General features: G+C 62.2%; 344 protein-coding genes, 2 tRNA genes, 1 pseudogene and 1 riboswitch (1 of these 348 cut by a window edge). Of the genes and pseudogenes, 156 read left to right on the forward strand and 191 right to left on the reverse strand.

The features are described from left to right. On the forward strand, window positions 1–1,166 hold the 3' portion of the coding sequence (locus ACILSQ_RS13285) for a hypothetical protein (RefSeq protein WP_395744122.1). It extends 1,045 nt beyond the left edge of the window; the window shows 1,166 of its 2,211 coding nt (coding positions 1,046–2,211); its start codon lies beyond the left edge, outside the window; it ends in the stop codon at window positions 1,164–1,166. Window positions 1,167–1,228: 62 nt separating this feature from the next. On the opposite strand, the gene ACILSQ_RS13290 is transcribed toward ACILSQ_RS13285, so the two are convergent. Further along, a complete protein-coding gene (locus tag ACILSQ_RS13290) occupies window positions 1,229–1,879 on the reverse strand; it encodes a hypothetical protein (RefSeq protein ID WP_395744123.1) in 651 nt (216 codons plus the stop codon). 113 nt (window positions 1,880–1,992) lie between these two features. On the opposite strand from ACILSQ_RS13290, the gene ACILSQ_RS13295 reads away from it, so the two are divergent. Continuing rightward, window positions 1,993–2,883, forward strand: a complete 891-nt coding sequence (locus ACILSQ_RS13295; protein ID WP_395744124.1) for a LysR family transcriptional regulator — start codon at window positions 1,993–1,995, stop codon at window positions 2,881–2,883. A gap of 67 nt (window positions 2,884–2,950) precedes the next feature. Here the strand turns inward: ACILSQ_RS13295 and ACILSQ_RS13300 are convergent, their stop codons facing one another. The 3 genes from ACILSQ_RS13300 to ACILSQ_RS13310 all read right to left on the reverse strand — a co-directional run bounded on the left by ACILSQ_RS13300 (window position 2,951) and on the right by ACILSQ_RS13310 (window position 7,695). Further along, the gene (locus ACILSQ_RS13300) at window positions 2,951–5,155 is read right to left on the reverse strand and encodes a polysaccharide biosynthesis tyrosine autokinase (protein WP_395744125.1); all 2,205 of its coding nucleotides are present in this window, start codon (window positions 5,153–5,155) and stop codon (window positions 2,951–2,953) included. Between the two features lie 192 nt (window positions 5,156–5,347). After that, window positions 5,348–5,872, reverse strand: a complete 525-nt coding sequence (locus ACILSQ_RS13305; protein WP_395744126.1) for a polysaccharide biosynthesis/export family protein — start codon at window positions 5,870–5,872, stop codon at window positions 5,348–5,350. A 284-nt stretch (window positions 5,873–6,156) separates the two neighbouring features. Next, window positions 6,157–7,695, reverse strand: a complete 1,539-nt coding sequence (locus tag ACILSQ_RS13310; protein ID WP_395744127.1) for an outer membrane beta-barrel protein — start codon at window positions 7,693–7,695, stop codon at window positions 6,157–6,159. A 664-nt stretch (window positions 7,696–8,359) separates the two neighbouring features. On the opposite strand from ACILSQ_RS13310, the gene ACILSQ_RS13315 reads away from it, so the two are divergent. After that, a complete protein-coding gene (locus tag ACILSQ_RS13315; RefSeq protein ID WP_395744128.1) occupies window positions 8,360–8,830 on the forward strand; it encodes a deoxycytidylate deaminase in 471 nt (156 codons plus the stop codon). Window positions 8,831–8,861: 31 nt separating this feature from the next. Here the strand turns inward: ACILSQ_RS13315 and ACILSQ_RS13320 are convergent, their stop codons facing one another. Both ACILSQ_RS13320 and gmd read right to left on the reverse strand, forming a co-directional pair. Further along, window positions 8,862–9,983, reverse strand: a complete 1,122-nt coding sequence (locus tag ACILSQ_RS13320; RefSeq protein ID WP_395744129.1) for a Gfo/Idh/MocA family protein — start codon at window positions 9,981–9,983, stop codon at window positions 8,862–8,864. 30 nt (window positions 9,984–10,013) lie between these two features. Beyond that, window positions 10,014–11,033, reverse strand: coding sequence for a GDP-mannose 4,6-dehydratase (gene gmd / locus ACILSQ_RS13325; protein ID WP_395744130.1), 1,020 nt, complete (start codon window positions 11,031–11,033; stop codon window positions 10,014–10,016). Window positions 11,034–11,167: 134 nt separating this feature from the next. Between gmd and ACILSQ_RS13330 the strand changes: the two genes are divergently transcribed. The 4 genes from ACILSQ_RS13330 to ACILSQ_RS13345 all read left to right on the forward strand — a co-directional run bounded on the left by ACILSQ_RS13330 (window position 11,168) and on the right by ACILSQ_RS13345 (window position 12,625). After that, on the forward strand, window positions 11,168–11,371 hold the full coding sequence (locus ACILSQ_RS13330) for a DNA-directed RNA polymerase subunit omega (protein WP_395744131.1): 204 nt from the start codon (window positions 11,168–11,170) through the stop codon (window positions 11,369–11,371). A gap of 70 nt (window positions 11,372–11,441) precedes the next feature. After that, window positions 11,442–11,903 carry an SsrA-binding protein SmpB gene (smpB, locus tag ACILSQ_RS13335; RefSeq protein WP_395744132.1) on the forward strand — a complete coding sequence of 154 codons (462 nt, stop codon included), beginning with the start codon at window positions 11,442–11,444 and terminating at the stop codon, window positions 11,901–11,903. A 105-nt stretch (window positions 11,904–12,008) separates the two neighbouring features. Beyond that, window positions 12,009–12,200, forward strand: coding sequence for a hypothetical protein (locus ACILSQ_RS13340; RefSeq protein ID WP_395744133.1), 192 nt, complete (start codon window positions 12,009–12,011; stop codon window positions 12,198–12,200). Window positions 12,201–12,280: 80 nt separating this feature from the next. Next, on the forward strand, window positions 12,281–12,625 hold the full coding sequence (locus ACILSQ_RS13345; RefSeq protein ID WP_395744470.1) for a type II toxin-antitoxin system VapC family toxin: 345 nt from the start codon (window positions 12,281–12,283) through the stop codon (window positions 12,623–12,625). Between the two features lie 97 nt (window positions 12,626–12,722). Here ACILSQ_RS13345 and ACILSQ_RS13350 read toward each other — a convergent pair whose 3' ends face one another. Further along, window positions 12,723–13,337 (reverse strand): hypothetical protein, encoded by a 615-nt coding sequence (locus ACILSQ_RS13350; protein WP_395744134.1) that lies wholly within the window; start codon window positions 13,335–13,337, stop codon window positions 12,723–12,725. Between the two features lie 146 nt (window positions 13,338–13,483). Between ACILSQ_RS13350 and ACILSQ_RS13355 the strand changes: the two genes are divergently transcribed. Further along, window positions 13,484–14,194, forward strand: a complete 711-nt coding sequence (locus ACILSQ_RS13355) for an alpha/beta hydrolase (RefSeq protein ID WP_395744135.1) — start codon at window positions 13,484–13,486, stop codon at window positions 14,192–14,194. A 260-nt stretch (window positions 14,195–14,454) separates the two neighbouring features. Next, window positions 14,455–15,960, forward strand: a complete 1,506-nt coding sequence (locus ACILSQ_RS13360; protein ID WP_395744471.1) for a trehalose-6-phosphate synthase — start codon at window positions 14,455–14,457, stop codon at window positions 15,958–15,960. Window positions 15,961–16,268: 308 nt separating this feature from the next. Here the strand turns inward: ACILSQ_RS13360 and ACILSQ_RS13365 are convergent, their stop codons facing one another. Together ACILSQ_RS13365 and ACILSQ_RS13370 are read right to left on the reverse strand one after the other, a co-directional pair. After that, the gene (locus tag ACILSQ_RS13365; RefSeq protein ID WP_395744136.1) at window positions 16,269–17,375 is read right to left on the reverse strand and encodes a serine hydrolase domain-containing protein; all 1,107 of its coding nucleotides are present in this window, start codon (window positions 17,373–17,375) and stop codon (window positions 16,269–16,271) included. A gap of 419 nt (window positions 17,376–17,794) precedes the next feature. After that, window positions 17,795–19,204, reverse strand: a complete 1,410-nt coding sequence (locus ACILSQ_RS13370; RefSeq protein ID WP_395744137.1) for a HEAT repeat domain-containing protein — start codon at window positions 19,202–19,204, stop codon at window positions 17,795–17,797. A 325-nt stretch (window positions 19,205–19,529) separates the two neighbouring features. Here ACILSQ_RS13370 and ACILSQ_RS13375 point away from each other — a divergent pair, with 325 nt between their 5' ends. From ACILSQ_RS13375 to ACILSQ_RS13405, 7 genes are all read left to right on the forward strand, one after another. Further along, a complete protein-coding gene (locus ACILSQ_RS13375) occupies window positions 19,530–20,435 on the forward strand; it encodes an alpha/beta hydrolase (protein ID WP_395744138.1) in 906 nt (301 codons plus the stop codon). Window positions 20,436–20,459: 24 nt separating this feature from the next. Next, a complete protein-coding gene (locus ACILSQ_RS13380) occupies window positions 20,460–20,849 on the forward strand; it encodes a hypothetical protein (protein ID WP_395744139.1) in 390 nt (129 codons plus the stop codon). Between the two features lie 147 nt (window positions 20,850–20,996). Beyond that, the gene (locus ACILSQ_RS13385; protein WP_395744140.1) at window positions 20,997–22,037 is read left to right on the forward strand and encodes an aldo/keto reductase; all 1,041 of its coding nucleotides are present in this window, start codon (window positions 20,997–20,999) and stop codon (window positions 22,035–22,037) included. 302 nt (window positions 22,038–22,339) lie between these two features. Beyond that, window positions 22,340–23,935 carry an MFS transporter gene (locus ACILSQ_RS13390; RefSeq protein ID WP_395744141.1) on the forward strand — a complete coding sequence of 532 codons (1,596 nt, stop codon included), beginning with the start codon at window positions 22,340–22,342 and terminating at the stop codon, window positions 23,933–23,935. Between the two features lie 136 nt (window positions 23,936–24,071). After that, complete coding sequence (locus ACILSQ_RS13395) at window positions 24,072–26,858, forward strand: MFS transporter (protein WP_395744142.1); 2,787 nt, start codon at window positions 24,072–24,074, stop codon at window positions 26,856–26,858. Window positions 26,859–27,026: 168 nt separating this feature from the next. Further along, window positions 27,027–27,257, forward strand: coding sequence for a zinc ribbon domain-containing protein (locus tag ACILSQ_RS13400; RefSeq protein WP_395744143.1), 231 nt, complete (start codon window positions 27,027–27,029; stop codon window positions 27,255–27,257). Between the two features lie 294 nt (window positions 27,258–27,551). Further along, complete coding sequence (locus ACILSQ_RS13405; protein ID WP_395744144.1) at window positions 27,552–28,298, forward strand: transposase; 747 nt, start codon at window positions 27,552–27,554, stop codon at window positions 28,296–28,298. Between the two features lie 73 nt (window positions 28,299–28,371). On the opposite strand, the gene ACILSQ_RS13410 is transcribed toward ACILSQ_RS13405, so the two are convergent. Both ACILSQ_RS13410 and ACILSQ_RS13415 read right to left on the reverse strand, forming a co-directional pair. Then, window positions 28,372–29,640, reverse strand: a complete 1,269-nt coding sequence (locus tag ACILSQ_RS13410) for an RsmB/NOP family class I SAM-dependent RNA methyltransferase (protein WP_395744145.1) — start codon at window positions 29,638–29,640, stop codon at window positions 28,372–28,374. Window positions 29,641–29,688: 48 nt separating this feature from the next. Then, window positions 29,689–34,878, reverse strand: a complete 5,190-nt coding sequence (locus ACILSQ_RS13415; protein ID WP_395744146.1) for a beta strand repeat-containing protein — start codon at window positions 34,876–34,878, stop codon at window positions 29,689–29,691. 274 nt (window positions 34,879–35,152) lie between these two features. Between ACILSQ_RS13415 and ACILSQ_RS13420 the strand changes: the two genes are divergently transcribed. The 4 genes from ACILSQ_RS13420 to ACILSQ_RS13435 all read left to right on the forward strand — a co-directional run bounded on the left by ACILSQ_RS13420 (window position 35,153) and on the right by ACILSQ_RS13435 (window position 38,559). Next, complete coding sequence (locus tag ACILSQ_RS13420; protein ID WP_395744147.1) at window positions 35,153–35,680, forward strand: hypothetical protein; 528 nt, start codon at window positions 35,153–35,155, stop codon at window positions 35,678–35,680. 23 nt (window positions 35,681–35,703) lie between these two features. Further along, complete coding sequence (locus ACILSQ_RS13425; protein ID WP_395744148.1) at window positions 35,704–36,669, forward strand: LysM peptidoglycan-binding domain-containing protein; 966 nt, start codon at window positions 35,704–35,706, stop codon at window positions 36,667–36,669. A 37-nt stretch (window positions 36,670–36,706) separates the two neighbouring features. After that, window positions 36,707–37,666, forward strand: coding sequence for an acetyl-CoA carboxylase carboxyltransferase subunit alpha (locus tag ACILSQ_RS13430; protein WP_395744149.1), 960 nt, complete (start codon window positions 36,707–36,709; stop codon window positions 37,664–37,666). Between the two features lie 125 nt (window positions 37,667–37,791). Beyond that, a complete protein-coding gene (locus tag ACILSQ_RS13435) occupies window positions 37,792–38,559 on the forward strand; it encodes a hypothetical protein (protein ID WP_395744150.1) in 768 nt (255 codons plus the stop codon). Between the two features lie 786 nt (window positions 38,560–39,345). Here ACILSQ_RS13435 and ACILSQ_RS13440 read toward each other — a convergent pair. Then, window positions 39,346–39,981: an urease accessory UreF family protein gene (locus ACILSQ_RS13440; RefSeq protein WP_395744151.1), complete on the reverse strand. Its 636-nt coding sequence runs from the start codon at window positions 39,979–39,981 to the stop codon at window positions 39,346–39,348. Window positions 39,982–40,099: 118 nt separating this feature from the next. Between ACILSQ_RS13440 and ACILSQ_RS13445 the strand changes: the two genes are divergently transcribed. After that, entirely contained in the window at window positions 40,100–40,462 is a 363-nt protein-coding gene (locus tag ACILSQ_RS13445) for a YkgJ family cysteine cluster protein (protein WP_395744152.1), read from the forward strand. 7 nt (window positions 40,463–40,469) lie between these two features. Here ACILSQ_RS13445 and ACILSQ_RS13450 read toward each other — a convergent pair whose 3' ends face one another. After that, window positions 40,470–40,943, reverse strand: a complete 474-nt coding sequence (locus ACILSQ_RS13450; protein ID WP_395744153.1) for a pyridoxamine 5'-phosphate oxidase family protein — start codon at window positions 40,941–40,943, stop codon at window positions 40,470–40,472. 113 nt (window positions 40,944–41,056) lie between these two features. On the opposite strand from ACILSQ_RS13450, the gene thrH reads away from it, so the two are divergent. From thrH to ACILSQ_RS13475, 5 genes are all read left to right on the forward strand, one after another. After that, on the forward strand, window positions 41,057–41,665 hold the full coding sequence (gene thrH, locus ACILSQ_RS13455; protein ID WP_395744472.1) for a bifunctional phosphoserine phosphatase/homoserine phosphotransferase ThrH: 609 nt from the start codon (window positions 41,057–41,059) through the stop codon (window positions 41,663–41,665). Between the two features lie 47 nt (window positions 41,666–41,712). Further along, a complete protein-coding gene (locus tag ACILSQ_RS13460) occupies window positions 41,713–41,892 on the forward strand; it encodes a hypothetical protein (protein ID WP_395744154.1) in 180 nt (59 codons plus the stop codon). Then, the gene (locus tag ACILSQ_RS13465) at window positions 41,892–42,335 is read left to right on the forward strand and encodes a PIN domain-containing protein (protein WP_395744155.1); all 444 of its coding nucleotides are present in this window, start codon (window positions 41,892–41,894) and stop codon (window positions 42,333–42,335) included. The genes ACILSQ_RS13460 and ACILSQ_RS13465 overlap by 1 nt, the downstream gene beginning before the upstream one ends. 42 nt (window positions 42,336–42,377) lie before the next feature. Then, window positions 42,378–43,886 (forward strand): anthranilate synthase component I, encoded by a 1,509-nt coding sequence (trpE, locus tag ACILSQ_RS13470; protein WP_395744156.1) that lies wholly within the window; start codon window positions 42,378–42,380, stop codon window positions 43,884–43,886. A 409-nt stretch (window positions 43,887–44,295) separates the two neighbouring features. After that, the gene (locus ACILSQ_RS13475; RefSeq protein ID WP_395744157.1) at window positions 44,296–45,405 is read left to right on the forward strand and encodes a glycoside hydrolase family 3 N-terminal domain-containing protein; all 1,110 of its coding nucleotides are present in this window, start codon (window positions 44,296–44,298) and stop codon (window positions 45,403–45,405) included. A gap of 47 nt (window positions 45,406–45,452) precedes the next feature. Here ACILSQ_RS13475 and ACILSQ_RS13480 read toward each other — a convergent pair whose 3' ends face one another. The 7 genes from ACILSQ_RS13480 to ACILSQ_RS13510 form a co-directional block, all read right to left on the reverse strand. Then, window positions 45,453–46,211, reverse strand: coding sequence for a tetratricopeptide repeat protein (locus tag ACILSQ_RS13480; RefSeq protein WP_395744158.1), 759 nt, complete (start codon window positions 46,209–46,211; stop codon window positions 45,453–45,455). A gap of 68 nt (window positions 46,212–46,279) precedes the next feature. Continuing rightward, window positions 46,280–47,557, reverse strand: coding sequence for a tubulin beta chain (locus ACILSQ_RS13485; RefSeq protein ID WP_395744159.1), 1,278 nt, complete (start codon window positions 47,555–47,557; stop codon window positions 46,280–46,282). Window positions 47,558–47,609: 52 nt separating this feature from the next. Further along, window positions 47,610–49,028: a tubulin beta chain gene (locus ACILSQ_RS13490; protein ID WP_395744160.1), complete on the reverse strand. Its 1,419-nt coding sequence runs from the start codon at window positions 49,026–49,028 to the stop codon at window positions 47,610–47,612. Between the two features lie 265 nt (window positions 49,029–49,293). Continuing rightward, a complete protein-coding gene (locus tag ACILSQ_RS13495; protein ID WP_395744161.1) occupies window positions 49,294–51,855 on the reverse strand; it encodes a hypothetical protein in 2,562 nt (853 codons plus the stop codon). A gap of 286 nt (window positions 51,856–52,141) precedes the next feature. Further along, the gene (locus ACILSQ_RS13500; RefSeq protein ID WP_395744162.1) at window positions 52,142–53,677 is read right to left on the reverse strand and encodes a hypothetical protein; all 1,536 of its coding nucleotides are present in this window, start codon (window positions 53,675–53,677) and stop codon (window positions 52,142–52,144) included. Between the two features lie 68 nt (window positions 53,678–53,745). Then, complete coding sequence (locus ACILSQ_RS13505) at window positions 53,746–55,176, reverse strand: DUF1501 domain-containing protein (protein WP_395744163.1); 1,431 nt, start codon at window positions 55,174–55,176, stop codon at window positions 53,746–53,748. Window positions 55,177–55,203: 27 nt separating this feature from the next. Beyond that, window positions 55,204–57,726: a PSD1 and planctomycete cytochrome C domain-containing protein gene (locus ACILSQ_RS13510; protein ID WP_395744164.1), complete on the reverse strand. Its 2,523-nt coding sequence runs from the start codon at window positions 57,724–57,726 to the stop codon at window positions 55,204–55,206. A 95-nt stretch (window positions 57,727–57,821) separates the two neighbouring features. Between ACILSQ_RS13510 and ACILSQ_RS13515 the strand changes: the two genes are divergently transcribed. The 8 genes from ACILSQ_RS13515 (at window position 57,822) to ACILSQ_RS13550 (ending at window position 70,929) form a co-directional block, all read left to right on the forward strand. After that, entirely contained in the window at window positions 57,822–58,685 is an 864-nt protein-coding gene (locus ACILSQ_RS13515; protein ID WP_395744165.1) for an alpha/beta hydrolase fold domain-containing protein, read from the forward strand. A 118-nt stretch (window positions 58,686–58,803) separates the two neighbouring features. Then, window positions 58,804–60,669 carry a hypothetical protein gene (locus ACILSQ_RS13520; RefSeq protein WP_395744166.1) on the forward strand — a complete coding sequence of 622 codons (1,866 nt, stop codon included), beginning with the start codon at window positions 58,804–58,806 and terminating at the stop codon, window positions 60,667–60,669. A gap of 4 nt (window positions 60,670–60,673) precedes the next feature. Next, window positions 60,674–63,439, forward strand: a complete 2,766-nt coding sequence (locus tag ACILSQ_RS13525; RefSeq protein ID WP_395744167.1) for a hypothetical protein — start codon at window positions 60,674–60,676, stop codon at window positions 63,437–63,439. Next, the gene (locus tag ACILSQ_RS13530; RefSeq protein WP_395744168.1) at window positions 63,436–66,468 is read left to right on the forward strand and encodes a hypothetical protein; all 3,033 of its coding nucleotides are present in this window, start codon (window positions 63,436–63,438) and stop codon (window positions 66,466–66,468) included. Before ACILSQ_RS13525 ends, ACILSQ_RS13530 begins: the two co-directional genes overlap by 4 nt. Before the next feature lies 1 nt (window position 66,469). Then, window positions 66,470–68,224 (forward strand): hypothetical protein, encoded by a 1,755-nt coding sequence (locus tag ACILSQ_RS13535; protein WP_395744169.1) that lies wholly within the window; start codon window positions 66,470–66,472, stop codon window positions 68,222–68,224. 13 nt (window positions 68,225–68,237) lie between these two features. Beyond that, entirely contained in the window at window positions 68,238–69,143 is a 906-nt protein-coding gene (locus tag ACILSQ_RS13540) for a MotA/TolQ/ExbB proton channel family protein (protein ID WP_395744170.1), read from the forward strand. 13 nt (window positions 69,144–69,156) lie between these two features. Further along, window positions 69,157–70,002 (forward strand): hypothetical protein, encoded by an 846-nt coding sequence (locus tag ACILSQ_RS13545; protein WP_395744171.1) that lies wholly within the window; start codon window positions 69,157–69,159, stop codon window positions 70,000–70,002. A gap of 6 nt (window positions 70,003–70,008) precedes the next feature. Further along, complete coding sequence (locus tag ACILSQ_RS13550; protein ID WP_395744172.1) at window positions 70,009–70,929, forward strand: hypothetical protein; 921 nt, start codon at window positions 70,009–70,011, stop codon at window positions 70,927–70,929. 68 nt (window positions 70,930–70,997) lie between these two features. Here ACILSQ_RS13550 and ACILSQ_RS13555 read toward each other — a convergent pair whose 3' ends face one another. The 4 genes from ACILSQ_RS13555 to ACILSQ_RS13570 form a co-directional block, all read right to left on the reverse strand. Continuing rightward, window positions 70,998–72,560, reverse strand: a complete 1,563-nt coding sequence (locus tag ACILSQ_RS13555; protein WP_395744173.1) for a PQQ-binding-like beta-propeller repeat protein — start codon at window positions 72,558–72,560, stop codon at window positions 70,998–71,000. Window positions 72,561–72,635: 75 nt separating this feature from the next. Beyond that, window positions 72,636–72,710, reverse strand: a tRNA-Lys gene (locus ACILSQ_RS13560). Between the two features lie 39 nt (window positions 72,711–72,749). Then, window positions 72,750–73,445, reverse strand: coding sequence for an HAD-IA family hydrolase (locus ACILSQ_RS13565; protein ID WP_395744174.1), 696 nt, complete (start codon window positions 73,443–73,445; stop codon window positions 72,750–72,752). A gap of 70 nt (window positions 73,446–73,515) precedes the next feature. Next, window positions 73,516–74,181: a hypothetical protein gene (locus ACILSQ_RS13570; protein ID WP_395744175.1), complete on the reverse strand. Its 666-nt coding sequence runs from the start codon at window positions 74,179–74,181 to the stop codon at window positions 73,516–73,518. A 148-nt stretch (window positions 74,182–74,329) separates the two neighbouring features. Here ACILSQ_RS13570 and ACILSQ_RS13575 point away from each other — a divergent pair, with 148 nt between their 5' ends. Further along, window positions 74,330–76,618, forward strand: a complete 2,289-nt coding sequence (locus tag ACILSQ_RS13575) for a DUF1549 domain-containing protein (RefSeq protein WP_395744176.1) — start codon at window positions 74,330–74,332, stop codon at window positions 76,616–76,618. 87 nt (window positions 76,619–76,705) lie between these two features. On the opposite strand, the gene ACILSQ_RS13580 is transcribed toward ACILSQ_RS13575, so the two are convergent. The 4 genes from ACILSQ_RS13580 to ACILSQ_RS13595 form a co-directional block, all read right to left on the reverse strand. Continuing rightward, window positions 76,706–78,112, reverse strand: coding sequence for a DUF1501 domain-containing protein (locus ACILSQ_RS13580; RefSeq protein WP_395744177.1), 1,407 nt, complete (start codon window positions 78,110–78,112; stop codon window positions 76,706–76,708). Window positions 78,113–78,190: 78 nt separating this feature from the next. After that, a complete protein-coding gene (locus tag ACILSQ_RS13585) occupies window positions 78,191–78,457 on the reverse strand; it encodes a hypothetical protein (RefSeq protein ID WP_395744178.1) in 267 nt (88 codons plus the stop codon). Between the two features lies 1 nt (window position 78,458). Then, on the reverse strand, window positions 78,459–78,758 hold the full coding sequence (locus tag ACILSQ_RS13590) for a hypothetical protein (RefSeq protein ID WP_395744179.1): 300 nt from the start codon (window positions 78,756–78,758) through the stop codon (window positions 78,459–78,461). Between the two features lie 33 nt (window positions 78,759–78,791). Continuing rightward, window positions 78,792–80,507: a DUF4407 domain-containing protein gene (locus ACILSQ_RS13595; RefSeq protein ID WP_395744180.1), complete on the reverse strand. Its 1,716-nt coding sequence runs from the start codon at window positions 80,505–80,507 to the stop codon at window positions 78,792–78,794. Window positions 80,508–80,590: 83 nt separating this feature from the next. Here ACILSQ_RS13595 and ACILSQ_RS13600 point away from each other — a divergent pair, with 83 nt between their 5' ends. Then, complete coding sequence (locus ACILSQ_RS13600) at window positions 80,591–81,283, forward strand: GNAT family N-acetyltransferase (RefSeq protein WP_395744181.1); 693 nt, start codon at window positions 80,591–80,593, stop codon at window positions 81,281–81,283. A gap of 767 nt (window positions 81,284–82,050) precedes the next feature. On the opposite strand, the gene ACILSQ_RS13605 is transcribed toward ACILSQ_RS13600, so the two are convergent. Then, window positions 82,051–82,998 (reverse strand): class I SAM-dependent methyltransferase, encoded by a 948-nt coding sequence (locus ACILSQ_RS13605; RefSeq protein WP_395744182.1) that lies wholly within the window; start codon window positions 82,996–82,998, stop codon window positions 82,051–82,053. Window positions 82,999–83,200: 202 nt separating this feature from the next. Here ACILSQ_RS13605 and ACILSQ_RS13610 point away from each other — a divergent pair, with 202 nt between their 5' ends. From ACILSQ_RS13610 to ACILSQ_RS13625, 4 genes are read left to right on the forward strand one after another with little or no spacing between them, the layout of a single operon-like run. After that, on the forward strand, window positions 83,201–83,734 hold the full coding sequence (locus ACILSQ_RS13610) for a sigma-70 family RNA polymerase sigma factor (RefSeq protein ID WP_395744183.1): 534 nt from the start codon (window positions 83,201–83,203) through the stop codon (window positions 83,732–83,734). Next, window positions 83,731–85,185 carry a LamG-like jellyroll fold domain-containing protein gene (locus ACILSQ_RS13615; protein ID WP_395744184.1) on the forward strand — a complete coding sequence of 485 codons (1,455 nt, stop codon included), beginning with the start codon at window positions 83,731–83,733 and terminating at the stop codon, window positions 85,183–85,185. The genes ACILSQ_RS13610 and ACILSQ_RS13615 overlap by 4 nt, the downstream gene beginning before the upstream one ends. 9 nt (window positions 85,186–85,194) lie before the next feature. Continuing rightward, complete coding sequence (locus ACILSQ_RS13620; protein WP_395744185.1) at window positions 85,195–88,002, forward strand: PSD1 and planctomycete cytochrome C domain-containing protein; 2,808 nt, start codon at window positions 85,195–85,197, stop codon at window positions 88,000–88,002. After that, window positions 87,999–89,474 carry a DUF1501 domain-containing protein gene (locus tag ACILSQ_RS13625; protein ID WP_395744186.1) on the forward strand — a complete coding sequence of 492 codons (1,476 nt, stop codon included), beginning with the start codon at window positions 87,999–88,001 and terminating at the stop codon, window positions 89,472–89,474. Before ACILSQ_RS13620 ends, ACILSQ_RS13625 begins: the two co-directional genes overlap by 4 nt. A gap of 85 nt (window positions 89,475–89,559) precedes the next feature. On the opposite strand, the gene ACILSQ_RS13630 is transcribed toward ACILSQ_RS13625, so the two are convergent. The 6 genes from ACILSQ_RS13630 to ACILSQ_RS13655 are packed head-to-tail and all read right to left on the reverse strand — an operon-like array spanning window position 89,560 to window position 95,394. Beyond that, window positions 89,560–90,441, reverse strand: a complete 882-nt coding sequence (locus ACILSQ_RS13630) for a ribokinase (protein WP_395744187.1) — start codon at window positions 90,439–90,441, stop codon at window positions 89,560–89,562. Then, a complete protein-coding gene (locus ACILSQ_RS13635) occupies window positions 90,441–91,439 on the reverse strand; it encodes a nucleoside hydrolase (protein ID WP_395744188.1) in 999 nt (332 codons plus the stop codon). The genes ACILSQ_RS13630 and ACILSQ_RS13635 overlap by 1 nt, the downstream gene beginning before the upstream one ends. Continuing rightward, window positions 91,436–92,440, reverse strand: coding sequence for a nucleoside hydrolase (locus ACILSQ_RS13640; RefSeq protein ID WP_395744189.1), 1,005 nt, complete (start codon window positions 92,438–92,440; stop codon window positions 91,436–91,438). The genes ACILSQ_RS13635 and ACILSQ_RS13640 overlap by 4 nt, the downstream gene beginning before the upstream one ends. Before the next feature lie 5 nt (window positions 92,441–92,445). Further along, window positions 92,446–93,369 (reverse strand): ABC transporter permease, encoded by a 924-nt coding sequence (locus ACILSQ_RS13645; RefSeq protein ID WP_395744190.1) that lies wholly within the window; start codon window positions 93,367–93,369, stop codon window positions 92,446–92,448. 16 nt (window positions 93,370–93,385) lie between these two features. After that, window positions 93,386–94,321 carry a sugar ABC transporter substrate-binding protein gene (locus ACILSQ_RS13650; RefSeq protein ID WP_395744191.1) on the reverse strand — a complete coding sequence of 312 codons (936 nt, stop codon included), beginning with the start codon at window positions 94,319–94,321 and terminating at the stop codon, window positions 93,386–93,388. Between the two features lie 53 nt (window positions 94,322–94,374). After that, the gene (locus tag ACILSQ_RS13655; RefSeq protein WP_395744192.1) at window positions 94,375–95,394 is read right to left on the reverse strand and encodes a LacI family DNA-binding transcriptional regulator; all 1,020 of its coding nucleotides are present in this window, start codon (window positions 95,392–95,394) and stop codon (window positions 94,375–94,377) included. A 70-nt stretch (window positions 95,395–95,464) separates the two neighbouring features. On the opposite strand from ACILSQ_RS13655, the gene ACILSQ_RS13660 reads away from it, so the two are divergent. Beyond that, on the forward strand, window positions 95,465–96,736 hold the full coding sequence (locus ACILSQ_RS13660; protein ID WP_395744193.1) for a sulfatase: 1,272 nt from the start codon (window positions 95,465–95,467) through the stop codon (window positions 96,734–96,736). A 30-nt stretch (window positions 96,737–96,766) separates the two neighbouring features. Here ACILSQ_RS13660 and ACILSQ_RS13665 read toward each other — a convergent pair whose 3' ends face one another. After that, window positions 96,767–97,774 (reverse strand): hypothetical protein, encoded by a 1,008-nt coding sequence (locus tag ACILSQ_RS13665; protein ID WP_395744194.1) that lies wholly within the window; start codon window positions 97,772–97,774, stop codon window positions 96,767–96,769. A gap of 222 nt (window positions 97,775–97,996) precedes the next feature. On the opposite strand from ACILSQ_RS13665, the gene ACILSQ_RS13670 reads away from it, so the two are divergent. The 3 genes from ACILSQ_RS13670 to ACILSQ_RS13680 are packed head-to-tail and all read left to right on the forward strand — an operon-like array spanning window position 97,997 to window position 102,920. After that, window positions 97,997–98,527, forward strand: coding sequence for a sigma-70 family RNA polymerase sigma factor (locus ACILSQ_RS13670; RefSeq protein ID WP_395744195.1), 531 nt, complete (start codon window positions 97,997–97,999; stop codon window positions 98,525–98,527). Continuing rightward, window positions 98,524–100,071 (forward strand): LamG-like jellyroll fold domain-containing protein, encoded by a 1,548-nt coding sequence (locus ACILSQ_RS13675; protein WP_395744196.1) that lies wholly within the window; start codon window positions 98,524–98,526, stop codon window positions 100,069–100,071. Before ACILSQ_RS13670 ends, ACILSQ_RS13675 begins: the two co-directional genes overlap by 4 nt. After that, window positions 100,068–102,920, forward strand: coding sequence for a PSD1 and planctomycete cytochrome C domain-containing protein (locus tag ACILSQ_RS13680; protein WP_395744197.1), 2,853 nt, complete (start codon window positions 100,068–100,070; stop codon window positions 102,918–102,920). Before ACILSQ_RS13675 ends, ACILSQ_RS13680 begins: the two co-directional genes overlap by 4 nt. Window positions 102,921–102,941: 21 nt before the next feature. On the opposite strand, the gene ACILSQ_RS13685 is transcribed toward ACILSQ_RS13680, so the two are convergent. The 4 genes and pseudogenes from ACILSQ_RS13685 to ACILSQ_RS13700 all read right to left on the reverse strand — a co-directional run. Beyond that, on the reverse strand, window positions 102,942–104,378 hold the full coding sequence (locus tag ACILSQ_RS13685; RefSeq protein WP_395744198.1) for a metallophosphoesterase family protein: 1,437 nt from the start codon (window positions 104,376–104,378) through the stop codon (window positions 102,942–102,944). A gap of 29 nt (window positions 104,379–104,407) precedes the next feature. Next, a complete protein-coding gene (locus ACILSQ_RS13690) occupies window positions 104,408–105,757 on the reverse strand; it encodes a sulfatase-like hydrolase/transferase (protein ID WP_395744199.1) in 1,350 nt (449 codons plus the stop codon). Then, window positions 105,754–106,464, reverse strand: coding sequence for a hypothetical protein (locus tag ACILSQ_RS13695; protein ID WP_395744473.1), 711 nt, complete (start codon window positions 106,462–106,464; stop codon window positions 105,754–105,756). Before ACILSQ_RS13695 ends, ACILSQ_RS13690 begins: the two co-directional genes overlap by 4 nt. Before the next feature lie 87 nt (window positions 106,465–106,551). Next, window positions 106,552–108,477 (reverse strand): annotated as a pseudogene (locus tag ACILSQ_RS13700) (YHYH protein); the annotation flags it as partial. Between the two features lie 125 nt (window positions 108,478–108,602). Between ACILSQ_RS13700 and ACILSQ_RS13705 the strand changes: the two are divergent. The 7 genes from ACILSQ_RS13705 (at window position 108,603) to modA (ending at window position 116,408) form a co-directional block, all read left to right on the forward strand. Then, window positions 108,603–109,301, forward strand: coding sequence for a response regulator transcription factor (locus ACILSQ_RS13705; protein ID WP_395744200.1), 699 nt, complete (start codon window positions 108,603–108,605; stop codon window positions 109,299–109,301). A gap of 35 nt (window positions 109,302–109,336) precedes the next feature. After that, window positions 109,337–110,788, forward strand: a complete 1,452-nt coding sequence (locus ACILSQ_RS13710; protein ID WP_395744201.1) for a sensor histidine kinase — start codon at window positions 109,337–109,339, stop codon at window positions 110,786–110,788. Between the two features lie 125 nt (window positions 110,789–110,913). After that, window positions 110,914–112,338: a DUF1501 domain-containing protein gene (locus ACILSQ_RS13715; RefSeq protein ID WP_395744202.1), complete on the forward strand. Its 1,425-nt coding sequence runs from the start codon at window positions 110,914–110,916 to the stop codon at window positions 112,336–112,338. A gap of 212 nt (window positions 112,339–112,550) precedes the next feature. Next, window positions 112,551–112,970 carry a toll/interleukin-1 receptor domain-containing protein gene (locus tag ACILSQ_RS13720; RefSeq protein ID WP_395744203.1) on the forward strand — a complete coding sequence of 140 codons (420 nt, stop codon included), beginning with the start codon at window positions 112,551–112,553 and terminating at the stop codon, window positions 112,968–112,970. Next, entirely contained in the window at window positions 112,967–113,860 is an 894-nt protein-coding gene (locus ACILSQ_RS13725) for a DMT family transporter (RefSeq protein ID WP_395744204.1), read from the forward strand. The genes ACILSQ_RS13720 and ACILSQ_RS13725 overlap by 4 nt, the downstream gene beginning before the upstream one ends. Next, the gene (locus ACILSQ_RS13730; RefSeq protein WP_395744205.1) at window positions 113,857–114,792 is read left to right on the forward strand and encodes a hypothetical protein; all 936 of its coding nucleotides are present in this window, start codon (window positions 113,857–113,859) and stop codon (window positions 114,790–114,792) included. Before ACILSQ_RS13725 ends, ACILSQ_RS13730 begins: the two co-directional genes overlap by 4 nt. 92 nt (window positions 114,793–114,884) lie before the next feature. After that, complete coding sequence (gene modA / locus ACILSQ_RS13735) at window positions 114,885–116,408, forward strand: molybdate ABC transporter substrate-binding protein (protein ID WP_395744206.1); 1,524 nt, start codon at window positions 114,885–114,887, stop codon at window positions 116,406–116,408. Between the two features lie 12 nt (window positions 116,409–116,420). Here modA and ACILSQ_RS13740 read toward each other — a convergent pair whose 3' ends face one another. The 8 genes from ACILSQ_RS13740 to ACILSQ_RS13775 all read right to left on the reverse strand — a co-directional run bounded on the left by ACILSQ_RS13740 (window position 116,421) and on the right by ACILSQ_RS13775 (window position 127,032). After that, window positions 116,421–117,560, reverse strand: coding sequence for a ribonuclease D (locus ACILSQ_RS13740; RefSeq protein ID WP_395744207.1), 1,140 nt, complete (start codon window positions 117,558–117,560; stop codon window positions 116,421–116,423). Further along, window positions 117,557–119,023, reverse strand: a complete 1,467-nt coding sequence (gene rho, locus ACILSQ_RS13745) for a transcription termination factor Rho (RefSeq protein WP_395744208.1) — start codon at window positions 119,021–119,023, stop codon at window positions 117,557–117,559. The genes ACILSQ_RS13740 and rho overlap by 4 nt, the downstream gene beginning before the upstream one ends. Further along, complete coding sequence (gene coaE / locus ACILSQ_RS13750; RefSeq protein WP_395744209.1) at window positions 119,020–119,622, reverse strand: dephospho-CoA kinase; 603 nt, start codon at window positions 119,620–119,622, stop codon at window positions 119,020–119,022. The genes rho and coaE overlap by 4 nt, the downstream gene beginning before the upstream one ends. A 131-nt stretch (window positions 119,623–119,753) precedes the next feature. Beyond that, window positions 119,754–122,348, reverse strand: coding sequence for an Amuc_1098 family type IV pilus outer membrane protein (locus tag ACILSQ_RS13755; protein ID WP_395744474.1), 2,595 nt, complete (start codon window positions 122,346–122,348; stop codon window positions 119,754–119,756). A gap of 167 nt (window positions 122,349–122,515) precedes the next feature. Then, entirely contained in the window at window positions 122,516–123,511 is a 996-nt protein-coding gene (locus ACILSQ_RS13760) for an Amuc_1099 family pilus-like system protein (protein WP_395744210.1), read from the reverse strand. Between the two features lie 38 nt (window positions 123,512–123,549). After that, complete coding sequence (locus tag ACILSQ_RS13765) at window positions 123,550–124,581, reverse strand: Amuc_1100 family pilus-like protein (RefSeq protein ID WP_395744211.1); 1,032 nt, start codon at window positions 124,579–124,581, stop codon at window positions 123,550–123,552. A gap of 6 nt (window positions 124,582–124,587) precedes the next feature. Beyond that, window positions 124,588–126,339, reverse strand: coding sequence for an Amuc_1101 family PilM-like pilus complex protein (locus ACILSQ_RS13770; RefSeq protein WP_395744212.1), 1,752 nt, complete (start codon window positions 126,337–126,339; stop codon window positions 124,588–124,590). Between the two features lie 54 nt (window positions 126,340–126,393). Further along, window positions 126,394–127,032 (reverse strand): Amuc_1102 family pilus-like protein, encoded by a 639-nt coding sequence (locus ACILSQ_RS13775; RefSeq protein ID WP_395744213.1) that lies wholly within the window; start codon window positions 127,030–127,032, stop codon window positions 126,394–126,396. Window positions 127,033–127,356: 324 nt separating this feature from the next. Here ACILSQ_RS13775 and ACILSQ_RS13780 point away from each other — a divergent pair, with 324 nt between their 5' ends. From ACILSQ_RS13780 to ACILSQ_RS13795, 4 genes are all read left to right on the forward strand, one after another. Continuing rightward, window positions 127,357–128,499, forward strand: a complete 1,143-nt coding sequence (locus tag ACILSQ_RS13780; protein ID WP_395744214.1) for a substrate-binding domain-containing protein — start codon at window positions 127,357–127,359, stop codon at window positions 128,497–128,499. Between the two features lie 25 nt (window positions 128,500–128,524). After that, on the forward strand, window positions 128,525–129,268 hold the full coding sequence (locus tag ACILSQ_RS13785) for a YdjY domain-containing protein (protein ID WP_395744215.1): 744 nt from the start codon (window positions 128,525–128,527) through the stop codon (window positions 129,266–129,268). A 278-nt stretch (window positions 129,269–129,546) separates the two neighbouring features. Continuing rightward, window positions 129,547–130,710, forward strand: coding sequence for a prenyltransferase/squalene oxidase repeat-containing protein (locus tag ACILSQ_RS13790; protein ID WP_395744216.1), 1,164 nt, complete (start codon window positions 129,547–129,549; stop codon window positions 130,708–130,710). 225 nt (window positions 130,711–130,935) lie between these two features. Then, window positions 130,936–133,662 carry a hypothetical protein gene (locus ACILSQ_RS13795; protein WP_395744217.1) on the forward strand — a complete coding sequence of 909 codons (2,727 nt, stop codon included), beginning with the start codon at window positions 130,936–130,938 and terminating at the stop codon, window positions 133,660–133,662. A gap of 108 nt (window positions 133,663–133,770) precedes the next feature. Here the strand turns inward: ACILSQ_RS13795 and ACILSQ_RS13800 are convergent, their stop codons facing one another. From ACILSQ_RS13800 to ACILSQ_RS13840, 9 genes are all read right to left on the reverse strand, one after another. Beyond that, entirely contained in the window at window positions 133,771–137,112 is a 3,342-nt protein-coding gene (locus ACILSQ_RS13800) for a beta strand repeat-containing protein (RefSeq protein WP_395744218.1), read from the reverse strand. Window positions 137,113–137,335: 223 nt separating this feature from the next. Beyond that, entirely contained in the window at window positions 137,336–139,789 is a 2,454-nt protein-coding gene (locus ACILSQ_RS13805; protein ID WP_395744219.1) for a hypothetical protein, read from the reverse strand. 89 nt (window positions 139,790–139,878) lie between these two features. Next, on the reverse strand, window positions 139,879–144,072 hold the full coding sequence (locus ACILSQ_RS13810) for a hypothetical protein (RefSeq protein WP_395744220.1): 4,194 nt from the start codon (window positions 144,070–144,072) through the stop codon (window positions 139,879–139,881). Between the two features lie 24 nt (window positions 144,073–144,096). Next, window positions 144,097–144,336: a hypothetical protein gene (locus tag ACILSQ_RS13815; protein ID WP_395744221.1), complete on the reverse strand. Its 240-nt coding sequence runs from the start codon at window positions 144,334–144,336 to the stop codon at window positions 144,097–144,099. Window positions 144,337–144,357: 21 nt separating this feature from the next. After that, window positions 144,358–146,382, reverse strand: coding sequence for a VWA domain-containing protein (locus tag ACILSQ_RS13820; protein WP_395744222.1), 2,025 nt, complete (start codon window positions 146,380–146,382; stop codon window positions 144,358–144,360). A 38-nt stretch (window positions 146,383–146,420) separates the two neighbouring features. Continuing rightward, window positions 146,421–147,347, reverse strand: a complete 927-nt coding sequence (locus tag ACILSQ_RS13825) for a DUF58 domain-containing protein (RefSeq protein WP_395744223.1) — start codon at window positions 147,345–147,347, stop codon at window positions 146,421–146,423. A gap of 408 nt (window positions 147,348–147,755) precedes the next feature. Beyond that, on the reverse strand, window positions 147,756–148,769 hold the full coding sequence (locus tag ACILSQ_RS13830; RefSeq protein WP_395744224.1) for an AAA family ATPase: 1,014 nt from the start codon (window positions 148,767–148,769) through the stop codon (window positions 147,756–147,758). 199 nt (window positions 148,770–148,968) lie between these two features. Continuing rightward, window positions 148,969–149,346 (reverse strand): hypothetical protein, encoded by a 378-nt coding sequence (locus tag ACILSQ_RS13835; protein WP_395744225.1) that lies wholly within the window; start codon window positions 149,344–149,346, stop codon window positions 148,969–148,971. A 16-nt stretch (window positions 149,347–149,362) separates the two neighbouring features. Continuing rightward, entirely contained in the window at window positions 149,363–149,797 is a 435-nt protein-coding gene (locus ACILSQ_RS13840; protein WP_395744226.1) for a dimethylsulfonioproprionate lyase family protein, read from the reverse strand. Window positions 149,798–150,039: 242 nt separating this feature from the next. Here ACILSQ_RS13840 and ACILSQ_RS13845 point away from each other — a divergent pair, with 242 nt between their 5' ends. Continuing rightward, window positions 150,040–150,852: an alpha/beta hydrolase family esterase gene (locus tag ACILSQ_RS13845; RefSeq protein WP_395744227.1), complete on the forward strand. Its 813-nt coding sequence runs from the start codon at window positions 150,040–150,042 to the stop codon at window positions 150,850–150,852. Window positions 150,853–150,889: 37 nt separating this feature from the next. On the opposite strand, the gene ACILSQ_RS13850 is transcribed toward ACILSQ_RS13845, so the two are convergent. After that, window positions 150,890–151,249: an arsenate reductase family protein gene (locus ACILSQ_RS13850; RefSeq protein ID WP_395744228.1), complete on the reverse strand. Its 360-nt coding sequence runs from the start codon at window positions 151,247–151,249 to the stop codon at window positions 150,890–150,892. Between the two features lie 23 nt (window positions 151,250–151,272). After that, the gene (locus ACILSQ_RS13855) at window positions 151,273–152,187 is read right to left on the reverse strand and encodes an RluA family pseudouridine synthase (RefSeq protein WP_395744229.1); all 915 of its coding nucleotides are present in this window, start codon (window positions 152,185–152,187) and stop codon (window positions 151,273–151,275) included. 87 nt (window positions 152,188–152,274) lie between these two features. Here ACILSQ_RS13855 and ACILSQ_RS13860 point away from each other — a divergent pair, with 87 nt between their 5' ends. Then, window positions 152,275–154,701: a serine/threonine-protein kinase gene (locus ACILSQ_RS13860; protein WP_395744230.1), complete on the forward strand. Its 2,427-nt coding sequence runs from the start codon at window positions 152,275–152,277 to the stop codon at window positions 154,699–154,701. 355 nt (window positions 154,702–155,056) lie between these two features. On the opposite strand, the gene ACILSQ_RS13865 is transcribed toward ACILSQ_RS13860, so the two are convergent. Next, entirely contained in the window at window positions 155,057–155,521 is a 465-nt protein-coding gene (locus ACILSQ_RS13865) for a hypothetical protein (protein WP_395744231.1), read from the reverse strand. Window positions 155,522–156,059: 538 nt separating this feature from the next. Here ACILSQ_RS13865 and ACILSQ_RS13870 point away from each other — a divergent pair. Then, window positions 156,060–156,998, forward strand: coding sequence for a serine/threonine-protein kinase (locus ACILSQ_RS13870; RefSeq protein WP_395744232.1), 939 nt, complete (start codon window positions 156,060–156,062; stop codon window positions 156,996–156,998). A gap of 45 nt (window positions 156,999–157,043) precedes the next feature. Here ACILSQ_RS13870 and ACILSQ_RS13875 read toward each other — a convergent pair whose 3' ends face one another. The 4 genes from ACILSQ_RS13875 to ACILSQ_RS13890 form a co-directional block, all read right to left on the reverse strand. Further along, window positions 157,044–157,619: a hypothetical protein gene (locus ACILSQ_RS13875; protein WP_395744233.1), complete on the reverse strand. Its 576-nt coding sequence runs from the start codon at window positions 157,617–157,619 to the stop codon at window positions 157,044–157,046. A gap of 321 nt (window positions 157,620–157,940) precedes the next feature. Continuing rightward, on the reverse strand, window positions 157,941–158,066 hold the full coding sequence (locus tag ACILSQ_RS13880) for a hypothetical protein (RefSeq protein ID WP_395744234.1): 126 nt from the start codon (window positions 158,064–158,066) through the stop codon (window positions 157,941–157,943). Between the two features lie 278 nt (window positions 158,067–158,344). Beyond that, window positions 158,345–159,103 carry a hypothetical protein gene (locus ACILSQ_RS13885; protein WP_395744235.1) on the reverse strand — a complete coding sequence of 253 codons (759 nt, stop codon included), beginning with the start codon at window positions 159,101–159,103 and terminating at the stop codon, window positions 158,345–158,347. Window positions 159,104–159,351: 248 nt separating this feature from the next. Further along, window positions 159,352–159,792: a DUF5069 domain-containing protein gene (locus tag ACILSQ_RS13890; RefSeq protein WP_395744236.1), complete on the reverse strand. Its 441-nt coding sequence runs from the start codon at window positions 159,790–159,792 to the stop codon at window positions 159,352–159,354. A 338-nt stretch (window positions 159,793–160,130) separates the two neighbouring features. On the opposite strand from ACILSQ_RS13890, the gene ACILSQ_RS13895 reads away from it, so the two are divergent. From ACILSQ_RS13895 to ACILSQ_RS13905, 3 genes are all read left to right on the forward strand, one after another. Then, complete coding sequence (locus ACILSQ_RS13895) at window positions 160,131–163,340, forward strand: PVC-type heme-binding CxxCH protein (protein WP_395744237.1); 3,210 nt, start codon at window positions 160,131–160,133, stop codon at window positions 163,338–163,340. 149 nt (window positions 163,341–163,489) lie between these two features. Next, window positions 163,490–163,843 carry a hypothetical protein gene (locus tag ACILSQ_RS13900; RefSeq protein WP_395744238.1) on the forward strand — a complete coding sequence of 118 codons (354 nt, stop codon included), beginning with the start codon at window positions 163,490–163,492 and terminating at the stop codon, window positions 163,841–163,843. Beyond that, window positions 163,840–164,985 carry a hypothetical protein gene (locus tag ACILSQ_RS13905; protein WP_395744239.1) on the forward strand — a complete coding sequence of 382 codons (1,146 nt, stop codon included), beginning with the start codon at window positions 163,840–163,842 and terminating at the stop codon, window positions 164,983–164,985. The genes ACILSQ_RS13900 and ACILSQ_RS13905 overlap by 4 nt, the downstream gene beginning before the upstream one ends. 34 nt (window positions 164,986–165,019) lie before the next feature. On the opposite strand, the gene ACILSQ_RS13910 is transcribed toward ACILSQ_RS13905, so the two are convergent. From ACILSQ_RS13910 to ACILSQ_RS13920, 3 genes are all read right to left on the reverse strand, one after another. After that, window positions 165,020–165,421 carry a type II toxin-antitoxin system VapC family toxin gene (locus ACILSQ_RS13910; RefSeq protein ID WP_395744240.1) on the reverse strand — a complete coding sequence of 134 codons (402 nt, stop codon included), beginning with the start codon at window positions 165,419–165,421 and terminating at the stop codon, window positions 165,020–165,022. Then, window positions 165,421–165,630 carry a hypothetical protein gene (locus ACILSQ_RS13915; protein WP_395744241.1) on the reverse strand — a complete coding sequence of 70 codons (210 nt, stop codon included), beginning with the start codon at window positions 165,628–165,630 and terminating at the stop codon, window positions 165,421–165,423. Before ACILSQ_RS13915 ends, ACILSQ_RS13910 begins: the two co-directional genes overlap by 1 nt. Window positions 165,631–165,697: 67 nt before the next feature. Beyond that, on the reverse strand, window positions 165,698–166,396 hold the full coding sequence (locus tag ACILSQ_RS13920; RefSeq protein WP_395744242.1) for a hypothetical protein: 699 nt from the start codon (window positions 166,394–166,396) through the stop codon (window positions 165,698–165,700). 121 nt (window positions 166,397–166,517) lie between these two features. Between ACILSQ_RS13920 and ACILSQ_RS13925 the strand changes: the two genes are divergently transcribed. Further along, window positions 166,518–167,300, forward strand: coding sequence for an SDR family oxidoreductase (locus ACILSQ_RS13925; protein WP_395744243.1), 783 nt, complete (start codon window positions 166,518–166,520; stop codon window positions 167,298–167,300). 26 nt (window positions 167,301–167,326) lie between these two features. On the opposite strand, the gene ACILSQ_RS13930 is transcribed toward ACILSQ_RS13925, so the two are convergent. Then, entirely contained in the window at window positions 167,327–167,848 is a 522-nt protein-coding gene (locus ACILSQ_RS13930) for a hypothetical protein (RefSeq protein WP_395744244.1), read from the reverse strand. 187 nt (window positions 167,849–168,035) lie between these two features. Between ACILSQ_RS13930 and ACILSQ_RS13935 the strand changes: the two genes are divergently transcribed. From ACILSQ_RS13935 to ACILSQ_RS13955, 5 genes are all read left to right on the forward strand, one after another. Next, complete coding sequence (locus ACILSQ_RS13935; protein WP_395744245.1) at window positions 168,036–168,743, forward strand: FadR/GntR family transcriptional regulator; 708 nt, start codon at window positions 168,036–168,038, stop codon at window positions 168,741–168,743. A 2-nt stretch (window positions 168,744–168,745) separates the two neighbouring features. Next, window positions 168,746–172,096, forward strand: a complete 3,351-nt coding sequence (locus tag ACILSQ_RS13940; RefSeq protein ID WP_395744246.1) for a DUF1553 domain-containing protein — start codon at window positions 168,746–168,748, stop codon at window positions 172,094–172,096. A gap of 13 nt (window positions 172,097–172,109) precedes the next feature. Next, window positions 172,110–173,561, forward strand: coding sequence for a DUF1501 domain-containing protein (locus ACILSQ_RS13945; protein ID WP_395744247.1), 1,452 nt, complete (start codon window positions 172,110–172,112; stop codon window positions 173,559–173,561). Window positions 173,562–173,659: 98 nt separating this feature from the next. Beyond that, entirely contained in the window at window positions 173,660–173,905 is a 246-nt protein-coding gene (gene rpsP / locus ACILSQ_RS13950) for a 30S ribosomal protein S16 (protein WP_395744248.1), read from the forward strand. Between the two features lie 6 nt (window positions 173,906–173,911). Then, complete coding sequence (locus tag ACILSQ_RS13955) at window positions 173,912–174,217, forward strand: KH domain-containing protein (RefSeq protein ID WP_395744249.1); 306 nt, start codon at window positions 173,912–173,914, stop codon at window positions 174,215–174,217. Window positions 174,218–174,221: 4 nt separating this feature from the next. Here the strand turns inward: ACILSQ_RS13955 and crcB are convergent, their stop codons facing one another. Both crcB and ACILSQ_RS13965 read right to left on the reverse strand, forming a co-directional pair. Then, window positions 174,222–174,599 (reverse strand): fluoride efflux transporter CrcB, encoded by a 378-nt coding sequence (gene crcB, locus ACILSQ_RS13960; protein WP_395744250.1) that lies wholly within the window; start codon window positions 174,597–174,599, stop codon window positions 174,222–174,224. 279 nt (window positions 174,600–174,878) lie between these two features. Further along, window positions 174,879–176,141: an AI-2E family transporter gene (locus ACILSQ_RS13965; protein ID WP_395744251.1), complete on the reverse strand. Its 1,263-nt coding sequence runs from the start codon at window positions 176,139–176,141 to the stop codon at window positions 174,879–174,881. A 100-nt stretch (window positions 176,142–176,241) separates the two neighbouring features. On the opposite strand from ACILSQ_RS13965, the gene ACILSQ_RS13970 reads away from it, so the two are divergent. The 5 genes from ACILSQ_RS13970 to ACILSQ_RS13990 all read left to right on the forward strand — a co-directional run bounded on the left by ACILSQ_RS13970 (window position 176,242) and on the right by ACILSQ_RS13990 (window position 181,948). Beyond that, entirely contained in the window at window positions 176,242–176,697 is a 456-nt protein-coding gene (locus tag ACILSQ_RS13970) for a pyridoxamine 5'-phosphate oxidase family protein (protein WP_395744252.1), read from the forward strand. A gap of 329 nt (window positions 176,698–177,026) precedes the next feature. After that, window positions 177,027–178,496 (forward strand): PhoH family protein, encoded by a 1,470-nt coding sequence (locus ACILSQ_RS13975; protein WP_395744253.1) that lies wholly within the window; start codon window positions 177,027–177,029, stop codon window positions 178,494–178,496. A 150-nt stretch (window positions 178,497–178,646) separates the two neighbouring features. Then, window positions 178,647–178,931, forward strand: coding sequence for a hypothetical protein (locus tag ACILSQ_RS13980; protein ID WP_395744254.1), 285 nt, complete (start codon window positions 178,647–178,649; stop codon window positions 178,929–178,931). A 220-nt stretch (window positions 178,932–179,151) separates the two neighbouring features. After that, window positions 179,152–179,463, forward strand: a complete 312-nt coding sequence (locus ACILSQ_RS13985) for an EF-hand domain-containing protein (RefSeq protein ID WP_395744255.1) — start codon at window positions 179,152–179,154, stop codon at window positions 179,461–179,463. A 133-nt stretch (window positions 179,464–179,596) separates the two neighbouring features. Next, complete coding sequence (locus ACILSQ_RS13990) at window positions 179,597–181,948, forward strand: PSD1 and planctomycete cytochrome C domain-containing protein (RefSeq protein WP_395744256.1); 2,352 nt, start codon at window positions 179,597–179,599, stop codon at window positions 181,946–181,948. A 32-nt stretch (window positions 181,949–181,980) separates the two neighbouring features. Here the strand turns inward: ACILSQ_RS13990 and ACILSQ_RS13995 are convergent, their stop codons facing one another. Continuing rightward, window positions 181,981–182,793 (reverse strand): Fic family protein, encoded by an 813-nt coding sequence (locus ACILSQ_RS13995; protein WP_395744257.1) that lies wholly within the window; start codon window positions 182,791–182,793, stop codon window positions 181,981–181,983. A gap of 142 nt (window positions 182,794–182,935) precedes the next feature. Here ACILSQ_RS13995 and ACILSQ_RS14000 point away from each other — a divergent pair, with 142 nt between their 5' ends. Next, entirely contained in the window at window positions 182,936–183,556 is a 621-nt protein-coding gene (locus ACILSQ_RS14000; protein WP_395744258.1) for an OmpA family protein, read from the forward strand. Between the two features lie 19 nt (window positions 183,557–183,575). Here the strand turns inward: ACILSQ_RS14000 and ACILSQ_RS14005 are convergent, their stop codons facing one another. From ACILSQ_RS14005 to ACILSQ_RS14065, 13 genes are all read right to left on the reverse strand, one after another. Further along, window positions 183,576–184,040 carry a DUF5069 domain-containing protein gene (locus ACILSQ_RS14005; RefSeq protein WP_395744259.1) on the reverse strand — a complete coding sequence of 155 codons (465 nt, stop codon included), beginning with the start codon at window positions 184,038–184,040 and terminating at the stop codon, window positions 183,576–183,578. Between the two features lie 49 nt (window positions 184,041–184,089). After that, entirely contained in the window at window positions 184,090–184,752 is a 663-nt protein-coding gene (locus tag ACILSQ_RS14010) for a hypothetical protein (RefSeq protein ID WP_395744260.1), read from the reverse strand. Window positions 184,753–184,754: 2 nt separating this feature from the next. Continuing rightward, entirely contained in the window at window positions 184,755–185,336 is a 582-nt protein-coding gene (locus ACILSQ_RS14015; protein WP_395744261.1) for a hypothetical protein, read from the reverse strand. Next, window positions 185,333–186,550: a hypothetical protein gene (locus tag ACILSQ_RS14020; protein ID WP_395744262.1), complete on the reverse strand. Its 1,218-nt coding sequence runs from the start codon at window positions 186,548–186,550 to the stop codon at window positions 185,333–185,335. Before ACILSQ_RS14020 ends, ACILSQ_RS14015 begins: the two co-directional genes overlap by 4 nt. Continuing rightward, window positions 186,534–187,547, reverse strand: coding sequence for a general secretion pathway protein GspK (locus ACILSQ_RS14025; RefSeq protein ID WP_395744263.1), 1,014 nt, complete (start codon window positions 187,545–187,547; stop codon window positions 186,534–186,536). Before ACILSQ_RS14025 ends, ACILSQ_RS14020 begins: the two co-directional genes overlap by 17 nt. 17 nt (window positions 187,548–187,564) lie before the next feature. Continuing rightward, entirely contained in the window at window positions 187,565–188,233 is a 669-nt protein-coding gene (locus ACILSQ_RS14030; RefSeq protein WP_395744264.1) for a type II secretion system protein, read from the reverse strand. Further along, complete coding sequence (locus ACILSQ_RS14035; RefSeq protein WP_395744265.1) at window positions 188,205–188,627, reverse strand: prepilin-type N-terminal cleavage/methylation domain-containing protein; 423 nt, start codon at window positions 188,625–188,627, stop codon at window positions 188,205–188,207. The genes ACILSQ_RS14030 and ACILSQ_RS14035 overlap by 29 nt, the downstream gene beginning before the upstream one ends. Further along, complete coding sequence (locus tag ACILSQ_RS14040) at window positions 188,624–189,115, reverse strand: Tfp pilus assembly protein FimT/FimU (protein WP_395744266.1); 492 nt, start codon at window positions 189,113–189,115, stop codon at window positions 188,624–188,626. The genes ACILSQ_RS14035 and ACILSQ_RS14040 overlap by 4 nt, the downstream gene beginning before the upstream one ends. A gap of 37 nt (window positions 189,116–189,152) precedes the next feature. Next, the gene (gspG, locus tag ACILSQ_RS14045; protein ID WP_395744267.1) at window positions 189,153–189,590 is read right to left on the reverse strand and encodes a type II secretion system major pseudopilin GspG; all 438 of its coding nucleotides are present in this window, start codon (window positions 189,588–189,590) and stop codon (window positions 189,153–189,155) included. Window positions 189,591–189,621: 31 nt separating this feature from the next. After that, entirely contained in the window at window positions 189,622–190,872 is a 1,251-nt protein-coding gene (locus ACILSQ_RS14050; RefSeq protein WP_395744268.1) for a type II secretion system F family protein, read from the reverse strand. Window positions 190,873–190,876: 4 nt separating this feature from the next. Beyond that, on the reverse strand, window positions 190,877–192,646 hold the full coding sequence (locus tag ACILSQ_RS14055) for a GspE/PulE family protein (RefSeq protein WP_395744269.1): 1,770 nt from the start codon (window positions 192,644–192,646) through the stop codon (window positions 190,877–190,879). A gap of 165 nt (window positions 192,647–192,811) precedes the next feature. Then, on the reverse strand, window positions 192,812–193,870 hold the full coding sequence (locus tag ACILSQ_RS14060; protein ID WP_395744270.1) for a peroxiredoxin family protein: 1,059 nt from the start codon (window positions 193,868–193,870) through the stop codon (window positions 192,812–192,814). A 6-nt stretch (window positions 193,871–193,876) separates the two neighbouring features. Then, window positions 193,877–194,929, reverse strand: coding sequence for a CAP domain-containing protein (locus ACILSQ_RS14065; protein ID WP_395744271.1), 1,053 nt, complete (start codon window positions 194,927–194,929; stop codon window positions 193,877–193,879). 220 nt (window positions 194,930–195,149) lie between these two features. Between ACILSQ_RS14065 and ACILSQ_RS14070 the strand changes: the two genes are divergently transcribed. The 4 genes from ACILSQ_RS14070 to ACILSQ_RS14085 are packed head-to-tail and all read left to right on the forward strand — an operon-like array spanning window position 195,150 to window position 197,897. Beyond that, the gene (locus tag ACILSQ_RS14070; protein ID WP_395744272.1) at window positions 195,150–195,806 is read left to right on the forward strand and encodes a hypothetical protein; all 657 of its coding nucleotides are present in this window, start codon (window positions 195,150–195,152) and stop codon (window positions 195,804–195,806) included. Beyond that, entirely contained in the window at window positions 195,803–196,105 is a 303-nt protein-coding gene (locus ACILSQ_RS14075) for a transcriptional regulator (protein ID WP_395744273.1), read from the forward strand. Before ACILSQ_RS14070 ends, ACILSQ_RS14075 begins: the two co-directional genes overlap by 4 nt. Window positions 196,106–196,160: 55 nt before the next feature. Further along, entirely contained in the window at window positions 196,161–197,057 is an 897-nt protein-coding gene (gene ispH / locus ACILSQ_RS14080; protein ID WP_395744274.1) for a 4-hydroxy-3-methylbut-2-enyl diphosphate reductase, read from the forward strand. 21 nt (window positions 197,058–197,078) lie between these two features. Next, on the forward strand, window positions 197,079–197,897 hold the full coding sequence (locus tag ACILSQ_RS14085; protein WP_395744275.1) for a hypothetical protein: 819 nt from the start codon (window positions 197,079–197,081) through the stop codon (window positions 197,895–197,897). On the opposite strand, the gene ACILSQ_RS14090 is transcribed toward ACILSQ_RS14085, so the two are convergent. From ACILSQ_RS14090 to ACILSQ_RS14130, 9 genes are all read right to left on the reverse strand, one after another. Continuing rightward, the gene (locus ACILSQ_RS14090; protein ID WP_395744276.1) at window positions 197,839–198,180 is read right to left on the reverse strand and encodes a DUF5615 family PIN-like protein; all 342 of its coding nucleotides are present in this window, start codon (window positions 198,178–198,180) and stop codon (window positions 197,839–197,841) included. The genes ACILSQ_RS14085 and ACILSQ_RS14090 overlap by 59 nt on opposite strands. Before the next feature lie 6 nt (window positions 198,181–198,186). After that, window positions 198,187–198,528, reverse strand: a complete 342-nt coding sequence (locus ACILSQ_RS14095) for a DUF433 domain-containing protein (RefSeq protein ID WP_395744277.1) — start codon at window positions 198,526–198,528, stop codon at window positions 198,187–198,189. A 46-nt stretch (window positions 198,529–198,574) separates the two neighbouring features. Beyond that, a complete protein-coding gene (locus ACILSQ_RS14100) occupies window positions 198,575–200,095 on the reverse strand; it encodes a GTPase domain-containing protein (RefSeq protein WP_395744278.1) in 1,521 nt (506 codons plus the stop codon). A 23-nt stretch (window positions 200,096–200,118) separates the two neighbouring features. Further along, window positions 200,119–201,582: a DUF2868 domain-containing protein gene (locus ACILSQ_RS14105; RefSeq protein ID WP_395744279.1), complete on the reverse strand. Its 1,464-nt coding sequence runs from the start codon at window positions 201,580–201,582 to the stop codon at window positions 200,119–200,121. Window positions 201,583–201,650: 68 nt separating this feature from the next. Next, window positions 201,651–202,301 carry an ATP-binding cassette domain-containing protein gene (locus tag ACILSQ_RS14110; RefSeq protein ID WP_395744280.1) on the reverse strand — a complete coding sequence of 217 codons (651 nt, stop codon included), beginning with the start codon at window positions 202,299–202,301 and terminating at the stop codon, window positions 201,651–201,653. 1 nt (window position 202,302) lies between these two features. Next, complete coding sequence (locus tag ACILSQ_RS14115; protein ID WP_395744281.1) at window positions 202,303–203,085, reverse strand: ABC transporter permease; 783 nt, start codon at window positions 203,083–203,085, stop codon at window positions 202,303–202,305. A gap of 6 nt (window positions 203,086–203,091) precedes the next feature. Next, window positions 203,092–204,129: a GTPase ObgE gene (obgE, locus tag ACILSQ_RS14120; RefSeq protein WP_395744282.1), complete on the reverse strand. Its 1,038-nt coding sequence runs from the start codon at window positions 204,127–204,129 to the stop codon at window positions 203,092–203,094. 60 nt (window positions 204,130–204,189) lie between these two features. Next, a complete protein-coding gene (locus ACILSQ_RS14125) occupies window positions 204,190–206,007 on the reverse strand; it encodes a hypothetical protein (RefSeq protein WP_395744283.1) in 1,818 nt (605 codons plus the stop codon). A gap of 75 nt (window positions 206,008–206,082) precedes the next feature. Further along, the gene (locus ACILSQ_RS14130) at window positions 206,083–207,204 is read right to left on the reverse strand and encodes a citrate synthase (RefSeq protein WP_395744284.1); all 1,122 of its coding nucleotides are present in this window, start codon (window positions 207,202–207,204) and stop codon (window positions 206,083–206,085) included. Between the two features lie 172 nt (window positions 207,205–207,376). On the opposite strand from ACILSQ_RS14130, the gene ACILSQ_RS14135 reads away from it, so the two are divergent. Further along, window positions 207,377–207,859 (forward strand): low molecular weight protein-tyrosine-phosphatase, encoded by a 483-nt coding sequence (locus ACILSQ_RS14135; protein ID WP_395744285.1) that lies wholly within the window; start codon window positions 207,377–207,379, stop codon window positions 207,857–207,859. Here the strand turns inward: ACILSQ_RS14135 and ACILSQ_RS14140 are convergent. From ACILSQ_RS14140 to serS, 7 genes are all read right to left on the reverse strand, one after another. Further along, window positions 207,845–209,446: an NAD(P)/FAD-dependent oxidoreductase gene (locus ACILSQ_RS14140; protein WP_395744286.1), complete on the reverse strand. Its 1,602-nt coding sequence runs from the start codon at window positions 209,444–209,446 to the stop codon at window positions 207,845–207,847. The genes ACILSQ_RS14135 and ACILSQ_RS14140 overlap by 15 nt on opposite strands. 53 nt (window positions 209,447–209,499) lie before the next feature. Next, window positions 209,500–210,459, reverse strand: coding sequence for a hypothetical protein (locus ACILSQ_RS14145; RefSeq protein WP_395744287.1), 960 nt, complete (start codon window positions 210,457–210,459; stop codon window positions 209,500–209,502). Window positions 210,460–210,549: 90 nt separating this feature from the next. Beyond that, window positions 210,550–211,446: a hypothetical protein gene (locus ACILSQ_RS14150; protein WP_395744288.1), complete on the reverse strand. Its 897-nt coding sequence runs from the start codon at window positions 211,444–211,446 to the stop codon at window positions 210,550–210,552. 145 nt (window positions 211,447–211,591) lie between these two features. Then, on the reverse strand, window positions 211,592–213,484 hold the full coding sequence (locus tag ACILSQ_RS14155; RefSeq protein WP_395744289.1) for a prolyl oligopeptidase family serine peptidase: 1,893 nt from the start codon (window positions 213,482–213,484) through the stop codon (window positions 211,592–211,594). Between the two features lie 16 nt (window positions 213,485–213,500). Beyond that, window positions 213,501–214,010 carry a MarR family winged helix-turn-helix transcriptional regulator gene (locus ACILSQ_RS14160; RefSeq protein ID WP_395744290.1) on the reverse strand — a complete coding sequence of 170 codons (510 nt, stop codon included), beginning with the start codon at window positions 214,008–214,010 and terminating at the stop codon, window positions 213,501–213,503. Window positions 214,011–214,070: 60 nt separating this feature from the next. After that, window positions 214,071–215,009 carry a serine protease gene (locus ACILSQ_RS14165; RefSeq protein WP_395744291.1) on the reverse strand — a complete coding sequence of 313 codons (939 nt, stop codon included), beginning with the start codon at window positions 215,007–215,009 and terminating at the stop codon, window positions 214,071–214,073. A 5-nt stretch (window positions 215,010–215,014) separates the two neighbouring features. After that, window positions 215,015–216,286: a serine--tRNA ligase gene (gene serS / locus ACILSQ_RS14170; protein WP_395744292.1), complete on the reverse strand. Its 1,272-nt coding sequence runs from the start codon at window positions 216,284–216,286 to the stop codon at window positions 215,015–215,017. An 87-nt stretch (window positions 216,287–216,373) separates the two neighbouring features. Between serS and ACILSQ_RS14175 the strand changes: the two genes are divergently transcribed. The 9 genes from ACILSQ_RS14175 (at window position 216,374) to argS (ending at window position 223,681) form a co-directional block, all read left to right on the forward strand. After that, window positions 216,374–217,543 carry a cysteine desulfurase family protein gene (locus ACILSQ_RS14175; protein WP_395744293.1) on the forward strand — a complete coding sequence of 390 codons (1,170 nt, stop codon included), beginning with the start codon at window positions 216,374–216,376 and terminating at the stop codon, window positions 217,541–217,543. A gap of 9 nt (window positions 217,544–217,552) precedes the next feature. Next, window positions 217,553–218,020 carry a hypothetical protein gene (locus ACILSQ_RS14180; RefSeq protein WP_395744294.1) on the forward strand — a complete coding sequence of 156 codons (468 nt, stop codon included), beginning with the start codon at window positions 217,553–217,555 and terminating at the stop codon, window positions 218,018–218,020. A 42-nt stretch (window positions 218,021–218,062) separates the two neighbouring features. Further along, window positions 218,063–218,521, forward strand: a complete 459-nt coding sequence (locus ACILSQ_RS14185) for an acyl-CoA thioesterase (protein ID WP_395744295.1) — start codon at window positions 218,063–218,065, stop codon at window positions 218,519–218,521. A gap of 14 nt (window positions 218,522–218,535) precedes the next feature. After that, window positions 218,536–218,805 (forward strand): hypothetical protein, encoded by a 270-nt coding sequence (locus ACILSQ_RS14190; protein ID WP_395744296.1) that lies wholly within the window; start codon window positions 218,536–218,538, stop codon window positions 218,803–218,805. A 119-nt stretch (window positions 218,806–218,924) separates the two neighbouring features. Then, entirely contained in the window at window positions 218,925–219,488 is a 564-nt protein-coding gene (locus ACILSQ_RS14195; RefSeq protein ID WP_395744297.1) for a hypothetical protein, read from the forward strand. A 2-nt stretch (window positions 219,489–219,490) separates the two neighbouring features. After that, window positions 219,491–220,183 carry an HAD family hydrolase gene (locus ACILSQ_RS14200; RefSeq protein WP_395744298.1) on the forward strand — a complete coding sequence of 231 codons (693 nt, stop codon included), beginning with the start codon at window positions 219,491–219,493 and terminating at the stop codon, window positions 220,181–220,183. Window positions 220,184–220,189: 6 nt separating this feature from the next. Then, window positions 220,190–221,116, forward strand: coding sequence for a cation diffusion facilitator family transporter (locus ACILSQ_RS14205; protein WP_395744299.1), 927 nt, complete (start codon window positions 220,190–220,192; stop codon window positions 221,114–221,116). Beyond that, window positions 221,113–221,883: a biotin--[acetyl-CoA-carboxylase] ligase gene (locus tag ACILSQ_RS14210; protein WP_395744300.1), complete on the forward strand. Its 771-nt coding sequence runs from the start codon at window positions 221,113–221,115 to the stop codon at window positions 221,881–221,883. The genes ACILSQ_RS14205 and ACILSQ_RS14210 overlap by 4 nt, the downstream gene beginning before the upstream one ends. A gap of 46 nt (window positions 221,884–221,929) precedes the next feature. Beyond that, entirely contained in the window at window positions 221,930–223,681 is a 1,752-nt protein-coding gene (gene argS, locus ACILSQ_RS14215) for an arginine--tRNA ligase (RefSeq protein WP_395744301.1), read from the forward strand. On the opposite strand, the gene ACILSQ_RS14220 is transcribed toward argS, so the two are convergent. Beyond that, entirely contained in the window at window positions 223,682–224,122 is a 441-nt protein-coding gene (locus tag ACILSQ_RS14220; protein ID WP_395744302.1) for a PIN domain-containing protein, read from the reverse strand. It lies immediately after the preceding gene. Continuing rightward, a complete protein-coding gene (locus tag ACILSQ_RS14225; protein WP_395744303.1) occupies window positions 224,119–224,409 on the reverse strand; it encodes a hypothetical protein in 291 nt (96 codons plus the stop codon). The genes ACILSQ_RS14220 and ACILSQ_RS14225 overlap by 4 nt, the downstream gene beginning before the upstream one ends. Before the next feature lie 118 nt (window positions 224,410–224,527). Here ACILSQ_RS14225 and ACILSQ_RS14230 point away from each other — a divergent pair, with 118 nt between their 5' ends. The 3 genes from ACILSQ_RS14230 to ACILSQ_RS14240 all read left to right on the forward strand — a co-directional run bounded on the left by ACILSQ_RS14230 (window position 224,528) and on the right by ACILSQ_RS14240 (window position 227,572). Next, window positions 224,528–225,766: a hypothetical protein gene (locus ACILSQ_RS14230; protein ID WP_395744304.1), complete on the forward strand. Its 1,239-nt coding sequence runs from the start codon at window positions 224,528–224,530 to the stop codon at window positions 225,764–225,766. 62 nt (window positions 225,767–225,828) lie between these two features. Continuing rightward, complete coding sequence (locus tag ACILSQ_RS14235; protein ID WP_395744305.1) at window positions 225,829–227,013, forward strand: DegT/DnrJ/EryC1/StrS family aminotransferase; 1,185 nt, start codon at window positions 225,829–225,831, stop codon at window positions 227,011–227,013. A gap of 4 nt (window positions 227,014–227,017) precedes the next feature. Continuing rightward, window positions 227,018–227,572 (forward strand): hypothetical protein, encoded by a 555-nt coding sequence (locus ACILSQ_RS14240; protein WP_395744306.1) that lies wholly within the window; start codon window positions 227,018–227,020, stop codon window positions 227,570–227,572. Between the two features lie 11 nt (window positions 227,573–227,583). On the opposite strand, the gene ACILSQ_RS14245 is transcribed toward ACILSQ_RS14240, so the two are convergent. The 3 genes from ACILSQ_RS14245 to ACILSQ_RS14255 all read right to left on the reverse strand — a co-directional run bounded on the left by ACILSQ_RS14245 (window position 227,584) and on the right by ACILSQ_RS14255 (window position 231,045). Further along, the gene (locus tag ACILSQ_RS14245) at window positions 227,584–228,702 is read right to left on the reverse strand and encodes a tol-pal system YbgF family protein (protein ID WP_395744307.1); all 1,119 of its coding nucleotides are present in this window, start codon (window positions 228,700–228,702) and stop codon (window positions 227,584–227,586) included. 137 nt (window positions 228,703–228,839) lie between these two features. Further along, window positions 228,840–229,820, reverse strand: coding sequence for a cysteine synthase A (gene cysK / locus ACILSQ_RS14250; protein WP_395744308.1), 981 nt, complete (start codon window positions 229,818–229,820; stop codon window positions 228,840–228,842). 58 nt (window positions 229,821–229,878) lie between these two features. Further along, the gene (locus ACILSQ_RS14255; protein WP_395744309.1) at window positions 229,879–231,045 is read right to left on the reverse strand and encodes a pyridoxal phosphate-dependent aminotransferase; all 1,167 of its coding nucleotides are present in this window, start codon (window positions 231,043–231,045) and stop codon (window positions 229,879–229,881) included. A 138-nt stretch (window positions 231,046–231,183) separates the two neighbouring features. Here ACILSQ_RS14255 and ACILSQ_RS14260 point away from each other — a divergent pair, with 138 nt between their 5' ends. Then, the gene (locus ACILSQ_RS14260; protein WP_395744310.1) at window positions 231,184–232,425 is read left to right on the forward strand and encodes an RsmB/NOP family class I SAM-dependent RNA methyltransferase; all 1,242 of its coding nucleotides are present in this window, start codon (window positions 231,184–231,186) and stop codon (window positions 232,423–232,425) included. Window positions 232,426–232,431: 6 nt separating this feature from the next. Here the strand turns inward: ACILSQ_RS14260 and ACILSQ_RS14265 are convergent, their stop codons facing one another. Further along, window positions 232,432–233,076, reverse strand: a complete 645-nt coding sequence (locus ACILSQ_RS14265) for a Uma2 family endonuclease (protein ID WP_395744311.1) — start codon at window positions 233,074–233,076, stop codon at window positions 232,432–232,434. Between the two features lie 138 nt (window positions 233,077–233,214). Between ACILSQ_RS14265 and ACILSQ_RS14270 the strand changes: the two genes are divergently transcribed. The 9 genes from ACILSQ_RS14270 to ACILSQ_RS14310 all read left to right on the forward strand — a co-directional run bounded on the left by ACILSQ_RS14270 (window position 233,215) and on the right by ACILSQ_RS14310 (window position 243,425). Further along, complete coding sequence (locus tag ACILSQ_RS14270) at window positions 233,215–233,883, forward strand: hypothetical protein (protein ID WP_395744312.1); 669 nt, start codon at window positions 233,215–233,217, stop codon at window positions 233,881–233,883. 96 nt (window positions 233,884–233,979) lie between these two features. Continuing rightward, window positions 233,980–234,822, forward strand: coding sequence for a sugar phosphate isomerase/epimerase family protein (locus ACILSQ_RS14275; protein ID WP_395744313.1), 843 nt, complete (start codon window positions 233,980–233,982; stop codon window positions 234,820–234,822). Window positions 234,823–234,869: 47 nt separating this feature from the next. Continuing rightward, on the forward strand, window positions 234,870–235,094 hold the full coding sequence (locus tag ACILSQ_RS14280) for a hypothetical protein (protein ID WP_395744314.1): 225 nt from the start codon (window positions 234,870–234,872) through the stop codon (window positions 235,092–235,094). Further along, window positions 235,091–235,351: a Txe/YoeB family addiction module toxin gene (locus tag ACILSQ_RS14285; RefSeq protein WP_395744315.1), complete on the forward strand. Its 261-nt coding sequence runs from the start codon at window positions 235,091–235,093 to the stop codon at window positions 235,349–235,351. Before ACILSQ_RS14280 ends, ACILSQ_RS14285 begins: the two co-directional genes overlap by 4 nt. Further along, window positions 235,351–237,489, forward strand: coding sequence for a fused MFS/spermidine synthase (locus ACILSQ_RS14290; RefSeq protein WP_395744316.1), 2,139 nt, complete (start codon window positions 235,351–235,353; stop codon window positions 237,487–237,489). The genes ACILSQ_RS14285 and ACILSQ_RS14290 overlap by 1 nt, the downstream gene beginning before the upstream one ends. Then, window positions 237,476–238,810 carry an FAD-dependent oxidoreductase gene (locus tag ACILSQ_RS14295; RefSeq protein WP_395744317.1) on the forward strand — a complete coding sequence of 445 codons (1,335 nt, stop codon included), beginning with the start codon at window positions 237,476–237,478 and terminating at the stop codon, window positions 238,808–238,810. Before ACILSQ_RS14290 ends, ACILSQ_RS14295 begins: the two co-directional genes overlap by 14 nt. Continuing rightward, window positions 238,807–240,177, forward strand: coding sequence for a class I adenylate-forming enzyme family protein (locus tag ACILSQ_RS14300; RefSeq protein WP_395744318.1), 1,371 nt, complete (start codon window positions 238,807–238,809; stop codon window positions 240,175–240,177). Before ACILSQ_RS14295 ends, ACILSQ_RS14300 begins: the two co-directional genes overlap by 4 nt. Before the next feature lie 7 nt (window positions 240,178–240,184). Further along, window positions 240,185–241,486, forward strand: coding sequence for an NAD(P)/FAD-dependent oxidoreductase (locus tag ACILSQ_RS14305; RefSeq protein ID WP_395744319.1), 1,302 nt, complete (start codon window positions 240,185–240,187; stop codon window positions 241,484–241,486). 1,192 nt (window positions 241,487–242,678) lie between these two features. Next, the gene (locus tag ACILSQ_RS14310; RefSeq protein ID WP_395744320.1) at window positions 242,679–243,425 is read left to right on the forward strand and encodes a CAAX prenyl protease-related protein; all 747 of its coding nucleotides are present in this window, start codon (window positions 242,679–242,681) and stop codon (window positions 243,423–243,425) included. A 1,085-nt stretch (window positions 243,426–244,510) separates the two neighbouring features. Here ACILSQ_RS14310 and lpxD read toward each other — a convergent pair. Both lpxD and ACILSQ_RS14320 read right to left on the reverse strand, forming a co-directional pair. Continuing rightward, complete coding sequence (lpxD, locus tag ACILSQ_RS14315) at window positions 244,511–245,554, reverse strand: UDP-3-O-(3-hydroxymyristoyl)glucosamine N-acyltransferase (RefSeq protein ID WP_395744321.1); 1,044 nt, start codon at window positions 245,552–245,554, stop codon at window positions 244,511–244,513. Window positions 245,555–247,289: 1,735 nt separating this feature from the next. Continuing rightward, window positions 247,290–248,612 carry a homoserine dehydrogenase gene (locus tag ACILSQ_RS14320; RefSeq protein ID WP_395744322.1) on the reverse strand — a complete coding sequence of 441 codons (1,323 nt, stop codon included), beginning with the start codon at window positions 248,610–248,612 and terminating at the stop codon, window positions 247,290–247,292. 205 nt (window positions 248,613–248,817) lie between these two features. Between ACILSQ_RS14320 and ACILSQ_RS14325 the strand changes: the two genes are divergently transcribed. The 3 genes from ACILSQ_RS14325 (at window position 248,818) to ACILSQ_RS14335 (ending at window position 252,074) form a co-directional block, all read left to right on the forward strand. Further along, entirely contained in the window at window positions 248,818–249,057 is a 240-nt protein-coding gene (locus ACILSQ_RS14325; protein ID WP_395744323.1) for a PEP-CTERM sorting domain-containing protein, read from the forward strand. Between the two features lie 109 nt (window positions 249,058–249,166). Beyond that, window positions 249,167–250,837, forward strand: a complete 1,671-nt coding sequence (gene ggt / locus ACILSQ_RS14330) for a gamma-glutamyltransferase (protein WP_395744324.1) — start codon at window positions 249,167–249,169, stop codon at window positions 250,835–250,837. Window positions 250,838–251,261: 424 nt separating this feature from the next. Further along, window positions 251,262–252,074 (forward strand): tetratricopeptide repeat protein, encoded by an 813-nt coding sequence (locus tag ACILSQ_RS14335; RefSeq protein ID WP_395744325.1) that lies wholly within the window; start codon window positions 251,262–251,264, stop codon window positions 252,072–252,074. 63 nt (window positions 252,075–252,137) lie between these two features. Here ACILSQ_RS14335 and ACILSQ_RS14340 read toward each other — a convergent pair whose 3' ends face one another. The 7 genes from ACILSQ_RS14340 to ACILSQ_RS14370 all read right to left on the reverse strand — a co-directional run bounded on the left by ACILSQ_RS14340 (window position 252,138) and on the right by ACILSQ_RS14370 (window position 264,572). After that, window positions 252,138–253,385, reverse strand: a complete 1,248-nt coding sequence (locus ACILSQ_RS14340) for a sigma-54-dependent transcriptional regulator (RefSeq protein ID WP_395744326.1) — start codon at window positions 253,383–253,385, stop codon at window positions 252,138–252,140. Further along, a complete protein-coding gene (locus ACILSQ_RS14345) occupies window positions 253,382–254,536 on the reverse strand; it encodes a sensor histidine kinase (RefSeq protein ID WP_395744327.1) in 1,155 nt (384 codons plus the stop codon). The genes ACILSQ_RS14340 and ACILSQ_RS14345 overlap by 4 nt, the downstream gene beginning before the upstream one ends. Window positions 254,537–254,539: 3 nt before the next feature. Then, a complete protein-coding gene (locus ACILSQ_RS14350; protein WP_395744328.1) occupies window positions 254,540–256,030 on the reverse strand; it encodes a sulfatase in 1,491 nt (496 codons plus the stop codon). 125 nt (window positions 256,031–256,155) lie between these two features. Further along, the gene (locus ACILSQ_RS14355) at window positions 256,156–257,292 is read right to left on the reverse strand and encodes a transposase (RefSeq protein ID WP_395744329.1); all 1,137 of its coding nucleotides are present in this window, start codon (window positions 257,290–257,292) and stop codon (window positions 256,156–256,158) included. A 96-nt stretch (window positions 257,293–257,388) separates the two neighbouring features. Beyond that, window positions 257,389–260,289 carry a hypothetical protein gene (locus ACILSQ_RS14360; protein WP_395744330.1) on the reverse strand — a complete coding sequence of 967 codons (2,901 nt, stop codon included), beginning with the start codon at window positions 260,287–260,289 and terminating at the stop codon, window positions 257,389–257,391. 1,188 nt (window positions 260,290–261,477) lie between these two features. Beyond that, the gene (locus ACILSQ_RS14365) at window positions 261,478–263,247 is read right to left on the reverse strand and encodes a polyprenyl synthetase family protein (protein WP_395744331.1); all 1,770 of its coding nucleotides are present in this window, start codon (window positions 263,245–263,247) and stop codon (window positions 261,478–261,480) included. Between the two features lie 158 nt (window positions 263,248–263,405). After that, window positions 263,406–264,572 carry a tetratricopeptide repeat protein gene (locus ACILSQ_RS14370; RefSeq protein ID WP_395744332.1) on the reverse strand — a complete coding sequence of 389 codons (1,167 nt, stop codon included), beginning with the start codon at window positions 264,570–264,572 and terminating at the stop codon, window positions 263,406–263,408. A 329-nt stretch (window positions 264,573–264,901) separates the two neighbouring features. Continuing rightward, a riboswitch (cyclic di-AMP (ydaO/yuaA leader) is annotated at window positions 264,902–265,071 on the forward strand. A 108-nt stretch (window positions 265,072–265,179) separates the two neighbouring features. Here ACILSQ_RS14370 and ACILSQ_RS14375 point away from each other — a divergent pair. The 5 genes from ACILSQ_RS14375 (at window position 265,180) to ACILSQ_RS14395 (ending at window position 268,504) form a co-directional block, all read left to right on the forward strand. Further along, window positions 265,180–265,386, forward strand: a complete 207-nt coding sequence (locus ACILSQ_RS14375; protein WP_395744333.1) for a hypothetical protein — start codon at window positions 265,180–265,182, stop codon at window positions 265,384–265,386. Window positions 265,387–265,439: 53 nt separating this feature from the next. Then, window positions 265,440–265,961, forward strand: coding sequence for a PH domain-containing protein (locus ACILSQ_RS14380; protein ID WP_395744334.1), 522 nt, complete (start codon window positions 265,440–265,442; stop codon window positions 265,959–265,961). A 41-nt stretch (window positions 265,962–266,002) separates the two neighbouring features. Continuing rightward, window positions 266,003–267,784 (forward strand): SPFH domain-containing protein, encoded by a 1,782-nt coding sequence (locus ACILSQ_RS14385; protein ID WP_395744335.1) that lies wholly within the window; start codon window positions 266,003–266,005, stop codon window positions 267,782–267,784. 121 nt (window positions 267,785–267,905) lie between these two features. Then, window positions 267,906–268,367 (forward strand): hypothetical protein, encoded by a 462-nt coding sequence (locus ACILSQ_RS14390; RefSeq protein WP_395744336.1) that lies wholly within the window; start codon window positions 267,906–267,908, stop codon window positions 268,365–268,367. A gap of 63 nt (window positions 268,368–268,430) precedes the next feature. Continuing rightward, window positions 268,431–268,504: transfer RNA gene (locus ACILSQ_RS14395), tRNA-Gly, on the forward strand. 13 nt (window positions 268,505–268,517) lie between these two features. Here ACILSQ_RS14395 and ACILSQ_RS14400 read toward each other — a convergent pair. The 10 genes from ACILSQ_RS14400 to ACILSQ_RS14445 all read right to left on the reverse strand — a co-directional run bounded on the left by ACILSQ_RS14400 (window position 268,518) and on the right by ACILSQ_RS14445 (window position 290,125). Beyond that, the gene (locus ACILSQ_RS14400) at window positions 268,518–272,162 is read right to left on the reverse strand and encodes an FAD-dependent oxidoreductase (RefSeq protein ID WP_395744337.1); all 3,645 of its coding nucleotides are present in this window, start codon (window positions 272,160–272,162) and stop codon (window positions 268,518–268,520) included. After that, window positions 272,162–273,391, reverse strand: a complete 1,230-nt coding sequence (locus ACILSQ_RS14405; RefSeq protein WP_395744338.1) for a hypothetical protein — start codon at window positions 273,389–273,391, stop codon at window positions 272,162–272,164. The genes ACILSQ_RS14400 and ACILSQ_RS14405 overlap by 1 nt, the downstream gene beginning before the upstream one ends. Beyond that, window positions 273,388–276,840 (reverse strand): FAD-dependent oxidoreductase, encoded by a 3,453-nt coding sequence (locus ACILSQ_RS14410; protein ID WP_395744339.1) that lies wholly within the window; start codon window positions 276,838–276,840, stop codon window positions 273,388–273,390. The genes ACILSQ_RS14405 and ACILSQ_RS14410 overlap by 4 nt, the downstream gene beginning before the upstream one ends. 182 nt (window positions 276,841–277,022) lie before the next feature. After that, window positions 277,023–278,249, reverse strand: coding sequence for a hypothetical protein (locus ACILSQ_RS14415; protein WP_395744340.1), 1,227 nt, complete (start codon window positions 278,247–278,249; stop codon window positions 277,023–277,025). 183 nt (window positions 278,250–278,432) lie between these two features. Next, window positions 278,433–279,980: a pyridoxal-phosphate dependent enzyme gene (locus ACILSQ_RS14420; RefSeq protein ID WP_395744341.1), complete on the reverse strand. Its 1,548-nt coding sequence runs from the start codon at window positions 279,978–279,980 to the stop codon at window positions 278,433–278,435. Window positions 279,981–280,182: 202 nt separating this feature from the next. Then, a complete protein-coding gene (locus ACILSQ_RS14425; protein ID WP_395744342.1) occupies window positions 280,183–281,883 on the reverse strand; it encodes an FAD-dependent oxidoreductase in 1,701 nt (566 codons plus the stop codon). A gap of 45 nt (window positions 281,884–281,928) precedes the next feature. Beyond that, on the reverse strand, window positions 281,929–283,563 hold the full coding sequence (locus ACILSQ_RS14430; RefSeq protein WP_395744343.1) for a hypothetical protein: 1,635 nt from the start codon (window positions 283,561–283,563) through the stop codon (window positions 281,929–281,931). Between the two features lie 22 nt (window positions 283,564–283,585). Beyond that, a complete protein-coding gene (locus ACILSQ_RS14435; RefSeq protein ID WP_395744344.1) occupies window positions 283,586–286,978 on the reverse strand; it encodes a sulfatase-like hydrolase/transferase in 3,393 nt (1,130 codons plus the stop codon). Continuing rightward, window positions 286,975–288,486 carry a sulfatase gene (locus ACILSQ_RS14440; RefSeq protein WP_395744345.1) on the reverse strand — a complete coding sequence of 504 codons (1,512 nt, stop codon included), beginning with the start codon at window positions 288,484–288,486 and terminating at the stop codon, window positions 286,975–286,977. Before ACILSQ_RS14440 ends, ACILSQ_RS14435 begins: the two co-directional genes overlap by 4 nt. Window positions 288,487–288,571: 85 nt before the next feature. Next, window positions 288,572–290,125, reverse strand: coding sequence for a sialate O-acetylesterase (locus tag ACILSQ_RS14445; protein WP_395744346.1), 1,554 nt, complete (start codon window positions 290,123–290,125; stop codon window positions 288,572–288,574). A 119-nt stretch (window positions 290,126–290,244) separates the two neighbouring features. On the opposite strand from ACILSQ_RS14445, the gene ACILSQ_RS14450 reads away from it, so the two are divergent. Then, a complete protein-coding gene (locus ACILSQ_RS14450; RefSeq protein ID WP_395744347.1) occupies window positions 290,245–291,153 on the forward strand; it encodes an alpha/beta hydrolase in 909 nt (302 codons plus the stop codon). Between the two features lie 10 nt (window positions 291,154–291,163). On the opposite strand, the gene ACILSQ_RS14455 is transcribed toward ACILSQ_RS14450, so the two are convergent. The 3 genes from ACILSQ_RS14455 to ACILSQ_RS14465 are packed head-to-tail and all read right to left on the reverse strand — an operon-like array spanning window position 291,164 to window position 294,303. Beyond that, window positions 291,164–292,198: an aldo/keto reductase gene (locus ACILSQ_RS14455; protein ID WP_395744348.1), complete on the reverse strand. Its 1,035-nt coding sequence runs from the start codon at window positions 292,196–292,198 to the stop codon at window positions 291,164–291,166. Window positions 292,199–292,237: 39 nt separating this feature from the next. Next, on the reverse strand, window positions 292,238–293,257 hold the full coding sequence (locus ACILSQ_RS14460) for an LLM class flavin-dependent oxidoreductase (protein WP_395744349.1): 1,020 nt from the start codon (window positions 293,255–293,257) through the stop codon (window positions 292,238–292,240). Next, window positions 293,254–294,303 (reverse strand): alkene reductase, encoded by a 1,050-nt coding sequence (locus tag ACILSQ_RS14465; protein WP_395744350.1) that lies wholly within the window; start codon window positions 294,301–294,303, stop codon window positions 293,254–293,256. The genes ACILSQ_RS14460 and ACILSQ_RS14465 overlap by 4 nt, the downstream gene beginning before the upstream one ends. 118 nt (window positions 294,304–294,421) lie before the next feature. On the opposite strand from ACILSQ_RS14465, the gene ACILSQ_RS14470 reads away from it, so the two are divergent. Then, entirely contained in the window at window positions 294,422–294,715 is a 294-nt protein-coding gene (locus ACILSQ_RS14470; RefSeq protein ID WP_395744351.1) for an ArsR/SmtB family transcription factor, read from the forward strand. A 3-nt stretch (window positions 294,716–294,718) separates the two neighbouring features. On the opposite strand, the gene ACILSQ_RS14475 is transcribed toward ACILSQ_RS14470, so the two are convergent. The 12 genes from ACILSQ_RS14475 to ACILSQ_RS14530 all read right to left on the reverse strand — a co-directional run bounded on the left by ACILSQ_RS14475 (window position 294,719) and on the right by ACILSQ_RS14530 (window position 310,740). Then, window positions 294,719–296,821: an exo-alpha-sialidase gene (locus ACILSQ_RS14475; RefSeq protein ID WP_395744352.1), complete on the reverse strand. Its 2,103-nt coding sequence runs from the start codon at window positions 296,819–296,821 to the stop codon at window positions 294,719–294,721. Window positions 296,822–296,885: 64 nt separating this feature from the next. Beyond that, a complete protein-coding gene (locus ACILSQ_RS14480; protein WP_395744353.1) occupies window positions 296,886–298,925 on the reverse strand; it encodes an FAD-dependent oxidoreductase in 2,040 nt (679 codons plus the stop codon). Beyond that, a complete protein-coding gene (locus ACILSQ_RS14485; RefSeq protein ID WP_395744354.1) occupies window positions 298,922–299,632 on the reverse strand; it encodes a glycerophosphodiester phosphodiesterase in 711 nt (236 codons plus the stop codon). Before ACILSQ_RS14485 ends, ACILSQ_RS14480 begins: the two co-directional genes overlap by 4 nt. A 137-nt stretch (window positions 299,633–299,769) precedes the next feature. Continuing rightward, window positions 299,770–300,714, reverse strand: a complete 945-nt coding sequence (locus ACILSQ_RS14490) for a glycerophosphodiester phosphodiesterase family protein (protein ID WP_395744355.1) — start codon at window positions 300,712–300,714, stop codon at window positions 299,770–299,772. Then, window positions 300,711–302,960, reverse strand: coding sequence for an FAD-dependent oxidoreductase (locus tag ACILSQ_RS14495; RefSeq protein WP_395744356.1), 2,250 nt, complete (start codon window positions 302,958–302,960; stop codon window positions 300,711–300,713). Before ACILSQ_RS14495 ends, ACILSQ_RS14490 begins: the two co-directional genes overlap by 4 nt. Further along, window positions 302,957–304,156, reverse strand: coding sequence for an exo-alpha-sialidase (locus ACILSQ_RS14500; protein WP_395744357.1), 1,200 nt, complete (start codon window positions 304,154–304,156; stop codon window positions 302,957–302,959). Before ACILSQ_RS14500 ends, ACILSQ_RS14495 begins: the two co-directional genes overlap by 4 nt. A gap of 22 nt (window positions 304,157–304,178) precedes the next feature. After that, window positions 304,179–305,384: an exo-alpha-sialidase gene (locus tag ACILSQ_RS14505; RefSeq protein ID WP_395744358.1), complete on the reverse strand. Its 1,206-nt coding sequence runs from the start codon at window positions 305,382–305,384 to the stop codon at window positions 304,179–304,181. Window positions 305,385–305,409: 25 nt separating this feature from the next. Next, complete coding sequence (locus ACILSQ_RS14510) at window positions 305,410–306,816, reverse strand: right-handed parallel beta-helix repeat-containing protein (RefSeq protein WP_395744359.1); 1,407 nt, start codon at window positions 306,814–306,816, stop codon at window positions 305,410–305,412. Between the two features lie 48 nt (window positions 306,817–306,864). Further along, a complete protein-coding gene (locus ACILSQ_RS14515; RefSeq protein WP_395744360.1) occupies window positions 306,865–307,677 on the reverse strand; it encodes an HpcH/HpaI aldolase/citrate lyase family protein in 813 nt (270 codons plus the stop codon). After that, window positions 307,674–308,816 (reverse strand): sialidase family protein, encoded by a 1,143-nt coding sequence (locus tag ACILSQ_RS14520; RefSeq protein ID WP_395744361.1) that lies wholly within the window; start codon window positions 308,814–308,816, stop codon window positions 307,674–307,676. Before ACILSQ_RS14520 ends, ACILSQ_RS14515 begins: the two co-directional genes overlap by 4 nt. After that, the gene (locus ACILSQ_RS14525; protein WP_395744362.1) at window positions 308,813–309,994 is read right to left on the reverse strand and encodes an exo-alpha-sialidase; all 1,182 of its coding nucleotides are present in this window, start codon (window positions 309,992–309,994) and stop codon (window positions 308,813–308,815) included. The genes ACILSQ_RS14520 and ACILSQ_RS14525 overlap by 4 nt, the downstream gene beginning before the upstream one ends. A gap of 2 nt (window positions 309,995–309,996) precedes the next feature. Next, entirely contained in the window at window positions 309,997–310,740 is a 744-nt protein-coding gene (locus ACILSQ_RS14530; RefSeq protein ID WP_395744363.1) for an RraA family protein, read from the reverse strand. A gap of 94 nt (window positions 310,741–310,834) precedes the next feature. Between ACILSQ_RS14530 and ACILSQ_RS14535 the strand changes: the two genes are divergently transcribed. After that, the gene (locus ACILSQ_RS14535; RefSeq protein ID WP_395744364.1) at window positions 310,835–311,899 is read left to right on the forward strand and encodes a substrate-binding domain-containing protein; all 1,065 of its coding nucleotides are present in this window, start codon (window positions 310,835–310,837) and stop codon (window positions 311,897–311,899) included. A 10-nt stretch (window positions 311,900–311,909) separates the two neighbouring features. Here ACILSQ_RS14535 and ACILSQ_RS14540 read toward each other — a convergent pair whose 3' ends face one another. From ACILSQ_RS14540 to ACILSQ_RS14635, 20 genes are all read right to left on the reverse strand, one after another. After that, window positions 311,910–312,905, reverse strand: a complete 996-nt coding sequence (locus ACILSQ_RS14540; RefSeq protein WP_395744365.1) for a hypothetical protein — start codon at window positions 312,903–312,905, stop codon at window positions 311,910–311,912. Continuing rightward, window positions 312,895–313,530, reverse strand: a complete 636-nt coding sequence (gene tmk, locus ACILSQ_RS14545) for a dTMP kinase (RefSeq protein ID WP_395744366.1) — start codon at window positions 313,528–313,530, stop codon at window positions 312,895–312,897. The genes ACILSQ_RS14540 and tmk overlap by 11 nt, the downstream gene beginning before the upstream one ends. Before the next feature lie 5 nt (window positions 313,531–313,535). Beyond that, complete coding sequence (gene guaA, locus ACILSQ_RS14550; RefSeq protein ID WP_395744367.1) at window positions 313,536–315,056, reverse strand: glutamine-hydrolyzing GMP synthase; 1,521 nt, start codon at window positions 315,054–315,056, stop codon at window positions 313,536–313,538. A 51-nt stretch (window positions 315,057–315,107) separates the two neighbouring features. Next, a complete protein-coding gene (gene guaB, locus ACILSQ_RS14555) occupies window positions 315,108–316,565 on the reverse strand; it encodes an IMP dehydrogenase (protein WP_395744368.1) in 1,458 nt (485 codons plus the stop codon). Window positions 316,566–316,640: 75 nt separating this feature from the next. Beyond that, window positions 316,641–317,375, reverse strand: coding sequence for a Verru_Chthon cassette protein D (vccD, locus tag ACILSQ_RS14560; RefSeq protein ID WP_395744369.1), 735 nt, complete (start codon window positions 317,373–317,375; stop codon window positions 316,641–316,643). Window positions 317,376–317,436: 61 nt separating this feature from the next. Further along, the gene (gene vccC / locus ACILSQ_RS14565) at window positions 317,437–318,651 is read right to left on the reverse strand and encodes a Verru_Chthon cassette protein C (protein ID WP_395744370.1); all 1,215 of its coding nucleotides are present in this window, start codon (window positions 318,649–318,651) and stop codon (window positions 317,437–317,439) included. 12 nt (window positions 318,652–318,663) lie between these two features. Continuing rightward, entirely contained in the window at window positions 318,664–319,149 is a 486-nt protein-coding gene (gene vccB / locus ACILSQ_RS14570) for a Verru_Chthon cassette protein B (RefSeq protein ID WP_395744371.1), read from the reverse strand. Then, on the reverse strand, window positions 319,146–324,053 hold the full coding sequence (vccA, locus tag ACILSQ_RS14575) for a Verru_Chthon cassette protein A (protein ID WP_395744372.1): 4,908 nt from the start codon (window positions 324,051–324,053) through the stop codon (window positions 319,146–319,148). The genes vccB and vccA overlap by 4 nt, the downstream gene beginning before the upstream one ends. Before the next feature lie 151 nt (window positions 324,054–324,204). Continuing rightward, on the reverse strand, window positions 324,205–360,324 hold the full coding sequence (locus tag ACILSQ_RS14580; RefSeq protein ID WP_395744373.1) for an autotransporter-associated beta strand repeat-containing protein: 36,120 nt from the start codon (window positions 360,322–360,324) through the stop codon (window positions 324,205–324,207). Window positions 360,325–360,643: 319 nt separating this feature from the next. Further along, a complete protein-coding gene (locus tag ACILSQ_RS14585) occupies window positions 360,644–364,066 on the reverse strand; it encodes a PVC-type heme-binding CxxCH protein (protein ID WP_395744374.1) in 3,423 nt (1,140 codons plus the stop codon). 106 nt (window positions 364,067–364,172) lie between these two features. Continuing rightward, window positions 364,173–364,598 (reverse strand): type II toxin-antitoxin system VapC family toxin, encoded by a 426-nt coding sequence (locus ACILSQ_RS14590; RefSeq protein ID WP_395744375.1) that lies wholly within the window; start codon window positions 364,596–364,598, stop codon window positions 364,173–364,175. 8 nt (window positions 364,599–364,606) lie between these two features. Then, a complete protein-coding gene (locus tag ACILSQ_RS14595; protein ID WP_395744376.1) occupies window positions 364,607–364,867 on the reverse strand; it encodes a hypothetical protein in 261 nt (86 codons plus the stop codon). A gap of 58 nt (window positions 364,868–364,925) precedes the next feature. Then, the gene (locus ACILSQ_RS14600; RefSeq protein ID WP_395744377.1) at window positions 364,926–365,813 is read right to left on the reverse strand and encodes a GH25 family lysozyme; all 888 of its coding nucleotides are present in this window, start codon (window positions 365,811–365,813) and stop codon (window positions 364,926–364,928) included. 194 nt (window positions 365,814–366,007) lie between these two features. Continuing rightward, on the reverse strand, window positions 366,008–366,379 hold the full coding sequence (locus ACILSQ_RS14605) for a hypothetical protein (protein ID WP_395744378.1): 372 nt from the start codon (window positions 366,377–366,379) through the stop codon (window positions 366,008–366,010). A 407-nt stretch (window positions 366,380–366,786) separates the two neighbouring features. Next, a complete protein-coding gene (locus ACILSQ_RS14610) occupies window positions 366,787–367,344 on the reverse strand; it encodes a YaeQ family protein (protein WP_395744379.1) in 558 nt (185 codons plus the stop codon). Window positions 367,345–367,471: 127 nt separating this feature from the next. Continuing rightward, on the reverse strand, window positions 367,472–370,609 hold the full coding sequence (locus tag ACILSQ_RS14615; protein WP_395744380.1) for a DUF3427 domain-containing protein: 3,138 nt from the start codon (window positions 370,607–370,609) through the stop codon (window positions 367,472–367,474). Window positions 370,610–370,641: 32 nt separating this feature from the next. Then, window positions 370,642–370,884 (reverse strand): hypothetical protein, encoded by a 243-nt coding sequence (locus ACILSQ_RS14620; RefSeq protein ID WP_395744381.1) that lies wholly within the window; start codon window positions 370,882–370,884, stop codon window positions 370,642–370,644. 160 nt (window positions 370,885–371,044) lie between these two features. After that, window positions 371,045–371,806, reverse strand: coding sequence for a hypothetical protein (locus ACILSQ_RS14625; protein ID WP_395744382.1), 762 nt, complete (start codon window positions 371,804–371,806; stop codon window positions 371,045–371,047). A 66-nt stretch (window positions 371,807–371,872) separates the two neighbouring features. Further along, window positions 371,873–372,307 (reverse strand): type II toxin-antitoxin system VapC family toxin, encoded by a 435-nt coding sequence (locus ACILSQ_RS14630; protein ID WP_395744383.1) that lies wholly within the window; start codon window positions 372,305–372,307, stop codon window positions 371,873–371,875. A 734-nt stretch (window positions 372,308–373,041) separates the two neighbouring features. Beyond that, window positions 373,042–373,389, reverse strand: a complete 348-nt coding sequence (locus ACILSQ_RS14635; RefSeq protein WP_395744384.1) for a PQQ-binding-like beta-propeller repeat protein — start codon at window positions 373,387–373,389, stop codon at window positions 373,042–373,044. A gap of 265 nt (window positions 373,390–373,654) precedes the next feature. On the opposite strand from ACILSQ_RS14635, the gene ACILSQ_RS14640 reads away from it, so the two are divergent. Continuing rightward, complete coding sequence (locus ACILSQ_RS14640; RefSeq protein ID WP_395744385.1) at window positions 373,655–373,930, forward strand: hypothetical protein; 276 nt, start codon at window positions 373,655–373,657, stop codon at window positions 373,928–373,930. A gap of 294 nt (window positions 373,931–374,224) precedes the next feature. On the opposite strand, the gene ACILSQ_RS14645 is transcribed toward ACILSQ_RS14640, so the two are convergent. Both ACILSQ_RS14645 and ACILSQ_RS14650 read right to left on the reverse strand, forming a co-directional pair. Then, window positions 374,225–375,235 carry a GDSL-type esterase/lipase family protein gene (locus ACILSQ_RS14645; RefSeq protein ID WP_395744386.1) on the reverse strand — a complete coding sequence of 337 codons (1,011 nt, stop codon included), beginning with the start codon at window positions 375,233–375,235 and terminating at the stop codon, window positions 374,225–374,227. 215 nt (window positions 375,236–375,450) lie between these two features. Beyond that, the gene (locus ACILSQ_RS14650) at window positions 375,451–376,251 is read right to left on the reverse strand and encodes a class I SAM-dependent methyltransferase (protein WP_395744387.1); all 801 of its coding nucleotides are present in this window, start codon (window positions 376,249–376,251) and stop codon (window positions 375,451–375,453) included. 394 nt (window positions 376,252–376,645) lie between these two features. Between ACILSQ_RS14650 and ACILSQ_RS14655 the strand changes: the two genes are divergently transcribed. Further along, entirely contained in the window at window positions 376,646–378,148 is a 1,503-nt protein-coding gene (locus ACILSQ_RS14655; protein ID WP_395744388.1) for a cellulose synthase family protein, read from the forward strand. A gap of 418 nt (window positions 378,149–378,566) precedes the next feature. Here ACILSQ_RS14655 and ACILSQ_RS14660 read toward each other — a convergent pair whose 3' ends face one another. After that, entirely contained in the window at window positions 378,567–379,034 is a 468-nt protein-coding gene (locus tag ACILSQ_RS14660) for a transposase (protein WP_395744389.1), read from the reverse strand. A gap of 580 nt (window positions 379,035–379,614) precedes the next feature. On the opposite strand from ACILSQ_RS14660, the gene ACILSQ_RS14665 reads away from it, so the two are divergent. The 7 genes from ACILSQ_RS14665 to ACILSQ_RS14695 all read left to right on the forward strand — a co-directional run bounded on the left by ACILSQ_RS14665 (window position 379,615) and on the right by ACILSQ_RS14695 (window position 389,537). Then, on the forward strand, window positions 379,615–380,943 hold the full coding sequence (locus ACILSQ_RS14665; RefSeq protein ID WP_395744390.1) for a PQQ-binding-like beta-propeller repeat protein: 1,329 nt from the start codon (window positions 379,615–379,617) through the stop codon (window positions 380,941–380,943). 529 nt (window positions 380,944–381,472) lie between these two features. Continuing rightward, entirely contained in the window at window positions 381,473–382,501 is a 1,029-nt protein-coding gene (locus ACILSQ_RS14670) for a Gfo/Idh/MocA family protein (protein WP_395744391.1), read from the forward strand. A 197-nt stretch (window positions 382,502–382,698) separates the two neighbouring features. After that, window positions 382,699–384,429: a Do family serine endopeptidase gene (locus tag ACILSQ_RS14675; protein ID WP_395744392.1), complete on the forward strand. Its 1,731-nt coding sequence runs from the start codon at window positions 382,699–382,701 to the stop codon at window positions 384,427–384,429. A gap of 273 nt (window positions 384,430–384,702) precedes the next feature. Beyond that, window positions 384,703–385,503 carry a TatD family hydrolase gene (locus tag ACILSQ_RS14680; RefSeq protein WP_395744393.1) on the forward strand — a complete coding sequence of 267 codons (801 nt, stop codon included), beginning with the start codon at window positions 384,703–384,705 and terminating at the stop codon, window positions 385,501–385,503. A gap of 380 nt (window positions 385,504–385,883) precedes the next feature. Then, a complete protein-coding gene (gene tnpA / locus ACILSQ_RS14685; protein WP_395744394.1) occupies window positions 385,884–386,336 on the forward strand; it encodes an IS200/IS605 family transposase in 453 nt (150 codons plus the stop codon). 912 nt (window positions 386,337–387,248) lie between these two features. Further along, window positions 387,249–388,658 (forward strand): pyruvate kinase, encoded by a 1,410-nt coding sequence (gene pyk, locus ACILSQ_RS14690; protein ID WP_395744395.1) that lies wholly within the window; start codon window positions 387,249–387,251, stop codon window positions 388,656–388,658. A gap of 60 nt (window positions 388,659–388,718) precedes the next feature. Next, the gene (locus tag ACILSQ_RS14695; RefSeq protein ID WP_395744396.1) at window positions 388,719–389,537 is read left to right on the forward strand and encodes a hypothetical protein; all 819 of its coding nucleotides are present in this window, start codon (window positions 388,719–388,721) and stop codon (window positions 389,535–389,537) included. Window positions 389,538–389,826: 289 nt separating this feature from the next. Here ACILSQ_RS14695 and ACILSQ_RS14700 read toward each other — a convergent pair whose 3' ends face one another. Genes ACILSQ_RS14700 through ACILSQ_RS14710 form a run of 3 tightly spaced genes read right to left on the reverse strand, consistent with a single transcriptional unit; the run spans window position 389,827 to window position 391,341 of the window. Then, window positions 389,827–389,982 (reverse strand): hypothetical protein, encoded by a 156-nt coding sequence (locus tag ACILSQ_RS14700; RefSeq protein ID WP_395744397.1) that lies wholly within the window; start codon window positions 389,980–389,982, stop codon window positions 389,827–389,829. Window positions 389,983–390,010: 28 nt separating this feature from the next. Then, window positions 390,011–390,742, reverse strand: a complete 732-nt coding sequence (locus tag ACILSQ_RS14705) for a peptidoglycan-binding protein (RefSeq protein ID WP_395744398.1) — start codon at window positions 390,740–390,742, stop codon at window positions 390,011–390,013. A 53-nt stretch (window positions 390,743–390,795) separates the two neighbouring features. Beyond that, window positions 390,796–391,341, reverse strand: a complete 546-nt coding sequence (locus tag ACILSQ_RS14710; protein ID WP_395744399.1) for a L,D-transpeptidase family protein — start codon at window positions 391,339–391,341, stop codon at window positions 390,796–390,798. 259 nt (window positions 391,342–391,600) lie between these two features. On the opposite strand from ACILSQ_RS14710, the gene ACILSQ_RS14715 reads away from it, so the two are divergent. Both ACILSQ_RS14715 and ACILSQ_RS14720 read left to right on the forward strand, forming a co-directional pair. Beyond that, window positions 391,601–391,744, forward strand: coding sequence for a DUF3309 family protein (locus ACILSQ_RS14715; protein WP_395744400.1), 144 nt, complete (start codon window positions 391,601–391,603; stop codon window positions 391,742–391,744). 58 nt (window positions 391,745–391,802) lie between these two features. Further along, window positions 391,803–392,177, forward strand: coding sequence for a hypothetical protein (locus ACILSQ_RS14720; RefSeq protein WP_395744401.1), 375 nt, complete (start codon window positions 391,803–391,805; stop codon window positions 392,175–392,177). A gap of 547 nt (window positions 392,178–392,724) precedes the next feature. Here ACILSQ_RS14720 and ACILSQ_RS14725 read toward each other — a convergent pair. Continuing rightward, window positions 392,725–395,163 carry a PSD1 and planctomycete cytochrome C domain-containing protein gene (locus ACILSQ_RS14725; protein WP_395744402.1) on the reverse strand — a complete coding sequence of 813 codons (2,439 nt, stop codon included), beginning with the start codon at window positions 395,161–395,163 and terminating at the stop codon, window positions 392,725–392,727. A gap of 67 nt (window positions 395,164–395,230) precedes the next feature. On the opposite strand from ACILSQ_RS14725, the gene ACILSQ_RS14730 reads away from it, so the two are divergent. The 4 genes from ACILSQ_RS14730 (at window position 395,231) to dtd (ending at window position 398,393) form a co-directional block, all read left to right on the forward strand. Next, the gene (locus tag ACILSQ_RS14730) at window positions 395,231–396,463 is read left to right on the forward strand and encodes a thymidine phosphorylase (protein ID WP_395744403.1); all 1,233 of its coding nucleotides are present in this window, start codon (window positions 395,231–395,233) and stop codon (window positions 396,461–396,463) included. A gap of 173 nt (window positions 396,464–396,636) precedes the next feature. After that, on the forward strand, window positions 396,637–397,566 hold the full coding sequence (locus tag ACILSQ_RS14735; RefSeq protein WP_395744404.1) for an amidohydrolase family protein: 930 nt from the start codon (window positions 396,637–396,639) through the stop codon (window positions 397,564–397,566). A 46-nt stretch (window positions 397,567–397,612) separates the two neighbouring features. Next, window positions 397,613–397,870 carry a hypothetical protein gene (locus ACILSQ_RS14740; RefSeq protein ID WP_395744405.1) on the forward strand — a complete coding sequence of 86 codons (258 nt, stop codon included), beginning with the start codon at window positions 397,613–397,615 and terminating at the stop codon, window positions 397,868–397,870. A 70-nt stretch (window positions 397,871–397,940) separates the two neighbouring features. Continuing rightward, on the forward strand, window positions 397,941–398,393 hold the full coding sequence (dtd, locus tag ACILSQ_RS14745; RefSeq protein WP_395744406.1) for a D-aminoacyl-tRNA deacylase: 453 nt from the start codon (window positions 397,941–397,943) through the stop codon (window positions 398,391–398,393). A gap of 191 nt (window positions 398,394–398,584) precedes the next feature. On the opposite strand, the gene ACILSQ_RS14750 is transcribed toward dtd, so the two are convergent. Then, the gene (locus ACILSQ_RS14750) at window positions 398,585–399,181 is read right to left on the reverse strand and encodes an RNA polymerase sigma factor (RefSeq protein ID WP_395744407.1); all 597 of its coding nucleotides are present in this window, start codon (window positions 399,179–399,181) and stop codon (window positions 398,585–398,587) included. Window positions 399,182–399,476: 295 nt separating this feature from the next. Further along, complete coding sequence (locus ACILSQ_RS14755) at window positions 399,477–400,964, reverse strand: sulfatase (protein WP_395744408.1); 1,488 nt, start codon at window positions 400,962–400,964, stop codon at window positions 399,477–399,479. Between the two features lie 108 nt (window positions 400,965–401,072). Here ACILSQ_RS14755 and aspS point away from each other — a divergent pair, with 108 nt between their 5' ends. Further along, window positions 401,073–402,875: an aspartate--tRNA ligase gene (gene aspS, locus ACILSQ_RS14760; protein WP_395744409.1), complete on the forward strand. Its 1,803-nt coding sequence runs from the start codon at window positions 401,073–401,075 to the stop codon at window positions 402,873–402,875. Between the two features lie 179 nt (window positions 402,876–403,054). Here the strand turns inward: aspS and ACILSQ_RS14765 are convergent, their stop codons facing one another. The 3 genes from ACILSQ_RS14765 to ACILSQ_RS14775 form a co-directional block, all read right to left on the reverse strand. Then, entirely contained in the window at window positions 403,055–403,708 is a 654-nt protein-coding gene (locus ACILSQ_RS14765; protein WP_395744410.1) for a transposase, read from the reverse strand. Between the two features lie 197 nt (window positions 403,709–403,905). Next, on the reverse strand, window positions 403,906–404,622 hold the full coding sequence (locus ACILSQ_RS14770; RefSeq protein WP_395744411.1) for an RNA polymerase sigma factor: 717 nt from the start codon (window positions 404,620–404,622) through the stop codon (window positions 403,906–403,908). Then, window positions 404,619–406,994: a protein kinase domain-containing protein gene (locus tag ACILSQ_RS14775; protein WP_395744412.1), complete on the reverse strand. Its 2,376-nt coding sequence runs from the start codon at window positions 406,992–406,994 to the stop codon at window positions 404,619–404,621. The genes ACILSQ_RS14770 and ACILSQ_RS14775 overlap by 4 nt, the downstream gene beginning before the upstream one ends. Before the next feature lie 148 nt (window positions 406,995–407,142). On the opposite strand from ACILSQ_RS14775, the gene ACILSQ_RS14780 reads away from it, so the two are divergent. Next, entirely contained in the window at window positions 407,143–408,246 is a 1,104-nt protein-coding gene (locus ACILSQ_RS14780; protein ID WP_395744413.1) for an aldose epimerase family protein, read from the forward strand. Further along, window positions 408,243–409,076: a PP2C family protein-serine/threonine phosphatase gene (locus ACILSQ_RS14785; protein WP_395744414.1), complete on the forward strand. Its 834-nt coding sequence runs from the start codon at window positions 408,243–408,245 to the stop codon at window positions 409,074–409,076. Before ACILSQ_RS14780 ends, ACILSQ_RS14785 begins: the two co-directional genes overlap by 4 nt. Before the next feature lie 114 nt (window positions 409,077–409,190). Here the strand turns inward: ACILSQ_RS14785 and ACILSQ_RS14790 are convergent, their stop codons facing one another. Then, a complete protein-coding gene (locus ACILSQ_RS14790) occupies window positions 409,191–410,228 on the reverse strand; it encodes a methionine synthase (RefSeq protein WP_395744415.1) in 1,038 nt (345 codons plus the stop codon). 295 nt (window positions 410,229–410,523) lie between these two features. On the opposite strand from ACILSQ_RS14790, the gene ACILSQ_RS14795 reads away from it, so the two are divergent. After that, window positions 410,524–411,231 carry a hypothetical protein gene (locus ACILSQ_RS14795; protein ID WP_395744416.1) on the forward strand — a complete coding sequence of 236 codons (708 nt, stop codon included), beginning with the start codon at window positions 410,524–410,526 and terminating at the stop codon, window positions 411,229–411,231. A gap of 194 nt (window positions 411,232–411,425) precedes the next feature. Here ACILSQ_RS14795 and ACILSQ_RS14800 read toward each other — a convergent pair whose 3' ends face one another. The 3 genes from ACILSQ_RS14800 to ACILSQ_RS14810 form a co-directional block, all read right to left on the reverse strand. Beyond that, window positions 411,426–412,205 carry a sugar isomerase domain-containing protein gene (locus ACILSQ_RS14800; RefSeq protein WP_395744417.1) on the reverse strand — a complete coding sequence of 260 codons (780 nt, stop codon included), beginning with the start codon at window positions 412,203–412,205 and terminating at the stop codon, window positions 411,426–411,428. Then, window positions 412,202–413,116: an ROK family protein gene (locus ACILSQ_RS14805; protein WP_395744418.1), complete on the reverse strand. Its 915-nt coding sequence runs from the start codon at window positions 413,114–413,116 to the stop codon at window positions 412,202–412,204. Before ACILSQ_RS14805 ends, ACILSQ_RS14800 begins: the two co-directional genes overlap by 4 nt. A 106-nt stretch (window positions 413,117–413,222) precedes the next feature. Then, a complete protein-coding gene (locus tag ACILSQ_RS14810) occupies window positions 413,223–414,017 on the reverse strand; it encodes an SDR family NAD(P)-dependent oxidoreductase (protein ID WP_395744419.1) in 795 nt (264 codons plus the stop codon). A gap of 58 nt (window positions 414,018–414,075) precedes the next feature. Here ACILSQ_RS14810 and ACILSQ_RS14815 point away from each other — a divergent pair, with 58 nt between their 5' ends. The 9 genes from ACILSQ_RS14815 to ACILSQ_RS14855 all read left to right on the forward strand — a co-directional run bounded on the left by ACILSQ_RS14815 (window position 414,076) and on the right by ACILSQ_RS14855 (window position 423,222). Continuing rightward, window positions 414,076–414,972, forward strand: coding sequence for a sugar phosphate isomerase/epimerase family protein (locus ACILSQ_RS14815; RefSeq protein WP_395744420.1), 897 nt, complete (start codon window positions 414,076–414,078; stop codon window positions 414,970–414,972). Window positions 414,973–415,042: 70 nt separating this feature from the next. Beyond that, window positions 415,043–416,146, forward strand: a complete 1,104-nt coding sequence (locus ACILSQ_RS14820) for a hypothetical protein (protein WP_395744421.1) — start codon at window positions 415,043–415,045, stop codon at window positions 416,144–416,146. A gap of 253 nt (window positions 416,147–416,399) precedes the next feature. Then, a complete protein-coding gene (locus ACILSQ_RS14825) occupies window positions 416,400–417,479 on the forward strand; it encodes a pyridoxal-phosphate-dependent aminotransferase family protein (RefSeq protein WP_395744422.1) in 1,080 nt (359 codons plus the stop codon). Window positions 417,480–417,772: 293 nt separating this feature from the next. Continuing rightward, window positions 417,773–418,138: a hypothetical protein gene (locus ACILSQ_RS14830; protein WP_395744423.1), complete on the forward strand. Its 366-nt coding sequence runs from the start codon at window positions 417,773–417,775 to the stop codon at window positions 418,136–418,138. Window positions 418,139–418,154: 16 nt separating this feature from the next. Next, window positions 418,155–418,856, forward strand: coding sequence for a hypothetical protein (locus tag ACILSQ_RS14835; RefSeq protein ID WP_395744424.1), 702 nt, complete (start codon window positions 418,155–418,157; stop codon window positions 418,854–418,856). Window positions 418,857–418,873: 17 nt separating this feature from the next. Beyond that, window positions 418,874–420,343 carry an ammonium transporter gene (locus tag ACILSQ_RS14840; RefSeq protein WP_395744425.1) on the forward strand — a complete coding sequence of 490 codons (1,470 nt, stop codon included), beginning with the start codon at window positions 418,874–418,876 and terminating at the stop codon, window positions 420,341–420,343. A 362-nt stretch (window positions 420,344–420,705) separates the two neighbouring features. Further along, window positions 420,706–421,884 (forward strand): radical SAM protein, encoded by a 1,179-nt coding sequence (locus ACILSQ_RS14845; protein WP_395744426.1) that lies wholly within the window; start codon window positions 420,706–420,708, stop codon window positions 421,882–421,884. A 168-nt stretch (window positions 421,885–422,052) separates the two neighbouring features. Beyond that, window positions 422,053–422,817 carry a hypothetical protein gene (locus ACILSQ_RS14850; protein ID WP_395744427.1) on the forward strand — a complete coding sequence of 255 codons (765 nt, stop codon included), beginning with the start codon at window positions 422,053–422,055 and terminating at the stop codon, window positions 422,815–422,817. A 138-nt stretch (window positions 422,818–422,955) separates the two neighbouring features. Next, entirely contained in the window at window positions 422,956–423,222 is a 267-nt protein-coding gene (locus ACILSQ_RS14855; RefSeq protein ID WP_395744428.1) for a hypothetical protein, read from the forward strand. An 89-nt stretch (window positions 423,223–423,311) separates the two neighbouring features. On the opposite strand, the gene ACILSQ_RS14860 is transcribed toward ACILSQ_RS14855, so the two are convergent. Both ACILSQ_RS14860 and ACILSQ_RS14865 read right to left on the reverse strand, forming a co-directional pair. After that, window positions 423,312–423,884, reverse strand: a complete 573-nt coding sequence (locus ACILSQ_RS14860) for a hypothetical protein (RefSeq protein ID WP_395744429.1) — start codon at window positions 423,882–423,884, stop codon at window positions 423,312–423,314. Between the two features lie 51 nt (window positions 423,885–423,935). After that, the gene (locus ACILSQ_RS14865) at window positions 423,936–426,311 is read right to left on the reverse strand and encodes a Tex family protein (protein WP_395744430.1); all 2,376 of its coding nucleotides are present in this window, start codon (window positions 426,309–426,311) and stop codon (window positions 423,936–423,938) included. A 167-nt stretch (window positions 426,312–426,478) separates the two neighbouring features. Here ACILSQ_RS14865 and ACILSQ_RS14870 point away from each other — a divergent pair, with 167 nt between their 5' ends. Beyond that, complete coding sequence (locus ACILSQ_RS14870) at window positions 426,479–427,699, forward strand: PQQ-binding-like beta-propeller repeat protein (RefSeq protein ID WP_395744431.1); 1,221 nt, start codon at window positions 426,479–426,481, stop codon at window positions 427,697–427,699. Between the two features lie 17 nt (window positions 427,700–427,716). Here ACILSQ_RS14870 and ACILSQ_RS14875 read toward each other — a convergent pair whose 3' ends face one another. Next, a complete protein-coding gene (locus ACILSQ_RS14875) occupies window positions 427,717–428,640 on the reverse strand; it encodes an archaemetzincin (protein ID WP_395744432.1) in 924 nt (307 codons plus the stop codon). A 131-nt stretch (window positions 428,641–428,771) separates the two neighbouring features. Between ACILSQ_RS14875 and ACILSQ_RS14880 the strand changes: the two genes are divergently transcribed. Further along, window positions 428,772–430,124, forward strand: coding sequence for a neutral/alkaline non-lysosomal ceramidase N-terminal domain-containing protein (locus ACILSQ_RS14880; RefSeq protein ID WP_395744433.1), 1,353 nt, complete (start codon window positions 428,772–428,774; stop codon window positions 430,122–430,124). A 16-nt stretch (window positions 430,125–430,140) separates the two neighbouring features. Here the strand turns inward: ACILSQ_RS14880 and ACILSQ_RS14885 are convergent, their stop codons facing one another. From ACILSQ_RS14885 to ACILSQ_RS14900, 4 genes are all read right to left on the reverse strand, one after another. After that, the gene (locus ACILSQ_RS14885; RefSeq protein WP_395744434.1) at window positions 430,141–430,575 is read right to left on the reverse strand and encodes a hypothetical protein; all 435 of its coding nucleotides are present in this window, start codon (window positions 430,573–430,575) and stop codon (window positions 430,141–430,143) included. 182 nt (window positions 430,576–430,757) lie between these two features. Further along, a complete protein-coding gene (locus ACILSQ_RS14890) occupies window positions 430,758–431,351 on the reverse strand; it encodes a Uma2 family endonuclease (protein WP_395744435.1) in 594 nt (197 codons plus the stop codon). 117 nt (window positions 431,352–431,468) lie between these two features. Further along, window positions 431,469–432,470, reverse strand: coding sequence for a sugar phosphate isomerase/epimerase family protein (locus ACILSQ_RS14895; protein WP_395744436.1), 1,002 nt, complete (start codon window positions 432,468–432,470; stop codon window positions 431,469–431,471). 89 nt (window positions 432,471–432,559) lie between these two features. After that, window positions 432,560–433,423 carry a hypothetical protein gene (locus ACILSQ_RS14900; protein WP_395744437.1) on the reverse strand — a complete coding sequence of 288 codons (864 nt, stop codon included), beginning with the start codon at window positions 433,421–433,423 and terminating at the stop codon, window positions 432,560–432,562. Window positions 433,424–433,558: 135 nt separating this feature from the next. On the opposite strand from ACILSQ_RS14900, the gene ACILSQ_RS14905 reads away from it, so the two are divergent. The 4 genes from ACILSQ_RS14905 (at window position 433,559) to ACILSQ_RS14920 (ending at window position 440,744) form a co-directional block, all read left to right on the forward strand. Then, a complete protein-coding gene (locus tag ACILSQ_RS14905; protein ID WP_395744438.1) occupies window positions 433,559–436,390 on the forward strand; it encodes a PQQ-dependent sugar dehydrogenase in 2,832 nt (943 codons plus the stop codon). 12 nt (window positions 436,391–436,402) lie between these two features. Beyond that, window positions 436,403–436,915, forward strand: a complete 513-nt coding sequence (locus ACILSQ_RS14910; protein WP_395744439.1) for a hypothetical protein — start codon at window positions 436,403–436,405, stop codon at window positions 436,913–436,915. A 1,580-nt stretch (window positions 436,916–438,495) separates the two neighbouring features. Next, complete coding sequence (gene tsaD, locus ACILSQ_RS14915; RefSeq protein WP_395744440.1) at window positions 438,496–439,506, forward strand: tRNA (adenosine(37)-N6)-threonylcarbamoyltransferase complex transferase subunit TsaD; 1,011 nt, start codon at window positions 438,496–438,498, stop codon at window positions 439,504–439,506. A gap of 14 nt (window positions 439,507–439,520) precedes the next feature. Beyond that, the gene (locus tag ACILSQ_RS14920; RefSeq protein ID WP_395744441.1) at window positions 439,521–440,744 is read left to right on the forward strand and encodes a PQQ-binding-like beta-propeller repeat protein; all 1,224 of its coding nucleotides are present in this window, start codon (window positions 439,521–439,523) and stop codon (window positions 440,742–440,744) included. Between the two features lie 17 nt (window positions 440,745–440,761). Here the strand turns inward: ACILSQ_RS14920 and ACILSQ_RS14925 are convergent, their stop codons facing one another. Next, complete coding sequence (locus tag ACILSQ_RS14925) at window positions 440,762–441,631, reverse strand: alpha/beta hydrolase (RefSeq protein WP_395744442.1); 870 nt, start codon at window positions 441,629–441,631, stop codon at window positions 440,762–440,764. An 86-nt stretch (window positions 441,632–441,717) separates the two neighbouring features. Here ACILSQ_RS14925 and ACILSQ_RS14930 point away from each other — a divergent pair, with 86 nt between their 5' ends. The 4 genes from ACILSQ_RS14930 to ACILSQ_RS14945 all read left to right on the forward strand — a co-directional run bounded on the left by ACILSQ_RS14930 (window position 441,718) and on the right by ACILSQ_RS14945 (window position 446,376). Continuing rightward, entirely contained in the window at window positions 441,718–442,602 is an 885-nt protein-coding gene (locus ACILSQ_RS14930; protein WP_395744443.1) for a S1 RNA-binding domain-containing protein, read from the forward strand. Window positions 442,603–442,776: 174 nt separating this feature from the next. Then, entirely contained in the window at window positions 442,777–443,559 is a 783-nt protein-coding gene (locus ACILSQ_RS14935) for a PEP-CTERM sorting domain-containing protein (RefSeq protein WP_395744444.1), read from the forward strand. Window positions 443,560–443,633: 74 nt separating this feature from the next. Next, window positions 443,634–444,473, forward strand: a complete 840-nt coding sequence (locus ACILSQ_RS14940) for a PEP-CTERM sorting domain-containing protein (RefSeq protein ID WP_395744445.1) — start codon at window positions 443,634–443,636, stop codon at window positions 444,471–444,473. A gap of 34 nt (window positions 444,474–444,507) precedes the next feature. Continuing rightward, on the forward strand, window positions 444,508–446,376 hold the full coding sequence (locus tag ACILSQ_RS14945) for a hypothetical protein (protein WP_395744446.1): 1,869 nt from the start codon (window positions 444,508–444,510) through the stop codon (window positions 446,374–446,376). Between the two features lie 52 nt (window positions 446,377–446,428). On the opposite strand, the gene rpiB is transcribed toward ACILSQ_RS14945, so the two are convergent. Together rpiB and ACILSQ_RS14955 are read right to left on the reverse strand one after the other, a co-directional pair. After that, window positions 446,429–448,132 carry a ribose 5-phosphate isomerase B gene (gene rpiB, locus ACILSQ_RS14950; protein WP_395744447.1) on the reverse strand — a complete coding sequence of 568 codons (1,704 nt, stop codon included), beginning with the start codon at window positions 448,130–448,132 and terminating at the stop codon, window positions 446,429–446,431. 54 nt (window positions 448,133–448,186) lie between these two features. Then, entirely contained in the window at window positions 448,187–448,660 is a 474-nt protein-coding gene (locus ACILSQ_RS14955; protein ID WP_395744448.1) for a low molecular weight protein arginine phosphatase, read from the reverse strand. 190 nt (window positions 448,661–448,850) lie between these two features. Between ACILSQ_RS14955 and ACILSQ_RS14960 the strand changes: the two genes are divergently transcribed. Continuing rightward, window positions 448,851–451,418, forward strand: coding sequence for a protein kinase domain-containing protein (locus tag ACILSQ_RS14960; RefSeq protein WP_395744449.1), 2,568 nt, complete (start codon window positions 448,851–448,853; stop codon window positions 451,416–451,418). Between the two features lie 18 nt (window positions 451,419–451,436). Here ACILSQ_RS14960 and ACILSQ_RS14965 read toward each other — a convergent pair whose 3' ends face one another. Together ACILSQ_RS14965 and ACILSQ_RS14970 are read right to left on the reverse strand one after the other, a co-directional pair. Beyond that, a complete protein-coding gene (locus ACILSQ_RS14965; RefSeq protein WP_395744450.1) occupies window positions 451,437–452,384 on the reverse strand; it encodes a hypothetical protein in 948 nt (315 codons plus the stop codon). Next, window positions 452,359–453,168 carry a ParA family protein gene (locus ACILSQ_RS14970; RefSeq protein ID WP_395744451.1) on the reverse strand — a complete coding sequence of 270 codons (810 nt, stop codon included), beginning with the start codon at window positions 453,166–453,168 and terminating at the stop codon, window positions 452,359–452,361. Before ACILSQ_RS14970 ends, ACILSQ_RS14965 begins: the two co-directional genes overlap by 26 nt. 125 nt (window positions 453,169–453,293) lie before the next feature. Here ACILSQ_RS14970 and ACILSQ_RS14975 point away from each other — a divergent pair, with 125 nt between their 5' ends. The 3 genes from ACILSQ_RS14975 to ACILSQ_RS14985 are packed head-to-tail and all read left to right on the forward strand — an operon-like array spanning window position 453,294 to window position 455,718. Beyond that, window positions 453,294–453,623 carry a hypothetical protein gene (locus tag ACILSQ_RS14975; protein ID WP_395744452.1) on the forward strand — a complete coding sequence of 110 codons (330 nt, stop codon included), beginning with the start codon at window positions 453,294–453,296 and terminating at the stop codon, window positions 453,621–453,623. A gap of 20 nt (window positions 453,624–453,643) precedes the next feature. After that, window positions 453,644–454,213: a hypothetical protein gene (locus tag ACILSQ_RS14980; RefSeq protein ID WP_395744453.1), complete on the forward strand. Its 570-nt coding sequence runs from the start codon at window positions 453,644–453,646 to the stop codon at window positions 454,211–454,213. A 59-nt stretch (window positions 454,214–454,272) separates the two neighbouring features. Further along, the gene (locus tag ACILSQ_RS14985; protein WP_395744454.1) at window positions 454,273–455,718 is read left to right on the forward strand and encodes a trypsin-like peptidase domain-containing protein; all 1,446 of its coding nucleotides are present in this window, start codon (window positions 454,273–454,275) and stop codon (window positions 455,716–455,718) included. A gap of 71 nt (window positions 455,719–455,789) precedes the next feature. Here ACILSQ_RS14985 and ACILSQ_RS14990 read toward each other — a convergent pair whose 3' ends face one another. The 3 genes from ACILSQ_RS14990 to ACILSQ_RS15000 form a co-directional block, all read right to left on the reverse strand. Further along, window positions 455,790–457,190 (reverse strand): alkaline phosphatase family protein, encoded by a 1,401-nt coding sequence (locus ACILSQ_RS14990; protein ID WP_395744455.1) that lies wholly within the window; start codon window positions 457,188–457,190, stop codon window positions 455,790–455,792. A gap of 100 nt (window positions 457,191–457,290) precedes the next feature. Continuing rightward, window positions 457,291–457,689, reverse strand: a complete 399-nt coding sequence (locus ACILSQ_RS14995) for a DUF3307 domain-containing protein (protein WP_395744456.1) — start codon at window positions 457,687–457,689, stop codon at window positions 457,291–457,293. Window positions 457,690–457,753: 64 nt separating this feature from the next. Continuing rightward, window positions 457,754–458,209 (reverse strand): Crp/Fnr family transcriptional regulator, encoded by a 456-nt coding sequence (locus tag ACILSQ_RS15000; RefSeq protein WP_395744457.1) that lies wholly within the window; start codon window positions 458,207–458,209, stop codon window positions 457,754–457,756. A 236-nt stretch (window positions 458,210–458,445) separates the two neighbouring features. Here ACILSQ_RS15000 and ACILSQ_RS15005 point away from each other — a divergent pair, with 236 nt between their 5' ends. Genes ACILSQ_RS15005 through ACILSQ_RS15015 form a run of 3 tightly spaced genes read left to right on the forward strand, consistent with a single transcriptional unit; the run spans window position 458,446 to window position 461,237 of the window. Next, window positions 458,446–458,931, forward strand: a complete 486-nt coding sequence (locus ACILSQ_RS15005) for a TQO small subunit DoxD (RefSeq protein WP_395744458.1) — start codon at window positions 458,446–458,448, stop codon at window positions 458,929–458,931. 60 nt (window positions 458,932–458,991) lie between these two features. Beyond that, the gene (locus ACILSQ_RS15010; protein WP_395744459.1) at window positions 458,992–460,452 is read left to right on the forward strand and encodes a Gfo/Idh/MocA family protein; all 1,461 of its coding nucleotides are present in this window, start codon (window positions 458,992–458,994) and stop codon (window positions 460,450–460,452) included. A 41-nt stretch (window positions 460,453–460,493) separates the two neighbouring features. Beyond that, window positions 460,494–461,237, forward strand: coding sequence for a discoidin domain-containing protein (locus ACILSQ_RS15015; RefSeq protein WP_395744460.1), 744 nt, complete (start codon window positions 460,494–460,496; stop codon window positions 461,235–461,237). Window positions 461,238–461,373 lie beyond the last annotated feature (136 nt).

Here is a 461,373-nt window from a genome sequence, read left to right on the forward strand (position 1 = left end):
CCGCGCAATGGCTCAGCAGGGCCGCGGAGCATGGGGATGTGTATGCCCAGGTGGAGCTGGGCCGCGCCTGCTTCCAGGGAGCGGGCGTGCCCAGAAATGTGACGGAGGGGCTGAGGTGGTTCCGCAAAGCCGCCGAGCAGGGAATTCCCAGCGCCCAGAGCGAGCTGGGCTACGCCTACATGCGCGGCAAGGGCCTGCCTGCGGATCCCGCCGAAGGCGTGAGGTGGTATCTCAAGGCGGCGAATCAGGGCGATGCGAATGCCCAGTACGCCCTGGAGGTGGCCTATTATCAGGGCCAGGGCGTCCGGAGAGACCCTGCGGAAGCTTTGAAGTGGCATGCCAAAGTCGCCGAGCACGAAGCAGGCGGAGCTCAAAATTCGGAGGACAGCCCACGCTGGATCCACGCCCCCGCGGACAAGGGGGAGGCTGTCTTTCAGGGCGCCAATGCCCTGCCCTCAGGCAGACTGTCCGGGAGTGGGGAACAGAGCTTGAAATGGCTTCAGCAGGCTGCTGAACGTGGAGACGCCTCGGCCCAGTACCGGCTTGGCACCGCCTACATCACAGGCAAGGGCGCCACTCCGGACGCCGCCTCCGCGGCCTACTGGTACCGCAAGGCGGCGGCGCAGAACCATGCGCTGGCGCAGTTGGAAATGGGGCGGATGTACTTCTCCGGGGAGGGCGTGCCAAAGAACGAAGCAGAGGCGGTGTGCTGGACCCACAAGGCTGCGGAGCAGGGCAATGCCTATGCGCAGGACGAGCTCGGCAGCCTCCACATGACCGGCATCGGCGTGGAAAAGTCCACAGCAGCCGGGGCGCAGTGGTACCAGAAGGCAGCGGAGCAAAGATACGTCGAAGCCCAGTACCACCTGGCCTTGTGCTACTCGAATGGCCTGGGCGTGGCTCAGAACCAGGAAAAAGCCGCGCTGTGGTTCCGCAAAGCCGCCGGGCAGGGCCACGCCCGGGCTCAGTACAGCATGGCACAGAGCTGCCTGCAGGGAGAAGGAGTGCCGAAAGACCCCGCCGAGGCCCTGCATTGGTTTCTGCTGGCCGCCTCTCACGGAGACCCCGACGCCAGCGCCCAGGCCGAGAAAATCAAATCCCAGCTCACTCCCGCCCAGGTCTCCGAGGTGCTGCTCCGCGTGGCAAATTTCCGCGCCACGCGGTAGGGATGAGATGAACGAAAGCATCTCCCCGGCGCCCAGCCCTGCTGCCGCGTGGCAGTCCTTCCTTACTTTCGAAGAGATTTCACGGCAGCGGCATTCATCGCAATCCAAAGCGGCTTGAACGGCGCCTCCGCCTCCACCGCCGCCCTGTTGCGGTAGTCGCAATGAAACAGCTTGGAAGACTCTGCCTCTGCTTTCCAGAGGAGCTGGTGGGTCCGGCTGTCGGACAACAAATACTCGGCCTTCAAGACGCGTTGGTCGATCGCTCTCATGGCGCCGATGCGGGGGTACATGGTCGAGCTGGAGCCCGAACGCGTTCGTGAATCCCATAGACGCCCGGTCCCGACCAGCGACTGCTTGACGAGTGTGTGGCTCACAGAGTTGGCCCGGAGCATGATTTGGAAGATGTAGTCCGGCTCTTTCGCCGGTGTCTGTCCCAAAGAGATCTGAGGTCTGGCAGGCGGCTCCTTCTCCACACTCTCCAGCAGGGCGCCGTTTTCATTCAAAACATAGACGTGAGCCCCCTTCAACTGATGCTGAAGAACCTGGCCGGCCTGGTTCAAGATCGGTTCTTCAATGAACTTGCCGGGCCAGCAGGCCGTCGTGATGTTCATCCCCTCGACTCCCACCGTCCTGCCCTTCAGCATTTCCGGTTTCAATCGATTCACGACGACCGTCACCTTGGGAGACTGACAACTGCTCAGCAGCAGCGACAAACAAAGAACAAAACAGGCATGCCTCATCGGGGTTCCGAGAATGTTTCTCATACGCGTTTAGCAGGGTTCCCTCTTGGAAACGATGCAACATGCATCAATCTAGCCCCTGCATCATGGAACTTTACCAACTCGGCTACTTCCTGGAAATCGCCCGCCAGCGCAGCTTCACCCGGGCGGCAGGCCGCCTGCGCATGGCGCAGCCCGCGCTGAGCCAGCAGATGAAAAACCTCGAGGCCGAGCTGGGCACTCCCCTGTTCAACCGCGGCCGCAAAGAAGTGCAGCTCACCGCCGCGGGAAAGGCCTTCCTGCCGCGCGCCGAAGGCCTTCTCATTCAGGCCGAAGCCGCCAGGGCAGTCGTCTCGGACGTCGCCCAGTTGCGCGGCGGCCGGCTGACCATCGCCGCCATCCCCAGTGTCAGCGCCTGCCTGCTGCCGGAGGTGATCCACACCTTCAGCCGCCAGCATTCCGGCGTGGCCCTGCAGTTGATCGAAGACAGCTCCGAACATGTGGCCGACTGCGTCGAGTCCGGCCAGGCAGACATCGGTTTTCTCCAGCTCCCCGCCAGCAAGTCAGCCTTCAAGACACAGACCATCATCACCGAGTCCTTCATCCTTCTCGTCGCCAAATCCCACGCCCTTTCCAGGCAGGCTGGCGTGACGCTGCGCCAGTTGTCCGGTGAATCCTTCGTCTTCTACAAAGGTCGCGCGCGGGACACCGCCCTGGAGTCCTGCCGGAAGGCCGGCTTCGAACCCCGCATCGTCTGCGAGAGCGGCGAGCTTGAAACGGTGCGCGCACTCGTCGCTGCCGGGCTCGGCCTGGCCATCGTTCCGCGTCTGGCGGCCGCCAGCCTTCCCGCATCCATTCGGACGGTGGCAGTCCGGGAGCCCAGGATGGAGCGCCAGATCGCGGCGGTCTGGCAAAAAAGCAGCGCGCTCTCTCCCGCTGCCGCCACGCTTCTCAAACTCACCACCGACCTGCTCTCCCGAAGAGGCATCACTCCCTGACGGAATGCTGAAGAGGGGCGCGGCAGATTTGCCAGACCGCCCCCATGACATGCCTCAGGATTTCAACTCACGACTTGGCAGCCGCAGGCTCAGGTGGCTGCTGAGCATTGCCCTTGGCCGGGGCGTAGTAGTAGCTGGCGTAGTTGTAATAGGTGTACTCCTTCAGGTTCGAGCTGGAGCGGTTGAGAATGACACCGCCGATGTTCACCTGGCGCTCATACAGCAGGTCCAGCGCCTTGCCGGAGAGACGGGCCATTGTGGAAGACATGCGCACCACAAAGAGCACGCAGTCAAGTTTCGGCGCAAAGCTCGCCGTGTCGTCCGCCACCAGCACCGGGGCGCTGTCGAAGATGACGTAGTCGTATTCCTCTCCCATCTCCCGCAGCATCTCCTCGGCAGTCTTGGAAAGCAGCATTTCGGAGGTCTGGTCAAACACATCGCCGCGGGCCAGCAAGTCCAGATTCCGCGTGCTGGTTTCCTGCACGGCATCGCGCCAGTGCAGTTTCCCGCGCAGGGCCTCGCTCAGGCCCGGGGTGGAGGGCAGCTTGAAGAGTTCGCTCACACCGCCGCGGCGCAAGTCGCAGTCTGCCAGCAGTACCCGCGCTCCAGCCAGGGCCATGGTCACAGCCAGGTTGGATGTCACGGTGGTCTTGCCCTCGTTCGGCACCGCACTGGTGATCAAAATGGTCTTCGGCGGCTTGCCCTGCCAGTTTTTGAAGAGAATGGAGGAGCGGACATTGCGGAACGCCTCGGCATAGAGGTGGCGGTCATCGTTCGGACGCAGCAGCGCCACATCACCGCGGTTTCTCTGCTCAGGCACCTGGCCCAGCACCGCCTCGCCAGGGAACAAGGTCTGGAACTCGCTGTAGGAGTTCATGCGGTCATCCAGACGGTCAAACAGCAGCAGGATCACAATGCCGGCCCCCATGCCCCCGATGAGACCGATCACGATCGGCATCACCCAGTCTTCTACGTTCTCGGAGGCAGGTGTCGCACGCTCCTGAATGGCCACAAAGTCTGCCTGGGTGTTGAAACCGGTCTGAATCCCCTCCACCTTTTCAAACAGCTTGTCGTAGGCCATCTTCGCCGACTCCGCCGCTTTCTCCAGCTGCTCGAACTGGGCGATCTTGCCGCCCAGGTCCAGCGCCTCCTTTTGCTTCTCGGCGATCTGCGCATCCAAAACCTGAACACGACGCTGAATGTCCTCCATCTGCGTGTGCATCTCCTGCTGGATCTGCTCCGCATAGGAGTTGAGCAGCGACTTCTGCGCCGCCAGCTCCTCCGTCACATCCTGCACCATCGGGTGCTGCTGCTTGAACTGGACCAGAAGAGAATCCAGCTTGGTCTTCAATTCAGTGATTTTCGACTTGGTGCGCAGGTAGTCCTGCTCCGCCATGGTCATGCCATTGCGGCCAGGGGAGGCTTCCGCAGTTTTGACGCCGCCTCCAGGCTGCGCCCCCTCGGTGCCGGCGGGTGCCGGCGCTCCGGCCGCTGCGGCTGCACCGGCGGAGTTCAACGTGCGTTCGCGCGCCTCCATGGCGGCGTTCACATTGGCAATCGCGAGGCGCAGTTCCTCAAGCGTCGTGCGCTGCGCAATGCGCTGTGCTTCCAGATTCCCCAGGTACTGGGCGGCAAGGTTGTTGCCGTTGGTGATCGTGATGATGTTGTTGGCCGCCTTGAACTTCGTAAGATTCTCAAGGCTGTCCTCCATGACCTTCTGCTTGGTCACCACCTCCTGCAGGAACTGCTGGAGCACCTTGCCCTGGGCCTGCTCGCGGATGTTTTGCCGAAACCCGATGAACTCATCGAGCAGGGCGTCCAAGAAGATTCTGGTGTACTTGGGTTCGGATCCCGTCGCGAGAATGTTGAAAATGGCGGAGCCCTTGGTCTGGGCCACGCGAATCTCCACATCCGAATCCTTGACGTCCGGATTGAGCGCCCGGACACGCTCCAGCGCGCGGTGCTTCATCTCGGCGCTTTCGACTGTTTCGATGATCGTGCCATAGAAATCCTGCTGCTGCTCACGCCAGGTCACGTTGTCGTTAAATGCAAGCTGGCCCCCGGCCACGAGCTTAGCCAGCGAGCGAAACTCCTGGGGACGCCCCGTGATGCGGAGGGCCTGCACGCAAACCCCAATGCTCGCCGTGAGAAGCAGAAACCACCAGCGGCGCCGCAGCAGGATCTTGTAGCGCTGAAACTTGGCGGATGCCTCGTGAATGCGGCTCAGGGTGCTTGATTGTGCCTGCCCTGGGAGAGTGAGGTTTTGTTCCATGATTTCGAAAATCCAAATTTATTCTGTCGGGCCGCCAGAATCCCTGTCGTCCCCCGTCTATCCGGCGGGCCTGGAAACTCGCTCAAAACACCGCTTTACGCCATTGGATTTATTAGGCCGTCCTTCTGTTCGATTTTATCTCAAATTTTGCCTTAATTAGATTCGAAACGCCGGCGGCCCGTTCCTGCGACCTCAGAAATTGACGGTCTTTTCCTCGACGATGATGACGTCATCCTTGCGGATGAACACATCGCGTTCGAGGTCCCCCCGCCGCATGATGCCATCCACATTGACCAGAATGGTCTTGTTGCCTTGCGGGGTCTTGCGGATGATTTTCACCCGCTCCTTGTTGGCAAACTGGGCAAAGCCGCCCGCACGCAGGATGGCCTGGCTGATGGAGATGTCCTCGTTGGCCGGAAGATCGTATTTGCCCTGCTTGGCCACGATGCCAAACATCACGTAGAACTCCAGGTCCACCACCCGCTCTTCCATCTCGGTCTTTTCATTGAGCCTGTCGATCGCGATCACCACCGTGGCATTCTTGAAAAAATTCTTCTCCAGCTCCCGCTTGATCGTGTAAGCCAGCTCACGGCAGGTCTTGCCTCTCGCGTTAACCAGCCCCACGTAGGGGGCCTGGACCTCCCCGGTCACGGCAACGACCTGCTGCATCGCCTCCCGGCGGTCTTCTAGAATACGAATGCTGATGGTGTCTCCCACGGAGATGGGCCTATGATTGTCCAAGACATCCATAGATGTCAGCACTGCCGCACCTGGGTTGGCCACACTGCTCCCAGATGGCGAAGCCTGGCGCACCGCCCTCGACGGCTCGGCGGGACGGAATCCAGGATCTTGAGCCTTCACACTAGAGACGGCGGCAAGCAGGAGGAACGACAGTGATAGCTTTTTCATGATGACGTTAAATGATTTGATGAACTCAGCCATCAAGGCCGACCACCGGCCAGGCTGGTATCAAAGTCATAGACCTACGACAAGCCGTTTCGTTAGAAATTGTAATTGAAGCCCAAGATGACACGGGTCTGAGTGGAGTCACCCGTGGACTGCTTGTAGTTGGTGATAAAGTAACGATAGCCCAGGTTGAGGCCGGCCTTGGCGGTCAGGGTGTAGTTCAGGTCAAAGGAGAAACCATTCTGGTCCGCATCTCTTCCAACCACTCCGATGTAATCGGCACGACCGAAGTGGTAGCCCGCTCCAGCGCGCAGTTTGGTGGAAAGCTGGTGCGTGTAATACAAATCCACACCGAACTGGGTCAGCTTATAGCCAGTGCCCGCGAAGGTAGGATCGACAAGGGACGGCTTGGAATTTTCATAGTAGCCAGACACGGAGAAGCGTCCGCCCTTCCAGGCCACCATCGAAACACCGTAGTTGATGAAATCGGCGGTGATAAAGTTCGATGCCAGGTTGATGGAGGATTCGTGGCCCACGGTCAGCGTGTGGCTGAAACGCGCATTGAGCTGATTGGTAATGCTGAAATTGTAATAGTAGCTGTTCAGGTCGTTGGTGTCTCCCGGGCCCGAAGGAGGACCGACGGTGGGGTTGTCGAAGTCAAACACCTGAATGCCGCCCGAAAGTTTGACCACGGTCGATTTGCCCAGCGGAACGCTGACAAAGGCACCCCAGTTGAACAGGACGGCATCGTTCAGCACCGGCTTCACGTAGTTCAGGAATGACACGCCGCCTTCCGTTCCCAAGATCCAGGTGGCAGTCGGGCTGTAGGTCAACGAGGCATGCAGCGAATTCATGGTACGGCTGAACTGGCTGTTGGAGCTGCCCAGCGCTTCGGACAGTGTGTTCGTGTAGTTGACAGCCAGAGACCAGGCGGAGTTGATCTGCCAGTTTGCGGCGACGCCGAAGTCGTTCTGGAACACACCGAAGCTCGAATTATTCGCCGCTCCCACAAACGCATTGTTAAGCGCCGGACGCATGGACATGCGGTCATAGATGGTGATGTTCACCGGTCCGGCCTTGATGTCGAAGGCGAGGGTCGTGCCTGGCAGGACGTTCAACAGGTAGTTTCCGTTTCCATAGGCAGCCAGCTCAGGGTGACTAAAATAATGGTCCACACCGATGCCGCCCGTAAAGCTCAGCACATTGTTGGCAGACACGCGGTAGTTGGCGCTGATGTTCAGCAGGGTGCTGCTGATGATGTCAGACACCGGGACCGCCGTACGACGGATGTTGCTGTTATACTCCAGACCCTGATAGAGTCCCAGGCCGATGTTCACCGGGCCAAGCGTCAGATTGCGCTTTCCAGACAGGAAAGGGTCCGATGTGTAGGTGGGAGCAAAGTAGCTCAACGCCTGGGAATACTGGCCGGAGTAGGTGGTGTAGTCACCCACCGCACGAGCGGCGAATGCGGAGCTGCCGCTTCGGACGGAGGGCTGCGAAATCTGACGGTCAGAACGCAGCAACTGCTGAAGACTCTGATAGCCCTCCTGGTCTTCCTGGCTGACGTAAGCCCCTTTCTCATAATCATAGACCACATCGCCGGTGCGCGCCGCCGACTGGGTGGCCTTTTTCATCTGCCCGGTACGATTGCGAAGGTCATTAAAAAAGTTGCTGGTCTGGGAAGGGGAGACCCCAAACTGAGCGTTCGAACGCAGCGGCAGCAAACAGCCGGCCGTGAAGGTCAGCGCCATCAAAAGGGAATTGATGGGTATGGGTCGAGAGTGTTTAATCAGCATGACGGGAGAGAGTGGGTCGGGAATTAAACCCCGATACAAGCAATTTTAACTGCTTTTGTCCATACCAAATTTCTCCCGATTTCGCCACATTTCCTTCCTTGATATTCAACAATTTGGCTGATTACACTCCCATACAGCCGGAGGGGGCCGCTTTTTAAGTCTTAAAAGAATATCTGAAATGCTCGCGGCTGTTTTCACCGGCTTTCATTTCCTGCGTTCAAAATCAAACTCCAACTGGATCTCCCGCGAAGACGCCCTGTCCCAGGACCGGTGAGGCACATTGGCCTGAGGAGCCACAACGATCAAGCTGCGCAATTTGCCGAAGAGTTTCCAAAGCGGAATTTGCTTAGAATTGAAGGAATTCATTGGGATGGGCTATAAATTTTTAATTTCATCATACATGTTCATCTAAACATGTTCAAATGAATTTGCGCAGACTCGAAAAGTAACCCCTTTTGCTCTCTTGATTGACGTGGCTTCCTTTCAAAGTTCATGTGCCCTCATGCTTGTAGAAGCTCCTCCCCTCCCTGCGGCACGCCTGTCCATTCCCGAATACGCCATGGCCCTGGCCCACGTGGCCAGCCTGCGCTCGGAGGACCCGTTTCGAAAAGTGGGGGCTGTGGCGATTGACTTCGACAATCGAGTCATCGGCACGGCCTACAACGGCCTCGCCCCAGGCTACAACGCCGATGCCGATTTCTGGGCAGACCGCGATGCACGGCGTAAATACATGCTGCATGCCGAAGTGAACCTGTGCAGCCTTTTCACCCGCGGCAATGTCAGGCTCGTGGCATGCACCACGAAGCCCTGCACGAGCTGCATGCAAATGCTGTGTGCCTACGGTGTCAAAGAGGTCTATTACCGCGACGACTATCCTGAGTCTGAAGCCGATGCCATTGCCGGACGCTATGGGATTCCGCTGATTCAACTGGCTGACTACCCCCAGATCATCCCGTCGGGAGGAAAGGCGTAAAACAAAGGCGAACAGAGGAGGTGGCAGGACCTCACAGCGCCTGCACCACACCCTGCTCGTGAGAGGCCAGCGCCGCCGCAAAGATCTCCTGCGTGGCCACGGCTTCCTCCACGGTGGCGCAGCCGCAGCGTCCGCCCAGCAGGCCTTCACGCTCCATGAGGAACGCGGCCCACATCTGCTGGATCATGTCGGGAAATCCTGGTTCAAAAATGCCGCCCGTGACGGTCTTGAAAGGCATGCCGAAGCCGAGGTCTGTCTTTTTCCAGAACTGCTCTTTTCCGTTTTCAAACAGCCAGAGAGTTTTGGGCTCCTTGGTGCTGAAACGCACGCCTCCTTCGGTGCCGAGCACCTCGATGTACCAGGTGTTTGTCTCTCCGGGAGCCATCCGTTTCATCTCCAGGCGCATTGGTACCTCGTGTCCGCCGATGTGCGTCCAGCAGCTGAGCAAAGCGTTGTCCCATGTGTCGCATTCGGCAATACCGCCCCGGCCGTCCGGCCGCTGCGGGTAGCCTTTTTGGAGCTGGGCATACAGCCGGCTAGGCCGCCAGCCGAGGCGCAGCGGAATGTGGCAGGCGTGCATGCCGAGGTCTCCCAGCACGCCGATTTCGCCGCAGGTGGCGGATTTGCGCTTCCAGTTTGCGGGCTTGGTGGAGTCCAGGTCGCTGCTGTGGTGGAAGGCGGCCACCACTTCCAGCACGCGGCCCAGCTTGCCGTCCTTCACGGCCTGCATGACCCGCTGGGCGCCAGGGAGGAAGGGGAACTCCGAGCTGCAGCGCACAAAACGGCCCGAGGCTTTGACCGCGTCCTCGATGCGGCGGGCGGAGGCGAGGTCGATGCCGAAGGGCTTTTCCGCGAAGAGATCCTTTCCCGCAGCCAGGACATCGCAGTAGATTTTTTCGTGCAGATGGTGCGGCACCGCCACATAGACCACGTCCACGGCGGGATTGGCCAGCAGCTCGTGATAGTCTCCGGTGATCTGTGAGCAGGAGGGGATGCGGCGGAACCAGTTCCGCACATCCTCGACGAGATCCGCCACCGCCACCAGCTCCGGCTGCACCTCCACATCCATCAGCGCGCACCAGCGTGCGAAGGCGCTGGCCATTTCCCGGCCCATGAGGCCGCCGCCGATGATCCCGATGCCGATTTTTTTCATGGTTCGTTCAAACGGAGCGACCCGCCCAAATCAAGCAGCGGTCGCATTTTTCACCGCCAGCTCGTGCCTGGCCAGCTTCAGGTCGGCCTCCACCATGATCTGGACGAGTTCCTTGAACTTCACTTTTGGCTCCCAGCCCAGCTTCTGGCGGGCCTTGGCGGGATCGCCGATCAGGAGGTCCACCTCCGCCGGGCGCTCATAGCGGGCGTCGTAGCTCACGTACTTTTCCCAGTCGAGGTCCAGGGCGCCGAAGGTCTCCTGCACAAATTCCTTCACGCTGTGAGTCTCGTTGGTGGCGATCACATAATCGTCCGGCTCGTCCTGCTGGAGCATCATCCACATCATCTCCACGTAGTCCTTGGCGTAGCCCCAGTCGCGTTTGGCATCCATGTTCCCGAGGTAGAGCCTGTCCTGCAGGCCCATTTTGATGCGGGTGGCGGCGCGGGTGATCTTGCGGGTCACGAAGGTCTCGCCACGGCGGGGGGACTCGTGGTTGAAAAGGATGCCGCTGCTGGCGTGGAGGCCGTAGCTCTCGCGGTAGTTCACCGTCAGCCAGTGGCCATACACCTTGGCACAGGCGTAGGGGGAGCGGGGCCAGAAGGGGGTGGTCTCGATCTGCGGCACGGCCTGGACTTTGCCAAACATCTCCGAGGAGGAGGCCTGGTAGAAGCGCACCTTGCCCACCAGACCGGTCTCGCGGATAGCCTCCAGAATGCGCTGGGTGCCCAGACCCACGATGTCCCCGGTGCTCTCCGGCACGTCAAACGACACACGCACATGACTCTGAGCGCCAAGGTTATAGACTTCGTCCGGCCGCAGTTCATAGAGCAGCTTCACCAGCGCCACGGAGTCCATCAGGTCGCCGTAATGCAGATGCAGGTGCTTGGAGGGAAGGTGGGAGTCTGGCTGAAACAAATGCTCCAGGCGCCCGGTATTGAAGCTCGAAGCCCGGCGGATGATCCCGTGCACCTCATAGCCCTTTGCGAGCAGCAATTCGGTGAGATAGGAACCGTCCTGTCCTGTGATGCCGGTGATGAGCGCTTTCTTCATGGGTTAAAATCGAGCGCCGATCAGACAGTACCGGCCCCGGTTCCGCAAGGGGAAAAGCAGGAACATAACAGTTGCGCCCTGGCGCTCACCCATTATTCTCTCTGCTCCCCAAATCCCAGCCCCAACTCACCCTCATGAGAGCTGACCTCGTCGAACAAGCCGCGCAAATCGTCAAAGATCCACCCATCCTGATCAACATGGTCTCCAAGCGCGTCCGTCAGATCGCGGCGGGTCACGCCGTGCTCGTCGAGCGCCGCCCCGGCCTGCGTGAGGCCGACCTTGCCCTCATGGAGATCATCCAGGGCAAGATCACCCTTGCCACCATCGACAAGAACTAGGCCACCCCTGCCCTTCCCGGCAGAACCGCCCGTTTTTCGTCATCAACCTGCGGTTCCTTCCGCGCGACCCATGTCCGAGATCGCCACGAACCGCAAAGCCGCACGCGACTACCACATCCTCGAAAAATACGAGGCGGGTCTGGAACTGCGCGGCACCGAGGTGAAGTCCATCCGCCTCGGCAAGCTCAATCTCTCGGACGCCTTTGCCCGCGTGGACCGCGGCCAGGTCTGGCTCTACAACTGCGACATCCAGACCTACGACAAGGCCAGCCACACCACGCACGAGCCGAGGCGCACGCGGCGGCTGCTGCTGCATAAGAACGAAATCATGAAGCTGCTGGCGCAGACCCAGCAGAAGGGCCTGGCCCTCCCCGTGCTGCGCGCGTACTGGAAAGGCCCGCGTATCAAGATCGAACTCGGCGTGGGCAAAGGCAAAACCCACGGGGACCAGCGCCAGGACCTGAAGGACAAGGCGGAGAAGCGAGAGGCCGCGAGGACCGTGGCAAATTTTAATGACAAGCACAGGCGGTAGGCCGCATGCGCGCATCTCGCGGGAGGCAAATCTGCCCCTGGCGTCACACTTGCGCATCTTCCAGATAGATGGCATTTTCCAGATAGATGGCATTTTATACTCATCATGAGCACCAAGGTCATCGCACAGGAACTCGTGGCGGTAAGACGGCGGCTTGCCGCTCTCGAAGCCAAGGTTTCGTCTGCCGGCAAACCAGCATGGCAGGCCATTATTGGCACCGCGAAGGGCGACGATCTGGATCGTGAAGCCGCCCGGCTAGGCGCCCTCTGGCGAAAGCGTGAAAACAAGCGCAGGTAGAGGACGATATTTGTCGTCCTCGACACCAATCACTTTCGTGAGCTGCGGGAACCCTGGCAGGCCGCAAACTTCAGCGGCGCATTCTGGATATGCGGGCAGATGTCTTCACATGCATCGTTGCCGTCGAGGAAACTGTGCAGGGCTGGCTCGCACTCCTGAAACGCCATGCCCCGGGCCGTGCGCAGATGGCCATTTACGCCCGGCTTCAGAGCAGCATCGAAGCCCTGCTTCAGCTTCCCATCCTGCCGTTCGATTCGGAAGCCGCGACGGCCTTCGAGCGGCTGCGCCCGAAACATCCACGCATCGGCACCATGGACCTCAAGATCGCCGCCATCTGCCTGGCTCATGATGCCACACTGCTGACGCGCAATCTCATCGACTTCCAAAACATTCCAAATCTCCGTGCCGAAAACTGGCTGGATTGACAAGCACCGGCGGTAGGGCGGGAACCCGTATCGCATCATCATACGATCTCATTGGAAAGCATGGCATCCCGGACTTCGGGTGACAGTGGGACAGAACTTATGATCCTGGCGATTCCATGGACCGTCCCGTTTGAAGATCGAATCGATAGCGAACGCCATTGAAGTCTATGGCCTCCGCATGACCGGCATGGAGTTCGAAACCCTCGGAAAAAATGTCCCGTCCGCTTTCCGACCAGAGCAGCTCACCTGAATAGCTGAAGCGCGCGATCTCAAGTTCTCCATGGGAAATGAGGCTGGAATATCCCGGAGCGTCATACACCCCGAAGCACGTTGCGGTGTCTGCGCAGGCATGCCAGAGCAACCGCAGCGCCGGGAGCTCCAGGGCGCAGACAAAGGGGCCGACCGCGAGAAAGCATGCATCATCCCGGATGAACGCCGAATGCGTATGGACACCACTGGCCCCGCCCGCCGCCATAAGCACACGAGACGCCACAATGGTGGTGCCGCTCCGGACCACAACCCGATGGCGTGATGAGGGATGGAAACCTTCATCGCCCAAAAAACTTTCCTCCCGGGATGCACACCCATTGTCTGCGGAGCGCGAAATGTCATGCGGCTCAGCAGTGATGACAACCTCATGGTCTTTGTATGGAAGAGATAGATGCACGATGAGTGTCACCTCGGTGACCGGACGCGGGGTTTTATCTGTCACTGCATCGCGTTTGCAGGTTCATGCGCTGGTTTTGCCGTAAATGCGCTCCCTTGGCAATCAAAATACGGGCTGGCTGGCAAACCTCGACAAATGGTCTTGTGCGCTCTAGCATCGCCCTTCCCTCCTGCGCTGCAAACATCCGCCTTATGAAGCACATCCTCGCCACGGTTCTTTTCCTTCTCATCGCCACAGCCTCGGAGGCGGCCAAGGCGAAGCCTTTTTTGTTTGTCCCAAAGAACGCCGCTGAAGGGCCCCTGCCCGTGGCGGTGTGGCTGCACGGGTACCGCGGCTACTCGCCCGAGGGGTATTTCGCCGGCGCCACTGTGGAAGCCATGCAGCAGCATGCGGACGCACTGGGTGCGGTGATCATTGGCTTTCCTGCGACAACGGATCTCGGAGATGACACACAGCAGTGGTCAGAGGAACCGGTGGCAGACCATGCCTACATTCAAGACAGGCTCAAGGCACTCACGGCGGGTCTGAAGGTGGATTTGAAGCGAGTGGGGCTGTTCGGCTTTTCCCAGGGCGCGATGGTGGCTGCTGATCTCGCGACTCTTTATCCTGACTCCTATCGGGGAGCCATTTTGATGTCTCCCGGCGGCATGGGATCGCCGAAGGCTTCTGAGCAGAGACTGCCTGCGCATGCTTCGCAGGTTTATTTTTGTTTTTGTGGCGCGGAGGAGCATGAGGGAAACGTCGGGCTCACGAAGGCGTATGCAGGACATCTGGAGAAGATTCTGGGGGCCAAGGTCACGCTCAAACTGTACGAAGGCGTCTCCAAACACACGCGACCGCCGGATTTTGTGGCGCAGTTCACCACCTGGATGGGAGCCATTCTCAACTCAGACCGCCCTTGATTTTCGATCTTTGAAAAAGACGGTGCACAAAGAGGTTCCGCGCTGGTGGAAATGCCTGTGGTATGAGCCACTACACCAGGTTCAGGGCGGCGGTGGTTTGCTTTGGCCCCGAGTGGGAAGGAAGATCGGCCATGCGAGAACCTCATGCGACCCGACGGCAGATCCGGCGACTGATTGCGTCTCCCTTCGACAAAAAGCAATGGTCCAGACTGTTCACCCCGTTTCAGGAACACACCTGGGACCGTGAGAGGCTGCACCGGTTGATTGAGTCGCGGCTCAACGGCAGGAAATTCATCGTGGTGTCAAACCGGGAACCCTTCATGCACCGCAGAAAGGAGCAGGGCACGGTGGAGTGCATCCGCCCGGCCAGCGGGATGGCCACGGCGCTGCATCCCATCATGATGGCCTCGGGGGGCACCTGGATCGCCCACGGCGCGGGAGACGCGGACCGCGAGACGGTGGATGCGCAGGACTGCGTGATGGTGCCGCCGGAGGCGCCCGGCTACAAGCTGCGCCGTGTCTGGCTGGAGCCTGAGCTGGAGCGCGGCTTCTACTACGGCCTGTCCAACGAAGGACTGTGGCCGCTGTGCCACATCACTTTCACGCGGCCTGAATTTCGCCCGCAGGACTGGCAGGCCTACAAGGAGGCGAACCGCATCTTTGCCGAGGCCGTGCTGCGGGAGGTGGATGGCGAAAGGGCGCTGGTTTTCATCCAGGACTACCACTTCTGCCTGCTGCCCCGCATGCTGAGGGAAATGAGCGGCGGGAAGATCGTCTGCGCCCACTTCTGGCACATCCCATGGCCGAACCGCGAGGTGTTCCGCGCCTTCCCATGGGGAGAGGAGCTGCTGGACGGCCTGCTCGGCAATGACCTGCTGAGCTTTCACGTCCATTACCATTGCCAGAACTTTCTTGATACCGTGGACCGGACGCTGGAGGCGCGGGTGGACACGGACCGCAGCGAAATTTCCAAAGGCGGACACGTCACGCGCGTGCGGCCGTTTCCCATCAGCATTGACTTCGCGGAGGACAGCCGCAAAGCGGCGTCTCCCAAGGTGAAGGCGGCCACCAGCCTGTGGCACCAGAAGCTGCCTGGCCTGAAGGGGCGGAAACTGGGGGCCAGCATCGAGCGGCTGGACTATTCCAAAGGCATCCCGCAGCGCATCCATGGTCTGGAGTATTTTTTTGCGAGCCATCCAGAATGGCGGGAAAAGGTCTGCTTTGTGCAGATCGCCGTGCCCAGCCGGGACAACCTCAGCAGCTACCGTGCAGAGCAGGAGGCCGTGGACGCGGCCGTGGAGCGGATCAACTCACGCTACGGCACCGCTGAATGGCAGCCGGTGCACCTGTTAAAGGAGCACCACGGTCCGGACGCCATGATGGCCCTGCACCAGATGGCGGACTTCTTCATGGTGAACTCCCTTCATGATGGCATGAACCTCGTGGCGAAGGAGTTTGTGGCCAGCCGCAATGACGAGCACGGCGTGCTCATCCTGAGCAAGTTCACCGGCGCCTCCCGGGAGCTGCCACAGGCGCTGACCATCAATCCGTATGCCATCGAGGAAATCGCCACCGCCATTGAAGCGGCGCTCGCCATGCCACTCCGCCGCCAGCAGCAGCGCATGCGGCTCATGCGTGACCAGGTGGCCCACCAGAACGTGTACCGCTGGGCCGGCCGGCTGCTGATGACGCTCTTCCGGGTGGAGCACCTCGAGGATGATGACGACGAGCATTCCCTGGAGGCCGAGCCGGTCATCGAAGAATGAGCCATGTCTTGCGCGCTCACTTGAATCAAACGATCGGGCCGCTGGCTGAGAACAAGACACGAATCATCAGAACAAGGCTGAAGGTGGGACAACCAAGGAGGGCTTTATGGAGAAAACGAACAGCCGCTGCGGCAAAGGTCGGCCAAAATTCCCTGGATAAGGCCCAGGCCATAACCGCCCACCTTTTTAAGGCCTCTCGGTTCACCTTCCGTTTCATCGCTCGCGTGGGAATAGGATGGGCTCTGCTGGGTGACACATGCCGTGCCCAGCAGAAGCCGGCCGCAGAAAAAGAGCACGCGCATGATCGGCTAGTCTTTGAATAGATCGCCAATGAGCGCGAGAACGGCGTCGTTGCAGGCCTTGCCGCTGGCCTGGTTGCAGGTGACGAGGATGGCAGAATCCTTTGCGGGGGCCAGCCAGGCGACGACCATCCACATGGTGTTGCTGCCCGCGTGGCTGAGAGCGCGGCCGCCGGCCCAGGGCTGGTCGTCCGCAACGATCCAGCCCATGGCGTATTTGGGCTCGCCGGGAGCTGGCGTATGGAGCTTCTGAAGAGTTTCCGGTTTGACCAGTTTGACCTTGGACGAAGGGAGCTGCGCAGCGATGAATTTGGCCCAGTCTCCGATGGAGCAGTGAACGGTGCCGGCCGGACCGATGCCCGCAGGGTTGTCCGCCGCAGGGCCGGGCTCCACGGGAGAGCCACCGGCTTTGTGCCCACGGGGTTGATCGTTTTTTGCGGGTGTTCCAGGCGGGCCGAAACCGGCGGTGGTCATCCCCAGCGGTCGGAAGATTTTTTCACGCATGAGGTCCTCCCATGGTTTGCCGGTGGCTTTCTCGGCCATGTGACCGGCGATGGAAAAGCCGGCGTTGGAATAAATGTATTTTTCACCGGGCGTGGCGGCGGGCGGCTTGGAGGTGACGGCTCGCAGGAGCATCTGGCGCGCGCTGGTGGCCGAGCCACGGTGCTGGTAGAGCCTGCCCCAGATTTCGTCTTTCTCGACGTCCCCGGGGGCACCGCTGCGCTGCGTGAGGAGCTGCTCGAGCGTGACGGCCTGATACTGCGGATGCATGGTCTTCTTCAGCTCGGGAAAAGTTTCACCCAGAGTCTGGCTCCACTTCAGCTTCCCCTCGTCCACGAGGATGCCGCAGAGGAAGGCGGTCATCGCCTTGGTATCGGAACCGAGATGGAAGAGGTCCGTGGCGGCGATCTTGTCCCCCTTGCCGCGGGTACGGACACCGGCAACGCCGAAGGCGACGATCTCGCCTTTGCGAAGAACGGCGGCGGCCATTCCCGGGACGTCATTTTGCTGGATGATGGGGACGAGAAGCGATGAGACGTCCTTCGGCGGTGCGGCACGGCAGTGAAAAAAGGCCGGAGCAAGCATGATCAAGATCATCACAGGAATTGTTTTCATCGGTTGAGGCCGGTTTGGAAGCTTGATGCCGAGGCCGAAGGGCGGGTGGCAGATTCACTGATTTGAGCAGCGTTCCCGCCCAACATCCAGCACGAAGGATGAGCGAGTTCAGGAGATTCACATTCGGTCCATCAGGCCATGAGCAGCGGCAACTTCCCCCCTCTTAAGTTGCCGTGCATTTTCGCGGCCTCTCGTGAAATGACTTCCACGTCCAGCGCATTCCTGCGTTTGAGTGCGTCTAGTTGCGCTCCACTGCGCATTCGGTTTGGGCTTGCTTCTCGCCTGGTTGCCGGTTGCCCAGCCTAAGCACGGCAACTCGGCAACTTTGAGGTGAAGGGACGGCGGGGGCGAGGGCGAGGGGCGGCACGGGAAAAAAGCACATTTTCACTCATCGAAGGCTCACACGCATGGGAGGCGAATCACCTCTCGCGTCCTGTGCCTGATGCGCACCACGAAGCAATATCTCTCAGTCCATCCCATACCCTCGCCACCGTTCCCATCTCCTTCAGCCGGAGCTTTAGATTGGCCAGCACGTAGCGCTCCTCCGTCTTGAATCGTTCTCCGACGCGGGCATAGGCCGCCTGGAGCCGGGAGTCCCGGACACCTGCAAGAGCCTGCAGCGCGGTGTGCACCACTTTCGGGGAGGCGTCATCCAATCCTCCGATGAAGGCATCCACGAAATCTTTCTTTCGCTTCAGTTTTCCCAAAGACCAGATGGCGGTCGAACGAATTTCCTCATTGGCGTGTTGGCAGAATGGCCTGAGGTCCTCGCCAAAATCCACCCCTGCGTCCTGCAGCAGGTAGCAGGCGAATCGAAACGTTTCCTCCGCCTTGATGGAAGGCAGGCGCTTTCTGAGCAGATCGACCCACTGGCCCGCCTGTTCTCCCGCATACCAGCGAATGCTCTGCAAGGCCACCAGGCAGTCTTCATCCCCGCCCATGAGGTGCGCATGAAGAGGTGCCCGCGCCATGGGGTAAGCAAACTTGGCCAGCATTTGCACCGCGCACCTGCGCACCTCGGCACCGCCATCTTCACACAGCTCCAGCAGCTTCTGGCAGGTAGCTCCTGTTGCTGTCAGCAGCTTTCCCAGGCCCTTGAGTGCCTCCAGCCGTTGGGTGCGGCTGTTTGCACCCGCATACACTCGCATGAGGTGCACATCATCCCCGCCCATGGTGTAGCCAAACCAGGAAGGCCCGTCCTGCATCAGGATGCCGGAGATCACCTCGTCCAGCCAGCGCTCATACCAGTCGAGAAACGTGTTCTCGTGCGCAAATGCGACCTCCTGGCCGAGGTCCACGTTCACCACCCTGCCCTCGTAAGACCCGTTCAGCACCAGGGCGTGAATGTAAGTGCAGCCCTGAGAGCCAAGCGGCATCACCCCGGCGTAGATCCTGCCCTTTTCAGCTTCATAGTCTTCATCCGACCTCTCGCCCGCCTCCTCCAGCCCCTGGGTCAGCGCGGCCCATTCTTCCTTTGTCATGCCAGGCTTCAGAATGGCCGGCCTGCTCAAAAACAAAACCGGATCACTGACAAGCTCGTTCACAGACTCGCCAAGCGGATAGATGCCATAAAACGGACCCGCAGCACTCCCCTGAGAATAGGGGCCGCCGTTGCCAATCTGCGTCACAAAGGCCCGGTAGCACCCCGGCAGCCTCAGCGAGTACTTCGCCTCAAAGGCACGTACTTCATCTTCGCTGGCAGGCGCGTTCATCTGGTAGCGGTGGGAACTCGCCCCAAAGACCTTCAGCCCGCTGTCGGCTTTCTGCGCCGCCTTGAGCTTTGCCCGGATGCGCTGGATCTGATCGTCGTAATTCACCGCCATATTCATGGAGGCCGCATCCTAAGTGTGTGTCCGCCTTTTTGTCCATCGTCAAGGGAGCCTCCCAGCCCGCACTGACCGTCCTGCAACTGATTTTACACGGCAACTGTTGGGGTGCCAAGGTTGCCACGCAAACAGCATCCGGTGCGGCACAAACTGCCTTCCGCTGCGCTTCCACGCCCTTCAGTGCCCTCAGATGCACAGGCCAGCGTCCGCACCGGCACCCAAGTTGCCGAGTTGCCGTGCTTAGGGTGGGCAACCGGCAACCAGCCCCTCAGCGTTCGCGAACCGCCTGACAAAAAAGCCCCCGCCTCCGCGTTCCCCAGTCCACCCCATGATCTCCCGCCCTTTGAAAGCGCACCGCATATGCAGCACCACCCTGGGCCTCAGTCTTCTCAGCGCATGCCTCCTCGGCCTCACACCCGCAGGGCACGGTGCGGAGGCGGCTGCCGCCACGCCGCAGATCTCGCAAGTCGAGCCGCGCCTTTGGTCCTGCGATTTCAAAAGTGCCGCGCTCAGTGGCGTGGCGATGCGGTTTCTCGTGGTGCTGCCACCCGAAGCAGATCTCAAATCCGCCCCGCTGCCTGTGATCTACTTCCTCCACGGCCGTGGCCGGCATGAGCGAACGCTGCTGGAAAACCCGCTCACCCAGGCGCGGGTGATGGCGTGCCGATGCGCTGTGGTGCTGCCGCGCGGGCGGGACGGCTGGTATGTGAATTCGCCAGCGACGCCCGCGGACCGCTACGCGGACTACGTGGATGAAGTCATGGCGCTGGCGGAGAAGCATTTTCCCGTAAGCCGCGCTGCCAAAGAGCGCGCGATCGGCGGGTGGTCGATGGGCGGCTACGGCGCGATGTACACCGCCTGCCGTCGTCCCGATGCGTTCGCCGCCGTGGCGTCGATCATCGGCATCCTCGATTTCCCCCGGCCGCAGATCGCCGAGGCGGGCCAGAACTACGCGGTGCCTGCGCGCTTTGGCACCGAGCCGGAATTCTGGCGCACAGTCAATCCGCGCCTTCTGCTGCCGCGCCTGCGTGACATTCCCCTGTTCGTCGCGTATGCGGACCACGCGGCGGAGCGCCAGATGAACGAAGCCTTTCTCGCGGATGCGAAGGAGCTCAAAATGGCTGTGGAGATCACGCGACTTTCCGGCGGGCATACTTTCCCGATGGTGGAGCAGTCGCTGCCTGCGGCCTTCGATTTTTTGGAGGGGAAGATTGAGTGGGGTTCCGGCCGATGAGTTTAGATTCCAGATCACCGCCCCATGAAGTCTCCTTTCCCAACTATTTGCGCTGTGCTTGGCATCGGCTTTGCCTTCACGAGCACGCTGGCAAGCCTGCAAACTCTTGTGCATGGCATTACAGCCTCCCGACAAGTCGCGGCGACGCATGGCAACGACCCCGCTCAACTTTCGGCGGTCATCGGGGAAACGATCATTGCTTTGATCAGCCGAGGAGTGATCGCAATCATTCCCGCCCTGCTGCTCTATCTGGCGCTTGTTCCGCTTCGACTGCGCAAGCCATGGTTTTATTCAGGCGCGCACGTGGCCGCCTGCTGTCTGCTGATCATGTTTCCCTTTGGCACTGTTTGCGGCGGCATGCTTTTGGTCATGCTGCGCCGGCGCCGGCCGGAGTTTGCCTGGAAACTTCCTTGAGCGTGTTCACATCTGCGAATGCACAGTCGGCCGATCTCATCGCGGGTCTGTTCCCCGCGGGGACGCGGAAAACAGCACGCGGGACGCGTGCGCTCCATCCTTGCCCCGCACTCGCTTTTCGTTAGCATCCGCGCCTTATCCAATCTTATGAATCGCAAACGCCTTGGCCGCACGGGTATCGTTGTCACTGACATCTGCATGGGAACCATGACCTTTGGCCTGCAGGCCGATGAGAAAACCTCCTTTGCCATCATGGACCGGGCGCTGGAGGCGGGGATCGATTTCTTTGACACGGCGGAGCTCTACCCGGTGCCGCCGAGTGCGGAGCTGTTTGGCGTGACGGAGCAGATCGTGGGCAAATGGCTCAAGGGGCAGAAGCGCGGGCAGATCATCATCGCCTCCAAGGTCACCGGCCCTGGCCACGGCTGGTTCCGCCCGCCGGTACGCAATGGCTTCACCGCGCTGGACCGCCGCCAGATTTTCCAGGCCTGCGAGGACAGCCTGCGCCGCCTCCAGACGGATTACATCGACCTCTACCAGACCCACTGGCCGGACCACGGCATGCAGCAGGACGAGACTCTCGGCGCGCTGACCGATCTCATCAACCAGGGCAAAATCCGCGCCTGGGGCGGCAGCAATGAAACCTGCTGGGGCGTCATGAAAAACCTGTGGGAGGCCGAGAAGCACGGCCTCGCCCGCATGGCCACCGTCCAGAACAATTTCTCCCTCATCAACCGCCGCTGCGAAAGCGAACTCGCCCAGGTCTGCCGCAAGGAAGGCGTGAGCCTCCTGCCCTACTCGCCCCTCGGCGGCGGCGTGCTCTGCGGCAAATACAACAACGGCGCCCTGCCCAAAGGGGCTCGCTTCACCGACTACATCCAAAATGGCGGCCCACGCCAGAAGCTCATGGCCGCCCGCTTCGTGAATGAGCGCAGCCTTGAGACCACCGCACGCCTGCAGGTCATCGCCGCCGATCTCGGCGTCAGCGTCACCGCGCTGGCTCTGGCCTGGAGCAAGCAGCACGACTTCGTGGCCTCCACCATCGTCGGCGCGACGACTGTGGCGCAGCTCAACGAAAGTCTGGCGGCCGCCGACCTGGTGCTCAGCGCGGAAACGCTGGCACGCATCAACGAGATCGATGCGGCGATCCCCTGTGCGATGACGGAGGACGGGCTGCGGAGATTGTAGGCCCTCCTGCCTTGCAGGCTGGGGCCGCTATCAGCCAGAAATCCAAACTTTCCGGCCTCCACGCTTTCGACGAAGACACCTGGATTCGCTGCAAGATCGCCCGACGGCCCGGCGATAAGAGGGCGCACGTCTATTGGCGCTCCCGGCAAAGGCCGTTTCCAGGATGGCTGTGGCGGGAATGACGCGCCATGCTGCCTGGTGACTTCTCAGTCTTGAGAACACTTTTTCCTTGTCGCTTGAAGGCGTGGCACCTAAAACACGGCCCTCTCCCGACAACTACCAACTAACAAGCAATCATCCTCATGAGTAAAGACGGCAAAGTATCCATGTCCCTGTTCTGGGGCTGCTTCATGGCACTGATCACCACGGCATTCGGCTTCATCAGCCGTATGTTCTTGATCGGTGAATGGTCCACCCAGTTTAATCTTGATCCCGCACAGGCCGGAAGGCTTGCTGGGATCGGCATCTGGCCGTTTGCGGTCAGCATCATTCTTTTCAGCCTGATCATTGACCGCATCGGTTACAAGCGCGCGATGCTGATCGCGGCGTTCGGGCACCTGACCTGGGCGATCATGGGCGTGTCGGCTTATTTTGTGGCAGACAAGGCGACCGGGTTTTCGCTTCTCTATTGGGGCAGCCTGATTCTGGGACTCGCGAACGGCACGGTGGAGGCCTTCATCAATCCCGTGGTGGCCACGATGTTCAACAAGGACAAGACGAAATGGCTTAACATTCTGCACGCCGGCTGGCCTGGCGGCCTCGTTCTCGCCGGGATGATCACGATCGGCATGGGCGATGCAAAGTGGTGGATCAAAGTTGGGCTCATCGCCATTCCGGCGGTCATCTATGTCATCATGCTCATCGGCAAGCAGTTCCCCGAGAATGAGCGCGTGGCAGCCGGCGTGAGCTACCGTGACATGCTCAAGGAGTTCGGCATCCTCGGCATGGCGGTGGTGTCCATCCTCGTGACCCTTCAGCTCATGGACTTCTTCTCCAACGGGGGCACCACGGCGCTGACCTTGACGCAGAAAGGCATTTTCATCGGCATCGGCGCGCTGATGCTCGTCGCCTTTGGAGCCTACACCAAGTCGCTCGGACGCGGCCTGCTGTTCTTCCTCATCCTGGTAATGGTGCCGCTGGCCACGACGGAAATCGGCACGGACGGCTGGATCACCTCCATCATGGAAGGATTCGCCAAGGAGCAGAAATTCCACCCGGGCTGGGTGCTGGTGTACACCTCCGCCATCATGGTGGTGCTGCGGTTCTTTGCCGGTCCGATCGTCCACGCCCTCAGCCCTCTCGGGCTGCTGTGCCTGAGCACCATTCTGGCTGCCGGCGGTCTTTACTCCCTGTCCATCGCCAGCGGCGGCATGCTCTTTGTGGCCGCCACGCTGTATGGCTTTGGCAAAACCTTCTTCTGGCCGACCACGCTCGGCGTGGTGGCGGAGCAGACCCCGAAGGGCGGCGCTCTGACGCTGAACGCAATCAGCGGCATCGGCATGCTGGCTGTGGGCGTGCTGGGTTTCCCCTACCTGGGCGTGCTCCAGACCAAGGCCACCAAAACGGCGCTTGTTTCCTCGGCGGAAGTCTCCTCCTCCGTTCCAGGACTGGTGAAGGATGGCAAGCTGGAGGCGCTGACCAAGAAGCAGATCTACGAAGTGCTTTCTTATGACGCCGTGGACGACAAGAAGCTCGACGAGCTCGTCGCCAAGGTTGAAGAGCCGAAAAAGACGGAGATCAGCAAGAAGATCGCCGACATCAAGAGCCAGAGCCCGCGCATGGCGCTGGCGGACGTGGCGCTGTTTCCAACCATCATGCTGGTCTGCTACTTGATCCTCATCGGTTACTTCAAGTCCAAGGGCGGCTACAAGCCGGTGAACCTGGACGCGGCCCACTGATCCGGTCGTCCCATTTGCCACATGGCTCCATCACGCGGCGTCCCCTCACCGGGACGCCGTTTTCATTTCCAGCCTTGCATGAGATTCGGCCTTCGGCATTGGTGCGCTGAAGACCGTCCTATCGTCAATTCCCTGCATGTCACCCGACCCCTTCCTCAGCCAGTCTCAGGACCGCGGAGGTCCTCAGATGCCGCAGTTGAAGGCAAATCAGCGGTTGTTTAACGACCGCTACGAGCTGCTGCAACTGCTGGGCGCAGGTGGCATGGGCGTGGTCTGGCTGGCGCGGGACCACACCGAGGAGGTGGACGTGGCGCTGAAGTTTCTGCCCAGCGTGCTGGTGCTGCAGGACGGCGAGATGAAGCGCCTGCGTGACGAAGTACGCGCCGGCAAGGACCTGCGCCATCCGCGGCTCGTCGCCACCTATGGAATGGAGATGGAGCACGGCATCGCCGCCATCATCCTGGAATTTGTGCGGGGCCAGACCCTGCGGCAAAAGCTCGAAGACCAGACCGCCGGCTTCTTTGAGCCGGAGGAAATCACCGCCTGGGTCAAGGACATGACCGACGGCCTCGATTACCTCCACGAGGAGGCCAGGCGCATCCACCGCGATCTCAAGCCCGCCAACGTGATGGTTGACGCCGCGGGCCGCGTCAAGCTCATGGACTTTGGCATCAGCCATCGCATCAAGGAAGAGGTGTCCAAGCACAGCAAGACCGGCGAGGGCGCGGCCTCCGCCAGCAGCAGCACCCTGGCCTATGCCAGCCCGCAGCAGATCAGCGGCAGGCCCGGCAGCAAGGCCGATGACATCTACAGCCTCGGCGCCACCCTTTACGAGCTCCTGACTGGCACGCCGCCGTTTTTCCGCGGCGGCCCCGATGCGGTCAACTGGCAGATCAGAGAGGAAGCCCCCACGCCCATCATGGAGCGGCGGCAGGAGCTGATGAACGACGGCCTGAACCGTGGCACAGGCAGGCGGGTGGACAGCCGCATCTCCCAGATCGTGATGGCCTGCCTGGCCAAGGAGCGTGAAAAACGCCCCGGCAGTGTGACCGCAGTGTGGCAGAGCTTCAAGGCTGCGGAAGAACCCATTGCCGCGGCCATACCGGTGGTTGATCCTGAAGTTCAACGGGCCGAAGAAGCCCGGAAGGCGGCCGAAGCTCAAAAACTTGCGGCAGCCCAGGAGGAGGCGGCGGCCAGAAAACGTGCGGAGCTTGAACGGAAGAGCCGGCTGGAGGCCGAGGCTCGGCAACGCCGCTCCCAGGCGCACCAGCAGCCTGAGCAAAAGCCCAAGGAAGGCGGCCGCTTCGCCAGGACTGCGGCCGGGGAGCGCCCGCGCCACACCTCCCCGCAGGCAGAATCGCGTCCGCCGGGGATTCATCCCGACCGGATGACATTCCTCTGGGCCAGCTTTGCGGCCATTTTCGCCAGCGGCGTGGGCTTTGCCATCCATGCCGGCAACCTTGGCAAGTGGGTGCAGCAATACCACTTGTCGGCATCCCAGCTGGGAACCATCGGCAGCATGGGTTTTTCCGGCTTCTGCCTCGGCATCCTCGCGGGCGGCATGGTGGTGGACAAGCTGGGCTACGGCAGGCTCGTTCGAACGGTTTTTTTCTGCCACGTCGCCTCTGCCATTGCCACGCTGAGTGCCGGCACGTTTGGGAGCGCGTACTCTCTGCTGGTTTTGGGGACCTTCCTCTTTTCGTATGCCAATGGCACACTCGAGGCGGTGTCCAATCCCCTGGTTTCCACCCTCTTCCCTGAAAACCGCACCCACTACCTGAATGTTCTCCACGCATCCTGGCCGGCCGGCATGCTGGTGGGAGGCATGACTGGCTGGATGCTGAATGGCATGGCTCCCTGGCAGTTTCAGTCAGCCCTCTTTCTGGTGCCCACCGCGCTGTATGCCTTCATGTTTTTTGACCGGAAGTTTCCGAAGTCGGAAGCCGTCTCCACGGGACGCAGCTTCGCGCAGATGCTGAAGCCAGTGGGCATCTTGGGCGCGCTGCCGGCCTGCGGCCTGCTCGTGATGCTCTTTAAAGACATCGGCAAGGCATTCACCTCCGACGAAGTTGCCGCCGTCGGCTACTCCGTCAGCGGGTTTCTGCTCATTGGTGTGACCGTGCTCACCCAGGGGTCCCGCGGCTCCCTGCTGCTCTTCGTGCTGTTCATCGCCCATGCGTTTGTCGGAGTCATGGAGCTTGGGAGCGAAGGCTGGATCCAAAACATCATGAGCAACCTGCTCAGTCCGTGGCAGCTCAAGTTGGTCTTGATCTGGACCTCCGTCATCTCCATTGGCCTGCGCTTTTGTGCCGGCTTCATCGAAGCGAAGCTCCGGCTCTCTCCGGTCGGCCTGCTCCTGATCTGCGCCGGCGTCTCCTGCATAGGTCTGAGCCTGGTCAGCACCATGCAGACCTTTGTCGTCGTCCTCATCGCCATGGGAATCTATTCCATTGGCAAAAGCCTTCTTTGGCCCACGATGCTCGCCGTCGTTGGTGACCGCTTTCCACAGACAGGCGCCGTGACCATGTCCATCATGGGCGCCATCGGCATGCTCAGCGTCGGTCTCATCGGCGGCCCGGGCCTGAGCTACTGCAAGGATCGTTTTGCGGGTGAAGAGCTGAAGCGGGCGGATCCCGCCCTGTTCAGCGAGTATCGCGCCGCCAAGCCGAACACCTTCCTGGACATCTCCGCCACCGCCGTTTACGGCCTCGACGACCAGAAGCTCAACGAGGCCAGATTCTCCAGTGAGAAAAGCCAGGCCCAGCAGGCGGTGGTAGCCGCCGACCAGAAGGCCGACCGCGCAACGCTTCGGATGGACGCTGTGATTCCCGCCATCGTGGCTGCGATCTACCTGGCGCTGCTGCTGTTCTTCAAGGTCAACGGCGGTTACAAAGCCATTCGTTCCGGGGAAGCTCCGGCCTAAGTCCAGGTTCCCCCCGCTCCACCGTGGCGTCCCTTCACCGGGACGCCGTTTTTATTTCCTGCCTTGCGCCGCATTCGACATTCGTCATTGATTCGCTGCACTCACCCTCCGGGCTCCCTTCGGTCGTCTGTCTCGCTTCGCTCGGCTCTAATTTCATCATTCCCCGCCATGCCCACCTACGTTTACGAAACCATCCCCCAGTTTGAAGGAGAGCCCACCAAGCGCTTTGAAGTGCGCCAGAGCATGAAGGACGCCGCGCTCACGCAGCATCCGGACAGCGGCCAGCCGATCCGCCGCGTGCCCATTGGCGGCACCGGAATCATGGGCGGCGGCGGTGGTGGCGGCTCCCAGTCCTCCGGTGGCGGCGGCTCCTGCGGCAGCGGCTGCGGCTGCCATTGATGGTGATCCGCACAGTCCTTTGTGCGGCACGCAAGCCCCCTGGTGCGCAAGCCATCTCAGCCCGCGCAGAATCCAGCACAAACCTTTCGAAGCTTCCATCCGACAAAGACATGAGAGCCTTTGGCAGGAATGACATCTTGGATAACTCGAACCGCACAGAGGACTGTGCGGACCCCAATGGGCGGCATTCTGCGGATGCCAATGAAAGTGGTCCGCTCAGTCCGCTGAGCGGCACGCCAGCCCCCTGACTCCCGAGCAACCCCAGCACGCGCAGAATCCAGCATATGCCCCATCATGGCCTTCCGATTTTTCAATCCTGCGGAAAAGGTCACCATCTCCCAGGGGCACTTGCCGCATTGGGATCAGGCAGAAGCCACGTACTTCATTACCTGGCGCACGGCAGATTCCATGCCCCGGGATGTCTGGCTGAAATGGCGACACGAACGCGATGGCTGGCTGCTTGAGCATGACATCTCCCCACTCGCCAAAGACTGGCGCAGGCAGGTCGAGGAACTCCCCGAAGAGAAGCGGAGTGACTTTCGTCAATTCTCCCGCAAACTTGAGCACGAAATGGACGCATGCCACGGCGAATGCCTGCTGCGACAATCCGCCCTCGCCACCCATGTGGAGCAAACGCTGCGCTTCTTCGACGGCTCACGTTACATGCTGGGTGATTTCGCCATCATACCAAACCATGTGCACCTGCTGGTCGGAGGACTCGCACGACATTCCATGCTCAAGCAGGTCGCATCCTGGAAAAAATGGTCGGCACTGAAGATCAACGAAGCCCTCGGCCGAAGCGGCAGATTCTGGCAGGACGAAAGCTTTGATCATCTGGTCCGGCACCAGGCATCATTCGACAAACTGCGGACTTACATTGCAGAAAACCCGCAAAAAGCGGGGCTGAAAAAGGAGAGTTTCTCCACTGGCGGCGTGATTGAAAGGCGAGGACCGCACAAAGGGGTCCGCACAGTCCTCTGTGCGGCACGCAAGCCCCATCATGCACGAGCCACACTGGCCCGTGCAAAATCCAGACTCTGACCCATGGTGCGAGGATCTAGAGAAAAAAGCAGAGCCTGGCTGACTCGAACCGCACAGAGGACTGTGCGGACCACTATGGCGCGGGCTCCGCGTCTTTCACCTCCACCTTTCCTTCCGCTGCCTTTCTCACAAGCCGGGCCGCGTAGAATCCATCAAACGCGCCTGTCTCCGGCGTGCGGTGGAGTTCTTCTTCCAGTGTCCACTCGTCGCCGTGCTTGGCCAGGAAGGCCTGCACCTGGCGTTCATTTTCACTCGGCAGGATGCTGCAGGTGGCATACACAAGCCTGCCGCCGGGGACCACCATGCGGCTGTAGCTTTCCAGAATCTCGGCCTGCAGGGCGATGAGGCGGTCGATCTCGGCGTCGCTGAGCTTCCACTTGGCATCGGGGTTGCGGCGCAGCACGCCCATGCCGGAGCAGGGCACATCGAGCAGAACGCGGTCGGCCTTTTGCGCGAGGCGCTTCACGGTCTTGGAGCCTTCGATCTCGCGCGTCTCGATGATGTCCACCCCGGCGCGTGAGGCACGTTTGCGCAGCTCGGCCAGTTTCCACCCGTGCACGTCCAGGGCCAGCAGGCGGCCCTTGTTGCGCATGAGTGCGGCGAGGTGCAGTGCCTTGCCACCGCCGCCGGCACAGGCGTCGATCACCCGCATGCCGGGCTCCGGCTGCAAAAATGGCGCGATGAGCTGCGAGGCCGCATCCTGCACCTCAAACAACCCGGCCTTGTAGGAGGCGGTGCCAAACAGATTAGCGCGCTGCTTCAGGCGCAGCGCGCTGGGCACCTGCTCCACCACCTCGGTTTCGTAGCCTTCCTGCCCCAGTTTTTCCCGCAGGGCACGGCGGTCGTTTTTCAGCGTGTTCACGCGCATGAAGACATCGGCAGGCTGGTTCAGCGCCTCGCGCAGCGCCGGCCATGCGGCGCCGAGTTCCTGGCTGCCGCGCGCTTCGAGCCAGTCGGGAATGGCGGCGCGGATGGCTGGCGGCGCGCCCTCCTTGGCACGCTTCAAAACATCCCCCGGCTTCACCTCGGGGGCGGTCTCGTCCTTGGGCAGGTCACGGCCGTTGGTGATCCAGTAAGCCGCCCACACGCGCCAGAGGCGCTCCGGCGTGATGGCCTCCGGCTGGGTGTGCTCCTCGTCCGGCAGCCCGGCCAGATGCCAGAACCAGCGCCACCACCGCACGCATTCATAGATCGACTCCGCGAAGATGCGCCGGTCACGGCTGCCCCATTTGCGATGCCGCTTGAAGGTGTATTCGATCACCTTGTCCGCATACCTTCTGCCCACAAACACCTCTCCAAGTGAGAGGATGATTTCGTCGAGCAAATGGGGCGGGAGCTTCATCCTGCGTCGATAGTCCGCCAGCCGTCACGATGCAAGCTGACAACCGCATCACCGCCTGCGCCGCAGCCCCAGGCCCAGCAGCCCGAGCAGGAGCAGGCAGGCGCGACCCGGCTCCGGGACCACCACGAGGATGCCGTAGCTCTGAAAGGCGCTCACATCCCAGCCGAAGCCGGCGCCGAGAGCCGTGAGGTCGAGATCCCCGGCGATGACGTTGCCGCTGGCATCCACGAAGGTCATGCCGCCCACATCGAAGTTCCCGCTGATCGCCACGCCGTTCCAGTCGATGAGGTTGAAGACCTGCCCCACCGCCACGGAGCCCAGGCTGGCGTTCACCACCACGGAGCCCTGCCCCCACGCCACGCCGGCGCGGTCGCCGATGCTCAGCGTTCCGTTGGTCAGATTGATGAAGTCATGGCTTCCCACGCTGGCCGGCGCCACATTCCATGTCGCCAGCGCTCCTGATTCATTGCTGAAAAGCGCCAGTGCGCTGCCGTAGTCATGCCCGTTGTAGTGGAAGAGGCCGTTTGAATACGAGATCACATTTCCCGCCACCGTGGGGCTGGAGACGCCCAGGCGGATCTGCGCGCCGTCATTCACCGTCAGCGCGGTGTTCACCGCTGTGAAGGTCAGCGTGTTGTTGCTCGTCACCGTCGTGCTGGTGTTGCCGCCGGTCGTCACGTCTCCAGGCTGCAGCACGGAGCCCGCGTTCATCACCGTTGCTCCCTGCACCGTGCCGGAGCCCGCCAGCGTGGCGCCACTGGCCACCGTCACTGCTCCCGTGCCGGAAGTGCCGCTGCCATTGCTGCCCACCTGCAGCGTGCTGCCGTTCACCTGCGTGGCTCCCGAGTAGGTGTTGCTGCCCGAGAGCACCACCGCGCTGGCGCCGCTGCCCGCAATGGTGAGGCCGTAGCCGTTGCCGCCGTCGCCGATGCTGCCGGAGAAGATCGTGCTGGCCGCCGAGCTCTGCGTAAACGTGCGCGTGCCGCCCACCAGGGTCACATTTCCCGTAAAGGTCAGCGTCTTGTCCAGGCTGGGCGTGCCGCTGCTCAAAAAGGTGGTGTCCGCCCTGAACTGCACGTTGTTGCCAATCGTGATGGCCGTGGATGAAGTGGCGCGGATGGAGGAGCCGTTGAAAATGACCGTGCCTTTGCCAAACGGTCCGCTGGTGGGAGCGCCCGCCGGACCGGTGGAGCTGGACTGCGGGATCACCACGGCCACCTGAAGCAGCGTGTCTCCCGAATAGGTGTTCTGCTGCGTGGCCAGCACCAGCGTGCCGGTGCCGGAGTAGGTGAGCCCGCCGGAGCCGGTGATGATGGAGCTGATGATGGTGTTGCCCGTGGAGTTGATGGTGATGATTCCCTCACGCGAGCCAAAGTCCAGCGTGCCACCGCTGATGCCCAGGGTGTTGCCCGTGCTGAACAAAATCGCGCCGCTGCTCACCGTCAGTGTCTGCCCGCTGCTGATCGTCAGGCTCGCGCCTTCGAGAATCAGCGAATTGATCGCCGTGGTGACGGTGGCATTCGTCGCGGAGGTGAGGCGTGTGTTGGCGCCGGCGGAGATCGTGTTCAGCATGAACTCGTCCACCAGGTTCAGCGGGCGCAGGCCCGTGGTGTCGTTGTAAGTCATGAAGGTGTTTGGCGTGCCCGTGGCAGTGCCCGCGCCGCCGCTGACCGCCGAGGCCTCCCCCAGCAGGTAGGGCACGATGCGCGTGTTCTGCGCCGCGGCGTTGATCCCCGTGGCGAGCGCGTCCGTGCCGCCCACGAGATCTGGCACCACGGTGAAAAACACGCGCGCCACGCTGGCCGTGCTGGTGGAGTCCAGCCCCAGGTTCAGCCCGTTGACGAAGAGCAGGCCGCCCTGCGCTGCACGCACGAGCTGGTTTGCATTCAGCGTGGCCGTGTTGGCGCCACCGTAGATCACGCTGAGCGTCTTCAGCCCCGAGGTGAGTGTCAGGTTATGGACCGTTTCGCTGGAGTTTGTCCCGCTCTGGTCAGAGCCCTTGTAGGTGAAGGCGCCGCCTTTGAAGGAAAAGTCCGCAGCATCCGCCAGACGGTTGTTGTTGCTGTTGTTCGCGCCGGTGTTGTCGATCAGGAGCACGCCGCCGTTCAAGACATAGCTGGTGGAGGCCAGGGAGCCGGTGGCACCGTAGGTGGAGACTGAACCGCCCACCTGCAGCGTTCCCGCATTCACCGTCACGCTGCCGGTGAAGGTGTTTGCGCCCAGCAGCACCTGCGTGCTGATGCCGCTCTTCACCAAAGACAGCCCGCCCGTGCCGCTGGCGCCATCCACCAGCGAGCCGGTGAAGGTGGACGTGCTCGCGGTGGAGTCCGTGATGGTGAGCGCCGCCGTCTTGCCAGCGGCGTTGTTCGCCACAGACACGACCGCGCCGGAGGCGTAGAAGGCGGAGGTGTCCAGACCACGCAGAGTGAGGATATGACCGTTGAGATCCAGCGTCGCAGGCTTGGTGGCCTGGGCATTGCTGATGACGGAAAGGCGGCTGGCGGCATTGATGGCATTGTCCACGCCGATGATCAGGGACGAGCCCGTGCCGCCATTGCTGAACAGCAAAGTATCTCCCGTGTAGGTGTTCACCGCATTCAGGATCGTCTTGGAATTGTCCGCGCGGCTGAAGAGAACGGGAATGCCGTTGCCGCTGATGACGCCGGACACCGTCAGGGTGCCGCCGATACCGCCGCCGATGCGCGCATCCGTGCCCGTGAGCACCACATTTCCCGCCCACTCCGCCGTGGCGTTCGCGGCGGTTTGCAGCGCACCGTAGTTGTTGCCTCCCGTGCTCGTGAGGGTGATCGTCTCACCCGTGACCACCACGCCGTTGGCCAGAACCACGCGCGCCAGCGCTCCCACGGTGGTGCCGCCGGTGGTGGTTCCCAGCGCGGTGTTGCTGCCCACCACCAGTTCGGTGTTGCTGCCGGTCACGCTCGTCACACCGCTGTAAGTGTTGGCACCTGAAAGCGTGAGGCTGCCGCCGCCTGTCACCGTTAGGCTCACTCCTCCGGCACCGTTTTGAATGATGCCATTGTAGGTCGTGCTGCTGGTGCCGGACACCGTGAGCGTGGCGGCGGAGGCGCCGCTGTTGGTGATGTAACTGCCCCCGGTGCCAAAGCTGGCGCCCCCGCGCTGCAGCGCCGCCACAGTCTGGTTGAATCCATTCAGGTCGAAGGTCGCATCATCGTTCACCCCGGCGGAGCCGAGGGAGTCCACGTCCAGCGTGGTCGTGGTAGGCAGGGCATTGGCAGAGCCCAGCTTGAGGATGCCGCGGAGGATCTGCGTGGCTCCGGTGTAGGTGTTGCCCGCACCACTGACGATGACCGTTCCCGTGCCGCTCTCACCGGAAATGATGAGGATATTGGATGCGCCGCCCTGGATGCCGCCGCTCAGCGTCAGAGCCCCGCCAGCCTGCGCACCCACACGCGCGGAGGCACCCAGCGTCACCACGCCGGCCCACTCCGCGCTGACACCCGTCGCAGCCTGCAGCGCGCCCATGCTGTTGGCACCGGAACCCGCAATGCTGACGGCCTCTCCTGTCACCTTGATGCCGCCGGCCAGCGAGAGCGTGGCGCCACCGGCCACGCTGGTGCCGCCCGCCACATCTCCCAGCGCCGTATTGCCGGCCACCACGAGAGTGCCCAGGCTCACCGTGGTGAGCCCCGTGAATGTGCTGGCGCCGGAAAGCGTCAGCGTGCCCGTGCCCATCTTGGTCAGCGCCCCGCCCGTGCCGCTGATGGAGCCCGCAAAGCTGGTGGTGCCATTGTTCCCGCCGAGCGTCAGGGTGGCGGCGCCCAGCGTCACACTGCCCCCCGTACTGCCGCCGCCTGCCAGAGAACCGATGGTTTGATTGAAGCCGTTCAGGTCCAGCGCCACCCCTGCCACATTCGCCAGGGTGACGGCGGAGTTCACCCCAAACACACTGCCGCCGCCCGCGCCTCCGGCCTGCAGTATGCCCGCCTGAATGCTCGTGGCGCCGGTGTAGGTGTTTGTGCCGGAGAGCGTCAGCGTGCCTGCTCCAGTCTTCGTCAGGCCAAAGTTGTTTTCATTCGTGCCGGTCCCGCCGAGGATGCCGCCAAAGGTGTCCGCCACCGCGATGTTCAGCGTCAGTGTGGCGGCGGTGGCGTTGCCATTCACCACGCTGTTCCCCGTACCCGTGCCGTCCGTGAGCAGCCCGGCCAGTGTCTGGCTGCGCGAGTCCAGCTTCAGCACGCCGCTGTCATTGGTGCTGCCGTCGCCGAGAGTCAGGATGGTGCCGGTGGGCAGGCGGTCATCGCCCGCGCTCAGGATGAGCCTGCCGTTTTTGACGAATGTGCTGCCCGTGTAGCTGCTGGCCCCGGCCAGTGTCAGCGCGCCGGCGCCCGTTTTTGTCAGGCCGCCGTCCGCCGTGGCCCCCAGCGCGGTGTCATGCACCAGAGGTGCGCTGATGGTGACGTTGTAGGTCTGCGTGTCGATCTTCGCTCCTCCGGCCTGCACATTGGCGGTGAACTGAGCGAGCGCCGCCAGAAACGCCGTGTTGTCCGCCCTCGCCTGAAGCGTGCCGCCGTTGAAGTTCAGCACCGCATCGATCCCCGTGGAGGTGACGGTCCGCACGATGGAGCCCACGGACAGGGTGCCTCCATCCAGGTTGACGGTGGATTCATAAACCCCAGCCGCCAGGGTGGAGGAGCCGCCCGAGTTCTGCAGATCCAGCGTCGTGACTTCAAACGAGCCGCTGTTGATGTCCAGCGTGCCCCGCCCTGTTCCGCTGCCCGCATAATACACCGCAAAGGTGGATGCCGCTCCCGTGCCGGTGGTTTTCCGGTAGGTGCCGCCGTCAATGCTCAGCAGCCCCACCCCAGCCGCGTTGACCATGCCGTCCGGTGCCGAGCTGGTGCTCTCAAAGATGCCGCCGGTGATCGACATGGAGCCCACGGCGCCGTTTGCGATGAAGAGGGAGCGGTTCGCGGAGCCGCCGGTGAGCACCGTGTGCCCCTGCGCGGCCGAATACACCAGGGTGGTGGCCCCATTCACACTGAGCCGCCAGGCCTGAGTCGTGCCTGTGGGGGAGGGCGCAGCGCCCCCGCTCCAGTTGGAGCCGACGCTGAAATCAGAACTGGTGGCACCCGTCCACGAGAAATCCGTCGCGGCGGCCAAGCTGGACGCCAGCAGCACCACGGCCAGCAGGCCGAGTGACACAATTCGGAGATCACGCTGACGAGCGCCGGGGGTGGGCGCTGTGTCGCTAATCATTTGGGGGGAACTTTCAATAGACCAGAAGCGATGGTCTGACAACCTCCCAGCCGTTCCGTTCGACGCACCATTCCTGCCTTCAAACGGACCAAACTTGGCTGCCGCGACAACCAGCCGTGCCCCTTCGTTAAGCAAGCTCCCGAAAAGACCCAAGCGGGATGGCGCACGTATCTCTCCGCGGCAGCAGCCCTGCCCTGCATTCGCCTTTGCCCGGGCCGTCAAGAAATCACTGGCTACAACCTCGAAGCAGACTACTCTCCCCCACCCCCAAGACATGCCCACCGAGTTCGATATTCAATACGCCCTGGAGAACACCCAGGTGCTCCATGAGCCGGACCGCCGCATCGACACCTTTGGCAGCACCCATTTCGAGTTTCAGATCGTCACCGAGCTCATGGATTCCGTCGGTGCCGTGCGTGTGCGGGAAGGCCGCATCGAGGCCGAAAAGCCCCTCATTCTCCGCCCCGAAATGCCGGGCCAGTTTGACTTCGAAGGGTTCGGCCCCGAAGCGGCTGAGTTTGGCGAATTCCTGCGGGACAATCTGCACAAGCTGGCGATCCTCAAATACGGCTTCAAATTCCGCAAAGGCGAGATCAGCGAGCAGATCATCCATGAGTCCATGGAAGAGGTCACCGGCAAGCTGCTGGCCAACATCCGCGCCTCCGGCAATCCCATGCGCGCGGTCATCCAGGGCGTGGACGACACCTGGGAAATCTGCCTGCTGAAATTCACGGTGGAAATGATCGAGAAGTCCCAGAACATCAACCTCTTCGATTTCAAACGCCGCGGCCTGCTGGGCTGAGCGGCTGTGTGTTGGTTCACGCCATGGCAAAGACCCAGATCAAACTGCTGATTTTCCTCATCACCGTGGGCCTGGTGGCGGGCACGCTGGGCATGGGCTACTGGGTTTACACCAACATCCTGCTCAAGGAGAGCCAGGTGGAGCAGGACATCGCATCCATGAAGGCCACGGACCGCCCGCGGATCGACCCCGGCATCCGCCGCTTTGAAGCCGCCGTGGAGCTCATTCACCAGGGCAAGATCGACGAAGGGCGCGATGCGCTCTACAAGCTGCGCCAGCAGTTCCCCGACTCCAAGACTTACGCCGAGGCCACCCGCATCATCGGCGAGATCAACATGGACCAGCTTTACTCGGCGAACTCCAGCATCGGGAAGAAAGACTACATCGTCCAGCCGGGAGACTCGCTCAATCGCATCGCCGACAAGCAGGGCACCACGGTGGACTCCATCATCCGCTCCAGCGGCCTGATGAGCTTCAATCTTCAGCCTGGCGACCACCTCACCATCATCCCGATGGATTTCCATCTGGGCATCAGCGTCTCGAAGAAGCAGGTCATGCTCTTCCGCAAAGTCGGTGACAAGGAGTACCTCTTCAAAACCTATGACGCGAAGGACGTCCGCCTCCCCTCCGGCATGCGCCTGCCGGTGGAGATGACGATCTCGGGCAAAAACTCCATCTACGACAACAAGCCCGTCCTCTCCACCGACCCCAAGTATCTCGAGGCGGAGAAGTGGTTTTCGGGTAAAAAGAACGGTTCCAACACCACCATCAGCATCCGCACTCCGCCCGTGGCCCGTGCTCTGCCGGTGGAGGAGCCAGCCAAGACGCCGGCTGCTAAAAAGTCCGGCCACAGCGCCGCGGCACCTCCCGCCATGCCCGCGCCGGCGCCCTCCCCCACTGCGGAAACCGGCATCTTTCTCGCCCGTGAAGACATCGAAGAACTCTTTGCGCTTGTGCGCAACGGGTCAAAGTTGAGCCTCGTGCGGTGACGCTCCCCGCCCCATCCCCTTTCCCCAACCGACCGCCATGAAACAAGTTTTGGAATTCGAAAAGCCCGTCGTCAAACTCCGCGAAGAAATCGAGGAGGCCAAAAAAAAGCTGGCTGCGAAGCCCAGCGACAAACTGGCCCAGCAGATCGCCGATCTCGAAGCCAAGGCTGAAACCCTGCAGCGCGACATTCATGCCAATCTCTCCCCCTGGCAGCGGGTGCAGATCTCCCGCCACATCGGCCGCCCCTTCATGCTCGACTACGTGAAACACATCTGCGATGAATTCGTGGAGCTGCATGGGGACCGCCACATCGGCGATGACAACGCCATGCCCGCCGGCTTTGCCACCATCGGCGGCCAGCGCGTGGCGATCCTGGGCCACCAGAAGGGCCGCGACACGAAGGAAAACCTCCTGCGCAACTTTGGCAGCGCGCATCCCGAGGGCTACCGCAAGGCCCTCCGCCTCATGCGCATGGCAGAAAAATTCAGCCTGCCCATCATCACCCTGATCGACACCCCTGGAGCCTTCCCGGGCATCGGCGCGGAGGAGCGCAACATTGCCGAAGCCATCGCCTTCAACCTGCGTGAAATGATGACCCTGCGCACCCCTGTCATTGCCACCGTCATCGGTGAAGGCGGCAGCGGCGGCGCCCTCGGCATCGGCATCGCAGACAAGGTGCTCATGATGGAAAACGCCTACTACTCCGTCATCAGCCCGGAAGGCTGCGCCGCCATTCTCTGGAAGCACCGTGAGCATGCCCCTGAGGCCGCCTCCGCGCTCAAGCTCAGCGCCCAGGACCTCTCCAAGCTCGGCATCATTGACGGCATCGTCCCCGAACCTCTTGGCGGCGCCCACAACGACCATCTGGCCGCGGCCAGCGCGCTGAAGGAGACCCTGCTCTCCACGCTCAAGGAGCTGAAAGCGGTGCCCACCGCCCAGCTTCTGGAAAAGCGCTACCAGAAGTTCCGCGCCCTGGGGCAGTTCACGGAAGGCTGAGGCTGCCAAAGGGTCAGGACATCGTCACCAAGGCCGGGCGTTTTCCTGTCCGGCTTCCAGCGTAATCCGTACGCGCCAGTTTTGATTCTTTACAGAGCCTCCGCGCCGCGAAGACTGGTGGCCTTATGAAATGGGTCATCCGCATTCTTGTCGTCCTCGTCCTTCTCATCGGCGCCGGCCTCTGGTACGGCTGGTCTCAGCTCGACAATCTGGTCAAGTTTGGCATTGAGCAGACCACGCCGCCGGTCGTGCAGACGAGTGTGTCGGTGCAGCAGGTAAAGCTTTCCATCTTCTCCGGCAGCGGAGTCGTGGATGGCTTCGAAATCGGCAACCCCAAAGGCTTCAGCGGCCCGCGCGCCCTGCGCATCGGCCGCACGGAGGTGGCGCTGGACACCAGCAGCGTCAGGACAGACAAAATCGTCATCAAGTACATCCGCATCAAGGATCCCGAGATCAATCTCGAAGCCGGGCTCGGCGGCACGAATCTCAAGCACATCGCCGACAATGCGAAGAGCTTTGTCTCCCAGCAGCCTCCTCCCGCCGGGAAGGCCGGAGTCAGCCCTGCCTCACCTCCGCCAGCAGGCACTCCTGCGCAAAAATCCATCAAGCTTCAGGTGAATGAGCTGCTGATCACGGGTGCGAAGCTCAGCGCCAGCGCCGCGGGCCTGGTGCCGGACGCCAGCGCCCAGGTGACCCTGCCGGACATCCGCCTCACCAATCTCGGCACCGGCTCCAACGGCATCACCCCAGCGGAGCTGACAGCCATGGTGCTCAGCCAGCTCAACACCGAAGCCGCCAAGGCCAGCGCCAGCGGCGCGCTGAAAAACCTGCTTCAAAAAGGCACCGGCAAGATTGACGCCGCAGGCGGCATCAAGAAGCTGTTTGGCAAATAAGCAGGATCCGGAAGCTTTGAGTTAAGAGCACCTCTGGAAACCTGCTCTGTCCCCGATCGCATCCTGCAAAGCACCCATCCGCCCCCTCACCCGGCCTCTCCCCGAATCAGCTTTGAAGCAGCGGTGTCCTCGACGGGGAGAGGAGAAACGCGTTTCGGCTCTGATGGAGTTCTATGAGTTCTATTGAACTCGACTGAGCTCCGATTGAGTTCTATTGAGCTCCCGAGGGCTCCACCGCGAATCCCCTCTCCCCGTCGAGGGTGTGTTGGGTCTGAGCGTCTTCCGGGGAGAGGCCGGGTGAGGGGCCGGGGCAATCCGCGTCGCAGGATGCGATTCGCTCACTGACTGGTTTCCAGAGTTTCCTTATTGAGACTCGCATATTAGGATGACAACAGTCGCCCAAGATCAGCCTCCCCCCCTCACACGCAGTCTTGTCCAGAGCTCCCGGAGGGAGCTGAGAGATTAGATATGGTGAAACGAGGCTTGCCGAGTGAGAACCACCGGATCATGCGAGACATGCGCACCGGCTCAAGATCGCATGCCGGAGGTATGCGAGAAGCGTTCAGCTTCCCAGCGCACGCGAAGATGTCGCACGGCTCTCGCATACCTCCGGCATTCACCGGGTTGCGCGAGACTCAATAATTCCACTTTGGTAACTTTTCAGGGCGCCCATGAAAGGCATCGGAAAATTTTAAACCTCAGCCTCAGCCATCCGTGTCATCCGTGGTCAATCACTCTGGAAAACCCAGCCTTGACCATCCATCAATGGGAACTGCCAAGGCAGAATCAAGCATCCACCACACGCAGCGCCGACTCCGCGGCGGACTCGTGCATGATCTGGCTGGTAAGCCCGGCGATGCTGAATTTTCCGGCGTAAGGCGCAGGCTCGGGCGCATCACGTGTGGCGATGTCCCACTCCAGTCGCACATATTCCGCGATCACATTGGTCAGGCTGAGCTGGAAAAAGTGCCCTACCGCCGCCCAGACAATGGCGATGTGCCCGTCGCATTTCCCCTCCCCCACCGCCTCACGCAAGCGGCCAAGTACTCCCTGATAGCGCGCATGCTTCGTCGATTTCAGCAGCACCGCCCCGGCCTGCAGGCTGCGCTGCCGGATCGCGGGTGAAAACTGGGCGGACAGTCTGGCGGCCGCCGCAATGAGACCTGGCAGATCATTGGCACGGGCACTCTGCCAGGCGGACTTGAGCGCGGGGCCGATGGCCTGCCGCAGCAGACCTTCGGCAAATTCGTTCCACTCCGCGGTGTCCTCCACCAGCAGCGCCTCCGTGCGGGCGCGCACGCTGCCCAGCAGCCACTTCACCCAGTCCAGGCCGCGGGACCAGTCCTCGATGATTTGCGCGTCATCCGCGGTGTCATGCGGCGTCGGCAGCAGTGTGATGGTGGGCAGGAGATGCAATTTCATCGCGACAGCCGCTCGCGCCGCAGTGCTGGGCGGCGATGTTCAAACCTAGGTTGCATGATCCAGTTCATCGCACGAATTATGCCCTCCGCCACGGCATTGCGCGAACAGAATACTTTTCATGGCCACAACCTCCCCGCTTGACACCTCCGCCCCCTGGTATGCCTGCCAGCGCTGCGGCAACTGCTGCCGCTGGCCGGGCGATGTGCGTGTGACGGATGAGGAGGTCACCCGCATCGCCGCCTTTCTGGACATGCCGCGCGACGCCTTCATCGAGCAATGCACACGGCTCAATGCCAACCGCACCGGCCTGAGCATCATCGACAAGCCCAATGGCGAATGCCTCTTTCTCGAAGGCGTGAACATCTGCCGCATCCAGCCGGTGAAGCCGCTGCAGTGCGAAGGTTTTCCAAACACCTGGAACTTCCCGGGCTGGCGCGAGAAATGCGAGGCGGTGGAAGTCCCCCGCCCTGGTGCTGCGTGATCACCCGCTAGGCTGCGGCGGCGGTTGCTGAAGCCGACTTGTCCCACAGCACTGACTTGGTATAGGCGTAGGGCCTGCACAGCACGATCTTGCTCACCTCCGTGCGGATGACGGCAAATTTGTGATAGTCCTCCGTCTCGCAGTATTTGCGGTAGTAGGCCTTGGATTTGCCCGGCATCTGGTCCCAGTAGCGTTTGGCGGCGTCTCCTTCGATGAGGCGGGTACGGCCCGAGAGGTACACGATGGTCTCCATGGAAGGAGAGGCAAACATCCACTCGGCCTGCGGATTGCTCCGCAGAATGGCGGCTTTTTGCGACGTGGGCGCGGTGATGGAGATGACCTCCTCCAGATCCGTCGTGACCTGGGTGGTCATCCAGACTGAGTGCGGATGGCCTTCCGCATCCGAGGTCGCCAGCACCGCATTGCGGCATTTGGCCACCAGCTGGGCGGCATCTCGTGAGACTTCATTCTGAATAAGCATGCTGAACTAAACGCCACCGTGTGAGCAGCGTCTCCCCATGGCTTGCCCGTCTGCGCGCCTTTTTTGCAGAACCGCTTTACTGGAGGAGCCGCCCGTGCATGACATGCCTCCGCATGAAGCAGCAGACCATTGTCACCCTCGACCTCGAAGGCGTTCTCGTCCCCGAAATCTGGATCGCCTTTGCCGAGAAAACCGGCATCGCCGAACTGCGCCGCACCACGCGGGACGAGCCCGACTACGACGTGCTGATGAAGGGCCGCCTCAAAATTCTCGACGAGCATGGCCTGAAGCTGCCGGACATCCAGGAGGTGATCGGCACGCTGGCGCCGCTGACCGGAGCCAGGGAGTTCCTCGATCAACTGCGTTCATTCACGCAGGTGATCATCCTGAGCGACACCTTTGCGGAGTTTGCCCAGCCGCTCATGCGCCAGCTCGGCTGGCCCACCCTCTTCTGCCACCAGCTCGAAGTCGCGGCGGACGGCCGCATTGTGGACTACAAGCTGCGGCAGCCGAACCAGAAGCAGCTCTCCGTCGCCGCCCTCAAGGGGCTGAACTACCGCGTCATCGCCGCGGGTGATTCCTTCAATGACACCACCATGCTGGGCGAGGCGGATGTGGGTTTCTTCTTCCACGCTCCGGCCAGCATTCAGGCGCAGTTTCCGCACTTCAAGCCCTTCGATGACTACGGTGCCCTGCTGGCGGCCGTGAAGGCGGCGCTTTGAGATTCGGGTTGCCTGCATGGACTCAAGGAGCCAACTTAAATCGCATTATGAAGACGGCTGCCCCCGCCACCAAGCGCAAGGCGAATACAAGCTCCAAGTTCACCACCCCCGTCCCGGAGATGGCGTATGAGGCGTGGCTGGAGGAATCAAGGAAGTTCCACCAGATCATGGAGGGGAAGACCGTGGATTGTCGTCCGGCAAGCGTAATCGTTCGTGAAAGCCGTTGATGAAACTGGTGATCGACGCCTGCGTTTTCGCCGCTGAGCAGATCCATGATCAGACTGAGCATCAGACTGAGCATCAGACTGCCCGGACTTTGCTGCAGACACTTGTGCAGCGCAAAGTTCAGTTCTATGCCCCAGCCTTGGTTCTAGCTGAGGTAGCCGCTGCCGTTGCGCGCGCCACTCAGCAGTCTTCATTGGGAGAAGTAGGCGCCTTGCGCGTATCCCACCTGCCTCGGCTGACTTTTCGCCACATTGATCTGCCGTTTGCCAGTGCCGCCGCGCGGGTAGCCGCACGCCATGGGATCCAAGGTGCCGACTCTCACTATGTCGCTTTAGCCCGGGAACTCCGCTGTCCGCTCATAACCAATGACGAGGAAATCCTGCGCCGCTGCCCTTCCACCACCGTTGTGCTTCGCCCTGCCACATGGCTCCAGCACCTTGCTTGATTTGCCACCAGGCCTTTTCGCATCCACTATCTGCGCCCTCGCATGCCCCAGCTCCATCTTCAGCCAGACTTCGCCACTTTCCAGACGCTCGCGCAGCAGGGCAATCTCGTGCCGGTGATGGCGGAGCTTGCGGCGGACTATGAAACCCCGCTCTCCGCATTCCAGAAGATCCATGACGGCCGCTGCGCCTTCCTGCTGGAGTCCGCGGAGCTCACGCAGCATTCAGGCCGCTATTCCCTTCTGGGCAGTTCGCCGCGCATCATCTTCACGGCTCGCGGGCGTGAGATCGAAATCGAAGAGCGCGGCAAGAAGCGCAGCTACACCACGCAGGGAGATCCTCTCACGGAACTGCAGGAGCTCATGAAGCCCTTCACGCCGCTGGAGGCCCAGCCGCTGCCGGTCTTCCACGGTGGTGCGGTGGGCTATCTGGCCTATGACATGGTGCGCTTCTTTGAGCCCACGCTGCCGCCAGCGAAGAAGGATGAACTGGGCCTGCCGGACATGGTTTTCATGGTCACGGACACGGTGCTGGTGTTTGACCACCGCACCCGCCGCATGTCCATCGTGGCCAATGTCCATACAGACGAACACACCACGCTGGAGGCGGCCTACGACTGGGCGCGGCAGCAGATCGCGGATGTCATCGCGAAACTGGAGAAGCCGCTGGCGGCCAAGCCGCTGCAAACTTTTGCACCCGTGGGGCAGCTGCCGCCGCCGGTAAGCAACACCACGCAGGAGGAATACGAAGGCATGGTGCTGAAGATGAAGGAGTACATCAGCGCCGGAGACATCTTCCAGGGCGTGCCTTCCCAGCGCTTTGAGACGGAGTACCACGGCTCAACGGTGGACCTCTTCCGCGCGCTGCGGCATGTGAATCCCAGCCCGTACATGTTCTGCCTGGACTTCCCCCAGGGCTTTGCGCTCGTGGGCAGCTCGCCGGAGGTGCATGTGAAGTGCCTGAACGGCCGCATCGACATCCGCCCCATTGCCGGCACCCGCTGGAGGGGCAAAACCGCCGCGGAAGACGAGGCGCTGGCCCAGGAACTGCTCAATGATCCCAAGGAACGCGCCGAGCACATCATGCTCGTCGATCTCGCGCGCAATGATGTCGGACGTGTGGCCGACTATGGAACCGTGCGCGTCAGCGATCTGATGATCATCGAGCGCTACTCGCACGTCATGCACATCGTTTCGAATGTGGACGGCCAGCTTCGCAAAGACAAAACCTCCTACGACGTCATGCGCGCCACCTTCCCCGCCGGCACGGTCAGCGGTTCGCCCAAAGTGCGCGCGATGGAGATCATCAATGAATGCGAGAAGAGCAAGCGCTGCGCATACGCCGGCGCTGTGGGTTACTTCGGCTTTGATGGCAACCTCGACTCCTGCATCGCGCTGCGCACCTGTGTCGTGAAGGACGGCAAGGCCTACGTGCAGGCGGGAGCCGGCGTGGTGGCTGACTCTGTGCCCGCCGCCGAGTATCAGGAAACGATCAACAAGGCCACCGGCATGCTGCGCGCGATTCAATGGGCGCGCCAGTTGAGCGCACCGTGAGCGAACGAAGTTGCTCACACCTCATCACAGACTGCTCACACGCTAATCACACAGTTGCTCACAATGTGCGAAAGCCATCACCCAGAAACAGAGAACCCTCCGGCATGCGAAGCCGGAGGGTTCCATTGGCGATCCAGCAACCAACAACGATGGAGGACCGATTGGCACGAAATGCGTTAGCTGAGGAAGCTTGCAAACGTGGCCCGCGAGTTGCCCCACGGACGCGACCATGTTAAAAAGTTTTGCCCCTCCCGTCAACCTGCCCACCCTTCTTTTGCAAAAAGAAACGCCCGAGTCTCAAATCTAAGAGCCCCAAGACCCCTGTTTTTCTCAAACTTTTAGCAAAAGCACTCTTGACACCTTTTTCGCTAGAATCATTAGAACACTAATCGTACGAACATACGTCGCCATGCCCTCCTCCCAAGATCTCGGCCAGCTTCTCCTCATGGGCGTCCCCGGCGCCGAGCTCACGCCTGAAACCGCCGCCCGCCTCAAAAAGCTCCAGCCCGGCGGCTTCATTCTGTTCGGCCGCAACATCCAGTCCCCTGAACAGCTTCGCAAACTCATCGACGATCTGCGCGATCTCTCAGACATCGAGCCGTTCATCACGATTGATCAGGAGGGCGGCCGTGTCTCGCGCCTTCGCCTCATCGGCGAAGAGCCGCCGAATGCGCAGGCACTCCGCGACAAGGGCGCCCCCGCGCTGATCAAACGCCATGGCAAGCTCACCGGCCAGATTCTGCGCCTGTTCGGTTTCAATCTCGATCTCTGCCCCGTCCTCGACATCTCCTATGATGATGCGGCGGACAACTCACTCAAAGGCCGCACCTATGGCCGCGATCCGCAGCAGGTGATCGACAACGCCGGCATCTTCAACCGCGCCATGCGCGCCGAAGGCATCCTGAGCTGCGGCAAACACTTCCCCGGCTATGGCCCGGCGGAGTGCGATCCACATGAGTTTCTGCCCGTCATCACCAAAAGCCGTGAGGAGATGGAGCGCAGCGAGCTCCTCCCCTACTCCGCCCTGCTGCCGGAGCTGGACTCCGTGATGACCTGCCACAGCAACTACACCGCCTACGATCCCGACCGCGGCCGCTGGCCTGCCAGCCTGAGCCACAACATCGTGACCAAGCTGCTGCGCCATCAGTATGCCTTCGACGGTCTGGCCATGACGGACGACCTCGACATGGGCGCAATCCTCAATGAAGTCACCTTTGAGCAGGCGATTCAGGAGGCCGTTCGCGCCGGCAATGACCTCGTCATGATCTGCCACCGTGTCGAGATGGTGGAGCTGGCCCGCCAGCATCTGGAAGGCGTGGAAGCCCCCGCCCTGCACGATGCGCTGATGCGTGTGGAGAAAACCAAGAAGCGCCTGGTCAAGCCGGACGCTTTCAATCTTGACCGCTTTGCCGCCATCAATCGCGACATCTGGCAGCTCCGCGTCGATACCCTCGGTGAAGAAGCCGCCAAAAATCTCAGCGTCGAAGACGGCAAGCGCTCGCCGGTGGAGCTGTATTGAGGGAGTGCGGACGGGACCTGTGCGACGGACAGGTCCTGTTCGAAAGATTAGAGGCTTTTATCGATCAACAGCGACGCCGAGCGCCGTGGATTGGGGTGATAGCCGTTCATCGCCGCGCGGATGCGCTTGGCACGGTCCACGCAGGCCTCCGCCTTCTGGAAGTCTCCGGAGGCTTTGTACACGGCGCCCAGGTTGATGAAAGTCTGGGACAGGTCGGCGGGGTCCATCTGCCCTTCATTGAGATTCTGCCGGATGGAGAGCGCCCGCTCATGCATGGCCTGCGCGCGGTCCACATCCATGGCGCTGTAATACAGAACACCGAGGTTGTTGTACACCGAGGCCACGCGCGAGCTCTGCTCGCCATCGAGGCGCTGAAAGGTTTCCAGCGCTTCGCAGTAGTAGCCCTCGGCCTTTTCAAACTGCCGGAGCTGTTTGAAAATCATGGCCAGGTTGTTTTTGATCGTGGCCACCTTGTCGCTGTCATCCAGGCCGTGGTCGGCGCTGATGTTCAGCGCCATCTCGTAGAACTCAGCCGCCTTGTCCATGCGGCCCCAGCGGTCGTAAAGATGAGCCAGCAGAGAGTAGATGCCGGTCAGGAGATCCGGGTCCTGCTTGCGCAGCTCCTGCGCCCGGAAGAGCGCCTCCCGGTAGAGCGACTCCGCCTTGCGGAAATCCCCCTCCTTCTGCCGCAGGTCCGCCAGGACGCTGATCTGCTCCACCAGCGCGCCGACGCGCACCGGATCATGGTATGCAAGCCTCCGCGCCTCCTCGACGCTGCGGGAGGCGGAGGCAATTTGGCGCTCCAAGGCAGTATCCACGTTGGTTGAAGAGAATGAGTCGCTGGACCGCGTGAACGGTGAAACCGAACAGCCGGCTAGCTGGCGTCGCGATAAGATTGGGCGAGGTTGACGATGGTGTTGCGCGCATGCGCCATCATTTCGCGGGAGACCCCGTTGTTCTCATACCAGTGCGTGTAGGCATGGTTGTCGAACATGATGTCAAAGTTGTTGATGAGGCGCTCAAAAACGGCGGCGATGCCGGTGTGGTTGACGAGGGCGAGACCGCTGGAGGCAAAGCCTTCCGGCGCGGTTTCAGCCACACCGAGCTTCACGCCGGTGGGAACGTAGCTGGCAAAATTCAGGCTCTTGCGGATGGCGGCCATGTTTTCTTCCACTTCTTTTGCCTTCACATCCCCGCGGAACAGGGCGCAGGCAGAAAGGTAAACGCCGTTGGTCCAGTCAATGGCCGCCGTAAAATTGTCCTGCGAGAAGGTTTCCCGGGCGATGTCCGGGAAATTGATGCGCACCTGGCCCTCCTGGCCGGGCGCGCGCATGGGCGCAAACGAGGCGGTGAGGAAGTGGTTGCCGGGGAACGGCACCAGGTTGGTCACGTACTCGCTCAGATCCGTGTTCAGCTTGCCAGGGAAGCGCAGCGACGCCGTCACCGAGCTCATGATGAGCGCGATGATGTGGTTGAGGTCCATGTAGTTCGGGCTGCGGTGCAGCTTCGACTTGGCAATGCGGAACAGCGCCTCGTTGTCCAGCAGCACGGCGGCGTCCGCATTGTCCAGGATGCGCTGCAGCGTGAGGATGGCGTTGTAGGGCTCCACGGCGGAGTCGGAAATCAGCGGCGAAGGAACGACCGAGAAAGTGAAGATGCGCTTCTTCGGATAAGCCTGGCGCAGGCGCTCCAGGATGAGCGAGCCCAGACCGGAGCCGGAACCACCCCCGATGGAATGCGTCACCAGGAAGCCCTGCAGCGACTTGGTCTTCTCCACCGCGGCGTCGATCACGTTCATGATCTGGTCGATGATGCGCTCACCTTCCACATTGTAACCACGCGCCCAGTTGTTGGCGGCGCCGGGAATCTTGCGAATGATGCAGCTCTCGTCAAAAAGCTGCGCCATGTCCCCGCCTTCGATACGGGCGATGACGCCGGGCTCCAGGTCGATCAGCACGGCGCGCGGAATGTACTTCCCGTCTCGGACCTTGTGGAAGAAAACCTCCAGATTGGCATTGGCGGCGGCCGAGTTGTTGCCCTCCTTCGGTGTGCCGTTTTCGGTCAGGCCATGCTCACGCAGCACCAGCCGCCAGTAACGGTCGGCGATTTGATTGCCACATTGTCCGACATGAATGCTCAGAATCTCTCTCACGGGTGTTCCTCCAAAACTGTTGTTTGATCTCTCTTTTGCCTGATTGCTGTTTTTACGCGCGACGACGGTCAACGAGGTCACGCAGACTCATGCCGCTGCTGCGGCTGTCATCCACGCCGGTGCTGCTGCGCGGAATGTCGGAGGCGCTGTCCTGCACCTTGGCCTTGGCGCCGCTCTCCTCGGCCACCTGGTAGCTCTGAATGAGCTCCTGGGCGGAGGCACGGAGGGCGTTGATCTGCTCCTCGGACATGCCTTCGTTGAGGTACCAGTTGGCGAAGGCCTTGCGCTGCCAGAGCTTGTCAAAGTTGTGGCAGATCCGGTCCAGCACGCGGGCGATTTCCGTGTTGTTGGCCAGCAGCACCATGCTCTTGCGATGGGAGATGCCGGACTGCTCCACGTAGCCGATCTTGAAGGCGGTGGGAATCCAGTAGGTCAGCGGAAGCTGCTCACGCATGGCCGCGAGGGCGGAGTCCGCCAGAGGCTTGTCGTCCATGATGCCGCGGTAAAGCACGGCCGTGCTCAGGAAGCGCCCTTCCATCGGCGAGCAGGCGGCAAAGACGGACCCGTTGTCAAACAGGCTGCGGATCATGTCCTCCACGCCCATTTCTTCAAACTTGCTGCGGTCCGGCGGCGTCAGCGGCGCAAAGGCGCACATGAGGAAGTGCAGCGAGGGCTGCGGCACCAGGTTCGTGAGAAGCTCACGCAGGCTGATTTCCACCGTGAGGAAGCCGCTGAAGCGCATGGAGGCGGTCAGGCCGGCCAACGCCTCGGTGATGAGCAGGTTCAGGTCATCCACCGTGGGGCTCTCGATGTTCCACTTGCGATGGGCCAGCTCAAACAGCGCCTCGTTGTCGAAGATGAGGCAGGCGTCCGCCGAGCGGCGCAGCGTGTTGAGCGTAAACACCGTGTTGTAGGGCTCCGTCACCACCGAGGACACCTGCGGCGAAGGCAGCACCGCGCAGCTCAGCACGGGGAACTCCGGATACTTTTCTTTGACGGATTCGATCAGCAGCGCGCCAAAGCCGGAGCCGGAACCACCGCCCGTGGCATGCAGCACGATGATGCCGCCCACGTTGTCACATTTGTCGATCTCAGCGTCCAGGCGTCCCATCACCTCTGGCAGCACCTCGCGCCCGGCGCCCAGGTAGCCCACGGCGAAGTTGCCGCCGGCGCCTTCCGTGCGGCTGATGAGGTTGCCGGGATTGAACAGCGAACCCGAGGTGGCCTTGATGTTGTCGATCACGCTTGGCTCCAGGTCCACCATCACCGCACGCGGCACGTAGCTGCCGGAGGTGGACTCCCCCAGCTTGGTGAAAAAGGCGCTCCAGTTACCGCGCGGAGCCTGTCCCTGCACCGTCTGCCCTGTGAGGGGGTCAATGCCATGCTCCTGACAGATGGTTTTCCAGAAAGACGCGGCAATCTGATTGCCTGCCTGACCGATTGAAATGACGATTGTGTTGTTGACCTTCATCAGTCTCTCCTAAGTTTCGCGGTTTCTAATGTGATGTGTACTGCCTGCATTTGAACGTGGGGGACGCAACACGCCGCATCCTGCCGGTGATCCATCATCCGGCATGCCCCGGAATTCGCGATCAAAGCGGCATTTTTTGCGGCACTCATCTCCACAGACCGACTTTTACCTGTGAGTGCGCCGGGAGTCCAAGCAAATTCCGTGCTTTCGTGAGGAAACCCACGCGGAAACGCCTGCAATATGGAAATGCGTACGACGGCTTGGATCACGGCGTTGGTTTGCGTTTCGGCGGCAATGGAGACGCCGTGGACACGGCCGGCACCTGACCGGTTCTGTTTTCCACCTGCCCCTGCTTCATGCGGTCGATCTCCTCCTTGGAAGGCACGATGGCGCGGCGAATGGTGATGGGATCTTTTTCCGGCGGCTTGCTGGCTGGCGGCGGTGCAATGGCAGGCGTCACGGGTGCTGGCGTCGGATTGGCGGCGGCGGGCGTCACCACGGCGGCTGTCGTCGCTGCATCCGCACCAGCCTCCTTCGCCATCGGCTTCACTTCGCTCTCCTTGGCCGGCGTGTCCTGTGTCACCGCAATGGCGGGGTTCGGCACGACAATGGCAGGATTCGGCACCGGGGCCATCACAGGTTTGCCCGGGGGCTTCGCCGCTTCCTGGGACACAGGCGCAGCAGCAGGGGCAGGAGCAGGCGGCTTGACAGGCACCACTGCGACAGGAGGGGAAGGCGGCTGCGGTTTGGGCGCTGGAGACTCAGGCGCCGCCGGCTTGCTCGGCGCTGCGCTCACCACCGGCTGCCGGGATGCTTCCTTTGCGCCGCTCTCAGGTCCTTCTGACTGCGATGAGGGCGCCGCCGGCTCCGCCACCGTCTTTGGCTCAGTGCGGCCGCCCAGGAAAATCCATGCGCTGATGCCCAGCACCACCGCCGCAGCCGCCGCCAGGATGCCCCACGGAGCGCCGCTCTTCTGCTGCTGCAGAGGATTGAAGTCATGCGTCTTGATGCCGCGCTTGATCGGTGAAATGGCCTCGCCGTCCAGGTCTCCGGCATCCGCTTCACGCGCGTTCCAGTCATCATCAAAATCAGAGACTGATCCGGCGCTCTCCATCTCCTCCATCGCCACGGCGCTGCCGCGCAGGCGCGTGGCGAGATCCACCGTGGGCGCTGAAAGCAGCCCCTCGAATTTGTCGATGAAATCTCCAGGGCTCGGAGCCTTGCCCGCACGGCGGGTCAGTTCCAGGCATTCGCGCACATAGGTGGCCGCCGCCTCTGGGACGGATTCGGGGAACTGCGGCACGCCGCCGCTCTGCCGCTCTCCTGTCAGCAGATAACCCGCGAGCGCCACAAAGGAGCGGTGCCGGAAATCGCGGTTCTGCAGGTGCTCCTCCTGAAGCTGATTCTCCGTGAGGTCCATGTCCACCAGCAGCGGCTCGTAAAGGCTGCGCATGGTCATGTGCGGACGCAGCTTCACCACAAACGGAGGCCAGGCGTCCAGGCGCTTCTGCATCAGCCGCTCCAGTTCACGCGCCAGCAGCGGGCCGTTTTTTCCCACGCGCAGGAGAATGTTGGATGGGTGCAGGTCCACGCGCTGCACACCGCACTCCACCGCCTGGTCCAGGCCGGCGCGGATCTGCCGCATCAGCACCGTCACTTCCGCAGGGTTCAGCGTGATGCGCTCCGCCATGAGACGGCTGAGGGCAAAGCCGGGCTCCCGCTCCTCCGTCAGGAAGGTCCAGTCTGGGCTCTCCCACAGGCTCAGCGAGCGCAGGATGTTCGGATGCCGTTCGGGATTGAAGCGCCACATCTGCAGCGGCACCGCTTCATAGCGGGATTTGTCCACGATCCGTGACGGCGGCAGCAGGTGCACCATCACGGGCTGCCCCAGCTTCGTGTTGGTGGCGGGAATGGAGAACGGATAGCGCCGCGCGTGGTCCGCATCCTCCACCCGGAAGCGCGTGCCCATGATGGTTTCCACCGGCACATCCTCCAGCAGCAGCTCCTGAAGCTGTGACTGCGGCAGCAGCGAGGTGTTCACCACGAGATGCTTGCGGAAATTGCGCGCCTTGATGTTGCTCGAAAGCGCGCTGAACGCCTCGCGCACATCATCACGCAGCTTTTCCACCGAGGTGGGGGCGTTGGCAGGGTCCGTGAGCGCGGCCCGGACTGCGGTGCGCAGCCCCATCGGAAGCTGCGTCAGGGCTGGGAAGCGGTCCGGGTTTTCCCCGGCATATGGCTGGCCTGTCAGCAGCAGAAAAATCAGGCGGCAGCCCTCCACCACCAGGCGTGCGCCGCTCTGCACGTCGCTCCCCGCATCCATCTGCGAGAGGCCGTAGTCAAACACGCGGAGCTGCAGGAATGTGTCCTCCAGCGTCGTCACCAGCACCCGGTCCAGATGCATGCGGGAGACCAGGCGCTGGAAGCCCTGGAGCTGCAGCAGTTCATCGAGAAGCTGATAAACCATCGCCAGCGCCGTCGCGGGCGCCACCGCGCCGCGTCTTTGGGTGTAGTGCTCCACGAACTCACCATCGTTCAGGTTGCTGGTATAATAGACCAGACCCTGATCCTCTCCCACTTCCAAAATGCGCATGAAGGCATGCCCTCGGATCTCCGAGGCCTGCCGCGCACGGTCAAAGGCCGATCTCTTCATCGCCGCATCCAGGGTGCTACCTCCGCGCAGCACATGCAGCTCCACCAGGCGGTGGATCCTGTTGTCGAAGGCTAGGAAAACCACCTCGTCTTTGGAACGCACCAACTCCACCGGTGCGCCACCGGTTCGGTGCGCCACGGACAAGCTGCCAAATTGCTGGAGCTCTTCAATCATAACATTTTAATGAACCACAGGATGGGGTCCCAGCCGAGGGGAGATTTCGGGATAAGACCGCCTATTCATATTCTAAATTATAAGGGTTGTGGCTCAAAATTGCAAAGTTTATTCTGAAAAATCTAGTAATTTTACAAGGAAAAGAGACCATCTTTTGAAGCTTAAACCATAAAACACATAGTTTTACGTCGCTAATCCCAATAAGCTCAAAGGATACCAACTGAATTCAGAAAAAAGAAGATTTGCATCCTTGATACTCATTTTTGAGCCGTAAATGCCTTTCCCCTTATTTTTTATTCGCATCAACTGAGGCTGCCTTGCTGCCCACGGAACTCTCCGCAATCACGGTGAGACGGCGCTTTTCCTCGTCCGTCCATTCGTAAGATTTGTCCGCCAGTGCACCGCCTGCCGCTTTTTTGATTTCCGGCGCATTCGCCGACCCTGGATAGACGAGCAGCTCCCACAGGGAGATGGCGTCCCCCTGCACCCGCTTCAGCAACTGGTCGCACACATGCATGCGCACCTCCTCATTCTGCGGCGGGTCCAGGTGCAGCCAGACCAGCATCTGCAGGTACTGCTGGCTCTCATAGGGCAGCTCCTTGCTCTTTCCCAGGATCATCTCCTCGTTTTCCTTCCATCCTCCCGTCTTGGCCCGGGCATGCTGCGCCTCATACGACTTCATCTCGGCGGCCTTCTTCTTGAGGTTTTCCTTTCGGAAGGCCTCCAGCTCCACAATGGGTGAGAATCCTTTCCTGGGCTTCAAGGTGTCCAGCACACGGTCCACAAACTCCCGCGGGAACACCAGCACCGTGAGAAACATGAGCAGGTAGCCGCAGATCAATGGCAGCAAAAAGCGGGCCAGCGGCCCCGCGCGCGGGTGCGGCGGGAACTCCCGCGGAATTCTCGCAGGCGGCGGGGCCGGATCCACATGCGTCCGGGTCGTGAGGCCGCTTTCCATCTTCACCGCCTCAATCTTCTTGGTGGCCACCGCCAGCTTTTCCTGCTGCTGCGCATACTTCACCGCCAGTTCCCACCAGTTCTCCGGCAGGACCGCCTTGAAGAGATCCGCCCCTTCCATGTCCGTCGTCAGACGCTCCGCCAGATGATCCAGCGCCTCCCGCTCCTCCTTGCTTTGCCAGGTCCAGACTGCCTTGGGTTTTCGCAGGCGGATGTCCCAGAAATCACGCTCATCCTGCACCGCACTGCACACCACGCGCCCCGCCGCCAGCCAGCGTCTGGCATCCGCCAGCGCCTCCTGGTGGTCCTCTCCCGCCAGCGGCAGCGCGGCATTGTAGAGCTGCTCGGCCCGTGAAAAGCGAGTGACCGCCAGCGTGGCGGCCAGGGCCAGCATCACATCCACGGCGCAGGCATTTTTACAGGCATGGGAGGCCACGATGGCGTCCGCCAGACGGGAGAGGCGGTGCGTCTCCCCCCGTGCGGCCCAGCGGGACGCCACCATGCAGGTGATGTTCACTTCGCCGCTGCCCATCTCAATGACCAGGTCAGGAATGCGCGCCAGCTCCGCGAGCTGGTCCTCGTCATGCTCAAACATCTCGGCGATCAGCAGGCTGCTGGCGGCCGCCCATTCCGGCTTTGAAAAGGCCTGGCAGCAGAAAGCGTCAAAATGCCCCGGCACGGCGGTTTTGCCGGCCACGGCACGCAGCAGGCTCTTGGCGCTGACGTGCAGTTCCGGCGGGAGCTGCGTGTCGATGATGGCATCAATGCGCTTCAGCTCCTGGGCTTCCACCGCGCTGCCGGGGGGCGCCTCCAGCGCAGGACTGGAGGTCGTCTTCCCGACGGATGCTGTGGCGCTGTTTCCCATTTTCAGCGCCATTGATAGGACGGATCACGCCAGATGCAACGCATGCGTCACATAGGAGGCCAATTCGCTCATGCGAAGATCTCCCTGGCCACCGTGCCATAAACGTCCGTAAGACGGAAGTCGCGGCCCGCATAACGGAAGGTAAGGCGCTCGTGATCAAGCCCCAGCAGAGCCAGCACCGTGGCATGCCAGTCGTGGATGTGCATCTTGTTCTGCACCGCCTCGTAGCCGTAGTCATCCGTCAGGCCGTAATTCATCCCGCCTTTCACACCGCCGCCGGCCATCCACATGGAGAAGCCCTTGTTGTTGTGATCGCGCCCGTCCTCCCCCTGGCTGTGCGGCGTGCGCCCAAACTCCCCGCCCCAGATCACCAGCGTGTCCTTGAGCAGCCCGCGCTGCTTGAGATCGGTGAGCAGGCCGGCGATGGGCTTGTCGATCGCCGCGGTGTTGCGCTCCAGCGCGGCCTTCAGATTGAAATGCTGGTCCCAGTTGCCGTTGGTGAGCTCGATGAAGCGCACGCCGGCCTCGATGAACTTGCGCGCCATCAGGCACTGCCGGCCAAAGGTGTCCGTCTCCTGCTCGTCGATGCCATACAGCGCCTTCGTGGCCGCCGTTTCCTTGCTCAGGTCCATCACCTTCGGCACCTCCGCCTGCATGCGGAAGGCCAGTTCGTAGGATTCAATCACGCCCTCCACCTCGGGGCTGACACCGCCGTCCTGCTGCATGCGGGACTTGTTGAGCGCCTGCACCAGGTCGAGCTGCGTGCGCTGCTCGGCGGTGGTGTAGCGGTCGTTTTTGATGTTCGCCACCGTGGCCTGCCCCATGCCGCCCCCCCGCCGTCCGCCGCCACCGCCTCCAGGGAAGGCGTTGCCACCGATCTTGGTGCCCTGATAGATGGCTGGCAAAAAGGCGCTGCCATAGGTGCGGGTCGCGTTGCCGGGAGGATTCACCGTGATGAAACCGGGCAGGTTTTCATTCATCGTGCCCAGGCCATACAAGGCCCAGGATCCCAGCGAGGGGCGCACAAACTGCGTCGTGCCGGTGTGAAGCTGGGAAAACGCCTGCGGGTGCGCCGGCAGGTCCGTGGACATGGAGTTCAGGATGCACATCTCATCCGCATGCTTCCCCAGATTGGGAAACAGCTCGGAGATGTACAAGCCGCTTTTCCCCTGGCGGCTGAACTTCCACGGAGAGCCCATCAGCTTTGCCGTGCCGTAGCGTCCGGCCGCCGAAGGCGCACCCTTCCCCGTGTCGGCGGTCAGCTTGGGCTTGTAATCAAACGTATCCACGTGCGACGGCGCCCCCTGCATGCAGAGAAAGATCACATGCTTCGCACGTGCCGCGAAATGCGGTGCCTTGGGCGCCAGCGGCCCCGTCGCGGCCGCCTGCGGGTTCGCACGCAGCGCCTGCTGCTGCGCCAGAGCCGCAAAGGCCAGATAGCCGAAGCCATTGGAGCCGGTCTTCAAAAACTCGCGCCGGGAGAAGGGGTTCGTGTTCATGACGTGGGAGGGATGGAGGTGCTGGTTTTAATTGAGATAACGGAACTCGGCGCTGGCGATCAGGCTCTGGCAGAACGCGGACAGCGCGGCGAACTCCGCCTGCTGCCTGGCCTCCTTGCTGTTGCCCCTGTCCTTGGCGATCTGCTGCGGAAAGCGCATCCAGAAGCTGCTGATGGCCGTCTTTTCCTGAGGCGTGGGTTCGCGCCCAAACGCCAGCTCATAGGCATAGCTCAGACGTTCGGCCGCAGTTCCCGGATGCTTGGCAATGCGCGCGGCAAACGCGTCCGCCGCGTTCTGCGCCTGCGGATTGTTCATGAGGTAGAGGCTTTGAGACGGCACGTTCGTCGTGTCGCGGTCGCCGTTCACCAGGCTCGCGTCCGGATAATCAAAGACCGAGAGCATTTCAGGAATCTGGTCCCGCACGATCGGGATGTAGATGGAGCGGTAGGTGTAGGACTTGCTGGTCAGCTCGCCGCGGAAGACCGCGAACAGGCCCTGCCGTCCTTCACCGGCCCGCGCCACCGGAGAGCCGTCCACCGGATACAGGTTCAGCGTGCCGCTCACTGCCAGCATCGCATCGCGGATCGCCTCCGCCTCCAGGCGGCGCTGGTTCATGCGCCAGTGCCACTTGTTGTCAGGGTCCACCGCATAATTCGCCGCATCATAACCCGAGCCCATCTGGTAGGCACGGCTCATCATGATCTCACGGATCAGCTTTTTCACCGACCAGCCGTTCTCCATGAAGGTGACGGCCAGATGATCCAGCAGCTCAGGGTGCGATGGCTTCTGCCCCATGATGCCAAAATTGTCCGGTGTCGGCACGATGCCGCTGCCCATGAGCTTCAACCACACACGATTGGCCATCACGCGCGCCGTCAGCGGATTGTCCTTGGAGGCGATCCAAAAGGCCAGGTCCAGCCGGCCGCTGCCGCTTTGCGGGCTGATGTTCAGCGGCTCCCCCTTGGCGCAGAGCACTTCCACCAGGCCGCGCGGCACCACATCGCCCGGCTGCTTGATGTCGCCGCGGATCAGGATGGGGCTGTTGAACGGATTGCTGCGGTCCAGCACCCCCATGGCCAGCGTGCGGGGCGTGCCGTCTTCATAAAAGAGATCCACGTCCGCCTTGATTTCCTCCATGCGGTCACGTGCGCCGCGCACACGCAGGAAGGCGCCCGCGCCTGCTTTCTCGCGGGCCTCCCTCCCCATGGAGAAAACCTCTTTCTGCATCTCGCTGGCATTGGTCTGCGCGCGGGTGTAGCTGGATTTGAGCTCGGCCAGCTCAGCCGTCGAAATCTTCGCCACCGCCGCCGTCTGCCCGGAGTTGCGATCGAGTTCGATCAATCCCGCCGTGTTGTTGTTCTGCAGTTGCTCATACGTGCCAAACAAGGTCTCGCTGCTCAGGAAGATGCCCGCCAGCGCGTAGTAGTCACGCTGCGTCACCGGATCAAACTTGTGGTCGTGGCAGCGTGCGCAGGCCAGCGTCAGCCCCAGCATCGACTGTGACATGGCATCGATCTGCTCATCCACCACATCCATGGCAAACTGGCGGCGGTCGCGGTTGTTGTGGCCTTTGGAACCAATCGCCAGGAAGCCCGTGGCCACGATCTTGTTTGCCTGGTCGCGCTTGCTGTCAAACTTCAGCAGATCTCCCGCGATCTGCTCCTTGAGGAACTGGTCATAGGGCTTGTCCTTTTTGAACGACTCAATGACGTAGTCGCGGTAGCGCCACGCATGAGGATAAAGCACGTTCACCTCCTTGCCGCTGCTTTCGCCATAGCGCGCCACGTCCAGCCAGTGCCGCGCCCAGCGCTCGCCGTAGCGCTCCGAATCCAGATACATGTCGATGACACGCTTCACCGCTTCGGGCGACTGATCTGCGACAAAGGCCTTCACCTCATCCGGTGTCGGCGGCAGTCCGGTGAGATCAAACGCGATGCGCCGGATCAGCGTCGGCCTGTCGGCATCGCGCATGGGGTGAAGTCCGTTGGCCTCCATGCCCGCCAGCACAAACTGGTCGATCTCCGTCTTCGCCCAGCCGGCTGTTTTCACGGCGGGCGGCGCCTGCTTCACCGGCTTTTGAAACGACCAGTGCTTGCGCCCTTCGTCCATGTCGATCACCCGCTTGCCGCCGCCTGCGTTGACCACCTTGTTTTCGCGCGGGTCCGGCGCCCCCATCTCGATCCACTTCTTGAAATTGGCGATCACCTCGTCAGACAGCTTCTGCTTCGGCGGCATCTGCATGTCCTCGTTCTTCCAGGTCATCGCCTCATAGATGCTGCTCTGCGCGATGTTTCCTGGAGTCACCCCCGGGTGACCGGATTCGCCGCCCAGCAGCGTGGCCTGCTTCGTGTCCAGCGTGAGGCCGCCTTTGACCTTGGACGATTCGGCGGAGTGGCACTTGTAGCAGGACTGCACCAGCACGGGCCGGATGTTCTTTTCAAAGAACTGCAGTTGATCCGGAGCAATGCCTGCATGCGCTGTCTCGGCGGCGTCAGCGGCACGCAGAACCGCCGGGGCTAGCAGCAGTAAAGAAAAGGTCAGGGTCTTCATGGGAGATTGGCAGCGGGTTGAGGCATTCAACACAGGGTCTCGAAAAAGGTTGCCAGAAAGATGCCCGGTGCTCCCCGCGTCTTCGTCCCCCAACCATGCGCCTCCTCTTCGCTTCCCTGCTGTTTCTCACCTCCCTTCACGCAGCAGAACTCGTCATTCCTGACAACGTCACCTTCACCCGCGGCATCGAGTTCGCCAATCCCGACAACCAGCATCTTCAGGTGAACCTGGCGCAGCCCAAAAACGCCCGGGGCCCCTTCCCCGCCGTGGTCTGCATCCACGGCGGCGGCTTCCGTGCGGGCAAGCGCGAGGGCTATGACAAGCTGCTGCTCACCCTGGCCCAGCATGGCTACGTGGCCATCACTGTGACCTACCGTCTGGCGCCGGCCCACCCCTTCCCCGCCGCCGTGCATGACTGCAAAGCCGCTGTGCGCTGGCTGCGGGCAAACGCCGCGCAGTACCATGTGGACCCTGCGCGCATCGGTGCCATGGGCGGCTCCGCGGGCGGCCACCTCGCGCAGTTTCTCGGCGTCACGGCCGGGGTCCCGCAGTTCGAAGGCGCGGGCCACCTCGACCAAAGCAGCGCCGTGAGCTGCGTCGTCAATTTCTACGGCCCCAGCGACTTCACCAAGAGCTACGACAAGAGTGTGGACGCCAAGGAAGTCCTGCCCCTCTTCCTCAGTGGCGATCTCACCACCCGCCGCAAGGAGCACATCATCGCCAGCCCTTTGTACTGGGTCACGCCAAACGCAGCCCCCACCCTCTGCCTGCACGGCACCGCCGATGAATACGTGGCCTATGAGCAGGCCACCTGGATCGTGGACAAGCTCAAGGCCGCCACCGTGGAGGCCGAGCTCGTGGGCTTCGAAGGCGCGGGTCACGGCCTGAAGGGTGTGCCGCCGGAAAAAACCGAGCAGCTCATGCTGGCGTTTTTCGACAGGCACCTCAAGGTGCCTTGACTTCGCGCCCAAAGGACGGCACGCGGTTTTTGTTGTCAGTCGAAACTCGTGCTTTTCTAAGTAAAAAGCCAAATTATTATCAGCCCGCTCAGGTTCATTTTTTACTTATCCTTTCCCAATGACGCAACAGGCCAAAATGCACGGCAATCACAATTCACTCTGCATTTTAAACTGCCTCACGGGAGAACGCGCCAAAGTCGATGGAGGCACCTTTGTGATCGGCGCAGGGCAGCAGGCAGACCTGATGGTGAAATCGCCGAAGTGCCCGCAGGTGCTCTGCCGGGTGACGCGGGGCGGGGACGCCATGGAGTTTCAGTTCAGTTGTCCGGTGCTGGTGAACGGCACTGAGACGACCTCTTTCAGAGCCATGCCTGGAGAAGAGCATACTGCCGCCGGGGCGGGCCAGCTCCTGGCCTTCAAGTACACCTCCCAGGCCGGCCCCTGGATGGCCCTGGCAAACGACAACTCCTGGCATGTCTATAACAAGGAGCAGCAGGACTGGAACGGCCCCTTTGGCCCGGAGTTTTTGCGCACCTGGCTGGGCCAGTTTTCCGCCAATGCGCGCAAGCAGCTTGTTTTAGTGCCGAACGGAATGGAGCAGATGGGGTTTTATGTGCATGACACCACCGACATTCTCAAGATCCCCGCCCCCACGCCGCCACCAGTGGAAAAGACCGCCTGGTATGACCGTTTCACCAACACTTCGACCTCCCCTGCCCCACAGCGTGTGACCGCTCCTGCCCCCCCTTCGGATCCCGCGCCCGCAGACACGGAGGTGAACAGCGAGTATGGCGAGTTCACCTGCCCGATCTGCTGGTTCAAATTTGACCGCGGAGACGCCATGAACATTGCCGTGCACAACAGCCTGCGCGGCGATCCCATCCTCGGTGACGAGGCCATGCAGCGCTTCCATGCCACCCGCTTCAATGACCGCGGCCAGGCGCTGGATGCCATGGGCCTCTCCACCTCCGACCTCGCCTGCCCGCACTGCCGCAGGAAGCTGCCCCCGGGCTTTCTCGATCTTCCGCATCACATCTTCTCCGTCGTGGGGGCGCCCTCCTCCGGGAAGTCGTACTACCTGAGCGTGCTGATCAAGATTCTGCAGAACACCCTGTTCCAGAACTTCGGCATCACCTTCCGCGATGCCGACCCGTCTGAAAACGTGATCCTCACGCAGATGAAGACGCAGTTGTTCTCATCCTCGTCCCCCCAGGATGCCTTCCTGGCCAAAACGGACCTGGAAGGCGCGCTTTACGAGACGCTCCCGCGCCAGGGCCGCAAGGTGCGCCTGCCCAAGCCCTTTATCTTCAAGCTGTCCCACCCCTCCACGCCGGAGAGCGGCTTCTCCATGGTCTTTTATGACAACGCGGGCGAGCATTTCGAGCCGACCCGCAACAGCGCGGACTCGCCCGGCGCGCAGCACATCGCCGTGGCCTCCGGCATTTTCTTTCTCTTTGATCCGCTGCACAACACGGAGTTCCGCGCCGTGATGACAGGGGTCAACGACCCGCAGATCAAAACGCACCGCATCGATCAGCAGGATGTCATTCTCGCCGAAACGGAAGTCCGCATCAAAAGCCTGCTCGGCATGGACTCGCGGGAACGCGTCGCCACCCCGCTGGCGGTAATGGTGGGCAAGTATGACACCTGGGCCTCCCTGCTGGGGGATGAGCCGCTGCTGCCGGTCGTCGAGGGCGGCAAGGTCAGGCTCGACAACATCAAGACAAACTCCACCCGGGTGCGGGACCTCATGGTGCGCGTGTGCCCCTCGATCGTGGCCAATGCGGAGGCCATCTCCTCAAACGTGTGCTATTTCGCCATCAGCCCGCTGGGCTCCTCCCCGGTGGAGTTCCTCGACCGGGAGGGCACTCAAAGAATAGGTCCTGACCCTAAGCAAATCAACCCGCGTCACGTGGAAGCCCCTACGCTGTGGGTGCTCTCCCAGGCCACCCCGGAAATGATTCCATCCACTACCGCAAACTGACCCCATGGCCTGGCAGCTCATCTACACAAGCGCCCCCCGCCTGCTCGAAGCAGGGCGCACCGGTTTCGGCACGGTGGCCAGACATCGCGCCGTCAGCGGCATGCTCGCCTCCGCCGTGGAGCGTTTCAGCCAGTTTGCGCGGCTGCCGGGTCATGATCCCCGGCGCGTCGTGTACACCTGCCGTGTCCTAACCGTGGGCTCCGGCACCTACCATGTGCTGAGCTGCCTGCAGGATGCCGGCTCAGACTACACCGGACGCACCAATCACATCGCCCATCATCTGATCGCCGAGCCGCGGGAGGTTCGGGCCCTGGCCGCCTCCGGGCTCACTCCGGCGGATGTGCTGCTCGGCATGGCGTGGCGCAGCTCATGGAGCGAAGGCCCGCGCTTTCTGGACGCCTCGGAGGAAGTGGACCTCTCCTCGTTTGCCCCCTCGGCCTCGCACGCCTGGGCTTCCGTCACCGGCAATCCCGCCTCCGCCGGCATTCTCTGGTCTCGGGAGGCGGTCAAAGGCTGCTATCTCATCGTGCCTCCCGAAGTCAGCGTGCTGGAGCTTTTCCGCGAGTCTGCCCACGCGGAGCCTGCGCAGGCCTGGCAGACCCGCTTCACCACCTGCCTGGAGCCCAATGATGACGTGGCGGATTTCCGCTGGGTGGCGCTCTCATCCACCTCTCCCCTGCGCACACAGGTGGAAACCTCCAACCGCCTCACACTCGACCTCACCCGGCCCGACACGCTGCCGCCCCCGCCGGAACGCGAAGCCCCGCCTGCCGCCCCTGAGATCCAGAATCCCGCGGCAGCAACAGCACGGCAGCCTGAGCAGCCCGCGCCGGTGTCCGCGCCTTCGTGGGAGCAGGCCGCAGCGTCGGCCGCCGTCCCCGCCAGCAGCAACATGACTGGCTGGTCGCCGGAGCCGCGGCGCAAGGGAGCGAAATCCGCCGGCAGCTTCATCGGCCTCTCCCTCATCATTGCCTGCGTGCTCGTCCTGGCCGTGGTGGGCATGCTGATGCGGGAGTCCAAGCAGCAGGAGCGGCAGGATTTCGCACGCGCGACCTATGAGAGCGCCATCGCCAAAGTGTGGAAGGACCACGATCTGGAGCTCGAAGACACCCGCCATTTTCTCGAATCCCAGCCCGACCTGGAGGCAGGCCGGGAGTTGCTGAAGTCCCACGAGCAGTTCTTCCGCGCCATGCAGCGGCTGCTTCAAAAGCCCGCCGAGCAGGTGCCGCTGGTTCTGCCCTCGGACAACAAGGATGACCTCCGAAACCTCAGCAAACTGCTGGAGCAATGGGCCGCGCTCCATGCGAACCCATGGCAGGAGCTGCGCGCAGCCCAGGGCAGGATCACAGCAGAGGACATCGAAAAAGCATATGGCCGGTGGGAAGCCGCACGGAAGGCGAAGTGGCAGCAGCTCGGCCGCAGCGTTTCGCTGAAGAGTGTGCCGCCCCCGCCCGAAGGCCGCCTGATCGAGGTGCTCAAGAGCGAGGCCAAGGCAGCACTGCGCGGCGCGGAGCCCGCGCGCGATGCCCGCGAGCTTTGGACGAGTGTGTTTGAGCAGCTAGCCCGGCAGGCAGCGCCGGTGGATCCCGAAGTGCAGCGCTGGCTTGAGCTGTGGAAAGACCTGGATGCGAACAACTATGCCGCCGCCCAAAAAGCCGCGGCAGACACCTCCCTGCCCTCCTGGCTGCAAAAAAAGGCCGTGGCCGTGCAGCAGAAGCATGACAAAGACCGCGACAGCCAGATGAGCACGGACCGCGAGAAGGACAAACATCCCCCCAAGGAACCTGAAAAACAAACCATCGTCATTGAGGATGCGGACTCGCCCACGGCCAAGAACGGCATCTACCTCCACCTGCTGCAGCCCGGCGAGGACCCGACGGGCAAGATCACCGTGCCGAAGGTGTCCGCGGACATGGAGATCTACGTCGGTGGCGCGTGGGATGCGCATCCCCCACCGGATGCCAAGACCGGGCCCAAAGACGGCGACCTGAAGAAATGGCGGGTCATTCCTCTGGACAATCCAGACGAAACCAAATTCGCGCCCACGATCAACGCCTCTGAAACCATCAGTTTTTCCAAGGACGGCACGCTGCTCGCCATCCCCGCCCAGTACCACGAGTCTCCTGCGGGGCTCAGGATCGTGGCGCGCAGCAAGGACCTCACGCAGGTGCTGTTTGATCTGCGGCTGATCCCAGTGAGCAGCGTCACCTCCAAGCCCGTCTTCACCCAGACCATCACGGCCACGGTGAGCGACATGGACGTCGTGACCCTGAGCCTGCCCGCCGGTTTTCTCAACCGGCTGCACCTGCAAAAGCCCGCCTATGCATTGCGAAAAGAGGGTTCGGCGACGGAGCAGAAGTTCTACGCCATGAAATCTTCGGGTGACTCTGCGTTTGAAGTCCTGCCACCGCAGGCGTCCATGAAACCGACGCTAAATCGCGCGGAGATCGAAAAGCGCATCAAGGAACTCGAAGCAAACATTCAGAATTACACGACCCTCCTGGAGAAAACAAAAGAGCCCGGAATCTCAAAGTCCCAAAGGGAGGCGGACGAAAAACGGTATAACGATATTATAGCGACCAAGGAGATCGAGCTGCTGAACTTTAAGACGCAGTTGCAGAATCTCGAAGCAGCTCCCGTGATGCACTTTGATCTGCTGCCCGGCTCCTACACCCTGCTGGTGGAGCTGGCGAACAACAAGATCGAGCTCTGCCGCTTGAATGTCGTTCCGGCGACCAGCTATCCCCAATCCAAGCCTTCCAATCCGTGAAACCCCTGCCTCAAGCCATCGAAGCCATGCGCGCGGCCCTCAAAGAGGAGGTGCCCTCATCATCTGTGGAAGAGGCGGCCGCGCTCTATGCCCAGCTTTGCACAGACGTGGAGCGGCGGCTGGACCGCATGGCCACCATGCTCGAAAAGGGCAGCGACTACCAGGCCCTGCAGGTGGCGGAGGAAGATCCGCCACTGCTGGACCTCGCGGCGTCGCTGAGCTTTGGAGAAGAAAAAAACTGGCAGAATTATTGTGAGAGCCACGGCCTGCGGGTGGCTCCGCGCCTGAATGCACGGACCGTCGAAGACCTGGAGAACCTGTATGCGCGCGGGATCTCCGCCAACCATCCGCTGTACAAAGACTTCCGCGCCGCGGTGCTCTCGCGTGACGATGAAAAGTCTCTGCGGATCGTGAAGACGATCCTGAAGCTGAACCCGGATGACGAAAACGCGCGGAAAGAGCTGCTGCGTCTGGAGAACAAGGGGCTTCAGGAAAAGATCGACCTGCTGCGCGAGGCGCTCAAGACGGATGATGAAGAGCGGATCGCAACCCTGGCCGAAAACATCAAGGCCGCCGCCTCTCCGGCCAAGCTGGAAAGGCTGGATGTGTTCCATCAGGGCGATGAGATCCGCCGCGCACTCCGGCGCAGGCAGGCGCTGGCCCACATTCCCGGCATGGTGGCCAGCATGCAGAAAATGAAGGCGGAAGGCCAGTGGCGGCAGGTGGGGCAGATGCTGGTGGCCCTGGACGGCGTGTTCAAAGAACATGGGCTGACACCGGCGGACGGAGCGCAGAGGGCCGCCATCGACGAACTAACAAGCTACCATCAGAAAGAAAAGGCAACCGATGAAAAGCAGCGCAGCTTTGACCGGGCGCTGAAGAGCTTTCTGGTGTTTGTGGACGACGTGGAGACGCGCCTGCTCACAGGCTCGGGCGTGACGTTTGAAGAGGTGGCGGAAAAAGACGAAAACTTCATCAAACGCTGGAAAGAGCTGGAGAGCTACCAGCTCCCGGTGGCGACCGAATCCCTCAACCGCATTCGCGCAGCAGGCCAGGAACTGCGCGCCAGACTGGAGCGCATGCAGCGCACCAAACGCGTGCTGAACGTAGCGCTGGCGACCGGAGCCCTGGCGATGCTGTGCGCCGTTTCCGCCGTCGGTCTGCACGCCTGGAAGGCCTGGACGCTGACGCAGGAGCTGGCCTCCTACCAGGCCAAGGAAAACACCGGCGCCGCGGAGGACCTGATCAAAAAGCTGCGCAGCGGGGAGCCGCTGCTGCTGCGCTGGCCGTACCTGCAGGCCAAGATCGAAGAAGTGAATTCGTGGACCGCGAAAAGCCGGGGCATCGACAAGCAGGCGGAGGACGCCCTGCTGGCGCTGGAAAGCACCTTCACAGGCGACACCACCACAATGGCACCGGTCAAGCTGGTGAAGCAAATGGACGATGCAGAAGCCCTGGTGAAGCAACTGGGAGGAGATCTGGCCGCGGAGCCGAAAAACCGCCTGAAGGCGCTGAAGACCAAGACAGATCTCCACCTGGCCATGGTGCTGAAAAACGTCACCACCAGCACGGACGCAACCCTGGGAAAAGTGGAGCAGCAGGGCAAGGACGAACTTTCCCACGAGAAGCCCGCGGCCAAAGTGGCTGCCAGCATCACGGCCATGGACGCGCAGCTAAAACCGCTGGAGGCGCTGCTGAAGCCCGAGGTGCCGGCGCTGGCCCTGCCGGCGGACCTGGAGGCCCGCATCCGCGCCCTGAGAAAGCAGCTCACTTCTTTTCAGGAAGAAGTCACCGCGTTTGCCGCGATCCGTGCGGACACGGCACGCGCACTGACGCTGGAGGACTACCGCAAGGCCCTGGGCAAATGGCAGGCGGTGAAATTCGCCGAAGCCACTCCGTCCATAAAGGCGCTGGACATGCCGATGAGCGAAAAGGCCTTCCAGGCCGCACTCTTCACCGACGGCGACCAGGACGTGCTGCAGGCCATCCTTGATGACAAATCGGGCCGGTACATGGCGCCAGATACTCTGCTGGAATCCGAGCTGAAAGTGATCCTCGGCCTGCTGCATGACGAGAACCTCAACAACATCTTCGAGAACAAGCTGACGTACTACTCCAGCAGCAAGGCGCCCTCCACAGTGTACTCCAGAGGAAAGCCCGAGGAGAAGGTGATCGGTGCGTCCACGCGCTGGACCGCCAAATTTTACGAACCTGATCCCTCCCAGTCCACCGTGCTGTTTATTTCCAAAAGCTACACGCGCGTCGGCAGCCCGGGGGAATACCAGGGGGATGCCGTCACCACCTTGCGGCTCAGCCCGACCAGCGAGTTCATGAACCAGCTTGATATCGGACGAGTGACCGATGAAAAAGGCGAGCGTGTGCTCAAGTCCCTGCTGGAGGTGTTTGAGAAGGTGGTGCGGGACAAGACTGGCAGCCCCATCGCCAGGGCTTATATCATGCTCAGGCTGGAAGACATGATGCGCCTGCGTCCGCGCGAATGGGGGCTGCACTACTGCACGACGCTGCAGCAGGACCTGCGGAGCCTGCATCAAGCCCTCGGGGTGACAGGTCTGCGCAGCGAGGACTGGCTGGTCTCAGCGGCGCGTGAAAAGTGGCTGTCTCCGCTCACCACATTTTTTGCCCCGCTGCAGTCGCGCGCCTACCTCAGGGAGGCCGTGGCGCGGAGGAACTACCTGCGCGCGGCCACCACGGCCGGCCTGAAGTTTGCCGGCTATGTGGAGACGGACCAGACGCTCTCTCTCAACAAGGCCGGCCGGAATGGCGGTGAACTGTGGGTGCTCGGAAGGGACAAAGGCAAACCGCTGCTCGTGGCCAACCCGGCGGCGGGAAACTCTGCGGCAGACAAGTCCAAGCCGATCCAGGTCCCGGGCGCCGAGCCGCTGAGCCCCGTCTTCTTTGTTCCGATGGACAGGCAGGCCTTGGTTCAACAATATAAGGACGCGCTTTCTGCAAACGGCATGGATTCCACTCCTCCGCCGGGGGATTCCCTCTTTCTAACCCACCCGTGATATGAACAACTCGACCTATGAATTGGAATGGCGCGGCGCCAGAAAGTCAGGGTACTCGTACGCTGACATCGAAGAGGCGCTGATTTCTGGGGACCTGCACTCGCTTTATAAGATCCATGTGAATGGCAGACGGGTGGTGCTGCGGGACTTTCTGGAGCAGGAGCGCGTGCAGCAGGCACAGGCGGCCCGCGTGGCGGCGGCCCAGGCAGCGCCTCAGCTTCGACCGGAACCACCCATCCCATCATTGCACGCCGCGCCCCCTCCCCCGTTGGAAAGAGCCATGCCGCCGGGGTCTCCGTATTCCGGCTCGCGCGCCAGCTCCCGCCCGGCGCAGAAGCCCGTCTGGTTTTGGCCCACCGTCATCCTCTCCTCCACGGTCTGCCTGCTGCTGATGGTGGTGCTTGGGTACATTGTCAGCACATCGCGCTCAGGAAACCAGCACGCCGCCTCAGCCGGTGCACCGGCATCAACCACCAAACCTGCGCCGGCTGCTGCCGGAACCTCGGAAGCCGCGCACGCCAGTCCCGCAGTTGCCTCCGTTTCTGGCATACCCGAGAAGCCTGCCACCCCCGAATCCAAGCCAGACAAAAAGCCGGTGGAGCTGAAATTTCACCCACACTCAATTACCGGCAATGAAATCTTCCCCAGCGCCATTGTGTCCACCGCCACAGTGGACTGGAATGACGAGGAAGAATCTGCGGAGGACAAGAAAACCGAAGACGACGAGGAATTACGCAAGCACCAGACACCCCTATATGGAGATGAAAACAGCTGGCTGAGCTTCTATTTGGAAGGAGTGAAAAGCGGGGCCCAGGTCACCGTCGAAGTGTCTGCCGATGGGTTTATCAAACCTTCCAAGTGGCAGGGAACCGTCACCAAGGTTGGCGACGATGGGCGCGTAATCATCAGGCCCAAGGTCATGTGGAACTATGAAACGCTGATCAAGGTCTATCAACAACGCCCGATGAATGTCCTGTTTTCCGCCTCAGTCGATGGAACAGAACTACCGAACAACAATGAAACCTACACCCTGAGGTCCATCAACGACTGCCCCCTCTCTGTCCTACGGCAAGACCGGCGCGGAGTAGCCATCGACCTTTCGTTTGTGTGTGCTGCCTACGTCAACGAGAACCACCCGCAGGTGCATGACATTCTCAAAGAGGCCCTCGAATGCCACATTGTTCCCCAGTTTACTGGATACCAAACAGAAAAGACGGACGATGTTCTGGAACAAGTCTGGGCCGTTTGGAACGCCCTTCAGCGTCGTGGCATTAAATACAGTGACGTGTCCACTACAACCCCGAGCAAAAACGTGGTAAGTCAGACCATCCGCTTCTTGGACCAGTCGATCGACTCTCATCAGGCCAACTGTATCGACGGCTCAGTGCTCTTGGCCTCGGTGTTGCAAAAAATCGGGATCAAATCCTATCTTGTCCTCATTCCAGGCCACTGCTTCCTTGCTTTCGACACAGTGGAAAATAGCACGGCTCTGCCCCTGGGCCTGGAAACCACTCTGCTAGGCAAGGATGATATTTCCGACGTCAAAAACAAGGATCTCTTGCCCGAAAAGGAATTCTTGAAAGAATACGATGATTCCCGCAAAACGTTTTTGGCAGCCCTGAATGCAGGAATCACAAAGCTTCAGAGCTGCGCCCGCAAACTTCAAAGCGGAGATGATCCGCTCTACGCGCTTATTTCCATCGAAGAGTACCGGAAGAAAGGCATCATGCCGATCCCTTTCGCGAAAGAAAAGTGATCACCCCAGCCCCATGAGCATGACACAAGAGCCGCCTTTGATTCCTAGCACCCTTCCAGGAGGGAACCCGTTTGCCGGCGCTGGCAAGGTGCTCGACTGGTCGCGTTCAGACATTGAGCGCAGGCTGGGCTTTCACGGCGGGCGGTTCACCAGCCCGGGAAAGATTTTTTCCTTCATCATCGGCCTGCTGCTCACCGCCGGCTTTTACACCGCGATCATTTTGATCCAGCAGAAGTGGCCGCAGACGCGGTGGTTTGCCGCCATGTTTCTGGAGCGCGGCCCCTGCCCCTACCCCACCATGCTGCTCTTCTTCTGGGCGCTGGCCATGCTCTTCATCAAATGGCGCAAGCTGGTCTTCCAAAGAAAGGTCTTCAATCTGTCCATCCTGCCCCAGGAGCCCGAGTTTGTGCTCACCTCCGCCACGGCCAAGGAGGTGCGGGACCGCATGTGCATGCTGGTGGACAATCCCCACAACTTCGTTCTGCTCAACCGCATCGACCTCGCGCTGGCGAATCTGCACAACATCGGCCAGACGGCGGACGTCGCGGCCATTCTGAAGGTGCAGGCGGAGAATGACGAGGCGCAGTTTGCCGCCAGCTACGGCGTGATCCAGGGCTTCATGTGGGGCATTCCGGTGCTGGGGTTCATCGGCACCGTGCAGGGGCTCAGCCAGGCCATCGGCGCCTTTACGGACACCTTGCAGGCCGGCGGGGATCTGGCGGCCATCCGCGCTTCGCTGAAGACGGTCACCGGCGGTCTCGCCACCGCGTTTGAGACCACTCTCGTGGCTCTGGTCTGCGCGTTTGCCCTTCAGCTCATCGTCAGTTTCCTGCAGTCCCTGGAATCCCAGTTCCTGGACGACTGCAATGACGTCTGCAGCAAGCAGGTGGCCGGAAAGCTCCGCCTGCAGCCCACCTGAAATCCACACCACCATGCGCGGCCGGTTCAGCAAATCCCACGGCAGCTCCGTGAGTTTCTTCGCGTTTCAGGACGTGATCACGGGCACCACCGGCTTTCTCATCATCATCACCATCTTCCTGGCGCTGAACCTCGACGAGGTGATCGGCACCACCCCGGATGCCGATCCGCATGCGGCGCTGACGGGCACTTTGCAGGACACCCTGGCGGAAATCGTGAAGCTCAAGAAGCAGACCGCCACCGCCATGCTTTCTCCGCTGGAGACCGAGGAAACGCTGAGGCGCATGATTGATGAACTGGAGCGTTCGATTGAGCGGCTCTCCCCAGGCTCCAAACCCGATCCCTCTAAAAAACCCGTGGAGGAGTCGCTTCTGGACAAGGAGATCCGCCTCGAAAAGGAGAAGCTGCTGGCACTTCTGGACGCCTTGAAAAAGCTGCTGCCTGACGCCACCGACAAAGCGGCCGCGGCCGAGTCGAAACTGGCCGCGCTGGAGAGCGAGCTGAAAAAGGTGCAAAGCCGGCTGCAGCAGAGCCTGAACCAGGAAAACGTCCTGCGGCTCATTCCGGAAAAAAGCACCACCAACAAAGTCCCCGTGCTGGTGGTGGTGTCGAAGGAGGGCTTTCGCATTCTGCCCTTCGACGGCTCAAAGGCGCTGTCCGTCTCTTCGGTTGCATCCATGCTGGAGGCCCTGGGCAGCACCTTTCCTCCCGCGCAGCACTACATCGTGATTTACTTCAAGCCCTCGGGCTCGCGGCACTTTGAGGACGTCACAGAAGACACGCGAAAGGCCGGCTACGAAATTGGCTACGACCTGATTCCCGAGCACATCCAGTTGGAACCCGCCACCTCCAAACCCTGACAGGCCATGAGAAAACTGCGCTCCAACTCCGACGAAAGCCTCGACCTGCTGCTCGACACCTTGTGCAATGTGTTTGGGGGCATCATCCTCATCTCGTGCCTGCTGGCGCTCCTCACCAACCACCGTCCATCTCCCACCGGCGATCCGACGGGCACCACCGCCGCGCAGGGGCGCCTGCTCGCGGAGCGGCTGGCTGCTGCGAAAAGCGAGCTCGCAGGCCTCAAAAAGATCAACGAAACCATGAAGCCTTCGGCTGATGAGAAGCTGCTGGCACTGGTGCGAGAACGTGACGCGCTGCTGGCCACGCAGGAACGGCTGCGGAAACTTCAGCCGCCGCCGACGAACTCGGACACCGCAGTCTCCAAGAATCCGGTGGGCGATCTCAAGGAGCTCCGCTCAGAGGTGAAGGCCGTGGACCAGCTCCATGAAGATGCCAAAGCCCGCAAGGAGGCGGCTGACCAGAAGGCCCGGGACCTCGCCGCGCAGATCCAGAGCCTGCTCAGCAAGGTCACGACTGAGGAAGACAAGCATACCGAGCACGTACGCTTTCCCAAAGAGCGCGCCATCACCAAACCGCCGTACAACGTCCTCCTGAAGTACGGCGCCCTTTACCCTTTGCAGGATGCCTCGGGAGAAAAGTTTGCCGGCCTCAAGCGCGTGATGAAGGACGATGAGAGCTTTGAAGCCATTCCCATCGAGTCCCAAGGCATCCCCATCACCAACGTCGCGGTCGTGCGCCGTCTCCTGGCCAGCTACAAACACTGGGGCGGCTACGTGAGCTTGAATGTGTACCCGGACTCCTTTGAGACCTTTCGTGCGCTGAAAACTCTCATCATCGAGGAAGGGCTGGACTACGGCTTTGAGGTGTGTCCGCAGCACTACATCATCATTTTCAGCCGCAAGGGCACCTCTCCCGCGCCGCTCTGAGGCAGGCAGTTGCGTACGTACGGCTTCATCACATGCCATGCGGACGGCGCAAATCCCGGAAAGCCCCGTCAGTTCACCGGCCGCAGGTCGAAGCACACGAGCTTGTCCTTCTGCCGCACGAGCAGCCTGCCATTGGTGATGGCGGGAGAGGAGCAGCCCATGGCGTCTGTTTTGGCGCGGCCGAGCTGCTCATAGGCGGCGCTGCTGGCCTTCACCATGCGCACATGCGTGCCGTTGTTTTCATAGACGATCAGCTTGCCGTCAGCGAGCAGCGGCGAGGTGATGGTGCTGTTTACCTCGTTCACCACCCACTTCTCCGCGCCGGTTTCAAGATCGACGCACTGGTGCTTGCCTCCGCAGCAGTGATAAACCTTGCCTTCGTAAATGATCGGGCTGCCAGTGTAGCGCAGAGTCACCCAGAAATGCGACCACGCGGCTTTCGGCGTGCCGTCCGGCTGCATTTTGTAGGCACGCAGCCCCACGCCTGCGGTGCCGCTGTAAAGTACGAGCCAGTCGCCGCTCGTCACCGGGGTGCTCTGGCTGCCGCCTTCGGCCTTCCACCTCACAGCGCCCGTTTCGGGGTCGAGACCATACAGCGCGTTGTTGCCATTGATCACGAGCACGGGCTTCCCGCTGCCAGGCGCCCACCATGTCGGGCTGGCGATCACCCCTTTCGCCTCCTTCTGCTCCCACAGCATCTTGCCATCGGCCTTTGAAAAGGCGCAGGCCACGCCGGCCGCCATGTACACGCGGTCTCCCACGATGAGCGGCGACGCCGCGGGCCCTTTGGCGGAAAGCGGCGCCGACCACACGAGCCTGCCATCGGCCTCGTTCACACAGAGCAGTTCTGAACTGCACGCGGCATACACCCTGCCGTCCACCACCGCACAGGTGCTGGAGGACTGGCGTCCGCTGGGCTTGCCGGGCTTCGCGTATTTCCAGATCTGCTTTCCGGTGTTCAGATCCAGGCAGAGAACCACGTCCTGGGCGATCTTCACCGTGTTCGGCACCAGCGCGATCATCTTTTCCTTCACATCGGGCGGAAAGCCTTCGTCATCCAGCCACTTGCTGAACTCCGCCGCACTGGCAAAGGGCCTGCCCTGGCGGCTGTTCATCTTGCCGAGCCACTCCAGCGCGATGGCATTTTTGCCGGCCTTAAAGCGGCTCGTCACCCAGGAGCCGAGACTGATGTCCTCTTTCTCGCTCAGGTTGTCCTTGCGCCATTGCACGATCCATTCATCAAACTTTTCGCCACGCAGCTTGGGCAGGTTGAGGCGTGTTTCCTCCAGCCTTTTCTCCAGCTCCGGCGAGACGCCGCGGTAGTTCAGCGACTGCATCACCTCCGTGTCGATCTCGCGCGTTTCAGACGGCACGCGCTCATGCCACACCACGCTGAGGAACACCCTCTCTCCGCTCACCACCGGGCTGCCATGCCCGCCGTACTCGTTGCTCGGGATGAACTCGCTCTCCCAGACCTTTTTCAGGCCCTCCTGCGGAAAAGCATCGGCGATGGGGCTCGTGTCCTGCGAAATCCCGTTGCGGTCAGGTCCGCGCCATTGATTCCAGTCACCCGCCCACGAAGTGGCGGCAAACAACAAGACCTGTGCGGCAGCGATGGCGTTTCTTTTCATGCGCTGCGGTTAACGGCCTCATGCTGCCGTAAGTTTCACCCGTTCCTCTCCTCTCAGATCTCTTCTCTGTGAGAGTGGTACGCAGGGAGGGGATCGAACCCTCGACCAATTGGTTAAAAGCCAACTGCTCTACCGCTGAGCTACCTGCGCATTTCGGAAACGGGGGCGGGTATGTATTCACAGGAACGTTCAGTGCAAGCCGGAATATGCCCCGGCGCGGACTTTCTGAACCAGCGCCCTGAGCCCGTTTTCAGGTCGCTGGACGTGAAAAGCATGGATGCCGCAGCTCTCCGCCCCGGCCAGATCGCATTTCAAATCATCGCCAATGTGCAGCGCCTCCCCCGGCAGGCAGCCTCCGGCGGCCAGCGCGGCCTCAAACATGCGCGGGTGCGGCTTGGCCGCGCCGACCTCGCTGGAGAGGATGACCTGCGCAAAAAAACGCAGCAGATCATGCCCCGCCAGAATGCTGCGCAGCCGGCGGTCGAAATTCGACACCACCAGCAGCCGGTGGTCCCGTGAGAGATCCTCCAGCGTGGGCGCCACATCCTCAAACACGCTCCAGGCCTGCGCCTCCTCATAATGCGCGTACAACCCGCTAAAAAGAGCCTCCAGCATCCCTGCCGCCAGCGGTGCTCCCAGCACACGGCCAAACACGTCTCCCACCAGCGCCTGCCACCAGCCGCGGTCGTCATCCTCAGCCGTCTGCCCCGCCGGATGCAGCGGCGGCAGCGTTTCCTTCCATGCCGCGCGAAACGCCCCCATGATGGCTCCCGGCTCCGCCACGATGCCGTGCTTCAGCGCATGGCGGGCATACGTGGCTCCCACGGGCTCGGCGGGCTTGATCAGCGTGCCAGCCGCATCAAAAAACAGCGTTTTCAGCGGCATGACAGGGCGGTGCGGAGAAATAAAAACGGGAGCGGCCTTGCAGCCGCTCCCGTGGGAAAAGGAGAGAAGATTACTTGGAAGCCGTGACCGGATTCTTCGGATTCTTGCCGTAAGTCACTTCCTGCTCAGGCTCCGCAGGGAGCTGAGGCAGGCGGCAGTGCCAGCTGGAGCCGGGGAGGAGATAGCCGCCGCTCAGATCGTTCAGGCTGCCCACCATGTAGGACTTCGGCTCAGGCGGGGTGATGATGTCCACGGCGCCAAAGAGACCGCGGCTGACCGTTTCGCCGTAGGTGTACAGGGTGCTCTGATAAACTCTCTTCGTGGCGATCATGCCACGCTGCATGATGCCGGTGGCCACGCCGGGCCAGCGGCGGATGGCCCGCACAGCAAAGGTGGCGGTGTCATCCACGGTGTCCATGGCGTAGTCGGTGTAGCGGTTGGTCTCGCGGAAAGCGATGTCGTCCGTGCGAAACGCGGCATCCATGCCGATGTTCGTGTAGTCCCTCGCCTGGCGGTCCGAGACCTTGCCGACGAAGTTGGTGCCGTCATCCACGATGTCCATCGTGGAGGTCTCCGCCTGGCCCACGCCCTGGCTCACATAGCCGAGGCCGCGGTTCACATATCCAGCATCACGGCACGGGAGCACCGACGAAGGACGCGGGTTGTTCACCAGGTTCCTCGTACTAGTGCAGGAGGCGAGAGTGGAGAGCAGAACAAGGGGCAGGAGCAATTTCATAGATTAATGGGTGACTCTGTCAGAAAGGACCATGGATTGTCAAAGCTAAAATCGGCCAATCTCCGCCAAATGCACGCGGGAATGACACAGAAACTGAAAGACCCCCGCCGTCATCGCGTTATCGCGCCATACCCCCCATTGTATTTCCATGAAGCTGAACCCCTTCTGCTCCCTTCTTGCATGCCTCGCCGCCTCGGCCCTGACGGCTTATGCCGCGCCTGATCTCACAGCCACCGCAGCTAGGATCGACGAACTCGTCAATGCCAAGCTCGCCAAGGAAAAAGTCCAGCCTAACAAGCCCGCGAGCGACGAAGTCTTCGTCCGCCGCGTGTATCTGGATGTCGCCGGCCGCATTCCCACCCTCGCGGAAACCACCGAGTTCCTCAAAAGCACCGATGCCGACAAGCGGGCCAAGCTCATCGACAAGCTCCTCGCGAGCGACGGCTACGTGCAGAACTTCTACAACTACTGGGCCGACATCCTGCGCATGAAGAGCCAGATGGTCGGCGGCGGCCAGAGCCTGCCCGCCTTCTACGGCTACTCCAAGTGGCTGAAGGACAGCCTGCGCGACAACAAGCCCTACGATGAAATGGTGCGTGAAGTCGTCACCGCCAGCGGCAAGAGCTACGAGGACGGCGCCATCGGCTTCTACATCCGCGACTACAACATGCCGCTGGATAACATGGCCGTCACCACCCAGATCTTCCTGGGCACCAGCATGGTCTGCGCCCAGTGCCACAACCACCCCTTCGACAAGTGGACTCAGATGGACTACTACCAGATGGCCGCCCACACCTACGGCATGACTGGCAGCAACGGCCTGACCAATCCTCTTCTGGCGCAGGCCATCTACGGCGGTGGCACGGCCAAGAACAAGGGCAACCGTTACGGCGGTGCCGTTACTAAATTTGACCTCCCCAAGGGCATCGAGCGCAAGGACGTGGGCCGCGCCATGACTGAAATCCTCCGCCCCCTCCGCTACAACACCGTCCTGGACATGACGGACAAAAAGCCCCTGCTTCTGCCCCATGACTACCAGTACTCCGACGCCAAGCCCAAGCAGAAGGTGGAGCCCGTCATTCCCGCCTCCTTCAGCAAGGACGGCAAGATCGTGAAGCAGGGCGTCAAGCCCATCACCTCCTACGCCGCCTGGATGACCAGCAAGGAAAATCCCCGCTTCACCACCGTCATCGCCAACCGCCTGTGGAAAAAGCTCATGGGCCAGGGCCTCATCGAGCCCGTGGACGAAATCACCGACAGCACCGTGCCGAGCAATCCCCAGCTCATGACCTTCCTCGAGGACACCATGAAGGCCGCGAATTACGACATGAAGGCCGTCCTGCGCGCCATCCTCAATTCCCAGGCCTACCAGCGCGAGGCCTACACGAAAGACGTGGAACTCGGCGAAGTGTACAACTTCCCCGGCCCCCTCCTCCGCCGCATGAGCGCCGAGCAGATCTGGGACAGCATGGTCGCCCTCTACAAGCCCGGTGCAGACGTCCCCAGCATCGCCACCAAGGTCGATGGCGAGATCGCTCTTCGCCGCATCGAGTGGCTGGACCGCGCGCTCAACAGCCTCTCCCCTCAGGAACTCCAGGCCTGCACCATCAAAGTGGCGCAAAAGCAGAAGGAGCTGGCCGCCGAAGTCCGCGCCGCCCAGGAAACCATGGAAGCTGCGTCCAAAGCCAAGGACGAGGCCGCCATCCGTGAAGCGCGCAAAGCCATCCAGAGCCAGCGCAAGCGCATCGACGAAGCCGTGGACGCCGTGGTCTATGACGCCGGCTTCAAGCGCTTCGCTGAACTCGCACGTGAAGGCAAGCTCGACGACGTCATCAAGGACGCCGAATTCACCAAAGAAGTCACCGCCGCCGCCAATCTCAAAAGGAAGAATGGCGAAGAACTCGGCATGGATGATGCCCTCGCGCTCCTGGCGAAGCAACGCCGTGCCAGGCTGAGTGAGGCGGCCAAAGCCCGCTTCACGGCAGACGCCGGCCGCTTTGAGGTCGATGACAAAAACGAAAAGGCCTCTCTCGCCGCCTGGGAAAACTTCCGCGACACCTATATGCTGCGCGCCGCGGACCTGCGCAGCCCCGCCCCGAACGGCCACTTCCTCCGCGAGTTCGGCCAGAGCGACCGCGAACTCGTGGAAAACTCCAACGACGAGGCCAGCGTCAGCCAGGCGCTCATGCTGCTCAATGGCAAGGTCTTCAGCAACCTCATGAACCGCTACACTGTGATCGCCCGCTCCATGGACCGCGCAAAAAAGGACGGTCCGGAAGCCGTGATCGACACCGTCTATCTCAGCCTGCTCAGCCGCAAGGCCACTGCTGAGGAAAAGGAACTGCTCAAGCCCATCGCCGACAACGCCGACTCCACCGACCGCGGAGACGTGCTGTGGACCGTGCTGAACACGCGCCAGTTCTTCTTCATTCAGTAAGACGCGCCGCGCAGGACCAAAGCTGACCCGTTGCGCCGCAACGGGTCGGCTCCCAGCACACTCCGGCTGCGGCGCAACCGGACGACTTTAAGCGATCACACCCTTCACCACTTCCCCCGCCACATCCGTCAGCCGGAAATCACGGCCGGCGTAGCGGTAGGTCAGCTTCAGATGATCCAGCCCCAGCAGGTGCAGGATGGTGGCATGCAGGTCGTGGATGTGGACTTTGTCCACTGCGGCGTAGTAGCCGTAGTCATCCGTGGCGCCGTAGGCGGTGCCGGGTTTGCTGCCGCCACCAGCCAGCCACATGGTGAAGCCGTGCGGATTGTGGTCGCGCCCGTCGCTGCCCTGCGCCACGGGTGTGCGGCCGAACTCACCGCCCCAGACGACGAGGGTGTCATCCAGCAGGCCGCGAGATTTGAGATCCGCCAGCAGTCCTGCGATGGGCTTGTCCACCTCGGCCGCATTTTTCGTGTGGCCTTTGAGCAGGTCGCCATGCTGGTCCCACTGCACAAAGCTGTCGCTGTGCGTCACCTGCACAAAGCGCACGCCGCTTTCCGCGAAACGCCGCGCCATGAGGCACTGCCGGCCAAAATTCGCCGTCACCGGATCATCCAGGCCGTACATCTTGCGTGTGGCCTCCGTCTCACCGGAGATGTCCTGCAGTTCCGGCAGCGTCGATTGCATGCGGTAGGCCAGCTCAAAGGAGTTGATGCGCGCCTCCAGCGCCGCATTCGCCCCTGCCACATCCAGATGCGCATGGTTCATCTGCGACACCAGGTCCAGTTGCGCGCGCTGCTGCTCCGGGGAGAGCGTCTTGTTACGAATGTCCCGCACCACCGCCTGCTCCGCGGGGATGCTCGCATTTCCCAGCGGCGTGCCCTGGCAGTGCGCCGGCAGAAAGGCGGAGCCCCAGTTGTTCACGCCGCCATGCGCCAGCGTCGGGCAGATGGTGACAAAGGCCGGCAGGTCCGAATTTTCAGTGCCCAGCCCATAGCTGACCCACGAGCCCAGGCTTGGCCGCACAAAGGTGTCGCTGCCCGTGTGCAGCTTCAGCAGCGCCCCGCCGTGCGCCGGGTTCGTGCCGTGCATGGAGCGGATGATGCACAGGTCATCCACATGCTTCGCCACATGGGGAAACAGATCGCTCACCGGCAGGCCGCTCTGGCCGTAGTGCCGGAATTTCCATGGCGACTTCAGGAGGTTCCCGGTCTCGGCAAACTTCACGCGCGGCAGCGCAAAGGGCGGCGGCTTGCCGTGGTCACGCTCCAGCAGCGGCTTCGGATCAAACGTGTCCACCTGCGAGGGGCCGCCCTTCATCAGCAAGAAAATCACCCGCTTCGCCCGCGCCGGAAAATGCGGCTGCTTCGGCGCCAGCGGGTCAATCACCGCCGCCTTCGCAGCGGACTCCAGCCCCAGCACTCCCTGCAGCGCCAGATAGCCAAAGCCCGCGCAGGAACTGCGCAGCATCTCGCGGCGGCTAAATGAGGGCATGGGCGGCATGGTTTTCACATAGCAACATACGGGCCGGGAGGCCGCGCTCTTGCCTGCATATGCCACCTTCCCCCGCTGCTACAGCCCTGAACGGGAACGCAGGGCGTGGGCATACACGCCCATGCCCAGAGGAAAGAACACGAGCGCCAGACGCCCGACGAGAGTTCTAAGAATCTCGTTCTGCGTAAAATCATGCACCACGCTCGCCACCACCAGCAGAAGAACCGCCGCAAGGAGCACCGCGGCAGGCAGCTTCGGCCCGCGGCGCAGCCCCTGAATGACTCCATACAAAATGGCCGCGATAACCACGACCATGCCACAGACAATCATGACCTCGCCGTCCATGTCAGTCAGTCATTTGGTGAAGTTCACGCTGCCCATAAAAGACAAAGGCGCCGAAGAGCAGCCAGATCACCCCCAGGGTGAACATGTCACCCCCTGACGTGAAAAAGCGCAGAAAAATGCCGATCACCGCCAAAATCCAAAGACAGTGCCAGTGGCCCCCGCCCCCGTTCCGCAGCGCCTGAATGGACATCACCAGCGGATAGAGCGAAGCCATGCTGCAAAGGCCCATGGCCCGCTTCATTGTCAGCCACTCCGCCCAGGCCTCCAATGAGCCAGCAGCGGCCAGTGCGGTTGTGTGCATGTCACCCATCACGGATCAAAAAACGGTTCTTTCTCACGCCCGCCCCGTTGCCGGCGTGCGGGTGCGGTCATCGTGGAAGAACTTCTCCATGCGCTCACGCAGGTCGGCGTAGAAATTGCGGGACATCTCTTCGATGGCCTCCGCCGTGTGGCTGACGCCGCTCTTGGCGGCCAGCTCACGTGCAACCCGGCTCTTCTCCTCAAACTCGCGCTCCAGGTCCATGAGATAGACCAGAAACTCCTTGGCCGAACGCGCGCCGTCCACGCTGGTGACCAGCGAACGCTCAAGCATCTTGTTTCGGGTGAAGTTCAGCACCCGGCTTTCTCCCAGCTCCTTCATCTGGCGGCTGAAGCCCTCCATGAAGGCTTTGCGCTCGCCTTCAAAACCCAGCTCCTCGCGGTCCACCATGGTGTCATACGGACCCGGCTTGGAGAAGAATTTCATGATGAGCGGAATCGTGTCCACCAGCATGAAAAGCAGCGTCAGCACCAGGTACGCCACCAGGGCAAAGGTGCCCCCCTGCGCGCCCTGCTGAAACAGCTCATGCAGCGCCAGTGTCTGCTTCAGGATGTCCCGGCGTGATTCGTCACGAATTTTGGCGATGCGCAGCTCCTCGTCCTGGCCCAGCCGGGCGATCTCCTCGTTCATGTTTTTCTGCTGCAGCAGCAGCGCGTCGATCTGCGTCTTCAACGTTTCACGAATGGCGTTCTGCTGGCCCACAAACTGATCCGCCTGTTCCGTCTGCACCTTCTGCTTCAGTGCGGCCACGCGTTCACGCTCCGCCTTGTCGCGTGCGGCCTGCTCCGCCGCTTTGGCGTCCAGAGCCGCGTTCACGCCGTCCTCGGCCGCCTTGATTTCAGCCACCACGGCCACGCGGTTTTTCGTCATCGTATCCAGCACGCCGCTGAGGCGTGCGCTCTCCGCCCGCCGCCAGGTGAGCTGGTCTTCCTGAATGCTCTTGGCGCGCGGCCCCAGGCCCACGATGCCGCTGCGCTGGCCGTTCACCTCCTTTTCAAACTCCGTCTGCCAGTGGTTCAGCTCTTCGGCGATCTTCTGGTAGTCTTTGCTCATCGCGGCCATCTCCGTGTCCAGCTTGGCCAGCCTTTCCTTCCCAGGCGCCACGGCATCGCCGATCTTCGCCTCCCGCTCGGCCTTGGCGGCCTTTTCATCCTCTGTCAGCAGCTTCTCAACAGGCTTGCCCTGGTCATCCAGGAACTTCGCATTGAAAGTCGCATTCCAATTTTCACGCTGCTTGGCGATCTCCTCCTCCAGCGGCACCAGACGCGCCTCCACGGCGACTTTCTCCTGCTTTGAAACTTCGCGCGCGGCCTCGATTTCATCCTGCCGGTGCTTTTCAATCACAGAAGAGATGGTGTCTTTAAACAGCAGCAGCGTCAGCGGATGTGAAATCGTGATGCCCATCAGCGCCGCCACCACCATGCGCAGGGAGAACTGCCCAATCTTCCGGAAAAACGACTGATACGCGCGGTAGGTGGCCAGCAGCGCGCGGTCCACCGTCAGGATGATGAAGGACCACACCAGCGACACCGGTACGATGATGTACCAGTTGTCCGTCAGCGTGCTCAGCGCATACGCGCAGGCGATGATGGCAAAGGTCGACGGGACCAGCACCGTGGCGCCGAAGGCCACGTACTTGCGCCGCTCCCAGGCGGGGCAGGCGTCGAGATTGTCGGAGGAGGCTGCGGAGAGCCAGAAGAAAACGCGTTCGATGCGCTGCAGGAGGTTCATGGGCGTAGTGGGCTGCCTAGGGCGAGTGTGCGGGCGGGCGCGAGATTGTCAATCTGCGGGAATGGATTAATAAGACCCCTCCTATGACGCCCACGTTCGATGATGCATTCATTTGTGATTCCGTTCCCGCGGAAGTCATGGATCAGGTCTGGGCGGCGGGCTGGCGGCATTTTGGCAGGTATTTCTTTCGGTACAGCACACAGCAGGCCAAAGACGGCGGCCTGCAGACCATAACGCCGCTGCGCATCAGTCTTGCGTCCTGCTCCTTCACGAAAAGCCAGCGCCGCGCCCTGAACAAAAACGCCGGCCTCCGCACGGAAATCTCCCCCGCCACCCTCGATGGCGAGCTGCGCGCCCTCTTCCAGCGCCACAAGCAGCGCTTCACCCACAACATCCCCGACACCCTCGAAACCTTCCTCGGCCCCGACCCCGCCCGCGGCCCCTGCGAATGCCGCATGCTTCGGGTGTTTGACGGCGAGCAACTCATTGCCGCCAGCTTCCTGGACCTCGGCCAGCAGGCCGCCTCCAGCGTCTATGCCATCTTTGAGCCCGAGCACGCCGCCCGCAGCCTGGGCATTTACACCCTGCTTTTGGAAATCCAGCACTGCCGCGCCGCCGGCCTCCGCTGGCTCTACACCGGCTACGCCACGCGGGAGCCCAGCGTGTATGATTACAAAAAGCAGTTTCGCGGCACGGAGGCGTTGGCGTGGACCACAGGCGCATGGCTGCCGGCTCAACATCCCGGAACTTGCTGCGCTAATGGCTCCCCGGCCTGAACCGCCGTTCACCGAATTTGATGCCTGCGGTGGCTGGCGGAAATGTTGCAAGTTGCACCGCCTAAGCACGGCAACATGGCAACATTTTCAAGGACACCTCCTTGTTCCCGCGCACTGAGTAGCAGCAGGCAGCATTTCATGGCATTGAAGCGAATTACACCGCCTGCCAGAGCGGCCCGAGATGGCAGCATTTTGAAATCGATTTGTTGCCATAACCACGAGACTGAGCTTGCCCTCGGTGGATCACTCGGCGGGAAAATGCCTGGCCACGCCAAGGACGCAAGACTCAGTCCAGGGGGCCGGCCCCCTGCGGGGGGCTCCTGAACACAGTCGCTTTGCCGCAGTCTTCCGGGTGCCTACAGCCTGCGCTTTCACAGCGCATAGTGTTGAAAACGGGTGTGTGCAATCAGCCCCGCCGCAGAGCGTGCCTGGCGCTAGATGCGCACTCATCCAAGGATAAATATTTATTCCCATGACTCTCTCCCCTCGGGTGCTGAGGCGCTCCCGCTTTTGCAAATCACCCCAGTGCCCCACGCGGGCCTCAGCCCGCCCTCCGGCCAAAATGTTGCCATGTTGCCGTGTCTAGGTGCGGCAACATGGCAACATTTCACTGTCCCGCCTTCGTGGAAGAGGCAAACAAGCGCAAGACAAGGCACCGCCGCGCACCAGTGCGCAATCCGAAAGCGCCCAAGGCTAAAATGGCGGCAACATTTCACGCATGAATTTGATACCATGCCCTCATGACGCGCGTGCCCGCCTGGCCGTCCCTACCGCCGGATGTGCAGAAACAGATTCACCCCTTCCGGCTCCCAGTTCACCTCGATGGAATCCGCCGGCGCCCCAGCCTCCAGGGCCAGCTCCCGCAGGTGATCGCGCGTGCGGTGCTGCAGCACCCAGTCGCCCAGCAGCTCCATGTAGTCGCGGCTGGGGTTTTGGTCGGAGAAATTCCCCACCACCACTTCCCCGCCCCGCTTCGTCACCGCCATCAGCGCCTTCAGCAAAAAGACAAACGTGCGGTCCGTGAGGTAGTCAAACAGCCCGGCGGACCACACCAGCTCATACCCCTTCGCGGGCAGAAAGCGCAGCACATTGCGGTGGTAAAACTCCACCCGCGCGGCAAACGGCGCGCACAGCTTCTTCGCCCGCTCCACCGCGTGGATCTCCGCGTCCACGCAGTCGAAAAACACCTCGCGTTCCGGATTGTCCAGCACCCATTCGCGCACATCCCGCGCCGGGCCGCTGGCCACGTTCAGCACCTTCAGCGGTGCCTTTGCCCGCCCTGCGGAGTGCGAGTTCAGAAGCTGGTGAAAGTAGGCCTTCCGGTTTCGCACCGCATTTGGCGCTGCCTGCGCATGAAAATACAGGTCCCAGCGCCGCAGGTGCGGCTCCTGGGCGGTCTGCATCGTGTAGATAGCCTCAATGATCTCGAAGTCCCCGCTGTAGCCGTATTTTTTTCCCAGCGCCCGCGCCTGCATGGTCCCCTCCAGATAACGGTGCGTCATGTCCTGCGCATAAGCCAGCACATCATCCCGCGCGATCACCTGCGCCCGCACCGCGTCTCCCAGCAGCCGCAGCGTGCGGTTCATCTGCGCGTAATCTGTCGGCATCGGGCCGCCTTGGGCGATGAATTCCCGCAGCAGGTCGTCACATTCAATCAATGGCGCAAAGTCGTTCTTGCGAACGGAGTAGCGTTCCTGGAGGACAAGGGGCGGCATGCGCTGAAGGTGGCAGATGGAGGCCTTCTTCGGCCTAATTCCTTGATAATAAGCTCTTCTTGACCTTTCGGGAAGCAAAAAATTACAGCAATGCTGTTTCCCGCCCACGTCCGCCTCCCTAGTCCTCCGCTCGTGGGAAAAACAAATTCCAGCTTTGCCCGTAAAATCCGCGTCTCCCAGGGAGATATGAATATGCCCGCTCATGCATCCCTCCGACCAAGAACGCCACCGCCGCTTTCTGCGCAGCTTCACCGCGCATGAGCCCGCCCTCCGCGCCCACGTGCGCCGGCTGGTGCCCGCGCGGGCGGATGCGGACGACATCATGCAGGAGATCAGCGTGGTGTTGTGGGAGAAATTCGACTCCTTGCGCGAGGGTGCGGAATTCAAGCCTTGGGCTTTCGGCGTGGCACGCTTTGAGGTGCTGGCCTGGCTGCGTGACCGCGGCCGCGACCGCCTCGTCCTCGATGAGGAGGTCATCACCAAGATCGCCGAGGAGACCACGGCCCTGGAGCCCCACCTGGAGCGCCAGCGCGAGGCCCTGGAGCACTGCATGCAAAAAGTGCCCGCAGAGCAGCGCGGCCTCCTCATGCAGGCCTACCAGCCCGAGTCCAGCATCCAGGAAGTCGCCCAGGGAAGCGGCCGCAGCGTGCCCGGCTTTTACCAGTGGCTGCACCGCATGCGGCAGAAGCTGCTGGACTGCATCCGCCGCGTTTTGGCAGAGGAGGTGGCACCATGAAAGCAGAGCTCATGGCCGCCTACATCAGCGGCAGCATCACGCCGCCTCAGATGCAGCAGCTCAATGCCCTGCTGCTGGCAGACGCGGAAGCCCGCCGCGAATTCGCCGAACTTCTCAACGTGGACTCCGCCCTCGCAGCACTGGCTGCGGATTGGACCTCCACACAAAAGGTGGCGCGGCCAAAACCTGCGCGCTGGCTCACCTCCTCACCCCGCTGGATCACCGCCGCCGCAGCGTGCATCGCCCTGCTGCTCGGTGCCTGGTTCTGGCAGCAGTCGCAGCACTCCTACGCCACCGTTTCCAAAGCCGCCGGCGTGCAGGAGCTGGCCGATGGCGCGGAACTGCGCGGCGAGACTCACGACATCCGCGCAGGCAGCGTTTCCCTCGTCACCGCACGCGGCGCTCGCATTGTCATCGAGGCCCCGGCGGAGTTCTATTTTGAATCCGCGCAGCGCCTGCACATGAAGCGCGGTCGTCTCGCGGCCGATGTGCCGCCCACAGCCAAAGGCTTCACCGTCATCACGCCTTCCGGCGATGCGGTGGATCTCGGCACGCGCTTCGGCGTGGACGTGCCCGCCAGCGGCGCGGCAGAGGTGCACGTGTTTCAGGGCGAGGTCATCACCAAGGCCTCCGGCGCGAAAGCCAATCAAAGCCTGCGTGGTGGCGATGCAGTGTCCTTTGCTCAAGGTGCCAGCACCGCCCGCGAGCTGCGCTCCTCCGCCTTCATCCAGCCGGATGAAATGCCCGGCCTCACCGCTGGACTCGCCGCCGGCCAGCGTGCGCGCTCCGCCGCAGCCGTCGCTGCTTTGAAGCAGGACCCTGCGCTCATTGCCTTGCTTGATTTCGAATCCGCCGAGGAACTCCCCGGAGTGTACCGCCGCGTGCAGGGCCGCTGGCCTGGCTCCCACGCGCCGGAGTTTGTGAATGTGGGCGATCACTTGAAGCTCGATGTCGGAGGTGGCCGCGACTGGCCGCAGCTCACGCTCGCCGCCTGGGTGCGCATCGACCGCCTCGGCGCGCCCTACCAATCCCTGCTGCATACGGATGGCTGGAGCGGCAACAACCCCGGCCAGGTGCACTGGATCATCAACCGCGACACCACCATGCGCCTCGCCCTCATCGGCAACACCCTCGCACCCGGTGCCACCGAGCGCCAGGGCCACCCCGACTCCCGCAGCCCCGTGCTGCCGGAGCAGGGCCGCTGGGTTCATCTGGCCACCGTCTATGATTCCACACGCGGCACCGTGCGCTTTTATCTCAATGGTCAGTTCGACAGTGAAACTCACCTGCAGACCGCGCACCCCGCACGCCTCGGCCCCGCGCAGATCGGCAACTGGAACCAGCAGGACCGCAAGCTCAGCGGCCGTGTCGATGAACTCCTCCTGCTGGGCCGCGCCATGACCGACGCCGAAATCCGCGCCCTGCACGCCGCAGGCAATCCTTACCGCTGATCCCGCCACATGAAGTTGGTTGTTCTCACTCTCCTCGCCTCCTCCAGCCTTGCCGCTGCCGTTGACTTCGTGCGCGACGTGCGCCCCATCCTGCAGAAGCATTGCTACAGTTGCCACGGCGAGAAAAAACAAAAGTCCGGCCTCCGCCTCGACATCAAAGCCGCAGCCTTCAAAGGCGGCGACAAACACTCGCCCGACATCATCGCCGGCAAAGCCAAGGAAAGCCCGCTCATCCATTTCATCACCACCGATGATGATGACGAGCTCATGCCACCCAAAGGCAAGCTCCCCGCCAGCGACATCGCCACCCTCACCACCTGGATCAACGAAGGCGCCCCATGGCCCGACGGCGTCGATCTCGCCAAGCTCGAAGACCGCCGTGACCACTGGAGCTTCAAGCCTCTTCAAGTTCCAAGTTCTCCTCAAAGCATCGATTCCTTCATCGACGCCAAGCTCGCCGAAAAAAACCTCCACCGCTCCTCTCCCGCAGATCCCGTCTCGCTCATCCGCCGCATCACCTTCGACCTCACCGGCCTCCCACCCACACCCGAAGAAACCACCGCCTTCGAAAAAGAGTTCATCCAGGATCGAGCATCCAGCATCCAGCATCTAGTGGACCGCCTTCTCCAAAGCGAGCGCTACGGCGAACGCTGGGCCCAGCACTGGCTCGATGTCGTGCGCTACGCCGACACCCACGGCTTTGAAGTCAACACCGAGCGCCCCAACGCCTGGCCCTACCGCGACTACGTCATCCGCTCCTTCAACAACGACACACCCTACGATCGCTTCATCAAGGAGCAGATCGTCGGCGATGCCATGGGCCAGGATGCCGCCACCGGATTCCTCGTCACCGCCTCCGTCCTGCTGCCCGGCCAGATCGGCAAGGACGATGCCTCCAAGCGCCTCGCGCGGCAGGACTCGATTGATGAAATAGTCATGAACATCGGCCAGACCTTCCTCGGCCTCAGCGTCGGCTGCGCGCGCTGCCACGATCACAAGTTCGACCCCATCACCGCCAAAGATTACTACGCCATGCAGGCCTTCGTCGCCGGTGTCGAATATGCCGACCGCGATCTGCACACACCCGCCGCCGAGGCCGCACGCGCGGAGGAGAAACAGCTCAAAGCACGCCTCGCTGAAATCGACAAAGAACTCGCCCGCTTCGTACCCATGGCCAAATCCGGTGCCGAGCGCCCCATGATCAACGCCCGTGAAAACTCGGACCGCTTTCCACCGGTAAAAACGCAACGCGTGCGCTTCACCATCAAGTCCACTACCAACCTTGAGCCCTGCATCGACGAACTCGAAGTCTTCAACACGCGCGGCGAAAACGTTGCCCTCGCCACCACCGGCACCAAACGCAAATCCTCCGGCGACATCGGCGTGGCCGAGCGCCACGAGCTCCGCTTCCTCAACGACGGCCGCTACGGCAACTCACGCAGTTGGCTCTCCAACGCACTCGGCAAAGGCTGGGTGGAGCTGGAGTTCCCGCAGGAACAAACCGTCGAGCGAGTCGTCTGGAGCCGCGACCGCGATGGCAAATTCACCGACCGCCTCGCCACTGATTACCAAATCGAAATCAGCGATGCCGCCGGCCAATGGCACACCGTCGCCGATGCCAGCGACCGCCAGAAGTTTGACCCCAAGAACAAGAAGCTCGCCAAGCCCACACTCAAGGGACTCACGCCTGCTGAAAACAAACGCGCACGCCCGCTCTTCGAGGAGAAGTCCCGCACCGAGAAACAAATCGCCCAGGCCGTCAACTTGCAGAAAGTTTTCGCTGGCACCTTCCGCACCCCGGACGACATCCATCTCCTCAATCGCGGCGATCCCGAGCAGCCCAAGGAAGCCGTCACCCCCGCCGTGCTCAGCGCCCTCGGCAAAGTGACACTCCCCAAAGAGTCCGCCGAACAAGACCGCCGCCGCGCCCTCGCCGACTGGATCGCCAGCGCACGAAACCCGCTCACCGCTCGCGTCATGGTGAACCGCATCTGGCAGGGCCACTTCGGCACCGGCTTCGTGCAGACCCCCAGCGACTTCGGCCGCATGGGCATGAAGCCCACCCACCCCGAACTCCTCGACTACCTCGCCGCCGAATTCATCCGCAGCGGCTGGAGCGTGAAGCACATGCACCGGCTGATCATGCTCTCAGAGACCTATGGGCAATCAAGTCAGACTCACGATTTGGCAACGCCCCCATCAGTCAGCGCGCCTCAAGACAAAATCATAAATCATAAATCAAAAATCATAAATGAAGGCCCCCTTCTCGACGCCGACGTCCACTACTTTTGGCGCTTCCCCTCCCGCCGCCTCGAAGCCGAATCCATCCGTGACTCCATGCTCGCCGTCAGCGGTCGTTTGAATCTGCAGATGTATGGCCGCGGCTTCAATCTCTTCGATCAACGCGGCGGCCTCAGCGGCTTCGATCCCATCGAGACCTTCAACGCCGACAATCAGCGCCGCATGATCTACGCCCACAAAGTGCGCCGCGAACCCGAAACCGTCTTCGGTGCCTTCGACTGCCCCGATGCCGGCCAGAGCACCGCCCGCCGCATCGAAAGCACCACGCCCATCCAAGCCCTCAACCTCTTCAACAGCCTTTTCACCCTCGAACAATCCGCCGCCTTCGCCACCCGCATCCAGCAGGAAGCCGGCACCGACCCCGTAAAACAAATCACCCTCGCCTACCAGCTCTCCCTCGGCCGCGCCCCCACCGCCGCAGAACTCGCCGACACCACCCCTCTCGTCCATCAGCACGGCCTCACCGCACTCTGCCGCGCCCTGTTCAACTGCAACGAATTCCTCTTTGTACCATGAGCCTTCTATCCGAACACCTCTCCCCCGCAGGCCATGCAATGCTTGACCGCCGCCGCTTTCTCGGCAGCAGCGCCACGGCTCTCGGCTCTATCGCGTTAACCAATCTCCTCGGCCTCGACGGCCTGCTCGCAGCTCAGGCAAACGGCCCCATCATCGACCCCGCGCGCCCCTACGCCCCACGCCAGCCGCATTTCCCCGCGAAGGCGAAAAACGTCGTCGTCATCTTCTGCGCGGGTGCGGTCAGCCAGCTTGAAACCTGGGACTACAAACCCGAGCTCATCAAGTGGGACGACAAGCCTCTGCCCGGCGGCCCCGCCGTCACCTTCCAAGGGCCCGCAGGCAATCTCGCACGCCCTCAATACACCTTCCGCCAGCGCGGCCAGACCGGCAAATGGGTCAGCGACATGATCCCGCATCTCGCGGAGCTCACGGACGACATCGCCTTCGTCCACTCGCTCACCAGCAAGTCCAACACCCACGGCCCCGCCGAAAATTTCCTCTCCACCGGCTTCAATCTCGACGGCTTCCCCTCCCTCGGTGCCTGGACGACCTACGCGCTCGGCAGCGAGAATCAGGACCTGCCCTCCTACGTCGCCATTCCCGATCCACGCGGCGTGCCGCAAAACGGTGCCAACAACTGGGGCCCCGGCTTTCTCCCCGCTGCGTTTCAAGGCACCACGATGAGCTCCAAGGCTCCCGTGCGCCATCTCGCCGCACCCGGCATTTCCCCCGCTTCAGATCAGGCCGCGCGCTCCCTGCTTCAGCGCATGAATGCACGCCACCTCGCCGCCCATCCCGGCGATGGCAAACTCGCCGCACGCATCGCCAGCTACGAACTCGCCGCGCGCATGCAGCTCAGCGTCCCAGAGATCAGCGACATCAGCACCGAGCCCGCGCACATCCTCAAACTCTACGGAGCCGACGACACGCAGAACGCCGACAAAGCCGCCTTTGCCAAGAACTGCATCCTCGCCCGCCGCCTCATCGAAAAAGGCGTGCGCTTTGTGCAGCTCTTCAATGGTGCCTACGCCAGCGGCGGCAAGCTCAACTGGGACGGCCACAACGCTCTCAAAGAGCAGTACGACGTCCACGCACCCATCCTCGACCAGCCCGCCGCTGCGCTCATCCGCGATCTCAAATCACGTGGATTGCTCGACGACACCCTCGTCGTCTGGTGCACCGAATTCGGCCGCATGCCCTTCTTCCAAAAAGGCGCGAAAGGCCGCGACCACAATCCCGACGGCTTCACCTGCTGGATGACCGGCGCAGGTGTGAAGCCCGGCGTCAGCACAGGCGAGTGCGATGAACTCGGCCAGAAAGCCGTGAAAGACATCCATCCTCTCTACGACTTCAACGCCACCATCCTCCACCTCCTCGGCCTCGATCACGAACGCCTCACCTTCGAGCACAACGGCGTCCAGCGCCGCCTCACCAACGTCGAAGGTCACGTGATCAAGCAGATGCTGGCCTGAGCCTCCGAAGTGATGCGGGCACTCCTGCCCGCAACTCGAGCGTCCCACGACATTCGCTGCGGGCAGGAGTGCCCGCATCACTGCATCATCCCTTCACAAACACCTCAATCTCCCCCCGCGTCGGAATCGCCGGCTGCGCACCCGCCTTCAGCGTTGCCAGTGCACCCGCTGCATTCGCGAACCAAATCGCATCCCCCCTGCCCTCGCTGCTCGCCACAGCAAACGCTCCCGCAAAAGTATCCCCCGCCCCCACCGTATCCACCGGCGTCACCTGGGGCGGCGCACACTCCTCCCCCCCCCTATCCGTAATGCTCAGCGTGCTCTCCGCACCTCGCGTGATGATGAGATGCCGGCACATCGCCTCCTGCAAGCTCCGTCCCGGCGTGATCTGTGCCGCCTCGCCCTCATTCACGATCAACACATCCACCTCATACCGCGCCGCCAGATACTCCGCGCTCAGCGGCGAGGGGTTCAATATCACCCGCACACCTGCGCCACGCGCGATCTCCGCCGCACGCTGCACCACCGCCAGCGGGCACTCCAGTTGCAGCAGGAGCGCATCCGCAGCGCGTATCATCTCCGCATGCCAGTCAATGTCCTCCGGCGTGATCGCATGATTCGCCCCCGCATTCACGATGATGGAGTTCTCTCCGCGATCATCCACCGCGATCAAGGCTGTCCCGGTGGGCAGCGGCGAACGCAAAACGCCCGTCGTATCAATGCCTTCACTCTCCAACGTCTCGACATACCGCGCACCAAAGTCATCCTGCCCCACGCAGCCGATCATGCTCACCGCACCGCCCGCACGCGCAGCAGCCACGGCCTGGTTCGCCCCCTTGCCACCAAAGCACGTCAGCATGCTGCTGGACGTAAGCGTTTCCCCCGGCGCGGGAATGTGCGGCACACGCAGCGTGTGGTCCACATTCAGCGATCCGACAACGACAATCCTGGGGCGCTGCGTGGCCATCACTTCTTCGCGGCGGGTGGTGGTTCCACACTGAGCTGCACGATCGCCTCGCGCACCCGCGCCGCCTGCTCCGGGCTCATCACCAGAAAGCGGTGCCGCCCCTTGCCATCCTTGCTCTTGCGAAAGAGCGTGGCCGAATCATTTTCCACCGTGACATTCCCTGGTGGCGAAAGATCAAAGTAGCCGCGCTCCGGCAGCACCGCATACAGCACCGCCGTCGGGTCCCAGGTCGGGCGATCATGCGGCGGCGGATTGTACAAATAATAAGCCTCCTTCAGGGGATGATGCGGTATGTAGTTGAGATCCTCTTCGATGACCACATGCGGAAACGCCGCCGCCACACCGATCTCATACCCGCTCCACACCACCGGCGTCGGCCACTCCTTGGCCAGCTTTTGCGCCGCCGGCACATCCAGCTTCACATTGTACTCCAGATGCCGCGTGTCCCACTGCACCGTCTGAAACGCACCCGCCATGATGCTCAGATACTTCACCTTCTTCGCGATCAATTCCTTCCCGCCCGGCGAGTCCAGCAGACGCGACAGATTGGTAAAGAAGCCCACCTGCGCAATGACCACGCTGCCATCCGGCTGCTTCGCCAGAATGTCCTTGATCAGGCCCACCGACTCAGGCGCATCCGCCCCGCTTTTCAAATCATGCGGGTAGCGCAGGCTGCCGTCCTCGCTCTTCTCGTCCGCCAGCAGATTGAATTTCCCCGCCTCCTTCGCCGCGCCATCGCGCACTACACCGATGGGCGTGTCCGGGTAGCCATACAACGTGTTCACCGCATCCACAAACGCCGCCGCCTGCGGATGATCCTTCGTGATCGTCACCGCCAGCAGTTCACATGCACCGCGCTTCTGCAAATTGTGAATCATCGCCAGCGCCATCATGTCATCGACATCATTGCCCATGTCAGTGTCGAAGATGAGTTTGACCGGCGCCGCCTGAGACAGGCCGCAGAGCGCGCAGAGGAATAGGGTGATAAGCTTTTTCATTTCTTGGGTGGTTGCACAGTGGTTTGAACGATGGCCTCCAGCACGCGTGCCTGCTGCGCTGAAGTCAGTGTGAGAAATCGATCTCGCTTGCCGCCCTTGCCATCTTTGCCAGGCGGCGTGAATTTGGTGAAGCCATCCGCGCCCACGTTCACGCGCCCTGGGTCAGAGAGCCCAAAAAAGCCGCGCTCTGGAAACACCGCCTGCAGCACGCTGCTCTCATCCCAGCACGGCCGGTCATGCGCAGGCCCGCTGTGCAGCAGGTAGGCCTCCTTCACGATGTGGTGCGGCATGTAGCCAAAATCCTGCGCGATGCTCGCACGCGGAAACGGCAGCGCCTCGCCGATCTCGTACCCGCTCCAGTACACCGGCACCTCCTCCGGCCACTCCTTCGCCACCGTCTGCATGAAGCCGATCCCGTTGATCACGTTCGCCTCCAGGTGATAGTTCGTGTGATTGCAGAAAGCGAACGCTCCCGCCATGATGGAAAGCATCTTCACCTTCTTTCGGATCAGTGACGGCCCGTCCAGTGGCGAGTGTGCATCCGCCTTCGATTTGAGCAGGTTCGCCATGTTCGAGGCGATGCCCACGCTGATGATCGAAACACTCCCATCCGGCTGCTTCGTCAGCAGCTCACGCAGCAGATCCACCGCATCGCGCGCCGCATCGTTGCTCTTCAAATCATGCGGATAGTCAGGCGAATCCGCCAGCTTCAGATAACTGCTTGGGCGCTTCTGCGCCGTCGCATCACGCGTCACACCAATCGGCAGATCCGGCCTCCCATAAAACGTGTTCTGCGCATCCACAAAGCTAGCCGTCAGCGGATTGTCCTTCGAGATCGTCACGCCAAGAAACTCACACGCGCCACGATCTGCCAGCGTGTGGCACATCGTCAGCGCCAGCACATCATCCACATCTCCGGTGATGTCCGTGTCAAAGATGATACGTGGCTTTTCAGCCAAAGCCGAGGCACCAAGCAGCATTAAAAAAACAAGTGATCTCATGTCTGTTATTTCCTCCTCCAGGTATCCGCCAGCACCGCAGCCACGATGACCAGCCCGGTCACCACACGCTTCACCGGCTCGGTGGCTCCCACCTGAATGAGCCCCGCCTCCAGCGTGGCGATGATGAGCACGCCCATGAAGCTCTTCACCACCGAGCCACGCCCGCCCATCAGGCTCGTGCCGCCCACCACCACCGCCGCAATAGCCCCCAGCTCAAAACCCGTGCCCGCATTCGGGTCTGCCGAGCCCAACCGTGAGCAGTTGAAGACCGCCGCCAGTCCCGTCAGCGCTCCCGTCAGCGCATGCGCAAAGATACGCGGCCGGTCCACCGGCAGCCCGGAAACCAGCGCCGCCTCCCGGTTCGCTCCAATGGCGATCAAGTGCCGCCCCATCGCCATTTGCGAGAGCATCACCTGCCCCGCCGCCACCACCAGCAGGCTGATCACAAACGCAGGCGAAATCACCATCCCGCCAAACGGCGCACCCAGCGTCTCGATGTCCGCGCCGATGTACTTCGTCTGCGAGTTCGTGGTCAGAAACGCCAGCCCGCGCGCAATCTCCAGCATGCCGAGCGAAACAATGAACGACGGCAGCCTAAGCTTCACACTCACCGCACCCGTCGTGCCACCCAAGAGCGCTCCCACTGCCACGCAGGCCGTCACCGCCATCATCAGCCCCCAGTGCAGGTCCGCCATCAGCACGCCCGCCACCGCACCGCAAAAGCCCAGCAGCGATCCCACCGAAAGATCAATCCCGCCCGTCACCATCACCAGCGTCATCCCCGTGGCCACCAGCGCCAGTGCGGGGATGCGATTCGCCACCGTCCCCAGCGTACCCAGGCTGAAAAAACTCTCCCGCAGCACGCCAAACAACACGATCATGGCCGCCAGCACGCCCATGAGGATGAAGAAGTCGGTAAAGCGGCGCATGATTCAAAAAGCGAGGTCACTTCGTGATCACATCCACCGGCGTCTGCTGATCCGCAGGCTCCGTCTTGTCCTTCAAAACCTTGAGCGCCGCCTCGATGCCAAACACCGCGAGTTGATCCCCATGCTGGTCACACGTCGCCAGCACACGGCCATCCGCCAGCAGCGGCTTCAGCGCGGCGATGTTGTCAAAGCCCACGATCTGCACCTGCCCCGTCTTGCCCGCCGACTGCACCGCAGCCGCAGCGCCCAGCGCCATGTTGTCATTCGCGCACAGCAGCGCCTTCACATTCGGATTCGCCGCCAAAATGCCCGCCGCGATGCCATTCGCCTTCTCCATCTCCCACTGCCCGCTCTGTGACGCCACGATCTTCATGCCGCCCGCGTTCATCGCATCTTCAAAGCCCGCCTTGCGCTGCTGCCCGTTGAAGGCCGTCGTCACGCCCTCGATGATCGCCACCTCATCTCCCGCCTTGAGCTTCTTCGCCAGCACTTCACCCACCGCCTTCGCACCAGCGCGGTTGTCTGGCCCCACAAACGGCACGCTCAGCCCCGCCTGCTTCAGCGCATCAGCGTCCAGCTTGTTGTCGATGTTAATGATGAGCACGCCAGCCGCTTTCGCCCGCTTCAGCACCGTCACCAGCGCCTTCGAGTCCGCCGGAGCAATCACAATCGCCTGCACGCCCTGCGAAACCATCTGGTCCACCAGCCCCACCTGCTCGGCCAGGTCCGTCTCATTCTTGATGCCGTTCACGATCAGCTCGTAGTCCCCCGCATGCGTCGCCTGGTGCTTCTTCGCACCTTCGGCCATCGTTTGGAAAAACTCATTCGCCAGCGACTTCATCACCAGCGCCACCTTGGGTTTGCCCGTGGCGACTGCGCTGGCAGGTCCGCCCGCCGGCTTGCAGGAAAACAGCGCCAGACTGGCGAGGAGAAGTGGGACAAGGCATTTCATGGTTGAAAATTGGCAACTTTGCGCAAACGATTGTGCAGAAGGAATACTTTCGGTCAATCTTTCTTCTTGGGCCCGATGGAGGCGCGCTCGATCAGCCGCACTGGCAGCGTCGTCAGCGCCTTTCGTGAAGCCTTACCTCCTCGCTTGATCAGCTCGCACAGGCGGTCCACCGCCACCGTACCCATGTCCTCCACCGGTTGCGCCAGCGTCGTGAGCGGCGGGGAGAGCAGCGTGGCCCACGGCTGTTCGTCAAAGGCGATGAGCGAAAGATCCTCCGGAATGATGAGCCCGCGCTCGCGCACAGCCTCCAGCGCGCCCAGCGCCAGCTGATTGCTCAGCGCCAGCACCGCGGTGGGGCGCGGCTTCATCTCCAGCAGCCGCAGCGTGTGCTCGCGCGCGATGGCCTGCGAGTGCTCGCCACCCACAAGAAACTTCTCCTCAAAGCGCAGCCCCGCCTCGCTCAATCCTGCGCGATACCCCCGTACCCGCTCCACGATGACCGAGCTGTCCTCCCGTCCCTGCAGGCACGCAATACGGCGATGCCCCAGCTTCACAAGCCGCTTCACCGCCTCACGCGCTCCGGCAAAGTTGTCCGCCACCACCGCCGCCGTTTTCAACGCCGTGAACACACGATCCACCTGTGTCAGCGGCAGCTTGGAGGCGATGAGAGGCTGCAGGTGCGCACTGTCTCCTCCCACGGGCGCGAGAATCAGCCCATCAATGCGGCGGTCCAGCAGCGTGCGAATGCACTCCGCCTCCACTTCGTCGGATTCCTGCGAGTCCGCCAGTAGCACCGTGTAGCCCAGCGCCCGTGCACGGCGCTCCACCGCGCGCGCCAGCGCGGCAAAGAACGGGTTCGAGATGTCCGGGATCACCAGCCCAAGCGTCCGCGTGCTCTGCAGCCTCAGGCTGCGCGCCAGCTCATCCGGGCGCACTCCCATGGCGGCGGCTTCATCCAAAATGTGCTTCTGCGTCTCCTTCGCGATCCGAAACTCATCCCCCCGCCCCGCCATCACACGCGAGACCGTGCTGGCAGAGATGCCGAGATGCTGGGCGAGAGATTTGAGATTCATGCGTTTCAGGCAGGCGGTTTTCTGGCACAAACTGGCAACAAACCGGGATTACCGCAACGTCCCCTTCCATATGTTCCCTTCACGCCATCTTCTGCTCGCCTTCGTCCTCGCCCTTCAGGCACAGGCCGCGCCGCCCAATGTCATCCTCATCAACTGCGACGACCTCGGCTACGGCGACCTCGCCTGCTACGGTGCCAAAGACATCCGCACGCCGCAGCTCGACCGCATGGCCGCCGAAGGCACACGCTTCACCGATTTCTCGGTCACCAGCGCCCTGTGCACCCCCTCACGCGCCTCCTTGATGACCGGCAAGTATCCCGGCCGCGTGGGTCTGGCGGTGGGTGTGCTGCGCCCAGATGCCCAAAATGGACTCGCAGGCGGCGAAACCACCCTCGCCGAGGTATTCAAAGCCGCAGGCTACTCCACCGGCTGCATCGGCAAATGGCACCTCGGTTTCGTCAAAGGCATGCGCCCCATGGATCAGGGCTTCGACAGCTACTACGGCGTGCTGCACAACCTCGATAAATTCGAAACCATCGTCTTCGAAAAAGAGGGTGGCATGCCTGTGCTGCGGGGCGATGCCGTGGAAAAACGCCCCGCCGTCCCCGCCGAGATGACCGGCCTCTACACCGCCGAGGCGCTAAAGTTCATCGAGCAGCACCACACACAGCCATTCTTTCTCTACCTCGGCCACTCCATGCCCCACCTGCCCTTCGATGCCTCTCCGAAGTTCAAAGGCAAATCACAGCGCGGCCTTTATGGCGATGTCGTGGAAGAGCTCGACGACAGCACTGGCCAGATCATCGAAAAACTGCGCACTCTCAATCTCGCCGAAAAGACGCTGGTCATCTTCACTAGTGACAACGGCCCAGAACGCATCACACCCGGCACCGCCGCCCCGCTTTCCGGCGGCAAGCACACCGTCTTTGAGGGCGGCCTCCGCGTGCCCTGCCTCATGTGGTGGCCCGGCAAAGTCCCGGCAAATCGCGTGTGCTCGGAGTTCGTGAGCACCCTCGATCTCATGCCCACCTTCGCCCACCTCATCGGCACCCCACCGCCCGCTCAGCTCGACGGCTTCGATCAATCCTCCCTCCTTCTTGGCCAAGCCGGTGCCACCTCTCCGCGCACCACGCTCTATTCTCTCTACGGACTCAAAGACCGCCGCCAGGAGTCCATGCGCTCCGGCCACTGGAAACTCCACCTCGGCCCCACGCCCAAACTCTTCGACCTCCAAACCGACCTCAGCGAAGCCTCGGATGTCTCCACTCTGCATCCCGACATCGTTCAACAGCTCACCCAGTCCGCCCAAGATATCCGCAACTCTACAATCGCCGCCCCCTGATGTAGCTTCTCATTCGAGGAATGAAATGCTTTACACAACTTCGCCTGTTCGATTTCTTGGATGTAAAGCTGGTCGCGCTGAAAAGGTAAATGCACCCGCCTCCACAGCTTCGCGGATCGCGTCAAAAGAAAACCAGAGTTCATGTGACAGAAACTCCGCAGGCAGAGACTCCAGAGCCTGGGCCGCTTCTATTTTCGTATAGTGTCTCGCCTGTTCCGCAGTTGAGTTGGGATGAACGAAGCCACGCACGACGGACTGCGCATACTCCATATCCCTGATCTCATGAATCACAAAGTCGGTGTCGCCTGCCACAATGCCTTGGTCCTGCGCCCAGAAACAGAGGTCCAGTCCATGGCATGAACCTAAGTGGTTCACATGTCCGCTCTTCCGATCCACAATGAAGCCGGAACAGCCGACCCAGACGAAGGGGATATACCACCATCGAGGTGAGGCAAGAATATTGGTGTCGTCAAAGATGACCTCCCCTTCCCCGCCCGCCGCGATCCAGACATCCCGCAGGCGTTGAAGCGCTTGATCAAAAGATTTCTTCTCGCTAAGATCAATCGGCATCCCTTGTGCAAGCCTCAAGCGCTCCGCCAGATCAGACTTCAATTTTCTATTGTAATGATCAACACTATCCTGGTACGCCAGCCTGGCATCAATATCTTGAAGGCATTCCGGACAATCTGTAGTCGGAGCGTTTTCCCGCAGCACTTTTTCCCACCCCATCCTGACGATGCGCGACTTCCTGCCCACATCCATCCAGATGACATGCACCAATCCACGGGTGGAATCATAAATTTCACACAGTGAAATGGGATGAGCGATCACTTCAGCCTCTGCAAAAGCGATAGCTTCCGCCAATGATTCGAAAGTCATCCACACTTGACTGCTGTCGTTGTGCCAGCGGACATGGATTTGGTCGGTCTCCAATCCAGAAAGTGAAGCACGCTTTATGGCATACTGCCCCCCCAGCAATGGTGGAAAATGGGCAAAGCGATTTTCGCCTTCGTATTGATAGGGTTGAAGTGGATTCATAGAGCCGCTGCACGATGCCTGCTTCCGTGATGCACTTATAGGAGAAGGCTCCTCCCAAGACATGCAAAGGGTGCAATTGAAGCGGGGAGAGGCGCCTGATCAAACCTCAAAAGCACAAAATCTCAGAAGCCTTTCAAATCCCGCCCTTTCTGTCTATTCCGCGCCCCCCTTCTGGTACAATTTTGGCACTCTCCTCTCCCCCACCGGGATTACACTGCGGCCATGCCAGACTCTCCTTCCAGCACCGAGACCCTCGTCCTCCTGCTCACACAGCATCAGGAGCCGTTGTTTCGCTACATCTTCAGCCTCGTGCCACGTGAGGCGGATGCCCGCGACATCCTGCAGGAGACAAGCCTCGCGCTGTATCGCAAATTCGCCGAGTACGACACCACCCGCCCCTTCCTCCCCTGGGCCTACCGCTTCGCCTACCTCCAGGTGCAGAAGCATCGCGAAAAATCCTCACGCTCCCCGCTTCTCTTCAGCGAGGACGTCATGGACCTCCTCGCCAGCGAGCGCGCCCACATCGAGCCGCAGCTCGACGAGCGCCTGCGCCTGCTCGATGCCTGCCTGCAAAAGCTCACGCCGCAGGATCAGGAGCTCGTCACCAGCCGCTACGCCCAGCGCCAGAGCGCCGAGGAGATGATGAGCCGCTTTTCCCTCAGTCGTCGCACTCTGTTCCGCAATCTGGAGCTGCTGCGCCAGCGCCTGCACGAGTGCGTCTCACGTCAGCTTCACACCGAGGGCCTCGCATGAATCTCGAACACCTCATCCACGCCGCCATCGATGGCGAGATCACACTCGAGCAGCACGCTCATCTTGAAGCTCTGCTGCGCTCCGACTGGCAGGCGCGCCGTCTTTATCTGGAGCTCGTCGATCAGCACGCACGCCTGCTGCAACAGCCCGCAGTCAATACCGGCCGCCTGCAAACAGCCGCGCCCAGGAAATCTCCGCCACGTCGCTGGTGGCCGTCTCTCACTGCGGCCGCTGCCGCTGCCGCCATCGCCTGCGCCTTCATCTTCTGGCCGCGCCCTCAGGTAGAAACAGAGGCAATCTCCAACGGCGTCGCCATGCTCAGCCAGACCATGGATGCCACGTTCACCGGCACCACACCGCGCAGTGGCGACACCCTCAAGCCCGGGCGCATCCAGCTCGCCCAGGGCCTCGCGCAGATCGAGTTCTACAGCGGTGCCACAGCATTGATCGAAGGCGCTGCCGAGATCGAAATCGTCTCTGCCTGGGAGGCGCGCTGCCTCAGCGGTCGCGTGCGGGTGCACGTTCCGCCCGCCGCCCGTGGTTTCATGATGCATGCCCCCGGCATGAAGCTCGAAGACCTCGGCACCGAATTCGCCCTCAATGTGAAGGGCAACACCAGCGCCGTGCACGTCTTCGAGGGTGAAGTCATTGCCCACACCGATGCCCAAACTGCTGCGAGTTTGAAGCAGGGCATGTCCCTGTCTTCAGCCAAAACCGCCATCATCTCGCCGCAGGATTTCCTCTCCATCAATGAGCTTCACAGCCTCGTGCAACAGCGCGACACCCTGCGCTTTGATGAGTGGCAGCAGTGGTCGCTCGAAACGCGCAAAGACCCGCGCCTCATCGCCTACTACACCTTCAAGCACTGGGAGGACGACCGCTGGGATCGCCTCGTGAATAACTTCACCGAACCCCGCCGCCCCAGCCGTGCCGGTGGCGCAGTCGGTGCCAGTTGGACTCAGGGCCGCTGGCAGAAAAAGGAGGCGCTCGAGTTCAAGCGCCCCGGTGACCGCGTGCGGCTCAACCTCGACGGCACCTACCACGCCCTCACCCTCGCCTGCTGGGTCAAGGTCGATTCCGTGGACAAAAAGTACAACTCCCTCCTCCTCACCGATGGCTACGACAACGGCGAGCCCCACTGGCAGATCTACGAAGACGGCAGCCTCATGTTCTCCATCATGTATCGCCCGGCGGATGCAGCCAGGAGCGCCAAGCACAACCAAATGTACTACAGCCGCCCCGTCTTCACCGCCGACAGCCTCGGCCGCTGGCACCATCTCGCTGTCTCGTATGACAACGCCAGCGGAGAGGTCATCCAATACTTCGACGGCCAGGAAGTCGGCCGCGAAATCTCCACACTCCACCAGCCCGGCCGCGACATCGTTTTCGGTCCCTGCGAGATCGGCAACTGGGGCCTGCCCACTCAGGGCCACCAGTTCCCCATCCGAAATCTCAACGGTGCCATCGACGAATTCGCCATCTACAGCGCCGCATTAAAGGCTTCTGAAGTCCGTAACCTCTACGACCACGGCAAACCCGAATGACTACCAGCCCAACATTTTTCATCGGCCTGCTCCTGGCCGCATCTTCCCTCCATGCCGAGGATGCCGAGGCCCTCTTCGTGCGCCGCGTCTGGCCGCTGTTCCAGGAGAAGTGCCTCGCCTGCCACGGCAATGACGAAAAGAAGATCAAAGGCGGCTACGACATGCGCACTCAGGACAGCGCCATGAAAGGCGGCGAGAGCGAAAAGAAATCCATCATCCCCGGCAGGCCTGAGGACAGCCCGCTCTACCTCGCCTCCACTCGTCAGCACACAGACGACTGGGAGCCCATGCCCCCTAAGGAGGCGGACAAGCTCTACGCCGATCAGCTCGGCTGGATCAAAGCCTGGATCGCTGGCGGAGCTTCCTGGCCTGATGAAGCAAAGCGCAGTGCCATTGCCAAAGCCAACGCCGAAAAGTGGAGCGCTGAGGACGGCATCGTGGTCAAAACTTCCGGTGCACTCTCTCCCGAATGGGCCAGCCGCCGCTACAAGCCCGAAGGCCTCTGGGCCTACCAGCCCGTGAAAAAGCCCGCCGCACCTGCAGGCCAGCATCCCATCGACTTCCTCCTCGCGGTCAAAGACCCCGCACCCGCCGCCGATCCACGCACCTTCATCCGCCGCGCCACCTTCGACCTCACCGGCCTCCCTCCCACTCCCGAGGAGATCGCCGCCTTCGAAGAAAGCTACAGCAAGGATCCAGCATCCAGCATCCAGCATCTCGTCAACCGCCTGCTCGACTCCCCCCACTACGGCGAGCGCATGGCGCGGCACTGGCTCGATGTCACCCGCTACGCCGACAGCAGCGGCTTTGCCAACGACTACGAGCGCGGCAACGCCTGGCGCTATCGAGACTACGTCGTGCGCAGCTTCAATGCCGACAAGCCCTACGACCAGTTCATCAAAGAGCAGATCGCCGGTGATGAGTTGAGTAATGGGGGCATTCCTGCCCCCACAAATGCTACCACCAACACACCCAACTCCGAACTCCTCATCGCCACCGGCTTCCTCCGCATGGGGCCCTGGGAACTCACCGGCATGGAGGTCGCCAAGATCGCCCGCCAGCGCTTTCTCGACGACGTCACCAACAGCGTCGGCGAAACCTTCCTCGCCCACTCGCTCCAGTGCGCCCGCTGCCACGATCACAAGTTCGACCCCGTGCCCACGCACGACTACTACTCCATCCAGGCCTGCTTCGGCACCACCCAGCTTGTCGAACGCCCCGCACCGTTCCTCCCTTCAGAAAACACCACCGGCTTCGAGGAGAAGAAATATTTGGAGACCCGCCGCCTCGAACACATGGCCACCCTTGCCCGCCTGGACGAGAAGATGCTCGCCAACGCCGAAACATGGTTCGCCGAGAAAAAGCTCGACTCCGCCGCCTGGCACAAAGCCGTCGCCTCCGCGCGCACCTTCATTGAGGGCGGCGGCAAAATGAAAAAAGGCCGCAGCTTCACCGGCGTCTTCGAAACCGCGCGCGCCATGCTGCAAAAGCAGAACGTCCCCGAAGATCAGTACCCGCCGAAGCTCGTCGGCTTCGCTCCCGAAGACTATGGCAATGAGCGCGTCGCCCGCAAAGGTCTCGAGCGCCTGAAGTGGGAGCTGGAGCGCTACGAGCCCTTTGCCTTCAGCGTCTATGATGGCCTCACCCCGCAGGTCACCAGCATCAATCAGCCCATCCGCATGCCGCTGGAGCCCATGGCCACTGGCGAGCTCGAAAAGACCGCCATCCTTGGCGGTGGCGATCCTTTTTCGCCGACTCAGCCGGTAAAGCCCGCGGCTCTTTCTGTGCTCGGCACCGTCGAGTTTCCCGATGCCATCGAAGGCCGCCGCACCGCATTGGCAAACTGGATCGCCAGCAAGGACAATCCCCTCACCACCCGCGCCATCGTGAACCGCCTCTGGCTCTGGCACTTCGGTCAGGCCATCGCGGGAAATCCGAACAACTTCGGCAGCACCGGCAAGAAGCCCACGCATCCCGAATTGCTCGACTGGCTCGCCGCCACGCTGGTGGAAAAAAACTGGTCCATCAAAGAGATGCACCGCCTCATCATGACCAGCGCCGCCTACCGCCGCAGCTCGGAGCTCAAAGAAGGCTCCCCGCTCAGCCATGAAGACGCCGAAAAATCCTACGCCGTCTTCAAGCCTCGCCGCCTCATGGCGGAAGAGATGCGCGATTCCATGCTCAGCATCACCGGCGAGCTCAATCCCACCCTCGGTGGCATCCCGAACCGCCCTGAGATCAACATCGAGGTCGCCATGCAGCCACGTCAGGTCATGGGCACCTTTGCCGCCGCCTGGGTTCCCAATGCACTGCCAGCACAGCGCCACCGCCGCAGCCTCTACGCGCTGAAGATTCGCGGCGTGCGCGATCCTTTCATGGAGGTCTTCAATGAACCCGGCCCCGATTTCTCCTGCGAGGCGCGCGAGGTCTCCACCGTCACCCCCCAGGTCTTCAGCCTCTTCAATGGCCAGTCCATCCACGCCCGCGCACTCGCGCTCGCAAACCGTGTGCTTAAAGAAAAGCCGGCCGATGTCATCACCCGCATCTTCCAGCTCACCTACGGCCGCGCCCCATCTTCCGAAGAAAAGGCCGCATGCGCATCTCACTGGCAGGCCATGGAGAAAAAGCAAACCGGCCTCACCTTCACCAAATCATTCCCGCCCCTCACTGTGAAGCGCGATGCCGTGGAAGAAAACACCGGCGAGAAATTCAGCTTCCAGGAAAAGCTTCCCGGTTACGCCGACTTCGTCCCCGATCTCCAGCCCGGCGATGTCGATGCCCGAACACGTGCGCTTGCAGACGTCTGCCTCGTTCTGCTGAACTCGAACGAATTCGCCTACGTTTATTGAGCTGCGCCGAAACCCCTCCCTTCAGCGACGAAGGAAAGGCTTCAGGCTGTAGCTGTGCTCCACGTTCCCGTTGGGAATTTCGTCGCGTGTCACACCGGGCACAATGGAGCGCACATACTCCACCCGCGCCTCCCCGGGCTTCACGATGACGCGCAGGTGACCGGAACTCCCGCGCACCGTTCCTTTGTAGCCATACTCCTCCGCGCTGCGGGTGCCACCGCTGGGGTGCCCCGGCTGCGGCACTTCCTGGTAGGTGATACCATCCAGATCCTCGGGCACATACAGGTGGTCGTGCCCATGAAAAACAGCGCTTACACCATGCTTCACCATCAGCGCATGGATCGGCAGTGGCCAGCCCGGCCGGCGCGCGGCAAATCCCTCGCTGCCATCCGCATTCTTTCCGCCCCACTCCATGTAGGGCGCTATCCCGGCACCTCCGCGAGCATCCTTCCCCAGGCCGCCGGCCAAATGGTGGATGAAGACAAATTTAAACGGCGCGCGGCTGCCCTCCAGCGTGTGCGTGAGCCAGCGGTACTGGGCCTCTCCCAGCGTTGCTCCCCAGTTGTCCTCCCCGCCACGACTTGTCGTGGACCAGAAAGGATCCAGCACCACAAAGAGTGCGCCACCCCACTCCCAGGCATAATAGTTTTGCAGCAGGCCCGCGTTTTCAAACAGAGTGCCGTTGCCTGTGTAGATGCCTCCCGGCTCAGGGTTTGGAAAAAACTTCTTCCGCATGCCCAGGGACCACACCGCCATTTCCGGGCGCTCTCCTTTTTCGCCGTCATGATTCCCCAGCGTGAAAAACACCGGCACGCTGTGCGCCACACGTCCCAGGTAAAAGCGCTGCGCCAGATACTGCGACGACGCGCGGGTGTAGAAGCTGCCAAACTTGTCCACCATCGTCGTGTCTCCCAGGTCCACCAGAAAGTCGGGCTTGTCCGCCAGCATGTTTGCCAGCGTCTGCTGGTACACGCGCACGTCCGTGCTCATGTCCAGATGCGAGTCTGCCTGCATCACAAACGTGAAATTTGACCCAGGCCTGCGCTGCGTGTGAAAGCTGCGCACCACATCCCGCACCATCTCCCCGCCCCCACGCCGATAAGCGAAGCGATAGTCATACGCGGTGTCCGGCTGCAGGCCGTGCAGCACCACCGTTTGCGGCTCGCCGGATTTCAACCGCATCACTTCAGTGCGCTGTGGCCCTGGCCCATACTCGATGAATCCCTCCATGTCCTCCCACGCGAGCACGCTCACCGTCACCGAGTCCGCGCCCGGCCGGCACAGCCACACATTGAAAAGATAAGGCGGCACCACTGCCGGCTCCACCTGCCCGCCCGGACCGGCGCCGCGGCCTTTTCCGCCGCCTCCGGATTTCTCATCCGGCGCTGCAGCGATGAGCAGCAGGCCCAGCAGCGCGCATGCCACTGAAGTGCAAACCGGAGTCACTTTTCTTTTCATGGAGGTCAGTTCGAAATGGTTCACGGCGCTCATTTTCCTTTGCCCTTGCCTTTTCCTTTTCCCTTGCCCATGGGCCGGCCGCCCTGCGCGAATTCTCCGCGCTCCAGCGCCGCATAAGCCGGCTCGCCCAGCCCCGCACGCACATGTGCCTTCAGCTCTGCCTCCAGTTGTGCGGCGATCTGCGGCTGCTGCTTGGCTGCATCGCGTGTCTCGCACATGTCATGCGCCAGATCAAAGAGCAGCCCCTCCTTCGTGTCCCAGAAGTAGAGCAGCTTGTAGTCGCCGCGGCGTATCGCCGACTGCGGGTGCTCCACCTCCACCGTCTGGTGCCACACGAAGCGGTCGATCGGCCGCCTCACCGGCTCCCTGCCGCCGCTGCTCAGCAGCGCCTTCCAGCTTCCGCCTTCGGTCCCCTTGGGCATGGGAAATCCGGGCACGGCATAGTCCAGCACGGTGGGCATGATGTCATAGCTGATCACCGGCGTGGCGCAGTGCGTGCCGCCTTTGATTCCCGGTCCCCGCACGATCAGCGGCTCGCGCAGACCGCCCTCGCCCAGATCCCCTTTGCCGCCGTTGAGAAAGCCCGTGCGCCCGCCGTTGTCAGAGGTGTAGATCACCACGGTGTTCTCCGCGATGCCCAGTTCATCCAGCTTCTTTAAAACCTCGCCGATGCAGGTGTCCAGATCCTCCGTCATCGCCGCCATCACGGCACGATCGCCACGACCGCCTCCGCCTTGAAGTCCCTCATACTTTTTGAGCGTGGCGGCCAGCGCCTGCGGCGTCTGATGCACAGCGTAATAGCTGAGCTGCAGGTAGAACGGATGCCCGCCTTTCACCTGCTCCTCCATGAACGCCTTCGCACGACGTGTGATGCCAAAGGACTGCTTCGGGTCTTCCGGATTCGGAGAGTCGCCGTCCTCGTTCATGGTGATGCCGTCGCTCGCATCATAGCCCATGGACTGCGGCGTGTGAAACCACTGCCACTTGCCGTAATGCGCCGCACGGTAGCTGCCATTGGCGCGCTTCAGCGTGTTCGCCAGCGAGTCGGTGACGGGCGCGCTCCAGTTGCGCGCGTTTTTGTCAGGTGCATTCAGCGATGTGGTTGTGCGGCCCATTTGCATGGCCGCGCGGGAGCACTCGCATTTGCAGTGCGCTGAATAGGCCTGCGCAAAGGTCATGCCCTGCGCCGCCAGCTTCTCGAGATTCGGCGTTTTGAAGACCCGGCTCCCGCTCGCCGCCTCCTGCGGCATCATGCGCACCGAGGTACCGTTCCATGACTGGTCATCCGCGAGGATGAAAAGAAAATTGGGTGCCTTGGCAAAGCCGCAGGCCGTCAGGCAGAGCCATGCGAGGAGTGAAATGGGGAAGGAAGATTTCATTGCAGCGGCGCTCCTTTCACATCGAGATCAGGTTTGGTGTTCCACCGCGGCGTCCAGCCGGGCCTCTCCACGCGAGTGCGGAAGATGATCGTGTTGTCCAGCGCCAGGTCATCCGTCCAGATGAACTTCGCGCCTTCGAAATCATGCTCAAAGTAGGGCTGCTTCGGGTCCACCTCCTCCACGCTGTACTCCCTGGCATTTTTCCAAGAGCTGTCGTCAAAGGACACCGCCCACCAGTCCTGCGGCAGGGGCTCCTGCACCACTTTGGGATTGGCCGTGTCTCCGTTCACCGGCCCATGAAAGAAGCACTTCGCCTTCCAGCTCGCATTCGTCACGGTGCCGTCCGCAAACTTCAGGATGAACCCGCCGTCGCCGATGCTGGTGCCATACTCCATGCCGGTCTTCGGGTCCGCATTGTCCTTCGCCAGCACGGCGATGGTCATGGGGTACTCCGGCAGGAAGTCCACGCTCACCACGTTGTGCGGCGTGAACTGAATGCTGTCCACCGCCACCAGACGCCCGTTCACATACAGCATGAACCAGTTATCTGCATAGACGTTGAGTTTCATCGTGTCGGCGATGCTGGGCTTCACCAGCCCGGGCGGGCCGCCCTTTCCTTTTCCTTTCGCCTGCCCTTTGGCGCTGCTGGCACCACCCTCCTGTGGTGGAGGTGGCTGCACTGGAGAAGCGGGCGGCGCCTCATTCATCGCGCCAGGCCGTGGTCGTTGGCCGCCTTGAGCTCCGCCTTCTCCTGCCTCTCCCTGGCTCACATGAATGACGCGCAGCGATGAAGAAGCCAGAACCTTGCCTTTGATCGCAGCCAGGAGTTCCTCCCTGCCAGGCATGCCGTTGACCACCGGCTTTTCAGCGAGCGCGTACAGCGTCAGCACATACACCTTCGCGCCCGGCCCGCGTGAGTGCGGCGGCTCATACCCCTGCTGGCCTTTGAAGCTGGTGCCCATCCTGCCCACGCCCGTCACGTTCTTCGGCAGGCTGGTGAGTTCTCCTGGCAGGTCATACAGCGTCCAGTACCACTTCATGTTCCCCTCCCGGTCGGCGTGGTCCATGATGAGCGCGTAGCTGCGCGTTCCGGCAGGCGCGCCGTTCCAGGCCAGCGGCAGCGTGGCCCCTGCGCCATCGCCCGTGTACTCCGCCGGCATCTGCTTCATGTCTTCCACGGCGGAGCTGGTCAGGAGAAATTTGCCATCGCTGCTGCGTGGCTGGTCCGGCCGCTCCACGAAGTTCTCCTCTTTGCCGCCGCGTCCCCCGCCCTGCGGTGCACCACCCATCGGGCGTCCTTCCTTTTGTTCACCGCGTGGCCCTTCGCCCGCGGGAGGCGGCTGTACCTGCCACTCGCCAGGATCAAGCTGCCCGTTGCGATCACGGTCCTGCGCCTGGAAATCAGCGCGCGCCTTCGTCATCGCTTCCGCCAGGGGCGCACCCCTGCGCGCGGCCTCGGCTTTCGCATGATCCGCAAACTCCTGCGCGGAAACAACACCATCCCCGTTCAGGTCCAGCATCGGCTGCGGCGGTGCATCACTTGTAGTGCGGGGCGGCATGTTTTCTTCCCGACCGCCTTTGCCCTGCCCCTTGCCCTTGCCTTTGCGCATTTCCCCGCCACCGGGCGATCCCTGCTGCGGAGGTCCTCCGCGGCCACCTCCTCCCCCGCCACCGCCACGGGCGCTGTAAACCGTCTCCACCATGCCCTCACGGCCATTGTCAAAAACGAAGGGATAGGTGCCGTCACCTTTGATCGTATAGGACACGCTGCGCTTCTCGCCGTTCACCTCGTAGCTTAGCTTGTAACCGTTTTTACTGGTGCTCTCAAACGCGGTGATCTTTGCCCCGCGCAGCGGCGGCGTGTCTGGCCGCACCGGCTGCGCACGCGGCTGTGGGTCCACCTGCTGCTCGTATTCCACCACCTCCCCATGAAAGCCGCCGATCACATACGGATACTTCATGGCCGCATGGTAGTGATACCCGATCCCCGCAGCCTCATGCCCGTGGCACTCGTCCAGCTTTCCCACCGGTGAGCCGTCCGGCTCTGTGAGGCCATAGATCGGGTAGCCGTCCAGCGCATACGCCACCGGCATGCCCTTCCCGGCCTGCGCCTGCAAATGCAGCGGCGCGATGTGGTAGTGGTAATCGTCCGCGCGTCCGCAGTGCCCTCCCCACTGGTCCAGCTCGCCGATTTCATACGACACTTCGCCACGATTGTTCTGCGGATTGAAAATCGGAATGCCGTTCACCGCCAGCGCGATCGCCCCGCGCAGAAAGCGCCCTTTGATCATCGCAGGCTGAGCCGCCGGCTTCGGGTGCAGCGGGATACGCCACGCATTGTCACCGAAGTAGCTCTGCGGCAGCGGCACCTGCTGCTGCCACGCCGTGATGCCCACCATCATGCCATGATCAGGCATGCCGTTGGACCCCACATAGAGAAAGTCATTGTCCGACCTCAGATCCAGGCGCGTGAAAGGCAGGAAGGCCTTCGCCGTCTGTGGTGCCTTGGCCTCATTGGCCACAGCGGCGGCGGCCAGTTGCAGCATGGGCGCGGCTGCCGCGGTGCTGTGGGCCGCGCGCTCCCGCTTCCACTCTTCCAGCACATGCTCGCGCAGTTCCTCCCGCTGCGCGGGCGTCAGATCCTTCATAGCGCCAGCGCTCCAGGGGTGGGCCTGGGCGCAGACGCTGGTCATCAAAAAAGCAATCCAGTGATGTTTCATACGTCCCCATTCTGGAAGTCCTGTGTCAGTGTTTCTTCACCCTTGGGCGTCTGTTTTGTCAAGATTCCGTAAAGAGGCTCGCCCGCACACCACGAATTGGGTTAATCTTCCACGCTTTCTCCCCCATGCGCATCCTCATCATCGACGACGACACCGAGCTTTGCCAGCTCGTGGCCGACTACCTGAAGCCCATGGGTTTCGAAGTGGAAGCCGTGCATGATGGCGACAGCGGCGCCCAGCGTGCCACCACGGAGCCGTGGCAGGCGGTGATTCTGGACGTGATGATGCCCGGCTGCGATGGCTTTGAAGTTCTGCGCCGCATCCGCGCCAAGTCCAAAGTGCCCGTGATGATGCTCACCGGCCGCGGCGAAGAGGTGGACCGCATCGTGGGCCTGGAACTCGGCGCCGATGACTACCTGCCCAAGACCTTTTCCTCACGCGAGCTGCTGGCCCGCCTGCGCGCTGTCCTCCGGCGTTCCGGCTGGGTGGCCGAAGCCCCGCCCGCAGCCGCGACGAAGGAACTCATCATCGGCGATCTGCGCATCAATCCTGAATCCCACGCCGTGGTTCTTGGAGACGAAGCTCTGCAGCTCACGCCCGCAGAATTTGGCCTGCTGCTGGCCCTCGCCCGCGCCGGCGGCCGTGTCAAAACACGCGAGCAGCTCATCGAAGAGGTGGCAGACCGGGAGTGGGACGTGTTTGACCGCGCCATCGACATGCACATCTCCAGCCTGCGTAAAAAGCTGGGCGATGACCCCAAGGAGCCCCGCTACATCAAAACCGTGCGCGGCTACGGCTATCAGCTCGCCCGCCCTTCGCACTGAGTTTTCATACTGTTTCATACCACGACTTTCCGCCAATGCCCCGCCTCAAGCTGCCCCTCTACCTGAAGATCCTGCTCTGGTTCCTGCTGAATGTGGCGGTGCTGGCCGCCCTGGGCTTTGGCTTCATGCGCGCGCAGTTCAAGCTGGGGCTGGACTGGATGCTCGCAGGCGAGCCCGGCGACCGCATCGCCGCCCTGGGCGACTCCGTTTCCCAGGAGTTTTCCCGTCTTCCGGAAAGCAGGTGGAACGAACGGCTGCAAGCCTACGACAGTGCGCACGGAGTGACACTGGCGCTGTTTGACAATCACGGCACCCAGGCTTTCGGCACGCCTGTCTCCCCTCCGCCTGAAGTGCTGCGCAAGCTCATGGACCGCCGCCCTCCAGGGGAGGAGCGCCCGCGCCGCCAGCCCGGCCCGGTGATGAAGCGCCCGGCGGATGCGCCTCCCAAACCGCGCTTCATGCTGCGTGGCGGTGAACCCGCCCGCTACTGGGCCGGCATTCACCTGGATCTCCTGCGGCAGGACAATGGCACACCGCTCGTGCTGCTCATGGCCTCAGACAGCCTCAGCGGCGGCGGCCTGCTGTTTGATCTGTGGCCGTGGCTGGCCTTTCTCGCGGTGGCGCTGCTCGTATCAGCTCTGATGTGGATGCCCTTTGTCAGCAGCATCACTCGCTTCATCCGCAGTCTGAACCACGCGGCGGGCCGCATCGCCCGTGGCAAATTTGGCGAACGCGTGAAGAGCGGCCGCAGCGATGAACTCGGTCAGCTCTCCGACTCCGTGAACGCCATGGCCGCACAGCTCGGCGACTACGTGGCGCAGCAGCGCCGCATCACCGCAGATGTGGCGCATGAGCTGTGCTCCCCCATCGCCCGCATGCAGATGGCTCTGGGCGTGGTGGAGCAGCGCGCCAGCCCGGAGCAGACCACGTACCTGCAGAAGCTGGACAACGAACTGCAGCACATGGCGCGTCTCGTGGAGGAAGTTCTGGCTTTTTCCAAAGCGGAAACTTTGCCCGAGCGCGAAGCCCCGGAAACTGTGGACCTCGCCGCTCTGCTGCGGCAGGTCATCACGCGTGAGGCGCCGGATGCTCCCGTGCGTCTCGACATTCCGCCCACGCTGCCACCACTGCACACGCTTCGTGGCGCATTGGATCGGGCGGTGGGAAACGTGCTGCGCAATGCGGTGCGCTACGCCGGCGGTTCTGAAATTGAAATCCACGCCGCCACCTCGCCGGACGGCATGCTTACCCTGCAAGTGCTGGACCGTGGTCCTGGTGTTCCTGCCGAGGCGCTCTCCCGTTTGTTCGAGCCCTTTTTCAGGCCCGAGGTCGCGCGCAGTCGCTCCACCGGCGGCAGCGGACTGGGATTGGCGATCACCCAGCGCTGTCTGCAGGCCTGCGGCGGCGACGTACGCGCCCTCAACCGGGAAGGCGGCGGCCTGGAGGTGGAAATGCGGCTGCCGATGAAGCTGCGCGCCAGCGCCTGACCGCGTCCTCCATTCAGCACATTATTTTGGCACTCGCCGCGTGCGGGGCGGGAATACCATACAAGCCTTTCCGGAGCCTGTTAAATTCCCATTCCCAGAAACGTTCCCCTCCTGCAACCGCCACCATGAGCCCCCCCCCCTTTCCCTGTGCCGGAGCGCGCGCGCTGCATGCGCCCACGCGGCGCGAGTTTGTTTACGGTTTGGGGGCTTCGCTGGGCAGCGTGGCTTTCACCGCTCTTTCCGCCGCAGAGACTCAGGGCCCCCTGGCCCCCAAAGCCCAGCAAATTCCCGCCAAGGCCAAGAACTGCATCTTCCTCATGATGGAGGGCGGCCCCTCCCACATCGACACCTTCGATCCCAAGCCCGCTCTCGAAAAACTTCACCTCAAGGAATTCATCCGCGAAGGAAAGCAGAAGTCCGCCATGGAAAGCGGCAAGCGCTACTACGTGAAGTCTCCCTTCAAGTTCGCGCAGCACGGCCAGAGCGGCGCCTGGATGAGCGAGCCCTGGCGGCATCTCGCCGGAGTCGCCGATGAGCTCTGCTTCTTCCGCGGCTGCCAGGTCGATTCGGTGAATCACCCCACCGCCATGTACCAGATGAACTGCGGCAACCGCTTCGGTGGAGATCCCGCCATCGGCGCCTGGGTGACGTATGGCCTTGGCTCCGTGAATCAGGATCTGCCCGGCTTCGTGGTGCTGCCCGAAATCAGTTATCCTCAGGGGGGCAGCGCCAATTGGAGCAACGGCTACCTTCCCGCGCAGTTCCAAGGCACGCCGCTCCGCCCCAAAGGCTCGCCCATCCTGGATCTCCAGCCGCCCTCCGGCATCGCCTCAGACCATCAGCGCGCCAATCTTGATCTGCTCTCCAAACTCAACACCCAGCACGCCGCCGCGCACCCGTGGCACGATGAACTGCACGCGCGCATGCACAATTACGAGCTGGCCTTCCGCATGCAGACGCAGGTGCCGGAAACGCTCGATCTCGGCAAAGAAGACGAAAAGACCAAGGCCATGTACGGCATCGGCAGCGATGCCACGGACGCCTTTGGCCGCAAGTGCCTCCTCGCCCGCAAGCTCGTGGAAAAAGGCGTGCGCTTCGTCCAGCTCTACGCCGGCACCTGGGACAGCCACGACTACATTGAGCGCGCTCACGGCAATCTCATCCGCCAGGTGGACCGGCCCATCGCCGCCCTTATCAAAGATCTCAAACAACGCGGCCTGCTGGAGGACACCCTCATCGTCTGGTGCGGCGAGTTCGGCCGCACCCCGGACAATGGCGTCCGCGGCGGCACCGCCTATGGCCGCGATCATAACCCCAAGGCCATGACCATCTGGCTCGCCGGCGGCGGCTGCAAAGCCGGTCACGTCATCGGCAGCACCGACGACCGTGGCATGGAGGCCGTGGAAGACATCCATCACGTCCGCGATCTCCACGTCACTCTTCTACGCCTGCTGGGCCTGAGCGACAACAAGCTCACCTTCTACCACGCGGGGCGTTTCAAGCAGCTCAGCCAGTTCGGCGGCCAGGTGATCGAAAAATTGATCGCATAATCGGGAGAGCACATGCTTTGACGCAGGCATGGCATGACAGCATGCCATGCATATAATATGCATGCATATTATATGCATGGATCTTATTTACACACGTCATTCCACCTGCTAGAACTTTCAGGTATTTACCAGAAATTCACCCATGCCAACCACGCCCATCCGCCACGAATGACCGTAAAAGCCGTCGGTCTTGTTCCTTACGTATCCACGTCATGCCAGAGTCATTCCAATATGACGTCTTTCTCAGCCACAGCGCGAAGGACAAAGAGGTGGTGCGGCAGCTAGCGGAGCGGCTGCGGGCGGATGGGCTAAAGGTGTGGTTCGATGAATGGGTGATCAAGCCCGGCGACAGCATCCTGGCGAAGATCGAGGAGGGGCAGGAACTCTCGCGTGTGCTAGTGCTCTGCATGTCGGCCCATGCGTGCGGGGCGGACTGGGCGCAATTGGAGCCCGGCACCTTTCGATTCCGCGACCCGCTGAACCGGGAGCGCCGCTTCATTCCCCTGCGGCTCGATGATGCCCCTATCAAAAATTCCTTGGCACAATTCATTTACATCAACTGGCAGTCGGAGGATCGCGAACAGGAGTATGCGAAACTGTTGGAAGACTGCCGCCCCCCGTCAAATGGGTGATTCTCCTTTTCAGCGTCTTTTGCCTTTTGCTCGCTTCGCGGGACGCGTTCTCACATCTCCTTCTGGCTCAAGCTGTCGATCCAATAGTTTTACTGACAGTCTATTGCACGTCGGCCTGCATCTTTGCCCTTATCTTTCGCATTTGGCGCACTCGTTCTCTTGACTTTAAGAACGTATTTGTTGAACTGCCTCGCTCGCAAAAATTTCTTTTCTTAAAACTCGGAGTTGCGACTTGGATAGTTTACGTTGCTACAATCTTTGGGATTCAGTCGCTTGGAGCTGCTCCATTTAATCTGATCGATTACGGCGCGATGCCGATTCTCACGTTGCTGTCTGGAGTTGTGTTTTTGCGGGAACGTCTATCTCGTTGGCATGTATTGGGCTCAATTACCGGCTTAACTGGCTTTGCCCTTCTCACACTGGGACCATCAACCTTATCTATGACAAATTGGGATCGTGTCGGAGTATTGCTCGCCGTCGTCAGCGCCGTCTCCACTTCACTCTCTTCACTTTATCAAAAGCAGCAGATTGCATTTGGCCTCCATCCCGATGAAGTTTTGTTGTTCAGATTCCCAATTCCCGCCGTCTTGATGATTTGCTGGGTGCTGTTTCACAATGGCGTGTTACAAATCTCCAATTTACCAGCCATGTTACTGGTAGCTTTCTTCGGCGTTTTCTTGCCATTGCTGCTTTTGTGCTTTGGCTTTATGAGGGCCTCCCTCTCTCACTTTGCGTCGTTTTTGTTCTTGATTCCACTATTTACATTCGTACTCGGACCACTGCTCGTGAAAGGTGAATGGAACAAATTTATAGATCCAAGAGTTCTGTCCGGGATGACGCTAATTCTTGCCGGATATTTCGCATCAACTAAAGCAAACAAAAAAGCATGAATCAAAAGCTTACTAACTTTCTCACTATTCTTGGAGGCCTTACAGGAGTTATTTCTGCTGCACTCTCTATTGTGAAGGAGATGAACGACACTTATCAATTTATCCTTCCGTCTTGGATTGTTATACTACTATCTTTGGCGCTTGTTGTTACAATGATCAAACTCCAATGGGCACACCACATATCTTCGTGGATTGAGTGGCTCAATAGAAAAATAGCGCACTATCGTCCAACGATGATACTTGGAGTGCTTGTCATTTCGCTGATGATCCTTGGAATTTCTTGTTACCTCATGGTATCACTTCGTCAAGTTGCTGATCTTAGCGGGACGCGCTTTGTCGGCAGGTTTCCAGAGAATATGATCGAAATAAATAAATTGGTTAAGGAGGCCCGGAATGAGCTGATAATCGTAGGTGACCAGATTGCATACGGAGCGTTCTCCCAACCGAAAGAGCACTCTCAATATTTAAGCAACCTAATTGAAGCTTCAGAAAAGAATAACTTTTCAACAAAGATTATGTCTTACGAAACTTCGATCGCAAAGCAAGCGGTCAAAACCCAATTAGGTCTTAAAAATGACGAGGATAGTTTAAACCCAGAACTCAAAACCAAAGCGAAAGCTTGGCTAGAGTTGACGGAAAACAGTTACTATGACAAGCGCTCTCCCGAGACGGTTACCGATTTTGTTAGTTTGCTGGCGTGGAAAAACGAATCTGTGAGAAAAACGTTGAGTAGTCGAAAATTATGTCTAATCAAATTTCTTGAAGAAAAGGTTCCTGTGTTTTTTTGGATGGCCGATGGAAACCGAGCGGTGTTCTCATTTTATGCTCGCGACGAAAGCAACAATCCAACAGAAGTTTCTTTCTTCACCAACGATGCAAACACAATCGAAATATTGAAACTTATTTATTTAAACAATTGGTCTAAGCAATGACTTGCGCCACCCGCTGAATTTTCTCCTGGCAGACTACGTCTTGAATGAAAAGTTTGCGCGACGGCGGGCGAATGAGGCGTTATTCGTACGCGATGCTGAAGAAACTCATCCTCGTTCTCTGCCTCGGAGCCGCCGCCGGTGCCGCCTGGGTGGCCCTGAAGCCCGCCAAACCCAGTTCCCCGCCTCTCACCGTCTTTTGCGCGGCGGGCATTAAGAAGCCGGTGGAGGAAATCGCCGCTGCTTACCAAAAGGAAACCGGCATCGAAGTCCGCCTGCAATACGGCGGTACTGGCACCCTGCTCAGCCAGCTCAAGCTCACCAAGCAGGGAGATCTCTTCATCGCTGCGGATGACGGCGCTCTGGCCGATGCCAAAAAGCAGGAAGTCACCCGCGAAGAATTCCGCCTGGTAAAGCAGAAACCCGTGCTCGCCGTCGCCAAAGGCAATCCCAAGCACATCGACGGCCTCGCCTCGCTGAAGGATCCCGGCATCAAGGTCGCCCTTGCCAATCCCGAAGCCGCCAGCATCGGCCGCGTGGTGAAAAAACTCCTCGGCGCAGACTGGGACGCCCTCGCCGCCAAAGCCGCCGTGATGAAACCCACCGTCACCGAAATCGCCGCAGACCTCTCCCTCGGCGCTGTCGATGCCGCCATCGTCTGGGACTCCATCGTCCCCCAGTTCAAGCTCGACATCGCCCCGCTGCCCGAACTGGCAAAACACGAAGAGCACGCCACCGCCGCCGTGCTCTCCTACAGCCAGCAGCCTGCGGAGGCTCTGCGCTTTGCCCGTTACCTCACCGCTCCGGAGAAGGGTGCCGCCGTGTTTGCAAAGCACGGTTTCACTGCCGTTCCCGGAGACAAATGGGCCGCCAGGCCAGACCTCATCATCTACAGCGGCGGCGTGAACCGCACCGCCATCGAAAAACTCCTGCAGCAGTTCGCCACCCGCGAAGGCATCACCATGACCACCGTCTTCAATGGCTGCGGCATCCTCTGCGCCTCCATGAAGACCATGGGAGACACCAGCAATCCCAAGTTCCCAGACGTCTATTACGCCTGCGATGTCTGCTTCGTCCCCCCCGTGGCCAAGGAGTTCCCTGAAGCCATCCTCCTCACCGAGGCCGAGATCGTCATCGCCGTGCCCAAGGGCAATCCCAAGGGCATCCACACCCTTGCCGATCTCGCCCGCCCCGGCCTGCGTGTGGGCCTCTGCAATGCCGAGCAGTCCACCATCGGCTTCCTGACCCACTCCATGCTGAAGTCCATGAACCTCCTGGAAAGCGTCAGCAAAAACGCCTCCTCCCAGGTCCCCACCGCCGACTTTCTCGTCAACCAGATGCGCACCGGCTCGCTCGACGCCGCCGTGGTCTATCGCATCAACATCAACAACGACAAAGAGCACTTCGATGCCGTCTCACTGCCTGCGGACAAGTCCAAGGCCGTGCAGCCCTTTGCCGTGCGCCGCGACTCCCCCTACCAGCAGATGGGGCGTCGCCTCCTCGCCTTTCTCCGCGAAAACCGCGCCAGCTTCGAGACCGCTGGCTTCGCCTGGAAAGGCGAAACCGCCCCCGTCAAAAGCGCCGACATCGTTTTGCCAGACTGGCTGAAGCAAAAGTAACTGATCTGCAGATCATTCTGCCGCCGCGGTCTGCAGCACCTGCTCCAGCCCGCTTGCCATCAGGTCATGCTGCCAGCTCATCAAATGGCTCGCCGGATTGCCATCGATGACCAGGTCTTCAATGGTGGCCCGTGACCCCAGCAGCGAAGGCTCGATCTCGAGTTCCTGCGCCACCTTCTCGCGATACGCGCACAGCTTGTCGATCTGCTCCCGCTGCGCATCGCTCAACCGGCCCTTCGTCTTCTTCGCGCGCGCCGGCCAGTCCGCCGCAGTCGAGGCCATGATGGCGGCCACAATGTCAAAAAACTCCTTCTTCCAGCGCGGCCTCCAGCCATTCGGCGGATTCAGCGGCTGCCCTGCTTCAAACTGCTCGGCATAGGCTACCATCTGCTTGTTGGACATGATCTTGAAGCAGGGCGTGTCGCGCTCTTTCGCGATGCCCTCGCGCCATTCCCACATCGCCTTCAGAATCGCCAGTCCCTTCGGGTGCAGCCGTCCGCAGCCCTGCACGCGCCAGGGGTCTTCACGCGAGACATTGTCACGCGCGGCCACATCTTCCTGCAGCGAGCGGCAGCTCTGGTGAAACCAGTCTTCCCGCCCCTTCTGCTTCAGCTCCGTCACAAACTTGTCCGCGATGGGCAGCAGGTACCGCACATCATCCACCGCATACGAAAGCATGTTTGGCGGCAGCGGCCGGCGGCTCCAGTCCGCCTTCTGCGAGGCTTTGCACAGGTCCAGGTCAAAGGCGTTCTTCACCAGCGCCGCCAGTCCAAACTGCCGCGCACCCAGCAGGCGCGCCGCGATCTGCGTGTCCCGGATCACCTTCGGATTCCAGTCGTACGTCCGCCGCAGCATCGTCAGGTCATAGTCAGCCCCGTGAAACCACAGCTCATGCGCATCCAGCAGCTCCAGCAGCGCGGACACATCCGCGATCGCCAGCGGGTCCACCAGCGCATACTTCCCTGCGCAGTTCACCTGCAGCAGGCAGAGCTTTTCGTGGTAGTGGTGCAGGCTGTCCGCCTCCGTATCCAGACAGCAGCGCTTGTCCGGGCTTTCCTTCAGCCATGCGCGCATCTCCTTGAGCCATCGATCCAGATGCTCGGGCGTGTCGATGAACTCGTAGTCCGTCTGTGTTGATCCTGCCGTGCTCATTTCAGTCCCATCAGGAGGATTTCCGCATTGTTGCTGGTGCGGTTGATGTTGCGGATCAGCAGCTCCAGGGCCTCCACGGCGGGCACGGCGGCCAGTTGTTTGCGCACCTGCGTGATGCGCCGGAATTCATCCGGATGGTACAGCAAATCATCGCGCCTCGTGCCCGACTTCAGCAGGTGCAGCGCGGGATAAATCCGGCGCTCGGAGATTTCACGGTCCAGCGTGGCCTCCATGTTGCCCGTGCCCTTGAACTCCTCAAAGATCACCTCGTCCATGCGGCTCTCGGTTTCGATCAGCGCCGTCGCAATGATCGTCAGGCTGCCGCCTTCCTCCACGTTGCGCGCGGAGCCAAAAAACTTCTTGGGCTTTTGCAGCGCCTTGGTGCCCACACCACCCGCCATGTAGTTCCCGCCCTTGCTGCCCAGGGAGGCGTTGTACCCGCGCGCCAGACGCGTGATGCTGTCCAGCAGGATCACCACGTCCTTCTTCAGCTCCACCAGCCGGCAGGCGCGCTCCCGCACGATCTCCGCCACCTGGCTGTGCCGCTTCGGGCTTTCGTCAAACGTGGAGCTGTAAATCTCGCAGCCCTGCACTGTTTCCTCAAAGTCCGTCACTTCCTCCGGGCGCTCGTCCAGCAGCAGCACAATGAGCGTGATCTCCTTGTGATTTTGCGAAATGGATTTCGCGATGTCCTTCAGGATCACCGTCTTGCCGGAGCGTGGCGGCGCGCAGATCAGCCCGCGCTGCCCTTTGCCCAGCGGCGCCACGATGTCCAGAATCCGCGAGCTCACCGCGCAGGGCTTCGCCGTTTCCAGAATGATGCGCTTGTTCGGGAAGGTCGCCGTCAGCTTGTCAAACTCCGTCGGCGTCTCCCATTTGTCGATGGCCACGCCCTCCACTTGCGTGATCCGGTCGATCGCCAGATACTTGTCACGGTCCTTTGGCGCCTTGGCGATCCCGGCGATCCTCTGGCTCGGCCTCAGATTGAACTTCCGCACCAGAAACAACGGCACAAACACATCCTCCGGCAGCGGCATGAAGCTGTACTTCGGGTAGCGGATCAGCCCGTAGTTGTCCGCGCCGATCTCCAGCACCCCTTCCACCTTCAGGCGGGTCTTGTGCTCCGCCATCCATGAGCACAGGTCGTAAATGAGCTGGTGCTTCGTCCGGCTGGCATTCAGGCGGAAACCCACCTTCTCCGCCAGTTCCAGCAGGTCCGCCAGCGCGGCATTCTGCAGGTCATTGATGGAGACTTCTTCGGGAAACGGCGGCTGCGCGCCATCCGCCTTCGGCGTCTCGGCAGGCTGCTCGCAAGATTCAGCGGATGTTGGGGTCTGGGATGTGCCTTCCGGCTGCTGCTCGGCGCTCTCCGCAGGAGAGGCGGCGGCAGGGAGTGATTCCGTCACTGGCTCGGTCGTTGGGGCCTCAGTCGTGGCGGGGGATTCGGTAGATAGGTCGTTCATGCTTGCAAGAGTGGACTTGCCAGCGTCAGCACCTGGGCTTCAAGAGAGGCCAGAGTGCCATCATTCCAAATGACGGCATCTGCTCTTTCAACCTTGGCTTCGATGGGCCATTGGGCCTCCAGGAACTTGTGAACGGTCGGTTCGTCGAGCCCCCGGGTTTCCATCATCCGCCTGACCTGCACCGACCGGCTGGAAGCCACCACGATGACAAGATCTGCTGAAACTGTGCCACCAATCTCATAGTGGAGGGGGACTTCCGCAAGGAAAAGATTCGCCCCGGTCCTTTCGGCCTCCTGGCGGGCCGCCTCCAGAGCCTCCAGCACCGGCGGATGCAGCACGCCCTCCAGCTTCTTGCGCAGGGCAGTGTCCGGCAGCACCGCCTCGCGCAGCCACACGCGGTTCACCTCCCCCTGGCTCGTCAGCACCCGCGGGCCAAAGGCCGCCACCAATGCCTTCAGAGTCGCCTCTCTTTTCATCGCCTCCCCCACCGCCACGTCCGCGGAAAAGAAGCGGCACGTGAGCGGCAGCTTCTCCCGTAGCAGCGTTGCCACGGAGCTTTTGCCACAGCCCGCCCCGCCCGTGATCAGCCAAGATTTCATCGCAGTCAAAACATGCCAGCGCTCCGCCCGTCTGCAACGCCCCTCCTCTAAAACACATCAGGCAGGATGCCTGGAGCAATCCTGCCTGACGTGTGTTATTGATCCAAAGATGGGCGCGAGCGCCGCCTAACTCACGGCGGAGGCGTCACGGGTGGCAGGAGCGGGTTGGCTCCGCCTCCGGCACCAGCGCCAACAGCGGTCACTGCGTCGGTCGTGGCCGCCACCGGCGTGGCAGGCTTGATCCGCTGGCCGGACGGGTCGATCAGATGCGCCGTCACAAAGATCATCAGGTTGCGCTTGTAGTGCTGCTCTGACTCGCTCTTGAAGAGACGGCCCACGAAGGGCAGGTCACCCAGAATCGGCACTTTGTCCTGCACATCCTGCACGTCTTCGCGGATCAGGCCGCCCAGGCCCACTGTCTGGCCGTCCCAGATCGAGACCTGCGTCGTCACCTTGCGCACGGAGAACACCGGCTGGTTGATGATGTTCGGCGTGATCAGACGTTCAGGCTGCGTCAGCGGCACGTAGCCCGTCGTTCCCACCACCGTGGTACCCGCGTTGCCGAGCTGAATCGGCAGCACCGACTGGCTCGAAGGCGAAAGAATCGGGGAGCCGTAGTTGATGAACCCGTCAAACTCCACCACTTCAGGAGACAGGATCAGCTCGATCGTGTTGCCATCAGGACCCACAGTCGGCTCGGCCTCCAGCCTCACGCCCGTCTGGCGCATTTCAAAGGCCGTCGGCGTCGTCGGCGTTGCGATCTGCTGCTGGCTGCCGCCGCCGCCACCGCCCACGTTCAGACCGCCACCACCCTGAGGCAGACGCGGCGGGTCAAACTCCGTCGGGTAGATGAACTCGCGCGTGACTTCCATCGTCGCACGGGAGCCGCTCTTCGTGGTCACGCTCGGGGCGCTCATCAGGTCCACGCCTTTTTTCTGGCTCAGACCGCGGATCACGTTCTGGAACTGCGGGTCGGTGAAGATGCCCGCCGTGGAGAAGATCCCCGGAGCCACGCTCGTCGTTCCTGTGGTGGAGCCCGTGCTCAGCAGGTTGTCGATGCTGTTGTTGCTGATGGCAAACCCGCCGCTGCGGTTGCCCGAGGTGACCGGCCCGCCGCCATAGGGGAAGGGAGCCGTGGTACCCGTCGGCACCGGACCTGCGAAGGCGCCCGCCACCGGAATGGCAGGGAAGACCGTGATCGGAAGACCCGTGGCCGGGTTCGTCACCGACTGCGAAGGCGTGGTGTAAGGCGTGCTGAAGGGATAGTTGGCTGCATTGTAGGCATTGCCATTCCCCGTGCTGCCGCCACCAAAGAAAACGTTGTTGGCGTTCACACCCACACCGCCCAGAAGCCAGTCAAAGCCCAGCTCCTCGGTGTTCTTCTGCGTGACTTCCACAAACTTGGATGTGATCACCACCATCTTCGGCGCCAGCTTCGTCAGGGAATCCACATACGTTTCCACCAGGTCGAGGTTCGGCTGCGTGTTTCTCACCACCAGCTGGGAGGTCGCGGGGTTGTAGCTTGCCGAAGCACCTTCAGGGAACAGGATCCCCGCGGCTTCCAGAATCTGACGGGCGGACTTTTTCGCGCTCAGGCCGCTGCCGCCTGCAGGGGTGGCTCCGCCCGCGGCAAAGGGATCCGCCGCCGGGGCCGCCGCCGCCGGACCGCCGCCGTCGCCGGTGGAATTCAGGAAATCTGGCGGCACACGGTAGCTGCGGGTGTACTGCTCGCTGGCATTTTCAGAAATGGGCACCACGACCACGGCGTGCGCTTCAACTTTGTATTTCATCTGCGCCAGCTCGGTCACGTAGCGCAGCGCTTCAGCCATCGGCACATCCTTCAGGTCCAGGCTGATGGAGGCATTGCTCGGCGCCTCACCAGGACGCAGAATGATGTTCACACCCTTCACACCGTCAGCACCTGTGAAATTGTCCAGATCGCGGCTCTTCACACGCAGGTACTCGATGGCCTCTTCGATCGTGGCCCCCTGGAACGACACCGTCGGGAAAATGATCTTGTTCATCTTCTCCGTCAGGTAGGCCCCGGGGCTGCGTCCCGTGCCGTATTCATACGCGATCGGCGCACCCTTCAGCGGCACCTTGTCCTCCCACGTTTCAGCCACCTGCGCCAGCATCTTGGCACGCTGATGATCATACGCCGACTTGAAATATGCCATGCGCTTGCGCTCGGCATTTTCCATTCCGCGGCGCGCCGCGCTGTTGTAAGGGTCCGTCCGCAGCACATCCTGATACTGCGAAATGGCTTCATCGTATTTGCCGAGCTCCACCGAGCTGTTTCCCAGCAGCAGTCCTGCCTGCACCTTGCTCACATTGGTCACGTGCTCCGCTGTCAGCGCTGGCGGCCAGCGGTCCGGGTCGTCGAGCTGCTTCATGAAAACCAGCGCCCCCTTGTGCCCCGGAATGAGCGCGATGGCCGCCTCCAGCGCCTCACGTGCGGCCTTGTAGTTGCCGGCCTTGGCGCGCTCCTGCGCCACCACCACGCTGCAGTCCGCGTACTTCAGTTGCGCCAGGTCCAGCCAGTCCCGCGTCAGCGGGGCGTTCGGCAGCGAATCAATGGCCGATTTGTATGAGCCCAGCGCACCCTCGTAGTCACCTTCACTGAAAAGTTTGTCACCACGGTCCATTGCCGTGCGCGCATCTTCAATTCGGGCGTAGCGGCGTGCAATTTCGCGATCTGCCATGCTTGCAGGACTTTGCGCCAGCACGGACGGCGATGCCGTAGTCAGGACGAGGAGAGAAAGGTTGAAGACCAGACGGGAGGGATGGGTCATAGGGCAAACTGACAATATTTTGTGGTAAAGAATGACTACTAACAGAAGAGGGCGAACTTTGGCGAGTTAATTTTTTCAGCCGGATGAAAATACCGCGGGCCTCAGCCCTGCTTGATTTCGATCGTTTCCTTCGCGGGTTTCCCCCCCGCATCAGGAGCGATGACAGCTTTGTTTTCCTCCAGCTTGAGCAGGTGAAAGGTCTTGCCAAGGCCGGGGAGCTGGAAGGTTCCGCCCTCCTTGACCCCCGAAATCACATGCCGCTTTTTCCAGCGGAATTCGAGCTCTGCCTCGTAGTCCGCCAGATTCACTTCGGTCCCTTCCTTCAGCTCAAACTCCTTCTTCGTGGACATGTCCAGCATCTTCAGGATGTAAATCTCCTTCGGCCCAAACTTCGTCTCGGCCATCTCTTTCCGGCTGGAGAGGATCTTGAACCGCATTCCGCCGCCCTTGTCGAAGCCAAACTCCTCATTCATCGCCTTGAAGACACTTTGTTTCGTGGGAACAAGGCGCTGGATCTGGAACGTGGTGCCGTCGCTGTTGGGGTTCAGCTTCAGGATGTAGTCATGGCTGATCCGCCGCACCAGAAACAGCTTGTCGGTGAAAGGCGGCATCGAATTCGCATCCCGCGGATCCGTCTTCGCATTGAACTCCTCCAGGTTCCAGAACCCGTCATTGTCCGCATCCAGCTCCCCCACATTCGGGGAGAAAATTCCCGGCAGCTCCTGTTCCGGTGGCACCTTGGTCTTGTCGCCCACCAGGAAAACGTTCGTCATCGGCTCACGCAGCATCGGGGTCGGCAGCAGCAGGTCAAACAGCTTCCCGCCCTTCATCACCAGCATCACGGATTTGTTCAGGGGCACCCCCTTCTCGTTCCGCACCGGGGAGAGCCACGAATATTTCTTCTTCATGGTTTCGGTCGCGTCCACCACCCGCTGCGTCGCAGGGGCGTTCATGTCGTTCTTGGAGGATGCCTGCGGCAGGATCAGCCCCTCCTCAAATCCCTGGGATTCAAGAATCAGAAACACCGCCACGCCGATCGCGAGGAGGGAGGAGATGATCAGAATGGTTTTTTCGTAGTTGCCCTGTTTGTTCTGCATGGTGGCGCTTGAAGGCTGCGATTTTAAATAAGGTGAGATCAGCGTCCGGCTGGAACCTGACCCGGACCCGGAGCCCGGCCTGGACCCGGGGCAGGAGCCTGCGCCGCCACCCCGGCGGCGGAATCCAAAAATTTGACCAGATCAATCTCCAGGCGGACCTTCAGCATCTCCTGGCCAAAAACAGAAACTGCGTCTGGAAATGCCGGTGGCGGCGGCTTGATCTCATCCGAGACCTGCTCCTTCGCCTCAGCTCCTCCGCCGCCAGCAGTGGTGGCACCACCAGGGCTCGGGGGCTGCGGCACTGGCAGCTTCACTTCAGAGCGCAGCGGCCCGTCCTGCTTCTGGTTCTCGATGCGCAGCAGCCTCAGGCTGGTGAAGTAGGGCATGTCGCTCGGGTTGGTCAGCCCGCTCACCAGAAGCTGCAGCGGCCCCTGGTCCAGGGTCAGCACCACCGAAATCTTGCGCTTCTCGGTAATGCCAGCCATCGCCTGCCCCTGCATGTTCGGCTGTGGCGCCGTCTGTGTCTCGATCGGCAGTTTGGCCCGGTCCAGCAGGTCCACCGATTTGACACCGCACTTCATGAAAAGCTTCACCAGCTCATCCACGGCGTCCAGATAACCGGAAAGCTCCGTGGCCACCGCTCCCGATTTGGGCAGCGTCGTCGTGTACTCGTCAAAGCCAAACGCAAAGTCTGCAGGGATATGCATCTGCGCCGCCGCGGAGGTCTTGCGCACCTCGGAAATCTTCGCCTTGAGCTTGTCTTGAAACTCAATGTCGCTCGTCGGTGCCGGCTTCTTTTCATTTTGAAGGTACAGCACGACATCGCCAAGATCCTTCACCCGCTTCGCATACTCGGCCACCATCCCTCTTTTCGCGGCCACGTTCTGCTCCGTGGGGGCCAGCCGCGCCCCTTTCAGGCCGGCCACCTGGCTGCCCATGCTGAGATAGGCCTCCTTCTTCTCGGAGTAGCTGCTCCAGGCGGCAAACAGCAGATAGCCCAGGGCCAGCGAGCCCGCGATGATCACGCCAAGAATGGCGGCCAGTGGTTTGTTTTCACGTATCCAGTCCATGATTCTTTATTGAAATTGCAGGGGGTTGCGCAGCGGCATTGTGATTTCGAAGTGGTAGGCGTAGCGGTCTTCGTCCACGCCGCTGTCCACCTTCACATAGCTGTCACGCTTGGTTTCATAATCCGGAGCGTTGAAGGCCTCCAGCTTCGCCAGCTTCGCGGCAAAGTCATACACCACCTTCTGCTCCCCCTTGTCATTTTTCCGGTACAGGCCCCGCATGCGCAGCTTGTACACTGGCGCGGCGGGCGCCCCGGCGGCATTGCCGGTGGAGGCGGGCTTGTTATTTTCCTCATTGCTGCCCCACAGGGATTTGGTGATCGGCTTGTCATCCTTGAGCACCTCGATCACCGGCAGCCAGATCAGGTCATTGTCAAACTGCTGGTTCAGTTCGTTCAGCAGCCGCGCCCACCAGGAGCGGTCCGTCACCACCTGCTCCAGTTGCACGCCCCGCTGCCGCACCTCCTCCTGCTGCGCATCCAGCATCCGGATTTCATTGCTTAGCGTGCTCAGACGCCCGCTCTCATCCGCCAGCGTTTTCGAGCGCCCGTCGATCACCTTCGTCGCACTGTCAAACCAGAAAGTCGCCGCCCCCAGCGCCCCCATCAGGCACAGGCCCGCCATGATCAATGCCGGCGCACGGCGTGCCGCGTCGCGCGTGGAAGCCAGCGCATCAGGCACCAGTTCGATCTCGCACGGGCAGGATCCCATGCCCCGCAGGGCCAGACCCGCGAGCTCTCCCAGTCCTGGCGCGTCAATCTGCGCCGCGTCCGCGCTCACGCCGCGGTCCATCTGCACCCCGCGCAGCCCGTTGTACACTTCCACCGGCAGCTTCAGCTTTTCCGTGAAAAATTCCGCGATGTACCCCGCCGCCGAGCCGCCCCCTGCCAGAAACACGCGCTTCGGTGCGCTGCCTCCCTGCTGGCTGCGGTAAAACGTGATCGTGCGCATGATTTCCGCATGCAGCCTCGTCATCGAGTTGCGCATCACCTTGGACATCGCGTTCACCCCTTCGTCCGGGTGGTCTTCCACCGCTCCGCCCAGCGCCACAAAGCCCTGCGAGCGCTTCTGCTGCTCCGCCTCGGCAAACGGGATGCCAAATTCCTTCCCGATCGCATTCGTCACCGCCGCTCCGCCCACCAGCAGATTGCGGGTGAAAAAGCGCTCCCCTTCCACAAACACCAGGTTCGTCGAGCGCGCCCCCATGTCCACGATCAGCGCCGGCTCATCCACGTCAGGATAGCTGTAGCGGAATGAATTGTACAGGGCCAGCGGGCCCACGTCCATCCCCACCACCTTCACGCCGCTCTCCGCCACGCCTTCATACATCTCGTTCAGCGGCTCGCACTTCATCGCCGCCAGCACCACTTCGATCTCGCCGATGTCAGACTTCGTCACGACCTCGTAGTCCCATGACACTTCATCGAGCTGCCATGGCACGTTCTGCCGCGCTTCAAACTCAACGATCTGCGCCAGCTTGTCCCCCTGCACCGGCGGCAGCTTCACAAAACGGCTGAACACCGGATGCCCTGGGATCGAGCACCACGTCTTCTGCCCCCGGATCTTCAGCTTCCCCGTGAGCTCCTGCAGCGCCGACTTCAACTGCGGCAGCCGGCTCACATCCACCGAAGGATCGCCGTCCAGCTCCACAATCTCATAGCGCTTCAGAATGAGGTCCCCTCCCGGCGTCTTGCCGAAGAATGCTCCGCTGACACGTTGGGAGCCAAGACTGATGACTGCAATGCTTGTTGGGTCTGCCATGCTGGGGGAAGGGGGTGGATCGCTATCAGTTGAAAACTTGCGGGGCGCCGCGGCTTACTTCACTTTCACCGGCACGTCATAGTCGCCAAACACAGCGGCAAACGGCGTCTGCATCTTGTTGAGCAGCAGGCCGTCCATCATCGCAAACGCTTCTTTGTTTTCCCACCACGCCGTCTTGCCCACGCTGGATTTCGCCGCGATCACCTTGCCTTCCGCCACGAATTCCACGCCCCAGCCTTGGATGTCTGACGACGCCGTGACCGTGTCCTTCTGGAAGATGGCCTTCAGCGCGGCCGGGGAGATGTAGGCCAGCGCATGGCAGGGTTCATCCGCAGGGATGTCCAGCAGGTCCAGCGTGCCCGTGATCACTTCACGCTTCGGCGGCGACTCCTTCGTCATGTGCTGCAGCGCCACGTAGATCCTCAGCTGCATCCCCGCATACGTCCCCTTCCGCCCGCCGGCGGCTTCAGGCAGCTTGATGTCAAACTCCACATCCAGCTCGATCCAGTTCTTCGGCTCCCAGCGCTTCATCTTCACGTTGGTCACGTTGAACATCGGCGTCTGCTGCTCCTGCACCTCCACCCCTTTGATTCTCAGTTTCACAGCGGGCATTTTCTCCCCGGTCGCGGGGGCTTGGGCCTGCAGGGCGCTGGCGATGAAAAGGGAGGCAAAAATCAGACGGATGGATTTCATGATGTGGCTGGTTGTTCCTGTTATTTTAAAAGTTTTATCAGCAAAACACCCTGCGCATCAAGCAGTGATTCGCAGAAAGTCGCGAAAATACTCCTCTGCCACGCAGTTTCTCTCTTCATTTCCCCCGCCGCACCGCACCTGCGGCCCCCCGGCGGTTCCGGACACGGCGGCGGTCTTCTGGCAGGGTTTCATCACGTGGAATTCAGGGGCGGGAGGGCGGAGTCTCCGGCAATCCCATCAGAGTGCAAGCAAAAGACAGCGGGGGATTCGTGAACATCTCAGACTTGTGCAAGTCTCACTTCAAAGCCTAAACTACCCTTCACCATGATGCCCCCCTGCACCCGTCCCTTCGCCCTCTTTTTGGGCATGTTCCTCCTCGCCTCCTGCGGACGCTCCGACACTCCGGACGTGGAAAAGGCGGTCATCGAGCTCGAACAGCAGAACCAGCAAAAGGCGGCCAAGTCTGAATCCGGTGGCAGTGGCACCGCCCCCGCCGGCAGCACCCTGCCCTCTCCGGCCCTCCTCGCCTCCTCCAGCCTCGCCGCCAAGGACGAGCGCGCCGAAATCTTCCTCCTCCTTCCGGACGCCCGCATCGCCATGCAGGACTTCCAGCGCAATGGCCTCGCCATGCTCGTCGGCAGGCAGGTCGGCTATAAGCTCACCACCAGCGACGCCGCTGGCAGCAGCACCCAGCAGATCGAGCAGTTCCGCAAGGCCATCGCCGCCAAACCCGCCGCCATCTTCGTCAGCCCCATCGATCCCCCCGCCCTCGCCGCTCTCATCGTCGAGGCCCAGACCCACGGCATCATCGTCGTCGGCCTGGACAAACGCATGCTCGATGAAGGCTGCGCCACCGTCGTCTTTACCGATCAGCGCCGCGTCGGCCGCATGGCTGCGGACACCATCATCGATGCCCTCAAACGCAAGGCCGCCGAGGAAAAACACACCGATGTCACCGGCCGCGTCGTCCAGCTCCGCGGTGTCGCAGACTCCTACCCCACCAATGAAGTCGCTGAGGGCTTCGCCGAAGGCCTCCGCACCCAGCCCGGCGTCATTCTCGTTCACGATGCCCCCGCTGACTGGAGCACCGAAAAAGCCGCCCAGTGCACCGCCGAAGCCTTCAATCTCCAAAAGAACTTCGATGCCATCTACGCCCACAGCGACGCCATCGCCACCGGCGCGGCCAAAGCCGCCGAAGCCGCCGGCCAGCGCGAAAACCTCTTCATCGTCGGCACCGACGGGCTCTCCGGCCAGAAGCGCGGCCTCGAACTCGTGCGCCTCGGCGAAATCGACGCCTCCGTCGTACAGCCCGCCCTCGTCGATCTCGCCCTGCAGATCGTCGTGAAAATGCGCAGCGAAAAAACCTTCAAGCCGCAGCCCTCCTATGAAATCCAGCCCATGGTAATCGTGCCCAAGAATGTGGACCAGTGCCTCCGCACCGGCACCTACAAACTGCCCAATCTCTAAACTCTCTCACTCCTCCCCTCCCGCCATGCTCCGCTCCCTCCTCGCCCCCGCTCTGCTCCTCATCCTTCTCGCAGACCTGCCGGCCCAGGACGCGGCCAAACCCAATCCCGACGCCAAGGCCCAGTTCGCCGAAGCGCAAAAACTCGTCAAGCAGGTCTCCCCCGGCGTCTACGATCTCAATGGCATCCAGATCACCGCCGCCACCCGCGAGCTCCGCATCCCCTGCGACATCCTCCACCAGAAGCTCCCCATCGAGTACGCCCTCTGCCACGAAACCGGCGAGAAAGTCCACGAGACCGTCCTCGAGACCAAGGTCAGGCCCATTCAGATCCAGCTCGCCCTCCTCCTCGCCCATTACGAGCCAGGCACCCTCGGCATCCTCGACAAGCTCGACCCCAAGGAAGAGCGCCCCTACAAAGATGCAGACACCGCCCCCAAGACCCCCGGCGCCAACCGCCTCGCCATCCGCGTGGAATGGAAGGACGGCGACAAAACCAAAAACGTGCCCCTCTCCGACTTCATCCAGGACATCGAAAAACGCAAAACTCCCGACGACCTCGACACCTGGATCTTCAACGGCTCCTTCATCGATGAAACCGGCTTCGCCGCCGAAGTCACCGGCTCCATCATCTCCACCTACGTGGACCGCGGCGCCATCATCAATTCCGCCGCCAAAGGCAACCAGCGCGACGACCTCTGGATCAGCATGCCCTCCAACATCCCCCCCGAGGAAACCAAGGTCACCCTCATCATCACTCCCGCGAAGTAGGATAGAAGCGTTTGATTCTGATTCGCGACAATTCGCGGACATTCGCCTCCATTCGCGTTGGAAATCTCTGCCCCTCTGCGTGCTGCAAATCTCCGCGGTGCAAAGTCAGTGTTTCTCCAGACTCGCCATCCCGGAAGCGCGTGCTGTGAATCCCGGTTCGGCTCCCTCGGTCAAAAAATAGCCATGCCCCTCCCTTCATGGTCAAGAATCGTCCACCCATAAAGAGGTGCCCCTTGCCCATTGACGCCGCTCTCTTTCCACATCCAGTGATTTGTACCATGAAAATCCCAGCCCTTTTCCTCACCCTCGCGCTTGGCACCTCCGCCGCCTTCCCCCAGGCCGCCACCCAGACCGCACGCAATGAATCCCTCAAGCAGGAGGTCCGCCTCAGCGTGGAGCGCGGCCTCAACTTCCTCCGCGCCAAGCAAAACCCCACCACCGGCCAGTGGGGTGACTCCGAGCCCGTCGCCATGACCGCCCTCGGCATCATCAGCTTCATGCTGGACCCCAACCGCAAGTCTGGCGACCCCGTCCCCGCCGAAGTCGAGAAAGCCACCAAGTACCTCGTCAGCCAGGCCCGCCCCGATGGCGGCATCTTCACCAAGGCCCGCGGCAACTACAACACCGCCATCGCCCTCACCGCCCTCCTCCTCAACAACAAGCCCGAGAACGAGCAGGTCATGCTCAATGCCCGCCGCTACCTCGTCCGCTGCCAGGTGGACCTCGATGAAAAAGGCAAGCAGGACAATCCCCTCGACGGCGGCATCGGCTACGGCGACGAAAAAGGCATGCACGCCGACATGTCAAACCTGACATTCGCCCTCGAAGCCCTCTACTACTCCCAGTCCCTCCTCGCAGACAAAGGCGACGCCGCCAAAAACGAGCCCCAGCTCAACTTCAGCGCCGCCATCGATTTCATCCAGCGCTGCCAGAACCGCCCTGAAACCAACAAGTCCTCCTGGGTCAGCAAGGACCCCGACGACGCCGGCGGCTTCATCTACAACCCCTCCGAAACCCGCGGCGCCAAAGTCACCAATCCCGACGGCTCCGTCGCTCTCCGCAGCTACGGCAGCATCAGCTACGCCGGCCTCCTCAGCTTCATCTACGCCGGTGTCGATCAAAACGACCCCCGTGTGAAAGCCGTCATCGAATGGCTGCAGAACCACTACAACCCCGATGAAAACCCCGGCCTCGGCGCCGCAGGCCTTTACTACTACTACCAGACCATGAGCAAGGCCCTCAGCATCGCCAAGATCGACTTCATCAAGACCAAGGACGGCCGCACCGTGGACTGGCGTGCAGACATCGCCCAGAAACTCCTCAGCCTTCAGAAAGGCGACGGCTCCTGGTCCAACACCGAAGGCCGCTGGATGGAAAGCGACCCCGTCCTCACCACCAGCTACATCCTCATGGCCCTCGGCCGCATCCACCAGCGCCTGTAAAAGTTGCCCCGTTGCGCCGCAACGGGTGTCCGCCTCCGGCCCTTCTTATTCCAGTGCGGCACCGGGCTCGCCTCGCCCCCCGGTTCTGTTCAAAGCCCCCCTCCATCAAAAAAGTCGTCACACAGCCCCCGCGGCTGCCTGACGACTTTTTTCTTACCCAGATTCCTCACCCCTCTCCCTCTTCCTCCTCGACACCCCGCCCCCGCTTCCAGTAATCTCCCCCGCATGCCATCCCGCGCCCTTCTCCTGCTCCTCGCGCTTCTTTGGGCCCTTCAAGCGCATGCCGCCACCGGGCTCCGCACCCGCACCTTCAGAATCCCCCCGGACTTCATCGCCTGCGATCTCCCGCCAGTCCCCGATCTCCCCGACAAAACTGCAGACCCCTTTGCCGCCCCGCTCCCCGCACCCGCACCTCCGCCGGAAGCGCCGGTCCCAAAACCGCGCACGCCCAGACAAATCCTCGAAGCCGCGGGCATCACCTTTCCGGAAGGTGCCAGCGCCAGCTTCAATCCCTTCCTCTCGCTCCTCACCGTCACCAATACCGAACCGAATCTCGATCTGGTCTCGCTTTATGTGGACTCCCTTCATCACCTGGCGCCCGTCAATATCGCCTACACCCTCACCGTCATCGAAGGCCCCGGTGAACTCATCCGCGAAGCCGCCGCCCAGGCCTCACTCAGTCCCGATACGGCACCTGCACTCACCACGCTGCTAGGCCACGCCGAAAAACCCGCCTCCGCTGTCCGCGTCATCGCCGACGCCTTTCTCGAAACCAAATCCGGCAGCCGCGCCACCTTTGATGCCGTGCGCGAGTACAACCAGACCACCGCCCTCACCCTCGATACCCAAAGCCGCGCCTCCATTGTTCAGGACATCAAGCCCCTCGGCCTCCATTGGGAGATCGAGCCCTTCCTCAGTTCCGACGCCACCAGCATCGAAACCACGCTCGGCCTCACGCTCAGCGCCGCGCCTCCGGTCGAGCGCCAGATCAGCGTCGATGATCCCATCACCGGCCACACCGCCGAGTTTCCCGCCACCGATATCCCTGGTGCCCACATCGTCACCAGCCTCAGCATCCCCGCTGGCGGCACCCGCCTCATCGGCATCACCAAACCTCTCGTCACTCCCAAAGAAGAAAACGCAGATGTCCTCTGCGCGGCCTTTCTCACCGCCACCCTTCGCCGCGTCGAAGCCCTGCCCATGCCCCAGCCCAAAGCGGCGGCCCCTCCCGCCGTGCCGGAGGGCATGATCTTCGCTGCGATGAATGCCCCGGACGGCATCTTCGCCCAGGCGCTCCAGCGCCCCCGGCCTCTCACCCTCCAGGAGTGGCTGACTCGTGCAGGCGTCACCTTCCCCACGGGCTCTGTCATCGAGCATCGCGCTGGCGTTCTCCGCTGCGTCAACACCGCTGACAACATCGCCCTCATAGCCGCTCTTGTGGAGCGTGAGTTCGCCATCACTCCGAAAACCGTCGCGCTCACCTTTCATACCCTTGAGGTGCCCGCCCCGCTCCTGCGCGATCTCGCACGCCGCACCCTCGCCTCCTCATCAGACGACTCCGCCATCTTCGCTGCTGCAGAGGCCGCCGTCGCCCGGGGCGAGGCCTCATTCATCAGCTCCTCCTTCGTCGAGGCCAAATCCGGCACCCAGGCCACACATCACGCCGTCCGCGAGCACCACTACCTCGGCTCCTTCAGCACAGACGACGCCGGCCGCCCCAACACCGCCTTTGAGACACGCAAGGTCGGCGACATCCTCGAAGTCGAGCCCACCATCGGCGCAGACAACAGCACCGTCTATCTCACCCTCACCCACGAGCTTCATCCCACACCCGCCGTCCTCCGCCGCGGCCACTTCCGCGACCCCGCCTCTCAGCAGCCCTTCGACATCCCCCTCACCGATTTCAACGTTCACAAAACCCTCACCAGCTTCACCCTCGCCAAAGGCAGCACCAAGCTCCTCGCACTCCACCCGCCTGCTGGCCGTCCCGGCACCGGCGTCCTCTGCGCCACCTTCGTGAAATGCGATGTCGTTTCACACTTCCCCAAATCACCATCCGTCACCGCCGAGCCCTCACCTCCCAAACCCGCCGCGGATCCCAAGGCCATCCAGACCCGCTCATTCCGCGTCGCCCCCGATTTCCTCTCCACCGGTCAGGACTCCGCCTCCACAGACAAAGACAAAGACAAAGACAAAAGCACGCAGCGCAAAACGGCCAGGATGATTCTCGAAGAAGCCGGCATCCCCTTCCCAGAAGGCACCTTCGCCTCCTTAAACACGGCGATGAGTCTATTGGTCGTCAGAAACACCAATGAGAATCTCGATCTCATCGAAACCTACAACGTGGGAGGACATCGTCGTCCTGCCACCATCGCCTTCACCACCCACATCCTCCAGGGCCCCGCCCCCCTCCTGCGCCGCCTCACCGCCCAGGCCGCCAGCAAAAGCGACCACCGCGCCGAGCTCGATGAACTCCTCGCCGCCGTGAAGAAAGGCACGGTGCATCACCTCAACACCGCCCACCTGGAGGCAAAGTCCGGCGCGACCGCCACCGCCACCCAGGCCCGCGAGCACACCGCCCTCAGCAGCGTCAGCATCACTCCCAAAGGCCAGCCCCTCTTCAAACAAACCACGCGCAACGTCGGCCTCATCATCACCCTCGAACCCACCCTCGGCGCAGACCGCTCCACCATCGAGGTCAATATCTCCCCCGAATTCCACACCGCCCCCCCTCTCGAACATCGCGAACACCTCATCGACACCCAGGGCCGCCGTTTGGAATTCCCCCTCACCGACTACTTCACCTCCCAGCTCACCACTGGCATCACCATAATCGACGGCACCGCCCGCCTCCTCTCCCTCTACAAACCCACCGGCACTCCCGAATTCGAAAAACAAGACATCCTCCAGGTCATCTTCATCACCTGCGACCTCCTGCCAGCCACGAAGTAGCCTCTATCTGGTGTACGAACACACAAAGGCTGCATTCCGCACGCACACATCTCTCACCCCAAGCTGGATCGATACTTCAAAAATCAAAAATCGATTGCTCGTCAATCGTCAATCCTCCCGGCTTGCAAGCATCTCAGGAGCGCTTGATTCTCTCCCCCTCCGCCTCCTCATCATCCCCATCGCCAGCGCCATTCCCAGCAGCAGCATCCGCGACGGCTCCGGCACATACGAAATCACGCTGATCACACCGCCCCCGCTGCCATCATCCAGGAAATGGCTCGTGTCCCACGAGAGGTTCAGGCTTGAGATGTCCGGCAGCACCAGATCCGTGCTCACATTGAACGCCGTGGCGACCACCGTGTTCCAGTCAAACAAATCAAAGCTGTTCCCCACCGCCAGCGTCGATCCCGTGTAACCGTTCGCAAATGCCACGGCGATCGTGCCGTCCAGCGTGATCGTTCCCAGGCCCGCGATCCGGTCAAACTGCCCCGCATTCTTGCCCTCCATATCCAGGTGAATCGACGGCGTGCCGCCTCCGCTCGCATCCATCACCAGGTCGCCGCTGATCGTGAGCGTGCCAGTCACATCCCCTGTCACCGCTCCCGGATTGATCACCCCCGTGCCGCTCACCGTCACCACGCTGCCGGCATCCGGCGCGATGCTTCCCACGCCGCCCAGCGTGCCGCCCGTGACGCTCACCGCCCCCGTGCCCGTGGCAGATCCCGTCGTGTTGTTCGCCAGAAACGCCCCCTGGCTGATGACCGTGCCGCCGCTGTAGGTGTTCGCACCGCTCACCGCCATGGTGCCCGCGCCCGTCTTCGTCACCGCGCCGTTCTGCATCGTCGGCGTCACCGTAAACGTCGCCCCGCCGCTCACATTAAAGCTTCGCGTTTCACCATTCAGATCCACGGCCATGTTACCCGGCCCGGCGTCCTTCGTGATGGAGCTCGTGCCCGTGATCGTCACATCCCCCTTCAGGATCAGTTTGTCATTCACCGGCGTCGCCGGCGGTGTCCCCGTGCTCGTCACCAGCTGAATCGTTCCCTTGCTCATCGTCAGCCCGCCCGTGCCGATGGTGTAGGTGCTGTCCACCGTGAAAGACGTAAAGGTGGACGTGGCCGTGCTGTTGTACGTCAGCGATGTCATCGTCCACTGGTCGCCCGAGTGCGTGGCAAAGTTGCCGCTGCCGTTCACCGTCACATTCCCCGTGTTGTCCGCGCCAAAGATGTCCGTCAGGCCGGCATTGATCGTCAGGTCGCCAAACGTCCCCCCGTTCTGCAGCGTCAGCGTCCCCACCCCGTCCTTGGTGATGCCATTGGTCCCCCCCACGATGCTGCTGTTCAGCATCAGGCTCACCCCGGAGCCCACATTGAAGTCCACCGCGCCCGTCAGCGTCGCTGTGTTAAAGCGCAGGATGTAGCTGTTCCCTCCCACCACGTTCAGCGTCCCCGCCGCCATCGTCAGGTTTCCAAACGCCACCGTCTTCGTCTTCGCCGTCGTGCTCACGTTGCGGTTCACGTCGATCGTCGCGCTCCCCGTCAGCGTCACCGCATTCCCATAGCTCAGCGTCTGCGCCCCGGTCGTCCCGTCGCCATCCACCCGCACCTGCAGTGTCGTTCCATCCGCCATCGTGATCCCTCCCGTGCCAAACAGCTTGTTCGTCGTCGGACTCGTGCCGGTATAAGCCGTGCTGTCCGTCCCCAGCAGCGTGCCGGCGTTGAGGATCGTGCCTCCCGTGTAAGTGTTCGCGCCTGAAGCCGAGCTCGCCAGCGCCAGCGTGCCGCTGCCGTTCTTCGTCAGCGCCACACTGCCCGCGCCATTGACGATCGTCCCGCTGAAGGTGCCCGCCCCGTTCACCGTCAGCCGCGCGCCGGAGGCCACGCTGTTGGTCACACTCCCGGCGCTGCCGTTGAAATTGTTCACCGTCTGGCTCGTCGCCCCCAGGTCCAGCGTGCCCCCATTCACCGTCAGGTCCCCTCCTATGTCCCCCAGCGTACCGCTTCCAGTCACCTGCACAATCCCACCACCGATCGTCGTCCCGCCCGCATACGTGTTCACCGCCGTAAACTTCAGCGTACCCGCCCCTTCCTTGTCCACCCCGCCGTTCTGCACCACCGGCCCCACCGTGAAAGTCGCCCCGCTCGAAACGGTGAAAATTCGCGTGTCACCGTTCAGGTCCACCAGCCGGATGCCCGAGCCCCCGGAAGCGAGCGCCGCCGTGCCGGTGATGCTCACATCCCCTTTCAGGATCACCTTCGTCGTCACTCCGGCGTTGGAGGCGTTGACTGAGATCGACCCGCTGCTCATGCTGAAGCCCCCCAGGATCGTGTAGGTGCTGTTGCTGGACACCGCGTTGAAATTCGAGGAGCCGCTCGTCGAGTTGTACGCCAGCGAGCTCATCGTCCAGTTGTCGCTCGAGTGGCTCGTCAGGGTCCCCGTGCCGTTCACCGTCACATCTCCCATCGTCCCCGTGCCCGTCAGGTCCACGTTTCCAGCACTGATCGTCAGATTGCCAAAGGTCCCGCCATTGATCGCCAGCGAGCCCGCCCCCGTCTTGGTGATCGAATTGGTGGTGCTGACGATGCTGTTTAGCGTCAGCGCCGCCGGGCTGCCGTTCACATTCACCACATTGAAGGTCGCGTTCCCCGTCAGCGTCACGTTCCCAAACCTCACCCCATAGTTGTTCCCATCCGTCACCGTCAGCGTGTTCGCGCCGATGCTCAGACTGCCCAGCACGATCGTCTTGCCCGCCGCCGTCGTCCCGCTCGCACGGTTCACATCGATCGTGGAATCCGCCGTCACCGTCGTGTTGTACGCCCCCAGCGTCAGGTTCTGCGCCGTCGTCGTCCCGTCGCCATTCGCCAGCACCTGCAGCGTGCCGCCATTGAGCATCAGGGGGTTCGCCGCATTTCCCAGCGCCTTGATCAGCGTGGTGCTGCTGGAGCTGTCCACCACGCTCAGCGTCCCCGCATTGAGATTGATCGTGCCCGTCAGCCCCGTGTTGTTTCCCGTCAGCGTCAGCGTTCCCGCGCCCGCCTTTGTAAATCCCCCCGTGCCCGCCAGCAGGGAGGAGATCGTCGCATTCGCATTCGCCGTGAGCGTCGGCGTCGTCCCGCCCAGCGTGATGGTCCCCCCCGTCAGCGTGTAGCTCCCCGCAAACGGCGTTTCAAACAGGATGCCGTTCGCCGTCACCGTGCCCACCGCCAGCGCACCCGCCGTCCCGGACGTCCCTCCGCCAAACTGGGCTATGGATGACGTCGTGTTTGGCCAGGCGGCATCCGTGCTGCCATTGTAAAACACAGCCGAGCTCGTGTCCCAGCCGGTGCTGGTGCCATCGGTGATGCCATTGAGTGTCGAACCATCGTCATCATAAATCACGGTGACGGCAAATCCCGGGCATGCGCACACGCATAGCACGGCCATCACCCGCAGCAGGGGGCTTTTGAGCATTTTCTTAGGGTTTTTTTAACGGAATACTCCTCAAGCCCCAAAGGGGGTCGGAACTCAAGGAAAGGGGGGTGCCCTGATACACCCGAACTCAAAAAAAGCAATGTTTACCCACACAAATTTCTCCGAGGCATGAGTTGCCCTCCCACTTTCCGCCACACGATCCAAATCTCAAGACTAAGCAAAAAACTCATTTTGCACCCCTCCCGCCATCCGTCATCCAGCCTCACTCCTCAAACTCCGTGTAGTGCCTCCTCCGCGGCGGCTCCGTCACCAGCGCCTTCTGCTTCCAGAACGTCGCCTGGTGCAGATCCTTCTCGCAGCCCACGCCGTCCAGATAGCATTGGGATAGGTTCTTCATCGCCTCCACCACCCCCTCCTCCGCGGCTGCCTTGATCGCCGCAAATCCCGTCCGCCGCTCCTTCGTCGTCTGCCCGTGATTGAGCAGCACCATCCCCGCCAGATTCTTCGCCGGCGGCAGCTTGTCCGCCACGCGTGAGAGCGTGTCATACACATCCTGCCACAGCGCGGGGTCATGCTCCGCCTTGCGCCACAGCAAATGCGCCGCCAGATACGCCTCCAGCGGATGCTTCGAGCGGCTCATGTAGGAAAGCACCAGCGCCCCCGCCTTCTCGCTGTCCTGCGGCACCCCGCGCCCCTGAAACAGCGCCTCCGCATAGTAGAATCTGGCATCCCGCCGCTTCCCCGCCTCAAATGCCTTCTGGTACAGCGCCACGCTCCGCGCCGCATTGCGCTGGCAGCCATACCCCGCCGCATGCAGGTGCCCCTCCAGCAGCATGGCAGACACGCTCCCGCGCTCCGCCAGTTGATGCACCGTCTCCCCCCACCCCGCATCCAGCCACTTGCCCTCTTTGAAAAGCTGCCGTGCCATCCGGTCGCACAGCGAATCCGCAAACGGCTGCCAGAACGTGTCCTGCGGAAACTCATACACCGCGTTCATCACCACATTCAGCGCCGGTTTGAAGTCCTCCGTCGCCTCCAGCCCGCGCATCTCCTCCAGGATCTCCAGCCTCGCCTCCCCCACCTTTTCCTCATGCGTAAAGGCGGGCTTCAGCGCCCGCAGCGACGCCCCTTCAATAAACTGCTCCTTCCCCGGCAGCAGCTCGCTCACCTCGATCTTGTCATTCGCGTCAGTGATCCGCCATTTGTCAGCCACATCCCGCTGCACCTGGCACACCAGCACCCCCTTCCCCCGCGCGATCCTCTCCCCGCGCTGCACCTCAAACTGAAACGGCTGCGTCACCTTGATCAGGTCAAACGTCTCCACCTCCGCCTGCGCTCCCGCCACCACGCTGATCCGCCGCAGCGGCCACCGCGACCGCAGCTCCTCCTCCAGCTTCAGCAGCACCTCCGTTGGCGGATGGTCCAGCATGAAGAACTTCCCCTGTCCCGCCGCCACATGGTCCAGCAGCGTCGCCACGGACACCTCATTCCAGGACCTCACATACGCCGCCGTCCGCTCCATCGCCTCCTGCTTCGCGGACAGCTTCATCGCCGCCCGCTTGTCCCCAAACCTCCGCGCCTTTTCAAACGCCCCCAGCGCCTCCTTGATGTCCGGCTCCGTGCCGTTCCCGTACTCGTACCTCTCCCCCAGCGGCATCCACGCGGCGGCCTCCCCCAGCTTTGCCGCCGTCTTCAGTTGCTGGAAAGCCGCCGGCGTGTAGCGCTCCGGATTCTCCGGATCATCCACCACGCTCACAAAATCACGCAGCGCCTCCCGCCTCCCTCCTTCCACCGCCTGCTGCAGCAGAAACACCACCTCCTCGCCAAACTTCCCCGCATACCGCAGCGCCAGCGCCAGCTCATGCATCGCCTCCAGGTTTCCCTGCTCCGCCAGCGGCATCAGCATCTGCCCCGCCAGCGGCGCGGCCCCCGCCTGCCGCAGCTCGCGGCACGCGCGGATCACCACTTCCGGCGGCACCGCCGGCAAAGCATCGCTCACCCGCGGCTTCACCCTCTCCTCCTTCTCCTCAGAGGGCCGGTCCAGATGATGCGACCAGTAAATAATTCCAGCAATCATCGCCGCGCACGCCAGCAGTCCCACCATCAGCAGTGAAGACGACTCCTCCTCATCCCCCGCCGCCTTCTTCGTTTCCACGCCCGCCTTCACCCCCTCACGCGTCTCGCTGATCACCGGCGCAGCAGCAGCAGCCGTCGCTTGCGGCACCGCCACCACCGCCGCAGCCGGCGCCCCCCCCGCTTCCGTCACCGGCCCCGTCGGCAAGATCACCTCCCCCACCCGCTCCCCTGCACGCGGCTTCAGCGAGCTCGGCTTCAGCAGGTAACCACGCTTGCTCGGCCGTGGTCCCGCCGCCGCACCGCTCTCCCCGGGCGTCCGCTCTCCTTCGGCCATCTGAGGTGCCGTCACCTCATCGCCTTCCGCCACATCCACATCAAACACCTCTCCCCCGATCCCAAACTTAAACGGCGTGTTCACCTCCAGCTCGCTCGAGGTCACCCCGTTCACCGAAAACTGCGCCGCCGCATACACGCCGATGAGCTGAAACGTCCGCTCGCCCGTCCGGTACAGCACGCAGTGCCGCGGCAGAATCCCCACGCCCTCAAACGTCACATCGCATTCCGGCCCGCAGCCCAGCGTCAGCGAAGCATGCAGCGGGCAGGAAATCCGGTGCTCACCATCGGGGGTTCGCAATGTCAAAACCGTCAGGGCCATCGCGCCAGTATGTCTAAACAACTGTTTAGCGTCGAGTCAGCATTCCGTTAAAGAATCTAGGACATCCTTACTTCTTACTTTCCAGCTCCCAGCTCCTGGTAGTACCGCTTCACCAGGTCACGGAATTCCGCGGGCACCGGATCACGGTCCACTGGCGCCAGATTCTTCCCCGCGTCCTTCTTCGAGAGCTCCTCCACCACACGGTCCCGCAGCTCCATCAGCGGCTGCGTGATGCGCGTGTTCAAATAAGACACCTGCGGCGCCTCGTTGCTCCGCTTCAGCTCGATCCTCAGCGCACGCGCGCGGTCCTGCACCTTCGCCGCCTCATTGCGCAGCTCCGGGTTGTTCAGCAGTTCCTCCACATTGCGCAGCCGGTCGCTCCACTGCTCATAGCCGCTGCCGGTAAACACACCCTTGTCCGGCTGCTCCTTGCTGTCTTCAAAGAACAGCGCCTCAGGCACCGCACCGCCGTTGATCTGCGGACGCCTGCGGTCATTGTCAGAATCGCGGTCAGTCGTTGGCCCTCCTGCAATCTGGTTGTCGCCTCCGTTTCTGCCATCACGAGGCGTCCCCTGCCGTGGCTGACCCTCGCGCGGCTCGCCATTGCGCGGTTCCGCCGAATTATTCCCCTCTGCAGTCTGCCCACGCCCTTCACCACGCCCGGGCTGCCTGCCTTCTCCGCGCTGCCCTGGAGTTTCCCCGTTCTCCGCCTGCTGCGGCATGCCTTGCCCCTGGCCTTGTCCCTGCCCAGGCTGCTGCCCTTCCTGGCCCGGCTGCTGCCCCTGGCCCTGCCCCGGTTGCTTTCCTTGCCCCTGTTCCGCGGAAGCCTGCTGTTGTCCCTTCCCCTGGCCTTGGCCTTCAGCCCCCGGCTGCTGGCCATCCTTCCCAGGCTCCTTGCCCTCGCCAGGCTTCTGCCCCTGCCCGTTCTCGGCAGTCTGCGCCTCCTTGCCCTCTCCTTTGCCATCTTTCCCTTCGCCCGGCTTTTCGCCTTCACCTGGTTTGTTGCCTTGGCCGGGTTTCTCACCCTGACCTTCAGCCATCTTGGAATCCTGCTTCTCGCCCTTGCCATCCTTGCCTTCTCCCTTTTCGCCCGGCTCTTTGCCCTGGCCATCCTTGCCCTGCTGGCCTTCACCGGCCTTCTCGCCTTTCTCCGCAGCTTTGACTTCGCGTGACTGCCCATCCTTGCCCTCCTGGCCTTGGCCCTCCCCCTTCTTCGCTTCCTTGGCTCCGGCCTTGGGCTCTCCGGCATCTGCGGTCTTCTTCCCGTCCTGGCCCTTCTCCGCGGCCTCCTGCTCCTGCGCTTCCTTGATCAGCTTGTCCAGCTCGTTTTTCGCCACGCGCAGCGCTTCGCTCTCGCTGCCCAGCACGCTCTCGGCCGCCTTCTCCATGCCTTTGCGCAGTTCTTCCACCGCATTGGCCGCCTTGCGCTCCGCATCCTTCGCTTCCGCCTGCGAACCGTAGCGCAGTTGATCACGCGCCTCCTTCAGGTTTTCCTCCAGCCCGCTCGTCTGCGCCTTGCGCACCGCGTCGTACAAATTCCGGTGCAGCAGCGGCTCGCTCTCCTCCGCCTGCTCGCTGAGCTGCCGCATGCTGTTCAGCAGCTTCTCCACATTCTCCTGCTGCTCCGCCACCTGCCGGCTCTGCGCCGCGTTCTGCATGTTCTGCTCGATGTCAGATCCCGCCTCCTTCTGATTCTCCAGCGCCTCGCCGATCTTCTTTTCCTTCTCCGCCACATCGCGCGCCTGCTGCCTGAGCTGCTTCACCTCGTCCGCAAATTTCTTGGACGTCTTCTGCCGGAAATCCTCCTGCATCTTCTCCAGCTCGCGCTGCGCCCGCGTCGCCGCATTGGCCGCGTCCGCCAGCTTCTCGTCTTTCATCTGCTCCGCCGCCTCGCGCACCTTCTCACGCGTCTGCTCCAGTTGCTCCTTCGCCTCCGCCATGTTCTGCGCGTTCTCCGGCTTCTCCATCCGCTCCTTGAGATCGTCCAGGTCGCTCAGCAGTTGCTCCTGCTCCGCCTGCAAACGCTTGAGCTGGTTGTCCAGCTCCTGCTTCTCCTCCTCCGTTTTCGCATTCGCGATCTGGTTTTGCAGCTCCTTGATCTTCTCGGCCAGCGCCTCCTGCCGCCGCGCCAGCTCCTTCAGCCGGTTCAGTACCTGCAGGTTCTCCTGCTGCTCCGCCGTCTGCTCCTCGCTCGCCGCCTTTTCCTCCTCGTAGCGCTGCTCCTTCTGCTTCAGCTCCAGGTCCATGATCTGGTTCTGGTTCGCCTGCTGCTGTCCCGGCATGGGCTTGTCCTGCCGCATCACCTGGTGCTCCCGGCTCTGCGCCCGGTGCAGCCATTCCAGCGCCGTCTGCTCAAACGTCAGCGCCTGGTTCAGCGGCGGGCGCTTCTTCTCCTCCGAAGCCTGCTGCAGCGGCCCCTGCGCATCCTTCAGGCTCTTCCACGCCTCCGTCAGCGCCTGCTTCACCTGCGCATCCTCCGTCTTCTCCATTCCCTCCTTCACCTGATCCATCGCGATCCCCGTGGACTGATGCACCACATCCACGTCCGGCGCCGCCGACTCCATCGTACGCCCTGCATTCGTGTCACGGATGATCTTCCACGTCGCGTTCACCAGTTGCTTCACCAGGTCCACCAGCTTGTCGCTCTGCGCCTTCGGCTGGCCCGGCTCGCTTGGTGGCGCCTCCATCTCGCGGAAGATGTCCTCGTAGTGCCGCACATCCGCAAAGAACATGTCGCTCATGCTCCGCCGCACCTCGCCCTTCGGCCCCGTGTCCTCCGCCCAGAGGTAATAGCTCACCAGTTGCCGCGGCTCCGCCTTCTCCTTCTCCAGCGCCAGCTCCGCCTTCACATCCTGCTTCTTCAGCGGCGCCGTCACCGCATGTTTAAAAATGATCTCCTTGCTGTTCCCATTGATGCTGAAGACCGCCCCCGACTTCGTCACCCCCAGGTCGTCAGACACCTTCGCCTCCACCGGCAGTTCCTGAATGCTCGACACCTGCAGGTCACGCTTCGGAAACACCACTTCAATTTTCGCCAGTCGGTTCGCCTGCACCGTCACCGTGAACCACGGCGGATTCTTGTTCCCGCGCTCCGCCTCATCCACCAGATGCAGCCGGTATTTCTGCGACTTCTCCGCCATGAGCACTCCTTCCAGCACCGTCGCATCCCCCGCGCTCGGCGTCAGGGCGACGATACTCTTGTCTTCTCCAAAAAGCTCCGCCGCCGTCAGGTGCGGCACAAACGGCGAATGCTCCTTGCTCGTGGCAGCCGCCGCATCTCCGCTCGCGAGCAGCGGTTTGTTCACCTTGATCTTCCACACGATCTTTGAGCCCTCCAGCGCCGTCACCTTCTTCGTGTTCTTCGTCTCCTTCGCCGGCAGCTTCGTGTACTCCGGCGGCGTCACCGTCACATCGCTGCTCACCAGCGCCGGGAAATCAAACACTGTGATCGTGTGCAGCGCCGACTTCTGCCCCGCAAACTCCACGTGGTATTTCGTGTCGCGCTCCACCTTGTGGATCATCCCGCCATACACCTGCTCATCCACCGTCAGGCGCATCGGCAGCCGCTCACGTTCCTTCCCGTCCGCCTCGCTCACCACCAGCACTGCATCGGCCGGCACCGGCCCGTTGAACCGCGCCTCCACGATCAGATGCGTCCCGCGCTCCAGCTCCGTGTCCCCCGGCGTCAGCGTCGCCTTAAATTCAGTCGGCTTCACCACCTCCTCTTTCTGAACTTTCGCCACCACCGCCGCCCGGTTCCGCTGCCACGACTGCACCCGCAGCATCACATCCGTGATCACAAACCCGATCACCGCCATCCACGCCGCCACCAGCGCGCGCGTGTACGGCCGGTTTGCCACCGTCACCGGCCAGTTCTGCGTCGCCGCGTGCGCCAGCGCCCGGTCGATCAGCCGCTCATGCAGAAACCCCGCCGTCTCATCCGCCCCCGCCTCATGCTCGATCGCCGTCAGCAGCAGCGCATTCAAGGAGGGGTGCTTCCTCTCGATCACCCGTGCAATGTCCCGCGCGCTCCAGATGTTCCGCCGCCCTTTCAGCCACGCAATCAAAGTGAGCACTCCCAGCCCCAGCATCGACCACCGGTCCAGCCTCTTCGACACATGCAGCCCGTTCACCGTCGCCAGCAGAAACGCCCCCCTCACCAAAATCCCCAGCACAAACACCGCCGCCAGATGCCGCAGCAGCCGCGCCCTCCTCAGCGCCTCACGAACTTCAGCAATCCGGGCTTCGAGGATGGAGCGTGCGATCATGGTGGTGAATAGTTTGTCGATGAATCAATGCCGGAGCCACTGGGAAACGGTCTCGATGATTGAAGAAGCCTTGGTCCAAAACAACTCGCCATGCCGCATCGCGAGACAACCACAGGCGATACCTCCCGCAGTCATCATCAACCAATCTCTGGTTTCCATCGCAGACACAGATGTGATCAGGACCAAAAACGTAACGACACCTCCAAACAAGAGCCCGCATCCAAAATGCAGTCTCTTGTCATGAAGAATGGAATCGTCATTCATCGTGGGAAAATTCAGGTAGAATTACGCCGTTTGGAGAGTCGTCTGTCTTCCGCGGCCCGCAACCCACGTTTCCAGCACAAGAACGGCCAAAAGTATCAAAAGCACATACCACCACGACTGCTGCCGCTGCTCCGTGTCCGCCGCCGTCAGCCGCTCGTCGCTCGTCTCCCCGCCTCCCTTTTCCGCTGCGCCGGCCAGTTTGATCCCATATTCCGCCAGCTTCTGCGGCGCCAGCGGCAGCACCCGCCCCTCATCCGGCGGCAGATTCACCGCAATGACCCGCGTGAGCGCCTCGCTCCGCACCTGGTACAGCCCCGCCTGCCCCGCCGTGAATCCCATCCCGGCCTTCAGCTCATGCACCTTTCCATCCGGCTCCTTGACCGTGTGCGCGGCCGCCGCATCCAGCGGCAGCGCATCCCCCACCAGCAGAGTCGCCGCCGGGTCATGACTGAACCCCGCCGCCGCCAGCCAGCCATACAGCAGCGGCACAAACTTCGTGCTCAGCGCCAGTTGGCTGTCCGCAGGGTGCCAGCCGGAGGCCAGCACGATCAGCGTCCCCTTGCCGATCCGCCCGCTGAGAATCGCCGGACGCCCATTGTCAAACTTCGCCAGCGTTTCCAGCTTTCCGCCTTCATCCTTGATCTCGATCAGCCGGTGCTTCCAAAACCGCAGCTTCGTGAAATCCCGCAGCTTCGGATCCGCAAACGGCTTGAGCAGAGGATGCTCCGTCTTCACATCCGCCAGCATGCGGTAGTCCTCATTCGCGTCCTCATCCTTGATCACCACCCCTGAAATCCCCGTGAGCGTTTGCAGCAGGGCGGCATCTGCGGAAGAACCCGCCACCTCCACCAGGAACCCACCACCCGCGACGAAATCCCGCAGTCCCGCATGCAGGTTCGCCGGAGGCGTGCTCCCCGAGATCACCAGCACATCCGGCTTCTGCGCCGGCATCGCCTTGCCCGCCGTCAGCACGGGCGCCAGCGTCGCCGTCGGCTGCAGCGCCCGCGTCAGATAATACAGCGGCGATGCAGCCTCATCACGCGTCGCCTCATCCCCCAGGAAATGAATCCTCACCGCACGCGGCTGCGGCGGCGCAATGAACAGCCGGTTGTCAAAATCATACCGGTCACCCGTCAGCGCCAGCACGTTCGCCTTCGTGGAGTTCGGCGGTGCATTGAGAATGCGCGAAGCCCCCGGCGGCATCTGCGTTGCGATCGCATCCGCCTGCGGCCCCTTTTCCCACGCCAGCGTGAAGTCCCGCAGTGCCGAATCCCGCGTGTTGCTCACCCGCGCCCGCACCAGCGCCTCAGCGCTCTCCTCGTCCCGCGCCGCCAGTGCGATGGAAAAATTGTCATTCGTCGCCGCATCCAGCCGATGAACACTCAGCGTCAGCTCCGCCGGCCACGCCATGGTGCGCAGGGCGTCCAGCCTCGTACCTTCCTGCAGATCCGTGATCAGGTGGATGCGTTTTTTCAGCTTCGCTGTACTCGAATCAAACGCCGGCACCGCCGCGATCAGCGCCCGGTCCAGTTGCGTCGCATCCCACCCCGGCGCCAGTTCCGCCAGCCGGCTCTGCAGCGCCGCGCTCCGGTTGCCCGGCGTGTTGCGGTCCTCCTCAAACGTCCACACCGGCGTCATCTCCCGGTCAAACACCGCCAGCGCCACCCGGTCCGTGATCTTCGCCTCCTTAAACACACGCTCCGCCTCCGCGATCCCCCGCTTCCACAAATCATCCCGCCGCATCGAAGCACTCCGATCCAGCAAAATCAGCGTCGCCTTGTCTCCCGAGGAAGCCCCCGCGTTTTCACTCTGCACAAACGGCCGTGCAAACATCAGCGCCAGCAGGATCAGCGCCAGGCACCGCAGCGCCAGCAGCAGCCAGTTTTCCAGCCGCCTCTTGCTCACCGGCACCGGCGTGCTCGCATCCAGAAACATCAGCGTGCTGAATTCCACCCGGTCCTGCGGCGGCTTGCGTCTCAGGTGCAGCAAAATCGGCGCAATGATCGCCGCTGCGCCCGCGAGGTAGAGAGGAAAGAGCCAGGACATGCGAGGTAAATGACGAAATCAGAATGACGAATGTCGAATCAGACAGAAATACGCGCTGCAGAAGATTTGGAGGCTTTCTTCCGCTGACGCGCACTGAGAAAATCAAAGAGCACCTCCTCCAGCGGCTGATCCGTCGGACAGAAATGATACTCCACATTGTGCCGGTCCACCGCAGCCTGGATCGTCTCCCGGTGCGCCTGCAGCCGCTTCAGGTAATTCTCCCGCACCAGCTGCGGATCCAGAAAACGCTCCACCCCCGTCTCCGCATCCCGGAAATACGCCGACTTCTCAAACGTGAAATCAATCTCCGCCCGGTCCATCAGGTGAAACACCACCAGGTCGTGTCCCATCGCGCTCAGCAGCGCCAGTTGCTTCTCCAAATGCTCCACCGGCGCCAGCAGATCCGTGATCAGGCAGATCATCCCCCGCTTCCGCAGCATATCCGCAAGCTGCCCCACCGACACCGCCAGCGACGTCCCCGCCGCCTTCGCCGGCCTCTCCAGCTCCGTGATGATCCGCCGCAGATGTCCCGGCCGGTTCCGCGGCGGCAGATGCTCCTCAATCCCATCCGCAAACGTCGTCAGCCCCGCCGCATCTCCCTGCTTCATCAAAAACGAAGCCAGCGTCGCCGCCAGTGTCGCCGCATAATCCGCCTTCGTGTATCCCAACGAGCCAAAGTTCATCGACTTGCTGTGATCAATCACCATCTGGCACCGCAGGTTCGTCTCATCCTCAAACTTCTTGATGTACGTCCGGTCACTCCGCGCCAGCACCTTCCAGTCGATGTACCGCGGATCATCCCCCTGCACATACGCCCGGTACTCGCTGAACTCCACCGAGAACCCATGATACGGACTCCGGTGCATCCCCTTCCACAGCCCCTCCACCACCACCTTCGCCCGCAGCTCAAGCGACTTGATGCGCATCAGCGCGGCAGGATCGAGGAATGTCGTGGCAGCAGTCACGAGCGGCCCTCCGTGAATGTGATGTTTTCGCTCTCTTCAAAACCTTCCCACGCATCCTTCATTGAGCCTTGAACTTTCTCGCAAACCACCGCCCCAGTGCCCCCCACCACCCCGCGCCACGCCAGCCCCAACGGGGCTGCGTAACATAGCCCAGGGTCAGCCGAGCCTAAGCGAGGCGACCCTGGGTAAAACCGCACACGCCCGGGAAGCAAACCCAGCACCCCGCCGCACCCAGCATCCACCAGCAGCGTCTGCACCAAACTCCGCCGCACATTGTCTCCGCAGCACGCCCGCGCCCCGCTGCCGCCTCTGCCATTCATGGTCGTCATGCTCATAGGATTGCGTCAAAGATCACCATTCCTCATTCATTCGTCATTCCTCATTCTGGTTTCGTCATTGTCAGGTCTGCTACTTCACATGCTCCATCAGCTTCCCAATCACCTTCTCCACCGTCACCCCCTCCGCCTCCGCCTTGTAATTCACCAGAATACGATGCCTGAAAACCGGCATCGCCATCGCCCGAATGTCCTCCACCGTCACATGCGTCCGGTTATGCAGCAGCACCCGCGTCTTCGCCCCCAGCACCAGGTTCTGGCTCGCACGCGTCCCCGCGCCCCAGCTCACCCATTGATTGATAAAATCCGGCACCCCCTCGCGTCCGGGTCGTGACGCGGCTGACAGACGCACCGCATACCGCGCCACATCTTCCGCAATGGGCACCTTCCTCACCACCTGCTGAAACGCCAGCAGCTCCTCGCCGCTGAACAGCCGCTGCACCGGCTCGCCCTTGCCCGCCGTCGTCCTCGTCACCACCGCCACCTCATCATCCTCGCTGAGGTAGTCGATCACAATGTTCAGCATGAAGCGGTCCAGCTGCGCCTCCGGCAGCGGATACGTCCCCTCCTGCTCGATCGGGTTCTGCGTCGCCAGCACAAAGAACGGCTCCGGCAGGTGCATCGTCTTCCCGTTCACCGTCACCTGATGCTCCTGCATCGCCTCCAGCAGCGCCGCCTGCGTCTTCGGCGGCGTGCGGTTGATCTCATCCGCCAGGATCATGTTCGCAAACACCGGCCCCCGGCTGAACACCAGCTTCCTCCCCTCCGGACTGTCCTCCAAAATCTCCGTCCCCGTGATGTCAGACGGCATCAAATCCGGCGTAAACTGAATCCGCTGAAAGCTCAGGTGGCACACATCCGCCACCGTCTTGATGAGCAGCGTCTTCGCCAGCCCCGGCGCCCCCGTGATCAAACAATGCCCCCCGCTCAGCAGCGCGATCAGCATCTCATCAATCACATGCTGCTGCCCCACGATCACCTTCCCCACCTCCGCAAAAATCCGCTGCCGCGCCGTGGAGAGCAGTTCGACGATCTGGCGTTCAGTGAGGGAGGCGGAAGACGGCGGAAAGTCGGGAGGGGCGTTCATGGATAAAGGTGCCCTATCAAACAGCGCCCACGATGCCAAGTTTTCATCCGCCCCCGCAGGAACCAAAGAAAGCCCGCCTCACACACGCCAGCGCCCCCGGACCACGCCGCTTCAGCGCCGCCCTCGAACATCCCCACCCCCCAGACCTCCGCTACCACCCTCTAGCGCAAATCATAAATCGTAAATCATAAATCCCCCCTCACTTCGACCACGCCGGCTCCGGCTCCCAGCTCTTCTCCCCCTTCCCCACCCCCACCAGCTCCTCTTCCTCCACCTCTTCCGTCTCCTCCAGCAGCGGCGCAAACCTCTCCGACTTAAACCCCAGCTCCTGCTTCACGCTGGAGTGCGGATCATCCGGATTGTTCAGCTCCTTCAGCAGCAGCAGAATGTCAAACTCCGCCCCCGCCAGCTTGATCTCCGCATCATCATTCACCACAAACTGCGGGTTCGACCTCCCCGCCCGGATGGCCCTCACCGTGTAGATCTCGTCCTTCTTCGGCAGAGACTTGTACAGGTCAAAGACCCAGGGATCGAATTGATCATTGATGCAGACGACTTGCTGGCCGGTTTTGAACATGAAAATATCAAAGGTGTTACGGTTGTACGAAGTGAATGCCGTGCTCGCCGGCGATCTCAACAAGCCGTGACATATCAGGCCCTCCCTCTTTCGCAAACTCGACTGCACACCGGTCGAAGAAGTTTTCAAAACCCGACGGCACCGTCGTGATCAGCATCTTCAGCGGCGTGCTTCCCGCATTGCGAAACGCGTGCACCACCCCCTTCGGCATGAACACCGCCGTCCCTGGCGCCACCGCCAGCCACTTCCCCTCCTGGAAAAACTCCACGCTCCCCTCGATCACATAAAAATTCTCGTCCTCCCGTGTGTGATAATGCGGTGGCGGCCCGCCTCCAGGCTGCGTCGTCTCGATCCACTGCGTAAACCGCCCTCCCGACTGCGCCCCCGTCACCACAAACTCCACCTCATCACCAAACACCGTCATGGATTTCCCCTGCCCGGGCAGGCTCACAACAGGAACAGCATCACGCTCAAAACTCATAGCCCCTACCCCTACATCACCTCACCCAACAGGCAAGACCCCCGCGCACTCTCCACACCCAGACCTCCGGCCAATTTAAAATTCTCAGTTTTCAGTTCTCAATTTACAATCCCACCGCTCCCCCGCCTTCCTCATTCCGCATTCGTCTTTCCCCCCGCTGCAACTTTCCCCCACCCCCAACGTTGAAGCCCCCGGAACGCTCCCATCCCCTCATGCACCGCCGCTCTCTTTTCATCCTCACCTTCCTGGCATTCACCACCCTCTGCCACGCCCAGCTCCAGCTCCCCGAAGGCATCACCAAGCTCGAGCTCACCGTCGATGGCGTCTCCCGCACCGGCTTCATCTACGCCCCCTCCTCCGCCAAAGACACCCCCACCCCCGTCATCTTCGTCTGGCACGGCCACGGCGGCACCGCCCTGCAGGCAGGCCGCAGCTTCGCCATGTTCAAGCACATGCCCCAGGCCATCTCCATCTACCTCCAGGGCCTCAATACCCCCGGCCAGCTCACCGACCCCGAAGGCAAAAAGCCCGGCTGGCAGCACGGTGCCGGCGCAGAAGGCGACCGCGACCTCAAGCTCTTCGATGCCGCCCTCGCCCATCTCAAAGAAAACTACAAGATCGACACCAGGCGCATCTTCTCCACCGGCCACTCCAATGGCGGCGGCTTCACCTACCTCCTCTGGCAGACCCGTCCGGACGTCCTCTGCGCCGTGGCCCCCTCCGCCGCCGCGTCCATCCGTCTTCGCGATACCCCCTTCAAGCCCAAGCCCTGCATGCACCTCGCCGGCACCGCGGATCCCCTCGTCAAATACGAGTGGCAGCAGCTCGCCATGACCAAGGTCAAAGAGATCAATCAATGCTCCCCCGAAGGCACCCCCTGGGACAAAGAATGCACCCTCTTCCCCTCCAAGGTCGGCGCCCCGTTCGTCGCCTTCATCAAAGAAGGCGGCACGCATAAATTCCCTGAGGAGGCGCCCGCGCTGATCGCCAAGTTTTTCAAAGAACAGTCCGCGGCGGTGAAGTGAGGGGCCGCTGCGCGCCAGCGTCGTTTTCCGCCCGGCGTTACAGCAAAGCTCCGGCCCACTCGGCTTCCTTGAAGCCGACCAGATTCACTTTGTTCTTCGGGTCGATGGCGAAGGGCCTTTTCACCAAATTGCCATTCCCCGCCAGCAGTTTCAGCGCGTCCTCGGTGCTCATGCCAGGCAGCTTGTCTTTCAGACCCAGGCTGCGGTAGTCCATGCCGGAGACGTTGAAGAGCCTGCGCAGATCGCCGTCATGCGCGGCCAGCATGGCCTTCAGTTCCGCCAGAGACGGCGGCGTCTCACGAATGGCGGTTTCTTCGAAGGAAATCGAATGCTGCTTGAGCCACTTGAGGGCGTTCTTGCAGGTGGAGCAGCCGGAATAAGCGTAAACTTTGAGCATAGTATGAAAAAAAGGATGGTCCGCTAGCTTTGCACGCTTTTGAGCCACGGTTCAAACTCCACCGGCACCTTCGCCTCAAACGCCATCGGCTGGTCATGGATCGGGTGGTTAAACGAAAGCTTCCACGCATGCAGCATCAGCCGCGGCACCCGCACCCGCTGCTTGTTTGGCTGCGCATAGATCGGGTCCCCTAAAATCGCGCACTGCAGCGCCTCCCGCATGTGCACGCGGATCTGGTGCGTCCGCCCCGTCAGCAGCCGGCACTGGATCAGCGCGCAGCCTTCCACCACCGCCAGGCGCTTCCATTCCGTCACCGCCTCCTTCCCCGCTCCGTCCAGCAAAATGCTCATCCGCTTACGGTCCACCGGATGCCGCCCAATAAAGTTCTGGATCCGCCCGTTCTCATCCTTCGGAACGCCATTCACCACCGCCAGGTAGATCTTCGTCAGCCGCCTCTCCGAAAACGCCTCCGTCAGCCGGCGGTGCGCCACATCATTCTTCGCCACCACCATGCACCCGCTCGTGTCCTTGTCCAGCCGGTGCACAATCCCCGGCCGCATCTCCCCGCCTATCCCGCTCAGGTCGTCGATGTGGTGCAGCAGCGCATTCACCAGCGTCCCGTCCGGGTTCCCCTCCGCCGGGTGCACCACCAGTCCGGACGCCTTGTCCAGCACCACAATGTCCCGGTCCTCATACAAAATCGTCAAAGGAATATCCTGGGCCTTGATCTCCACCTCGGCTACTTCAGGCACCGTGAGACTCACCGCATCCCCGCATTTGAGGGCCGTTCCCGCCTTGGCGGGCTTCCCATTCAGCGTAGCATGGCCCTCCTTGATCAGGTCCTGCAATCTTGAGCGCGACATCTCCGGCAAACGCCTTGCCAGGTGCTTGTCGAAACGTTCTCCAATATCAATGGTTTCAGTGATGGTCCAGTCCACCCCACAAACTCAAGTTTCGAATTAATAAGGCAAACTGTAATTTCTGGCATATCGAATGCGTCCCCCTCGTCTCACTTCCCCCGCCCCTTGATTCTCGCACCTCCAGAACAGTCCTTTCTCAGCACCTGCCCCGTGTGCCAGCGGCAGATCGATGTCACTTCCCTCGAGCCCTTCACCAAACTCAAATGCCCCTTCTGCGGCCAGATGGTCCGCGTCCGCCGCCGCTTCGATCAGTTCATGATCATCCGCCAGATCGGCGAAGGCGGCATGAGCCGCGTGTTCGAAGCCGAAGATGAAACCCTCGGCCGCCGCGTCGCCCTCAAAATCCTTAACCGCCAGTACTCCCGCGACTCCACCCGTCTGGAGCAGTTCCGCCAGGAGGCCCACATCACCGCAAACGTCACCCACCCCAACGTCATCAAGCTCTACTCCGTGGGCTATGACCAGGGCTACTTCTACATCGCCATGGAGCTCGTCGGCGGCGGCTCCCTCGAGCAGCGCATCCGCCGTGAAGGCCACCTCAAGGAGGCCGAAGCCCTGCGCATCGGCCGCGAAGTCGCAGAAGGTCTCCGTGCCGCGCAGCAGCTCACCCTCATCCACCGCGACGTCAAACCCGCCAACATCCTCTTCACCGAGACCGGCACCGCCAAAGTCGTGGACTTCGGCCTCGCCCTCTTCACCGACCGCGGCGGAGACCAGTCCGGCGAGATCTGGGCCACCCCCTACTACGTCGCCCCCGAAAAAGTCATCGAAAACAAAGAAGACTACCGCAGCGACATCTTCAGCCTCGGCGCCAGCCTCTACCACGCCCTCACCGGCAGCCCCCCGCACAAGGCGGACACCAGCGCCATCGAAGACCTCCGCCGCATCAAATCCAGGCGCGTCACCCTCGGCGAGTCCGGCCTCCGCTTCTCCCCCCGCACCGAGCACGTCATCAATGGCATGCTCTCCTTCAGCCCCCAGGACCGCTTCGCCAACTACTCCGAAGTGGTCGATGAAATGCGCCTCGCCGAAGGCCTCCTCGACCGCGGCAGCGTCCGCCGCCGCCTCTTCTCCCGCCGCGCCCGCCTCATCGGCTCCATCGCCGCCGCCATCATCTTCGCCTACGGCATGGGCTGGCTCATCCGCGAAGGCGGGGAGCGCCGCCACACCCGCGCCATCCAGATCTCCACCGCCAACGAGCGCGATCTCAATGGCACCGGCGTCACCCTCCAGGCCGCCGATAAAAAAGACAAGGACAAAAAGACCGTCACGGAGCGCTTCACCAAGGCCCGCAACCTCATGCTTCAGGAGTTCAAGTTCGCCGAAGCACGCCAGAAATTCACCGAGCTCATCGACTCCAAGGACCTCCTCCAGCCCACCGAAAACTGGGCCCGCTTCAATGCCGCCCTCTGCAGCATCATGCTCGAAAAGAAGCAGGATGCCGCCGCCCAGTTCGCCCAGCTCTCCACCTCCGCTGAGCTCAACGGCCTCGCCCCCTTCTTCGCCAAGATCAAAGAACGCATGGGCGCCCCCTTCGTTCCCGGCACCCCGCCCGCCTCTCTCGGTTACAAGACCGACAACGAAGAAATCCTCGGTTACCTCGTCCAGGGCCTCGCCGAATGGCATTTTGGCGATGCCCCCCGCGGCGCCGAAGAACTCGAAGACTTCCAGAAATACCTCGCCCAGATCAAAACCGCCGCCGCCGCAACCCCGGCGCCCTCCCTCAACTGGCTCTCCCTGTACACGCCGCTCCTCCAGCGCTATCAGGCGGACGTCCCCCTCGTCCGTGCCGCACTCAAAGGCCACATCGCCGCCACCGTCCCCGAGCTCCGCGCCTCCCTCGCAGAACTTCCCAAGATCCGCAAAGAACTCAAAACCTCCGGCGCCTTCCTCGCCGTCATCAAGGAATGGGAGACTGTGCTCCAGCGCGAGATCTCCCGCATGACCCTCGAAGACCAGCAGCGCCAGCTCGAAAAAGACAAGCAGCAGCGCCTCGCAGACCTCGAGCTCCTCGCCGAGGTGAACACCCTCGTCCCCTCCCTCGTCCAGGGTTACGACTACACCCGCGCCATCGATCTCCTCACCACCACCCATCTCGGCACCGCGGACGTCCGCACCGCCCTCGATGGCCGCCTCTACCTCTACGCCCAGTCCCGCGACTTCATCCGCCAGCTCACCACCGACCTCGCCACCACCGGCTGGACCGGCACCATCACCCGGCGCGAAGGCGGCCAGCTCACCGGCCGCATCACCGCCACGGCAGACGGCGCCCAGATCCACGTCATCCTCGAACGCGGCACCCTCACCCTCCCCTTCGAAAGCCTCACCCCCGAGACCCTCGTCGAAATCGCCCAGTCCCTCGGCGCCCAGGTCACCGACTCCACCGACTACTACCGCCGTCAGGAAAACACCGCCGCCTTCGCCCGCCTCAACGGCCTCACCCAGCTCTCCACCACCATCGCCGCCCAGCTCATGGAAGAGAACTCCTCCTTCCGCATGCGCTGGATGAAAGTCATGGCCGCCGGCATCTGAAAAAGCGCCCCATTGCGCCTCCACTGGAGCCCCGTTCGTAGTTCGGGCTTCGGGGTTCGCTTCACGGCTTCGCAGCAGCCCGTTCCGGCCTCCCCGTTCGTAGTTCGGGCTTCAGCCCGTTCCGGCCTCTGAGTATTCTAGTCCCGGCTTCAGCCGGCTCCGGACAGCGTCCCCTTCGCGCCACCACCCCCGTCGCACGACCATCCGGTCCGTCTCCACCCACTACGATGGACACTCTTGTCCGTCGGCCACCGCCCCCGCGCATCCCACCCCCCGAAAAACCACCGTCAACAACCGCAAACCACCGCCAACGGCTCGCCCCCCCCGCAGGGGTAGCGAGCCCGCTCCAAAGAAATCAGCGCTCTTCAATCACCACCCGCCGCACCACGCGCACCGGCCCCTCATTCACATACTCCACCTTTACCGGCAGTCCCGCGTGCATCCGCCTCGCCACCTCGTCCGGAGTCAGAATCACCCCCGCCGGCCCCACATACACCACCTGCGGCCCATACGTGTACGTCACCGGCCCCGTCGTCTCCCGCACCACAAACCGCGTCCCCGGCTCGTACACATCCACGATCCCATTGGCCGACACAATCTGCGTGTTCGGCACCACCGCCGCTCCCGGCGGCGCCACCACCGTCACGCCCCCCGGCACCGGCGCAGGCACCACCACCGGCACATCCGGCGTCACCGGCCCCGCCACCGTCTGCGCATTCGCCTCAGCCGGCCCCAGAATCAGACTCACACACTCCAAAGCCACCAGCCCGCCGGCAGCCACCCAGGAAAGAGAATAAGAAGAAAGAAGTTTCGTTTTCATACCCCAAAAATCGCCCCCGCCTCTTCCCAGGACGTCAGGGGAGCCCCCTACGGCAGCGAAAGGCCCCCCCGCAGCCTTCGCACCCAAAGCGCCACGTGCTTCACCACCACCCCGGCCTCGAAATCCGTCCCTTCGACAATCAACAGTCCTTGCTCATCAACGTGTTCTCCGAAGCTCGTAGAGCGAAGGATGAATCGTCAATCACTCACACCCAGAACACTCGCCAGCCCCTGTGCCGGTCGCTGATCGGACAATCAGTCATCGTCATTGATTTGAGGCGCCGCTCCTGTCCCCAAAGAGAGAGCGTGTGCCTGGGGACCACCATTCCGCGAGTCATTGAAACCACACCTGCCAAGACCAGCGCCCCTCATCCCTTCTCCTCCAGCATCCGTGCGATCCGTGACTCAAATTCCGTCCCCCCCTCCGCCTTGCTTGAGCAAAGCCCCGACATGTGCCATGAAGCCACCTCGCTGCTCCCCGCCGTCCGCCACCACTCCCGGCACCACCCCCATCTTCTGTTCCCCCTTTTTGCGCAACGATGGATGAAACACCCCCACAGCCTGCACATCCTTCCAATGTCTCCACGCAAAGCCCGGGCCCTTCCCAGGTGGAGCGGCAGCTTGCAGAAGACGCCAGGGCTTCGGCTCCTCGCACACAGGCCTGGCATCCACCGGCCGTCGATGAACTGCGGAAAATCTTGCGGCAGCACGAGATCAGCCACTTCATCGCCCGCGGCGGCATGGGCGCCGTTTACAAAGGCACCCAAAAAGCCTTGAAGCGCGAAGTCGCCATCAAGGTTCTGCCGCCGCAGATGGCGGAGAGGAACGACCTGAATTTTTCAGCCCGCTTCAAGCACGAGGCGCAAACTATGGCGCGCCTCTCGCACCCCAACATCATCACCGTTCACGACGCCGGGGCCACCTCAAACGGCCTGCTCTACTTCGTCATGGAGTATGTGGACGGCACGGACCTGGCCCGGCTCATCGCCCGTGACGGCCCCCTCGCACCTCGCCGCGCCGCAGACATCACCATCTCCGTGTGTGAGGCCCTCTCCTTCGCTCATGCCATGGGCATCATCCACCGCGACATCAAGCCCTCCAACATCATGATCGACCTCAAGGGCCGCGTGAAAGTTGCCGACTTTGGACTGGCAAGGGCGCTCAACGCAGAAGACACCCCGCACATCCCCGGCCACCCCGCCAGTGGCACGCCGGATTTCATCGCCCCCGAAGCCCTCATCCCCGGCATCCATCTCGATCAACGAGCCGACTTATATGCCCTCGGTGTCATGCTCTACCAGATGCTCACCGGCAGACTTCCCCACAGCCTCCCCGCCCCGCCCAGCCACCTCGCACCAAACGTGAGCACCAGCCTCGACGCCGTCGTGACCAAAGCCATGCAAAACGATCGCAGCCACCGCTACACCTCAGCCGCGGAAATGAAGCAAGACCTCGAACAGGCCTCACTCGCGTCTTGAAGCCAGCCGCATCCGTCCTCCAAAACGCGGCGCACCTGAGGAATGCTATTTTTTCAAAAGCTTGTTAACTGGCGGCTCCGCCCCGATCCAAAACACATTCAACCGCTCGTCATGATGGATTTGCAACGAAGCTCGCAACGCTTTCGTCGCCTCGGTCCCCTCACGCTCACCCGCCGGCAGAAAGTGACTCGGTTCCAGGCGCTTGCTGACCTCGATCAAACCGTTTTCAGGGTCCGTTTTGGAAGGAACCAGAAAAGGCGCTTTGATATACCACCCATCGAGCCTGAATTCGCCGCGTCGCTGCGGTGACGCAGCACCCGCAGCATCTTCCTTCACCACCAGCTCCCCCACAAGATACACGTGGTAGTCACCCGTGGCATTGAGATTCAGTATGTAGGGGTGCAAAGCCGCCAATGCTTCGATGGCAGCCGCGTTCGAATGGCGGGCAAACTCCACTTCGAAGGCGGTTTCTCTTCTCAAAACATAAACCCACGACCCTTCCGTGTGCCCGTCATGGAAAGACAGCGGAAACGCCTGCTGATCACGACCCTCCTCGGCCCGCCCAGAACCCAGTTGGGACTGCATGACCAAGCACAGCACCAGAATGAAAAAGATTTTCATGGTCAAATCGACGAAGCCCATTTTGCGCCTAGAACCCCGGCAGGCAACATCAATCAAGAAGAGAAGCCCGCTTCCCCACACCACGGCTCGCTTCGGGCATGCCGCCGACCCCAAGACCATCTCACACACCGGCCACTCAACGGTTAAAAACTCCGGCCCTCCGGCCATTCCTTTGCCCCACATTCCTTTGCCCCACATTCCTTTGCCAAAACCAGCGCCACCTTCCCTCCCCCCCCCATCATCCCCTCTCCTCCGGCATCCGTGCTGGTCGTGCAATCCGTGGTTCAAATTTCGGCCTCTCTGCGTTTTCCAAAGCAAAAGTCAGACCGCCGCCCACCTCCCCACCCAGGCCTGATCAAACGACGCGGTCGTATCCGCCTCATCGCCCATCCAGCGCGCCTTGGCGGCAAAGCCAGCTCCCGTTACCTGCGCCGTCGGAGCACTCACGGAGATAGTCGTCTGGGCGTTTTGGACGACGCTGAGCACAGTCTTGCCCCCTCCTGTGTGAGGGTCCGGACCTGGCGTGTCCCACCTCCCCAGAAAAAATCTCTGCGTTTATCAAATTTGCCTTCGGCTGCTTCCACGCCTCAAAAAGCCAGCCAACAACTCCGCCTCCTCCTCAACAGAAATACCCACCAGCCCCCCCGCATACCCGGCGCCAGCTACCGTAAACCACCGCCAGATTCTCCTTGGCCCGCTGCGGCGGGGTATGCCGGAAAGCCCCCCTATGGCTGATGCATTTTGTTGGTTAAATTCTTCTCACTGGTTCCATAAGATGCCTCAGTTTCACTCTGGAATTGCACATACCAGGTGCGTGGTGGCGACTGCGCCGTGTCTCTTCCCGAAACCTCAACCAGGCCGGACCTCAGTACCCGCCATGTAAAGTTGCTTTTGTTGTTCCCGAACGCCTTTTCTCCAGCCCATTTCTCGCCAAACGCCCATTTCGTCCCTGAATCGGACACCCACGTTTTATCCACGATCCAAGCCAGATCGACCGCTTGTTTTGCATTTGCGGGCCGGGCGGCTGTTGAGGGTTTCGTTGCTGTCGTTGATGTCTTTCCACCCGTAATCGAGTCCATTAGCTCAGATAGACTGCCATTTGTCTCAAAAGAAGTGAGAGCGTTTTTTGACACTGGGTCGAAAACTAATGGAGCCAAAGCTTGTGCAAGCTTCTTGGCAACCAACGTGTCCACGGGCGTGCCTGTCACTGTCGGCCCTCGCCCTTCTCGCAATCCATTGATAGCGTCTGTCACCTTTCGTTGCCCCTCTGGAGTCAACGACCCGAAGATACCACGTACGGAAGACTGGAACTCAGAATCATCTGGGATGCCTTTTGCCAATTTTTTCCAATCAACACCGGTCAATGCCTTCCCGAGGCTTTGATTCTCTGCCGCAGCTCCGAAACCGACCAGCACAGCAATGAGCATGAAGAAAATTCCACGTTGTTGCAGACACCCGAGCGCGGTCACATGAGACGAGTTCATAGGTTTAGAGCTATAGTCAGGATGTCTTGTGGCAAAAACCCGCAAATGATACAAGGAAAAAAGGGAGGTGCATCTCAACCCCTTCTGTGTCCTCCGCGCCCTAGATGGTAAAAACAAAGCCCCCCGCCAACCACCTAGCCTCCTCACCACCCATCTCCAACAGCGGCAAACCACCGTCGTCCCCCGCAAAAAACCCCGTCCGCCTCACGGCAAACGGGGTTCTCAAAACTCACTTCACCGCATCACGGTTACTTGATCTCCTGCGCCCAGAAAATGTGCCAGTCGTCCAGGTTGTTCAGATCCACCGCACCCGGATTCACGCTCCCATCATCTGCGATCCCGTCCGCATCCAGAATGCTCTTCCGCACATCATCACCGTGGATGTAGCCCATGATCGACTGGTTGTGCTTGTAGATGTTCCCCTTCGTGAGGTTCACGCCCGGCTGCGCCTTCACCCAGGCCTCAAGCTGCGGGTAGCTCGGCTTCGTCGCGATAAACGTCTTGAACGTCTCGATGTTGATCCCCAGCGCATCCAGCGTCATCTGGTCATACCCGCAGCCAATGCCCGGATAATCCTTGTGCAGTTTGCCAGCAGCCGCCAGCGAAGCCTTCTGCCAAAGACGCGGAAGATGAAGAACACCAAGGGGGCCGGCAATGCCGGAGCTGATAAGAGGAACAATCTGGCTCATGGATAAGATATGGGTTGGATTTGATTCAATGACATTCGCCACAGCGAGCGATCCCCCAATTTAGAAGGCCCCTCACAGCAGCAGCAACAACAAACGCTCCATCCCCATTTTTTGAGCGCAAATCCCCAACAAACCCCCGCATTTTTTTCATCCCTCAACACCCCCTCGTACCCATTCCGAAAAATTCGCGGCCCTTTTTGCGCCCCCCCACCAGTCCTGCAAGACACCCAAGGCCCACCACTCTGAAATCATAAATCATAAATCGTAAATCATAAATCCCCCACGTTCCCCTCTTTCCGCCGACCATTCTCTGCTACATAGATCGTAACCCCCTCCGCATGAAAAACCTCCGTCACCTCGCACTGGCACTTCTCCTCGCCCTCCCCTGCCTCGCCGCTGACGAAAAGCCCGCCAAGGCCCCCAAAGCCGCGCCCATCAAATCCCCCCTCGAACTCCACCGCTGGTCCGGCACCCTCAACGTCCCCGACCCCGTCGCCGTCACCGTCGATCCCCAGGGCCGCATCTACGTCTCCGCCACCACCCGCCGCAAAGTCGCCGACCTCGACATCCGCGAGCACACTCAGTGGATTCCCGACGACGTCGCCCTCACCAGCGTCGAAGAAAAAGAAGCCTTCCTCAAACGCGAACTCGCCCCCGGCAAAACACGCCTCCCCCGCGGCGGCCTCGCCGACCACAACAAAGACGGCTCCATCGACTGGAAGGACCTCACCGTCCACACCGAGCGCATCTACCAGCTCCGCGATACCGACCACGACGGCACCGCCGATAAAATGACCGTCTTCGCCGAAGGCTTCAACAGTGTCGTCACCGGCATCGCCGCAGGCATCCTCTACCACGACGGCTGGGTTTACGTCACCGTCGCCCCCGACCTCGTCCGCCTTCGCGACACCAACGACGACGGCGTCGCCGACGAGCGCGAGATCGTCGCCCACGGCTTCGGCATTCACATCGCCTACGCCGGCCACGACATGCACGGCCCCCGCATCGGCCCCGACGGCCGCATCTACTGGAGCATCGGAGACAAAGGCGTCAACGTCACCAGCAAGGAAGGCAGACACTTTTACTACCCCCACGAAGGCTGCGTCATGCGCTGCGAGCCCGGCGGCACAAACTTCGAAGTCTTCGCCCACGGCCTCCGCAACGTCCAGGAAATCGCCTTCGACGACTACGGCAACATGTTCGGCGTGGACAACGACGCCGACCTCCCCGGCGAGCGCGAACGCTTTGTGTACATCACCGAGCGCAGCGACTCCGGCTGGCGCTGCAGCCATCAATATCAAAAAGCCGCCAGCCGCTGGATGCGCGACGGCATCTGGCAGCCCGCCCATCCCGGCCAGCCCCTCTTCATCACCCCGCCCCTCGCCAACTACTCCAACGGCCCCGCCGGCTTCATCCACGAACCCGGCACCGCCCTCGGTGCCTCCCTCCGCGGCCACTTCATCCTCGACCAGTTCCCCTCCGGTCAGATGACCGCCTTCCAGATCGTCCCCTCCGGCAGCACCTTCAAGATGCAGAACGAGCGCCTCATCCACTCCGGCCTCATGGGCATCGGCCTCGCCATCGCCCCCACCGGCCAGCTCATCATCGCCGACTGGGACGGCGGCTACCCCCTCGATGAAAAAGGCGCCATCTGGTTCGCCGACGACCCCGCCGGCAAAAACAGCACCGAGCGCCAGGAAACCCAAAAACTCCTCAACTCCGACAACCTCGGCGCCACCCACCTCTCCCACCCCGACCAGCGCGTCCGGCTCCAGGCCCAGTTCACCCTCGTCAAAAAAGGTGAGTACACCGTGCTGCAAAAAACAGCACTCGACAAAAAGGCCCCCCACCTCGCCCGCATCCACGCCATCTGGGGTCTCGGCCAGGGCCTCCGTTACGGCAAGGTCGATGCCGCAACTTTGTTGCCCTTGATTGCGGAATCCGACACAGAAGTCGTCACTCAGTCCGTCAAAATGCTCGGCGATATCCAGACCTCCGGCACCCCTCTCGTCCCCCTCCTCGCCCACCCCTCCCAGCGCGTCCGCTTCCACACCGCCATCGCCCTCGGCAAGCTGTCCGAACCCTCCGCCGTCAAAGCACTTCTCAGCATGGCAGCGCAGGAAAGCGCAGATCCCTACATGCGCCACGCCATCGTCACCGGGCTGGCGGGTTGTGCGGATGAGGCGGCGCTGGCATCGCACCTCAAGGACAAGCAGGCGCTGTGCTGCCTGCTGGCCCTGGCTCGGCAGCATTCCCCCCGCGTGGCCAGCTTCCTCAACCAGCCCCCGCTGGCCGATGAAGCGGAGCGTGCCATCCACGATGACGAAGGCATCCCCGCAGCGCTGCCCGCACTGACCCAGCGCCCCACGAGCCGCGGGCTGAATGCCTGCCTGCGCCTGGGAGTGGCGCAGCCGGTGATCGCCGCCGCACTGAAGTCCACGCCGCTGCAATCGGAGGCGCTGGATGTGCTGCTTGTGTTCACCCAGCCGCCGCGTCTGGACCGCATTGATGGTGTGGCGCATGAGGTCGCCGCGCGCGATGCGAAGGCCTTTGCGGCGCTGGTGCAGCCACATCTGGATGCACTGCTGGACATTCAGGATGGCGGGCTCAAGGCGAAGGCGGTGGAGCTGCTCACGCAGCTTCAGCTTCAGGTGAAGGCGGATGTGCTGCAGGAGATCATCGCGGATAAAACCGCGCGGGGCAGCCTGCGCGCCGAGGCGCTGAAGCTCATGGCCTCCCAGCATGCGGCCACGCCGGAGTTTGCCGCCACGCTGGATCTCGCGCTGGACAAATCCGCGCCCGCCGAGCTGCGCCGCGAGGCGCTGCGGCAGCTCTTCGCGCACCAGCCTGAACGTGCCACCACCGAAGCCGCTGCCGTGCTCGAAAACGGCGACACCACCACCCGCCAGCTCGCGCTCTCACTTCTCGCCACCTCCAAAGACGACAGCGTCATCAGCAAGTGGCTTGATCTCCTCTCCGAAAACAAAACCCCGGCCGCCATCCAGCTCGACATCCTCGAAGCCGCGGCCGCCCGCGAAAGCCTCAAAGCTAAAGCCGCCACCATCCAGCTCAACAACACCGAACTTCTCGAAGGCGGAGACGTCGCCAGCGGCAAGGACATCGTCACCAACAACCTCGCCGCCAATTGCCTCGCATGCCACACGGTGGAGGCCAAGGAAGGCAGCCAGGTGGGGCCGAATTTGAAGACCATCGGCAGTAGCAAGGATCGCAAGTACATCCTCGAAGCCCTGCTCAATCCCATCGCCAAGATCGCACCCGGTTATGGCCTCGTTTCCATCACCACCAAAGACGGCAAGACGCTGGCCGCCGTGCTCGACAAAGAAGACGCCAAGCTTGTAACCCTCCGTCTGCCTGACGGCAAAAAGCAGAGCTTTGCCCGCGATCAAATCACCGCCATCACCCCGCCCATGAGCGTGATGCCGCCGATGCTCGGCATTCTCACCAAGCCGCAGATCCGCGATGTGGTGGCTTATCTGGCGGGCTTGAAGGGAAAGACTGGCAAGAAGACGGTGGCACCAGCTCATTGATACTGAGGCCACAGGACGGAACGCCCTTGGGGTCTAAGAATTTGAGATTGCCCGGACACGGCGATGCGTGGCAGCATCATGCTATTATGATGAAATGCCTCCCATCCTTTCATGCACTCGTCGTGATCCTGATTTCCTCACTGGGTCTCATGCCCATTTCCGCCCAGGAGAAAGCCAAAGCCGGCGAAGGCGAGTGGTCTCTCCGCGTCTATCGCTACCCCGCGTCATCACTCCTTGGCGGCTTTGTTTCCAGCGAGCAGGGGCAGATGACGGCGCCCCAGATGCCTGCGGCCAAGGCCAGCGACGAAGAAGTGGCCAAATTCATGCGGCGCTCTCATTTCGTGGTGGAGCAGCATTTGAATATCATGGGCGTGACACTGCCGCCGGGATCGCTCGCGGTGTTTGACCCGAAGAACAAAACGCTGGCCCTGCGCAGCACGGGGCTCACTCATGAGCGCGTGGCGGCGCTGGCGGCGGAGATGGAGCGCGCCATGCGTTTTTGAAAGCACACATCGTTTCGTTGCTGCCCGCATTGGACCCGCGCGCGGAGCAGCTTCTCCGCACCCAGGGTGAGAAAATCGAGAAGACTCCCACGGCGCCTCCGCCTGAGCCGCCGGGAGCCACGAAGGGAATCATCACACGTAGTTTCCACATTTCGGAAAACATGCTGACAATGGGAGACTCTAGCGGAGGCGCCCCGGCGGCGGCGGCCGATCCGTTTGCCGCTGGTGGAGATGCCGCGTCTCCCATGCGCAACGAAGCACGGCTGACCATGCGCATCACCGCCGTGGAGATTCTGAAATCCAAGGGCATCCCCTTCCCGGAAGGCTCCTCCGCCAACTTCAAGCCCAGCACCGGCGAGCTGCTGGTGCGCAACACGCCGGAAAACATGAAGCTGGTGGAGGACTACATCGCCTCATTGAAGATGCATGCGCCGCGCAATCTTGTGACGACGGTGCACATCATCGAGGCAGACGCCGCCACTCTCCGCAGGCTGGCAGCCAGCACGGCCACCACCACGGACCACAGCGCCGCGTGGCAGGAGGTGGAGCAGGGAGTGGCGCAGAACAAAATACGCCTGCTGCGCTCCGCATTCCTAGAGTCCAAGTCCGGCATCCGCAGTACTTTTGAGACCGGCCGCGAACTTCTCTATGTCACAGGCACCGAAACCAGCGGCCACGTGCACAAATCTGAGACCCACAGCACACCGACCAGCGGCGACAAGGATGCCAAACCCTCGCAGACAAACATCAGCAACATTCAGGTCTCCCAGGGGGCTTCCACCCATTTCTCATCCAGCATGGAAATGCGTCCGGTCGGCTTCCGCTTTGAGATGGAGGGAACCACCAGCTACTCCGAACCGGACGCGGTGGAGCTGACGACCGTGATTGATTATGATTATGCCAGCCCGGTGGTGACAGACTCCTCCGGACAGCCGGATGCGAAAACGATCCGTCCTTTGAACCATGGCATCCAGTTCCACCAGGCCAAGACCGTGGTGGGCACCACGATCGCCAGCGGCACGCACCGCCTGCTCAGCGTATGGAAGCCCGAGGGCACGCCTGAACTCGACAAGGCCGACGTGCTGCAGGCGGCCTTCCTGAGCATTGACATTGTGCCGGCGGAGAGGGCGGAGAAGCGGTGATCACATCGCTCGATTATGGATCCCTAAGACGCTACTACACAGTCCAGTCCTCGACTTGCAGTCCGGAAACTCGCTTAAACTCACTGGTATTGTTCGTGACCACCGTCCACCCATGTTGGAGCGCGATTGCGGCGATCTGAATGTCGTGCTGCCCAATCACCTGGCGCTGATCTTCCAGTTCTTTCCTAATGCGGCCCGCAATGGCGGCAGCTTCGTCGTCGAACGGGGCCGAGGCATGGCGCGAGAAGAGGCTTGCCAATCTGGCCATTCTCGCAGCTTTGTCGTCATAGCCTTCTGCACCATAATGCAGCTCTTCTTTGACGATGGAGCAGAACCAGACATCATCGGGCGAAACGTGGCGAAGTCTTTCCTGCAACGGTACGCAGCGGCCTTTCAGCAGGAATATCCAGTGGTTGGTGTCGAGCAGCCAGGGCATCACCATGCCTCCCGTTTTTCAAAAGGAAGCTCGGCTGGCTCGTTCCACTCCGCACCTTCAAAGGAACCATAAAACTGGCTCCAATAGGATTGAAAATGATCTTGGCCCGGTGAATTTGTCCGTTCGCTGGACGGCATCAACTGCCGGAGATGTGTGAGCAGCACCCGCGCCACACCTTCGGGCGCTCGCGCCAGTTCTTCGATGAGCATGGTTCTCGCGGACATGAGACATACTATCCTACGAGAGCCAGCCGCGGTCAAGATGACACCCGCGAGGCTACATCGGCCCCGGTGGCAGTTCGGCTTCTGGCGGCGGAAGAGCTGCGGCAGACGGTCCGAAACCTTTCCCAAGCCGGCCGCTGTAAAGATCAATCGTGCGTTTGGCGATGATGTCGATCACGGCGGGCTGCAAAGTCCGGGCGGCGAGATTTGAGACGGCCATGCCGGCCCACATGATGGGAGATTTGAAGCGCAGCACCTGCCAGTAGGGCAGCAGGCGCTTGTACCATTTGTTGGCGGTCTGCATTTTTTCGTGACTGGCGATCTTGTGCGTCATCTCCCAGGTCTTCAGCGCGGTGCTGGCGCTGACGTCCACCAGGCGGCCGATGGAGCGGGTCTGCAAAAAGTCAGCCACATCCATGGCGGCAAGATGCACGGCGCGGGAGAACTGGCTGAGGCCGGGGGCCAGCAGCGCCTCCGCTTTGCCAGGGTGGTAGATGGCGGCGATCTCGCGCACCAGCTTGGGCACCTCATCGACCAAAGGGGGCAGCCATTCAGGGTTCAGGTTTTTCTGCCAGCGCAGACGGTTTTTACAGGCTTCCACGGCCGCCTGGGCTTTTTCGTCGGCCACGCCGCACTCCGGATAGACGTAGCTGGCCAGGGCGTGGCGGGCGGCGCGCAAATCGGCGGCAAAACGCAGCAGCTTCCAGATCACGATTGATGCCGCGCCAACAAGGGCTCCGGCGAAAAAGGTCATGATGTGGCCCCAGGGCATGTCTGTACCGGAGAGCACCGGAGGCGGGGTGTCAAGATGACGAAAGTGGCGAGACAGCCTGCTTGCGGTGGCGGAATGACACGCCATAGGTGCGGCCCTGACCATGTCCTCCACCTCCATTTTCGAACTTTTCTCCCTCCAAGGCAAAACCGCTGTCGTCATTGGCGGCACGGGCGAACTCTGCGGCGCCATCGCCGAAGGCTATGCATCCGCTGGCGCTGAAGTGGTGCTGGTGGGACGTGACCAGTCCAAGGCGGACAAGCGCCTGGAGACCATCCAGGCCGCCGGTGGACGCGCTTATTTCCTCTCCGCCGATGCCAGCCGCAAAGCGGACCTGCAGATCCTGCTCGATCAGGTGCTGGAGCGCTCCGGCGGCTGCGATATTTTGATCAATGGCGCTGGCGTGAACTCCGCGACGCCTTTCCTCGACATCCCGGAGGAGGAGTATGACAGGATCATGAACATCAACACCAAGGGCGTGTTTCTCGCCTGCCAGGTGTTTGGCAAGTACTTCGTGGAGAACAAAGTTCCGGCCTCCATCATCAATCTCGGCTCCATGTCCGGCCTGCTGCCGCTGAGCCGTGTGTTCACCTATTCCATGTCCAAAGGCGCGGTGCACAATCTCAGCAAGAACCTCGCCCGTGAGTGGGCTCCGCTGGGCATCCGCGTGAACACCCTGGTGCCCGGTTTCTTCCCCGCCGAGCAGAACAAGAAGGTGCTCACGCCGGACCGCGTGGCCAAGATCATGGGCCACACGCCGATGAACCGCTTCGGCGAAGCCAAGGAACTCGTGGCTGCGGCGCTGCTGCTGGCTGGTGCAGGCAGCTCCTTCATCACCGGCCATGAAATGGTGGTGGATGGCGGGTATTCGTCCCAGACGATTTGATGGCGGAGAGACCGTTCCTAATTACGTCAATGCTTCAGGGGAGGGTTTGCTTCGTCCGAATAAAAGGCGACGGCAGCATCACCACAGAAGTCGCGCAAAATCAGGTATCTCTTAGGTACCCCGTCCTCAATTTTCAAGCTGTAGCCCTGTATAAGCAGTGGGACCATCCCACCATTGGGGGTTTTGATGGCGTCGCCTCTAGTATCAAAACTCTCCAATGTCAGTCCCTCGAAAGACTGCCCTTGGCGAAGTTTGACCCAACGTTTTCGCTGCCATCCAGGTCCGGACACCAACATGTTCAGCTCGGTTATGGGCTGCTCTGTCTTTTCATCGAGCGGGGGGAACTTCCAGGCTTTGATTTTCACGCCATGATACACAAAGGCCTTTTCCGGAACCCGTGCTCCGGCAAGATCTTCCCTCTCGCTTAAAGCACAGGAGGCCATTCCCAAGCTGATGCCAATTACGAACGATAAAACCAGTTTGCGCGAAAAATTCATGCGGCGATGCTCCGATGCGGCTGCCTCACCGTCAAGGTAGCAGGTGCGCATGCGCGTTTGCTTTCGGACTACATAGATGCGGAGCACTTCCTGCATTCAAGTTCAACATTCATGCGGAGCTAGAGGTTTTGCGGAGTGCTGCGGGCTCGGAGGCCCGCGCTCCGTTTGGGATTCCGCGCGCGACGCGATAGAAGGTTCAAAACCCACCCGTAATGCCAGTGGTAAGACCTCTAACCACATGGCTTTTTCATCCATCAAACCTCAGCGCAGCCTCGTGGAGGAGGTGTGTGCACGCATTGCCACGGAAGTTCGCGACGGAGGAGGAGCTGGCGATGGCTGGCTGCCGCCGGAACGAGATCTGGCGCTGAAGCTGGGCGTGAGCCGACCGGTCGTGCGGGAGGCGACGAAGCGGCTGGAGCTGCAGGGGCTGCTGGAGGTAAAGCATGGCGTGGGCACCAAGGTGGTGGACAAGCTGCACAAGCCGCTGAACGGCTCGCTGGCACTGCTGATTCCGGATGAGGCGGAGCGGCTGCGGCAGCTGGTGCAGGTACGTTTCATGCTGGAGCCGGAAAATGCACGGCTGGCGGCAGAAAACGCCACAACCGCGCAAATTCGCAAGCTGCGTGCGGCTTTGAAGGAGCTGGAGGTAACCACGGATTTCTCCACGGCAGTGGAGGCGGACATGGCGTTTCATCGCGAGCTGGCGGCGGCATCGGGCAATCAGATCGCCACGCTGCTGCTGCATTCGCTTTCTGAGCTAATGCAGGCAAGCCTCACGCATGGCTACAGCCGCACCTCCACGGATAACGCGGTGCGTCAGCATGCAGCGGTGCTCAACGCCATCGAGAAACGAGACCCGGCCGCAGCAGCGAAAGCAATGCGCGAACACCTGATCACCGCCGAGGCCGATCTGGCCCTGCCAAAAAAATCCAAGAAAGCCGCCTGAGCATGAAGCCCCTTCCCTATCTCTTTTTGTTGATCGCAGGCAGCAGCGCGCACGCGGTGGAATCTGAAAGCGCGAAGCTGTTTCATGAGCAGGTCGCGCCGGTTTTGGTGAAGAACTGCGTGGAGTGCCACAATGACGTGACGACCAAGGGCGGGCTGAACATGAGCACGCTGGCGGATGTGCTTAAAGGCGGTGACGACGGAGCGGCCCTCGTGCCGGGCAAGGCGGCAGAGTCATCCCTCTACACGATGATCGTGCCGGAGGCGGCGGGAGAGAAGCCGGAGATGCCAAAGAAGAAGCCCGCGCTCTCAGCCTCAGAGACGGACCTGATTAAACGCTGGATCGACATGGGAGCGACGTGGCCCACGGAGATCGTGCTCAAGGAGAAGCCAAAGGGAGATGTGACGCACTGGTCGCTGCTGCCGCTGAATCCTGCGGCGAATGGGTCGATTGATGGCTTTATCAACGCAAAGCTGCAGGAAAAGAACCTCACGATGAATCCGGCGGCAGATGCGCGCACGTTCATCCGACGTGCGAGCTTTGATCTCATCGGCCTGCCACCCACACCGGAAGAAGCGGCGGCTTTTGAGAAGGAATTCGCGCAGGATCAAGCAGGTGCCACCAAACGACTGATTGATCGCCTGCTGGCCTCGCCACGCTATGGCGAGCGCTGGGCACGGCACTGGCTGGATGTGGTGCGCTTTGCGGAGAGCCACGGCTTTGAAATGAACCGCGTGCGCCCGAATGCGTGGCCCTATCGCGATTACGTCATTCAGACGTTTAATGCCGACAAGCCGTACGATCAGTTTGTGCGCGAACAGATCGCCGGAGATCAACTCGGCGCAGATGCTGCCACGGGGTTCCTGGTGGCGGGTGCGTGGGATCAGGTGAAGGGCGCGGACCCGGTGCTGCGGGCCAACCAGCGTGCGGATGAGATGCACGATCTGGTGAGCACCACGGGCAGCACCTTCCTCGGGATGACGATTGGCTGCGCACGCTGCCATGACCACAAGTTTGATCCCATCCTGCAGACGGACTACTACCGCGTGCGCGCCATCTTTGAAGGCGTGCTGCATGCGGAGCGGGAGCTGAAGCCGGCCGATGCGGAGCAGCGCCTGAAACAAGCGGAAGGACTGAAGATGGAAATCGCGGCGCTGGATGAGGCGCTGGCGAGGTTCCAACCACGCGCGCAGCTAACCCGGCGTGTGCTGGTGGATGATGATCTGCCGCCGCCCACGAAGCCGGATGCCGTCGGCTGCGTGCAGATCGAGCAACCGACGAATGGCAAGCCGATCGAATACTCACCGGGCACGGAGTTTGGCCAGGCCAATGATCCCGGTGACTCCACGCGGCTGCCGAATCTGGGCGAAAGCTACCGCTACTGGAAGGCGGAGAAGGATGCAGCGGCAAAAGATTTCTTTTCATGGAACCCGCGCGTAACCGGCAAGCAGCGCGTGTGGATCTCCTGGGCGGCGTGGACGACGCATGCGAAGGACGCACGTTACATCCTCGACCTGGATGGCGATGCAAACACCACGAATGATCAAAAGGAAATCGCCAGTGTGGACCAGAGCCAGTTTGCCGACGCCAGCGGCGCCATACCAGGGCAGAAGCGCTGGGGCGGTTTCAAGTATGCGGGCACGCATGCGCTGACGAAGGACTCTATTCTGATCCTGCGCAGCGGCAAGCTCGGTGGCCCTACGGTGGCGGATGCGGTGCTGTTTGAGGAAGCGGATGGCAATCAACCATCCTCACAGCCCCATCTGCGCGCGCCTGTGACGCATCTGGCCAATCACGAAAGTTTTGATGCGGTGAAGGCGAAGTTTGTGCGCTTCACCATCCGTGCCACGGCAGGTGCACAGCCCTGCATTGATGAACTCGAAGTCTTCTCCACCAGCCCGAAGCCGCGCAATGTGGCACTGGCACGCAACGGAGCAAAGGTGACGGCATCGGATGTGTTCAGCGATGGGGCAAATCCCATTCACCAGATCGCGCATGCGAATGACGGGCTTTATGGGAATGCCAAGAGCTGGATCGCCAAGAACACGCGGGGCTGGCTGCAGATCGAGTTTCCACACGAGGAAAGAATCAACAGCGTGGTGTGGAGCCGGGACCGTGGCGACAGCAAAAAGGGCAAGGTGTATCAGGATAGGCTGCCCACAGACTATGTGATCGAGATCTCCATGGATGGAAAAACATGGCAGGCGGTGGCATCTTCGGCAGACCGGCTCGGCGCAGAGTATCGGGACCGCATTCGTGACATTCCCACGCTGAGCGGTGTCTCGGCGGAAGATGCGGCCACGGTGAAGAAGCACAGTGAGCAGCGGGCTGTTTTGCAGCGCAGGCTGAAGGAGCTGACGAATTTTCCCATGGCGTATCTCGGCAAGTTTGAGCAGCCTGGCCCAACCTACCGCCTGCAACGCGGTGACCCGATGACGCCGCAGGAAGAGGTGGCACCGGGGGCGCTGTCGCAGTTTGGCGCGAAGCTGGATCTGCCCAAGGACACACCCGAAGCCGAACGGCGAGTGGCTTTGGCCAAATGGCTCACCGACCCGCACAATCCGCTGACCGCACGTGTGATGGTGAACCGCCTCTGGCATTACCACTTCGGCACCGGCATTGTCGATACACCGAGCGATCTCGGCTACAACGGCGGCAAGCCTTCCCACCCGGAGCTGCTCGACTGGCTGGCGGCGCAATTCATGCAGCACGGCTGGAGCCTGAAGGAGATGCACCGGCTCATCATGAACTCAGCGGCGTATCGTCAATCGAGCACGACGAACGATGCGGGCCTGCTGGCAGACTCTGGCGCGCGGTTGCTGTGGCGCTTTCCCACACGCCGCATCGAAGCCGAGCCGCTGCGCGATACGATTCTGATGGTGAGCGGCGTGCTCGATCTCAGCATGGGTGGTCCAGGCTTTGACCTCTTCGTGCCGAATGACAACTATGTGAAGGTGTATCAATCCAAGCAGGAGTTTGGCCCGGATACCTTCCGCCGCATGGTGTACCAGAGCAAGCCACGCGTGCAGCTGGACGATACCTTTGGCGCGTTTGATGTGCCGGATGCCGGGCAGATAGCACCACGCCGCACCTCCAGCACCACACCCCTGCAGGCGCTGAATTTCCTCAACAGCTCCTTCGCCATGCAGCAGAGCGAGCTGCTGGCCGTGCGCCTGGAAAAGGACGCGGGCAAAGAGATGGATGCGCAGGTGCGCCGCGCCTTTGCCCTGGCTTACCAGCGCGAGCCGCAGGCGGATGAACTCACCGCCGCCGTGGAGCTCATCTCCGAGCACGGCCTGGCGATGTTTTGCCGCGCGCTGCTCAACACCAGCGAATTCATGACCCTCTATTGATTCACCCACCGTTATGCAAAACCACCTTCTCTCACGGCGGTACTTCCTCGGGCAAAGCGTCAGCGGTCTCAGCGGCATCGCGCTGACCTCCATGCTCGCGCAGAAGGGCCTGCTGGCCAATGAGCCGATCCGTCCGCGCATTGATCCCGCGCATCCGTATGCGCCACGGCCGCCGCACTTTGAGCCGCGTGCTAAAAATGTGGTCGTCGTTTTCTGCTCCGGCGCGATGAGCCATGTGGACACCTTTGACTACAAGCCGGAGCTGGTGAAACGCCACGGCATGCCGCTGCCGGGCGCGGCGGACCTCATCACCTTTCAGGGCGCGCAGGGAAATCTGGTGAAGCCGCTGTGGGAGTTCAAGCCGCGCGGCCAGAGCGGCAAGATGATCAGTGAGCTGGTGCCCAACATCGCGGAGCTGGCCGATGAGATGTGCTTCATCCATTCCATGACGGCGAAGTCGAACACGCACGGCCCGGCGGAAAACCAGATGAGCACCGGCTTCATCCTCGATGGCTTTCCCGGCATCGGCTCGTGGGTCACGTATGCGCTCGGCTCGGAGTGCGATGACATGCCCGCCTTTGTGGCCATCCCGGATCCGCGCGGTGTGCCGCAGATCGGCCCACGGCATTGGAATTCCGGATTCCTGCCTGCGGCGTTTCAGGGCACGGCCTTCAATGCCAGCAAGCCGATTCCGAACTTGATCCGCCCCGCCACGGTGAGCGAGGCCGCCGACCGCGACACGCGCAGCTTTGTGAATTTGCTCAACCGCCGGCAGGCGCAGGAGCACCCGGCAGACAGCGACCTCGCGGCACGCATCTCCTCCTATGAACTCGCGGCGCGCATGCAGATCGCGGCTTCAGAAGTGGGCAACCTGTCCGGCGAGAGCAAGGCCACACTGGACCTCTACGGCGTGAACGACAGCAACGAGACCAAGGCCGGGTTTGCCAAGAACTGCCTCCTGGCGCGGCGGCTCATCGAGCGCGGCGTGCGCTTTGTGCAGCTCTTCAACGGCTCCTACGCCATGGGCGAAGGCGTGGGCAACTGGGACGGGCACAAGACGATCGAGAAGCAGTATTCCGTGCACGGTCCCATCCTGGATCAGCCGGTGGCCGGGCTGCTGAAGGACCTGAAAGCGCGCGGGCTGCTGCAGGACACGCTGGTGGTCTTTGTGACGGAGTTTGGCCGCATGCCCACCTTTCAAAAGGGGGCCAATGGGCGGGATCACAACCCCAAGGGCTTCACCGTGTGGATGGCCGGGGCCGGGGTGAAAAAGGGTTTTTCCTACGGTGCCACGGACGAGTTTGGCTACAAGGCCGCCGAAAATGTGAGCACCATTTACGACCTGCACGCCACGATTTTGCACCTCCTGGGCATCGACCACGAGCGTCTGAGCTACTATAATAACGGCATCGAAAGGCGGCTCACGGATGTGCACGGGCACGTCCTGAAAGCCGTCCTCGCCTGAGCCGGATGGAGAAAGAGGGGGAAAAACCGTTTGATTTCCTTCTTAAAGTCTCCACCATGCGCCTCCCCAAAACCTGACCCCATCCCCGCACCCGTATCATGGCAGTTGTCATCCGTCTCCGTCAAGAAGGCCAGAAAGGCCGCCCCGTCTTCCGTATCGTTGCGGCTGACCAGCGCTTCCCCAAGGAAGGCCGTTTCCTGGAAATCCTGGGCACCTACGACCCTCAGCAGGGTGCCAAGAAGGCCAGCGTGAAGCTGGACCGCGTGAATGCCTGGATCGCCCAGGGCGCGAAGCCTTCCCCCACGGTCAAGAGCCTCATCAAGCACGCCACCGCCTCGGCGTAAGCTGTCATGGACGCGCCGGAAGCCCTCCGCGAGTTCCTTTCGTACGTGGTGGCGAATCTGATCGACCACCCGCAGCAGGCGACCATTGCCATCGGCACCAACGTGAATGGTGCGGTCGCCTACCGTGTGCAACTGGCACCGGAAGATGTGCGTCATGTCATCGGCAAGAATGGCATGACCATCAGCGCGATCCGCTCGCTGCTGAACACTGCCGCCGCGAAGCACGGCATCAAAATTTCCCTCAAGGTGGGGTCCGCGCGTGAAGAAGACGCGGAAGCGGCGGCCGCAGAGGCGCCGCAGACTGAAGGCTGAGTCTTCAGGCAAATCTGCTGCCTGCCCACCAGCCCACAGCGGCTGCCGTGATGCCCAGCACAATGCTGCCCACGGCATTCAGCAATGCCAGCCAGGAATGCTGGTTGAGCAGCAGGAGCCAGGAATCGTTGGCCAGGGTGGAAAAGGTGGTGTATCCGCCGAGAACGCCGGTGGCGGCAAAGAGCCAGGGGCCGCTGCCTTTGTCCTTCATGGCAGGCAGGGCAAAGAGAAAGCCGATGGTGAAGCTGCCGAGGATGTTGGCGGTGAAGACGCCCCAGGGGAAAACGGCCTTCGGGAGCAGGCGCGCCATGCCGATGACGGTGGTGTAGCGCAGCACGGAGCCAATGCCGCCACCGAGGAAGACGAGGAGGAGGTTTTTCATGGTCGGGGGCGGCAGGCCAGAAGGGAGATGACCAAGAAAGCACGCACTTGGATTTGGCAATGGAATGTTTTGGCAAGGGAATGCAGAAATCCATTCAGGTCCGGTCATTTCTTTGCCAGACTCGGCGCTCCGCACACGATCTGCGGTCCACAGAGTCCGGTACGAGCTGAAGCTCAGGACTACTTTCTCCACGGCGCGTGACCAGCGGGCGCGCTTGGATCGAGGACGAGTTCGAGTAGGAGGACGAGGACGAACCGGGGCCGATTGCGCATTCGTCGTTCACACACCTTCCGCATCCCCCAGCCTCGAACCACCCACGGTCTGGGGGGCGATGCGCGCGCGCCAGACGTAGCGCTGGAAAAGCACCTTCACCGAGGCGGTGAGCGGCACGGCGAGGATGGCACCGAGCAGACCGCCGAGCAGCAGGCCCCAGACGAGCACGGAGGCGATCACCGTCAGCGGGTGCAGCCCCACGGCCTCTCCCACAATGCGCGGGGTGATGAAGAGGGCATCAATCTGCTGCACCAGGGCGAAAACGCCCGTGACCACCAGGGGCATGACCCACCACGGGTCTCCTGGAATGAGGGCGCTGCCCCCCTGCACCGAGGCGATGATGACTGCGGGAACCCAGCACAGGACAATGCCCAGATACGGAATGATGCCCGCCAGACACAGCGCCAGACCGAGGAGCAGGCCGAAATCCAGGCCCACGATCATCAAACCGATGCCGGTGGCGATGCCATTGATGACACTGACAAAAAGCTGCCCGCGGAAGAAGGCCACCAGATAGCTGTTGATCTCGTTGAGGCAGCTTACCACCTCATCTTTGAAGGCCGAGGCGCGCAGCGGCAGGTAGTCTGACCAGCGCTCCTGAATCTTGGCGCTCTCAATCAGGAAATAGTAAAGGTACAGCGGCACGATGATGAAAGAGAGCATGAAGCCGAACACGCCGAGGAATCCCCCCACACTGGTGCGGAGAAAGCTCCAGACGATGCCCGGCACCTTGGGCAGATTTGTTTTCACCCAGTCGCCGCGCAGCAGGGCTTCGAAGTCCGTGCCGGGACCCTCGCCTTCCGCTTTGGCCGTCGGAGACGACGTGCGCGCCCCTGGTTCAGGAGCGGCCTCCGGTGCTGTGCTGGTGGGCAGCTTGAAGTCATATTTTGCCGCAAAATCGGTCACCGCCTTCTGCGCCTTGGCATAGTAAACGGGCACGCGCTCCGCCAGGTGCCGCGTGGGGTCTCCCAGCTTCACCACGATCCACCACCCCAGCCCGCCAATGGCCAGCGTGAAAACTGCAAACGTCAGCAGCACCGCTCTCTGCCGGTTCAGGCCCTTGCGCTCCAGCCATTCCACACCGGGCTCCAGCAGGTAGGCAAGCACGCCCGCAACAGCGAAGGGCACAAGGATGGGCTGCAGGAAGGCGAGGACCACCGTGGCTTTCTCAATCAGCGTGACGGCCAGCCAGCCGATGGCAGCGATCGACAGGGCGGTGATGGCGGTCCATAGCACATGGCGCTGAAAAGCAGTGGGGAGCTTCTTCATTGAGAGAATGGCGCGCACCCTAGCAGGACGCCGTAGATTGGGTACTGCAAAGATGCCCGCAAATTGGACAGCACCGTCTCGCGGCGTATCATCCCGCACCATGTCACGTCCGCAGCCCCAGCCCGTCGATCCCGCCGAACTCCCGCAGCTCGCCCAGGCCACCATGCGTGCCGCGAAGTTTCCCATGCTGGCCACGGTGGATGGAGATCAGCCGCGGGTGCGCCCGGTTTCACCGGTGCGGACGGACGGCTTCATCGTGTACGTCGCCAATCTGCGCCGCTACGGCAAGACCCAGGAGCTGGCCGCCAATGCGAAGGCGGAGCTGTGTTACAAGGATGACCAGGACAACCAGGTGCGCATCACGGCCACTGCGGAGGTTGTCACGGAGCGGCCGCTGCTGGAGGAAATCTGGGCCGCGAATCCCCTGCTGCGGGCCTATCTGGGAAGCATCGACAATCCAGAATTGATCATCTACCGCTTCGTACCGAATCGGGCACGATATATGCGTGAGTGGGCTTTGGAGTACTTTGAAGTGCCGCTCGCGGCGCATTCATGAGGCTGTCGGCACGAGGGACGGGCAGGCAGGCGGAGTGAGTGTTCAATTGTACTGTCGATTGTGAATAAACTTCGTGTTTGTGAATAATTTCTTGCCAGCCACTCCACGCTCTGACACTCTCCGGCAATTACCGTGATTCATTCAAAAAATCACATTTCGGGTTCGGTATGCTTGGCTCTACCCGGGGCCAAAGAAAAGCTGACCCCGCCTCTTTCAACGCAGGCAACCACAATAACCACTAAACTATCATGGACCGTGACGACCACCCAGCATCGGTAATCTCTCCCGCCATTTCCACCGCCCGCGCTTCCGATCCTGGTCCAGTTTCTGTGAATTCCCCTTCAGCCAACGCCTCCCGCCGCCGCCGCCCCGGCACGCCCACCGCCACGAAGACTTTCGTTCTCGACACCAACGTCCTGCTCCACGACCCGGCCTGCATTCACCGCTTCGCCGAACACCACATCTGCATTCCGGTGGACGTGCTCAGCGAGCTGGACCGCTTTAAAAACGAGATGACGGAGCGAGGCTCCAATGCGCGCGAGGTTCACCGGGCGCTGATGAAGATTTTCACCAACAAGGGCACCTCCGTCACCAGCGGCGTGCCCACGAATGGCGGTGGCAGCATCCGCGTGGCGGTCTATGACCCCGAGGAGGCGCGGAAGCACGCCAGCGTGCAGAGCTTCGAGCGCATTTTCCACGATCTGGACAAGGCGGACCACCGCATCCTGGCCTGCACCCTGTGGCTGAGTGAGCAGGTGTCTCCGCCGGTGATTCTCGTGAGCAAGGACCTGAACATGCAGCTCAAGGCCCGAGCCGTGGGAATTGAATGCGAAGACTACCTGCACGACAAGGTGGAGCCGCGTGAGGTGGCGAATTTTGACATCGCCCGGATCGAAGTGAGCCAGCATGAGCTGCAGCGCTTTGCCAGCAGCGGCCGGCTGCCCATGCCGGAGACCCGCACCGTGGGAATGGTGGTGAATGACTACGCCCTGCTCACCGCCGGAGACAAGGCCACCATGCCGGCGAAGCTCAGCGCCAATGGCGAGTTTGTGCGGCTGCATCACACGCCGGAGTCGATCAAGGTCGGCCAGGGACGTGCGATCAAGCCGATGAACCTCGGCCAGGCCTGCTTCCTGGATGCGCTGCTCGATCCCGAGATCAGCCTCGTGACCTGCTACGGCCAGGCGGGCACCGGCAAGACGCTGCTGGCTGTGGCAGCGGCCCTGCAGCAGGTGTTTAGCCGCACCTATCATGGCCTTACAGTGAGCCGCCCCATCGTGGCCATGGGGCAGACGGTGGGCTTTCTCCCCGGATCTTTGCAGGAAAAAATGCGCCCCTGGCTGCAGCCGGTGTACGACGCGCTGGATCTCCTGATGCGGCCGATGGAGGGCACGCAGCAGGGCCCGGCGCGCAAAAAGAACCGCTTCATGCCCGAGCCCCAGCAGCAGATCGCCGCGCCCGCCGCGCCTTATGATCCGCTCATCCAGCAGGGCGTCATTGAGGTGGAGGCGCTGTGCTACATCCGCGGCCGCAGCATTCCGGACCGGTTTTTCGTGCTCGATGAGGCGCAGCAGCTCACGCCGCTGGAGGCCAAAACCATCGTCACGCGCATGTCCCGCGGCTCGAAACTCGTCCTGGTCGGCGACCCGGCGCAGATCGACAATCCGTATGTGGACAGCCGCAGCAACGGGCTGGTGTACACCCGCCAGCGCATGCGCGGCCAGACCTTTGCGGCCCACGTGCCGCTGGTCAAAGGGGAACGCAGCGCCCTGGCGGAGGCGGCGGCGCGCCTACTGTAAGCTGTATTCATTACAGAAAATGGGGGCGGAAAATTCCTGCATAAAAAATTGAAACGGAATCGACCTCTTTCCGTTTAACACGACCACGCGTCGTTTTGACACGATTCAGAGTGCCGCGAAAACGCAATTAACAATCCAACATCGACCCACATGAAAGCTATCACATCCGCCCTCGCCATCCTGGCTCTCTCCGCCGTCACCTCTTTCGGCGCTGACGCCCCCAAGAAAGAAGGCGAAAAGCCCAAGATGACGCCGGAGCAAATGTTCACCAAGAAGGACGCCGACAAGGACGGCAAAGTCTCCAAGGAAGAGTTCCTCAAGGGCTCCAAGGACGCCGCCAAGTCTGAGGCCGCCTTCACCAACAAGGACAAGGACAAGGACGGCTTCCTTTCCAAGGAAGAGTTCACCGCCGCTCCGAAGAAAAAGAAGGGCTGATCCTTTCCGCCTCTGACGGCAGCAAGCCATTCACGCCGCACCCGCCTCGCGCGAGTGCGGCGTTTTTTATTTCGTTTCCGCGAGGCCGCGCGATCACCTCAAAAAATATGAGTGATTTCTGCGCAACAGAATGACCGCGCCCTTGTTTAACGCGCCACGTGCAGCATTGGAAAAAATCCACACGCCGCACTTCACACCCCACAACCCAACATTGATCCACATGAAAGTCATCACCTCTCTCCTCGCCATCCTCGCCCTCTCCGCGGTCACCTCGTTTGCCGCAGATGGTGACGCCCCCAAGAAGCCCGAAGGCGACAAGGGCAAGCCGAAGGCCAGCCCGGAAGAGCGTTTCAAGATGCTCGACAAAGATGCCAACGGCTCCATCAGCAAAGAAGAATGGATGGCGGGCCCTCTCGGCAAGAAGGACGCCACCAAGGCTGGTGAAATGTTCACCCGTCTGGACAAGGACTCGAACGGCTCCATCACCAAGGAAGAAATGGCCGCCGCCCCCAAGAAAAAGAAGGACGCCTGATCCAGCCAGCTCTTTGACTTCCCAAAGTCGCCTCCAGCCGCACCCGCCACGCGCGGGCGCGGCTTTTTTTTGTGATTCCGACTTCACAACGTGGAAGGAGCGGCCATCCGGCGGACGTATTTTTCCCTTCCGAATGCCCCGCTGCACGCTCATCGCCCTCCTGCTTTTTACCGCCGCCGGCCAGGCCGCGGTCGATTACACCACGCAGATCAAGCCGCTGCTCCAGCAGCACTGCGTGAAATGCCACGGCGCCACCACGCAGAAGTCCCAGCTCAAGCTGGACACTGCGGCCGCTGCGCGGACGGGCGGCAAACGCGGGCCCGCACTGCCTGAACTGCTTGTGCAGGTGATCTCTGGTTCTCATGGCGAGATTCCGCAGATGCCGTACAAGCGCGGACCGCTGGACTCCGCGCAGATCGCGCTGATCAAGCAGTGGGTCGCCGAAGGCGCACATGCACCTGCTGAAGAAAAGCCCAGTGACGACCGCCACTGGGCCTTCATCGCCCCGGTGAAGGCGCCTCTGCCGCAAAATGGCAGCAGCCATCCCATTGACTCATTCGTCCGCGAGGGATTGACCAAGGCGGGACTCGAACCTTCGGCTCCGGCTGCACCAGCCACACTGGTCCGCCGCCTTCACCTCGACCTCACGGGCCTGCCGCCCACGCCTGCGGAAGTCGCGGCCTTTATCAAAAATCCAGCCTCGAGCCTCCAGCCGCTGGTCACCCGTTTGCTGGCCTCCAAACACTACGGCGAACGCTGGGGCCGCTGGTGGCTCGACCAGGCGCGCTACGGTGACAGCAACGGCTACAGCATCGATGCCCCGCGCAGCATGTGGCCGTACCGCGACTACGTCATCAACGCCCTCAATCAGGACAAGCCTTTTGATCAGTTCACACTCGAACAGCTTGCGGGAGACATGCTGCCCAAACCCACGCGGGAGCAGCTCATCGCCACCGGCTTCCACCGCAACACGCAGATCAATCAGGAGGGCGGCATCGACAAGGAGCAGTTCCGCATTGAGAGCATCTTCGACCGCGTGGCCACCACCGGCACGGTCTGGCTCGGCCTCACCATCGGCTGCGCGCAGTGCCACGACCACAAGTTTGATCCCATCAGCCAGCGCGAGTACTACCAGCTCTTCGCCTTTCTCAACAACCAGGACGAACCCACCCTGCCCATCCCCGACCCGGGCCAGGATCTGGACAAGCTGAAGGCGGAGCACGTGCGCGTGCTCAAGCAGATCGACGCGCACATCAAGGAGCGCCTTCCCGTCCTTTTGGAGTGGGAAAAGACACTCGGAGAGCAGTCCAAAAAACTTCTGGATGCCGAGGCTCTTAAATCATTCAACAAGCCCGCCGCCAAACGCGGCACCGCGGACCAACGCATCCTCTTCAAGGCCATGACCGGCACCGCAGACAGCGTCTTCAACCCGTTGTATGACCGCCACCTCGAACTGGAAAACATCTTCAAGAACGGCACCACAACGCTGGTGATGAAGGAGCTGGCACAGCCGCGCAAAACCACCCTCTTCATCAAAGGGGACTTTACCCGCCCTTCCGATGAAGTTCAGCCTGGGGTGCTCGCCGTGCTGCCACCGCTGCCGGCGGGGACGAAAGCAGACCGGCTGGCTCTGGCGCATTGGATCATCGACCCTAAAAACCCGCTCACCGCGCGCGTGATTGTGAACCGCGTGTGGCAGCAGTACTTTGGCCGTGGTCTGGTGGAGACCGAAAATGACTTCGGCACCATGGGGCGTCTGCCCACCCATCCCGAACTGCTCGACTGGCTCGCGGTGGATTTCATGGAGCACCACTGGAGCCTGAAGCACCTGCATCAGCTCATTGTGAGCAGCGCGACGTATCAGCAGTCTTCGTCCATCCGGCCTCAAGCCGCGGCCGTTGATGCCAACAACTACCTGCTCTGGCGGCAGAACCGCCTGCGGCTGGACGCTGAAGTGGTGCGCGATGTGTGTCTGGCCACCAGCGGCCTCCTCTCATCCAAGATGGGCGGCGCCCCCGTGTATCCGCCCATTCCCGAGGGCGTCATGTCTCTGGGCCAGGTCAAACGCGCCTGGCCTCTGAGCAAAGGCAGCGACCGCTACCGCCGCGGCATCTACACCTTCATTTTCCGCGCCACTCCTCCGCCGGCGCTGAGCGTCTTTGACGCGCCGGATGGTTTCAGCACCTGCACGCGCCGCATTCGCAGCAACACGCCGCTGCAGGCGCTGACACTGCTCAATGACAGCGCCTATGTGGAGTTTGCCCAGGCACTGGCTGCGCGCCTGGTCAAGGAGGCGCGGACGGATGACACACGCATCGGCCACGCTTACGAGCTCTGCCTTTCACGCCCGCCACTCGACCGTGAGCGGCAGGCACTTGGCCGCCTGCTCTCAGCGGAGCGTGCCGCGGGCGCCAGCGAGGCGCAGGCGTGGCAGGCGGTGGCGCGGGTGATGCTGAATCTGGATGAGACGATCACGCGGGAATAACAGCGGACGGCCCAGAAGGCCTGGCTGAGCGCTCACGCCCTTCGCTTCTTTTGAAGCTCCCGGACCTCGTCGATCAAGGCAGAGGATGTCTTCATCCACCCCGCGCACTGTGAGTGAAATCTGGCGAGGCTGTCGTGATTTCCCTCCATGTCAGAATCTTTGCGCAAAGCACCGCTGGCGAGCTGCCAGGACGCGAGGGACTCGATGTAGTCAAGCCGCTGCTCCGCAGGCACAAGGACAGGCAGGCAGCCTTTTTCAATGACCGGCACATTCGCCACCAGGCGTGCCAGGCGGCCATTGCCATCCGCATAGGGGTGGATGCGCACCAAGGTGGCATGACTCCAAACATAAGCATCCAAAGCGGAGACCGCAGGATCGCCTCGTCTGAGGGCGAACCCTTCGAACCACTTGTGCATCAGCGCAGGGACCTGTTCAGGCGCTGCATAGGTGTCATTGATGACGGTTTTGCCGCCCTGTTTGGCGAGGGTGGAATTGGGCTCGCGTTTCCAGGCGCCTATAGGTTTCAGATAGTCCACCTCGACGCTGGTCTGAATGGCAGCATGGAGTTCGTGCAGGTCTGCTTCAGTCAGCGGACGGGACTGAGCAATCAAACGGTAGAGCAAATCGATGGCGCGGCTGTGGCCAAGCACCTCATTGTGATGCGCGAGCGGCTTGCCTGCGATGGTGAGGCCATACTGCAGGAGACCGAGAGTCTCTCCTTCATTGAGAGTGTTTCCCTCCAGAGCGGTGGAGGTATGAGTCCAGCGCACCCGCAGTTTCTGAATGAGCGCGTCCCGCAGATCGGGATCAAGATCCTGGAGAGGTGGGATAAAGCGCTCAAGCATGCGACACCCATGCTACAACAAAGCCGGAGGCGAGCAAAAGGCAATGTGCCACGCATACGCCGGCGAACTGCGGCCGGATGCTCCGAGTTTGATGCGGCGTTTTGCCGGGTGACATCCGAAGCCAGTACGAGCAATCACCCCTATGAAAACATCAGCCATGTACCGCACAGCATCGGCCAGCCTGCTGGCATTGATCCTTCTCACCCTGACGGCCGCAGCGCAGCGGGCCCCGGCGCCGCAGGTTTCCCTGGAGCGCAAGCGTCTCGACCTCCAGGAGCAAAAGCTCACGCTGCAAAAGCAGATCCTGGACCTCGACCAGCAGCAGCTTGCCCTGGAGCGCCAGATTCTGGAGGTGGCCTCCGCGCGTAAAGCGCTGCAGGTGGAGGAAACGGCGACCTCGCTGACCATGAAACTGGAAGGCGATGTGCTGTTTGATTTCGACAAGGCGGCGGTCCGGCCCGATGCGGAGGTGCTGCTGGACAAGGTCGCCACGGTGCTCGCCGAGTTTCCTGGCGGCAAGGTGACGGTGGGCGGCTACACCGATTCCAAAGGCAGCGACAAGGTCAATCTGGACATGTCGCAGCGGCGGGCGGATGCCGTGAAATCCTGGCTGGTGAAGAAGAAGGGCATCCCGGAAAAAATGATCACCACCAAGGGGTTCGGTGAATCCAATCCGGTGGCGCCGAACACCAATGCGGATGGCAGCGACAACCCCGAAGGGCGGCAGCAAAACCGCCGTGTGCAGATCACGGTGGAAAAATGAACGGGGGCGGGCCTTCACATCAAATGCTCTCCCAGGCGCGGTCCCTGACGGGATCGCGCCCTTCATCGTACTCGATGTGGTCGATAAGGGTCTCGATGGGCTTGCCGACGAGGCCGCTTTCCTGAATGCGCCCCGGAAGCACGGCGGAGCGTTCATCACGCCAGCCGAGCTTGGCGATGAAGCGGTTCCACATGTGGCACTCCTCGTCCGTGCGAGCCGTGCCGCGCGCGTGCACCCAGCGGAGGATTTCCTCATCATCGCTGCCGCCCTCGAGAGCATGCTCACGAACGGCGTCATACGGAACGCCGAGGAAACGGCAGCAGCGGCCATCGAGGGTGTAAAACTGGGCGTCACCGAGCTGCGGCACATAATCCGCCGGCAGTTCCCCGGCGGCATGCAGGCGTATTTTGTCGAGCAGACGGCCGAAATAGATGAGTCGGCCCACTTTGGCGTAGCAACTGCGGAGACCTGGCACGTGCGGCATGACGACACTCTTCCCGCTCAGAGAGATCCTGGCAAGCCCGGCCGCGCCTTCACTGCGGCGGCAGCGGCACGTCGTTCACTTTGGGAGCAGGGGGCTTGGGAGCCGCCCCCGGAACTGGGGTGGAAGGCGGAGGCAGGATCGGATTGGGCGGCAGGCCGCCGCGGGCGGGCGGGGCATTCACAGTGCGGCGCTGCTGCATGTTCTGGCCCTGGGCCTGCCCCGGCTGAGACGAATGCGGAACGGCCGCCTGCTGCGTGGGAATGGCGCTCCTGACTTCGACCGGAGGCGCAGAGGTGGGATCGGCAAAACTGACCCACCCGGCCTGATCTCCCTTCTGCAATTGAATGCGGGTCTTGTCCACGGTCTCGCCCGGTTTGACCGCGCGGATTTTGACGCCCATCTCATTTTCGGACCCAATGCGCGCCTCCGAAACCTGCGACGTGGTGCGGTCCACCAGCACGGCAACGACTCCGCCGTCGATCTCGTAGATGCCCGAAAGGCTGAGGTTGTCGGCGAAATTGGGGCCCGAGGGCGCGTCTGGCGCAGGCAGGTCCTTGGTGGTGAAGATGGAGCGCTCCCACAGTGCGGCAAAGTGATCCAGCTTTGGGAATGGGACAGGGGTGTCATCGCGCTTCTTCGGCTCCTGCGCAGATGCGTGCGCGGCCATAAGGGCGAACCCCAGCAGAGAGAATGACAAGGTGGAAAACTTCATGGCTAGTTCACTTTGCTGACTTTGGGGACCGACTTCTCACGGTAGAACTGCGTGAACTCGACCTCGGCGTTGATGGTCTTGCTCGTGCCGCTGGGGTTGATCTGCATGCGGGTGACGCCCAGGAAGCTCTGCGGCTGCTGCAAGGCATGCAGCCAGCCAAAGAAGGCCTTTTCCTGCACACCAGTGAGGGTGATCTTCACGGTGGCCTTGTCAAAATAACCGAGGTTCTCCTCCAGCGGCAGACCGTCCGGCCCCAGAACGCGCGCTGCTTCGATGAATTCCTTGCCGCCGATGGTGAGGCCCATTTTTTCCGCCTCAGCCGTGACGGCCTCCAGCATCTTGGCCGAAGCCTCCTGGCGGCTGACAAAGGCGGGGCAGTGCTCTTCGAGCCAGCCGTACTTGTCCGCCCAGTCCGCCCCCTGGGAGACGGCCAGGTTCATTTCACCCAGGCGGTCGCGCAGGCCCTCATTCTCCTCGCGGATGGCCATGTAGTTATTGAAAGCGAATGTGAGTCCGCCGCCGCCAATGATGGCCAGGAAGAGGAAGGCAAAGACGCCCAGCAGCACTTTCTCGCTCTTTTTCATTCGCCCTGCCCCCCCTTCATTTCAAAGGTGGCGCTGCCGTCGCTGGCAAAGACAGGCGGCGGCCCGCTCAACGCGAAAGGCGCGAGCGCCTCGATCGACTTCAGCGCCTGGGTGTATTCAAAGGCCAGGGTGGCATTCGGCATGCGGCCGCGCAGGCTCATGCGCTCAGGCGTCCACTCCCAATGGGTGATGGACACTTCCTTGGAAGATTCAGGCTCCATGAGGTGCAGCAAGATCTGCTGCGGCCAGGTGCCGGGGTCCACCGCGGGTGCGACTTCATGCCATGCCTTTTTGTGATCCATCACACGCGAGGCGCGCGGGGTGAGGGTGGCGACCTTCTCCCGCAGGAGGTTGCGCTCCTGCAGGGCCAGCGAGGTCAGCGTGGCGACGAGCGCGATTGCCGCTGCGATGACCGTGCCGGTGGCCAGCGCCATGAAGCGCGTCTTGGCGCGGCGCGCCTGGCTCTGGCGCTCGATGGTCACGTCCCGCGGCATCAGCAGGCTGGAGCCGCGCTGCGGCAGCGTGGGCGCCGGCATGTCGCAGCGGTAGGCCGTCAAACCCGTGACACGCTGGATCTGCAGGATGTCCCCTTCATCGATCCACAGCACGATGCTTTCGAGACGTCCGAGCACCCCCTGAAAACCGAGCTGCAGGCAGATGTTGTTGAGCTCGGCGAGCGCATGGCCGTCCAGCCTGTTCGCAGACAGCGGAGTGCAGTAAATCAACTGCGAGCCGCTGGTGATGGCGACCACGAGGCGGCCGAGCTCGCGGAAAATGGTGAGGCTGTTTTGCACCAGCGGATAGCACAGGGCATGCAGCGTGACTTCGTCCGGCAGGCGCGCGGTGTCTGTCAGCGGCACGGGCAGGTCCTTCAGCGCAAGAATGCGCGTGAGGTAGGCGCCCTCCTTCCCCTGCATGTTCCGCACCTGCACCGAGGCCTCGTCGTCCTCGGCCTTGACGCCCATGCGTTCGAGATGGAGCAGCCCCATGCTGCGCAGGTGCTCGGGCTGCCCCTTGAGCCAGGCAGGCAGGGCCCAGAAATGCACGGCGGGCAGCGCCAGCACGCGGCGCTGCGCCTCCTTGCCAAACCTGGCGCCCTCGGCGGAGTGCTCGGCATTCAGCAGGCACGCGGCACCCTCCGCACCCATCCAGCTTTGCCAGACTTGTGCGCCAGGAAGCAGCAGTTCACAGGGTGGTTTACGTGTCTTTGCCATGGGCGGGGATTTCGCCACGCCAGACGGCCCTGCCGTCCTGCGTGATGAGGATGAGTTTTCGTTGCAGCGGGCCGAGGAAGCCGACGCTTTCGATGCGGCGGATCGGGCCGGCGAATTGAATCCATTGAGTGAGCTGCGCGAGCGTCTGCGCCTGAAACACACCGAGGAGCTGCGCCACCTGCGGCACGCTGCCCAGCCGCACATCATCCTGTGTGTGCAGCGCGCCATCGCGCCCGGCACGCAGGGTGAGCAGCGGCTGCACGCGTTCCAGGGGCACATCCGCCAGAAGTGCGATGAGCTCCGGACGCGCGTCGTTCACATCCACGCGGCCATCACCAAAAACAGTGAACCACTCGCGCCAGTCAGGCCGCTCGGCGTTCACCACGTCCATGCCGCGCACCAGCAGCATCTCCTCCACTTCCTTGAAGGGGCGGTTGAAGGGCATGCCTTCCAGGCCCATCTTCACATACTCGCGCTTCTCCGCGCCATTGAGGCTGGCGTTTTCATCCGCGTCCACCCAGTCCTTCAGGGCATCGCACAGGGCGGAGACGAACTCCGGCTTGAAGCCCCAGCTCGTGAAAAGGCGGCGCAGGAGCACCTTGTCGCCGGTCTGCACGAGGTGATTCACATTGAGGCGGGCCTCTTCGGCCACGAGCTTCACATTGTAGCCGCCGCCGTCATCCGCGTTGAAGTGCAGCAGCGGATCATCCTCGCGCATGACGGGATGGCGCGCCACCTCGATGCCCCTCTCCGCATAACGCTTGGCAAAAATGCGCCCGCGCATCATGCGGGTGTACTGCGTGTCCGCCTGCAGCGCCTTCGCTCCCGCGAACATGACCATGCCGAGAACGGCGATCATCCAGAAGACGGCGATGAGGGCGGAGCCCTGTTCCAATGACGAATGACGAATGACGAAGCCCGAACGACGCGCGTGGACTTCCTGATGAGCCTTGCCGCTCATCGTTCCATCCTGGGTCATGTGGATTTCATTCATCATTCGTCATTCTGATTTCATCATTGCGGTGGCGGAGCCTGCGGTGTGCTGACCTGGGCCAGGTCGTTGGCGATCCAGAAGATGTACTCGTGCTCCCGAGGATCGGTGGTGAAGGCAAACTTGAGCTTGATGAAGAGGGGCGGCTGCGGGCGCTTCTTCGGGTCCCAGGTCGTGAACCATTTCTTCTCCACCGGCTCGTAAAACTGCCACTGCATCTGTTTGAGCCCGTCCAGAAGCGGCAGTTCGGCGACGAGGCTGAAATCATCCGTCTTGCGGGACTTGGGGTTGAGCTTGAAATGGCGGACGACGAGGCTGAGGTCCTTGGTCTCGCGGTTGCGCACGACACCGAACTCGACGGCGTCCGCCAGCTTTAACTGACGCTGCCAGGCGAAGGGCATATGCCCGCCTGCGATGAAAAGATTGCCCGAGGCGCCGCGGGCCACCTTTTCGAGCCCTGAGCTGAGCTGGATGCCCGGGTCCATGGTCTCGAAATAGTCACGCCACTGTGTGACGAAATTGCTGATGCGCGTCTCGGCCACGCGGGCCGTGCTCATGGATTTGCCGAGCTGCATGGTGCCATCCGCCACGCCGTACACGGCGCTCAGGATGAACCCGATGAGCGCCATGGCCATGATGACCTCGAGCAGCGTGAAGGCGGCCCTAGATTGGACTGTGGGGCGAATACACATAGGTTTCCATGCTGCGTTTCATGCGCCGCGTGCGCCCGTCATTGATCCATGCTTCGGCGCGGATGCGAAACATGTGGTCCAGCTTGACCTTGTCCTTGTTGATGAGCTCGACCTTCTCAATCGTGGCGCTGGCGTCGATGTGGTCGGCGGTGGGATTGAAGGAGATGGTGGCCGCCTTGAACTCAGGCTGGTGAGCCACCTCGGCCAGCACGGACTCCAGCACCCGCAGCACCTGCGCCTCCTGCCGGGCGGCGGTGGAGGTCTTCGCGATTTCTTCAATGGCGCGGGTCATGCCCACGGCCACCAGCGAGAACAGCGCCAGGGCGAGGATGATCTCGAGCAGGGCGAAGCCTCGGGAAGAACGGCTCCTGGGGTGCTGTAAGTTCGTCATCATCCGTTGACCTGAATGGATTTGCGTTTGGCGCAGGCGGTGAGCGGATCAAAGCCGATCTCGATCTGGCCTGCGGGGCCGCTGATGCGGACCTCGATGGGCTCGCAGATGCCGGTGGGGCTGAACTCCCAGGCCTCACCACGCCTCGGCTTGCGGAAGACGCTTTCACCCACACGGCGCACCTGCAGCATGCCGCTGAACTCATCCCCCGCGCCAAAAGCTCCGGCGGAAAGCTCCATGCGCACGATTCGCTGGCTGTTGAGCGCCTCCAGCAGATTCTGCCGGGCCGTGGTTTCGATCATGGCCGCCGCGCGCCGCAGCTTGTCTTCAGCACGCACGCCGGAGATGCTCAGCACCGCGACGCCAATGACCAGCAGGATGATGCTCATCGCCATGATGACCTCGATGAGCGTAAAGCCGGCACGGCGCGAGCCACGCTGTCCAGGCGGCGTGGCTGTGCAAAGATTCGTGCCGGGGGTCAGATGCTTCATCCAGGGCTGGGTCAGACGTCAGTGGTGCAAAGTGAAATCACAGGTCCCAGTTGCCAATGTCATCCGCGTTTCCATCGACCCCGTCAGGGCCGGCGGAGTAAACATCAAAGCCTCCCTTGTCCTTGGTGCCGGGCCGGCGGTAGTGGTAGGGATTGCCCCAGGGATCCAGGAGGTTCTTCTTGAGCTTGGCCGTCCAGTTTTGTGGCGCTGGCCGCGAGGTGGGCTTCTCCAGCAGAGCGGAGAGACCCTGCTCCGAGGTGGGCAGAAACATGTTGTCCGTCTCATAGCTGCGCAGCGCGGAGCTCAGCGTCGTGAGGTCGCCTTTGACACGGGTTTTCTTGCCGGAGTCGAGCACACCGGTAAGCGAGACAATGCCTGCGCCGACCAGGAGGGCGACGATGCCGAGGACAAGAACCATTTCGACCAGGGTGAAACCGGAAGCCGAACGGCGAGGGTGGAGTGCGATGTGTTTCATGGGATGTGCGTGGGTGATGTGGAATGCAGGATCATTTGTTCATGCTGGAAATGGTCTGGAAGATGGTCGTCATCATGAGGTAGGCCATGATGCCGACCATGCCGGCCATGAGGCAGACGATGAGGGGCTGGATGAGCGCGGCGAGGGTGTCGATCTTCTTGCTGAGCTCGCGGTCAAAGCGCTCGGCGGCGCGTTCCAGCGCGGCGGGCATGTCGCCCGTCTGCTCGCCCACATTCACCATGTCGATGAGCAGCGGCGGGAACTGGCCGCTGCGGTCCAGCGCGCGGGAAAGGGCGACGCCCTCACCGACATTGCGCATGACGCTCTCAAACTCCTGCTGCAGGTAGGGATTGTCCGTGGCCTGATGCGTGAGCTGCATGGACTGGACCATGGTGAGGCCATTGCCAAGCAGATTGGCCATCGTCTCCAGGAACTGGACATAGAAACGCGCCCGGAAGACGCCGCCAAAGAGCGGCAGCCGCAGCTTGAAACGCGCCCAGGGGATGGCCGACTCGGGACGTGAAATCCATGCCTTGCCGAGAATGTAGGCCACGATGCCGCCGAGGATGAGCATCCACCAGGTGGCCTTGAAAGTGTCGCTGATTTTGAGGATGATCTGCGCGGCAAACGGCAGCGAGCCCCCGGTGGAGTCGAGCATTTCCGTGAGCTTCGGAATGAGATAGACCACGAACAGGAGCGTGACGGAAACCGCGGCGACGATGAGAAAGGCCGGGTAGAGCAGCGCGGAGAGCACCTTGGACTTCAGCGCCTGCAGGGAGCGCATGTACTGCGCCTGACGCTTCAGGATGATGCTCAGCGAACCGCTGGCCTCCCCTGCCGAGACCAGTGCGCAGAAGAGCTTGCCAAAGCTGGGACTGGTGGCGGCGATGGCCTTGGAGAAGGCCATGCCGTCACGCACTTTGCCGCGCAGCACGGTGGCGAGCGTCTTGATGCCGGAGAGCTCACGGCGGCGCTCCATGGTGGCGAGCGCCGGCTCAAGCTGGATGCCCGCGCCAACGAGGTCGGCGAGCTCTTCGATGAACAGGACCACCTGCGCGAGCTTGAGCTTAATGGGGCCAGTGATCGTCTCGACGGCGGCGGCGGCCTGCTTCGTCTTGGCGGCGGTGCGTGCGGCGGTTTTGACCTCCCCTGCAGCTTCCAGCTTGATGGGCTGGATCTTCTTTTTGCCCAGCAAGGCAAAGGCCTCGCTGCGGTCAGACGCAGCCAGCTCGCCGGTGATGAGACCGGTGGGACCATGGGCGCTGTAAACAAAGGTGGGCATGAGATCAGGCGGCTAGCCGCGTGGGTGGCAAAGGAGTGGCTGTTTGCGGCGTGTGATTGCGCTCGCCGGCGGCGGTGACGCTGAGGACTTCCTCGATGGTGGTTTCACCCATGAGCACCTTCTGGAAGCCGTAGCCGCGCATGGGGATGTAGCCATCCTTGATGGCCTGCTTGTGAAACTCCGCGGGGTGCGCGCGGCTGTTGATGAGATGCTGCAAGGCGTGGGTGACGAGGCAGACCTCATAGATGGAAAGACGGCCCTGAAAGCCGCTGCCACGGCAGGCCTCGCAGCCCACCGCCTTCATGATCTGCCCCTGCAGATGCGAGGGGAAGCCGATGGATTTGAGATAGCCGGCCTCCACCTGCGTGGGTGTCTTGCACAGCGGGCAGAGCTTGCGAACAAGGCGCTGGGCGAAGAAGGCGCGCACCGCGCTGGAAACGAGGAAGGGTTCCACGCCCATGTCGATCAGACGCGTGATGCCGCCGATGGCGTCGTTGGTGTGCAGCGTGCTGAAGACGAGATGGCCCGTGAGCGCGGCGCGCACGGCGATCTCGGTGGTCTCCAGGTCGCGCATTTCCCCGATCATCACTACGTTGGGGTCGCCGCGCAGAATGCTGCGCAGGCCCGCGCCAAAGGTGAGTCCGATCTCGGGCTTCACCGCGATCTGCACGACGCCGGGCATCTTGTACTCCACCGGATCTTCAATGGTGACGATGCGGCGGTGCGTTTGATTGAGATCGGTGAGGAAGGCGTACAGCGTGGTGGATTTGCCACTGCCGGTGGGACCGGTGATGAGGATGATGCCGTTGGGCAGTTTCAGCAGTTCATCCACCACCGGGCGGATGTTGTCCGTGAGGCCGAGGCGGTTCACTGTGACCTGCTGCTGCGCGAGAAGTCGCAGGCTGATGCTTTCCCCTTCCACCGAGGGAATGGTGGCCACACGCACGTCGATGGCGAGGCCGTCGAGCTCGAGATTGATGCGGCCGTCCTGCGGCAGACGTTTCTCCGCGATGTCCAGCCGCGCCATGATTTTGAGACGGGCGATCACGGAGGCCTGCAAGGACTTGATGTTCTCAGGCACCGGCAGTTCTTCCAGACGGCCGTCGATCCGATAGCGGATGCGCAGGCGGTCCTGCTGGGGCTCCACATGAATGTCCGTGGCGCGCTGCTCCAGCCCGCGGCGGATGATTTGATTCACAAAACGCACCACGGACGCTTCTTCGTCCTCAGGCTCATCGAGCACGGTCACTTCGTCCTTCAAATCTTCCGCGCCCCAGTCGGCACGGCCGCGCAGGATTTTTTCAAAGGTGTCGGCGCCGAGGCCGTAGAGCTTTTGCAGACCCTCCACAATGCGGGTGCGCTGACCCACATGCCAGACCACCGGCATGGAAAGACTGGCGGCCACGCGCTGGTGCGCCACGAGGCTGAGTGGATCAAAGGTGGCGATGTGCAGCGTGCGCTCCGGCTCCGCATCGGCGCTCTTTGTTTCTTCCGTAAACACAGGCAGCAGACGATGACGCAGCGCGATCTCCGCGGGCAGCATGCGGCGCATCCCCTGCTCTGTCGGCTGCTCTTCATCCTTCGGCTCCCACCAGGGCAGATTGAGCGTTTTAGCCAGGGCCATGAGGAAATCCCGCTCGCGTACACCTTCGCAGTCCAGCACGGCATCGACAAAGGACGTCTGATTGAAACATGCCTCCTCCACCGCCTGCCGTACGCCCGGCAGATCGGCACAACCCGAGTCTTTGAGAATCTGATCGATGAGTGGAAGCATGAGAACTGAGACGTCTAAATCCCGCCTTATAATAGCGTATATTTATGGTTTTTCATAGAAATGGCAAGTTTTTAATACATCTAAACCATTCAGATAGCCGAAAAACTCCGGCCCGTGCCTGCGGCGTGGGCTTTCCGAAGGGGCCGTTTTCAGGCCTCCGGCGGACTATTTTGCCGCAGTAATCTGCGCCACCATGGCATCCAAGGACCCGTTTTTGATGGCGATGACGCCCTTCGGATCGATGAGGTAGAGCGTGGGGAAGTTGCGCAGGTTGTAGAGGGTGGTGTTGGGGCCGCTGCTGGTGTTGTCGAGCACGTTGCGGAAACTGATCTGATAATCAGCCAGCGCTTTTTTGGCCTCGGTTTCGATGTCCGTGTTCACCCCGATGACGACGCCGTTCTTCTCTTTGAGCTGGGCAGCCGCCTGATTCATGAGGGGCAGCATCCCGTGGCAGGCGTGGCACCAGCCACCCCAGAAGATGACGATAACGTACTTGCCGCGGTAGTCGCTGAGCTTGAAGTTCACGCCCGCGGCGTCCTTGCCCTCGATTTCCGGGGCTTCGCAGCCGACCTGAAGGCTGGTCATCTCAAAAAACATCTTGGCGGCGAAGTCGGAGAGCTTGAAGCCCTGGATGGTTACATCGGCGTAGTCGGCGTAGAGCTGCTGAAAGCACTCCACCGCCTTCTCCTTCGAAGCAGCGGCGGAAACGCGGTCGGCGGAGGCGTCGAAGTTTTTGAAATGCACGGCGCCAAGAGCGAACAGCGCGGCGGCTTTTTCATCGCGATGGGTGTTCTTTTCGATCACGGCCTTGAGCACCGGCTCGGCAGGCAGGCCGTGGTATTCGAGCTGCTTCACCGCCTCCGCGATGCCCGCGCGGTCGGCAAAGGTGGTGCCGAGCATCTTGAGCGCCTCCTGGCCTTCCGGAAAATTGGCGGCCCCCGTGACCAGCCAGCACACGCCTTTCACCACGTCCGGCTGGTCCAGGTTTGCCTGAACCAGCTTCATCATCTTCGTGGCATAAGGGCCGGCGCTGGGAATGCTGGCACGAAACTTGTTTTTCTCCTCCTCGGTGGGGGCCGCCATGAGCTTCTGTGTGTTGGCACGCACGGAGTTTTCGTACTCATCGATGATGGCACGGATTTCGGTGGCAAGCGGTGATGCCGGCGCCTGGGCCTGGGCCAGAACGGAGACGATGGACAACAACAGCAGGAGGATGGATCTCATGGTGAATCAGGAAAGAAAACGACGTGAACGAAACCCCAGCAGCGGCAGCCCCGCGACCAGGCAAAGCAGCAGGCTGCCCGGCTCGGGAACGACTGCGAAGGACTCATAGACATTGTCGTACACCAGCACGGGCACGCCGTAGTCATCCGTGTGCTCGGTGAGGGTGAAGGTCCTGGCTGCAAGACCGGTGTCAGGAGCCTCCACGCGATAAACCGTGCCGTCGGTGAGGCCGGTGAGCGCGATGTTAAAGCCGCCGGCGCTGTTGCTGAAGCCGCTGGCCACGAGAATGCCGGTGGCGTCGTTATAGACATTCACCACCTCTCCCGCCAGCCCTTCCCCAGGGGTGTAGAAGGCATCTGCAAGGACGGTGTCCTGAAACACGGAGCCGGTGAGAATGGCGTCTGAGATGTAATTGACCCCGTCATAGCGGAACTGTGAGGCCAGATGCTCGGTAACGACATAGGGACCGGTTGCGATGGTGTTTGTTCCTGGAATGGCGATGCTTTGAAATCCAATGCCGATCTCCTTCATGCTCACATCGAGCAGCAGATCACGGTGCCCTGCCGGGCTTTGAATGCCGTTGCCATAACCTGCGGTCGCTCCATTTCCATCGCCCCAGTCGATCACGAAGGCAGCGTGCGCATGAAAGGGAGACTGGGCTGAAGCGAAGAGGTTTTCGCCAGCGTTCAACCAGTTGGCTCCATATCCGCCGTTTTCGATGCGCTGGTCGAGGCTCAGACCGTCCAGCGAATGCGCCTGCTGATCGGCGCTGACCATGAGATTGGAGTAGTTCGTGGCCGACACATTCAGGGCGCTGTTCCATGCGAGGGGCGGAGCTGCGGTGAGGCTGGAGAACTGGGAGGCCAGGTCCGAGGCGCTGGTGCCAAAATAGTTCAGAGCGTAGGCAATGCTCGCGTCGTCCGACTTGGTTGTGTCCCACACTCCGGGAGAGGAAAAATTGACGAGATTGGCGAGCTCCCCCTGCGGGTCGGCACGGAAGCGGTTGGTGAGTTCCAGCAGATATTGCTGCTCCGCAGTGGGGTCTGCAGCGACCGCCATTTCAAGGGACAAGGCCGCCGTTCCAAGCAGGACAAGACACCACCTCTGCCCGGAAAGGGGCATCGTCTTGCGCCAGATGGAAGCGGAATGATTCACTTGTCTTAACTTATGGTAATTATATTAAACTGCCAAGCCTGATTCAATCCGAAGCGGAGAATCCTGACTTTGCGCCACAAAGTTTTACTTGCGGCAGTTCACTTTGGCGCGCAAAGTAAGTGCCATGAGCACGACCGCAGCCGCCTTGGAGAATCTCCGCATCATTCGTTCCCTGATGGAGAAGGCGCACATCTACCGCGCGGTTTCCGCTCCTGCGGCGCTCACCGGCGGCGTGCTGGCCCTCATCGCCTCCGGCTGGCCGGTGTGGCATGCGGTGAAGAACAACGGCGAGGCCGCCATGTGTGACCACTGCTTCCTGGAGACTTGGCTCATCATTCTCGGCATTGCCTCGGCGCTGAATGTCCTCCTGCTGGCGAAAGAGGCACGCCGGCGCAGCCAGCCTTTCGTTTCCGCCGGCATGCGCATGGCGCTGCGTGCCTTTGTGCCGCCGATGCTCGTGGGCGGCTCAGTGGGCATTGGCCTGATCGTGTTCCTGCACAATCTGACGCTGGCCGCTCTCCTCTGGGCGCTTTGCTACGGCCTCGCGCTGCTCAGCACGGCGAGTTTTTCACCGCGCTCACTGGTTCGCCTGGGATGGGCTTTTGTGATCACCGGTCTGCTCACGTTTTTTGCGTGGGCTGCTTGCAGTGATGTACGCCTGCTGGCCAGTGACCTCGGCCCTGCTTCGCTCGTCATGGGGCTCACCTTTGGCCTGCTGCATGTCGTGTATGCCCTGGCCGTGTTTTTCAGCGCCCAACCTGCGGAGGTGCCGGCGGAATGATCGACTTTGATCAAATCGACAAGCTCATTCACGAAAAGGGCCGCCTCTCCATCATGACGCTGCTCTCCACCCGGGGCGAATGGGCATTTCAGGATCTCAAGGCGGAGCTGAGCATGAGCGATGGCAATCTCATCTCCCATCTGCGCACGCTGGGCACTGCGGGTTACATCAAGGAAACACGCGATGAGTCCGGCCCGCGCCCACGCACCAGCTACGAGCTCACCGAGGCCGGCCGCAAGGCTTTCAAGAACTACGTGGAAGTGCTCGGCGAGATCGTCAAAGCCGCGCAGCAAGGCTGACTTCTCTCTGTTTTTACCCATTCACTTTGTCACACAAAGCTAACAACACACCATCATGAACATCATCCTCGCCCAACATCACGGCATGTGCTTCGGCGTCCGCGACGCCCTGCGCACCACTCACGCCGCCGCCCAGCGCGGCCCGCTGACCATCCTCGGCCAGCTCGTGCACAATCCCCTGGTGGACCGCCACCTCGCCACACTCGGAGCACAGCGTGGAGATCTCGATGATCTTCACAGCGCTGAAACGCAGCAGGTCGCCATCACCGCCCACGGTGCTGCGGACCGGCACCGGCAGGCTTGGCAGAGCGCCGGGCACACGGTCATTGACACCACCTGCCCGCTGGTCAAAAAGGCGCATTACGCGCTGACCATGCTGGTGGATGAAGGCTACCAGCCCGTGGTCATCGGCCAGAGCCAGCACGTGGAGGTGCGCGGGCTCATTGGCGATTTTCCCGCCGCCGTGGTGGTTCTCGAAGAAGCGGACCTTGAGCGTGTGCCTGCTCATCCGCAGCTCGGCATTGTATCGCAGACCACGCAGCCGGTGGAGACGGCGCTGCGCCTGGTGGAGGCGATCAAACGCCTCCATCCCGGCTCCGAGGTCCGCTTCATCGACACGATCTGCCACCCCACCAAGCAGCGCCAGACGGCGATGGAGGACCTGATGCGCGAGTGCGACCACATCGTTGTCATTGGCGGCCGCAACAGCAACAACACGCGGCAGCTTGCGCAGAAGGCCGCGGCTCATGGTCTGCCGGTGATCCAGATTGAGCAGGCGGGCGAGCTGGACCCGGCGTGGTTTTGCGACGCACGCAACGTGGGCGTTACCGCCGGGACTTCCACCCTGGATGAGACGGTGGATGCCGTGATGCAGCGCCTCCGGCAGATCGCCGCAGAGATGCGCACCACTCCCGTCCCCGAGCTTCTCCGCTCCATGCTCCAGGCCGCTTAAACTCAAACCAGCCACAACACCATGAACACACAACATTGGATCAGCCACTTCGAAACCAACACCCGCCTCAACCATGAGCTGCCGCTGCCGGATGCGGACTGCACTCTGCCAGATCCCGTGCGTACGGCTCTTTCCCGCTCGCTCGCCATCTTCCAGCTTGGTGAAAGCGGCGGCGGCACACGCCTGCGCCGCTACACGCGCAGCATCGCCTCGCTGGAAAACCTGAAGGGCTACCAGCGCGCGGTCGATCTCTTCATCGCCGAAGAGCAGAGCCATGCCGCGCTGCTGAAGCGCACCGTCACCCACCTGCGCGGCACCCTGCTGCAGAAGCAGTGGACGAACTCCATCTTCCGCTGGATGCGCGATCTGGTGAACCTGGAGTTCAACATCCAGGTGCTGCTCACCGCGGAGCTCATCGCGGAAGTCTATTACGGCATGCTGGCGCTGCGCTGCAGCGATCCCGTTGTTCAGACCGCGGCCAAAAAAATCCTGCGGGATGAAATGAAGCACCTCTCCTTTCAGCGCGACTTCCTCTTCGAGCGGCTCAAGACGCTCACTCCCGCCACGCAGCGCCTGTGGCGCTGGCAGTTCCAGGCCATTCATTACGCCACCGCCACCGTGGTCTCCTGGGATCACCGCGACTGCCTGCGCAGCCTGAACGTGACCCCGGCAGACTTCCGCGCACGCGCGGCGCGCTGCTGGGAGAGCTTTCAGGCGCGGCTGGAAAGGCGGCTGCGTGAGGATGAGGCTGCAACCGCGAGGAGCGTGGCGCAGATCTTCTTCAGACCGGTCGGTTCACCCTCAGAAGCCGCCCATTCAGGTCACCAGCATCGCGGATGATGTCATCAATGCGCTGAGCAAGCGCCCTCGTGTCATGATCCATCGTACAAACAATGATTCCCGCATGTCTGCCATCGGTGCTGCGGTGAAGGCGCATGAAATGCAGGCGGTTGAAAGTCAAAACCGCGCGTCCTTCATTCGTGGCATACTCGAGCACTTTCTCATCAGGAATGCGCTGGTTGGCACGCCCGGCTTCCAGTGAAGTGAGCACATCGTGTCCCCTCTCGCGAAGCTCCTGGACCACGAGGCGATGAAAATTCTCGTTGGAGTAAAATCGAGCCACGATCAATCAGGCGTCCTCGTTCTCGCGAATTGCGGTCTCAATTTCCACCGGATGTTCCTTCACGTATGCCCATGCTGCAGCAAGATCACCCGGCTGAAGTGTGGGATAGTTGCCAAGCAGTTCCTCTTCCGTAAAGCCGAGCCTGCGCGACTGCTCCAGCGACCAGACTGGGATGCGTGTGCTGGCGATGCACGCATCGCCACCGCAAACACCCGGCGTGTGTTCAATGCCTCGCGGCGGAGCTTCGTGCCGCTGCTTGATGAACAGCAGGAAATCCAGCACCTCCTGCTGCAACGGCTCCGGGGCCGATTGCAACTCATGCAAGAGTGTTGGGTTCAGGGTGGTCACGGACTCAAGCTAACTCCGAGGCCGCAAGCCCGCAAGTTGTGACGTATCACACACGCCACGCCGCCGCATCCACGCCGGGGTACAGCCGTTCCAGCAGAGACACCATGCAGTCTCCGGTGAGCTGACGGGACTGGCGGGAGAGGGTGGCAGGCTGGGTGTCTTTCTGCACGCCGGATTTCCACAGGTGGTCCAGGGCGTCCCCGTGCAGCTCCGTCACTTCGTCCACCACTTCACGCCAGTGCTGGGGCTGCTCGCTTTCCTTCCATTCCCCGCGGCCACGGCCGAAGTGGCAGATGGCCAGATAAGTGAGGAAGGCCAGCTTCACCTGCTCGCGGAAATGCTCGCGGGACCAGCGCAGCCGGTGATCGCTGCCGCGTACGAGATTGTAGCTGCGGATCAGGGCATAGGCTCCGATGCCGGAGGCAAGTCCTCCCAGCAGGGCGCCGCCGCCGAAGGTCATGCCGCCCAGTTTAAGATCAGCGATAAGGCCGCCCATGGCGCCGCCGGCAAAGCTGCCGAGCACGCCCCAGATGTTTTCAGACACGGCCTGTGGCAGGTGAAAGTGTTCGCGTGCGACCTGGCTCATTTCGTGTCCGGCCTGGCCTTTGAGGCCGTGGACTTCGATCAGGTTGTTGGTGGTCTGCTCGGTGCGGTCGGCGAGCTGGGTGGCCAGTTTCTGCCGCGCGCTATTGTACTCGCGGTTGAGGTCATCGCGCTGCCAGCCCACGCGCTCCAGCAGCGTTTCGGAGCGCACCTCCACGCCGTCAAACAGCGCCGCGGTGAGCTGCTCCGAGATGAGGCGCACCGAGGTCTGAAACACCTCCACATTGCGCTGCGCCCAGGCACGCTTGATCTGCTGAAAGGTGGGGATTTTGGAGCCCTGCATCAGCGGAGCCAGGGAGTCCATGAGAAGGTCTTCCTGCACCCAGCAGCGGGCAAAGGCGTCCAGCGTCAGCACCTCGCGCACGATTTCAAACTTCTTCAGATGGGCGCGCCAGGACTCCAGCTCCGCCGCTTCCATGGAGGCGTTGCCGGAGAGTCCCGTCTGGTTCAGCAGCACGACCACCGGCTTTTCCACCCAGCCGAGGATTTCCATCTCGGGGCCGATGTAGCCCGCCGCCTCGGGAGGCTCGGCGGCATTGACGAGGTAAAGCACCACGTCCGCTTCATCGCGCACATTTTTCAGCGCCTGCTGGCTGCACCACAAGGGCCGGTCTGTGATGCGGTCCCAGGTCTGCGAAAGAAACCAGAGCACGGGACTCCGCTCGCGCTGCAGGCGCTTCATGAGCCGTGCGCTGTCGCCAAAACCCGGCGTGTCCCACAGGCGCAGCATGAAGCCGCCGGTCTCCAGCAGGGTGTGCGATTCATTGAACAGCGTGACGTGTGGCGCATCCTTCACCTCCCCCACATCCCGGCGCAGCAGCGTGCGGGCGAGCGTCGTCTTGCCCGCATTGGTGTGTGAAATCAGGCTCAGCGTGACGATGTCCGAGGCATCGCGCACAGCCAGTCCTCCCGCCTGTTTGTCAGGAGGGCTGGCGGCTTTGGTTTTGGAAAATAGAGCAGGCACAAGAGACAGAAACTTCACCAACATTACGCCACTGAGGGCTTTGCGCGTGCGGATTCTTTGCGCACGGCCACAATCACCTCAGACGCGAGGCCTTCGACCATCTGCGACCACAATTGCTCACGCCCGGCGATTTTTTCCGCCGACCAGCGCCCCGCCAGGCTGGTGCCGTCCAGCAGCACGACGATCTCCGGCTCGGCGTGCTTGGTGAGCAGGCGCTGGCGCACATCGGAGACCAGCCGGCGCTGCACTTCAGCCTCCGGCGTGGTGGCCATGTTGAAGAGAATCACCAGATTGGCGCACACCGGCTGCCAGGAGGCGGCAAACTCATCCTCCTCCCCGGCGGGAATGCGCAGATATTCCGCGCGCGCCATGCCACCAAAACGTTCCCTGACGCCGCGGTCCCACACTTCGCGGTGCGCAGGCGTGGGCTCAATGGCATGCACGAGCACCTGGATGCGCTCGCTCCCCCCCTCCACGGCGCGCAGGAGGCTCCGCAGGTAGCCGCCCCAGTTCAATGCGCGGGCGAGTTGCGCGTTCGTCCGTCCGCAACGCAGGGCACCGAGGCCCGCCAGCAGAAGACGTGGCACCACAATGAGCACCAGCAACGTGCCGGCATACAGGTGAATCCACGCCAGCGCCGGGGCTGGATTCTCCACCTTCCCTGAAGTGCGATGCATGCCGCGGATCTGCTCCAGCGGCACGGGCACGCGCAGCACCTTCGAGGCGGGTTTGAACAAAGTTTCGAAAAATGCCGCAGCATTCTGCTCCTCCAGCAGTGTGCTCTCCCAAACAGCGCGGTACTCATGGGACCAGCCGCGGGCGTACAAGGCCGTGGCACCGCCGATGGCGAGCAGGGCCGCCGCCACGTGCAGCCACATGCGCAGCCGCATCTGCAGACGCCGCCATGCCAGCGGCCAGGCGAGCTCCTCATAGCGGGCACGCACGGTTTCGGCCACGCCGGTTTCCACCGCCTTTGAAGCCTTGCCGATGCGCGAAATGCCATGGGCGAGAAACTCCGCCATCCAGCCGCCACGACTGGTCGCTGAAGAGACCGGGAGCAGTTCACAAAGCACTCCCAGGACGATCACCACAGCATTCCATGCCAGCAGGCCCACCAGCGGCAGGGCCAGCAGATTGAATTCCCCCGCCTGCCCGAGATCTGTAAACCAATAGCCCGTGAGCAGTGCCAGGGCCCAGCCCACCAGCGCCCAGGACCAGCGCCCCTGCGGCACACGCAGCAGGTCCAGCACATGGATCAAATCGCCACGCCAGCCCACGGCCTCGCGCTCCAGCCATTCGGCGCGCTTGTCCAGAAAAGACTCCGAGCGCTCCTCCAGAACATCGCCGGTGATTTCCTCGGAGGCCAGTCCGGCCCGGGTGTGGGCGGTGGCTTCACGGCGACGCTCCGCATTGACGAGAACGCCATCGGCATCGCCTTCTTCGAGTGCGCGCCATTTCAGCACGCGCTGCCAGTCTTTCCAGTCCATTCGGGGGTTGATTTCGGGGGACACTAAACGCGGCTTTGGGCGGATTCCAACCGCGCAGTGCAGGCAAATCATCCCTGCGATTCCACTTCCAGCCGCCCAGCCGTGAGGCGTAGATGCAGGGTGCCGAGCGCGGCGGCTTCGCTGCGGGAGTGGGTGACGTGCAAAACGGTGAGCGCATGCTCCTGCTGCACGCGTTGCAGCAGTGCGGCGGCCTCGGCGCGCATGCTTTCGTCCAGTGCGGAGAGGGGTTCATCCAGCAGGAGCAGCCTGGGCTGGGCGGCCAGGGCGCGGGCGAGGGCCACTCGCTGCTTTTCGCCACCAGAGAGCATGTCAGGCAGGCGATTGAGCAGATGAGCAATGCCAAACTGCTCTGCGAGATGGCTCACGCGTGATTCAATTTCCGCCAGAGGTAGTCCGCGCAGTTTGGGTGCGAAGCCGATCTGCTCGCGCACTCTGAGTCCGGGGAACAAGGCGAGATCCTGCGGCACGTAGCCGATGCCACGCTCGCGCGGCTCCAGGGCGGTCACGTCCACATCATCGAGCACCACACGACCCGCAGCAGGCCGCCGCAGGCCGCAGATGATTTCCAGCAGCGAGGTTTTGCCGCAGCCGGTCGATCCCATCAGCATTGCATAAGTGCCCGAGGGAATGGCCACGCTCACATCCTCCAGGATGGCGCGACCGGAAACGGTCCATGAGATGTGCTCGAGCCGGATCATATCAGACTCTTTCCCCCGTGGCACGCACCGCCACCAGCACCAGAACGGCCAGCAGCACCATGAACAGACTCACCGCGACTGCGGCATCCAGATTGCCCACGCTGAGTTCAAGCCACACGGTGGTGGGCAGCACCTCTGTCTTCATGCGGGTGGCACCCGCGAAGACGAGGATGGGGCCGAACTCCCCCAGGCTGCGCGCCCAGGCGATGCAAAAGGCCGCGACCATGCCGCGCCGCGCCGCCGGCAGCGCCACATGCCACAGGGCCTGAAACCGCGTGCAGCCCAGCGTCAGCGCCACGTCTTCGGGACGGGCCGAAAGATGCTGGAAAGTGCCGCGCATGGTGCGGATCGCGAAGGCTGCCGCCACGACGAACTGCGCAAGAACGACGCCACTGATCTGATAGGTGAAGGGGATCGCCATCTCGATGACCTTGCCGATCTGGGTCTGAAAAAAGATGAGCAGGCACAAGCCCACGACCAGCGGTGGCAGAATGATGGGAATGTCCAAGGCCGCATCCAGCCAGGATTTGCCGCGGAAGTCCAGGCGCGTCATCAGATACGCCACTGGCACTCCTAGCAGCAGGGCAAACGCCGCCGCGAGCGAGCAGGTCACCAGGCTCAGAAAAGTCGCATGGCGGATCTGCGGAGAGTGCAGCACCTGCAGCCACGAGTCCCCTGTGCTGTACGTGGCCGTGGCCCCGAGCAGCAGCGCCCAGAAGACGAGGTAGCCCGCCGTGATCAACCCCAGGGCCAGCCAGCAGAGATTGGAGCGGGTGACGTGCATATCATCTCACCAGTCCACATCCTGCCCGATCTTCTCGTCCAGCCACTTGCGGAGCTTGTCGAGGCCTTCACCGGTTTCGGCGGAGACGGGGTGGATTTTGATGCGTTTGAAGCGCTCTTTGAGGTTCTCGAGGTGCTCCTGGCTTTCGGGGAGGTCCACCTTGTTGGCGATGATGCACCAGGGGCGCTTGGACAGCTCCTTGGAGTAGAGGGAGACTTCCTTGCGCACGATTTCGAGGTCAGAGACGGGATCGCGCCCTTCCGTGCCCGCGGTATCCACCACGAAGAGCAGCACGCGGCAGCGCATGATGTGGCGCAGGAAATCATGGCCGAGGCCGATGTTTTCACTCGCGCCTTCGATGAGGCCGGGGATGTCCGCCAGGCTGCCGCGGCGGTTCGGGCCAAACTCGATCACTCCCACCATGGGCTGCAGGGTGGTGAAAGGATAGTTGGCGATCTTGGGCTTGGCAGCGCTGAGCTTGGAAAGCAGCGTGGACTTGCCCGCATTCGGCACGCCGACAAATCCGGCATCGGCGATGCTGCGCATCTCAAAATGAAAGTCCCCTTCCTCGCCGGGGGTGCCGGGGGTGAACTCGCGCGGGGCCTGGTGGGTGGAGGTTTTGAAATGCACGTTCCCCTTCCCGCCCTTGCCGCCTTTGCAGAGGACGTAGGTGGAGTTGGTCTCGGTCAGATCCGCCACGGGCTCGTAGCGGGTGACGACTTCGTCTGTCGCGTTGTCGTATTCCTGGATGACGCGGCTGACGAGGGTGCCCGGCGGCACTTTGTAAACCACATCCTTGCCGCTGCGGCCCGTGCACTGGGTGGCGCCGCCCTTGGCTCCGTCCTCCGCCACGAGGCGGTTGTTGAAGACGTAATTGCGCAGGCTGTCCGTGCTGGGATCGACGAGCAGGATCAGGCTGCCGCCGTTTCCGCCATCGCCGCCGTCAGGGCCGCCTTTGGGACGAAACTTGCCGCGGTGGAAGTGGGCGCTGCCATCGCCGCCTTTTCCGGCACGGGCATGGACTTTGATTTGATCGACAAACATGGGATTGTTCAGTTAGCCGGGGATGGGCCTGGGAGCAAGGCTGAGCTTTGGGGACCCCCGCTACTGAGCCGCGGTCTCCTTGTCCCCGCCGGGCGCCTTGGGCGGTCCCGGATAGAAGAGCTGCATGGCCCTGCGGATGTGCGGGCTTTTCAGGCTGGCCGCATAAATGGCGTCCGGCACTTTGCGGTGTTTGGCAAACAAATGATAGGCGCTGAGGGCTTCAAACCCGGCGTTCAGGGCCCCTTCCATCGGCAGATAGCTGCGGCCGTCCACATTGAGATTTTCCACCATGCCCCAGGGCGGGAAGTAGCTGGCCTTCTCCATGCGCTGGAGCAGCTCATAGGTTTCATTCGTCTGCGGATGCAGCGGGGAGGACATCAGGATGTAGTGCGGATGAATGAGCTTCTGGTCCGGCAGATCCACGCCGCCCACGTAGTAGCCATTGCCCGCCTGATTTTCCCCGGCGGAAAGGCCGTAGATGCCATTCACCGCGGCGTGGGACTGTGGCCAGCGTTTGGGGATGTAGGCGCGCTGCGCACCGAGCATGGCGCGGCGCACGCTGAGCCAGCGCACGCCGTCATGGGCGTCTGGCACGTCGCTGTCGAAGTCGGGGTGAAACAAGCTTTGCAGCTCCGTGATGAAGCCGGTGCCCTGCCAGGCCTTGCCAGGAGTACGCATGGGGGGCGGGCGGTGCTCGGGATTGGCGATGCCCTCCATGAGCATGACGAGAGCCGTCTCCCCGCCCCAGTCCTTCCAGCCATGCGGCAGGAGCGTGATGCCGTCGTCCGTCAGGCCATGGGAAAGCTCACCATCAGGCAGGTGCAGCAGATCGTACTCGATGCTCTGCATCTGAAGGACCAGATCCTCCGCCACCAGGGGCGAATCGAGCATGATGGCCGCCAGCAGCATGGACTGCGCGTAGATGGCCGTGTCCACGGTGCTGAATTCGGTGCCCGGATGAATGCAGTACTTGTTTTCGTGCTTGTGCACAAAATGCGGCAGCAGACCGCGGCCGGTCTTGAGCTTTTTCATGGCCTCGTGCGTGCGCGTGAGCACCCAGCGGGCGTAGTCCGGGCTGACCATGCCCAGGGGCTCCTGGGCCGCCGCCGCGGAAGCGAGGACGTACATGCCAGTGGCGGAGACCGACTCAAAGGCCCCTTCCTCAATGTGGGCACGGTCACGCACAAAACCGGTCTCAAGGGAGTAGCTGCGCGCGATCTTCGCATACGAAGCGAGGAACGTGTAGGCGTCCCAGGGCATCTGCGGGATCTCGACCCCCAGGAACAGGCCTGACACCTTTACCTCAGAGCCGGGCTCCGCGGTCCACACGAGGGTTTTCCCGTCGCGCACGGACTCAGGCGCCACAGGGTGAACAAACATGCGGTACTGCGGGGATGTCAGCTCCACCATCTGCGTCCAGCGCTGCTCGTCGGCGGGAGATTTGATCTCGAGTTTGATCTTGCCGCGGCCTGCCGCCTCGATCATCACCGCCGTGATGTGGGGCTGGTAGGGAATGGCCACCGGATCCGGGTAGGCGTGGGTGAAATCCATCACGCGATGCGGATTGCGGGCCTGCCCGGCCAGGCTGTGCCACATGCCCGCCCAGGCCTCCGGCTGCTGGCTGAGGTGCACCACGACCTCATCGGTGAGCCACTCGATCTCGTGCTCCGCCGGCCCATGGAAGCCGAAGTCGGTGCCGATATGCGTGTAGGCGGTGAATGAGTTCAGGCGCTTGGTGCCGGCCAGCACCTGCTGGTTCTCATCGCGATGAATAAAATACTCCTGCACCGGCTGCCACACGAGACGTGTGGCCGGCTGCGCCATCGCCTGCGTGCATAGCAGCGCGGCGACGGCTCCGATGGTTGGAAAGAGACGCATAAAAGCATCTACGATAGCGGCAAACCCGAGGATTTGCCATCTTTCCAACCGTAAACTTTACCTTATGCCGGACAATCAGCGCTCTTCGATGGGCACCACCTTCTGACCGTAAGGCTTGCCGACGTATTCGCTCAGCGGGCGGAAGAGGCGGTTTTCGCTCCACTGCTCCAGCACGTGGGCGGTCCAGCCGCTCATGCGGGCGATGGCGAAGATCGGGGTGAAGAGGTCCGTCGGAATGCCGAGGCTGTAGTACACCGTGGCGCTGTAGAAATCGACGTTCGCATTGAGGCCCTTCTGCTCGCGCATGATCTGGGCGATGCGCTCGGACATCTGGATCCACTTGGACTCGCCGAGCTGGCTGGTGAGCTTGATGGCCATCTCACGCAGGTGCGGAGCGCGGGGGTCGAGCACCTTGTACACACGGTGGCCGATGCCCATGATCTTCTTCTTCTGGGCCAGGGCGTCCGCCACCCAGGCGTCCACCTTGTCAGGGGAGCCGATTTCTTCCAGCATGTGGATCACGCCTTCATTGGCACCGCCGTGAAGCGGTCCTTTGAGCGCACCGATGGCGGCGCTGATGGCGGAGAACATGTCGCTCAGCGTGGAGGCCACCACGCGGGCGGTGAAGGTGGAGGCATTGAAGCCGTGCTCGGCATGCAGGATGTAGGCGATGTCGAGGGTGCGTTCCGCCTCCTTGCTCGGCACTTCGCCGTTCATGAGGTAGAGGAAGTGGGCGGCCTCGCTGAGATCCTTGCGCACCGGGGGAAGCTCCAGGCCCTGGCGGGCACGGTGGAAGTAGGCGGCGATGACACCGATCTGCGCCGTGAGGCGGATGGCATTCGCCATGTTTTCACTGACCTCCAGGTCGTAACGGCTCAGGTCATAGCAGCCCAGCATCGAGACAGCGGTGCGCATGATGTCGATGGGCTTGGCGCTCTTCGGCGCGGACTTGAGAAAATCGATCACGCCCTGGGGCAGCTCACGCTCGGCGCGCAGGGCGGTGGTGAGCTTGTCGAGCTCGTGCTGGTTGGGGAGCTTGTTGTAATAGAGGAGGTAAACGACTTCTTCGTAGCTCAGCTTGACGAGTTCATTGATGTCGTAGCCGCAGTAAAACAGCACGCCTTCCGCGCCTTTCACCTCGCCAAGACGGGTTTCAGCAGCAACGATTCCTTCGAGACCTTTGGATACAACAGACATGGCAGGGTGGCGTGGGGGGTTAAGTTTGATAGCAGATAGCGTGCTCAAACTACGGCTCAACCAAAGACTGGTTCACAAGAAAAGAATTCTTCCATTGGGGGATGCCGGACATCCCTTGTGGACAGGAGGTGGTTTTGTTTGTGAAAAGACCCTCGCTGGCCTAGCTCCACCCATGGCCGCCCCGTATCGCCTTCTGTTTGTCTGCCTGGGCAACATCTGCCGCTCTCCTGCGGCGGAGGGCGTCATGCGGTCGTTGATCGAGGCTAAAGGATTTACTGACCGCGTCCACATCCGCTCCGCTGGGACGGGGGGCTGGCATGCCGGAAAACTGCCGGACCAACGCATGCGCAACGCTGCGCAAAATCGGGGCTACGAGCTCATCAGCCGGGCCCGGCAGGTGACCGAAGGTGACCTGCGCGACTATGACCTCATTCTGGTCATGGACCGGCAGAATCTGCGGGACGTACGCAGCTATGACCGCAGCTCCGAATTCGGCGCCAAAATCCGTCTGTTCTGTGACTTTTGCAGCGTCCATCAGGAGAGCGAGGTGCCGGACCCCTATTACGGTGGCGAGCAGGGATTTGAGCTCGTGCTGGATCTGCTGGAAGACGGCTGCCGCGGTGTGCTGGAGCACATTTCCTCAGCCCTCGCGTAAGATGGCTTCTGCCACGCGCATGCCATCCGCGGCGGCGGAGATGATGCCCCCGGCGTAGCCCGCGCCCTCTCCCGCGGGATAGAAGTGCTTCACCCCCAGGCACTCCAGCGTGTGGGCATCCCGCGGAATACGCACCGGGGAGGAGCTGCGCGTCTCCACACCTGTGAGCACCGCATCCTCCAGCGCAAAGCCCGGGATGCTTTTCTCAATGCGCGGGATGGCCTCCTGCAGCGTCTCGATGGTGTATTCGGGCAGCACCTCGCAGAGGTTTGACCACACCACGCCCGGCTCGTAGGAGGGCAGCACCTGGCCCGGCCCAGTCGAGGCGCGGCCGGCCAGGAAATCACCCAGAAGCTGGGCAGGCGCATGGTATTTGCCGCCGCCGAGCACGAAGGCTTTGCGCTCGAGAGCGCGCTGAAACTCGATGCCGCTGAGCACATCCCCCGCGGGCATGTCCTCGGGCCGCACATCCACCATGAAGCCGCTGTTGGCATTGGACTCCGCACGCGCGTAGCTGCTCATGCCATTGGTCACCACCATGCCGGGCTCGGAGGTGGCCGCGACAACAAGACCTCCGGGGCACATGCAGAAGCTGTAGGCCGCGCGGCCGGTGCCGCAGTGCGCCACGAACTTGTACGGCGCGGACCCGAGCCGGGCATGCCCGGCCCATTTGCCGTACAGGCTGCGGTCGATCAGCTTCTGCGGATGCTCAATGCGCACGCCGACGGAGAAGGGCTTGGCCTCAAACGGCACGCCATGCCGGTGCAGCATCTGAAAAGTGTCCCGCGAGCTGTGGCCGATGCCAAAGATGAAGCGCGAGCCTTCGATGGCTTCGCCGCTGGCAAGCGTGACCGCACGCATCACGCCGTCTTCGATCACCACATCGGCCACACGCGCATTGAAGCGCACCTCGCCGCCCAGGGCGATGATCTCCTCACGCACATGGCGCACGACCTTGATGAGACGGTCCGTGCCGATGTGCGGCCGGCTTTTGATCAGGATATCTTCCGGCGCACCGGCGGCCACCATCTCGCGCAGCAGCCAGGGAATGCGGTGCTCGCGGTCACGGATCTGCGTGTAGAGCTTGCCATCGGAAAAGGTGCCCGCGCCGCCTTCACCGAACTGCACATTGGACTCGGCATTGAAATCCCAGCCGCGCCGCCAGAAGCCGGTGACATCGCGCGCGCGGTCTCCCGCCGCCTTGCCACGCTCCAGCAGGATGGGTTTGAGTCCTGCACGCGCCAGCAGGAGGCCGCAGAAGAGGCCGCAGGGGCCGGTGCCGACAATGACGGGACGCACAGCAGCGGAGTGTGCCACGTTTTGCGCCACCTCCTGATACACCTCCACCGGCGCCGGGCCGATGCGGGGATTCTTGCCGATGCGCTTCATCACCCGCGCTTCATCCTTCACTTCGGCCAGGAGCGTGAAGCTGAACTCCACATGGCCGCGCCGCGCATCGATGGCGCGCTGCTTCACCCTGACGCTGACCACGTCTTCAGCGCGCGCATTGAGCAGCTTCACCACCGCACGGCGCAGGTCATCATCCTGATGATCGACGGGAAGGAGAACCTGGGAGAGCTGCAGCATGGGGGCGAAATTTGGCGGCAGTGCCAATAGCCCGTGCCAACGGCATATCAACCCTACTTCGTGTTCGCCGGCGCCTTCTCCTGCGGAGGGGTGTACCAGCCGAAGACCTTGTCGCCGTTGAAGAGCTTGTGATGCTCCGGCGTGATGCCGCCGTAGTCGGCGATGACGCCCGTCTGCTCCACCGTGCCGACGCGCAGATTGGCATACACATCTCCCTCATCGTAGAGCACATGCAGCGGATCATGGGTGCGCAGCTGCACGCCTTTGACCGGCTTCACGACCGTGAAGCGCCAGGTGGTGTCGATGTGCTGGATGGAGCCGAGCTCACGGTAGATCAGCGCCTTGGGCACCTTGGAGAGGTCATACTGCGCCACGTTGTTCGCACGCCATGGATCATAGGCCGGGCTGCCCGGATTGGAATAATCACCCGTCCAGAACTGCTGATAGGGAGTGGGGTCAGGCTGCGCCGCACGGATGGCCGCCGGAGACTGGGTGACGGGGAAGTTGCGAATGACCGGCAGGGGATCGATGCGGTCCACGACCTTGGTCACCAGCGCGAAGACATCGCTCACGCGGCCATAGGTGAAGAACTGGTGGGAATCGATCAGCTCCGAGTTTGCGACACGCGTCTTTTTGACGGTCAGCCGGTGCTCGTTGGCATTCGAGAACAAATTGAAGCTCAGGAGGTAGTCCACGTCCTTGTCCAGCGCCGGGGTCTTTGCCGGGGCGTTCTTGGGCAGGGCCAGGGTTTGCGTTCCAGTGGTGGTCTCCTCCGTGGTCAGGTTAAACACCCGCATCTGCCCGCGGCGCAGCAAGTGGGTGCCGAGGCTGTCCGCCAGCGCCCGGCCCAGATCCGGGCGCCGGGTGCCGTCCACCGTCACATCTTCGGCCAGGATGGCGACCTTGGGCCGTTCCGCGCTTTTCACGCTCCAGTCGCCTTCGGCGTGGATTTTAGCGGAAAAGACCGAGCTCAAAAGAGCCGCCGTGACGAAGGTGATTCGGAACTGGTGCATGGCCTGTTGGAGTTTAGGGGATGTTAAAGGTTCAAAAAAGGCTTGGGAAGCAAAATTTCAGCCACCCCCAACCCGCCGTCCCCAGCCCCTTCAATTAGGTTCCTGATATGCCTTTTCCTGGATGTAAAGCTTAAAGCGAGCCAAGCCCTGAGGATCAGGGCCGCTTCGCAATTTGAGCGCACGATCTTGAGTGCTCCTGGCTTCCATGAACTGACCGTCTCGTGCATAAGCGGCGGCAAGGGTGTCGAGCCAATTCGCATTGTTAGGTTCCATTTTGGTGGCCTGGAGAGCAAACTCCACAGCCTTCTTTCCATCAAGCCGCATGGAATCTGGGCAGGTCGCATAGTGCCAAGCCAGGTTGTTCAAGGCGGCCCCGCTTCCTAGTTTTGACGCACGTTCGAACGCGGCAATGCCTTCGCGGTAGCTCCTCTGTTTGAATGCCGCCGTACCTTTGGCGATTGCGCTCTCCACCTCCTCTTTCTTTTCGCGCTCAATGCGATCACGCTCCTGTCGTTGCTCGAGGGCCTGGCGCTCCGCCAAGCGCTGACGCGCCTGCTCCTCTTGAAGCGCTCGCTGTCTGGCTTCTTCGGCTTCCCTGGCAACTCGCGCCTGCTCAACTGCCACCGCATACCGGTCTGGCAAAAGCAACATATTACCATCATTATCCTGAATGCCTCGGTCGGTGATCCGATAGTAAATGACCTGATTCGTCCCCATCGTGGTTAGCACCACACGCAGCGCATCAGGCTGCCTCGTATACTTACCCAGGAGAATGGCACTCCCGTCGCTGAGCTCACATTCATCCCTGGAAATGAGCCTCAGTGACGTTCGTCCATTGACAGAGCGATAGAACTGAACCTCGTCAGAGGACTTTTTACAGCCAAGCAGAAGGAAGCCTGCCGCGAGGATGGCTAGAAGTAATCTTGGTTTCATTGTGCGGTTGCCACGCAGGCGTAAGGAGCACCCGATTGTAAAAATAAGGAACATGCTGCGCAACATACAAACGCACCCGTATTACTATTTTGCAATGATGTGAGCAAGGGCTGGCCCCACGCACCTCAATCTCCTGCCTCGGCCCCAAAATATCAGACACGAAAACGGCGCACCTAGGCTCCAGTTTGTACGAACAGGTTCACGGTTTCAAGACCTTCTGCTTCTCAAACCACTCGCGCACCAGACGGAAAACCTCATCGCGCATCGTCTGGTCGATGGGGTGGCCCTGGCCGTCCGCCACGAGGCGGTCATTGGCCACCTTGTTCCTGTCCAGCACCTGCTTGAGCGCGGCGGACTGGTCCGGCCGCACGGTGGTGTCATTGCCGCCATGAAGCATGAGAAAGGGCACGCGGATTTTCTCCGCCGCCGCCGTGGAGGGGGCCGCATAACCCTCCTGTGGAGAGATGCCGCTGCTGGTGATCGCGGCCGCCTTGAGCCCCTCCGGTGCGGTGGCCGCGAGAACGATGGTGACGAAGCCGCCCATGCTGTGACCATAAGCAGCGAGCCGCGTGGCATCGACCTCCGGCATGCTGCGCAAAATGGCGAGGCAGGTCTGCGCACGGCGGATGTTTTCCGCGCTCGCGCCAAACTGCGCACGGTCCCCGCCAGCGGCGCCTGCATGCGTGTAATTGGGCGCGATGCACACCATGCCCCACTGCACCATCTCGCGTGCTTTCATGCCGCCAAAGCCCTGCGCATTGCCGCCCATGCCATGGCTGATCAGCACCGCCGGAAAGGGCCCCTTTCCCGCCGGCTTCATCAAAATCCCATCCATGGTGAAGTCGCCATCGCGGTAGGTCCAGCGCTCGCCCTCGAGCTGAAAGCCCTTCATCGTGACGCCGGCTTTGCCCTGTGGTGCCGCAGCGGAGGCGGGTTGATTTTGCGGCGGCGGTGGCGCGCCCCCTTCGTGCTCCTCGCGCGTGAGCACGCCGTCGTTGTTCTTGTCCAGCACTTTGAAAAGCTGTGGCGGGCCGCTGAACTCTTCGCGCGTGACCTTGCCGTCCTTGTTCTTGTCATCACGCCCGGAAATCACCTCCCAGGGGATGCCGCGCCGTGCACCGCCCTGCGGCATGCCTTTGCGCGGATCGCGCTCCATGGCCGCCGCATCGGCGGTGCTTTCGGTGGCGAGAAACTCCTTTTTTGGCGAGCTGCCTTTCAGGCGCTGGGCGAAGAACTGGCTGACCATGTCATCGATGTTTTTGCCGGCAAAGCCAGGCCCGCCGTGACCGGCGCCATGGATGGTGTGAAAATGCGCGCTGACCTCGGCCTTCTTCAGCGCCTCAAACAAAAGCTGGCTCTGATTGATCGGCACGGTGGGGTCTTTGTCTCCATGAACGATGAGGAAAGGCGGATCGTCTTTGGTGACGTAGGTGATGGAGTTCACCCGCGCGGCCTTGTCTTTGTTCTGCATCACCGCGCCACCGATCAGCTTTGCCTCCGGCGATGAATCGGTGGCATGGCTCTCGTAGCCCGGTGTGGTGACGAAGACCGTGAAGTCCGTGGGGCCGTAGTAGTCGCACACCGCCTGCACACGGCTGGACTGGTCCAGATTTGCGCCCACATCGAACTCCTTCACGTCACCGCTGGTGCCGATGAGGGCCACCAGATGGCCACCCGCCGAACTGCCCCACACACCGAAGCGCTGCGGATCGAGCGAATGTTCTTTCGCGTGCGCCCGCAGCCAGCGAATGGCAGCCTTGCAATCCTCAATCTGCGCCGGGAACACGGCATGACCGCTGAGACGGTAATTGATGCTGGCCACGGCGTAGCCCTGCGCCACATAGCCGGCTCGCAGAGGTGGGCAGCCGTCCTTGCTGCCATTCTGCCAGCCACCGCCATGCACCCAGATGATGAGCGGGAGGGGGCCGTCCGCTTTCTCGGGCAGGTAGAGGTCCAGCTTGTGCCGTTCATGGCCGCCTTCCACATAAGCCAGATCACGCAGCTCTTTGACACCCGCAGGGGTGCGCGGCTGCTGGGCGCTGGCGCTGGTGAATGAGAGGGCCAGAAGGAGGAGACAGGCGATGTGTTTCATGGAGGTGGGTGGTGAATCAATTCTGGAGAGCCTCATGCTGCTGCAGTCCGGCGATGATGCGGTGCAGCATGGCGGAAACCTGCGCTGCCTCGCCCGCCACAAGCCCGTGCTCCACGGCGGCAACCACGCGACGGTGCAGCTCGCGCACGCGCGGCTCGATCTCACGCCCTTTCGCAGTGAGACGCACACGCACCGCACGGCCGTCCTGCGGACAGGCGCGCAGGCTGACGAGGCCTGATTTTTCCAGCCGTCCCAGGAGAGAATTCAGCGCCGCCGCGGAGCGCTGGGTGCGGCGGGCGAGCTCCTTGATGATGCAGCCGTCCTCCTCATACAGGGCAAACAGCACCGGGGCCATGCCGGGCCGCAGCAGACGGTCCAGCTTCAGCTCCGCCAGCGTGCGCTCCACCAGCGCCTGGAAGTGGATGTTCGTCCGGGCGATGAGCGCCGGCAGGTCATCCAGCGGAGATACATTAGTTTTCGCGGAGCGGGCTGGTGGGGAAGAAAGCTGACGGGGGCTGGCTGGCATAAAATACTTCAGGGGTGAAGCATCAAACCAGAGCGGTTCGCCAAAGTTGCAAAAAAAGACTCAGGGCTTTTTCACCAGCGCCTTCACTTCCACGGCACCGATCGCCTGATGAAACACCATCTGCGTGCCGAGCTGCTCAATGACGGTGCTGTCGTTTTTCTTCTTCCGCACCGGCAGCGGCTCTTCGAGAATGGTCTGGATTTCAGACACATGGCCCGCCACGTTGCCGAACTGGTCGATCAAGGCCGAACCGCTCGAACCTGGCGCCCAGTCGGTGGTGGTTTCCAACCAGACCGGCTTCGCAACTTCGGTGCCCTTGGGCAGCTTGTCTGCCTCCCGTTTGCTCATGAAGGAGCGCTTCACAAAACGGCTCACGATGCCCTCGCTGAAATAGCCGCGCTTTCCGCCGGGGTCGCTGAAACACCACACGGAATCCCCCGGGCTCACGTCCAGGCTCAGAGGCAGCGCGGTGAGCGGCTGCTCCGACTTCACGCGAATGATGGCGCAGTCCGTGCCGACATTGCAGGCCAGCACTTCGGTGACGGGCAGGAGCACATCCTCCTCCGTGAAAGCCACCAGCCAGCCTTCCTTCATGTCCGGTGGCGGGGCGATCACATGCGCGCAGGTGGCCACCGCGCCGTCTGCCGTGATGGCGTACCCACCCGCAAGATCCAGATGCCATTTGTCGCACTTGGAGCAGAGATACAACTGGCCCACACGGAGGTGGGACATGCGCGCCCGCTGCCAGCGCTCGCGCGGGGTCAGCGCCTTGGTGTCCGGGACTGGCAGCACGAGGTCACACTGCGTGCGCCGCGCCTGCTCGATGGCTTTGGTCATGGACAGCAGCGCCGACTCCCCCTGCGATTTTTTGGCCTGCTCCATCAGCACCGCATTGGGCCGTGAGCCGCGCCCCTCAACATACACGGGCACCCCGGGCGCCTGCGCATGGGTGATGCAGGCGGACACCAGCAGGACGAACAGGGCGCAGGGGAGTTTCATGGGCATCAGCCGATTTTTGCCGCGCCAAAGTGACCGCGCAGGGCTTCCGGAATCAAGATGGTTCCATCTGCCTGCTGATAGGTTTCCACGAGGGCGACGAACAAGCGGGCAAGGGCGGTGCCGGAGCCGTTCAGGGTGTGCGGGATGCGGTTTTTGCCGTTCTCATCTTTGTAGCGCAGGTTCATGCGGCGGGCCTGGTAGTCGCCGAAGTTTGAGCAGCTCGAGACCTCAAGGTAGGTCCCCTGCCCCGGCGCCCAGACTTCGATGTCATAGGTCTTCGCCGAACCAAAGCCGAGGTCTCCGGTGCAGAGCTCGATGACGCGGTAATGCAATCCCAGAAGCTGCAGCACCTTTTCCGCATTCGCGGTCAGGCTTTCGAGCTCGGCCATGCTGGTCTCCGGCGTGGTGATCTTCACCAGCTCCACCTTGTCAAACTGGTGCATGCGGATCAGGCCCCGCGTGCCCAGACCCGCGCTGCCGGCCTCGCGGCGGAAGCAGGGCGTGTAGCCGGCGTAATTGACCGGAAGTTTTTCCAGCGGCAGGATTTCATCGCGGTGGAGATTGGTCACCGGCACCTCGGCGGTGGGGATGAGATAGAGGTCATCCGTGGCGCTGTGGTAAACCTGGTCGCCAAATTTGGGAAGCTGGCCGGTGCCCACGAGACACTCCGCCTTCACCAGCAATGGAGGGCTGATTTCTTCATAGCCATGCTGCGTGGTGTGCAGATCGAGGAGAAAGCTGATCAAGGCGCGCTCCAAGCGTGCGCCTGCTCCGCGATAGACGACAAAGGCGCTGCCGGAGATCTTCGCACCGGCTTCGAAATCGAGCATGTTGAGGGCCGCACCGAGCGCCGTGTGATCCTTCGGCTGGAAGGCATGAGCAGGCTTGGTGCCCCACACACGCACCTCGGGATTTTCCTCCGCAGTGCTGCCCACGGGGCAGGCCTCGTGGGGCAGATTGGGCAGGCTCAGAAGGAGATCGCGCTGGCGCACATCCGCCGCATCGGCCTCACGGCCGATTTCTTCGATGCGGCTGCCGATGCCGCGCACCTCCGCCTCGATGGCGCTGGTGTCCTGCCCGTTTTTTTTGGCAATGCCGATCTCCTTGCTGATGCGGTTGCGATCCCCCTGCAGCTTCTGGCGCTCCGTCTCGGCGGCACGGCGCTGGGTGTCGATGGAAAGCAGCTCATCCACCACGGACGCGAAGTCGCCGCTGCGGTTGGCGAGGCGCTGTTTGACCTGATCTGGGTTGTCACGAATGAGGCGGATGTCGAGCATAGGGGCGGGGAGGTTAGCGGTACTGCGCGGCTTGTCGAGTGCTGGAAGGGGCATTGACAGCGGGAATCAGAGTCCGACCTTGCCAGCGTGATCTACCTCGACGCCAACGCCACCACGCCGGTCGATCCAGCCGTGCTGGAGGCGATGCTGCCGTATCTGCGCGAGCACTACGCCAACCCCTCCGCCAGTTACGCGGCCGGGCGCCGGGTGCGCCGCGCGGTGGAGCAGGCCCGCACGCAGGTGGCCGCGCTGCTGGGAGCACGTCCGGCGGAGATCACCTTCACCAGCGGGGGGACGGAGTCCATCAATGCAGTGCACGCCTCCGTGCGCGCCTTGTGGCCGGAAAGGCCGGAGCTCATCATCACGGGCACGGAGCATGCCGCTGTCCTGGAATCCGCCCGGCGCTGGCAGGCGCAGGGCGGGCAGGTCACCACGGCGCCGGTGCATCCAGATGGGCGGGTGGATCTCGGCGCGCTGCACTCGCTGCTGCGTCCGGGCATCACCGGGCTGGTGTCCATCATGTGGGCCAATAACGAGACCGGCGTCATCGCTCCCATGCATGAGATCGCCGCCATGGCGCATGCCGCCGGGGCGCTGGTGCATACGGATGCCGTGCAGGCGGCGGGAAAAATCTCCCTCGATGTCAGGACCACGCCGGTGGATTTCCTCAGCCTCAGCGGGCACAAGATGCATGCGCCGAAGGGAACAGGCGCGCTCTATGTGAGCCAGCGTGTCCGTTTTGAACCTCTGCTGGTGGGCGGAGGTCAGGAAAACGAACGGCGCGGCGGCACCGAAAACGTGCCCGGCATCATCGCCCTCGGCAAGGCCGCGGAGCTCGCCGCCCAGCATCTTGCGGATGGCACCAAGGCCCGCATCAAAGCCCTGCGGGACCGCTTTGAGCACTTGATCCACGCCGCCGTGCCGGAGATGCGCATTCATGGCAGCCCCGCGCACCGTCTGCACACCACCACCTCCCTGTGCCTTCCGGAGACGGATGCCGCGGGCATGCTCATCCTGCTGGACCAGGCGGGCATCGCCTGCTCCGCAGGCTCGGCCTGCCATGCCGGCGCGCTGCATGCCTCGCACGTGCTGGAGGCCATGGACGTCAGCGCCCGTGATGCGGCCTGCACGCTGCGTTTTTCCTTCAACCGTTTCAACACCAAGTCCGACGTGGAGTCCGCGGCGCACGCCGTGATCGAATCCGCCCATAAAATACGCGAGGCGCAGGGATGCGGGCTCGCCGTCATCTCCCACTGAACCCTTGTCATGAAAACCACTCCACTGCTGTCACTGCTGCTGTCTCTTCTTCTGCTGCTGCTGCCAGGCTGCACCCCGGAACAACGGGGCAGAGCCTTTGCCGGCCAGTCGCTCACGCTGAACTACGATGACTTCGGTCCCGAGAGCATGGCCGCGCCGTTTTTGGGGCCGCGCGGTGCGCACACGATCGTCGTCGCCCATTACGGCTTCAACGACATCACGCCGTCCGGGCCCCAGGACGTGCGCTATGTCAATGTCCTCCAAAGCATGAATTTCCTGCGGGATGAGGTGCACCGCCTGCCGCGGACCGCGGCCAATGAGCCGCTGCGCCAGCGCCTTCGCACCACCTACGCCCGGCTCTATCCTTTGCAGCTTCAGCGTTACAAGAACGCGCTGAACAGCGCCTTTGTCATTCCGTCTCCAGGCATGAGCCGCCAGCTCATGGTCCCCGTGGTGCCGCCGCCTGAGATCAGATGAGCGTTTGAGAATCCAGCATCCAGCGGCTAGCATCCAGCCCTCATGGCCCACCGCTTTACCTGCACCGAACGCGTCCAGTTTGCCGAGACCGACATGGCCGGCATCGTCCACTTCTCGAATTTCTTCCGCTACATGGAGCGCGTGGAGCATGCCTTCTTCCGCAGCCTGGGCTTCTCCATCGTGGACAAGCCCGTGGAAGGTGAGGAGCGCGTGGGCTGGCCCCGCGTGCACGCCTCCTGCGACTACATGGCCCCGCTGCGGGTGGAGGAGGAGTTTCAATGCGAGCTGCTGGTGGAGGAGGTGCGCAGCAAGGTCATCCGCCACCTGATCCGCTTCTGGAAGCAGGACGGCACCCTGGCCGCCGAAGGGCGCATCACCGCCGCCTGCGTGCGCAAAGACCGCGAAACAGGCCAGATGAAAGCCGTGGTGATCCCGCAGCGCTTTCGCGACAAGATTGAAGACGCGCCGCCGGAACTGCTGAGGCGGCCGGACCGCAAATAACTCCCGCCAGCAGCATGCGCTTTCTGCGGTTCCACCTCCATCCCGGCCTGCTTCTCTGCCTGCTGGTTCTCTGGGGTGCGGGCAGCCTTTATCTGTTCAGCACGGGCATCGCCGAACTGCTGCAGACTGATCATGAAATGACCGAGGCTCTTGCCAGGGGGCGCATGGTGGCCGTCCGGGAACAGGCTGCGGCGGTGCGCCTCCACGTGACCTGGCGGCTGGTGCTCGGCGCTGCCCTGCTGGGCCTGGCCATGGGGCTTTTCCGCCGACGCCACCGTGGATAGGGCGAATGCTGACCCGTGTGCAAAAAGTGAACAAAGCCGTTGTGAGAGGCGTTTTCTCACGGCACCTGATTGCCCTTCCACACCCACCCCACGTGAACTCCCAACCGCAAACTAAAATCATGCAGACCTGGCTCCTTTACGCTCTCCTCACCGTGCTCTCCTGGGGCGTTTATGGCGTCATTCTTCACGCCGCGCGCTCCAAGATGCCCATGGGGCCGGAGGCGCCCAATGCCAGCCTGAAGGCCTTCCTTTTTGTCTGCATTGCCTACGCGCTCGTTGGCGTGGTGACGGCGATTGTGCTGAAGACTCGCAGCACGAACTGGAGCTTTACCGGGGCGACGGGCAATGGCATTCCGCTCAGCCTGGTGGCGGGGATGGCGGGCGCGCTGGGTGCGCTGACCCTGGTGCTGGCCCTCGGAGAGGCGGCCTCGCCCAAGGGCGGTAATTTTGGCGTCGCTGCTGCCGCGGCAGTCATGCCCATTGTCTTTGCGGGCGCCCCCGTGATCAACACCATCACGGCCATGTTCATGCATCCTCCGGAAGGCGGCTTCAAATCGCTGCCCATTCCGTTCATCGCCGGCTGCCTCATGGCGGCCAGCGGGGCCTTCCTGGTGGCCAAATACGCACCGTCCAACACCGGCGCCGCCGCCCACCCTCCCGCCGCAGCCTCCAAGCCACACTGAAGATGGCGCGCCTGCTCCTTTTCGACATCGACGGCACGCTGATTGACAGCAATGGTGCCGGTGGCGCGGCGATTCTCGACGCTGCGGAGGAACACTTTGGCATCAAGCGCGAACAACTGCCGGCGCTTCACCTCGCCGGCTCGACAGATCCCGCGATCGCCATGGACGTGTTTGGCCACATGAACGTGGTGCACACGCCGGGGGAGGTGATGGCCTTTCTGGACCGCTACCTCTCCCACCTGCAGCGGCGGCTGCAGGCGCCGGACTTCAGCGGCTACACGCTGCCAGGGGTGGCTGAACTTCTGCAGGCCCTGGGCGGCGAAAGGGAGGCCCACCTGGGCCTGCTCACCGGCAATGTGAAGCGCGGCGCGGTGATCAAGCTCTCGCGCCATGGGCTTTATGACCACTTTGTGGACGGCGGCTTCGGCAGCGACCACCATGACCGCAACGAGCTGGGCCCCGTGGCCCTGAAACGCATGCAGGAGGCCACCGGGGCGACCTACCACATCGATGATGTGATCGTCATCGGCGACACCCCGAAGGACATCCGCTGCGCGGAAGCCTTTGGCGCGAAGTGCCTGGCGGTGGCCACCGGCCAGTACTCCCACGCCGAGCTTAGTGCGCTGAACCCCTGGCGCTGCCTGGAGTCTTTCGCGGATCTGCCCGCCACGCTGGATGTGCTGCTGAGGCACTGATTTCCCATGAGCAGCACCTCAGAAGCCACGCGCGCCATGCGGCTCTCCCTCGCCGTGGGTTTTTTGATGCTCGTGCTCAAGGTGGGGGCCTATGTGCTCACGGGTTCCGCGGCAATTCTGGGCGATGCGGCGGAGTCGGTGGTGCATGTGGCGGCGGTGATGTTTGCCACCTTCAGCCTCGGCCTGCTGCACAAACCGGCGGATGATGACCACCCCTATGGGCACAGTAAAATCGCGTTTTTCTCGGCGGGCATCGAAGGCGGGCTGATCATCGTCGCGGCCCTCTTCATCATCTATGAGTCCGTGCGCCGCCTGCTGCTGCACCAGCCTCCCGCGAATCTGGACCAGGGCCTGACGCTGACAGCGCTGACCATCGCCATCAACGCCGCGCTGGGAGCCTACCTCATCCGCATGGGGAGAAAGCAGGGCTCTTTGATTCTCGAATCGAACGGCAGGCATGTGCTCACGGATGTTTGGACCAGCCTCGGCGCCATTGTGGGGCTCGGCCTCGTCGCCCTAACTGGCTGGCACCTGTGGGATTCGATCTGCGGCCTCATCATGGCCGCCAACATCATCTGGACCGGCTACGGCCTCATGCGCCGGAGCGTGGGCGGCCTCATGGACACCGCCGATGCCAAGCTCAACGCCGCCCTGGATGCCGCCCTGCGGCGCGAAACGGAAAAGCACGGCCTCCAGTTTCACGCGCTGCGGCATCGCGACGCCGGTGAGATGCACTACGTCGAAGTTCACCTCCTGTTCGCCGATGACATCATGCTGCGCGACGCGCACCGCATCGCCACGGAGATCGAAACCGCCGTGCAGGCCAGCGTGACGAAGGCCGTGCTCATCACCACCCATCTCGAATGCCAGGGAGACCACGATGAGCTGCATCAGCACGGCGAATCCAGCGATCCGCACCGCATCCGCGCATGATTCCGCTCGATGCCAGTGCCCTGAATGACGACACCCTGCCCTGGCACGTGACCGTGCTGGATGAGGTGGCCTCCACCAGCGACTGGCTCAAACAAAAGGCCGCCACTCTGCCTGTGAACACGGTCGTCTTCACCGAATCCCAGACCGCGGGCCGCGGCCGGCGTGACAACCGCTGGATCGCCCCACGTGGCAAGGATTTGATGTTTTCGCTTCTGCTGAAGCCGGCGCCCCCCATGGAAAAGTGGCCGCGCCTCACCACCCTGGCCGCCCTCGCCATCTGCAAAGCCATCGAGGCGGAACTGCCGCTGCAGCCGCGCATCAAATGGCCCAATGATGTGTATCTGAGCGACCGCAAGGTGAGCGGCCTGCTGGCGGAAACCGTCTCCACCCAGGACGGCATGCGGATCGTTCTGGGCATCGGCTTAAACGTGAACGCCCTCGATTTTCCGCCTGAGCTGAACGCCACCTCGCTGCTGCGCGCCGTGGCCAGCCCCGTGATGCCGGAGATCGACCGCAACGCGCTGGCCAGCCGCCTGCTCGATTCCCTTCACGCCGAATTCCAGCACCTGGAGAGCGATTTCAGCGCCGCCATCAGTGAAGTGCGCGAGCGAAGCTGGCTCATCGGCCGCCAGATCCGCGCCCGGGCACCCCAGGGAGAGATCTTCGGCCGCGTCCTCGATTTGAACGAGGAGGGGCACCTCATCCTCGAATTTCCCGACGGCAGCACCCACACCCTGACCAGCGCTGACGAGGTGAGGCAGGCGTAATTCCGCGTTCGACTTTCGCCATTCGGCATTCACAATGCGCGCCCCCATGTTTCGCGCTCTTCTCACGTCTCGTCTCCAGGCAGCCTTCACCGCCGCCGGCATTGCCCTGCCCGAAGGTTTCAGCCCCGGTGTCGTCATCGCCTCTGACACCCGTTTCGGCGACTACCAGAGCAATGCGGCGATGATTCTGGCGAAGCAGCTCAAGATGAATCCGCGCGCACTGGCGGAGCAGATCAAGGCGGCGCTGCAGATCGAGGACCTGTGCGAAAAGATCACCGTGGACGGCCCCGGCTTCCTCAATTTCACGCTGAGCACCGGTGCGCTGGCGCAAAGGCTCTCCGTCATTGTCAAAGACGACCACGTAGGCGTGCCGCAGGTGGAACAGCCCAAGACGATCGTGGTGGACTTCTCCGCTCCAAACATCGCCAAACCGATGCACGTGGGCCACATCCGTAGCACCTTCATCGGTGACTCGCTGGCCCGCGTGGCCCGCTTCATCGGCCACAAGGTCATCACTGACAACCACGTGGGCGACTGGGGCACGCAGTTTGGCATGATCATCCACGGCTGGAAGACACAGCTCGACAAGGCGGCGCTGACCAAGGACCCGATCCACGAACTGGTGCGCGTGTACAAATCGGTGAACGCAGCGACCAAGGCTGACGAAGCCGTGCTCGAGACCTGCAAAGGCGAACTCGTGAAACTCCAGCAGGGCGATGCCGAAAACCTCGCCATCTGGAAGGAATGCGTGCGCCTCACACTGGAGCAGCTCGAAAAAGTGTACGGCGCGCTCGACATCAAATTCGATTACTATCTGGGCGAAAGCTTCTACAATGACGCCCTGGCTCCGCTGGTGGCCGAGATGCTCAATCAAGGCATCGCCACCATCAGCGAGGGCGCCACCGTGGTCTTCAGCGATGGCAGCGTGAAACCGGAGAACGACCCCTTCCTCATCCGTGAAAAGGACGAATGGAAGGCCGCGCCCTGCATCATCCGCAAAGGCGACGGCGGCTTCCTCTACGCCACCACGGATCTCGCCACCATCGACTACCGCGTGAAGGAATGGCATGCGGATGAAATCTGGTACGTCGTCGGCGCACCGCAGCAGCTCCACTTCCGCCAGGTGTTCGCCGCGGCGCAGCGTCGTGGCATCACCACGAAGATGATCCACATCGCCTTCGGCAGCATCCTCGGCCCTGACGGCAAGATGTTCAAAACCCGCAGTGGCGAAACCGTCGGCCTCCTCGAAGTCATCGATGAAGCCATCGAGCGCTCCCGTGCCGCAGCCGATGAAAAAGAACAGGGCCTCAGCGACACAGAGAAGGACGAGATCGCCCGCATCATTGGCGGCGGCTCGGTCAAATACGCGGAGCTCAGCCAGAACCGCCTCACCGACTACAAGTTTAGCTGGGACAAAATGCTGAGCCTGCAAGGCAACACCGCGCCCTACCTCATCAACGCCTACGTGCGCACACGTTCCATCTTCCGCAAGCTCGACGGCCAGGTCACACTGACCGACGACCTCGCCATCACCGAGCCTGCCGAGCGTGCCCTGGCGATGAAACTGGCGCAGTTTGCTGAAAACGCCCACGACATCCTGGACGACCACCGCCCGAATCTGCTGGCGAACTATCTCTACGAACTCGCCAACACCTACCACAGCTTCTACGAAGCCTGCAACGTGCTGCGCTCTGAAGGCGCGGTGCGCAACACCCGCCTCACGCTATGTGAAGCCACCAGCCGTGTCCTCAAGACCGGCCTGGGCCTGCTGGGCATTCAGACGACGGAGCGGATGTGATCAAAGCGGATCCCCGACATTCACAGGATGCACAATGTCGGGATCACCGTGACGTCGAAAAGCCATAAAGTCACTCACATCCAAGGTGTAGAGCCTCTCGGCGCCTGATTTCTTTGCAGCTACCAGATGCAGGAAATCATAGACGGCTCCGCCGCGAACACCGCGCTTTTCCGCTGTTTCCAATGCCACCACGATTTCCTGAGCATCCAACACGCAGCTTTTGACCGCTGGCAAAATGGAAGCGGCCAGCGCCTGAGTTACCAGGCTGGCGGGAGCACGGCGGCCAGACCTGCCCCCAGTGAGGGAGCTGAAGCACTCAGAAACAGCATGGCTCAACATGGTGAGGCCGGGGAGATCCAGCAAATCAAAGCATTGCGCATGATGCTCTTGGTGCACATCCAGCGCGGCCACCAGAACACTGGAATCAACCGCCGCCTTCATGCCCCAAGGTCCTGCATCACACCGTTGTCATGCTGATCACGTCCAGCCTTGATGGAGGCGATCACATCCGCATCGGAAGAAGCCCCCAAACCTTCAATGACCATCCTGCCGCGTTTTCTGATCAACTGCACTTTTTGCGCATCCTTTTCCACCACGGGAGTGACCACGATACGCCCATCGCCGATTTCAACAGACACACTCTCAGCATCATTCCACTGAGCCAGCTCCAACAGGGCAGGCGACAAGAAAAGCCCTTTCGAGGCATCCAGTGCAAGTGTCGTGCTCATCCTGAGACAATGTTGGCATATTGAAGGACAGCTTGCAAGGTCGTCTGCACCGCAAGGGGACCATGCATGGCAAATGTTTCAGCGGAAGATCATGGCACAACCCTATGTTTAATGCGCCATGCATCACGTGATTTGTGCCCTTCTCGTAGGCCTCAGTCTCTCCGCTGTATCCGCCCAGGAGCATGCCTTCCCCGGCGCTGCAGGCTTCGGTGCTTTCGCCAAAGGTGGCAAAGCAGGGCGTGTCATCGAAGTCACCCGCCTCGATGATGATCTGAAGAATCCGCCCGAGGGCTCCTTCCGCTGGGCGGTGCTGCAAAAGGGGCCGCGCATCGTGAAGTTCCGGGTGGCAGGCACGATCCTGCTGCGGGATGAGGTCGAGATTCGTGAGCCGTACATCACAATCGACGGCGGCGATGCTCCGGGAATGGGCGTCTGCCTGCGCGGCGGGTCGCTGGAGTTCAAGGACACGCATGACATCATCGTGCGAAACATCCGTGTGCGGCTAGGGGACGAGACGACGAAACGCAAGAACCGGGAGCAGAAGCTGAAGCGGCCGGAGCATTCAAACGCGCTGGACTGCATCGGCCTGACGCGCTGCAAAGATGCGATCATCGACCACGTCTCCACCTCCTGGAGCTGCGATGAATTGTTCAGCGTGGTGCACTGCCAGAATGTGACGGTACAGTGGTGCCTCCTGGCGGAGCCGCTGAGCAATCCTGAACTGCACCCCTATGGCGACAACCACGCCTTCTGCTTCAATTCCAGCGCGGACACGCTGAGCGTGCATCACTGCCTCTTTGCCCGCTACGTCATGCGCGGGCCGCAGTTTGAGGCCAATGACATGCGCAAGGGGGACGACTACGCGGTGCAGATGGAGGCGGTGAACAATGTGATGTTTGACTACGAGCGCTCGGGCTCCCGCTACACCACAGGCATCGAAAATCACAAGGACGAGGCCACCCCCAAGGGCTACGCTTTCCAGTTCATCGGCAACGTGTATCTCGGTGATCCGAAGAGGCCCGCCATCGAAGCGGTCATGAAGCACGAGGTGCATGACGGTGTACGCGCCTTTGCCAGCGACCGTACGCAAATCAAACTCAGCGACACCAAAGGCCGCGAAAAGCTCATGGATGCCGCTTTGAAGCAGATCCAGGAAGCGCCGGTCTTCACCAGCACCGCCCCGATCCCGCCGCAAAGCGCGGAGGAGGTGCTGCGCAGCGTGTTGGAAAAGGCCGGCTGCTCCCATGCCCGCGATGCCGTGGACGAGCGTGTCATCTCCAGCGTGAGGGAGAGAAAATCTCAGCCCGTAGTCCACTCCCAGGAGGAGGTGGGTGGCTGGCCGGATCTGGCGAAATAAGGAATCGCTGGCACGCCTGCCATTCGTCATTCATCATTCCGCCCTCGTCTCTTTTCCCTCCCATGCCCGTCCCCCTTCTCGACGTCAACGCCCAGAATCTCCCCCTCGAATCCGAACTCCAGGCCGCCTTCACGCAGGTGCTGCATCACGGCAGGTTCATCATGGGGCCGGAGATGGAGATCTTTGAAAAGGAAATCGCGGAGATGGTGGGCGTGAAGCATGCGCTGTCGGTTTCCTCCGGCACGGACGCCCTGCTGCTGGCGCTCATGGCGCTGGACATCAAAGCTGGCGACGAAGTACTCTGCCCCGCCTTCACCTTCTTCGCAACGGCGGGGGCGGTCTCACGTCTCGGGGCCATCCCCGTCTTCACCGATGTCTGCCCCATTTGCTTCAACCTGGACGTGAACGACGCACGGAAAAAGATGACCGCCAAAACCAAGGTGATCATCCCGGTGCATCTCTTCGGTCAGTGTGCCGACATGGACCCGATCCTCGCTCTGGCAAAGGAGCACAGCCTCAAGGTCATCGAAGACGCCGCGCAGTCCATCGGTGCCAGATACAAAGGCCAAAGCAGCGGCACGCTGGGAGACTTCGGCACCTACAGCTTCTTCCCCAGCAAAAACCTCGGCGGCTTTGGCGACGGCGGCATGCTGGTGACCAATGACGAAGCCCTGGCCGAGTACGCCCGCGTGCTGCGCGTGCACGGCGGCAAGCCCAAGTACTACCACCATTACGTGGGTGGCAATTTCCGCATGGACACGCTGCAATGCGCCCTGCTGAGCGTGAAGGTGAAGCGCTACGCGCAATACACCGCCGACCGCCAGCGCAATGCCACCCATTACATTGAGGCCTTGTCAAAGCTTCCCGGCGTGGTGCAGGCAAATCCTGAGCATTGCAAATGCGCGAGCACTCAGGATGCCTGGCTGACGGCGCAGAATGCCAAAATCGTGCTGCCGGTGAGTTACGCCCACAACGAGCACATCTGGAACCAGTTCACCATCCGTGTCCTCCATGGCAAACGCGACTCCCTGCGCGATCACCTGGTGGCGAAAAAGATCGGCTGCGACATCTACTACCCGGTCACTCTCGACCAGCAGAAGTGCTTTGCCAATCTGCCTGCCGCATCTCTCTCCGGCTGCGACGTGTCCCACCGGGTGGCAGGCGAGGTGCTCAGCATTCCGATCTATGGCGAACTCACCGAAACCCAGCGCGAGGAAGTGATCGCAGTGATCGCCGAGTGGCTTTAAAATCATGAAAGCCATTGTCATCAGCTGCCTCTGGTTCATGGGATGCAGCTTCGTTCTGGCTTTGCTTTTGCACCTAACGTTGTCTGGAGATTTTCCTGCCCCCGACAAAAAAGGTGGATATACTCATTTATTGAGCCACAGCCTTGTCTTCGAGGCGGGCGGCAATGGCAGCGAACCCCGCTTTGTGGCGACTCTTACGAACAGCTCCACAACAAAGCTCAAGATCATCGTGAATGATAAAGACTTTCACGCGACCCTGCGGGTCAAAAATCGTTCGGGACAAGAAGATGAGATCTTCGAAAAAGAGTATCTGAACCTGCTCACAACCACGATGTGGAGCGAACCTCAGATCGAAATGGCTCCGAATCAATCCATCACCTGGGTGGTTCCTCTGAGTTCACTGAGCACGCTGCATGGCAACGATGTGGCCCACGAGTCCTTGATGGGCTGCACTGTGGTCAGCGATATGCATGCTACAGTGGTTCCACCCAGACGAGAGTACGTGGGAGACAATGCCCGGCAAGAATCCAAGCCGATCTTGATCCCAGACAAGGACTGACGAAATTCGCCTTAAAGCTTCGGTGCTTCAGGCGCTGGAGCAGCCGGGGCCGGGGTGGCTGGCGGTGTCGCAGGAGCTGCTGGCGCCGAAGGTGAAGGAGCGGCAGGAGAAGGAGCCGGGGCGGGCGTAGGAGCAGGAGCAGGAGCAGCGGGTGCGGAGGGCTGAGCTGGAGGCGTGGCAGAAGAAGGAGCCGGTGCAGGAGCCGACGGAGCTGGCGCAGGCGTGGAAGGCTGAGCCGGAGGCGTGGATGGTGCAGGCGCGGGCATAGGAGCGGGCGGCGTGGCAGGAGCAGGAGCGGGCGGCGTGGGGGAACCCGCAGCAGGAGCCGGGGCTGGCGTCGTCGGAGGCGGCACCGTGACGGGCACAGGCGCTCCTGGAGGGGCAATGGTGGCGCCAATGCCGCTGTTCACCGCGTTCAGCTTGATGTTAGGCATGCCGGGGACGACTGAGGCAGCACCAGGTTTGGGCTCCACTTTCGGGGCCGGGGGCGGATCCACCTCCTTGGTCGGCAGAGATGCAGCGATCCAGCCGAGGCGGTTCTGGCTGATGGTCTGAAACTCCTGCATGTCAGGGAACTTCACGGCCAGGTCTTCATAGGCTTTCTTGGCTTCGTCGCTCTTGCCCTGCGCCCAGAGCAGATCACCCAGGCGCACCTGCGCCAGGGGGGCCGCCTCACTGGAGGGGAACTCCGTGGTGATGCGCTCAAAGACGGCCTGCGCCTCCTTGCTTTCGCCCATGGCATCCAGTTTGGAGCCGAGGCCAAGCAGCGCATAAACGGCCAGCGGGTGCGTGGGGTTCTTGGAGGTGAACTCCTTGAGCGCCTCCACAGCCGAGGACTTCTTGTTCTGGTCCCACAGCAAATCCGCCTTCAGCAGCAGAGAGTTCGCGGCGGCATTCGTGCCGGGATAGCGCGAGATGACGAGGTCGCAGTCCTCCACCGTCCTGGCCCCGGTAAACTCCTCGGCGGCCGCATTGGCCTTGAGGGTGTTCTGGTGATGCATCACGCCATAGGCGCACAGAGCCACCACCACGAGGATGAAAAGCCAGACGATCTTGCGCAGATTATTTTCCATGAACTTTTCCATGCCGGTGGCCTGGAGTTCTTGGGAAGTGGAGTCGAGTTGGGACATAAGAGAGTGAATTTAAAATCGAGGAACGGCCGGCTTGGAAATGACGAATGCAGAATGTCCGAATGACGAAAAGCAACAAAGCTGCTCACAAGTTCAGCCTCTGGTATTCGTCATTCTGGTTTCGTCATTGGCAAAACTCAGGCTCCCACCTGGGCGCGTGCTTCATCAGCCAGCGCGGTGGAAAGATAACGCTCGCCCGTGGAGCACGCGACGGTGACGATCAGCTTGCCGGCGTTTTCAGGGCGCTTCGCCACTTCAATGGCGGCCACCACGTTGGCGCCGGTGCTGATGCCCACCAGGATGCCTTCCTCCTTGGCTAGGCGGCGTGCCATGGCGAAAGCGGCGTCATTGCTGACCTTGACGCATTCCGTGATCTGCGCATTTCCGGCGCTGTCTTTGAGGTGAAGGTTGCCAGGGATGAATCCGGCGCCGGTGCCCTGGATCTTGTGCGGGCCGGGCTGCAAAGGCTGGCCGGCGAGAGCTTGATTGATGACCGGAGAGGCCTCAGGCTCCACGGCGATGGCAGTGAAGCTGGGCTTGCGGGGCTTGATGACTTCCGTCACGCCCGTGATGGTGCCGCCTGTGCCCACGGCGGAGATGAGGATGTCGATCTTGCCGTCCGTGTCCGCCCACAGCTCTTCAGCGGTGGTCTTGGAGTGGATGGCCGGATTGGCCGGATTTTCAAACTGCTGCGGCATCCAGGCGTTCGGCGTGCTGGCCACGATCTCGGTGGCCTTGGCGATGGCGCCCTTCATGCCCTGCGCGCCCGGGGTGAGCACAAGCTCCGCTCCCAGCAGCGCCAGCAGCGTGCGGCGCTCCAACGACATCGTTTCAGGCATGGTCAGGATGAGCTTGTAGCCCTTCGCCGCGGCGACAAAGGCGAGCGCGATGCCGGTGTTGCCGCTGGTGGGCTCCACGATGACGGTGTCGGCCTTCAGAATGCCACGCTTCTCCGCGTCTTCGATCATGGCCGCGCCGATGCGATCCTTCACGCTGCCCAGCGGATTGAAGAACTCACACTTCAGAGCGATCGTGGCATTCAGTCCAGCGGTCACTTTGTTAAGCTTCACCAGCGGTGTCTTGCCAACGGTTTCGACGATGTTGTTGTAGATGCCCATGATATTTGGAGGTTTGCGGTGGATGACGTGGCCGGAGATTGCCGGCTGCGATGCGAGATTAGTGCTGGTTGCAGAACTCTTCGAAGCGGTCCATGCCGGCGTTGATCACGTCCAGACCGGTGGCGTAGCTGAAGCGCACGGTGTGCTCAGCGCCGAAGGCCACGCCGGGGACGATGGCGACCTTCTGCTTGCTCAGCAGCTTCTCGCAGAAGTTCACGCTCTTGATCTGCGTGGGCTCGATGTCCACCAGGAAGTAGAAGGCGCCCAGGGGCTCCACCACGCGCACGTTCTTGATGTTGCTCAGGCGGCCGAGCATGTACTGGCGGCGCACGTCGAACTCATCGCGCATGTCGCTGACGATCTGCTGGTCCATCTGCAGGGCGGCCAGGGCGCCATACTGGGCAAAGCTGGTCGGGTTGCTGGTGGTGTGGCTCTGAATGGTGTCGATCGCGTCGGCGATTTTCTTCGGGGCGGCGGTGTAGCCCAGGCGCCAGCCGGTCATCGCATAGGCCTTGGAGAAGCCGTTGATGGTGATGGTGTGGTCGTAGATTTCCTTGCTCAGGGAGGCGATGCTGACGTGCTCCTGGCCGCCATAGACGAGCTTCTCATAGATTTCGTCGGAGAGGATCACGATGCCTTCACCCACGGCGATCTCGGCCAGAGCCTTGAGTTCATCACGGCTGTAAACAGATCCCGTCGGGTTGCCGGGGGTGTTCAGGATGATCATTTTGGTCATCGGAGACATGGCGTCTTCGAATTCATCCGGAGTGAGCTTCCAGCCGTTTTCACGCTTGGTTTCCACGATCACCGGAATGCCGCCCACGATGCGCACCATTTCAGGATAGCTGGTCCAGTAGGGCGCCGGGATGATGACTTCATCGCCCGGGTTCACGCAGGCCAGGATGGCATTGTAGCAGGAGTGCTTGGCACCGCAGTTCACGCTGATCTGGGAGGGCTCATACTGCACATTGTTGTCCACCATTAGCTTTGCGGCGATGGATTCACGCAGTTCCAGGATGCCGGCGCTCTCCGTGTAGCGGGTTTTGCCGCTGTTCAGCGCCTTGGTGGCGGCCTCAATGATGGGAGCCGGGGTGTCAAAGTCAGGCTCTCCTGCACCAAAACTCAGCACATCCACACCCTGCTTCTTGAGCGCCTTCGCCTGAGCGGTGATGGAAAGAGTCATTGAAGGGGCGACTTCGGCGATGTTCTTGGCGATAAAATCCATGGTCTGGGGTGGTTGGGCGGGTGAAAATGGCGGGGGGCCATCTATAAAGGCGGGGGCGGGAAGTTTGTCAATCATTCCTCCCGCCGCAGGCAAAGGGCGGCTTGTGTCCAGCGCCACGCCGCCTTAGTCATGCCACCCATGAATCAGACACGCCCGCAGTCCCCTTCCCGCCCGCCCGCCGCCCCGATCCGAGGCATGGCGCTGGATGTGCTGGGGGAATGGGCCAAGGGGGAACGCTTCGCCGCAGACCTGATGGATTACATCCAGCGTGAAAACGATCTCAGCACACCCGACACCGCCTTTTTGCGTGACATTGTGCTCACCACGCTGCGCAATCTCTCCCTGCTGGACCACTGGATCGACGTCATTACGGACGGCAAGCACCTTGACCACCGCAGCCGCTGGGGCCTGCGCATCGGCCTGTGCCAGGTGTTGATTCTCAAGGTTTCAGAATACGCCGCCGTGAATGAAACCGTGGCCGCCACCGGCCGTGCGCGCAGCCTTATCAATGCGGTGCTGCGTCGTGCCTGCCGGGAATCCGAGGAACTCCTGGCCATGACCGCCACTCTGCCGCTGGAGACACGCACCTCCCACCCCAAATGGCTCATCCAGCACTGGCTCGGCCTCTACGGCGAAGCCAAAACCACCGCCCTCTGCGAGTGGAACCAAATCCCCGCTCCCATCTCCGCCCGCATCAACCGCCTGCATCCCGACACGGCCGGGGCACCGGAGGACTTCATCGTCTGCGACCACCTGCCACGCGAAGATTTGAGCGCAGGAAAAGTTTACATGCAGGACCCCAGCACGGCCATGGCCCCCCGCCTGCTGGCTCCGCAGCCGGGCCAGCGGGTGCTGGACGCCTGTGCGGCTCCCGGCGGCAAAACGGCGCTGCTGGCCCAGCTCATGGAAAATACCGGCGAAATTTTTGCCTGCGATGTCTCCCCCGGCCGCCTGCGCCGCCTGGAAGGAAATCTGCACCGCCTCCACGTCGCGAATGCCTGCATTGAACAGCATGACTGGGCGGACCCGCAGATCCCCGAATTCGCCCAACCTGGCTTTGACCGCATCCTGCTCGATGTCCCCTGCTCCAATACCGGCGTCATGCGCCGCCGCGTGGATGTGCGCTGGCGGCTGCAGCCCGAGGACATCACCGCGCAGGTGGAAACGCAGACGCTCCTCCTGCGCAACTGCCTGCGGGTTTTGAAACCCGGCGGCATTCTCGTTTACAGCACCTGCAGCATCGAGCCCGCGGAGAACGAGCAGCTTGTCTCCGCAGTGCTCGAATCGACACCCGGATATGAACTCGTTGAGAAGCGCCACAGCTTCCCGCCGGAGGACCAGATGGACGGAGCTTTTGCCGCGGCGATCCGAAGGGTGTGAAACAGCTCAGCGCTTCGAGCTGCGCATGATTTCCTTCAGACAGGTGCTCACCTTCGGCGCCTTGTCAGGGTCAAGCCACGCGCGCTTCACCCAGAACCCTTGAATGCTGGTGGAGGCGATTTTATCTCCGCTTGTCGCAAACTCCTCCAGCATGTCCCCCGCACGACGGAAGAAACGGTGCTGGAGCTTTTGCGGATCGAGAATCCAGTATTCCTGGACTTCATGCAGCTCGTAGGAGGCGAACTTCGGACCCTGGTCGTTCTTTGCAGTCGAAGGCGACAGCGCCTCCGCCACAAACATCGGCGCGAATGCCGCGTGCGTCTCACCCAGCCGTTCCGCCTGCCGCGCCGTGAAGCAGCCTAGATCCGGCATGAAAGTCTCCCGGGCGCTCAGCCGCACCGCCACCGACTCGCGATGCAGCACACCGCCGAGATCAGTTTCTTTGATGTAGGCAGCGAGAAGACGCTCCAGAAAATTGACGAGCGTAGCATGGCGGAGATTGACGGGCGAGTGCATGAAAATTTGCCCCCCGATGAGATCGGCAAAAACGCCCGGCTGCAGCCAGTCGAGAAATTGCTCGGAATTGAGCAGGCTGCCTCCGCCCGTACGGATCACCTTCGGTTTGACTGTCTGGAGCACTGACGCGGGCATATTGAAACATCCTCGTTCATGGCGGCTTCACAAGTCAGAAAATTCTCGCGTCCTGCCTGGGCCTTCACACCTTGCGTCAACCGCCATGAAGCTTATGTCCCTCCACCTCGCGTTTGCTGCGGAAATTGAGTCTGCCTCATGAAGAAAGCCCCGTTCACTGCCACCGGCTGCGCGGTCAAGATCATCGTCGGCAGCGTTTTCGTCGGTGCCTTGATAATCGGTGCGGTGTATCTCACCACCTCGATCATTCCGCCGAAGTGGCAGCATCCGGGACTCATCGCGGCTTTGGTCTTGCCGGTGTTTGTCCTGGGTGTTGAACTGGCCACCGCCGTCCTGAGTCCGAAATCGACCACACCGTTTGGTATCCTGGGTCTGAAAAGGAAGGATTTCACGGTGGAGGCGGTTCGGGCCAAAGGCGAGCTCCTGCAGCAGACCTTTCATGCCACACGCGCCTTTCAGGTGACAGAGCGGGAGGACGAAGGATGCCAGTATTTCATCGAGCTCACAGACGGTTCCGTCCTTTTTCTACAAGGTCAGTATCTGTACGACTTCGAACCGATCACTGATGATCCAGACGAGAACCAGCCGCGGCGCTTTCCGTGCACGGAGTTTGTGGTCAGCCGGGACGTCGAGGGCAGGTACTTCATTCAACTCGACTGCCACGGAACAGCCCTTGAGCCTGAATGCCTCGCTCCGCCCTTCAGCCGCCGTGACTACCGGGAAGACCGGGTGCCGGACGATGGCGACATCATTTCAGACATCAGCTACGACGAGCTCAAACGCCAGCGCATGGCCGCAACAGGCTGAGAATGTCACTCCGTCTTCACCTCGAATTCACACCGGCATCACGACTTTCGGCGTGACATCCGCCCTTCCAATCTCCAACACTGTCCTTCTTCACCCATGAAACTCGTCTCCCTTCTCCTCGTCCTCGGCCTTGCGGCTCAAACCTTCGCCGCCGAAGCCACGAATGCCGCCGGTCTGCAGCTCTACAGCCTGCGCAGCCAGTTCAAGCTGCGCGGCGTGCCGTGGACGCTGGACCGGGTGAAGGAATTTGGCATCAAGGAGGTCGAGCTCGCCGGCACCTATGATCTCACGGCGGAGCAGTTCAAAGCCGAGCTCGAGCAGCGCGGTCTGAAGGCCGTCAGCAGCCACTTCCCCTATGCACGCTACAAGAACGACCTCGACAACGTGGTGAAGGAGGCCAAGACCCTCGGCCTCAAGTATGCTGGCTGTGCGTGGATCGACCACAAGGACAAGTTTGACGAAGCGGAGTGCCGCGACGCCATCGCCGTCTTTAACAAAGCTGGTGAAGCTTTGGCAAAGGAGGGCATCACCATGTTTTACCACGCCCACGGCTTCGAGTTTGAGCCCTACGGAGACGGCACGCTGCTGGATCTCTTCCTGCTGGAAACCAAACCCGAGTTTGTCTCCATGCAGATGGACATCTTGTGGATTGTCTTCCCAGGCCAGGATCCTGTGAAGCTGATGGAAAAATACAGCGGCCGCTGGAAGCTCATGCACCTCAAGGACCTGAAGAAAGGCGTGGCCACCGGCTTCCTCACCGGCAAGACGGATGTGGAAAACGACGTGGTTCTCGGCACCGGCCAGATGGACTGGAAGTCGATCTTTGCCGCCGCGCGCAAAAACGGCGTGCAGCACTACTTTATCGAGGACGAATCCTCCTCCTCACTGGAGCAGATCCCGCAGAGCCTGAAGTTCCTGCGCGCCAACGGTTTCGAGTGAAGCAAGGATTTGCTTGGCCGGAATCCCGGTCTGTGGCAGGTTCCCCCATGACTACCACCTTTCACACCACTGTTGAAGAGCTGGACGAAAGCTTCTTGGAAAGCGTGCGCGCCACATTCAAAGCAGGCTCCATTGAGATCTCCGTTAGCGAGGCGGATGAAACTGCGTACCTGCTAAGGCATCCCGCCAATCGCACCCAACTCCTGCGCGCCGTGGCGGACTTGGATGCGGGCAACAATGTCGTGACGCCAGATCAGTCGATGTTTCAATGAGAACGGTGACTTTCCACAGCACCGCCTGGCAGGATTTCACTGAAATGGCCACAAAGGAGCCGAAGCTGTTCGAGAGGCTGGTGCGGCTCATCAACGAGACTGCGCGCAATCCATTCACTGGAATTGGCAAACCCGAACCGCTGCGTCATCAGCTCAAAGGCTGGTGGAGCAGACGCATCAATGACGAGCACCGCCTTGTTTACCGCGTGACCGACGAAGCCATCGTAATCGCCGGATGCCGCATGCATTACGAATGATGTCACGCCGCCTCCATGCCAGCGTCCTGCATGGCGTTTTCATCCTCTCCGGCATCTCGGCGCTGATCTATCAGCTCGTGTGGCAGCGTGCGCTGCTGACGATCTACGGCAGCAACGTCGAATCCGTGGCGATGGTGGTGGCGGCCTTCCTCGCCGGGCTCGGCATCGGCAGCATCGTAGGAGGGTGGATTTCCAAATCTGCGCGTGCGCCGCTGGTGCTGCTGTTTGGCCTCGCGGAACTCGGTGTGGGCGCCTACGGGCTCATCTCGCTGAAGCTGTTTGATGCTGTCGGCGCCATGACTTCGGCGCAGGCTCACGGACTCACCACCGGTGCGCTCGTCTTCCTCCTGGTGTTTCTGCCCACGCTGCTCATGGGCGCCACCCTGCCCATGCTGGTGGCGCATCAGGTGCGTGACACCGCGCATGTGGGGCAAAGCGTGAGCAGGCTCTATTTTGTGAACACACTGGGCGCGGCGCTGGGAGCCTTCATCGCGGCGCACTGGCTGCTCGGCAGCTTCGGCATGAGTGGGACCACGCGCATCGCCGCATGCCTGAACACTGCCGCGGCGTTCATCGTGCTAATCTCTTTGAGGAAGCCTGCGGCCGAAGAGGCAGGCCATGTGGCGCCTGACACAGCCGGAAAAGCATGCGAGATTTCCTTCGGCACCGCCTTGTGCTGGTCGGCTCTTTCCGGTTTCCTCGCTCTGTCCTGGGAGATCATCTGGTCACGTGTGTTCAACTTTGCCAGCGCCTCCCGTGCGCCGGTGTTTGGCTACATGCTCGGCAGTTACTTGCTGGGGCTCGCGCTGGGCTCGCTTCTCAGTCCTCGCCTGCTGGCTCAAAACGGCAGCCTGCGCGCCAAGCTCGCACGCTGGGTGCTGATTTCCAGCGCGGCGGGATTTCTCGTCGCACCTTCCACCGCCATCTTTGCCAGGCAGGTGCTCTGGGAGTGCGGGTATCTCTTTGTGATCACCGCCGGGGCATTGATCGGCCTGACCTTTCCGCTGCTCTGCCACGCGGCCATCCCTCCTGGTCAAAACACCGGCAGCCAGCTTTCACGGCTCTATCTGGCCAACATCATCGGCTCCGGCGCTGGAAGCCTGCTCACTGGATTTCTTTTCATGGACTGGATGAGCCTGCACCTGCTCAGCCTCCTGCTGCTGGCCGTCTCTTGGCTGTGGGCCGAGAGCATCGCGGGCTTCAAGCTGCGCTCTCAATTGCGCTGGCAGCCCTTGTGCTTCGCCCTCATTTCCTTGAGTCCGTTTCAAAGCTTCTACGAGCGTCTGCAATACAAGCATGACTTTAAATACGGCATGCATTTCACCCAGACCATCGAGTCACGCCACGGCGTGATCACGGTGGACACCAGCAACGCGGTCTATGGCAATGGCGCCTATGATGGCATGATCGGCACGAAGCTGGAGCCGAAGTCCTGGCTGGTGCGCCCCTATTTTCTCTCCGCGGTGAGGGACCGCATTGAAAACGTGCTCGTCATCGGTGTGGCCAGCGGATCATGGACGCAGATTCTCGTCAGTCATCCGCAGGTGAAGCATGTCACCGCCATCGAGCTCAGCCACGGTTATCTGGATCTGATTCACGCACGTCCCGAGGTGTCCAGCCTGCTGGCGAATCCCAAGCTTGAACTCGTCATCGACGACGGCCGCCGCTGGCTGCGCCAGCACCCCGATGCACGTTTTGACGCCATCGTGATGAACACCACCCATCACTGGCGTGAGTTCGCTTCAGCGCTGCTCTCACGCGAATTTTTGACCGAGGTCAAAGCGCACCTCACCCCGGATGGCATCGCCTTCTGGAACTGCACCGAGTCACCACGTGCCGCGCGCACCGGCATGGAGGTGTTTCCGCATACGCTGATGGTAATGAACCACTGCCTGGCCAGCAACGCCCCGCTGGAGCCGGATCGCGGACGCTGGGAAAAAATTCTCGCCGACTATCGCATCGACGGGCAGCCAGTGATTCCGGCCGATCAGATCGGAGGAATCCTCGATTTCCTCAGCGGCGAAACTCTCCCTGAGCCCGGCAACATGTGGCACTGGTGCCGCCGTCCTACCATGCAGGCCGCCTGGGGCGATGCCACGGTCATCACGGATGACAATCTGGGGCATGAATATCCGTGAAGAGTTCTCATGTGCGAACGCTGGCATTCCACACATCCCGGTGAATGATGCGGCCATGGAGTGTGACGTCCTCATCATCGGCGGCGGCAGTGCAGGCGTAGCGGCGGCTTTGGCTGCGGCACGTCAGGGTGCGGACACGCTGCTGGTCGAGCGCCATGGCTTTTTCGGCGGTGCGGGGACGGCTTCGCTGGTGCATTCTTTTTGCGGCTTATACGATCTGCCGCAGGCACCCGATGCCGCGCCGCGTGTGGCCAATCCCGGGCTGCCCGTGGAACTGGAGCGCCGGCTGCTCGCCGAAGGTGTGGCGCATGGACCGGTGAGAATGGGGAGGGTGGATGTGCTGATGCATGAGCCGCAAAAGCTGGCTTTGTTTCTCGACGTTGTGTGTCGGATTCAGCAAAAACTGGAGGTTTTGCTGCATACCGAGGTCGTTGGATGTGAAATTGATGAAAAGCGGGTGGCGGAGGTGACGCTGCAATGCCGGGGGGCGAGCTGGAAGGTGAGGCCGCGGGCGGTGGTGGATGCGAGCGGGGATGCGGTGATGGCTGAGCTGGCCGGTCAGGCATGGGACAGGACTCCGGCGCAGGAGCTGCAACGTCCGGCTTATATTGTGGGGGTGGGAGATGTGGATGCGGGGGCGCTGGCGGGGGACGGGCCGCTGAAGATCGCGGGATGTCTGGCGCGGGGGATTCGGGAGAAGAAGCTGCCGGCGGAGGCGGCGGGAGCGCATTTTCGGAGAAGCGGGGCTTTGAACGAGGTTTTCCTGACGCTGGATCTGGTGGCGGAGGGGTTTGATGGGACGGATGCGCGGAGTTTGACGCGGATCGAGATGCAGGGGCGGGAGGTGACGTTTGCGATTGTGGAGCATTTGAAGGCGAACCTGGAGGGTTTTGCCAAGGCGCGGGTCACGACGCTGCCGGTGCGGGCGGGGGTGAGGGAAAGCCGGCGATGGATTGGAGAGGCGGTGGTGACGGAGGAGGATCTTTTGGAAAGCCGGAGCGGGGAGGAGGCGGTGGCGAATGCGACGTGGCCGATCGAGCTGCGGGAGACGGCGCGGGGGCCGCGGCTGCTGTACCCGAAGGAGGCGAAGGCCTGCGGGATTCCGCTGGGGGCGCTGAGGGCGCGGGATTTGACGAATGTGTTCATCGCCGGGCGCTGCCTTTCAGCCACGCACCGGGCGCAGGCGAGCACGCGGGTGATGGGGACGGCGCTGGCGACGGGGCAGGCGGCGGGGATTGCCGCGAGTTTTCCTGAAGAAGAGACCGCCCTGCTGGCAGCGCGGGTGCGAAGTGTTTTGAGCCAACTGGAACCAGCGAAGTGAACATTGTCGATCTTATCTTTGAACGCAGCACCGCCGCGCATGCCGCCGTGGTGAGCCCGGAACTGCAGCTCACATTTGGTGAACTGGAGGCCAGGATGAAGGACTGCGCGCGGCGGCTGAATGACGATGCGGGCTGGCCGAAGAAACGGAAGCCGCGCATCGGGCTGGATGCGCCGAGCGGGGCGGACTACATTGTGGTGGCGCTGGCGATTTTGCAGCAGGACGCCTGCTTTGTACCGATTCCGCACGAGCTGACGGCGAGTGAGAGGGCACAACTGGCGACGGCGACGGCGCTGGATGCGATCGTGCATGCGAAATCGGCGGAGGAGTGGCGGGTGGAGGCGGTGGTGCATGAGGCGGCGCCGGCGTTTGATGAAGGGGCGCTGGAGGCGCTGAACCCGGCGTTCATCCGCTTCAGCAGCGGGACGACGGGGGCCTCGAAGGGCGTGGTGATTTCGCATGAGACGCTGCTGGGGCGCATCACAGCGGCGAATGAGGGGCTGCGGATCGGGCCGGAGGACCGGGTGCTGTGGGTGCTGCCGATGGCGCATCACTTTGCGGTGTCCATCGTGCTGTATTTGTATCATGGAGCCACGACGATCCTGGCGCCGGCGAGCGATCCGAAGGTGATGATCGAGATGATGCAGGCGCATGGGGCGACGGTGATGTATGGGTCGCCTTATCATTACACGATGCTTTCCGGGCAGCCGGAGGCCGGCCTTTTGGGGGCGCTGAGGCTGGCGGTTTCGACGGCGTTTGCGCTGACGACGGAGGTGGCGGAGCTGTTTGCCAGCAAGACGGGGCTGCATCTCACGCAAGGCATGGGGATCATTGAGGCGGGCCTGCCGATTCTGAATTTGAAGCATGCGAAGGACAGGCCGACTTCGATCGGGCAGGTGCTGCCGGCGTTTGAGGTGAAGCTGGATGACGGGGAGCTGCTGCTGCGCGGGCCGGGGGTGTTTGATGCGTATCTGACGCCGTGGCAGCCGCGTGAGGGGGTGCTGCGGGACGGGTGGTTTGCGACGGGGGACATCGCCGAGATGGACGAGGACGGCTGCCTGTTTCTGCGGGGGCGTGTGCGCAGCGTGATCAACGTGGGCGGGCTGAAGTGCTTCCCGGAAGAGGTGGAGGCGGTGCTGTGCAGCCACCCGGGTGTCAAGGCGGCGCGGGTTTCCGCGCGGGCGCATCCGGCCATGGGGGCGATGCCCACGGCGGAAATCATTCCGCACAACGCCGAGGCTCCGCCGACGGTGATTGAACTGAGAAAACTTTGCCAGGAGCGGCTCTCCGCGTACAAGGTGCCGCTGTTCTACACTTTTGTTTCCGAACTGCCGCTGACCGCCAGCGGCAAGCTTCGCCGCTACTGACTGACCCATGAGCCAAACTCCACGCATCGCCATTCTTGGAGCCGGACCAGCCGGCAGCGCCCTTGCCGCCATGCTCGCGCGCCAGGGGATTCAGCCGCTGGTCTATGATGACGAGAAGCGTCCGGCGCTTTTGGTGGGCGAGTCGTTGATTCCGGCGATCGTGGCGATTCTGCAGCGCATGGGGATCGAGGACCGGGTGGCGGCGATCTCGCAGTTCAAGCCGGGGGCCAGCTTCATTCATCACCTGGGCCCGAAGATGAATTTCCATTTCAAGTCCGTGGAAGGCCGGCTGCCGCCGTATGCCTACAATGTGCCGCGCCCGGGCTTTGACGATGTGCTGAAGGACTACGCGAAGGAGCTGGGGGTGAAGTTTGTGAAGCACCGGGCAGGACTGGTGGCGCATCCAGGAGGCAAGCCCGAACTGGAGCTGGATGCGGCGGCGCTGGAGGCTGGTGGTTATCGCAATGGAGCGAAGCCGGACCTCATCATTGACTGCAGCGGACGTACGCGCACCTCGGCGAAGCTGCTGGGCATCCAGGCGGAAACGGGGCCGCGGCGGGACACGGCGCACTTTGCGCACTACTCAAGCTTTGAGCATCCGTATGAGCCGGGGCAGATCGCGATCACCTACCACCCCTGGGGATGGAGCTGGCGCATTCCACTGCGGGACTGCATGAGTTTCGGCGTGGTGATGAACCCGAAGGCGCTGCCGGATTTTGGAAGCAACGGAGAAGAACGTCTCGACCGGGTGCTGGCGACGGACCCGGTGCTCTCGCCGCTGGCGACGAAGCGGGAGCGGACCACCGATGTGTTCACCTACACGAATTATCAGCTCATCTCCGACCGTGCGCAGGGTCCGGGGTGGGTTTCAGCGGGTGATGCGTTTGGGTTTGTGGATCCGATGCTGTCGCCCGGGGTGTTTCTGGCGCTGGATTCGGCGGAGTCGCTGAGCGCGATGTTTGACCGGCATGGCGAGAAGCTGCTCGACTCGCCCGAGCGGCTGGCGAAGGAACTGGGGCGGTACGAGCAGCGGCAGCGAGCGTGGCACCAGGCGTGGCATGAGCTGATCGAGTACTTTTACGACGGGCGGATCGTGGGCTTTTATGAAAAGGGCATGCAGCTCAGCATGGAGCATCCGGGCCGCTTCAGCGACATGATGGGGTTTATCTCGAACCGTGTGGTCGCGCTGATGGCGACGGGCGCGGGGACGCTTTCGAGTGTGAACCGGATGTATTTGAAGGGCTGCTTCAAGTGGCTGCTGAGCAGCGACCGGACGAAGGAGCTGGCGCTGCCGCTCAAGGCGGCTTGACTGAGGGACGGGGAGTCATACCACGATCATTTGAAAACGGGTCTGTGGTGAGAAGTTCGGTGCTCACCTGCAAGCGGAGCGGCACCCAGAGCCGGTTAAAAACCGGCGCTCCCAGTACGGCGGGGCTGGCTCGGCCGCGCAGACCTGTTTTCAACTGCTTCGGGTATGATTTGTTTTTCCCGCAGATTCAGGGAACCCGCAGATTTTTTATGTTTGATTGGATCCATCTGTGGCTTTCCTGAATCTGCGGGAGGGCTTTTGGGAGGTTGGGAGGTGGGAGGCGATGGGAGACAGGAGTTTCCAATCATCTTTCCGTGCGTTTGATGGCCTTCTTCAGCCAGTCGCCTTCTTCTTATACCACGATCATTTGAAAACGGGTCTGTGGTGAGAAGTTCGGTGCTCACCTGCAAGCGGAGCGGTACCCAGAGCCGGTTAAAAACCGGCGCTCCCAGTACGGCGGGGCTGGCTCGGCCGCGCAGACCTGTTTTCAACTGCTTCGGGTATAACAGCGGAAGCTATTCGTGAGTTGTCTGCACGAAGAAGGCTTCCAGATTCCGGCTTCCTCCTTCGCTCTTCGAGCTACGGAGGACGCGAAAGCCGGTACTACAATACTTGCGCTGGCTGGGTTCGAATTTTGGGCGGTGCGGGGATTCCAGAACGGGCTGAAGCCCGAACTACGAACGGGGAGGCTGGCACGGGCTGCTGCGCAGCCGCGAAGCGAATCCCGAACTACGTACTCAGAAGAGCTGCGGAGATTTTGGAGTTATTCGGGAGCACATGAATTCAAGGCGGCTTGATTGTGGAAAGGAGAGTAACTCTCGGCCAGTCGTTTCCGGAAGACTGTTGCAGGCGTGTTAGCTGCGGGGGTGTCGCACGGAGTTCCGATTTCTAGGCGGGACGGTCGCGGTATCGGAATACCGCGCTACAACCCCGCATGTCTGCGTCGAAGTGCTGAATAAGCGACGCTTCCGCATAGAGTTATTCGAGAGGGCCAAAGTGGCGGAGATTGCGTCGATTCTCTGCTCCGTCTGTCTTTCCGGCTCTCTGAGGGAAAAGGGAGTGTCTGCGGCTCCGAAGGGAGCTGGCGCCCGGGCTACTTCTTGGAAATTTGTTTTGGAAAATGGCTCTATCCGCTGGAAGAGGCTGTGATGTCTTTTGAACTGTGCAGTTTTAACCCGACCTTAATGACCTGATGTTTGCACGCCTGCGCGCTTCCGCCACTGCAGCCTATGTGCTGCCACTGCTGCTGTTCACCCTGCTGGGTGCCGTGGCGGGGCTGTTCCGCGTGGAGAATTCTGAGCTGCCCTGGCATGTGCGGGCGCCGGAGCACTGGGTGTACCCGCTGCAGACGGTGATCTGCGCGCTGGTGCTAGTTTGGTTTCGGCAGCACTACACGTTCAGGCCGTGGCGGGGTTTGGGGCTGGCGTTTGTTTTGGGGGTCGTGGGCATTGCGGTGTGGGTGGCGCCGTCGCTGCTGCGGGAGAGTTTGGTACAGCATGGGCATGAACCGGCGGGGTGGTGGAAGTGGCTGGGACTGGCGGAGCGGACGGAGGGGTTTGATCCGATGATTGCGCGGGATTCGACGCTGTGGTTCTGCGTGGTGGTGGGGCTGCGGTTTGCGCGGATGGTGCTGGTGGTGCCGTTTGTGGAGGAGCTGTTCTGGCGGGGGTTTTTGATGCGTTTTCTGGTTACAGAGGACGGGCAGTTTGAGCGGGTGCCATTTGGCACGCACCGGTGGAAGGTGTTCTGGATTGTGACGCTGGCGGTGATGCTGATTCACAACCCGGAGGACTATGCGGCGGCGTTTGTGTGGGGAGCGCTGGTGTATTTGGTGGCGGTGCGGACGAAGAGCCTGGGGGCGTGTGTGCTGATGCACGCGGTGGGGAATCTGGCGCTGGGGCTGTATGTGATGAAGACGCAGCAGTGGGGGTTTTGGTGAGGGGGGAAGAGGCAGTCGTTCATGGCGATTTGCAAAAGTCATTTCTGATATGGTGGGATTGCGGACGTCCGGTTTGCCGCAGAGGGGCAAAGAGGCAGAGGCGGCAGAGATTGCATCTGCTTGGGTCCCTGTGCCATTCTGCCCTGTTTGATCGATCGTGGGATCAGACCGATGGTTGCACGAGGCTGGTCCATTCCACTATCAGCGTCGTCTGATTGGAACTCTGTGTTTCTCTGTGTCCTCTATGGTCGATTGAGGGCGGTTTTATTTTAACCACAGAGGCCAAACCGAGGGCACAGAGGGGATGATTTCGGAGGAATTCGGCTGTGCTGGGCGGACAGGAGGCTGGCAAGTGTCATTTTTGCCTCACTGTCCTTTTCGGTGGGTTTTTACCGGCGGAAATACCACGTCGTAGCTTTTTTGGGTATTTTATTGCTTGCGTTCCCGGTTCACGGCCCAAGAGATTGATCATGTTGTTTATTGATGAGGACGCAGCAGAGGTGTTTTTGGTGAGGCGAAGGGAAGTGCCTTTGCGGGGAGGATGCGCGCCTTTGAATGGCGCTGGACCGAGGGCATTGTGCCGGGTGGCTGGCGTGCGACGGAGCGTGTTGAAAACGCTGCCGGGAATTCATGGATGTGGCGAGGCGCCCGGTTTGCCTCCCATGTTTGGCGCGATACCCAGGGCGGCGACAGGCCGCACTTTGGTGCTAATACCACGATCCTTTGAAAAAGGGTCTGTGGTGAGAAGTCCGGTGCTCACCTGCAAACGGAGCGGCACCCAGAGCCGGTTAAAAACCGGCGCTCCCAGTACGGCGCGGGTGGCTGGCCGCGCAGACCTGTTTTCAACTGCTTCTGGTATAAGAAGCGGGTTGCAATGGGAGTTCTATCGAAGGAAGAGCGGCAGGCGGACGAGAGTGCTGGCATCGCTACGCGATGCGAGTGAGTTTGGATGTGAGAACGCGTGGGAACGAGGGGTGTCGCTTCGCTCAACCCCCCGCTACAGGCTGAGATGGCTCCGCCATCTACCCGAGGTTTCTGACCGTTTGTGGACAAGGCCTGGAATGGAAGCGGAGGGCGGGAGGGGGTCAGGCTTGGGGCTGCTGGGAGGCGGCGAGCCGGGCTTCGAGCTCTTTGACGCGAGCGAGGAGCTGGGGGAGGCGGTTGATGGAGGCGAGGCGGCGCTTTTCTTTGCCAGCGGGGATGGCCGGGAAACCGAGGTATTTGCCACCGGCAGGGAGGTCGTGGGTGACGCCGCAACGGGCGGCGAGGGTGCTCTGGGAGCCGACGTGAACGTGGCCGGCGATGCCGACCTGGGCGGCGATGACGACGTAGTCGCCAATGACGACGCTGCCGGCGATGGCGGTGCAGGCGACGATGACGCAGTGCTTTCCGATGACGACGTTGTGACCGATCTGCACGAGATTGTCGATCTTGGTGCCCTCACCGATCCAGGTGCGGCCGAAACGGGCGCGGTCGATGGTGCTGCCGGCGCCGATTTCGACGTCGTTGTCAATCTGCACGATGCCGGCCTGGCGGACCTTGCGATGGCGGCCCTGGCTGAACTCGTAGCCGAAGCCGTCGGCGCCGATGACGACGCCGGAATGGAGAATGACGCGCTCTCCCAGGATGCATTCGGCATGCACGGTGGCATTGGCACGGAGGCTGGAGGCGCGGCCGACGAGGGCATTGCGCCCGACAAAGCAGCCGGGGCCGATTTCGACCTCTTCCCCGAGCTCGACCCCGGCTTCGATCACGGCATTGGGGCCAATGGACACACGGAGCGGGTCGTACTTAACGCCGTCTGCAATCACGGCGGAGGGATGCACACCGGGGGTGAAGGGGGCGGGCTGGAAGCCGTAGGCCTCGACAATCTGCTCGAAGGAACGCGAGGGATCAGAAACCGCAATGCACGAGGCGTGTGCGGGGAACTCCGTCCAGCCCAGGGGCACGAGGACGGCGCTGGCGTGGGTGCGGGCCAGCCGGTCGTTGTAACGTGAGTCATGGAAGAAGCTCAAATCGCCGGGGACGGCTTCTTTGAGTGAGGCAAAGCCGGTGATCTGGCCGGTGGGATCGCCGCAAAGTACAGTCCCTCCGACAAGGGCTGCGAGATCGGAGAGAGCGATTTTCATGAAGAGGGTGGTCTCTGTCCATCTATCGCATTTCCTGCGGAGTGCAGCGGCTCATTTTTATTTTCTTCTTGTGCCTGGAGCGCGAGGCAGCCGGTTAAGACCCATGCCGCCAAGCAATCGTGCCGAGCTGTGAACGACGCATGAGCGATATGGGAGGCAGAGAGCGCGAGGATGCAGCGGGTGGCGATGAGACTCCCTTCTTCGCTGACGCTATGCAGGGGTGGCGCCCGCTACGCGAGCTGCGCCCTGGCTTCCGGCTGTGACCCTTCCGGGGTCCAGAACTCGAATGTTCCGCAGTCTTCCATTTTTCGCGGCCGAGGTGTTTGCGGGCGCCTGGGGCGTGCTTGATTGACGATTTGATGAGCCATCGATTTTTGATTGCTGATGTGCCGGAATATCGGCGCGACGCCCCAGAAGAACAGAACCGCTGCGGTGCCTATTGAAGCCTGTGTCACAGACTGACACGAAGGGAAAACCGCCGAGAGAATGTCACGGCAGTTTTGAGCGGTGGGCAACGCGGTGCGCCCTGTGGCGGAACGGCGGGAAAACGCGGCTGGAGTGCGCGGTGGACGAAGAATGCGGTGGGTTTGCTTCCCAGACAAATGCCGCTGTACCAGGGTAGCCTCGCCCAGGCTCGGCAACCCTTCGCTATGATGCGGAAGGCCGTTGGCCTTCAGGGCAAGTGTGTCAGTCTATTGTGCAAAGTTTAATAGAATGCAGACCTGTTTTCGGGTGTTCGTGGTATGAGACAGCGTCAACCCAGGGTCGCCCCTTCTTCGCTAAAGCCACGAAGGGCAGGCTCGCTTAGGCTTCCTCCTTCGCTCCGAGAGCTTTGGAGGACAAGCTGGCTGACCCTGGGCTGTAATCCGCAGCCCCTTCAGGGCTAGGCGGTGTCTTTGCAATTCAAAGGCCCTCATGCGGTCAGGGCAAGAGCGCCCGCCCCCATCTGCCTTTCGGAGGGAATAAGGACGGCGCACCTTTTTGCATCGCCCTCGGCGCCATAGACCCTCATCTACGGACCCGACGCAGCGGTTCCCTACCAGCCCTTCGGCATTCACGGCACCCATGGCACCCGCAAGGAAGGTAGGGACGCGCTATGCCGTGTCCCAAGCATCCTCGTCCCAGCACGCGCTGCAGTCCCTTAATATAGCGGTTCGCAAAACTCATTTCCGTTTAGCGGGCTGTTTCTTGATCGCGGATCATGGGCTTCGACGGCGGCTGGCTGAGGACAGCCAGCCCTACCCGCGCTGGGCACTCGCATGCCTGGAGCGAGGCAGGGCGGCTGGTCCTTCAGCCTCCGCCGAACGTCTCCAAGCGCCGCTGACCGGAAATCCGTTTTGGAAAAACGCTATACCATCGGCATTTGAAAACGAGTCTGCCGCAGCGTGTTTTAGGACCGTCGTGGCGAGAACCCGCGTGTCCGTCTGTTAGCGTGCTGTTAGCGTCTGGGCGTGCGGATGTCCTCGAAGTCGGGCGGTTTGGCGAAGGATGAGGAGGAGCATGAAACGCTTTCGACGCCAAACACACCCACCCTACGGCCGGAGCGCTGCGTTGTCCGGTTGTTTGAGAAAGGGTCCCTGCTGGAGCTGGAATACAGACCTGTGTTCAGGTGTTCGTGGTACAAAACGAGATAAAAGTGGTGCCGGCAAAGAGACACTGCGATTTGAAACGCGATGCGAAAGGAAATGCAAACCCTCAGGCTGCATGCCCTTAACCGAGCGCCTCTCATGCCTGCCTAGCCCTGGAGGGTTTCCACACGCATCCAACTGGGCTCGCCACGGACGCACTGGAGCTGGGAGATGGCGGCGAGGGCTGCCTTCATGTCGCCGAGGCGGGCGTCGTGAATCATGAGGACGAGGGAGGTCTGGCCGCTGGTGTCTTCGAGGTCCTCCGGCTGGATCATGGAAGAGATGCCGATGCCGCGGTCTCCCAAGGCGGTGGCGACCTGGGCGAGGACGCCGGGGATGTCCTCCACGGTGAGGCGGAGGTAGTAGTGGGAGACGGTGTCGTCCACGGGCTTTGATTTGCCGTAGAGGCCGTGGGGGACGAAGCCGCTGTGACGGGCGCCGTGCATGAGGACGGCGGCGGCCTCGCAGAGATCGCTAATGACGCTGCTGCTGGTGGGGTCCTGGCCGGCGCCACGTCCGTAGAAGAGAGTCTCGCCAACGATGTCTCCGTTCACGAGGACGGCATTGAAGGCGCCGCTGACGCTGGCGAGAACGTGCGAGAGGGGGACGAGGGTGGGCTGGGTGCGGACTTCGACGAGGCCATTTTCATCCGCACGGATGACGGAGAGGAGCTTGATGGTGTAGCCGAGGCGCGCGGCGAAACGGAAGTCGGTGATGTTCACACGGTCCACGCCTTCCACGTACACTTTGTCCTGCGGGATCCAGAAGCCGTAGCTGAGGGAGGCGAGGATGATGGCCTTGTGGGCGGCGTCCCAGCCGCTGACATCGAGGGTGGGATCGGCTTCGGCGTAGCCTTTGTCCTGGGCCTCCTGCAAGGCGTCCGCGTAGCTCAGGCCGGCCTGGGACATGCGGGTGAGGATGTAATTGCAGGTGCCATTGATGATGCCGTGAATGGAGCGGATGTGATTTCCCACGAGGCCTTCCTGGAGGACCTGGATGATGGGGATGCCGCCAGCGACGGCGGCCTCGAAGTAGATGGGGACGCCACATTCCTCGGCGAGGGCGAAGAGTTCTTTGCCACGCTCGGCGAGGAGGGCCTTGTTGCCGGTGACGACGATTTTTTTGGCGCGGAGGGCGGCGGCGACCATGTCGTAGGCGGTGGTGGTGCCGCCGATGAGCTCGACGACGACGGGGATGGCGGGGTCATTCACCAGGTCCTTCCAGTCGGTGGTGAGCATTTCCGGCGGCACGGTGACATCGCGAGGACGGGAGAGATCGCGCACGGCGACACGGGTGACGTTAAGCTCAGCGCCGATGCGGCGGCTGATGAGGGAGCGATTCTTTTGCAGATTCTTGAACACTCCAGCCCCCACATTGCCTAAACCTGCCAAGCCTATGTTGATGACGCGTGGAGAACTGACGATGGACATGATGGATGAAGTGCCGGGATTGAGGGGCCGTAGTCATGGCGGAGGCAGACTGAACTCGCAAGCGAGAAGGCAGGGAGAGGAAGAGTCGTCAAATAACCTACTCAAATCCGAGCAAAGCGCTGAAAATGAGAAAAGTGAGGCGAATCCGAAACAAAAAAAACCTTGTCGAAGGCCCCCACAGTCTGGTAAAGGTCTTTGTTATTTCATGCCATTTCGTTCCTTTATCTTCTGGTCTGCGTGCAGCGTGGCGGCGTTCATTGTGGTGGGCGTGACGGAATCTGGCATGGCGGCGATGCAGGATTTCACCCTGCCGGAAGCGGCGGCGGCCAGCGTGATGCCAGTGCCGGAACCCAGCCGTGCGATGCTGCTGTTTGCAGGGATCATGGCGATGGCCTTCACCTACCGGCGGGCGTGGCTGAACTGGAGGCGGAGCGCTCCGCAGTAGTCAGTCCTGGAGGAGCCGAGTCCAAGGGTCCCGGGTCCAGGTGCCGCCCACCTATTTTGGTGAGTGGTTTTGATTCGACGGCTTCGCCGACGCGACTAGCATCGGCGGTATGAAAGCCAAAGCTCTGGCCGCACTCGCGCTGTTCGCCCCGTCATCGGTTCTGTTTGCCGCAGACGCCGCGTTTTCAAAGCATGCAGTGGCGACGGTGCAGCCGCTGGCGACGGAGGCGGCGCAGCAGGCGTTTGAAAAAGGTGGGAACGCCATTGATGCGGCGATCGCGGCGGGCCTGACGCTGGGGGTGGTGGACGGACACAACTCGGGGATCGGCGGAGGGTGCTTCTTTGTGATTCGTGCGGCGGACGGGACGGTGACGTGCATTGACGGACGGGAAATGGCGCCGGCGAAAGCGCAGCGGGACATGTATGTGATGAACGGCAAGCTGGATGATGAGGCGAGCAAGACGGGGGCGCTGGCCTCCGGGGTGCCGGGATACCTGAAGGCGTGCGATGCGGCGCAGAAGAAGCACGGGAAGCTGAAGCTGGCGGATGTGCTGCTGCCCGCGGCGGAGATCGCCGAAAAGGGATTTCCGATTGATGAGGTGTATGCACGCAAGCTCTCCGCGACGGCGGCGAAGCTGGCGAAGTTTCCGGCCTCGGCGGCGATCTTTCTCAAGGACGGGAAGCCACTGGCGAAGGGTGATGTGCTGGTGCAGAAGGATCTGGCAGAAACGTACCGGGCGGTGGCGAAGAGCGGGACTGAGTGGTTTTACGAAGGGGCCTTTGCGCAGAAGGCGGGTGAATGGATGAGCGCGAACGGCGGCGTGATGACGGCGCAGGATTTCGCGGCCTATCGCGCCCCGGAGCGTGAGGCGATCCGCTCGAAGTACCGCGGATACGACCTGATCACGATGCCGCCGCCGAGCTCCGGCGGGGTGCATGTGGCGCAGATTCTGAACATCCTGGAACATTTTCCGATCCGGCATTTCCGCGCGAGCAGCCGGGTGCATGTGATCACGGAGGTGATGAAGCTGGCGTTTGCAGACCGGGCTTACTGGCTGGGGGATCCGGACTTCGCGAAGGTGCCGCGGGGGCTGGTGGATCCTGCGTATGCGGCGGAGCTGGCGGGGAAGATTGACCTGGACCATGCGACGGAGGTGACGGGGCACCACATGCCGCCGCACTGGGAGGGGGATGTCTTTGGCAAGCACACGACCTTTCTGTGCACGGCGGACGCGGAGGGAAACTGGGTGGCGCTGAACCAGACGATCAACACGGCGTTTGGGAGCAAGGTGGTGGTGCCGGGGACGGGGGTGCTGCTGAACGATGAGATGGATGACTTTGCGGTGCAGCCGGGGATTCCGAACGCCTTCAAGCTGGTGGGTGCGGAGGCGAATGCGGTGGCGCCGGGGAAGCGGCCGCTCTCAAGCATGAGCCCGACGATCGTGCTGAAGGACGGGAAGCCGGTGATCGTGACGGGGGCGGCGGGCGGGCCGACGATCATCACGCAGGCGCTGCTGCTGCTGACGCACATCATTGATGACGGGATGCTGCCGGAGGAGGCGCTGGCGGAGCCGAGATTTCACCACCAGTGGAACCCGAACGAGCTCAAGATCGAAAAGAAATTTGGCGAGGGGACGCTGAACCGGGTGAAAGCGCTGGGGCACAAGCTGGCGGAGTCTGAGGGATTCGGGGCCTGCCAGGCGATCTATTTTGATGGGGAGAAGAAGCTTTTCTTTCCGGCGCATGATCCGCGGGTGCCGGGGAAGGCGGATGGGAAGTGAGGGGGAGGAGGTGATGAGGGCGGTTTTTTTTGGCAAGGGAATGAAGGAGCAAGGGAATAGGCGGAGATTTGCACTGCGGCTCTGAAGCGAAGGCGAAAGCAGCCGGAGGCAAATTTGGAGAACGCGAGGAGGCCGGAATTGGAACCACGGATTTGCACGGAAGCCGGAGGAGAGGTGATGGGGAAACAGAGCGTGCTTGTTTTCTGGCAAGGGAATGGATGGAGATTTGCCTGTGGTTAAAAAGATTTTTTCCGGAGGGGGAGGTGTGAGTGACGGCGGAAGTTATTCAGGAAGCTGGGTTCTGTTTTTGAGCAGAGGAATGGCGGGAGATTTTGGAGGATGGAAGGCGGGGGCCTGGCAGAAAAGAGAGAGAAAGGGTGGATGACAGGTGTGGGGGGAAATGCTTCGATGAGGGCCATACACTATGACTAATCATGTAGCTTTGCAGATGAGGGGTGCGGCGGGGGGTGTTCTGGCGGGAGTGTTTGCGGTGGTGCTGCTTGCCACGGGCGATGCTGCCGGGCAGGCGGCGGGGACGTCATCGAGGACGCTGGCTGAGATTTGTGCGCTGGCGGACCAGGGGGATGCGGAGTCGCAGTATCTGGTGGGGGTGCTTGTCCGCGATGGGCTGGGAAAGCCGCCGAACCCGACGGAGGGAGCGAAGTGGCTGCGCAAAGCGGCGGTGCAGGGACATGCGCTGGCGCAGTATCATCTGGGGAACTGCTATGTGAACGGAGCCGGGGTGCCTGAGGACAAGGCGGAAGCGGTGAAGTGGTTTCAAAAATCTGCCGAGCAGGGCACTGCACCGGCCCAGACTGCGATGGGGCTGTGCTATACGAACGGCATCGGAGTGGCGAGGGACGCGGCGATGGCGGTGAGCTGGTTTGGCAAAGCGGTGGCGCAGGGAGATGCGGAGGGGGAGAACAACCTGGCGACGTGCTATGAGTCCGGCTTTGGCGTGCCGAAGGATCTGGGGAAGGCGCTGCAACTGTACCGCAAAGCGGCGGAGAAAGGCTGGGTGATGGCGCAGGGGAACCTGGGGGTGTATTACGAAAGCGGGACTGGCACGGCGGCGGACCTCGTGGAGGCCATGAAATGGTATCTCATCGCATCCGCGCAGGGTGACGAACCTGCAGGCGAAGGCGCGAAGGCGCTGGCGCCGAAGCTCAGCGCGCAGCAGCGTGAGGAGGCGAGGAAGCGTGCGGAGCAGTTCCGGAAGGCGAGCGGCGTGAAGTGAAAATGAGGCGAGGCAGGGCGGCGGCGGAGTGCCGCGCGCGCCGCGTGGAAGGCAGCGGCGGCGTCACTCCTCGCGGAGTTTGCGGCGGAGGGTGGCGCGATTCATTTTCATGGCGGAGGCGAGGCGGGTGGGCTTGCCATCGAAGCGTTTGAGGAGGGTGTCGAGCATGGAGGCCTCGACCGTTTCGAGGAGGGTGTCATAGGCGGGCATCATGTCATCGGGGCCGGTGGTTTTTTGGTCCAGCCAGGCGGCGAGGCTGCGCTTCATGGTGTCTTCGAGGTGGCTGGACTCGTCCGTCTTGACAATGCTGGCGGGGAGATGATGGGGCAGGATGGTGCTGCCACTGCACACGGCGGCGGCGTGGGCCATGGCGGCTTTCAGTTCGCGCACGTTGCCGGCCCAGGCGTGGGCTTTGAGCGCGGCGAGGGCCTCGGCGGAAAGGACGCGGCCTCCGAGGAAGGAAACGGCGAGAGCGGGGATGTCCGCGGTGCGTTCACAGAGGGGAGGAAGCAGGACCTGGAGGACGGCGAGAGCGTAGAAGAGATCCTCCCGCAGGCAGGGAGCGGCCTCCTGACTGGAGGCGCTGAAGAGACGGGCGCGCAGGGTGCCTGCATTCACACGGTTCATGAGGGAGGCCTGGAGGGGCTTTGACCAGGCGTTGATTTCATCGAGGAAGAGGGCGCCGTCTGCGGCATTGGCGATGGCTTCATCCAGCGCGGACTCGGCGCGATCTTCGGGCCATTCATCGGCACGGAAGACGACGAAGGGTTTTTCAGCACGGGCGCTGTGACGATGGATGACCTGGGCGGAGAGGCTTTTGCCGCTGCCGGGCGGGCCCTGAAGGAGTACGGGGACGTCATTGCCGCTGGCCTGGGCGATGATGGCGAAGGCGCGCTGCATGGGCTCGCTGCTGCCGATCATGGTGGTCTCTGGGCGCTGCCCGATCTTCGTGGGGGTGAGGATTTCGCGAATGGTGCGCTGCATGTCCGCGAGATTGAGCGGCTTGAGGAAGTACTCGCGCGCGCCGAGGCGGCGGGCCTGGAGGGCCGTCTCCAGGGTGCCGTGCGCGGTGATGATCATGACCGGGGGCGGCTGGGGCAGGGCCTGGATTTTTTCGAGGACTTTCAGACCGCTCATGTCCGGCAGGCCGACATCGAGAATGACGAGGGCGTAGGACTGGCCTGAGAGCTTGTCGATTCCCCCCTGCCCCGAGGCGGCGACGACGGGGGTGGCATCGAGACGGCGGACCAAGGTCGAGAGAGCCGCGGCGAGGGCGTACTCGTCTTCGATGATGAGGATGGGGGAATTCATGCGGGGGACAAGGGGAGCGTTACGATGATAACCGCGCCGCCCTTGGGGTCATTTTGCAATTTTATCGTGCCACCATGTGCAGTGACGATGCTGGAGACGATGTTCAGGCCGACGCCCATGCCGCCCTCTTTTTCGGTGAAGAATAGCTCGGTGCCGTGGGCCAGGGCCTGCTCTGAAAAGCCGGTGCCGGAGTCGGTGAAGCGGAGTTCGCAGGAGTCTGCCATGAGGTGAGCGACCACGCGCAGTGTGCCACCGCGGGGCATGGCCTGAATGGCATTGACGATGAGATTCCGCAATGCCTGGGCGAGGCGCTGGGCGTCCCCCATGATCCAGACGGAAGCGGGGAGATCGAGGTGGACTGCCACACCGGCATGGCGGGCCTGGGCCTCCATGCTCTCCGCGACGCCGCGGATGCACGCGACGAGATCGAGCCGCACGAGCTTTGGCGGGAGGGGATTGGCGAGATGGAGCCATTGATTGACGAGGCCGCAGATGACCCCGGATTCCTTTTCGATGAGCTGAACCGCCTGTGCGTCCTCCGCATTTTGCGGTGTGAGGAGCTGGGCGTGAAGCTGGATGGAGGCGAGGGGGTTTTTGATGTCGTGGGCGAGGCTGGTGGCGACGCGGCCGAGCATGGCGAGGCGCTCTGACTGGGCGCGCTTGAGGCGCTCGCGGACGAGGAGCCAGCCGATGAAGCCTGAGACCGCCCAAAAGGCGAGGAAGACATTGCGCGTGGCCGGATCCGCGAGGGAGAGGCTCGACTCTGGATGGGTGCGCTCGAAAATGATGTCCTCCTTGTCATCGAGGCGCAGAATGATGGCCTCGCGGCCGTCGGGCAGCGTGATGAGCCGGCCGTCCGCAGGAGCGACAGACAAGATGGGAACGATGGCGCCACTGATGCGTTTTCCCTGGCGGAAATGAACGCCCACGCCGGAGAGGCGGGCGAGATCGGAGGCGAGCTTGGGGCTGCGAGGCAGATGCATCTCGCGAACAAAGTCGGCCTGGGATTTGGCAAAGGCGGCGAAGAGGCGCCGGGACTCCTGCTCCTCGCGATAGCGCAGCCATGCCAGGAGCAGGAGCGAACCGAGCACGACAAAGGCGAGAAAGCCCAGGGCGAGATTGAGGCGGAGCTTTGTGGGGGAGACGGACACGCGCTACGGTTCCGGCAGCGGAGCGGTTTTATCAATGGGCTTGTCTTCCCAGATGGCCTCTCCGGTGGCGGGATCGTAGGTGAGGATGCGGCTCTTGCTGCCGGGGACGGGGGCTTTGTCGATCTTGGGGAGCCATTTGGCGAGCTCGGTTTTTTTGGCGGAGTGCTGAGATTCCTTGGCGAGGTTGGTCCACTCGTTGGGATCGCTCTTCAGGTCGTAGAGTTCTTCGCTGCCGTCAGCGTAGCGGATGTAGCGCCAGTCTTTGGTGCGAATGGTGTGATTGCCCTGATTGTGGGTAGTGATGGCGGGCCACTCGCGGGGTGCGGCGGCATCCTGAAACTGGGGCATGAGGCTATGGCCTTCGAGATCTGGACGCGCGGGCATTTTGGTGAGGGCGAGGAGCGAGGGGAAGATGTCGAGAAGCTCGACGGGGCTGGTGCAGACCTGACCGGGCTTGATGCCAGGACCGGCGAAGATGAGGGGGACGCGGGTGCTGCGCTCCCAGAGGGTGTTTTTGCCGGTCATGAGTTTTTCGCCGAGGTGCCAGCCGTGGTCGCCCCAGAGAACGACGATGGTGTTATCCAAGCGGCCGGTGGCTTCGAGCTGCTGCATGAGGCGGCCGACCTGGCTGTCCATGAAGCTGACGCAGGCGAGGTAGGCGCGGACGAGGGGACGCCATTCGTTGTATTTGCGCAAGGTGGAGAGGCGGGGTTCGGGGAGCTTCCAGTGGAGGAAGTCGGCGAACTTGGGGAGATCGGCGCGGTCGTCTTCTTTGACGGGGGGCATTTGCAGCGTGGCGTCGGGATAGAGATCGAACCATTTCTGGGTGGCGAAGCAGGGCACGTGGGGGAGGCGGAAGCCGGCGGCGATGAAGAAGGGTTTGTCCGTAGGCGCGCGCTTCAGGGCGTCGATGGCGGAGTCGGCGATTTTCCAGTCGGCATTGTCTTCGTCTTTCTCGGGGAAGACGCCCCAGTCCATGGCGGGATGACGGTCAGGACCGGGGAGATTGGCGATGGGTTTTTTGGGCTTGGGCATGGGGCCGCGATTGCCCCATTCATTGAACTCGGCTTTTTGATCGCCGCCACGCATGGAACCGTCGTGGTAGATTTTACCGCTGTTGAAGGTGAAGTAACCGGCCTGGGTGAAGGTTTGCGGAAGGGTGATGTGGTGCCTGGTTTGCTCCACTTCGCGAATGCCAGGTGCGAGGCCGTAGATGCCAGTGCTGGAAGGGCGCAAGCCGGTGAGGAGGGAGCTGCGCGAGGGATTGCACAAGGGCGCCTGGCAGTGGGCGCTGGCGAAGAGGGTGCCGCGTTTGGCGAGGGCATCGATGGCGGGTGTCTGCACCTGCGGGTGGCCGCCCAGGCAGCCGATCCAGTCGTTCTGGTCATCGATGGCGATGAAGAGGACGTTGGGCCGCGCGTCGGCGGCACGGACGTGAACGTGAGTGATGGTGGCGGAGAGCAGGAATGCGGTGCAGAGACGGAGCAACTTCATGGTCGGGTTCTAACGGACGCAGGGCATTCAATATAGCGTTGGGTTTTGTACGTGGAGCGATCGCCTTCGAGCAACGTACGACCGATTTTGCAAGCAGCCAGAACAATGGTCACGCAGCTCACGGATCATCCCAGCGGGGTGCGGCGCAGTTGACGCAAGGTGTAGAACGGCGTCTCCGATTCCGGCATGCGTCTGGCTCCGCGTTTTCGCTTTGGACTGAAGTGTTCCCGTTGTGCTTCGAAGATGCCTTCCACAAACTCCTTGCCGCCGAGGACCAGGCCATCGCTGAAGTAGCGCACGCGGAGCCGGAGCAGTTCCGGGACGCTCAGCTTTCCTTTTTTGGCGAGCACTTCGCGAGCTGACTCTGCGCTCACGCCGCGCCGCACGACTTTTTCATTCTGCGCATCCTTGATTTCACGGCCCTCGTCATGCAGCAGGCAGCGGTATGCCTCCGCAGCGCCGGCGCTTTTCCAGCCGTCCACCGGTTTGCTGAGCGCCTTGCACAGTCCTCGCTGCGCCCTGCGGCTGCCGCTGAGGGCTTCGGCGTAGCCGCACCAGCGGTAGTCCTTGGGGTCTTTGCACAGGCCGGCGCGGACTGGATTGAGATCGATGTAAGCGGCCATGGTGCGAAGCGGCTCGCCTTTGCCTTCAACGAGGATGCTCTTGAAGCGATCCATCCATAGGGTGCCTTTGCGGTCGCGACGTTTGTTGAACCACCGGCTGAAGCGTTCTTTGATTTCTTTGACGAAGAGGGAGAGATCGCAGAAACGCTTTTTCAGCGCTGCGATGCGTTGTTCGGCGAGGATCATGAGGCCACGCGCGCGCAGGTCGGCGAGTTCATCGCGGAGGAGTCCGAGGTAGGCGCGGCTGTAGAGGGTGCTCAGGTGGTCGAAGAGTTTTTCTTCGCCGGTGGGTCCTTCGAAGCGTTGAAGCCATGTCTGGCGATGAGGCACCTCTGCGAGCAGGTGGAAGTGATTGTTCATGAGGCAGTAGGTGACGATTTTGATGCCGGAGAATTCGGCCATGCGCCAGATGATGCGGCGAAGGGCTTCTTTTTCGACGTCATCGAAGAAGACCTCTCCGCCGTTCGTGCGCGACATGACGTGATAGCAATAGGACTCCAGCGGTCCCCTTCCCAGGATGCGGCGCCGACCTCCTGACCAGGAACGCGCGCCAGGATAGAGGCCGGTTTTTGCGTTGACGCCGAGGAGCTGCTCTTCGAGCGGGCGCGCTTGGGAATGAGGGGTTTGGGCGGTTTTCATGGTGGGGAGAATGGCGAAAAGGCAAGGTGATGCAATTATAAAATGCCTGGCATTATTTTAAAGGTGCCAGTGCCAGGGGGCAAAACACAGAAGCTGCTAATGCGCATCGCGCTCACGTTCGGCCACCTGGCTGCGGGTGAAGCGCGAGGCTGGCGAGAACGGGCGCTCGCTGGCTGGAAGGGCCAGCCAGAGCGCCAGCTTTGACCACTCGACCTGAGCGCCTGCCTTCGGCACCTCGGCCCGCAGCGCATTGAGGCGCTGCTCGGGCGACATCTCGCGGAGTTCTCCGTTCGGGCCCGGTTCCAGGCCGGCGACCGCGTAAGCCCGGGCGCGCACCCACTCCGGCACGGGCACCAGTTGAGAGGCAGGGGGAGGCAGGTGCCAGAGGCGCGCCGTGTCGTCGATGCTCGTGGTCACGATGCAGCGGCCATCCGGGCTGAAGCATGCGTTTGGGATGAAGTCCGAGTTTCCTTCAAAATCCTGGTGCGGTCCCCGCTCCATGTGATGCAGCGGCTCACCCAGCATGAGGCCGGTCGCGGCATCCCACACACGCGTCTTTTCGTCATCGCTGGTCGTCACAATGAGGGTCCCGTCCGGGCTGAATGCCGCGTCTCCCAGATGCCGGTCATGCAGCATCGGCGCGCCCAGCGGCTTGCCCGTGGCCACGTCCCACACCTGTGCAGCGTTGTCCTCGCCCACCGTCACCACTCGCTTACTATCCGGGCTGAATGCCGCACTTCGCACCTTGGTTGCAAGCAGCAGCGGCAACTCCAGCGGCTTGCCCGTGGACGCATTCCATAGCTTCGCTTTGTCATCCTCGCTGCGCGTCACGATGAGGGTGCCATCGGGGCTGAAATGCGCCAGCGTCACCTCGGCCTCATGCGTCAGCGCAGGCATATCCAGCCGTTTGCAGGTGGCCCCATCCCAGAGCCGTGCGGTGCCATCCGCACCCGCCGTCAAAATGCGCCTGCCATCCCGGCTGAACTCCGCACTCTGTACTTCCCCACTCAGCCCATCCGCACCGCCCAGCGCCTTAACATCCACCGGTGTACTGCCCGCTGCCTTAACCTCCTCATGCCACATCGGCGCGCCCAGTGGCTTTCCCGTCGCCGCGTCCCACAACTGCGCGCTGCCATCCTGGCTCACCGTCAGCACGCGCGTGCCGTCCGTGCTGAAGTGCGCCTCCCACACCTGCCCCGGGGGACGCAGCGGCCCGGTCACCGGCAGACCCGTGGCTGCGTCCCACACGCGCGCTGTGCTGTCTGAGCTCGCTGTCAGCACGCGTTTGCCATCCGCGCTGAATTCCACGCCCCAGACCCGGCGATTTTCATGCTTCATGGGCACACCCACCGGACGGCCGCTCGATACGTCCCATACCTGCGCTGTATCATCGTCGCTCCCCGTCAGCAGACGTTTGCCGTCCGGGCTGAAGGCCGCTGTCAGGACGGCATCCGCATGGCGGAACGGTTCTCCCATCAGGTGATCCGGCGGCACATCCCACAGCAGTGCCGTGCCATCGTAGCAGGCCGTCAGGATTTGCCTGCCATCCGGGCTGAATTCCGCGGTCTCAACTGAACCCGCATGCCGCAGCGGCACGCCGAGGCGTTTGCCAGAAGCCACGTCCCACACCTGCAACCTGCTTAACGCATCCTTGCTCACCACGCGCGTGCCATCGCGGCTGAAGCTCGCGCTCATCACCATCTCTGCATGGCGTAGCGGCGCCCCCAGCCTCTGGCCTGTCATCGCGCTCCACAGCAGAACCTCATCATCATCCCCTATCGCCAGCACGGAGGCGCCGTCCGGGCTGTATGCGGCTCTGCGCAGCCCGAGGCCATGACCCAGCGGTTCCCCATGCGGCTGCCAGGTCGGCACGTCCCAGATCTGGGCATCCATACCCTTGGTCAATGTGAGCAACTGGGCGCCATCCGGGCTTAAGTGCGCCTCCTCCACCTCCAGTGGCAGGAGCAAAGGTTTGCCGAGGGGCTTGCCCGTGGCCACCTCCCACACCTGCACCGCCTTGTCAGCGCTCGCCGTCACCACAAGCGAGCCGTCGCGGCTGAATTCCGCGATGTGCACCCCGCCCGCATGCGCCAGCGGGGCCCCCAGCGGCTGCTGCGTCGCCACATCCCATACCCGGGCCGAGGTGCCACCATGGCTCACACTCACCAGGCGCGCACCCTCCGCGCCGAAATGGACCGACCTCACCCTGTCATCCTGTAACAACAGCCTGCCGATCTGCCGGCCCGTCAACACCTCCCACAACTGCACGGCATCCACATAACCCTTTCCCATCACCGTCACGATGCGTTTTCCATCGGGGCTCAATTCCGCCGCCTGAACCTGGCCCGGCAGCACCACGGGCACGCCCACCGCTTCGCCCGATTTCGCATCCCACACCCGGAGCGTCTTGTCCGCGGAACGAGTCAAAAAGCGCGAGCCGTCCGCGCAAAACACCGCCCCCAACATCGGCCACGACTCCGGCCCCGCATGGCGCAGCACCTTGCGCGGCCAGCCCTGATTTTCCGCCGCGTGCAGTGAGAGCGCCGCGTACAACCGGGTGGCAGCCTGGGGGTTTTCCGGCCACCATTGCAGCGCCCGTGCCAGGAGTGCCAGGCCCTCCGACCAGTTTCCATCGGCCTCCATGCGCTGCACTGCCAGCGCATGATCCGCGCGGCTGGCCTCATGCAGACTTTCAGTCTGACCGCGCAGTTCCAGCTCCAGGGTGCCGAGCTTCCACTCCTGCTCTTGCAACCGCTGGTCCTTTTCGCGCATCTGGCCTTTTATCTCCTCTATCCTGAGCGATTCCTTCTTCGCTTCCTCCATCAAGTTCACCCCGCTGGCCTGAGCCCGCGCCAGCCGCACACGCGTCTCCTTCAAGGCTTGCGCCGTTTCCCTGCGCGCCCGTTCCGCCAGCCAGCCCAAGCCCAATGCAAGCACGGCCACCCCGGCAGCCGACCAGAGCAGCCAGCGCTCCCTAGAGAAAAGCGGACGATTCATACTGCTCCAAAAAAGCGCCCGAAGGCATATTCAGCAAGCCACCTAATGGAGCAAACGAAGGAAGGGATGACAAGCCTGCAGTGGTGGGGAATGTCGGGCGAGGCGGGGCGGTGTTTGAATAAACCGCGATAGCGCTGGCGAGATCAGGCTACGCGGGATGGCGGAGGTTTGTGTCACCGCTAGCGGTTCCACGAAATTGATTGAGATGGGTGATGCGGTTCCGTGGGTTGTCACCCACGGCTACGGTTGTGCCAGCCCTACGGGCTTTCGGAGGGAGACGCTTGCGGCTTGAAGCATGCCATAAGATGACATGAACTTGCCACGGCGTTTCAGTTCCGTGGGTTGTCACCCACGGCTATGGTTGTGCCAGCCCTACGGGCTTTCGGAGGGAGAGGCTTGCGGCTTGAAGGATTTCACTTTGGTAAGTTATACCAAGAAGAGTTGAAAACGGGTTTGGTAATGCGCCAGCCGCAGGCTGGCTCTCAACGTGGTCCACTCAGTCCTGTGAGGGGAATGTGGGCGGCAAAGCGGACGCATGCCACCCTGAGACTCACTGTCCGAACCTCTTCTTTCCTGGCTTGTTCGCCACACGCTCGCTCGTTCCGCTCAGAGGACTGAGCGGACCACTTTGCTGGCGCTCTCGCGCTGCCATGGGTGTCTATACTCCCTGAGGATGGCTCTATCATCCATCTCCGGCTCCCCGCCGATCCTGTGCGCCGTGGACGAAGACTCGTTTTCAACTGCTCATGATATTAGCGGGATCGGGGAGCTGGCTTACGTTGTCAGTGCGGCGGGGTGCCTTGCAGACGCTGCTGGTGGGCGTGGTGTGTGGCGAAGGCGCTGGATTTGCTTTCCCGCTCAGCCCTATACAAGGGCAGCCTCGCTGAGGCTCGGCAACCCTTCGCTATGATACGGAAGGCCGTTGGCTTTCAAGGCAGGAATGTCAGTCTATTGCGCAAGCCTCAATAAGTCGAAGGCGGGACATGTCGCTCTCTCGGCAAGCCTCGCATCACCACCGGCTCGTCTCTCAGCTCTCTCCGAGAGCTTTGGGCAAGACTGCGCGCGGATGGGATGACCGGATCTTGGATGAATGTTGTCACCCTATGATGCGAGTCTCAATAATGGATCTCGAAGGGGATGCGGGAACGTTCGCCAGAGCGGCAGCGGAGTGCGGCGCACCCAGGCAGGCTAGGTGGTGACCTGCGGCACGAGGTGCTCGGCGGCTTTGGCGGCTTCGGCGCGGAGTTCGGGATTGAGATTTTTTTGTTCGAATTCGCGGCACCAGCCTTTGATTTCGAGTTCGTTGAAGATCTTGCCGATGACGCGGCGGAGGAGGCCTTTCAAATTGGGGAGCTCGACTTCCTGAAGGGAGCGGATGGCGGCCTCCTTGTAGCTTTCGAGGAGGGTCATGGCCTTCTCATGCGCGCCGCTGTCGAGGGCCCACTGGCGGATGGTGGCGTTGTCGGGCTTGGTCTGGGCAGCGCCGTTCCAGAGGGCTTCCATCTGGTCTTTGACTTCGCCTTTGCCTTTCTCGCGGAGGAGGGAGAGGACGATGCTGGGGCGCATGTTCCATTCGTTGCCGGCGGCGGAGTCTTCGCCGAGGTCGTCGAGGTCATCGCGGATCTGGTAGGCGATGCCGAGGTTCTCGCTGTAGGTGTGGAGGACGTCTGCGCATTCTTCGAGCTGTCCGGCGAGGGCGGCACCGACCTTGAGGGCGACTTCGAAGGCGGGGGCGGTTTTGCTGCGGAAGATTTCGAGGACCTGGGTGCTGCTGAGGGCGACGGGGTGGCGGGTCCAGAGGAGCTCGGCGCCCTGGCCGATGCAGAGCTCGCGCTGGCCTTCAGCGGCGACGAGGATGGCGGCGCTGCGGACGTGCGCGGCGGCGTCATTGTCGGCGAGGAGGCGGTAGCCTTCGCCGATGAGGAGATCGCCGATGTTCAGAGCGACGGGGATGCCGTGCTCGGTGTGGAGGGTGGTCTCGCCGTAGCGCTCGGCATCGCCGTCCTCGATGTCGTCATGAACGAGGGAGGCCTTGTGGAAGATTTCGACGGCGATGGCGGCTTTCTTGACCGTGTCTGAGATGGGGCCTTCGGGGTCCTCACGCAGGGCCTGGTAGGCGGCGACGGTGAGGAAGGGGCGCCAGCGTTTGCCTGCACGGGCGAGCCACTCGCGGGCGATGTCATCGCTGTGGCCGCGGGAGGGTCCCATGAGGGCGTTGAGCGACTCGACGGTGAACCAGGTTTTCACCTCGTCGTGAAGGGCGTTCAGATTGAGGCGGCGGGTTTTGTCGTCGCTGGTGAGATGGATGTAGTCCCAGACCCAGTCGATATCGACGAGGGTGTCGATGCAGTCGTCCTGCAGGAGCGGGACGGCGACGGCGGGGATGGCGGCGGCCTCCACGTAGGGAAAGGTGCGCTCAAGAACGGGGAGACAGGAGATGCCGACGATGGCCTCGATCTTGCCGGTCTGGATGAGGGACATGACGATGGCGCTGCCCTCGGCGACGAGGACGGCGTAGCCGAGCTTTTCGGCTTCGTTTTGGAAATCCTGGATGGAGCAGAGGCCGCACTGCTTGCAGAGGAGGCCGAACTCATCGAAGGGAGCGGGGCACTTGCTCTCCACACGGAGGCACTTGGGCATCAGGAGCAGGCGCTTTTCAAAGGGGACGGTGGCGAGGGATTCGCGCCAGGTTTCATTGGCGAGGAGCACGCCGACGTAGTCGCGATGGATTTTGTCGATGGAGTGCTGCGCGATAATTTGATCTGTGTGAACCTGCAGGTCTGCCAGAGGAACCGGGGGGACGAGCTTGTGCTCCTCCGCGTAGGCGCGGACCCAGGCGAGGATCTGGTCGCGGTCCTGCTTGGTCTGGGGGATGTTTTTCTTCGGCTGGCGGATACGGCGGTTCAGCCCGGGAATGGGCGGCGGAAGAGCGGCGGAACGTACAACGACAGCGGACATGTGGGAAAGAGGGGGCGGGTGCCGGATGAAAAGGGTGGGCGTGTTAACCGTGCCGGGAGGACTTTGTCTTGCAGATATTGCGGTAAAGCATGCAAATCTTGCGCCGCACGGCCGAAAATGGGCAGGACTGGAGCGCTGGAAAAGCGGGCGCCACGGATTTAGACCACCGTGCCGCGACCGCTCTTCGGCGTGGTTTTGCCGGGTTTGGCCTCCGGGAGGCCTTCATCCTGGAGGATGGTGTCCTGAGGCAGGGGCTCGGCACCCTCCTCGCCTTTGGGCTCGGGCTCGGCAAAGGGGGTGGACTTCTGGTAGAGCTTGAGGCGGGCGTCGAACTCCTCCTTGAGTTTTTTGCGCTCTTCTTCGAGGGCTTTGCGATCCTCTTCGGAGAGGTTTTTGTCCTTGGGCTCCTTGTCTTCGTTGAAGAGGGTGATGCAGCGTTTCTGCCAGAGCTCGGCCTCCTTGTATTCGCCATTGCGGGCGAGAGCGGCGGCCATGGTGTCGATCATCTCATAGGGCTGCTCGTCGCTCTGGACGACTTCGGCGACGAGCTTGAGGGCGCGGCGGGCGAGGAGGACGGCGCTTTCACCATTGTGGAGGTTTTCCTCCGGGCAGGTGGCGAGGAACCAGGCGAGGTTGTTGGAGGCCCAGGGGTCCTCGGAGCGTGCGGCACGGCGGTACCAGGCGCCGGCGCGGCGGTAGTCCACGGGCACGCCCTGGCCGGTGTAGTAGAGATTGGCGAGGCGTGTCATGGCGGGGACGAAGTCCTGCTGGGCAGCCTTGAGGTACCAGAGGGCGGCCTTGGCGGAGCTTTTGGCCACGCCGTCTCCGCGCTCGAGCTTGGTGGCGTAGGCGGTCTGTGAGGGAGGATTTCCCTGGTCGGCGGCTTTCTTGAACCATTCGGTGGCCTTGGCTGTGTCTTTCTGCACGCCTTTGCCTTCCTCATACATGACTGCGAGGCTGTGCTGGGAGGCGGCAAAGCCGAGCTCCGCGGAGCTGCGGTACCACTCGACGGCCTTGGCGAGGTCTTTCTTCACGCCCTCACCGTCTTCATACAAGGAGCCGAGGACGTATTGAGCGCGGAGGTGCTTCTGCTTGGCGGCCCTTTCGACGGACTTGATGCCTTCCTCGATGTTTTTCTTCAGGCCTTCTCCGGTAATCAAGCGCAGGCCGAGCTCAAACTGTGCATCGGCATCTCCGCGGTCCGCCCAGGTACGAAGATCCTTCTCATCGATCCTCGGCGACTGCTGAGCCTGAAGGCCGGGGGAGAAAATCAGGATCGCAGCAACAATGCCAGCGACGAGGGGCGGAAGAGGCGCGTGCTTCATATAGGGTGTAGGGGTAAAACTACGTCTGGTGAAGGAGCTCTCAACCATCAAAATGAAGGCTTCATGCAAATATGAGGGGCGGGGCGGCGGCGGCCCCGAGGGAAAACGGAGGCGCTGTGGGCGCGCCGATCAAGCCTGCGGAGAGAGGGCGGGTGCGGCATCCTGCCTTCTCCAGGATGGCCGCCTTCATGCCCCATCGAGCGAAGGAGACCGAGCTCTGTGATGGGAATGCTTTTTTGCGAAACCAGAAAAACCGGCACTCGTGTCAAGTGCAGGCTGGAAGTTTATGTGAGGTGGGTGTTTTGACAAATGGGGGAGGCCGTGCGTGAATGACCTCGCAGCCGAAGCTGCCACTCCTTCCAGAGTGGTGGCGCGGGGGACCCAAACACCCTGAGTCGAAAGACGCAGGGCGGGGCGAAGGGAGGCGGGAGACCGCCGACCAGTCCACTTCCAAGGACCAGTCCGACAGCTAACCTCGCAGGCGACATTGGAAGGGCGATCCTATGCCCGACGCGAGTGCGCCGGGACCATGGTCTCCCCAGAACCACCGCACCCGCGAGTGGACGGGAAACCGTCTGCAGACCGGGGGCCTTCGAGACCCATACCCATGAACTGCCAAGAACGCCAGAGCCCCCTGAAGGAGGGCCTGGGCAAGCATTCCGGGCGGCGAACGCCGCCGCCGCCACCCGCATTCCAGCTCCTGAACTGGATGCACGTGATCAACGAGCCCGACCCCGAAACGCAAGAGCTCGACTTCGAGCAGGCTCTGAGCAGAGCGGCCGAAGAAAACGCCCTGCTCCGACCTGCGGAATGAACCCACGGACACCCACCTCACTGACACCCCAATCTCAAAGACTTTCAATCATCATGACTCATCAACACTTCAAGGCCCCCTGGGGTCGCACGCTGCTCATCGCCTCCGCCTTCACCACGCTGCTGATGCTGGGAACCGCCGGCATGATCCTCATCAACCAGAAGACGCTGTGGTTTACCAACCTGCCGGTGCCGGGCGAGGCGCCCGGGCTGGTGACCACCATGGTGCTGCTGATACCGCTGGGGGCGCTGCCCTTCATCGTACGCGGATATGTGGTGACGAAGGACGGCATCCTGATCAAGCGGCTGTGGTGGAACACGGTGCTGCGCTTTGAGAACATCCGGTCCGTGGAGGTGGAGCCGCTGGCGCTCTGCCACAGTGTACGCACGTGTGGAAACGGCGGCCTGTACTCCTTCACGGGGTACTACTGGAGCAAGCAACTGGGGCACTTCCGCGCCTACGTCACGGACCTGAACCGCACGGTGATCGTGCATATGAAAGACCGCACGGCGGTGCTGTCTCCGGACGATCCGGAGGGCTTTGCCCGCAGCGTGACCCGCCTGCTGCATGCCTGAATCCTTCACCATCTCTCAACCTTGAACTTTCCTGCTCCTTCATGAACTCGATCCTTACCTTCGCTTATGAGCACTGGCTCATGACGTTCTCGTTCGCCGGCATCATCGCGCTGTACTTTGTGTCCTGCGTGTACATTCCGGAAAGCAAAGTGGGCATTGTGATCAAACGTTTTGCCTTCAAGAACCTGCCGCCGGGTGAAATCATCGCCCTGAACGGTGAGGCGGGATACCAGGCGGACACGCTGGCGCCGGGGCTGCATTTCGGATTTTGGGTGGTGCAGTACCACATTGAAAAAGTGGCGATGATCCGTGTGCCGCAGGGAGAGCTGGCGCTGGTGGTGGCGAAGACGGGGGCGGCGATCCCTCCAGGACGCATCCTGGCGCGCACGGTGGCGTGTGATCATTTCCAGGATGCGCGGGCCTTTCTGAAACACGGCGGTGAAAAGGGGCGGCAGCTCGGTGTGATCACGGCGGGGTCGTACCGCATCAATCCGGCGCTTTTCACAGTGATCACGTCTGAGAACGCGGCGCAGAACGGGCTGGACCCGCGGCTGCTGAGCATCCGCCATGTGGAACCCGATCTGGTGGGCATTGTGACGACGCTGGACGGCATGCCCATTGAGCAGACGGAGATCGCGGGGGCCATGGTGCCAGGGCACGACAACTTTCAGAACGCGCAGGCGTTTCTGGACGCGGGCGGGCACCGCGGGCTGCAGGAGCAGGTGCTGCTGAGCGGGCAGTGGAACATCAACCCGTGGTTTGCGCAGATCGAGCAGGTGCCGATGTTTGAGATACCCATCGGCCATGTGGGGGTGGTGATCTCGTATGTGGGCAAGGCGCACCTGGACATCAGCGGGCCGGAGTTCAAGCATGGAGACCTGGTGGAGGTGGGGCACAAAGGTGTGTGGGGCAAGCCGCTGCTGCCCGGGAAGCACCCGATCAACACGCGCATCATGCGGGTGGAGCTGGTGCCGACGACGAACATCGTGCTGAACTGGGCGACGCGCACGGAGGCGCACCATTTTGATGCGAAGCTGAGCAGCATCACGGTGAGATCACGCGACGGGTTTGCCTTCAACCTGGATGTGTCTCAGATCATCCACATCGGCGCGAATGAAGCGCCGAAGGTGATCAGCCGCGCGGGGTCGCTGCAGAACCTGATCGACCACGTGCTGCAGCCGATCGTGGGAAACTATATCCGCAACTCGGCGCAAGACTATACGGTGCTGGATTTCCTGAGCGCGCGCAGCCAGAGGCAGGCGGATGCGGCGGGCCACATCGAGGCGGCGCTGCGCGAGTATGACGTGGAGGGAATCGACACGCTGATCGGCGACATCACGCCGCCGGAGTCGCTGATGAAGACGCAGACGGACCGCAAGCTGGCGGAGGAAAGCCGCAAGACGTATGAGATGCAGGAGGCGGCGGAGAAGCAGCGGCAGCAACTGGTGCGGCAGACATCGCTGGCGGACATTCAAAACCAGGTGGTGAGCGCCGAGCAGGGCGTGAACATCGCGGAGCTGCATGCCACGGCCGCGGTGAAGAAAAGCGAGGGCGAGGCGGCCTCCACGCGACTGCGCGCCAGCGGCGAGGCGGAGGCGATCCGCGCGACGGGCCAGGCCAAGGCCGATGCGTATCAGGCCGGGGTGAACGCGCTCGGCTCCGATGTGTACGGCATGCTGCAGGCGTTTCAGATCATCGCGGATAAGAACCTGCGGGTGGTGCCGGATGTGCTGGTGAACGGCGGACAGGGTGGCAGCGGGATCCTGGATGCGCTGATGGCGATGCTGACGAAGCAGCGCGCGGCTCTGCCCGGACTGAACTGATTGCCAAGCGCCGCCCGGGCGGATGGTGCCTGCGGCACCATGCGCCCTCATAGGCACACAGCCGAGAATGAATCTGCACTGGGACATTTGGCTTTTGTGATGAGGTGTGGTAGCAGATCGAATGAAAAAGCTCCCTGCCTTTGCATTGCTCCTCGGCTGCAGCGTGTGTCTTCTGCTTCTGTGCGGCTGCAGTGACGCGAGCTACATCACCCCGGCGATGACCTTTGCGTATGAGGACTTCGGGCCGGAGCCGATGGCCTCGCGCCTGGTGGGGCCGAAGGGGAAGGACACGCAGGTGGTGGCGCGGTTTGCCTCGACACGCAAGACCCCGCCGGCGGAGGGGCCGGACGTACGCTTTGTGAACGTGGAGCAGGCGATGTATTTCCTGCGGCACCAGGCAAAGCAGCTGCCGAAGACGCCGGAGAATGCAGCACTGCGGCAGCGGCTCTCCACGACCTACGGCCGGCTGTACAACCAGTATTCCACCAAGCGGAGCGCCTTTCTCTCCGCGCCCTCAGCCAGCTATGGCCGGGGCGGGATGAACCGGGCGCTGATGATGCCGCCGATGCCGCCGACAATCTGAACGCGGGGCATTTGACAAGCGGGCCGCCGCCCGCCAGAATCTGGGTCCTGTCTCGAATGAGACGCGGGTGTAGTTCAATGGTAGAACACGAGCTTCCCAAGCTTGATACGTGAGTTCGATTCTCATCACCCGCTCCATGAGGAGCGCTTCTCAACGAAGGAACTCATAGAGCTGCTGAAGGAGCTCGCCGCGAGTCATCGCACGGTCCGCGGCGGCTTTGTCGGGAGGGAGGCTGCGCTCCTTGCTCCAGTCACTGAGGGTGTAAGAAGGGGAATCTGTGGATTCGGCTTTGGAAATGTCGGCGGCGAGCGATTGCTCTTCGCGGATGCCTTGATGCAGGGCGCGAACGCCATTGATCCAATTGCGCGCGGTGCTGCGCTTCACGGGGTCGTTCAGGCGAGCGTTGTAGCCGGCGAAGAAGCCTTTGGTGGCGAAGTACTGGGCGGCGGGGAGGCTTGCATCAGTCGCGTCGCTTTTGATGTCGTTGAAGAAACTGACGAGATGCTGCTTCTCGACAAGTTTGCGAACCAGGAGGTCCGGTTTGAGTTTACCCGGGGTGGTGTGGTGCTGCTTTGAGAGGACGGCGGCCCAGCCTGTGGCTTCGCCGATTTGCATCCAGACGGGTTCGAGGCGGATGGCGCCCCAGGCGACGTGGGTGGCGGAGAGGCAGACGGGGACGAGGAGATTATCCACATCTTTGGGAAGCAGGCAGCGGTAGGGGATCTGCGCGGGGCGGGACTCTTCGGTGAGGATGAGTTTGCCATCGTAGTCGTAGCCGGGGTGGCGGTCGGTGGTGCAGTCGTGGGAGTCCATGGACCAGTCGGTGAAGGCGATGCTGTCTGGATGGATGGGCGTGCGGGCGTAGTCGGGGGAGAGGGTGTTGTCGTGCTCGCTGAAGATGTGGCGGCCGACGATGCGACGGGCCTCGCGGACGTAGAGCTCGTAGGGGAGGTTGTGGTTGTCGGGGTATTCGTCGAGGGGGAGGCCGATGCGGCGATAGCCTTCGCGCTTGGCGGGCGGGATTGATTCGTCGTTTTGGAGGAAGAACATGAGGCCGAGCGCGAAGTTCGTGTGTCGCGCGATGATCTTCTCGCGCTCGGGCCAGGAGGCGGCGGGATACTGGTGATTTTCGCCGGGGAGGATGGCGCTGTTGAAGCTGCTTTTGCCATGCATGCTGCCACTGCCCATGCCTTTGCGATTGTAGTGCAGGTATTCTTCGCGGTTGTAGCCGGGGGGCTTTTCGGGGAGGCGGATGTTGCCGGGGTCGTTGCTGAGGCAGAAGCGGTGGTTGTAGGCCTGGACGGCACCGTCTGCGGTGAAGGGGCTGGTGGGATCGATGCTGCCCTGGGTGTGGGCGTAGAGATGGAGGTTTAAGGTGCCGTCTTTCACGGCCTGCGGGCCGGATTCGGGGGTGATGTTGGTGAAGATTTTGCCGGCATGAGGTTCGTGGAATTCTTCGCGGCTTTCGCGGCCGATGCGACATGGGACCTGGGCAAGCGCGGCGAGATCGCCTTCGTAGGTGGCATCGACGTAGGTGTCTGCATCGACGCGAATGTCATGGGTGGTGCCGTATTCGCGGAGGGTGAGGGTTTTGAGCGTGGCTTTCTCGCGATCGATTTTTGCGGGGTAGTGTGAAAGGAGGGTGGTGATGTTTTTCTCCGCGGAGACGAGTTGATTGAAGAGACGCTCGGCGACGGAAGGCTCGAAGCGGCTCATGGGGTAATGGGACTGGGTGTAGCGAGCTGAGGCGTATTCTTTGGAGTCCGCGCCGTAGGTTTCGCGGTAGTGATCTTCGATCTTCTTTGCGTACTCATTGAAGATGGGCGCACGGGGACCGCCCCAGAGGGCGTCCCACTGCATGAGGGCATTGGTGAGCATGCCGCCGATGTGTTTGTTGTGCTGGACGAGGAGGACGGTGAGACCTTCGCGCGAGGCACGCACGGCGCAGGCGATGCCGGCGGGAGTGCCGCCGACGACGATGAGATCGTAGTGTTTTTCTGCGACGTCCTGAGGTGATGAGGAGCGCAGGGGAGTGACTTGTGCTTTTGTTTTTGGAGCCGGGGTTTGCAGGCTTTTCCACATGCGGAGGAGGGATTCGCCGCGTGGGCGGTCGAGGAGCGGGGAGTCGGCGGCTTCGGCTTCGCGCACCTGTTTGATGAGGTCCATGGGCTGGAGAGTACCGGCGCGCAGGGCGGCGAGGCCCTGGCCCCAGACGTTGCGGGTGCTCTCTTTGAGTGGCTCGTCCAAGCGTGCGTTGTAGTCGGCGAAGAAGCCTTTGGTGGCGAAGTATTGGGCGGCGGGGATGCGGGGATCGTCTGAGGAGACATCGAGGTCATTGAAGAAGGTGACCATGACGTGCTGGGTGCGGATGGTGCCCCAGGCGACGTGGGTGGAGGAGAGGCAGACGGGGACGAGGAGATTGTCGATGCCCTGGGGAAGGATGGCGCGGTAAGGGACCTGGCCGGGGAAGGTTTCGACATCGAGCATCATCTTGCCTTCTTCCAGTGCGCCGGGGATGTGGCGTGGGGTGCAGGCGTGGGTGTCGAGATACCATTCCGTGGTAGCGATGCTGTCCTCATGCAGCGGAGCGTGGTCCAGGCCTGGGACGAGCATGGCGTCGTGCTGGGTGAAGATGTAGCGGCCGGTGATGCGGCGGGCTTCGCGGATGTAGAACTCGTAGGGGCGATGGGCGTTGTCGGGAAATTCGTCCTTGGCGAGGCCGAAGTCGCGCCAGGATTTTTGGCGTGCGGGATCGACGGAGGGGTCGTTTTGCAGGAAGTAGAGGAGGGCGATGGTGGCGCTCCAGTGGGCGTCCATGACTTTGCGGCGGCCGGGCCAGTCGGCCTCGACGTAGTCGGTCTGCAGGCCGACGAGCTGGGGGCGGTTCCAGCCGCGCTTGAGATTGGGGATGGGGGAGACAATGGAGCCGTGCTCGAGGAGCTTGAGCTTTTCGGGATCGTAGTCGGCGGGCTTTTCGACGGGGAGGCGGTTGGCAGGATCTGAGCTGAGAGGCGTGCGGTAATTGAAGGCCTGGACGTTGCCGTCGGCCTCACCAGTGCTCTCGGGTTCTTTGATGGCCTGAAGACCGCTGAATTTGCGGAGGTTCAGAGAAGCGTGGAGCTTGGCTGCGCGTTCGATTTCGGGAGTGGGCGCGGTTTTGACCCCTGCCATGTAAATGACGCCAGCGTGCGGTTCATTGAATTCAGCGCGGGCTTCGCGACCGAGGCGGTATGGGACTTTGGCGACGGCGGCGAGATCGCCCTCGTAGCTGCAGTCGGCAAAAATTTTGGCGGTGATGTGTTTTTCGCCGGGGCCGTCGAGTTCGCGGATGGTGATGGACTTTAGGACGGGGCCTTCACGCTGAACAGCGGTGGGGTAATAGCCGCGAATGACGGTGACGTTTTTCTCCTGGGTGATGAGGCGGGTGAGAACGGCCTCGGCGACGTGAGGCTCGAACTTGCCATTGCTGTGGCCGCTTTTGCCTGGGAGGGCATCGCGATACTGAGGTGATTTTTCGCCGTAGGTGGTGCGGTAGTGATCGAAGATGGCCTGGCGGGCTTCATCGTAGATGGGCGAGCGTTTGCCTTCCCAGAGTGTGTCCCAGACGCCGAGGCCGCTGGAGAGGATGCCGCCGAGGTGCGCATTGTGATTTACGAGGATGACGTTGAGGCCTTCGCGGGCAGCGCGGACGGCCATGGCGATGCCGCCGGGAGTGGCTTCGTAGATGCAGAGGTCGGCTTGCTCTGCGTGGAGTGATGACGCGGCCAGCAGGAGGATGGCGAGAAGGGCTTTCATCATTTTGACACAGGTGCGGGAGCGCTGGGTGGGGATTCATTGCCGGCGACGTCGAGGAAGGTGAGGGTGTAAGTGTGCGGCTCTTTGGAGTCGTCGGTGATGGGGGAAGCGCGAAGGCCTTCGGGTGGTGCGTCGCGGGATGTGGCGATGCGGGCGCCGGGTTTGACGCCAAGCTCTTTCCAGAGCATGCCATCGCGATGGATGCGGAGAGTGCGCAGGCCACCATCGAAGGCTGGCGTGATGGTGCAGGTGAGCTGGATGACGCCGGAAGAATCGCGCGTGGCGGTGAGAGTGGGAGCGGGGAGTTTGGGATGGGATGGATGGAGGGTGCCGTGTTCGGAAAATTCGCGCCAGAGTTTGGCGAGGTCTGCATTGGGCAGCCAGGCGAGGGTGGGATCGTGGAGGTTTGAGTCAGTGAGTTCGCGATCCTGGAGGGAGGTGATGTCAACGAGAGCACCGGAGAGTTTTGACTGCAGCACGGCTGCGAAGAATGGGATGATGACGAGGCGTGAGTCATCGCAGCCGTGCTCTGAGAGAGGATCGATGAGGCGGCCGACAGTGGTGCCCTGGGAGCGAAGCTCGCGGAACATGGTGTTCATGGGCTCCCAGGAAACGAAGTGGCTGGAGGTGGGGACGGTCTCGCGTTTTCCCCAGACGAAGAGGAGTGGGAGTTTGAGCGCGGCGGGGGCGAATTTGGCGCGGAAGGCGGGGTCGCCGAACTGCTTGTGACAGCCGCCGCGGAATGAGGCTGCGAGGACGCGACCGGGGTGGCGGACGATCATCTGCGCGGACCAACTTGAGCCGCCGGAGTGGCCCCAGAGGAGCCATGGAGCGTCTTTGAGTTCGGGGCGGGCGGAGGTTTTAGCGAACTCAGCCAAGGCGGAGAGCAGGGCGCGTTCGGAGCCGCTTTCGGGGTCGTTCCATTCATCGCAGCCACCGGCGACGTGATACATGGGCGCGAGAAGGGCGCAGTTGTGCTGGCGGGCGAGGGCGCGCCAATGGAAGTCGAAAGTGACGGGGGGATGTTTGTCGGGGGAGGCATTGGTGCAGCCGTGCTGGTGGATGATGACGGCTTTGACTGGCTGTGCGGGATCTGGCAGCCAGCAGGAGAATTCGGCGTGCTGGAAGCGATCAATGCCGGAAGGTGGGACGATGAGGTTTAGCAACAGGCCGTCCTCGGCCTGGGCGAGTGAGGCGCATAGCGCGAGGATGACAAGAAAGGGCTTCATGGTTTGAGCTGCTGCCAGAGTGTGAGCAGGAAGGCGCCGCGAGTTTGAGCGGTGGCTGGAGAGTTTTGTGTCTCGGCGGTGTGGACTGCCGTGGCGGTCTGCATGGGATCGCCGGGGTGTTCCCATGCGGTGCGCACGGCGGTGGTGAGGGGGGCGTCGAGACGGGCATCGTAGCTGTCGAAGAAGCCTTTGGTGCCGAAGTATTGGGCGGCGGCGATGCGTGGATCGTCGGAGGTGACATCGACGTCATTGAAGAAAGAGACCATCACGTGGCTGGAGGCGAGCTTGCGGATGAGCTGGTCGGGATCGAGAGCGGCGGGAGTGGATTTGCTTTTCACTGCGAGGGCGGCGGCGAAGCCGGCGGATTCGCCGGTTTGCATCCAGACGGGTTCGAGGCGGATGGAGCCCCAGCCGACGTGGGATGCGGAGAGGGGCACGGGGGCCAGGACGTTGTCGAGCTCCTGCGGGAGAAGGCTGCGATAGGGGACCTGCGCGGGTCGTGATTCTTCGCCGAGGAACAGGATGCCGTCCATGTTGCCGCCGGGTGTTTTGCGCGGGAGGCAGGCGACGGAATCGACGGGCCAGTCGGTGATGGCGATGCTGTCGGGATAAATGGGAGTACGGGAGATGCCGGTGGCGATGACGTTGTCCTGTTCTTTGAAAACATAGCGGCCGACCAGACGGCGGGCTTCGCGGACGTAGATCTCGTAGGGGACGTGGTTGTTGTCGGGGAATTCATCGGCGGCGAGGCCGTAGCCGGTGAACTGTTTGCGATCTGCGTCTGATGCAGCGGGATCATTTTGTGCCCACCAGAGGCGCATGAGCATGCCTTCGAGGTAGCGTTTTGAAATGGCCTCGCGAGTGGGCCAGTCGGCGGCAGGGTAGTCGTTTTGAGGACCGATGAGGCGGCCGCCGTTCCAGGCGACTTTTTGATTGGGGAGATTGGGGACGAAGCCACCGCCGCCTGCGGCTTTGGCGATGGCGGGATCGTAGTTCGCGGGCTTGGGAAGCAGAACGCGATTTGATGGATCGCGCGTGAGGATGAGGCGGTAATTGTAGGCCATGACGGAGGCGTCGGCTTCGCCGCTGTTTGGGCCTTCGACGATGCCGGCGGTGGCGTGGCTGTTGTAGCGGATGTTGAGAGTGCCTTCGTCAGCGGCTTTGGGGAAGCCGCGCTGGCCGGGCTCTTTGTGGCGCTCTTCGGAATAGATGACGCCTGCGTGGGGTTCGTTGTATTGGGTGCGTGCCTCGCGGCCGATTTGTGTTTTCACGCCGGCGGCGGCGAGGAGATCGCCTTCATACATGCCGTCGGCGAAGACGGTGGCACTGACGGTGATTTCGCTGCCGCCGTGGATGGGCTGAAGTGTGGCGGACTTTAAGAGGCGGCCATCGCGAGTGGTCTTTGTGATGATGTGGCCTATGAGGACGGTGAGGGACTTTTCGCGCTCGGCCATTTGATTGAAGAGGAGCTCGGCGATGCGTGGCTCGATCTTGGGGCGGTCGATGTGGGCGCGGCTGGTGGCGCTCGGCATGGAGAGAATGTGCTGGGGGGAATTCTCGCCGTAGGTTTTGCGGTAGTAGTCGCTGGCACCGCGCAGGATCTCGGCATAGAGCGGCGAGCGCATGCCGTCGTAGGGGGCTTCCCAGCCACCTGCGCCGCTGGTGCTGAAGCCGCCGAGGTGCTGGGTGTGATTGACGAGGAGCACGCTGAGGCCTTCGCGCGCGGCACGCACGGCGCAGGTGATGCCGCCCGGTGTGCCGCCGATGACGACGAGGTCGTAGGATTTGCCGTTTATGTCCTCGGGCTTTGTGGCGCTCTTGAGGAGCATGGGTGGGGGGATTTTGGCCGGGGCTGCGGATGTTTTTTCCTGGGCTGGGAATCCTGTGAATGTGCGGGTGTTGCGTTCGGCGGTGGCTTCAGCTTCGGAGAGAATTTGCAGGCCATCGACTGCGACGAAGCCGTCGGCGTCTGCGTTTGAGATGGTGATGGTGGTGGCTCCTTTTTCGAGGTCGAAGATGCCGAGTGCGCGTGGGATGCCTTCCTCCATGCAGGGCTCGCGCTGATTTAAGGTGAGCGATTTGGAACCGATTGTGATCTGGGCATTGCGTGCGCGATTGCTCGCGGCGGTGTAGAGCAGGCGGACTTCGTAGCGGCCTGTTTCTGGGATGAGGGGCGTGAAGGTGGCTGTGGCGGGTGCTTTGCGCTCGGCCGTGCGGTAAGAGGAGCCGAGGAGTGAGGGAAGCTTGTCGCTGGTGGCCCACTTGCCGGTGAAGGTGGCTTCTGTGTCATCGAGCACGATGCCGGCGGCCTTGGTGGCGGTGATGGGTGTGGCGGTGGATTTTTCGAGCTTGTCCGTTTCTCCAAGAGTGAAGCGGGTGCTGACGACAGAGTTTTGTTCCGGGCCGGGGCGATACTTGATGTAGGTGGTGGCGACGAGGGTGCCGTCTGGGAGGAGTTCGAGGCCGGGGTAGCCACAGTCGCTGCCTTTGTGGCTGTGGAGGAGCTTGATTTTGTATTCGCCATCGCGGCCGCTGGTGATGTCTTCGTAGTGGCCGACCCAGGCGACGAAATGATTTTTGGTGGTGCTCTTGGAACCGGTGTCGCGGAAGCAGATGACGAGGCGGCCATCGGGGGCATAGACGGCTTTGTGGCGATCGCCGTGCAGGCCTTGGGGGAGGGCTTTTACTGAGGACCAGGATTTGCCTTCGTCATCGCTGGTGATGAAGTGGGCGGGCTCGGTGCGGATGTTTTCGCGGATGAGGCAGAGGAGTTGTTTGCCATCGGGCGAGCGGACGACTTCGGGCTCGCAGGGTTTGAGGTCGCCGAGATCAACGAGAATGCGCCAGGGGCTCCAGGTGAGGCCGCCGTCGGTGGATTCGCTTTGGGTGACGACGTTGGACCTTGGGTCTTTGGTTTCGCCGGGGCGGCGGATGTTGGAGAGGCCGATGAGTTTTTTGCTGCCTTCGACCGGAATGATGGTGGTGAAGGGCATGACGGTGACGAGGCCATTGCTCTGCATGGGAGACCATGTGCGGCCGTCATCGGTGGAGACGGATTGCTGCATGGTGCCATCGGGGCCCTGGCCGGCGAAGACGAAGAGGCGCGCGGTGCCTTGCGGATCGGTGAGGCGGTAGAGGGCGGGGCAGTTTTTGACGTGCTGCCAGTTTTCGGGAACGGGCAGGAGAGCGCTCCATGTTTTGCCGCCGTCTTCGCTGCGCTTCAGGGGACCGCAGCCGCCGCCGTGGCCGTGGGTCCAGACGCAGAGCATGGTCTTGCCGTCTGGCAGGAGGAGGGTGGTGGGGTGGCCTTGGTATTCTTCTGCGGTGCCCTGGGCGATGATGACTTGGCGTGAGGTGTCTTGGGAGAGGTCGAGCGTGGGGAGTGGTGCAGCGGCGTGGAGAGATGAGAAGGCGAGCAGTGCGAGTGCGGCGGTGGTCGGGAGGCGCATGGTTTCAAGACGATGTGGGGGCGGGGTTGTTGCTGGTCAATTTAGTGGACCATGGGAAGGCGGAGGTCATCTTCGCCTGACGAAGGCGGATGATTTTCCCCTCACCCCAACCCTCTCCCCGAAGAGAAACATACCCCTTTGCGTGCGCCAGGGGCGGGGAGAGGGAGAACCGCGTTGGGCGGCTACGGGTGAATGGTGAGGATGAACAACTGGCGGGTGCCGTCTTTGGCGAGGCCGGGGACGAGGAGCTGGTTGCTGTCGCGGTTCCAGAGGGGGCCGGGGTCGAGGCGGAGGTCGCCGCTGGTGTAGGTGCCTTGATCGAAGGCCGGGGAGCGCACCCATGCGCCGTCGCTGCGGCGGAGGATGGTGTAGTGGTTTTTGCCTTTGTCGCCGTGGCCGTTGACGAACCATTGGCCGTCGGGTGAGAGGGCGACATCGCCGCCGGGTTTGGGGAAAATTTCCGGGGTGCCGAGGTCGGACACCATCTTCATGGTGTCGGTGTCGTAGATGATCTGGCGATCGTCTTTCTGGCCGATCATGCGATGGCCGCTTTCCCAATCGGGGTGGCCGCCGATGAACATTTCCAGAGGGCGGATGCCGGTGCCGTCGGCATTCATGATGCAGGGGATGTTGCAGCGGTCGGGTTTGTCGAAGTCGCCGCGGACGAAGAAGAAGATGCGGTCGTCATCGCGATTCCAGAGGGTGTGATTGATGAAGAGTTCTTTGCCATCGACTTCGGGATGAGTGGGGCGTAATGCGTCGGCGAGCTGTTTGAAGGAAACGAGCAGGCGGGTCTCCTGGGTGGCGATGTTTGCTTTGAAGATGCCGTCATCTTTCGGCTGAGCGACGCCGATGGTCCAGTCGTGGGTGGCGGGGTAGCCTGTGACGGGGCGTAGGCGGGCCATGCGGGCGTAGTTGAGGCCGAGGAAGGAGCCGCCGTTTTGGGCTACGCCGCTGTTGCCAACCGGGGTGCCTTTGCGGCGATACTCGGCGATGCGTTTGCGCGACTGGATGTCGTAAAGGACGCAGAAGACTTCGTTGGTGGCGGGATCGCGGTCGTTGAAGAAGAACTGGGTGTCTGCCTGCTGTGGATTCCAGTAGAGCATGGTGCCTTGCTGGGGATTCCAGGCGCGGCTGTGATCGAGGTCGGTGATGGTGTTGTTGTTCTGGGTGTCGATGAGGATGATGTCTGCGGCGTCTTCGGGACGTGGCATGTGGTCCTGGAAATCGGTCTGCATCGCGACGATGTAGCGGCCGCTTTGATTCCAGGGAATGGTGCGCACGTGGCCGATGTAGCCGAAGAAGTGCTGCTTTGGGCCGGTGGTGAGAGCGGTGACGGTGAGGTGGGGAGCGTCTGCTGCGTGGGTGTTGCAGAGGATGGTGAAGAGGAGGAGAATGAGAGGGTTCATGGAGTCGAGCGATTTGAAATGCGTCGTGGTATTGGCGGCTCGTCACATCAAACGGACACAAAGGCTGGCCCCTCACCCCAACCCTCTCCCCGAAGAGAAGTATTCGTTTTTGCGTAAGTCAGGGGCGGGGAGAGGGAGAATCGCGTTTGCCGTCATCGATCTATTGCCCCCTTATTAAACGCATTATGCGGTCATGCGTGCCATCACGGCATCATCGACGGGTTTGCAGGAGCGGTAGCCTTCGCCGTGTTCGGGGAGATCGGTGAGGAAGGTGGTGCGGGATTCGGCGGTGTGGAAATCGAGGCCGATGAGGGCGCGGCCGATGCGCTCGCCGGACTGGCGGTAGTTGAAGTAGCAGAGGCTGGCGCGGTCGCGGATGAGGCGGGAGAGGAAATCGTGAAGGGCGCCGGAGCGCTCGTAAAAGTCGAGACGTAGGAAGAGAGGATGGGTGAGGAGATCGCCGCGGAGAGGGATGGCGCGGAAGGCGACATCGACTGCGCCGGTGAGGTCTTCCCAGCGATAGCCACCGGCTTCGAGGCGTGCGGGGAGTGCTGCGAGTTTTTCGGCGTTTTCTGCGGTGACGGTAAAGACGGGCCAGGCTTCGTCGGAGCGATGCAGGCCGTACTGGAAGTCGGCGATGTTGAGGCCTTCGAAGCAGGAGTCGAGCAGGGCGAGCATGGCACCGGGGCGCTCGGGGATGCAGACGCGGAGGGCCCGTGAGGCGGTGTTGCCAACGCCTTCGGACTGCGCGATAAGACCGAGCTGGAGGAAGTCGATGTTGGCACCGGTGATGACGATGAGGACTTTTTTGCCGGCGAGAGCGGCGCGGTTTTTCAACACGGCAGCGAGGCCCATGGCACCGGAGGGCTCGGAGACACAGCGAAGCGTCTCCCACAGGACACGGATAGCGGCGCTGACTTCGGCATTGGTGATGGTCTCCACGCGATCGAGGCTCTGCTGGCAGATGCCAAAGGGCAGCGCGCCGGCTTTGCGAACGGCGGTGCCATCGCAGAAGATATCGAGGTCGTGGAGTTCGACGGGTTTCTCGGCAGCAAGAGCGGCTTTCATGGAGGCCTGGCCGGTGCCTTCGACTCCGACAGCTTCCATATTTGGCCAGTAGGTTTTGAGCCAGCAGGAAACGGCGGAGGCCATGCCGCCGCCGCCGATTTGGAGATAGGCGGCATCAAAGGGGCCATGGCCGGAGAGCACGACTTCATCCGCGAGAGTCCCCTGCCCTGCCATGACTTTGAGGTCATCGTAAGCGTGCACGTAAGTCGCGCCGCTGCTGCGTTCGTCTTCACGTGCTGAATGCACGGCTTCATCGTAGCTGTCGCCAGCGAGCATGATGCGGACGAATTCGCCGCCGTGATGCAGCACGGCGTTTTGCTTCACTTTGGGCGTGGAGCGTGGCATGTAAATGCGCGCGTGGATGCCGAGGGTTTTGGCGGCGAGGGCGACGCCCTGCGCGTGATTGCCGGCGGAGGCGGTGACGACTCCTTTGGAGCGCTGCTCGGGTGTGAGCTCGATCATGGCATTGCAGGCGCCGCGCCATTTGTAGCATTTCACGGGAGAGAGGTCTTCGCGCTTCACCCAGATTTCAGGGGCGGGCTCGGAGCCGGGGAGAATGAGGCGCTCGATGGGCGTGGGCTGGCCGAAGCGGTACACACGCTCGCGGGCAAAGAGGATTTCCTGGCGCAGGCGGCGGTCGAGAGGGAGGTTTTCGCGTTCCATTTTTGGCGTGATACATCCGCGCCGGGTGTGGGACGGCAAGGGGTTTTGGTGGGTGGACGGCGTGGTTTGCAGAGCCGGATTCCGGCTGAAGCCGGTACTACAATACGGCGCTGGGGCGGGTGTCAGATTTGAGTTGATGCGTGGCTTCCAGAACGGGCTGAAGCCCGAACTACGTACTCAGATGAGCTGCGGAGATGTCGCATCAATGAGCGGCCTTTTTCTTTGGGGCGGAGTGTTTCCACTCGAGGATCTGGCCGTCTTGATCGAGGCGGGTTTTTAGCTTGGTATAATCGACCTGCTGGACGGGGATTTTGTCGTCGATGGCGAGGGAGGCGGCGGTGGCGGCGCTTTGGCTGGTGCACATGAGGACGGGCTCCATACGGATGCTGCTGAAGGCGGTGTGGCTGGCGCTGAGCGCGAAGGTGACGAGGAGATTGTCGCACTCGGTTTGCTTTGGCACGATGGCCGCGTAGCCGATGCCGTAGGGTGGTGCGCCATCGCGGCCGCCGGCGGTTTTGCCTTCGCGGGTGACGACACCGTCCTTCACGATGCGGCGGATTTCGTGGGTGTCTGTGCCGTAGCTGCCGAGGCTGATGGGCTTTGGGGCGGTCTGACGGCCGAAGGTGTGGTGCTCGGTGAGGACGAGGTCGCTGATCATGCGGCGGGCTTCGCGAACGTAGATCTGGTGGGGCCAGCCGCCGTTGTCGGTGAATTCGTCTTTGGGCAGACCGAAGCGTTGCATGTCGTGGCGCACTTTTTCTGGGACGCGCGAGTCAGTGGCGAGGAAGTGGAGGAGGCCGCGATGGTAGTTTTCGTGCTCCCTGGCGATTTTTTCGCGCTGGGCGTAGGAGGCCTCCGGCCAGGCGTGGGATGCGCCGGGGAGATTGCCGCCGAAGGTGGCGGTGTTGAAGTCCCACTTGTCATTGGGCAGGGCATCGTGCTTGGAGAACCAGCGCAGGTCCATGGCATCGCCATTGGCGAGGCAGGCTTCGATGAAGCGGACGATGATCTCGTAGCGTTTGGGATCGTAGTCTGTGGGCGGTGTGATGGGGATCATGTTCGCCGGATTGGTGGTGAGGCAGAGGCGGAAGCAGTAGGCCTGCACACCGGGGGCAGGCTCGCCGGGTGTGCCGGGCTCGCCGGACTGGATGAGCGGGAGGAGGCCGCTTTTGGGGTCGCCTTTGATCACGTAGGGATCGAGGGGAAAGTCGCGGTCCCACACGCCCTGGCCGCCTTTGAGACGGCCGCTCTCGCCAGGCTGCTCGTAATGGGTGTGAGGCATGAATTTTTCCACGTAGTGGATGCCGTTGTAGGTCTCGCCATATTTGGCATTGCCCTCGCGCATGAGGGTGTAGCTGACGCCGGATTTCGCCATGAGATCGCCTTCATAAGTGGCGTCGATGAAGACCTTGGCGCGGAAGACGGTGCCGTCTTCGGTGGTGAATTCGGTGATGTGTGCGCCGTCTTTTTTGACGGAGGCAAGGCGTGCGCCGGTGTTTACTTTGACACCAGCTTCGCGGGCCATGTCGTTGAAGACCTGCTCGGCTTTGTGAGGCTCGATGGCATAAGCGCCGCCGGTGGCGGGACCGCCGGCTTTGCTTTCAAAGGCTTTGTCCCAGGCGAGGGTAACGCCCACGGTGGCGGCGAGCTTGGTGAAGTATTCGCGAGCGATGCCGCCGACGGAGCGGGGATCGCCAATGTCCACGGCGCTGAGGCCGCCGCTGGTCATGCCGCCGAGGTGTTTGCCGGGCTCTGCGATGACGACCTTTTTGCCCATGCGCGCGGCCTGAACCGCGGCTGCGACACCACCGCTGGTGCCGCCATAGACGCAGATGTCTGAATCCACCACAGCGGCAGCGGCGAGGGACGACGAGAGGGCAAAGGCGAGCAGGAAGGACTTCATGGATGGTAGCGAAAGCAGACGCGGCCCGAGGACGCACCTTGCTGGTCAAGAGGGCTGACCAACGGCGAGATCGACGAAGATGATGGAGAGAGGCGCACCTGCGGTGAGCGTGACTTCGAGGCTGTTTTTGCCTTCGCGCAGGAGTTTGGCGGGGATGATCCATGCGCGCAGTTCCTCCGGCTTTGCGAGCATGGAGGGATAGGGAACGGCGAAGGGGTCGGAGACGTCGGTGGTGGCTGAGACGGGTTCGCCATTGAAGGTGGCGGTCCATTGATCGGTGCCGAGTGATCTGTCTGACTGAATGCGGATGCGGGCGTCGTTTTTCCAGCCGCCCGTGGGCGGGGCGAGATCGAAATTGAACTTGGCGGGTTTGCTGGCTTCGACTTTGCGGGGGACGGGCAGCGGCTTCATGCCGGGGGCGCGCCAGCCCTGGGCGATGAACCAGTGCTGCGGCTCCCGTGCGAGCGCCTTGGGATCGCGCAGGGCTTTGAGGGCTTCAAAGGGGGGCTCGCCGAAGACGCCGCGGCCTTCGCCCTGGCCATGCTGACGGTAGTAGGCGAAATTGAAGAGGCTGATGCCATCGGCACCGCGTGCGTAGGCGAGGTGGGCAGAGGTGTGCAGGTGCTCGCGGGTGGCGCGGCGGAAGGGAAAGACATCGTAGCCTTTCAAGAGCTTGTCGCCTTTCCAGAGGGTGTGGCAGAGTTCGAAGTAGAGAGTGGCGCCCTGTGTCTGCGTGCGAATGGCGGCGAGGTCGTGCTGCTGGGTGGTGAAGTAATGCTCGGAGGCATTGACCATGTCGAGTCCGGCGGCGACGAGGGCTTTCAGGTCGAGGCCGAGGACATCGAGCGCGGGAAGATGGCAGGGGACGCGGGCGCAGAGCCAGCGGCGTTTGCCATTGCGGGCGGTTTGATCGAGCAAGGTGCGGACTTCGCGCACGAAGCCGGTCATGATAGCGCGGCGCTGATCGAGAGGAGTTTCCTCCAGGCGGAAGTAGCTGTAGGTGCGGAGAAAATCGAGCTCGAGGCCGTCGAGGTCGTAGTTTTCGCAGAGCTCGCGGATGAGGGCGAATTTTTGCGCGCGCACTTCGGGCACGGCCCAGTTTTGCACGAGGTCGGCTCCACGCAGGGAGCCTGGTATGATGCGGTATTCGGGATGATCGACGTAATGTTTTGTGACACTCATGCCGATGCTGCCGCCGGGTTTGTCTCCGGGCTTGGGATCGGCGAACTCCTTGTGGTGAGCATCGTTCATGCGGAAGGAGATGAAGGCGGCCTGCTGGCGCTGGTGGCAGCGGTCAATGAAGACCTGAACGATATCGCCGCCATTGAGGACGAACTGACCAAAGGGATCGGGCTTTTGGCCATAACGCTGTTTGATCCAGGCGTAGTGCTCCGCGAGGGGGATCACTTTGCTAGGCCACATGGGGACCATGCCGAGGCCAGGCTGGAGAAGGTGGGCGTCCACGAGGCCTGTGACTTCGTCCACGGTGGCTTCGAGCATTTCTTTGCGGAAGGGCTCGCGCTCTTTGTGGAAGGGACTGATGCAGGAGGTGATGTTGGTGGTGTCGTTGCTGTAGAGGACGCGGGGCGGGGTGCGCGGCGAGTCTGCTGCGCGCGCGAGCCAGGGCAAAGTGGCGGCTGCTTTGATGAAGTGACGGCGCGTGGTTCCTGACTGATTCATTGGGCGGGAAATGTGAAGCAGTTCACGGGTTGTTTGAGAGTGCCGCTGGCCAGACTGATTTCAATTCGTGGACGATGAGTTTACTGAGCTGTGCGGAACCGCCCTTCGTGGTGAGGGAGAGGGTGTGATTGGAGGGATTGGGGAAGAAATCGCGGGCGTGGTTTGCTTCGCCGTGATTGCCGAAGAGCTCGATGCTGGTGATGTCCAGCAGAACGCGGAGGATGAGTTTGCCGTTTTGAGGTTTGAGAGAGAGCATGGCGAATTCGCGATCGCGGCCGGTGATTCTGAGGCGCTGCTCTTTGACGTCGTAGAAGATTTGATCGCCACGGAGATTGAGAATTACCTGCTCTGCTTTCTGCAGATCGAGTTCGAGATCAATGTCGAGGAGATCGCCGGAGATGTCTTTGAGGGCATTGGTGCCGGGAGCGAGCGTGGCGGGTTTTACCTCTTGAGTCTTGGTGTAGAGCTTTTCGATTTCGGCGACGGGTTCGCTGAAGAGGCGGGGGCCTTCGGGGGTGGTGCGCAGGGTGAGTTCGCGGGGGAAGCTCATTTGCTGATTGAAGGGCATGCCGGGCCAGCTTTTGGGGCCGTCTTTGCCGGTGCTCATCCAGCCGAGGTGCACGCGGCGGCCATTCGGCGCGTCGGTGAAGCTTTGCGCCCCGTAGAAGTTGCCGCCCCAATTGGTGCGGATGGGATCGGTTTCGGGGGTGAATTTGTGGCCGTCTAAGGTGCCGAGGATGTAGTCGCCGCTGCCTTTTTGGAAGACCCACTTTGTTTTTGTGGAATCGCCATCGATGGGGAGTTCGAACATGTCGGGGCATTCCCAGTACCATGAGCCGGGGCCAAGCTCCTGGATGAGCTTCCACGATTTCAAATCGGGGGAGCGGAAGATGCCGTAAGTGGCGTGCTCGCGGTCTTTGTTGTTGCGGGAGAGGGAGAGCACCATGATCCAGGCGCTGCTGGGTTCGTGGTAGAAGATTTTGGGGTCGCGGTCCTTGGTGGCGGGCGTGACGAGGAGAGGATTGCCTTGGTAGAGTTCGAAAGTTTTGCCGGCATCGTTGCTGAAGGCGAGGCACTGATTGATGCGGTCGCCGGACTTGGACTTGTCGTGCTCAGAGTAGAAGAAGAGCAGCGGTGGCTGCTCGCCGCGCTGAACGCCGGAGCGATTTTTCCAGTCCACCATGCCTGAGCCGGAGGCTGCTACGCCGTTTCCCTTGGCGATCTGAATGGCTTCGGGAAGGCGCTGCCAATGGAGGAGATCGGTGCTTTTTGCGTGTCCCCAGGTGATGCCTGAAACATCAGGAGGACGGTGCTGATGACAGAGATTCCAGGTGCCCTGGTAGTAGAGAAGTCCATTGGCGTCATTGAGCCAGCCAGACAAAGCGGTGTAGTGATACTGAGGGCGCAGGGATTCGTAGCCGAGCACGCTGGCATCCACAGGCAAGCCCTTGGCCTTGTTGCTTTGAGCGAAGCTGTCTACTGCGATGCTGCCGAGCGGAGACTGATCATTGACGCGAATCTGCGCTGTCTTCCCTGCGAGATCGCGCACGTCCCAGGTGCGCCAGAGCATGGCTTTTGATGGGTCTTTAATTTCGGTGGCACTGGCGGCGCGGACGACTTTGCCGTCGATGAGCAGTTCGGCGCCAAGGCGCGCCGGTAGATCACGTGCGCCAGCGACTAGATAATTTATGAATGAGCGCTCCAGTTTGAAGGTGGGAGACGTGAGGGTACCGGTACCTGCTGGGCCTCCGCCACCGCTCCATTCGATGCCAGTGCCTTCAAAGGCTGCGACGCGATCTCCCGGCTTAACGGGGGCCGGCGCGAAGGCCTTGCCAGTAACCGTCCAGCCGCCGAGATCGCTGGTTTCGAAATCTCCCAGGACAATGTCGCCTTCCTTGATGGGAGTCTTCGGCTGTGCCGCCACCTCCTTCTTTGTCGCCGCTTTTACCTCCTGTTTGGGTGGCTTGGCTTTGGCAGCGGCTTTTTTCCCGGGCCCCTCGTGAAGCTGCTTTGCCATGGCGGCCAGCGTTTCCGCGTGGGTGGCGTCTTTGACGAGATTGTGGTTTTCGTGGGGATCGCTGTGTTCGTCGTAGAGCTCGGTGCCGACGAGTTCGTCCTTCATGTTCTTCCACTCTGTGTAGCGCCAGCGGTCGGTGCGGACGGAACGGCCCATGAACTTTTCTTTGCCGGTGCGCAGGTATTGACTGAAGACAGCCCTCTTTCCTTTTTGCTCCGGATTGACCAACAGGGGCGCGAAGCTGGTGCCTTCGAGATGTGAAGGGAGCTGAAGGCCGCAAAGTTCGGCAAGCGTGGGGTAGATGTCCACAAATTCGACCAGCGCGCGTGTTCGCTGGCCAGGCTTCCGACCGGGTGCGCTGACGATCAGCGGAGCGCGTGTGCAAAGCTCAAAGTTCGTCATCTTGGTGAAGATGCCGTTTTCCCCGAGGTGATAGCCATGGTCGCCAAGGAGGACGACGACTGTATTCTCGCGCAGGCCCAGGCGGTCGAGTTCATCCAGCACGCGGCCGATCTGGGCATCGACAAAAGTGGTGCAGGCGTGGTAGCCGCGAATGAGATTGAGAGCCATGGCGCCCGGGATGCCGCCGGCAGGTGGCACATCGCCGTAGGTGCGGAGTTCATACCAGTTGTGCAAGGCAGGAGCGGGCACATCGGGCGAGGGCTTGTAATTGTCCGGGAGCCTGATGGTGTCCGCGGGATACATGTCCCAGTATTTCTGCGGGCAGGTGAAGGGCAGATGAGGCTTGTGGAAGCCGACGCCGAGGAAAAATGGCTTCCCCATGTCCTTGAGGCGCTGCAAGGTTTCGATGGCCTTCGCGGCAGTTTTGGCGTCGCTGTAAACATCATCGGGCTCGTCGGCGGCTTCATAGGGAGGACCGCGCACGAGCTTGGGACGCTTATCCGCCGGGAGTTTTTTGATGGCCTTCAGCTTTTCGTCTGTCTCCTTCAAAAACCAGCTTCGATCCGGGATGCCGTGATACCACGAGGGCTCGCTCCAGGACTGCGGGTCATCGCCGGGCTCGCGCTCGCTGTGGTGGAAGATTTTTCCCAGAGAGAGGGAATGCCAGCCATTGTTTTTAAAATGCTGTGGCAGCGTGACGATCTCGGGGAGCTGAGGACGGAGGAAATGCTGATTGTCCAGCACACCGGTAGTGTCCGGGCGCACGCCGCCGAGCAGGCTGGAGCGTGAAGGATTGCAGACGGAGACCTGGCAATAGGCGCGCTCAAACAAGGTGCCGCTGGCGGCGAGCTTGTCGATGTTGGGCGAGTGGATGTGCTTTGCGCCGTAGCAGCCGAGCTCTGCTCGCAGGTCGTCCGCCATGATGAAGAGGACATTGGGCTGCGCCGCAGTCAGCGAGCTCAACGAGAGGAGGAAGAATAGAAAAATGAGTCTCATGGGAGTTTTTCGACAGCTTTCTTTTTGACCTTGGCGGGCTTTCCTTCGGCCTCGCGCATGCGCTGCACCTTGGATTTGTAGCCTTCGGAGAAGTTCGTCTGGGTGGAGCGAAGATGTGTGAGCATGTCCTCGCGCATTTTATTGAGAGTGGTCAGGTGGGCGGGATCTTCCGCGAGGTTGTTCATTTCAAGGGGGTCTGCATCGAGATCGAAAAGGAACTCTCCTTTTTCCTCCACCCACCACTTCCAGCGGCCGTCCGTGGCCATCATGTTCAAGGGAGCGCGTGTGCCGATCTCGCTGATGGCGAGCGGTCGCACCTTTTCTTTTTTTCCAGCGGCCACCGGCAGCAGCGATGTGGCCTTACGATGTGGCGAGAGTGTACCGCCGATGGCTTCGACAATGGTGGGATAGACATCGAACATCTGCACGGGTGCCTTGGTGTGGCCGGGCTTCACCTGGCCGGGGAGGCGCACCACCAGCGGCACGCGGGCGGACTCCTCATACATGCGGCCCTTGGTGAGCATGCCGTGCGCGCCCATCATTTCGCCATGGTCAGCGGTGAAGCAAACCAGCGTGCGGTCCCAGGTGCCGCGCTTTTGGAAAGCTTCCACCACGCGGCCGATGCAGTCGTCTGCGAGGGATATTTTCCCGAGGTAGTTGGCAAGCATTTCGCGTGTTTCGGGGTGGCCGATGGTGCGCATCTCGCGGCGGAAGGTTTCCGGCACATTGGAAGGAAGCGTCAGCTTTCCTGCTTCATACATGGTGGCGTATTCGCCGGGAGCATCGAGCGGTGGATGGGGCGAGTGCAGGCTGAGCACCACGCAGAGGGGCTGATCCGCCGGTTGTTTGCCCACGAAGTCGGCGGCTTCGCGGCTGACAAAGACATCGTGGTAATGCTCAGGCGGGACGAGGCTGGGCTTGGGCTGAAACTCCCACTTCACGTAGCGGTCGTGCATTTCCTCGGCGACTTTTTCGAGCAGGCCGAGCTTGCGCAGGTACTCGGCATACGGATTGCGCTCGGTGACGGAATCCACGGGGCCGGAGACATCGAAGACGTAGTCCAGGCCCAGGGCGCGATGGTAGTCCTCGATCTTTGGATAGGCCTCGCGCACGCTGGGGCCGGAGGTCCAGTGGGTCTTGCCGATCTGCGCGGTGGTGTAACCGGCGGCCTTGATGTCGCGAAACATCGTGGCTTCATCGGCAGGGGCATGGTAGTTCAGTGCATTGCCCCAGATGCCGTGGCCGCCATTGTGCGGATACAAGCCGGTGAGCAATGAGACGCGGGCGGGCATGCACACCGGTGATGTGGTGTAGCAGCGGTCAAAGACCATGCCTTCTGCCGCGATTTTATCCAGATGCGGCGTGCGCACCTGCGGGTTTTCCCAGCTTAGGTAGCGAGGGCTCCATTGATCCACCAGGACCACGAGCACATCCGGTTTGCGCGCAGGGGTGTCGCACAGGGCTGGAACCGCCATGCCGAGCAGCAGAATGAAAGAAAGCCATTTCATAGGGAGAGAAAAAATCACGCCCTGTAACGAGCTTCACTGCATGCTTTCGCTGCACTTTCCGCTTTTGTTGATGAAGAATCCTATCCTATTTCCAGTCGTCGGTGCGGAAGGGCGAGGCTGGAAGGCCGGCACCATTGACCAGGTTCCCCTTGGGCATTCCGGCAAAGCTGTAGTGCACGGCTTTGGGGTCGGTGATTTTGTCGTTCCAGACGATGACTTTACCGGCTTCGACTTTGGCACTGGCCCAGGCGAATTTGCCATCCGCACCCGCGATGGCGAAGCCCTCGAGCTCGCCCGCGGAGGGCTTCAATCCGTCGGCGTAGTCGAAGGTGAGCAGCATCTTTCCTTTTTCAGCCGTCGCTGATTTGAGCAGGGGCCCGGTGGGCAGAGGGTTGGCTTTTTGATACACGTCATGCAGCACGATGGTGGAGAGGCGTGTGGCGTACTCTGACTTGTTGGTGGGGTGGCCATTGAGTTCCCCGTGCAGGTCCATGGTGATGGCCATGCTGGTGTGCGGAACGCTGAGCGTGCGGCGCTGCTGATCCCGCACGGCGACGCCCCACCCCTTCGGCTCGGAGGGGAGTTTTTGCACGCCTTTGACCGCGGGAAGCTGGACATAGGCGAAGTGGAAGTCGTCATTCCAGCGCGCGCGCCAGTCGGTGATGAGCGTGCGAAGCTGCGTGCCATACAGGGGGCTGAAGGGACCGGCGGCATTGCGCTCGCCCTGGTACCAGATAACGCCGCGGATGGTGAAAGGGACCAAGGGCGCGATCATGCCATTGAACAAGCCGCCGGGTTTCATGACGCCAATGTTCTTGAATGGCAGCGGTGCCTTTGGTGCGGGCTGCTTGGCCTTGAGAGCGGCGGCGCGCACTTTCAGCCATGCGGCTTTGTCTTCGAGAAACTTTTTCTGAGCGGTCTCGGGATCGAAACCCGTGAGGCGCTGCTGCCAGTCTTCGAGCGGCGGCTTAAGCTCGGTCACGGTCTGCTGAGCGGAGGCGCTGGTCCAGGCCTCGATGGGGGTGCCGCCGACGGCTGAGGTGATGATGCCCACGGGTTGCTTGATCTCGGCGAGGAGATCGCGAGCGAAGAAATAGCCCATGGCGGAGAAATCGCCTACGGTTTCCGGCGAGCACACGCGCCAGGAGCCCGGGCGATCCTGGACGGGTTCGTCCGCAGGAACGGGAAGCTGGTAGATCTCATAGGGCTCATCATGCACGAAGACGCGGATCTCTGGATGCTTGGCAGCAGCGATCTCGGCATCCGCATTGTCCACGAGGCCGTGCATCTTGTCCTTGATGCGCATCTCCATGTTTGACTGACCGGAGGCGAGCCAGACTTCGCCGACGAGGACGTCTTTGATGACCTTGTCGTTCACATGGATCTCACCTCCGCTTGCGCTTGGGGCCAGAGGATCCAGCCGCACCTGCCAGCGGCCCTTGCCATCCGCCTTTGCGGACTTTTTCTGACCCGCGAAGGTGATGGAGATTTCCTCGCCAGAGGCCGTCCAGCCCCAGAGTGTGGCCGGTTTGCCGGCCTGCAAAACCATGTGGTCTGAAATGACGGCGGGCAGGCGCACCTCCGCGAGCCCAGAGGATGCGGACAGGAGCAGCAGCGCGATGGCGGGAAGAGGTTTCATGGTGATGCGGCATGATGACGTGCCAGCTTCCGCCATGTTTCTGGTAAAAGGATCTGACCACCAAGGAACTGATGCGAGCCGTGCGAGCACCGGCGGCCGAGGTGCGTATGTGATGCACCATGAAATCCGCCTTCCGCCTTTTTTCCTTCTTGCTCCTGCTCGGCAGCCTTTCTCTGCATGCAGAGACCAAGGCGCCGGCGGTGGTGATCCCGTCACATACCCGCCAAAACGATGTGGTCTATGGCCGCAAATTTGGGTTCGCGCTGACGCTGGATGTCATCACGCCGGAGAAGCCGAATGGTTTTGGCATTGTGTACATGGTGAGCGGCGGCTGGGTTTCGGGCTACTCGCCGAATACTCCGCCTTTCTACGCTCCATTTCTTGAGCGTGGGTACACCGTCTTTTCGGTGCGGCATGCGTGCCAGCCGAAGTTCATCATTCCTGAGATCACGCAGGATATTCACCGCGCGGTGCGGTTCATCCGGCACAATGCCGCTCAATGGAAGGTGAATCCGGACAAGCTGGGCATCAGCGGTGGCAGTGCAGGCGGGCACCTCTCGCTGACGATGGCAGTGCACGGCGGGCCTGGAGATCCAAAGGCGACGGACAAGGTGGATCGTGAGAGCAGCGCCATTCAGGCGGTGGCATGCCTGTATCCACCCACGGATTTCCTCAACTACGGCAAGCCCGGCGAGGATGCCGTGGGAGTGGGCACGCTGAAGAATTACAAGGGGGCTTTTGGCGCTGAATCAGACACGGCGGAGGGACGGCAGCGCCTGGGCAAGGAGGTCTCGCCGATCTACTACATCACCGCGCAACTGCCGCCGACCTTCATCATTCATGGCGATCAGGACTTCCTGGTGCCGATCCAGCAATCCGAGACCTTTGTGGCCAAAGCCAAGGAGGCAGGTGCGACGGCGGAACTGGTCGTGAAACCGGGCGCAGGCCATGGCTGGACGGATCGCCAGCCGGACTACGCCCAGTTTGCGGAGTGGTTTGATGCTCACCTGCGCGGCATCAAGAAGTAGCAGCCTGGGTTTACTTGGTCGGGAACGGGTTCCGCTCTTCAAAGCCGGCCTGGTGCCAGTAGGGGTAGATCTTCGGCTTGTCGCTGGCGGCGTCGAGCTTTGCCACCTGCCCGGTGGTGAGGTTCCAGCCGACGGCGCCGAGGTTTTGACGAAGCTGCTCCTCATTGCGGGCACCGATGATGAGCGAGGAAACCGTGGGGCGCTGGAGCAGCCAGTTCAGAGCGACCTGCGGGACGGTCTTGCCGGTTTCGGCGGCGACTTCGTCCAAGGCGTCCACGACTTTGAAGAGGTATTCATCCTCCACCTGCGGGCCCATTTCCCTGCTGAGCTTCTGGGAGAGGCGGCCGCTTTCCGGCTTGGGCTGGCTGCGGCGGATCTTGCCGGTGAGGCGGCCCCAGCCGAGGGGGCTCCAGACGACGGCACCGACTTTTTGATCGACACCGAGGGGCATGAGCTCCCACTCGTATTCGCGGCCAACGAGGGAGTAGTAGGTTTGATTGGCGACGTATTTGGTGAGGCCAAACTTGTCGGCATGCGCGAGTGACTTCATGAGATGCCAGCCGGAGAAATTGGACACGCCGAGGTAGCGGATTTTTCCAGCGCGCACGAGATCGTCCAGCGTGCCGACGACTTCCTCCACGGGCGTCATGGCATCGAAGCCGTGAAGCTGGAAGAGATCAATGTAGTCGGTGCCGAGACGCTTGAGGCTGCCCTCCACGGAGCGGATGAGGTGCCAGCGGGAGGAGCCCACATTATTTGGCCCTTCGCCAAAGCGAAAGGTGCCCTTGGTGGAGATGAGCACCTGATCGCGGCGGCCTTTGATGGCCTGGCCGAGAATTTCTTCCGCGAGGCCGTTTGAGTAAATGTCGGCGGAGTCAAACATGGTGAGGCCGTGCTCCAGGCAGATGTCGATGAGGCGTGAGGCCTCCGCGACATCGGACGCGCCCCATTCTTTGAAGAATTCTGTGCCGCCGCCGAAGGTGCCGGTGCCGAGTGTGAGTGCGGGGACTTTGAAGCCGGAGCCGCCGAGTTGTCTGTATTCCATAGGAGTTTGTGAGGTGGGTTGTTGAGAGTGTGAATGAAGCTAGGAATTGAAATGGCGCAGGCTTTTAAAAACATCCGCGGCGATTTCGAAGGAGTGCAGCCGGGCCTGCTGATCGTGGATGTGGGCGGTGGCGATGATTTCATCCGCGCCGGTGTCATTGAGGAGGACTTCGATCTGGCGGCGGAAAGTTTCCGGGCCGCCGACGGCGGAGCATCGGGTCATGCGCGCCACATGCGCCGCCTCAACGGGGCTCCAGAGGGCGTCGATGTCGTCGACGGGTGGCGGCAGCTGCTTGGGCCAGCCGCGAATGAGATTCAGAAACACCTGCTGCAGCGAGGTGAAGAGGCGCTTTGCCTCGGCATCGGTGTCTGCGGCGATGACGTTTACACCGATCATCACATGCGGCTCCTGCAGCGCTGCGGAGGGCTGAAATTGACTGCGGTAGATGTCCAGCGCCTGATGCAGCAGCTCGGGTGCGAAGTGGGAGGCAAAGGCGAAGGGCAGGCCGAGCTCTGCGGCGAGTGTGGCGCTGAAGGTGCTGCTGCCGAGGAGATAGATGGGCACATGAAGCCCCTGCCCTGGCACGGCGTGCACGCGCTGGCCAGGGACGGGATCGCCAAGGAAGCCCTGCAACTCGCGCACGTCTGCGGGGAAGGTATCGCCACTGCTGCCGAGACCGCGGCGCAGAGCACGTGCGGTGAGCTGATCGCCACCGGGTGCGCGGCCGAGGCCGAGGTCGATGCGGCCTGGGTAGAGAGACTCAAGGGTGCCGAACTGCTCCGCGATGACCAAGGGCGCATGATTGGGCAGCATGATGCCGCCGGAGCCGACGCGAATGGTGGAGGTGCCGCCCGCAATGTGGCCGATGACCACGGAGGTGGCCGCGCTGGCCACACCGGGAATGTTGTGATGCTCCGCCACCCAGTAGCGGTGGTAGCCCCACTTCTCCGCATGCTGCGCCAGATTCAGCGAGTGGCGGAAGGACTGCGCCGCGGTCTCGCCCTGCAAAATGGGGGACAGATCCAGGACGGAGTAAAGGAGGCCTGAGGAAGTGTTCATAACTGAGGGTAATCGGTGTAGCCCTTGGCGCCGTCCGCATAGAAGGTGGAAGGATCGGGGGTATTCAGAGGGGCACCCGAGGCGAAGCGCTTTGGCAGATCCGGATTGGCGAGGAAGGGCACGCCGAAGGCCACGGCATCGGCATCACCCGCAGCAAGGATGGCATTGCCGGACTCGAGGGTGAATTTCTCATTGGCCACATACACGCCGCCGAAGGCTTTCTTCAAAGCTGGGCCGATGCTGCTGGGGGCCTGATGCTCACGGGCGGCAATGAAGGCGATTTTGCGGCGGCCGAGTTCACGCGCGACGTAGCTGAAGGTTTCGAGGGGATTTGCATCGCCCATGTCATGGGCATCGCCGCGTGGAGCGAGGTGCATGCCGACGCGGTCGGCTCCCCAGACGGAGATGACGGCATCGGTGACCTCGAGCATGAGGCGCGCGCGATTTTCCACGGAGCCGCCGTAGGAGTCGGTGCGCTGGTTGGTCTTGGTCTGCAGGAACTGATCGAGCAGGTAGCCATTGGCACCGTGGATTTCGACACCGTCGAATCCGGCGAGCTTGGCGTTTTCAGCGCCTTTGCGGAAGGCCTCGATGATACCGGGGATTTCGGAGAGTTCGAGAGCACGCGGTGTAACGAAGGATTTTTCAGGACGCACGAGGCTCACATGCCCAGCGGCGGCAATGGCACTGGGGGCCACGGGCAGGGCGCCATCCAGAAACATGGGGTCTGAGATGCGGCCGACGTGCCAGAGCTGGAGAAAGATGCGGCCACCAGCCTCATGCACGGCCTGGGTGACGAGCTTCCAGCCGGCCACCTGCTCCTGCGACCAGATGCCGGGGGTATTGGCATAACCGACACCCATGGGTGTGACGGAGGTGGCCTCGGTGAGGATAAGCCCGGCCCCGGCGCGCTGACGATAATACTCGGCCATGAGGGCGTTTGGGATGCGCTGCTGTCCGGCACGGGCGCGGGTGAGCGGGGCCAGGAAGATGCGGTTCGGCAGGTGCAGCGGGCCGAGCTGGAGGGAGTCAAAGAGAGTGGGCATGGGAGTTTAGTTCTATTGTTCACAAATACGGAACAATAGAAATATTGAACTGCAAGTGAAATTAATGTAGCATGCAGCCATCAGACCTCTCCACCATCCTCCAGCCGAAAGTTTTACTGTGCCCGGCATCCTGCATGCCTTGTCGGACCCGGTGCGTCTCAGCATCGTGGCAGAGCTGCGCAAAGCGGAGGAAGGCCTGAACTGCGTGGAGACGACCGGCCGGCTGAAGTGCACGATGCCGAAGTCCACCTGCTCCCAGCACTACCGCATTTTGCGGGAAGCCGGCATAATCCACAGCGAACGCCGCGGGGTGGAGCTGACGAGTAAGGTGCGGCGCAGGGAGCTGGACAGCCGGTTTCCGGGGCTGCTGGATGCCATTCTCAAAGCATGGAAGCGTGAGCACGGGGAGTGAGGGCTAGTCAGCCTTCACCAGCCCCAGTTCTGCAAAAAACGCCTCCATCTTCTTGAGGGTCTCTGCGTAGGAAGTGGGATCTTTGAACATGTAGGTGTGGATGGCGTCCTTCGGCGCGACCAAGTCGATGCGGTTGCCGGCTTTGCGCATTTCATCTGTGAAGAGCTGGGCTCCTTTGAAGGGGGTGGTCGTGTCGCCGGTGCCATGGAAGAGCAGTGTAGGAGGGAGGCCTGCACGCACCTGATGGGCGGGAGAGAGCTCCTTCCAGCGCTCGCCAATCTTGGCATTGCCGTAGCCTTCCAGAGAGGTGTCGATCACGGGTGAAAACAGCACCAGCGCATCAGGGTGGCAGGACACGGAGAGATCCTCATCGGCGTGGTCCACGCCGTCAAACATGGCGGTGGCTGCAGCCAGATGACCACCTGCTGAGGCACCGTTAGCGATGATCTTGTGAGGATCGATGCCCAGCTCCGCCGCATGGGCGCGGACGTAGCGCAGGACGGCACGGGCATCCTTCACGCATTCAAAGACGGTCACGGGTGTCTTTGCCTTGTAGAGCCGGTATTCCACACTGACCGCCACCATGCCCAGCTTTGCGCAATGGTCCGTGAAGGCATACATGGAGCCGGGGGCGCCGCTCGTCCAGCCACCGCCATGAATGGCCACAAAGCAGGCACGTTTGTCACCCGCCTTCAGTCCCGCAGGATTGAAGAGCTCGAGATGCAATTCCCGGTCGCCCACTCTCTTATAAACCATCCGCCGTGAAGGCTTCATTCCCCGGGTCAGTTGTGCGGTGTAAACCGGAGGCTTCGCGGCCGCCGCCAGCTTGCCAAGCTGGGCCTTGGTGGGCAGTTTTCCGAATGAGTCTTCCGAGATCGTCAGGTGCAGCACCTGCTGCCAGCGGTGTGGCATGAAAATGTGCATGATGCCGTTCTCGGTAAAGGCATCGAGGTAGGAGCACTGGGAATTGAAACCGGATACGGCATGCACGGGAGAGACGGCATTGGCACAGACAAAGTGCGGCTCGCTCCAGGTGTGGCCCTCGTCGGTGGAGAGAGAGGCCCACACTTCGCTGCGCATCTTCATGAGCTCGGCTTTGTCGCTAAGCTCGCCATTGCCGGTGACGGGCACTTTGTTGTGATGGAAAGCCAAGAGTGTTTTGCCATCGGAGAGAGGGAAGAGCATGGGCGGAGCATCGGGATGGACCAGCGTGCTCGGCGCGGGCGGCGTCCAGGTTTTGCCATCGTCCTGGCTCCAGGCGGTGAAGAGGTGGCCCTGCGGCGTGCGGGACATGAAGAGCACACGTCCACCGCCGAGATTCAGCGGGCGGCCTTCGTCCATGCGGTGGAAGCCTTCGGCGATCCAGCCTTTGGGCCGGGCACCGGGAAGCACGGTCCAGGTTTTGCCCTGGTCCTCGCTGCGCAGCAGGTACTGCTGGGTGGTGAAGGGCTTCACAGACCAGTCGGCGAGGTGGGAGCCGAGGAGCCAGGTGCCGGCATCCGTCTCTGTCATGCGCATGACTGACATGCCTTTGAAATCGGGATCGTTCACGGGCGAGATGAGGTTTACCTCAGACCAGGTGTGGCCATCGTCATCGGAAGTGCGCCAGCCGATGGGGGCGTTTTCGCGCTGGCCGTTTTCCCAGGTCCATTTGCCGGGAACTGGCTGGGTGCCGAAGGCATAAATGCGTTGCGTGCCGCGTGGGATCAGCGGAATGAAACCGTGCTGCCCATAGGGAATGTCATAGGCCACGGCGGGCTTGCTCCAGGTTTTGCCGTGATCTGAGGAGCGGCAGGCCATCATGGAATTGATCTTCTCCCCCTTGCTCTTGGCATAATGATCTCCCTCGGGGAACATCAGCAGGAAGTCGCCTTTGGGAGTGATGGTGGCGCGGGTCTCCAGAATGCGCGTCTGCGTACGGTGCACCACCCGCCCTTTCATGGCCGAGACCATGAGGAGGCCGCTGTTTTGATCCAGCATCAGTCCCTTGGGCGGCGACTTGGCATTCACATCGATGCCATTGACCGTCACCGTCTCCATGAGCGGGAGTGGATCCAGCGCATGGAGGGATGCCGAGGTGAGAAGGAGCAGCGCGAGCGGTTTCATGGTCGGAAACATGCCTCCAAGACGAGCAGTCAGAGGGGTTGTTGCTGGTCAAGGCAGTTGACCACTACTTGGAGGCAAGCCGTGCAAAGTTCCGGATGATGGCGCGCACGTTGTCGCCGCCGCAGGTGCGGCCGGGCGTGGCGCGCTCGTTCCAGTAGGTTGGGGAGGCGAGAACCTTGTGAGCCATAAGCACTTTCAAAGCATCATCGGTGCCCTGAACGGAAGAATCGAAGTTCTTTGCCATCTTGAGCAAGAGCGAGGCCACCTGGGCGCCATCACAGCTCTGCCCTTTCTGCGCATGCGAGAGCCAGTAGTCTCCGGACTCCACGATCTTCTTATCTGCAAGGGTCTTCACATCGGCGATGATCTGCTCATTTGGCGGCATGGACGCCGCCGGTTTAGACTCTGAAACAGGTGGGCGAGCCTTGCCCTCCAGAATCTGCTTCTCCGCCACCAAGCGCTCGCGCAACGCGGAATAAGGCACGTCCTGGACGGTGAGATTTTGATCCACTGCAATGCTGGCCGCAGCGCCCGCGGCATGGCCCACCATCATGAACACCGGCTCCATGCGCACGGAGCCATAAGCGGCATGCGATGAGGACAGACAACTCACAACCAGGAGATTGCTGCATTCCCCCGCCTTGGGACGCAGCGAACGATAGCTGATGGGAAAGGCAGAGAAGCCGCCGACGTAGAAGCCGCGCTCCCTATGCAGCAGGCCGGCTTCATCGACGTAAAGCGTCACGCCATGGGAGTCGAGAGGGTAAGAGGCAAGTGCGACGCCGTCCTCCGCACGCGGGCCGCCTTTGGCGTCGTGCTCGGTGATGACGTAGTCGCTGATCATGCGCCGCGCTTCGCGCACATACAGCTGGTGCGGGAAATGGCCGGTGTCCGCAAAATCATCCTTCGGCAGTCCCCAGCGCTGCATCTCGGTGCGCACTTCGGCAGGCAGGCGCTCATCGTGTCCCAGGAACCACAAAAGACCCAGGGTGTAGTCCTTGTGCAGTTGGAACAGTTTGTCGCGGGTGGCGTAGTCGCCCTCCGGCCAGCCGTAGCTGGCGCCAAACATGTCGGTGCCAAATTCGCTGCCGCAGTTGGAGTCGGTCTTGCGATTTGGGACGAGTTCGAAGTTGATGCCGAGGTCGCCACCGTTGCCGCGCAGGCCGACGGCGGCGTGCTTGCGCGGGCCGGGCTTCACGTTTTTCATGTTGGCGATGTGGCGGGCGAGCAACTCGTAGTCGAGCGGGTTGTAGCTGGCGGGCTTTTCGATGGGCACGCGGTTGTCCTCGATGTCGGTGAGGCAGACGCGGAAGTTGTAGGCCTGCACACGGTGATCGGCGCTGCCTTTGGGAGCGGGCGGCTTCGGCTCCACCCGTGGCAGCAGGCCGCTCGTTGGGTCGCCCGGGACGACGTAGGGGCTGATCTTTGGGAAAGGCGCGGGAGTGAAGGGAAAGGTGCCATTGAGCGTTTCCCCATACTGGGCGTTTGCTTCACGCCCTACGATGTACTTCACGCCGGCCTTCGCCATGAGATCGCCCTCATAGCTGGCATCAATGAAGACTTTCGCGGCGAATTCACGCCCGCTTTCCATGCGGATGGTTTTGATCTTCGCACCGTCTTTGACCACGCCGTTTTTCAAATCAAGCCGCTCTCCAAACACCACCTGCGCACCGGCTTCGCGGACCATGTCATCATACACGGCCTTGGCGGCACGCGGCTCGAAGAGGAACTGTGCCTGGATTTCCTCCATGCGTGGCCCGTCAACGCCCCAGATTTTGGGCAGCCATGAGAGGTAGTCCTCACGCTTCTGAAAGCGCCAGTTCTCGGGCTTGCGGTAGAACTGATACACGCGCTGATAAAACTCGCGCGACAGGCCACCGATGGTCTCGGTGGAACCATTGTCCGTCATGCCGAGGCCACCGCTGCTCATGCCACCGAGGCGTTGGGTCGATTCAATCAGCACGGTCTTCTTGCCCAAGCGTGCGGCTTCAACGGCAGCGATAACGCCGCCCGAGGTGCCGCCGTAGATGCAGACATCAACGGTCGTAAGCTCTGCCGCGAAGGATGGCAGGCAGCAGAAAACAAACAAGACGATGGATCTCATGGCTGAGGCACAAGAGGTTTGATACCGAACTCCTCTGCAACAGGCATGGCTTTGGCCAAGTCGTTCACCAGAGGGAAGTTCACACCGGCATTCCACTGACGGCGAAGGCCCTCGGGTGTTTCATCGTGGTAATAGTTCACACGTACTCCGGCGGCATTGAGCAGCTTGACGGCTTCTAGTGGAACTTCTCCTTTGCCGAGAAGCTGGATGAACTGCGCCTTCATGGCGATGGTGTCCTGCGCGTAGGTCATGGATTCATTCTGCCGCTCCATGTTGCAGATGAGGATGTCCGGCACTGCCACACGAGCGGCCTTTGCCGCATCGGCGGTCGCAGCGAGAAAGGCCTGATGCTTGCGCCCGGTTTTGGCGATGACCTTCGCCGTGGCCTCGCCGAGAGCAGCCCCGCCTTTGAGATGGCAGTTGAGCCAGACGTTTTTGGGAAACACCGCCAGCGCCTCTTCAAAGGTGGGGATGCGGGTGCCTGCAAAGCGGGCGTCCATTTTTGCCCCGGCATCCAGCGCCTTGATCTCCGCCAGCGTGAGATCGGCCACCTTGCCTTTGCCATCGGTTGTACGGTTTACAGTACCGTCATGCATCAGCACGAGCGCGCCGTCCTTGGTGAGCTGCACATCAAACTCGATCATGTGAGCGCCGAGGCGAACAGCCTCCAAGAGCGCAGGGATCGTGTTTTCGGGATGCGTGCTCATGGCACCGCGGTGCGCGCAAAGGCCACGCGAGGGCATGGCCGTGTCTTCAGCATGACCTTGAACCAGTGTAGCGAGCGTCAGAACGGATAGAAAAAAGTGAAGGCGACTCATGGATGAAGACCAACGGAGCCAAGCGCTCATTTGAGTTCGAAAAAAGGCTGCTTCAGAGCGGCCTCGTCTTTGTGAAGCATAGGCCCCAGGCGGACCGGAATGTCGGTTTCGAAGATGTCCGCGCCGAGGCTGAGAAAGCTGCGGTAGCCTTCTTCGATCTCCTGGATGTCCGCGACCTCACCACGGATGACCTTGAGGTCGAGATGACGCGAGGTGCCGGCCATGCAGGAGGCACCTTTGCGGTGAATGAAGTCATACAGCGCCACATCCTGAGGCGGGGTGTGGCCGACGAAGGCGATGATATTTCGCCAAGGGATGCCAGTCTGGTCGAACTCCTCCGCCTTGGCCACGGTGGGGATCATCACTTCCATCACAATGTCAGGATTCACTTTGTGGACGGCAACCGCGTCTTTGAAACTGGAGATGATCAGCATCACATAAGCCTCGGCCTTGTGCCGCGTGACAATCTCGGCGCGCTCGACAGGCGTCACGTCTTTTTGATCCAGCACGAGCACCGTCTTGCCGCGCGCCCACTCGATCACTTCATCCAGGGTCGGCATCTGGAAGGCTGTGACCTGGCCTTCGGTGTCTTTAAGGCGCAGTTTTTTCAGCTCCTCTAGGGTGAAGTCCAGCACCTTTCCCTTTCCTGTGGTGGTGCGTTCCAAGGTGGCATCGTGTAGGATCACGATGGCGCCGTCCTTGGTGCGGCGGGGGTCGATCTCCAGCATGGAAAAGGTGCGCTGAAGCGTGTGCTCGAAGGTGGGAATGCAGTTCTCCGGAAAACCCTTGGTGGGGCCGCCGCGGTGGGCGCTGACGAAGGGCAGGTGCTGCCCTTTGAAGGAGAGCACGGCCTGCAGGTCCTGCGCCGTCTGCGGATGAATGCGGTGCAGCGGCTTGGTGGCAGCCTCTTGCGCGCCCGCCATCCATGAGGTGAGCAGCAGCAATGAACTCAGATAAAGGGTGGTCTTCATGGACGCTTGATGGATGGAGTTTCGCCGAGCCAGATCCAGCGCACGCCATCCACGGCGATGCGCCCATCCGTATCGGCGTTGCGGAGCTCAAGGAAGCCGCTATCGCCAGCCTTGAAATGGAACTCTCCCAGCGGCACCCAGATGAATGGCGTGGTCTGCTCGCGCTGATTCACGGTGAGCTTTGCGGTGCCGTCTGCGTGCTTGACGATGACGGGGGTATTTGTCGCCTGGAATTTCGATGGACGGAAGCCCAGGCAGACCTGGTAGCGGCCCTCACGCGGCAGCGTGGGTTGGAAATGCGCACGCGCAGGAGCCACCTTGCCACGCACCACCTGATCGCGATGGATGCCGGGACCATGGAAGACATCCGAGTAGCGCCGTGGCAGGCCGGCGATGTAATCGGGAAAGGTGCCGTTCCAGCGCCCGGCGAGTTCTCCTTCGAAGTCGTCCAGCGTGATATCCAGCGGCTCGGCGATGCCCACAGGCACCTCCGCCGTGAGCAGGCGACGACGCCCAGTGGCATCCGTGACGAGCAGACTCACGTGATGCGTCTTTTCGATCTCAAAGACATGCACGACTCGTTCGCCTTCAGCCCCGACAGCGCCATTACCGGTGAAGTCCCACTGGATCTGCTTCAAAGCGTCTTTGTTGTGGCCGCTTGGGATGGCTTTGAAGATGACTTTGTCTCCGGGCTTTGGGCGTGCAGGCGTCCAGGTGAGCTTGAGCTGGGGCTGATAGCCCGCATCCAGCACGGCACCTTGCTCCGTCAGGAGGCTGCGTAGCTTTTTCGTGTCCACCTTCTGCACCGCATTTTTGTCTGCCAGTGAAATGCCTGCGGCGGTCCCCGCAGCCTGGCCGAGCATCATATAGACAGGCTCCATGCGCAGAGAGCAATAAGCGACGTGAGTAGCAGAAGCACACACGGGAACGAGCAAGTTTTCGACATCCGGCGGCACGAGGCTGCGGTAGGGAATGTCATAGTTGTTCACCGCCACGTGGCGTGTGTGCTCGGGCACAAGCTTGCCGTTTTCACGGAGGTACTGCACCACGTGACAGTCGATGCCGTAGCTGCCGGTGGCGATGCCGTCCGGCTTCCAGCGGTCCTGCGTGAGATCATTTTCCCGCAGCACATACGCGCCCAGCATGCGGCGGCCTTCGCGTACGTAGAGCTGGAAGGGCCAGTGGCCGTTGTCGGTGAATTCATCCTTTGGCAGGCCCCAGGTGCGGGCTTCGTTGCGGAAGGCTTCGGGGAGTTCGGGGTCGTTTTGAAAGTAGTAGAGGCGGCTCATGAAGCCATCGCGGATGCGGGCAGCAATGCGCTCGCGCGTTTCCCAGCTTCCCTCGGTGTATCCTTCACTGTTGCCAGCGAAGTCGCCCCAGTTGGCGTCATACTTGGCACCAGGATGGGCTTTGTCGATGGTGGTGAAGAAGCTGCCAAAGCCGGTGGCCTTGCCTTCCTTGATTCGCTTGCCATCGGTCGGGATAAAGGGGGTGGGATCGTAGTGCTCGGGCTTGGGAAACAGGACACGATTGGCCGTATTTGAGGTGATGGAGACGCGGTAGTTGTAGGACTGGGTGCGGTGGTCGCCCATGCCGATCTGTTCCTTCGGTCCCATGCTCACTCCGGCAAGCTGCTCACCGTACTCACTGCGGCCTTCGCGACCCACTCGGTGCGGCACCTTCGCACCGGCCATCAGATCGCCCTCGTAGCTGGCATCGATGAAGACATCACCGGTGAAAGTGCGCGTCGTGTGTGAGGCGAGGTCATCGACGATGAGCGCGGTGACGCGAGTGCCCGCCTTGGAACGATCAGCATCGATCTGGGTGTTCTTATAGCGGTGCTTTTTCCAGACTTTGATGCGCGGCTGCCCGGCCAGCATCTGCTCAAAGATGAGCTCGGCGACGTGGGGCTCAAAGGTGGCGCCGTTGCGCGCGGCTTTCAGCTCCTCGGAGTCCGCACCGTATTTGTCGCTGTAGTATTTGACGATGCGTTTGAAAAAATCGTCCGCCAGTCCGCCCACGGTGGCGCGGTCTCCCATGTCCGTGGCCACCAGACCGCCGCTGACCATGCCGCCCACGTGCGCATTCATTTCCACCAGCGCCACGTCATGCCCCTGACGTGCGGCGGCGATGGCCGCCGTGATGCCCGCCGGAGTGCCTCCATAGACAATCACCTCGCGGTGGATGGTCTCTTCGGCATGGACAGTGCCGAAAAACAACAGGAGAGGGAGGAGACGATGCATCATGGGGGGAGTGCTTTGCCGTTGGTGAGCCAATCCAGATTAAAACGGGCAAAATGCAACTCGTCCCAGTAGTGCGTGGACCCTTTGTCGGCGCGTTCGTAAATGTAGCCGATGGTTTTGTCATCGAGCACGACGATGTCTGAGTAGGAACCGGGATGCGGCCAGATGGTTTTGCCAGCGGTCCATGTTTCACCGTCATCATGGCTCAGGCGAATGGTAAGATTGTAGCGTCCGTAGGGATGCTCTTTCTGGCGGAAGGGTGAGGCGGGACTGGAGAAGAGGAGCGTCTTCGCATCAAAGCGCTCCACCGGGCCATGACAGCGCGGCGTGATGAGTTCTTCGAGACGATGGAGATTGCTCCATGTAATCCCACCGTCTTTACTGATGGCGGTGAGATGGCGCAGGTTGTCCGGGGCATCTTCGCTGCTTTCATTGCGACTGATCACGCGCACATCGCCATTGGTCAGCTCAAGAAACTGGCACTCGCTGGTGTGGATGCCGATGGTGCCGCCCAGATGCCAGGTGGCGCCGTGATCATCGCTGTAAAAGCAGTGGGCAAAGCTGCGCAACCGGCCTTTGCCAACGTCTTCGCGATGCCTCCCTGGCACGAGGAGGCGGCCGGATTTGAGCTGGATCATGGCATTCCCCGGACCGCAGCCGTAGCGCTGCACCCAGCCCTTTTCCCACTGCACGGCATGGCTTTTCGGATTGCCGCGCGGTTCGCCGTCATCGCCTTTGCCTTGGAGAGTCTGCCACTCCGGTTTGATGACCTGCTCATGGATGACAACCGGCCCCTGCCAGCTCAGGCCGTTGTCAGTGCTGGTGAGATGGGCGTACTGCTTTTTGTCCTTCAGGAAGAAGAGCCAGAGTTTTTTTGTTCCGCGGTCGAGCCCGACGGTGATATCCGTGCAGACGCGGTTTTCGTCATCAAGAATGGTGATCTCATCGCTCCAGGTTTTGCCTTTGTCGGTGCTGCGCTTCATCACGATGTCGTGATTGCCGATGTCTCCGGGGCCGTCATTGCGGCGTTCGCAAATGACGAGGATGTCGCCGTCCGGAGCCTGGATGATCGAGGGGATGCGGTAGTTTGGCTTGTTCTTGGGAGTCAGCGCAAACAAGCATGACGTCTCAAACAGAGGTTCCGCCGCCGTGAGCCGGCCGCCGAGCGAAAGAAACAGAACTGCCAGGAGAATTTTCATCGTTGGAATCCGTGCACCGGCTTTACTGGGCAGCCGTGAGCCACTCGAGATTAAACCGGGCCAACGTGAGGCGGCCGCCGGCAAAGCGGGCCAGTGCGGAGCCATCGCCGCTGCGGCCGTAAAAGCAGAGGATGGTGCCGCTCTTCGTCACGGCGATGTCCGAGTACATGCTGGGTCCGGGCTCGATGGATTTGCTCACCGGCCAGGTTTTGCCTTCATCGCGGCTGATCTTCACGCTCACGTTTTTGCGGTCGCGGTTTTTGCCCGGTTCGGCCTTGCCCTTCTCCTTCTCCAGATTGTGCGGGTTGGAGAAGAGGATGAGGTTCTGGCCGTCGTAATTGTAGCGCACGATGCCGCCCATGCAGATGGGTTCGAGCAGGGCTTCGTCAAACTTGGGTGTGCTCCAGCCAGTGGCGCCGTCTTTGCTCACGGTGACGAGGCGGCGGTGGGCCTTGGATTCGCTGCGCACATTGAGCATCACGCTTCCGTCATTGAGCTCGATGGCCACGGTTTCATTTGGGTTGATCCATTCCTCGGTGCAGGGCACGGCGATGTCGCCTGCCTTCCACGTTTTGCCCTGGTCATCGCTGTAGATGGTGGCGGTCACGCTGGGACGGTGGGCATTGCCACCGGTGCCGGTGGAAAGCCACACAGGGACGACGAGGCGTCCATTTTTGAGCTGGATGCTGTGGTCCGGGCCCGTGGCCAGCACCTTCCAGTCGTAGCCTTTTTTGAAAACACCAAACGTGGCGGTGATCTCGGTGGGCTTGCTCCAGGTCACTCCGTCATCCTCGCTGCGCTGGTAGAAGCAGCGCTCGTACTCCAGGCAGAAGAGCATGTGCACGGTGCCGTCTTTGTCGGCGATGAGCACAGGGTTGTTGTAGGTGACGTCGTTGGGATCGACGTTCTTCATGCGCATGGCGAAGGGGTTTTTCGCCTTGGGTCCCTCCACATTGGCGATGCTCTGCGGGGCGCTCCAGGTCTTGCCTTCGTCCGTGCTGCGGCGCAGGAGGATGCGGATGTCGTCCCAGTCGCTGACACCGGCAGCGCGCTTGCGCGCCTCGCACCAGGCCAGCACGCTGCCCTTCGCCGTCACCACGATGCCGGGGATGTGGTAAAGCTGGTACGCGGGATTATCGCCCACGATGAAGAGGTCTTGTTTTTCGATGAAGGGTTCGGCAGCGGAAAGGGCTCCGCAGAGCAGCAGGAGAGATGCGAGGATTTTCATGGTTGGCTGGGTCAGGGATTGCAGATTACGGATCGTTCGGGAGCACTTCGTTGCCATTGAGACTGGTTTTGACGCCTTGATCACGAATGGCTGAGGTCGTGACATTGTTGCGGACGAGATTGGCCTTGGCAGCAGTGTCGAGTTCGAGCGTGCCCGCGGTGTGAGTGTTATCTGACCAAATCCATCGGCTCGCCTTCAGCACCTGATTGCCTGGGAGGCGGAAAGTGTTGCCACGAACGGTGATGCGGGAAGATGCCACCTCAGCCACCGGCGCATTCACGAAGCTGCCTTCGCAGATGTTGTCGGCAAACACGATGTCCTGCATCGTCGTCATCGCAGGATTAACGCGATCATAAAACTGGAGGTCACCATCGAAGACATTGCCCGTGAGCGTGATGGCCTGATAGCAGCAGCCCAGCGATTCCTTGCGTGTCTCAAAGCGGAGCGTGACTTTCGCGTCTGTGGTCTGATTGCGGAAAACATTTCCAGTCACTGCCACATGAGAGACGGTGGTGGCGAGTGGCAGCGGCTCGGTGCGAAACACGAGACACGCCCCCCAGTTCTTCAGTTTCGCCCCGAAGGCGGGTTCGACGATGTTGCCGCTGACAGTGATGTGGTGCGAGCCTTCCGTTATGTTGATCCCGGTGCGGATGAAGAAGACCTGATTGTCGCAGATGCGCACATTGCGCGAGCCGAAGATCACCTGCGGGCCGTCTTCGCAGTTGATGATGTAATTGTCCGCAATGAGGCCGCCATTGCATTCCGCGAGTTCGATCGCCTTGTTGCCGCAGGTGTCGATGAAGTTGTGGTGCACCTGCCAGTTTTTGAACTGCGAGGCCTGGCGTTCCGGCTGGCCGTAGAATTTGGCACCCGCACCGTCTTTGCTGGCCGCAGCGGCTTCGGCGGCGGGAATGACGTACTTGGCATTATACAGGTTTGAGGCAGGCTTGGTGCAGCCTGCCGCCTGCTTGGCGTCGTAGATCCAGCAGTTGCGCACGGTGATGTTGTCGCAGGAGAGGAGCATGGACTCGGGCTCGTCCAGGCGTGCGTTGAAGCCCATCACGGAGCCACCGCCGATGAGCTTGTCGTTGCCGGTGTAGCGCAGATTTTCGATCACCACATTGTTCGCCGGCACTTTGGCGGAGCCGATGCGCATGGGAAAGTAGCGCAGAGGATTCGGCGGAGTCTTGGGATCCAGATAGATGTGAGTGGCGTGGCCCTGGCCGCGGAGGGTCACATTGCTTTTGATGATCACGGTTTCATCCCCTGCCTTGCGGGAGAGTTTGAAATCGCCAACGCCAAGAACCACGGTGCCACCACCGGCAGCCGACACCTTGTCGATGGCCTGCTGCAACAGCTCATCTGCATAGGTCTCCGCACCAGGCGCGGGCACCTGTGTTTCCAAGCCCTGAGCCAGGGTTCCGGCTTGCATGGCGAGCAGGCAAAGAAGTGCTGAAATCGAAACGCGTTTCATACGAGGTCAAATGAGTGCGGTGCTGGCAGCAGAGGCGTCCGCCGAGATGCCCGCCGTCTGGCGGATCGACTCAAGCTCAAGACGGAGGTGTTTTTGAAACAGCGAGATGTCGGCACTGTGAATGAGCATGTTGGCACCGAGCTTCAGAAAGCGCACCTGCTGCGCCACGTCTCCCCAGAAGTGAATGCCCGCGCCGATGCCAGCAGCGCGTGCTTTGCGGAAGATCGTTTCGCAAGCGGCGAGGAATTGGGGATGATCCCACTGCTCCGGAATGCCCAGGCTGCAGGACAGGTCGTGCGGACCGATGAGCACGGCATCGAGACCTGGGACTGCGAGAATATCATCCAGCGCCTCAATGGCAGGCACGCTTTCGATATTGACGATGAGGAGGCGGTTCGCGGCGCCCTTTTCCATGTAAGCACCGAGTTCCGGCTCAGGTGCAGCCCCATCAAGAATGCGCTGCAGCCGCTGGCCTTTGATGGGGCGCAGCTTCACCGCACCACGCAGGGCCTGCACCTGCTCCACGGATTCCACGTAGGGGGCGATGACTCCCGCCGCACCGCCATCCAGCACCATCGTGGCGGCATAGGGATCGGGCGAAGGAATGCGCACCAGCGCGGGCAGGCCAAGCGCTGCGTAGGTCTGGCACATCCAGCTCAGCTCGGCGCGGTCCAGCGCGATGTGCTCGGTGTCGATGAACACAAAATCGAGACCGCTGCCGCGCACCACCTCAGGCCAGCGCGGCGAAGGCGAAACGATGAGCGTACCAAAGACAGGTCTGTCCTGGCGCAGTGCCTGGGCGAGTTCGGCGGCGGTCATGGCTTGATCTTGATTTTGCCAAATTTGATCTGCGTGCGTGTCTTGTCAGCGGTGCCGCTGTCCCACACGGCGCGGAAGTCGCCGGGGGCCACCTCGATCAGCGTGGGGTAGGAGTTCTTGATCCCGGCTTCATAGAAGGTCTTCTCCTCGCTCCACTGCCCGCCCGCAGGCTGCACTTTGTAGCGCAGCGAAGAACGCGCGGCCTTGGCCGGCATGGCGGGGCCGTCGTTATAGACGTAGAGATGGCTGCCATCGGCATTGCGACTGAAGAAGCCTTTGGAGCGCGCATTCCAGAGATCCGGCTCCTGTTTGGCAGCGGTCCATGTGCTGCCGCCGTCCTTGCTCACGCTGGAAAAAGCACGGGGTGGATTAAGCGCGCCTTTTTCCTCCCAGTTGGCCGTGCGCATGACGAGCTTGAGTTCATCCGGTGCATCGCCCACGGCGATGCCGCCTTCGTGCAGGAAGACCTTGCCGCTCTCCGGCTGCGGAATGTAGCCCTCAAACTTCCACTCCAGCAGGCTGGTGCTGCTGAGCATGAACTGATCCCGCGAGCCGAGGGGATCATTGCGCAGCGTGTTGCGGTGTGCGGGAAGCAGGTAGCGCTTCTGCCCTTTCACCTCCGTTTCCATGATGCCGGCGACCACGATCAGCGGCCCGGTGTAATGCATGGCCAGCTCCACGGGTGTCCACGAGCGGCCGCCATCGGCGCTGTAGGCGGCCACGAGCTGCGAGTCCTCGCTGTGGCGAAAGTTCATGGGGCAGCGCATGGCGAAGCACCACATCACATCCTGATTCGAGGGCTTGAAGAGGATGGCGTTTGCGTAGGCGAAATGGATCGCGCCCTGCCAGTGGTTGTGATCAAAGACGGGCACGGGTTCGTTCCATGTGTCACCATCATTGGTGGAGACGCTGGCGTAGATGCTGCCCATGTCGACCTTGCCGGGAATGCCCACGCCGTAGGCAGCCACGAGCTGTTTGGGCTTCCACATCGCGATGTAGGGCTCCCAGACCAATGATGCGCCCGGGTGCTGATCCATGTGGCGGATGACACGGACGTCTTTCACATCGCCACGGTAGCCCTGGGCAACGGCGAGGCTGGCCGCAAAGAAGGCGGCGAGGGTGAGCAGGTTCGTTTTCATGGTTGGTTCCAGAGGATTTTGGCGAGCAGGATGCGGTTGTTCTCTCCCTGACGATTTTTTGGAAAGGCCATTTCAGTGCTGATGACCCAGGTTTCTTTTTCGCTCACATCCACGGGCGCGTAGCCGCCGCCGAGATCGACGCCCGCCTCGGGCATGAGGATCTGCTCCGTGGCACGAATGACGTGCAGTTTCTCCGGATCGACCTGGGCGATGAAGATGGGCGCGCGATTGCGGAAGACATGATCGTTGTTCGCACCCTTGCGGGTGTAGATGAGATAGAGGCCATCTCCATGCGCGATCCAATGCTGCTGCGTGCAGTAGGTGCCGACCGGCTTGCCATCATCAAACTTCCATTCCACTGCAGGTTCGTAATTGATGCCATCGGTTCCTCGGGCCACGTAGCCTGTTTTCTCTGCACGCATGGTGAGGAAGAAACGCCCCTTGAAGCCGATGACGGACGGCTCGTAGAGGCCGCGGGGCACGGCGGTGGTGAGTTCAGAGCCGTGCTCGCGATAGGTCAACGTCTCGCCGTCAAAGGCGCAGCGTGCCACGATGGTGGTGTAGGTGCGGACCTTGGGGTTGGCGCGATAGCGAACCGGAAGCAGCACCTCGCCATTGGGGAGATCGAAGCGCTGATTGCAGCCGGCATTGGGCTCGATGATGGGATGGCCTGCGTGATCCTTCTCCGGCATGGCCACGATCTTGAGGTCGCTCCATTCGCTCTTCTCAGGCGAATAGACGGCGTAGGCCACGCGCTCGTAGGCGCGGTCATCCTTGGCTTCACCGGGCTTGGCATCCTTGCGAAAGCCGAAGGTCTTGCCGGTGACGAGCACTTTGCGCGTGGCGGCGTGCCACTGCGGGCAAAGATCTCCCATGACCATCTCCACGCCCAGCGGGCTCATCTTGCGGGTCAGGCTGTCGATGCGATTCGGGGCGCTCCAGGTCTTGGCGCCATCCGTGGTTTCGAGGGAGAAGATGTCGCGGTAGCCGTGCGAACCCTGCTTTTCAAACTCCTGCGTGGTGATCACCACCCGCGCTGGATTGCCTGGAATGAGCGCCGCACGTGACTGCGACCAGTGATATGCGCCTGTGCTGGTGAGCACGGTGCTGTTTTCAATGCGGAAGTCGGCACCGCAGCAAGTGCCAGCGGTCACAAGAAGCAGAAACAAAGTTTTCATGATCACCACTCCCCTTCGCGTTGAAATTTGGCTTTGGCATTCTTGCCAAACTGCGCGCCGGCAGCAGCGAGATTCGCCAGCACTTCATCACTGCTCAGCCCCGCGCTGCCACGTGCGGCAGGGATGACGGTCTGGCACTCATTGGAGTCCATGAAGCGGGAGGCTTCGAGAATCTGCGGCTGCGCCTCGGGCTCGATGACAAGGAAGCCGTGCTTGTCGGCATGAATGAGATCGCCGGGGGAGACCTTGCGGCCAAAGACTTCCACCTCGCAGTTCCAGCGCACGGGGTGCACATGCGCATGGCCCACGCAGAAGCGGCGGCCCAGCGCCTTAAACCCGGCATTGGTCATTTCATCCACATCACGGATGGCACCATCCACAATCGTTCCCACACAGCCGAGAGCGCGGTGCATGTTGCTGTTCACCTCTCCCCAGAAGGAGCCGATGGTGCGCGGCTTGTCGAGGTCCTGCACGCAGACAATCTTGGGACCGGGGATGCTGGCCACGTAGCGGCGGTAGTCGTTCCACGCATTTGCGTTGGCTTCGCGATGGGCCTTGTTGCTCGGTTCCACCACAACGGTGACGGCATAACCCACCATGGGGCCCATCTGAGGCATGAAGTCGCGCACTTCCTCCAGATTGAAGCCGTCGGCAGCGGGGTCGCGCTTGGTGATCTGCTCCCAGCCGTTGTAGATGGTGGGAGTGTTCCAGCGCTTGAGTTGTAGGAGGTCGGAATGAGGAAGCATGAGGTGCGAAGGATGCGGCATCAAGAACGGCAGAACACCTGAATTCTCTGTGGTCATTTCCGCTTACCACAGCATAATGGAGCCCATACACGAAATGCACGCCGTCCCTCCACGCCCCTCCCTCATCACGCACAGCGCGGACTTTTTACGCGAAGCCCTGCGGACTGGAGAATGGGAGGGTCTGCTGCCTTCGGAGCGCACCCTGTGCGTGCGGCTGCGCATCAGCCGCCCCACCCTGCGGGCGGTGCTTTCCCAACTGGAGCGCGAAGGCGTCATTGGTGCGGTGGTGAACAAGCGGCGGCATATTCTCGCCGCTCCAACCACAAGCGGAAAGGCGGCGGCCTCGCGCATGATCGCGCTGCTGACACCCGTGCCGCAGCAGGCCATGCCGCCGTTTGTACTGTTCTGGGTGGATGCATTGCGGGAGCTGCTGGCGGAGGCGGGCTATCAGCTCGAGGTGCATGCGAGTCCGCATTGCTTCACCCCGAAACCTGGGGGCGGCCTGAAGAAGCTGACACAGCGCGTGCATGCGGCCGCGTGGGTGATGTTTCGCTCCACTCCGGTGATGCAGCGCTGGTTCATTGAGCAAAAGCTGCCGGCCATCGTGGCGGGATCATGCGCGGATGACGTTGAGCTTCCGTCTGTGGATCTGGACTACCGGGCCACCTGCCGGCATGCGGCGACGATGCTGATGCAGAAGGGACATCGCAGGATCGCCCTGCTGCTGCCGGATTCGGCGCATGGCGGAGATGCGGTGAGCGCGCAGGGGTTCCGCGAAGCCTTCACCGCTGGCGATGCCACCCCCAGCGTGGTGCCCCACCATGAAACCACCGAACAGGTCATTGAATGCATCAATGAGGCCTTGAGACGAAAGCCAGCGCCCACGGCTTTTCTCGTGGCGCGCTCTATTCACACACTCACTGTAGTGACGCATCTGCTGCGCCTTGGCCACAAACTGCCGCGAGATTTCGCCGTGGTTTCACGCGATGACGATGCCTTTCTCGATCACGTGGTGCCGAAAGTGACGCGCTACTCCGCCGATGCGGCGAAGTTTGCGAAGCGGCTGGCCAGGCTGGTGCTGGAGCTGGCGCAGACGGGGCATACGAGCACGAATCCGGTGCGTCTGATGCCGGATCTGCGGCGTGGGGAAACCGTGTGAGCGGAAGCCTCTACGCGCCAAACGCCTCGATGAAGCATACCTCCAGAGCGAGGCCTTCGTTCACGTTCGTGTGCAGGTGGCTTTCGAGCTGGCGGAGGACGCGAATGCGCTTGGCCACGTCTCCGGCCTCCCAGCGTGCGGCGAGGGCGGCGGTGGCTTCCTGAAATTTGGGAAGATCGAGATTTTTCGCTCCGGCCTGCTGACGGGCCACATCGCCCATCCAGGAGAGGAGAAGTTCCATGAGGGAGGTGCGCTGCTGAAGGTAGTCCGCCTCGATCTGCGCCTCCACCTGCTCTTCGCGCTGCTTGAGCCAGGCGCCGTCGGTGGTTTTGGCGTAGTGGTCCTGCTCCCGTTCAAACTCGGCTTCCTGCTCCTTTTTGATGGCGTCGTGCAGGCTCTCCAGAATCTCCTCAAAATCTTTTTTCAACGAGAGCGCCTCGGCAATGCCGCCGCCCTGCTTGCCAGCCATGCGCTTGAGCACGTAGAGAAGCCGTCCCTCATGCTCGGTGAAAATGCGGGCGCCTTCTGGAGGCAGCAATGAGACCTCAATCACACGGGACTGAATGGTGGGCAGCAGTTGTTGCGGCTGGTTCGTGAGGAGAAGAAGCAGGGTGTTGGGCGGCGGCTCCTCCAGGGTTTTGAGGAAGGCGTTCTGCGCCTGCACATTCATGCGCTCCGCATCCACAATGACCGCGAGCTTCCAGCCATTGGGCGCGGCGGTCTGGTGGATCATCTTTTCCAGAAAGCGGATGGTACCGGGGTCGTCTCCATCATCGCCAATGGTGATGCGGCGGGACTTGCTCTGGGGGCGCAGGATCACCGCCCCCTGCCCTGCCCATGCCTCCAGCGATCCCATCTTCGTGCCCACCACGAGATCGAGCACCTTCGCGGCAAACACCTCCTGCTGCGCCTCCTTGGGACCGGTGATGAGGTAGGCGTGTCCGAGACGGCCGTTGTCACGGGCGCGGGCGAGGAGCTCAAGGGCATGGTCGCTCTTAAACGGCATGGGATTGAGCGGTGATGATCTGCCAGATGGATTCGTGCACCGCTTCCGGCGTGGCGGAGGCATCGATGATTTTCACACGGCCAGGCTCCTGCAGCGCCACGTCCAGGTAGCCCTGGCGGACTTTTTCAAAGAAGGCCTGCGGCTGGCTTTCGATGCGGTCGAGCTCACGCCCCGTCTGATGAATGCGGCTGCGCGCGGTGGCGCTGTCCATGTCCAGCACCAGCGTGAGGTGCGGCAGCGTGCCGCCGATGGCGAAGTGATTGATGGCGCGCACGCTTTCCAAAGAAAGGCCGCGGGCGACTCCTTGATAAACTGTGGTCGAGTCCAGAAAGCGGTCGAGAATGATGAAGGTTCCGGCTTCGAGCAGCGGGCGGATTTTTTCACGCACAAGCTGGGCGCGGCTGGCGGCGAAGAGCAGCAGCTCGGTTTCCGAGGTCATTGAGGCTCCTTCCTTGGCATGCTGCAGCAGGTGGCGAATGCTCTCGCCCAGCTCAGTGCCACCGGGCTCACGCAGCACCACGACGCTGCGGCCCGCCGCTTCCAGCCGTGCACGCAGCAGGGCGATCTGCGTGGACTTGCCGCAGCCTTCGGAACCTTCAAATGAGAGCAGGAAGCCGGCACTCATGGCGATCACTCCCACTCGATGCTGGCGGGCGGCTTGGTGCTGATGTCGTAGAGCACGCGGTTCACGCCTTTGACACCGTTGAGGATCTTGTTGGAGGCATTGCGCAGCACGGAGTAGGGCAGCTCCACCCAGTCCGCGGTCATGGCGTCCTCGCTGATGACAGCGCGGAGGGAGATGGCCTGCTCATAGCTGCGCTCGTCTCCTTTGACGCCGACAGTCTTGACTGGAAGCAGCGCGGCATAGGCCTGCCAGGTCTGCTCATACCAGCCGCTGCGGCGAAGTTCATTGATGAAGATGGCATCTGCCTGCTGGGTGATGGCCACACGCTCCGCAGTGATCTCACCAGGGATGCGCACGGCGAGGCCGGGCCCCGGGAAGGGATGACGCCACAGGGCGCGGTGTGGGATGCCCAGGCTGGCGCCGAGGGCACGCACTTCGTCCTTGAAGAGTTCAGCCAGAGGTTCGAGCACCTTGCCCTGCTCCTTCAGCTCCATGATGCGGTCCACGCGGTTGTGGTGGGTCTTGATCTTGCTGGCGATGCTGCCACTGGTGGCGCTTTCGATCACGTCCGGATACAGCGTACCCTGGGCCAGCAGTTCCACGTTGTCCGCCACCTTCCAGAATTCTTCGACAAACAGCGTGCCGATGATACGGCGCTTCTGCTCGGGATCCGTGACGCCCTTCAGCGCACCCAGGAAGGTGGCGCTGGCATCGATCTGCTCGATGGGCACGCCCACTTCATCAAAGAGCACTTTAACCTCCGCCGCCTCGTTCAGGCGCATCATGCCGGTGTCGATAAAGATGCAGCGCACCTTCACACCCGCCTTGGCCAGCAGCACCGCAAGCACGGTGCTGTCCACGCCGCCGGAGACGCCGCAGATCACCTCGCGGGAGCCGACTTCGGCCTTGATGCGGTCGAGCATCTGCGCCTTGAAGGCATTGATGTCAAATTTGGCCAGGGTGGCGCCGCTCCTGGTGAGGAAGTTTTTGAGGATGGCGGTGCCCTCATGCGAGTGCGTCACCTCCGGGTGAAACTGAATGCCCCAGCAGCGGTCGGACCATTTCAGCGCCACGGGCACGGCGTCTTCATTGGTGGCGATGACTTTGGTGGTGGTGGAGAGATTTGCGCAGGTGTCGCTGTGGCTCATCCAGACCTGGGATTCATGCGAGATGCCGCTGAAAAGATCCTCGTGGTCGGTGACGACGAGCTTGGCGGGGCCGTACTCACGGGTCACGCCGGGCTTCACCGTGCCGCCGTGCTTGATGTTGAGGAGCTGCATGCCGTAGCACACGCCCAGCACGGGCACGCCGAAGGACATCAGCTTGTCGTAGTCCACATCCGGCGCGTCTTTTTCAGAAGTGCTGCGCGGGCCGCCGGAAAGGATGATGGCGCCGGGAGACTGCAGATTGGCGAGCTCCGCGGGCGGATACAGGTGCGAGGCAAAACCCAACTCGCGCACACGGCGGACGATGAGCTGGGAATACTGGGAGCCGTAATCGAGGACGGCGACTTCTTGAGGCGTCATGTGAGGGGGGAGATGACAAAATGAACGGAGACAGACAGGGGAAAGCACGCATCAATGCGGCTCGTAGTTCACCGGTTCCTCGGTGATGACGACGTCGTGTGGATGGCTTTCTTTGAGACCGCCGGCGGTGATGCGGACGAAGCGGGCTTTGGCACGAAGTTCATCGAGGGTATTCGCGCCCACATAGCCCATGCCGGAGCGCAGACCGCCGATGAGCTGGAAGACGACATCGGCAAGAGGGCCTTTGTAGGGCACGCGGGCCTCCACGCCTTCGGGGACGAGTTTGCCGGAGCTGTTCTGCCCGTAGCGGTCGCCAGCGCCTTTGCGCATGGCCTTGAGGCTGCCCATGCCGCGGTATTCCTTGAAGGTGCGTCCCTGCCATTTGACCATGTTGCCGGGGCTTTCCGCCGTGCCGGCCAGCAGGGAGCCGAGCATGACGAAGTCCGCGCCGGCGGCCAGGGCCTTGACGATGTCTCCTGAATAACGGATGCCGCCGTCTGCAATGACGGTGACGCCGGCCTCGCGGCAGACTGCGGCGACTTCCTGCACCGCGCTGAACTGGGCCATGCCCACGCCGGAGATGATGCGCGTGGTGCAGATGGAGCCGGGCCCGACGCCGACTTTGACGGCGGAGGCGCCGGCCTTGACGAGATCGCGCGCTCCATCAGCGGTGACCACATTGCCGGCGACGATGGGCATGGTGGCGCCTAGCGCCTCCCGAAGGCGGGCGATGACCTGCATCACGCGGCTGGTGTGGCCGGTGGCGGCGTCAATGAAGACGGCGTCCGCACCGGCGGCCTGCATGGCACAGCCGCGGTCCACGCAGTCTTCACCGACCCCGACGGCAGCGCCCACGCGGAGCTGGCCGTTGGCGTCTTTGGCGGCATTGGTAAACATCTGGCGCTTCACGATGTCCTGCTTGGTGATCAAGCCGGCGAGCTGGCCGCCTGCATCGATGAGCGGGAGTTTCTCGATGCGGTGCGTGTAGAGGATTTTCAGCGCATCTTCAAAGCTGGTCTGCGGGGTGCCTGTGGCGAGTTTTTCCCGCGGCGTCATGATGGCGGAGACAGGCGTGGATTCGTCCTCAATGTACCACATGTCACGGCTGGTGACCATGCCTGCCAGCTTTCCCTGCGCATCCACCACCGGGAAGCCGCTGACGCCTTTTTCATGCATGAGGCGCTGGACTTCGCCCAGCTTTGTCTCAGGGGAAACGGTGTGCGGCTGCTGAATGACGGTGTTTTCCGAGCGCTTCACCCGGGCCACGTGCTCCGCCTGGTGGTCGATGGGGCAGTTGCGGTGGATGACTCCGAGGCCGCCTTCACGTGCGAGAGCGATGGCGAGCTCGGACTCCGTGACGGTGTCCATGGCCGATGAGAGAATCGGCACGTTCAGGCCGATGGCGGCCAGTTTGGTGGAAACATTGACGTCCCCAGGGAGCACCTGGCTCAGTCCGGGAAGGACAAGGACGTCGTCGAAACTTAAAGCAAGAGAAGGCAGTTCACCCATACGCCATTCAAGCGATGATCAGGCGGCTGTCATGCGGAAATTTGGCGGATGTACGGCCGGGCCGGATGCCGGGGCTCAGAAGCCGGGCTTGTAGCTGCGGGCCTTGCCGGTGTAGGGATCGATCTGGATGGTGAAGAAATTCTTGGGCAGTGTGGCCAGCGTCACCGCCGGGCCGGAGCCGAAGGTCATGGTGAAAAAGTTCTGCTGAAGGCTGGGCTGGAAGGACACGGTGGCCAGGCCATTGACGGTGGCCCCCACGGTGCGGCAGGTGCCGTCTGGCAAGAACCGGATGGCATTGTAGGTGGCCCCGGTCACCCCCGCGTAGCCCACCTGGGAGTTCTCCTTGGTGTCAGGGAGACCAGTGCTGCCGCCACCACTGCCGCCCGAAGTGGAGAAGATTCCCGTCAACTGGTTGTCCGTCGGAATAATGACGCCTTCCGGGAGCCTGATCAGATTGCCCACGGGCACCACAGCCTCCTTGACGGTGGCGCTGCCACCCGAGCCCTGCGTGGACTGGGTGATTTTGAAAAGCTGATAGGAATGGTACATGGGAGCCTGGTCCACATCCTCCATGAAGCTAAAGAAGCGCATGTCCACGGGGGTGTTGGTGGCAAACGCGGTCTGCTGGGCTTCAGCGATCGATCCCAGCATGGCTTCACCCGCCGCAGCCAGGCGGCTGGCCTGCAGAGTGCGGGTGAGGGCCGGAGTCGCGAGGGCCAGGAGCATGACGACAATCGACACCACCACGAGCATTTCAATGAGGCTGAAACCGCGGCGGCAAACTGTGGGAGTCGGGGAAAGACGTTTCATGACTTAAAAGGCTCGAAATAGGGGAGGAAGTCCGTCAGGCAGGCTTGGCGACGCAGGATGACTAAAAGCTCCAGCGCGCCTGCCTGAGGGCGATGGTGGTGGTGAAAACGCGGTAGTTGAGCTTGGCGCCGAGCAGGAGGGTCTTGAGGGCGCCCGGGGAGTCCGAGGTGCCCTCCAGGTCAGCAGTGTAGCTGGAGGCTGAGTTAAAGAGTCCGGCGAGACCCTGCAAAACCTTGCTCTGCACGGCAGAGTTGAGCGTCGAGGACATGAAGTCACCGGAACGCTCGTCCAGGGCGATCATGGTGACCTTGAGCAGCGGCGGCAGGAGGTGCTGGGTTCCCTGGGAAGAGGTGCTCGAAGTGGCCGTGCCCACCAGCGCCGAGTCGTAGAGATAGTTCGGCGCGATGGAATAAACGCTGGCCGCCACAGTTCCGGAGGTGCCGGTGTTTTCCAACTGCGGCGAGATGATGAGGGCGAGGATGTTCTCGGCGATGGGCCGGGTGAAGTAGCGTCCGCCGCTGGAGGCGGAGTCGTTGGCAGTCTGCACTTCGGTGGCCAGGGCTCCGCTGACGGGGTTTTGGTACCACTGCCGGATGTCGCCGGGGTTCGTGCGGTAGGCGGAATCGTAAATGCGGTTCATTTCCGCCGTCGGGCTGTACTCCATGAGCCGGAGACGGCTTTTCACCGGAACGATGGTGGTGTAGGGCGCCTGGGAAAGGAAGGTCGGACGGTAGGGAGCATCCGTTCCGAGTTCCACGAAATAACCGCGTCCGCAGAGCAGATTGGTCAGGTTGGCCGTGTTGACGGTGCCCTGCGTGTCAAACCGCACCATGCCGAGGGGCGCCTGAAAAAAGACGGCGTGTCCGGGATAGTTGTTGCCAGATGCCTGCGGCAGAATCTGGGAGGTGGGGCCGCAGATGAAATGAAGCTCGGACTGCCTCTTGTAAGCCTTGGGCGACTGGATGGCCTGCCCCAGGGCATCCGCGGAGAGCTGCTGCAGATCGGTAGTCCAGTAGGTGTTGAGGGTGGCCTGGCTCAAATTGCGGGAGATGGTGTCGAAGGCCCTGCGTGCCTCGCGGAACTGGGAGACGCGGGAGTTGGCCCGCACCCAGCTGCGCTGGACGATGCCGATGACCTGCGTCACCACCAGCATGAGAATGACGAGGAAGGTGATGGAGACGAGCAGCTCGATGAGGGTGAACGCAGCGGGACGCGCGCGCCTGGAGCGCGCCGCAGGGGGGGGCTGACGATGAAACATGACAGGTGCGGGTTTCATGGCGTGATGAGTTCAGCGGCTTTTCGCGATGAGATGGTTGAACGTGACGTACCCGATCTTGTTGTTCGGGTCGAACGTGTAGGAACTGCTGCTGCTGGAAGCCACCCGGATGATGAGACGGCGCAGCTTGGCGGGATCCTGGAGATCAGCCCGGGGCAGGGAGGCCGTCTGACGGTAGTCGATCTCCACCACATAGCTGATTTCCTTGGAATCAGAAGCGACCTCAAGCCCTTCGTCAGTGTAGTATTTGTTGACGACACCAGTGGTGGGAATGTCCGAAAACTGCATGTTTTCGAGATTGCGGATCACCTGCTCAAGGATGCTGCTGTTGTTGGTGAGCAGCGAAGTTTTGCGGGCCATTTCCAGGCCCTGCGGCAGCAGCCCCAGAAGAGTGATGATGGCGAGCGCCGCGATGGCCACGGCGAGGGCGACTTCAACCAGGGAAAACCCTGAGCGTGAAGAGGCGGGCGGGGAGGAACGTCTGGTGAGGTGGTTCATGGATTGAAACGTTTGGTTTCGAGGGCATGAAAGCGGTAGAAGGATTCCAGCGGAGTCTGGCTGATGCCGGAGGCGGCATAGTCAGGGATGGTGACCGAGGTGTCGTTGGGGTCGATGTAACGCTCCAGCAGCGTGGAGCCGCGGTATTCACTGATCACGGCATCCTTGGTGGGGTCAAAGATGGTGGGGTCGGTCGAACGGGCCTTCTTGAGCACCTGGGTGCGCACATGCACGCGGAAGGTGTTGGTGCGGGTGGTCAGGCGTGCGTAGAGATTGGAGTAGGGGCGCTCGCGGACGTTGTCCCCCGTGGGACGGTTGTTGGACCAGAAGGTGCTCATGATGTCATTGATCTGGCCCTGGTTGGAGGCGTTGACGACGCCGACGGCATCGTAGGTGCCGGAACCGTCCGACTTGATCTTGGGCACCAGATGCATTTCGCAGATCTGACTGGCGGAGCGGAAGAGGCCCTGATAGGTGTCCTGCCCGCCGGACTGGTGCGAGAACTTGAGGTCAAACTGGCGCAGCGTGGCGGGGACGTCGATAGGGCGGTGCCAGTAGCGCTTGTCTCCGCTGTCATTCCAGTAGCGCTGATCCCACGCGGCGGTGGAGGAGCCTGAAGGAGTGGGGTAGTACTCCTTCGCGGAGGTGATCTGGCCGTTCGGAATGGCGGTGATGAACTCGCCCTTCATCACGGCATGCATGCCGGTGGCGCGGCGGATGTTGGTGAAGGGCATGATCTGATAGTTCATGTTGATGCGGCCGGCGATGGAGAGCGGCTCGCTGATGGCGTAGGGCTCGACGACGGGCATGAAGAAGAGATCGAGCAGGTAGTGGTCGCTGGGATCCGACATGCCCGGATGGCTGGACTGTGAATTGGGCTCCTGGCTGGTGACCTGGGCATGGGGCCGGAAGAGCAGCGTCTGCCAGGGGGCAAAGTCCCCGTTGGCATTTGAGCCGGTGGGGAGGCCGGAGGGGTTCCCCCACACACCTGTGGGCAGGGAGCCAAACATGACCGGGGAAGCGATCATGCGGTTGGGGGTCATGTAGATGCCGCTGCGCCAGTCGTCGGCATTGTGAAAGGTGTTGAAGAAATAGGCCGAGCGGAAGAATTTTGTCTGGCTGTTGAGGGTTTCGTTGCCGGCGTAAAAGTTGCCTTCATCCGGTTTGTTGATGTAGGGGCCTTCACGCGCATTGGAGATGCCGGTGTCAAAGTCTCCAAAGGCGTTGGCCGCGGTGGCGTAGTCAGCCCCGGGCGGCAGGTCGGCCTGGCGCGGATGCACGCCGTTGTAGATGGTGCCGTTCGGGGCGATGTCGAAACGCGCGCCGCCGATGAGCTGGAGGCCCGGTGCGTAGAAGGTGTTGTAGTTGGTGGTGGTGTTGTCCGCGCTGGACTGGGCGAGCTTGCAGCCCGGCTCCGTGTTGGCCACGGAACTGGTGAAGCTGTGCGCCTGGTAGAGGCTCGAGTTGCTGGCATACGGGTGCGGCCGCCACCAGCTGCTGGGCACATTGTACCTGGCGGCAAGAGTGCGGTAGTCACCCATGGCAGGCACGATGCTGCGCACGACGTCCGTGGCGCCACTGTTGCCGTCGGGAGCGATGACGGGGAGCGTGACGGCGGTGACCCCGACGCGTGTTTCCTGGATCAGCAGGTTGCTGGTGTCGAGACGTCCGCGCAGAGACTGGGCTTCACGCCCGCCCTGGGCATTGGTTGAATTGGCTGCGGCGTTGGGAAAAGGAGCCACCGACCAGAACGGCTGTCCGGGTGTCAGGCCATAGTTGGGATTGGGGGTGCCGTCCAGACGTCCCACGCAGCCTTCATAATTGGCCACCCAGTCATGCGGCCCCTGCCGGCTGCGGGTGTAAACAATGCGGCCAAAGGAGTCGATGGATTCAGTGTAAGGATGCGAACTGGCGAGGTTGGGCACCGGCACCTGCGGGCTGAGGCTGCCGAAGTTCACGTAAAGCACCTGGACAGGGGAGGCAGACTCCCAGTTGTGGGTGTCGTAGATGGAGACCTTGATGTCTCCCGAGGGGAAGTTGACCGTCAGCGGCGCGTTCCGGTTCACCGTGATGAAATCACTGCAGAAGGCGTAGTTTTGCAGGGCATTGTGGCCCGAGGTGTTGTTGATATCATAATTGATGTCCTTGGGCATCAGAACAGTGCCGCCGCCGTTGGAGATCTGCCGCGTATGCCTGCCGCCTGCGATGCTGGTGGGGCTGGCGTGACCGCCGAGAATGTCTGCAGTGCGGCCGATGGAGTAAATGTTGTTGTAGGACTTGATCGGTATGTCGCCGGTGGTGTTAAACAGGCTCGTTCCGTTCACCTGCATCTGGGCGATTGACGAGCCGTCCAAAACGATGGTGAACTCAGGGTAGAAACCCGTGTAGCCGAGGCTGGGGCAGAAGGTTTCCAGCAGAAGCATGACCTGGATGCGCTTTTCAGTGGGTGCCAGCGGGATGCCGTCCGCCAAGGTCATGTTCCAGTTCTGCGGATAGAAGCCGGGATGCTTGGACGGATGAATGGTGGGCTGAAGCTTGTTGGCTTTGCAGCCGTAGAAAGTCATGGCTTTGTCGGTGCTGCCCGCCTGGGTCAGCGGAGGAAAATTCGAATACCAGACGGAATTTCCGGTCGGGGGCAGACTCATGTTCGGATACGCGGACGCATTGGGGATGTTTCCTTCTCCCGGATTCACGCCATAGCGCACGGAGGTGCCGCCGCCGTGGCCGTTTGCCTGGGCCGTTGTCCACGGAGAGTTTGTCAGAGACCCGCCGTCTGTCTGTCCGTCCGCCGTGCAGATGAACTGGAAGCCGATCTCTGAAAGGGTGAACATGCGGCCAAACCCCTTGTAGGAACGCCCGCCCTTGGACCAGATGGCAGGGGAGACCTGACCGTGGCCGGGCAGGATGCCGCCCTGCGCGGAAGCCGCCTGCTGGTTGCTGGAGGCCGAATCACCAGAAACCGTCACGGAGTTGGGCTGGGGGGAGATGCGCTGGCTGGTGAAGGTGTAGCAGTTGGAGACGTTGCTGTCACGGTAGCTGTAAAGGTTCACGATGCTCGAACCGCTGGCGCCCCAGGCATCGTTGTTGCGGGAGGTGATGCCGTCGTAGAGATTGGTGCAGCGGATGTAGTCAAAGAACTGAATGGCGAGCTGGTTGACGTTGTCCTGGCCGTACTTGGAGACGTAATTGGAGTAGCTGCTGTTTGAGTTGTAGGAGGTGGCAGGCCAGGTGAGCTGGGACATCTGATCCACGAGGTAGTCGAGCAGCTGGGTGTTGCGGCTGATGTTGAGGTCGCTGCTGCCGTTGCGGGAGTTGGCACGGCGGAAGATGTAGCTGCGGTTGTACCCGGAGGAGGAGGAGGAGTTTTTCTGAATCGTGGAGCAATAGGCGATCAGGTTGTCAAAACTGGTGCGCCACTGCGGACCGAGGGCGTTTTCGTCCGCCACCGGCCAGATGCAGACGCGGGGAAGGCCGTGGATGTTGAACTCCGGAGAACGGCTCTGCGCGGTGAGGAAGAAGCGGGAGCGCTCCACGATGTCGTGGTTGATGAGATCAGTGCCGTTTGGCAGCTTGATGCCGGTCTGGCCCGAGGAGTTCTGGGAGGGGGCATAGCCGGTCTGGTAGCGGCCGGTTTGGGAGCTGTAGTCCGAATCTGCAAAGAGGATTTCGTCCCCGCTGGCGTAGAGGCGCGTTTTGGAGGTGGTGGTCAGGTCAATGGCGACAGCGGAACTGCGCTCTCCATTCTGGCCGGAGAAGTCATCCTGCGCGAAGGGGCGCGTGCCCTCCTCCGAGCCGCCAGGGCTGATTTTGGGGGTGATCCGGTAAATCTTCTCCTTGAGGTTCACCACATCCATGTAGGAGGAAAAGCCGTCCAAAGCCGGCAGGAGGGGGTCCATCTGGTAGTTGGGGGCAAGCACCGCGCTCAGAGCCACGGTGGCCGGATGTCCCGGGTAACGCTGGTACTCACCGGTGACGGGCGGGAAGTGCGCCCATTTGGAATCCCGCTCATGAAAGTAGAAGGGGGAGTTCATGAAGGTGGGCTCCGCGGCGGTATTGATGTTCACCTTGCAGGACTCATCGTCCGTCCAGAAGGCGATGCGTCCCACGATGGGGTTGTCAGCAGTGGGGCTGTTTGCGCCGGAGCTGATGAATTTGTTGGAGGCATCCAAGGCGCCCACGGTGCCGTCCTCAAGGATGTACAGCCATTCCACCGGCATGGGCAGGCGCAGGTTGTCCGGATTGCTGGTGTCCGTGGGGGTGACGACCTGGGCCGAATAATCCTGGCCGCCACCGGAGCCCACTGAGGGCGCGGTTTTGGTGTAGGAAAAGCCTTCCACCTGGGTGTTTCCGGGCACTGCGCCCAGCCCCTGACCACCACCACCGTAGTTCCAGGCAGCGCGGGGGTCCAGCACGGGGAAGTACACTGCATAAGTGCCGGAGGCGATGCCGGGGCGGGTCACCGGCTCATTGAGGTCCACATAGCGGGCCGGCATCGTGTTCCAGTTGGACGGCGGTATATGATCGTTTGAGTAAAGGGAGCTTTCCGAGCCCGTGACCTTCATGATGGAGCTGGAGTAGAGCTTGTAAGCCGCGCTGAAGCTGCCATTGGCGCTGTAAACCCGCACCATGCCCGGCTGGGTGGCATGGGTGGTCCGGGCGCTGAGGGAGGTGGAGGTGCTCTGGCCGTTTTCAATCTGGGCCTGCACGATGGCCGTGCCGATGTCCGCCAGCTGTTTGGCCGACTTCCCGGCCACGAACGCCTGGGTGGACTTGTACTCCATGCGGGTGACCGAAAAAATGGCCACGATCAAAATGGACATCAGCGCCACCACGGTAATGACCATGACCAGCGCCATGGCCTTCCGCCGCTTGCCGCGGGCTTGAGAAAATTGTGCTGCATTCATAAAGGGAGGAGGGGGTGAATTTCGCGATTTATCTGATGCTATGAAATAGCTTCAGAAACAGCAAGGTATTTATTTTGTAACTACAGACCAAAAACAGGCCCGTTTGTTGGAAAATAGGTGGCTCCTCCCTGAAGCCACTTCCTATACCCCCTTAAACTGTCTGGCGGCGGCGGCGGCGCCAGCCCAGCGCGAGCAGGCTGAAGATGAGCAGCATGAGGCGGCCAGGTTCAGGCACGGCCACGATGAGGTAGCCAGTGGTGTAGAGCTCGCTGATGTCCCACTTCAGGCCGGCGGAGAGTGCCGGCAGATCGGTGTAGTCGGTGGTGTAATTGCCGCTCAGATTGGTGAAGGTGAAGGTGCCTGTGTGGGCGATGCCCGCCCAGTCGATGAGCTGCCATTTATCCCCTGCCACGAAGGTGGAGGAGTTGACGCCGACGGTGCCCACCTGCAGCGTGGCACCAGAGCTGATCGTGATGGACGGCGTGCCCGTTTTGGTAAACACCAGCTGGTCTGCCTGGGCGACGCCGCTCACCTTGGGGAATATATCCAACTGAAGCGTGCCCGAGAGCGTGAAGGTGCTGGTGTCCTGCATACCGATGGTGAGATGGCTGGCGCTGCTGGCTCCGGCCACTCCCACGCTGAGAGCTCCTCCCGCATTGATGGTGACACTGCCGCCAGCCGCAGGGGCGATGATGCCCGTGCCCGCCAGGGTGGCGCCAGACTCCACGGTCACATTGCCAGTGCCAGTGCCGGAGCCCGTGGTGTTGGTCACAAAGAGCGTGCCTGCCACGACATCCGTGCCACCGCTGTAGGTGTTGGCGCCGGAGAAGGTGACGTTGCCAGTGCCGAACGTCAGATTGTTGATCTGGATTCCCAGAGCGTCCTCCCCAGGGGCGGCCTCGCTGATGACACCCGAGAAGACCGCGCCGGCACCCGTCGCCGTGGATTCGATGTCGAGATACTGGCCTTCCACCACTCCGGGCTGGACATTCTGCAGGGTCACATTGCCAGAGAAAGTGATCGCGTTGGCGGCATAGATGCCCGTGAGCAGATTGGCGTTGGCATTGACATCGATGTTCTGCGTGATCGTGGTGATCGCAGGATCAGTGACCTGCAAAACAGCCAGGGTGATGTCGCCCACAGTATAATCCACCTGCCAGTTGACCGGGTCCGTGCCCGCGGTGTTGACGCTGGCCACGCTCTGTGAAGCCATGTAGTAAACCTTGTTCGCCGAGGTTCCGTCCGTCACCTGCACCTGGGTGCCGTGCAGCATGTTGGCGGTGGTGCTGAAGTCGGCCACGCGGACCATGTTCATGGTGCCGTCGGCATTGAACTGGACGATCTGGTAGATGCCGTTGCGTTCCTGATTGGCCGCCTCGTCCTTCACCAGAATGCGGGCGCCAACATCCGCGAGGGTGAAGGTGTGGCCGTCAATGGTGGTGCCAATGTTGTAGAAGGCGCCGGGTCCCGGGACGGCGTCGCCATTGCCAGCCCTGGTGCCGTCGCCGTTGGCCACAAAGGCCCCGCCCAGCGAACCGAGATTGTCCGCGGAGATGGTGACGTCATTGCGGTCCACGCCAAGCACCGAGGCGCCGTTGGTGGCCACCGTCACGCTTGTCAGCATGATGGCGGTGTCTCCAAGCTCGACGGTTGAGCCGCCAAGGGCTCCATTGGCGCCCACAATGAGGATGCCGTCACGGATGATCGTCGCACCATCGATCGCCGCGCCAGAAACGCCGGTGTTGGTTCCATAGGTGTTTGAACCGTTGGTCAGGATGACGGTGCCGCCACCAGCCACGGTGAATCCGCCGCCACCCGAGACAACCCCGGAGAGGGTGACGCCACCGAGAGAGCTGCCGACGGAAGCCACATCGGAGGCATTGCTGGTCTGAATCAGCACATTGCCGCCAGCCGGGCGGTCCAGCACGAGGTTGCCGGAAACGGCGGTCACATTGCTGCCCAGCGAGAGGACGCTGACGCCCTCATAGTTCGCGGAGCCGAAGGTGATGTTGTTGGAAACGGAGTCCGTCGCAGGAGGAGTGAAGCCGAGGGTCAGGGTTTCATCTGGAGTGCGGGTGTCGCTGGTGGTTCCCACGAAAATGCCGCCCGTGCCAAACGCGGCGCTGCTGGCGCTGATCAAGGTGCCTTCCGCCAGATAGGTGCCGCCACTGTAGGTGTTGCCTGTGTTGGTGATTTCGAGGGTGCCGAGTCCGCCTTTGATGAGGCTGCCGCCATCTCCCTGAATGAGGCCGGTGAGGCGGGCATCTGTCAAGGAGGAGGGGCCGCGGCCGGAGACGACCTCCACGAGGCGTGATTTGCGGCCGAGATCAAGGCCGTTTACAAACACCAGCGTGGCGTCCGCATCCTGGGCTCCGAGGATGAGGGAGTCATTGTCCGGGACGAAACCGCCGTCTCCCCAGACCAGCATGGCACCGGTTCCGCCGAGGTTGACCGTGCGGTCCGTGGTGTAGGTCAGGACGGCACTGCTGTTGGTCTGGGTGGCGTTGTTGGAAAGGGTGAAGTCCGTGCCATTAGGGTCAATGCTCACGATGGTGGTGCCGTCAGGCACGCCGGCACCGCTGACCACCGTGCCCACCGTCAGACCCGCGGTGGAAGCCACCGACACGATGGACCCGCCGCTGGTGGTGGAGCTGACCAGGGTGTTGGAGTAGCCGGCAAAACCACCGCTGCTCACCCAGTTGATCTGCGCCACGCCGGTGCCGACGGAGCGGTTGAAGGTGGAGCCGTAGCCAACGCCGATGACGCCGCCTTCCAGATGCACGTTGCTGACCGGGGAGAGAGCCAGCGCGGAGTCGAGCCGCAGTGAGCCGCCCTGAATGTAGGTGACGCCCGTGTAGGTGTTTGCGCCAGTGAGCTCGGTGGTGCCGTCTCCGGTCTGGATCAGGTTCACCACCCTTCCGGCGGCGGTGTTGTCCGCAATGACGGAGGAGATGGTGAGCGAGCGCGACGGATTCCAGTTGTGGATGATCAGATCGGCGGTGATGCCGTCAGTGTTGTTCAGACCGCTGGTGAGAATGCCGCCGGTGATGGAGTTGATGTGGTTGCCGGCATGGGTGGTCTGCAGGATGGCGCCCTGAGTGATGGTGAGCGTGTCCGCGATGTTGATGGTGCTGTAGTTCGTGGCGTCCACGTAGATGCTGGCCGTGGAGATGACCGTCGAGGTGGTCGAATTTCCGCTCAGCGTGATCTGGTTGTTGGCGGCATCAATGCTCAGGATGGTGTAAGTCAGGGAGGGGTCCAAAACATCACTGGTGCTGCGCACCACCTGGCCCACCTGAAGGCCGGTCGTGCTGGCGACCGTGACCACGGCGCTGCCAGGAGTGAACGTGGCTCCGCGGGCGATGCTGCTGTTGAAGAAGCGGATCGTGTTGACGGAGGCGTTTGAAATGGTGGTGCCGCTGAAAGCGTCAAAGCTCAGGGCGCCGTCCATGACGTTCATGTAGGCCTGCCAGTTGGCGGGATTGCCCACGATGGTGTGGGCGGTGGCGCCGCCGATGGCAATGTTGTCGGAGGCGACGACGCTGTAACCATTGGAGTCCACAAAGGCGAAGTAGTTCACGCCAGGGTTTTTGATGTCGATGGAAGTCTGGTAGGTGACACGCGGCAGAACGACCTGCACATCAACGCCGAAAAGACCGGCGAGGGTGATGTTGGCGTCTCCGGTACCGTTGTGGTCTTCCACGAAGAGCACGGTGCTGCCGGTGCCAAAGTTCACCTTGGAGGGGTTGGCGACGTCCTGCAGGTTGAGCGTGGTGTCGAGATTGGTGCCGGTCACGTTGGAAACCTTGACCATGGAGGCGCCCTCGGTCGTGCTGAAGGTGCCGATCATGTTCTGGGTGGTGGAGCGGTCAGGAGCGCCGACGAGTTCCAGAGCGCCGCCGCCCACGGTGAGGGCGCCGATGTCGTTGCGGACGAACTGATCATTGAAGGTGGCGTTGAGACGCAGGGTGCCGTCGTTGACGATCAAATTGCTGATGCCGTAGCTGCCGGCATTGGGGGTGAGGGTGCCGCGCAGTTCCAGCATGCCGGCGCCGAGCTTGATGATGCGGTAGTTTTCCTCGGCGGCAGGAGTCGTGATGGTGCCGGCCAGGACGAGGTGGGTGTAGGCGTTGCCCACGTCAAAGGTGCCGTCAGCATTGATGGTGAAGCCGCGGTCGGAGACTGCGCTGAGTCCATTATACTGGAAGGTGCCATTGTTGAGGATGAAGTTTGCGGCGGCGTTGTTGGAGGCGCCCAGGTTGCTGGCGGGTCCGGCAAAGACCAGCGAGCTGGAGGCCGCGGTGTAGAGGACGGGATTGGAGAGAACGATCTGGGTGCTGCTGAGGATGGCGGCGATGGTGGTGCCCACCGGGATGCCAGGGCCGGTGACCTGCTGGCCGACCGCGAGACCCGCGACGGCAGAGGCAAACGTGACAGTCGTGCTGCCGCTGGTGGTGGCGGCCGCGAGGGTGGCGCCGAGCACAGTGGGAGCGCCGAAGGTGAGGTTGTTCGTGCCCGTGCTGGTGACGGGATTGCTGATGTCAACGTTGTGCTCGTCCACGATGCGGATGATCACGGAGCCAGAGGGAATGCCGGTGCCGCTGACGGTCTGCCCCAGCGTGAGGCCCACGGTGCTGGCCAGGACAAGGCGGGCCGAGCTCGTGGTGACGGAGGCGAGGTCCACGCCGCTCTTGACGATCGAAGTCGGATCCGTGTAGGCGAGGACGTTGGTGCCGGCGCCCGTGGCGGTGTTGCTGATGGTGAAGCGGGTGCCGTCAATGATGGTGACAATGACCGAGCCGACGGGAATGTTGGCGCCGGAAATGCCCTGTCCTGGAGTCAGCCCAGCCGTGCTGGCGACGGTGACGGTGGCGCTGTTGTTGGCGGTGGTGGAGCTGATGTTTCCGCTGGCAGCCGTAAACTGGCCGTAGGTGAGATTCTCGGTGGCGGAGATGGTGGCGCCGGTGGAGAGCGTGACCTGTTTGTTGCTGTTGATGGCGGTGATGGTGGCGCCGCCATAATTGATGGAGGAGCCGGAGGCGGTGGCCGTGGCGTTCACGCTGATGGTCACGTTGTTGCCGTTGATGGCGGTGATGACCGCGCCGGCGGGGATGCCCGCGCCCACGACGGGCTGGCCGTTGGCCAGACCGGTGCTGCTGCTGACCACGACCACATTGGACCCGGAGGTGGTGCTGGTGCTCACGTTGACGACGGGCGGCAGGCCGGTGCCGGTCACCGTCTGGCCAAAGGTCAGGCCGTTGGTGGTGTCTGTACCTGCGAGGGTGATCAGCTTGGTGGTGGTCACATTCTGGGTGGTGAGCACGGCGCTGGAGGCGAAGCCTTCGACGGAGAGCTGACGCACGGTGAGCACGCCCTGGTTGAGGGTGTTGACGCCGGTGTAGGTGTTGAGGCCGGAGAGGATGAGATCTCCCGCGCCGGTCTTGCTCAGGCCGTTGGCCACCGTGGTGAAGCTCAGGGTGGGAGTGCCGGCGCTGACGGTGCCGCTGAGGGTGATGGTGTTGTTCACGGCATCAATGCTGCTGATGGTGGCGCCGCTGGCGACTCCGGAACCTGTCACGGTGAGGCCCGGTGCAAGCCCAGCCACGCTGCTGACAGTGACTGTGTTGGTGCCGGTGGCGGTGGCGGTGCGGCTGCCGGGAGAGAGGTTGGCGATGATCGCGGAGATCTCCAGCGGAGCCTGCGTGTTGTTCTGGTAGATGCGCAGGTCGGAGTTCACGCCAGCGCCGCCGGTAAGTGTTCCGGGGCCGGCGATGACAGCCACGTCCGTGCCGAGGTTGGGGGTGACCAGGATGCCGCTGGCCTGCAGTGTGTTGGTGCCGGTGAGGGTGACCGTCATGTCTCCGGCGCTGGCGTTCGGGGTGTTGAAGCGCAGGGTGTTTGGCGTGGTGTTGTTCTGCGTGGTGGGCGCGATGATGTTCATGTTCGCGCCGTTGTTCGCGGTGGTCGGGAGGGCCCAGTCGTTGTTCGCGCTGCTGTTGAGGTAGGCGGTGAACGCGGCGATGAGGCCGTCCGCGCCCGTTGCGGTGATGGTGCCGCCAGTGTCATTGGTCAGGCTCTTCATGGCCCAGTCGGTGCCGCCCACGGTGGCCCAGCCGCCGAGGATGCCGTTGATATTGTTGGTGTCGGTGCTGGCGATGTTGGACGTGCTGAAGTTCACCGTGCCGCCGGCCTGAACACCGATGCCGTTCATGCGCAGGATGGAGCTGCCGCTGGTGCGGCTGACGTTGTTGCTGCCCACGGCGATGGTCGTGCCGGCAACGATTTCAACGTGGGAGCCGCCGACCAGCACGATGGTGCCGCCGAGACGCCCGCCACCGAGGACGAGCGAGCCGACGTCAGCGAGCTTGGAGGTGTTTGGGTTGAGGGTGTAATCGAGCTTCAGCGTACCCGCCTGAAGGGTGTAGCTGGGCACCACGGAGCTGCTGGCGTTGTTGCGCGTGGTGGGGTCCGCGGTGCCGGTCAGGACCAGCGTGCCTTCCCCGAGCTGGGTGATGGCGCCGGCGCCTGCAATGTTGCCGGTGAGGGTCAGCGTGGCCCCTGCATTGACGAGAATGTTGGAGTTCGCGGTGACGGTCACGGTCCCGGCCCAGGAGCTGTTGCCGGTGGTGGTGGCCAGCGTGCCGCCGGAGAGGAACATCTGCTCAATGGTGGTGTAGGCCACGTTGCGGAGGTCCAGCGTGGCGTTCAGACTGCCCAGAACGGTGCTGCCATTGGTGCCGCCGCCGATCACGACGCCCGCACCACCCTGCGCGCCAAAGCCGCCGTCCACAGTGGTGGCCAGGATGCCGGCCAGCACCACGGTTTCACCACTGTAGCTGTTGCCAAGGACGGACACCGAGATGTCTCCGCTGGCGGTCGCATTGGTGCTGATGGTGATGCTATGGTTGGCATTGATGCTGACAACGGTGCTGCCGACCGGGATGCCGTCTCCGCTGACCTGCTGGCCCACGCTGATGCGGGAGGTGTCGGTCATGGTGATCACATTGGTGCCCGCGGTGGTGATGCCCTCACGGTTGACGGATGAGTTGATGACCCAGGTGCCGTTGCCGATCTTGGCCAGGGAGGTGAGGCCGCCGTCACCATCGCCGAGAACCAGACCAAAGGTGTTGTCGCCACGATTGGAGCCGCCCAGGGTGAGGGTGCGGTCGCCAGAGCCGGTGAAGGCGACTGCGGGAGAGAAGTCGTTGCCCCAGTTCAGGGTGGCGTTGAGGCGGGTGCCGTCCGCGATCAGGGCGCCGGCACTTTCACCGGTGCCGAGGGTGAAGGAGCGGTCGGTGAAGGCGATGGTGTTGTTGTTGTAACGCAGCACGCCGCCATTGAACACGAGGTTGGCCGCGTCATTGGAGGACTTGCCGATGCCGCTGTTGAAGCCGGAGAAGCCGATGGAGGTGACGTTGAGCGTGCCGCCGTTGATGACCGTGGCGCCGCTGTAGGCGTTGTCACCATTGAAGCCGAGGACGCCCTGGCCGGTCTTGACCAGAGAAACGATGCCGGTGCCGGAGAAGCCGTCACGAATGGTGCCGTTGAAGTTGAAGCTTTCGTCCGAACTGATGGTGAGGACGGAAACGCCGGTGCCCTCGTTGGTCAGCGTGCCGGCACCGGTGATGCTGGAGACGGTGGTGGAGTAGCCGTTGAGGTCCATGATGCCGCCCAGGAGCTTGAGGGTGTAGCCGGCGCCGGTGCTGCTCTGCAGGGCGGTGTCGCTGTTGAGCACCACCGAGCCGGAGTTGATGGTGAGGGTGCCGTTGAAGATGTTGGTGCCCGTGCCCTGATAGCCCAGCAGGAGCGTGCCGTTGTTGATGGAGATGTCGCTCTCAAAGGTGTTGTTGCCGCGCAGGTCGATGGCGGACCCCAGCACGCGGATGAAGCCGATGTCATTGTCGCCGGTGAGACGCATCACATTGAAGCCGCCGTATTCGACGTTGATGCCGGTGCCGTCCGCGGTGACGGGCTTGGAGATGGTGATGGTGTCCGTGTCCTTGTCGATGGCGACGATGACCGTGCCGGCCTGGATGCCATAGCTGGTGGTGGTGGTGCTGCCGTCTGGAAGAGTGATGGTCTGGCCGGTGACAGTGGCGCCGACTTCGAGAGCGTCCACCAGGCCGGGGGACAGCTTGATGGTGGTGCCGCCATTGGTGTAGCTGGAGGCCAGGGTGGCCACGCCGGTGGTGGTGGTGCCGTTGGTTTCCAGGCCGCCGGTGAGGTCGTTGTTTCCGCCGATTTCGAGCACCCCTTCATGGGTGGCGTCGGTGACGAAGATGAGGCGGCCCAACCTGCCATCGATGGTGTTGGCCGTGCCCATGGTGAGCTTGCGGTTGTCAGAGACAGAGATGAGACCGTCCGTGGCGCCGATGGTGATGCCGCGGTTGGTGTCGTCAAAGGACATGGTGTCGTTCACCAGCAGACGACCGCCATTGAGGTAGAGCTGGTCGGCCACGAAAGTGCCCGGATTGGCGCCCAGGTCGGACTCGCGGGTGATCTGCAGGACGCCTTCGTTCAAAATGGTTTTGCCGGTGTAGGTGTTCACCACGCCGTAGGTCAGCGACACATTGGTGCCGGTGACGGTGGGAGCGGCGGAAAGCGTGACGCTGTTGCCATTGATGGCGGTGACGGTGGTGCCGGCCGGGATGCCCGATCCGGTGACCGTGGCGCCCACCCGCAGATCAGCCGTGCCACCGGCGGTGACGGTGACGACGTTGTTGCCCACGGCATAGGTGGTGGTCTTGGCGGCAAGCGGGTTGAGGATCAGCGTGGAAGAACCGGACTTCACCAACGAAACCGCGTGAGAGCCATTGTCGGCCACGATGGCATTGACGGTGAGCTGGTTGGTCGGCGTCTGGAAGAACAGCTCGTAGTAACCATTGCCGCCCGCACCAGCGGTGATGGCGCCCGGGCCGGCGATGACGTGATTGGCACGGCTGGAGAGCAGGCCGCCAGCATCAAGGGTCAGAACGCTGCCGCTGGCAATGGTGAGGGTCCTGGCGGTGGTGTCCTGAATGTTGAGGGTGTGGATGGTGTAGTTGGTGTTGGTGGCGGAAGTCTGGTTTGCGCCCAGCATCTTGATGTTGAGCGAGGCGTTGTTCCAGCCGCTGATGGCAGACCCGTTGTAGGTGCCCAGAGCCAGAATCAGGTTGCTGGCCCCCAGGGTGGCCCACTCATAGATCACCGTTCCAAGGGGGCTGTAGGTGCGCACTGCCCAGCCACCCAGGATGCCCGCGGAATCATTGGCGATGCCGGTGCCGTTGATTTTAATGGTGCCGCCGGTGTCAGAGCCGCCGTTCATGGAGTCAAACAGCACTGTGGCGCCCGCGGAACGGCCGGCAAAGCTGGAGAAGGTGAGCGTATTGCCCGAAGCAAAGGACATGAAGCTGCCGATGAAGTTGGAGCCACCCTTGAAGCTCAGGGCTCCGAGGGTTTCGGAGAAGACCGCCCCGGTGTTGGAGCTGTCTCCCTGGCCGATGAGCAGCAGGCGGCCTGCGTTCATGTTGACGGCGGCAGTGTCCGGCAGGCGGTCGGCCAGGCTGGCGCTGAGGTCGAGAACGCTGTTCACGACGGTGGCGCGGTTGAGGATGTTCAGACCCGGCAGGCTGTTGGTGCTGGCGGTGTTGCCGCTGCCAGAGAGATTGATGGCCGTCACCCCCGTGAGGGAGCCGTTGGCGCCGTTGATGCGGACGTCCGCACCCGCGATGTCCACCACTCCGTTCACCGAGCTGGCGGACTGGATGTTGAGCACCGCACCGTTGATGGTGTTGTCCCCGGTGCCCTTGAGGTGCAGGCCGCCGGCAATGACGTTCACCGCCTGGGTCCAGTTCACCGTGACGAGGCTTTCCAGGCCGCGGATGGAGAAGCCATTGCCGCCCACAGTCACGGGAGCGCTGAAGTTTGTGACGCTGCTGGTGTTGTTCGTGCCGTCCAGGACGGTGAAGCCGCCGCCAAAGTTAACCAGGGTGCCAAAGGCGAAGAACTGGCCGCTGTTGGTGGCGGTGGCGACCGTGGAGATGACAATGTGCGTGGAGTCGGTGATGCTGCGGATCACAGAACCATTGGGAATGCCAGGTCCTGAAACGGCCATGCCGACGGTCAGACCGGTGGTGTCTGCCACAGTGAGCGTGGTGCTGTTGACCGTGGCGCCGCCCGTTTTCTGCAGCAGACCGTTGTAATTCAGATTGGTGAGCGTGGCGCTGGCGGTGGGGGCCACACTGAGGGTGTACTGCGTGCTGTTGAGGATGCTGGCAATGGTGGTGCCCGACCGGATGCCGGTGCCGCTGACGGTCATGCCGACGGAGAGGCCCGCGGTGGAGCCCACGGTCACGATGGTGCTGCCGGAGGTCCAGGTGGCCTGCTGGTTCGGCGTGGTGATGCTCAGCGTGCCGCCGCCGCCATCGCGGACGCCGGTGCCCGTGCCGGTGACCACTTCGGCAAAGTTGAAGGTGGTGCCGGAGCTGCGCAGGCCCAGCGTGCCGCTGTTGGCGATGATGCTGTTGAAGCTGGTGGTGGAGTCCAGCACGAGAGTGGCGCCGCTGTTGATGGTCGTGGAGCCGGTATAGTTGATGTTGCCCAGGGCGAGAACCTGGGTGCCGGAGCCGGAGACCACCAGGTTGAGGATGCCGGTGCCGTTGTTGTTCGCGCGGTTGCGCAGGAAGCCGTTAAAGCTGTTGAAGCCGCTGGTGTTGAGCGTGAGCGTGCTGTCATACGGATTGGCCTCGCCTTCGGTGTTTTCAATGACGCCGCTCGCGGTGTAGTCGGAGATGGCGCGCACCGTTTCATCATAGCCCATGAGCTTGAAGTAGGAGTTGTTGCCGCTGTTGCCGGTGGCGGCGGTGCCGACGCCGGAATCAAAGCGGATCAGAGCGGTGTCGGCGATCTGATTGCTGGCGCCGAGAGCGACCACAGCATTGCCCAGGCCCCCCTGGCTCATGTTGCCGATGATGAGGTTTCCGGCGATGGCGCCATTGGAGACGGTGGAGCCAAAGATGGTGGTGACGGCGGTGGCCGTGGCCGTGGCGGCCTTCGAAATCACAAACTGCGTGGCGCTGGTGACCGAGACCACCACCGCACCCGCGGGAATGTTGGGATTGCCAGTGACCGGCATGCCGGGGTAGAAGCCCGCGGTGGTTCCGACCGTGACGGTGGTGCTGCCATTGGTGGTGGTGGCAAAGCTGCCGTACGTGGTGGCGACGCCGGAGGCGGTGGCGGTGGCGCCCACCCCGGAACCGGTGATGTTCGAGTACATGGTGACCGACGTGGTGTTGTTCGCGGCATTGTAGCTGACGGCGCCCACCAGAGCACCCGCCGGGAGGTTCGGATTGCCGCCCAGAGGCATGCCGACGACGAGGCGGTTGGTCATGTTGCCAGTGACGGTCAGCGTGGCGCTGCCGGCGGTGCTGTTGAAGGCCAGGGAGCCAAAGGCGCCGAAGGTGGCGGTGGTGGTGCCACCCGCCGTGGCGCTGGTGGAGAGCGTGATCTCGGTGCGGTTCAGCGCGGAATTGTAAATGACGCTGTTGATGACGGCTCCGGCAGGAATGGCAGCCACTCCATTGATGGACATGCCGGCGTAGATGTCGGCGGTGCGGTCTCCGGAGACAGTGACGAGGCTGCTGCTGCCAGTGGTGGTGAAGTCGGCGCTGCCACCGTTGATGGACTGGCCCTTGGCGAGCACGAGCTGGGCGTTGGTGGCATCACCAAAGCCGCGGTTGAAAACGCGCGTGTCACCAGTGTAGGTGTTTGCCGTGGTGCCGCTGAACGTGACACGGCCGGACCCCATGATGGTGACCCCCAGACCAGCGGTGTTCTGGGAGATGGCGCCGCTGATGTCCAGACGACCGGCGGCCCCGCCGGAGTTCACATTGATGTTCAGCCCGGAGTCGAGGAGCACCGGAGCGGCGACCACGTCCACGGCCACCGTACCGCTGTTGGAAAGCACCTTGCTCAGCAGGGCGCGGCCATACTCACCGTTGTCAAACACCAGGCTGCCGCCGGTGCCCTGGGCGAGGGTGAAGAAGTTGGTGTTGTTCTGGTCGCCGATGATGACCTTGCCAACGGTTTTGTCGCCGTCGAGGGTGACGATGGCATTGGAGCTGAGGTTGGAAGTGAAGACAGCGATGCTGCCGGAGCCATTCGGGGCGGCCGCGGGCTTCCAGTTGGTGGCGAGATTCCACGAGCCGCCGCCCACAAGGTTGTAGTAGCTGGCCTTGACCGGGATGACCGGAGGAGTGGTGATGATGACGATGATGCCATCGGTCAGGAACTTGCTGATGTCGTAAACCAGGCCGCCATTGAGGGTGGGGAGGTTGAGGTTGCCGCCGCCGGTGCCGCCGGTGCGGTAGTTGGTGCCGGCATTGAAGGTGGAGCTGCCATCCACGGCCAGCCAGTTGCCCAGATTCAGCACGTCACCCAGCTTGGCGTTGGCCACAAAGCCGTTGTCCAAAATGTTGATGGTTGCCTGGCCGAGCAGGATCGTGCCATTGACGTTGATGAAGTCGTTCTGGCCGGAGGTGGGCAGGTAGTTGTTCCAAACGGCGATGGTGGTGCTCAGGTCGCGGTAGCCGCCCACGCTGTCATAATCGCCCCCGAGAAGGTGTGCCAGGATGCCGCTGTCATTGCCGGTGACGGCGCCCACCTGGAAGCTGGCGATGGAGCCCGTGGCGAGCTGCAGATTGCCATTGAAGGTCAGCGTGCCGATGCTGGCGCCGCCGGAGTCGCCCGGGGTGAGAATGGCGCCGCTGTTGATGACGTGATTGGTGACAGAGGCCGTGCCATTGATGAGGCCCGAACCCGCCAGAGTCGCGCCGGAATTGATGGTCGTGGCTCCGGTGCCCGTCTGGCCCACACCACTGACACCGACCTGGAGCATGCCACCGTTGACGGTGGTACTGCCCGTGTAGGTGTTTGTGGCGGCGAGGATCCAGGAGCTGGCGTCCGCAGCCTTCACCACCGAAGTCGGATTGGCAGAGGTGTTGTCGCTGATGACGCCATTGATGCGGTTCGCAGTGTCGGCGTAAGAGCCGCCCAGGGTCAGCGTCTTGGTGCCGACGCCGGCACCCGTGGAGTTGAACGCGCCGGTGAAGGTCAGCGCCCCGGTGCCGGAAGACAGGATGGTGCCGCCGCCGGTGGTGCCGCCCAGGCTGAAGATACGGTCGGTGGTTTCGCCAGCTCCGGTGTAGAGCAGCGTGCCCGTCGTGGCCGCGTTGCCGAGCACAATCGTGCCGTTTGTCGAGGTGGTCGGGGCCCCCAGGCTGCTGCTGGTGAGGAGCGGCGTACCGCCGTTGACACTGTTAAGGGAGCTGACGCTCAGAATGCCATCATAGATGCTCGTGGTGCCGCCGTAGGTGTTCGCACCGGAGAGGACCCAGGTGCCGGCGCCGTCCTTCACCAGCGAGGTCAGATTGCTGCCGTCATAGTTCTTGATGATACCGGCAAATTCATTGGATGCCGTGCTGGCGCCGGAAAGGGTCAGGGTCTTGCTGCCCGCTCCAGTGACGGTCAGATCACTGGTGATCACCAGCGCTCCCGTGCCCGAGGAGACAATCGTGCCGCCGCCGGTCGTGCCAGCGAGATTGAAGACGCGGTCGGTCTGTTCACCCGTGCCGGTGTAGATGAGAGTGCCGGTCGTCGTGGTGCTGCCCAGGGAGATGGTGCCGCCTGCAATGGTGGTGGGAGCGCCCAGGCTGCTGCTGGCGAGGAGCGGCGTGCCGCCATTGACACTGTTGAGGCTGGAAACCGTGAGGGAGCCATTCTGAATGCTCACCGTTCCGGTGAAGGTGTTGGCGCCGCCGAGCACCCAGTTGCCCGTGCCCGTTTTGACGAGGCTGAGCGGTGCGCCGCCGTTCGTGTCAGACAGGAGCGCGTTAAGGGTGTTGGCCAGTGCGTTGGTACCGGTGAGGGTCAGGGTGCGTGCGTTGCCAAAGGCCAGGGACTCGGTCACACTGGCCGGCGGTGCGGTGGTGGAGTCGCCGTCATCGTCATAGTTGATCGCCTTGTCGATGGTGATCTTGTTATGGGCGGCATCGACGGCTGTGATGATGGCGCCTGCAGGGATGCCGGGGCCAGCAATGTGTGTTCCCGGAGCCAGTCCTGTGGTGTCGATGCCGGTGATGTCGTAGTTCGGACCTGTCAGGACATAAGTGTTGTAGGTGTCAGACGCCGGATTCGTGTCCAGGGTGAAGGTCGAATTCGTCACGGTAACTTGAAGTGTGACGTCCGTCTGCTCCATGCGACCCGTGCTGCTGAAGGTCAGGGTGCCGGTGCCGGAGGAGTCAAGAGTGCCGCCTGCGGACAGGAGGGTGAACAGACGGTCCGTGGAGGCATTGGCACTGCCGGTGTACTGGAAGGTACCGCCGGAGAGAACCAGGTTCGCGGCATTGGCGGAGGAGGCGCCGATGCTGCTGGCGAAGCCGCCATCCGCCAGGGTGCCGGCATTGAGCACGCCTGCATTGATGATGGTGGCGCCGCCATAGGTGTTGGCGGTGTTGGTCAGGTTCAGGGTGCCGGTGCCGGCCTTGGTCAGGGAGAAGTTGTTGCCGTTGTCGCTGATGACGCCGCTGGCGGTGAAGGCGTTGCTGGCGCTGTTATTGATTGTCCAGGCCTGGCTGGCGCCCAGCACGACAGGGGCGCTGATGGTGTGCGCGGCGGAATCGGCGGCGACATTGAGCGAGCCGTAGATCGTCAGGTTGAAGGCGCCGCCAATCGTCACGCTGCTGGTGGCCGCCGTGGTGGAGCCGCCGGTGAAATTGATCGTGCCGACGAAGATGTTCTGACCGAGTGTGGTGGAGAGGTTGCCGGCGCTGTTTGCGGTGAAGTTCACCGTGTCCACATTGTCAGGAATGCCGCTCGCAGGAGTGCCGCCGGCATCGGTCGCCCAGTTGGCCACGTTGTTCCAGGCGTTGCTGGTGCCGCCCTTCCAGTAGAGGGTGTTCACCGTCTGGTTGGCGACGAGGAGGGAGATCTTGCCGCTCACATCGGTTTTGAGCGAGAGGCTGTAGGCGGTGGTGGGGTTCAGCAGCAGGAAGGGCGTGGCCAGGGCGAGTTTGGTGCCGTCCGCGATGCTGCCGGTGTAGGTGATCAGATCATAACCCGTCGTGGGGCTGGCGGTGATGCTGTTGGTTCCGGTCAGCGCATTGATGCTGATGCGGATGCCGCCGGCGGCACCGGTGAGGGAGAGGCCCTTGCTGACCGCGATCTTGTCAACCGCGGTGGTGGTGCCGCCAATATCAAAGGCCAGGCTGCCTCCGCCGATTGCAAGGCCGGTGGTGGCGCTGCCCTGCACCAGGCTGAAGGTGTTGATGGCGCCGTCTCCGCTCATGGTGAAGCTGGAGCCCGCGTTCATCGTCATCGTGGCGCCTGTGCCGCTGGTGTTGCCGGCGGTGTAGTTGCCGTCCACGCGCAGGGTGGCGGTGCTGTTCACCGTGATGGCGGTGTTGTTCGAGGTCCCGGCCGTGGCACGGCGCAGGATCAGGGTACCGGCGTTGACGGTGGTGGAGCCGGTGTAGGTATTCGCTCCGGAGAGCACCCAGGTGCCCGCGCCGTTCTTGACCAGCGAGGTGAGATTGGTGGTGCTGTTGTTGATGATGGCGGCGCCGATGGTGTTTTCCGCGGTGTTGGTGCCCTGGAGGGTGAGGGTCTTGCTGCCCGCGCCGCCTGCGGTGAAGGCGGTGGTGAAGACAATGGCGCCGGCGCCGGAGGACTCCAGATAGCCGCCGCCGGTGGTGCCGGCGAGATTGATGACACGGTTGGTCGAATCGCCGGAGCCGAGGTAAATCAGGCCGGCAGTCAGCGCGCCCGATCCGAGATCCACCGTGCCGTTGGACGCGGTGGTGGGAGCGCCAAGACCGCTGGCGGTGCTGGTGTTCTTGAGGGAGGTGACGCTGATGGCCCCGTTCTGAATGGTGGTCTTGCCCTGATAGGAGTTCAATCCGGTGAAGGCCTGGATGCCCGCGCCCGTCTTGATCAAGGACAGCGCGCTGGTGGCGTTGGTGAGGACGCCGCCAAATGTGGTGTTCGTGCCGTCGGCGCCAATGGTGAACGTCACTGTGCCGCCCGAGTTGGTGATGAGACCGTTGCCGGAAAGAGAACCGACGGTTTCGGCAAAGCCAGCCACGTCAAACACCGCCGAGCCAGCCACCACCACGCCAGAAGTGTCTGTGATGACATTGGCGGCTCCGAGCTTGAGCAGGCCGCCACTGACCGTGGTGGAGCCGCCGTAGTCGTTGGTGTTGTTGGAGATCACCAGCGTGCCGGCGCCTGCTTTCACCAGACCACTGCCGCCGGTGAGCTTGCCGCTGATGGTAGCCGTGACCAGCGGGCTGGTGACCGTGATGGTGTGGGAGATTCCGGATGACAGGGTCATCGTGTTGTTCAAAACCAGGTTGTTCACGGTGGGGGCGCCGCCGTTGGGATTGCCGCCGAAGGTGAAGCCGCCATTGACAGTGAAGGCGTTCGAAATGGTCCTGACGGCAGTGCCGGCCATGATGGTGACGCCGTCATCCAGCGTGATGGTGCCGGTGCCGTAGGCATTGGCAGCAGTGTTGTCAAAGATCACCGTGCCGCCGCTGATGCGCAGACCATTGGTGAGGATGTTGGCCGTGCCGCCGCTGAAGACGAGCGAACCGTTGCCCGTCTTGGTGATCTGCCCGCCGGTGCCGGTGTAGTTGAGCGGCACGTTGATGATCAAGCCTTCCGGAGACAGGCCCGAGACGTTGATGACCGGGTTGTTGTTGCTCAAGTTCAGCACGCTGAGGCCGGCCGCGCCGGTGCTGATGGTGGGAGTGGCGGCCAGGTTGTCATTGACCACGGTGATCGCATTGGCGGCGGTGAGCACGACGGTGCTGGACCCCGTGGGGGTGCCGAAGGAGAAGATGGGCGCGGTGTTGCCGCCGGTGCCGTTCAGGGTGAGGCTGGCAAAGGTGTTGGTGGTCGTGCCGGTGTAGTTTGGCAGCGTGAAGGTGCCGGTACCGGTGATGGTGATGTTGCTGCTGGAGGCGATCTGCCCGATGTTGGTGTTCGCAAAGTTCACCGCGCCGCCATTGATGACGAGGTCACCCGGAATCAGGGTCGTGCCGGAAACTCCGGTGGAGAGGGTCAGGGTGCCCTGATTGACGACGGTGGCGCCGGTGTAGTCGTTCAAGATGCCAGTGTAGGCGTTGGCGCCCTGGTTGAAGCCGAGGGTCAGATTCGTGTTGGAGGCGGTGGCGTTTTGCGAAAGCGTGATCTGGTTGGCGGAATCAATGCTGGCGATCGTGGTGCCGGCGGCGATGCCGGTTCCGACCACGGGCATTCCGACCACAAGGCCCGCCGTGCTGGCCAGGGTGACCGTCTTGGTGCTGATCGTGGTGGCGCCGGAGCCAACGGTCAGCCAGCTGATGCCCGTGGCCGCCAGCGAGTAGTTCACCGTGGCGGTGCCGGTGACGGTGCTGGTGGCGGAGAGGGTGATCTGCGTGGGGCTGTCAATGGAGAGGATGGTGGCGTTTGTGCCGATGCCTGTTCCGGTCACCGTCTGGCCCACCTGGAGGCCGTTGGTGCTGCCCACCGTCACCACCGCGCTGCCGCTGGTGGTGTTGGTGGCGAGAGAAGCCGCGGCGCCCAGCACGAGGGTGCCGCCGCCTGACTTCACCAGGCCGATGTTTCCGGTGATCTTGGTGTTGATGTTGGTGGTGTTCTGATTGATCCAGACAAAAAGATCCGTGCTGCCGGAGGTGATGGCGGAGCCCACGGCGGCGCTGTTGAAGTTGACCACTCCACCGACGTTGGTGAGCAGACCACCGGTGCCCAGGGTCAGCGTGACCGGCGTGTTGATGCCGCCAAGCGTGTTGGTGACGGCGCCGCTGGTGCGGTAGGAGTTCGCGGTGATGTTGGTGGTCAGGTTGCGGGAGGAGCCGTCATTGACATTCTGCGTGGCGGTGGCGGCGGCCAGGTTTGAGCTGGCATAGCCGGGATAACCCGCGCCGGTGTTCCCCAGGACGCTGATGCCGAGGGTGTCCTTGTAGGAGGCGAATTCGTTGCCGTTGACGACGGCCCAGCCGCCGATGATGCCGTTGACGAGGCTGGCCTGGTTGAAGGTGACGCCATTGATCTGGCCGATGAAGATCTGCGGCTGGGCGCCGGCGGTGGGGGTGTTGGTGGTGCCGCCGAAGGTCAGGCCTGAGCCAGAGGCAAAATTGATCACTCCACCGTTGGCGGCCGTGCGGGAGATGTTGCCAAGGGTCAGCGCGTAGGCGCCCGAGGTGGCACTGCCAAACTCACTGATCGTCAGAGAGGAGGAGCCTTGGACCAGGCCGAGGGTTCCGATGGTCTGGGTGTCGATGGCCTGGCGTGCATTGATGATGAGCGCGCCGCCGCTCAGGCTGAGCGTGGCTGCCGAAGGAAGACGGGAGGAGTTGTCCGCCAGGCCCTGGTTGTCCAGGGTCAGGGTGGCATACTTCACATTGATGGCGCTGGTCTGGGTCAGGGCGCCTTCGTCACGCAGAGTGAGGGTGCCGCCGAGGACGTTCGTGCTGCCGGTGTAGCTCTGGGCGCTGGTGATGATGAAATTTCCGGTTCCCGCCTTGTAGAAGGAGAGCGCGCCGCCAGTGTTGGTGATGGTGCCGCCAAACGTGGTGGGGTTGGTGTTGCTGCTGGTGTAGAAATTCACCGCGCTGGCGCCGGTGTTGGTGATGGTGCCGCCGGAGTTCGGGAGCGCCGTGGTCGTGCCGCCGATGTTTGCCGTTACATTGCTGGTCAGGGCGCCCACCATCTGGCTGCTGCCGCTCAGGTCCACCGTGCCGCCGTTGACGCGAAGATCGTAGAGCGTGGCGGTCGTGGCGGTGGTGGTGACGAGCAGCGTGTTGCTGGAGCCGGAGTTGAGAACCAGCGTGCCGGCGTTCACCGTCGTCGTGCCGGCCATCAGGCTGGCGCGGTCCAGGCTCAACTGGCCGCTGCCGGACTTGACCATGCCCTGGTTGGAGGTGCCGCTGATGTAGCTGCCGAGCGCGAGATCCCCGATGGTGTGGAAGATGAGCTGGTTGGTCGTGCCCGTGGTGATGACACCGCCCTTGATGCCGGCATTGCCAGCCAGAGCCAGGATGCCGCCGCTGGTGACTGTGAGGGTGTGCAGGGCGCCGCTGGCATTGTACAAGGTGCCCGCCGCATTGACGGTGCTGGGAAGCGTGCCGCCCGAGTAGAAGATGCCGGCGTGGTTCTGCAGGACCAGGCTGTTGATGGTGGAGTTCACCGTCATGGTGTTAAGGGACGTCAAAGAGACGTTGTTGCCAGTGTTGGCAGCGGTAAAGCCGGGCAGGACAGGCTGTGTGCCCAGGGTGCCGTCCAGCTCCCCGGCGGCCAGCAGGCGGAAGCCGGTGCCGTTCGTTGAGGTCGTGTTGTTGCTGCTGCCAATGTAGGTGACGAATCCTGTGCCGCTGCCGGTCAGGCTGACATCTCCAATGATGTCGGGACGGATGCCGAGATTTTTGGTGGTTCCATTGTTCGTGGTGCCGGAGCCGATGAGCTGCACAGCGGTGGCCACCGTGGTCAGATTGGCCACATTGGCTCCGGCCGTGCTCCCGAGCGAGAGGCCGCGCAGCAGGAGAGTGCCGCCCAGCGCGCCGCTGTTGGCGATGTTGTTGATGCTTCTGACGTTCAGGATATTCGACCCTCCGGAACCCGGAGTGATGGTCAGTGTGCTGGCGCCGTTCTGGATGGTGACGGCCCCCAGGTTTTCCGACAAGGCGCCGGCACTGGAGCCGATGACATTGATGGAGCCGCCCTGCAGGACGGTAGCCCGGTTGGTGGCCAGGGTGCTGAAGTCCGTGTACTGGCCGGCCGTACCATCGGCGGCGCTGCCCATACGGTTGGCCAGGTTGGTGCTGGAGTTGTCAATGGTCAGCACGCCGCCGGCATTGAGGGTGGTGTTGCGGAAGTTCACCCTGCCAGTGCCGCTGAGCACCGTGGTGCCTTGATTAAGAGTGAGCACGTTCGAGACGGATGCCGCTGCCCCGGCGGTGCTGTCGCCAGTCAGTGTCCAGGTCCCGGTGCCGATCTTGGTCACGTTCAGCAGGCCGTTGACGAACGGGCTGGTGAAGGTGCCGGAGAAGGTGCCGCTGGAGTTGTCATAGCCCGTCACCAGATTGCCGGCGGCGTTCAGACTGTAGTTGGTGATGGTGCCCGAACCCACCACGAGGCCGGTGATGCCGGCCAGGCCGCGCGCGTCAAGCGTGGTGCCACTGGCAAGAACGACCTGGGAGTTGCCGATGAAGGCGCCGTTCTGACCGAAGGCCAGGGTGCCTTCAACGACGTTGGTGATGCCGCTGTAGAAGCTCTGCCCGCCGATGCCGAGCACGCCGGCGCCGGTCTTGATGATGAAGCCCGAGTTCATCGCGGAATTGAACGCCAGGCCGATCTGGCCCGGCAGCACGGTGGACGCGGCGACGTTGAGATTCACGCCGGCGCTGCCGTCGAGGAAACCATTGAGCACCGGAATGCTGTTGGCGTTGGCCAGATTGGAGGAGGAAATGACGCCGCCCACCACGAGACTGCCGCTGCTGGTGGACACGGCGTTCTGAGACAGCGTGTAGGTGGAGCCGGAGCCGCTCACAATGTAGGTCCCTGGCGCGATGCCCAGGCCGCTGACCGGAGTACCGGGAGCCAGCGTGCCGCCGCCCGGAGCGATGGCAAAGGTCAGCGTGCTGGAGCCCGAGGTGGTGGTGGCGCTCACCGGAACGCTGATGCTGCCGGTCACGGTGGCAGCGTTGTTGAGCATGTAGCTGGTGCCGGAGGTGTGTCCGGTGATGACGGTGCCATCTGGGATGCCGAAGCCCACAACGGGGGTGCCGTTGGCAATGATGGCGCCTGGAGCCACATTGAAGACCAGGGTGCTGGAGCCCGCCGTGGTGATGGCGGTCAGCGGCTGGGCGGCCACCACCGCAAGGGTGCCGGTGCCGGTGACGACGGCGGGGCCGGCGTTGGCATTGGAGCCGCCGTCATTGGTGAAGCTCAGGCTGGCGATGGTGTTGTTGAAGCCGTTCAGGTTCAACTGCGCGCCGCCGTTGATCGTGACAGCGGAGGTCGTCGCGATCTGGTTGCTCTGCTGGAAGGTGACCGAGGCGTTGCCGATGGGGGAGGCATCCGTGCCGTTGTTGTTGCCGCCGGAGATGACGAGATTGCCCGCGATGGCCGGACCGCTGGAGCTGTTGAGGTTGACAATGACGCCATTGACAAAGGTGGTGCCGGTGTAGGTGTTGGCTCCTGTCAGGGTGATGGCTGGAGCGACTGAGTTCGTGAAGGCCACCTGGCTCAGACCATCCAGCACCACGTTCAGCGGGTTGTTGTTGTCGATGATCGTGGAGTTAATAGTGAGCACGTTCTGGCCCACATGGATGAAAAGCTCGCTCACCCCCGTTCCTGCCGTGATTCTGCCGCGGACAGCCGTGGTGCCGATGCTTTTTGCGCTGTTGTCCAGCCCCGTGAGGATACCGCCCGCGGTGAGCGACAGAACATCGGTGCTGTCGGCGAAGGTCAATGCGACCGTGCCCGCCATGGTGAGCGTGTTCACCTTCAGGCCGTTGGCGCCGAGGGTGATGTTGCCGGACTGGCGGACGTTGGTGTTTTGCAGCGCGCTGCCAAACGCACCTGCCACCAGGGCGGTGCTGTAAGTGCCGGCAAGGCGGACGCCGGTGGCCGGGTCATAGGTGGCAAATTCGGCAGTGGTGCCGCCGCCCGCGACGGGGTCGATCCCGATCGCCGTGGCCCAGGCGCCGATGATGCCGTTGGTCAGCGTGGGAGCATTCGTAATGATGATGCGGCCGTTGTCGCCCACGGCTCCGGTGCTGCTGAAGGTGACGGCAGCGCCGCTGTTGGCGGTGCGGGTGACGGAGTCGATCGTCAGTGTGGCGGTGCCGCTGTTGGGAGTGACGAGGAGGAGCGAGGCGCCGGTGTCCAGGGTCACCGTGCCGACCTGGGCCGTGCCGTTGGTGCCGGAGCGTGAGCGGAACACGAAGGCGCCGCCATCCATGGTCAGCGGCACATTGGAGGCCAGGCGGGTGCTGAGGGCCTGCATGCCCGCATTGTCATCCCAGATGAGCACCCCGCGGCGCAGGGTGATGCCGGAGGTGTTCTGCAAAGTGCCCGCGTCCTGAAGCAGGGTGACGCCGCCCTGCAGAGTGGTGGTGCCGGCGTAGGTGTTGGCGTTGGTGAGCGTGAGGGTGTTGCCGCTGTCGCGCACAAAGTTGAGCTTGCCGGTGGTGGTGACGGCGGAGTTGTCCGTGATGGTGCCGGCAAAGGTGCCGCTGGCATTCATGCCGACACGGAAGGTGGCCGCGGTGGCGGAGGAGTTCAGCACCATGCCGCCGGTGCCGGGAAGCGTGCCCGCGCTGTTGAAGACACCCACGGACTGGTTGTTGCCATTGAGGTCCAGCACTCCGGCGTTCATGGCGCCGTAGGTGAGGGTGGAGCTGCCGCCACCGCTGCTGGTCGTCGCCTGCGAAATGAGGAACGAGGTCCCGTCGATGATGCGGGTGATGTAGGCTCCTGCGGGGATGTTTCCACCCGAAACGGACATGCCGACGGCGAGTCCGGAAGTGCTGCCCACGGTGACGGTCTGGCTGCTGTTGGCCGTGGTGGAGCTGAGCGTGAAGGCCGTGCCCGCGCCCGCATTGATCTGGAACACCTGCGAGGTAGGGCCCGACCCCAGGGCGCCTGCCGTGGGAATGGTGGTGAACGGAGAGAACAGGGTCTGCGCGCCGCCGCTGAGCTTCAGCACGCCGGCATTGATGGTGGTCTGGCCCAGATAGGTTTCCGCCGCGGCCAGCTCCAGGGTGCCGGTGCCAGCCTTCGTCAGGCCGCCGCCGGACAGATAGATGGAGGGATTGATGGTCAGCGTGGTGGAGCCGCCCATGACGTGGACGATCAGCTCACGGCCGAAGCCATTGGTGGTCAGCAGGCGGCCGGAGCCGTTGATGCTGCCGCTGGCGGTGGCAAGGATGCCGCCGCTGTCAATGAGCACCCGGCTGCCCGCATTGATGGCAAGCGAACCGCCGGTGAAGGTGAGGGAGTTCAAGGTGATGGGCCCCGAGCTGGCGGTGGTGGTGCCGGTGGTGAAATAGACGTTGCTGCTCGCCGTGGCGAGGGTGTTGTCGGCATGTTCATTGGCCGCCAGGGCCTGCAGGCCATTGGTTGTGGCGTTGTTCGTCGCCGCAAAGCTGTACGTGCTGCCGCCATCCGGAGAGACGATGGCCCAGGAGAGAATGCCACGGGTGACAGAACCGACTGCACCGGAGCCAGCCGTCGCCGTGACGCCGCCGCTGAAGATGACATTGCTGCCGGTCCCTGCCGCGGCAGTGCCCAAATTGGCGCCCGTAAACAGCGCCGTGCCTCCCGTGCCGCGCGCAAGCCCGACGTTCGTCAGCGCCGTGACTCCGGTCAGAGTGATGGTGGAGGCGCCCGCATTGATGGTCAGCGCGGTCGAAGCCGTGTTGATTGTTTCCGCGGTGGCAGTGGCGCTGCCGAGGATGTTCAGCGCACCCCCGCTCAGGGTGACGGGGCGGTTGCCCAGATGCGTGGTGGTTCCACTGCTGGCGCTGTTGTCCACGGTGAGAACCGCTCCCGAATTGACGGTGGTGGTGCCGCCGGCGGTGAGAACGCCGCTGCTGCTGACGGTGACCTGGCCTGCATTGACCGTCACCCCGCCGGTGAGCGTGTTGGCGCCGTTGATGGTGAGCGTGTCGGAGCCCACCTTTGTCAGCAGGACCGAGCCGGTGACAGCCGCGCCGAGGGTGATGTCGCCAAAGCCGCCGATGCTGCTGGCGGTGGCCAGATTCACGGTGCCGCCATAGGTCACAGCCGTGCTGCTGCTGTTGATCAGGGCTCCCAGCGTGTTGGCGCCGGGCAGCACCGTGACACCGGCGCCATTGAGCGTGAGGGTCTCGGCGCCGACGTTGAAACCGTTGAGGTCCAGCGTGGCGCCGTTGTTGACGGTGGTGCCGCCGGCGGTGCTGCCCAGGGCTGATGCATTGCCGAGCTTCAGCACGCCGTTGTTGACGGTCAGCGCTCCGGTGAAGGTGTTGGCACCGGAGAGGGTGAGAGTGCCGGAGCCGACCTTGCTCCAGGCCACGGCCGCGGCGCCGCCGTCCTGCACCACGCCGGTGATGTTGATGTCACCGTAACCACCGATGGCGGTGGCCATGGTGTCCACGGCAGCGCCGATGGAGACCGTGCCGGCAAAGCTGGCGGCGGTGCCGCTGCTGTTGAACATGGCCGCGGGGGTGGTGGAATTGCGGAAGATGGGCGAGACACCATTGAGGGTGACGTTGCGCCCGATGGCGGAGGCGACGCCGTTCAGGTCCAGAGCGCCGTAGGTGTCCGTGTTGAAGCTGAGGTTCACCGTGGCGGTGCCAACGTTCTGCGTGAGCTGCGAAACGGTGAAGGTGGTGCTGTTGACGATGGAGGTGATGTAGGAGCCGGGGGTGATGATGCCGCCGGAAACCGCCATGCCCACGGCGAGGCCAGAGGTGGAGGTCACCGTGACGGTCAGCGAATTCTGCGCCGGTGTGCCGGTGACGGTCAGGACAGCAGGATTGTAGGTGAGCGAGTTGGTTCCCGCGGCGGTGGCCACGGCGGAGAGCGTGTAGGTCGTGCCGCTGGTGATGGCGGAGATGAAGGAGCCGGCGGCGATCCCGCTGCCGCTCACGGCCATGCCCACTTTCAAAGCCGAGGTGTCGGACACGGTGACGACGTTGCTGTTCAGCACCGTGGTGGAGCTGACCGAGCTGCTGCTCTGCACGGAACGGGTGATGATATTGCTGCCGGTGGAGAGGGAGGTCGGATCCGTGAGCTGCACGTAGCCCTGCTTCACTGTGAAGGTGCCGGTGAATGCGCTGCTGCCGCCGAGGATCAGGGTGCCGTTTCCGACCTTGGTCAGGCCGTGGCCGCTGTCAGACACACCGCCGATGAGGTACAAGCGGCCCGTGTTGGGAGAGACGGTCGCATTCGTGCCGACCGTCGTGGCGCCGAGCACGCCGATCCAGCCGGTCCCGAGCTGGTTGTTGACGTTCAACTGGGAGCTGTTGCCCAGGCTGAGGCTGGCCACGGTGCTGTTGATGTCCGTGCCCTGGCCATCCAGCGTGACAGTGGCCGCGTCCGGAATGATGAAGGCGTTGTTGATCTGGGCGGCGTTGCTGTAGTTGTTTGTCGCGGAGGGCGCGGAGGTCGTCCAGTACAAGGCGGAGGAGGGAATGGCCTGGAGATTGGCGGCGGAGATCGGGGCCGGAGAGCCGGTGTAAACGCCGGTGGCCAGGTTGTTCCCAGCGGTGTCCGGACCGCCATAGAGAAGCTGCACCCCGCCGTTGGTCGTGGTGCCGTTGGTGGGGTTGTTGGTCTTGAACACGATGGTGTGGAAGCCGGTGGTCAGGTGAATGGAGCCTGCGCCAGCGGCTGTCAGCGCCATGCTGCCCGCGGTGCTGGTGGTGTCCACGGCCACGCCGGCCACGGGAACGCCGTCGATCACCAGCATGCCCTGCTTGTCGGAGATCTGGAAGTTGTAGTCGCCTTCAGTGGTGATTTTCAGCAGGCCGGAGTAAACCGCCTGGGTGCCCGCCAGGGAGGTGACAACCGGGGGGCGGTTGTTAAAGTTGATGTCCGAGGGCAGCACGCCGGTGAGGACGGCGCCAGGAGCCATGCCGGAACCAAAGGCGGAGTTCAGGAAGGAGGAGCCGCCCGAGTAGTAGCTGACGGTGAGACCGCCCGAAGCGTAGCCCGCAGGGGCTGTGTTAAGGTCCGGCCCCTGCTGCGGGGCGGCTCCCACGGGAACGATGGCAAAGTTGACACCGTTGTTGAGCGTGACCGTGGCGCCGACGCCGGTGCCGAAGGTGGTGTTCACCGCGTTCATCGTCGGAGCAGCGCCGATGGAGGTGGCGGTGGTGATGTTCGTGGCTGAGGTAAAGGTGTTGTTCCCCGCGAGCAGCAGGGTGCCGCCGCCGATGTTGGCATACTTCACCGTGTCGCTGAAACCACCGCTCACGGTGAGGGTGGATCCCACGGCGGGATTGAAGTAAACCGTGCCCGAGCCCGAATAGCTGCCCTGACCGGTGAAGCGCAGGTTGTAGGCGTTGCCGCTGGTCACGTTGAGCGTCTGGCCCGCGGTCATGGTCAGCGTGCCCATCTGGAAGGTGTTGTTGGTGTTGGCCGGCGTGGCGGCAAAGCGGTCCACGCTGATGAGGGCGGAGCTCTGCGCGGAGTCGATGGCGACATTGTTGCCATAGACGATGCTGCCGTAGGAGGAGGCGCCGTTGCTGCGCAGTTCCAGGATGCCGCCCTTGAGCACGATGTTCATGGTTCCCAGCGGAGTCGCGGTGGCGGCTCCCGTGGGTCCGACGAGGCGCAGCGTGCCGTTGTTGACGTTGATGGTGCCGGTCATGGTGCTGCTGTTGAGCACGCCGCTTGGCAGGTAGGCATTGGAGAAGGCCAGCACGCCGAGGCCGTTTTTGTCGATGGTGTGCGCGCCGGTGATCTTCCCGCCGAAGGTGGCCGTCATGGGGGAGAGAGCCACCGTGATGGCGGCCGTGGCTCCCAGGGTGGCGTCTCCGTTCAGGGTGAGGCTGTTCACACCGTCAAAGCGGATGTCTCCGTTGGACACAATGGTGTTGCCCAGCGTGTTGGTGGCGGCGGTGGAGATGAGCACCGGGGTGGAGGCATAGGTGAGCGAGGGAGAGCCGCTGGAGGTGGGCGCCGCCGAGAGCGTCACATGCGTGGCATCATCGATGCTGATGATGATGGCTCCGGCCGGGATGCCCGTGCCGGTGACGCTCATGCCCGTCAGCAGGCCGCTGGTGGAGCCCACGGTGACCTGCTTGCTGCCGGTGGTGGTGGTGGTGGCAAGGCTGGTGGTGACCGCATTCAGCGTCAGGGTGCCGGTGCCGACAGGGCCGCTGGTGACCGTGGCGCCCACCGCGGAGCCAATGCTGCTGGCGCCGATGATGAGCCCGCCGTTGACGACGTTCACGCCGCCGGTGAAGGTGCTCTGGCCGCCCAGTTGCAGCAGGCCGGCTCCGGTCTTGGTGACGCCGCCATTGATGATCGGCGCGCTGATGTTCAAGGTGGCCTGCAGAGGGGCCACGCTCTGGCCGTTGATCAGAATGGCTCCCACATCGACGGTGCGGGTGATGCCGCCGAGGTCAAGGCGTCCCAGATTGACATAGGTCAGGCTGTTGGTGCCGGTGGTGGTGGCGTTCACGGAGAGAACGTAGGTGTGGTCGTCAAGAATGGCGGCGATGGTGGCGCCACCGGGAATGCCCGTGCCGGTGACCGAGGCGCCGACGATCAGCGAAGCGGTGCTGGCGGTGGTGACCACCGGGCTGCCGTTGGTGGTGGTGGAGGAGTAGGCGATGTTGCCGCTGGTGATCAGCGCCACATTGCCCGTGGTGGAGGCGGAGGCGGAGATGTTGCCATTGAGCGTGAGGCCGGCGCTGCCCATGTCGATGGTGGGAGCGTTGCCGCCGGTGTTGTTGATGGTGATGCCGGCCAGGGTCTGGTCGAAATCATTCAAGTCCAGCGAGCCGCCGCCGTAGAGAGTCAGGTTGCCGGTCCACTTGATCTGGTTGGCCGCCCCCAGGATGACCTGGCCGCCATAGACGTTGTTTTCTTCGTTCATGCCGCCGGTGATGGTGATGTCTCCGGGGATGGTGAAGATGCTGGTGCCGTCTGCGTTGGGGTTGTTCAGGATCCAGACGCCAGAGTTCACATAGGTGCCGCCGGTGTAGGTGTTGCTGCCGGTGACGGTGGTCGCCGCGGTGACTCCCGCGGTGACCGCGCCGGTGATGTTGCCGCCCAGAATCAGGGTCACAGCACCGGTGCCATTGTCGATGACGTTCGCGCCGAGGACCTGGATGCGGTTGTTGGTGGGGCCGGAGCCGTAGGGCAGGGCCCAGTAGTAGAGGTCTCCGCCGACATTGGTGGCGCCGCTGGTGATGTTGCCGTTGATGATGCTGAGCACCGTGGGGTTCGCGCTGGTGAAGGTGCGGGTGGTGGGGGTGTTGATGGCGGTGGCAGGATTGGAGCTCAGCGTGATGATGTTGTTCACGTAGTCGATCGCGGTGACCGTTTTGCCGGAGTCGCTGAAATTGAGCGAGCCGACCACGAGGCCGGCGGGGATGGACTGCACCACAACCTGATTGCTGGTGGTGGATGCATTGAGGATGACGACGTTGGCGGTGTTGTCGGAAGTCTGGGAGGCGATGATGCCGCCGCCGGCGAGGGTGAGGGTGTGGCCGCCGAGGTCGAGGGTGGCGCTGCGGCTGGTGTCGAGGTTCAGGGTGAAGAGCGAACGATCCGAGGTCATCGTCTGATAAGCGGCGATCGTCGGATTGTTTCCGGTGAGATTGTTGCTGATCACGAACTGCGTGCCGTTGGTGATGGACACAATGGTGGTGCCGTCAGGGACGCCGGGGCCGCTGATGGTCTGGCCCACCTGCAGGGAGGCGGTGCTGGAGACGGTGAGCAGGTTGGTGCCGGCGGAGCCTGTGGTGAGCAGGGCCGCCATGGTGAGGCGGAGGTTGTCGGTGGCGCCGCCGGTGTTGATGGTGTTGAGGGGGTTGGCGGCGTATCCGGCAAAGCCCACCTGGCTGAGGGAGCCCACGCCGGTGCCCGGGGCGTAGCTGGCCCATTCACGGTCGGACACCGCCCAGCCGGTCTGCCCGGCGGCATTGGCGATCAACCCGTTGACCAAGGTGGGCGCGGAGGTGAAAAACACACGGCCGGTGTTGCCGATGACGCCGCTGGCGCCGCGGAAGAGCATGGTGGCGCGGGAGCCGGCGGTCTGGGTGAGGCTGGTGAAGGTGAGGTCCGAGGAGTTGACGTTCAAACCGCTGACCTGGGAGTCGATGATATTCTGCCCGCCGTTGATCGTCATGGTGCCGAAGGTCTCGCTGGCGGTCACCCCCTGGCGGTTGCGGTACTGGAGCATGCCGCCGCGCATGTCGATGGCGGCGGAATCGTTGACGCGGTTGTTGTTGCTGAGGCCGAGGTTGGCGTTGTTTTGAATCAGCAGGTTGGCGTTGTTGATGGTGATGGCGGAGGTGTTGAGCAGGGTGCCGGAATCCAGCAGCTGGAGGCGGCCGCCGGTGAGGAAGGTGGCTCCGGTGTAACCCTGGGCGTCATAGACGTTCCAGTCATTGGAGCCGGTGCCGATGATGGAGCGGGCCACGGCGATGTTGCCGTTGATCTGGCCGGCCCAGTTCACGTTGGCATTGGCCAGGACCAGGGTGGCCTGGGTGGAGCCGCTGTTGAGCACAATGCCGCCATTGCCGGCGACAAAGACGTTGCCGTCGTTGCGCAGGCGGTTGGCGTACTGGATGCTGCCGTTGAGGTCCAGGGTGGCGCCGGCATCGACGATGAGATCGTTGTTGAAGTAGATGGAGTTCACGCCGCCGGCGGCGAGCTTCAAGGTGCCCTGGGTGACGGTGGTGGCGCCGGTGTAGGTGTTGCCGAGGCCCAGCGTGAGGGTGCCCGCGCCGGCCTTGGTCAGGCCGCCGGCAGTGGAGACGATGGCGGAGGTGATGGACAGATCCCCCTCGGCAAACACCACGAGCTCACGGTTGCTGGTGGTGCTGAGCAGACCGCCGCTGATGCCGGTGTTGCCCGCAAAGGCCAGAAGACCGCCGCTGTCCAGGGTCAGGGTCTGGGAAACGCCGGTGGTGATGCCGCCACCGTTGTTGAGGGTGAGGGAGTTCACGGTGACCGGGGCAATCTGTGCGGCATTGCTGGTGAGGGTGACGTTGGACAACGCGGCGAGGGCCGGGGAGAGCAGGCCGCTGAAGGTGAGGTTGCTGGTGCCGGCAGACACATTGTTCGAGAGAGTGATAACGCCGGTGGCGGCATTGATGGCGATGATCTTGGTCCCGGCGGGAACGACGCCGACGCCGCTGCTGCTGGTCACCGTCTGGCCGACGGCGAGGCCGGCGGTGCTGGCCACGGTCACGGTATTTCCGGAGGCGGTGGTGACGCCGTTGACCTGCACCGCGCCGGTATAGACTTCAGCCGGGCCGAAGGTGAGCGTGCTGGTGCCGGCGGTGGCGGCGTTGGAGAGGGTGATGATGCCGCCGATGGAATCGATGGCGGTGATGGTGGTGCCCGCAGGAACGAGGCCGGAGCTGCTGCTGACACTCTGACCGACGACGAGGCCGGAGACTTTGGCGGCGGAGAGGGTGATCGTGGTGCTGGCCGTCGTGGTGACACCGCCGACCACCACGGCACCCGCGCCGTTGGGGGAGAAGGTCAGATTGCTGGTGCCGGCGGTGGCGGAGTTGGAAAGCGTGATGGTGTTGCCGCTGATGGCGGTGATGGTGGTGCCGTTGGGGATGAAGCCGCCGCTGCTGCTCACGGTCATGCCGACACCAAGTCCCACGGTGGATCCGACGGTCACTGTATTGCCGGCGGTGGTGGTGACATTGCTCAACGCCACGGGCAGTGCGCCGGCGGCATTGAGCGCGCGGAGATTGTTGGTGCCGGTGGTGGTGCCGCCGGTGGAGTCCGCGGTGGCGAAGGAGAGGCCCAGGCCGGTATTGGTGGAGTCCACGAGCACCCAGGGGATGATGGACTTGGAGGTGGAGCCGGTGACGCCGGCCTGACCGGTGAAGGCGAAGCCGTTGGCGGTGGCGGGGCCGTTGACCACGGCGACGCCAGCGCCGGCGGCGCTGCCCAGGCCGGTGCCGCGGATCAAAAGCGTGCCGCCGGTGCTGTGCGCGATGGTGGTGGAGGTTCCGAGCGTCAGGGTGAGCTGCTGGGCCGCATTTGGCGTCAGGGTGATGGTGCTGGCACCGCTGCCAACGGTGAACGTACCGGTCTTTTCCGTGGTGGCGGCGGAGCTGCTGCCGGTGATGTTCAGATTGGCCCCAAACATGGTCACGACGCCTCCGGAGAGGCGGTTGTTGACGTTGGTGGCGGAGTTGTCGAGGCTCAGGGTGGCGCCGGGCAGGACGGAGACGGTGCCCGTGCCATTGACCACGCCATTCCCCACCAGGCCCAGGATTCCCTGGCTGATGTTCAGGGCGCCGATGCCGGCGGTGGCGGAGCCAAAAGTGGTGTTTGCAGTCCCTGCCGCCACCCCAGAGGACACTGAAATGGTGATGTGAGTGTCATCCACGATGGAGGCCACGGTGGCGCCGGCGGGGATGTTGGCATTGCCGCTGATGTTCATGCCCACGTAGAAGCCGCTGGTGCTGCTGACGGTCACCGTGCTGCTGTTCGCCGTGGTGGTGGCGGAATAGACCGGAGTGAAGGCATTGGCGGTGGTGATGTTCCAGGTGCCGGTGCCAATCTTCTGCAGAGTGGCGGTGCCCGGAGCGTTGTTGAGGTTCGCAAACGGCGCGGAAAGGGTGCCCACGCCGGAACCGGTGAGGTAGAAGTTGACGGCTCCCACGTTGGCCCAGTTGTAGCGAACGCCCCCGGCCAGGTTGAGCGTGGAGCCCACGTCCACGCCGGCGACGATGCTGCTGCGTGTCTGGCCGCTGTTCGGACTGCCGGAAACGATGACGGGAGCGGTGAGGGTGTTGGTGCCGGCGAGGTTGTGGATGGAGCCCTGGGAGTTGATGCCGGAGCTGTTGCGGCCGTCGCCAGCCAGATTGATCTGGATGGTTTCGTTGATGGTGTTGGTGCCGCTGAGATTGAGGGCCAGCTCGGCGGAGACGTCGCTAACGATGGTGCGAAGGGCGGCATTGATAGAACCGGAGGCGCCGAAGGCCGCGATGTTGGTCACCTGGAGGCTGCCCTGGCCGACGATGAGCGTGCCACTCCAGGTGGCGGTCCCGCCGGTGCCGCTCTCGGGAGCGGCGGTCAGGACCAGGGTGCCTTCATCGTTCTTCTGCAGGGTGGCGGTGCTGCTGGTCATCCAGAGACCGGAGTTCGCGCCGGAGTCTGCGAGCGTGAGGGTGGCGCCCTTGGTCACTTCGATGGCGTTGCTGGCCTGATTCAGAATGATGGCGCGGGAGGTGGTGAAGGTGCCGGTGGCGCGCAAGCCGGCGCCGGTGAGCGCATTGGTGTTGAGCAGGATCTGATTGGCCGCGTTGCCCAGGGCGCCATCGGAGGCCACGGAAAGGATGCCTGCGGTGATGTTGATGACCGGGGTGCCGGTGAGCGCCCCGGTGGTGGCGGTGAAGTTTCCGGTCAGAGCGGAGCTCACGGTGATCTGCTGCAGCGTCAGGGAGGTGTCCGCGGTCGTGGTGTTCTGGCTGAGGGTGACCTGATAGCGCCTGAGCGTGGGATTTGCCGCGGTGATGTTTTGACTGAGCGTGAGAGTGCTGCCCGAGATGGCGATGACCGTGGTGCCGGCAGGAATGCCGGTGCCGGTGACGGGATTGCCGACCGAAAAGGTGCTGGCATCGGAGCTGTTGTTGAGGGTCACCGAATTGGTGTTGATCAAGCCGGTGGTGGCGGAGGTGACGTTGTTGTTGATGCTGCTGACGGTGGTGTTGGCGGCGATGCCGGAACCCGACACGGGCATGCCCGAGACGAAGACGTTGGTGGGGTCGGTGGCAAGGTACACGGTGTTTGCGCCCGAGGCGCCGCTGCCGGAGAAGTTCTGCACATTGACCGCGGTGATGGATGCGCCGGAAGCGAGATTGCCGCTGTTGCTGGAAACCCGTTCCCCCACCACGAACTGCGCCACGCTGGAGGCCGTGATCACAGTCGAGCCATTCTGACCGAAGAGGTTGGTGATGCCGGAGGCATTGCTCACGGTGGCCGTGCCGCCAAAGGTGTTGCCCGAGTTGCCCAGCACAAGGGTGCCGCTACCGCTCTTGAGCATGCTGACATTGCCCGAAACCAGGCCGGAGAGGGTGAGACCCTGCACCACGTTGGAGGCGGTGGCATTGTTGACCTGGAATGTGGGGGCTCCCGCGAGGGTGGTGGCGCCGGTGACCTGCAGGCCGTAGCCGTTGTTGTTGGCGACGATCAGCGTGGCCTGGTTCATGGTGAGGGTGCTGATCTGCGCGGTCTTGTTGGCAGCCTGCGCATAATAAGGGGCATAGAGGGTGCCGAGACGGCCCACCGAAATGGTGTTGCTGTTGTTGACGGTGATGTTGAGGTTGAAATTGAGATTCTGCGCGCCGCCGGTGCCGTCCCCATCGTCATTGAGGAAGAGGGTGTTGGCGTCGTTGAGGGCAAAGGTTCTGCCGGAAAGGGCGTTCACACCTTCCACGCGCAGCCCGGCGTTGGTTTCAAAGGTGATGGTGCCGAGGAAGCCGGAGTTGTTCCCACGCAGCGCCACCACGCCGGGGGTGACATTGGTGGTGCCGATGGCCTGCGCGGTGTGGGTGGCCGTGGCCTGCGACGCGGTGACCGTGGTACCGGCATTCATGACCGTGGAACGGATGATGATGGTGGTGGAGGTGTCACCGACGATGTTGGAGGCGACGACGAGGGTGGCGCCCGGGTCCGTGGACTGATTGGTGAGGGAGGTGTTGACGCCGCCGGAGATGGCGTCCAGCACCAGGGTGGTGCCATAGGTGAGGCTGGTGCTCACAGCCCCGGTGGTGTTGGCCGAGAGGGTGATGTGAGTGCCATCCACGATGGAGGCGATGGTGGTGCCCGCGGCAATGCCGGTGCCGGAAACCACCTGCCCGACATGCAGGTAGGAGGAGTCAGTGACGGTCACGCTCTTGCTGCCGGAATTGGCCGTGGAGCCGACGGTCTGCGAGTTGATCTGAAGCACATTCCCATAAGAGAGGGAGCTGGTGCCGGAGCCGGTGGCGTTGGTGGAGATGGTGAAGGAGGTGGGGCTGTCGATGCTGATGATCCGGGCGCCGGACGGAATGCCGACTCCGGAAATCCCCTGCCCCACATAGAGGCCGGCGGTGCTGCCCACGGTGACGCTGGCGCTGTTGTTCGTGGTGGTGGAGCTCAGGGCCAGGGCATTGCTGGTGCTGCCGAGAATGGTGGTGGCGGCGTTTGCCACCGACTGGATGGAGGCGTCCTTGGTCACGAGCACGTTGTTGGCGAAGGTGGGGCCCACGCCCGTGACCGTCGAGCCCTTGGAATCGAGCATGAGGTTGCCGCCATTGAGCCCCACGGCGGCGGCGCCGATGGGGTCATAGGTGCCGGCATTGGGGCTGCCGGTGAGGACCAGCGTGGGCGTGGAGGTGATGCTGAGCACGGGAGATCCGGCGCTGGTGGCGGCGGCGGAGAGGGTGAGCGTGGTGCCGCTGATGGAGACAATGAAGGCGCCGGCGGGGATGCCGGTGCCGGACACCGTCATGCCAGGGGTGAGGCCGGCCACATCGCCGCTGCTGAGGACCACCTGGTTCGATCCGGAGGTGAGGGCGGAGGTGGGCACGACGGCCTTGTTGGAGGCCTTCATTTCGAGGACCGTGGTGTAGCCAAGGGAGTTGGCGGCAGCGGTCTGGTTGAAGAACATGCGGCCGACACCGGTCTTCACCACCGTCATGGCGCGTCCGCCGTCAGAGACCACACCGTCAAAGGCCACATTGGGATTGGCATTGATGTAAACCGTGCCGGCAGTGCTGCCGAAGAGGGTGGGGTCCACCGTGGTGCCGCCAAAGCGCAGGGTCTGGCCAAAGCCGCCGCCGCCGCCGGCGATTTCAGTGGTGCCATTGCTGTCGGTGGCCTTCACATTCAGGGTGACGCCCGTGTCCAACTGAAGCGCGCCCAGGAGGTAGGAGGAGGCGCCGTTGCCTTTGAGATTGATGCTGGCGCTGGTGCCCGCGGCGCCGGTGAGATGCACGTCATTGCCGAGGTTGATGGCATTGCTGGAGCCGGTGGCGGTGTTGGTTTCCGCCTGGTACAATGCGACAGTCAGATTGGTGCGCGTGTAGGAGGTCTGCGGACCGGCGAACTCGAGGTCGAGCGAACCACCGCCCGTTCCCTGGAGATAATCCACGCGGATGTCATGATAGCCGACGCCGAGCTGGATCACGCCGCTGGAGAGATCGGTGGCGCCTTTGCCGCCGTCGTTGTTCAGCACGAGCACGCCGTCGATATAAATGCGCGCGGCGTCGTCCGGCTTGGCGAAGAAGGTGTAGCCGCCAGCACTGGTGATGTTCACCTTGCCCACCCACTGGACGGCATAGTTGGAAACGGTCTGCACGGCGTTGTTGGCGTCCACATAACGGATGGAGGTGGTGGCGCCGCCATCCAGGCCGTTGAGGGTGAAGGTGGGGGAGAGAGGCAGGCTCGCGCTGGGGTTGGTGGAGAGCTGGGAGGTGAGAAGGGGCGTGACGGTGATGCTGGAGATGGGAGCGGTGAGATCGAGCTCCTGATTGGAGGAGTCCACGACGGTGAACTGGGTGCCATTGAGGATCTGCCCGACGCGCGCGCCGGTGGGAATGCCAGGGCCCGACAACAACTGGCCGACGGACAAGTTTGCGGTGGTGGGGATGGTGCCCGTGCCGACCACGGTGGTGCTCAGGGTGACCACATTCTGCCCGGTGGCGCCACTGGCCACCAAGCTCTGGCTGGGCAGGGACTCGCCGGTGGCGATGCCGGTGAAATCCACGCGGGCGGTGTCCGCGGTGGCGGTGGTCAGGTCGAAGAGACGGCCGGAAATGCCGATGGAGGAATTACGCGTGCCGGTGAGATCCAGCGAGGCGCCCTGGGTGCCGGTGCCGGCCTGCAGGGTGATGGCGTTGCCTCCGAGGGGGTTGTAGTTGCCGGTGCGCACGACGGCCTCCACGGTGGTCTTGTTCCCCACGGTGATGCCGCCGCTGAGGTTGTTGATGTAATTTGTGTTTGTGCCCGCGGCACCGAGAACCAGACGGGCGGTGGAGGCGGAATTGGTGCTGCCGTTTTGCACGGTCAATCCGCCGGTGCCGCCCAGCACTGCATTGATGGTGGCGGAGTAGGCGGTGCTGGTGTTGCCGCTGCCGAGGGTGATGGTGGGAGTGGTTCCCGCGAAGGTGAGGCTGCCGGTGGGCGAGGCCACTGTGCCGCCGCTCTTGAGGAGGAAGCCGCTGGTGCTGTCCAACTGCAGACCGTTGGCGGTGATGGCGGTGCCGAGAGTGATGGTCTGCGAGGTGGAGCTGCCCGCGCTGCCGAAATCCGCGATGTTGCTGATGGAATTCACCCATACGGCGGGCGTCTGCGCACTGCCGGAGGGCGCGTTGGGAACCCAGTTTGCCGTGCTGGTGTCCCACGTTCCAGACTGAGTCTGCCCACTGCCGATGAGGCCGGTGGGGTCCCAGTAGATGACGGCGGCCTTCAAGGGCGTGGCGACCTGCATGGCGAACACCAGCATGGTCATGAACCAGCCGAGAAGAATGCGATTGCGTCGGAGTGTTTTCATCAGGAAAAAATCTTGGTAAAGAGGCGGCGCGGGAGAGGTTTAAAAAAGGGGATGCAAAACTGCGGACGGGCGGCGTTAAACACGGGTATGGTCATCCCAGGGAAACCCTAAAAACCGGCAGGCGTTCGACCCAACGAGCGTTTCGTTTTGCAGGAGGTCGATGGGGGTGTTTCTCATGTAGATGCAATGCAATGGTTGGGGCGCGAATACGTGACGGGTTTATGACACGGATTCTGCGCCAGCGTTCAGAATAGCGAAAATGCTTCTGTGACGTCAATGCAAATACATCGACTTTACGAATTTTTGGCTTTGCAAATCCTCAGGGGACCACCACCGCCGCGCCATCTAAGATTTCCACCCGAAAGGCTGCCAGATCACCGGCGTCACGGGTGATTAACACACTGATTCTGTGTGTTCCAGCGCTGAGGTCGAGTTCCAGCGGGGAGGTCAGGTCCTTGACCTCCGAATCGTCTGCCGCCACTACGATGCCCTTCACGGTGCTAAACCCAAGCTTTACCTTGCCCCCGGCCTCAAGTTTCAGACCGAATTGAATGATTTTCGGGAACCACGGATACATCTTTTGCGCAGCGGGTAAATCGGCCAGCGGGAGGTCTCCATTGACCTGGCTGATGGCGAGCTGCCACGGATAGGTGTATTTCTCATCATTGAGGGCAAAGCTGCCCACATGGCGGACGTGGTCCACGTCCTTCTGCTCCATCTTCCCCATGGCCTTCCAGGTGCGGACGTAGCGGTTGGGCTGGGTCTTGTAGGCGCCTTCGCGGCCGAGTTCGGAAAGGAAGCGCACGAGATCGACGAACTCATCCTCCCGCAGGCTGGCGGTGAGGCCGGGGGGCATCATGCTCACGGGGCTCATCTGGCGGCTGGCGACGGCGGACTTCGCGACTTTGATGAGCTGATTGGCGGGGTCACGAATCGTCAACTCCTCAGCGCCGTCGTTCACCAGGCCGCCGGAGACGACTCCGCCGTCTTTTTTGGTGACGATGACCATGTGGTAGCCCTCTTTGATTTTCTTGCTGGGCTCCAGGAGGCTTTCGATGAGGTAGTCCACCGGGGCGCTGGCACCGATGCTGACCAGGTTGGGCCCGAGGACACCGCCAGCCTCGCCAATGGCGTGGCAGGTGGTGCAGAGGAGCTGCTGGCGGCGGTACACGGCCTCGCCGCGGGCGGGGTCGCCCTGGGTTTTCACCTTGGCCACGAGGGCGCTCATTTCCTCGGCGGAAAGGGGGCGGTCCATCTGCTTGACGCCGCCGGCTTTTTTCAGCGCATCGGCCAGAGGGCCCTGGATGCCGCGGGAGGTGACCATGCGGATGCCCTCCACGGCAACGGAGTCAAGAATCGTCTTGCCTTCGAGCTCCCTGGCGAGGACGCCGGGGAGCTGCTTGTTTTTGAGGAAAACGGCGAGGATGGGCTTCGCGGAATCGACGTCGGCCTTGGCGAGGAACTCGACGGCGCGCTTGGCGGCGAGCTGCGGGCCGACGGTGGTGAGGCCGTCGATCATGAGGGCGCGGAAGGCGGGGTCCTGGGATTCGGTGAAGAGCTTGTCAAACAGGTCGCGGGACTTCGGACCGCCGAGGGCGGTGAGGCCGCGCATGGCACCGTCCCGGATGGGTGGGAGGGTCTTGGGGTCGGTGAGGAGGGCCACGAGCCTGTCTCGCGCGGGCTCGACTTTCCAAAGTCCGGCCAGGATGGCGGTGCGGTGCAGGACGTGGGGCTCGGGGCGGGAGAACCAGGCCATGATGGTGTCCTTCGCGCCTTCAGGGATGACTTTGCGGTCGGTGGCGGCCTTGATGAGGGCGTCCTGCAGGCCCATGTAATAGGGGGCGAGGGAGGCGTCATTGACCATTTCCACCAGGGTCTGCGCCTGGGTGGCGTCCGCGGCGGTGCCGGCCATGCCGAGGACGGCGTCTGCGTCTTCCTGGCTGAGCTTGCCGCTTTTCAGCGCGGCAAAGAGGGGCGGCAGGGCATCGCTGCGGCCGGTGCTCTTCATGGCATAGACGAGGTGCTTGGGGCGCTCATCGAGCTTGAGCTTGCCGGCGGCGATGGCGGGGAGCCAGATGTCCGCCTGCTCGCGGCAGGTCTGCTCCAGGAGGAAGTCCAGCGACTCGTCCATGGGGTGGTCCAAAACCTTCAGCGCGACGCTGATGGCGCCGGGGCGGCGCATGTCTGCCAGGACGGCGAGGGCCCAGAGGCGGACCTGGGCGTTTTCATCCGCCACGGCCTGCTCCAGCACCTTCATGACCTCAGGAAACACCTTCCAGCGGTGGGTGAGGATGCGCAGGGCGGCGGCGCGGATGCGGTAGTCCGGGTTTTCCCAAAGGCGGCGCCAGATGGCGGGGGAGAAGGAGTTCACGCCTTCCCGGGCCCAGGCGGCCTCCAGCAGGGCGTGGGTGTCTGCCTCCTTGCTGGTGTCCAGCGCGCCGGCCCAGGCGTCCAGCGGGGTGGTGACCTTGGCGGCACCCTGGTCGCGCAGCTCGCGTTTGGCGAAGCGGCGGACGTAATTGCGATCGGACTTGAGCATTTCCAGGAGCTCGGCGGTGGGGGCGCCGGCGATGTGGGGCCGGGGGCTGAGGGGGCGGCCCTTGGCGGTGATGCGCCAGATGCGGCCGTGCTGGTGGTCGCGGCGCTGATCGCGGAAGTCCACCTCGCCGTGCTGGATGATGGGGTTGTACCAATCCGCGATGTAGAGAGCGCCATCGGGGCCCATTTTCACATCGATGGGGCGGAAGGCGCGGTGAGTGGAGGCCAGGAGGTCGGGGAGCTGCCTGGCGATGTAGCTGCTGCCGCTGGGGGTGAGCTGGAAGCGGTTCACGCGGTTTCCACGGAAGTCATTGAGGACGAAGGTGCCCTGGAAGTCTGCGGGGAAGTGGGGGTCTTCGATGATTTCCAGGCCGCACTGCTTCGGCTGGCCGGGGCTGAGGCCGTGGAGGATGCGCTTCGCCCCCGGGGAGGTGGCGAAGACGGAGCCGGGGAAGATGAAATTGATCCCCTCCCCGCCGGCGCCATCGCAGGCGAAGCTCTGGCCCCAGCGGTCAAACTCAAAGCCCCAGGGGTTGATGAGCCCCTTGCTGATGATTTCCGCGCGGCGGGTCTCGGGGCGGAACTCCCACACGCCGCCGCCCATGAGACGGCGCACGCCGTGGGGCGTCTCCATATGGGTATGAATATAAATGGACTGCAGGAAGTAGAGCATGCCCTCCGGGCCCCAGCGGAAGGTGTGGAGGAGGTGGTGGGTGTCCTCCGTGCCGAAGCCGCTGAGCATGACGGTGCGCTCGTCTTCTTTGAGGTCGCCATTGGTGTCTTTTAAGAAGAGGACTTCGGTGGAGTTCGCCACATAGAGGCCGCCGTCTCCGGGGGCGAGGGCGGTGGGGATGTGCAGGCCTTCGGCGAAGGTGGTGGATTTGTCGGCCTTGCCGTCTCCATCGGTGTCTTCAAGCACGACGACCTGGTCCTTGGCCTCCTCGCCGGGTTTGATGTGCGGGTAGGTGGTGCTGGTGACAACCCAGAGGCGGCCCTGCGCATCCCAGTTCATCTGCACCGGCTTCTGGATCATGGGCTCCGATGCGAAGAGATTCACCTCAAAACCCTCGGGAACCACAAAGGCCTTCAGCTCCGCCTCGGGATTGGCGTCCGGGAGATCTGCCAGCGAAGCGGGCTGCGAGGCGTGCGCAGGCACGGCGAGGCTGATCGAACCAAGGAGAATCAGGGCGAGGCGGGAGGTCATAAAGAGGGAAGCGCAAAATACGACGCTGCGGCGGGAGTTTGGCAAGCATTCTCTCGGGGGAAATGCGGGAGAAAATCAGGGTCCTTACCAGACCCAGCCTCTGCCCTTAAACTGCGCCAGGGCTGCCATGCCGGACCAAAAACTCCTCCGGCGTACAGGCTGGAACAGGACTGCTGGTGAAGTCTTTCAGATTCCGTGTGACGATGAGGTGAGCCTGGCATTCCACCGCCGCGGCCGCCTGCATGGCATCCTCAAAGTCGGCAAACGCCAGAGCACGAGCCTGGTGGGCTGTGAGTTTGGTGACCGGAGCGATGTCTGCCCATGCCAGGATCTTGTCCACCTCCGCCAGTGCTTCCGCGGAGGTTCTGCCGCGCTTTAGTATGTAGTAGGTTGTGGCGAGACTGTGCCAGGCGATGAATGTCTCCGCCTGGAGCTCATCGCAGCGAGTCAGCACATCCTGACGGGCTTCCACCAAGCCCGGGCGGTTCTCGATGACATCGAGCAAGATGTTGGTGTCGAAAAAAACTCGCATGCCGGGACTCAGCGCACGCCGAATTTTTCACGGTAGCAGGCCATGCGGGCATCATCCCCCGTTTCATTTCCGGCGAGCCGCGCGCTGCCACGCGCAGCACGCGCCCAGGCTCCGGCGCTGCTGCGTCTGGCAACGCGAGGGACGGGCGCAGGGTCCACGATCTCCATCACGAAGACGCCGGCCTTTTCCTCCAGCACATGCAAGCTGTCACCAGCCTGCACTCCGAGCGGGCGCAGGGCCTCCACGTTAATCTCCTTGGTGATGGTCATGCGATGAGGATAACCGCTCATCCTTGGAGGTCAATCCCCTCATGAGGCAGCCCCCCTCTCACCGCCACGCACTGACGGGCGAGGAGTGCGTGCGGTAGAATTTTTCAAACTCGCCGCGGGAGCCATTGAAGAAGCTGCGGTCGCAGAAATGGCGGAGGGTGACGCGGCCGCCATGGCGGGTGTAGGCGCCGCCGACCTGCCCGGTGAACTCGGGGCCGAGCAGCGCGGTCTTGGGATGGCCGCTGATGTCCCCGCAGTACTGCCAGAACGTCCAGGTGCCAAAGACGCGCGGCACGCTGAAGGTCATGTGATGGCCGGACTGCTCGCCGTAGCGCGGGATCCACAGGCCGCAGGCCCTGAGCACGGCGCGCTCCGCGGGGGTGAGCGCCTGGATCTCGCGGACCTGCTCCGCATACCCAGGCATACCATGAAGTGGCACGCTGCAGTAAAGCAGGGGCCAGACGCCGGTGTGCGCGCGCACACGCTGCGCCGCGTACGCGGTCTGCTGCCAGGAGACGCGGTCGCGCCCTTCATTGTCCAGCACCATCATCACCGGATGGGCGGTGGTGCCGTGGCGTGCGGCGGTGGCGGCCACGGTGTGGACGAAGCGCTCGATCTGCGCGTCCAGATTTCCCGCGCGGTTCACATAGTGGTAGGCGCCCCACTTGAGGCCGGCCATGCGGGCGGCGTGCTCGCGCGGGGCGTAGTCTGAATCCGTTTTGGAGCCGCCGCGGGTGGCGCGATGGATCATGAGCTCCACGCCCATGCTGCGCAGGAGATCGCAGCGCACGCCGCCGCCGTCCCAGCCGAAATCGACGGTGTTGTTCAGCAGTGTGGTGCGCGCCTGATGGGTGGAGACGGTGACGGCCCGGATGGGCGCGCAGGCGGCGAGCACGAGGAGGGCTGCCGCAGCCAGGCTGAAGCGAAAGAACGCGCGTGAGTCCATGCACCGTTTTAGCGGAGCGGGAGAGGGGGCGTCAATGGGGAAGTCCTCAGAGAGGCGCGGCCCATGCGGGTTTGCCAGAGCAGGCCGGGGGCGGATGAACGGCGCATGCATGAAAAAGCGCGGCACCGGAGAAGGTGTCGCGCGTGATGACTTGAAAGATGCTTTCAGCATTCATTCGGTCCGCCGTGGAGTCATTAACGGCGGCCAAACCAGCGCTGGAAGATGTTGCGGTGCTCCGCCTGGTTGATGCGCTGCGACTGCATGTTTTCCTTGCGGTTCAGGTGCAGCCTGTCGCGCCAGGTCAGGTGGCCGTTGTGCTTCATCAGGTCGCGGGATTCCTGGCGCTGGATGTTCTGCTGGCCGCGTTCCAGGCGGTTTGCCTGCCAGGAGTTGAGCTTGCCGGTGGCGACGCCGTGGTTGATGCGCTGCTGTTCATTGCTCATCCGTCCGTTCACCTGGTTGACGCGTGGTCGGAAGGGGTGGAAGAGATCGAGCGCGCTGGCGCTGCTGGGCATGGCCGTGGCACCGATCACTGTGACAGCGGCGAGGGTGAGAAACGTTTTCATGGTATTAGGTGGTTTAGGAGTTTCTGTTTTGAAGGCTGTGTGTTCGTTTGGTTTCGTTCGTCTGTTCCTTCATCTGTAAAATCGAACGTCACTGGCTGAGACGCGGCTGAAAATGCAGGGATTCAAAAGAATTCAGAAAGCTGTGAAAAATCAGCCGCGGGGTGAGGCACACATGGGCACTGCGCCTAGAACTGCGCGAGGGATGAGGGCTGCATCAGTGCGCGCCCCGAGGGCGTGTGGTGATGGGCACCCTCAGGTGCCACAGGTGAGTGCTCCGCCGCATCGCCAATATGCGTTTTTCCTGCTCCTCCGGAACAGGGCCTCTTTGCGCCCACGCGCATTCGCGCCTCACCACTGACCACTGACCACTGACCACCGATCACTGACCACTGGCTACTGATCACCGGCTACTGCCCGCCGCACAAACGCACAGGCTTGATCTCCACCGTCCGGTCCCCTTCCCCCACAAACAGCACGCCTTCCTGCGGCGTGACGGTGAGGTCCATGCTGCGCTGCGCGAGTTTGGCGAGCTCCTGGCTTTCCGCAGCGGGGATCTGCCACACGTTCAGGTTGTTCACGCGCGTGAATTTTCCCTCCAGCCCGGCCCACCAGGTGGTGGCGGTGGTGGCAAAGGTGTACACACTGACTTTCTTGGAGCGGCCGCACAGGCGCACCAGCTTCTTTTCATCCGGCTGGCCCAGCTCGATCCAGTGCATGAGCAGGCCGGTGAGGTCGTGCTGGCTCAGCGCGGGCTCGTCCGCCTCCCACATGTCCTTGCCAAATTCCAGCAGGCCCTGGTCATTGTTTTCCGGCGCATTGAGCACGAAGGCCAGCAGGCGGATCATCATGCGCTCCTCGGTTTCCGAAGGATGCCGCGCCAGCGTGAGCTCGTGGTCCGCGTAGATGTTGTGGTCGAGGTCGGAGAGGGAGACCTTGGCTTTGTAGATGATTGCTTTGAGTGCCATGGGGGAAGCACAAGGAGTGAAGAGGCGAAGGAATAGTCAAGGGATCAAGTGGTGACAGCGAAGCGCTAAGAATCGTCCTCGTCCTCCTACTCGAACTCGTCCTCGATCACGGAACGTCCTACCCGGCTCAAGATCCTCTCAGCACATTAAACTTCTGAAACAGGCGCATGGTCAAGAGCCGGCTCAGTCGCCAGGTGATGGACATGGGTTGCGATCCCTCGCAGCTTTGCAGCTCCACCGGGCCGCAGGCATAGTAGGCGTCTCCTTTGTCATATCGCACAAACAACTGAAACTGCCAGCCATTGGTGGCGCTCTCCAGGTAGCGCTTTCCCGCCGCAGTGTGCGGCCCAGCGGAGTTCTGAGTCTGCCAATGGAAGAGCTCCGGACTGATGGCGTAGTCGTGGTAGGCAATGCTCGGATAGAAGTCTTCGTCTTTGTTCACGGTGATGAACAGCAGCTCCATCTTCTTCTCCCGCAGTGCCAGCACACCTTCTCGAAAGGAGCTGCGTTTTGTAGGAGTGTAGTGGCCCACTGCGGTGAGGATCTCGCGCAGGCTGTAGGAGGCATGCAAGCGCAGCAGTGTGTCCTCCATGCCAGGGATGTGCTCAGGAATCAGTGAGGAGGAAGAAAGCAGCGCAGCCGCGAGCTGGCTCAGTTCATCCAGCAATTCGGGAGCTGCTTTGAGCCGCTCGAGAAACTGCAGCCCACTGCCGAGCTGGGTGTTTTGACCATCCACCGCGTAGGCCAGCATTTGCAGACGCATCTGCTCAGCCTCATCAAACGAAGCCTTCTCCGCCACTCGGGTTGGGAGAGTAGCAAAGAAATCTAACTGCGCCGTGTCATCCACATGCAGCAGGCCGGAAAAGCGGCGACCGAAATAATCATCCTCTCCCTGCGCTGTCGAGTCAGACAGGCCTGCGGCTCTCTTTAGAGCCGTCCAGCCGCTGGGAGCAGTGCTGCGGTAGATCTCAGAGATCTCTAAGTTTTGATCGCGCAGGAATTGCGCCAGGGCGATGTTCGCACGACCTTTGAGAGAGGCATACCCTTGGAGCTCGCGCACGAGACGCCGCCATGTTTGGTTTAAGGCCGTGCGTAGGCTTTCCAGCACCTGATTCTTGGTGCGGGATTGGAGCTGCAAATGGCAGCCCGGCGGGAGAGAGCTGAAACCATTTTCAACTGCATGCTTGAGGTCATTGCGCGTCAAGCCCGTGAGGGTACTAAGCAGACGGTCAAAACGGAACTCCACGCGGTAGCGACCCACAAAGTCGAGCACGAGGCAGCTTTGCTTCCCTTCGGCAAGTCGCAGCCCGCGGCCGATCTGCTGCTGAAAGAGCACCGGGCTCTGCGTGGGGCGCAGCAGCAGCAGGGTATCCACTGCAGGCAGATCCACGCCTTCATTGTAAAGATCACAGGTGACTAACACGCACACCTCTCCTTTTTGCAGTCGCTGCGGGGCACGCCGCCTCTCCTCCGTATCCGTGCCGCCCGTGACGCACAGCGCCTTCAAGCCTGCCTCGTTAAACTTGCGCGCCATGAATTCAGCGTGCGCCACACTCACGCAAAAGGCCAGAGCCTTGCACTTGCCGGGCTCCGCCGTCAGGCGTGCCCACTCTTGAATCACCAATCGCGCACGCACATCATTGCCTGAGACGATGGCATCGATCGCGCTCACTTCTCCAGGTTGATTCCAAGGCACCTCGGAGAAGTCCGTCTCATCGTCGCAGCCATAGTACTCAAAGGGGGCCAGGAGTTGGAGATCTAGCGCATGCCATAGCCGCAGCTCCACCGCGGGAGCGCCGTCTGGACGGCATTCGAAATAGCCTGTGATCGGGCGCCCATCTGCACGCTCCGGCGTGGCAGTGAGGCCGAGCAGGATCTTTGGCTGCACGGCACGTGCAAAGGCATCAAACCGCTCGGCTGCCAACCGGTGACATTCATCAATCACCACGGTATGCCAATGGCCGGTCCCATGCCGCTCCACCAGTGTGCGGGAGGCCACGCTATCAATGGTGGCGAAGAGATGATCCGTGTTATCTGGCTCATCCATGCCTGTGAGCAGTTGGCCAAATGAGGCATCACGCAACACCTCACGGTAGGTGCGCAGGGCCTGCTGCAGGATCTCGCGGCGATGCGCTACAAACAGCAGTCGCGGCCTGCCGCCTTCCTGGGCACAGGTGCGGCGGTAGTCGAAAGCCGCCACCACTGTTTTGCCTGTGCCGGTGGCCGCCACCACGAGATTGCGCCAGCGTGCATGCGCGCGCTCGTTTTGCAGGGCTTCCAGCATCTCCTTCTGGTAGTCCTTGGGCTCGATGTCAAAAAACGTAGGAGAGGCGATGATGCCCTCATCACCAGACTCTCTTTTCAGTGCCCGTACGAGCTGACTGCGGTGCGCCTCAATGCGCGGATCATAAGGCTGAAACTCACCGTCATTCCACAGCGTCTCGAAGTGAGCCACAGAGCGCATATACATGGCCTCCTGGCCGCGCTGGGTGAACTTCACCGTCCACTCCAGCCCGCCCATGAGCGCTGCGCCGGAGAGATTGGCACTGCCCACATAGGCAGAGCCAAAGCCGGTCTCGCGGTGGAAAATCCACGCCTTGGCATGCAGCCGCGTGCGTCGGCCATCTAGGGACACACGCACCTCACAGCCCGGCAGGCTTGCCAGGGTATCCAGCGCTGCCACTTCGGTAGCTCCCGTGTAGGTGGTGGTGAGCACCCGGATCTGCGTGCGTGCGCGGCCCTGCGCGCCTACGGCCGTCACGGATTTCAGGAAGTCTTCGATTTTGCGAATGCCTGAGACGGTGATGAAACTCACGAGGATATCCACCCGATCACAGCTTGCCATCTCTCTCCGCAGTTCCGTGAGCAGCGAAGGTGAATGCTTGCCCGCTGTGAAAAGCCACGGCGCTAGCAAGCCCGTTTCGGGTGGCAAGAGTTCTTTCCCTCCACGTGATATACCACGTAACACCAGCGGCGGTGACTGGAGATCACTGGTATCCAGCGTATTTTCCGGAAAGCGACCTCGCAGATGCGCCAGCAATTCATTTACCTGCGCTATCTGCTGGGTCACGCGCTCGGATGGGTCGCCCTTGAGATCGTCCAGCAGCTTTGCCAGGAGTGCGTGCAGGCCTTCCGTGGCCCGCTCATGCACCTCGGCGGCGGCCAATTCTTGAACCAGGGCCTGATGATCCTCGGGAAGCATGGCGAGCTGCGAATGCGCCTTCTGAGTTAAAAGCTGATCGTAGAGCCCTTCTGCAAATGCCATACTGCATCCAGTAGCAGGCAGCGCATGAGACGTCACGATGAAACTTGCGGCGCTACGAGCTCATAACAGCCGGCGCTGGCGATGAACAACCGTGCCGCTCCCAAAGATGGAAGAACAAACTTCTCCGTCTGGTTTCCCCAAACCTCCTTCCAGATGTGGTCTCGATCAAAGTTAGCCCAGGTTTCCACGTGCCGGTCTTGCTCATAGATTTCGATCTCCACGGCCGTGTAATCCGTGTCCGCGATCTCGTGATAGCTCCAATGCAATGTGACCATGGGTGGAACATTTCACGGACGTCCATGGACGATGAGTCAAGTCGCGCAGCCGAGCTGTATCGCACCCTGGTTGCCGAGTTGCCGTGCTTAGGAGCGGCAACCGGCAACCAGGGGGTCGGTGACATGTCCTGAGCCTGTGCCGGGAGAAAACGTCGCGGCGCTAAGGGCGCGCCACCTCGGCTTCGATGAGCTGGACCTCCGCAGAGTCGCCGGGGACGTGGAGGGGGCCTGCGAGGATGACTTCTGCGGCGGAGTTCAGCAGCTCCACGCGGTAGTTTCCGGGTGAGATGAGGGCGAACTGGCAGGTGCAGTCTTTTTTCAGGAGCGTGCGCTGCACCAGCCGCCAGCGTTTCCCGGAGGTGCCTGCGCCGCCCGGCTCGGGCTCAAGGAGGCGGGCGTCGCCATCGGTCAGCGTGTAGCGCCAGTAGTCCGGCTCGCCGAGCTTCCGCCCGCCCACACGAAAGGACGTGCGGAGGGTGTTGCCGCCGATGGTGAGGTGCGCCTTTCGACCTTTCCGGACGAAGGTGTCGAACTCGGTGAAGAGCACCTCGCGCTTCCAGGGCTTGAGGACTCCCAATGGATCGCGCAGGTCAAGCACTGTGCCTGCGTGGGCTGCGGGGTCGAGCGTCCACACCTTTCGCGTGGGCTCGCTGAGCGTGGGGGGCGGCTCCACGCAGGTGCCCTGGGCAGGAGACTCCACATAGAGCACGAGCATCCCAAAGTACTGCCGTGAGAGCGGGCTGGAGTATTGCAGATCCAGCGTGATGACGAGCGGGCGCGGCTGGCGTGCGTACCAAACGCCGCCTGCCACAGCCCCGAGAACGGCGATGAGCAGCGCCGCGCCCATGAGCCTGCGCCGCGTGCGGCTGCGGATGAAGCTCATCACCTCGCTGCGCTGGGCTGGGGTGGAGGCGTCTGGCATGGGAAGACGGGGCTAGATGCTGGATGCTGGATCATGAAACCTCTGTGTTCTCGATTTTTTCCAAGGCTATGACGAATACTTCTTTAGCCACTCCTGCGGCTTCATCGTGAGGATGATCTTGGAGTCCAGCGCCAGCATCTCCTCATCCAGGGTAATGAGCGGCGCATCAAACTCGGCGGCCACGGTGACATAGTGCGCGTCCGCCCCGCGCAGCGCATGTCTGGCGGCGAGGCGGGCGGCCTTGCGGCCAAAGGGGCCGTCTGCAACGCGCAGCCTCAGGCGCGGAAAGTGCTCGATGTGCAAAACGGCCAGATCCCCCGGCGTGTGGGAGCGCCGGACGCGTGAAACGACACCCGCGACCTCGGCCAGGAGCAGCATCGGCGCATAGAGTGTTTCTTGTGCGAGCCGCACCTCCACAAGGAATGAGCGGCAGGCGGTGTGAAATTTGTCCTCTTCGAGCATGGCCGATACAAAGACGCTGGCATCGATGATCAGGCTCATGGGCGGGCCCTTACGTCACGTTATCGTCTGGCTTCGCGCACCAGTGCCGCTGCTGTTTTGGTCGTGCGCCGGCCTGCCTTCATCTGGGAAAGGAAGGCCTCATCTGCGGCGATGATGGCCTCCCGCGTCATGTTGCCTGTCGCAGGACCACACGGCACCCAGCGGGTAGATTTCTCAGCCGATGAGATCGTCTGGCGGGCAGCAAGAGACCGCGCTGCACGCGGATGCTTCCTGGGACCGGCATTTGCTTTCATTTACGGATTGAAATCTCAAACGGAGGAGGCGTCAAGGCGGGTTTTTTCAGGGGCGGATGCTAGATGCTGAATGCTATAGCGATTCGCAAAACTCATTTCCGGTAAGGCGGGTTTCCGGAGGTTCGGTTTTGCCGCAGAGGAGCAAAGGGGCAGAGGTGGCAGAGATTTATCCGTTCTCTGCTCCCTCTGCATCTCCTCCTCTTTGCGTAAAATCGAGTGTCTCTTCGTCCCCGAAGAGACCCATCGCCCGCCCCACCGCCTGGAAATCTGTTTTGAAAAATGCCATCGATGCTGGATGCCGAACTCTGGGGACGAGGCGGGCTCTCGCCGTCAGGCGGGCGGGGTGCTTGCGAAGCGCTTTCCTGTTCCGCAGAAACAGGAATACTTTGCGCTGCCGCAGGCGCGATCTCGGGCCAGCCACGGCCAACTTCTCCGGCTCTTGCTTCTGCTTTGGCTACCACCCGGGCACACGTCCGCCAGTCAGGTGCTGCTGCTGGTGGTGTGGGTGTGGTGCCAGGCGCTGTGGACGATGTGGGCGCTGGTGCTGGACCCGGCGCTGGAACCGAGGCTGCCGCGCGCGGAGGCGAGGCTGGCGACGCCGAAGCCAAAGCCGCGCATGTCATTGGCCCAGAGCTGCCGGCCGGTGGCGGCATCCAGCGCGTACATGTAGCGGTGCACGGAGACGATGAGGCGGTCGCCGTCCAGCAGGAGGCTGGTGTAGGTGTCGCCAGAGGGGGCGGTCCACTGCCAGACGATTTCGCCAGTGTCGCGGTGCAGGGCGGCGACGCGTTTGTTGAAGCCGGTGAAGACGAGATCGTGGAAGCTCATGGCAGGAGCGTATGCAGGCGGCGGAGGCGGGGAGGTGCGAGTGGAAGATGCGGCGCGCTTTGGAATGAGGGAGTGGAGGACAGAAGAAGGCGGTGGCTGAAGGGCCGCGGGCGGCTGTTGACGATGATTGGCCGGAGGCGCTGGAAATGGGGGCGAGGCAGGGGGCTTTGCTGCTCTGGGACAAGGGGGTGGGAGGTGCTTGGGAGGAAGAGTTGGAATCATCAAGCGAGTTGAAAGTGGGGCCGGGTGGGGCCACTTTCTGGGCATGAGCGTTTTTGAATCCACCGCTGTGCTGGAGGATCCCCGGCATTTGACTTTGGGCAGGCCGGTGCCCGGTGGGATGTCACGCGAGTGCCGTGTCATTGTGATGTTTGACCTGGAGTCTGGGCCGGAACTGGAATCGTGGCCGGAGGGATTCTTTGATGAGATCCGCATCGACGATGCGGCGTTTGACCGGCCAGCGCAGGGCACGGCACCAGCGATCGCAGCCCTGGACGCCTCTCGTGTTCCGGGATTGGTCGTCGAAGACTGGCTTGCCTGAGAGCAGGAGGACTGGAGGGGGCGGCCTTCACGCCTTCACCCCGCTGCACCCCAGGAAGCGCTGCGCAGCACCCGGCGCGTTCTGCTTTTCCCCACCGTGGGTGTTTGCGTCAGCATTCGCCAGTTGCAGCGCAACTGGGCTACTTTGCTGCCGCGCTCTCGCGATGGGGCGGGAGCCAGGTAGCCTTGTTGCTGTGCAACAAGGAGGCGCTCCGCCGCGCCCATGGTCTGCGGACGACCGGTCGCCTGGGTGTTTGCGTCAGCGCTTCCCTGTTCCGCAGGAACAGGGGTGCTTTTACGGCCTGCGGGCCTGCGCCAGCGCTTCTTCCTTCAGCTTCTGGATCGCCTCATCCCCCTGGGAGATGAGGGGGTCAAACATGGGGATCTCCTTGGCGTTCTGCCCCTGCTCGTGTTTGCGGAAGCCGAAGAGGTACGTCTCATTGTGCGGACGCCAGCGGTTGAAGAAGAGGGTGTCTTTGGCGATGACGGCGCGGCGCAGGCTCTCAAAGGCGGGCGCGGGCGCGTCCGGCATTTTCAGGCCGAGGCCTTCGATGAGCCTGGCGCTGAGCTTTTCGTACCCTTCCCGCGTGTAGTGCACGCCGTTTTCGGTGAGGGGCTTGCGGATGATGCCGGGCTTTGGCAGGCCGCCCATGAGCTCAAACCAGTCGATGAAATAGGCGTTCTGCATGAGGGCAAACTTGCGCAGGGCATCCCGCAGGCTGGAGAGGTTTTTGTTCTGCGCGCTGAGGTCTGGCAGCGGCGGCGGCAGGGTCTCCAGCGGCGGCGGGGTGGCGATGATGATGCGCACGCCGGGGGACTTGGCGCGGATGAGCTCGATGAGACTGCGGTAGCCGGTGAGGAAGTCCGGCAGGGAGCCGAGGCGCTCGAAAGCGAGCTCGCTGCCGTAGCACAGCAGCACGACGGTGGGCTTCAGCATCTCCAGATGGGCGGAGAGGCGCTGCAGCCCCTCCTCCGGCGGGCCGAAATAAGAGCGCGCATGGCCAAAGACGGTGTCGCCGCTCCAGGCCAGGTTGCGCACGGTCACTTTCGTTTCGCCCAGGGCGAGGTCCAGCCGGGGCTCAAAGGAGCCGTAGTCGTGCTCGCGCTCCAGCACGGTGTTCCCGAGCAGGACGAGGCGGTCTCCGTCTTTGAACTCAAAGGTGGCAGGCTGCGGCGGCGGTGTGTGGGCCGCGGCGGCGGTGGTGGCGGCAGGCACGTCCGGCTCAGGGGCAGCCGTTTGAGCAGGGGCAGAGGAGGTGCCGAGAAGAAGCAGCGCGCAGAGGCCGGCCTGGGGGGTAAGTTTCATGCGGGGCGTATTGGAGCGGAGACGGTGCGGGTTGTCTAGGCGGAGGTTTGAAGTTTGCAGTAGTTGGCGATGGTTGGCGGTTGTTTGCAGTGGTTGTCCGGCTCTTCCTCCTCCTCTGACTCTTCCTCCTACTCCCTTTTCTGGAAGCCCGGATTCCGGGAGGAAGAGGCGGAGTAGGAGGAAGAGGAGGATTTGTGGTGCGCTTTGCTGCGCCTCTACCGCCGCCGCAGCACCAGCAGCACATCGGCGTAGCGGTCGTCAAAGCGGCGGGGCTCTTCCAGGTCGTAGGTAAAGTCGTAGCACTCCAGATACTCCAGCTCCGGCACCTTTTTCAGCAGGGCCTTGAGCTGCGCGGCGCTGTACGTGCGGAACTGCCAGCGCGTCTCCTGCAGGTGCGTGCGGCCGTGGTCGGTGATCTTCAGTCGCGTGCGCAGGTCTTCCAGGCGCGTGCGGCGGTCCGCGGGCCAGGTGCGGGTGTTGCAGACCACTTCCACTTTCCCGCGGCGGGCCACCCAGCGCTCGTGCTCCATGCCGGTGCGGTCGTAGTCGGTGAGGTGCAGGCCCAGGAGGAAAACCCCGCCCGGGCGCAGCGCGGCGGCCACGCGGCGCAGGCACTCGGCGGCGTCGCGTTCCGTGTGCAGGTATTTGAAGGTGCTCACCAGGCAGTGCGCCAGGTCAAAGCCGCCCTTCACGCCTTTGGGTAAAGTAAAGCTCTGCATCCAGTCCTCCCACAGGCGGGCCTTTCCCTGCAGTCCGGCCTGCTCCAGGCGCTGCTGCGCAAAGGCGATCATGTTCGCATTGCCGTCGAAGCCGCAGACCTCCCAGCCGCGGCGGGCCAGCTCCAGCGCCAGGCGGCCGCTGCCGCAGGCAGGCTCCAGCAGGCGGCGGCCCTTGGCAGGTGCGGCGTATTTCGCGCAGGCCCCCTCCAGGAAGTCCGCCTCCGCCACGGTGCCGTCGTCAAAGACAATGTCATAATAGAGGGGGGTGTCGTACCAGTCGCGCTGTGGGGTGGGCATGCTCTCATCATGGAGCAAACAACACGCTCTGCGAGAATGAATGACGAAACCAGAGCCGAACGAAGTGAACCGGAGCGCAGCGGGTCGAAGACCGCCGGAAGGCAAATAGCCGAAGGCAAACAGACGACTGAAAGGAGCCCGAAGGGTGAGCGGAGCGAATCAATGGCGAATGACGAATGAATGCCGAACGGCGAAGCTCAAAATTCGGGCCTGGTCATTTCTTCGTCATTCCTCATTCTGGTTTCGTCATTCCCCCCCCAATACCCCCTATGTAGCGCCCTGAGCCACAAGCCCGGCAAAAAACCCGCCCCCTCTGGCACCCGAATTGCTGCTTGATTGTTTCGCTCTGGTGGAGATTGATTGCGCCCCTCATGGCCCGCCTCCCCTTCCCGATATGATTGTGTGGGATAACTTCTTCTGGTTCACCAGCTACATCCTCGTCTTCACCGCCCTGTCCGCCTTCGGCGCGCACAGAATCAAGGTGTTATACCATTTTTGGAAGCATCGCCATGATGTGCCCGTGCCGCAGCGGGAGTTCGCCGAGCTGCCCCTCGTCACCGTGCAGCTCCCCATCTTCAATGAGCTCCACGTCGTTGAAAATCTGCTGCGCACCGTCAGCTCCCTGGACTACCCGCGCGACCGCCTGCAGATCCAGGTGCTGGACGACTCCACGGACGAGACCGCCGCGCACGCCGAGAAGCTCTCCGCCGGGCTGAAGGCCCAGGGCTACGACATCGAGTACCGCCACCGCACGAACCGCCACGGCTTCAAAGCCGGCGCGCTGGACGAAGGCATGGCCACGGCCAAGGGCGAGTTCATCTGCATCTTCGACGCCGACTTCCAGCCGCAGCCAGACTACCTGCAAAAAGTCATCCACCACTTCACCAATGAAAAGGTGGGCATGGTGCAGGCCCGCTGGGGCCACCTGAACAAGGACTTCTCCCTCCTCACCCGCCTGCAGGCTCTGTTTCTAGACGGCCACCTCGTGCTGGAGCAGACCGCCCGCAGCCGCCACGGCGAGTTCCTCAACTTCAACGGCACCGCCGGCATCTGGCGCCGCAAGGCCATCACCGAAGGCGGCGGCTGGCAGCACGACACCCTCACGGAGGACCTGGACCTCTCCTACCGCGCGCAGCTCAAAGGCTGGAAATTCATCTACCTGAAGGACGTCGTGGTCCCCGCCGAGCTCCCGCCGGACATGGACGGCTTCAAGAGCCAGCAGCACCGCTGGACGAAGGGCAGCATCCAGGTGTGCAAAAAAATCCTCGTGGACGTGTGGCGCAGCGACATCCCGCTCCGCCTCAAGATCGAGGCCACCTCCCATCTCACCTCCAATTTCGCCTACCTCCTCACCCTCTGCACGCTGGTGCTCATGTACCCGGCGAATTTCGTGATGGGCAGCTCCTGGCACAAGGCCGTGTTTGTGGACGTGCCCGTGTTCTTCTTCGCCTCCCTCAGCGTCATCATCTTCTACATGACCGCGCAGGGCGCGCAGCAGCGCCTCGGCTGGCTGAAAACCCTGCCCTATGTGCCCATGCTCCTCGCCCTCGGCATCGGCATGAGCATCAACAACGGCAAGGCCGTGCTGGAGGCCCTGCTGAACCAAAGCTCCGACTTCGTGCGCACGCCGAAATACGGTGTGGAAAACAAAGCCCAGGCCGCGAAGCAGCGCCCGCTGTACAAGGCCGGCAAATCCATCGCCCTGTGGATCGAAGTCCTGCTCACCGGCTACTTCGGCTGGATGATCGGCCTCGCCGCCCACCGCGGCCAGTGGGGCAGCATCCCCTTCCTCCTCCTCTTCCTCTTCGGCTTCGGGTATGTGGCCGCAGGCTCGCTGATGAAGCGCTTTTCGATGGCGGCGCTTCAGGCCCCGCAGCCCGTGCCGGTGGGGGTGTAGGAAAGGGGGCCCGCTGCGCCGCAGCGGGGTGAAGGAGCCCGCCGGCTGGTAGGGACCCGCTGTGCCGGGTCCGTAGATGAGGGTCTGCAGCATCGCAGGCGATCAAAAACGTCCGCCGTCCTTGAAGCGACGAAAGGCAAGGGCGGTTGTCACCGGTTTGCGAACACGCTCAGAAGCGGGAGTTCTCAGACAGGGGGAGAGCGACCGGGCAGCAGCCCACGCTGGGACGAAGGAATCTACGGACGCGACACAGCGCGTCCCTACCAACCCCGCAGGCAACGCGGGCCCACCCGCTGGTAGGGACCCGCTGCGCCGGGTCCGAAGATGAGGGTCTGCAGCATCGCAGGCGACCAAAAACGTCCGCCGTCCTTGAGGCGTCGAAAGGGAGAAGCACAGGCATGGCGCATGCGCACAGCCGCTACCACCGGAGGGTATGAATACGGCCTTTCCAGGGCCATGCCTCGGGATCATGCACCAGACCGGCTCTCACGGGATTGCGCAGCATGTACGCCCCTTTGTCCACATACTCACGCTCGCTGCGCAGGCGATGATGGAACAAGCCGCGCTGCCAGCGCCAGTCCGTATTACCGCAGCATTTGGAAAAACGATTCTTCCAATACGCGATCCAGCGCTCCACATCCACCCATGGCCCCTCCTTTGGTGCCGCAAAAAAGTGAAGGTGATCCGGCATCAGCAAAAAATCACCGACCAGCCACGCATTCGACTGCTCCGACCAGAGGTCCCGCAGAATCGTCATCACTCTTTCCTCAGCACACCAATCACCTCGCTGATCCGCGCAGACAGTACACCAGAGAATGGTCGCACCATCGTCAGTGGGCAGAACCCCCTGCGCGGGTGTTCGACGCCCACCGAATTCATCTCGCATGAATCAAAGATGTGAAGCAGATCCTGGCATGGCAAGAGAAAGCGTGAACGCGCGCGCCCCAGGCTGATAGCGCGGAGCCTGCCGTCTGGTAGGGACCCGCCGCGCCGGGTCCGAAGACGAGGGTCTATGGCTCCGCAGGCGATCAAAAACGTCCGCCGTCCTTGAGGCGACGAAAGGCAGCGGTGGGTGCGGCCAGTTTGCGGACACGCTCAGAGGCGTGAGTTCTAGGAATGGGGGCGAACGAGATGGCGGCAGTCCATGCTGGGACGAAGGAATCCACGGACGCGACGCAGCGCGTCCCTACCAACTCGGCTGGCAGCGCGGGCATATCGTCTGGTAGAGACCCGCTGCGCCGGGTCCGAAGACGAGGGTCTATCTCTTCGCAGCGATCAAAAACGTCCGCCGTCCTTGAGGCGTCGAAAGGTCGGGCGATTGACACCGGTTTGCGAACACGCTCAGAAGCGGGAGCGCTGGGACGAAAGAATCTACGAACGCGGCACAGCGCGTCCCTACAAGCCCTCCGGTCATCCTACGTCGCCCACCGTAACTTTCCCCGCGCTTTCGGGTTTACCTCCGCCGCATGACCTCCCTCCGCTGCGCCCTCTCGCTCTCTTTTTCCCTCGCCTGCCTCACGGGCTTCACCCCCTCCCTGCACGCCGCCGCGCCAGCACCCACCGACTGGCCGCGCTTCCTCGGGCCCACGGGCGCGGCCATCGTCGCGGAATCCAAGGTGCCGCTGAAATGGAGCGACACGCAAAACCTGCTGTGGAAAACCGACATGCCCGGCCCCGGCTCCTCCAGCCCCATCGTGCTTGGCGACAAGATCTTCGTCACCTGCTGGACCGGCTATGGCGACAAGCAAGGCGCGAACAACATGCGCCAGCTCACGCGCCACCTCCTCTGCCTCAGCCGCAGCGATGGCAAAATCCTCTGGGACGCGAAGGTGCCCAGCGCCGCGGTGGAGGACGCGTTCCAGGGTTACATCACCGAGCACGGCTACGCAACGCACACCCCCGTCACAGATGGCGAGCGCGTGTACGTCTTCTTTGGCAAGACCGGCGCGCTGGCCTTTGACCTCCAGGGCAAAAAGCTCTGGCAGACCTCCTGCGGCACCGGCTCCGGCCAGCGGCGCTGGGGTTCAGGCGCCAGCCCCATCCTCAGCGGAAACGTGCTCATCGTGAACGCCACCGATGAATCCCAAACCCTCTACGGCCTGGACAAAGCCACCGGCAAAGTGCTGTGGAAGGCCGAGGGCGACTACGGCATGGCCTACGGCACGCCCAGCCTCCTCAAGCACAACGGGCAGGAGGACCTCGTGCTCGCCATCCCGCAGGAGCTCTGGGGCATGAATCCGGAGACCGGCAAGCTGCGCTGGTATGCCGCGCACGGCCTCACCGGCAATGTCTCCCCCAGCCTCGTGCCCAGCAGCAGTGGCGATCAGGTCTTCGTCTTCGGCGGCTTCCCCTCCACCCGCAGCGTCGGCGTGCAGCTCGGCGGCAAGACCAAGGGCGACCTCGGCACCAGCGCCATCCTGTGGGACAGCAGTTCCAGCACCTACGTCCCCACGCCCATTTACAAAGACGGCCACCTCTACGTGATCAATGACCAGGGCTTCGCGCTCTGCATCGATGCCAGGACCGGCAAGGACGTGTACCGCGAGCGCGTCACCATGGGCTCCCGCGGCGGTGGCAAGCCCTTCTATGCCTCCCCCGTGCTCATCGGCGACAAGCTCATCTGCGTCTCCCGCCGCAACGGCGCCTTCATCCTCGCCGCAAAGCCGAAGTACGAACTCCTCGCCACGAACGAGTTCACCCAGGACCAGACCTACTTCCACGGCACCCCCGCCGTCAGCGGCGACCGCCTGATTCTCCGCAGCAACCAGGCCGTGTACTGCGTGGGAGCGAAGTAGCCCTGTTCCTGCGGAACAGGGGAGCGCTGACGCAGACAGCCAGACTCTCAGAACGCCTGCACACGCCATCCCCCCCGCGGAGCGCTTCCTTGTTGCACAGCAACAAGGCTACTATTCCCCCGCCGTCAGCGGCGACCGCCTCATTCTCCGCAGCAACCAGGCGGTGTACTGCGTGGGGGCGAAGTGAGGGCGGCGGAGTTTGCAATCGTTGGCAGTGGTTTGCCATTGTTTGCAGTGGTTTGCCGGAGGCAAGGCACCGCGCCACGCGGCTGGTAGGGACGCGCTGCGCCGCGTCCGTAGATTCCTTCGTCCCAGCGTCAGCTCACCGTCTTGACGTTCCGCATCCCACCCAGCGCCCTCCGGCAGCAACCGCAAACCACTGCAAACTCCGCCCCCCCCTTCCGCCCCTCTCCTTTTCGCACCTGTTTCCGTCCTTTTGTGCTGCGCGGCACCGGCTTCCCCTACGCAGGCCGTTTCATCCACCAAACGCCCGCGAAAGGCCGTGCGCCCCGCTGCGTAGTCCTGCGCCATGATCCGCTCCCTGCTCCTCCTCCTCAGCGCACTCGCGCTCCTCCCCCTCCATGCCAGCGCCCAGCACATCCGTGCCGGCATCATCGGGCTGGACACCTCCCACGTGGTGGCCTTTACCAAGACGCTGAACGCCACGCCGCAGAAGCCCGAGGTCATGGGCGTGCATCTCGTCGCCGCGTACCCGCAGGGGTCCAAGGACATCCCCTCCAGCACCCAGCGCGTGCCGGAGTACACCGCAAAGCTCAAGGAACTGGGCGTGGAGATCGTCCCCAGCATCCACGATCTTCTCGACAAAGTGGACGTCGTCTTCCTCGAGTCCAACGACGGCCGCGTGCACCTGGAGCAGGTGCTGCCCTGCCTGGAGGCGCACAAGCCCGTCTTCATCGACAAACCCATCGCCGCCTCCCTGGTGGACGCCATCAAGATTTTCGACGCCTCCAAGAAGGCCGGCATCCCCCTCTTCTCCTCCTCCTCCCTGCGCTTTGGCAAGGGCACCCAGGCCGTGCGCGGCGGCAGCATCGGCACCGTGAAGCAGGCCAGCACGAAGAGCCCCGCCAGCCTCGAAGAGCACCACCCCGACCTCTTCTGGTACGGCATCCACGGCGTGGAGTCCCTCTTCACCGTGATGGGCACCGGCTGCAAAAGCGTGAAGCGCGGCACCGTCATGGAGGAGGTCACCACCGTGGACAAGGCCACCAAGAAGGAGACGAAGGAAACCGTCAGCCGCATCACCGTCACCGGCACCTGGGAAGGCGGCCGCACCGGCACCTACACCGAGAGCAAGGGCTACGGCGGCAAGGCCATCGGCGAGAAGGGCGAGGCCGACATCGGCACCTACGACGGCTACGATCCCCTGCTCTTCTCCATCGTGCACTTCTTCCGCACCGGCGTGGCCCCCGTCTCACCGGAGGAGACGCTGGAGATCTACGCCTTCATGGAGGCCGCGGATGAAAGCAAACGCCGCGGCGGCGCCGAAGTCACCCTCAAGGAGGTGATGGACAAGGCGCTGGCCGAAGCGCACAAATAAAACCGCACGGCGACATGCGGCATGCGTAGTACCAGGCAGGTGAAAACGCCGCCGAAACGCTTTCTGGCATCCGTGGTTTGAGAAGCAAAGAGGCGCTTTCATTCGCGCGAAATTGTTCAACATTCCCCAGATCCCTCAGTCTGTTAGTCCTGCGTTTCTCACAAATCCGCCGTCAAAATCCCAACCCCCGCACTCCCATGAAAGCCCCACCTCGTCTCAGCATCGCATTCACCTGCGCCGGCGTTCTGGCGGCAGGCCTGCCCTGCCTCCAGGCCCAGCAGCCCGGAGCCCTGCCGCCCGCCGCTCCTCAGGCCGCCGCCGCGCCGCAGCAGCCCGTGACGCCCCCGCCCCTGCTGCCCCCTGCGAACACAAAGGCGCCGCCTCCCTCTGAATTTGCCGGCAAGATTCTCAAGGATCTCAGCCCCCTGCCAAACGGCGGCCAGATGCAGATGAGCTACGCCAATGTGGTGGACAAAATCCTCCCCAGCGTGGTCACCATCCACTCCTCCACTCCCATCAAGTCTCCCGGCGTGGACCAGATCCCCCCGCAGCTCCGCCCCTTCTTCTACCGCTTCTTTGGCGCGCCGGACGGCTTTGGCGGCATGAATGAAGACGATGAGCCGCCACCCACCCCGCGCCGCCGCGGCCAGCCGCAGCAGCCCCAGCGCCCGCAGCCGCCCCCGGACGATGACTCCCACCAGGCCCAGGGCGTCGGCTCCGGCATGATCATCACCACCGACGGCTACATCATCACCAACAACCACGTCGTCGCAGACGCCAAGAAGATCGAGGTGGATGTGGATGACAACGGCGCCACCAAATCCTACAAGGCCGAGGTCATCGGCACCGATCCCCTCACCGACGTGGCACTCATCAAGATCGACGCCACCGGCCTGAAGCCCGCCACGCTGGGAGACAGCTCCAAGCTCCGCGTGGGAGACATCGTCCTCGCCGCCGGCGCACCCATGGAGCTCAGCCGCTCCGTCACCCAAGGCATCGTCAGCGCCCTGGGCCGCAGCAATGAAGGCATCGTGGGCAAGGGCAACGGCCGCGGCGGCCGCGTGCAGGGCTACGAAGACTTCATCCAGACAGACGCCTCCATCAATCCCGGCAACTCCGGCGGCCCGCTCGTCGATGGCATGGGCCGCGTGGTCGGCATCAGCACCGCCATCCTTTCCCGCACCGGCATGAATGCCGGCATCGGCTTCGCCATCCCCATCAACATGGCCCTCCACATCGTGGAAGACCTGCTGGACGACGGCGCCGTGCAGCGCGGCTTCCTCGGCGTGCAGATCGCAGACATCGACAACAATCTGGCCGAGCGCCTCGGCCTCAAGGAGCACGGCGGCGCCGTGGTCATGATGGTCGGAGCGGGCTCCCCGGCGGAAAAGGCCGGCATCCAGCTCGAAGACGTCATCGTCGCCATCAACGGCCAGCGCGTGGACAGCAGCAGCCGCCTCCGCCTCATCGTCAGCGGCACCAAGCCCGGCAGCCAGATCCCCATCGACGTCATGCGCGGCGGCAAGCGCCTCACCGTAAACGCCACCCTGGAGGCTCTGCCTGAAGAAGCCCTCTCCGAAATGAGCGGCGGCCAGCGCGGAATCCCCCGCCCGGGCTCCGGCACCCAGTCCAAGGAAAACGTGAGCGAGCTCGTCAGCGGCGTCACCGTCCAGACCCTCACCCCCGCTCTGCGTGAGCGCCACGACATCCCCGCCGCCGTCAGCGGCGTCATCGTCACCAAGCTGGATGCCGACAGCCGCGCCGCCGCCATGGGCGTGGAGGAAAACGACGTCATCTCCCACGTGAACCGCAAGCCCGTGGCCAACGCCGCCGAAGCCCGCACCCTGGCCAAAGCCAGCGACAAAACCGTCCTCCTCCGCGTCTGGCGCAAAGGCGACACCATGCTGCTCATGATTCCGAACAACTGAGGAGCGGATGATTTGAGAGCCCGCGTGTGCTGTGAGGCGCGCGCGGGCTTTTTTGTGCCTTCACAAATCATAAATCACAAATCAATGTCGCTAAGTTAAGTTTTTTAACGCGAATGTCCGCGAATTCAGAGGAATTCAATCTTCAGAAATTCATGAAAATTCGCGGACATTCGCGCTCATTCGCGTTGTGAAAACCGCACCTGCCTCGCTTACTTCGCTTAACTTAACGGCAGTGAATCATAAATCATAAATCGTAAATCATAAATGGAGCCCATGCTCTACGACGCCCACAACCACCTCCAGGACGACCGCCTCGACCCATGGCGCGCGGAAATCATCGCCATGCTTCCTCACACCGGCCTCGCGGAGATGATCGTCAACGGCTCCTCCGAGGAAGACTGGCCCGCCGTGGCGGAGCTGGCGCGCCAGCACGCCTGGATCCGCCCCGCCTTCGGCCTGCACCCCTGGTATGTCAAAGAGCGCAGCCCTGAGTGGGCCACCACGCTCAAGCATTTTCTGGTAGCCCATCCCCGCGCCGTCGTCGGCGAGATCGGGCTCGATCGCTGGATCGAAAACCCGGACATCGACGCCCAGCTCGAATGCCTGCGCACCCAGCTCGCCCTCGCCGTGGAGCTGGACCGCCCCGCCACCCTCCACTGCCTGCGCGCCTTCGGCCTTCTGGAAGAAACCCTTCGCAGCACCCCCCTCCCCCGCCGCGGCTTCCTCCTCCACTCCTACGGCGGCCCCGCCGAGATGATCCCCAGCTTCGTCAAACTCGGAGCCTACTTCTCCCTCAGCCCCTACTTCGGCCACCCGCGCAAAGCCGCGCAGCTCGCCGTCTTCAAGGAAGTCCCCCTCAACCGCCTCCTCACCGAAACCGACGCCCCCGACATGTGGCCGCCCGATGACATCAACCCCCACCCCCTGCAAACCACCGACGGCAAAGCATTGAACCACCCCGCAAATCTCAAAGTCAGCTACGACCTGCTGGCGAAGGTGCGGGGGATGCCAGTCGAAGCACTTCAATCCGTCATCGCCACCAATTACGGCCATCTCTTCGGCACCTTGCCTTGAGACATAGCCCTGTTTGGCCTGCGGTGCACCATGCGTCCCTCACTCACCTTGCGCCCCCCATGCACACTGCGGCCACCATGCGTCACCGCCCCGCCATGCTGCCCCCATGCTGCCCCCATGCTGCCCCCATGCTGCCCCCATGCTGCCCCCATGCTGCCCCCATGCTGCCCCCATGCTGCCTCATGCTGCCTCATGCTGCCCCATGCTGCCCCATGCTGCCCCATGCTGCCCCATGCTGCCCCATGCGCCTCGCGGCCTGAAGGGCCGCCGGACTCAGCCCAGGGCGCAGCGAAGCAAGCCCTGGGTTGCGCGCCCACAAACACACCGTTGATTCAGGGCGCGCCCTGAAGGGGCGCGGGAAAACCTTCTCACCTCCCATCATGCCGCAATCCCTCTCGAAGATTTACGTCCACCTCATCTTCTCCACGAAGAACCGGGAGCGCGTGATCCCCCGTCATTTGTACCCGGAGCTGCATGCCTACATGGGCGGTGTGTTACGCGACCTTGGCTGCACGGCCGTGGAGATCAATACCGAACCGGACCACGCCCACCTGCTGTTCGTGCTGTCGCGCACGGAACCGATGAGCACGATCGTGGGCCAGGTTAAAACGGGATCCACGGGCTGGCTTCAAAAACAGACTCCTGAGTTGAGGAACTTCTACTGGCAAAACGGCTACGGCGCCTTTTCCGTGAGCCAGTCAAACGTAAAGGAGGTGCAGGAATACATCCGCACTCAGCAGGAGCATCATCGCTTGGTGAGTTTCCAGGATGAATACAGGCGCTTTTTGCAGCGATACGAGGTCCAGTTTGACGAGAGATATGTCTGGGACTGAAGCCGCCTCTCCCGCGACCCTTCAGGCCGCGCTCTCAAACGATGCGGGGGGGGGGTGCGACGCAATCCCAGGGCTTGTCGCTGCGCGACAGCGCCCTGGGCTAAATCCTGCGTCCCTTCAGGCCGCGTGGAGCACGGAGTCTCAGGGACATGCACGCGAGAAAGCCCCCTCGTTCACAAAGGCAGGACACCTCCAAGATCAAAAATCGATTGCTCGACCATCGTCCTCCGTGCGCGCACGCGATTGGTGATTGATGAACGATGCATCGCTGGTTTCTGAAGCCCTGACGTGCCCCCATCTGCTCTACCCCCCTCCCGCCCTCGTGCTCTCTGCGGCCTCCCTGCGCCCTGCTACACGCATGTCCCTCGCGCCCCCCTTCCGCCACATGCCCCCATGTGCGTTGCTGTCCGCATGCCCCTCGCGGCCTTTCATGCGCCCTGCTACACGCATGTCCCTCGCGGCCTTTCGTGCGCCCTGCTACACGCATGTCTCTCGCGGCCCTTCGTGCGCCCTGCTACACGCATGTCCCTCGCGCCCCCCCCTCCGCCACCTGCCCCCCGCATTTGGCTCTGCGGCCTGAAGGGCCGCCGGACTCAGCCCAGGGCGCAGTCGCGAAGCGACAAGCCCTGGGTTGCACGACCACAAACACACCGCTGATTCAGGGCGCGCCCTGAAGGGGCGCGGGAAAACCTTCTTTCCTCACATCACTCTCCCATCATGCCGCAACCCCTCTCGAAGATTTACGTCCACCTGTGTTGATTTTCGAAGTCCCCCCCACGTTCCAACAACGTCACCCTTGCCCCTCGCCCCTCGCCCCTCTCCCCCCGCCCTCCTCCCGCCCTCAATACCCCTTGCGCTGCCCCCATCCAACGCCAACGCTGGCCCGCCATCTGCTCTCATAATATGCCAACCATGCGCAAAACCAAAATCCTCTGCACTCTCGGACCTGCCACGGAGAGTCCTGAAGTCCTTTCCAATCTCATCGCCAAAGGCGCCGACGTCATCCGCCTGAACATGAGCCACGCCTCCCACGACTGGGTGCGCACCGTGTATGCCCGCGTGCGCGAGGCCGCCGCCGCCTCCAAGCGCGAGATCGCCGTGCTCATGGATCTCACCGGCCCCAGCATCCGCACCGGCGATGTGGAGCAGCCCTGGCAGCTTCAGGTGGGGGACACCGTGGAGTTCCGCTGCAAGCCAGACGCCCCCTCCACCACGCCGCTTTCCGTCAGCGTGAACTACCCCGAACTCGGCAAGGACCTCAAAGTCGGAGACACCATCATGGTGGATGGCGGCATGATCCAGATCAAGGCCACCGAAGTCTCCACCCTCCGCGTCATCGGCACCGTCATGACCAAGGGCGAGATGAAATCCCGCCGCCACATCAATCTCCCCGGCGTCCCCGTGCGCCTGCCCCCGCTCACGCAGAAGGACTACGCCGATCTCGACCTCGGCGTGGAGCTCGGCGTCGATTTCTTCGCCCTCAGCTTTGCCCGCGAGCCCGGCCACCTGCAGCACCTGCAGCTCCTTCTGGAGCAGAAGCAGAGCAAGGCGCGCGTCATCGCCAAGATCGAAAACCAGCAGGCCATCGACAACATCGACGCCCTCGTGGAGGCCTCCGCCGGCATCATGATCGCCCGTGGGGACCTCGGCAGCGAGTGCCCCATCGAGGACCTGCCGCTCATCCAGCGCCAGATCGTGGAGCGCTGCTCCTACCACGGCCGCAAGGTCATCGTGGCCACGCAGATGCTGGAAAGCATGATCGAAAACCCCGTGCCCACCCGCGCCGAAGTCACCGACATCTTCAATGCCGTCATCGAGCAGGTGGACTGCGTCATGCTCAGCGGTGAAACCAGCGTGGGCCGCTACCCGGAGAAATGCGTGGAGGTGCTCGACACCGTGATCAGCCGCATCGAGCAAAAGTACCCCTCCGGCCGCTTTGCCAGCGATGCGCCGCTGAAGACCAACAAGCACAAGACCGTGAAGGCCGCCATCCTCCTGGCCAACAGCATCCCCGGCAGCAAGCTGCTCGTCTTCACCATCAAAGGCGTCATGGCCCACCTGCTCGCGCATCAGCGCCCCGAGTTCGCGCCCATCTTTGCCTTCACGCCAAATCTCCACGTCAGCCGCACGCTGGTCACCGCACGCGGCGTCAATCCTTTCGTGCTTCCCTTCACCGAAGGCCAGCCGGAAGACAGCATCCGTGACGCTCTCGACCTCCTGCGCCGCGAAAAACTCATCAAGCATGGTGATCCCCTCGTCATCCTCAGCGACGCACTCTACGACGGCGTGAACGTGGATGCCATCCTGCTGCGCGAGGCTTGAAGGCTTGAAAGCCTGCGGCTCTGCGACAAAATAGGCTTTTGCCCGATGTATTATCTGACGATGCCTCTTCTCCGCCTGCTGCTCTTCTTCCTCTCCCTCGCTGTTTTCGCGCAGGCGGACACGCGCGTGTTTGTCAGCCAGGCGGGCACGCTGCTGGAGGCGGAGATCACCGCGGTTTCAGGTGACAGCGTCACCCTGAAGCGCAGCAGCGACCAGCAGACGCTGGTGGTGAAAATCAAGACTCTCTGCAAAGAGGACGCCGCCTACATCGCCCGCTGGCAGGAGCAGCAGGCGGCGCAGCAGGGCGCGGCGCCTGCTCCAGCCCCCACGACCCCATCCGCTCCTGCGCCCGCCGGCACCACCGCCCTGGCGGCGCCCGCGCAAAAGTACCGCCTGGCCTGCCAGACCCTGCCTTCCAAAAGCAACCGCGCCGCTGTGGACAGCGACCTGCGTGTTTTCGAGTACTCCTACAACTTCAACCTGACCAACCAGGAGGTGAATCGGGACCTGGAGAACGCCCGCGGCCTGGCCGTCATCCTGGGCAGAAAGGCGGCAGATCCCAACGGCGATCTCGTCGTGCTGCAAAAGGAGGAGTTCGACGTGGCCATCCGCGCGCAGTCCAAAATGGTGTACTCCACCCCGCCGGTGCGCCTCACCTACAGCCAGGACCCGGACGCGCCCTACGGTGTGAAAAGCTACGGCTACGTCCTCCTCATCCGTGATGCCGCCGGCGCCGTCCTGCATGTGGAGGCCAGCCCCGACACCAGCGCGAAGTTCCTCAAGGAAATCCTCTCCCTCCCCCCGGTGCCCTGCGTCGTGGACCGGGAATTCAAGCACAAGCCCAAGGCGGAGGTGCCGGTGAGCTACATCAGCTTCTGAGACTGCCTGAAGTTCTCGGTTTCTGGGTTTGCTGCTGCCGGATTTCTAGGCCGTGTTTGAAAACGCCTCCATGGAGCGCGGGCCTCCGAGCCCGCAGCAGGTGGCAGGCATTCTGCGTAAAATCGTTCACACCAGCAGCCCTTGACGGAAAAACACGCGGCAGCATCCTGAGTAGAGGCGGAAGGGAAAGCACGGCGCTTCTCCTGCGTCGCGGAGTGCTGCGGGCTCGGAGGCCCGCGCTCCACAGACTGTCTGTCGTGCGGTCGTTCAGCTGGTTTTCAAACACGGCCTAGCGGTCCATGAGCAGCAGCACGCCCGCCACGATGGCAAGAATGGGCACCAGGATGCTGAGGGCTCCGAGGGTGATGCCAAAGGCCCCCATGCAGCCGGAGATGATGAGATAAACGGCCAGCACCAGCAGGCCGCGGTTTTTGGTGATGTTCATATGCGATGCTTGCGGTGGGTTTGAAGTCTCATTGCAGGCCCAGCGCCTGCAGCAGCGCCGGCACAATGGAATTGGTGATGGGCATGCCACGGTCCTGCTGATACCGCGCGATGGCTGCCAGCGTCTGCGGCCCGATCCGGCCGTCGATGGGCCCCTGATAGTATCCCAGACGCGCCAGCGCCTCCTGCACCGCCAGTTCATCCGCCACATACTGGTTGTTGGGCTGGAAAGCATACCCGCTGGGAAAGTCCTCACGGCGGGAAAAGTACCGCACGTCCGGCGTCTCGTAGTAGTACGGCGAATTGGGCGGCCCGTAGTAGTAGCCGCGCCCTGCATAGCCGATGCCGGGAGACAGCACGAAGCCCGAACGTGGAACCGCCATGTAGGTCACCCTGCGGCGCTCGTCGTGGGGCGGCGGCTTCACCACCACCACCCTCGGCTGCGGTTTCACCACCACCACTTTTGGCTTCGGCATCTTCTCAAACTTCGGCGCATGCTGCGGCTCGGGCTTTGGTGCATGCTTCTGCTCAAATTTCGGCTCGTGCTTCGGCTCAAACTTCTGCATGGCCTTCGGCTCATGCTTTGGGCCGGGGGCTTCATGTTTGCCGCCGCCATGGCCCGGATTGCCAGGAGGGCCGCCATGCTTGCCGGGGCCGCCTTTGTCCTTCGCGTGCGAAAGTGGCGCCAGCGCCAGTGAAAGAATGACGGCCAGAGCTGCCGGGCCAAGCGCCCGGCAATGCTGGATGGAATGTGTTTTCATAGAGGTGATGTGGGGTGAGTGGGGAGGGAAAAACTTTCGAAAGGCTCCGAGATTCACGGCTCCACCGTCACCGGCGTGCCCACCTCGACATTGCGGTAGAAGGCGGCGGCCATGAAGCCGGGCATGCGGATGCAGCCGTGCGAGGCCGGATACCCGGGCAGGTACCCCTCATGCATGCCGGTGCCGCCCACGATGCGCATGAAGTACGGCATCTTTGCCCCGTCATAATGCGCGCCCTTCGGTCTCGGGTCCTTGCTGGTGTCCACATCCTTCTGCACCACATTGCCCTGGTCGTCCACGTAGTCGCCAAAGAGCGAGGACACATGGTGCAGGTCTTTTTCAATGATGTGGAAATGCCCTGTGACGGTGTTGCGCCCTTCGCGGCCGGATGAAATCTCAGAGACTCCCGCGAGCTGGCCGTCCTTGTAGAAATAGGCGCGCTGCTCAGACAGGCTGATGCGGATGGAGGGGCTGCCGCTCATGGTGTCGCCATTCCAGAAGTTGACCTCTTGTGGCGGGGGCGGTGGCGGCGGCTCCGCGCAGCCGGCGCATAAAAACAAAAGGGCGGCGGTGAAAAGGCAGGAGCTGAGTCGGATCATTTTCTGAGGCATGGCTTGCTGAGATGAAGTGACGAAATCTCGCCGCTCTCGGTGGAGTCAGCCTCCTCCGAATGCAGCGTGTGACTGCCATGGAATCGGATGAGCCGTCCGGCCCAGCCGTCTCCGTCTCCACCTGCGCACCGCCTGCGCACCGCCTGCGCACCGCCTGCGCAGCCGCCGCCAGGTTCATGAAGCCGGCGCCGGGGCCGCTTTCGATCCCTCTTCAGCGGCTCCTTCAACCAGGTGCCCGCCACAAGTCATGAACCTTCTTTTGATCCTTCTTATCCTCCTCCTCATCGGCGGCGGTGGCTATGGCTTCCGCTCCGGGAATCATTACCTAGGCGGTGGCGCCAGCCTTCTGGTGGTCATTCTGCTTGTCCTGATGCTCATGGGGCGTATTTAATCCCTCAGCGCCTCGCCTATCGGTGCGGCCGATCATCCATCTATCCCGCTCCATTGACATGAAACCGCACTCCTGCCGCCTCCTCCTTCCCGCCATGGCCCTGCTGGCCCTCTCTTCCTGCGCAGAACCCTCGGGAGCCGGACATGTGGACAGCGGGCACGGCTACCACAGCTACACCAAGCTGCCGGCCAACCACAGGGGCGGCGCCTACTACCACAAAGGCCGCTACTACACCGGCGGCCTGCACCAGACCGGCAGCTACACCCACGAAGGCCGTCAATACACCAGCCGCTATTTCCACGCCGGGCAGTACTACTATGGCGGCCAGCACCGGAACTTCGCGCGCGAAGACCACAACTTCCAGCACGGCGACTTCCCGGCTGGCAACTACACGGACGGCAACTACCAGGGCGTGAGCTGGAACGAGCATTGATGGCGCGGTCTTGACCGTGAATGCGGACGCCCCCAAGGAGGCGCTCCGGCTCCGGATGGACCGCCTGCGTCCCCGCAGGCCGTCTTCCGCGTCCCCGCGGAAGACCGTCTCGTGACTCCGCGTGGTCAAAAGCAGGCGCGTGCGGCAGGGCTTCCACGCGGGACGCACGCGCTCCCTCCGGAATGGACTGCCTGCGTCCCGCAGGCTGTCTTCCGCGTCCCCGCGGAAGACCGTCTCGTGACTCCGCGTGGTCAAAAGCAGGCGCGTGTGGCAGGGCTTCCACGCGGGACGCACGCGCTCCTTCCGGATGGACCGCCTGCGTCCCGCAGGCCGTCTTCCGCGTCCCCGCGGAAGACCGTCTCGTGACTCCGCGTGGTCAAAAGCAGGCGCGTGCGGCAGGGCTTCCTTTTTTTGTCAGCGCTGCGGCAGCCAGCCACGCCCAGCGCCACCCTTTTCGGTGGCAGCTTTCATGCGAAAGCCGCGGCTGCTCGCGCACGCGACAGACCCGCATCCCGCGCGGACGCCGGATGCCGCACGCTCTCCTTCTCTACTCCTTCGTCACCGCCTCATCCACATTCAGCAGCATCAGGCACAGGCTCGTCCACGCCGCGTGCTCCACCGGATCAATCGACTCGTCCCGCTTCGACTCCCCCACGCCCAGCAGCTTCACCGCCGCCGCACGATCTCCCGCCTGCTGCTGCCTCAACTTCCCAAGCTGCGCCTTCAGCAGCGCCGCCTCCGCCACCGCAGGCTCACGACACATCACCGCCCGAAACGCCTGCCGCAGCGCCGCATCTTCATCTCCGCGGCTTCCCAGCAGCACCCGCTGCGCCAGTGCACGCGCGGCCTCCACATAGGTCACATCATTCAGCGTCACCAGCGCCTGCAGCGGCGTGTTCGTGCGCGTGGCCTTGATCACGCAGGTCTGCCGCGCCGAATTGTCAAACAGCATCGTCGGCCCCACAATCCGCCGCCAGAACACATACAGCGTGCGGCGGTACAGCGCATCGCCGTGATCCTGCACATAGCTCTTCTTGCCAAAGGTCGCCTCCTCCCAGATCCCCTCCGGCTGGTACGGCTTCACGGCGGGGCCGCCGAGCCTGTCCTGCAGCAGCCCGGAGACAAACAGCGCCTGGTCCCGCAGCATCCATGAGGGCATGCGGAAGCGCGGCCCGCGCGCCAGATAACGGTTCTCCGGATCGCTCTGCGCATCGCTGATCTTGGACGACTGCTGATACGTCTCGCTCGTCACGATCAGCCGCATCAGCGCCTTCACATCCCAGCCGCTCTCGATGAACTCGGCCGCCAGCCAGTCCAGCAGTTCACGCTGCGGCGGCACCTCGCCCTGCAGGCCAAAATCCTCCGCCGTCTTCACCAGCCCCACGCCAAAGAAGGCCTGCCAGAAACGGTTCACCGTCACCCGTGCCGTCAGCGGATTGTCCCGGCTCACGATCCATTCCGCGAGGCCCAGGCGGTTCCGCGGCGCATCGCCCTTCATCGCCGGCAGGCTCGCGGGCACATTGAAGCTCACCTTCGTCGCAGTCGGCTTGTCATACGCGCCTTTCTCCAGCATGAAGGTCTCACGCGGCGCAGGCAGCGTGTCCATCACCATCACCTTGGTCACGGCATTGGCGGCGGAAACGCGTGCGCGCACAGCGGCCAGAAGCTTTTGCAGCAGCTTGCTGTAGGCGGCGTCCTTGTCCTTGAAATAACTCACCGCCTCCAGCAGCGGGTCCACGCCGCGGTTCTTGGGCTCCGTCTTGGCGATGTAGCTCGGCAGGTTTCCCGGCAGCTTGATGGCGTCAGACTCCGTCAGCGGCTTGCCCGCCGGACGTGGAAATTTCGTCAGCTCAAACGCCTCCACTTCCGTCGCGATGGCGTTCACTTTTTCAGTCGTCGCTTTCACCTGCGCGAGCTCCGCAGGCGTGGACATGTCCATGGCCGGGGCCGCCTGCCCGCTGCGCCCCTTGCCGTCCTCGCTGGTCTGGTTGAAGACGTCGTAGAGCCCGTAGTAGTCACGCATTGTCAGCGGATCAAACTTATGGTCGTGGCACTTCGAGCAGCCCATCGTCAGCCCCAGCCACACGGTGCTGGTGGTCTCCACGCGGTCCATCACATTCTCCACCCGCGTCTCCTCGGCGATGCGTCCGCCCTCACCATTGATCATGTGATTGCGATTAAACCCTGAGGCCAGCCTTTGCTCCTGCGTCGCATCCTTGATGAGATCCCCGCCAAGCTGCCACAGCGTAAAGCGGTCATACGGCATGTTCTCATTGATCGCCTTCACCACCCAGTCGCGCCACGGCCACATCGTCCGCTCGGGGTCCCCCTGGTAGCCGTTGGTATCCGCATAGCGCGCCGCATCCAGCCAGTCCCACGCCCAGCGCTCGCCAAAGCGCGGTGAATCCAGCAGCCGGCCCACCGCCTTCGTGTAGTCCTGCTTCAGTTCCTCCTCACTCGGTGGCAGCCCGGTCAGATCCAGCGACACACGCCGCAGCAGCGTCACCGCATCCGCCTTGGGCGAAGGCTTCATCCCCTTCTCCGCCAGCTTTGCCCGAACAAACGCATCAATGGGATTCTTCGCCCCCACACTCGGCACCTTGGGCCTTTCGATGCGCTCAAACGCCCAGTGCGTGCCCCACTTCGCGCCTTCGTCGATCCATTGCTTCAGCAGCTTCTTCTGCGCCTCCGTCAGCGTGCGGTTGCTCTTCGGCGTGGGCATCACCTCGTCCGGGTCGGTGCTGAAAATGCGCTCCACCAGGCTGCTCTGCGCGCTCTTCCCCGGCAGGATGGCCGCCACGCCGTCCTTCACCGCCTTGGCTTCCTTTTCCACATCCAGCCGCAGGTCCCCTTTCCTCTCCTTCGCATCCGGCCCATGACAGAAATAGCACTTGTCCGAAAGGATCGGCTGGATGTCCCGCGAGAAATCAATCGTCCCCGCAATGACAGCGGAGCTGAGGCTGAGGAGAACACAAATGACGCGCACAAAAGAGGATACGATCTCCGCAGGTTCAGTATTGCCAAACAACCATGCGGGAACCTAGCATGATTAAATGCACATCCCCACCCTCATCGAGCACAAGCGCGATGGTGGCGTGCTCACTTCCGAGGAGATCCATTTCGTCATCAGCGCCTTCACCCGGGGAGACATGCCCGAGTACCAGATGAGCGCGCTGGCCATGGCCATCTTCTTCCGCGGCATGACGCCGGAGGAAACCGCCGCGCTCACCGAGGCCATGTTGCACAGCGGCAGCATGCTGCTGTGGAATGACCACGACCCCATGCGGGTGGACAAGCACAGCACCGGCGGCATCGGCGACAAAACCTCCCTCATCCTCGCCCCGCTGCTGGCCTGCGACAACGTCTGGGTGCCCATGATCTCCGGCCGCGGCCTCGGCATCACGGGTGGCACCTTGGACAAACTCGAAAGCATCCCCGGCTTCCGCACCCAGCTCAACGAGGTGGAGATTCACAACGTGATCGACCGCGTCGGCTGCGTCATGGTAGGCCAGACCGCCGGCATCTGCCCCGCCGACAAAAAGCTCTACGCCCTGCGCGATGTCACCGCCACCGTGCCAAGCATCCCGCTCATCACCGCCAGCATCATGAGCAAAAAGCTCGCCGAAGGCCTGAACCGCCTCGTGCTGGATGTAAAGTGGGGCAGCGGCGCCTTCATGAAAACCCAGGAGGAGGCCCATCGCCTTGCCCAAAGCCTCGTCACCGTCGGCGAAGCCATGGGCGTCCGCTCCAGCGTGCGCCTCAGCCCAATGAACGAACCCACCGGTGAAGCCGTCGGCAACGCCCTCGAAGTCGCCGAATGCGTGCGCTGTTTGCAGGGTCAGGGACCTAAGGATCTGGAGGAAATTGTCCTCGATCTCGCCTCCACCGTTTCCATTTCCTCCCGCTCCGACCTCGCCGCCATGCTGCATCAGGGCGCAGCCTGGCGCAAATTCCAGCACATGGTGGAAGCTCAGGGCGGCAGCGCCCACGCCCTCGAAAAGATGGCCGCCATCCACCGCGCCCCCTTCATCGGCGACCTCAAATCCACCACCAGCGGCACCCTCACCCGCATGGACGCCGGCGGCATCGGCCAGGCCGTCCTCGAGCTCGGCGCCGGACGCGCGAAGGCCGCCGATCCCATCGATCCCGCCGTCGGCTGCGACCACATCGCCAAGACCGGCACCCAGGTGCACGCGGGCGATGTGCTGCTGCGCGTGCACGCCCGCACCAAAGGCGCGCTGTTTCGCACGCTGGATGTTCTGGCGGAGTGCGTGGAGATTGTGTGAGCACGCGCTGAATGACCTGCCGCTGCTGCGAAGCAAAGTACTTGTGAGCTTTAGCTCACTCTGGAAGTCTCCACCCCTTCCAGAACGAACTAAAGTTCGTGAGTACTTTAATCCGCGCCCGGCCCTCTCTGAACTTGCGGCGCAAATCTGTATTGTTCCAACGTTTGCTTCCTATGAATCGCCGCCGCTTTCTCCAGACCACCGCCGCTGTCACTTCCGCGTTGCTGCATGAATCCGCCCAGGCCGCGCCGCATGCCACGCGCATCATCGACACGCACACGCATTTCTACGATCCCACCCGCCCCGGCGGCGTGCCGTGGCCCACGAAGGGCACCCCTCTCTACCGCACCGTGCTGCCTGCCGACTGGCTGGCTGTGGCCGCGCCGCACGGCGTCAAAGAAACCGTCGTCGTGGAAGCCAGCCCGCTGGTGGAGGACAACCAGTGGATTCTCGATCTCGCCGCGAAGGAGAAAAGCATCGTCGGCTTCGTCGGTCATCTCGATCCCGGCGCAGAGTTCGCCGCCAACCTGCAACGCTTTGCGGCGAACCCCATCTTCCGCGGCGTGCGCTGGAGCGGCACGTCGTTGCAGGACGCCGCCAAACAAACCGCCGTGCTGGAGGGCGCGAAACTTCTGGCCAAACATGGGCTTGAACTCGACCTCAACGGCGGCCCCACCTACCTCCCACACGCCGCCAGGCTCGCCGCCGATGTGCCCGACCTGCGCGTCCTCATCAACCACCTCGGCGCCTCCGGCGATCCCCAGTCCCTGCGCCCTGAGTGGAAGGAAAACATCCGCATCGTGGCGAAGCAGCCGAACACCTTCATGAAGGTCTCCGCCCTGGTGGAGCAGGTGAAGTGTGACTACGGCAAAGCTCCGACCGACACCGCCTACTACCTCCCCGTGCTCGACCACCTCTGGGAATCCTTCGGCCCCGACCGCCTCATCTACGGCAGCAACTGGCCCGTCTCCGACAAAGGCGCCCCGTATGACGGGGTCTTCAGAGTGGTGGACGAATACTTCCGCAGCAAAGGCAGCGAGGCGTGTGAGAAGTACTTCTGGAAGAACTCGAAAGAGGCGTATCGGTGGGTGGAGCGGAAGTAAAGTCGTTGAAATTGTCCTTGGCAACGATGCAATCTCAAAATGTCCCATGAGCATTCAATCTGCTTTTCATCGCGGTGTGCAGCCCTTGTTCAATCTCCGGCTTCCCGGTAAAGAGGCCGCGGTGCTATCCATGCAACCAGAGCAAGCCCTGAGTGATCGCATCGAAGAACTCGCCGGCAAGTCCACCGAAGGCACACTGACCACCGACGAACGCGATGAATACGATGGCTACGTACGAGCCAACAAATTCACCGCGGTGCTACGTCGACACGCCCTCCAAATGCAATCTGAAAAGGCATCGTGATCTGGCTTCCTGCTGATACCTCATTTAAAGTCATTCGTCATTCCTCATTCTGGTTTCGTCATTCCCGTTCATGCGCCTCGTCCTCCAACGCGTCTCCTCCGCCTCCGTCACTGTCGATGGAAGCATCACCGGCCAGATCGGCACCGGCTTCATGATCCTTGCCGGCATCGAGCATGAGGACACGGTCGAAGATGCGACCTGGCTGGTGCAGAAGGTCGCGCAGATGCGCGTGTTTGGCGATGCGGAGGGGAAGATGAACCTCAGCGTGAAGGACGTGGGCGGCGAGCTGCTGGTGGTGAGCCAGTTCACCCTGCATGCCAGCACCAAGAAAGGGAACCGCCCCAGCTTCATCCGCGCCGCGCGGCCGGAAACGGCCATCCCGCTCTATGAGCAGTTCCTCGCGCTGCTGGAGGCCGAAATGGGCAAACCGGTGGCAAGGGGCATCTTCGGTGCCGACATGAAGGTGGCGCTGGTTAATGACGGCCCGGTGACGATCTGCATTGATTCGCGGGCGCGGGAGTGAAGTAGCCTTGTTCCTGCGGAACAAGGATGCGCTTTCTGAGACACAAATCAGGCGGAAAGGCCTGACCAGGTGCTTGGGGTGTGGCGGAGCTCTCCCTTGTTGCACAGCAACAAGGCTACTTACAAAGAAGGACGGACCGGAGTCCGCCCTTCTCGTTTTGGGTTTTCAGGTTTGTGGGGGAAAGTGCGGGATCAGGACAACCGGGGCTTCACCAGCGTTTCGAGGCGGTTCACACCGCGGCGGATGCGGGCTTTGATGGTGCCCAGCGGCTCATGCAGCCGCTCGGCCACTTCAGCCTGCGTCAGGCCGGTGAAGTAGGTCAGCTCGATGGCCTCGCGCTGATCCTGAGTGAGGCGTGACACCGCATTGTGGAGAATGGTGTCGCGTTCCTTGAACTCCAGGTTTTCGTGGCCGGAGGGCTCAAATTCGAACTGATCCTTTTTGTTCTCGGTTTCAAAGTCGTCATTGAGGCGTGAGCGCCGCTGCTTGGAGCGGATGCGGTCGATGGCCCGGTTGCGCGCCAGAGTGGTCAGCCAGGTGAGAGGCTTGCCTTTGCGGGGCTCGTAGAGGTGGGCCTTGTTCCAGACCTGCACCAGAACCTCCTGCATGACGTCCTCCGTATCGTGGTGGTCGTTCAGGACATTGGAGATGGAAGCGAAAATGAGGCCGCTATATTTTTTGTAGAAGGTCTGAAAGCTGGCGGAGTCACGCTCGGAGATGCGCTTCAGAAGGCGGATGTCTTCGAGGACATTGGGGTCTAACTCAGGGGTTTTTTCAGTCGCGTTCATGGTGATTGGGGGAAGCTGACAAAGTTAATAATTGCGACAAAAAGTCGTTTCGTCAAAGATTTGTTTCCGTTTTGTCTAACTTTTTGAGCGTATTGTCTAACTTTTTGCGACCTAGAAATTAATCATGGAGGTGAAGGCCGCTTATGGATGAGACGGAGCAGATGGAAAATATTCCCAGCTTCCTTGCCCACCCGAAAACGGGCTTGTTTCAGAGCGCGCACATCGACTGGGTACGCCCATGGAATCGGCGTCCGAGCCCTGTTTGGATGGTGAAATCAGCCCTTAAAAACTGGTGTTACTTAGCCCTTTTTCCTGAGGCTTTCTTCGGGGCGGGCTTCGGTGCCTCCCGGCCATTGGGCAGAGCCTTGTCATAGCGCGGATTGCTGGTGGGCATCACAGCACCCACGTCCTTGCGCCAGGCCTCCAGTTCTTTCAGCATGGCCTGCACCCGCCCTGGCTCCTGAGAGGCGAGATTGTGGGTCTCGCCCAGGTCGGTCTTCAGATTGAAAAGCTCGGGCTGGTCCTGCTCATACCACTGGATGAGCTTCCAGTCGCCCTGGCGCATGGCGGCTCCGGGCGCGCCGCCCTGGTTGCCGTAGTGGGGGTAGTGCCAGAAGAGCGCGCGGTTGGGCAGGTCTCCCTTCCCCTCCAGCAGCGGGCGCAGGCTCTCGCCGTCGATCTTGTGGACCGGCTTGGTGGCGGTCAGGTCGGCCAGCGTGGCGTAGTAGTCCGGGCTGCATACGGGCGTGGTCACCTCCGCCCCCGGATTCACTACACCCGGCCAGCGCACGATGAGCGGCTCGCGGATGCCGCCCTCATACAGCCAGCCCTTGCCACCGCGCAGGGGCAGATTGGAAGTGGGGGAGCCCTCGCTGGTGCTCAGGCCGCCATTGTCGGAGGTAAAAATGACCAGGGTGTTTTTGTCCAGGCCCAGCGCCTCCAGCTTGGCCAGCACCTTGCCCACGGCGGCGTCCATGGCCTCCACCATGCCAGCATAGACGGCGTGCTCCTGCACCAGGCGCACATCGCGGGGCTCCTCACGGCCAAACTTCGGCTGCAGGCCCAGCTTCTGCCGCTTCTCCTCATACTTCGCCTGCAAATCCGGGCGCGACATCAGCGGCGTGTGCACGGAGTAGAAGGAGAAGAACACGAAGAAAGGCTGCGCCTTGTGTGCCTCGATGAACTTCCCCGCCTCGGTGGCCAGGCGGTCCGGCAGGTGCTCGCCGGGCGGCCCATCCGGCAGGCGCGGGTTGTCGTAGGGCACGAAGTATTTGCCACGGCCATAGGGGCCGCCGCGGTCGGTGCCGCCCATGTTCACATCGTAGCCCTGGGTCTCCGGCCAGAAGCCCTCCGGGCCCAGGTGCCACTTCCCGCCAAAAAAGGTGGCGTAGCCCGCGCTCTTCATGAGCTCTCCCAGCGTCACCTCCTCATGCGCCAGGCGGTCTGAGTACGGCGCGGGCAGCAGGTGGGTGTTGCGCTTCCAGCCTTCCGGCTTCAGCGGAGAGCCGATGTAGTCCGTGATGCCCGTGCGCTGCGGCCAGCGGCCGGTCTGGATGGCCGCACGCGAGGGCGAGCAGACCGGGCAGGCGGCATAGGCATCCGTAAACCGCGCACCTTCTCTGGCCAGGCGGTCGATATTCGGCGTCTCGTAAAAGGTGCTGCCGTAGCAGCCCAGGTCGCGCTGGCCCAGATCATCCACCAGGAAGAAGACCACATTGGGCCGCTCAGCGGCGTGGAGCGCGGCGGCAGAGACGGCGAGGAGAAGAAGGGATTTCCAAAACATGGCCCATGAAAACGCCGCGCACGCCCGGACCTTGCCCGCCTTCTGCCCCCGCCATTCCCCCTTGCACGCGGGCCGAATCCGCCGACTCTACGCGCCCTTTTTTCCGCCATGATCCCCAACGCCTACCGTTCTCTTCACTGCAACGCCGTCCGCTCTGAGCACATCGGCCAGAATGTCACACTGTGTGGCTGGGTGAATTCGGCTCGCGACCATGGCGGCGTCATCTTCATCGACCTGCGCGACCGCGAAGGCCTGACCCAGGTGGTCTTCCGCCCGGAAGAAAACGCCGAGCTCGCCGCGCAGAGCCATCACCTGCGCGATGAAGACGTGCTGCAGATCACCGGCAAGGTGGCCGCACGCCTCAAGGGCACCGAAAACGCCAAGCTGGGCACCGGCGATGTCGAGATCGTCGCCTCCGAGTGCAAAGTGCTCAACAAGGCCGATGTGCTGCCCTTCCAGCTCGACCGCGAGCTTTCCAACGAGGACATGCGGATGAAGTACCGTTACCTGGACCTGCGCCGCGAGCGCATGAACCGGAACATCCGCACGCGCCACAAGATCACCAACGCCGCGCGCAACCACCTCGACGCCGCCGGCTTCATCGAGGTGGAGACACCCATCCTCAGCAACCCGACGCCCGAAGGCGCGCGCGACTTCCTCGTACCTGCGCGTCTGAACCCCGGCAAATTCTACGCGCTGCCGCAGGCCCCGCAGCAGTACAAGCAGCTCATGATGGTGGCTGGCCTGGAGCGCTACTTCCAGATCGCCCGCTGCTTCCGCGACGAAGACCTGCGCGCCGACCGCCAGCCGGAGTTCACCCAGATCGACATCGAGGCCAGCTTCATCCAGCGCGATGACATCGTGAACCTCGTCGAAGGCCTGCTCGTGAGCATGTTCAAGGCCGGCACCGGCCGCGACATCCCCGCACCCTTTCCACGCATGACCTACCAGGAGGCCATGGACCGCTACGGCTCCGACAAGCCGGACACGCGCTACGGCAACGAGATCGTGGACATGGCCGATGTGTTTGCGAACAGCGGCTTTAAGATCTTCCGCACCACCATTGAAAACGGCGGCGTCGTGCGCGCCATCAATGCCAAGGGCTTTGCCGGCATCACCACCGGTCAGATGATCCGCCTCAACGAGATCGCCACGCAGGCCGGCATGAAGGTGAAGCAGCTCGCCTTCATCAAGATTGAAAACGGCGAGTACAAGTCCCCGCTGTGGAAGTTCTTCGCCGGCGAGGAGCAGCAGGCTATGATTCAAAAGCTCGGCGCCGAAGAAGGCGACCTCATCTTCTTCTACGCCGGCACCTGGCAGGAAGCTTGCGACATTCTCGGCCGCGTGCGCGTGGAGATCGCCAACATGATGCAGCTCACCAAGGACAGCACCGCGCTGAACTTCCTGTGGGTCGTCGATTTCCCGCTGCTGGCCCAGGATGCGGAGACGCAGAGCTGGGTGGCCGTGCATCATCCCTTCACCCGTCCGAAGACCGAGGACATCCCGCTCATGGAAGCCGGCGAATATGCCAAGGTGCGCGCCGAAGCCTACGACGTGGTCCTCAACGGCTACGAACTTGGAGGCGGCTCCATCCGAATTCATGAAAAGGATCTGCAGGCCAAGCTCTTCAGCGTGCTCGGCGTGAACGAAGAGGAGCAGGCGCACAAGTTTGGCCACCTCCTCGACGCCTTCCGCTTCGGTGCCCCGCCCCACGGCGGCCTCGCGCTGGGCCTGGACCGCATCGCCATGCTGGTGAGCGGAGAGGACAGCATCCGCGAAGTCATCGCCTTCCCGAAAAACAACAAGGGCAGCGATTTGATGACGGACAGCCCGACGCAGATCGACTTCAAGACCCTGCGGGAGATCTACATCCAGAGCACTTACAAGGAGAAGAAGCCGGAGGCGGCGTAAAGGAGCTTTGTTCCTGCGGAACAAAGAACCGCTCCGCCGCACCCACAACCAGCGGCACGCCATGAAGCCTCTTCGCTGCTGTGCGGCATGGGGTGCACTGGGCTTCGCAGGCAGGGTCTTTCTGGACCGCCGGGCTCCGGGCTGTTTGCGGAGCGCTGCCTTGTTCCGCAGGAACAAGGCTACTTTGGCTTCGCCCAGACGCGATATTCGCCTTCTTTCAGGCGGGCCTTGATGGGATTGTTCAGGATGTACTCCCGGAACTTCTCCAGGCTTGCGGGTGTGCGAACGAGGTGGTCAAAGCTCTCCCATTGCCAGAACTGGCCTTCACGACCGAGGGCCTTGTTGATCTGCATCGCCGTGAAGTTTTTCCAATTGCGGCAATGCTTTTTCATCTCGCCGCGCCCTGAAACTCCCGCCAGGACATGCACGTGGTTTGGCATGACGACAAAGGCCTCCAGGTCATAGCGTTCGCCGTCAAAGTATCGCAAACTGCTTTCGACGACCTCACCCAGGTCCCGTCTGCGAAGAACGCATTCACCATGCCCCTCATCGAGCAGGGCGTTCCAGCGCGCGGTGAAGAGCTGATGAAACTCCTGCCGGTCGGCGTCTGGCAAGATTTCAAACACCCGATGCCAATCCTCGATTGATGGATCAATCCCACGCGCCCTCAGCCATGAGTCACGCTCCTTTTCCCAACGCTCCAGCGCAGCCTTTGGCATGGAATCCGCCATACGCCAGGTGATGAAGTAGAAGGCATTCAGCTGCTCCCAATGTGGAAGATTGCCCTGGCTGACATCCGTCTTCGCCGCGGGGTCAAAGAAGCGGTATTCCATCGCGAAGCGTAAAGTAGCGTTGTTGCTGTGCAACAAGGAACCGCTCCGCTGCATCCAAGGCCATCAGCATAAAGCTGCGCTTTCTTTGCCGCTGGGCGGCATGGGGCGCGTCGCGCTTCGCTTGCAGGGCGCTTTTGGACTACCGGGTTCCTGGCTGTCTGCGGAGTGTTCCCTTGTTCCACAGGAACAAGGCTACTTCACTTCCTCAAAGCCCCCATCAGCGCATCCAGCTCCTCCCTCACATCTCCCGCCTGCCCCACGGTCTGAGCGATTTCCTCCTTCACCGCCTCGCGAAAGCGTTTTCGCAGGCGGTGCACGGCCACTTTCACCGCCTCCACGCTCATTCCCAGCCGGGAAGCCGCATCGCTCTGCGGAGTGGCATCGCCCTCCGCCGTGAGCCAGGGTTTGAGCACATCAAAGTGCGCGGCCTTGCCATCCTCCCGCATCGCTGTTTCCAGCCGGGCCATGGCACGAGCGAGCACCGTCAGCGCCCACTGACGGTCAAAGGCGGCATCGGGCGCATCCACGTGCGTGTCTGCAATCTGCAAACCCGCCCCTGTTTGCTCAGGCTCGCCATCGATCACTGCATGCACCTGCCCGCCTCCGCGCTTCGCCGCATGATCCCGAGCCCGCTGATCCGCGGCAAAGCGCTTCAGGGCCGTGAGCAGGTAGCTGCGGAATTTCCCACGCAGAGGGTCCGCGCCGTCGATCGCGCCACCCGCGAGCAGCTTGGCGAAGAAGTCATGCGCCAGATCCCGCGCCATGCCTTCCTCTCTTCCATCGCGCCGCAGAAAGGCCACCACCGGCGCATAGTAGGCCTCGCACAATTCGCTGAGCGCCGCCTGCGCCTGCGTGTCACTGCCACGCGAGCGGGAGACGAGCGTCCAGCGGGTGTCCTGAAACGAGGAGGTCATGGCTGGGGCTTCGCATCCGGCGAATAGTACGAAAACAGCATCTTCCCGATGATCTTGTCCCAGGGCATCAGGAACTCCTCCGCACTGCTGCCACGTTTCAGCAGCAGGCCCTTGGGCTCCACGCTGACCACGCGGGCCAGCCACGTCTGCCCGGTTTCATGCGCATAGGCAATGAGATCTCCGGGCGCAAATCCCGTGTCGAGGTGGGAGGCGATCCAGCGGCTGTTTTTGGCCACGCCAGGTTCGTTGCCGTGGGGAATGATGTAGGCTCGCGCAATGAACGAGCGGATGAAAAGCATCAGCACGACCACCGGGATGACGAGCTCGAGGTTTTTCACCAGCCGGTGCGGCTTGATCTCCGGCCCACCCACGGGGTGCCGGTGCATCCAGACCAGCATTGACACCACCGAGGCCGCCGCACTGACGAGCGTGAGCGTGATGGCCGCCCACACATACGCATCCTGGTGGCGCGGCAGCTGGTAAAAGCCCGCCACGCCCGCGGCGATGACGGCGAACGACCAGAAAAAGAAATGCCGGCCGAAAACGGCGTTCACGTCATACCAGCGTTGATCGGAAGCCATTGTGGAGGGAAAGCGCACGCCATAAAGGGAGTTGATCGGCACGAGGCGCAGCCACAGAGGCAGGCTCAACGCCGCGAAGACCGCACCCTCGAACGCGATGGCAGTGGCGATGCAGACCTGTGCGCTGACTCCCGTCTGGCCGGCATGCGCCCAATGGCGGCCCAACCACAGGAACATGAGGAAAAGGAACAGCGCCGCGGGCAGCAGCCACAGCATGCGGGAGGGCCGCTCATGCCATGCCGTCACCCGCTGCGCACCGCCCCGCGCTTCAAATTCGAGCTGCTTGCGCGCCCACCACGGCATGAGCAGGGACGGCAGCATCAGCGGCAGCCAGATCCAGCTTCCCGTGGAGCCCGTCTTGTCTGTCAGATATATCAGCAGGCGCAGCGGCTCCGGCGCCTGCGCCGCGCTCTGGATCACCTGCGGAGCATGCACCTCCCCGCCGACGCCGCTGGCCAGCGCATACACCACGCCTCCATAGCCGTGCATGCAGACCGCGATACCGCCCACCGCCGCCCACCCCAGCGCCAGGCCGCCGGCGGCCAGATATCCCACGCTCAATCCGCCGTAGGCCAGCAGCAGCGCCAGAGCCACACCGCCCCAGCAGACCAGCCCTGCCGCCACGCCTCCCACCGCCACCACGCCCACCGCCGCTCCGCCGCAGGCAAAGACGCCGCGCGCATAGCCGCCAAAAGCCACCACGCCCACAGCCCGGTCGCCGAAGGCAAAGACGCCACGCGCCACACGCTTGCGCCCTGTGGCGGGATCCGCCCCGTGCGCCACATGCAGCAGCGGCATGCCAAACAGCCTCCACTTGGATTTGTACTCAAAGCTCTGAAACTGCATGGCCAGCGAGCGCTGCGCCTGCGGCGGCAGCGACGCCACACCTTCGATCTGCGTTTTAAATTCTCCCGCGCTCTGCTGCCGACGCTCGCGCTCCTTCGCCAGCGCGCGAAAGACGATCTCGTCCATGCTGCCGTTGACGTCGGCTTTCTCCGAAGGTGCGGCAAAGCGGCCCAGCGGCAGCTCGCCGGTGAGCATCTCATAAAACACCACGCCCAGGCTGTAGATGTCCGCGCGGTGGTCCACGCTGCCGGGTTTTTCGATCTGCTCCGGCGCCATGTAGGGCGCGGTGCCCAGCTTCGCCCCGCTTTGCGTGAGCATCATGGAGTCACCTTCCTTTTCATCCAGAATCTTGGCGATGCCAAAGTCCGCGATCTTCACCTTCCCATTCGCGTCCAGCAACACATTCTCGGGCTTGATGTCGCGGTGCAGCACGCTCTGGCTGTGGGCGTATTGCAGCGCCTCGCACATCACGGGGATGATGCCCAGCGCCTGCTCCGGTGTGAAGCGGCCGGCACGCATGGCCTGCCGCAGGTTCACACCATCGACGTATTCCATGATGAGGAAGCAGAAGTCGCCGCTCTCGCCGAAGTCATGCACGGTCACAATGTTGGGATGGCTGAGCCGTGCGAGCACGCGGCCCTCGCGAGTAAAACGCTCTGCGAAACCCGGCGTGGCCGCGAGGGATTTGGGCAGCACTTTGAGAGCGACGATGCGGTCGAGCTTTGGCTGCCGCGCGCGGAAGACCGCGCTCATGCCGCCGTGCCCGATGAGATCGAGGATTTCGAGATCGGGAAACGCAGCGGCGATTTCCGCCAGCGAGGGCAGATCGCGTGGAGTGAGCGGGAGCGTGTCCGCGCCGCCGTCCGTGGGCATGGCGGCAGCGGCCATCAACTCGGCAGGGTTCAGCCCGTGGAAGGGATCAGAGGAAGGGGGAGATGAGGCCATGATACCGGCTGCATGGGGAATGTAGCGGCGGAGGTTACACAAGATCATGCAGCGCAGGCCAGAAACTTCATCCTGTGCCGTGGAATCCCTTCTTGCGAAAGCCTGACAGTACCGTCACACTCGCATTCCAACCCGCCCCCTTCCCACCATGCGCTTCCTCGCGCTGCCAACCCTCCTCCTGTTCCTCATGTCGATCTCCGGTTCGTCACCTGCCGCCAGCGTCGAATCTTCCGTCTGGGGCAAGACTCCGGCGGGCGAGGAGGTGAAGATCTTCACGCTGAAGAATGCGAAGGGCATGGAGGTGAAGATCACCAACTGGGGCTGCTACATCGTCTCGCTCAAAGTGGCGGACAAAAAGGGGCAGTTCGCCGATGTGACCCTCGGCTTTGACACATTGGAGGGCTACCTGGGCAAGAACCCCTTCTTTGGCTGCATCGCGGGGCGCTATGCCAACCGCATCGGCGGGGCCGCCTTCAAGCTCGATGGCGTGGAGTACAAGGTCACCGCCAACTCCGGCAAGCACCAGCTCCATGGCGGCAAGGCGGGTTTTGACAAGAAACTCTGGACTGCCAAAGATGTTACTGATGGCGTGGAACTCAGCTACACCAGCGCCGATGGCGAAGAAGGCTATCCTGGTACTCTGAAGTCCACCGTGACCTACACGCTCACCGAGGACAACGGCCTGCAGATCAGCTACCACGCCACCACGGACAAGCCCACCGTCCTAAACTTGACCAACCACGCCTACTTCAACCTCGCCGGTGAAGGCAGCGGCGACATCCTCGGCCACCAACTCACGATTCCCACGGACCGGATCACCGCCACGGATGACGACCTCATCCCCACCGGAGAGATCGCCAGCATCAAGGGCACGCCGCTGGACTTCACCACGCCGCACACCATCGGCGAGCGCATCGGCGCGGATTTCAAACCACTCGTCCAGGGCATCGGCTACGATCACAACTACGTCCTCTCCGGCAGCGGCCTGAAGCTGGCCTCCACCGTGAAGGACCCGATCAGCGGCCGGGTGATGACCGTGCGCACCACGGAGCCGGGGGTGCAGCTTTACACCGGGAACCACCTCAACGGCGTGCCGGGCAAGGGGGGCCATATTTATGCAAAGCGTCATGGCTTCTGCCTGGAAACGCAGCATTATCCCGACAGTCCGAATCATCCGAACTTCCCCAGTGTGGTCCTGCGACCGGGGGAAACTTTCCAAAGCACCACGATTTACCAGTTTTCCGCCGAGTGAGCGCCACCACCACCGTCCTGACCGATCGAGTTCCCCTGTTTGAAACCCAGCCGCCTGCTTTCATCCAGGAGCAGGACTTTGCTGCCAGGCAGTACCGCGGTCGCCGCGACAATCAGGAGGACTACTACGCCTTTGCCGATGCCGCCGAGCCCGAGGAGCGCAGCCTGGAGCGCCTGCTGCTCGTCATTGGAGACGGCCTCGGCGCCCATGCCGGCGGCAGCGTGGCCAGCTACATCGGCGTGAACGCCTTTGTGCGCGCCTACCATGAGCAGGACGGTCCGCACTCCTGGAAGCTCAAGCACGCCATCGAGACGGCGAATGAAACGCTGGGCATCATCACCAGCCGCATGCCCAGCGTGGCGCCGCCCATGGGCACCACCATGGTGGGCGTGCTCATCACGCCCAAGACCATGGAATGGATCAGCGTGGGCGATTCCCCGCTTTTCATCTTCCGTGACGGCCAGCTCATCCGCCTGAATGCCGACCACAGCCTCTCCCCGCTCATCGACGCCCGTGCCGAGCGTGGCGAGATCACCCGCGAGGAGGCGGAAAACCACCCGGACCGCCACACGCTGCAGGCCGCGCTGCTGGGCCTGCCGCTGCCGATGATCGACTCCCCCGCCGAACCCTGGGCCCTGAAGAAAGGCGACATCATCATCGCCGCGAGCGACGGCATCTTCACCCTCACCCACAAGGCGCTGGAGGAGCTTCTCAGCTTTGGCAAGCACACGACTGCGGACAAAATCGCCGATGCGATCATCTTCGCCATCCGCCGCATTAATAATGACAGGCAAGATAATACGACGGTGGGCGTGGTGAAGATTGGGTAGCGGATGCGAATGACGAAACCAGAATGAGGAATGACGAATGAATGACCAAGCTCGAATGAAGCATTCGGGCTTCATTCGACATTCGTCATTCGGATTTCGTCATTTGAGAGCTCTTCACAGCCCCAGCTCCATTTTCACGATTCCCACCCCCGCCACCATGCTGGCCAGCTTCTTCTTCGCCGCCCAGCGCGCGGTCTGAGAAAGACCGCAGTCCGGCGCAAACACCAGCTTGTCCGCAGGGGCGTGCTTCAGGCAGGCGCGCACCGCATCGGCGATCTGCTCCGGCGTTTCGATGTGGTAGCTCTTCACATCGATGATGCCCACCGCCACGTCGTAGCGCTCCGCCATCGGCTTGATCACCTCCAGCTCCGCGTATTCGCGATTGGCCATCTCCACGTGCACCTCGTCGCAGTGCAGGTCCAGAAAGGCGGGGAAAAGCGGCGCGTACTTGCGCCAGCCCACCGGGTGGCCTTTGAAATTGCCAAAACACAGGTGCGTGCAGATGCGCGTCTTGCCGTAGCCGCTGCTCACCGTGCGGTTGAAGATGTCCACAAAGCGCTTCGTGTCCTCGCGGTAGCCGTAGCAGCTCATGCTGGGCTCATCCACGCAGATCTCCTCCGCACCGGCGGCCACGAGATCAGCGATCTCTTTGTTTACGATAGGCAGCAGCGCCTCCGTGATGGCGTAGCGGTCCGCATACTTCGCATTCGGCGCCAGCCGCCCGCTCAGTGTGTAGGGACCGGGCACGGAGACCTTCAGGCGTTTGCCTGTGTGAGAGGCCAGCCGCTGCAGGCGGCGCAGCTCCTCCACAGCGCCCAGGCCACGCGGCGCTCCCAGCTCGCCCACGATTTCATGCTTGCCCCGCTGGTCATGCGCCGGTGGGCCAAAGCGCCGCGGGCTGGCGGGCTCCAGCGCAATGCCCTCGATGAAGCCGTAGAAGGAGAGATTGAAATCAAAACGCGTCTGCTCGCCGTCAGTGATCACATCCAGTCCTGAAGCGATCTGGTCCTGAATCGCCACCTGCGCCGCATCGTCCTGCATTTCCGCAATGTCCGCGCTGCCAAACTCGGCCAGATGCCGGGCGGAAAACTCGAGCCAGCCGGGGAACGGATAACTGCCAATGACGGAGGTGCGGAGAGGTTGGGATTGCATGACTGGGCAAGCTTAGGACCGCAAGTGACTCAGCGTCAAAGCCAAGCCGCAAAGCACAACGGCTGCGGCTGAAAGCTGCATCAGCCTCGGATGCCGCTGAACTGAACCTTAGTTTACATTGCCATGATTGTACTAGGTATGGATGGTACACTTACAACCATAAAGCCTTATGAAGTTCAACCATTGCTTCTGTTTAATGTTAGTCAATTACTGTACCCAATCATTCTCATTTGCCCAGACAACTCTCGTTGGTTCTGGAAGCGCGTACAGCGACCTCTTTCCCTCCTCCACCCCTGTGACTTATGATGTCCCTGGCGGCGGGCTGGTGTCGATCACGCTCTCCGACGGGTCCACCACCGCCACGCGAGGGCTGTGGGACCTGACCGCGCAGGGCGGAGCCAATGCCACGATCCTGCTCAGCCTCTCCGAGTCCGCCGCCCAGGCCACGCTCACGGGCTCGTCCCTGCAGTTTGGCATCAGCAATGACAACAACTCGCTGCTCGGACTGCTTGGGTCCGGTGGCAGCATCCACTACGCCTGGGATGCCGTGGCCTACTTTGACACCCCGGGCAGCGTGCTCAGCTACAGCCCCGGCACGCAGTACAGCGTGAGCTTTGACGTGGATGGCAGCAACGGCCTGCTCAGCTCGGTGTCAGGGCTGAATCCGAACTTCACCTTTGAACTGATCGACGGCTCTGGCAACGCGCTGATCAGCAGCAACAACACCACGCAGATCAACATTGCAGGACTGCTGGGCACCGGCGTGCCCACCGGCACCATCAGCCTCACCTACACCACGGACAGCTCGACGCCCACGGGTCCCATCGGCGTGCGTTTCATCGGCGATGCGCAGGTCGGCTCCTCAGCGCTCAGCCTCGGCACCACCTATGCCACGATCTCCAACCTGGACATCACCTCCACCCCCGTTCCCGAGCCCGGCTGCCGCCTGCTGATTGCCTCCGTAGGCGTGATGATGCTGATGAGGCGGAGGCGGGGGTTGTGAGGTCACGCGAAAGCTTTGCGTTCTGGAACCGGAGCGCAGCGGAGATAGACAGCCGTAGGCTGCCCGAAGGGTGAGCGTAGCGAATCAATGCACCGGTCCTCCGGCGCTTTTCGAGGGCCTGGAGCACTCCAGGATGCTGCCGCGATCTGCCAAACACTCAACCGCCTCCGCCGCCACGGGGATTCATGTGCCGCTCACGCCCCCAGTCCCGCATAGTACTTCGCGATGCGGCGTGCATGCTCGTCATACGCTGCCTCAAAAAGCTCGGTGGCCTTCGCAGCGCCGACGACGGCACCAGCAGTGAGGACCTTCGGCGGCTGGCCGGCCTTGGTGAGGCGGGCGGCCACTTCGGCTTTGATGGTATTGACGAGCAGGCAGCCGCCCACGGTGCTGCCGGGAGCGACGGGAGTTTCCAGGCCGTCGATTTTGATCATCGCGTCTCCCACCGGTGCGCCGGTGTCGAGCACGATGTCGGAGAAGTCCTGAAGTTTCTTCCCATCGCGGTGGCGGCTGGTGCTGGCCTCGCTGTGCACGGTGCTGATGATGGCCACCACCCTGACGCCGCGCCGCTGAAACTCCTCGGCCATCTCCACCGGCACCACGTTGCAGCCGCTGCTGGAGATGACGAGCGCGCTGTCGCCGGGCTTGAGGTCAAAGTTGCGCAGGATGCGGCCCGCCAGTCCGCTGACGTTTTCCAGGAACATGGCCTGCCGCTGGCCATTGGCACCCACGACGAGATTGTGAAACGTCAGCGAGAGCTCGACGATGGGATTGAAGCCGGGGAAGGAGCCGTAGCGCGGCCACATCTCCTCCACGAGAATGCGGCTGTGTCCGGAGCCGAAGACATGCACCATCTGCCCGGCAAGAATGGTCTGCGCGAACATGTCGGCCGCCTGCTGAATGAGCGGGAGCTGATCACGGACACGATTGAGAAGGCCTTGGCTGGCGTCGAGGTATTGGAGGGCGGGAGTCATGAGTTTTGAAGAAGGTTAAAAACGGAACCAAGGCACCCGGCGCTGTCGCCGAGGGTGGCGGGGACGATGCGGGCCGCATTCCCGCCGGGCCGCCATTCGAAGCGGTCCACAGCCTGCTGCAGCGGGCCGAACAAGCGCTCCCCTGCCCCGGTGGCGATGCCGCCGCCGACGATGACGACTTCAGGATCGAGCACGTTGATGAGAGAAGCGATGGCGGCGGCGAGATGATTCACCGATTTCAGCCACACGCTCGCAGCATGCGCATCGCCCGCTCCGTAGGCATCCAGCAGCGCATGCGTGGTGGCATAGCGGCCCTCGCCGCGCTGGGCGATGGTTTGATTCCCGATGGCGTCTTCCAGACTGCCGGGCGTGTTGAAATCATCGCACGCCGCATTGGCATCGATGGTGATGTGGCCGAGATGCCCGGCGCGGCCGATCTTCCCTTTCACCAGGCGCCCGCCGCTCCACACCGCGCCACCCACGCCCGTGCCGAGCGTGAGCATGAAAGCATCCTGCGTGTCCTTCGCGGCTCCGGCCCAGACTTCACCCAGCAGCGCCGCATGGGCGTCATTCAGCACCCGGCAGTCACGCTCCAGAAAGGCAGACCAATGAAACTTCTCCAGCCCATGCATGCGCCCCGGCATCCAGTCGATGCAATGCCCGTCCGGATTCGCCAAACCGGGCGCGGAAAGGCCGACGCGGAGCCGCTGCCCCGCCTGCGCCTCCAGTTCGTGCACGATCTCGCGGACCGTGAGCGCAAAGCGCGGCATGTCGCCCTCAAACTCGCCATCCCGCGTAGGCTTGGAAAGCGTGGCCACGGTTCGGGCGCTGGGAGTCTCGACCAGCGCGGCCTTGATGTTCGTGCCGCCGAGATCGATGCCGATGGCGAAGTTTAAAGATTCAGGTTTCAAGTTTCAGGTTGGGTCGCTGGTTTTAAACCGCTGATGTGACGCTGATAAAACTCCGGATTAGCGTCATGTCAGCGTCTTATCAGCGGTTTAAAATGGTTCTTCCGATTTATGATTCACCAAGCTGTCCTTCGCTGACCGTCCACCCGCCGTCCACGGCGAGCACCTGGCCGGTGATGAATTTGGACTCTGGAGACAGCAGCAGCAGCGCTGCGGCATCGCAGTCCTCAGGCTGGCCGATGCGGCCGCCGTCGAGAGGCTGCTTGGTTTTGATGAAGGTCATGATCTGCTCATTGCTCACGGCACGCTGGGACATGGGCGTCTCCACCAAGGCGGGGGCGATGACATTCACACGGATGTTTTGCGGCGCATAATACGCGGCGATGGACTTGCTAAAGCCGATGATGCCGGCCTTCGCCGCCGCATAGGCATGCGAGGCAAAGAACTGCGCGGAGGGCGAATAGCCCAGCACGCTGGCCATGTTCAGAATCACCCCGCCACCGCCCTGTTTGAGAAACTGCTTCACCGCAGCGCGGTTCGAGTAGATGACGGAGTTCAGATTGAGGTCCAGCGTGTAGTGCAGGCCCTCGTCCGTCAGTTCATGCAGCGGCCCGTCCCCCCGGCTCCGCCCGCTGCCGCCGGCCACATGATACAGCGCATCCACCCGGCCAAACTCTCCCACGGCCAGCTCCACCGCCCGTTCCGCCGCCTCCGGCGTCATGGCGTCTGCAGCAAAGCCCCGCGCGTTCGACCCGAGCGCCTCCACGGCGGCATCCACATTCACCTGCGAGCGACTGGTGACGACGACCCGCGCCCCGGCTTCCACGAGCTTTTTCGCCGCAGACAGGCCCAGGCCCGTCGTGCCCCCCATGAGGATGATGTTCTGGCCGGAAACGGAATGCATGGGCGGAATGTCGAATGGCAATTGAAGAATGTCGAATGGCAGACGTTAATGAGGCCTCATGAACACACGCCGCCATTTCATCCGCAACCTCTCTGCTTTGGCTTTTACAACTCCGTTGATGGCGGAAACACCGAAAACGAAGAACACCGTGTGCTTCTTCACCAAGCACCTGATCGGCCTGAGCTACGACGAAATCGCCAGCCTGGGCGCGGAGGCCGGTTTCAATGGCGTGGAGTCCCCCATCCGCCCCAAAGGCCACATCGAGCCCGAGAAGGTGGTGGATGAGCTGCCGAAGTACATCGAGGCGCTGAAAAAGCAGGGCCTGGAAATGACCATCATGACTTCCGGCATCAACGAGGTGAGCAAGGAGCAGCGCACCGAGGAGGTGCTGCGCACCGCCGCGAAGCTGGGCGTGAAGCGCTTCCGCATGAACTACTACAAGTACGACCTCAAGCAGCCCATCTGGGACCAGCTCCAGGCCGTGCGCCCGAAGATCAAGGACCTCGTGGCCCTGTGCAAAGAGATCGGCATCCAGCCCATGTTCCAGAACCACAGCGGCCAGGACTACTTCGGCGCGCCCGTGTGGGACATCTTCTCCATCATGCGCGAGTACCCCGCGCAGGACTTCAGCTTCGCCTTCGACATCCTGCACGCCACCTGCGAAGGCGGCAAATCCTGGCCCCTGGAGTTCAACCTCGTCAAAGACCACATCGGCGCCGCCTACTTCAAAGACTTCAAGTGGGACGGCCGCAAGCTCGTCACCGTCCCCCTCGGCGAAGGCCAGGTGGATCCCAAATACGGCCAGATGCTCATGAAAACCGGCTACGCAGGGCCGATCTCGCTGCATCTGGAATACCTGGAGGGGAACCCGAAGGATGCCGCGGTGCTCAAAAGCTTCCGCGAGGCACATCTGCGCGATATGAAGACGCTGAGCGGGTGGCTGGGGTGGGCGTGAAGATAGATTCATGGTTCTGGAACAATATCATCCGTCATAAATTATTGTCCCTAAACAACCACTGACCTCGATGGCAAATAAATATTCGTCTGTTTACTACCCTGAGTGCTATGTGGGTGATGCTAGGTCGCTGACGACATATTTGATGATTTATGATGAGCTTCACCTCATTGCATTATCTGACGACGCTCGAAATCCAACCGAACGATTTCGAAACTTACCAGAATATTCACATATTACATCAATCACAGCCAGCGGCACACAAGAGTTCAGTGTTTCAGCCAAAGAGATACGCAGTAAGAACGAGTTGGACGTTAGGGATATTAATGCAAAGACTAGGAGGAGCCTTCTTTTTCATCAGTTTATCCAGCGATATAAAAGCCTTATTGGCGAGGCTCTATTTTTTCATCCTCATGTTCTTGCCTCATACTTCAATCGATCAATCGATAAAATGCTTCAAGGCGGCATGACTTTCGAGGATTTCGCTGACATCGTAACTGGGAAAGATAAGGATCTCCGTGCGTTTCGAGAATTTCAGGCTGCATTTCCTGAGATAAAAGATGAAATGACCTGGAGAATCGTTCCCACTGCAATGGGACTGGCAGAAAAAAATGATCTCATCTTAGTCAGCGACGATCCCGATTTACCGGCCCCAATTTTGTCAAAAAATATTCCTTCTGTGAAGATGCTTACCAGCATCTTGGCTGAAGAGTGCGTCAAGGTCTATGTCCCTCGCTGCCATGAAGCAGACTCCTCGGATATCCTTGAACTAAGAGAGAGCTTGAGTGAAGTGTTGCTGCCATTTAGACTATCACTTCAGAAGCTTTCCGCAGATCTGCGAAAAGCCCTTGAGGCGGGCGCAGATTCAAAGCAAATTCATCAGGAAGCAAAGTTCATCGCGGAAAGCCACATCGAGCCAGCTGTTTTTGAATTGAAGCAGTCCATCGAAAAGAGTAAATCAAATTTTCTCAATAAGGTTTTCGGCAAGGTCTTGAGTTGGATTCCATTCGTTACGAAAGCCTATGCCATGCCAACGCCGGACAATATACTTGGCATCGCGAAGAAGATAGGAGCGGATTCAGGCGCCCTTCTGGATGCTGCAGACAACGTGAACCTGACTCAAAAACAAGGATTGTGTTTTCTTCTTAAAGTTGAAGAGGCCATGCAGAAATAGCCAAGAAAAGTCGCGCACAACGTCTGCCCCACAGCACTTCATCACAGTGACTGCCCTATCTTCAATTTACATTCCCTACCTCCCCACTCAGGCGCAGGAAGACTTCGACACGGGGCTGGCAACGTGAACCCGTAGAACAAATCGACCAGTCAGACTTGCACCGAGATTTGAATTGCACTCCCCCCGCCCCCCACACAGCCCTTGCACACCCGCCCGAGCCCCCTACACTCGCCGTCCCCCCTTCCCCAACGCAATGAGCAACCACGTCAAACTTTACATCCCCGGCCCGATCGAAGTCAGCCCTGACACCTACGCTGCCATGGCGCAGCCGATGATCGGCCACCGCGGCAAGGGCTTCCAGGATCTGTATGCCGAAATCCAGCCGATGCTGCAGCAGCTTTTCGGCACCAAGGGCCTCGTTTTCCTGAGCACCTCCTCCGCCTTCGGCATCATGGAAGGCTGCATCCGCAACCTGGTGGCCAAAAAAGTCCTGAACTGCTGCAACGGCGCCTTTGCCGACAAGTGGCACGATGTTTCCAAGCGCTGCGGCAAGCAGGCCGAAGCCTATACCGTGGAGTGGGGCCAGCCCGTGCGTGCCGATGAGATCGACAAGCGCCTGGCCACCGGCGAGTTCGACGCGGTGACCTTCATTCACAACGAGACCTCCACCGGCGTGCTCAGCCCCATCGCGGAGATCGCCGCGCTGAAGAAGAAGTATCCGGATGTGATGTTCATCACCGATTCCGTCTCCGGTTTCACCACCGTGCCGGTGAACTTTGACGAGCTGGGCCTGGACGTGCTGCTGACCGGCAGCCAGAAGGCCTTCGCGCTGCCTCCGGGCCTCGCCATCTTCACCGCGTCCGACGCCGCCATGGCGCGCGCCGCCACCATCGCCGACCGCGGCTACTACTTCGACTTCCTGGAGTTCAAGGCCAATGGCGAGAAGAGCATGACGCCGAGCACCCCGTGCATCAGCCTCATCTACGGCCTGCGCCACCAGCTCAAAAAGATCTTCGCCGAAGGCCCGGAAAACCGCTATGCCCGCCACGCCAAGCTCAACGGCATGGTGGCCGACTGGGTGGTGCGCCACGGCTTTGAGTTCTTCGCCCCGGAAGGCTTCCGCTCCAAGGCGCTGACCTGCGTGTCGAACAACAAGGGCATCGACGTTGCCGCCATGATCGCCCTGCTGAAGAAGAACCACAGCCTCATCATCGACGGCGGCTACGGCAAGCTGAAGGGCAAGACCTTCCGCATCTCCAACATGGGCGATGAAACCGAGGAGAGCATCGGCAAGGTCATCGCCGCGCTGGATGACAGCCTCGCGAAGCTCTGATCCGTCCCGGGCCTCAGCGGAATAAAACTGCCACCCCATGCCACCCCCGGTGGCATGGGTTTTTTTTCATGCATGCGCTCCAAATAGACCTGCTCCTGCGGAACAGGTGAGCGCAGCGCAAACACCCGGCGTGAAGGACTACGACGCGCCTCCCAGCATGGCGGAGCGATCTTTGTTGCACAGCAACCAAGCAACTTCACAAAGACCCGTGTTTTCCCTGCGAACCGTCGTGACATGGTTGTTCCGAGGAGACCCGCATTTTGGCACGCGTGATGCTTTGAACATCGGTTCAGATGGAACCCACTCGCATCATTCCGATCTCATCAGCCCGCGCCGCGGCGGGCGCTCAACCCAGCAACATCGTCCGCATGGAACCCGACCCCGGTCTCATCAAGATGGAGTCCTTCCAGGGACGTGAATCTGTTTCCGGCGGGGATGCCGAATCCTCCCAGCGTTTCGCCGGCGAGGTGAAATACGTGGGGTACTTCGCGGACAAGCTGGCCGAAACCCTGGGCATGCGCTCCATCGAAATGGCGATTGTGGAGGATCGCGAAGGCCAGACTGCCATTAGCGCAGGACAGCAGCCGGGCAACTGGCACGGAGTGGTCAGCGGCAACCGCCGCTCCATCAAGCAGGTGCGCGAGGCTCTGGCACGCTGATCTTTTATTCGCGGCCATGAGTTTAAACCCTGTGATCACCTCCGCGGCCTCCCTGCAGCGCCTTGATGGGGTGGCTGGAGTGATGTTGTTCAAAGGCAGAAACACGATCCACCGCCAGATGCCTTTCTCAGACACGCGTGCGGACAATCTGCGCGAGATCATCAGCCAGATGCTCGAAGGCTACCGGCAGGTGCGGCGAAAGATCCACCAGCTCTATCTGGAGTTCGATGGCGGCGTGCTCCTTGCCGTGCTGCATGACGAGACCGTGATGCTGTTTTTCCTCACCTCGCGCGCGGATCCGGATCTGGCCGCCAGCGCGGCATCCGTCATGCTCAATGATCATGCCGCGCTGCTGAATTCCGCCTCCACCGAGGCGCAGCCCGCGTCCAGGCTGCCGGCGGATGGGATCGAGGAGCTGGTGGTCACGAGCCCTCGCGCCCTGGCGCAGATCACAGAAAAAGCCGAGACCACCGTCAATCAGTGGGGGGCTGTGCGCAAATGTGTGGAAGGCGTGCTGGGCAAGGTCATGGGACGCGCGCAGGCCAGCAACCTCATCCAGCGCACGATCGACGAGGCGAAAATACCCGACCCCTACCGTTTGTCCGCCACCGAGGTGCGCAAGCTGGCGGTGAGCGTGATCGAGCATGTGCCGAACACCACGAAACGCCGCCAGCTCCTGGTGGAGCTCGATGCCGCGATGGAACATTTGAAAATCTGAACCTGCCCCCAAATCTCATGCTGCACTTCCGCGCCTGCCTTCTAGCCCTCATCGCCCTGGCCACCTGCGTCTCTGCTCAGGAAAGCAATGCCAAGATCGAGGCCAAGCTCGACACCATCATCAAAAAGCTCGACGCCAGCCAGGGCACTTTGGATGAAGTGGCCAAAGCGGTGAAACCTGCGCCTGCCACAGCAGCTCCCTCCGCCGCAGCAGCCGCTGCGCCGGCAGATGCCGCGCTGAAGTCAGACATCGAGACGGTGCAGATGAATCTGAACTATGTGTGGATGGTGGCCGCGGGTGCGCTGGTGTTCGTCATGCAGGCCGGGTTTGCCATGGTGGAGCTGGGGTTCGCCCGCGCGAAGAACAGCATCAACATCATCATGAAGAACTTCCTGGACTTCTGCATCAGCGCCATCGTCTTCCTCTTTGTGGGCTTCGGGCTGATGTTCGGCACCAGCGCGGGCGGCTGGATCGGCAGCGACAGCTTCTGGATCTCCAGCCACGCGGCGGATGACAAAATGTGGGCCTTCTGGTTCTTCCAGGTCGTCTTTGCCGGCACTGCGTGCACCATTGTGTCTGGAGCCATGGCGGAGCGCACGAAGTTCGTGGGCTACCTCATCTACGCGGCGCTGCTGGCGGGCATTGTGTATCCGCTGGGCGGCCACTGGGCCTGGGGCAGTTTTGGCGGCGCGTTCGGAGTGGGTGGCGAGAAGGGCTGGCTGGAGGCCCTGGGCTTTGTGGACTTCGCGGGCTCCACGGTGGTGCACGGCTGCGGCGGAGCCTGCGCGCTGGCGGGCATCCTGGTGGTGGGTGCAAGGCATGGCCGTTTCGCCAAAGACGGCACGCCGCGCCTCATCGCGGGTCATAATATCCCGCTCGCCGCGCTGGGAGTTTTCATTCTCTGGTTCGGCTGGTTTGGGTTCAATGCGGGGTCCACGCTCATCGGCAATGGCACGATCGGCCGCATCGCGGTGAACACCACCATCGCCCCGGCGGCAGCGGCCTTGTCCGCCATGATTTCCATGTGGTTTGTGCAGGGGCGGCCGGACGTGGGCATCACGCTCAATGGATCTCTGGGAGGTGCGGTGGGTGTCACCGCCTGCTGCGCCAATATCTCTCCCGCCTCCGCCTTCATTGTGGGGCTGATCGCCGGCATCATCACCACGGTGGCCACCATCGCGCTGGAGCGCATGCAGATTGACGATGCCGTGGGCGCGGTGCCCGTGCACCTCTGCAATGGCTGGTGGGGCACCCTCAGCGTGGCCTTGTTCAACATGGACGGCTTTGATGCGCACAAGCTGGGCGTGCAGGCGCTGGGCACCTTTTCGGTCACGCTCACCGCCTTCGTCATCTGCTTCGGCATCTTCAAGCTGGTGGACAAGCTGGTAGGACTCCGTGCCACGGACAACGAGCAGATCGACGGCCTGGACTTTGCCGAGCATGCCGCCAACGCCTACCCCGACTTCCAGACCACGGAGCAGGCCTGAGGTGGTGGGTTGTGTCGAAGGATAGTTCAGGGGTCGATTTTGGCTGAATGCTGAATTCCGGCCCAATGACGAAACCAGAATGAGGAATGACGAAACAAACCGAATGACAAGCACCAATGGAGCCGAGCACTGAGCGCCCTGCAGCGCGCCCCTCAGGCTGTCCGCACGTTTTCGTCATTCGATCTTCATCATTCATTCGTCATTCCTCATTCTGGCTTCGTCATTTCCGTGCCTCCATCCGGACTCGCTCCGCATGAAACCTGCGCCCCTCTGACACGCTAATCCGGCACCGGGCAACCTTGGTCACGCATTGCGCAAGATCGGCGGGGCATCGCACACACCTCTGTGCGTTTTTGTGAGGCATGATCAACCTCACCCGCCTTTACTGTGATGTCGCCCAGCCTATGGACCACCTGCGCTACGGGCGCGGCCATGGCTCGCCTGCCACCGCGGCCGAGCGCCGCCCCATTGTCGTCTGGAACATCACCCGCCGCTGCAATCTGAAGTGCATCCACTGCTACCAGGATTCGGATTCCAAATTCTACCCCGGCGAGCTCACCTGGGAGCAGTGCAAAGGCGTCGTCGATGACCTGGCCGAATACAAAGTTCCCGCGCTCCTGCTCTCCGGCGGCGAGCCCACCATCCACCCGCACTTTTTTGAGCTGGCCGAATACGCCACCGGCAAGGGCCTGCGTCTCACGCTTTCCACCAACGGCACGCTGATCACCCCCGAGTGGGCGCAGCGCATCAAGAACATCGGCTTCTCCTACGTGGGCATCTCGCTGGATGGCATGGGCGCCACGCACGACCACTTCCGCGGCAAGGCGGGCTGCTTTGACAAGGCGGTGGCCGCCTTCCGCAACTGCAAGGCCGTGGGCCAGAAGGTGGGGCTGCGCCTCACGCTCTCCCGCCACAACATCGCCGACATCGAGTCCATCCTGGACTTCATCGAAAAGGAAGACATCGAGCGCGTGTGCTTCTACCACCTCGTTTACAGCGGCCGCGGTGCGGAGCTCATGGAAGTGCCGCACGAGGAGACGCGCGGCGCCATCGACAAGATCCTGGACCGCACTGCCAAATGGGCCGCCAGCGGCAAACCGCGCGAGGTTCTCACCGTCGATCAGCCCGTGGACGGCCCCTACCTCTACATGCGCCTGAAGCGAGAAAACCCCGAGCGCGCCGCGCGTGCCATGGAGCTGCTGAACTGGAACGGCGGCGGCGCGAACAGCAGCGGCACCGGCATCAGCAACATCGACACCCAGGGCAATGTGCACCCCGACCAGTTCTGGCATGAGCTCACCCTGGGCAATGTGAAGGACCGCAAATTCAGCGACATCTGGAGCAATCGCGACAACGCCACGCTCAATGCCCTGCGGGACCGCAAGCAGCACCTGACGGGCAAATGCTCGCAGTGCAGTTTCCTGGATGTGTGCGGCGGCGGCTTCCGCGTGCGTGCGCTGCAAATGACCGGAGACCTGTGGGCGCCTGACCCTTCATGCTATCTCAACGAGCAGGAGATCGGGCTCGCGCAGACGGCGTAACCGTCATTCAGTTTAGTCGCTATGAAAATTCAGCAAATCTGCCGGGGTGAGGCAGGATTTTGCAGTGCTGTTTTCTTGCTCTCTGCGCCTATTCCTGCCAGCATCGACACGATTCCGTGTGGAGGCCGGCCTCCATATCCAACGTCATAACCTTCATCCCCGTCATCCATGAAAGCTTCACGTTGTCACACCGCTCTTGCCGCGCGCATGCTCGCCATGCTGACCGCAACGGTCCTTCTGGTGCAATGTGCCATGCCACCGCAGCAGGCCTGGCGGTACATTCAGACCAATGGTCTCCTCCCCTACCTGGCCGCCACGGGCCACCATGCCTCGCCGCCGTTCAGCACCGGCCGCGGCTATTCCCAACGCCACGCTTATCAGCGCCAGACCCCGCCGTCCTCCTCCTGGTCCTCCAACTGGAGCACGCGGAACCGCTATCGCTATGGTGCCCCCAGCCCTTCCGGCTATGCGGCCAACAGCTACTTCAGCGCCCCGTCCGCAAATTCGGGTGGCTCCCGCTACGTGCCCCGCTCACGGCCCAGCGCTCCTTCAGGCAGCCACAGCCCAGCCGTGAAGATGCCGGTGGAGGAGCCAGGTTCCACGCCGCATGTGGCGAATACTCCGCCGCCCAGCAGCCCGGCCCCCAAGAGCACGGGCAGCACCGCCCCTGCTCCCTCCAGTGAAAGCCTGCCGTATGGCACCCCGGTGCCGGGCCGCATGAACATGGTGAACAGCCCCTTTGCCGGCAAGACCCAGCTCGTGGACGTCTCCGGCATGAGCGCCGGGCAGACGGTGAAGTGCCCCTACACCGGCAAATTGTTCAAAGTCCCGCCGACCCAGCAGGCCGCCGCCCACACGGAGCCGCGTCTGGAGTCCAAGGTGGAGGCTTCCAAGCACAGCGATGAGCCCAAAGGCGGCGAGAAGAAGCCCTGAAACGGCGGCAAGCCGGCATTTGAGCCGCCCCCCCCATTTCCGGGAAACCGGAGGCTGGCTGCATTTGGTCTTGATTCGACCTTGATCAGTGGAACTCTTGCCGCCCTCAAAACCGCAAACGACAACCGATCATCCATCATGGGTCAACAACTGAACAAAGTCATCAAACGCCGCCGCCGTAAGCTTTACATTGCCCGCAAGAAGGCCCTGGCCAAGGCTGGCGTCTCCCGCAAGGCGCGCGCCGTCAAATCCGACTCCAAGACCGCCAAGAAGGCTCCGGCCAAGAAAGTGGCTGCCAAAAAGGCCCCCGCCAAGCCCAAGGCCGCTGAAGTCGCCGCCGTCGAAGCCGCTCCTGCGGTTGAGACGACCGAGACCGCTGCTCCAGAAGCTGCCGCTCAGGAATAAGCATCCGGCGAGACCGTGTTTTAAAATTCAAGACCACCGTCATGGCCTGCCATGACGGTGTTTTTTTGCCGCAAACAAACCGGCGTCTTTCAGCGAAACCAGCCGGTGCCGCCTGAGTTTGGATAGGCTGACGCACCGCCGCTGCCGTTTGAATTGTAGCCGTCGTAGTAGCCACGCTCAAAGCTGGAGCGGTAGCGTGGATCATAACGTCCCACCTGCGCCGCCGGATCGGCTGGGCGTCCTCCCGTGCGGTCTCGCAGACCGTAATCGTATCCTTGATTGTACGCCGGGTCCCGAGGTGATTGGACGGCCCCTGGCTGCGACGGCATTCCCTGATTGGGATAAGCGCCGGGCTGGCCCTGATTGTTAATCGTCTGGGCGTAGCGGTGGTTGTACCCGTCGCGATACGCCAGCTCGGTATTGCGGTCAAAGCGCGAAGAGTAACGGTGGTAGTTCTGACTCTGGCCCTGCTGCGCATCCGCCTGTCCATCCTGCTCGCCACGCTCAAACGCCATAGCGTTCATCAGGGATCCCTGATCCCGCACGTCCTGACGATATGGATTGGTGTAGGGGTCCACACCGCTGTTGGGACCGTAGTTGGGGTCCACGCATTGCGTGAGGAGCAGCGGCAGAGCCAGGGCAAAAAGAGGGGCTGTTTTCATCGGCTCATCGTAAGGGAAGAACACCAGCTGGCAAGAATGCAGTCAGACGAACTACTTCTTCCCTTTCGCTGCCGCCGCGGTGAACCAGTCATTCCCGCCGCTGCCGCCAAAGGGATTGCCCATGCCGCCACCGGAGCTGCGGTTTCCACCACTGCTGGAAAAGCTGCGCTGCCCGCCGCCGCCCTGGCCCTGGCCGCCGGCCGGACGCGGACCACCACCGCCGCTCTTCTTCTCAAAGTCAGGCTTCGACTTCATGCTCAGGGCGATGCGCTTGCGCGGAATGTCCACCTCCGTGACCGTCACCGTCACACGCTGCGCCACCTTCACGATCTCCGCCGCATCACGCACAAAGGTGTCGCTGAGCTGGCTCACATGCACCAGGCCGTCCTGATGCACGCCGATGTCCACGAAGGCACCAAAGGCCGTCACGTTCGTCACGATGCCCGGCAGCTTCATCCCAACGGTGAGGTCCTTCATGTCGTTCACGCCTTCGGCAAAGCTGAAGACCTCGAACTGCTTGCGCGGGTCACGCCCCGGCTTCGCGAGCTCGTTCATGATGTCCTGCAGCGTCGGCAGGCCCACGTCCGCGCTCACATACTTCTTCAAATCGATCTTCTGGCGCAGATCCGCACGCTGCATCAGCTCCGACACCGTGCAGCCGATGTCCGCCGCCATTTTTTCCACCAGCGGGTAGCGCTCCGGATGCACCGCGCTCGCATCCAGCGGATGCGCCGCATCACGGATGCGCAGGAAGCCTGCCGCCTGTTCGAAGGCCTTGTCACCGAGTCTTGGCACCTTCATGAGATCCTTGCGGCTCTTGAAGGGGCCATTTTCATTGCGGAAGGCCACGATGTTCGCCGCGTGCGCGCTGTTCAGACCGGACACGTAGCTGAGAAGCTGCTTGCTCGCCGTGTTCAGCTCCACGCCCACGCCGTTCACCGCGCTGATGACCACGTTGTCCAGGCTCGTCTTGAGCTGGTTCTGATCCACATCGTGCTGATACTGCCCCACGCCGATGGATTTCGGGTCCAGCTTCACCAGCTCCGCCAGCGGGTCCATCAAACGACGTGCGATGGAGACCGAGCCGCGCACCGTGACGTCATGATTCGGGAACTCCTCGCGCGCCACCTCGCTGGCGCTGTAAATGGAGGCACCGCTCTCATTCACCATGATCACCGGAACCGATCCTGGCACACCGATCTTCTTCACAAACATCTCCGTCTCTCGGCTGGCGGTGCCGTTGCCGATGGCGATGGCCTGGATCTTGTAACGGTCCACCAGATTGAGCACCAGGTTCTTCGCATGCAGCAGGCCACTGCCCTCTCCCAGCAGATAAATCACGTCGTTGTAGAGAAGCTGCCCCTGCGCATCCAGCACCACGATTTTGCAGCCGGTGCGGAAGCCGGGGTCGATGCCCAGCACGCGCTTCTGCCCCAGCGGCGCGGCCAGCAGCAGCTCGCGCAGGTTGTCGGCAAACACGCGCACGGCCTCGGTGTCCGCCTTCTTCTTGGACTCCAGGCGCGCTTCCGTCTCCATGCTGGAGCTCAGCAGGCGCTTGTAGCTGTCCGCACAGGCCAGCTTCATCTGGTCGGTGCAGGCGTTGCCGCCTTTGACAAAAAGGTTCTCGATCATCTTGACCGCCGTGTCTTCCGCCGGCTGGATGCGCATGAGAAGATAGCCCTCCTTTTCGCCACGTCGGATGGCCAGCATGCGGTGGGAGGGAATGGATTTCAGCGGCTCGCTCCAGTCGAAGTAATCGCGGAACTTCTGCGCCTCCTCGTCCTTCTCCTTGCCAAACATGACCTTGGAAATCACTGTCGATTGCTCCGCGAAGAATTTACGCAGCGCCGCACGCGCCTCGGCGTGGTCGCTGATGCGCTCCGCGATGATGTCGCGCGCGCCGCTCAGCGCATCGGCTGCATCCTTGACGCGCAGCTCTTCGTTCTCGTGATCCGGGTTCACATACTTCGCCACCTCGGCGTTCAGATCCACGCCTGAAGTCATGAGGTTCGCCTCGATGAAATCCGCCAGCGGCTCCAGGCCTTTTTCCTTCGCAATGGTGGCGCGCGTGCGGCGTTTCGGACGGAACGGCGCAAAGATGTCCTCCAGCGAGTTCATCGTCTCTGCCTTCTCGATCTTGGCGCGCAGCACGTCCGTCATGAGCTTGCGTTCTTCGAGAGATTTCACGATGGCGGCGCGCCGGTCATCCAGCGCCACGAGCTGGCCCATGCGCTCCTGGATGTTCTGAATTTGCACTTCGTCCAGAGACCCGGTGGCCTCTTTACGATAGCGGGAAATGAAGGGCACCGTGGCCCCGTCGGCCAGCAGTTTCGCCGTCGCGCCCACCTGGATGGCCCGCAGGCCCAGCTCCTTGGAGACGCGTTCGACGTGTGCAATATTGATGTTGAGTTCGTTGGCGGCAGACATGGTTGAGAAAGGGAAAAATGAGGATCGAAAATCCGGTTGGGATGAGTGGAATTAGCGAGACGTTTCGACGCGGCAACCAATCAACATCACTTGGGCAAAACTTTTGTCTGAGCCGTGGCTTGACAGCCCGATGCGAAATTTTCACGACACCTTCGTACTGAAGGGGAATGACAAAATTTTTTGCAGCTTTTCTGATTTCATCGGTTGCATTTGCCGCTGAAGACTGGCCGCGCTGGCGCGGTCCGAATTCGGACGGCCGCTGGAATCCGCAGGACATTCCCGCGGACTTTGCGCGCAAAGAACCCGTGAGGCTTTGGAAAAAGGACATCAGCGCCGGTTTCGGCGGCGTAACCAAAAGCGGCAACCGGGTGTATGTGATGGATCGCCTCAAGACGCCCAGGGAGGTCGAACGCATTCTATGCTTCGACGCGGAGAGCGGCCGAGAGATCTGGCAGCAGAGCTGGGACGTCAGCTACGGCGGCATGGATTACGCGACCGGACCGCGCTCATCGGTCAACATCACCGATGGCAGGGCCTACGCCCTGGGTGCGACAGGCGTGGCCCTGTGTCTTGATGCTGAGACGGGCCAGGTGATCTGGCAGGTGGACACGGTCAAAACCTTCGGTGCCAAGATTCCGACCTGGGGCTTCGCCGCATCGCCTGTGATCGATGACACCCGCGTGCTGCTGCATGTCGGGGCGAAAGCCGGCTCGGTCATCGCCTTGGAAAAAAGCACAGGCAAGGAGCTCTGGCGCGGCGGCCCGGACCCGGCAGGTTACTGCACACCGGAAATCATTCAGCATGCCAGCACGCGTCAGCTCATCGCATGGGGTCCGGAAAACATACAAAGCCTCGATCCCGACAGCGGCCGGGTGAACTGGCTCTACCCATACAAGATCACCTACGGAGTCAGCATCGCGCAGCCGCTTTACCACGACGGCATTCTGCTCATCTCGGGCTACTGGCACGGAGCGAAGGCGCTGCAACTCGGGAAGAGTCCCAGCCTGCTGTGGGAAAACCAGAAGGACATCTGCGGCCTCATGTCGGCTCCCTTGTTTAAGGACGGCGTCGTTTACATGCTAGACAAGACTCGCGGCCTGCGGGCCTTTGAACTCAAGACCGGGAAAATCCTCTGGAGCGATGACAACAAGCTCACGCCGAAGAACAGCAATCCGCAGATGAGCCTGGTGTGGATGCAGGAATCAAGCAACCTCGCCGCGCTGCTGAACGCTGATGGTGAACTCGTCTATGTCACACTGAAACCGGACAAGCGCGAAGAACTGGGCCGCTGGCAGATCATCGGCAAAACCTGGGCGCATCCCGCCTTCGCGGGAAACAGGATCTTTGCGCGGAGCGACAAAGAACTGTCAGCCTGGCAGCTTTGGTAGCCATCACGAAGCAGCGCTCATTTCGCCGCACGCATTTTTTGTATTCTGCGCCGGGACCAGTCAGCCTCATCCTTGAGCCCGTTTGCCTCATAAAACTTCAGCAGCGCCTCTTCACGCTTCAAGAGGTCAAAGCCGGCGCTGAGCTGCAGCTTGCGCAGGCACACCGGGCAGAGGTGCATCGGCTGCGAGTCAGCCTCCTGAAGGTGATTCGAGCCGTTCATGAGACATTGGAAGAAGACGCAGTGCATCAGGCCGAACATGTGTCCGGTTTCATGGGCGAGCACCTTGCAGCTTCGAAGCAGGATGAGTGCATTCGTCCGCTCATTGCGCTTCTCAGCGTAAAACACCGGATCGTAGCGTGCGAAGCTGAAGACGCCCGCGCCGCCGTGCAGCAGCGCCTCACCATAGACAAAATTCCACGTCTCGTCAGGATAGAGGTCCTCCATGGTCACCGCGATGATTGAGTAGGCATCGCGTGTTTTCTTCGAGGGCAGCCATTGCAGAATGTCCGCGGTGCGGAGCTGCAGCTTGCGCGGGGCGCCAAAGAAGCGCCGCTTAGCGGGCACCTTTTCCAGAGGAACAGCCCCAAGGAGCCGGGTGTCCATGCCAAAAAAGGCGGCGCTGAATTCACGAAGCTTGGCGAGCGACGGCGCCGCTCCAGATTGAAACTGGCCGAGCGGCAGCATGTAGAGCGCCTCCTGCTCCGGTGACGGCTTCAAAGCTGACAATGCCAGGCGATACTCGTCCACCGTCTGGCCCGCCTCATCATGCTCCCTCAGCCAGTCTGCAGAACCGGGTTTTCGAATAGGCTCGAAAAACGCCGGATCGTCCTCAAAGGCAGCACGTTCGAGCGGTGTTGCCCGCGCGAGTTCACCGATGGCTTGCTCCCGTGTGGGAAGAGGGCTGCTGCGAACAATGCCGCCAAAGATGGCATCAGTCATGAAACATCCAGAGACCGTCACAACGCAGAGGTACATCGGAAGCCGTACGCTGAAATTCATCGGCAAATTCTTCCGGTTTTGAACTGCGGTGGCAAGGAAAGAAACATGGCCCGGAGCACTTAACTTCCTTCATGAAACTCTGGCTGCCGCTCCTCCTCGCCCTTTTCGCCATCGCCGCCGCCCCTGTGCCTGAGGCACCCGCATGGAAGGCCGGCGCGGCCTCCACCAAAATCACCCCGGACAAACCCATGTGGATGGCGGGCTATGCGGCGCGCACCAAGCCTTCCGAAGGTGTGGATCTGGACCTCTATGCCAAGGCCTTCGTGCTCACCGATCAGGAAGGCGGGCGGTTTGCGCTCATCACGATGGATTTGATCGGCGTGCCGAGAAACCTCCGCCTCGCTGTCGCCGAACGTGTGAAAAAAGAGCACGGCATCGAGCCCACCAACCTCGCCATCAATGCCTCCCACACCCACAGCGGCCCGGAACTGCGCACCAGCAAGATTTATGGCGCGGATGACCTGGCGCTGCGCGAGAAGGAGGCGGCCGAATACACCACCGACCTGGAAAACAAGCTGGTGCACCTCGTCGGCGAAGCTCTTCAAAAATCCGTGCCCGCGCATCTAGACTACAGCACCGCTCGCTGCGGCGTCTCCATGAACCGCCGCACGCCAGACGGCAAAGGCGGCTGGAACAATTTCCCCAATCCCAAAGGCCCGGTGGATCAAACCGTGCCCGTCCTCAGAGCGAGCACTGTCGAGGGCAGGGACATCGCCATCATCTTCGGCTACTCCTGCCACTGCACCGTACTCGGTCACCAGAAGTTCAGCGCCGACTACGCCGGCTACGCGCAGCAGGAGATCGAAAGGGCTCATCCCGATGCCGTGGCGATGTTTGCCAACGGCTGCAGCGGCGACCAGAATCCCTACCCGCGCAAGACGATGGAGCTCGCGCAGACGCACGGCAAATCCCTCGCCACCTCCGTGCAGGCCGCTTTGGAAACGAACATGCAGCGCCTCAAAGGCCCCATCCGCGCCGCTTACCGCGAGATCCCTCTGGCCTATGACAAACTGCCCACCCAGGAGCAGCTTCTCGAAGAGCAAAAATCCACCAACAAATGGACGGCCGCCCATGCCACCCGCGTGCTCCAGCGTATTGCCGCCGAAGGCCCTTTGTCCCCCACCTATCCCTATCCGGTGCAGGTCCTTCGCCTCGGCAATGACCTCACCTGGGTCACGCTCGGCGGCGAAGTCGTCGTCGATTACTCACTCCGTCTCAAGCAGGACCTCAAAGATCCCATCGTCTGGATCAGCGGCTACACCAACGACGTCATGGCCTACATTCCCAGCCTGCGCATCTGGCAGGAAGGCGGCTACGAAGGCGGCGGTGCCATGATCTACGGCTCCCACCCCACGCGCTGGAGTGACAAGACCGAGGAGCACATCATCAGCACGGTGATGGACCTGCGAAAGGCGGTGGAGTGAGCCGCCGGGTGACAGATCATTTCTGCTCCCTGAGCAACCGCACCTGCGCCTTCAGCAGCTCAGCCTGCGCCTGCTTGACGCCAACGTCAGATGCGCGGGCAAGCTCCTTCATTTTTTTTGCCCGTTCCACCCGGCGCTCATTCGCCGCCACCAGCCCCTGAAGCGCGGTGATCAGGGCTTCCCGCTCGCCGCGTTCTCGTGCCAGGTCCACCCGTGCTTCCGCCAGCTCCACCTGAGCCTCCTCCACCCCGGCTCCATTCTCCGCGGAAGCCCGGCCAGATTGATGCAAAGCCTGCTCAAGTTCGACCTGCTGCTCCCGGATTTGAACAAGCTCGGTGAGTTTCGCGATGATTTTCGCATCCGGCCCGGAAGCTTTGGAAGACTCCTGGGCAAGAAGGGTGAAGGGGAAGAGCGCGACGACGGCAACGGTGGTGATGAGTTTTGTCTTCATGGGATTGGTCGGATTCAAATGCAACCGCGGCCTGACAGACCGCCGGTTCAACTGTGTACCAACGAGATTCGGGATGGAAGGTTACCGCTTTTGTCCGCGGAAACCGGTCCTTAGGAAACAATGCCAGCGCGATTGCAGCGGCTGACCCGACCTTGCCAACGAAACAAAAAATGGCAGGCAGGTCAGGACTTTTGTTTCCCGAACTTCACCCGATCATACACCTCTGCCAATGGAAGCTTGATCCCCAGACATTTGACCGCGAGCTGCTGGTCAAGCCCTTTGGCTTCGGTGAGAAACCAAAATCCATCTCCATGTCGCTCATAAACTTCAATATGAGGGCTGCTTTGTGACACCAAAACGTAAGCCTTGAGCGATTCGATCTGACGGTAGTTCTCCGCCTTCTTTCCGCGATCATAGCTTTCAGTGGATTTGGAAAGCACCTCGAAGAGGACGGTGGGATTGATCGCGGTCTGCTGGCGTTTGTCTTTCGGATCAAACTCAAGCTTCTTGCAAAACACCGATGCGTCCGGGTACGTGACCAGGCCGGTGGCGGGAACTTTGATGCGCAAATTACTGTCGTAGGGGGTGCATGCCTTGCCTTTGAAGCATTGACGCAGTTCACCCAGCAAATTCATCACGATCAGGCTGTGCTCTGGACTGCCTCCGGCCATTGCAAATATCTCACCCTCATGGAACTCGCTTTTATACACCTCGTTCTCTTCGAGATCGTAATATTGCTCTACAGTGTATTTGGTTTTGGCTTTGGCGACGCCCATGACCCTCTAAACTACCACTCCCTAACTTCGGATTCAATCAACGAAAACGGCCCGGGATGCGATCCCGGGCCGTGTGAGAACTGCAGAGAAACCGCACTCGGAGCGTACGGAACCACATCACTTGCTGTTCTCGGCGAACTGCGCGTCGAAGATGATCTTGCTCGGCGGGAAATCGATCTTCTTCACGAAGGCGGCGGATTCGGCGGCGCCGAACTCACGGTCCATCGCGCCGTCCTCCCACTCCACGCTGAGCGGGCCGCCGTACTCAATGTCGTTGAGCGCGCGAATGATGCGCTCAAAGTTGATGTTGCCGCGGCCCACGGACTTAAAGTCCCAGTAGCGGCTCGGTTTGTGGAAGTCCACGTGGCCGCCAAAGACGCCCGCCGTGCCATCGCCAATGCCCCAGGCCACATCCTTCATGTGCACGTGGAAAATGCGGTCGCTGAACTTGTAGAGGAACTTGATGTAGTCCACGCCCTGGTAGCCAAAGTGGCTCGGGTCATAGTTGAAGCCGAAGGCGGGATGATAGTCCACGGCCTGAAGCGCACGCTCGGCGCTGGCGATGTCGAAGGCGATCTCGGTGGGATGCACCTCCAGCGCGTAGCGGATGCCGAGCTTCTGATACTCATCGAAGATCGGGGTGAAGCGCTTGGCGAAATCCTTGTAGCCTGCGTCGATCTGGCCAGGAAGGTTCGGCGGGAAGGAGTACACCAGGTGCCAGATGCTGCTGCCGGTGAAACCGTTGACCACATTGATGCCAAAACGCTTCGCCGCATGCGCGGTCTTGATGAGCTCTTCAGCGGCACGCTGGCGCACGCCTTCGGGATTGCCATCGCCATAGATGTGCGGCGGGAGGATCTGCGCATGGCGCGGGTCGATGTTGTCGCACACGGCCTGGCCCACCAGGTGGGTGGAAATGGCGTGGCACTGCATGCCCGCGGCCTTCAGTTTCGCGCGCTTGGCATCGCAGTAGGCCTGGTCCGCCTTGTCCACCTCAAAGTGGTCGCCCCAGCAGGCGAGTTCCACACCGTCATAGCCAAAGGCCTTGGCCTTCTGGATCATGGTGTCGCAGGAAAGATCGGCCCACTGGCCGGTAAAGAGTGTGACTGGGCGTGGCATGTCAGGTGTGTGGTTGAGTTGAAGGCGGGGAAGAAGGAGAATGAATGACGAATGTCGAATGCCGAATGATGAAATTTTACGCCCCGCGGCTATTTGCGCTCCACCGCCAGGGTCCGGGTCAGGGTGTAGGGCAGCTCCAGGGTGAGTTGCGCAGGCTTGCCATTCTGGTCGTTCACGAGGCTCGTGTTCTTGCAGACACCGCTGATCTTGGTGTCCACATTCAGCATGTCGGAGAGACGGCGCACCAGCGTCACATCAAACGAGATCTCCACGCTGCTGAGGAAATTCATGGGCCTCTCCATGGTGAAGCTGCCCGTCAGATGCACCGTGGCCTGAGGCCCGTCGGGGCGCTCGTCCACGGACACCAGGGTGCAGTCGATGTCCTTCGCCACCGCGGCGCCATACTGCCTGCCTTTGGCCTCGTTCAGGCTGATCTTCCAGGTTTCACCCGCTTTGCGCGTCTGGTTCACCAGGCACACGTCCGGAATCTCCAGCAGCAGCGCGGTGAAGGCCACGTCATTGAGAAACTTCTGCTGCTCGGAGCTAGGCTTCCCGCCGACCAGGGTGCATTTCCATTTTCCGCCCGATTTGCTCAGCCGGAGCGTTTTGCCCACCAGGGGTGAGGGCTGCTCGGCCGCGGGCGGCGCCGTGCCGTTGTAGTTCACCAGTTCACACACCATCTCGCGCACCTGCACTTCCTCACTGTCACTTCCCAGCAGCCGCCGCAGCAGGTTCACTCCCTGTACAAAGCGCACGGAAAATTCATTGGCCGAGCCGGACATCTGCATGCGGCCTTTGCCCTCCTGCACGCGCACCTCGCGCTTTTCCCGCAGCTGCGTGCCCGGGCGCTGCGAGGCGCTGGAGCTCAGGTCCACGGGTGCCCCGGCACGGTCGGCCGCGCTCAGAGGCAGGGCACAAAGCGAGAGCAGCAGGAGGCAGAGCGGGGCATTCATGCCCGCAGACTAGCAAAACCCCGCCTCGCAGCACAAGCCCCAACTGCCCTGCGCCGCTCGCCCGAGACCATTGCCGGCGAAAGCAGAATCATTTCGGGCTTGGCGGAGACCGCCCGTTCATTCCATGATGCGCGCATGCTTCGCGCCCTTGCCTGCCTCCTCGCCCTCACCTCCGCGCATGCCCAGTGGACGACTTCCCACATTCACGGTTCGCCGGAGGCGCCCAAGCCCTACGTCGCGGAAAGAGTTTTTCCGCAGGTGAAAATGTCAAACGGCCTGGAGATGATCGCCATTCCCGGAGCGCACCGCTTCGCGGCGGTGGAGCGGCAGGGAAAGGTATGGAGCTTCCCTGACACATCGGACACTGCCACCACCACCCTCGTCATCGACCTCAAGGCGGCACACCCCGAAATGCACAGCGCCTACGGCATCGCCTTTCACCCGAAATGGAAGGAGAACGGCTTCGTCTTCCTGGCCTACGCTTACGGTGAAAAAGTCCCGGACGGCACCAAGCTCTCCCGCTTCAAGCTCACGCAGCAGGAGCCGCCCGTGCTCGATCCGCAGTCGGAAACCATCCTGCTCACCTGGCGCAGCGGCGGCCACAATGGCGCCTCCCTGCAGTTCGGCCCGGACGGCATGCTCTACATCTCCACCGGCGATGCCGAAGTCCCCTCCCCACCTGACCCGCTGAACACCGGCCAGGACATCAGCGACCTCCTCTCCTCCATCCTGCGCATCGATGTGAATCGCGAGGAAAACGGCAAAGCCTACGCCATCCCGCCGGACAATCCCTTTCTGAAAACGCCCAAGGCCATGCCCGAGATCTGGGCCTTCGGCTTTCGCAATCCCTGGAAGATCAGCTTTGATGACCAGGGCCGCCTCTGGTGCGGCGATGTGGGCTGGGAGCTGTGGGAGATGATCCACCTCGTGCAGCGCGGTGGCAATCACGGCTGGAGCGCCTACGAGGCCAGCCAGCCCATCAAGCCCGAAACCCAGCGCCCCGAGCCCATCATTCCGCCCGTGGCCGCCCATCCGCACACGGAGGCCGCCAGCATCACCGGCGGTTATGTGTATCGCGGCACACGCTTCCCGGAACTGCGTGGCGCCTACATCTACGGCGACTACGAAACCGGCAAGATCTGGGCGCTCTGGCACGATGGCAAACAGGTCACCCGTCGCGATGAAATCGCCGACACGCCGCACAAGATTTCCACCTTCGGCCAGAGCGAAGACGGCGAGCTGTACTGGATGAACTGGGAAAAGGACACCACCATCCACCGACTCAGCCCGAACCCCGCCGTCGGCAAACCGAACCCCTTCCCCCACCAGCTCAGCGCCACCGGCCTCTTCACCGACACCGCCGCGCAAACCCCCGCCGCAGGCGTGCTCCCCTTTGAGATCGCCGAGCCCATGTGGCAGGACGGTGCCACCGCCACGCGCTTCATCGCCCTCCCTGAAGGCCGCCGCATCAAAACCATACTCGGCGGCAATCCCGCCAAACCCGACTTCAAGATCGAGTGGCCCGTCGATTCCGTCTTCGCCCGTACCCTCACCTCCCCTGATTCAAAGCAACGCATCGAAACCCAGGTCCTCCACTTTGATGGCGACTCCTGGAACGGCTACTCCTACCGCTGGAATGACCAGGGCACCGATGCCGACCTCGTCGCCATCGATGGTGCCGAGTTCAATGTGCAAAAGCAGCCCTGGCGCATTCATGCCCGCGCCGAGTGCGCCCGCTGCCATAACAACTGGAGCGGCTTCGCCCTCGGCTTCCAGTCAGACCAGCTCACCCGCATCGCCGGCAAAGATCCCGCTTCGGCATCCAGCTTGTTTGACGGCCCCTTCCTGGAGCGCCACAGCCGGCATCTGGTGTCCAGCCATGACGAGGGAGCCCTCCTCGAATCCCGCGCCCGTTCCTGGCTCCACGCGAACTGCGCCCACTGCCACCGCCGTCACGGTGGCGGCAGCGTTCCGCTCATGGTGAATTTTGACCTGCCCACGGCGGACACGATGACGCTGTATGAAAAGCCCACCCGGGGCGATCTGGGCATCCGCGACCCTGCGGTGATTTATCCCCTGGCACCGCAGCGCAGCATCCTCCTCCATCGCATCGCCCGCACCGGCAGCGGGCACATGCCCATGATCGGCGCGCGCGATCCCGATCCCGATGGCCTGCGCCTGCTCTGGGACTGGATCAGCGATCTCCCCGCCAGCAACACGGCGTCCGGGGTGAGCTACGTCGTCGAGTATGACACGAAGAGCCGTCTGACCTTCGAAAACGAAGTCTCGCTCTTCGAGTCCCGCCAGAAAATGCCCCGCGATCCCGCTTCCGATCCTTTGCGATGGTTTCCCACTCCCATGCACTTGATGATGGTCATCAACAACGACGGGCTGGCACCCTCCGCCCGTGAAGCTGCCGTCAAAGCCGCCATGGCCAGCGGTGATCCCAGCATCTCCTCCCTCTTCGAGCGCTTCCTCCCCCCCGATCAGCGCGTCAAAACCCTCGGTCCGAACTTCGACGCGAAAAAACTCCTCGCCCTCCCCGGCGATGCAAAGCGCGGCGCGGTGCTCCTTAGCATGACCGGCAAACTCGCCACCTGCCTGGCCTGCCACATCGTGAACGGCACCGGCCGGGATTTTGGGCCGGACTTGAGCCAGGTTGGCACACGTCTGACGCGGGAGCAGATCCTCGAAGGCCTGCACCAGCCATCCAAAGTCATCGCCAAGGGTTACGAACCCTGGGTCATCACGCTCAAAGACGGCAGCGTACAGACCGGCTTCCTCGTCAATCCCGCCGACGCTACCATCACCCTCAAGCTCCCCACCGGCCAGTCACAAACAATCGCGCGTGATCAGGTCAAAAGCCAGCAGCCGCAGCCGGTGTCGCTGATGCCCGAAGGCCTGCTGCAGTTCCTCACCCCGCAGGAGGCGGCAGATCTCCTGGCCCACCTTTCTACCTTAAAGTAAGCAACCCATCCCATGCAGTTCGCCGCCATCGTGTTCCTCTCCGTACTGGCCGCCGTGAGTTACGGCGTGGTTCACGATCAGATCACCGCACGCGTCTGCCTGGAATACTTCACCATCGCTCACCCGCGATTGATTCTGTCCACCTCGCCCACCGTTCTTGGCCTGTTTTGGGGTGTCGTTGCCACGTGGTGGGTGGGAGTGCTGCTCGGCGTCCCTCTTGCCATCGCCGCACGGGCCGGCAGGCGGGCGAAGCTGCCCTGGCGGCAGTTTCGGCGCCCCATCCTGTGCCTGCTCGCCGTCATGGCCGGCTGCGCGGCGCTTGCCGGCTTCATCACCTGGATTTCCAGCCGCTGCAGCGACCCTGTTTACCTTGCCGACCTTACAGGCACAAAAATCCCTCCTCACCTGAGAGCGCGCTTCCTCGCTGCGGCAGCCGCCCATCTGACAAGCTATGGCGCAGGATTCATTGGCAGCATCATTCTAGCCATCCGCACCCTTTGGCGCCGCGCTCACTCAGTCACCTGAATGGCTCTTTTCGTGATCCCTTTCATCCAGGGCTTACGCATGAAGCGGTTAGCCAGGGGACGGAGTATTCTGTTACAGCCAGGCTTTTTGCCGGTGTTCATCGGCATAGCCGTTTGCAAAATTGATTTCCGAAAAGCACGCGTGGAGACGTTCGGCGGAGGCTGGAGGGCCAGCCTCCCCTACCGTGCGCTGAGCGTGCGCATGTCCAGCGCGAGGCAAAGCGGGGCGTGCCCATCCACCGTCGAAGTTCCAAGACTGCGGGGCAAGAAACAGCAGGCCTCCCGGAAATGAATTTTGCAAACCGCTATAGGCCCTGCCGACATGCCGGAGGGACTTCCCACCTGGCGGACTGTTCGCGTCTACCCAGGCGTTGAAATAGTTGAAACGGTTGAAGTTTCGGCGCTGCCCTTCGTCATCCATTATGGCATTTTGTACAGCGGAAGCATTCCAAGACGCCAAATTCTACTCCTCATACTCAGGCGTTTCATTCATGCGTAGGCCCTGCCTTTCATCCCTCATTCGCCCGCCTCCAGCCGCCAAAACCAAATTTCAGGGAAACCCTGAGTGCCTCATTTTGACCTCTCAAACTGCGCTGCTTTTGGTGTTTTGAAGCGCTCATTTTGCGCCCGCAAAAAAGCTGCTTTCAGCGACTCTTCTGAAACGTTTCATGGTCATCATTGATGCACACCACACCCGTCACCTGCCCAAGCTGTTTTCAGGAGTTTGAGGTCCCTTCTCCTTCTTATAATGAGGTTCCCTGCGACGTGGACTACGACTGTGAAGTCTGCTGCCGGCCTTTACGCATCTTTTTCACCGAGGATGATGGCGAGGTTTTTGGCACCGCTTACGGCCTCGGCGAAAGCGGTCCGTATGGATGACTTTTCATCAAAACCAAGCAGAGAATGCATTTGGATGTTTGCAAAAACAGAAGTTGTCGTTAATCTCGAAAAATCCCGCTGCCAGGAGTCTGGTGGATGGGAAGCTTAGCAAACTGGTTAACACCCACACACACATGAAAATCGCTATCCTCGCCCTTATCGCGGCTTCTGCCGTCCTCTCCGCCTGCCAGCAGCCTGCTCCTCCTCCGCCGCCGCCCCCCGTGCACACCGGCAAGTAAGTAGTCTGCCGCCCAGTGCGGCTTGGTTGTCAAACGCTTAACACCCATACACACACATGAAAATCGCTATCCTTACCCTCATCGCGGCTTCCGCCGTTCTCTCCGCTTGCCAGCAGCCTGCTCCGCCGCCGCCGCCACCGCCGATGCACACCGGCAAGTAAGTGATCCACCGCCTCGTGCGGTTGATTATGTTACTTACGTGCGATCACTTCATGATCCGTCTTGCCACTGTTCTGTCGCTGCGTCCGTGATGTTTCACGCATCCTGTTCCAGCTAAGAAGGCATGTGCGAAGTGCGACGCCAAAGCGAAGGCCGAATGCAAAGACGGTCACAAGCGCTAACCAGACAGGAAACTGCCTAACGTGCCGCCGTTCCCTACCCAACCAGGGGACGGCGGCTTTTTTGTGCCCCTTTCCGGATTCCGGATGCCGGTCTCCAGTTTTTACTCCATGGATGCCCCGCCATGCCTGACTGCCTGCTCGCCCTTGAATCCTCCTGCGATGAGACCGCGGCGGCCATCTGCACGCTGGAGGGGGACCTTCTCGCCAGCCGCATCGCCTCGCAGATCGAGATCCACCGCCAGTACGGCGGTGTGGTGCCGGAGGTAGCCTCGCGCAACCACATCCTCCACGTCCGCCCCCTCGTTCAGCAGGTCCTGGCGGAAGCCGGCAAAACGCTCGGCGACATGGCCGCCTTCGCCGCCACCAGCGGCCCCGGCTTGGTCAGCTCGCTGCTCATCGGCACCTCCATGGCCAAGGCCCTCGCCATTGCCGAAACCAAGCCCTTTCTGGCTGTAAATCACATGGAGGGCCACCTGCTTTCTCCGTTCATGGACGGTCAGGGCCCGGTGCGCCCCTGCATCGCCCTCATCGTCAGTGGCGGGCATACCATGCTGGTCCATGTGCATGACGTCGGCCGTTACAAGCTGCTGGGCCGCACCCGGGACGATGCCGCTGGCGAGGCCTTCGACAAAGTCGCCAAGATGGTCGGTCTCCCCTACCCTGGTGGACCGGAGATCGACAAACTCGCCCCCCGTGGCGATCCCGCCGCCTTCGCCTTCCCCCGCAGCTTTCTGGATGGCCGCAGCCTCGAGTTCAGTTTCAGCGGCTTAAAGACCGCCGTGCTCTATGAGCTCCCGCGCCTCGATCTGAAAAACGAGCAGACGCTTGCCGATCTCGCCGCCAGCGTTCAGGCAGCCATCGTGGAAGTCCTGGTCGAAAAGCTGGTGCTCGCCGCCAGGCAATGCGGCGAAAAGCTCGTCACCGTCAGCGGCGGCGTCAGTTGCAATCGCGGCCTGCGCGCCGCCCTCACCGCACGCTGTGCCAAAGCCGGCCTGCAACTGCTGCTCGCACGGCCCGATCTTTGCACCGATAATGCCGGCATGATCGCCTTCGCTGCTGCGCAGCGTTTCCGCATCGGCCACACCTCGCCTCTTGAGGCGGACGTGGATCCGAATCTCTCCCTCGTCAGCTAAACCCATCCTCCCCCATGCGCCCGTTCCTTCTTTTCCTCTGCGCATTCTCCGCCCTGCACGCAGGCGACTGGCCGCAGTTCCTCGGTCCCCAGCGCACCTGCACCGCTTCAGACGAGCCCGCCATCACCGGCAGCTCCGAACCCGAGATCGTCTGGAAGCGCATGCTGGGCAGCGGCCACGCCGGCGCAGCCGTCAGCAAGAACCGTGTCATCGTGACTCACCGCCAGGGCCATGAAATCGTCACCGAGGCGCTCGACGCCGCCGATGGCAAACCCCTCTGGAAACAGACCTACCCCACGAACTATCGCGACAGCTTCGGCTTCGACAACGGCCCCCGCGCCGTCCCCTGCATCGCCGAGGGCAAAGTCATCACACACGGGCCCGAAGGCGTCGTGCAGGCGCTCGACTTTGACACCGGTCGCCTGCTTTGGAGTTACGACACCGTCGCCGAGGTCGGGTCACCCCAGGGCTACTTTGGCCGCGCCTGCTCGCCGCTCATCACCGAGGGCAAAGTGCTCCTCAATGTCGGCGGGAAAAACGCCCAGGGCGGCGCTGGCATCATCGCGCTGGATCTCGCCACCGGCAAACTCCTCTGGCAGGCCACTGATGACGAGGCCAGCTACTCCTCCCCCATTCTTGTCCCTGGGGACCCGGGCGTGAGCGCCTTCTTCACCCGCCGCGGCGTGATTCTAGCCGCAACCAGCGATGGCAAGATCCTCGCGGACGACTTCTTCCGCGCCAACATTGACGCCTCCGTCAACGCCGCCACCCCTGTGCCCTGCGGGGAAGGCCGGCTCTTTTTCACCGCCGCCTACGATGTCGGCGCGGGTCTGTGGCAGTGGAACAAGGCCGAATACAAGCTGACCAACCTGTGGAAAAAAGCCGACACCCTCGACGCCCACTACACCACGCCCGTTTACCACAGCGGCCACATCTTCGGCCTGCATGGCCGCCAGGAGACTGGCATGACACTGCGCTGCATCGACGTGGCCGAAGGCAAGGTCACCTGGGAGGCCTCGGATCACCTTCCCGGCGGCACCCTGCTGCTGGTGGGAGACAAAATCCTCCTTCACAGCGAAACCGGCGAACTCTGGATCTTCACCGCCGACCCTAAAAAGTTCAACCTCCTCCAGCGCACGCAGATCACCCGCGCCGGCCACCGCAGCCACGACGCCTTCTCCAACGGCCTCCTCTTCGCCCGCGATGCGGAGAAGCTGGTGGCGGTGAAGGTGAAGTAGAGCAGAGGGGAGTGTCCTTACTTCGCCCCCGCCGGAGTCAGAAACCCGCTGTCCGCCAGCCAGTCCGTCATGCGCTGGGTCCAGGTCTTGATGGAGTTAAACTTCGAACGCCCGCCCATGCCAAAGCCATGGCCGCCACGCGCATACAGGTGTACCTCCACGGGAAGCTTGGCGGCTTCGTATTGGGCCAGCTGGTCCAGGATGGGCTTCACATGGCTGGTGTCGTCATTCGCCACGAGGAAGAAGGCCGGCGGTGAATCGGCGGGAATGGGACCTGCGGGCACGCCGAGCGGGCCGGGATAAATGGAGATCTGAAAATCCGCACGGCTGCTGGCGCGGTCGATCGGATCTGCGGCGGCGGAGTCGCCCGCCGTGGGGCTGTAAACGACCATGGCCACCACCTCGCCACCGGCGGAGAAGCCCAGGATGCCGATGCGCTTCGGGTCCAGGTTCCACTCGGCGGCGCGGGTGCGGATCACACGCATCGCACGCTGGCCGTCCTGTTTTGGGTGGATGTCGAGGTTGTAAGGGGAGCCCTCCTCGCGCGGCAAACGGTGCTTCAGCACAAAGCAGGTCACGCCCAGGCTGTTCAGCAGCTTCGCGGGCTCCATGCCTTCACCGCCAAACCCGAGCTGCCGATGGCCGCCACCAGGCACGATGAGCACCGCCGCGCCATTCGCCTTGTCCTTCGGTGCCGGGAAAACGGTGATGGATGGATTGTTCACATGCGTCACCGACGTGCCTTTCATCACCTCCGGCTCATCCTTCAACTTCTCAAACCCCGGCGCCCCCTTTTCCCACAGGTGGATGACAAGCGGCTGCGGCTCCTCGGCGCGGAGCGTGGTGCAGTGCAGGAAGACTGGCAGCAGGAAGGCGAGGTATTTCATGAGAGTGGTTGTGGTCGGGATGCGGGATAGTGATGAACGTAAAGTAGCCGCTGGATTGCTCCGCTGCCGCGTCTAGTCTGCGCTGCATGGCTCAGATTGGCAAACGCAACTCCCTCACCGTCCTTCACAGCACGCCGCATGGCATTTATCTGGACGGCGGTGATCATGGCGAAATCCTGCTGCCGAACCGCTACATCCCCAAGGGTACCGGCCTGGGCGATGCCCTGGACGTCTTCATCTATCGCGATTCCGAGGACCGCCTGGTGGCCACCACGGAGCAGCCCTTTGCCATGGTGGGTGACTTTGCCACGCTGGAAGTCGTCAGCGTGAACCGCAATGTCGGCGCCTTTTTGAACTGGGGCCTGCCGAAGGACCTGCTGCTGCCCTTTCGCGAACAGGCGGACCCAGTGCGGGTCGGCGACAAGGTCGTGGCCTTCATCATGCTCGATGAAAAAACCGACCGCATCATCGCCACCACCCGCCTGCACCGGCACCTCAGCCGCGAGCGCCCGCCCTTCAAGCCCGCGCAGCCCGTCTCCCTCCTCATCACCGCCCGCACGCCACTGGGTTACAATGCGATTGTCGAAGGCTCCCACATCGGCCTGCTCTACCACAGCAACATCGGCTCCCCGCTGCAGACCGGCCAAAAGATCAACGGCTTCGTCAGCGCCGTCCATCCCGGTGGCAAAATCGACCTCAGCCTCGACGCCTCCGGCTATCAGCGCGTCGCCTCCCTGACGGACCGCATTCTCGAAGCCCTCAAAAACAGCGGCGGTCGCCTGCCCTTTGATGACGACAGCCCACCCGAAGCCATTCGCAGCCACTTCGAGGCCAGCAAGAAGGCCTTCAAGCAGGCGCTCGGCGCTCTCTACAAACAGCGCCGCATTGAGTTCACCCGCCCCGGCATCGCGCTCATCGACCTTCGCACAGCCAAGCCCGGAGATTGGGAGCCCTCGGGCAAAAGGGATTAACTCCTCCACTGAAGCATGCGCTCCAGACAGGTTCCCCCCGGGGCCGCATGTCGCATATTTGTAAATCAATATTGATTATTTTATAAATAAAGATACATTGAGGGCTAATTATTCATGAAGTCCTTAATAAATGGATGTCCCCGAACCGTTTTTTTAATTTTTTGGGGCTTCGCCATGCTCGGGAAAGTGGAAGCCGCCGTGATTGCGTCGGATCTCGCCATCGTGGGCTACGATGATTACCAAGACACGATCTCCGTGATGGCCCTGAATCCCCTCTCGGCAGGCGAAGTCATTTACTTCACCAACAATGGCTGGAGCAGCAGCCTGGGGGCCTTCAACGGGGCGGACCCCTCCCAGGGCGCTGGCAATGAATCCCTGCTCAAGCTCACTCTGAATCAATCGATTGCCACCGGCAGCGTGATCACCAGCAATGTGGTAAACAGCGCCTGGACCTGGACCAACAGCGGATTGATTCCCGGGCAGGTGGATGGCTACGCGGTCTTTAGCGACCTCGCCCTCGACTACGAGTCTGACCAGATCTACGCCTTCCAAGGTCCCACGGACAATCCCCTCCTGAATCCCACCCACTTCATCTACGCCCTGAACATGGGCAGTGCTGATTATCCCGGGTTTTCGGATTCCCAAGACTCCCTCACCGGCGATATTCCCCTCGGTTTGTCTGAAGCCAGCAAAACCGCCTTTGCCCAGACCAATTTCTCCTTTCATGGCGATCCAGACGGCAACCACTCCGCCTGGGCCTTGAACATGAACGCGCCCGCCATCCAGCAACTGCTGACCAGTGGCGGCACCAATGCGCAGTGGCTGGACGCCATAGCCAACAGTGACAACTGGGGGCCGGTCGTTCCTTCCATTGATGCGGCACCGGAGCCCTCCAGGGCGGTCCTCCTGCTGCTGGGAATGGCAGCGGCCTTTCGGCGTCGCAGGCGGCACCGTTAGTATATTTATATATTTTATGATAAATATGGATTTAGGCTTGATTGCTTAAGATCGCCGGATAATCTAGGGAGACCGTGACCTCCCGTCTTGTCATTGTCCTCGGATGCCTTGCCCTGCTGCCAGCGCAGCTTTGGGGCGCAGCCATCATGGTCAATGAATACTACAATGGCGGCGGCAGCGTGGGACCCGGCACCAAGATGGTAAAGGACGAGTTCATCGAGTTTGTCATCACCGAGACCACCACGGCCTCCAGTCTGGCCGCACTCACTTTTGGTGACAGCAACGATGCCACCTCCCAGCTCGGAGGGGTGTTCCACTTTGACCAGTCCACGCTGCAGCAGGCCCTGGACAATGCCCAGCTCTCCGCCTTCCTGCCCGGCACCCTGCTTGTCGTCGCGGGTACGGACCTCGGTTCCCAAAGCCTCGGGTATGACCCGCTCAATGGCAGTTGGGGCATCCAGCTCGTGGCCGGGCAGGGCGCTCTCGACAGCCCGGAGACCAAGATCAACGGCAACATCTCCATCGGCAACAACGGCGACACCGTGTGGATCTCCTCCAGCACCCCCTCTCGCAACAGCGACACCAGCGGCTTCATTCACGCCATCGGTCACGACAATGCCCCTGGTCTGGTGGCCGCCAATGTCGCCTCGGTGTTCGGTTCTGAAAACATCCTGCCCAGCACCATCACCACCGGAACTTCCGTGGCCAATCTGGGAGACACCACCGAGTCGCTGGTGGCCTCCACCACGCCCACCATGGGCGAGGCCAATGGCGGGCAAAACTCCTTGTGGATCGATGGCCTGCGTTTTGTGGGTCTGGCTTCGGCCCCCGAGCCCGGCCGGGGAATGCTGCTCCTCAGTGCGGCGGGAGCTTTCATTTTACGGCGGCAGCGCCAGGGAGGTCTGCATGCCTGAGCCACGCCCCAGGCGGCGCCGTAGCACACACCCCGTGCTGAGCCATGTCACCAGCCTGGACCGCTGGTGGCAGCCCGCCGCCCTGCCAGACCCGACCGCCGCCATCAGGCAGAAAGAGCTGCGCTTTCGCAATGGCGATCCCTTCGAGCGCTTTGCCCTGGTTCGTTACGCCATCATCGCCCTTTCCATCATCACTCCCGCCATCATCCTCAAGACCGCCAGGTTCGCTCCCCGTGGCGGCGTGCACCACGACTGGTCCGCCGATCCCATGCAGGAAGTCCAGCGCTCCCTGCAAAGCGGCCAGCAGCACACCGCGCTTGCCTCATTGAAGGCGGAGGCCGAGCGCTCGCCGGACAACCCGGAAATCCTCCGCGCGCTCGCCACTCTCGCCGCGGATATTTCTCCGGCGGATGCCCGCCGCTGCTACCACCGCCTCAATGCCCTCGGTCTCGCCACGGATGCCGACTACGCCGGCCACGCCGCCCTTCTGGCCAAACTCCATGATTTCACCGGCGCCAAGGCCGTCCTCTCCAACATTTCCAAAGAAGCCCAGGCCATGCCCCAGGCTCAATACGCCTGGCTCGCCATCTGGCGCGAAGCCGGAGATTTTGCCGCCGTGGCAGACACCCTCGACAAGCTCACCGCCCAGGCACCTTGCGATGTGGAAATCGTCCTGGACCTCGTCCGCAAAGCCTCCGCGGCCAAAACGCCCGTCGAGCTCCTAGGACGCATCGAAGCCAGCCTGCTCAAAAGTCTGCGCCACTGGATGAGCTCGGGCCGCGCCCAGGATGTGCTTCCTCTCGCCCGGCAGATGGCCTCCCTGCCGGTCTCCAGCACCGTGCACCGCACGCACATGGCCCAGATTCTTCGCAACCTGCCCGGTACTCCCGTGCAGCACCGCCTGGCCGCCGTGCGCTTCGCCCTTCCCCTTCAGCTTTCCACGGCGGACCAGATCCAGCTCCGCACCGACTACCAGAACGAGATCGCCTGGAGCGGCGGCCTCAGCGCCGAGGACAAGGAAAACGTGGCCGCCTACCTCCAGTCGCAAAACGAACACTCCCTCGTCACTTCCATTATCAGCGACCGCGAAGCCCTTACCGAGCCCCGGCTCTTTGCCCGCCGCTTCGACTCTCTTCTCGAACTCGGAAGCTGGCGCGAAGCCGGTGCCATGAACGCCGCACGCGAGGCTCCCCTGCTGCCGCGCTCCCGCGCTGTGGCCCAGGCCCTCGCCACCCTGCAGAAGCGCATGTCGCGCAGCCACACCGTCGAGATCCTCCTCAATGAGGCCCTCGTCGCCTCCCAGCGTGAAAACCGCGCCCTGGACTGCTACGCCGTCGGCTGCGCCGCGATCGACCACACCCTGCCCACCCTCGCGGCCAGCGCCTTCGCGACCGCGCTCGATATTTCCACCGACCGCGCCAAAACCATGCAGGCCATCATGCGCAGCGCCCGCCAGGGCCGCCTGCCGCTGGACATCCTCATGCGCTCCCTCATTGGCAGCCCCGCCATGCAGGATGAGTCCATCCAGGAGTCCCTCATCTACCTCAGTCTCCTCAGCGGGCAAAAAGTGGATGGCATGCTCGCTGTCATCCGCAGCCGCCGCCAGACCACGCCGGACAATGTGTATCTGCGCTTCCTCGAAGCCCTGGCCCTGCACCAGCAAGGCAATCACTTCGAAGCAGCCGGCCTCCTCATCCCCCTGCCCCAGTACCGCTGGCATCAGGGGGAGGCCGCCGTCCTCGCCAGCATCATCGCCTCCGCCGGAAAGATCGACCGCACCAGCGCCCTCATCCAGCAGATCGACGTCACCCAGCTCCTCCCCGAAGAACACACTCTCTTCGATCCGTGGCGCAACCGAGTCTCGCTGGGGAACGGGTTGCTGGGGAGCGTGGGGGAGAAATAAAAAGAGCGCCCGTTGCCAGGCGCTCCACGAGGAATCGTCATTCACCCACGCCTCAAGGCAGCGGGAAGCGCTTGTTGGTCTGGCTGACTTCCTTGCGGATTTCGGCCAGGGCTGCGGCGTCGTCCTTGTTCGTCAGGGCGCGGTCAATCCAGGCGGCGATCTGCTTCATCTCGGCTTCCTTCATGCCGCGCGTGGTGACTGCCGGAGTGCCGACGCGGATGCCGCCGCCGAGGGTGATTTTCTCAGTGTCGAAGGGAATGCCGTTTTTGTTCACGGTGATCGCCGCCTTGTCCAGCGTCTCGCTGGCGATTTTGCCATTGAGGCCTTTCGGACGGAGATCGACGAGCATGAGGTGGTTGTCCGTGCCGCCGCTGGTGATGCGGTAGCCGAGTTCGATGAGCGCCGCGGCGAGCGCCTGGGCGTTTTTGACGATCTGCGCCGTGTAGTCCTTGAAGCCGGGCTTGAGGCATTCGCCAAAGCACACCGCCTTCGCCGCGATGACGTGCATGAGCGGGCCGCCCTGCACGCCGGGGAAGACCTGGCTCTGGATCTTTTTGAAGAGGTCCTCGTTGTTGGTGAGGATCATGCCGCCACGCGGGCCGCGCAGGCTCTTGTGCGTGGTGGTGGTGACGAAGTCGGCGTACTCCATCGGGGATGGATGCGCGCCACCGGCCACGAGTCCGGCAATGTGCGCCATGTCCACAAACAGATAAGCGCCCACGCTCTTGGCGATCTCGCTCATCTTCTTGAAGTCGATGATGCGCGGGTAGGCGCTGGCGCCGGCGGTGATCATCTTGGGCTTCTCCCGCAGGGCCACTTCGGCGAGTTCATCATAATTGATGCGCTCGTCTTCGGCGCTGACACCGTACTGGGAGAACTGGTAGAAGCGGCCGGAGAAATTGGCCGGATTGCCGTGCGTAAGGTGGCCTCCGTGGGCCAGGTTCATGCCCAGCACCTTGTCCCCGGGCTGCAGCACGCTGAAATAGACAGCGGCATTGGCCTGGGAGCCGGAGTGCGGCTGCACATTGGCAAACTTCGCGCCGAAGAGCTCGCAGGCGCGGTCGATCGCGAGCTGCTCCACCTTGTCCACTTCTTCGCAGCCGCCGTACCAGCGCTTGCCAGGGTAGCCCTCGGCATACTTGTTGGTCAGGCAGCTTCCCTGCGCGGCCATCACGGCCTTGCTGGTGAAGTTTTCGCTCGCGATGAGCTCGATGTGGTCCTGCTGGCGCTCCTGCTCGCCGCGAATGATCTCGGCGACGGCCGGATCACTTCCTTCCAAAATATCGAGCGGGTGCGGCTGCGCGTTCATCTTGTCCACGCGGCGTCCATGGCGGCCTCCGGCGAAGGGGGTCTTCAGCCAGGTGTCCACGATCTCCCTGGCCGCCTCCTCCGGCGTGTTTTTGCCGGAAAGGCAGAGCACATTCGAATTATTGTGCTCACGCGTGATGGCGGCCGTCTGCGCGTCGCTCACGAGAGAGGCCTGGATGCCCACATGGCGGTTCGCGGCAATGCACATGCCGATGCCCGTCGTGCAGACCAGGATGCCCGCGTCGGCCTCGCCGGAGAGCACCTTGCCGGCAACCACTTCCGCATAATCAGGATAGTCCACGGAATCGTGCGAGTTTACTCCGAGGTCCTCCACGCCGTAACCGACGGATTGCAGGTGGGTGACGACGGCATTTTTCAATTCCACCCCGCCGTGATCGGCGGCGATGGCGAGTTTCTGAGGAGGGCTGCCGTTGGAGGTGCTGGTCATTTTCGTTGCGTTGGGGGGTGAGGGTCGAAGATGGGTCGGGGATGACTGCTGTCATCAGTCATTTTTCTTCCAGGTCTGGTCGATGAAGGCGAGCAGGCTGGGCAGCATTTTTTCCAGGCTGCGCAGCGTTTCTTCATACGCCGCGGGGCCCTGGCCAAAGGGGTCGGAAACATCCCTGCCCCGAAGCTCGTCTTCGGCGGCAAACTCGGACACCAGATAGACCTTGTCCGAGTGCGCGGGAAATTCATCCACGATCGCGGCCATGTGGTGGGAGGACATGGCAAACACATGCGTCGCCTGCTCCAGTGTCTGCTGGTCCAGCATGCGGCTTTGAAAACGGGTCAGGTCCAGACCGCGCTCCTTGAGCAGGGCGGCCGTGTGCTTGCTGGCCGGCATGCCCGGCGCCGCCGCGACCCCCGCGCTGGACACCTGGTAGTCGGCACGCTCCTTGACCATTTCACGGAAAAGCGCTTCCGCCATGGGGCTGCGGCAGGTGTTGCCAGTGCAGACAAAAAGGACGTTTTTCAAGATGCTGAGCGGGGTTTGATTCCTACGCCCGCCGGAGCCGACGGGATCTCAGTTTGTCGCGACACCCCCGTTTGTCAAAGGCCGAGCAAAATCTGCACCCTAAGCATTTTCGTGGAATATCCCGCTTGCCAAATGGGCCGCTCATGGGCTTTGCTTCCGTTTATCTTATTTTCAAGCGCTCAAACCCCGGATGGCGGAACGATACAAAATCTATGAGAAGCTCGGCATGGGCGGCGTCGGTGCCGTCTTCCGGGCCTATGACAGCCAGTTGAAGCGCTGGGTCGCCGTCAAACGACTGCTGACCGCGAACGAAGCCGACATCGACAAAAACATCGCCTCCGAGCTCCGCCGCGAAGCCGATGCTCTCGCCTCCCTGCGCAATCCGAACATCGTCACCATCTTCGATGTGGCCAGCGACAGCGAAGGCCTCTTCATGGTGATGGAGCTTCTCCAGGGCGAAGACCTCGCCGACGTGGTCTCCCGCGGCCCCCTGCCCTACGACGACTTCAAAGAGCTTGCCTCGCAGACGCTCGAAGGCCTCCTCGCCGCTCACCAGCACCACATCCTCCATCGCGACATCAAGCCGGAGAACATCAAGGTGGAGCGCCTCCCCGGCGGCCGTCTGCAGTCAAAGATCATCGACTTCGGTCTCGCCCGCGCGGGGCTGCGCGCCCGCAAGCAGACCGAGGACCAGGAAGGCACCGTGATGGGCTCCATCTACTACATGGCGCCCGAGCAGCTCACCCGCGAGCCTGTGGATGAGCGCACCGACCTCTACTCCCTGGGCTGCGTTTTTTATGAGGCGCTCTCGGGCCGCAAGGCCTTCGACGGCACCTCCATGGCGGAGGTGATCGACAAGCACATCGACCATGTGCTGGTGCCGCTCCATCAGATCGCCCCGCATGTGCCGCAGTGGCTCGGCGCCTGGTGCGCGCGCCTCATGGCGCAGAAGCCGGAGGACCGCCCCGCCAATGCGCAGCAGGCCATCGAAGAATTCCGCGCCTGGGAAAAGATGCCCACCATGGTGCCTTACGGTCCGTGGATGGGCATGTATGCGCCCCCGCCCGTGTACATGCCTCCGGGCACCGGCACTGTGCCGCTCACGGGCTACTATCCGCCCCCTGAGCCCCAGCCCGTTTATGCCGAGCCGGTTGTTCCCGTGGAGATCGTCGAGGAAGGCCAGCCGGTCGTCGAAGTCGCCGCCATCACCACGCCGCTCGCGCCTGCGCCCAGGCGGCCCTCCCCCGGTCACGCCACTTCGCAGCACAGGCCATCCTCTGGAATCAAAAGCTCCGCTCCCGAGAAATCCAATGCGAAGCTCATCAAGCAAATTGCCATCATTGGCGGGGCCGTCGTGGTGCTGGGCATCGGCGGCTGCTTTTTCTTTGGCAAGAAATCCGGCTCCTCCTCTTCTGGATTGTCCGCCATTGGTCTTTCGTCCAATCCGCCCAAGGTCACCTTCCAGCTGCCGCAGGACCGCGCGTTTCCGCCGGTGGACCGCGGCATCTCGCTCTTCTACGTCGGCAGCACCGGCATTCTGACCAATCGCAAGGGAGGTGACGGCAAACCCGCCCCGGCCAATCCCAACGAAGTGGTCGTCGAATGGCACGACCTTTCGGAACGCGGAGGTGACAATATTCTGCGCAGCTTCCAAAACAGCCCGGACTACGCGCCCAAGCGCGTCAACTGGCCTGAAGCCCCCAAAGGCGGCACTCCCAAGCCAGGCCGCGTCGTGCTGGACTTCCACCCACGCAACGGCAAGCCCTGCATTTTGGAGCTCGCGGACACGGGCAATGAGACGGAAAACATGCCCTTTGGCAGCAAGGCCGCCCCCGTTCCCAATGACAAAGGCCTCACCGCTGTCATCGCCTTCCAGGCCGACCCCGCGAAACTCCCGATGCGTGTCTTCACTCTTAGCAACGATGACGGCACGTTGCTGTCCCTGCTGGTGGATGAGAAGAAGAATCTCGTGACCGAAGTGAAGCACGAAGGCGGCAGCCCCACGCTGACGTCCAAAGATGTGAACGGCACCCTGGCCTGCCTGGCCTTCATCACCTGGAACACCAATACGGGCGCCCTCGAACTCCGCGCGCGCGATGCCGATGGCAAGTTCTTCACCTCCTCCGGCGGCAAGTCCAACGCCCCCTACAAACCGCTGAACCGCCTGCTGATCGGCCGTGATCGTGAGAGCAGCGGCGCCAATGTCGGCCCCCAGGACCAGTTCTGCGGCTACCTGGCCGAGTTCTTTGTGTACTCCGTCGTCCTCAAGCCGGACCAGCTCCAGCTCATCGACGGTCGCGTGCGTGACTGGTACTTCCAGCCCACGGCACCTCCGCCGCTCAACACCCGCCTCAAGACCAAACTGGGCTGGATCGAGCCGCGCGGCGCCTGGAAGCTGAGCGCCAGCCACAAAAAGGAGGACCTCTCCAAGGCCACGGACAACAACACCGGCTCCCGCTGGGCCACCGGCGTCTCCATGAAGGGCGGCGAGTGGGTCACCATCGAACTTCCCACCGAGGAAAACATCGCCGGTCTGGCGCTCGACAGCCAGGGCAGCAGCCAGGACTATCCCCGCAAATACAAGGTTGAAGTTTCTTCCAATGGCGCTCAGTGGACTGCGGCCGCCCAGGGAGACGGCTCTGCATTGACCGAGATCGTTTTCAAAGCTCCGATCAAGGGCCGCTTCGTCCGCGTCACCCAGCTCGGCACAGCCTCCAACTACTGGGGCATCAACGAACTGGTCCTGTTCAAGAAGTAGCCGGCCGGATCGCGGTGCTTAGTCCATCGCCGCGCACAAAGCCCCGCGCAACACGTGCGCCTGCTCGTGGCTGAGGCCCGCCGGAGCGGCCACGGCGGCATGCACCATGCCCTCGGGTGTTTCACACGGGATCACCGTGAGCACATTCCCGGAAGCCAGCGGCTGATGGATCAATGGCGGCGTCTCACAAGCGGACATCGCGCTGGCGCGTATCGCCGCGCCCCAGGCCATCATGGTGGAGAGCACCAGCCCTGCCTTGGCCTCCCCACCCCAGAGCACTTCGCCGTCGTCGCTCATCACCAGAACATGGCCTCCATCCTCATGCAGCACCTGGCGTGCCCAGCCGGCAAATGCAGCCAGACGTACCTCACGGGAGCCATGCGGAATTTCAAACACTGGTGTTTGGGAGGAGGCGGCGCTGAGTTTCGATTCCGGCTCCCCCTCCGCCGCAGTTTCAGGCATGTCGGCAGCGTCGTCGCCAATCTCTGCCGGGGCAGCATCACCGTCGCCTGGGGCAGCCTGTTCAACCGGAACAGGAGCAATGGGGGCCGGCTCTGGCGGAGCTGCTTCGCTGGTGCGTGTCAGAATCCCCGCCTCGGTCGCCCGCTGGCGAATCGCACGCAGCTTGTCCCGGATGCGGCTCAGCGGCAGGGCTGCGGCAGAGTTGTGCAGCGTGTGATCCTGTGTCTCGGGTTCCACTTCATCCTGCACCTCTGGCTGAGGCTGCGGCTGGATGGAACCGGCAAACGTCGTCTCCGCCACCACAGCCGCCGGGGCGGGCCTCGCGGGAGGGGGGCTCCAGTCCATCGCAAATCCCCAGGTCGTGGCCTCGGCGCGCGGCGCTTCAGGCGTCGTGTCAATTTCCATGACGCCTCCGGAGTCCTCCACCGGCTCCTCCAGTGGCGCAATCTGCGCCACCAGGGCCTTGATCTGCTCGGCATCAATCCATGAGACTTGCATGGCCATGCTCCTTCTCGCGTTCGTGGGTCAGACCCGTTCGTTGCTCCAGCTCGGCGGCGATCTGGTCAAAAATCAACGCCTCGGGCGGCGGGTTGCGTTTCGTCAAGGCCACCGGCACGCCAAGGGCACTCGCTTCGAGGAACGAGGGCAGACGCGGAATGCTCTGCTGAAACAGCAGGTTTGCAGGCAGCATGTCGCGCAGCTCCCGTGCCACCTTCAGGCTCATCTCGTTTTCCCGCATCACCATCGTCAGCAGGATGCCGGCCACGCGCACGCCCGCGCCTTCCGCACGGAACCGCGCCAGCGTTTCCAGCAGGTGCGGTACGCTGCGGATCGCCAGCGGCTCCGCCTGCTGCGGAAGCACCACAAAGTCACAGGCCTTCACCACCGCTTCCGTCGTGCTGCTCATCCCGGCCGCCGTGTCCATCAGCACCACATCCGCGCCGCGCATTTCCGCGCCGCGCAGCAGGTCGGCCAGCCGCGCCGGCACCTCATGCGCCGCCCAGCCCTGCCTGGCGCAGGTGTCATACTGCCCGGCGGGCACGATCTCCAGCTCCGGCAGCCGTGTGGACACCACCATGCGTCCCAGGTCTCCGCCGCGCACCAGAAACTCATGAAATCCTTCCCGCGCCTTCGTGCTCTTCGCCAGCGAAAGCCCCACACCGCCCTGCGGGTCGGTGTCGATCAGCAGCACCCGCCAGCCGCGCCTCGCCAGGGAATAGGCCAGATTGATGCACAGCGTGGTTTTCCCCACGCCTCCCTTCTGGCTTGCCGTTGCAATCGCGATCACGCGCCGATGCTAGGATGGGTTTGCCGAATGGCAAGGAGTTGCACGCCAGACCATTCAAGATTAAATCGGAAACGTTTTCCTCTACGGGGGATTTAACCCCGCGCAATATCGCGTCTTCACATCTCATGAAACCGCTTCTCCCCTTCTCTCTGGTGCTCTGCCTGATGGGCGTCTCATGTGAACGCCATGCGGAGCTCCGCCGTGAGATCTCTGCCCTCGACGCCACCGTGAAGCAGGACGAGGCGGCCGTCCGCCAGTATGACAAGGACATCGCCGCGCTTGGCGGCAAGGACGCCGTGAGCCGCTTCACGGAGCAGGCCCGCATCAAGCAGGATCAGATGCGCTCGCTGGAATTCGTCAACGGGCCCAGGGAGCGCAAGCTCTCCGCCATTGAAGCCGAGTTCAACACTCTGAAGCCGGCCGCTGAAGCCTTCAAAGCCGCCCAACCAAAGTAAGCCGCAACCACCGTCCTCCCGTGTTTGAATTTCGTCTCAACTCCCTCATCAAGGCTCTTCTCCTGCTCGCCTGCATCCTGGGCGGGTGCGACTACCTTTCCACACTCGACAAACTCAAGGCCGAGCTCGCCGATTTGAACGCACGGAACGCCGTGGCCCGCGAGACGCTGGAGCTGCGCCGCCAGGAATGGACCGAGCTCAAAGCCGCCAAAGACAAGCTGGATCAACTCTTGAAGCATGAGCAGGACCTCATCCGCCAGCGCGAGCTCCTGGACACTCAGGACCGCAGGCTGACCGCTGATGTGAAATACCTGGCGGACTCCATGACAGTCCTGGTGGAAAAAGTGCGCACATCCGCCATCGGCGCCGTCATCCCCGAGCTCAAGCTCGCGAACCGCCCGCCCCTGCATCAGGCAAAGATTTTCAAAATCACCGATGACTCCATTTCCTTCCTTCATGAAGAGGGAGCCGCCAACCTCAAGGTGCTCCCCGAGGAGCTGCCCCCGGAGCTCGTGCAAAAGTATGACCTGGGCCCCAAGTCGATCTCCCTAAGGCTGAGAAATTTGTTGAAGGAATTGCCGGTTAAATGAGCAATTAAGACTTGCCTTCATCGGGAAAATCATCTTACCCTATGGCTTCATTTTTCTGTATGAAAAAATCCCTGAAGCCTATCCCATGTTTCCGCAGGTTCATCCAGTCCATGGTAGGAACGTGTGTCTGGTCCGGTCTGGCTCTCTGCCACGCCCAGGAGGTGACTTCCCAGCTTGAGGTGCCGGGGGCCTTCGGCAAGAAAGTCTATCAGAACGTCAAAGTCATGGCAGTCACCCCCCAGGGGGTGAAAATTGTGCATGACGCAGGCATCTCAGTGGTGCCCGCCGCCTCACTGCCCAAGGAGTGGCTGGCGAAGTTCGCTCCTGAGGCCGCGGCCATGCCGACGGCTCCCAAGGAAGAAGCCAGGCCCGCCGAGAAGCCGGTGGAGACCGCACCCCCACCTGCAGCAGGCACGTCTTCGGCAGGGACTGCCGTTTCCTCCTTTGATCCCTCGTCGCTCGTGTTCATTAAAACCGCAAACGGTGACGCCACGGGCAACGGCTCCGGCTTCATTGCCAGGGCGAATGGCAAAACCTACGTTTACACCAACGCGCACGTGCTGTGCGGGGAGATCGGCAGCTTTACCACCAAGATTTTGAGCATCAAGACGGCCTCCGGAAGGATCATTCCCACGCCCTTTGAACTGGAGCTTTCCGAAATGCAGGACGGCGGTGCCGAAACAGGCCTCGAAGATCTGGCGCGTTTCCCCGTCACCCTGAGCGAGGGCGAAAGCGCCTACGAAATCTCGGAGCTCGACCCTAACACCGCCATGAACAGCCGTATCATCGCCTATGGCAACAGCCTCGGCGGGGACGTCATCACCTCCCTGCCCGGAAATATTTTGGGCCTGGGCACCGACCGCATTGAGATGAGCTGTGAAATCGTTCCCGGCAACAGCGGAGGGCCCGTGGTGCTGGAGCAGAGCAAAAAAGTGATCGGCATCTCCACCTATCTCGTCAAAGGCAAAGGAGACATCTGGGCCCGGAACACCAAGTGGGAGCAGATGCGGCGCTTTGCCATGCGCCCGGATAAAGTCACCAAATGGAGAAGGATGCAGTACACCGCCCTGATGAGTTCAACCGCGGAACTAAGCGCGTTTCACAGGGACACCCTCTCACTGGCGGCCGCATCCTATCTCAATCCCAAGCCCAACAACGCAGGCTTTGATGTGTCCGTCCAGTCCAAAGGAGACTTCGAACTGCGCAAAGTGCTGACTGAAGGAAGCCGCCACTCGCTGGGCCGGTCGATCACGGGAGCCATGTCCAAAGTGAACCAGCGCCTGACCGGAAGCTTTGGCGGCAACAAGGCCATGATGTCTGCGCAAGGAGTGCGGCCTTACTTCGCCGAGTTTTTCGCCACGGTGGCCCAGGCCTCCTCCTCCCAGATGCAGTCCATGCAAAATGCGGACCGGGCTCCGTATTTGAAACAATTCATTCCGGAACTGATCCGCATCCGCACGGAATATCACAATCTCTTTCTGCAGCAGGCAGCGCGTTTCAAATAGGCGCAGTCGCTTCCGTCAACCTGGTCTCCTTCCACATGACATCTTTCGAAAGGGACGCGCAGCCTGCGGGGTTAGCGGGAGACGCTTGAATATCCGCTCCCGCTGGAGCAGAGGCGGAAGAGGTGGTTGCACACTTCGTGGGCGGAGAGGATGCCGGTGCGGGGGAGCTGGTCGAAGTCGCCGATGAGGACGGGCCAGTCGGCGCGGTCTTCGGGGATGCGGCCGTGGGAGCCTTTGACGAGGGTGGCGTCGAGGGGGATGACGTCCATGAGCATGCGCTGGCCGAGGGCTTTTTTGGCGAGCTTGGAGGCGACTTTGAGTTTGGGCCACTTGATGGCGGGATCGACGAAGAGCTCGGCGGGGTCGTAGCCGCATTTGCGGTGGATGTCCACGCAGCGGGCGAAGTCGGGGGCTTTTTTGTCGTCCTGCCAGTAGTAGTAGGTGAACCAGCTTTTGGCATCGGCCACGGCGATGAGGTCGCCGCTGCGCTCGTGATTGAGGCCGACGAGGTGTTTTTCCATCTTGCCGAGGACCTGGGCGACGCCGGGGGTGACCTCTAAAGCGCCGCGGACGTTGGGGAGGATGCTTTGATCGTTGACGTAGATGTGGGCGACCTGATGGTCGGCGATGGCGAAGGCCTGGGAGCCGCCGAGATCGAGGGTTTCGCGGCCGAGCTCGTCTTTGATGCTGAGCCAGCCGCGCTCGCGGAAGACGCGGTTCAGGTGGACGGGCTGCTCGACATTGGTGATACCGTATTCGGAGAGGAGGACGACCTTGATGTTGCGAGTCTCGTAGAAGCGGATGAGGTCGCCGACGACGTTGTCGATCTGGCGGAGATCGAAGCGGATTTTCTCCATGTCGATGCCGACGCGCTGGAGGTTGTAGTCGAGGTGGGGGAGGTAAACGAGGGAGAGGCCGGGCCAGTGTTTTTCCTCGATCCACTTGGCGCTTTCGGCGATCCAGATGGAGGATTTGATGTCGGAGCCGGGGCCCCAGAAGTGGCGGAAGGGAAAGGGGCCGAGGTCTTTTTTGATGCGGTCCCGCAGCGGCATGGGCTGGGTGTGGATGTCGAAGACCTTGCGGCCATCGGCCGGATAGAGCGGGCGCGGGGTGATGGTGAAATCCGCGGTGGAGTACATGTTGAACCACCAGAAGAGCTTGGCGCAGGTGAACTGGGGATCGACACGGCGGAGGGCCTCCCAGAGTTTTTCGCCCTGCATGAGCTGCTCGGGCTGCTTCCAGAAGCGGTGCTCGGCGTAGTCGCGGTCATACCAGCCATTAGCGACAACGCCGTGGTCACGAGCGAGGCGGCCGGTGAGGTAGGTGGCCTGGGCGGTGCAGGTGACGGCAGGGAGGACGGGCTCGATGAGGGTGGAGCGATTGCGCTCAACGAAGGCGCGAATGGCCGGGGTGTGCTCGCCAATGAGCCGGGAGGTGAGGCCGACGACGTTGAGGATGGCGGTGCGCTGCATGGCGAAGGTTCGCTGTTGTCGGTTCTCGGTTCTCGGTTCGCTGTTCTCGGTTATTAACGCGTGGAACCGTGAACTGCGAACAGAGAACTTTCCGCGAACTTTAATAGAGCATGGCGGCGATGACGTAGGCGATCTTGCAGAGGCAGTGGAGGGCCTGATCCTGGATGAAGGTGGTCTTGTTTTCGCACTTGGCGAAGTCGATGAACCAGTGGAGGACGAGCTCGATGCAGCCGAGGATGAAGCAGCCGGTGATGGCCCAGACAGCGGCGGCGTGGAGGAGGCAGTGGGCGGTCATGCACCAGGGCCAGATCTCGACGGGACGGGTGGGGTCCTGCCTTTTGAGCAGGAGGTGGCGGTTTTTGCAGGTGGAGAGGAATTCGCCCTGCAGGGGGTAGTCCATCAGCGCGTGACCGGCGAACAGGAGAAAGAGAACCTGGATGGCTTCGAGCGAGGTGTGCGGAGGAAATGGCAGCAGGCCGGACATGCAGAGGTGTTCCATCGTGAATGGCGGACTGTAGCGCACGATTGATCATGCGCCAAACAATCCGCCACATCGCGGTGAATCAAGCGCTGTAGAAGGCTGCGATCTTCTCATTCACCGCGCGGAGGCGGGTGGAAATGGTGCGACCGACACCAATGAGCAGCCAGGCGGCGGCGCGAGGGTATTCATTGATGTAGCTTTCCAGGGTCTCGCCATCGATGCGCCAGACCTGGGAGAACTCCACCGCGGTGACGCTGGCGCTGGCGACGTTGGGGTCGAGGAGATTGATCTCGCCGATGGTCTCTCCCCGCTGGATGGAGCCGAGGAGGACCTTGTGCCCGCCGCGCATGGCGGTGGCGTGGAATTTTCCGGAAACGACGAAGAAGAGGCTGTTTTGCTGCTGCCCTTCCTCAATGAGATGCTGACCGGGCTGCACCGGGAGGAATTCGCCATAGCCGCTGAGGATGTCGCGGTCCTCGTCACCAAGGGGTTCGAGGATGCCTTGGGCGGGAAGCTTGGGAGACGAGAGGGAGCTCATAGAGGGAGAGTGGGATGAATTAAGCGGTCTTTTTTAAGCTTAGAGGCCCGGAATGGCAAGCCTCGTGAAGAGGAAGACGCCGAAACCCGATGGTGAACGGGCAAAGGCTCCAGCTTTTTCACCCGCTGTGGTCATTCACCTTTATGAAGTATTGTACCTCCTAAATTTTGCTGGATTTCCAAGGGCATCGGTTCAAAATCGCCCCCTCACTTCAACCAGCCAACCTGACCTCATCCATGTCCGACGCCCCCACCTCCTCCAAATGCAGCAGCTGCTGCGGCTACGCTTATGCCCATCTTCTGCTCCGCCTTTGGGTCGGCCTGCGTCTGTTCATGGCAGGCCTGGACAAGTTCCGCTGGGGGAATGGGCCAACGGTGAGCTTTGGCCTGGAGAATTATCCCAAGAAGACCGGACCGCTGGCCAAGCTGATGACGGACAACAGCTTCATGCCGCAGTGGGCCTGCGACGCCTTTGCCGCGACGATCGGCTACATCCTCATCCCTGTCGGCATCTGGGTGGCGATCGGCATTTTCACTGAGTTCGGTCTGCTGGCGGCCGGCCTGGTGTTTCTGGCGCTGGGTTTTGGCCTGGCCTCCCTGCCGGATGACACCGAAGTGGTGAGCAACATCGGACTTTCCATTCTCATCGTGGCCGCCGCCCTGGTGACTGCTAAAGCGAAGAATCTTTCGCTCGACGGAATTCTTCGCCGCAAAAAGGCCTGACCGCGACGTCGTGTCGTAGAAGATATACATGGCAGTGAACCCACGCGCCTGACTGTACCTATGAATTCCCAGCCTCTTTCCTCCTCTCCCGCGCCGCTGTCCCGTTTCATGGACCGCCGCGGCTTCCTCCGCACCAGTGCTTTGACCAGCAGCGGAATCTACCTGGCAACCAGCAAGAGCGCGGTCGCGCAGGCCACTGACAAAGGGCGCACGATCAAGTGCGCGCTGGTGGGCTGCGGCGCGCAGGGCAATGCGCTGCGCGTGGCCTCCAAGGACGTCCCCGGCATCCAATGGGTGGCGATGTGCGACATCTGGAAGTACTCTGTGGGCCGCACGCGCGGCGGCTTCCTGAGTGAAAACAAGCACCAGGTGGAAGGCAATATCAAAATCTACGAGGACATCAATGAGATGCTCGACAAGGAGCCGTCGATTGAGGCGGTCTTCATTGCCACGCCGGACTTCCTGCATGCCCCATATTCGCGCCTCTGCCTGGAGAAAGGCAAGAACGTGTACTGCGAGAAGATGATGAGCAACACGATCGAAGGGGCGAAGGACATGGTGCGCGCCGGCAAGGCGAACCCCGGGATCTTCCAGATCGGGCACCAGCGCCACAGCAACCCGCGCTACCTGAACCTGCGTGACAACATCATCAAGCCGGGGAAGATGCTGGGCCGCATCACCCATGCGTATGCGCAGTGGAACCGCGGTGTGTCCGGCAGCCAGCCGCAGGAAGCGGTGAAGGGCTATCCGATCTCGGACGAAGTGCTGAAAAAGAACGGCTACAACAGCCTGGAGGAGTTCCGCAACTGGCGTTTCTTCTCCAAGTATGGCGCGGGTCCGCTTTCCGACCTGGGAGCGCACCAGATCGACATGTTCAACTGGATGTATGAATCGACTCCCGTCTCGGTGATCGCCTCCGGCGGGGTGGACTACTTCGACGGCAAGGACGGCCGGCCCAAGTTCGAGCTGCCGGACAACATGATGTGCATCTACGAATTTAACACGCCACAGGGAGCGCTGCGCGCCTACTACCAGGTGCTGACGACGACGGGCTCCCAAGGTGCGTATGAAAAGCACATGGGGATCGGCGGCACGGCCATCATTTCGGAACTCGACACGAACGGCAACCAGCTCTACGCCGAGCCGGGTCAGGACTGGGAGGGCTTTGCGCTGGGGGACAACCCGCCCATCATGAAGGCGGCGGACAAGGCCAAGAACAAGTTCTGGGAACACCCGCGTGACTGGGAGAAGCCCAAGCCGCCTTCCTACGGTGCGGTGAGCGTGGCGGACGTGCGCGAGAGCAAGGCCCTTTCCCAGTGGGAAATGTCCGTGAAGCTGAAGGTGAAACCCCACACTCCGCACATTCAGAACTTCATAGAGGCGGTGCAGAGAAAGGATCCGGCGCACCTGACGTGCAACGTCGAGGCCGCGTTCAAGTCCTGCGTGACGGTGCTCAAGGCCTACGAGGCCAAGGATTCCGGCGGCAAATACACCTTCAAGCCCGAAGATTTCCAGGCGTGATCCGCGCCCTGAACTCAGCACCTAACAACCAACCACTCCCCATGAAAAACACCCTCCACATCCTGACGGGCCTCGCGCTCGCGTTCACCCTCGCCGCGTGCGGCAAGAAAGAAGAATCGAAAGCCGAAGCTGCCGCCGCAGCCCCCACCCCAGCCCCAGCCGCGGCGCCCGCCGTGCCTGCTGGCGACCTTGAAGAGATCAAGCTCGAGTTCCCGAAGCCCATGTTCATCGGCACGCCAGTGCCTGCTGAACTGCCGAACCTTGAGAAGGCTGACCCCAGCAAGGTGGTGAAGTCCATCATGGTCCCGAAAGGCACCACGAACCTGGCCAAGGGCAAGAAGGTGACGAGCTCTGACTCCGCGCCGATCATCGGTGAGCTCAGCCTTGTGACGGATGGCGACGCCGACGGTGCTGACGGTTCCTTTGTGGAACTGATGCCCGGCAAGCAATGGGTGCAGATCGATCTCGGCGAAGAGGCGAACATCTACAAAATCGCCATGTGGCACTACCACAAGCAGGCGCAGGCCTACATCGACGTGGAAGTGCAGGTTTCCGATGATCCTGAGTTCAAGACCGGCGTGACCAGCCTGTGGAACTCTGACCACGACGACTCCTCCGGCATGGGCAAGGGCAGCGACCCCGCCTACGTGGAAACCAACCACGGCCGTGTGGTGGACGCCAAGGGCATCAAGGCCCGCTACGTGCGCCTGTGGAGCAATGGCAACACCAGCAACGACATGAACCACTACTGCGAAGTGGAAGTGTTTGGCAAGCCTGCCAAGTAAGCCGGAGATTTGATTGAATCGAAACCGCCGTGCAGGAAACTGCATGGCGGTTTTTTTTGTACTGACCAGGTTGCGATCTTTATCCTTGTCGTTTGCCATCCCACGGGCGGGCCGGAAATCGCATTCGGAGAGTGCG

Origin of the sequence: Prosthecobacter sp., assembly GCF_044227185.1 — a bacterium.
Lineage (GTDB): Bacteria > Verrucomicrobiota > Verrucomicrobiia > Verrucomicrobiales > Verrucomicrobiaceae > Prosthecobacter.

Coding starts and splice junctions, on each gene's coding strand:
- ACILSQ_RS13295 (WP_395744124.1), top strand. CDS start 1,993: ATGGAACTTTACCAACTCGGCTACTTCCTGGAAATCGCCCGCCAGCGC.
- ACILSQ_RS13300 (WP_395744125.1), bottom strand. CDS start 5,155: ATGGAACAAAACCTCACTCTCCCAGGGCAGGCACAATCAAGCACCCTG.
- ACILSQ_RS13310 (WP_395744127.1), bottom strand. CDS start 7,695: ATGAAAAAGGCCACCCAGTCGGCGGCGCGCACCGGCGATGTGGTCTAT.
- ACILSQ_RS13315 (WP_395744128.1), top strand. CDS start 8,360: ATGCTTGTAGAAGCTCCTCCCCTCCCTGCGGCACGCCTGTCCATTCCC.
- ACILSQ_RS13320 (WP_395744129.1), bottom strand. CDS start 9,983: ATGAAAAAAATCGGCATCGGGATCATCGGCGGCGGCCTCATGGGCCGG.
- gmd (WP_395744130.1), bottom strand. CDS start 11,033: ATGAAGAAAGCGCTCATCACCGGCATCACAGGACAGGACGGTTCCTAT.
- ACILSQ_RS13330 (WP_395744131.1), top strand. CDS start 11,168: ATGAGAGCTGACCTCGTCGAACAAGCCGCGCAAATCGTCAAAGATCCA.
- smpB (WP_395744132.1), top strand. CDS start 11,442: ATGTCCGAGATCGCCACGAACCGCAAAGCCGCACGCGACTACCACATC.
- ACILSQ_RS13340 (WP_395744133.1), top strand. CDS start 12,009: ATGAGCACCAAGGTCATCGCACAGGAACTCGTGGCGGTAAGACGGCGG.
- ACILSQ_RS13355 (WP_395744135.1), top strand. CDS start 13,484: ATGAAGCACATCCTCGCCACGGTTCTTTTCCTTCTCATCGCCACAGCC.
- ACILSQ_RS13365 (WP_395744136.1), bottom strand. CDS start 17,375: ATGAAAACAATTCCTGTGATGATCTTGATCATGCTTGCTCCGGCCTTT.
- ACILSQ_RS13370 (WP_395744137.1), bottom strand. CDS start 19,204: ATGAATATGGCGGTGAATTACGACGATCAGATCCAGCGCATCCGGGCA.
- ACILSQ_RS13375 (WP_395744138.1), top strand. CDS start 19,530: ATGATCTCCCGCCCTTTGAAAGCGCACCGCATATGCAGCACCACCCTG.
- ACILSQ_RS13380 (WP_395744139.1), top strand. CDS start 20,460: ATGAAGTCTCCTTTCCCAACTATTTGCGCTGTGCTTGGCATCGGCTTT.
- ACILSQ_RS13385 (WP_395744140.1), top strand. CDS start 20,997: ATGAATCGCAAACGCCTTGGCCGCACGGGTATCGTTGTCACTGACATC.
- ACILSQ_RS13390 (WP_395744141.1), top strand. CDS start 22,340: ATGAGTAAAGACGGCAAAGTATCCATGTCCCTGTTCTGGGGCTGCTTC.
- ACILSQ_RS13395 (WP_395744142.1), top strand. CDS start 24,072: ATGTCACCCGACCCCTTCCTCAGCCAGTCTCAGGACCGCGGAGGTCCT.
- ACILSQ_RS13400 (WP_395744143.1), top strand. CDS start 27,027: ATGCCCACCTACGTTTACGAAACCATCCCCCAGTTTGAAGGAGAGCCC.
- ACILSQ_RS13405 (WP_395744144.1), top strand. CDS start 27,552: ATGGCCTTCCGATTTTTCAATCCTGCGGAAAAGGTCACCATCTCCCAG.
- ACILSQ_RS13410 (WP_395744145.1), bottom strand. CDS start 29,640: ATGAAGCTCCCGCCCCATTTGCTCGACGAAATCATCCTCTCACTTGGA.
- ACILSQ_RS13415 (WP_395744146.1), bottom strand. CDS start 34,878: ATGATTAGCGACACAGCGCCCACCCCCGGCGCTCGTCAGCGTGATCTC.
- ACILSQ_RS13420 (WP_395744147.1), top strand. CDS start 35,153: ATGCCCACCGAGTTCGATATTCAATACGCCCTGGAGAACACCCAGGTG.
- ACILSQ_RS13425 (WP_395744148.1), top strand. CDS start 35,704: ATGGCAAAGACCCAGATCAAACTGCTGATTTTCCTCATCACCGTGGGC.
- ACILSQ_RS13430 (WP_395744149.1), top strand. CDS start 36,707: ATGAAACAAGTTTTGGAATTCGAAAAGCCCGTCGTCAAACTCCGCGAA.
- ACILSQ_RS13435 (WP_395744150.1), top strand. CDS start 37,792: ATGAAATGGGTCATCCGCATTCTTGTCGTCCTCGTCCTTCTCATCGGC.
- ACILSQ_RS13440 (WP_395744151.1), bottom strand. CDS start 39,981: ATGAAATTGCATCTCCTGCCCACCATCACACTGCTGCCGACGCCGCAT.
- ACILSQ_RS13445 (WP_395744152.1), top strand. CDS start 40,100: ATGGCCACAACCTCCCCGCTTGACACCTCCGCCCCCTGGTATGCCTGC.
- ACILSQ_RS13450 (WP_395744153.1), bottom strand. CDS start 40,943: ATGCTTATTCAGAATGAAGTCTCACGAGATGCCGCCCAGCTGGTGGCC.
- thrH (WP_395744472.1), top strand. CDS start 41,057: ATGAAGCAGCAGACCATTGTCACCCTCGACCTCGAAGGCGTTCTCGTC.
- ACILSQ_RS13460 (WP_395744154.1), top strand. CDS start 41,713: ATGAAGACGGCTGCCCCCGCCACCAAGCGCAAGGCGAATACAAGCTCC.
- ACILSQ_RS13465 (WP_395744155.1), top strand. CDS start 41,892: ATGAAACTGGTGATCGACGCCTGCGTTTTCGCCGCTGAGCAGATCCAT.
- trpE (WP_395744156.1), top strand. CDS start 42,378: ATGCCCCAGCTCCATCTTCAGCCAGACTTCGCCACTTTCCAGACGCTC.
- ACILSQ_RS13475 (WP_395744157.1), top strand. CDS start 44,296: ATGCCCTCCTCCCAAGATCTCGGCCAGCTTCTCCTCATGGGCGTCCCC.
- ACILSQ_RS13490 (WP_395744160.1), bottom strand. CDS start 49,028: ATGAAGGTCAACAACACAATCGTCATTTCAATCGGTCAGGCAGGCAAT.
- ACILSQ_RS13495 (WP_395744161.1), bottom strand. CDS start 51,855: ATGATTGAAGAGCTCCAGCAATTTGGCAGCTTGTCCGTGGCGCACCGA.
- ACILSQ_RS13500 (WP_395744162.1), bottom strand. CDS start 53,677: ATGGGAAACAGCGCCACAGCATCCGTCGGGAAGACGACCTCCAGTCCT.
- ACILSQ_RS13505 (WP_395744163.1), bottom strand. CDS start 55,176: ATGAACACGAACCCCTTCTCCCGGCGCGAGTTTTTGAAGACCGGCTCC.
- ACILSQ_RS13510 (WP_395744164.1), bottom strand. CDS start 57,726: ATGAAGACCCTGACCTTTTCTTTACTGCTGCTAGCCCCGGCGGTTCTG.
- ACILSQ_RS13515 (WP_395744165.1), top strand. CDS start 57,822: ATGCGCCTCCTCTTCGCTTCCCTGCTGTTTCTCACCTCCCTTCACGCA.
- ACILSQ_RS13520 (WP_395744166.1), top strand. CDS start 58,804: ATGACGCAACAGGCCAAAATGCACGGCAATCACAATTCACTCTGCATT.
- ACILSQ_RS13525 (WP_395744167.1), top strand. CDS start 60,674: ATGGCCTGGCAGCTCATCTACACAAGCGCCCCCCGCCTGCTCGAAGCA.
- ACILSQ_RS13535 (WP_395744169.1), top strand. CDS start 66,470: ATGAACAACTCGACCTATGAATTGGAATGGCGCGGCGCCAGAAAGTCA.
- ACILSQ_RS13540 (WP_395744170.1), top strand. CDS start 68,238: ATGAGCATGACACAAGAGCCGCCTTTGATTCCTAGCACCCTTCCAGGA.
- ACILSQ_RS13545 (WP_395744171.1), top strand. CDS start 69,157: ATGCGCGGCCGGTTCAGCAAATCCCACGGCAGCTCCGTGAGTTTCTTC.
- ACILSQ_RS13550 (WP_395744172.1), top strand. CDS start 70,009: ATGAGAAAACTGCGCTCCAACTCCGACGAAAGCCTCGACCTGCTGCTC.
- ACILSQ_RS13555 (WP_395744173.1), bottom strand. CDS start 72,560: ATGAAAAGAAACGCCATCGCTGCCGCACAGGTCTTGTTGTTTGCCGCC.
- ACILSQ_RS13565 (WP_395744174.1), bottom strand. CDS start 73,445: ATGCCGCTGAAAACGCTGTTTTTTGATGCGGCTGGCACGCTGATCAAG.
- ACILSQ_RS13570 (WP_395744175.1), bottom strand. CDS start 74,181: ATGAAATTGCTCCTGCCCCTTGTTCTGCTCTCCACTCTCGCCTCCTGC.
- ACILSQ_RS13575 (WP_395744176.1), top strand. CDS start 74,330: ATGAAGCTGAACCCCTTCTGCTCCCTTCTTGCATGCCTCGCCGCCTCG.
- ACILSQ_RS13580 (WP_395744177.1), bottom strand. CDS start 78,112: ATGCCCTCATTTAGCCGCCGCGAGATGCTGCGCAGTTCCTGCGCGGGC.
- ACILSQ_RS13585 (WP_395744178.1), bottom strand. CDS start 78,457: ATGGACGGCGAGGTCATGATTGTCTGTGGCATGGTCGTGGTTATCGCG.
- ACILSQ_RS13590 (WP_395744179.1), bottom strand. CDS start 78,758: ATGCACACAACCGCACTGGCCGCTGCTGGCTCATTGGAGGCCTGGGCG.
- ACILSQ_RS13595 (WP_395744180.1), bottom strand. CDS start 80,507: ATGAACCTCCTGCAGCGCATCGAACGCGTTTTCTTCTGGCTCTCCGCA.
- ACILSQ_RS13600 (WP_395744181.1), top strand. CDS start 80,591: ATGACGCCCACGTTCGATGATGCATTCATTTGTGATTCCGTTCCCGCG.
- ACILSQ_RS13605 (WP_395744182.1), bottom strand. CDS start 82,998: ATGCCGCCCCTTGTCCTCCAGGAACGCTACTCCGTTCGCAAGAACGAC.
- ACILSQ_RS13610 (WP_395744183.1), top strand. CDS start 83,201: ATGCATCCCTCCGACCAAGAACGCCACCGCCGCTTTCTGCGCAGCTTC.
- ACILSQ_RS13615 (WP_395744184.1), top strand. CDS start 83,731: ATGAAAGCAGAGCTCATGGCCGCCTACATCAGCGGCAGCATCACGCCG.
- ACILSQ_RS13620 (WP_395744185.1), top strand. CDS start 85,195: ATGAAGTTGGTTGTTCTCACTCTCCTCGCCTCCTCCAGCCTTGCCGCT.
- ACILSQ_RS13625 (WP_395744186.1), top strand. CDS start 87,999: ATGAGCCTTCTATCCGAACACCTCTCCCCCGCAGGCCATGCAATGCTT.
- ACILSQ_RS13630 (WP_395744187.1), bottom strand. CDS start 90,441: ATGGCCACGCAGCGCCCCAGGATTGTCGTTGTCGGATCGCTGAATGTG.
- ACILSQ_RS13635 (WP_395744188.1), bottom strand. CDS start 91,439: ATGAAAAAGCTTATCACCCTATTCCTCTGCGCGCTCTGCGGCCTGTCT.
- ACILSQ_RS13640 (WP_395744189.1), bottom strand. CDS start 92,440: ATGAGATCACTTGTTTTTTTAATGCTGCTTGGTGCCTCGGCTTTGGCT.
- ACILSQ_RS13645 (WP_395744190.1), bottom strand. CDS start 93,369: ATGCGCCGCTTTACCGACTTCTTCATCCTCATGGGCGTGCTGGCGGCC.
- ACILSQ_RS13650 (WP_395744191.1), bottom strand. CDS start 94,321: ATGAAATGCCTTGTCCCACTTCTCCTCGCCAGTCTGGCGCTGTTTTCC.
- ACILSQ_RS13655 (WP_395744192.1), bottom strand. CDS start 95,394: ATGAATCTCAAATCTCTCGCCCAGCATCTCGGCATCTCTGCCAGCACG.
- ACILSQ_RS13660 (WP_395744193.1), top strand. CDS start 95,465: ATGTTCCCTTCACGCCATCTTCTGCTCGCCTTCGTCCTCGCCCTTCAG.
- ACILSQ_RS13665 (WP_395744194.1), bottom strand. CDS start 97,774: ATGAATCCACTTCAACCCTATCAATACGAAGGCGAAAATCGCTTTGCC.
- ACILSQ_RS13670 (WP_395744195.1), top strand. CDS start 97,997: ATGCCAGACTCTCCTTCCAGCACCGAGACCCTCGTCCTCCTGCTCACA.
- ACILSQ_RS13675 (WP_395744196.1), top strand. CDS start 98,524: ATGAATCTCGAACACCTCATCCACGCCGCCATCGATGGCGAGATCACA.
- ACILSQ_RS13680 (WP_395744197.1), top strand. CDS start 100,068: ATGACTACCAGCCCAACATTTTTCATCGGCCTGCTCCTGGCCGCATCT.
- ACILSQ_RS13685 (WP_395744198.1), bottom strand. CDS start 104,378: ATGAAAAGAAAAGTGACTCCGGTTTGCACTTCAGTGGCATGCGCGCTG.
- ACILSQ_RS13690 (WP_395744199.1), bottom strand. CDS start 105,757: ATGAAATCTTCCTTCCCCATTTCACTCCTCGCATGGCTCTGCCTGACG.
- ACILSQ_RS13695 (WP_395744473.1), bottom strand. CDS start 106,464: ATGAATGAGGCGCCGCCCGCTTCTCCAGTGCAGCCACCTCCACCACAG.
- ACILSQ_RS13705 (WP_395744200.1), top strand. CDS start 108,603: ATGCGCATCCTCATCATCGACGACGACACCGAGCTTTGCCAGCTCGTG.
- ACILSQ_RS13710 (WP_395744201.1), top strand. CDS start 109,337: ATGCCCCGCCTCAAGCTGCCCCTCTACCTGAAGATCCTGCTCTGGTTC.
- ACILSQ_RS13715 (WP_395744202.1), top strand. CDS start 110,914: ATGAGCCCCCCCCCCTTTCCCTGTGCCGGAGCGCGCGCGCTGCATGCG.
- ACILSQ_RS13720 (WP_395744203.1), top strand. CDS start 112,551: ATGCCAGAGTCATTCCAATATGACGTCTTTCTCAGCCACAGCGCGAAG.
- ACILSQ_RS13730 (WP_395744205.1), top strand. CDS start 113,857: ATGAATCAAAAGCTTACTAACTTTCTCACTATTCTTGGAGGCCTTACA.
- modA (WP_395744206.1), top strand. CDS start 114,885: ATGCTGAAGAAACTCATCCTCGTTCTCTGCCTCGGAGCCGCCGCCGGT.
- ACILSQ_RS13740 (WP_395744207.1), bottom strand. CDS start 117,560: ATGAGCACGGCAGGATCAACACAGACGGACTACGAGTTCATCGACACG.
- rho (WP_395744208.1), bottom strand. CDS start 119,023: ATGAACGACCTATCTACCGAATCCCCCGCCACGACTGAGGCCCCAACG.
- coaE (WP_395744209.1), bottom strand. CDS start 119,622: ATGAAATCTTGGCTGATCACGGGCGGGGCGGGCTGTGGCAAAAGCTCC.
- ACILSQ_RS13760 (WP_395744210.1), bottom strand. CDS start 123,511: ATGCAGAACAAACAGGGCAACTACGAAAAAACCATTCTGATCATCTCC.
- ACILSQ_RS13765 (WP_395744211.1), bottom strand. CDS start 124,581: ATGGACTGGATACGTGAAAACAAACCACTGGCCGCCATTCTTGGCGTG.
- ACILSQ_RS13770 (WP_395744212.1), bottom strand. CDS start 126,339: ATGGCAGACCCAACAAGCATTGCAGTCATCAGTCTTGGCTCCCAACGT.
- ACILSQ_RS13775 (WP_395744213.1), bottom strand. CDS start 127,032: ATGAAATCCATCCGTCTGATTTTTGCCTCCCTTTTCATCGCCAGCGCC.
- ACILSQ_RS13780 (WP_395744214.1), top strand. CDS start 127,357: ATGATGCCCCCCTGCACCCGTCCCTTCGCCCTCTTTTTGGGCATGTTC.
- ACILSQ_RS13785 (WP_395744215.1), top strand. CDS start 128,525: ATGCTCCGCTCCCTCCTCGCCCCCGCTCTGCTCCTCATCCTTCTCGCA.
- ACILSQ_RS13790 (WP_395744216.1), top strand. CDS start 129,547: ATGAAAATCCCAGCCCTTTTCCTCACCCTCGCGCTTGGCACCTCCGCC.
- ACILSQ_RS13795 (WP_395744217.1), top strand. CDS start 130,936: ATGCCATCCCGCGCCCTTCTCCTGCTCCTCGCGCTTCTTTGGGCCCTT.
- ACILSQ_RS13800 (WP_395744218.1), bottom strand. CDS start 137,112: ATGCTCAAAAGCCCCCTGCTGCGGGTGATGGCCGTGCTATGCGTGTGC.
- ACILSQ_RS13810 (WP_395744220.1), bottom strand. CDS start 144,072: ATGATCGCACGCTCCATCCTCGAAGCCCGGATTGCTGAAGTTCGTGAG.
- ACILSQ_RS13815 (WP_395744221.1), bottom strand. CDS start 144,336: ATGAATGACGATTCCATTCTTCATGACAAGAGACTGCATTTTGGATGC.
- ACILSQ_RS13820 (WP_395744222.1), bottom strand. CDS start 146,382: ATGTCCTGGCTCTTTCCTCTCTACCTCGCGGGCGCAGCGGCGATCATT.
- ACILSQ_RS13830 (WP_395744224.1), bottom strand. CDS start 148,769: ATGAACGCCCCTCCCGACTTTCCGCCGTCTTCCGCCTCCCTCACTGAA.
- ACILSQ_RS13835 (WP_395744225.1), bottom strand. CDS start 149,346: ATGTTCAAAACCGGCCAGCAAGTCGTCTGCATCAATGATCAATTCGAT.
- ACILSQ_RS13845 (WP_395744227.1), top strand. CDS start 150,040: ATGCACCGCCGCTCTCTTTTCATCCTCACCTTCCTGGCATTCACCACC.
- ACILSQ_RS13850 (WP_395744228.1), bottom strand. CDS start 151,249: ATGCTCAAAGTTTACGCTTATTCCGGCTGCTCCACCTGCAAGAACGCC.
- ACILSQ_RS13865 (WP_395744231.1), bottom strand. CDS start 155,521: ATGAAAACGAAACTTCTTTCTTCTTATTCTCTTTCCTGGGTGGCTGCC.
- ACILSQ_RS13870 (WP_395744232.1), top strand. CDS start 156,060: ATGGATGAAACACCCCCACAGCCTGCACATCCTTCCAATGTCTCCACG.
- ACILSQ_RS13875 (WP_395744233.1), bottom strand. CDS start 157,619: ATGAAAATCTTTTTCATTCTGGTGCTGTGCTTGGTCATGCAGTCCCAA.
- ACILSQ_RS13885 (WP_395744235.1), bottom strand. CDS start 159,103: ATGAACTCGTCTCATGTGACCGCGCTCGGGTGTCTGCAACAACGTGGA.
- ACILSQ_RS13890 (WP_395744236.1), bottom strand. CDS start 159,792: ATGAGCCAGATTGTTCCTCTTATCAGCTCCGGCATTGCCGGCCCCCTT.
- ACILSQ_RS13895 (WP_395744237.1), top strand. CDS start 160,131: ATGAAAAACCTCCGTCACCTCGCACTGGCACTTCTCCTCGCCCTCCCC.
- ACILSQ_RS13900 (WP_395744238.1), top strand. CDS start 163,490: ATGCCCATTTCCGCCCAGGAGAAAGCCAAAGCCGGCGAAGGCGAGTGG.
- ACILSQ_RS13910 (WP_395744240.1), bottom strand. CDS start 165,421: ATGCCCTGGCTGCTCGACACCAACCACTGGATATTCCTGCTGAAAGGC.
- ACILSQ_RS13915 (WP_395744241.1), bottom strand. CDS start 165,630: ATGCTCATCGAAGAACTGGCGCGAGCGCCCGAAGGTGTGGCGCGGGTG.
- ACILSQ_RS13920 (WP_395744242.1), bottom strand. CDS start 166,396: ATGACCTTTTTCGCCGGAGCCCTTGTTGGCGCGGCATCAATCGTGATC.
- ACILSQ_RS13925 (WP_395744243.1), top strand. CDS start 166,518: ATGTCCTCCACCTCCATTTTCGAACTTTTCTCCCTCCAAGGCAAAACC.
- ACILSQ_RS13930 (WP_395744244.1), bottom strand. CDS start 167,848: ATGCGCACCTGCTACCTTGACGGTGAGGCAGCCGCATCGGAGCATCGC.
- ACILSQ_RS13935 (WP_395744245.1), top strand. CDS start 168,036: ATGGCTTTTTCATCCATCAAACCTCAGCGCAGCCTCGTGGAGGAGGTG.
- ACILSQ_RS13940 (WP_395744246.1), top strand. CDS start 168,746: ATGAAGCCCCTTCCCTATCTCTTTTTGTTGATCGCAGGCAGCAGCGCG.
- ACILSQ_RS13945 (WP_395744247.1), top strand. CDS start 172,110: ATGCAAAACCACCTTCTCTCACGGCGGTACTTCCTCGGGCAAAGCGTC.
- rpsP (WP_395744248.1), top strand. CDS start 173,660: ATGGCAGTTGTCATCCGTCTCCGTCAAGAAGGCCAGAAAGGCCGCCCC.
- ACILSQ_RS13955 (WP_395744249.1), top strand. CDS start 173,912: ATGGACGCGCCGGAAGCCCTCCGCGAGTTCCTTTCGTACGTGGTGGCG.
- crcB (WP_395744250.1), bottom strand. CDS start 174,599: ATGAAAAACCTCCTCCTCGTCTTCCTCGGTGGCGGCATTGGCTCCGTG.
- ACILSQ_RS13965 (WP_395744251.1), bottom strand. CDS start 176,141: ATGAAGAAGCTCCCCACTGCTTTTCAGCGCCATGTGCTATGGACCGCC.
- ACILSQ_RS13970 (WP_395744252.1), top strand. CDS start 176,242: ATGTCACGTCCGCAGCCCCAGCCCGTCGATCCCGCCGAACTCCCGCAG.
- ACILSQ_RS13980 (WP_395744254.1), top strand. CDS start 178,647: ATGAAAGCTATCACATCCGCCCTCGCCATCCTGGCTCTCTCCGCCGTC.
- ACILSQ_RS13985 (WP_395744255.1), top strand. CDS start 179,152: ATGAAAGTCATCACCTCTCTCCTCGCCATCCTCGCCCTCTCCGCGGTC.
- ACILSQ_RS13990 (WP_395744256.1), top strand. CDS start 179,597: ATGCCCCGCTGCACGCTCATCGCCCTCCTGCTTTTTACCGCCGCCGGC.
- ACILSQ_RS13995 (WP_395744257.1), bottom strand. CDS start 182,793: ATGCTTGAGCGCTTTATCCCACCTCTCCAGGATCTTGATCCCGATCTG.
- ACILSQ_RS14000 (WP_395744258.1), top strand. CDS start 182,936: ATGAAAACATCAGCCATGTACCGCACAGCATCGGCCAGCCTGCTGGCA.
- ACILSQ_RS14005 (WP_395744259.1), bottom strand. CDS start 184,040: ATGCCGCACGTGCCAGGTCTCCGCAGTTGCTACGCCAAAGTGGGCCGA.
- ACILSQ_RS14010 (WP_395744260.1), bottom strand. CDS start 184,752: ATGAAGTTTTCCACCTTGTCATTCTCTCTGCTGGGGTTCGCCCTTATG.
- ACILSQ_RS14015 (WP_395744261.1), bottom strand. CDS start 185,336: ATGAAAAAGAGCGAGAAAGTGCTGCTGGGCGTCTTTGCCTTCCTCTTC.
- ACILSQ_RS14020 (WP_395744262.1), bottom strand. CDS start 186,550: ATGGCAAAGACACGTAAACCACCCTGTGAACTGCTGCTTCCTGGCGCA.
- ACILSQ_RS14025 (WP_395744263.1), bottom strand. CDS start 187,547: ATGATGAATGAAATCCACATGACCCAGGATGGAACGATGAGCGGCAAG.
- ACILSQ_RS14030 (WP_395744264.1), bottom strand. CDS start 188,233: ATGTGTATTCGCCCCACAGTCCAATCTAGGGCCGCCTTCACGCTGCTC.
- ACILSQ_RS14035 (WP_395744265.1), bottom strand. CDS start 188,627: ATGATGACGAACTTACAGCACCCCAGGAGCCGTTCTTCCCGAGGCTTC.
- ACILSQ_RS14040 (WP_395744266.1), bottom strand. CDS start 189,115: ATGAAGCATCTGACCCCCGGCACGAATCTTTGCACAGCCACGCCGCCT.
- gspG (WP_395744267.1), bottom strand. CDS start 189,590: ATGAAACACATCGCACTCCACCCTCGCCGTTCGGCTTCCGGTTTCACC.
- ACILSQ_RS14050 (WP_395744268.1), bottom strand. CDS start 190,872: ATGCCCACCTTTGTTTACAGCGCCCATGGTCCCACCGGTCTCATCACC.
- ACILSQ_RS14055 (WP_395744269.1), bottom strand. CDS start 192,646: ATGCTTCCACTCATCGATCAGATTCTCAAAGACTCGGGTTGTGCCGAT.
- ACILSQ_RS14060 (WP_395744270.1), bottom strand. CDS start 193,870: ATGAGATCCATCCTCCTGCTGTTGTTGTCCATCGTCTCCGTTCTGGCC.
- ACILSQ_RS14065 (WP_395744271.1), bottom strand. CDS start 194,929: ATGGCGGTCGCTGCAGACCCCACTGCGGAGCAGCAATATCTGCTGGAA.
- ACILSQ_RS14070 (WP_395744272.1), top strand. CDS start 195,150: ATGAGCACGACCGCAGCCGCCTTGGAGAATCTCCGCATCATTCGTTCC.
- ACILSQ_RS14075 (WP_395744273.1), top strand. CDS start 195,803: ATGATCGACTTTGATCAAATCGACAAGCTCATTCACGAAAAGGGCCGC.
- ispH (WP_395744274.1), top strand. CDS start 196,161: ATGAACATCATCCTCGCCCAACATCACGGCATGTGCTTCGGCGTCCGC.
- ACILSQ_RS14085 (WP_395744275.1), top strand. CDS start 197,079: ATGAACACACAACATTGGATCAGCCACTTCGAAACCAACACCCGCCTC.
- ACILSQ_RS14105 (WP_395744279.1), bottom strand. CDS start 201,582: ATGGACTGGAAAGACTGGCAGCGCGTGCTGAAATGGCGCGCACTCGAA.
- ACILSQ_RS14110 (WP_395744280.1), bottom strand. CDS start 202,301: ATGATCCGGCTCGAGCACATCTCATGGACCGTTTCCGGTCGCGCCATC.
- ACILSQ_RS14115 (WP_395744281.1), bottom strand. CDS start 203,085: ATGCACGTCACCCGCTCCAATCTCTGCTGGCTGGCCCTGGGGTTGATC.
- obgE (WP_395744282.1), bottom strand. CDS start 204,129: ATGTTTGTCGATCAAATCAAAGTCCATGCCCGTGCCGGAAAAGGCGGC.
- ACILSQ_RS14125 (WP_395744283.1), bottom strand. CDS start 206,007: ATGCGTCTCTTTCCAACCATCGGAGCCGTCGCCGCGCTGCTATGCACG.
- ACILSQ_RS14130 (WP_395744284.1), bottom strand. CDS start 207,204: ATGTCTGTTGTATCCAAAGGTCTCGAAGGAATCGTTGCTGCTGAAACC.
- ACILSQ_RS14135 (WP_395744285.1), top strand. CDS start 207,377: ATGGCCGCCCCGTATCGCCTTCTGTTTGTCTGCCTGGGCAACATCTGC.
- ACILSQ_RS14140 (WP_395744286.1), bottom strand. CDS start 209,446: ATGCTGCAGCTCTCCCAGGTTCTCCTTCCCGTCGATCATCAGGATGAT.
- ACILSQ_RS14145 (WP_395744287.1), bottom strand. CDS start 210,459: ATGCACCAGTTCCGAATCACCTTCGTCACGGCGGCTCTTTTGAGCTCG.
- ACILSQ_RS14150 (WP_395744288.1), bottom strand. CDS start 211,446: ATGTTCCTTATTTTTACAATCGGGTGCTCCTTACGCCTGCGTGGCAAC.
- ACILSQ_RS14155 (WP_395744289.1), bottom strand. CDS start 213,484: ATGAAACACATCGCCTGTCTCCTCCTTCTGGCCCTCTCATTCACCAGC.
- ACILSQ_RS14160 (WP_395744290.1), bottom strand. CDS start 214,010: ATGCCAGCCAGCCCCCGTCAGCTTTCTTCCCCACCAGCCCGCTCCGCG.
- ACILSQ_RS14165 (WP_395744291.1), bottom strand. CDS start 215,009: ATGAAACTCCCCTGCGCCCTGTTCGTCCTGCTGGTGTCCGCCTGCATC.
- serS (WP_395744292.1), bottom strand. CDS start 216,286: ATGCTCGACATCCGCCTCATTCGTGACAACCCAGATCAGGTCAAACAG.
- ACILSQ_RS14180 (WP_395744294.1), top strand. CDS start 217,553: ATGAAAACCACTCCACTGCTGTCACTGCTGCTGTCTCTTCTTCTGCTG.
- ACILSQ_RS14185 (WP_395744295.1), top strand. CDS start 218,063: ATGGCCCACCGCTTTACCTGCACCGAACGCGTCCAGTTTGCCGAGACC.
- ACILSQ_RS14190 (WP_395744296.1), top strand. CDS start 218,536: ATGCGCTTTCTGCGGTTCCACCTCCATCCCGGCCTGCTTCTCTGCCTG.
- ACILSQ_RS14195 (WP_395744297.1), top strand. CDS start 218,925: ATGCAGACCTGGCTCCTTTACGCTCTCCTCACCGTGCTCTCCTGGGGC.
- ACILSQ_RS14200 (WP_395744298.1), top strand. CDS start 219,491: ATGGCGCGCCTGCTCCTTTTCGACATCGACGGCACGCTGATTGACAGC.
- ACILSQ_RS14205 (WP_395744299.1), top strand. CDS start 220,190: ATGAGCAGCACCTCAGAAGCCACGCGCGCCATGCGGCTCTCCCTCGCC.
- ACILSQ_RS14210 (WP_395744300.1), top strand. CDS start 221,113: ATGATTCCGCTCGATGCCAGTGCCCTGAATGACGACACCCTGCCCTGG.
- argS (WP_395744301.1), top strand. CDS start 221,930: ATGTTTCGCGCTCTTCTCACGTCTCGTCTCCAGGCAGCCTTCACCGCC.
- ACILSQ_RS14220 (WP_395744302.1), bottom strand. CDS start 224,122: ATGAAGGCGGCGGTTGATTCCAGTGTTCTGGTGGCCGCGCTGGATGTG.
- ACILSQ_RS14225 (WP_395744303.1), bottom strand. CDS start 224,409: ATGAGCACGACACTTGCACTGGATGCCTCGAAAGGGCTTTTCTTGTCG.
- ACILSQ_RS14230 (WP_395744304.1), top strand. CDS start 224,528: ATGCATCACGTGATTTGTGCCCTTCTCGTAGGCCTCAGTCTCTCCGCT.
- ACILSQ_RS14235 (WP_395744305.1), top strand. CDS start 225,829: ATGCCCGTCCCCCTTCTCGACGTCAACGCCCAGAATCTCCCCCTCGAA.
- ACILSQ_RS14240 (WP_395744306.1), top strand. CDS start 227,018: ATGAAAGCCATTGTCATCAGCTGCCTCTGGTTCATGGGATGCAGCTTC.
- ACILSQ_RS14245 (WP_395744307.1), bottom strand. CDS start 228,702: ATGTCCCAACTCGACTCCACTTCCCAAGAACTCCAGGCCACCGGCATG.
- cysK (WP_395744308.1), bottom strand. CDS start 229,820: ATGGGCATCTACAACAACATCGTCGAAACCGTTGGCAAGACACCGCTG.
- ACILSQ_RS14255 (WP_395744309.1), bottom strand. CDS start 231,045: ATGGATTTTATCGCCAAGAACATCGCCGAAGTCGCCCCTTCAATGACT.
- ACILSQ_RS14260 (WP_395744310.1), top strand. CDS start 231,184: ATGAATCAGACACGCCCGCAGTCCCCTTCCCGCCCGCCCGCCGCCCCG.
- ACILSQ_RS14265 (WP_395744311.1), bottom strand. CDS start 233,076: ATGCCCGCGTCAGTGCTCCAGACAGTCAAACCGAAGGTGATCCGTACG.
- ACILSQ_RS14270 (WP_395744312.1), top strand. CDS start 233,215: ATGAAGAAAGCCCCGTTCACTGCCACCGGCTGCGCGGTCAAGATCATC.
- ACILSQ_RS14275 (WP_395744313.1), top strand. CDS start 233,980: ATGAAACTCGTCTCCCTTCTCCTCGTCCTCGGCCTTGCGGCTCAAACC.
- ACILSQ_RS14280 (WP_395744314.1), top strand. CDS start 234,870: ATGACTACCACCTTTCACACCACTGTTGAAGAGCTGGACGAAAGCTTC.
- ACILSQ_RS14285 (WP_395744315.1), top strand. CDS start 235,091: ATGAGAACGGTGACTTTCCACAGCACCGCCTGGCAGGATTTCACTGAA.
- ACILSQ_RS14290 (WP_395744316.1), top strand. CDS start 235,351: ATGTCACGCCGCCTCCATGCCAGCGTCCTGCATGGCGTTTTCATCCTC.
- ACILSQ_RS14295 (WP_395744317.1), top strand. CDS start 237,476: ATGAATATCCGTGAAGAGTTCTCATGTGCGAACGCTGGCATTCCACAC.
- ACILSQ_RS14305 (WP_395744319.1), top strand. CDS start 240,185: ATGAGCCAAACTCCACGCATCGCCATTCTTGGAGCCGGACCAGCCGGC.
- ACILSQ_RS14310 (WP_395744320.1), top strand. CDS start 242,679: ATGTTTGCACGCCTGCGCGCTTCCGCCACTGCAGCCTATGTGCTGCCA.
- lpxD (WP_395744321.1), bottom strand. CDS start 245,554: ATGAAAATCGCTCTCTCCGATCTCGCAGCCCTTGTCGGAGGGACTGTA.
- ACILSQ_RS14320 (WP_395744322.1), bottom strand. CDS start 248,612: ATGTCCATCGTCAGTTCTCCACGCGTCATCAACATAGGCTTGGCAGGT.
- ACILSQ_RS14325 (WP_395744323.1), top strand. CDS start 248,818: ATGCCATTTCGTTCCTTTATCTTCTGGTCTGCGTGCAGCGTGGCGGCG.
- ggt (WP_395744324.1), top strand. CDS start 249,167: ATGAAAGCCAAAGCTCTGGCCGCACTCGCGCTGTTCGCCCCGTCATCG.
- ACILSQ_RS14335 (WP_395744325.1), top strand. CDS start 251,262: ATGACTAATCATGTAGCTTTGCAGATGAGGGGTGCGGCGGGGGGTGTT.
- ACILSQ_RS14340 (WP_395744326.1), bottom strand. CDS start 253,385: ATGAATTCCCCCATCCTCATCATCGAAGACGAGTACGCCCTCGCCGCG.
- ACILSQ_RS14350 (WP_395744328.1), bottom strand. CDS start 256,030: ATGAAGTTGCTCCGTCTCTGCACCGCATTCCTGCTCTCCGCCACCATC.
- ACILSQ_RS14355 (WP_395744329.1), bottom strand. CDS start 257,292: ATGAAAACCGCCCAAACCCCTCATTCCCAAGCGCGCCCGCTCGAAGAG.
- ACILSQ_RS14360 (WP_395744330.1), bottom strand. CDS start 260,289: ATGAATCGTCCGCTTTTCTCTAGGGAGCGCTGGCTGCTCTGGTCGGCT.
- ACILSQ_RS14365 (WP_395744331.1), bottom strand. CDS start 263,247: ATGTCCGCTGTCGTTGTACGTTCCGCCGCTCTTCCGCCGCCCATTCCC.
- ACILSQ_RS14370 (WP_395744332.1), bottom strand. CDS start 264,572: ATGAAGCACGCGCCTCTTCCGCCCCTCGTCGCTGGCATTGTTGCTGCG.
- ACILSQ_RS14375 (WP_395744333.1), top strand. CDS start 265,180: ATGAACTGCCAAGAACGCCAGAGCCCCCTGAAGGAGGGCCTGGGCAAG.
- ACILSQ_RS14380 (WP_395744334.1), top strand. CDS start 265,440: ATGACTCATCAACACTTCAAGGCCCCCTGGGGTCGCACGCTGCTCATC.
- ACILSQ_RS14385 (WP_395744335.1), top strand. CDS start 266,003: ATGAACTCGATCCTTACCTTCGCTTATGAGCACTGGCTCATGACGTTC.
- ACILSQ_RS14390 (WP_395744336.1), top strand. CDS start 267,906: ATGAAAAAGCTCCCTGCCTTTGCATTGCTCCTCGGCTGCAGCGTGTGT.
- ACILSQ_RS14400 (WP_395744337.1), bottom strand. CDS start 272,162: ATGAAAGCCCTTCTCGCCATCCTCCTGCTGGCCGCGTCATCACTCCAC.
- ACILSQ_RS14405 (WP_395744338.1), bottom strand. CDS start 273,391: ATGAAGCCCTTTCTTGTCATCCTCGCGCTATGCGCCTCACTCGCCCAG.
- ACILSQ_RS14410 (WP_395744339.1), bottom strand. CDS start 276,840: ATGCGCCTCCCGACCACCGCCGCACTCGCACTGCTCGCCTTCTCATCT.
- ACILSQ_RS14415 (WP_395744340.1), bottom strand. CDS start 278,249: ATGAACCCTCTCATTCTCCTCCTCTTCACCATCCTCTGCAACACCCAC.
- ACILSQ_RS14420 (WP_395744341.1), bottom strand. CDS start 279,980: ATGGAACGCGAAAACCTCCCTCTCGACCGCCGCCTGCGCCAGGAAATC.
- ACILSQ_RS14425 (WP_395744342.1), bottom strand. CDS start 281,883: ATGAAGTCCTTCCTGCTCGCCTTTGCCCTCTCGTCGTCCCTCGCCGCT.
- ACILSQ_RS14430 (WP_395744343.1), bottom strand. CDS start 283,563: ATGAATCAGTCAGGAACCACGCGCCGTCACTTCATCAAAGCAGCCGCC.
- ACILSQ_RS14435 (WP_395744344.1), bottom strand. CDS start 286,978: ATGAGACTCATTTTTCTATTCTTCCTCCTCTCGTTGAGCTCGCTGACT.
- ACILSQ_RS14440 (WP_395744345.1), bottom strand. CDS start 288,486: ATGAAATGGCTTTCTTTCATTCTGCTGCTCGGCATGGCGGTTCCAGCC.
- ACILSQ_RS14445 (WP_395744346.1), bottom strand. CDS start 290,125: ATGAAACCTCTTCCCGCCATCGCGCTGCTGCTCCTGTCCGCATCCTCT.
- ACILSQ_RS14450 (WP_395744347.1), top strand. CDS start 290,245: ATGAAATCCGCCTTCCGCCTTTTTTCCTTCTTGCTCCTGCTCGGCAGC.
- ACILSQ_RS14455 (WP_395744348.1), bottom strand. CDS start 292,198: ATGGAATACAGACAACTCGGCGGCTCCGGCTTCAAAGTCCCCGCACTC.
- ACILSQ_RS14460 (WP_395744349.1), bottom strand. CDS start 293,257: ATGAACACTTCCTCAGGCCTCCTTTACTCCGTCCTGGATCTGTCCCCC.
- ACILSQ_RS14465 (WP_395744350.1), bottom strand. CDS start 294,303: ATGCCCACTCTCTTTGACTCCCTCCAGCTCGGCCCGCTGCACCTGCCG.
- ACILSQ_RS14475 (WP_395744352.1), bottom strand. CDS start 296,821: ATGAAACCGCTCGCGCTGCTCCTTCTCACCTCGGCATCCCTCCATGCG.
- ACILSQ_RS14480 (WP_395744353.1), bottom strand. CDS start 298,925: ATGAGATCCATCGTCTTGTTTGTTTTCTGCTGCCTGCCATCCTTCGCG.
- ACILSQ_RS14485 (WP_395744354.1), bottom strand. CDS start 299,632: ATGAGCACGCATCCCGAAAACACGATCCCTGCGCTCTTGGAGGCTGTT.
- ACILSQ_RS14490 (WP_395744355.1), bottom strand. CDS start 300,714: ATGAAGACCACCCTTTATCTGAGTTCATTGCTGCTGCTCACCTCATGG.
- ACILSQ_RS14495 (WP_395744356.1), bottom strand. CDS start 302,960: ATGATGCATCGTCTCCTCCCTCTCCTGTTGTTTTTCGGCACTGTCCAT.
- ACILSQ_RS14500 (WP_395744357.1), bottom strand. CDS start 304,156: ATGAAAATTCTCCTGGCAGTTCTGTTTCTTTCGCTCGGCGGCCGGCTC.
- ACILSQ_RS14505 (WP_395744358.1), bottom strand. CDS start 305,384: ATGAAAATCCTCGCATCTCTCCTGCTGCTCTGCGGAGCCCTTTCCGCT.
- ACILSQ_RS14510 (WP_395744359.1), bottom strand. CDS start 306,816: ATGCAAGCCGGAACCCTGGCTCAGGGCTTGGAAACACAGGTGCCCGCG.
- ACILSQ_RS14515 (WP_395744360.1), bottom strand. CDS start 307,677: ATGACCGCCGCCGAACTCGCCCAGGCACTGCGCCAGGACAGACCTGTC.
- ACILSQ_RS14520 (WP_395744361.1), bottom strand. CDS start 308,816: ATGAAAACGAACCTGCTCACCCTCGCCGCCTTCTTTGCGGCCAGCCTC.
- ACILSQ_RS14525 (WP_395744362.1), bottom strand. CDS start 309,994: ATGAAAACTTTGTTTCTGCTTCTTGTGACCGCTGGCACTTGCTGCGGT.
- ACILSQ_RS14530 (WP_395744363.1), bottom strand. CDS start 310,740: ATGCTTCCTCATTCCGACCTCCTACAACTCAAGCGCTGGAACACTCCC.
- ACILSQ_RS14535 (WP_395744364.1), top strand. CDS start 310,835: ATGCACGCCGTCCCTCCACGCCCCTCCCTCATCACGCACAGCGCGGAC.
- ACILSQ_RS14540 (WP_395744365.1), bottom strand. CDS start 312,905: ATGCCGTTTAAGAGCGACCATGCCCTTGAGCTCCTCGCCCGCGCCCGT.
- tmk (WP_395744366.1), bottom strand. CDS start 313,530: ATGAGTGCCGGCTTCCTGCTCTCATTTGAAGGTTCCGAAGGCTGCGGC.
- guaA (WP_395744367.1), bottom strand. CDS start 315,056: ATGACGCCTCAAGAAGTCGCCGTCCTCGATTACGGCTCCCAGTATTCC.
- guaB (WP_395744368.1), bottom strand. CDS start 316,565: ATGGGTGAACTGCCTTCTCTTGCTTTAAGTTTCGACGACGTCCTTGTC.
- vccD (WP_395744369.1), bottom strand. CDS start 317,375: ATGAAACGTCTTTCCCCGACTCCCACAGTTTGCCGCCGCGGTTTCAGC.
- vccC (WP_395744370.1), bottom strand. CDS start 318,651: ATGAAACCCGCACCTGTCATGTTTCATCGTCAGCCCCCCCCTGCGGCG.
- vccB (WP_395744371.1), bottom strand. CDS start 319,149: ATGAACCACCTCACCAGACGTTCCTCCCCGCCCGCCTCTTCACGCTCA.
- vccA (WP_395744372.1), bottom strand. CDS start 324,053: ATGAATGCAGCACAATTTTCTCAAGCCCGCGGCAAGCGGCGGAAGGCC.
- ACILSQ_RS14580 (WP_395744373.1), bottom strand. CDS start 360,324: ATGAAAACACTCCGACGCAATCGCATTCTTCTCGGCTGGTTCATGACC.
- ACILSQ_RS14585 (WP_395744374.1), bottom strand. CDS start 364,066: ATGACCTCCCGCCTCGCCCTGATTCTCCTTGGTTCGATCAGCCTCGCC.
- ACILSQ_RS14590 (WP_395744375.1), bottom strand. CDS start 364,598: ATGCGAGTTTTTTTCGACACCAACATCTTGCTCGATGTCATCGAGAAC.
- ACILSQ_RS14595 (WP_395744376.1), bottom strand. CDS start 364,867: ATGACCATCACCAAGGAGATTAACGTGGAGGCCCTGCGCCCGCTCGGA.
- ACILSQ_RS14600 (WP_395744377.1), bottom strand. CDS start 365,813: ATGGACTCACGCGCGTTCTTTCGCTTCAGCCTGGCTGCGGCAGCCCTC.
- ACILSQ_RS14605 (WP_395744378.1), bottom strand. CDS start 366,379: ATGAAAACGTTTCTCACCCTCGCCGCTGTCACAGTGATCGGTGCCACG.
- ACILSQ_RS14610 (WP_395744379.1), bottom strand. CDS start 367,344: ATGGCACTCAAAGCAATCATCTACAAAGCCAAGGTCTCCCTCTCCGAC.
- ACILSQ_RS14615 (WP_395744380.1), bottom strand. CDS start 370,609: ATGGCATTTGCAGAAGGGCTCTACGATCAGCTTTTAACTCAGAAGGCG.
- ACILSQ_RS14620 (WP_395744381.1), bottom strand. CDS start 370,884: ATGGTCACATTGCATTGGAGCTATCACGAGATCGCGGACACGGATTAC.
- ACILSQ_RS14625 (WP_395744382.1), bottom strand. CDS start 371,806: ATGCCAGACGCCTCCACCCCAGCCCAGCGCAGCGAGGTGATGAGCTTC.
- ACILSQ_RS14630 (WP_395744383.1), bottom strand. CDS start 372,307: ATGAGCCTGATCATCGATGCCAGCGTCTTTGTATCGGCCATGCTCGAA.
- ACILSQ_RS14635 (WP_395744384.1), bottom strand. CDS start 373,389: ATGAGCTTCCACGATCTCGTCTTCACCGGCTTCAACAAACGCGTCGCC.
- ACILSQ_RS14640 (WP_395744385.1), top strand. CDS start 373,655: ATGAGCGTTTTTGAATCCACCGCTGTGCTGGAGGATCCCCGGCATTTG.
- ACILSQ_RS14645 (WP_395744386.1), bottom strand. CDS start 375,235: ATGAAACTTACCCCCCAGGCCGGCCTCTGCGCGCTGCTTCTTCTCGGC.
- ACILSQ_RS14650 (WP_395744387.1), bottom strand. CDS start 376,251: ATGCCCACCCCACAGCGCGACTGGTACGACACCCCCCTCTATTATGAC.
- ACILSQ_RS14655 (WP_395744388.1), top strand. CDS start 376,646: ATGATTGTGTGGGATAACTTCTTCTGGTTCACCAGCTACATCCTCGTC.
- ACILSQ_RS14660 (WP_395744389.1), bottom strand. CDS start 379,034: ATGCGAGATGAATTCGGTGGGCGTCGAACACCCGCGCAGGGGGTTCTG.
- ACILSQ_RS14665 (WP_395744390.1), top strand. CDS start 379,615: ATGACCTCCCTCCGCTGCGCCCTCTCGCTCTCTTTTTCCCTCGCCTGC.
- ACILSQ_RS14670 (WP_395744391.1), top strand. CDS start 381,473: ATGATCCGCTCCCTGCTCCTCCTCCTCAGCGCACTCGCGCTCCTCCCC.
- ACILSQ_RS14675 (WP_395744392.1), top strand. CDS start 382,699: ATGAAAGCCCCACCTCGTCTCAGCATCGCATTCACCTGCGCCGGCGTT.
- ACILSQ_RS14680 (WP_395744393.1), top strand. CDS start 384,703: ATGCTCTACGACGCCCACAACCACCTCCAGGACGACCGCCTCGACCCA.
- tnpA (WP_395744394.1), top strand. CDS start 385,884: ATGCCGCAATCCCTCTCGAAGATTTACGTCCACCTCATCTTCTCCACG.
- pyk (WP_395744395.1), top strand. CDS start 387,249: ATGCGCAAAACCAAAATCCTCTGCACTCTCGGACCTGCCACGGAGAGT.
- ACILSQ_RS14695 (WP_395744396.1), top strand. CDS start 388,719: ATGCCTCTTCTCCGCCTGCTGCTCTTCTTCCTCTCCCTCGCTGTTTTC.
- ACILSQ_RS14700 (WP_395744397.1), bottom strand. CDS start 389,982: ATGAACATCACCAAAAACCGCGGCCTGCTGGTGCTGGCCGTTTATCTC.
- ACILSQ_RS14705 (WP_395744398.1), bottom strand. CDS start 390,742: ATGAAAACACATTCCATCCAGCATTGCCGGGCGCTTGGCCCGGCAGCT.
- ACILSQ_RS14710 (WP_395744399.1), bottom strand. CDS start 391,341: ATGATCCGACTCAGCTCCTGCCTTTTCACCGCCGCCCTTTTGTTTTTA.
- ACILSQ_RS14715 (WP_395744400.1), top strand. CDS start 391,601: ATGAACCTTCTTTTGATCCTTCTTATCCTCCTCCTCATCGGCGGCGGT.
- ACILSQ_RS14720 (WP_395744401.1), top strand. CDS start 391,803: ATGAAACCGCACTCCTGCCGCCTCCTCCTTCCCGCCATGGCCCTGCTG.
- ACILSQ_RS14730 (WP_395744403.1), top strand. CDS start 395,231: ATGCACATCCCCACCCTCATCGAGCACAAGCGCGATGGTGGCGTGCTC.
- ACILSQ_RS14735 (WP_395744404.1), top strand. CDS start 396,637: ATGAATCGCCGCCGCTTTCTCCAGACCACCGCCGCTGTCACTTCCGCG.
- ACILSQ_RS14740 (WP_395744405.1), top strand. CDS start 397,613: ATGAGCATTCAATCTGCTTTTCATCGCGGTGTGCAGCCCTTGTTCAAT.
- dtd (WP_395744406.1), top strand. CDS start 397,941: ATGCGCCTCGTCCTCCAACGCGTCTCCTCCGCCTCCGTCACTGTCGAT.
- ACILSQ_RS14750 (WP_395744407.1), bottom strand. CDS start 399,181: ATGAACGCGACTGAAAAAACCCCTGAGTTAGACCCCAATGTCCTCGAA.
- ACILSQ_RS14755 (WP_395744408.1), bottom strand. CDS start 400,964: ATGTTTTGGAAATCCCTTCTTCTCCTCGCCGTCTCTGCCGCCGCGCTC.
- aspS (WP_395744409.1), top strand. CDS start 401,073: ATGATCCCCAACGCCTACCGTTCTCTTCACTGCAACGCCGTCCGCTCT.
- ACILSQ_RS14765 (WP_395744410.1), bottom strand. CDS start 403,708: ATGGAATACCGCTTCTTTGACCCCGCGGCGAAGACGGATGTCAGCCAG.
- ACILSQ_RS14770 (WP_395744411.1), bottom strand. CDS start 404,622: ATGACCTCCTCGTTTCAGGACACCCGCTGGACGCTCGTCTCCCGCTCG.
- ACILSQ_RS14775 (WP_395744412.1), bottom strand. CDS start 406,994: ATGGCCTCATCTCCCCCTTCCTCTGATCCCTTCCACGGGCTGAACCCT.
- ACILSQ_RS14780 (WP_395744413.1), top strand. CDS start 407,143: ATGCGCTTCCTCGCGCTGCCAACCCTCCTCCTGTTCCTCATGTCGATC.
- ACILSQ_RS14790 (WP_395744415.1), bottom strand. CDS start 410,228: ATGCAATCCCAACCTCTCCGCACCTCCGTCATTGGCAGTTATCCGTTC.
- ACILSQ_RS14800 (WP_395744417.1), bottom strand. CDS start 412,205: ATGACTCCCGCCCTCCAATACCTCGACGCCAGCCAAGGCCTTCTCAAT.
- ACILSQ_RS14810 (WP_395744419.1), bottom strand. CDS start 414,017: ATGCATTCCGTTTCCGGCCAGAACATCATCCTCATGGGGGGCACGACG.
- ACILSQ_RS14815 (WP_395744420.1), top strand. CDS start 414,076: ATGAACACACGCCGCCATTTCATCCGCAACCTCTCTGCTTTGGCTTTT.
- ACILSQ_RS14820 (WP_395744421.1), top strand. CDS start 415,043: ATGGCAAATAAATATTCGTCTGTTTACTACCCTGAGTGCTATGTGGGT.
- ACILSQ_RS14825 (WP_395744422.1), top strand. CDS start 416,400: ATGAGCAACCACGTCAAACTTTACATCCCCGGCCCGATCGAAGTCAGC.
- ACILSQ_RS14830 (WP_395744423.1), top strand. CDS start 417,773: ATGGAACCCACTCGCATCATTCCGATCTCATCAGCCCGCGCCGCGGCG.
- ACILSQ_RS14835 (WP_395744424.1), top strand. CDS start 418,155: ATGAGTTTAAACCCTGTGATCACCTCCGCGGCCTCCCTGCAGCGCCTT.
- ACILSQ_RS14840 (WP_395744425.1), top strand. CDS start 418,874: ATGCTGCACTTCCGCGCCTGCCTTCTAGCCCTCATCGCCCTGGCCACC.
- ACILSQ_RS14845 (WP_395744426.1), top strand. CDS start 420,706: ATGATCAACCTCACCCGCCTTTACTGTGATGTCGCCCAGCCTATGGAC.
- ACILSQ_RS14850 (WP_395744427.1), top strand. CDS start 422,053: ATGAAAGCTTCACGTTGTCACACCGCTCTTGCCGCGCGCATGCTCGCC.
- ACILSQ_RS14855 (WP_395744428.1), top strand. CDS start 422,956: ATGGGTCAACAACTGAACAAAGTCATCAAACGCCGCCGCCGTAAGCTT.
- ACILSQ_RS14860 (WP_395744429.1), bottom strand. CDS start 423,884: ATGAAAACAGCCCCTCTTTTTGCCCTGGCTCTGCCGCTGCTCCTCACG.
- ACILSQ_RS14865 (WP_395744430.1), bottom strand. CDS start 426,311: ATGTCTGCCGCCAACGAACTCAACATCAATATTGCACACGTCGAACGC.
- ACILSQ_RS14870 (WP_395744431.1), top strand. CDS start 426,479: ATGACAAAATTTTTTGCAGCTTTTCTGATTTCATCGGTTGCATTTGCC.
- ACILSQ_RS14875 (WP_395744432.1), bottom strand. CDS start 428,640: ATGACTGATGCCATCTTTGGCGGCATTGTTCGCAGCAGCCCTCTTCCC.
- ACILSQ_RS14880 (WP_395744433.1), top strand. CDS start 428,772: ATGAAACTCTGGCTGCCGCTCCTCCTCGCCCTTTTCGCCATCGCCGCC.
- ACILSQ_RS14885 (WP_395744434.1), bottom strand. CDS start 430,575: ATGAAGACAAAACTCATCACCACCGTTGCCGTCGTCGCGCTCTTCCCC.
- ACILSQ_RS14890 (WP_395744435.1), bottom strand. CDS start 431,351: ATGGGCGTCGCCAAAGCCAAAACCAAATACACTGTAGAGCAATATTAC.
- ACILSQ_RS14895 (WP_395744436.1), bottom strand. CDS start 432,470: ATGCCACGCCCAGTCACACTCTTTACCGGCCAGTGGGCCGATCTTTCC.
- ACILSQ_RS14900 (WP_395744437.1), bottom strand. CDS start 433,423: ATGAATGCCCCGCTCTGCCTCCTGCTGCTCTCGCTTTGTGCCCTGCCT.
- ACILSQ_RS14905 (WP_395744438.1), top strand. CDS start 433,559: ATGCTTCGCGCCCTTGCCTGCCTCCTCGCCCTCACCTCCGCGCATGCC.
- ACILSQ_RS14910 (WP_395744439.1), top strand. CDS start 436,403: ATGCAGTTCGCCGCCATCGTGTTCCTCTCCGTACTGGCCGCCGTGAGT.
- tsaD (WP_395744440.1), top strand. CDS start 438,496: ATGCCTGACTGCCTGCTCGCCCTTGAATCCTCCTGCGATGAGACCGCG.
- ACILSQ_RS14920 (WP_395744441.1), top strand. CDS start 439,521: ATGCGCCCGTTCCTTCTTTTCCTCTGCGCATTCTCCGCCCTGCACGCA.
- ACILSQ_RS14925 (WP_395744442.1), bottom strand. CDS start 441,631: ATGAAATACCTCGCCTTCCTGCTGCCAGTCTTCCTGCACTGCACCACG.
- ACILSQ_RS14930 (WP_395744443.1), top strand. CDS start 441,718: ATGGCTCAGATTGGCAAACGCAACTCCCTCACCGTCCTTCACAGCACG.
- ACILSQ_RS14935 (WP_395744444.1), top strand. CDS start 442,777: ATGCTCGGGAAAGTGGAAGCCGCCGTGATTGCGTCGGATCTCGCCATC.
- rpiB (WP_395744447.1), bottom strand. CDS start 448,132: ATGACCAGCACCTCCAACGGCAGCCCTCCTCAGAAACTCGCCATCGCC.
- ACILSQ_RS14960 (WP_395744449.1), top strand. CDS start 448,851: ATGGCGGAACGATACAAAATCTATGAGAAGCTCGGCATGGGCGGCGTC.
- ACILSQ_RS14965 (WP_395744450.1), bottom strand. CDS start 452,384: ATGGCCATGCAAGTCTCATGGATTGATGCCGAGCAGATCAAGGCCCTG.
- ACILSQ_RS14975 (WP_395744452.1), top strand. CDS start 453,294: ATGAAACCGCTTCTCCCCTTCTCTCTGGTGCTCTGCCTGATGGGCGTC.
- ACILSQ_RS14985 (WP_395744454.1), top strand. CDS start 454,273: ATGAAAAAATCCCTGAAGCCTATCCCATGTTTCCGCAGGTTCATCCAG.
- ACILSQ_RS14990 (WP_395744455.1), bottom strand. CDS start 457,190: ATGCAGCGCACCGCCATCCTCAACGTCGTCGGCCTCACCTCCCGGCTC.
- ACILSQ_RS14995 (WP_395744456.1), bottom strand. CDS start 457,689: ATGGAACACCTCTGCATGTCCGGCCTGCTGCCATTTCCTCCGCACACC.
- ACILSQ_RS15000 (WP_395744457.1), bottom strand. CDS start 458,209: ATGAGCTCCCTCTCGTCTCCCAAGCTTCCCGCCCAAGGCATCCTCGAA.
- ACILSQ_RS15005 (WP_395744458.1), top strand. CDS start 458,446: ATGTCCGACGCCCCCACCTCCTCCAAATGCAGCAGCTGCTGCGGCTAC.
- ACILSQ_RS15010 (WP_395744459.1), top strand. CDS start 458,992: ATGAATTCCCAGCCTCTTTCCTCCTCTCCCGCGCCGCTGTCCCGTTTC.
- ACILSQ_RS15015 (WP_395744460.1), top strand. CDS start 460,494: ATGAAAAACACCCTCCACATCCTGACGGGCCTCGCGCTCGCGTTCACC.